430 protein-coding genes and 7 pseudogenes (1 of these 437 only partly in view) are annotated in these 455021 nt (G+C 60.5%); 225 read left to right on the forward strand and 212 right to left on the reverse strand.

Features of this window, described 5'->3' with window-relative positions:
* Window positions 1-78: 78 nt before the first annotated feature.
* The 3 genes from NWV16_RS15675 to NWV16_RS15685 form a co-directional block, all read right to left on the reverse strand.
* The gene (locus NWV16_RS15675; RefSeq protein WP_260519791.1) at window positions 79-384 is read right to left on the reverse strand and encodes a hypothetical protein; all 306 of its coding nucleotides are present in this window, start codon (window positions 382-384) and stop codon (window positions 79-81) included.
* A gap of 344 nt (window positions 385-728) precedes the next feature.
* On the reverse strand, window positions 729-1031 hold the full coding sequence (locus NWV16_RS15680) for a hypothetical protein (protein WP_260519792.1): 303 nt from the start codon (window positions 1029-1031) through the stop codon (window positions 729-731).
* Window positions 1028-14212 (reverse strand): hemagglutinin repeat-containing protein, encoded by a 13185-nt coding sequence (locus NWV16_RS15685; RefSeq protein WP_260519793.1) that lies wholly within the window; start codon window positions 14210-14212, stop codon window positions 1028-1030. The genes NWV16_RS15680 and NWV16_RS15685 overlap by 4 nt, the downstream gene beginning before the upstream one ends.
* Before the next feature lie 439 nt (window positions 14213-14651).
* On the opposite strand from NWV16_RS15685, the gene NWV16_RS15690 reads away from it, so the two are divergent.
* From NWV16_RS15690 to NWV16_RS15700, 3 genes are read left to right on the forward strand one after another with little or no spacing between them, the layout of a single operon-like run.
* Complete coding sequence (locus NWV16_RS15690; RefSeq protein ID WP_260519794.1) at window positions 14652-15893, forward strand: exonuclease SbcCD subunit D C-terminal domain-containing protein; 1242 nt, start codon at window positions 14652-14654, stop codon at window positions 15891-15893.
* On the forward strand, window positions 15890-19531 hold the full coding sequence (locus NWV16_RS15695) for an AAA family ATPase (protein ID WP_260519795.1): 3642 nt from the start codon (window positions 15890-15892) through the stop codon (window positions 19529-19531). Before NWV16_RS15690 ends, NWV16_RS15695 begins: the two co-directional genes overlap by 4 nt.
* Window positions 19528-20112: a glutathione S-transferase gene (locus NWV16_RS15700; RefSeq protein WP_260519796.1), complete on the forward strand. Its 585-nt coding sequence runs from the start codon at window positions 19528-19530 to the stop codon at window positions 20110-20112. The genes NWV16_RS15695 and NWV16_RS15700 overlap by 4 nt, the downstream gene beginning before the upstream one ends.
* A 5-nt stretch (window positions 20113-20117) precedes the next feature.
* On the opposite strand, the gene NWV16_RS15705 is transcribed toward NWV16_RS15700, so the two are convergent.
* From NWV16_RS15705 to NWV16_RS15740, 8 genes are all read right to left on the reverse strand, one after another.
* Window positions 20118-20375, reverse strand: a complete 258-nt coding sequence (locus NWV16_RS15705) for a hypothetical protein (RefSeq protein WP_065259855.1) — start codon at window positions 20373-20375, stop codon at window positions 20118-20120.
* Window positions 20372-20584, reverse strand: coding sequence for a hypothetical protein (locus tag NWV16_RS15710; protein WP_260519797.1), 213 nt, complete (start codon window positions 20582-20584; stop codon window positions 20372-20374). The genes NWV16_RS15705 and NWV16_RS15710 overlap by 4 nt, the downstream gene beginning before the upstream one ends.
* Window positions 20585-20837: 253 nt before the next feature.
* The gene (locus NWV16_RS15715; RefSeq protein WP_007941320.1) at window positions 20838-21017 is read right to left on the reverse strand and encodes a hypothetical protein; all 180 of its coding nucleotides are present in this window, start codon (window positions 21015-21017) and stop codon (window positions 20838-20840) included.
* Between the two features lie 156 nt (window positions 21018-21173).
* Window positions 21174-22349 carry a lactonase family protein gene (locus NWV16_RS15720; protein WP_260519798.1) on the reverse strand — a complete coding sequence of 392 codons (1176 nt, stop codon included), beginning with the start codon at window positions 22347-22349 and terminating at the stop codon, window positions 21174-21176.
* Entirely contained in the window at window positions 22346-22654 is a 309-nt protein-coding gene (locus tag NWV16_RS15725; RefSeq protein WP_260519799.1) for a DUF5629 family protein, read from the reverse strand. The genes NWV16_RS15720 and NWV16_RS15725 overlap by 4 nt, the downstream gene beginning before the upstream one ends.
* A 166-nt stretch (window positions 22655-22820) precedes the next feature.
* Window positions 22821-24401: an aldehyde dehydrogenase (NADP(+)) gene (locus NWV16_RS15730; protein WP_260519800.1), complete on the reverse strand. Its 1581-nt coding sequence runs from the start codon at window positions 24399-24401 to the stop codon at window positions 22821-22823.
* A 9-nt stretch (window positions 24402-24410) separates the two neighbouring features.
* Complete coding sequence (araD1, locus tag NWV16_RS15735; protein WP_260519801.1) at window positions 24411-25403, reverse strand: AraD1 family protein; 993 nt, start codon at window positions 25401-25403, stop codon at window positions 24411-24413.
* Window positions 25404-25508: 105 nt separating this feature from the next.
* Window positions 25509-26831: an MFS transporter gene (locus NWV16_RS15740; RefSeq protein WP_260519802.1), complete on the reverse strand. Its 1323-nt coding sequence runs from the start codon at window positions 26829-26831 to the stop codon at window positions 25509-25511.
* Between the two features lie 193 nt (window positions 26832-27024).
* Between NWV16_RS15740 and NWV16_RS15745 the strand changes: the two genes are divergently transcribed.
* Window positions 27025-28761 carry an IlvD/Edd family dehydratase gene (locus NWV16_RS15745; protein ID WP_260519803.1) on the forward strand — a complete coding sequence of 579 codons (1737 nt, stop codon included), beginning with the start codon at window positions 27025-27027 and terminating at the stop codon, window positions 28759-28761.
* A 187-nt stretch (window positions 28762-28948) separates the two neighbouring features.
* The gene (locus NWV16_RS15750) at window positions 28949-29668 is read left to right on the forward strand and encodes a FadR/GntR family transcriptional regulator (protein ID WP_260519804.1); all 720 of its coding nucleotides are present in this window, start codon (window positions 28949-28951) and stop codon (window positions 29666-29668) included.
* A 177-nt stretch (window positions 29669-29845) separates the two neighbouring features.
* Here NWV16_RS15750 and NWV16_RS15755 read toward each other — a convergent pair whose 3' ends face one another.
* The gene (locus NWV16_RS15755; RefSeq protein ID WP_260519805.1) at window positions 29846-32230 is read right to left on the reverse strand and encodes an efflux RND transporter permease subunit; all 2385 of its coding nucleotides are present in this window, start codon (window positions 32228-32230) and stop codon (window positions 29846-29848) included.
* Between the two features lie 28 nt (window positions 32231-32258).
* Window positions 32259-33287, reverse strand: coding sequence for a WD40/YVTN/BNR-like repeat-containing protein (locus NWV16_RS15760; RefSeq protein WP_260519806.1), 1029 nt, complete (start codon window positions 33285-33287; stop codon window positions 32259-32261).
* 460 nt (window positions 33288-33747) lie between these two features.
* On the opposite strand from NWV16_RS15760, the gene NWV16_RS15765 reads away from it, so the two are divergent.
* The 7 genes from NWV16_RS15765 to NWV16_RS15795 are packed head-to-tail and all read left to right on the forward strand — an operon-like array spanning window position 33748 to window position 38998.
* Complete coding sequence (locus NWV16_RS15765; RefSeq protein WP_260519807.1) at window positions 33748-34347, forward strand: amino acid synthesis family protein; 600 nt, start codon at window positions 33748-33750, stop codon at window positions 34345-34347.
* A gap of 22 nt (window positions 34348-34369) precedes the next feature.
* Window positions 34370-35203, forward strand: a complete 834-nt coding sequence (locus NWV16_RS15770) for an alpha/beta fold hydrolase (RefSeq protein ID WP_260519808.1) — start codon at window positions 34370-34372, stop codon at window positions 35201-35203.
* A complete protein-coding gene (locus NWV16_RS15775; RefSeq protein WP_260519809.1) occupies window positions 35200-36681 on the forward strand; it encodes an aldehyde dehydrogenase in 1482 nt (493 codons plus the stop codon). Before NWV16_RS15770 ends, NWV16_RS15775 begins: the two co-directional genes overlap by 4 nt.
* A 12-nt stretch (window positions 36682-36693) precedes the next feature.
* Complete coding sequence (locus NWV16_RS15780) at window positions 36694-37179, forward strand: flavin reductase family protein (RefSeq protein WP_260519810.1); 486 nt, start codon at window positions 36694-36696, stop codon at window positions 37177-37179.
* 53 nt (window positions 37180-37232) lie between these two features.
* Window positions 37233-37622: a carboxymuconolactone decarboxylase family protein gene (locus tag NWV16_RS15785; protein ID WP_007957404.1), complete on the forward strand. Its 390-nt coding sequence runs from the start codon at window positions 37233-37235 to the stop codon at window positions 37620-37622.
* A 58-nt stretch (window positions 37623-37680) separates the two neighbouring features.
* The gene (locus NWV16_RS15790; RefSeq protein WP_260519811.1) at window positions 37681-38433 is read left to right on the forward strand and encodes a GntR family transcriptional regulator; all 753 of its coding nucleotides are present in this window, start codon (window positions 37681-37683) and stop codon (window positions 38431-38433) included.
* A 1-nt stretch (window position 38434) separates the two neighbouring features.
* On the forward strand, window positions 38435-38998 hold the full coding sequence (locus tag NWV16_RS15795; RefSeq protein WP_260519812.1) for an NUDIX hydrolase: 564 nt from the start codon (window positions 38435-38437) through the stop codon (window positions 38996-38998).
* A gap of 57 nt (window positions 38999-39055) precedes the next feature.
* Here NWV16_RS15795 and NWV16_RS15800 read toward each other — a convergent pair whose 3' ends face one another.
* From NWV16_RS15800 to NWV16_RS15810, 3 genes are read right to left on the reverse strand one after another with little or no spacing between them, the layout of a single operon-like run.
* Window positions 39056-39532, reverse strand: coding sequence for a hypothetical protein (locus NWV16_RS15800; RefSeq protein WP_260519813.1), 477 nt, complete (start codon window positions 39530-39532; stop codon window positions 39056-39058).
* The gene (locus NWV16_RS15805; RefSeq protein WP_052912742.1) at window positions 39507-40205 is read right to left on the reverse strand and encodes a hypothetical protein; all 699 of its coding nucleotides are present in this window, start codon (window positions 40203-40205) and stop codon (window positions 39507-39509) included. Before NWV16_RS15805 ends, NWV16_RS15800 begins: the two co-directional genes overlap by 26 nt.
* Window positions 40205-40711 carry a PAAR domain-containing protein gene (locus NWV16_RS15810; RefSeq protein WP_260519814.1) on the reverse strand — a complete coding sequence of 169 codons (507 nt, stop codon included), beginning with the start codon at window positions 40709-40711 and terminating at the stop codon, window positions 40205-40207. The genes NWV16_RS15805 and NWV16_RS15810 overlap by 1 nt, the downstream gene beginning before the upstream one ends.
* A 515-nt stretch (window positions 40712-41226) precedes the next feature.
* Between NWV16_RS15810 and NWV16_RS15815 the strand changes: the two genes are divergently transcribed.
* Complete coding sequence (locus tag NWV16_RS15815) at window positions 41227-41493, forward strand: short-chain dehydrogenase (RefSeq protein ID WP_260519815.1); 267 nt, start codon at window positions 41227-41229, stop codon at window positions 41491-41493.
* Window positions 41494-41587: 94 nt separating this feature from the next.
* Here the strand turns inward: NWV16_RS15815 and NWV16_RS15820 are convergent, their stop codons facing one another.
* The gene (locus NWV16_RS15820; protein ID WP_260519816.1) at window positions 41588-41881 is read right to left on the reverse strand and encodes a DUF1330 domain-containing protein; all 294 of its coding nucleotides are present in this window, start codon (window positions 41879-41881) and stop codon (window positions 41588-41590) included.
* A 65-nt stretch (window positions 41882-41946) separates the two neighbouring features.
* Here NWV16_RS15820 and ribBA point away from each other — a divergent pair, with 65 nt between their 5' ends.
* The 5 genes from ribBA to NWV16_RS15845 all read left to right on the forward strand — a co-directional run bounded on the left by ribBA (window position 41947) and on the right by NWV16_RS15845 (window position 47181).
* Window positions 41947-43056, forward strand: coding sequence for a bifunctional 3,4-dihydroxy-2-butanone-4-phosphate synthase/GTP cyclohydrolase II (ribBA, locus tag NWV16_RS15825; protein WP_085711338.1), 1110 nt, complete (start codon window positions 41947-41949; stop codon window positions 43054-43056).
* A 167-nt stretch (window positions 43057-43223) separates the two neighbouring features.
* Window positions 43224-44249: an ABC transporter substrate-binding protein gene (locus NWV16_RS15830; protein WP_260519817.1), complete on the forward strand. Its 1026-nt coding sequence runs from the start codon at window positions 43224-43226 to the stop codon at window positions 44247-44249.
* Window positions 44246-45193: an ABC transporter permease gene (locus NWV16_RS15835; RefSeq protein ID WP_260523538.1), complete on the forward strand. Its 948-nt coding sequence runs from the start codon at window positions 44246-44248 to the stop codon at window positions 45191-45193. The genes NWV16_RS15830 and NWV16_RS15835 overlap by 4 nt, the downstream gene beginning before the upstream one ends.
* Before the next feature lie 6 nt (window positions 45194-45199).
* Entirely contained in the window at window positions 45200-46009 is an 810-nt protein-coding gene (locus NWV16_RS15840; RefSeq protein WP_260519818.1) for an ABC transporter permease, read from the forward strand.
* 17 nt (window positions 46010-46026) lie between these two features.
* Window positions 46027-47181: an ABC transporter ATP-binding protein gene (locus tag NWV16_RS15845; RefSeq protein WP_260519819.1), complete on the forward strand. Its 1155-nt coding sequence runs from the start codon at window positions 46027-46029 to the stop codon at window positions 47179-47181.
* Window positions 47182-47296: 115 nt separating this feature from the next.
* Here the strand turns inward: NWV16_RS15845 and map are convergent, their stop codons facing one another.
* Window positions 47297-48088: a type I methionyl aminopeptidase gene (gene map / locus NWV16_RS15850; protein WP_260519820.1), complete on the reverse strand. Its 792-nt coding sequence runs from the start codon at window positions 48086-48088 to the stop codon at window positions 47297-47299.
* A complete protein-coding gene (locus NWV16_RS15855; RefSeq protein ID WP_065259832.1) occupies window positions 48085-48345 on the reverse strand; it encodes a ParD-like family protein in 261 nt (86 codons plus the stop codon). Before NWV16_RS15855 ends, map begins: the two co-directional genes overlap by 4 nt.
* Before the next feature lie 297 nt (window positions 48346-48642).
* Here NWV16_RS15855 and NWV16_RS15860 point away from each other — a divergent pair, with 297 nt between their 5' ends.
* The 4 genes from NWV16_RS15860 (at window position 48643) to NWV16_RS15875 (ending at window position 53806) form a co-directional block, all read left to right on the forward strand.
* The gene (locus tag NWV16_RS15860) at window positions 48643-49578 is read left to right on the forward strand and encodes a Ppx/GppA family phosphatase (RefSeq protein ID WP_260519821.1); all 936 of its coding nucleotides are present in this window, start codon (window positions 48643-48645) and stop codon (window positions 49576-49578) included.
* A 259-nt stretch (window positions 49579-49837) separates the two neighbouring features.
* Window positions 49838-51214 (forward strand): pyridoxal-phosphate dependent enzyme, encoded by a 1377-nt coding sequence (locus tag NWV16_RS15865; RefSeq protein WP_260519822.1) that lies wholly within the window; start codon window positions 49838-49840, stop codon window positions 51212-51214.
* Window positions 51211-52389: a cystathionine gamma-synthase gene (locus NWV16_RS15870; RefSeq protein WP_260519823.1), complete on the forward strand. Its 1179-nt coding sequence runs from the start codon at window positions 51211-51213 to the stop codon at window positions 52387-52389. Before NWV16_RS15865 ends, NWV16_RS15870 begins: the two co-directional genes overlap by 4 nt.
* 1102 nt (window positions 52390-53491) lie before the next feature.
* Window positions 53492-53806, forward strand: coding sequence for a hypothetical protein (locus NWV16_RS15875; protein WP_065259826.1), 315 nt, complete (start codon window positions 53492-53494; stop codon window positions 53804-53806).
* A gap of 8 nt (window positions 53807-53814) precedes the next feature.
* Here NWV16_RS15875 and NWV16_RS15880 read toward each other — a convergent pair whose 3' ends face one another.
* On the reverse strand, window positions 53815-55434 hold the full coding sequence (locus tag NWV16_RS15880) for a hybrid sensor histidine kinase/response regulator (protein WP_260519824.1): 1620 nt from the start codon (window positions 55432-55434) through the stop codon (window positions 53815-53817).
* 113 nt (window positions 55435-55547) lie between these two features.
* Here NWV16_RS15880 and NWV16_RS15885 point away from each other — a divergent pair, with 113 nt between their 5' ends.
* Entirely contained in the window at window positions 55548-56153 is a 606-nt protein-coding gene (locus tag NWV16_RS15885) for a response regulator transcription factor (protein WP_260519825.1), read from the forward strand.
* A gap of 6 nt (window positions 56154-56159) precedes the next feature.
* Here the strand turns inward: NWV16_RS15885 and NWV16_RS15890 are convergent, their stop codons facing one another.
* The 6 genes from NWV16_RS15890 to NWV16_RS15915 all read right to left on the reverse strand — a co-directional run bounded on the left by NWV16_RS15890 (window position 56160) and on the right by NWV16_RS15915 (window position 60892).
* Window positions 56160-56324, reverse strand: a complete 165-nt coding sequence (locus NWV16_RS15890; RefSeq protein WP_065259824.1) for a rubredoxin — start codon at window positions 56322-56324, stop codon at window positions 56160-56162.
* A gap of 17 nt (window positions 56325-56341) precedes the next feature.
* Complete coding sequence (locus NWV16_RS15895; RefSeq protein WP_082302414.1) at window positions 56342-56680, reverse strand: hypothetical protein; 339 nt, start codon at window positions 56678-56680, stop codon at window positions 56342-56344.
* Window positions 56681-56694: 14 nt separating this feature from the next.
* Window positions 56695-57408 (reverse strand): hypothetical protein, encoded by a 714-nt coding sequence (locus NWV16_RS15900; protein WP_260519826.1) that lies wholly within the window; start codon window positions 57406-57408, stop codon window positions 56695-56697.
* Window positions 57409-57435: 27 nt separating this feature from the next.
* Window positions 57436-58158 carry a hypothetical protein gene (locus NWV16_RS15905; protein ID WP_065259822.1) on the reverse strand — a complete coding sequence of 241 codons (723 nt, stop codon included), beginning with the start codon at window positions 58156-58158 and terminating at the stop codon, window positions 57436-57438.
* Between the two features lie 28 nt (window positions 58159-58186).
* The gene (locus NWV16_RS15910) at window positions 58187-59512 is read right to left on the reverse strand and encodes a saccharopine dehydrogenase C-terminal domain-containing protein (protein ID WP_260519827.1); all 1326 of its coding nucleotides are present in this window, start codon (window positions 59510-59512) and stop codon (window positions 58187-58189) included.
* 381 nt (window positions 59513-59893) lie between these two features.
* Complete coding sequence (locus NWV16_RS15915; RefSeq protein WP_065259820.1) at window positions 59894-60892, reverse strand: bile acid:sodium symporter family protein; 999 nt, start codon at window positions 60890-60892, stop codon at window positions 59894-59896.
* A gap of 84 nt (window positions 60893-60976) precedes the next feature.
* Here NWV16_RS15915 and NWV16_RS15920 point away from each other — a divergent pair, with 84 nt between their 5' ends.
* Together NWV16_RS15920 and NWV16_RS15925 are read left to right on the forward strand one after the other, a co-directional pair.
* A complete protein-coding gene (locus tag NWV16_RS15920; RefSeq protein WP_260519828.1) occupies window positions 60977-61765 on the forward strand; it encodes a helix-turn-helix domain-containing protein in 789 nt (262 codons plus the stop codon).
* Window positions 61766-61903: 138 nt separating this feature from the next.
* Window positions 61904-63616 (forward strand): amidase, encoded by a 1713-nt coding sequence (locus NWV16_RS15925; RefSeq protein WP_260519829.1) that lies wholly within the window; start codon window positions 61904-61906, stop codon window positions 63614-63616.
* 37 nt (window positions 63617-63653) lie between these two features.
* Here the strand turns inward: NWV16_RS15925 and NWV16_RS15930 are convergent, their stop codons facing one another.
* Window positions 63654-64607, reverse strand: coding sequence for a Dyp-type peroxidase (locus tag NWV16_RS15930; RefSeq protein WP_260519830.1), 954 nt, complete (start codon window positions 64605-64607; stop codon window positions 63654-63656).
* Window positions 64608-64794: 187 nt separating this feature from the next.
* On the opposite strand from NWV16_RS15930, the gene NWV16_RS15935 reads away from it, so the two are divergent.
* A complete protein-coding gene (locus tag NWV16_RS15935) occupies window positions 64795-65772 on the forward strand; it encodes a TerC family protein (protein WP_260519831.1) in 978 nt (325 codons plus the stop codon).
* A gap of 42 nt (window positions 65773-65814) precedes the next feature.
* Here NWV16_RS15935 and NWV16_RS15940 read toward each other — a convergent pair whose 3' ends face one another.
* Together NWV16_RS15940 and NWV16_RS15945 are read right to left on the reverse strand one after the other, a co-directional pair.
* A complete protein-coding gene (locus NWV16_RS15940) occupies window positions 65815-66915 on the reverse strand; it encodes a polyamine ABC transporter substrate-binding protein (RefSeq protein ID WP_260519832.1) in 1101 nt (366 codons plus the stop codon).
* Between the two features lie 254 nt (window positions 66916-67169).
* Window positions 67170-68576, reverse strand: a complete 1407-nt coding sequence (locus NWV16_RS15945; protein WP_260519833.1) for a cytosine permease — start codon at window positions 68574-68576, stop codon at window positions 67170-67172.
* Window positions 68577-68898: 322 nt separating this feature from the next.
* Between NWV16_RS15945 and NWV16_RS15950 the strand changes: the two genes are divergently transcribed.
* Both NWV16_RS15950 and NWV16_RS15955 read left to right on the forward strand, forming a co-directional pair.
* The gene (locus NWV16_RS15950; protein ID WP_260519834.1) at window positions 68899-69384 is read left to right on the forward strand and encodes a flavin reductase family protein; all 486 of its coding nucleotides are present in this window, start codon (window positions 68899-68901) and stop codon (window positions 69382-69384) included.
* 67 nt (window positions 69385-69451) lie between these two features.
* Complete coding sequence (locus NWV16_RS15955) at window positions 69452-70495, forward strand: LLM class flavin-dependent oxidoreductase (RefSeq protein WP_260519835.1); 1044 nt, start codon at window positions 69452-69454, stop codon at window positions 70493-70495.
* A gap of 60 nt (window positions 70496-70555) precedes the next feature.
* Here the strand turns inward: NWV16_RS15955 and NWV16_RS15960 are convergent, their stop codons facing one another.
* From NWV16_RS15960 to NWV16_RS15985, 5 genes and pseudogenes are all read right to left on the reverse strand, one after another.
* Window positions 70556-71032 (reverse strand): hypothetical protein, encoded by a 477-nt coding sequence (locus tag NWV16_RS15960; protein ID WP_260519836.1) that lies wholly within the window; start codon window positions 71030-71032, stop codon window positions 70556-70558.
* A gap of 30 nt (window positions 71033-71062) precedes the next feature.
* A complete protein-coding gene (locus NWV16_RS15965) occupies window positions 71063-71392 on the reverse strand; it encodes a hypothetical protein (RefSeq protein WP_260519837.1) in 330 nt (109 codons plus the stop codon).
* Between the two features lie 74 nt (window positions 71393-71466).
* A pseudogene (locus NWV16_RS15975) lies at window positions 71467-71926 on the reverse strand (filamentous hemagglutinin N-terminal domain-containing protein); the annotation flags it as partial.
* A 24-nt stretch (window positions 71927-71950) separates the two neighbouring features.
* A complete protein-coding gene (locus tag NWV16_RS15980) occupies window positions 71951-73657 on the reverse strand; it encodes a ShlB/FhaC/HecB family hemolysin secretion/activation protein (protein WP_260519839.1) in 1707 nt (568 codons plus the stop codon).
* A 255-nt stretch (window positions 73658-73912) separates the two neighbouring features.
* Window positions 73913-74362, reverse strand: coding sequence for a helix-turn-helix domain-containing protein (locus NWV16_RS15985; RefSeq protein ID WP_260519840.1), 450 nt, complete (start codon window positions 74360-74362; stop codon window positions 73913-73915).
* 174 nt (window positions 74363-74536) lie between these two features.
* Between NWV16_RS15985 and NWV16_RS15990 the strand changes: the two genes are divergently transcribed.
* From NWV16_RS15990 to NWV16_RS16020, 7 genes are all read left to right on the forward strand, one after another.
* Window positions 74537-75355 carry an alpha/beta fold hydrolase gene (locus NWV16_RS15990; RefSeq protein ID WP_260519841.1) on the forward strand — a complete coding sequence of 273 codons (819 nt, stop codon included), beginning with the start codon at window positions 74537-74539 and terminating at the stop codon, window positions 75353-75355.
* Between the two features lie 260 nt (window positions 75356-75615).
* Window positions 75616-76923 (forward strand): NAD(P)/FAD-dependent oxidoreductase, encoded by a 1308-nt coding sequence (locus NWV16_RS15995; RefSeq protein WP_260519842.1) that lies wholly within the window; start codon window positions 75616-75618, stop codon window positions 76921-76923.
* A gap of 58 nt (window positions 76924-76981) precedes the next feature.
* A complete protein-coding gene (locus tag NWV16_RS16000; protein ID WP_065259806.1) occupies window positions 76982-77398 on the forward strand; it encodes a RidA family protein in 417 nt (138 codons plus the stop codon).
* Window positions 77399-77425: 27 nt separating this feature from the next.
* Window positions 77426-78103 carry a DUF1028 domain-containing protein gene (locus NWV16_RS16005; RefSeq protein WP_260519843.1) on the forward strand — a complete coding sequence of 226 codons (678 nt, stop codon included), beginning with the start codon at window positions 77426-77428 and terminating at the stop codon, window positions 78101-78103.
* A complete protein-coding gene (argE, locus tag NWV16_RS16010; RefSeq protein WP_260519844.1) occupies window positions 78100-79248 on the forward strand; it encodes an acetylornithine deacetylase in 1149 nt (382 codons plus the stop codon). The genes NWV16_RS16005 and argE overlap by 4 nt, the downstream gene beginning before the upstream one ends.
* 290 nt (window positions 79249-79538) lie before the next feature.
* The gene (locus tag NWV16_RS16015) at window positions 79539-80954 is read left to right on the forward strand and encodes a purine-cytosine permease family protein (RefSeq protein WP_260519845.1); all 1416 of its coding nucleotides are present in this window, start codon (window positions 79539-79541) and stop codon (window positions 80952-80954) included.
* A 99-nt stretch (window positions 80955-81053) separates the two neighbouring features.
* On the forward strand, window positions 81054-81677 hold the full coding sequence (locus NWV16_RS16020; RefSeq protein ID WP_260519846.1) for a glutathione S-transferase family protein: 624 nt from the start codon (window positions 81054-81056) through the stop codon (window positions 81675-81677).
* A 6-nt stretch (window positions 81678-81683) separates the two neighbouring features.
* Here the strand turns inward: NWV16_RS16020 and NWV16_RS16025 are convergent, their stop codons facing one another.
* Window positions 81684-82181, reverse strand: coding sequence for a winged helix-turn-helix transcriptional regulator (locus NWV16_RS16025; RefSeq protein ID WP_065259801.1), 498 nt, complete (start codon window positions 82179-82181; stop codon window positions 81684-81686).
* A gap of 99 nt (window positions 82182-82280) precedes the next feature.
* Here NWV16_RS16025 and NWV16_RS16030 point away from each other — a divergent pair, with 99 nt between their 5' ends.
* Window positions 82281-82919, forward strand: coding sequence for an isochorismatase family cysteine hydrolase (locus tag NWV16_RS16030; RefSeq protein ID WP_085731921.1), 639 nt, complete (start codon window positions 82281-82283; stop codon window positions 82917-82919).
* The gene (locus NWV16_RS16035; RefSeq protein ID WP_260519847.1) at window positions 82916-84481 is read left to right on the forward strand and encodes an aldehyde dehydrogenase (NADP(+)); all 1566 of its coding nucleotides are present in this window, start codon (window positions 82916-82918) and stop codon (window positions 84479-84481) included. Before NWV16_RS16030 ends, NWV16_RS16035 begins: the two co-directional genes overlap by 4 nt.
* A gap of 45 nt (window positions 84482-84526) precedes the next feature.
* Here the strand turns inward: NWV16_RS16035 and NWV16_RS16040 are convergent, their stop codons facing one another.
* Both NWV16_RS16040 and ptrR read right to left on the reverse strand, forming a co-directional pair.
* Window positions 84527-85189 carry a M24 family metallopeptidase gene (locus tag NWV16_RS16040; protein WP_260519848.1) on the reverse strand — a complete coding sequence of 221 codons (663 nt, stop codon included), beginning with the start codon at window positions 85187-85189 and terminating at the stop codon, window positions 84527-84529.
* Window positions 85190-85284: 95 nt separating this feature from the next.
* Window positions 85285-86166: a putrescine utilization regulator PtrR gene (gene ptrR / locus NWV16_RS16045; RefSeq protein ID WP_260523540.1), complete on the reverse strand. Its 882-nt coding sequence runs from the start codon at window positions 86164-86166 to the stop codon at window positions 85285-85287.
* Window positions 86167-86269: 103 nt separating this feature from the next.
* Here ptrR and NWV16_RS16050 point away from each other — a divergent pair, with 103 nt between their 5' ends.
* Entirely contained in the window at window positions 86270-87661 is a 1392-nt protein-coding gene (locus tag NWV16_RS16050) for an aldehyde dehydrogenase family protein (protein ID WP_260519849.1), read from the forward strand.
* Between the two features lie 54 nt (window positions 87662-87715).
* Here the strand turns inward: NWV16_RS16050 and NWV16_RS16055 are convergent, their stop codons facing one another.
* Window positions 87716-88546, reverse strand: a complete 831-nt coding sequence (locus tag NWV16_RS16055; RefSeq protein WP_260519850.1) for an oxidoreductase — start codon at window positions 88544-88546, stop codon at window positions 87716-87718.
* A gap of 130 nt (window positions 88547-88676) precedes the next feature.
* Here NWV16_RS16055 and NWV16_RS16060 point away from each other — a divergent pair, with 130 nt between their 5' ends.
* Entirely contained in the window at window positions 88677-89582 is a 906-nt protein-coding gene (locus NWV16_RS16060) for a LysR family transcriptional regulator (RefSeq protein WP_260519851.1), read from the forward strand.
* A 6-nt stretch (window positions 89583-89588) separates the two neighbouring features.
* On the opposite strand, the gene NWV16_RS16065 is transcribed toward NWV16_RS16060, so the two are convergent.
* Complete coding sequence (locus tag NWV16_RS16065) at window positions 89589-90758, reverse strand: DUF1624 domain-containing protein (RefSeq protein WP_260519852.1); 1170 nt, start codon at window positions 90756-90758, stop codon at window positions 89589-89591.
* Between the two features lie 115 nt (window positions 90759-90873).
* On the reverse strand, window positions 90874-93903 hold the full coding sequence (locus NWV16_RS16070; protein ID WP_260523541.1) for an FAD-binding and (Fe-S)-binding domain-containing protein: 3030 nt from the start codon (window positions 93901-93903) through the stop codon (window positions 90874-90876).
* 159 nt (window positions 93904-94062) lie between these two features.
* On the opposite strand from NWV16_RS16070, the gene NWV16_RS16075 reads away from it, so the two are divergent.
* On the forward strand, window positions 94063-94947 hold the full coding sequence (locus tag NWV16_RS16075) for a LysR substrate-binding domain-containing protein (protein ID WP_260519853.1): 885 nt from the start codon (window positions 94063-94065) through the stop codon (window positions 94945-94947).
* A gap of 296 nt (window positions 94948-95243) precedes the next feature.
* Here NWV16_RS16075 and NWV16_RS16080 read toward each other — a convergent pair whose 3' ends face one another.
* The gene (locus tag NWV16_RS16080) at window positions 95244-95579 is read right to left on the reverse strand and encodes a hypothetical protein (protein WP_065259781.1); all 336 of its coding nucleotides are present in this window, start codon (window positions 95577-95579) and stop codon (window positions 95244-95246) included.
* Between the two features lie 214 nt (window positions 95580-95793).
* Here NWV16_RS16080 and NWV16_RS16085 point away from each other — a divergent pair, with 214 nt between their 5' ends.
* Entirely contained in the window at window positions 95794-96033 is a 240-nt protein-coding gene (locus NWV16_RS16085) for a hypothetical protein (RefSeq protein WP_065259780.1), read from the forward strand.
* Window positions 96034-96090: 57 nt separating this feature from the next.
* On the opposite strand, the gene NWV16_RS16090 is transcribed toward NWV16_RS16085, so the two are convergent.
* Entirely contained in the window at window positions 96091-96279 is a 189-nt protein-coding gene (locus NWV16_RS16090; protein ID WP_260519854.1) for a DUF2188 domain-containing protein, read from the reverse strand.
* Window positions 96280-96495: 216 nt separating this feature from the next.
* On the opposite strand from NWV16_RS16090, the gene NWV16_RS16095 reads away from it, so the two are divergent.
* Entirely contained in the window at window positions 96496-96858 is a 363-nt protein-coding gene (locus NWV16_RS16095; protein ID WP_260519855.1) for an NUDIX hydrolase, read from the forward strand.
* Between the two features lies 1 nt (window position 96859).
* Here the strand turns inward: NWV16_RS16095 and NWV16_RS16100 are convergent, their stop codons facing one another.
* The 3 genes from NWV16_RS16100 to NWV16_RS16110 form a co-directional block, all read right to left on the reverse strand.
* Window positions 96860-97102, reverse strand: a complete 243-nt coding sequence (locus NWV16_RS16100; RefSeq protein ID WP_065259873.1) for a DUF1652 domain-containing protein — start codon at window positions 97100-97102, stop codon at window positions 96860-96862.
* Between the two features lie 118 nt (window positions 97103-97220).
* Complete coding sequence (locus NWV16_RS16105; protein WP_260519856.1) at window positions 97221-98120, reverse strand: polysaccharide deacetylase family protein; 900 nt, start codon at window positions 98118-98120, stop codon at window positions 97221-97223.
* Between the two features lie 129 nt (window positions 98121-98249).
* Window positions 98250-99197 carry an ABC transporter substrate-binding protein gene (locus NWV16_RS16110; protein WP_260519857.1) on the reverse strand — a complete coding sequence of 316 codons (948 nt, stop codon included), beginning with the start codon at window positions 99195-99197 and terminating at the stop codon, window positions 98250-98252.
* A gap of 293 nt (window positions 99198-99490) precedes the next feature.
* Here NWV16_RS16110 and NWV16_RS16115 point away from each other — a divergent pair, with 293 nt between their 5' ends.
* The 4 genes from NWV16_RS16115 (at window position 99491) to NWV16_RS16130 (ending at window position 102661) form a co-directional block, all read left to right on the forward strand.
* Window positions 99491-100477, forward strand: a complete 987-nt coding sequence (locus NWV16_RS16115; RefSeq protein WP_260519858.1) for an aliphatic sulfonate ABC transporter substrate-binding protein — start codon at window positions 99491-99493, stop codon at window positions 100475-100477.
* Window positions 100478-100538: 61 nt separating this feature from the next.
* Window positions 100539-101378 (forward strand): ABC transporter permease, encoded by an 840-nt coding sequence (locus NWV16_RS16120; RefSeq protein ID WP_260519859.1) that lies wholly within the window; start codon window positions 100539-100541, stop codon window positions 101376-101378.
* 51 nt (window positions 101379-101429) lie between these two features.
* Window positions 101430-102110 (forward strand): SOS response-associated peptidase family protein, encoded by a 681-nt coding sequence (locus NWV16_RS16125; RefSeq protein WP_260519860.1) that lies wholly within the window; start codon window positions 101430-101432, stop codon window positions 102108-102110.
* Window positions 102111-102388: 278 nt separating this feature from the next.
* Window positions 102389-102661 carry a hypothetical protein gene (locus NWV16_RS16130; protein ID WP_260519861.1) on the forward strand — a complete coding sequence of 91 codons (273 nt, stop codon included), beginning with the start codon at window positions 102389-102391 and terminating at the stop codon, window positions 102659-102661.
* A gap of 38 nt (window positions 102662-102699) precedes the next feature.
* On the opposite strand, the gene NWV16_RS16135 is transcribed toward NWV16_RS16130, so the two are convergent.
* The 3 genes from NWV16_RS16135 to NWV16_RS16145 are packed head-to-tail and all read right to left on the reverse strand — an operon-like array spanning window position 102700 to window position 103906.
* A complete protein-coding gene (locus NWV16_RS16135) occupies window positions 102700-102846 on the reverse strand; it encodes a hypothetical protein (protein WP_169430743.1) in 147 nt (48 codons plus the stop codon).
* A 50-nt stretch (window positions 102847-102896) separates the two neighbouring features.
* Window positions 102897-103208, reverse strand: a complete 312-nt coding sequence (locus NWV16_RS16140; protein WP_260523542.1) for an AzlD domain-containing protein — start codon at window positions 103206-103208, stop codon at window positions 102897-102899.
* Complete coding sequence (locus NWV16_RS16145; RefSeq protein WP_260519862.1) at window positions 103208-103906, reverse strand: AzlC family ABC transporter permease; 699 nt, start codon at window positions 103904-103906, stop codon at window positions 103208-103210. The genes NWV16_RS16140 and NWV16_RS16145 overlap by 1 nt, the downstream gene beginning before the upstream one ends.
* 154 nt (window positions 103907-104060) lie before the next feature.
* Here NWV16_RS16145 and NWV16_RS16150 point away from each other — a divergent pair, with 154 nt between their 5' ends.
* A complete protein-coding gene (locus NWV16_RS16150) occupies window positions 104061-104447 on the forward strand; it encodes a DUF2784 domain-containing protein (RefSeq protein ID WP_260519863.1) in 387 nt (128 codons plus the stop codon).
* Here the strand turns inward: NWV16_RS16150 and NWV16_RS16155 are convergent.
* Window positions 104444-104965: a DUF3087 domain-containing protein gene (locus NWV16_RS16155; RefSeq protein WP_260519864.1), complete on the reverse strand. Its 522-nt coding sequence runs from the start codon at window positions 104963-104965 to the stop codon at window positions 104444-104446. The two genes, NWV16_RS16150 and NWV16_RS16155, sit on opposite strands and share 4 nt — an antisense overlap.
* 212 nt (window positions 104966-105177) lie before the next feature.
* Here NWV16_RS16155 and ppnN point away from each other — a divergent pair, with 212 nt between their 5' ends.
* The gene (gene ppnN / locus NWV16_RS16160; RefSeq protein ID WP_260519865.1) at window positions 105178-106551 is read left to right on the forward strand and encodes a nucleotide 5'-monophosphate nucleosidase PpnN; all 1374 of its coding nucleotides are present in this window, start codon (window positions 105178-105180) and stop codon (window positions 106549-106551) included.
* 52 nt (window positions 106552-106603) lie between these two features.
* Here the strand turns inward: ppnN and NWV16_RS16165 are convergent, their stop codons facing one another.
* From NWV16_RS16165 to idi, 3 genes and pseudogenes are all read right to left on the reverse strand, one after another.
* Window positions 106604-107578: a terpene synthase family protein gene (locus tag NWV16_RS16165; RefSeq protein WP_260519866.1), complete on the reverse strand. Its 975-nt coding sequence runs from the start codon at window positions 107576-107578 to the stop codon at window positions 106604-106606.
* Window positions 107575-109473: a 1-deoxy-D-xylulose-5-phosphate synthase gene (gene dxs, locus NWV16_RS16170; protein ID WP_409519389.1), complete on the reverse strand. Its 1899-nt coding sequence runs from the start codon at window positions 109471-109473 to the stop codon at window positions 107575-107577. The genes NWV16_RS16165 and dxs overlap by 4 nt, the downstream gene beginning before the upstream one ends.
* A pseudogene (idi, locus tag NWV16_RS16175) lies at window positions 109471-109950 on the reverse strand (isopentenyl-diphosphate Delta-isomerase); the annotation flags it as partial. The pseudogene idi and the gene dxs, both read right to left, overlap by 3 nt.
* A 298-nt stretch (window positions 109951-110248) precedes the next feature.
* On the opposite strand from idi, the gene NWV16_RS16180 reads away from it, so the two are divergent.
* The 4 genes from NWV16_RS16180 to NWV16_RS16195 all read left to right on the forward strand — a co-directional run bounded on the left by NWV16_RS16180 (window position 110249) and on the right by NWV16_RS16195 (window position 112358).
* Window positions 110249-110791: a polyprenyl synthetase family protein gene (locus NWV16_RS16180; RefSeq protein ID WP_260519867.1), complete on the forward strand. Its 543-nt coding sequence runs from the start codon at window positions 110249-110251 to the stop codon at window positions 110789-110791.
* 5 nt (window positions 110792-110796) lie between these two features.
* Window positions 110797-111216 (forward strand): hypothetical protein, encoded by a 420-nt coding sequence (locus NWV16_RS16185; RefSeq protein WP_260519868.1) that lies wholly within the window; start codon window positions 110797-110799, stop codon window positions 111214-111216.
* A gap of 80 nt (window positions 111217-111296) precedes the next feature.
* Window positions 111297-112031, forward strand: coding sequence for an ABC transporter substrate-binding protein (locus NWV16_RS16190; RefSeq protein ID WP_260519869.1), 735 nt, complete (start codon window positions 111297-111299; stop codon window positions 112029-112031).
* A gap of 108 nt (window positions 112032-112139) precedes the next feature.
* On the forward strand, window positions 112140-112358 hold the full coding sequence (locus NWV16_RS16195; protein WP_260519870.1) for a hypothetical protein: 219 nt from the start codon (window positions 112140-112142) through the stop codon (window positions 112356-112358).
* Here NWV16_RS16195 and NWV16_RS16200 read toward each other — a convergent pair.
* The 3 genes from NWV16_RS16200 to NWV16_RS16210 form a co-directional block, all read right to left on the reverse strand.
* Window positions 112346-113770: an FAD/NAD(P)-binding protein gene (locus NWV16_RS16200; protein ID WP_260519871.1), complete on the reverse strand. Its 1425-nt coding sequence runs from the start codon at window positions 113768-113770 to the stop codon at window positions 112346-112348. The two genes, NWV16_RS16195 and NWV16_RS16200, sit on opposite strands and share 13 nt — an antisense overlap.
* Before the next feature lie 58 nt (window positions 113771-113828).
* Window positions 113829-115232, reverse strand: a complete 1404-nt coding sequence (locus NWV16_RS16205; protein ID WP_260519872.1) for an LLM class flavin-dependent oxidoreductase — start codon at window positions 115230-115232, stop codon at window positions 113829-113831.
* A 215-nt stretch (window positions 115233-115447) separates the two neighbouring features.
* A complete protein-coding gene (locus NWV16_RS16210) occupies window positions 115448-116011 on the reverse strand; it encodes a helix-turn-helix domain-containing protein (protein ID WP_260519873.1) in 564 nt (187 codons plus the stop codon).
* An 85-nt stretch (window positions 116012-116096) separates the two neighbouring features.
* On the opposite strand from NWV16_RS16210, the gene NWV16_RS16215 reads away from it, so the two are divergent.
* From NWV16_RS16215 to NWV16_RS16245, 7 genes are all read left to right on the forward strand, one after another.
* Window positions 116097-117035: a DMT family transporter gene (locus tag NWV16_RS16215; protein WP_260519874.1), complete on the forward strand. Its 939-nt coding sequence runs from the start codon at window positions 116097-116099 to the stop codon at window positions 117033-117035.
* Window positions 117036-117141: 106 nt separating this feature from the next.
* Window positions 117142-120042 carry a monovalent cation/H+ antiporter subunit A gene (locus tag NWV16_RS16220; protein ID WP_260519875.1) on the forward strand — a complete coding sequence of 967 codons (2901 nt, stop codon included), beginning with the start codon at window positions 117142-117144 and terminating at the stop codon, window positions 120040-120042.
* Window positions 120042-120386 (forward strand): Na+/H+ antiporter subunit C, encoded by a 345-nt coding sequence (locus tag NWV16_RS16225; RefSeq protein ID WP_057007546.1) that lies wholly within the window; start codon window positions 120042-120044, stop codon window positions 120384-120386. Before NWV16_RS16220 ends, NWV16_RS16225 begins: the two co-directional genes overlap by 1 nt.
* Window positions 120383-122062, forward strand: a complete 1680-nt coding sequence (locus NWV16_RS16230; RefSeq protein WP_260519876.1) for a monovalent cation/H+ antiporter subunit D — start codon at window positions 120383-120385, stop codon at window positions 122060-122062. Before NWV16_RS16225 ends, NWV16_RS16230 begins: the two co-directional genes overlap by 4 nt.
* Window positions 122059-122547, forward strand: a complete 489-nt coding sequence (locus NWV16_RS16235; protein ID WP_260519877.1) for a Na+/H+ antiporter subunit E — start codon at window positions 122059-122061, stop codon at window positions 122545-122547. Before NWV16_RS16230 ends, NWV16_RS16235 begins: the two co-directional genes overlap by 4 nt.
* The gene (locus NWV16_RS16240) at window positions 122544-122822 is read left to right on the forward strand and encodes a K+/H+ antiporter subunit F (RefSeq protein ID WP_065259757.1); all 279 of its coding nucleotides are present in this window, start codon (window positions 122544-122546) and stop codon (window positions 122820-122822) included. Before NWV16_RS16235 ends, NWV16_RS16240 begins: the two co-directional genes overlap by 4 nt.
* Window positions 122819-123181: a Na+/H+ antiporter subunit G gene (locus NWV16_RS16245; protein WP_260519878.1), complete on the forward strand. Its 363-nt coding sequence runs from the start codon at window positions 122819-122821 to the stop codon at window positions 123179-123181. The genes NWV16_RS16240 and NWV16_RS16245 overlap by 4 nt, the downstream gene beginning before the upstream one ends.
* Here the strand turns inward: NWV16_RS16245 and NWV16_RS16250 are convergent.
* On the reverse strand, window positions 123178-123618 hold the full coding sequence (locus NWV16_RS16250) for a DUF3995 domain-containing protein (protein WP_065259755.1): 441 nt from the start codon (window positions 123616-123618) through the stop codon (window positions 123178-123180). The genes NWV16_RS16245 and NWV16_RS16250 overlap by 4 nt on opposite strands.
* A gap of 94 nt (window positions 123619-123712) precedes the next feature.
* Here NWV16_RS16250 and NWV16_RS16255 point away from each other — a divergent pair, with 94 nt between their 5' ends.
* Together NWV16_RS16255 and NWV16_RS16260 are read left to right on the forward strand one after the other, a co-directional pair.
* Window positions 123713-124099 carry a DUF2946 domain-containing protein gene (locus tag NWV16_RS16255; RefSeq protein WP_260519879.1) on the forward strand — a complete coding sequence of 129 codons (387 nt, stop codon included), beginning with the start codon at window positions 123713-123715 and terminating at the stop codon, window positions 124097-124099.
* A gap of 93 nt (window positions 124100-124192) precedes the next feature.
* Window positions 124193-126325, forward strand: a complete 2133-nt coding sequence (locus NWV16_RS16260) for a TonB-dependent receptor (protein WP_260519880.1) — start codon at window positions 124193-124195, stop codon at window positions 126323-126325.
* Between the two features lie 38 nt (window positions 126326-126363).
* Here the strand turns inward: NWV16_RS16260 and NWV16_RS16265 are convergent, their stop codons facing one another.
* The 3 genes from NWV16_RS16265 to NWV16_RS16275 all read right to left on the reverse strand — a co-directional run bounded on the left by NWV16_RS16265 (window position 126364) and on the right by NWV16_RS16275 (window position 128157).
* Window positions 126364-127377, reverse strand: a complete 1014-nt coding sequence (locus NWV16_RS16265) for an ABC transporter substrate-binding protein (protein ID WP_260519881.1) — start codon at window positions 127375-127377, stop codon at window positions 126364-126366.
* A gap of 127 nt (window positions 127378-127504) precedes the next feature.
* Entirely contained in the window at window positions 127505-127702 is a 198-nt protein-coding gene (locus tag NWV16_RS16270; protein WP_260519882.1) for a hypothetical protein, read from the reverse strand.
* A 5-nt stretch (window positions 127703-127707) separates the two neighbouring features.
* Entirely contained in the window at window positions 127708-128157 is a 450-nt protein-coding gene (locus tag NWV16_RS16275) for a hypothetical protein (protein WP_065259750.1), read from the reverse strand.
* A 424-nt stretch (window positions 128158-128581) separates the two neighbouring features.
* Here NWV16_RS16275 and NWV16_RS16280 point away from each other — a divergent pair, with 424 nt between their 5' ends.
* Both NWV16_RS16280 and NWV16_RS16285 read left to right on the forward strand, forming a co-directional pair.
* Entirely contained in the window at window positions 128582-128845 is a 264-nt protein-coding gene (locus NWV16_RS16280) for a hypothetical protein (protein ID WP_260519883.1), read from the forward strand.
* A 33-nt stretch (window positions 128846-128878) separates the two neighbouring features.
* On the forward strand, window positions 128879-129115 hold the full coding sequence (locus tag NWV16_RS16285) for a DUF2789 domain-containing protein (protein ID WP_260519884.1): 237 nt from the start codon (window positions 128879-128881) through the stop codon (window positions 129113-129115).
* Window positions 129116-129121: 6 nt separating this feature from the next.
* Here NWV16_RS16285 and NWV16_RS16290 read toward each other — a convergent pair whose 3' ends face one another.
* The 3 genes from NWV16_RS16290 to NWV16_RS16300 form a co-directional block, all read right to left on the reverse strand.
* Complete coding sequence (locus NWV16_RS16290) at window positions 129122-129325, reverse strand: hypothetical protein (protein WP_260519885.1); 204 nt, start codon at window positions 129323-129325, stop codon at window positions 129122-129124.
* A 114-nt stretch (window positions 129326-129439) separates the two neighbouring features.
* Window positions 129440-131044: a methyl-accepting chemotaxis protein gene (locus tag NWV16_RS16295; RefSeq protein WP_260519886.1), complete on the reverse strand. Its 1605-nt coding sequence runs from the start codon at window positions 131042-131044 to the stop codon at window positions 129440-129442.
* Window positions 131045-131274: 230 nt separating this feature from the next.
* Window positions 131275-131679 carry a TraR/DksA family transcriptional regulator gene (locus NWV16_RS16300; protein WP_065260998.1) on the reverse strand — a complete coding sequence of 135 codons (405 nt, stop codon included), beginning with the start codon at window positions 131677-131679 and terminating at the stop codon, window positions 131275-131277.
* 409 nt (window positions 131680-132088) lie between these two features.
* Here NWV16_RS16300 and NWV16_RS16305 point away from each other — a divergent pair, with 409 nt between their 5' ends.
* Entirely contained in the window at window positions 132089-132694 is a 606-nt protein-coding gene (locus tag NWV16_RS16305; RefSeq protein ID WP_260519887.1) for a glutathione S-transferase, read from the forward strand.
* Between the two features lie 2 nt (window positions 132695-132696).
* Window positions 132697-133800, forward strand: a complete 1104-nt coding sequence (locus NWV16_RS16310) for a DNA alkylation repair protein (protein WP_260519888.1) — start codon at window positions 132697-132699, stop codon at window positions 133798-133800.
* A gap of 357 nt (window positions 133801-134157) precedes the next feature.
* On the opposite strand, the gene NWV16_RS16315 is transcribed toward NWV16_RS16310, so the two are convergent.
* From NWV16_RS16315 to NWV16_RS16330, 4 genes are all read right to left on the reverse strand, one after another.
* Complete coding sequence (locus NWV16_RS16315; RefSeq protein WP_260519889.1) at window positions 134158-134472, reverse strand: hypothetical protein; 315 nt, start codon at window positions 134470-134472, stop codon at window positions 134158-134160.
* 55 nt (window positions 134473-134527) lie between these two features.
* The gene (locus tag NWV16_RS16320) at window positions 134528-135184 is read right to left on the reverse strand and encodes a DUF2931 family protein (protein ID WP_260519890.1); all 657 of its coding nucleotides are present in this window, start codon (window positions 135182-135184) and stop codon (window positions 134528-134530) included.
* A complete protein-coding gene (locus tag NWV16_RS16325; RefSeq protein WP_260519891.1) occupies window positions 135184-136713 on the reverse strand; it encodes a T6SS phospholipase effector Tle1-like catalytic domain-containing protein in 1530 nt (509 codons plus the stop codon). The genes NWV16_RS16320 and NWV16_RS16325 overlap by 1 nt, the downstream gene beginning before the upstream one ends.
* Window positions 136714-136849: 136 nt before the next feature.
* On the reverse strand, window positions 136850-137212 hold the full coding sequence (locus NWV16_RS16330) for a DUF6124 family protein (protein WP_260519892.1): 363 nt from the start codon (window positions 137210-137212) through the stop codon (window positions 136850-136852).
* 512 nt (window positions 137213-137724) lie between these two features.
* Between NWV16_RS16330 and NWV16_RS16335 the strand changes: the two genes are divergently transcribed.
* Window positions 137725-138303 (forward strand): DUF4337 domain-containing protein, encoded by a 579-nt coding sequence (locus NWV16_RS16335; RefSeq protein ID WP_260519893.1) that lies wholly within the window; start codon window positions 137725-137727, stop codon window positions 138301-138303.
* Between the two features lie 80 nt (window positions 138304-138383).
* Here NWV16_RS16335 and NWV16_RS16340 read toward each other — a convergent pair whose 3' ends face one another.
* Entirely contained in the window at window positions 138384-138653 is a 270-nt protein-coding gene (locus NWV16_RS16340; RefSeq protein ID WP_065260994.1) for a hypothetical protein, read from the reverse strand.
* A 286-nt stretch (window positions 138654-138939) separates the two neighbouring features.
* On the opposite strand from NWV16_RS16340, the gene NWV16_RS16345 reads away from it, so the two are divergent.
* Window positions 138940-139908, forward strand: a complete 969-nt coding sequence (locus NWV16_RS16345) for a LysR family transcriptional regulator (RefSeq protein WP_260519894.1) — start codon at window positions 138940-138942, stop codon at window positions 139906-139908.
* Window positions 139909-139932: 24 nt separating this feature from the next.
* On the opposite strand, the gene NWV16_RS16350 is transcribed toward NWV16_RS16345, so the two are convergent.
* Window positions 139933-140388, reverse strand: a complete 456-nt coding sequence (locus NWV16_RS16350) for a RidA family protein (RefSeq protein WP_065260992.1) — start codon at window positions 140386-140388, stop codon at window positions 139933-139935.
* 306 nt (window positions 140389-140694) lie between these two features.
* Between NWV16_RS16350 and NWV16_RS16355 the strand changes: the two genes are divergently transcribed.
* Complete coding sequence (locus tag NWV16_RS16355) at window positions 140695-141096, forward strand: helix-turn-helix domain-containing protein (RefSeq protein WP_260523544.1); 402 nt, start codon at window positions 140695-140697, stop codon at window positions 141094-141096.
* Window positions 141097-141190: 94 nt separating this feature from the next.
* Here the strand turns inward: NWV16_RS16355 and NWV16_RS16360 are convergent, their stop codons facing one another.
* On the reverse strand, window positions 141191-142426 hold the full coding sequence (locus tag NWV16_RS16360) for an MFS transporter (protein WP_260519895.1): 1236 nt from the start codon (window positions 142424-142426) through the stop codon (window positions 141191-141193).
* A 99-nt stretch (window positions 142427-142525) separates the two neighbouring features.
* A complete protein-coding gene (locus tag NWV16_RS16365) occupies window positions 142526-143413 on the reverse strand; it encodes a LysR family transcriptional regulator (protein WP_260519896.1) in 888 nt (295 codons plus the stop codon).
* A gap of 133 nt (window positions 143414-143546) precedes the next feature.
* Between NWV16_RS16365 and NWV16_RS16370 the strand changes: the two genes are divergently transcribed.
* Both NWV16_RS16370 and NWV16_RS16375 read left to right on the forward strand, forming a co-directional pair.
* Window positions 143547-145226 carry a GMC family oxidoreductase gene (locus tag NWV16_RS16370; RefSeq protein ID WP_260519897.1) on the forward strand — a complete coding sequence of 560 codons (1680 nt, stop codon included), beginning with the start codon at window positions 143547-143549 and terminating at the stop codon, window positions 145224-145226.
* A 130-nt stretch (window positions 145227-145356) separates the two neighbouring features.
* Entirely contained in the window at window positions 145357-146979 is a 1623-nt protein-coding gene (locus tag NWV16_RS16375) for an MFS transporter (protein ID WP_260519898.1), read from the forward strand.
* 168 nt (window positions 146980-147147) lie between these two features.
* Here the strand turns inward: NWV16_RS16375 and NWV16_RS16380 are convergent, their stop codons facing one another.
* The 3 genes from NWV16_RS16380 to NWV16_RS16390 all read right to left on the reverse strand — a co-directional run bounded on the left by NWV16_RS16380 (window position 147148) and on the right by NWV16_RS16390 (window position 149771).
* Complete coding sequence (locus tag NWV16_RS16380; protein ID WP_260519899.1) at window positions 147148-147612, reverse strand: REP-associated tyrosine transposase; 465 nt, start codon at window positions 147610-147612, stop codon at window positions 147148-147150.
* Window positions 147613-147858: 246 nt separating this feature from the next.
* The gene (locus NWV16_RS16385; protein ID WP_260519900.1) at window positions 147859-148227 is read right to left on the reverse strand and encodes a DUF427 domain-containing protein; all 369 of its coding nucleotides are present in this window, start codon (window positions 148225-148227) and stop codon (window positions 147859-147861) included.
* 137 nt (window positions 148228-148364) lie between these two features.
* Window positions 148365-149771, reverse strand: a complete 1407-nt coding sequence (locus NWV16_RS16390) for a serralysin family metalloprotease (protein ID WP_260519901.1) — start codon at window positions 149769-149771, stop codon at window positions 148365-148367.
* Between the two features lie 279 nt (window positions 149772-150050).
* Here NWV16_RS16390 and NWV16_RS16395 point away from each other — a divergent pair, with 279 nt between their 5' ends.
* From NWV16_RS16395 to NWV16_RS16410, 4 genes are all read left to right on the forward strand, one after another.
* The gene (locus tag NWV16_RS16395) at window positions 150051-151994 is read left to right on the forward strand and encodes a DNA topoisomerase III (RefSeq protein ID WP_260519902.1); all 1944 of its coding nucleotides are present in this window, start codon (window positions 150051-150053) and stop codon (window positions 151992-151994) included.
* A gap of 48 nt (window positions 151995-152042) precedes the next feature.
* Entirely contained in the window at window positions 152043-152546 is a 504-nt protein-coding gene (locus NWV16_RS16400; RefSeq protein ID WP_260519903.1) for a GNAT family N-acetyltransferase, read from the forward strand.
* Between the two features lie 45 nt (window positions 152547-152591).
* A complete protein-coding gene (locus tag NWV16_RS16405; protein ID WP_260519904.1) occupies window positions 152592-152882 on the forward strand; it encodes a hypothetical protein in 291 nt (96 codons plus the stop codon).
* A 175-nt stretch (window positions 152883-153057) separates the two neighbouring features.
* Window positions 153058-153387: a hypothetical protein gene (locus NWV16_RS16410; RefSeq protein ID WP_260519905.1), complete on the forward strand. Its 330-nt coding sequence runs from the start codon at window positions 153058-153060 to the stop codon at window positions 153385-153387.
* 74 nt (window positions 153388-153461) lie between these two features.
* On the opposite strand, the gene cynR is transcribed toward NWV16_RS16410, so the two are convergent.
* Window positions 153462-154340 carry a transcriptional regulator CynR gene (cynR, locus tag NWV16_RS16415; RefSeq protein ID WP_260519906.1) on the reverse strand — a complete coding sequence of 293 codons (879 nt, stop codon included), beginning with the start codon at window positions 154338-154340 and terminating at the stop codon, window positions 153462-153464.
* 120 nt (window positions 154341-154460) lie between these two features.
* On the opposite strand from cynR, the gene cynS reads away from it, so the two are divergent.
* The 4 genes from cynS to NWV16_RS16435 all read left to right on the forward strand — a co-directional run bounded on the left by cynS (window position 154461) and on the right by NWV16_RS16435 (window position 156862).
* The gene (gene cynS / locus NWV16_RS16420; protein WP_011334741.1) at window positions 154461-154925 is read left to right on the forward strand and encodes a cyanase; all 465 of its coding nucleotides are present in this window, start codon (window positions 154461-154463) and stop codon (window positions 154923-154925) included.
* A gap of 83 nt (window positions 154926-155008) precedes the next feature.
* A complete protein-coding gene (locus NWV16_RS16425) occupies window positions 155009-155245 on the forward strand; it encodes a DUF2790 domain-containing protein (protein WP_260519907.1) in 237 nt (78 codons plus the stop codon).
* Window positions 155246-155257: 12 nt separating this feature from the next.
* Entirely contained in the window at window positions 155258-155917 is a 660-nt protein-coding gene (locus NWV16_RS16430) for a carbonic anhydrase (RefSeq protein WP_260519908.1), read from the forward strand.
* A gap of 171 nt (window positions 155918-156088) precedes the next feature.
* The gene (locus NWV16_RS16435; RefSeq protein ID WP_260519909.1) at window positions 156089-156862 is read left to right on the forward strand and encodes an alpha/beta fold hydrolase; all 774 of its coding nucleotides are present in this window, start codon (window positions 156089-156091) and stop codon (window positions 156860-156862) included.
* Window positions 156863-156908: 46 nt separating this feature from the next.
* On the opposite strand, the gene NWV16_RS16440 is transcribed toward NWV16_RS16435, so the two are convergent.
* Window positions 156909-158411, reverse strand: coding sequence for an aldehyde dehydrogenase family protein (locus NWV16_RS16440; RefSeq protein ID WP_260519910.1), 1503 nt, complete (start codon window positions 158409-158411; stop codon window positions 156909-156911).
* Between the two features lie 69 nt (window positions 158412-158480).
* The gene (gene glsB, locus NWV16_RS16445) at window positions 158481-159389 is read right to left on the reverse strand and encodes a glutaminase B (RefSeq protein WP_085711458.1); all 909 of its coding nucleotides are present in this window, start codon (window positions 159387-159389) and stop codon (window positions 158481-158483) included.
* 241 nt (window positions 159390-159630) lie between these two features.
* Here glsB and NWV16_RS16450 point away from each other — a divergent pair, with 241 nt between their 5' ends.
* Complete coding sequence (locus NWV16_RS16450; RefSeq protein ID WP_065260974.1) at window positions 159631-159834, forward strand: hypothetical protein; 204 nt, start codon at window positions 159631-159633, stop codon at window positions 159832-159834.
* Between the two features lie 57 nt (window positions 159835-159891).
* Window positions 159892-160407, forward strand: coding sequence for a DoxX family protein (locus NWV16_RS16455; protein WP_260519911.1), 516 nt, complete (start codon window positions 159892-159894; stop codon window positions 160405-160407).
* A gap of 3 nt (window positions 160408-160410) precedes the next feature.
* Here the strand turns inward: NWV16_RS16455 and NWV16_RS16460 are convergent, their stop codons facing one another.
* Complete coding sequence (locus NWV16_RS16460; RefSeq protein ID WP_260519912.1) at window positions 160411-162006, reverse strand: murein L,D-transpeptidase; 1596 nt, start codon at window positions 162004-162006, stop codon at window positions 160411-160413.
* A gap of 153 nt (window positions 162007-162159) precedes the next feature.
* On the opposite strand from NWV16_RS16460, the gene NWV16_RS16465 reads away from it, so the two are divergent.
* The 4 genes from NWV16_RS16465 to NWV16_RS16480 all read left to right on the forward strand — a co-directional run bounded on the left by NWV16_RS16465 (window position 162160) and on the right by NWV16_RS16480 (window position 165391).
* Window positions 162160-162873 (forward strand): murein L,D-transpeptidase catalytic domain family protein, encoded by a 714-nt coding sequence (locus NWV16_RS16465; RefSeq protein WP_260519913.1) that lies wholly within the window; start codon window positions 162160-162162, stop codon window positions 162871-162873.
* A gap of 167 nt (window positions 162874-163040) precedes the next feature.
* Window positions 163041-163298: a DUF2790 domain-containing protein gene (locus tag NWV16_RS16470; protein WP_260519914.1), complete on the forward strand. Its 258-nt coding sequence runs from the start codon at window positions 163041-163043 to the stop codon at window positions 163296-163298.
* A gap of 9 nt (window positions 163299-163307) precedes the next feature.
* The gene (locus NWV16_RS16475; RefSeq protein ID WP_260519915.1) at window positions 163308-163979 is read left to right on the forward strand and encodes a heavy metal response regulator transcription factor; all 672 of its coding nucleotides are present in this window, start codon (window positions 163308-163310) and stop codon (window positions 163977-163979) included.
* Window positions 163976-165391 (forward strand): heavy metal sensor histidine kinase, encoded by a 1416-nt coding sequence (locus NWV16_RS16480; RefSeq protein ID WP_260519916.1) that lies wholly within the window; start codon window positions 163976-163978, stop codon window positions 165389-165391. Before NWV16_RS16475 ends, NWV16_RS16480 begins: the two co-directional genes overlap by 4 nt.
* Here the strand turns inward: NWV16_RS16480 and NWV16_RS16485 are convergent.
* Window positions 165336-166736, reverse strand: a complete 1401-nt coding sequence (locus tag NWV16_RS16485; protein ID WP_260519917.1) for an MFS transporter — start codon at window positions 166734-166736, stop codon at window positions 165336-165338. The genes NWV16_RS16480 and NWV16_RS16485 overlap by 56 nt on opposite strands.
* Window positions 166737-166839: 103 nt before the next feature.
* On the opposite strand from NWV16_RS16485, the gene NWV16_RS16490 reads away from it, so the two are divergent.
* Window positions 166840-167727, forward strand: a complete 888-nt coding sequence (locus tag NWV16_RS16490) for a LysR family transcriptional regulator (RefSeq protein WP_260519918.1) — start codon at window positions 166840-166842, stop codon at window positions 167725-167727.
* On the opposite strand, the gene NWV16_RS16495 is transcribed toward NWV16_RS16490, so the two are convergent.
* Window positions 167724-168344, reverse strand: coding sequence for a cell wall hydrolase (locus NWV16_RS16495; RefSeq protein WP_260519919.1), 621 nt, complete (start codon window positions 168342-168344; stop codon window positions 167724-167726). The two genes, NWV16_RS16490 and NWV16_RS16495, sit on opposite strands and share 4 nt — an antisense overlap.
* A 202-nt stretch (window positions 168345-168546) precedes the next feature.
* On the opposite strand from NWV16_RS16495, the gene NWV16_RS16500 reads away from it, so the two are divergent.
* The gene (locus NWV16_RS16500) at window positions 168547-169398 is read left to right on the forward strand and encodes a CAP domain-containing protein (RefSeq protein WP_260519920.1); all 852 of its coding nucleotides are present in this window, start codon (window positions 168547-168549) and stop codon (window positions 169396-169398) included.
* Between the two features lie 175 nt (window positions 169399-169573).
* Here the strand turns inward: NWV16_RS16500 and NWV16_RS16505 are convergent, their stop codons facing one another.
* From NWV16_RS16505 to NWV16_RS16520, 4 genes are all read right to left on the reverse strand, one after another.
* Entirely contained in the window at window positions 169574-169726 is a 153-nt protein-coding gene (locus tag NWV16_RS16505; protein WP_260519921.1) for a DUF2474 domain-containing protein, read from the reverse strand.
* Window positions 169713-170729 (reverse strand): cytochrome d ubiquinol oxidase subunit II, encoded by a 1017-nt coding sequence (cydB, locus tag NWV16_RS16510; protein ID WP_260519922.1) that lies wholly within the window; start codon window positions 170727-170729, stop codon window positions 169713-169715. Before cydB ends, NWV16_RS16505 begins: the two co-directional genes overlap by 14 nt.
* 17 nt (window positions 170730-170746) lie before the next feature.
* Window positions 170747-172162 carry a cytochrome ubiquinol oxidase subunit I gene (locus NWV16_RS16515; protein WP_260519923.1) on the reverse strand — a complete coding sequence of 472 codons (1416 nt, stop codon included), beginning with the start codon at window positions 172160-172162 and terminating at the stop codon, window positions 170747-170749.
* Between the two features lie 109 nt (window positions 172163-172271).
* On the reverse strand, window positions 172272-174596 hold the full coding sequence (locus tag NWV16_RS16520) for an FdhF/YdeP family oxidoreductase (RefSeq protein ID WP_260519924.1): 2325 nt from the start codon (window positions 174594-174596) through the stop codon (window positions 172272-172274).
* Between the two features lie 357 nt (window positions 174597-174953).
* On the opposite strand from NWV16_RS16520, the gene moaA reads away from it, so the two are divergent.
* Both moaA and NWV16_RS16530 read left to right on the forward strand, forming a co-directional pair.
* A complete protein-coding gene (gene moaA, locus NWV16_RS16525) occupies window positions 174954-175952 on the forward strand; it encodes a GTP 3',8-cyclase MoaA (RefSeq protein ID WP_260519925.1) in 999 nt (332 codons plus the stop codon).
* Between the two features lie 28 nt (window positions 175953-175980).
* Window positions 175981-176880: a bestrophin family protein gene (locus tag NWV16_RS16530; protein ID WP_260519926.1), complete on the forward strand. Its 900-nt coding sequence runs from the start codon at window positions 175981-175983 to the stop codon at window positions 176878-176880.
* A gap of 28 nt (window positions 176881-176908) precedes the next feature.
* Here the strand turns inward: NWV16_RS16530 and NWV16_RS16535 are convergent, their stop codons facing one another.
* The 3 genes from NWV16_RS16535 to NWV16_RS16545 form a co-directional block, all read right to left on the reverse strand.
* Window positions 176909-178195: an ATP-binding protein gene (locus tag NWV16_RS16535; RefSeq protein ID WP_260519927.1), complete on the reverse strand. Its 1287-nt coding sequence runs from the start codon at window positions 178193-178195 to the stop codon at window positions 176909-176911.
* Window positions 178196-178903, reverse strand: coding sequence for a response regulator (locus NWV16_RS16540; protein ID WP_260519928.1), 708 nt, complete (start codon window positions 178901-178903; stop codon window positions 178196-178198). It lies immediately after the preceding gene.
* 139 nt (window positions 178904-179042) lie between these two features.
* Window positions 179043-179651 carry a tRNA-(ms[2]io[6]A)-hydroxylase gene (locus NWV16_RS16545; protein WP_065260605.1) on the reverse strand — a complete coding sequence of 203 codons (609 nt, stop codon included), beginning with the start codon at window positions 179649-179651 and terminating at the stop codon, window positions 179043-179045.
* Between the two features lie 158 nt (window positions 179652-179809).
* Between NWV16_RS16545 and NWV16_RS16550 the strand changes: the two genes are divergently transcribed.
* Window positions 179810-180673: a universal stress protein gene (locus tag NWV16_RS16550; protein ID WP_260519929.1), complete on the forward strand. Its 864-nt coding sequence runs from the start codon at window positions 179810-179812 to the stop codon at window positions 180671-180673.
* 45 nt (window positions 180674-180718) lie between these two features.
* Here NWV16_RS16550 and NWV16_RS16555 read toward each other — a convergent pair whose 3' ends face one another.
* Complete coding sequence (locus NWV16_RS16555) at window positions 180719-181189, reverse strand: DUF1289 domain-containing protein (RefSeq protein ID WP_085711613.1); 471 nt, start codon at window positions 181187-181189, stop codon at window positions 180719-180721.
* Window positions 181190-181657: 468 nt separating this feature from the next.
* On the opposite strand from NWV16_RS16555, the gene acnB reads away from it, so the two are divergent.
* Window positions 181658-184267 (forward strand): bifunctional aconitate hydratase 2/2-methylisocitrate dehydratase, encoded by a 2610-nt coding sequence (acnB, locus tag NWV16_RS16560; protein ID WP_260523545.1) that lies wholly within the window; start codon window positions 181658-181660, stop codon window positions 184265-184267.
* Window positions 184268-184335: 68 nt separating this feature from the next.
* Here acnB and NWV16_RS16565 read toward each other — a convergent pair whose 3' ends face one another.
* The 5 genes from NWV16_RS16565 to NWV16_RS16585 form a co-directional block, all read right to left on the reverse strand.
* The gene (locus tag NWV16_RS16565; RefSeq protein WP_260519930.1) at window positions 184336-185994 is read right to left on the reverse strand and encodes a SulP family inorganic anion transporter; all 1659 of its coding nucleotides are present in this window, start codon (window positions 185992-185994) and stop codon (window positions 184336-184338) included.
* Entirely contained in the window at window positions 185984-186268 is a 285-nt protein-coding gene (locus NWV16_RS16570; protein WP_260519931.1) for a ParB-like protein, read from the reverse strand. The genes NWV16_RS16565 and NWV16_RS16570 overlap by 11 nt, the downstream gene beginning before the upstream one ends.
* A 137-nt stretch (window positions 186269-186405) precedes the next feature.
* Window positions 186406-187686, reverse strand: a complete 1281-nt coding sequence (locus tag NWV16_RS16575) for an HAAAP family serine/threonine permease (protein WP_260519932.1) — start codon at window positions 187684-187686, stop codon at window positions 186406-186408.
* Between the two features lie 256 nt (window positions 187687-187942).
* Window positions 187943-188113, reverse strand: coding sequence for a hypothetical protein (locus tag NWV16_RS16580; protein ID WP_248740835.1), 171 nt, complete (start codon window positions 188111-188113; stop codon window positions 187943-187945).
* A gap of 48 nt (window positions 188114-188161) precedes the next feature.
* Complete coding sequence (locus NWV16_RS16585; RefSeq protein WP_409519305.1) at window positions 188162-188449, reverse strand: hypothetical protein; 288 nt, start codon at window positions 188447-188449, stop codon at window positions 188162-188164.
* Between the two features lie 181 nt (window positions 188450-188630).
* Here NWV16_RS16585 and NWV16_RS16590 point away from each other — a divergent pair, with 181 nt between their 5' ends.
* Both NWV16_RS16590 and NWV16_RS16595 read left to right on the forward strand, forming a co-directional pair.
* The gene (locus NWV16_RS16590; RefSeq protein WP_260519933.1) at window positions 188631-189014 is read left to right on the forward strand and encodes a tautomerase family protein; all 384 of its coding nucleotides are present in this window, start codon (window positions 188631-188633) and stop codon (window positions 189012-189014) included.
* Window positions 189015-189188: 174 nt separating this feature from the next.
* Window positions 189189-190157, forward strand: a complete 969-nt coding sequence (locus NWV16_RS16595) for a 2-hydroxyacid dehydrogenase (protein ID WP_260519934.1) — start codon at window positions 189189-189191, stop codon at window positions 190155-190157.
* Here NWV16_RS16595 and tssA read toward each other — a convergent pair.
* Genes tssA through NWV16_RS16620 form a run of 5 tightly spaced genes read right to left on the reverse strand, consistent with a single transcriptional unit; the run spans window position 190154 to window position 197658 of the window.
* On the reverse strand, window positions 190154-191236 hold the full coding sequence (gene tssA / locus NWV16_RS16600) for a type VI secretion system protein TssA (protein ID WP_260519935.1): 1083 nt from the start codon (window positions 191234-191236) through the stop codon (window positions 190154-190156). The genes NWV16_RS16595 and tssA overlap by 4 nt on opposite strands.
* Window positions 191233-195054 carry a type VI secretion system protein gene (locus NWV16_RS16605; RefSeq protein WP_260519936.1) on the reverse strand — a complete coding sequence of 1274 codons (3822 nt, stop codon included), beginning with the start codon at window positions 195052-195054 and terminating at the stop codon, window positions 191233-191235. The genes tssA and NWV16_RS16605 overlap by 4 nt, the downstream gene beginning before the upstream one ends.
* Window positions 195051-195815: a DotU/TssL family secretion system protein gene (locus NWV16_RS16610; protein WP_260519937.1), complete on the reverse strand. Its 765-nt coding sequence runs from the start codon at window positions 195813-195815 to the stop codon at window positions 195051-195053. Before NWV16_RS16610 ends, NWV16_RS16605 begins: the two co-directional genes overlap by 4 nt.
* Before the next feature lie 18 nt (window positions 195816-195833).
* On the reverse strand, window positions 195834-197165 hold the full coding sequence (gene tssK / locus NWV16_RS16615; protein ID WP_260519938.1) for a type VI secretion system baseplate subunit TssK: 1332 nt from the start codon (window positions 197163-197165) through the stop codon (window positions 195834-195836).
* Window positions 197166-197211: 46 nt separating this feature from the next.
* Window positions 197212-197658, reverse strand: a complete 447-nt coding sequence (locus NWV16_RS16620) for a type VI secretion protein (RefSeq protein ID WP_260519939.1) — start codon at window positions 197656-197658, stop codon at window positions 197212-197214.
* A 228-nt stretch (window positions 197659-197886) separates the two neighbouring features.
* Between NWV16_RS16620 and tssB the strand changes: the two genes are divergently transcribed.
* The 12 genes from tssB to NWV16_RS16680 all read left to right on the forward strand — a co-directional run bounded on the left by tssB (window position 197887) and on the right by NWV16_RS16680 (window position 211258).
* Window positions 197887-198429, forward strand: coding sequence for a type VI secretion system contractile sheath small subunit (tssB, locus tag NWV16_RS16625; protein ID WP_007958861.1), 543 nt, complete (start codon window positions 197887-197889; stop codon window positions 198427-198429).
* Window positions 198430-198458: 29 nt separating this feature from the next.
* Entirely contained in the window at window positions 198459-199943 is a 1485-nt protein-coding gene (gene tssC / locus NWV16_RS16630) for a type VI secretion system contractile sheath large subunit (RefSeq protein WP_260519940.1), read from the forward strand.
* A gap of 77 nt (window positions 199944-200020) precedes the next feature.
* Window positions 200021-200518, forward strand: coding sequence for an Hcp family type VI secretion system effector (locus NWV16_RS16635; RefSeq protein WP_169430827.1), 498 nt, complete (start codon window positions 200021-200023; stop codon window positions 200516-200518).
* A gap of 15 nt (window positions 200519-200533) precedes the next feature.
* Entirely contained in the window at window positions 200534-200977 is a 444-nt protein-coding gene (gene tssE / locus NWV16_RS16640; RefSeq protein ID WP_260519941.1) for a type VI secretion system baseplate subunit TssE, read from the forward strand.
* Window positions 200961-202754 carry a type VI secretion system baseplate subunit TssF gene (gene tssF, locus NWV16_RS16645; protein ID WP_260519942.1) on the forward strand — a complete coding sequence of 598 codons (1794 nt, stop codon included), beginning with the start codon at window positions 200961-200963 and terminating at the stop codon, window positions 202752-202754. Before tssE ends, tssF begins: the two co-directional genes overlap by 17 nt.
* Window positions 202718-203743, forward strand: coding sequence for a type VI secretion system baseplate subunit TssG (gene tssG / locus NWV16_RS16650; protein WP_260519943.1), 1026 nt, complete (start codon window positions 202718-202720; stop codon window positions 203741-203743). The genes tssF and tssG overlap by 37 nt, the downstream gene beginning before the upstream one ends.
* A gap of 1 nt (window position 203744) precedes the next feature.
* Entirely contained in the window at window positions 203745-206285 is a 2541-nt protein-coding gene (gene tssH / locus NWV16_RS16655) for a type VI secretion system ATPase TssH (RefSeq protein WP_260519944.1), read from the forward strand.
* A gap of 37 nt (window positions 206286-206322) precedes the next feature.
* On the forward strand, window positions 206323-206961 hold the full coding sequence (locus NWV16_RS16660; RefSeq protein WP_260519945.1) for a YopT-type cysteine protease domain-containing protein: 639 nt from the start codon (window positions 206323-206325) through the stop codon (window positions 206959-206961).
* A gap of 71 nt (window positions 206962-207032) precedes the next feature.
* Entirely contained in the window at window positions 207033-207932 is a 900-nt protein-coding gene (locus tag NWV16_RS16665) for a hypothetical protein (protein WP_260519946.1), read from the forward strand.
* Between the two features lie 60 nt (window positions 207933-207992).
* The gene (locus NWV16_RS16670; RefSeq protein WP_260519947.1) at window positions 207993-208661 is read left to right on the forward strand and encodes an endonuclease/exonuclease/phosphatase family protein; all 669 of its coding nucleotides are present in this window, start codon (window positions 207993-207995) and stop codon (window positions 208659-208661) included.
* Between the two features lie 32 nt (window positions 208662-208693).
* Window positions 208694-210703, forward strand: coding sequence for a type VI secretion system tip protein VgrG (gene tssI / locus NWV16_RS16675; protein WP_260519948.1), 2010 nt, complete (start codon window positions 208694-208696; stop codon window positions 210701-210703).
* A 12-nt stretch (window positions 210704-210715) separates the two neighbouring features.
* Window positions 210716-211258, forward strand: coding sequence for a toxin-antitoxin system YwqK family antitoxin (locus NWV16_RS16680; RefSeq protein ID WP_260519949.1), 543 nt, complete (start codon window positions 210716-210718; stop codon window positions 211256-211258).
* Between the two features lies 1 nt (window position 211259).
* Here the strand turns inward: NWV16_RS16680 and NWV16_RS16685 are convergent, their stop codons facing one another.
* Window positions 211260-211655: a DUF4280 domain-containing protein gene (locus NWV16_RS16685; RefSeq protein ID WP_007958887.1), complete on the reverse strand. Its 396-nt coding sequence runs from the start codon at window positions 211653-211655 to the stop codon at window positions 211260-211262.
* 190 nt (window positions 211656-211845) lie between these two features.
* Between NWV16_RS16685 and NWV16_RS16690 the strand changes: the two genes are divergently transcribed.
* Together NWV16_RS16690 and NWV16_RS16695 are read left to right on the forward strand one after the other, a co-directional pair.
* Window positions 211846-212913: a phosphotransferase family protein gene (locus NWV16_RS16690; RefSeq protein ID WP_260519950.1), complete on the forward strand. Its 1068-nt coding sequence runs from the start codon at window positions 211846-211848 to the stop codon at window positions 212911-212913.
* Window positions 212914-212935: 22 nt separating this feature from the next.
* Window positions 212936-213703: an SDR family oxidoreductase gene (locus NWV16_RS16695; RefSeq protein WP_064380507.1), complete on the forward strand. Its 768-nt coding sequence runs from the start codon at window positions 212936-212938 to the stop codon at window positions 213701-213703.
* Window positions 213704-213748: 45 nt separating this feature from the next.
* Here NWV16_RS16695 and NWV16_RS16700 read toward each other — a convergent pair whose 3' ends face one another.
* From NWV16_RS16700 to NWV16_RS16730, 7 genes are all read right to left on the reverse strand, one after another.
* Entirely contained in the window at window positions 213749-214402 is a 654-nt protein-coding gene (locus tag NWV16_RS16700) for a trimeric intracellular cation channel family protein (protein WP_260519951.1), read from the reverse strand.
* Entirely contained in the window at window positions 214387-214608 is a 222-nt protein-coding gene (locus tag NWV16_RS16705) for a hypothetical protein (protein ID WP_260519952.1), read from the reverse strand. Before NWV16_RS16705 ends, NWV16_RS16700 begins: the two co-directional genes overlap by 16 nt.
* A gap of 644 nt (window positions 214609-215252) precedes the next feature.
* Window positions 215253-215495 carry a DUF1652 domain-containing protein gene (locus tag NWV16_RS16710; protein WP_085698176.1) on the reverse strand — a complete coding sequence of 81 codons (243 nt, stop codon included), beginning with the start codon at window positions 215493-215495 and terminating at the stop codon, window positions 215253-215255.
* A 187-nt stretch (window positions 215496-215682) separates the two neighbouring features.
* Window positions 215683-217173 (reverse strand): helix-turn-helix transcriptional regulator, encoded by a 1491-nt coding sequence (locus NWV16_RS16715; protein WP_260519953.1) that lies wholly within the window; start codon window positions 217171-217173, stop codon window positions 215683-215685.
* A 77-nt stretch (window positions 217174-217250) separates the two neighbouring features.
* The gene (locus NWV16_RS16720; protein ID WP_260519954.1) at window positions 217251-218141 is read right to left on the reverse strand and encodes a LysR family transcriptional regulator; all 891 of its coding nucleotides are present in this window, start codon (window positions 218139-218141) and stop codon (window positions 217251-217253) included.
* Between the two features lie 6 nt (window positions 218142-218147).
* Entirely contained in the window at window positions 218148-220355 is a 2208-nt protein-coding gene (locus NWV16_RS16725; RefSeq protein WP_260519955.1) for a molybdopterin cofactor-binding domain-containing protein, read from the reverse strand.
* The gene (locus tag NWV16_RS16730) at window positions 220355-220819 is read right to left on the reverse strand and encodes a (2Fe-2S)-binding protein (protein WP_065260591.1); all 465 of its coding nucleotides are present in this window, start codon (window positions 220817-220819) and stop codon (window positions 220355-220357) included. Before NWV16_RS16730 ends, NWV16_RS16725 begins: the two co-directional genes overlap by 1 nt.
* A gap of 118 nt (window positions 220820-220937) precedes the next feature.
* Between NWV16_RS16730 and NWV16_RS16735 the strand changes: the two genes are divergently transcribed.
* The 10 genes from NWV16_RS16735 to NWV16_RS16780 all read left to right on the forward strand — a co-directional run bounded on the left by NWV16_RS16735 (window position 220938) and on the right by NWV16_RS16780 (window position 232118).
* Complete coding sequence (locus NWV16_RS16735) at window positions 220938-221828, forward strand: LysR substrate-binding domain-containing protein (protein ID WP_260519956.1); 891 nt, start codon at window positions 220938-220940, stop codon at window positions 221826-221828.
* 348 nt (window positions 221829-222176) lie between these two features.
* Window positions 222177-223106 (forward strand): amidohydrolase family protein, encoded by a 930-nt coding sequence (locus tag NWV16_RS16740; protein WP_065260589.1) that lies wholly within the window; start codon window positions 222177-222179, stop codon window positions 223104-223106.
* A gap of 4 nt (window positions 223107-223110) precedes the next feature.
* Entirely contained in the window at window positions 223111-224016 is a 906-nt protein-coding gene (locus NWV16_RS16745; protein ID WP_065260588.1) for an amidohydrolase family protein, read from the forward strand.
* Window positions 224017-224139: 123 nt separating this feature from the next.
* Complete coding sequence (locus NWV16_RS16750) at window positions 224140-225525, forward strand: UbiD family decarboxylase (RefSeq protein ID WP_260519957.1); 1386 nt, start codon at window positions 224140-224142, stop codon at window positions 225523-225525.
* 11 nt (window positions 225526-225536) lie between these two features.
* Window positions 225537-226121 carry a UbiX family flavin prenyltransferase gene (locus NWV16_RS16755; protein WP_260523547.1) on the forward strand — a complete coding sequence of 195 codons (585 nt, stop codon included), beginning with the start codon at window positions 225537-225539 and terminating at the stop codon, window positions 226119-226121.
* Window positions 226122-226138: 17 nt separating this feature from the next.
* Window positions 226139-227170, forward strand: coding sequence for a GTP-binding protein (locus tag NWV16_RS16760; RefSeq protein WP_260519958.1), 1032 nt, complete (start codon window positions 226139-226141; stop codon window positions 227168-227170).
* A gap of 245 nt (window positions 227171-227415) precedes the next feature.
* Window positions 227416-228771, forward strand: a complete 1356-nt coding sequence (locus tag NWV16_RS16765; RefSeq protein ID WP_260519959.1) for a nucleobase:cation symporter-2 family protein — start codon at window positions 227416-227418, stop codon at window positions 228769-228771.
* A gap of 12 nt (window positions 228772-228783) precedes the next feature.
* Window positions 228784-230172 (forward strand): amidohydrolase family protein, encoded by a 1389-nt coding sequence (locus NWV16_RS16770; protein ID WP_260519960.1) that lies wholly within the window; start codon window positions 228784-228786, stop codon window positions 230170-230172.
* 150 nt (window positions 230173-230322) lie between these two features.
* Window positions 230323-230517, forward strand: a complete 195-nt coding sequence (locus tag NWV16_RS16775) for a hypothetical protein (protein ID WP_260519961.1) — start codon at window positions 230323-230325, stop codon at window positions 230515-230517.
* A gap of 173 nt (window positions 230518-230690) precedes the next feature.
* Entirely contained in the window at window positions 230691-232118 is a 1428-nt protein-coding gene (locus tag NWV16_RS16780) for an alkaline phosphatase D family protein (protein WP_260519962.1), read from the forward strand.
* A 50-nt stretch (window positions 232119-232168) separates the two neighbouring features.
* Here the strand turns inward: NWV16_RS16780 and NWV16_RS16785 are convergent, their stop codons facing one another.
* Both NWV16_RS16785 and NWV16_RS16790 read right to left on the reverse strand, forming a co-directional pair.
* Window positions 232169-233452 (reverse strand): Zn-dependent hydrolase, encoded by a 1284-nt coding sequence (locus NWV16_RS16785; protein WP_260519963.1) that lies wholly within the window; start codon window positions 233450-233452, stop codon window positions 232169-232171.
* 30 nt (window positions 233453-233482) lie between these two features.
* A complete protein-coding gene (locus tag NWV16_RS16790) occupies window positions 233483-234967 on the reverse strand; it encodes an NCS1 family nucleobase:cation symporter-1 (RefSeq protein WP_260519964.1) in 1485 nt (494 codons plus the stop codon).
* 622 nt (window positions 234968-235589) lie between these two features.
* On the opposite strand from NWV16_RS16790, the gene hydA reads away from it, so the two are divergent.
* The 3 genes from hydA (at window position 235590) to preA (ending at window position 239862) form a co-directional block, all read left to right on the forward strand.
* Complete coding sequence (hydA, locus tag NWV16_RS16795; RefSeq protein WP_260519965.1) at window positions 235590-237029, forward strand: dihydropyrimidinase; 1440 nt, start codon at window positions 235590-235592, stop codon at window positions 237027-237029.
* A gap of 190 nt (window positions 237030-237219) precedes the next feature.
* Window positions 237220-238587 carry an NAD(P)-dependent oxidoreductase gene (locus NWV16_RS16800; RefSeq protein WP_260519966.1) on the forward strand — a complete coding sequence of 456 codons (1368 nt, stop codon included), beginning with the start codon at window positions 237220-237222 and terminating at the stop codon, window positions 238585-238587.
* Window positions 238588-239862 (forward strand): NAD-dependent dihydropyrimidine dehydrogenase subunit PreA, encoded by a 1275-nt coding sequence (preA, locus tag NWV16_RS16805; protein WP_260519967.1) that lies wholly within the window; start codon window positions 238588-238590, stop codon window positions 239860-239862.
* Between the two features lie 115 nt (window positions 239863-239977).
* On the opposite strand, the gene NWV16_RS16810 is transcribed toward preA, so the two are convergent.
* A complete protein-coding gene (locus NWV16_RS16810; protein ID WP_038365564.1) occupies window positions 239978-240598 on the reverse strand; it encodes a TetR/AcrR family transcriptional regulator in 621 nt (206 codons plus the stop codon).
* 147 nt (window positions 240599-240745) lie between these two features.
* Here NWV16_RS16810 and NWV16_RS16815 point away from each other — a divergent pair, with 147 nt between their 5' ends.
* Genes NWV16_RS16815 through copD form a run of 3 tightly spaced genes read left to right on the forward strand, consistent with a single transcriptional unit; the run spans window position 240746 to window position 242451 of the window.
* The gene (locus NWV16_RS16815) at window positions 240746-241180 is read left to right on the forward strand and encodes a GNAT family N-acetyltransferase (RefSeq protein ID WP_260519968.1); all 435 of its coding nucleotides are present in this window, start codon (window positions 240746-240748) and stop codon (window positions 241178-241180) included.
* Between the two features lie 47 nt (window positions 241181-241227).
* Window positions 241228-241590, forward strand: a complete 363-nt coding sequence (gene copC, locus NWV16_RS16820) for a copper homeostasis periplasmic binding protein CopC (RefSeq protein WP_260519969.1) — start codon at window positions 241228-241230, stop codon at window positions 241588-241590.
* Between the two features lie 3 nt (window positions 241591-241593).
* Complete coding sequence (gene copD / locus NWV16_RS16825; protein WP_260519970.1) at window positions 241594-242451, forward strand: copper homeostasis membrane protein CopD; 858 nt, start codon at window positions 241594-241596, stop codon at window positions 242449-242451.
* 2 nt (window positions 242452-242453) lie between these two features.
* On the opposite strand, the gene NWV16_RS16830 is transcribed toward copD, so the two are convergent.
* Window positions 242454-243596, reverse strand: coding sequence for an HlyD family secretion protein (locus NWV16_RS16830; RefSeq protein WP_065258959.1), 1143 nt, complete (start codon window positions 243594-243596; stop codon window positions 242454-242456).
* On the reverse strand, window positions 243593-245248 hold the full coding sequence (locus NWV16_RS16835) for an MFS transporter (RefSeq protein WP_065258958.1): 1656 nt from the start codon (window positions 245246-245248) through the stop codon (window positions 243593-243595). The genes NWV16_RS16830 and NWV16_RS16835 overlap by 4 nt, the downstream gene beginning before the upstream one ends.
* A gap of 150 nt (window positions 245249-245398) precedes the next feature.
* Between NWV16_RS16835 and NWV16_RS16840 the strand changes: the two genes are divergently transcribed.
* The gene (locus NWV16_RS16840; protein WP_260519971.1) at window positions 245399-246349 is read left to right on the forward strand and encodes a polysaccharide deacetylase family protein; all 951 of its coding nucleotides are present in this window, start codon (window positions 245399-245401) and stop codon (window positions 246347-246349) included.
* Between the two features lie 44 nt (window positions 246350-246393).
* Here the strand turns inward: NWV16_RS16840 and NWV16_RS16845 are convergent, their stop codons facing one another.
* The 3 genes from NWV16_RS16845 to NWV16_RS16855 are packed head-to-tail and all read right to left on the reverse strand — an operon-like array spanning window position 246394 to window position 248824.
* Entirely contained in the window at window positions 246394-247194 is an 801-nt protein-coding gene (locus tag NWV16_RS16845) for a sulfite exporter TauE/SafE family protein (protein ID WP_260519972.1), read from the reverse strand.
* 8 nt (window positions 247195-247202) lie between these two features.
* Entirely contained in the window at window positions 247203-248447 is a 1245-nt protein-coding gene (locus NWV16_RS16850; RefSeq protein WP_260519973.1) for an FAD/NAD(P)-binding oxidoreductase, read from the reverse strand.
* Window positions 248448-248485: 38 nt separating this feature from the next.
* On the reverse strand, window positions 248486-248824 hold the full coding sequence (locus NWV16_RS16855; protein WP_007952897.1) for an ArsR/SmtB family transcription factor: 339 nt from the start codon (window positions 248822-248824) through the stop codon (window positions 248486-248488).
* A gap of 99 nt (window positions 248825-248923) precedes the next feature.
* Between NWV16_RS16855 and NWV16_RS16860 the strand changes: the two genes are divergently transcribed.
* Window positions 248924-249787: an MBL fold metallo-hydrolase gene (locus tag NWV16_RS16860; RefSeq protein WP_260519974.1), complete on the forward strand. Its 864-nt coding sequence runs from the start codon at window positions 248924-248926 to the stop codon at window positions 249785-249787.
* A 126-nt stretch (window positions 249788-249913) separates the two neighbouring features.
* Window positions 249914-250774 (forward strand): tyrosinase family protein, encoded by an 861-nt coding sequence (locus NWV16_RS16865; protein WP_260519975.1) that lies wholly within the window; start codon window positions 249914-249916, stop codon window positions 250772-250774.
* A 12-nt stretch (window positions 250775-250786) separates the two neighbouring features.
* Here the strand turns inward: NWV16_RS16865 and bkdR are convergent, their stop codons facing one another.
* Window positions 250787-251275: a Bkd operon transcriptional regulator BkdR gene (gene bkdR / locus NWV16_RS16870; protein WP_007915088.1), complete on the reverse strand. Its 489-nt coding sequence runs from the start codon at window positions 251273-251275 to the stop codon at window positions 250787-250789.
* 185 nt (window positions 251276-251460) lie between these two features.
* On the opposite strand from bkdR, the gene NWV16_RS16875 reads away from it, so the two are divergent.
* The 5 genes from NWV16_RS16875 to NWV16_RS16895 all read left to right on the forward strand — a co-directional run bounded on the left by NWV16_RS16875 (window position 251461) and on the right by NWV16_RS16895 (window position 257591).
* Window positions 251461-252696 (forward strand): 3-methyl-2-oxobutanoate dehydrogenase (2-methylpropanoyl-transferring) subunit alpha, encoded by a 1236-nt coding sequence (locus NWV16_RS16875; RefSeq protein ID WP_260519976.1) that lies wholly within the window; start codon window positions 251461-251463, stop codon window positions 252694-252696.
* A gap of 1 nt (window position 252697) precedes the next feature.
* Window positions 252698-253756 (forward strand): alpha-ketoacid dehydrogenase subunit beta, encoded by a 1059-nt coding sequence (locus tag NWV16_RS16880; RefSeq protein WP_065258951.1) that lies wholly within the window; start codon window positions 252698-252700, stop codon window positions 253754-253756.
* Window positions 253757-255028 (forward strand): dihydrolipoamide acetyltransferase family protein, encoded by a 1272-nt coding sequence (locus NWV16_RS16885; protein WP_260519977.1) that lies wholly within the window; start codon window positions 253757-253759, stop codon window positions 255026-255028. It abuts the gene before it with no gap.
* Window positions 255029-255032: 4 nt separating this feature from the next.
* Entirely contained in the window at window positions 255033-256406 is a 1374-nt protein-coding gene (lpdA, locus tag NWV16_RS16890; protein WP_260519978.1) for a dihydrolipoyl dehydrogenase, read from the forward strand.
* A gap of 165 nt (window positions 256407-256571) precedes the next feature.
* Window positions 256572-257591 carry a branched-chain amino acid aminotransferase gene (locus tag NWV16_RS16895; RefSeq protein WP_260519979.1) on the forward strand — a complete coding sequence of 340 codons (1020 nt, stop codon included), beginning with the start codon at window positions 256572-256574 and terminating at the stop codon, window positions 257589-257591.
* A 52-nt stretch (window positions 257592-257643) separates the two neighbouring features.
* Here the strand turns inward: NWV16_RS16895 and NWV16_RS16900 are convergent, their stop codons facing one another.
* Window positions 257644-258522, reverse strand: a complete 879-nt coding sequence (locus NWV16_RS16900) for a LysR substrate-binding domain-containing protein (protein WP_260519980.1) — start codon at window positions 258520-258522, stop codon at window positions 257644-257646.
* Window positions 258523-258628: 106 nt separating this feature from the next.
* Between NWV16_RS16900 and NWV16_RS16905 the strand changes: the two genes are divergently transcribed.
* Complete coding sequence (locus tag NWV16_RS16905; protein ID WP_260519981.1) at window positions 258629-259237, forward strand: LysE family translocator; 609 nt, start codon at window positions 258629-258631, stop codon at window positions 259235-259237.
* Window positions 259238-259260: 23 nt separating this feature from the next.
* On the opposite strand, the pseudogene NWV16_RS16910 reads toward NWV16_RS16905, so the two are convergent.
* The 3 genes and pseudogenes from NWV16_RS16910 to NWV16_RS16920 form a co-directional block, all read right to left on the reverse strand.
* Window positions 259261-260079: pseudogene (locus NWV16_RS16910) on the reverse strand (TIGR03915 family putative DNA repair protein); the annotation flags it as partial.
* The gene (locus tag NWV16_RS16915) at window positions 260076-261296 is read right to left on the reverse strand and encodes a putative DNA modification/repair radical SAM protein (protein WP_260519982.1); all 1221 of its coding nucleotides are present in this window, start codon (window positions 261294-261296) and stop codon (window positions 260076-260078) included. The pseudogene NWV16_RS16910 and the gene NWV16_RS16915, both read right to left, overlap by 4 nt.
* Before the next feature lie 87 nt (window positions 261297-261383).
* Entirely contained in the window at window positions 261384-262139 is a 756-nt protein-coding gene (locus NWV16_RS16920) for a helix-turn-helix transcriptional regulator (RefSeq protein WP_260519983.1), read from the reverse strand.
* Between the two features lie 79 nt (window positions 262140-262218).
* On the opposite strand from NWV16_RS16920, the gene NWV16_RS16925 reads away from it, so the two are divergent.
* Entirely contained in the window at window positions 262219-263319 is a 1101-nt protein-coding gene (locus NWV16_RS16925) for a cytochrome P450 (protein WP_260519984.1), read from the forward strand.
* Here the strand turns inward: NWV16_RS16925 and dmeF are convergent.
* The 4 genes from dmeF to NWV16_RS16945 all read right to left on the reverse strand — a co-directional run bounded on the left by dmeF (window position 263316) and on the right by NWV16_RS16945 (window position 265349).
* Complete coding sequence (gene dmeF, locus NWV16_RS16930) at window positions 263316-264242, reverse strand: CDF family Co(II)/Ni(II) efflux transporter DmeF (protein WP_260519985.1); 927 nt, start codon at window positions 264240-264242, stop codon at window positions 263316-263318. The two genes, NWV16_RS16925 and dmeF, sit on opposite strands and share 4 nt — an antisense overlap.
* Before the next feature lie 11 nt (window positions 264243-264253).
* Entirely contained in the window at window positions 264254-264529 is a 276-nt protein-coding gene (locus NWV16_RS16935) for a metal/formaldehyde-sensitive transcriptional repressor (protein ID WP_065258432.1), read from the reverse strand.
* Between the two features lie 181 nt (window positions 264530-264710).
* Entirely contained in the window at window positions 264711-265022 is a 312-nt protein-coding gene (locus tag NWV16_RS16940) for a helix-turn-helix domain-containing protein (RefSeq protein WP_260519986.1), read from the reverse strand.
* Between the two features lie 3 nt (window positions 265023-265025).
* The gene (locus NWV16_RS16945) at window positions 265026-265349 is read right to left on the reverse strand and encodes a type II toxin-antitoxin system RelE/ParE family toxin (protein ID WP_260519987.1); all 324 of its coding nucleotides are present in this window, start codon (window positions 265347-265349) and stop codon (window positions 265026-265028) included.
* Window positions 265350-265935: 586 nt separating this feature from the next.
* On the opposite strand from NWV16_RS16945, the gene NWV16_RS16950 reads away from it, so the two are divergent.
* The 4 genes from NWV16_RS16950 to NWV16_RS16965 all read left to right on the forward strand — a co-directional run bounded on the left by NWV16_RS16950 (window position 265936) and on the right by NWV16_RS16965 (window position 268382).
* Window positions 265936-266307 carry a DUF6124 family protein gene (locus NWV16_RS16950; RefSeq protein WP_260519988.1) on the forward strand — a complete coding sequence of 124 codons (372 nt, stop codon included), beginning with the start codon at window positions 265936-265938 and terminating at the stop codon, window positions 266305-266307.
* Between the two features lie 9 nt (window positions 266308-266316).
* A complete protein-coding gene (locus NWV16_RS16955; protein WP_260519989.1) occupies window positions 266317-266598 on the forward strand; it encodes a hypothetical protein in 282 nt (93 codons plus the stop codon).
* Between the two features lie 210 nt (window positions 266599-266808).
* Complete coding sequence (locus NWV16_RS16960; protein ID WP_260519990.1) at window positions 266809-268050, forward strand: S-type pyocin domain-containing protein; 1242 nt, start codon at window positions 266809-266811, stop codon at window positions 268048-268050.
* Window positions 268047-268382: a hypothetical protein gene (locus tag NWV16_RS16965; RefSeq protein WP_260519991.1), complete on the forward strand. Its 336-nt coding sequence runs from the start codon at window positions 268047-268049 to the stop codon at window positions 268380-268382. Before NWV16_RS16960 ends, NWV16_RS16965 begins: the two co-directional genes overlap by 4 nt.
* 72 nt (window positions 268383-268454) lie before the next feature.
* Here the strand turns inward: NWV16_RS16965 and NWV16_RS16970 are convergent, their stop codons facing one another.
* Window positions 268455-268793, reverse strand: a complete 339-nt coding sequence (locus tag NWV16_RS16970) for an FKBP-type peptidyl-prolyl cis-trans isomerase (RefSeq protein WP_007952931.1) — start codon at window positions 268791-268793, stop codon at window positions 268455-268457.
* A gap of 142 nt (window positions 268794-268935) precedes the next feature.
* Here NWV16_RS16970 and NWV16_RS16975 point away from each other — a divergent pair, with 142 nt between their 5' ends.
* A complete protein-coding gene (locus NWV16_RS16975; RefSeq protein ID WP_260519992.1) occupies window positions 268936-270012 on the forward strand; it encodes a sensor domain-containing diguanylate cyclase in 1077 nt (358 codons plus the stop codon).
* 3 nt (window positions 270013-270015) lie between these two features.
* Here NWV16_RS16975 and NWV16_RS16980 read toward each other — a convergent pair whose 3' ends face one another.
* Together NWV16_RS16980 and NWV16_RS16985 are read right to left on the reverse strand one after the other, a co-directional pair.
* Window positions 270016-270480, reverse strand: coding sequence for a hypothetical protein (locus NWV16_RS16980; protein ID WP_260519993.1), 465 nt, complete (start codon window positions 270478-270480; stop codon window positions 270016-270018).
* Between the two features lie 101 nt (window positions 270481-270581).
* Window positions 270582-270890 carry an RcnB family protein gene (locus NWV16_RS16985; RefSeq protein WP_260519994.1) on the reverse strand — a complete coding sequence of 103 codons (309 nt, stop codon included), beginning with the start codon at window positions 270888-270890 and terminating at the stop codon, window positions 270582-270584.
* A gap of 283 nt (window positions 270891-271173) precedes the next feature.
* Between NWV16_RS16985 and NWV16_RS16990 the strand changes: the two genes are divergently transcribed.
* Together NWV16_RS16990 and NWV16_RS16995 are read left to right on the forward strand one after the other, a co-directional pair.
* Window positions 271174-272466, forward strand: a complete 1293-nt coding sequence (locus tag NWV16_RS16990; RefSeq protein ID WP_260519995.1) for an MFS transporter — start codon at window positions 271174-271176, stop codon at window positions 272464-272466.
* A 10-nt stretch (window positions 272467-272476) separates the two neighbouring features.
* Window positions 272477-273247, forward strand: coding sequence for a substrate-binding domain-containing protein (locus tag NWV16_RS16995; protein WP_260519996.1), 771 nt, complete (start codon window positions 272477-272479; stop codon window positions 273245-273247).
* Here the strand turns inward: NWV16_RS16995 and NWV16_RS17000 are convergent.
* The 11 genes from NWV16_RS17000 to NWV16_RS17050 all read right to left on the reverse strand — a co-directional run bounded on the left by NWV16_RS17000 (window position 273237) and on the right by NWV16_RS17050 (window position 285516).
* The gene (locus tag NWV16_RS17000) at window positions 273237-274151 is read right to left on the reverse strand and encodes a LysR family transcriptional regulator (RefSeq protein WP_260519997.1); all 915 of its coding nucleotides are present in this window, start codon (window positions 274149-274151) and stop codon (window positions 273237-273239) included. The genes NWV16_RS16995 and NWV16_RS17000 overlap by 11 nt on opposite strands.
* A gap of 93 nt (window positions 274152-274244) precedes the next feature.
* Window positions 274245-274862 carry a hypothetical protein gene (locus NWV16_RS17005; RefSeq protein ID WP_260519998.1) on the reverse strand — a complete coding sequence of 206 codons (618 nt, stop codon included), beginning with the start codon at window positions 274860-274862 and terminating at the stop codon, window positions 274245-274247.
* 90 nt (window positions 274863-274952) lie between these two features.
* Window positions 274953-276014, reverse strand: a complete 1062-nt coding sequence (locus NWV16_RS17010; protein WP_260519999.1) for a 3-oxoacyl-ACP synthase III family protein — start codon at window positions 276012-276014, stop codon at window positions 274953-274955.
* Entirely contained in the window at window positions 276011-276253 is a 243-nt protein-coding gene (locus NWV16_RS17015) for an acyl carrier protein (protein ID WP_065258420.1), read from the reverse strand. Before NWV16_RS17015 ends, NWV16_RS17010 begins: the two co-directional genes overlap by 4 nt.
* A gap of 33 nt (window positions 276254-276286) precedes the next feature.
* Window positions 276287-277645: a fatty acid--CoA ligase family protein gene (locus NWV16_RS17020; RefSeq protein WP_260520000.1), complete on the reverse strand. Its 1359-nt coding sequence runs from the start codon at window positions 277643-277645 to the stop codon at window positions 276287-276289.
* Window positions 277646-277691: 46 nt separating this feature from the next.
* Complete coding sequence (locus NWV16_RS17025) at window positions 277692-278012, reverse strand: hypothetical protein (RefSeq protein WP_260520001.1); 321 nt, start codon at window positions 278010-278012, stop codon at window positions 277692-277694.
* Between the two features lie 38 nt (window positions 278013-278050).
* Entirely contained in the window at window positions 278051-278857 is an 807-nt protein-coding gene (locus tag NWV16_RS17030; RefSeq protein WP_260520002.1) for an SDR family oxidoreductase, read from the reverse strand.
* A complete protein-coding gene (locus NWV16_RS17035) occupies window positions 278857-279630 on the reverse strand; it encodes an SDR family NAD(P)-dependent oxidoreductase (protein ID WP_260520003.1) in 774 nt (257 codons plus the stop codon). Before NWV16_RS17035 ends, NWV16_RS17030 begins: the two co-directional genes overlap by 1 nt.
* Entirely contained in the window at window positions 279627-280802 is a 1176-nt protein-coding gene (locus NWV16_RS17040) for an NADH:flavin oxidoreductase (RefSeq protein ID WP_260520004.1), read from the reverse strand. Before NWV16_RS17040 ends, NWV16_RS17035 begins: the two co-directional genes overlap by 4 nt.
* Window positions 280799-281878, reverse strand: a complete 1080-nt coding sequence (locus NWV16_RS17045) for an AfsA-related hotdog domain-containing protein (protein WP_260520005.1) — start codon at window positions 281876-281878, stop codon at window positions 280799-280801. Before NWV16_RS17045 ends, NWV16_RS17040 begins: the two co-directional genes overlap by 4 nt.
* Before the next feature lie 53 nt (window positions 281879-281931).
* The gene (locus tag NWV16_RS17050) at window positions 281932-285516 is read right to left on the reverse strand and encodes an indolepyruvate ferredoxin oxidoreductase family protein (protein WP_260520006.1); all 3585 of its coding nucleotides are present in this window, start codon (window positions 285514-285516) and stop codon (window positions 281932-281934) included.
* Window positions 285517-286932: 1416 nt separating this feature from the next.
* On the opposite strand from NWV16_RS17050, the gene NWV16_RS17055 reads away from it, so the two are divergent.
* Window positions 286933-288741: a monovalent cation:proton antiporter-2 (CPA2) family protein gene (locus NWV16_RS17055; protein WP_260520007.1), complete on the forward strand. Its 1809-nt coding sequence runs from the start codon at window positions 286933-286935 to the stop codon at window positions 288739-288741.
* A 45-nt stretch (window positions 288742-288786) separates the two neighbouring features.
* Here the strand turns inward: NWV16_RS17055 and hcnC are convergent, their stop codons facing one another.
* The 4 genes from hcnC to NWV16_RS17075 form a co-directional block, all read right to left on the reverse strand.
* Entirely contained in the window at window positions 288787-290046 is a 1260-nt protein-coding gene (gene hcnC / locus NWV16_RS17060) for a cyanide-forming glycine dehydrogenase subunit HcnC (RefSeq protein ID WP_260520008.1), read from the reverse strand.
* Complete coding sequence (hcnB, locus tag NWV16_RS17065; RefSeq protein ID WP_260520009.1) at window positions 290039-291448, reverse strand: cyanide-forming glycine dehydrogenase subunit HcnB; 1410 nt, start codon at window positions 291446-291448, stop codon at window positions 290039-290041. The genes hcnC and hcnB overlap by 8 nt, the downstream gene beginning before the upstream one ends.
* Complete coding sequence (locus NWV16_RS17070; RefSeq protein ID WP_065258439.1) at window positions 291445-291759, reverse strand: (2Fe-2S)-binding protein; 315 nt, start codon at window positions 291757-291759, stop codon at window positions 291445-291447. The genes hcnB and NWV16_RS17070 overlap by 4 nt, the downstream gene beginning before the upstream one ends.
* A gap of 406 nt (window positions 291760-292165) precedes the next feature.
* On the reverse strand, window positions 292166-293104 hold the full coding sequence (locus NWV16_RS17075) for a hypothetical protein (protein WP_065258408.1): 939 nt from the start codon (window positions 293102-293104) through the stop codon (window positions 292166-292168).
* Between the two features lie 298 nt (window positions 293105-293402).
* Between NWV16_RS17075 and NWV16_RS17080 the strand changes: the two genes are divergently transcribed.
* Together NWV16_RS17080 and NWV16_RS17085 are read left to right on the forward strand one after the other, a co-directional pair.
* Window positions 293403-294086, forward strand: a complete 684-nt coding sequence (locus NWV16_RS17080; protein WP_065258407.1) for a response regulator transcription factor — start codon at window positions 293403-293405, stop codon at window positions 294084-294086.
* Entirely contained in the window at window positions 294064-295458 is a 1395-nt protein-coding gene (locus tag NWV16_RS17085) for a HAMP domain-containing sensor histidine kinase (protein ID WP_260520010.1), read from the forward strand. Before NWV16_RS17080 ends, NWV16_RS17085 begins: the two co-directional genes overlap by 23 nt.
* 137 nt (window positions 295459-295595) lie before the next feature.
* On the opposite strand, the pseudogene NWV16_RS17090 reads toward NWV16_RS17085, so the two are convergent.
* From NWV16_RS17090 to NWV16_RS17105, 4 genes and pseudogenes are all read right to left on the reverse strand, one after another.
* Window positions 295596-295685: pseudogene (locus tag NWV16_RS17090) on the reverse strand (SRPBCC family protein); the annotation flags it as partial.
* A gap of 38 nt (window positions 295686-295723) precedes the next feature.
* Window positions 295724-296521 carry an SDR family NAD(P)-dependent oxidoreductase gene (locus NWV16_RS17095; protein ID WP_260523548.1) on the reverse strand — a complete coding sequence of 266 codons (798 nt, stop codon included), beginning with the start codon at window positions 296519-296521 and terminating at the stop codon, window positions 295724-295726.
* Window positions 296522-296542: 21 nt separating this feature from the next.
* Window positions 296543-296770, reverse strand: a pseudogene (locus NWV16_RS17100) (aldo/keto reductase); the annotation flags it as partial.
* Window positions 296771-296805: 35 nt separating this feature from the next.
* Complete coding sequence (locus NWV16_RS17105; RefSeq protein WP_260520011.1) at window positions 296806-297723, reverse strand: pyridoxal-phosphate dependent enzyme; 918 nt, start codon at window positions 297721-297723, stop codon at window positions 296806-296808.
* 153 nt (window positions 297724-297876) lie between these two features.
* Between NWV16_RS17105 and NWV16_RS17110 the strand changes: the two genes are divergently transcribed.
* Window positions 297877-298536, forward strand: coding sequence for an isoprenylcysteine carboxylmethyltransferase family protein (locus NWV16_RS17110; protein ID WP_260520012.1), 660 nt, complete (start codon window positions 297877-297879; stop codon window positions 298534-298536).
* On the opposite strand, the gene NWV16_RS17115 is transcribed toward NWV16_RS17110, so the two are convergent.
* Window positions 298530-299198: an HAD-IA family hydrolase gene (locus tag NWV16_RS17115; protein ID WP_260520013.1), complete on the reverse strand. Its 669-nt coding sequence runs from the start codon at window positions 299196-299198 to the stop codon at window positions 298530-298532. The two genes, NWV16_RS17110 and NWV16_RS17115, sit on opposite strands and share 7 nt — an antisense overlap.
* A gap of 63 nt (window positions 299199-299261) precedes the next feature.
* Entirely contained in the window at window positions 299262-299675 is a 414-nt protein-coding gene (locus NWV16_RS17120) for a response regulator (RefSeq protein ID WP_260520014.1), read from the reverse strand.
* A gap of 188 nt (window positions 299676-299863) precedes the next feature.
* Here NWV16_RS17120 and NWV16_RS17125 point away from each other — a divergent pair, with 188 nt between their 5' ends.
* Complete coding sequence (locus NWV16_RS17125; RefSeq protein WP_260520015.1) at window positions 299864-300805, forward strand: class I SAM-dependent methyltransferase; 942 nt, start codon at window positions 299864-299866, stop codon at window positions 300803-300805.
* A 6-nt stretch (window positions 300806-300811) separates the two neighbouring features.
* On the opposite strand, the gene NWV16_RS17130 is transcribed toward NWV16_RS17125, so the two are convergent.
* Window positions 300812-301585 carry a helix-turn-helix transcriptional regulator gene (locus NWV16_RS17130; RefSeq protein ID WP_260520016.1) on the reverse strand — a complete coding sequence of 258 codons (774 nt, stop codon included), beginning with the start codon at window positions 301583-301585 and terminating at the stop codon, window positions 300812-300814.
* A gap of 111 nt (window positions 301586-301696) precedes the next feature.
* On the opposite strand from NWV16_RS17130, the gene NWV16_RS17135 reads away from it, so the two are divergent.
* Complete coding sequence (locus tag NWV16_RS17135; RefSeq protein WP_260520017.1) at window positions 301697-302800, forward strand: polyamine ABC transporter substrate-binding protein; 1104 nt, start codon at window positions 301697-301699, stop codon at window positions 302798-302800.
* A 27-nt stretch (window positions 302801-302827) separates the two neighbouring features.
* Window positions 302828-303946: a P1 family peptidase gene (locus tag NWV16_RS17140; protein ID WP_260520018.1), complete on the forward strand. Its 1119-nt coding sequence runs from the start codon at window positions 302828-302830 to the stop codon at window positions 303944-303946.
* A gap of 3 nt (window positions 303947-303949) precedes the next feature.
* Here NWV16_RS17140 and NWV16_RS17145 read toward each other — a convergent pair whose 3' ends face one another.
* Window positions 303950-304534 (reverse strand): NAD(P)H-dependent oxidoreductase, encoded by a 585-nt coding sequence (locus tag NWV16_RS17145; RefSeq protein WP_260520019.1) that lies wholly within the window; start codon window positions 304532-304534, stop codon window positions 303950-303952.
* A gap of 100 nt (window positions 304535-304634) precedes the next feature.
* On the opposite strand from NWV16_RS17145, the gene NWV16_RS17150 reads away from it, so the two are divergent.
* Window positions 304635-305276 carry a TetR/AcrR family transcriptional regulator gene (locus NWV16_RS17150; protein WP_260520020.1) on the forward strand — a complete coding sequence of 214 codons (642 nt, stop codon included), beginning with the start codon at window positions 304635-304637 and terminating at the stop codon, window positions 305274-305276.
* 183 nt (window positions 305277-305459) lie between these two features.
* On the opposite strand, the gene NWV16_RS17155 is transcribed toward NWV16_RS17150, so the two are convergent.
* Window positions 305460-306086 carry a TetR/AcrR family transcriptional regulator gene (locus NWV16_RS17155; protein WP_260520021.1) on the reverse strand — a complete coding sequence of 209 codons (627 nt, stop codon included), beginning with the start codon at window positions 306084-306086 and terminating at the stop codon, window positions 305460-305462.
* A 164-nt stretch (window positions 306087-306250) separates the two neighbouring features.
* Here NWV16_RS17155 and NWV16_RS17160 point away from each other — a divergent pair, with 164 nt between their 5' ends.
* Window positions 306251-306691 carry a hotdog fold domain-containing protein gene (locus NWV16_RS17160; RefSeq protein ID WP_260520022.1) on the forward strand — a complete coding sequence of 147 codons (441 nt, stop codon included), beginning with the start codon at window positions 306251-306253 and terminating at the stop codon, window positions 306689-306691.
* Window positions 306692-306757: 66 nt separating this feature from the next.
* On the opposite strand, the gene NWV16_RS17165 is transcribed toward NWV16_RS17160, so the two are convergent.
* On the reverse strand, window positions 306758-307444 hold the full coding sequence (locus NWV16_RS17165) for a GNAT family N-acetyltransferase (protein WP_260520023.1): 687 nt from the start codon (window positions 307442-307444) through the stop codon (window positions 306758-306760).
* A gap of 183 nt (window positions 307445-307627) precedes the next feature.
* Between NWV16_RS17165 and NWV16_RS17170 the strand changes: the two genes are divergently transcribed.
* Together NWV16_RS17170 and NWV16_RS17175 are read left to right on the forward strand one after the other, a co-directional pair.
* Complete coding sequence (locus NWV16_RS17170; RefSeq protein WP_260520024.1) at window positions 307628-307954, forward strand: YXWGXW repeat-containing protein; 327 nt, start codon at window positions 307628-307630, stop codon at window positions 307952-307954.
* 42 nt (window positions 307955-307996) lie between these two features.
* Window positions 307997-308209, forward strand: a complete 213-nt coding sequence (locus NWV16_RS17175; protein ID WP_065258392.1) for a YXWGXW repeat-containing protein — start codon at window positions 307997-307999, stop codon at window positions 308207-308209.
* Window positions 308210-308215: 6 nt separating this feature from the next.
* Here NWV16_RS17175 and NWV16_RS17180 read toward each other — a convergent pair whose 3' ends face one another.
* A complete protein-coding gene (locus NWV16_RS17180) occupies window positions 308216-308773 on the reverse strand; it encodes a YceI family protein (protein WP_260520025.1) in 558 nt (185 codons plus the stop codon).
* A gap of 54 nt (window positions 308774-308827) precedes the next feature.
* The gene (locus NWV16_RS17185) at window positions 308828-309733 is read right to left on the reverse strand and encodes a LysR family transcriptional regulator (protein WP_260520026.1); all 906 of its coding nucleotides are present in this window, start codon (window positions 309731-309733) and stop codon (window positions 308828-308830) included.
* 121 nt (window positions 309734-309854) lie between these two features.
* Between NWV16_RS17185 and NWV16_RS17190 the strand changes: the two genes are divergently transcribed.
* The gene (locus NWV16_RS17190) at window positions 309855-311285 is read left to right on the forward strand and encodes an amidase (RefSeq protein ID WP_260520027.1); all 1431 of its coding nucleotides are present in this window, start codon (window positions 309855-309857) and stop codon (window positions 311283-311285) included.
* 54 nt (window positions 311286-311339) lie between these two features.
* Here NWV16_RS17190 and NWV16_RS17195 read toward each other — a convergent pair whose 3' ends face one another.
* Window positions 311340-312695 carry an MATE family efflux transporter gene (locus NWV16_RS17195; RefSeq protein ID WP_260520028.1) on the reverse strand — a complete coding sequence of 452 codons (1356 nt, stop codon included), beginning with the start codon at window positions 312693-312695 and terminating at the stop codon, window positions 311340-311342.
* Between the two features lie 127 nt (window positions 312696-312822).
* Here NWV16_RS17195 and NWV16_RS17200 point away from each other — a divergent pair, with 127 nt between their 5' ends.
* Both NWV16_RS17200 and NWV16_RS17205 read left to right on the forward strand, forming a co-directional pair.
* Window positions 312823-313389: a chorismate mutase gene (locus NWV16_RS17200; protein ID WP_260520029.1), complete on the forward strand. Its 567-nt coding sequence runs from the start codon at window positions 312823-312825 to the stop codon at window positions 313387-313389.
* Between the two features lie 124 nt (window positions 313390-313513).
* Complete coding sequence (locus tag NWV16_RS17205) at window positions 313514-313993, forward strand: phage infection protein (protein ID WP_260520030.1); 480 nt, start codon at window positions 313514-313516, stop codon at window positions 313991-313993.
* 73 nt (window positions 313994-314066) lie between these two features.
* On the opposite strand, the gene NWV16_RS17210 is transcribed toward NWV16_RS17205, so the two are convergent.
* Both NWV16_RS17210 and NWV16_RS17215 read right to left on the reverse strand, forming a co-directional pair.
* A complete protein-coding gene (locus tag NWV16_RS17210) occupies window positions 314067-314402 on the reverse strand; it encodes a hypothetical protein (RefSeq protein ID WP_065258385.1) in 336 nt (111 codons plus the stop codon).
* Between the two features lie 130 nt (window positions 314403-314532).
* A complete protein-coding gene (locus NWV16_RS17215; protein ID WP_260520031.1) occupies window positions 314533-315228 on the reverse strand; it encodes a hypothetical protein in 696 nt (231 codons plus the stop codon).
* Between the two features lie 129 nt (window positions 315229-315357).
* Here NWV16_RS17215 and NWV16_RS17220 point away from each other — a divergent pair, with 129 nt between their 5' ends.
* Entirely contained in the window at window positions 315358-315777 is a 420-nt protein-coding gene (locus tag NWV16_RS17220) for an immunity 41 family protein (protein WP_260520032.1), read from the forward strand.
* On the opposite strand, the gene NWV16_RS17225 is transcribed toward NWV16_RS17220, so the two are convergent.
* Entirely contained in the window at window positions 315765-316154 is a 390-nt protein-coding gene (locus tag NWV16_RS17225; RefSeq protein ID WP_260520033.1) for a c-type cytochrome, read from the reverse strand. The two genes, NWV16_RS17220 and NWV16_RS17225, sit on opposite strands and share 13 nt — an antisense overlap.
* 55 nt (window positions 316155-316209) lie before the next feature.
* Window positions 316210-317541 carry a PLP-dependent aminotransferase family protein gene (locus tag NWV16_RS17230; RefSeq protein WP_260520034.1) on the reverse strand — a complete coding sequence of 444 codons (1332 nt, stop codon included), beginning with the start codon at window positions 317539-317541 and terminating at the stop codon, window positions 316210-316212.
* A gap of 90 nt (window positions 317542-317631) precedes the next feature.
* On the opposite strand from NWV16_RS17230, the gene NWV16_RS17235 reads away from it, so the two are divergent.
* Window positions 317632-318525: a DMT family transporter gene (locus tag NWV16_RS17235; RefSeq protein WP_260520035.1), complete on the forward strand. Its 894-nt coding sequence runs from the start codon at window positions 317632-317634 to the stop codon at window positions 318523-318525.
* A 3-nt stretch (window positions 318526-318528) separates the two neighbouring features.
* Here NWV16_RS17235 and NWV16_RS17240 read toward each other — a convergent pair whose 3' ends face one another.
* Window positions 318529-319350 carry an AraC family transcriptional regulator gene (locus NWV16_RS17240; protein WP_260520036.1) on the reverse strand — a complete coding sequence of 274 codons (822 nt, stop codon included), beginning with the start codon at window positions 319348-319350 and terminating at the stop codon, window positions 318529-318531.
* 134 nt (window positions 319351-319484) lie between these two features.
* On the opposite strand from NWV16_RS17240, the gene NWV16_RS17245 reads away from it, so the two are divergent.
* Window positions 319485-320003, forward strand: a complete 519-nt coding sequence (locus NWV16_RS17245; protein ID WP_260520037.1) for a carboxymuconolactone decarboxylase family protein — start codon at window positions 319485-319487, stop codon at window positions 320001-320003.
* Between the two features lie 19 nt (window positions 320004-320022).
* Here the strand turns inward: NWV16_RS17245 and NWV16_RS17250 are convergent, their stop codons facing one another.
* On the reverse strand, window positions 320023-321468 hold the full coding sequence (locus NWV16_RS17250; protein WP_260520038.1) for a SulP family inorganic anion transporter: 1446 nt from the start codon (window positions 321466-321468) through the stop codon (window positions 320023-320025).
* Window positions 321469-321643: 175 nt separating this feature from the next.
* Between NWV16_RS17250 and NWV16_RS17255 the strand changes: the two genes are divergently transcribed.
* The gene (locus tag NWV16_RS17255; protein WP_260520039.1) at window positions 321644-321943 is read left to right on the forward strand and encodes a hypothetical protein; all 300 of its coding nucleotides are present in this window, start codon (window positions 321644-321646) and stop codon (window positions 321941-321943) included.
* 86 nt (window positions 321944-322029) lie between these two features.
* Window positions 322030-322563, forward strand: a complete 534-nt coding sequence (locus tag NWV16_RS17260; RefSeq protein ID WP_260523549.1) for a YajG family lipoprotein — start codon at window positions 322030-322032, stop codon at window positions 322561-322563.
* Between the two features lie 50 nt (window positions 322564-322613).
* Here the strand turns inward: NWV16_RS17260 and NWV16_RS17265 are convergent, their stop codons facing one another.
* Together NWV16_RS17265 and NWV16_RS17270 are read right to left on the reverse strand one after the other, a co-directional pair.
* Complete coding sequence (locus NWV16_RS17265; protein WP_260520040.1) at window positions 322614-323228, reverse strand: hypothetical protein; 615 nt, start codon at window positions 323226-323228, stop codon at window positions 322614-322616.
* A 120-nt stretch (window positions 323229-323348) separates the two neighbouring features.
* Window positions 323349-323807, reverse strand: a complete 459-nt coding sequence (locus NWV16_RS17270; protein ID WP_260520041.1) for a GNAT family N-acetyltransferase — start codon at window positions 323805-323807, stop codon at window positions 323349-323351.
* A gap of 126 nt (window positions 323808-323933) precedes the next feature.
* On the opposite strand from NWV16_RS17270, the gene NWV16_RS17275 reads away from it, so the two are divergent.
* Window positions 323934-324575 carry a TetR/AcrR family transcriptional regulator gene (locus tag NWV16_RS17275; protein WP_260520042.1) on the forward strand — a complete coding sequence of 214 codons (642 nt, stop codon included), beginning with the start codon at window positions 323934-323936 and terminating at the stop codon, window positions 324573-324575.
* Window positions 324576-324579: 4 nt separating this feature from the next.
* Here the strand turns inward: NWV16_RS17275 and NWV16_RS17280 are convergent, their stop codons facing one another.
* From NWV16_RS17280 to ggt, 3 genes are all read right to left on the reverse strand, one after another.
* On the reverse strand, window positions 324580-325257 hold the full coding sequence (locus tag NWV16_RS17280; protein ID WP_260520043.1) for a lysozyme inhibitor LprI family protein: 678 nt from the start codon (window positions 325255-325257) through the stop codon (window positions 324580-324582).
* Window positions 325258-325453: 196 nt separating this feature from the next.
* Window positions 325454-325987: a cysteine hydrolase family protein gene (locus NWV16_RS17285; RefSeq protein ID WP_260520044.1), complete on the reverse strand. Its 534-nt coding sequence runs from the start codon at window positions 325985-325987 to the stop codon at window positions 325454-325456.
* 66 nt (window positions 325988-326053) lie between these two features.
* Entirely contained in the window at window positions 326054-327781 is a 1728-nt protein-coding gene (gene ggt, locus NWV16_RS17290) for a gamma-glutamyltransferase (protein WP_260520045.1), read from the reverse strand.
* A gap of 135 nt (window positions 327782-327916) precedes the next feature.
* On the opposite strand from ggt, the gene NWV16_RS17295 reads away from it, so the two are divergent.
* Window positions 327917-328432: a methylated-DNA--[protein]-cysteine S-methyltransferase gene (locus NWV16_RS17295; protein WP_260520046.1), complete on the forward strand. Its 516-nt coding sequence runs from the start codon at window positions 327917-327919 to the stop codon at window positions 328430-328432.
* On the opposite strand, the gene NWV16_RS17300 is transcribed toward NWV16_RS17295, so the two are convergent.
* Window positions 328429-329019, reverse strand: a complete 591-nt coding sequence (locus tag NWV16_RS17300; protein WP_065258373.1) for an NUDIX domain-containing protein — start codon at window positions 329017-329019, stop codon at window positions 328429-328431. The genes NWV16_RS17295 and NWV16_RS17300 overlap by 4 nt on opposite strands.
* 206 nt (window positions 329020-329225) lie before the next feature.
* Here NWV16_RS17300 and NWV16_RS17305 point away from each other — a divergent pair, with 206 nt between their 5' ends.
* Both NWV16_RS17305 and NWV16_RS17310 read left to right on the forward strand, forming a co-directional pair.
* Window positions 329226-334013, forward strand: coding sequence for an RHS repeat protein (locus NWV16_RS17305; protein ID WP_260520047.1), 4788 nt, complete (start codon window positions 329226-329228; stop codon window positions 334011-334013).
* The gene (locus NWV16_RS17310) at window positions 334006-334386 is read left to right on the forward strand and encodes a hypothetical protein (protein ID WP_260520048.1); all 381 of its coding nucleotides are present in this window, start codon (window positions 334006-334008) and stop codon (window positions 334384-334386) included. Before NWV16_RS17305 ends, NWV16_RS17310 begins: the two co-directional genes overlap by 8 nt.
* 156 nt (window positions 334387-334542) lie before the next feature.
* Here the strand turns inward: NWV16_RS17310 and NWV16_RS17315 are convergent.
* From NWV16_RS17315 to NWV16_RS17325, 3 genes and pseudogenes are all read right to left on the reverse strand, one after another.
* Window positions 334543-335544, reverse strand: a pseudogene (locus tag NWV16_RS17315) (chitinase); the annotation flags it as partial.
* Between the two features lie 39 nt (window positions 335545-335583).
* Window positions 335584-336219, reverse strand: coding sequence for a lytic polysaccharide monooxygenase auxiliary activity family 9 protein (locus tag NWV16_RS17320; protein WP_065259148.1), 636 nt, complete (start codon window positions 336217-336219; stop codon window positions 335584-335586).
* Between the two features lie 223 nt (window positions 336220-336442).
* Window positions 336443-336880, reverse strand: coding sequence for a hemerythrin domain-containing protein (locus NWV16_RS17325; protein ID WP_260520049.1), 438 nt, complete (start codon window positions 336878-336880; stop codon window positions 336443-336445).
* Window positions 336881-337029: 149 nt separating this feature from the next.
* Between NWV16_RS17325 and NWV16_RS17330 the strand changes: the two genes are divergently transcribed.
* On the forward strand, window positions 337030-337455 hold the full coding sequence (locus tag NWV16_RS17330; RefSeq protein ID WP_260520050.1) for an N-acetyltransferase: 426 nt from the start codon (window positions 337030-337032) through the stop codon (window positions 337453-337455).
* 21 nt (window positions 337456-337476) lie between these two features.
* Here NWV16_RS17330 and NWV16_RS17335 read toward each other — a convergent pair whose 3' ends face one another.
* Window positions 337477-337827, reverse strand: a complete 351-nt coding sequence (locus tag NWV16_RS17335) for a hypothetical protein (RefSeq protein ID WP_260520051.1) — start codon at window positions 337825-337827, stop codon at window positions 337477-337479.
* Window positions 337828-337962: 135 nt separating this feature from the next.
* On the opposite strand from NWV16_RS17335, the gene NWV16_RS17340 reads away from it, so the two are divergent.
* From NWV16_RS17340 to NWV16_RS17375, 8 genes are all read left to right on the forward strand, one after another.
* Window positions 337963-338292, forward strand: coding sequence for a DUF6388 family protein (locus tag NWV16_RS17340; RefSeq protein ID WP_260520052.1), 330 nt, complete (start codon window positions 337963-337965; stop codon window positions 338290-338292).
* 25 nt (window positions 338293-338317) lie between these two features.
* Window positions 338318-339022: a YoaK family protein gene (locus NWV16_RS17345; protein WP_260520053.1), complete on the forward strand. Its 705-nt coding sequence runs from the start codon at window positions 338318-338320 to the stop codon at window positions 339020-339022.
* 77 nt (window positions 339023-339099) lie between these two features.
* Entirely contained in the window at window positions 339100-339492 is a 393-nt protein-coding gene (tusD, locus tag NWV16_RS17350; RefSeq protein WP_065259167.1) for a sulfurtransferase complex subunit TusD, read from the forward strand.
* A 1-nt stretch (window position 339493) separates the two neighbouring features.
* Window positions 339494-339850: a sulfurtransferase complex subunit TusC gene (gene tusC, locus NWV16_RS17355; protein WP_065259154.1), complete on the forward strand. Its 357-nt coding sequence runs from the start codon at window positions 339494-339496 to the stop codon at window positions 339848-339850.
* Window positions 339850-340143: a sulfurtransferase complex subunit TusB gene (tusB, locus tag NWV16_RS17360; RefSeq protein WP_260520054.1), complete on the forward strand. Its 294-nt coding sequence runs from the start codon at window positions 339850-339852 to the stop codon at window positions 340141-340143. Before tusC ends, tusB begins: the two co-directional genes overlap by 1 nt.
* Window positions 340140-340475, forward strand: coding sequence for a TusE/DsrC/DsvC family sulfur relay protein (locus tag NWV16_RS17365; protein WP_260520055.1), 336 nt, complete (start codon window positions 340140-340142; stop codon window positions 340473-340475). Before tusB ends, NWV16_RS17365 begins: the two co-directional genes overlap by 4 nt.
* Complete coding sequence (locus NWV16_RS17370; RefSeq protein WP_260520056.1) at window positions 340472-341473, forward strand: glycosyl transferase family protein; 1002 nt, start codon at window positions 340472-340474, stop codon at window positions 341471-341473. Before NWV16_RS17365 ends, NWV16_RS17370 begins: the two co-directional genes overlap by 4 nt.
* A 91-nt stretch (window positions 341474-341564) precedes the next feature.
* A complete protein-coding gene (locus NWV16_RS17375; protein WP_260520057.1) occupies window positions 341565-342566 on the forward strand; it encodes a glutathione S-transferase family protein in 1002 nt (333 codons plus the stop codon).
* 116 nt (window positions 342567-342682) lie between these two features.
* Here NWV16_RS17375 and cysG read toward each other — a convergent pair whose 3' ends face one another.
* From cysG to NWV16_RS17405, 6 genes are all read right to left on the reverse strand, one after another.
* The gene (gene cysG, locus NWV16_RS17380; protein WP_260520058.1) at window positions 342683-344077 is read right to left on the reverse strand and encodes a siroheme synthase CysG; all 1395 of its coding nucleotides are present in this window, start codon (window positions 344075-344077) and stop codon (window positions 342683-342685) included.
* Window positions 344078-345358 carry a serine--tRNA ligase gene (gene serS / locus NWV16_RS17385; protein WP_260520059.1) on the reverse strand — a complete coding sequence of 427 codons (1281 nt, stop codon included), beginning with the start codon at window positions 345356-345358 and terminating at the stop codon, window positions 344078-344080.
* Window positions 345359-345373: 15 nt separating this feature from the next.
* On the reverse strand, window positions 345374-345748 hold the full coding sequence (crcB, locus tag NWV16_RS17390) for a fluoride efflux transporter CrcB (RefSeq protein ID WP_260520060.1): 375 nt from the start codon (window positions 345746-345748) through the stop codon (window positions 345374-345376).
* Window positions 345748-347070 (reverse strand): replication-associated recombination protein A, encoded by a 1323-nt coding sequence (locus tag NWV16_RS17395; RefSeq protein WP_260520061.1) that lies wholly within the window; start codon window positions 347068-347070, stop codon window positions 345748-345750. Before NWV16_RS17395 ends, crcB begins: the two co-directional genes overlap by 1 nt.
* Window positions 347071-347094: 24 nt before the next feature.
* Window positions 347095-347715, reverse strand: a complete 621-nt coding sequence (lolA, locus tag NWV16_RS17400) for an outer membrane lipoprotein chaperone LolA (RefSeq protein WP_065259163.1) — start codon at window positions 347713-347715, stop codon at window positions 347095-347097.
* A gap of 65 nt (window positions 347716-347780) precedes the next feature.
* Window positions 347781-350189: a DNA translocase FtsK gene (locus tag NWV16_RS17405; protein WP_065259164.1), complete on the reverse strand. Its 2409-nt coding sequence runs from the start codon at window positions 350187-350189 to the stop codon at window positions 347781-347783.
* 475 nt (window positions 350190-350664) lie between these two features.
* Between NWV16_RS17405 and aat the strand changes: the two genes are divergently transcribed.
* The 3 genes from aat (at window position 350665) to infA (ending at window position 352441) form a co-directional block, all read left to right on the forward strand.
* The gene (aat, locus tag NWV16_RS17410; RefSeq protein WP_260520062.1) at window positions 350665-351345 is read left to right on the forward strand and encodes a leucyl/phenylalanyl-tRNA--protein transferase; all 681 of its coding nucleotides are present in this window, start codon (window positions 350665-350667) and stop codon (window positions 351343-351345) included.
* Window positions 351346-351402: 57 nt separating this feature from the next.
* The gene (locus NWV16_RS17415; protein WP_260520063.1) at window positions 351403-352110 is read left to right on the forward strand and encodes an arginyltransferase; all 708 of its coding nucleotides are present in this window, start codon (window positions 351403-351405) and stop codon (window positions 352108-352110) included.
* A 112-nt stretch (window positions 352111-352222) separates the two neighbouring features.
* Entirely contained in the window at window positions 352223-352441 is a 219-nt protein-coding gene (gene infA / locus NWV16_RS17420; protein WP_002553999.1) for a translation initiation factor IF-1, read from the forward strand.
* An 805-nt stretch (window positions 352442-353246) separates the two neighbouring features.
* Here the strand turns inward: infA and clpA are convergent.
* Together clpA and clpS are read right to left on the reverse strand one after the other, a co-directional pair.
* Window positions 353247-355517, reverse strand: a complete 2271-nt coding sequence (clpA, locus tag NWV16_RS17425) for an ATP-dependent Clp protease ATP-binding subunit ClpA (protein ID WP_260520064.1) — start codon at window positions 355515-355517, stop codon at window positions 353247-353249.
* Window positions 355518-355547: 30 nt separating this feature from the next.
* Window positions 355548-355910, reverse strand: a complete 363-nt coding sequence (clpS, locus tag NWV16_RS17430; protein WP_015094394.1) for an ATP-dependent Clp protease adapter ClpS — start codon at window positions 355908-355910, stop codon at window positions 355548-355550.
* Window positions 355911-356134: 224 nt separating this feature from the next.
* On the opposite strand from clpS, the gene NWV16_RS17435 reads away from it, so the two are divergent.
* Window positions 356135-356416 (forward strand): cold shock domain-containing protein, encoded by a 282-nt coding sequence (locus NWV16_RS17435; RefSeq protein ID WP_260520065.1) that lies wholly within the window; start codon window positions 356135-356137, stop codon window positions 356414-356416.
* Window positions 356417-356495: 79 nt separating this feature from the next.
* Here NWV16_RS17435 and icd read toward each other — a convergent pair whose 3' ends face one another.
* Entirely contained in the window at window positions 356496-357752 is a 1257-nt protein-coding gene (gene icd, locus NWV16_RS17440) for an NADP-dependent isocitrate dehydrogenase (protein ID WP_260520066.1), read from the reverse strand.
* 481 nt (window positions 357753-358233) lie between these two features.
* Between icd and NWV16_RS17445 the strand changes: the two genes are divergently transcribed.
* The 22 genes from NWV16_RS17445 to nuoN all read left to right on the forward strand — a co-directional run bounded on the left by NWV16_RS17445 (window position 358234) and on the right by nuoN (window position 384219).
* Window positions 358234-360459 (forward strand): NADP-dependent isocitrate dehydrogenase, encoded by a 2226-nt coding sequence (locus NWV16_RS17445; protein ID WP_260520067.1) that lies wholly within the window; start codon window positions 358234-358236, stop codon window positions 360457-360459.
* Window positions 360460-360535: 76 nt separating this feature from the next.
* Entirely contained in the window at window positions 360536-360982 is a 447-nt protein-coding gene (locus tag NWV16_RS17450; RefSeq protein ID WP_260520068.1) for an NUDIX hydrolase, read from the forward strand.
* Between the two features lie 59 nt (window positions 360983-361041).
* Entirely contained in the window at window positions 361042-362166 is a 1125-nt protein-coding gene (gene mnmA / locus NWV16_RS17455; protein WP_260520069.1) for a tRNA 2-thiouridine(34) synthase MnmA, read from the forward strand.
* A complete protein-coding gene (gene hflD, locus NWV16_RS17460) occupies window positions 362163-362786 on the forward strand; it encodes a high frequency lysogenization protein HflD (RefSeq protein ID WP_260520070.1) in 624 nt (207 codons plus the stop codon). Before mnmA ends, hflD begins: the two co-directional genes overlap by 4 nt.
* 126 nt (window positions 362787-362912) lie before the next feature.
* The gene (purB, locus tag NWV16_RS17465; RefSeq protein ID WP_260520071.1) at window positions 362913-364283 is read left to right on the forward strand and encodes an adenylosuccinate lyase; all 1371 of its coding nucleotides are present in this window, start codon (window positions 362913-362915) and stop codon (window positions 364281-364283) included.
* 86 nt (window positions 364284-364369) lie between these two features.
* Window positions 364370-365545, forward strand: coding sequence for a cupin domain-containing protein (locus tag NWV16_RS17470; RefSeq protein ID WP_260520072.1), 1176 nt, complete (start codon window positions 364370-364372; stop codon window positions 365543-365545).
* Complete coding sequence (locus NWV16_RS17475) at window positions 365538-365963, forward strand: GNAT family N-acetyltransferase (RefSeq protein WP_260520073.1); 426 nt, start codon at window positions 365538-365540, stop codon at window positions 365961-365963. The genes NWV16_RS17470 and NWV16_RS17475 overlap by 8 nt, the downstream gene beginning before the upstream one ends.
* Window positions 365964-366095: 132 nt before the next feature.
* Window positions 366096-366833: a secretin N-terminal domain-containing protein gene (locus NWV16_RS17480; protein ID WP_260520074.1), complete on the forward strand. Its 738-nt coding sequence runs from the start codon at window positions 366096-366098 to the stop codon at window positions 366831-366833.
* A 476-nt stretch (window positions 366834-367309) separates the two neighbouring features.
* Window positions 367310-368635, forward strand: a complete 1326-nt coding sequence (gene aceA / locus NWV16_RS17485) for an isocitrate lyase (protein ID WP_065261741.1) — start codon at window positions 367310-367312, stop codon at window positions 368633-368635.
* Between the two features lie 646 nt (window positions 368636-369281).
* The gene (locus tag NWV16_RS17490; RefSeq protein ID WP_003223812.1) at window positions 369282-369695 is read left to right on the forward strand and encodes an NADH-quinone oxidoreductase subunit A; all 414 of its coding nucleotides are present in this window, start codon (window positions 369282-369284) and stop codon (window positions 369693-369695) included.
* Window positions 369696-369705: 10 nt separating this feature from the next.
* Complete coding sequence (locus NWV16_RS17495) at window positions 369706-370380, forward strand: NuoB/complex I 20 kDa subunit family protein (RefSeq protein WP_007951456.1); 675 nt, start codon at window positions 369706-369708, stop codon at window positions 370378-370380.
* 70 nt (window positions 370381-370450) lie between these two features.
* Window positions 370451-372235 carry an NADH-quinone oxidoreductase subunit C/D gene (gene nuoC, locus NWV16_RS17500; protein WP_260520075.1) on the forward strand — a complete coding sequence of 595 codons (1785 nt, stop codon included), beginning with the start codon at window positions 370451-370453 and terminating at the stop codon, window positions 372233-372235.
* A 2-nt stretch (window positions 372236-372237) separates the two neighbouring features.
* Window positions 372238-372735, forward strand: a complete 498-nt coding sequence (gene nuoE / locus NWV16_RS17505) for an NADH-quinone oxidoreductase subunit NuoE (protein WP_003223804.1) — start codon at window positions 372238-372240, stop codon at window positions 372733-372735.
* Entirely contained in the window at window positions 372732-374087 is a 1356-nt protein-coding gene (nuoF, locus tag NWV16_RS17510; RefSeq protein ID WP_260520076.1) for an NADH-quinone oxidoreductase subunit NuoF, read from the forward strand. The genes nuoE and nuoF overlap by 4 nt, the downstream gene beginning before the upstream one ends.
* Before the next feature lie 138 nt (window positions 374088-374225).
* A complete protein-coding gene (nuoG, locus tag NWV16_RS17515) occupies window positions 374226-376940 on the forward strand; it encodes an NADH-quinone oxidoreductase subunit NuoG (protein WP_260520077.1) in 2715 nt (904 codons plus the stop codon).
* Window positions 376937-377944: an NADH-quinone oxidoreductase subunit NuoH gene (gene nuoH, locus NWV16_RS17520; RefSeq protein WP_065258280.1), complete on the forward strand. Its 1008-nt coding sequence runs from the start codon at window positions 376937-376939 to the stop codon at window positions 377942-377944. Before nuoG ends, nuoH begins: the two co-directional genes overlap by 4 nt.
* 11 nt (window positions 377945-377955) lie before the next feature.
* On the forward strand, window positions 377956-378504 hold the full coding sequence (nuoI, locus tag NWV16_RS17525) for an NADH-quinone oxidoreductase subunit NuoI (protein ID WP_065258281.1): 549 nt from the start codon (window positions 377956-377958) through the stop codon (window positions 378502-378504).
* 9 nt (window positions 378505-378513) lie between these two features.
* The gene (nuoJ, locus tag NWV16_RS17530; RefSeq protein ID WP_085690004.1) at window positions 378514-379014 is read left to right on the forward strand and encodes an NADH-quinone oxidoreductase subunit J; all 501 of its coding nucleotides are present in this window, start codon (window positions 378514-378516) and stop codon (window positions 379012-379014) included.
* Between the two features lie 3 nt (window positions 379015-379017).
* Window positions 379018-379326 carry an NADH-quinone oxidoreductase subunit NuoK gene (gene nuoK / locus NWV16_RS17535; RefSeq protein WP_003180046.1) on the forward strand — a complete coding sequence of 103 codons (309 nt, stop codon included), beginning with the start codon at window positions 379018-379020 and terminating at the stop codon, window positions 379324-379326.
* Window positions 379323-381176: an NADH-quinone oxidoreductase subunit L gene (gene nuoL, locus NWV16_RS17540; RefSeq protein ID WP_260520078.1), complete on the forward strand. Its 1854-nt coding sequence runs from the start codon at window positions 379323-379325 to the stop codon at window positions 381174-381176. Before nuoK ends, nuoL begins: the two co-directional genes overlap by 4 nt.
* 39 nt (window positions 381177-381215) lie before the next feature.
* Entirely contained in the window at window positions 381216-382748 is a 1533-nt protein-coding gene (gene nuoM, locus NWV16_RS17545; protein ID WP_065258284.1) for an NADH-quinone oxidoreductase subunit M, read from the forward strand.
* A gap of 7 nt (window positions 382749-382755) precedes the next feature.
* Window positions 382756-384219, forward strand: a complete 1464-nt coding sequence (gene nuoN, locus NWV16_RS17550; protein WP_065258285.1) for an NADH-quinone oxidoreductase subunit NuoN — start codon at window positions 382756-382758, stop codon at window positions 384217-384219.
* Window positions 384220-384284: 65 nt separating this feature from the next.
* Here the strand turns inward: nuoN and NWV16_RS17555 are convergent.
* Window positions 384285-384380 (reverse strand): annotated as a pseudogene (locus NWV16_RS17555) (GNAT family N-acetyltransferase); the annotation flags it as partial.
* 346 nt (window positions 384381-384726) lie between these two features.
* Between NWV16_RS17555 and NWV16_RS17560 the strand changes: the two are divergent.
* The 3 genes from NWV16_RS17560 (at window position 384727) to NWV16_RS17570 (ending at window position 386867) form a co-directional block, all read left to right on the forward strand.
* On the forward strand, window positions 384727-385071 hold the full coding sequence (locus tag NWV16_RS17560; protein WP_260520079.1) for a toxin: 345 nt from the start codon (window positions 384727-384729) through the stop codon (window positions 385069-385071).
* Window positions 385068-385382 carry a DNA-binding transcriptional regulator gene (locus NWV16_RS17565; protein WP_260520080.1) on the forward strand — a complete coding sequence of 105 codons (315 nt, stop codon included), beginning with the start codon at window positions 385068-385070 and terminating at the stop codon, window positions 385380-385382. Before NWV16_RS17560 ends, NWV16_RS17565 begins: the two co-directional genes overlap by 4 nt.
* Before the next feature lie 159 nt (window positions 385383-385541).
* The gene (locus NWV16_RS17570; RefSeq protein WP_260520081.1) at window positions 385542-386867 is read left to right on the forward strand and encodes an OprD family porin; all 1326 of its coding nucleotides are present in this window, start codon (window positions 385542-385544) and stop codon (window positions 386865-386867) included.
* 147 nt (window positions 386868-387014) lie between these two features.
* Here NWV16_RS17570 and NWV16_RS17575 read toward each other — a convergent pair whose 3' ends face one another.
* The 5 genes from NWV16_RS17575 to NWV16_RS17595 form a co-directional block, all read right to left on the reverse strand.
* Entirely contained in the window at window positions 387015-387347 is a 333-nt protein-coding gene (locus NWV16_RS17575; RefSeq protein ID WP_260520082.1) for a DUF2790 domain-containing protein, read from the reverse strand.
* Window positions 387348-387426: 79 nt separating this feature from the next.
* Complete coding sequence (locus tag NWV16_RS17580) at window positions 387427-387627, reverse strand: co-regulatory protein PtrA N-terminal domain-containing protein (RefSeq protein WP_260520083.1); 201 nt, start codon at window positions 387625-387627, stop codon at window positions 387427-387429.
* A 134-nt stretch (window positions 387628-387761) separates the two neighbouring features.
* Window positions 387762-390911: a CusA/CzcA family heavy metal efflux RND transporter gene (locus NWV16_RS17585; protein WP_260520084.1), complete on the reverse strand. Its 3150-nt coding sequence runs from the start codon at window positions 390909-390911 to the stop codon at window positions 387762-387764.
* A gap of 15 nt (window positions 390912-390926) precedes the next feature.
* The gene (locus NWV16_RS17590) at window positions 390927-392120 is read right to left on the reverse strand and encodes an efflux RND transporter periplasmic adaptor subunit (protein WP_260520085.1); all 1194 of its coding nucleotides are present in this window, start codon (window positions 392118-392120) and stop codon (window positions 390927-390929) included.
* A gap of 49 nt (window positions 392121-392169) precedes the next feature.
* Window positions 392170-393417 carry a TolC family protein gene (locus tag NWV16_RS17595; protein WP_260520086.1) on the reverse strand — a complete coding sequence of 416 codons (1248 nt, stop codon included), beginning with the start codon at window positions 393415-393417 and terminating at the stop codon, window positions 392170-392172.
* A 409-nt stretch (window positions 393418-393826) separates the two neighbouring features.
* On the opposite strand from NWV16_RS17595, the gene NWV16_RS17600 reads away from it, so the two are divergent.
* The 6 genes from NWV16_RS17600 (at window position 393827) to NWV16_RS17625 (ending at window position 399551) form a co-directional block, all read left to right on the forward strand.
* On the forward strand, window positions 393827-394501 hold the full coding sequence (locus NWV16_RS17600) for a heavy metal response regulator transcription factor (protein WP_260520087.1): 675 nt from the start codon (window positions 393827-393829) through the stop codon (window positions 394499-394501).
* A complete protein-coding gene (locus NWV16_RS17605) occupies window positions 394498-395904 on the forward strand; it encodes a heavy metal sensor histidine kinase (RefSeq protein WP_260520088.1) in 1407 nt (468 codons plus the stop codon). Before NWV16_RS17600 ends, NWV16_RS17605 begins: the two co-directional genes overlap by 4 nt.
* Window positions 395905-396345: 441 nt before the next feature.
* Entirely contained in the window at window positions 396346-396474 is a 129-nt protein-coding gene (locus NWV16_RS17610) for a hypothetical protein (RefSeq protein WP_260520089.1), read from the forward strand.
* A gap of 49 nt (window positions 396475-396523) precedes the next feature.
* The gene (locus NWV16_RS17615; protein WP_260520090.1) at window positions 396524-397747 is read left to right on the forward strand and encodes a YcaO-like family protein; all 1224 of its coding nucleotides are present in this window, start codon (window positions 396524-396526) and stop codon (window positions 397745-397747) included.
* A complete protein-coding gene (locus NWV16_RS17620) occupies window positions 397744-398694 on the forward strand; it encodes a trans-aconitate 2-methyltransferase (RefSeq protein ID WP_260520091.1) in 951 nt (316 codons plus the stop codon). Before NWV16_RS17615 ends, NWV16_RS17620 begins: the two co-directional genes overlap by 4 nt.
* Window positions 398691-399551: an alpha/beta fold hydrolase gene (locus NWV16_RS17625; protein ID WP_260520092.1), complete on the forward strand. Its 861-nt coding sequence runs from the start codon at window positions 398691-398693 to the stop codon at window positions 399549-399551. Before NWV16_RS17620 ends, NWV16_RS17625 begins: the two co-directional genes overlap by 4 nt.
* A 43-nt stretch (window positions 399552-399594) precedes the next feature.
* Here the strand turns inward: NWV16_RS17625 and NWV16_RS17630 are convergent, their stop codons facing one another.
* From NWV16_RS17630 to NWV16_RS17655, 6 genes are read right to left on the reverse strand one after another with little or no spacing between them, the layout of a single operon-like run.
* Window positions 399595-401337, reverse strand: a complete 1743-nt coding sequence (locus NWV16_RS17630; protein WP_260520093.1) for an ABC transporter substrate-binding protein — start codon at window positions 401335-401337, stop codon at window positions 399595-399597.
* A 47-nt stretch (window positions 401338-401384) separates the two neighbouring features.
* Window positions 401385-401657, reverse strand: coding sequence for a DUF2160 domain-containing protein (locus NWV16_RS17635; RefSeq protein ID WP_065258298.1), 273 nt, complete (start codon window positions 401655-401657; stop codon window positions 401385-401387).
* A gap of 10 nt (window positions 401658-401667) precedes the next feature.
* Entirely contained in the window at window positions 401668-402468 is an 801-nt protein-coding gene (locus NWV16_RS17640; protein ID WP_065258299.1) for a carbohydrate ABC transporter permease, read from the reverse strand.
* Between the two features lie 9 nt (window positions 402469-402477).
* A complete protein-coding gene (locus NWV16_RS17645) occupies window positions 402478-403344 on the reverse strand; it encodes a carbohydrate ABC transporter permease (protein ID WP_260520094.1) in 867 nt (288 codons plus the stop codon).
* Window positions 403341-404453, reverse strand: a complete 1113-nt coding sequence (locus NWV16_RS17650) for an ABC transporter ATP-binding protein (protein WP_260520095.1) — start codon at window positions 404451-404453, stop codon at window positions 403341-403343. The genes NWV16_RS17645 and NWV16_RS17650 overlap by 4 nt, the downstream gene beginning before the upstream one ends.
* A complete protein-coding gene (locus NWV16_RS17655; RefSeq protein WP_260520096.1) occupies window positions 404453-405547 on the reverse strand; it encodes an ABC transporter ATP-binding protein in 1095 nt (364 codons plus the stop codon). The genes NWV16_RS17650 and NWV16_RS17655 overlap by 1 nt, the downstream gene beginning before the upstream one ends.
* A gap of 249 nt (window positions 405548-405796) precedes the next feature.
* Between NWV16_RS17655 and NWV16_RS17660 the strand changes: the two genes are divergently transcribed.
* Entirely contained in the window at window positions 405797-407635 is a 1839-nt protein-coding gene (locus NWV16_RS17660) for a sigma-54-dependent Fis family transcriptional regulator (RefSeq protein ID WP_260520097.1), read from the forward strand.
* 129 nt (window positions 407636-407764) lie between these two features.
* Entirely contained in the window at window positions 407765-408637 is an 873-nt protein-coding gene (locus NWV16_RS17665; RefSeq protein WP_260520098.1) for an undecaprenyl-diphosphate phosphatase, read from the forward strand.
* Window positions 408638-408699: 62 nt separating this feature from the next.
* Here NWV16_RS17665 and NWV16_RS17670 read toward each other — a convergent pair whose 3' ends face one another.
* The 3 genes from NWV16_RS17670 to NWV16_RS17680 all read right to left on the reverse strand — a co-directional run bounded on the left by NWV16_RS17670 (window position 408700) and on the right by NWV16_RS17680 (window position 413183).
* A complete protein-coding gene (locus tag NWV16_RS17670; RefSeq protein ID WP_260523550.1) occupies window positions 408700-409908 on the reverse strand; it encodes an MFS transporter in 1209 nt (402 codons plus the stop codon).
* Between the two features lie 170 nt (window positions 409909-410078).
* A complete protein-coding gene (gene cysS, locus NWV16_RS17675; protein WP_260520099.1) occupies window positions 410079-411461 on the reverse strand; it encodes a cysteine--tRNA ligase in 1383 nt (460 codons plus the stop codon).
* A 21-nt stretch (window positions 411462-411482) separates the two neighbouring features.
* Window positions 411483-413183, reverse strand: a complete 1701-nt coding sequence (locus tag NWV16_RS17680) for a glutamine--tRNA ligase/YqeY domain fusion protein (RefSeq protein WP_260520100.1) — start codon at window positions 413181-413183, stop codon at window positions 411483-411485.
* A gap of 251 nt (window positions 413184-413434) precedes the next feature.
* Between NWV16_RS17680 and NWV16_RS17685 the strand changes: the two genes are divergently transcribed.
* Together NWV16_RS17685 and lpxH are read left to right on the forward strand one after the other, a co-directional pair.
* Entirely contained in the window at window positions 413435-413941 is a 507-nt protein-coding gene (locus tag NWV16_RS17685) for a peptidylprolyl isomerase (RefSeq protein WP_260520101.1), read from the forward strand.
* Window positions 413938-414690, forward strand: a complete 753-nt coding sequence (lpxH, locus tag NWV16_RS17690; protein WP_260520102.1) for a UDP-2,3-diacylglucosamine diphosphatase — start codon at window positions 413938-413940, stop codon at window positions 414688-414690. Before NWV16_RS17685 ends, lpxH begins: the two co-directional genes overlap by 4 nt.
* Window positions 414691-414815: 125 nt before the next feature.
* Here lpxH and NWV16_RS17695 read toward each other — a convergent pair whose 3' ends face one another.
* The 7 genes from NWV16_RS17695 to NWV16_RS17725 all read right to left on the reverse strand — a co-directional run bounded on the left by NWV16_RS17695 (window position 414816) and on the right by NWV16_RS17725 (window position 426024).
* Window positions 414816-416345, reverse strand: a complete 1530-nt coding sequence (locus NWV16_RS17695; RefSeq protein ID WP_065258310.1) for a DHA2 family efflux MFS transporter permease subunit — start codon at window positions 416343-416345, stop codon at window positions 414816-414818.
* Between the two features lie 156 nt (window positions 416346-416501).
* The gene (locus tag NWV16_RS17700) at window positions 416502-417704 is read right to left on the reverse strand and encodes an efflux RND transporter periplasmic adaptor subunit (RefSeq protein ID WP_260520103.1); all 1203 of its coding nucleotides are present in this window, start codon (window positions 417702-417704) and stop codon (window positions 416502-416504) included.
* Between the two features lie 15 nt (window positions 417705-417719).
* Window positions 417720-419189: an efflux transporter outer membrane subunit gene (locus NWV16_RS17705; protein ID WP_260520104.1), complete on the reverse strand. Its 1470-nt coding sequence runs from the start codon at window positions 419187-419189 to the stop codon at window positions 417720-417722.
* Window positions 419179-419661: a MarR family winged helix-turn-helix transcriptional regulator gene (locus tag NWV16_RS17710; protein ID WP_260520105.1), complete on the reverse strand. Its 483-nt coding sequence runs from the start codon at window positions 419659-419661 to the stop codon at window positions 419179-419181. The genes NWV16_RS17705 and NWV16_RS17710 overlap by 11 nt, the downstream gene beginning before the upstream one ends.
* Before the next feature lie 247 nt (window positions 419662-419908).
* Window positions 419909-423583: a translocation/assembly module TamB domain-containing protein gene (locus NWV16_RS17715; RefSeq protein ID WP_260520106.1), complete on the reverse strand. Its 3675-nt coding sequence runs from the start codon at window positions 423581-423583 to the stop codon at window positions 419909-419911.
* Entirely contained in the window at window positions 423580-425307 is a 1728-nt protein-coding gene (locus tag NWV16_RS17720; RefSeq protein WP_260520107.1) for an autotransporter assembly complex family protein, read from the reverse strand. Before NWV16_RS17720 ends, NWV16_RS17715 begins: the two co-directional genes overlap by 4 nt.
* A 66-nt stretch (window positions 425308-425373) precedes the next feature.
* A complete protein-coding gene (locus NWV16_RS17725; protein ID WP_085712429.1) occupies window positions 425374-426024 on the reverse strand; it encodes a GNAT family N-acetyltransferase in 651 nt (216 codons plus the stop codon).
* Between the two features lie 174 nt (window positions 426025-426198).
* Between NWV16_RS17725 and xthA the strand changes: the two genes are divergently transcribed.
* The 3 genes from xthA to NWV16_RS17740 all read left to right on the forward strand — a co-directional run bounded on the left by xthA (window position 426199) and on the right by NWV16_RS17740 (window position 429810).
* Window positions 426199-427011: an exodeoxyribonuclease III gene (gene xthA, locus NWV16_RS17730; protein WP_260520108.1), complete on the forward strand. Its 813-nt coding sequence runs from the start codon at window positions 426199-426201 to the stop codon at window positions 427009-427011.
* Window positions 427012-427131: 120 nt separating this feature from the next.
* Window positions 427132-428466 carry a phosphate ABC transporter substrate-binding/OmpA family protein gene (locus NWV16_RS17735; protein ID WP_260520109.1) on the forward strand — a complete coding sequence of 445 codons (1335 nt, stop codon included), beginning with the start codon at window positions 427132-427134 and terminating at the stop codon, window positions 428464-428466.
* A gap of 153 nt (window positions 428467-428619) precedes the next feature.
* Window positions 428620-429810, forward strand: coding sequence for a hypothetical protein (locus NWV16_RS17740; RefSeq protein WP_260520110.1), 1191 nt, complete (start codon window positions 428620-428622; stop codon window positions 429808-429810).
* Window positions 429811-429870: 60 nt separating this feature from the next.
* Here the strand turns inward: NWV16_RS17740 and NWV16_RS17745 are convergent, their stop codons facing one another.
* Window positions 429871-431100 (reverse strand): acyl-CoA dehydrogenase, encoded by a 1230-nt coding sequence (locus NWV16_RS17745; RefSeq protein ID WP_260520111.1) that lies wholly within the window; start codon window positions 431098-431100, stop codon window positions 429871-429873.
* Window positions 431101-431277: 177 nt separating this feature from the next.
* Between NWV16_RS17745 and NWV16_RS17750 the strand changes: the two genes are divergently transcribed.
* The 3 genes from NWV16_RS17750 to NWV16_RS17760 all read left to right on the forward strand — a co-directional run bounded on the left by NWV16_RS17750 (window position 431278) and on the right by NWV16_RS17760 (window position 433721).
* Window positions 431278-432222, forward strand: coding sequence for a LysR family transcriptional regulator (locus tag NWV16_RS17750; protein WP_260520112.1), 945 nt, complete (start codon window positions 431278-431280; stop codon window positions 432220-432222).
* 55 nt (window positions 432223-432277) lie between these two features.
* Window positions 432278-432679, forward strand: coding sequence for a MerR family transcriptional regulator (locus NWV16_RS17755; protein WP_011334998.1), 402 nt, complete (start codon window positions 432278-432280; stop codon window positions 432677-432679).
* A 142-nt stretch (window positions 432680-432821) separates the two neighbouring features.
* Window positions 432822-433721, forward strand: a complete 900-nt coding sequence (locus NWV16_RS17760) for a hydroxymethylglutaryl-CoA lyase (protein WP_260520113.1) — start codon at window positions 432822-432824, stop codon at window positions 433719-433721.
* 595 nt (window positions 433722-434316) lie between these two features.
* On the opposite strand, the gene NWV16_RS17765 is transcribed toward NWV16_RS17760, so the two are convergent.
* A complete protein-coding gene (locus NWV16_RS17765) occupies window positions 434317-436014 on the reverse strand; it encodes an AMP-binding protein (protein ID WP_260520114.1) in 1698 nt (565 codons plus the stop codon).
* Window positions 436015-436215: 201 nt separating this feature from the next.
* Here NWV16_RS17765 and NWV16_RS17770 point away from each other — a divergent pair, with 201 nt between their 5' ends.
* Genes NWV16_RS17770 through NWV16_RS17785 form a run of 4 tightly spaced genes read left to right on the forward strand, consistent with a single transcriptional unit; the run spans window position 436216 to window position 441777 of the window.
* Window positions 436216-437379 (forward strand): isovaleryl-CoA dehydrogenase, encoded by a 1164-nt coding sequence (locus tag NWV16_RS17770; protein WP_065261696.1) that lies wholly within the window; start codon window positions 436216-436218, stop codon window positions 437377-437379.
* Window positions 437380-437391: 12 nt separating this feature from the next.
* Window positions 437392-438999, forward strand: coding sequence for a carboxyl transferase domain-containing protein (locus tag NWV16_RS17775; RefSeq protein WP_260520115.1), 1608 nt, complete (start codon window positions 437392-437394; stop codon window positions 438997-438999).
* Between the two features lie 13 nt (window positions 439000-439012).
* Window positions 439013-439828, forward strand: coding sequence for a gamma-carboxygeranoyl-CoA hydratase (locus NWV16_RS17780; RefSeq protein WP_260520116.1), 816 nt, complete (start codon window positions 439013-439015; stop codon window positions 439826-439828).
* On the forward strand, window positions 439828-441777 hold the full coding sequence (locus NWV16_RS17785) for an acetyl/propionyl/methylcrotonyl-CoA carboxylase subunit alpha (protein WP_260520117.1): 1950 nt from the start codon (window positions 439828-439830) through the stop codon (window positions 441775-441777). Before NWV16_RS17780 ends, NWV16_RS17785 begins: the two co-directional genes overlap by 1 nt.
* Window positions 441778-441817: 40 nt before the next feature.
* Here NWV16_RS17785 and NWV16_RS17790 read toward each other — a convergent pair whose 3' ends face one another.
* Window positions 441818-442474, reverse strand: coding sequence for a LexA family transcriptional regulator (locus NWV16_RS17790; protein WP_260520118.1), 657 nt, complete (start codon window positions 442472-442474; stop codon window positions 441818-441820).
* 129 nt (window positions 442475-442603) lie between these two features.
* Here NWV16_RS17790 and NWV16_RS17795 point away from each other — a divergent pair, with 129 nt between their 5' ends.
* The 3 genes from NWV16_RS17795 to NWV16_RS17805 all read left to right on the forward strand — a co-directional run bounded on the left by NWV16_RS17795 (window position 442604) and on the right by NWV16_RS17805 (window position 445932).
* Window positions 442604-442942 (forward strand): DUF6124 family protein, encoded by a 339-nt coding sequence (locus NWV16_RS17795; RefSeq protein ID WP_065261700.1) that lies wholly within the window; start codon window positions 442604-442606, stop codon window positions 442940-442942.
* A gap of 479 nt (window positions 442943-443421) precedes the next feature.
* A complete protein-coding gene (locus tag NWV16_RS17800; RefSeq protein ID WP_260520119.1) occupies window positions 443422-444573 on the forward strand; it encodes a M14-type cytosolic carboxypeptidase in 1152 nt (383 codons plus the stop codon).
* 150 nt (window positions 444574-444723) lie between these two features.
* On the forward strand, window positions 444724-445932 hold the full coding sequence (locus NWV16_RS17805; protein WP_260520120.1) for an MFS transporter: 1209 nt from the start codon (window positions 444724-444726) through the stop codon (window positions 445930-445932).
* A gap of 9 nt (window positions 445933-445941) precedes the next feature.
* Here NWV16_RS17805 and NWV16_RS17810 read toward each other — a convergent pair whose 3' ends face one another.
* Together NWV16_RS17810 and NWV16_RS17815 are read right to left on the reverse strand one after the other, a co-directional pair.
* A complete protein-coding gene (locus NWV16_RS17810; RefSeq protein ID WP_260520121.1) occupies window positions 445942-446487 on the reverse strand; it encodes a cytochrome b in 546 nt (181 codons plus the stop codon).
* Window positions 446484-447578, reverse strand: a complete 1095-nt coding sequence (locus NWV16_RS17815) for a catalase family peroxidase (protein ID WP_260520122.1) — start codon at window positions 447576-447578, stop codon at window positions 446484-446486. Before NWV16_RS17815 ends, NWV16_RS17810 begins: the two co-directional genes overlap by 4 nt.
* A gap of 157 nt (window positions 447579-447735) precedes the next feature.
* On the opposite strand from NWV16_RS17815, the gene NWV16_RS17820 reads away from it, so the two are divergent.
* On the forward strand, window positions 447736-448242 hold the full coding sequence (locus NWV16_RS17820) for an RNA polymerase sigma factor (RefSeq protein ID WP_260520123.1): 507 nt from the start codon (window positions 447736-447738) through the stop codon (window positions 448240-448242).
* Window positions 448239-448991: an anti-sigma factor gene (locus NWV16_RS17825; protein ID WP_260520124.1), complete on the forward strand. Its 753-nt coding sequence runs from the start codon at window positions 448239-448241 to the stop codon at window positions 448989-448991. The genes NWV16_RS17820 and NWV16_RS17825 overlap by 4 nt, the downstream gene beginning before the upstream one ends.
* A gap of 5 nt (window positions 448992-448996) precedes the next feature.
* Here NWV16_RS17825 and NWV16_RS17830 read toward each other — a convergent pair whose 3' ends face one another.
* The 7 genes from NWV16_RS17830 to NWV16_RS17860 form a co-directional block, all read right to left on the reverse strand.
* On the reverse strand, window positions 448997-449968 hold the full coding sequence (locus NWV16_RS17830) for a spore coat U domain-containing protein (RefSeq protein WP_260520125.1): 972 nt from the start codon (window positions 449966-449968) through the stop codon (window positions 448997-448999).
* The gene (locus tag NWV16_RS17835; RefSeq protein ID WP_260520126.1) at window positions 449965-452322 is read right to left on the reverse strand and encodes a fimbria/pilus outer membrane usher protein; all 2358 of its coding nucleotides are present in this window, start codon (window positions 452320-452322) and stop codon (window positions 449965-449967) included. Before NWV16_RS17835 ends, NWV16_RS17830 begins: the two co-directional genes overlap by 4 nt.
* 108 nt (window positions 452323-452430) lie before the next feature.
* A complete protein-coding gene (locus NWV16_RS17840; RefSeq protein ID WP_260520127.1) occupies window positions 452431-453213 on the reverse strand; it encodes a molecular chaperone in 783 nt (260 codons plus the stop codon).
* Between the two features lie 22 nt (window positions 453214-453235).
* Window positions 453236-453736, reverse strand: coding sequence for a spore coat U domain-containing protein (locus tag NWV16_RS17845; RefSeq protein WP_260520128.1), 501 nt, complete (start codon window positions 453734-453736; stop codon window positions 453236-453238).
* A gap of 4 nt (window positions 453737-453740) precedes the next feature.
* Entirely contained in the window at window positions 453741-454277 is a 537-nt protein-coding gene (locus NWV16_RS17850; protein WP_065261712.1) for a spore coat U domain-containing protein, read from the reverse strand.
* 19 nt (window positions 454278-454296) lie between these two features.
* Window positions 454297-454830: a spore coat U domain-containing protein gene (locus NWV16_RS17855; RefSeq protein WP_260520129.1), complete on the reverse strand. Its 534-nt coding sequence runs from the start codon at window positions 454828-454830 to the stop codon at window positions 454297-454299.
* A gap of 82 nt (window positions 454831-454912) precedes the next feature.
* Window positions 454913-455021, reverse strand: the final stretch of a protein-coding gene (locus tag NWV16_RS17860) for a spore coat U domain-containing protein (protein WP_260523551.1). The gene runs 401 nt beyond the window's last position; 109 of the gene's 510 nt are visible here — the last part of the coding sequence; the start codon falls outside the window, past its right edge; it ends in the stop codon at window positions 454913-454915.

A 455021-nucleotide genomic window follows, 5' to 3' on the forward strand; every position in this document is an offset into this window, starting at 1 on the left:
CATAATCATTTAATCAAATAAATCCGCCCCCCCTTTTTATTTAGTCTAAACAGAACACCTGCTTCTTATATCCCTGCATCATTCATAGTTAAACTTAGTCGTGACTTGCCCACCTTCACGATAGGCCATGACAAAAGACAACCATGGCTCACCACGCCGAACCGCATTGGCTTTTAGTTCTTTCACCAAAAAATACAGATCTGAAATATCAAAATCAATTTCCGCATCTGTCACACTGACACCATCCTTTTCCACTTCCAGTTCGGCTTCCATATAGCTTTCACCCACTTCCACCTCGTAGCGAAATGCATCATAGCCATGAACTATTCCACCTTCGATCATCTGAAAAATCTTTTTGACGATCTCTAAATCTTCCGTAATCACTCTATTACCTCTGGAATTCTTCGTGCTTCATTTTCGAAAACCACGAACTTTGTTTTCCGTTAATGGTGTAAAAAACCTGTAGTGAATCAGGCCGAATTGAACCTGGGTCTTCACGTTTAAATCTAACCGTTGTCATCCCCACTGTCTGACTTGGATCATCGAGTGCATCTTTGATCCTATTCTCATAGAACTTCTTGTAAGCTGAGTTATTAAAATTACGATCCTGTGAGAAAAGGGGACAGATTTATTTAATCATCTCTCTTTAATTAAACAAATCCGCCCCCCTTTCTTCCTTTTTCTAAACCCAATAAATCTGTCCCCTTTTGCCTCAGCCCCCTTTTACCTCAATAATTAAACTCCGTCCGCACCTGCTCCCCCTCGCGATAATACAGAGTAAATGACTTCCATAGCTCACCACGCTTGACTGCATTCCCTCTCAATTGCTTAACGAGAAAGTAAACTTTAGAGTCATTAAAATCGGCTTCCACCCCCCAATCTTCCACACCGTCCTTTTCAACGCACAGTTCGCTCTCCATATAATTTTCATGAACCTCGGCATGATAATGAAAAGCATCATACCCACCAACAATACCAGCCTCAACCAACTCAAAAATCTTTTTCACTATTTCAATATCTTCACTAATCAATTTATAACCTCCGGAATCTTATTTGCTTCATTTTCAAAGGACAAAGTTTTGATTTTTCCATCAACTGTATAGCTGAGTCTAAGCGTGTCCGGACGTATAGAACTCGGATCATTGCGGAAAAATTTTATAGTTGTCGTCCCAACCGTTTTGGAAGGATCATCGAGGGCTTCCTTGATTCGATTCTCATAAAACACTTTGAATGCTGAGTTATTGAAATTCCTGTCCTGTGGAAACAGATTATATTTATCGCATGTACCGCCTTGGCTACACGCCTGTGCATGACCTCCCACGTCGGTGTCACGCCCTTCCTTTCCGGCCTCCGTCTGCCTCTTGTCTCGAGGCACCTTTTCCTTGGTCGGGGTAAAGGTCAGTTCCGCTACCATACCGTGACTATTGGTGGTAAAGGTATTTCCGTTATCTAGCTCATAGCGAGTATTAGGGCTTCTCGCACTTGGGTTGTTGAGAATCTCGTACTCATGAGTACCCTTTTCTGCACCGGAGGTCTGGATCTTGACCACTTTATCAACTTTGAGGCCGACGTCTGGCTTGATCACGGGAGGAACATCCGGCTTGCCGTCTGGTCCGTCCATCCAGCCCTTGCCAGACGTTTCCGGCTTGGGATCGATAACCATCGGATCACTGGTTTTCCCGCCACCAGGCCCTTTATTACCCACAATGCTGAAGACTTTACCGGTTACAGCACCGGCCATGTTACCAGCCGTGCCCAGAGCGATGTTCAACAGAGTCGAAGCCCCGCGAACGTAGATGTCGCCCTGCTGTTCGCCCACACCCAGTGCTAGCAATTTCTTGAAGGTGCTGTCGCTTTTTTCGAGGTCACCTGTACTTTTACCGCTGAGTTCGCTGGCCAGCGTTTTGGCCAAGGCGTCTTTGGCCGCATCTATTTTGTCGCCGAATAATTTGGCGATCAGAATATTGCCCGCCAGACCAAGAGCCACTTTTGCCGGCCCCATCACAGCCTGAATACCCAAACCCAATAGCTGAACTTGCTCCTTGGGCAAAGTATCCATGTAGCTTTGAAGTCTTTCTGCCTCCATCAACAACTTGCCGCCCGGGGTATTCGGAGTCAGCCCCTTCAACCCGGTGGCACGGTTTTCTCCGTCGGTGTCGCGGTAGTGGCTATAAACCGCATCTTGCTGGCCCCCCCCATCAAAACCGCAACCGCCTGAATCGCTGCAGTCTTGTTGTTTGGAGAAGGCGGCAAATGCCTGCGCATACTTCTGAATAACAGCGATATCCGCCGGTTTCAGCTGATTGATATCTCCCGGCTTCTGACCGTTTCGTACCAGATTTTTGGCGATGTTAAGGGCCAGTTCATCACCCAGCTTTTCGCGTGCCGATGCCGGTATTTCATTCAGGGATACTTGCTGAGCCTGAATATTTTTCCAGACTTGATCCACGACCTCGACCGGCCCGGAAATCAGGGTCTGCGCAGCCTCAAATGCTCCCTGAGTATTGCCTGCATAGTTTTCTATGCTGTCCTTCCACGAGCGCAAGGTACCGGAAGTATCGAGTACGGCATCAAGCGAGGACTTGGTCACGTACAGATCCGTACGGGTCTCCTTGTCCTTGGTGATGACATAGGCGTTGTTGACATCACGGTTCAGTCCAGCTGTTGAATCCTTGCCGGTTTCGGCATCCTGACGCACCACGATTTCGCCGGCGCCGACGGTTCCCCGCACGATCTGCTCACGATCCTTATCGTGCTTCCAGCCATTGACGCTCCAGCCAGCCTCGCCTTCCTTGCCCTTGCCAACCTGACTACTATCCTGGGCACCACTACCTTTACCGGCGGTGTAACTGCCGCCGACGTTCAGGTAGTAACCGTGCTCCCTGTCCGAGCCGGCGATATCACTGAAACCCAGCGTGCCTGTGTCCAGTTTCAGGTTGCCGTTGTCGGCAGCGATCAGCGCACCGTCCAGTTGGGTGTGTTTTTCGGTGCGGATATCAACCTTGCTTTTACCGGTGATGGAGGTTTGCTGTTCGACCCAGTTGGTCTTGCCTGTGGTCTGGCCATAACCCACCGAGCCACTGACACCTGCACCCGGGCCAAAAGTAGCGGTTACGCTGACATCGAACTCTTTACCCTTGACCTTTCCGGTATCGGCCACGGAAGAGACGTTGAGGTCACCGCCCACACGGCCATTCACCTCATCGCCCCGCAACGTGGCGCCAGCAATGTTGGTGTCCTTGCCGCTGGTGAATCCCAGTCGATCTCCGGCGTAAAGGTAAGCCTCCTGTTGGCGCTCGCCCTCTCGATCCAGATTACCCTTGCCGATGTTGACACTGGCGTAAACGCCGATCCCCTCGGAACCGAAAACCAGCCCCGCCTCACCGCCACCGTTGTGCCGGTCGCTCTGGCTGCTGCTGTCGTTCTGTGCCGAGCGGATATTCAGGTCATTGAAAGCGTTGAGTTCGATATCGCGACGGGCGATGACCTGAGTGCCAATCAGGTTCAGGTCATGGCTGGCTTGCAGGTTGACATCCCTGCCAGCGCCGAGCTGAGTGGGTGTCGACGTGTCGCGAACGCCATCCTCGGTAGCTACGCCATAGCTGCCGCCGGCGCCGATCTTGAAGCCGCCACTGGTGCCACCATGAAACCCACCCCAACTTTGAGTCTGCGTACTGTCCTGAGTAACACTGCCCTTGGCGACATCGAACGTCACATCACGCCCCACGACATTGATATCGCGTCCGGCCTGGAACTTCGCACCGTTGACCGTTACGTCATTCTTGGCGTTGAGGTTCAGGTCGTGACCCGCATTCATCGTCGACGATCTGTTGCTCTGTTCGATGGTCTGGTGATTGCTGGTCTGTTTGCTGTTGCCGAACTTGGCGTCCATGGTCGGCCCGGACACGAACTGACCAACCGCATCTACACCTTTCAGGACGCTTGAGCCCTTGCTGACGTTGTCCTCACCCTTCCCTGCGCCATTGACTGCGTTTTTGGTTTGGCCGTAGTTATGATTCAGGCTGGCGGTCAAGCCATTACGCCCGGCCTCTTGCTCCTGTTCTACCAACAGGGTTTCACGACCCGCATCGATATTGATATTGCGCCCGGCGCTCAGGTCGATGTCGTTGTTTGCCTGCAAGTCCGAGCCGATCTGGTTGATATCTCGATTGGCAGTAATCGACAGATCCTGACCCGCACTGATCTGGCTGGCAGTACCGGTCTGCTGTTCACGTCGATTCTTGTCCTTGAGGCTGTCGGTACCGCCGAAGAAGCTCACGCCATTGGCATTACTGGAGATGCCAGCGCCTGATTTCTTGGACTTCGACCATGCCTGCTCGGAACTTTCGTTGGACGCTGCCGCAACGTTGACGTCTCGGCCGGCGTTCATGCTGACGTGGCGACTGGCGTCGATACCGCTGCCCAGCATGTTGATATCACGCTCAGCACTAAGGATCGTGTCACGCCCCGAACTGACCAGGCTGCCCACACTTGTACTGCTTTGCCCCTGCTGCCCAGCGGAATTGGACGAGGAAAGCGTAAGAAAACCACCCGAATACGATTGGCCAATTTTCTTTTTGTAGGCTTCGCTGTGGTTATAGGCAGTGTCATTAGCCGAAAGCAGGTTGATGTCGCCCGTTTTATCTACCAGACCAGCGCGGAACTCGACATCGTTGCCAGCCGAAGCCTTACTGGCCTGAAGCGTAAAGTCTTTACCCGAAGCGACAACTAGATCATGTCCCGCTTCCAGCTGGCTGGAGACCTGAGTGGTACTGTTTTTGATTGCGCTGTTACCACTCTTGGAAAGCCCGAAGGAACCCTTTTTCGTGGTCTTGCTGTAGTCACTGTGTTCATCCACACCCGAGACCACAGTGATGTCATTCAAGGCACCCAGCACAACGTTGTTTCCGGCTTTCAATTGACTGCCGATCACCGTCAGATCACGGCCACCTTGCAGCGAAACACCGCCCTTGTCCGTCAGGCTCGCATTCACTGTCAGATCATGCCCGGCCTCAATCACGGAATCGACGTTGGTGCTGTCGTAGGTTCCGCTCTCAGTGGTTTTGCTTTTGCCGAACGATCCTTTTTTCTTCTTGTAGTGATAGGAGGAACTTTCGTCCTCGGCAGAGGCGACGGTGATGTCCTGAACGGCCTTCAGGCTTACATCGTTTTCAGCCTTGATCCGACTGGCGATAATCCCCAGGTCATTCCCCGCGCTCAATGCAATATCACGCCCGGAATTCAGGACTGATGCCTGTTGGGTGATGCTGTGCGTTTCGTTGGCGTACTTCTTCCCGCGCGAGACGTAGTCGCTTTCATCAGCGGCAGACGTAATGAGGATGTCCTTGCCGGCATCGACCTTGAGATCGCGCTTCGCATCCAGCCGACTGCCAACAACCGCCACATCACGATCGGCACTGATCGTCAGATCCCGCCCGGACTTCACCTCTGCCCCATGCTGGGTGATGGTCTGATTGAGGAAGTTGCTGCCTCGACCCGTGGTGCTGCGATCCTGTACCGAAGTAATGTTGATGTCACGATCCGCATCAAGCTCCATGTCGCGACCGCTTTGCAGCACACCGCCGATGTTGTTGATGTCTTTGCCGGAGTTGATCGTCAGGTCATTGGCCGCTTCGATCCGTGAGGCGTTGTCCAGTACATCGCGGTGGAACAGGTTGCCGCCACGGTTGACATCGGTGCTGAACACGTCGCGCTGGTTGAGCACGCTGCCGTTGGTGGCGGTCAGCGTGACATCCTTGCCGGAAATGATGCCGCCGGACTTGTTGATGATGTCGTTGCCGGCCTTGAGGGTCAGGCGGTCGCCGGCTTCGATCAGGCCGGCGTTGGTGAGGTTGTTGCCGGCCTCGGCCGACAGGTTGTTGGAGGCGCGCAAGGTGCCGGCGTTGTTCAGGTCGCCGCCGGCAATCAGGGTGACGTCACCGCCCTGGATCAGCGCGCCGTTCGGCGCCAGGCGGTTGTTGGCCTGGGCCAGGTACAGCACGGGCACCAGGACCTTTTCGCCGTTCACTTCGTGCTCTTCGAGCCAGACGATGTCGTGAGTCAGCGCCGCCACTTGCTCGGCGCTCAGTGTCACGCCGAGGGACAGGTTGAGCTGGTCCTTGCTGGTGATGGCGTTGTTCATCAGATACTTGAACATCGCTTCATCGGAGGTCTGACCGTCGATGAAACGCTGACCTGTACGAGCAACGACAGCCTGCTGCACCAGTCGCTGTTCAAACAGACCATCGCCCAGACGTTTGGCGCTGGTGTCGGGGTCGTAGCCGAGCTTGCCCAGCAGGTAGTCCGAACTCATGAACGACTTGAGGTTCGTCAGTGCCGGATTGGTCTCGATCAGGTATTTGTGCGGGTTGGAGCGCACGCTGGTATCGGGCAGCCCCTGCACGCGCGGCACGTCGAACGACGCCTGGCCACGGTTGGGTGCCAGTACGCCGACCGGGCCGTCACCGGCGACCGCGTTGACGTTGATCAGCGCGGCTTTGTCGTTGAGGTTCAGTGACGGGCGCGAGGCCAGAGTCAGGTCACGTTTGTTCGTCGAGACCGGATCATTCTGGTCGAAGTGCAGTTGAGTCGTTGGTCTGTCGGGCATGCCGTCCGAACGCTGGGTAGAGCTGGCAGAGAGGGTGCCGATGGTCCAGTCGCGACTGGCGACGAGGTTTTGTTCACTACCCTCCTTGCTGCTCAGATGAAACAGGCCGTTGTTGCCGGTCGGCAGGGTGAAACCCGGCAGGGTCAGCGGGTTGACCTGTTGTTGGGCAAGATCCGGTGGCAACTGGGAGTTGATGCGGATGACCGTCGGAATCACCCCGCCACTCAGTTGAGTGGAGCCCATACGAGAGACACCCGCAGCGGCAGCGTTTCCGTTACGGACGACACCGTTGTCGAGTTTGTTGGTTGCGTTGATGTAGACGGTGCCGCCTGCTTGAACGACCGCGTTGGCACTAGCCGTCGGACTGCTTTCGGTAATCTTCGTGTCGAAGGGTACCGCGTTCTTGATGATGGCCGGGGCTTCAGTACGCACGCCTGTGTCATAGCTTGGTGCAGCGTAACGGAGTTTCCCCGAATCGTATTCGATAGCGATCGAGCCGAACGTGAGGTATCTAGTTGCCTCACGACCACCTTGACGCCCTCCTACTCGGGTAAGCGATTCGACGTTATTCATGTCCCAGGTATGAATATTGGGAACCATCGCGCCTTCACCGTTCAAAAACCCTGCTGTCTCCGAGTCGTAATCCGGATCGTTCGCGGCGTTGTAATTCAGGACGTCCTGCCAGAAGTTCCAGCCCCGGCTTGCCTTGGGTGCATCAATCCAGCGCGTGACGGTGTAATCCCCGACAGTGGCCCCCTGGTTGGTAAAGTTCTGTACGTTGAATGTCATGTCGCGGCCGGCGCTGACTACCGACGCGTCATTGATGAACTCGCGCCCGTTCCCGGCAAGATTGCGCCCGGCGATCAATGTGCCCGCTGCCGAATCCTTGACGATGGTGGAGTGATATTTTTCTTCCCAGACCAGGTGGCTGGGCAGGCGACTCTCGAAATTGATGCCACTGAACGAAGTACAGCTGTAGCACCGAACGCCAATTGTTCCCGAAACGAGTCCACCACCCGCAGCCACCTCAAACACATCCTTGCGGTTCTCGATGTGATCCGCCGCCAGGCTCAGGTCACCGGTGCTCTCGATGGTCCCGGAAATGTTGTTGATCGAGGAACTCCAGCCATTGCTGTCGTCCCGGGCGATGCTGATGTTGCCGACGCCATAGATGTCGGCATAACGGTTGGTCAACGTACCGACCCGCAGGGCCATGTCATCGCCGCTGAAGATCAGCCCGTTCTGGTTCAGCAGGGAATTGCTGTTGATCCGTAGCTTCCCGCCGCCGCCAAGGGTGCCGTTGTTGACCAGAGAATCGGCATTGACGGTCAGTCGATCAGCCGAGGTGATGCGCCCGAGGTTGGTCAGGCTGCCGCGACTGGTGATCGTGACCCCGGAACCGCCGGTGATACTGGCAGACGAGGTCAGGTCAATCTGCGACGCAGCGAGCCCCATCTCTCCAACACTACTGATCCGGCCATTGCCGTTGTAGCTGCCCCCCAACTGGATATCCATGCCGCCATCACTGGCAATCAACCCGTCGTTGTACCAGTTCACCCCGTGCCCGGTGAGCTGGTTCGAGGCCAGCACCTGGCCGCTGGCCGTTTGCATGAAGTTGTTGACGTTGAGCGTCAGGCGCCCGGCCTGGATCACGCTGCTGTTGGTCCAGCTGTCGGCGTTGAGGGTCAGGCCGCCACGGGTCACCAGCGAGCCGCCGGCGTTCATCACGTTGGCGGTGGAGATATCGAATTCGCCTGTGCCCACATGGGTCACCGCACCGCCGGCGTTAAGGAAGCTCGGCGCTGCCAGGGTGAAATCGGTATTGGCGGTTTCCACCAGACCGTTGCGGTTGTCGAACAGGCTGCCGATCTGGAAATCGGTTTTACCGCTGGAGCCCAGGGCACGCAGTTTGCCGCCTTGGTTGTCGAGGTTGGTGGCACGTACGGCCAGAGTGCCGGCGCTTTCGATCAGACCGCCACCGTTGCTCAGACCCGCCCCTGCACCAAGGTCGATGACGCTGCCGCTGACCTGGCCGGCGTTGTTGTTCATCGAACCGGAGGCGACTTTCACCAGGCCCCTGGCGTAGATCCCGCCCCCGCTGTTGTCGAGGGCATTGCCGCCCGAGTCGAGCAGGATGTCGCCGCTGTTGGCTGCGATACGACCGCCGTCGCTGTAGATGCCACCCAGCGCACGCAAGTCGAGACGACTGCCTTCGATCTTGCCGCCTTGGCCATTGCGTAACACTCCGGTCAGGCGGGTTTGCAGCAAGCCCTTGAGGCTGGACAGCACCCCGCCACGGCTGTTGAGGCTGGCGGCGGTGATGTTCAGATCGCCGGTCTGGGCGATGAATTTGCCGCCCTGATTGTCGATGGCGCCGTTGCCGGTGCTCACGGTCATCGCGGTGAAGCTCTGAACCGCGCCTTTGCCATTGTTCAGTGCAGCGGTGTTGATGGTCACGCCGGCATCACGGCTGGAAATCAGGCCATCAGCGCTGTTGTGCAGGGTGCCGTCGGCGGTGAGCTCAAGTTGGCCGTTGGCCGAAATCGTACCGCGCTGGCTGTTGTTCAGATCGCCGTGAGTCAGCAGGCTCAGCAGGCTTTCGCTGATCAACTGGCCGCCACGGTTGTCGACGCTGGCAGAACGTTTGATCACCAACGGCCCGGTGCTGCCAAGCGCGCCGTTGACGTTGGTCAGTGCGCCGAGCAGGTCAAGCGTGACGCTGTCCTTGCCGACAAGGCTGCCGTTGCTGTTGCCCAGTTGATTGCCGGTGAAGGCCAGCGCTTTTGTGGCCGTGATCCGACCGCCGTCGTTATTCAGGGTGGCCGCACGGATGTCGAGGGTATCGCCGCTTTCGATCAGGCCGCCGGAATTATTGCCGATCGTGCCGCCAGTGATGGTCAGCGTCTGCTTGCCACCACTGCTCACAATGCCGCCGGTGTTATCCAGGTCGGCAGCCTTGATGGTCACCTCGCCGACGCCGCCCAGCCCGCCTTTGCTGTGGTTGATCAGCACACCGTTGAGGTCGATGTCCAGGTTGCCGAAAAGACTGGATACGCTGCCTTCCAGGCTGTTGTCGAGGGTGTTGCCGGTAACCTTTACACCCTTCCAGCCCGACACCAGACCGCCCTGATTTTTCAGGTCGGTCGCAGTGAGGGTCAGTCGATCGTTGCTGATCAGGTTGCCGCCGCGGTTATCCAGACTGTTGCCGGTGAGGCTGAAACTGTTGACGCTGGAAATTTCACCCAACTGGTTATTCAACGCGCGCAGCGTGGCGATGCTCAGCACACCTTTGCTGTTGATCACACCGCTCTGGTTATTGAGGTCGCGCAGATGCGCAATGCTCAGCAGGCCTTTGCTGCTGATCAGACCGTTCTGGTTGTTCAGATCCTGCGCGGTGGTGCCCAGATCGATGGCCAGGCCCGAAATTCCCACCAGTGTTCCATCCTGGTTATCCAGCCCCTGACTGTTAAGGGTCAGTTGCTGCGCGGCCTTGATGCTGCCCTTGTTACGGTTGCTCAAGAGGCCATCGACCGTCACGTCGAGATCGCTGTCACTGAGCAAGACACCGGCCTCGCTGTTGTCCAGGCTCGCCGCACGAATCTGCAACGCAGCCGCGGCGATCTTGCCTCTGATCGAAGTCAGGACCTTGTCGATGGTCAGGGTGAGTTTCTGGTTGCTCAGCACCTGGCCGCCACTGTTGTCCAGCAACGTAGCGACCAGATCAAAAGCCTGTTGGCTGGAAATTTCGCCGCCACGGTTGTTCACCGCGCCGAAGTTCTTCAGCAGCAACCGGCCCGGTGCGGTCACGTAACCGTCCTGGTTGTTCAGCGCCCCGCCGTTCAGATCAAGGCTAAGGCTGCCCGTGCTGAACAGCTTGCCGCCCTGCTGATCGAAACCACGCAGGTTGGCCACCAACGAATTGGCCGCGCCGAGGCTGCCGCCAGTGCTGGTTACCTGGCCGGCGCTCAACGACAGTCGATCGGCAGCGTAGATACTGCCCTGACTGTTATTCAGAGCCCCGGTGGTGATGCTCAGCAAGGTCTTGCTGCTGATAACGCCTTTTTGCTGGTTATCCAGCGCGCTGCTGTTGAGCGTGATAGCGGTGTCGGTGAGCAGTTCACCGCCCTGGTTACTGACGGCACCGCGAGTTTGAACGGTGAGATCCCTGGCGCTGGATACCTTGCCGCCATTGTTGTTCAGGCTTTGGGCATTGATAGCCAGCGCACCCTCGCTGATCAGGCTGCCCTGATCGTTGTTGAGGTCCGACGACAGTGTGATCGCCAGATCGCGTTGTGAGGTCAGGCGACCGCTGTTTTCCAGCGTCTGCCCGGTCAGCGAGAGCCCGGTGTCGCCGGACATCAGGCCCTTGTTGTGGTTGATGACCTGGCCGACCGTCAGCGCCAGATTGCCGCCGGCGGCGATGTAACCGCTGTCGCTGTTGTCTAGCCAGGCACCGATCAGGCTCACACCCGCCTTGCTCGACAGTTCGCCACTGCGATTGTCGAGACGGTCAACGGAGAGTTTCAGCGCTTTTGTGGCGCCCACCAGACCTTCCCGGCGGTTGTCCAGACGCGCCGCCATAAGCTTCAGGCCGCTATCGGCGATGACCACACCGGCCTGGTTATCGAGCAGGTCGGCGACGGTCAGATCCATTTCGCCGCGACTGCGAATTTCGCCCTCGGTGTTGTTCAGGCTGGCGCTGCGGCTGGCGAGGCCAGCGGAAATGATCAGGCCTTTGATGTTGGTCAGCGCGCCCTCCACGACGAGGCTGAGCCTTTCGTTGCTCAACAGTTTGCCGCCGTCGTTGTTCAGGCTTTGCGCATTCAGACTCCAGGCTTTGGCAGCGGAGATTTCACCGGTGCTGTTGTTCACCTCGACAAGATTTTTCAGCAGCAGCTGCCCGGGGGTGTGGATGTTGCCGCGCTGGTTGTTCAGCAACCCGTGGTTCATATCCAGGGTCAGGTCGCCGTTGCTGAACAGTTCGCCTCCGTCCTGCTCCAGCGAGGTGACTGACACGTCGAACTGCTGCTGGCTGCCGATGGTCCCGCCCGAGTTGTCCAGGTGTGCGGCTTTCAGCACAAGCGTACCGTCGGTGGCAAGGCTGCCGCCCCGAAGGTTCTTGAACTTGCCGGTAGTCAGCGTCGAGTCAGCCTTGGCGCTGATAATGCCTTGGTCGCTGTTGTCGAGGCTGGCACTCTTGAATGTCAGGCCTTTTTGCGAAGCGATCAGACCACCCTGGTTCAGCACCGAGCCGGTCGAGGTCAGTGCCATCGCCTCAAGGCTCGACAGCTTGCCCAAGCGGTTGTCGAGGCTGCCGAGGTTCAGGGTCAATCGGCCTTCACTGCTGATCAGACCGCCCTGGTTGTCCAGGGACTCCTCGAATGCCAGCTGCAAATAGGACTGACTGACAATCCGCCCACCGACGTTACTGATGCCGATACCGCTCAGGGTGCTTGCGCCCTTGCTGAAGATCAGGCCGTTGGTGGCGTTGATAATCTGCGCGACCGTCAGGCCCAGCGTGGTGTCGGACAACACTTTGCCGCCTTCGCTGTTATCCAGGCGCGCACCGTTGACCCGCAACGCTTGCTGGCTGGAGAGCGAACCACCACGGTTGTCGATCTGCTCGAAGTTCACCGTCAGATTTTTCAGCGCGCCGACCAGGCCATCCTGGCGGTTGTCGAGGCTTTTACCGGTGAGCAGCAGATTACCTTCGGCGACCAGTTCGCCACCCTGCTGATCGAGGCTGTCGATGGTTGCCTCGATGTCGCCCTTGCCGGAAATCCGCCCTGCCGCGTTGGCTACTTCTTTGGCTTTCAGGCTCAAAAGCCCGGTCGAAGTCAGCAGACCGCCGTCGCGATTGTCGAGTTTGCTGCCTTCGAAGGTCAGTGCTGCCTTGCTTTCGAGCCGGCCTTTGTCCCGGTTGTCCAGATTATCGACCAGTACTTTCAGCGCCTGATCAGCGCGGATCACCCCACTACGGTTGTCGGTGTTGGCGCCGCTGACGGTCACGTTGCCGAGGCCAGAGATTTTGCCGACGCGGTTATCCAGGCGAGCAGCCTGGACATCCATGGCGCCGTTGGCCTGAATCAGGCCCTTGTTCCGGTTGTTCAACTCTCCGCTGACACGAGTAGTCAGAGTGCCTTCGCTGATCAACTGGCCTTGCTGGCTGTTATCGAGGTTCTGCGCCCGGACAGTCAGGGCGGTCTTGCCTGCGAGCTTGCCCTGGCTGTTGAGCAGCGTACCCGCGTTGACGTTGAGGGTCGTGTTGCCCAGAGCAAGACCACCGTTGCGGTTGTCCAGCGTGCCAGCGTTGATCGCAGTGGTCTGGCCGCTGAGCACGCCGCCCTGGTTGTTGAGGGTCTGCGCAGCGGTGACCGTCAGATTACGGCTGGCCACCAGACCTTTGCCGTTGTTGACGACAGTTTGCGCACTCAGGCTCACATCACCGTTGGCATTACGACCGCCATCGGCATTCACCCCGGCTTCGATGACGCCACCGTTGGTGATTTGCCCACCGGCGCTGAGGTTGATGCTGTCCCGGGCTGCGAGGGTTTGCTGGTTGTTCAGATTGCCCTGGGTTTGCACGTTCAGTGCCGTGCCGGCGTAGATCGGACCACGCGCATCGAGGCTCGCAGCTTTGACGTTGACTGCGCCTGCAGCCGCCGACACATCAACCATGCTCAATTGACCGTTGGCATCGAGCTGGATGTCTCCGCCGCTGGCAATCAGCTTGCCGTCGAGCTTCACGCCGACCCCGGCTTCGGTGCCGACCAGTTTGATCGCCCCGGCATACATGCCGCCCAGTGCCGAAGAGTCGATGGCCAGTTGGGGTTTGACGCTGCCGTCGTCGGCGCGGGCCGTGGCGTTGAGGTTGTCAGCGTTGACGTCGTTGCGACCGGCGACGATAGCCAGGTTTTTCGCCTGGATCTCGGCGTTGATCTTTGCGCTGCGGGTGATGATTTCGAAGCGGTCGACGTTGGTGGCATTAAGGCCGGCGCCTTCGATGGCGACGGAGCCCTGATCGACCTGAAAACGATCCAGCCGGCCTGCGCCATCCAGCACCGGTTTACCGGTGGTCAGCGTGACCCGTGGCGAGTTGATGAAACCGCAACCGTTGCAGGTAATGCCGTACGGGTTGGCGACGATCACCCGCGCCGACTGCCCCGCTACCTCGGTGTAGCCACGTAACTGGCTCGGGTTGCCGCTGATGACTTCGTTGAGAATCGCCTGAGCCGCTACCCGATTGGTCAGGTGGGGGTTGCCGACGATGATCCCGCCCAGTTGCGTCTGCCCGGTCTGCGCCGCCACGTTGTTGAGGATGACGCCCTGCGCACCGACGTTGTAGTCATGAAACTGGTTGTGCGACAGCCCCGCGCCATTGGGCGTGGCGATATTAATGATCGGCACGCCATTGCCCGCCTGGCCCAGGCTCGTGCCCGGATTGGCCACCACGATACCGTCCGCCTGTGCCCACATCGGCTGCCAGAACATGACGTTGGCCAGCAGGAACGCCAGCCCGCGCTTGGGCATGCCCCAAAAGGTATCGCGATTTTTTACGGCCGCAGAAGGCTGGCCAGCCATGAAGGTCAGGAGGCGAATTTCCATTTCAGAATCTCGGGAGCAGGCATGAACCGGAAGCAAAATCCGGGCGTCAACAGGACCAGGTATTGCACCGGGCAAATACACCCAATCACTCCACCAGAAAAGTGACATCAAAATAGTGGCGCGATATTAGATAGCCATCATTTTGGCGTCAATTAATGGTTTCGCCAAAACAGTGTTATCGATCAACGACATGGAGAAAATCGTCCCGATCCGGTGGATATGCAGGAGATTTCGCAGATCACGCAGTGAAATCCGGAAAACATGCAGGCGACGCTTCTCTGAAGAGAAATGCCTGACAGGCAATGACGCAGGAACTCTCAGCCAACAGGAATCCGTACCCATCCGCACAAGCCTGCATGTCGCAATAATCTGTAAACTCCCCCTCTTTCGCCGCTTTCACATCCACGCGGCCATCACCTTTTATATTGCGGAGTCAGCCTTGCGTCTGTTTCACACCTCCGACTGGCACCTTGGACAGAACCTGCACGGCCAGGAGCGCGATTTCGAGCACGCCTGTTTTCTCGAGTGGCTGTTGCGTCAAATGAAGCTGGCGCAGCCGGACGTGCTGCTGATTGCCGGTGACATCTTCGACACGGTCAATCCACCGGTCAAAGCCCAGGAACGCCTTTACGATTTCATCGTCAGCGCCCACGAGCAGCAGCCGTTGCTGACTATCGTGATGATTGCCGGCAACCACGATTCCGGCTCGCGAATCGAGCTGCCCGCGCCGTTGATGCGGCGTTTGCGTGCCCATGCGCTGGGTCGGGTGTTGTGGCTGGACGACGGCCAGCTCGATGCGGAACGCCTGTTGTTGCCGCTGCCGGATGCGTCCGGTGAGATCGCCGCGTGGTGCCTGGCGTTGCCGTTTTTGCGGCCTGCCGAGGTGACCGGCGCACATCTGGGCGACAACTATTTGCGCGGCATCGGCCAGGTGCATGAATGGCTGATCGACGCGGCCAACGCCAGGCGCCAGCCGGGCCAGGCGCTGGTCGCCATCAGCCACGCACACATGGCCGGCGGCTCGGTCTCGGAAGACTCCGAACGCAGCCTGATCATCGGCAACGCCGAAGCCCTGCCGGCCAGCCTGTTCGGGCCAAGCATCAGCTATGTCGCCCTCGGTCATTTGCACAAGCCGCAGAAGGTCAACGGCGAAGAACGGATTCGCTACAGCGGCTCGCCGATCCCGTTGTCCTTCTCGGAAATCAGCTATCAACACCAGATTCTCGACGTCGTGCTGGAGGGCGAAAAACTGGTGAGCGTCGAGCCGATATTGATTCCCCGCTCCGTCAACCTGCAACGCCTGGGCCCTGCGCCGCTGGCGGAAATCCTGCTGCAACTGGCGGATCTGCCGAACATCGATCTGCTGGCCGAACCCCAGCGCCAGCCGTGGCTGGAAGTGCGGGTGACTCTCGACGAACCGCAACCGGATCTGCGCCATCAGATCGAAAGCGCCCTGCAAGGCAAGGCTGTGCGACTGGTGCGGATCGCGGCGGAATACGCCGGTACGCGTGGCACTGATGGCGAGGACGGCAGTGCGCTGATCGATCTGGACCAGCTCACGCCGCAGGAACTGTTCAGCCGCGCCTGGCTCGACAACTACGGCAGCGAGGTCGACGAGCAAACCCTCAAGGACTTTGCCGAACTGCTGCAAGACGTACAAATGGAGGGCGAGCAGCCATGAAGATTCTCGCCATTCGTTTGAAGAACCTCGCTTCGCTGGCCGGCCCGTTCGAAATCGACTTCACCGCCGAACCGCTGGCCAGTGCCGGCCTGTTCGCCATCACCGGCCCGACCGGCGCCGGTAAAAGTACCCTGCTCGATGCCTTGTGCCTGGCGCTGTTCGGCGCCGTGCCACGTCTGAACAACACCGGACGCGACGCCAAGGTGCCGGACGCCGACGGTGAAATCGCCACCGGCGACCCACGCACCCTTCTGCGTCGCGGCACCGGCGAAGGTTTTGCCGAAGTGGATTTCGTCGGCGTCGATGGCCGCCGTTATCGCGCGCGCTGGGAAGCCAACCGGGCCCGGGAAAAGGCCGGCGGCAAGTTGCAGGCCAGCCGTCAGAGCCTGCGCGACATCGACCAGGATCAACTGCTCGCCAGCCAGAAAGGCGAGTACAAGGTTCAGCTCGAAGCCGCACTGGGCCTGAATTTCGAGCAGTTCACCCGCGCCGTGCTGCTGGCCCAGAGCGAGTTCAGCGCGTTCCTCAAGGCCGACGACAACGATCGCAGCGAACTGCTGGAAAAACTCACCGACACCGCGCTTTATACCCGCCTTGGCCGTCGCGCCTTCGACAAGACCAAAGAGGCACGCGAAGCCCACAAGCAATTGCAGGATCAGGCCAGCGGCGTGACACCGCTGCCGCCCGAGGCTCGCGCCGAACTCGACGCACGATTCGACGCCGCCCAGCAAGAACTGAAGTTGCAGCAGGCCCGGCTCAAACAGCTTGAGCAGCAGCACACCTGGCTCAAGGATCTGCACGTGCTGCAGGACGCACAACAAGCGGCGGCCGAGCAATTGCAAAGCGCCGAACACGAGCGCGACACGCTGGCCGGCGAACGCCTGCGATTGACGCGCCTTGAACAACTCGCCCCGCAACGGCACCAGTTCGCGCGCAAGGCCGAACTCGATGCGCTGCTGACGCCATTGGCTGCACAGATCAGTGCGAACACCCACAAACAACGCGAGTTGACTGAGCGCCAGACTCAACTTGAACAAGACCTGAGCGCTGCACAGATCGCCTTGGCCGAAGCGCAGAAGCAACAGACTGAAAGTGCGCCGCTGTTGCGTGAAGCGTTCGATGAGCAAAGCGCCCTCGCCCGCCTTGCCAAGGATGTCGCCTCCGGCAGCGAAGCGAAGCATTCAGCCGAACAGGCCTGCACTCAAGGCCAGAGCACAATCCAGACCCTGCTCGATCAGCAAAAGCAGGTCGCCGAACGCTTGCAGCGCATCGCCGCCGATCTTCAGCAAAGCATTCATCTGGCACCGTTGAGTGAAGCCTGGAATGCCTACCGCGACCGTTTGCAGCAACTGATGCTGATCGGCAACCGGCTGAACAAGGGCCAAAGCGAACTGGCGAATCTCGAACAGAACGCAGCCCGTGCAACCGAAGAACTCGCGACACAAAAGCAGCAGTTGGAGGTGCTGTTCAAAGAGGCCGGTGCCGAGCCGGACGCCGTCGCCGAGCAGATCGGCATCCTTGGCACTCTGTTGCAGGACAACCGCAAACAACTGCGCGCCATCGAAGAGCTGACACGCCTTTGGGCCAGCCAACAGGAACTGGACAAACGTGGCGGCGAATTGCAGCAGCGTCAGTTCGATGCGCAGCAGGAGCGCGAGCGCCTGACACAGGACGGGGTGAAAACCAAGGCCGAGCTTACCGTTGCCGAACAGACCCTCAGCGTCACCCGCGAACTGCTCGAACGTCAGCGGCTGGCCCGCAGTGCCAGCGTCGAAGAACTGCGTGCGCAGTTGCAGGACGATCAGCCGTGCCCGGTCTGCGGCAGTAACGAGCATCCGTATCACCAGCCGGAAGCACTCCTGCAAAGCCTCGGCCGCCACGATGAAGGCGAGCAGGCTGCCGCCCAGCAATCGGTCGATCAACTCAAGGAAAAACTCACGGAACTGCGCGCCGAGGTCGGCGGTGTGATTGCGCGGCAAAAGGAACTGCTGCAACAACAGGAGCAACTGGCGACGCAACAGCAAGCGCTGACGCCGAGTATCGAGGCACATCCGCTGGGCGCTTCGTTGCTGAATCAGGACAGCGACAAACGCACTGCCTGGCTGGCCCGCCAGAACGATCAACTGAACCAGAGCATCACCCAGGACGAACAACGGCAGACCGCCCTGCTCACCGTGCAACAGGACGCGGCGCGTCTGACCCGGCAATTGCGCCAGGCCGAAACCGAGCAGCAGCAAGCGGCGCAGCACCTGAGCAATCAACAGCGCGAGTTGAGCGCTGACCGCCAGCGTCTGGACGAAGAACTCGCCGCCTTCGCCACACTGCTGCCGAGCGACACCCTTGAAGCCTTGCGTGCCGAACCGGCGGCGACCTTCATGCAGCTTGACCGGCAGATCGCCGAGCGCCTGGCGCAGATCGATCAGCAAAAGGAAGAGCTGGCCGAACAGCAACAACGCCAACAGACGCTTGAGAAAGAACAGGATCGCCAGCAGAGCCGCTTGCAGCAGTTGCAAAATGCCGAGCAACAACTGAGCGCATTGACCGGCCAACAACAGGCCAGCCAGGAAAAACTCGCGCAGTTGCTGGGCGCTCACAATTGCGCCGAACACTGGCAACAGCAACTTGAGCAGGCAGTGGAAATGGCGCGCAATGCCGAATTCGCCACGACTCAGACCCTGCAGCACGTGCGCACGGAACATGTGCAAATCGCTGCCGAACTCAAGGCGCAACAAGAGCGTTTGCAGGCGCTGCAAACCGAAGACCACGAGCTGGCCGGCAAGATTGCCGACTGGCGCGCTCGCCACCCGGAACTGGATGACGGTGGCCTCGAAGATTTGTTGCGGGTCGATGACGCACAGGTCGGCGAACTGCGCGAGCGTTTGCTGCGCAACGAAAAAGCCCTGGAGCACGCCACCGTGCTGTTGCAGGAGCGCCAGCGCCAGTTGCTGGAGCATCAGGCGCAGCACAACGGCAACCTTGACCCTGAACAACTCAACACGGCCCTCGCCGAGGTGCAGCATCAGTGCAGCGCCAGCGAACAGCTCTGCGCCGAACTGCGGGCCGAGCAAGTCGAAGATCAGCGTCGGCAGAACGCCAACTCTGCGTTGGCGCAGCAGATCGCCGACGCCTATGCCGAGTATCAGCGCTGGGCGCGGCTCAATGCCCTGATCGGCTCAGCCACCGGCGACACCTTCCGCAAGATCGCCCAGGCCTACAACCTCGATCTGCTGGTGCATCACGCCAACGCGCAACTGCGCCAACTGGTCAAACGCTATCGCCTCAAGCGCGGCGGCAGCATGCTCGGCCTGCTGGTGATGGACACGGAAATGGGCGATGAACTGCGTTCGGTGCATTCGCTGTCCGGTGGCGAAACCTTTCTCGTCTCACTGGCGCTGGCATTGGGCCTCGCCTCAATGGCGTCGAGCACGCTGAAGATCGAATCGCTGTTCATCGATGAAGGTTTCGGCAGCCTCGATCCGGAATCGCTGCAACTGGCCATGGACGCCCTCGACGGTTTGCAGGCGCAGGGTCGCAAGGTCGCGGTGATTTCCCATGTGCAGGAAATGCACGAGCGGATTCCGGTGCAGATTCAGGTACAGCGCCAGGGCAATGGCTTGAGCACACTGGAGGTGAAATGAACACGCTGTATTCGTTCCGCCGCTGCCCGTACGCGATGCGGGCGCGGATGGCCCTGCGTTATTCGGGCGTACCGGTGGACATCATCGAAGTCAGCCTCAAGGCCAAACCGGCCGAGATGCTGGCGATCTCGCCCAAAGGTACGGTGCCGGTGCTGGATGCGGAGGGTCAGGTAATCGATGAGAGCCTGGAAATCATGCGTTGGGCGGTGGCGCAGAATGATCCGGAAAACTGGCTGCTGGGCGGCGATGCCAGGATTGCCGAATTGATCGAAGCCAACGATCAAGTGTTCAAGGTGCACCTGAATCGCTACAAGTACGCCGAACGTTATCCGGAACAGCCGATGGAGGTTTATCGCGCCGAAGGTGCGCGGTTCTTGCAGAAGCTTGATGAGTTACTTGAGAACCGCGACTACTTGCTGGCCGATCATCCTTGCCTGGCCGATATCGCGTTGCTGCCCTTCGTCCGCCAGTTCGCCCATGTCGATCGCGAGTGGTTTGCGACGACGCCTTATGGGCGGTTGCAGGCCTGGTTGCGGCGGTTTCTGGAATCTGATCTGTTCACCGGCATCATGAAAAAGTAAGCGCCTTACGCCAGCACCTGGCACATGCCGATAGCCGAGCAATCGACCTGAAACGGACCGAGAAAACCCGCTTCGGTTTTTACCGGTGGATTGCCGGCCAGCAGCCCCAGCGCATTGGCCCGTTCGATGTTGTGCGCGATGCTGTGGTTGGCCTCTATGGCGCGGGCCAGCCCGCCGACCGAGCCCTGACCGAATCCCAACAGGGATGCGCCGTTGGTCATGATCGCCAGACCGGCGATGACCCAGAATCTGTAGCCTTTCATGCTCCGACGGCTCCCGCGAGTTCTGTTGAACTCAACGCTGCATTCTGCGAGCGGAGTTCGAACTGGACGCCGGGATGCGCGACCTGGATCGGTGCATCGAAGCGGTGTTGCGATTGGGACGAGAGGCTGATGAACAGCACCATGACCAGGTACAGACCGATGGCCAGGTAGGCGCCGCGTTTGGCGGAAGTGAGGATTGAACTGGCCATGATGTGTGCTCCGTGGACAATGTTTCGAGGTCCACAGAATCAATCAAAAAAGCCGAGGTAACCACTCAGGGTTTGGCATAGTAACCATCAGCTTCGTTGATTATTTAGCCGGCCTATCCTGCCGTTTGAAAATACCTATTACCTGCCGATGCACACGTAAAAAACTGCCGAAGGCTGGGTTCTTTTGATTTTGCTTTTTCAAACAAGATCAAAAGAACCCAGCCTTTGGCAGTTCCAGGACGTGACGGAAATTTCAGTGTTGGGCTTTGTGATCCAGCGCGGCGTAGAAGTTGGCGCTTTGTTGCAGGTATTTCTGGGTATAGCTCTGGGTGTGGGATTTTTTGTCGCTGATTTCAACGTTGGCGCTGGCTGGCAGGGCAACGGTGGCGGAGATGGCAGAAGCGGCGATAACGGAGAAGAGATTGAAGTTCATGGCGGTAACCCTCGTGTTCAGTTGGCTTGCTTGCCCGGTCGGGCCGTGAAGCAAACTTAACGCTCGAGGGTTGCGCGCTTGAAATGCTTTGCACCATTACCTGTTATCAGCAGGATTAATACAAAGCTTCAGGCCCCGTAAACCGGGGCCTGCGGCTTATTGACGCACGATAAACTTGAGGTCGCTCGGGGCGTCCATCGGCAGTTTTTGCACGGTTTTGCCGAGCAGACCGGTCTTGCCGTCGCGTTCGACCACGACAATCTGGTTGCTCTTCTGATTGGCGATCAGCAGAAATTTGCCGCTCGGGTCGAGGCTGAACTCACGGGGGTGATCACCCTCCACCGAACGCCGTTGCAGTTCCTTGAGCTGGCCGCTGGCCGGATCGATGGCGAACACCAGCAGCTGATTGGCGGTGCCACGGTTGCTGACGTAGAGGAATTTGCCATCGGCGGACGCATGCAGTGCCGCAGCGGCTTTGTCCGACGTCGGCTGGCCGGCCGCCAGATCGACCATTTGCGTCTGGGTCAGCACGCCGTCCTTGTAATCGAACACGGCGACCTGAGCACTCATTTCCATGGTCAGCCAGGCGTGCTTACCGTCGGCGCTGAACAGCAGATGACGCGGCCCGCTGCCTGCCGGCAGTTGCACCGAAGCGGTTTTCGCCGGAGTCAGCGGCAGGTCCGGATTGGCTTTCGGGTCGAACTGGTAGATGAAGATTTTGTCGGCGCCCAGGTCGTTGGAGAACACATAGCGGCCGTCTGGCGAAGAGACCGTCGAGTGTACGTGGTTCGAGGCCTGACGCTCGGGATTGACCCGACTCGCCGGGTGCGCGCTCATCTGCACCACCGGTTTGAGCTTGCCGTCGCTGCCCACCGGCAACACCGCGAGGGTGCCGCCCGGATCTTCGACCACCGAATAGTTGCTGACAAACAGGTGGCTGGCGTCGCCGCTGAGGCTCGAGTGAGTTGGCTCGTTGCCCAGACTCTGCACCTGATTGATCAGGGTCAGTGCGTGGCTTTTGGGATCGATCGAATAACTGCTGACGCGCCCGACCGGGTCTTTCTGACCTGGGCCGTTTTCGTTGACCACGAACAGGTGGTGCTGATCCTTGGAAAGCGTCAGCCACGAAGGGTTTTCGCTCTTGATCACTTGCAGCGGCTTGGCGTCGATCTGGCCAGTGGCGCTGTCGAAGTTCATCCGGTAGATGCCCTGGCTGGTGCAGGCGGTGTAGGAGCCGACCAGTAGCTGGTAGCTCTCGGCGGATGCGCTGGAAAGGCCCATTGCACCCACACTGCCGGCCATCAGCAGCGGCCAGAATTTACGCATGTTCATTCGGTTTCATCCTCGTCGTCACCGCTGCCGAGTATGTCGCCGAGGCAGACCAGACGGTGTTCACCAACGGTTTTGGTGTCGCTGGCGTAGCCGACGATCAACCAGCTCTGCAGATCCTGGTCAAACGTCGCCGTTGCCACCTGAGCCGGTGTGAACTCCCAATGTTTGGCCGTTCGGCCATCGATGCACTCGATATGCAGGTTGTCGTTTTGATCGAGGGCGAATTCAAAGGCGTGCAGGCCATCGATTTCGACCATACCGCAATGTTCGAGGGCGTGGAGAAGGGTGTCGGGTACGGCAGTCATGGTGCTCATGTCTTTCAGGGGGGGAAGTGGCAATGATAGCTCAAAGCAGCCGCTGAGCCCTTGTGGGAGCGAGCTTGCTCGCGAATACGGAGTGTCAGGCAATCAATTAGTGACTGGACGGCCGCCTTCGCGAGCAAGCTCGCTCCCACAGGGATCTCGCTGTGGATTAGAGCGCCTCGCGCGAAGGCTTGCCGTCGACCAGCCGCTGAATCCGCAACGGGTTGGCATTTTTCAGCGGTTCCGGCAGCAGGCTGTCGGGGTAGTTCTGGAAGCACACCGGACGCAGGAAACGATCGATCGCCAGGGTGCCGACCGATGTGCCGCGAGCATCCGAAGTCGCCGGATACGGCCCACCATGGACCATCGAATCACAGACCTCGACCCCGGTCGGGTAACCGTTGAGCAGGATCCGGCCGACCTTCTGTTCCAGCAACGGTGTCAGCTCCGGGAACTGCACAAAGTCTGCGGGCTCGCCGATGATCGTCGCCGTGAGCTGACCATGCAGCCCCAGCAGCGCCGTACTGAGTTGCGCCTGATCGGCCACTTCGACGATCACCGTGGTCGGGCCGAACACTTCCTCCTGCAGCACTTCATCGCCATTGATCAACAGGCTGACATCTGCCTTGAACAATTGCGGCTGCGCCTGATTGCCCTGCTGCGGGTTGCCGGCCAGGTGCTCGATGCCGGCGTGCGCCGACAGCTTTTCCAGGCCCTTGCCGTAGCTGCCGAGTGTCCCGGCGTTGAGCATGGTTTGCGCCGGTTGATCGCCGATCAACGCGGCGACCTGCTCGACGAACGCCGTGAACTGCGGCGAGCGGATGCCGATCACCAGGCCCGGGTTGGTACAGAACTGACCGCAACCCTGCACCACCGAAGCCGTCAGATCGCGAGCGACGGTTTCCGAACGCACGGTCAGGGCCTGGGGCAGCACGATCACCGGGTTGATGCTCGACATTTCGGCGAACACCGGAATCGGCTGCGCACGCGCGGCGGCCATGTCGCACAGTGCCCGCCCCCCTTTCAGTGAACCGGTGAACCCCACGGCCTGAATCGCCGGATGCTTGACCAGCCACTCACCCACTCCACCGCCATAGACCATGTTGAATACGCCGTCCGGCATCGCGGTTTTCTCCGCCGCCCGAATCACCGCGTCGGCCACGAGTTCGGCCGTGGCCATGTGGCCCGTGTGGGCCTTGAACACCACCGGGCAACCGGCGGCCAGCGCTGATGCGGTGTCGCCGCCGGCAGTGGAGAATGCGAGCGGAAAGTTGCTCGCGCCAAATACTGCCACCGGGCCGAGGCCGATGCGGTACTGGCGCAGATCGGGACGCGGCAACGGTTGACGATCCGGCAACGGCAAGTCAATCCGCGCACCGTAGAAATCACCGCGCCGCAGGACTTTGGCGAACAACCGCATCTGGCCGCTGGTGCGGCCGCGTTCACCCTGAATCCGTGGGGCAGGCAGCGCGGTTTCGCGGCAAACCACGGCAACGAAATCATCACCCAGCGCATCCAGCTCATCGGCGATGGCGTCGAGAAACTGCGCGCGTCGTTCGGCGCTCAAGCTTCGATAAGCCGGGTAGGCTGAAGACGCGGCTTTGGCAGCGGCGTCCACTTCCTCCTGCGTCGCCTGAATGAAATCGTGAGGAAGCGCCTCGCCCGTCGTGGCGTCGAGGCTCTGTAACTTGATGCTGCCTGCCGCGCTGCGACGACCGCCGATGTAGTTGTGACCGAGAATCTGAGTCATGGGATCTCCTTAAAGGGTGCCGATGCTGTCCGGTTGAAAAACGGCTCCAACCGGGGCGATGCCGTTGACCAGCGGCGCGCCGAATTCGGCCTGACTGATCTCGAACACATCGCCCGGCTGAGTGCGGATGCCATCGGCGAACGACAGGGTCGCGGTGCCGAAAAAATGAATGTGCACGTCGCCCGGACGCAGGAACTGGCTGTACTTGAAGTGGTGGTATTCGAGGTTCGCGAGGCTGTGGCACATGTTGGCCTCACCGCTGAGAAACTCGTTCTGCCACAGCACTTCACCGTTACGCAGGATGCGGCTGGTGCCGGCCAGATGCTGCGGCAATTCACCGACGCGCAGTTCCGGACCGTAACTGCAACTGCGCAGTTTTGAGTGAGCGAGGTACAGGTAATTCTTGCGCTCCATGACGTGATCGGAGAACTCGTTGCCCACCGCGAACCCGAGGCGATACGGCTTGCCGTCGTGGCCGATAACGTAGAGGCCGGCCATCTCCGGCTCTTCGCCGGCGTCTTCGGCAAACGGCGGCAGCGGGAACGGCTGACCGGGACGCACGACAATGCTGCCGTCGCCTTTGTAGAACCATTCCGGCTGCACGCCGGCCTGTCCCGCCGCCGGTTTGCCACCCTCCACGCCCCACTTGAAGATGCGCATGGTGTCGGTCATCGCCGCTTCGTCGCCGGCCTGTTGGTGCATCTTGTCCCGGGCCGAGGCGCTGCCGAGGTGCGTGAGCCCGGTGCCGCTGACCAGCAGGTGCGCCGGGTCCGGGTGGTCCAGCGGCGGCAGGATGCGCAGGTCTTTGAGCAACTGCGGGTAATCATGGCTGACGCCGAGACCCAGGGTCTGCACTTGCTGCGCGAGAGTGCTGCCGGCTTCAATCGCGGCCAGGGCGAGATCACGAACCGTGCGCGCATCCTGCACTTCGCGCACCAGGCCACCCTCGACCACCCCGACACGGCGCTCGCCGTTACTCAATTCGAATTGAACCAGATGCATAAATCCTCTCCTGTAAACAAGCCTTTGAAACACCCCAAGACCCTGTGGGAACTGGCTTGCCAGCTCCCACAAGGACCAGCTCCCACAAGGAATAGTGCCGATCATTCAGATGCGCGTTGCGCCCCTTGCACTCGCTGCAAACTGCTCGACCGGCAACACATGCCTACGCTCCAGCAAGCGATAGACGACGCCCGTCAGAAGCAGCCCGAACACCATCACGGCGGACAGGAAGTACAGACCGGAACCGAGATTGCCGGTGTACTCCTTCAACGCGCCGATCACGAACGGGCCGAGGTAACCGCCGAGGTTGCCCACCGAGTTGATCAGGGCAATGCCCGCCGCCGCACTGGCGCCGGCGAAGAACCGCCCCGGCAAGGTCCAGAACACCGCCGTGCAGGAGAACAGCGCAAATGCCACCAGGCACAGTGCTGCCAGTTGCGCCACGGGCAACGACAGCCAGGCGCTGAGGAACAGGCCGATGGCACCCAGCACATAGAGCACCGCCAGATGCCCGTAGCGGTCATTCATGCGATCGGAGCTGCGCGGCACGATCAGCAGACCGACGATGCCGAAGATGTAAGGCACTGACGAGACAAAACCGGTCACCAGATCGCTGCCACCGAACTGTTTGATCAGGGTCGGCAGCCATAGTCCCAGGCCATAGATGCTCAGGGTCACCGGCAGATAGAAAAGCGCCAGCAGCAACACACGTTTGTCTTTCAGTGCATGCAGCGGATTGCCGTGACGGGTCTGGCCGTATTCCTGCAGATCCTTCTTCAGCTCGCCGGTCAGCCAGTCCTTCTCGGCCTGGTCCATCCAGTTCACTTGCTGCGGGCCGTCCGGCAACCAGCGCAATACCGGCCAGGTCAGCAGGATCGCCGGGGTGCCGATGACGATGAACAGCCACTGCCAGCCATGCAGACCGAGGATGCCGTCCATGCCCAACAGGCCACCGGACACGGGGCCGGTGATCATCATCGCGATGGGTTGGGAAAGGATGAACAGCCCGAGAATCCGGCCGCGATGGCGCACCGGAAACCATTGGGTGATGTAGTACAGAACGCCGGGAAAGAACCCCGCCTCCGCCGCGCCTAGCAGAAAACGCATCACGTAAAAACTGTGCGGTCCCTGGACGAACGCCATGCCGATGGTGATCGCGCCCCAGGTGATCATGATCCGCGCGAACCAGCGCCTTGCGCCGAAGCGTTCGAGCATCAGGTTGCTGGGAATCTCCAGCAGAAAGTAGCCAATGAAAAACAGCCCGGCACCGAGACCGTAGGCGGCGTCGCCGATGCCGATGTCGGCACCCATGTGCAGCTTGGCGAAGCCGACGGCGGAGCGATCCACATAGGCGATGAGGTACAGCAGGATCAAGAAGGGAATCAGTTTCAGCGTGATGCGACGGACAAGCCGCAGCTCCTGGCTCATGGGATCGGTCTCCGATTGTTGTTTTTATGGAACCTCCGGGGACGCCTCTCGCAGAAAACTGCCAGGGCCGTCCCTCACTCGAAACGACTATATAGTAATACTTATTGCTCAACAACACTTCCAAATGTCGGTTTTTGAGCTTATGTTTAGCTGAGACTCGCAACCAATAGTATTACAATATAGAGAATCGATCATGTCTGAAAAGAAACCCACCCTGCGCTCCGCCCAATGGTTTGGCACCGCCGACAAGAACGGTTTCATGTACCGCAGCTGGATGAAAAATCAGGGCATCGCCGACCATCAGTTTCATGGCAAGCCGATCATCGGCATCTGCAACACCTGGTCGGAGCTGACGCCGTGCAACGCGCACTTCCGCCAGATCGCGGAGCACGTCAAACGCGGGGTGATCGAGGCTGGCGGGTTCCCGGTGGAATTCCCGGTGTTCTCCAACGGCGAGTCGAACCTGCGCCCGACCGCCATGCTCACCCGCAACCTGGCGAGCATGGATGTCGAGGAAGCGATTCGCGGCAACCCGATCGACGGCGTGGTGCTGCTGACCGGTTGCGACAAGACCACCCCGGCGCTGCTGATGGGGGCAGCCAGTTGCGACGTGCCGGCGATCGTCGTCACCGGCGGGCCGATGCTCAACGGCAAGCACAAGGGCAAGGACATCGGTTCCGGCACCGTGGTCTGGCAGCTCAGCGAGCAGGTCAAGGCCGGCACCATCACGATTGACGACTTCCTCGCGGCCGAGGGTGGCATGTCCCGCTCGGCCGGTACTTGCAACACCATGGGCACCGCCTCGACCATGGCCTGCATGGCCGAAGCACTGGGCACGTCCCTGCCCCACAACGCCGCGATTCCCGCGGTGGATGCGCGGCGTTATGTGCTGGCGCACATGTCCGGCATGCGTGCAGTCGAGATGGTGCGCGAAGATTTGAAGCTGTCGAAGATCCTGACCAAAGAGGCTTTCGAAAACGCGATCCGGGTCAACGCGGCGATTGGCGGTTCGACCAACGCGGTGATCCACCTCAAAGCCATCGCCGGGCGCATCGGCGTTGAGCTCGATCTGGACGACTGGACGCGCATCGGTCGCGGCATGCCGACCATTGTCGACCTGCAACCCTCCGGGCGTTTCCTGATGGAAGAGTTTTACTACGCGGGCGGCTTGCCGGCTGTATTGCGCCGCCTCGGCGAGGCCAATCTGATTCCGAATCCGGATGCATTGACGGTCAATGGCAAATCCATCGGCGAGAACACCAGGGACGCACCGATCTACGGCGAAGACGAAGTGATCCGCACCCTCGACAACCCGATCCGCGCTGACGGCGGGATCTGCGTGTTGCGCGGCAACCTGGCGCCATTGGGCGCGGTACTCAAGCCATCAGCCGCCACACCGGAACTGATGCAGCACCGTGGCCGCGCCGTGGTGTTCGAGAACTTCGATGTGTACAAGGCACGGATCAACGACCCGGAACTGGACGTTGATGCCGACTCGATTTTGGTGATGAAGAACTGCGGGCCGAAGGGTTATCCAGGCATGGCCGAAGTCGGCAACATGGGTTTGCCGGCCAAACTGCTGGCCCAGGGCGTGACGGATATGGTGCGAATCTCCGACGCGCGCATGAGCGGCACGGCGTACGGCACCGTCGTGTTGCACGTCGCCCCGGAAGCGGCGGCCGGCGGACCTTTGGCGGTGGTGAAGGAAGGTGACTGGATCGAGCTGGACTGCGCCAATGGCCGTCTGCACCTGGACATTCCGGACGCCGAACTGGCGGCGCGCATGGCGGATCTGCAACCACCGCAGCAATTGCTCGTGGGGGGTTATCGTCAGCTGTATATCGATCATGTGCTGCAGGCGGATCAGGGTTGCGACTTTGATTTCCTGGTCGGTTGCCGAGGTGCTGAAGTGCCCCGCCATTCCCATTAACACCACCGTCCTCTGTGGGAGCTGCCTTGCCAGCGATTACGGTCTTTCAGCTGATTTTCATGTTGACTGACACTCCGCCATCGCTGGCAAGCCAGCTCCCACATTTGCTTTGTGTATCTGCCTCAAGATTGTGTGGTGCCTGCTATGATGCGCGGCATCTCCATCGCTCAGGATCGCGCCGCTCCCCATGGATTACCGCAAACCTTCCGACCGCAAAAGCATGCACTCGCGCATCGTTCAGGAACTGGGCATGCAGATCGTTTCCGGCCGTTTTCTGCCCGACGACAAACTGCCCGCCGAAGCCTTGCTCTGTGAGGAATACGCGGTCAGTCGGCCGGTGTTGCGCGAGGCCACGCGAGTGTTGGTCGCCAAGGGTCTGGTGTACTCGAAGCCTCGCGTCGGCACCGTGGTCAAGCCGCGCCGCGAATGGCACATGCTCGATCCGGACGTACTGCACTGGCTGATGCAAAGCAGCCCGCAGAATGAATTCTTCAATGTGCTGACCAGCGTGCGCAGCATCATCGAACCGGCCGCCGCCGCCCTCGCCGCCCAGCACGCCACGGAGGCTGACATTGCCGCGATTGGTGAAGCCTACCGGCGCATGGAAGCCGCACCGACCCCGGAAGCCCTGCTGCAACCGGATCTGGACTTCCACAGCCGCATTGCCGACGCGACCCACAACGATTTGCTGGCGAACCTGTGCAACATGCTGTCGGTGGCGATTGCCGAGGCGTTGAAGCATTCGAACCAGCGACCGAATCTGCATGAACTGGCGCTGCCTCGGCACAAGGCGATTCTCACCGCCATCGAGAACCGGGATGCGTTGGGGGCCCGGCATGCGACCTTGGTGCAACTGGATGATGCGCGCAGTGCGTTGAGTGTTGTGCTCGGCACTGACCTCTCCTGAACGCTATAAACCTGTGGGAGCTGGCTTGCCAGCGATGAGGGCTTAACGCTCAAAATGGGTGTGGCCTGTTATTCCGCTATCGCTGGCAAGCCAGCTCCCACAGGGTTAATCGTGAACTTCGAGACATAAAAAAAGCCGCAACCCCAAGGTTGCGGCTTTTCGTTTCAGGCTCCCCAATCAGTGGGCAAACAGCGAATTGCCCTTCTGCCCCGCCAGCTTCTCAGGTTTGATCAGGAACTTGGCAAGCGCCGGCAACAGCCACAGCGCACCGAACATGTTCCACAGAAGCATGAAGGTCAGCATCAGGCCCATGTCGGCCTGGAACTTGATCGCCGAGAAGATCCAGGTGCATACGCCGATGGCCAGGCACAGACCGGTGAACAGTACCGCTTTACCGGTGGACTTCAGGGTCTGGTAATAGGCTTCCTGCAACGGCAGACCGGCACGCAGGAAACTTTCCAGACGGCTGTAGATGTAGATGCCGTAATCCACGCCGATCCCCACGCCCAGCGCCACCACCGGCAGGGTCGCCACCTTGACGCCGATGCCCATGAATGCCATCAGCGCGTTGCCCAGCACCGAGGTCAATACCAACGGCAAGACGATGCACAAGGTTGCTGCCCAGGAGCGGAAGGTGATCATGCACATCACTGCAACGCAGATGTACACCAGAACCAGGATGGTCAGCTCGGCCTGCTTGATGACTTCGTTGGTGGCCGCCTCGATCCCGGCGTTACCGGCCGCGAGGATGAATTCCAGGCCATCCTTGTTGTTGTCTCTGGCGAATTCCTGCACGGCTTTCACCGCACGATCCAGGGTTTCGGCCTTGTGATCGTTGAGGAACACCAACACCGGTGCCAGCGAGCAACTGTTGTTGTACAGGCCATCGGCACGGGCGATGGAGTTGTTCAGCACGTCCGGGTTGCGCGACAGGGTTTCCCATTTCAGGTTGCCCTCGTTCATGCCCTTGATCATCTGCTTGGACACGGTTACCAGCGAGATCGCCGACTGCACGCCCTCGGTGTTCTGCATCTTCCACATCAGCTCGTCGATCGGCGCCATGGCTTCGTAGCGCGAGCAGCCTTCTGCCTTGGTCTTCACCATCACCACCAACACGTCGGAGCTGGTGGAATAATTGTTGATGATGAAGTTGTTGTCCTTGTTGTAGCGCGAGTCCGGACGCAGTTCCGGCGCGCCCTGGTCGAGGTCGCCGATCTTCAGGTTCTGGCTGTACCAGAGGCCACCACCGAAGGCGATGAGCGCCAGCGCGACGGACACCGGTGCGACTTTCGGACTGGCGAAGTTCGACAGCAGGCGCCAGAACGGGTGCTCGCGGTTCGCGTCCTTCTTGCTCTTGGCGATGGCGCGCTTGCTGATGCCGACATAGGAAATCGCCACCGGCAGCAGGATCAGGTTGGTGAACACGATCACCGCCACGCCGATGGACGCGCCGATGGCCAGCTCACGGATCACGCCGATATCGATGATCAGCAATGTGATGAAGCCCACCGCATCGGCGAGAATCGCGATCATCCCCGGCAGGAACAGTTGCCGGAACGTGCGCCGTGCGGCAGTCAGGGCGTTGTCCGCTTCGCTTGATTGCAGGGCGATACCGTTGATTTTCTGCACGCCGTGGGAAATCCCGATGGCGAAGATCAGGAACGGCACCAGCATCGAATACGGATCGAGGCCGAACCCGAAGAAGTGCATCAACCCCAGCTGCCAGACCACCGCCACCAGCGTGGTGCTCAACACCGCCACGGTACTGCGCAGGCAGTGGGTGAACCACAGCAGCAGGATCAGGGTGATGACGAAGGCCACGCCGAAGAACATCACCACCATCACCAGACCGTCGATCAGATCACCGACCTTCTTGGCGAAACCGACGATGTGGATCTTGACGTTGGGGTTCTGCGCTTCGAACTTGTTGCGGATTTTGTCTTCCAGTTCATGGGAGAACTGACGGTAGTCCAGCGCCAGCAACTTGCCCTGGTCCTGCGGGTCCGGGTAGGACTCCAGCAGCGGGATGTCGACGATGCTCGATTTGAAGTCGTTGGCCACCAGACGCCCGACCTGCCCCGACTTGAGCACGTTGTTGCGCAGCATGTCGAGGCTGTCCTGGGAGCCGTCGTAGCTCTGCGGGATCACTTCACCGCCGGCGAAACCTTCCTCGGTCACTTCGGTCCAGCGCACGCTCGGGCTCCACAGCGACTTCAGGCCGGAACGGTCGACGCCGGAGATGTAGAACACCTCGTCGTTGATCTGGCGCAGGGTTTCCATGTACTCCCTGGTGAAGATGTCGCCATCCTTCGCTTCCACCGAAATGCGCACGGTGTTGCCCAGGTTCGTCAGATCGTTGCGGTGCTCCATCATCTTCTCGATGAACGGATGCTTGAGCGGGATCATTTTTTCGAAGCTGGTGGATGGCCGGATCAGTGTGGCCTGCCAGAACAGGAAGATGCTGACCAGCAGGCAGATCACGATCACTGCCGGGCGGTTGTTGAAGATCAGGCGTTCGAGGAACGTCGCCTTGTCCTGATGATGAGTGCTCAAGGAAGTCATAGCCCCGCCTTCTTGTTATGGATTCGGCTCATTTGCCCAGCTCGGTGCCGTCTGGCGTGGTGGTGTGGACGCCACCCTGCCCGCTCAGGATCAGGTTGCCGTTGCCGGCGGCGGTGACCGACGACAGCGAGATGCGATCCGGGCGGTTGAACACACTGAAGGTTTCACCGTTGTCGCTGCTGCTGATCACCGTGCCGCCGTTGCCGACGATGATGATGGAGCCGTCGTCGAGCCGTGTGGCGCCGGACAGGCCGAATTCCAGCGCACCGCGCGCCGCCTTGAGTTCGATCTGCTGCCAGGTGCTGCCGAAGTCGGTGGAGCGATAGAGGTTGCCGCGCAGCCCGTAGGCCAGCATCGTGGAAGGCTGGGCAGTGCCGATCACACCGAACAGCGAGCCTTGATAGGGGCCCTCGATTTTTTCCCAGGTCTGGCCCCAGTCGGCGGAACGGAACATCGCGCCCTGCTCGCCCACGATGAACAGCCCGGCGTCCTTGACGGCAGCAATGGCGTTGAGGTGGAACTGGTCCTGGTTGTCGAGGCGGTCGCTCACATCCTGCCAGTGCTTGCCGCCGTCGGTGGTTTCCAGCAAGGCGCCGTAGGCACCCACGGCAAGACCGTTGTCGAGGTCCTTGAACCAGAGATCAAGCAGCGGCGATTCGCGCTTGAGGTCTTCGAACTGTTTGGTCCAGGTCTGGCCGCCGTCTTCACTGGCGAGTATCTGCGCGTCATGGCCGACGGCCCAGCCGTGCTTGTCATCGACGAAATACACGGCCGTCAGCAACTGGCGGCTCGGCACCTTGGCCTGGGTCCAGGTCTTGCCCTGGTCATCGGAGTAGAGAATGTGCCCGCGATCCCCGACCGCCACCAGCCGTGCGCCGGCATGAACGACATCGAGCATCAGGCTTTTCGGGGCCCTGGCCGATTCGATGGCGTAGACCACATCGGCGGGCGCTTCGGCAGCCAGGACAGGCGCCGACAAGGTGGCAAAGCCCAGCAGAGAGAGTGCTGTGGCCAGCAACGCGGTGTTGCGTAACGCCGGCGGGCGGCAACGACTCATAGACCTTCCCCTATTTATTATTGTTAGGCCGTTCGGCCTTCAAGGGCGCCGCAAGCGTGCTCCAGCGACGGTTGGTCAGAAGCATAGTCCTGAAACCCGCAACCCAGAGCCACTTCGGAAGCTGGCTCATCCTATCGGGCATTCGAAACGTCTGACAATCGGCGCAACGTTATCTTTTGTTAACCGCGCAAGCTGGTGTTGCGAATGAATTCCAGTGTGGGAGCGAGCCTGCTCGCGAAGGCGGCGCTGCAGTCAGCATCATCACTGGCTGACCCACCGCTTTCGCGAGCAGGCTCGCTCCCACAGGGGAATGCTGGTGTGTTCGTGATTGCGGTAGAGGGTGAATGCGCGGGCATTCGTCCGACTGATGGAAGGGAATCTTGCACCGGGGACTTGCGCGATCGGTATTATGGTATACCATCAGACGTACAGACACTCTTTATCCCCTACGGAGCAGCGCATGAGTTTCGAAATTCGCAAGATCGTCAGCTATGTCGAAGAGACCTTCATTGAAGGCGGCAAGGCGTCCGATACCCCGGTGACCATGGCTGGCCTGGCCGTCGTGATGAAGAACCCGTGGGTCGGCAACGGCTTTGTCGAAGACCTCAAGCCGCAGATCCGCGCCAACTGCTCTGACCTGGGCGCGATGATGGTCGAGCGACTGGTGGGCATCATCGGCGGCGCCGAGAAGATCGAGGCCTATGGCAAAGCGGCAGTGGTCGGCGCCGATGGCGAGATCGAACACGCCTCGGCGGTAATCCACACCCTGCGCTTCGGCAACCACTACCGCGAAGCGGTCAAGGCCAAGAGTTACCTGAGCTTCACCAACAAGCGCGGCGGTCCCGGCACTTCGATCCAGATACCGATGATGCACAAGGACGACGAAGGCCTGCGCTCGCACTACATCACCCTGGAAATGCAGATCGAAGACGCTCCTCGCGCCGACGAAATCGTCGTGGTGCTCGGTTGCGCCGACGGTGGTCGTCTGCACCCGCGCATCGGCAACCGCTACATCGATCTGGAAGAACTGGCCGCCGAAAAAGCCCGGTCAGCACAATAAAAAGGCATTGCAGGAGCGCTCCATGATTCGGCATACCGCTGAACTCACCCCGGCCGGCACCAGTTATCTGGCGACCGGCCAGGGCCACCCCGTGGTGTTGATCCACGGCGTGGGCCTGAACAAAGAAATGTGGGGCGGCCAGATCGTTGGCCTGGCCGCGCAATACCGGGTGATCGCCTATGACATGCTCGGGCACGGCGCCAGTCCGCGACCGGCGAGCGGCACCACCCTGCTCGGTTATGCCGATCAGTTGCTGGAACTGCTCGACCACCTGCAATTGCCGCTGGCATCGGTGATCGGTTTTTCCATGGGCGGTCTGGTGGCGCGGGCGTTTGCCCTGCATTTTCCGGAGCGCCTGAAAAGCCTGGTAGTGCTCAACAGCGTGTTCAACCGCAGCGAAGAACAGCGCGCCGGGGTCATTGCCCGCACCGCGCAAGCGGCCGAACACGGGCCGGACGCGAATGCCGAAGCGGCACTGTCGCGCTGGTTCAGCCGTGAGTATCAGGCGGCCAACCCGGCGCAGATCGCCGCGATTCGCCAGACCCTGGCCGGCAATGACCCGCAGGGTTACCTGACCACTTATGAATTGTTCGCCACCCAGGACATGTACCGCGCCGACGATCTGGGCAGCATCCAGGCGCCGACACTGATCGCCACCGGCGAGCTGGACCCCGGATCGACCCCGGAAATGGCTGCGCAACTGGCGGCACGCATCCCCGGCGCGAAGGTTGCCGTGCTGCCCGAACAACGGCATATGATGCCGGTAGAGTCGCCGCGACTGGTCAACCAGCTGTTGCTGGAGTTTCTCGAAAGCGCGCACGCCCGACAAAACCATATAAAGGGGATCGTTGCATGACACTCGCACGCTTCCAGATGTGCATCGGCGGAGAATGGGTCGATGCCCTCTCCGGCAAGACCTTCGAAAGCCTTAACCCGGCGCTGGCCGCGCCTTGGGCCGAACTGCCAGACGCCGATGAGGCCGACGTCGAACGCGCCGTTCAAGCCGCGCAGACCGCCTTCGACAGCCCGGCGTGGCGTGGTTTGACCGCCACCGCACGCGGCAAACTGTTGCGTCGTCTCGGTGACCTGATCGCCGAAAACAAGGAACAACTGGCGCAACTGGAAAGCCGCGACAACGGCAAACTGATCCGCGAAACCCGGGGTCAGGTCGGTTATCTGCCGGAGTTTTTCCACTACACCGCCGGCCTTGCCGACAAGCTCGAAGGCGGCACCCTGCCGCTGGACAAGCCCGACCTGTTTGCCTACACCGTGCACGAAGCCATGGGAGTGGTCGCCGCGATCATTCCGTGGAACAGCCCGCTTTATCTGACCGCGATCAAACTGGCGCCGGCGCTGGCAGCGGGCAACACCATCGTGATCAAACCCTCTGAACACGCCTCGGCAACCATTCTGGAGCTGGCGCGCCTGGCTCTCGAAGCCGGGATTCCGCCGGGCGTGGTCAACGTCGTTACCGGCTACGGCCCGAGCACCGGCGCCGCACTCACCCGTCATCCGCTGATCCGCAAGATCGCCTTCACCGGCGGCGCAGCCACGGCCCGGCATGTGGTGCGCAGCAGCGCCGAGAATTTCGCCAAGCTGTCGCTGGAACTGGGCGGCAAGTCACCGAACATCATCTTTGCCGACGCCGATCTCGACAGCGCAATCAATGGTGCCATCGCCGGGATCTATGCGGCGTCCGGGCAGAGTTGCGTGTCCGGTTCGCGACTGCTGGTGCAGGACGACATCTACGACGAATTCGTCAGCCGACTGGTGGAACGCGCCCAACGCATCCGCATCGGCAACCCGCAGGACGACAACAGCGAAATGGGCCCGATGGCCACCGCTCAGCAACTGGCGGTGGTCGAAGGTCTGGTGGCCGATGCCATTGCTGAAGGTGCACGCCTGCGTCTGGGCGGCAAGCGTCCGAGCGGCGTGGGCGACGGCTGGTTTTACGAGCCGACGCTGTTCGAATGCGACCGTAATTCGATGAAGATCATGCAGGAAGAAGTGTTCGGCCCGGTGGCCTCGGTGATCCGGTTCAAGGACGAAGCCGAGGCCCTGGCGATTGCCAACGACTCGCAGTTCGGCCTCGCCGCCGGCATCTGGACCCGCGATCTGGGCCGCGCCCACCGCCTGGCCCGGGACGTGCGCTCGGGGATCATCTGGGTCAACACCTACCGTGCAGTGTCGGCGATGGCACCGATCGGCGGTTTCAAGAACAGTGGCTATGGACGCGAAAGCGGCATCGACTCGGTGCTGGCCTACACCGAACTGAAAACGGTGTGGATCAACCTCTCCCAGGCGCCGATGCCTGATCCGTTTGTGATGCGTTAGGAGTCCTGCGACATGATCGAACCCGGCATTTACAAAGACGTCATGGGCTCGTTTCCGTCCGGGGTCACGGTGGTCACCACCCTCGACCCGGACGGCGGCATCGTCGGCATCACCGCCAGCGCCTTCAGTGCGCTGTCGATTGATCCGGCGCTGGTGCTGTTCTGCCCCAACTACGCCTCCGACACCTACCCGGTGCTGCGCGACAGCAAGCGTTTCGCGATCCATTTGCTGTCCGCCGACCAGACCGCCGAGGCCTACGCCTTCGCCGGCAAAGGCAAGGACAAGGCCAACGGCATCGACTGGCATTTGAGCGAGCTCGGCAATCCGATCCTCGCCAGGGCCACGGCGATCATCGAATGCGAACTGTGGCGCGAATACGACGGCGGCGACCACGCGATCATCGTCGGCGCGGTGAAGAACCTGATCCTGCCGGAGCAGCCGGTGACGCCGATGATTTATCACAAGGGCAAGCTCGGCGCGTTGCCGACACTGGCCTGAGAGATTCACACAGATTCCACTGTGGGAGCGGGCTTGTGGTGACTGGAGGATTTATGAGTAACGAGAAGTATGAGCAGGGCCTGAAGATCCGCACCCAAGTGCTCGGCGAAGCCTACGTGCAGCGCTCGATCGAGAACGCCGACGATTTCACCCGCCCGTTGCAGGAAATGGTCACCGAATACTGCTGGGGCCATGTCTGGGGACGCGAAGGTCTGTCGCTCAAGGAACGCAGCATGATCAACCTGGCGATGATCTCGGCGCTCAACCGTCCGCACGAACTGAAACTGCATGTGCGCGGCGCCTTGCGTAACGGCCTGAGTCGTGAGCAAATACGCGAAATTCTGCTTCAGGTCGGTATTTATTGCGGCGTCCCGGCAGCCGTGGACAGTTTCCGGCTCGCCCGCGAAGCCTTCGCCGAAGCCGACGCCGAGGCCTCCAGTTAACCCCTCGGCTGTTTGAATGCCCGTCTGGCATGGACAGCCAACTTAAAGAGCGGACCCCATGAAACGCCTGCCACTCGACGACAGCTTCAAGGTCAATCGCAACCCCGTCACCCTGCGCGAAATCGTGCTGGATAAACTGCGAAGCGCCATCATGAACTTCCAGCTGCTGCCGGGCGATCGCCTGGTGGAGCGCGATCTGTGCGACCGCCTGGGCGTCAGCCGTACCTCGGTGCGTGAAGCCTTGCGTCACCTGGAATCCGAAGGCCTGGTGGAGTTCGCCGACGCCAAGGGCCCCCGCGTGGCGATCATCACCCTCGCCGATGCGGTTGATATCTATGAACTGCGCTGCGTGCTCGAAGGCCTGATCGTCCAGCTGTTCACCCTGCGCGCCAAGGCCAAGGACATCAAGGCCCTGGAAAAGGCCCTCGACGAGAACCGCAAGGCGCTCAAGGATGGCGAACTGCAACAGGTGATCGATTCGGTGCAGGGTTTCTACGACGTGCTGCTCGAAGGCTCGGGCAACCATGTGGCGGCCACTCAGTTGCGTCAGTTGCAGGCGCGTATCAGCTACCTGCGGGCGACGTCGGTGTCCCAGGAAAACCGTCGCGGCGCGAGCAACCAGGAAATGGAAAAAATGGTCGAGGCGATCAAGAGCGGCGATCCGTTGGCGGCGCACCAGGCGTGTGTCGATCACGTACGCGCTGCGGCTGCCGTCGCGCTCGACTACCTCAAGCGCAAGCAGGAAGAGACCGGCGCCACGCCGGAAATCACCCTGCCCATCGCGCTGAAAGAACCACGCATGGGTCACTGACATGTTCAGCCCGAGCTATTGCCCGAAATGCGGTGGTGCCGACCTCGGTCAGCAGGTGCCGCCGGGCGATACGCACGAGCGCCTGATGTGCCGCGGCTGCGGCTACATCCACTATGTGAACCCGAAGATCATCGCCGGCTGCATCATTGAGCAGGACGGCAAATACCTCTTGTGCCAACGGGCGATCCCCCCGCGCCCGGGCACCTGGACCCTGCCCGCCGGTTTCATGGAAAGCGGCGAAACCACCGAACAGGCCGCCCTGCGCGAAGTCTGGGAAGAAAGCGGCGTACGCGCGGAAATCGTATCGCCGTATTCGATCTTCAGCGTGCCGAAGATCAGCGAGGTCTACATCATCTTCCGCGCCCTCGCGCTGGAAATCACCGGCCAGTACGGCCCGGAAACGCAGGACTGCAAATTCTTCGCCCCTGAAGACATCCCGTGGGAGCAGATCTACTACCCGGCGATCCGGCAGATCCTCGAACGCTACATCGAGGAACGCCAGGCCGGAGTGTATGGCATGTACATGGGCAATGACGACAGCGGCAAGATTCATTTCATGCGTTGATCAGCCGTCGCTTGCTAGAGATACAGAGCTCGGCCCGGTTCCTCGGTAGATAGGTGCTCAGTCCGGCATCGCACGAATGATATCCGCCAGATCATCTTTGGTGATTTCATTGGCTTTGAGAGCAGCGGAGATATCTTTTTTGGAGAGTGGAAAACGCTTGAAAATGTCTTTCAAGGTATCGGCATCAATATTGGCCAGCCAAAGAGGATCGATAAAGGAACCGCCATATTCGGGTTTCATTGGAACTTCTTCGTGGGCAATGGCACCTTTGTGATTCAGATACACCACATAACGATCGTGCCCTTCAGGAAAGCTTTTATCGTGATATAGCGTTGTTCCCATCGGCAGGACATAGTAATTATCATCGCCGCCTTGCCCTTCGATCAGCAGGGGTTCTTTGGTTTTAATCATCTTCATAGAGTGTTCCTTTGCAATATCGCCAAAAATCAGAAAAGCCATAAAGACTGCATTTACAAATAAAGCCGCCGTCAGCCAAAAGCCAATCTGCCTATTTGTAAACATTCTTTTTATCATAGTGCGCCTCAGTATTCCCTTCGAGCATGGCTTGTAAATCCGCAGGCATGAAAATCCCGTCCTGAGGTTTAGTCTGCGTGCGCGCAGCTTGCCTTTCCAAGAATGACAATCCACGCATTTCGCTATATTTAGACGGATTCTGCACGATTGGCTTGCCCGAAATTTTGGCTCCTGCAATCGTTACAGTCGTGCAGTTGTTGGTGGTTGGATGATAGTTGGACGGCAATACATAGCGCGCAGACGTTGCTGTCTTTCTTCTCAGTTCCTTTTTCTGGGCGACAATACCGTCGAAGTGAGCGATGACGGCTTCGGCCGTTGCACTATCCAAAAAATAAACAAAGCCAGTTGTTGTGCGCCCCAAGCTGTTCTCACCCGAGATGTATGCTTTGAAGGATGTCCAAACGTTCAGCACTCCCTCCCCTTCGCTATCAAACGTCCCCCAGGTTTTTCCATAGCGCCCAAAGTCATAGGTGATGTCTTTAGAACCAACCACTACGTGTAAAGCAGCATGTCCGAAAGGATGTTCTTCCTTGTCACGGGTGTAAGGACCACCCACAAGTATCTCCATATATGCACCCGACACGACGACTTGGTTGGTTTTTGTAGTTTTCCCCGATGCGCCTGTACTTTTTGCTGCCTGTGTTGTGCTGGTAGTTTTAGTAGGCTGAACCATTAAAGATATTCCGTATCTTCAAGTTTCGGGAATTTTATACTGCAACTTCCCCTAGGAATGTTTGCGACATGCACGAAGCCGTTTTCGTCAAGGACACCTGTCATCAACGTTCCATCGGGGAGTGTCAGTTCGTACGCCTCGTTGGCGACAGGCTCATCTCTATCGTTCAGCAACTGAAACTCGACAAACGTCTTTTCTTTCAGGAACTGCGAGAAAAAGCTAGTGGGCGCCCCTCCACCGGATTCACCCACGAAGGTATCGGGAGACCCGGCAGTGATCGTCGCTCCGCATGCTGTCTGCGAGCCGACGTGTGCTACGTCTTTTCCCAGCCCGAACACGTGAGGAGCACCGGACGTTATGGGATTACTGCCGTGAACCGGGCAGGAATAGGTGTCTCCTACCAAAGCTACGGGCATTGAGTTAACGAAAATTGGGCTCGATCCAGTGGTGATATTTCCCCCGTGACTTCCTGGATCTCCAAGTCGCGCGACTGGCTTTCCTGCCATCGTTTCTCTCCTTTAAACATCACAATGGCTGGATAGTAACCGATCCTTGATCACTCCTGAACGAGCAAAATACGAAACGGAACCGGCTTACAGGACACGCAGCGTTTTCCGGCGCGACTCTGACCCTAGCCCCACTCCCTATCCTCGCGCCTGTCACGACACATTCGTGATCGGGTTTGACGGCCCGTAATCTTCTCACGACGTGCATAGCCTTCTCTGCTCGAGCACTCCTGTGTCCGATGCACTCTTAATGGCGACTGTGCGCGGGGCATCTTCGGATGCGCCGGTGTCCGTGAGAGCCGGTCCGTCAACCCACGCACAGTTGCCACCCAATTTCGTTTGACGGCGTTTTTGTGGCAGCTCTCTGGATCTTACGGAGCTACACCCATGACGGAATCGACCATAGAAATCATCTCCTACACTCGCCGCGATCGACTCAGACAATTCCTGGTCGACAATATGTCGATAGCGCTGAGAAGAACCTTCACAGGCAATCTTCAGGCAGGTGCTGGCGTATGAATACCCACATTTCTATAACCCACAACGAAGACAGCATTCCAGTGCTCCTGGTCTCAACACAGGCACCGCTGGACATTTTGCACAGCAGCGCGGCGAGCAGGTTTTTGGCAGCTACACAGATGATGGAAAGCCTCGCCAGCCTGGATATCTCAGTTGCCAAGGGTGTCGATGTGCAGCAACTCGCCCACGCAGCTGCGATTTTGCTTCGTGATGGCTGTGATGTAATGGACGTATTAGGGCGGAAGATTCAAGCACAAGGCTGAGCAAAGAATCACAGTCCTTAACCGCTGATAGCTGCGATCTTCTGATCACGAAAAAGAGCATCAAAAGATCGCAGTTGGACTCGTAAACAAGCGCTTACGGCGCCATCCCTTCCACAATAATGATCTCCGCCCGCGCCCACTCCTCGCGGTAACTCTTCGCCTCCTGATACGCCGCCGAGCGATAGCACGCCACGGCCTGTTCATAGCTGTCGAACTCGATCACCACGCTGCGCTGCGGCGTCGTCCGGCCTTCCATCGCTTCGCTGCGCCCGCCTCTGGCCAGGAACTTCGCGCCGAACTCGGCGAACGCTTTCGGCGCGCGCTGGGTGTATTGGCTGTAGTGATCGGCATCGGTGATGTCCACGTGAGCAATCCAGTACGCCTTCATAGTGACCTCTCGGTTTAATTTGTATTATGGTATACCACAAATTTCACCCACATCGAGAGTCCAGCATGGCCTTCAACAGCATCGAAGAAATCATCGAAGATTATCGCCTCGGCAAAATGGTGCTGTTGGTCGATGACGAAGACCGGGAAAACGAAGGCGACCTGCTGCTGGCCGCTGATCGTTGCACGCCCGAGGCGATCAGTTTCATGGCCCGTGAGGCGCGGGGGCTGATTTGCCTGACGTTGACCGATGATCATTGCCAGCGCCTGGGGCTTGAGCAGATGGTGCCGAGCAATGGCAGCGTGTTCAGTACTGCGTTCACGGTTTCCATCGAAGCGGCGGTCGGTGTGACTACGGGCATTTCCGCTGCCGACCGGGCTTGCACGGTTGCCGCTGCGGTGGCGCCAAATGCTCGCGCTGAAGACCTGGTGCAGCCCGGCCATATATTCCCGCTGCGCGCCAAGGAAGGTGGCGTGCTGACCCGCGCCGGCCATACCGAGGCCGGTTGTGATCTGGCGCGTTTGGCCGGTTTCACGCCCGCCTCGGTGATCGTCGAGGTGATGAACGACGACGGCACCATGGCCCGCCGTCCGGATCTGGAAGTCTTCGCCCGCAAGCACGGGATCAAGATCGGCACCATCGCCGACCTGATCCACTATCGCCTGAGCACCGAACACACCATCGAGCGCATCGGCGAGCGGGAGTTGCCGACGGTGCATGGCACCTTCCGTTTGATCACCTTCGAAGACCGCATCGAGGGCGGCGTGCACATGGCGATGGTCATGGGTGAATTGCGTCGTGAGGAACCGACGCTGGTGCGCGTGCATGTGATCGATCCGCTGCGTGATCTGGTCGGTGCCGAGTACAGCGGGCCAACGAATTGGACGCTGTGGGCGGCGCTGCAACGGGTCGCTGCCGAGGGCCATGGCGTGGTCGTGGTGCTGGCCAATCACGAGTCGTCGCAAGCGTTGCTGGAGCGGGTGCCGCAACTGACTCAGCCGCCACGGCAGTTCAGCCGCTCGCAATCGCGGATCTATTCGGAGGTCGGCACCGGGGCGCAGATTCTACAGAACCTGGGCGTCGGCAAGCTGCGCCACTTGGGGCCGCCGCTGAAATATGCCGGGTTGACCGGCTACGATCTTGAGGTGGTCGAGAGCATTCCGTTCACCGAATAACCCCGTTTGCCAGATAGCCGGTAAGGCAAAGTGCTTGCACAAAGTTTGGAATACCATAATATGATATTCCATAGACCGGACGACCTGAAAAACCGTCCAGCTACTGCTCCCGACAGGCGGGCAACAACGCAAGGCCCGCTCAAAAACACAACAATGAGGGCGTAAAAATGGTGTTGAACAAAGCTGCAACCGCGATCTTTCTTGCGGGACTGCTGAGCGTGACCGGCCAGGCCGCGATGGCCGCCGAGAGTGTGAACTTTGTCAGCTGGGGCGGTAGCACCCAGGATGCGCAGAAACAGGCCTGGGCCGATCCGTTCAGCAAGGCCAGCGGCATCACCGTCGTGCAGGACGGCCCGACCGACTACGGCAAACTCAAGGCCATGGTCGAAAGCGGCAACGTGCAATGGGACGTGGTCGACGTCGAAGCCGACTTCGCCCTGCGTGCCGCCTCCGAAGGCCTGCTCGAACCCCTCGATTTCAAACAGATTCAGCGCGACAAGATCGACCCGCGCTTCGTCAGCGACTACGGCGTCGGCTCTTTCTTCTTCTCCTTCGTCCTCGGCTATAACGAGGGCAAACTCGGCGCCAACAAGCCACAGGACTGGAGCGCACTGTTCGACACCAAAACCTTCCCCGGCAAACGCGCCCTGTACAAATGGCCGAGCCCCGGCGTGCTGGAACTGGCCTTGCTTGCCGACGGCGTACCGGCCGACAAGCTCTACCCGCTGGACCTGGATCGCGCCTTCAAGAAGCTCGACACCATCAAGAAAGACATCGTCTGGTGGGGCGGCGGCGCGCAGTCGCAGCAACTGCTGGCCTCCGGTGAAGCGAGCATGGGCCAGTTCTGGAACGGCCGGATTCACGCTCTGCAAGAAGACGGCGCACCGGTCGGCGTGAGCTGGAAACAGAACCTGGTCATGGCCGACATTCTGGTCGTACCAAAGGGTTCGAAGAACAAGGACGCAGCGATGAAGTTTCTGGCCAGCGCCAGCAGTGCCAAAGGCCAGGCGGACTTCTCTAACCTGACCGCTTATGCCCCGGTCAACGTCGACAGCGTGCAGCGTCTGGACTCGACGCTGGCCCCGAATCTGCCGACTGCCTACGCTAAGGATCAGATCACTCTTGATTTCGCGTACTGGGCCAAGAACGGCCAGGCCATCGCGACACGGTGGAACGAATGGCTGGTCAAATGAAAATGGCGGCCACCGCGTCCCGTCCCTCCACTGCCACCGGGAGCGCCGCAAGCGCTGCCGGGTCGGCCGCCGGAAAAAAGGCCAGTGCCATGGCGCCAGCCCCGTCTCTCAAGCAACGCTGGCGCGGCGCCGGCAACCTTGCGCCGGCCCTGTTGTTTATCGGCCTGTTCTTTCTCGCGCCGTTGATTGGCCTGCTGTTGCGCGGCGTGCTGGAACCCGTGCCGGGTCTTGGCAACTACGAACAACTCTTCGCCAACTCGGCGTATGCGCGGGTGCTGTTCAACACCTTTTCGGTGGCGGGACTGGTGACCATGTTCAGCCTGTTGCTCGGCTTTCCATTGGCGTGGGCGATCACGCTGGTGCCGCGCGGCTGGGGCCGCTGGATCCTCAATATCGTGCTGCTGTCGATGTGGACCAGCCTCCTCGCCCGCACCTACTCCTGGCTGGTGCTGTTGCAGGCCTCGGGTGTCGTCAATAAAGCCTTGATGGCGCTGGGCATCATCGATCAACCGCTGGAAATGGTGCACAACCTGACCGGCGTGGTGATCGGCATGAGCTACATCATGATCCCGTTCATCGTGCTGCCGTTGCAGGCAACCATGCAGGCCATCGACCCGATGATTCTGCAGGCCGGTTCGATCTGCGGCGCCAGCCCGTGGACCAACTTCTTCCGGGTGTTCCTGCCGCTGTGCCGGCCGGGTCTGGCGTCCGGCGGGTTGATGGTGTTCGTGATGTCGCTCGGTTACTACGTCACCCCGGCGCTGCTGGGCGGGGCGCAGAACATGATGCTGCCGGAGTTCATCATTCAGCAGGTGCAGTCGTTCCTCAACTGGGGCCTGGCCAGCGCCGGCGCCGCGTTGCTGATCGTCATCACGCTGGTGCTGTTCTACTTCTACCTGAAGCTTCAACCGGAATCCCCGGTTGGCGCCAGTAACGCGAGGTAAGCCGACATGCTCCTGACACCCAATGCCATGAGCCGCCGGATGCGCATCGGCCTGTATTTCACCACCGGGCTGATCGCACTGTTTCTGTTGCTGCCGATCGTATTCATCGTGCTGCTGTCGTTCGGTTCGTCCCAGTGGCTGGTGTTCCCGCCGCCGGGCTGGACGCTGAAATGGTATGGCCAGTTCTTTTCCAACGCCGACTGGATGAACGCGGCGGCGGCCAGCCTGAAAGTCGCGGTACTGACCACGATCTGCGCCGTGGCCCTCGGTTTGCCGACTGCCTTTGCGCTGGTGCGCGGACGCTTTCCCGGCCGAGAAATGCTCTACGGCCTGTTCACTCTGCCGATGATCGTGCCGCTGGTGATCATCGCCGTGGCGGTGTACGCGCTGTTTCTCAAGCTTGGCTACACCGGGACGATGTTCGCCTTCGTGGTCAGCCATGTAATCGTCGCGCTGCCGTTCACCATCATCTCGATCATCAACTCGCTGAAGCTGTTCGATCAGTCGATTGAAGACGCGGCGGTGATCTGCGGCGCCTCGCGCCTGCAAGCAGTGTTCAAGGTGACGTTTCCGGCGATTCGCCCGGGGATGGTGGCCGGCGCCCTCTTCGCCTTCCTGGTTTCGTGGGACGAAGTAGTGCTCAGCGTGATGATGGCCAGCCCGACCCTGCAAACCCTTCCCGTGAAAATGTGGACCACCCTGCGCCAGGACCTGACGCCCGTGATCGCCGTCGCGTCGACGCTGCTGATCGGCCTGTCGGTATTGGTCATGGTGATCGCCGCCGCTCTGCGCCGGCGCAATGAAATCAGCGCCTGAGCGCCCAGGAGTACGACATGAGTGCCGTGATCAAAGACGCCTCCCAGCAGAACGACAAACCTCTGGTCAGCCTGCGCAACCTGAACAAGCACTACGGCGATTTCGCCGCCGTGGACAACATCTCGCTGGACATAAAGGACGGCGAATTCCTGACCTTCCTCGGCTCCAGCGGCTCGGGCAAAAGCACCACGCTGTCGATGCTCGCCGGCTTCGAAACCCCGAGCAGCGGCGAGATTCTGGTCAACGGCCAATCGCTGGTGAATGTGCCGCCGCACAAGCGTGACATCGGCATGGTGTTCCAGCGTTACTCGCTGTTCCCGCATCTGTCGGTGCGCGACAACATCGCGTTCCCGCTGACGATCCGCAAACTCGCTGCCGCCGAACGCGACAAACGTGTCGATGCGATGCTGAAACTGGTGCAGCTGGAACAGTTCGCCCATCGCCGCCCTTCACAATTGTCCGGCGGTCAGCAGCAACGAGTCGCCATTGCTCGCGCACTGGTCTACGAGCCTCGCATTCTGTTGATGGACGAACCCCTCGGGGCGCTGGACAAAAAGTTGCGCGAAGACTTGCAGGATGAGTTGCGCCAGTTGCACCGACGCCTCGGCATCACCATCGTCTACGTGACACACGATCAGGAAGAAGCCATGCGCCTGTCCCAGCGCATCGCGATTTTCAGTCACGGCAAGATTGTCGGGCTCGGCAGCGGTTATGACCTGTACCAGAATCCACCGAATGCATTTGTGGCGTCATTCCTTGGCAACTCGAACTTTCTCAGGCTCAAGGCGCAGGGTAACGGGGCGGCGAGTTTTGAGGGGCAATCGCTGTCGATCCGGCTTACCGCTGGATTGCAGAGCGGGCAGGATGTTTTGCTGATGGTGCGTCCGGAAAAAGCCCTGGCGTTGAGTGTGCAGCAAGCAGCCAGCGAGCCGTTGACGGCAGGCTGGAACGAGGTTTCGGCGAAGGTGGTCGAGGTGCTGTTTCTGGGTGAGAGCCAGACGTGCAGTGTAGTGACCTCGGGCGGGACTTCGATGACGGTGAAGGCATTGTCGGCGGCGGGAATGCCGTTGAAGGCCGGCGATCCGGTGCAGGTGCGCTGGGCGACGGCGGATGCCTGCGTGTACACCGAGTGGGCTGAAAGCGATCTGAACAAAGCCGCCGGATCACACTGATCACCAGACTCTTGTGGGAGCGAGCTTGCTCGCGATGGCGGAATATCAGGCGGCATTCGTGTCGACTGGAAAATCGCCATCGCGGGCAAGCCCTCTCCCACAACTCCTGCGCCAATCAATTGATTGGCGGATACCCTTCGATCTGATCAGGCCAGGCCGTCAACACCTCAAACCCGTCCTCCGTCACCGCCACCATGTGTTCCCACTGCGCCGACAGCGAGCCGTCCTTGGTCAGCACGGTCCAGCCATCCGGCATGTTCTTCACATGACGCTTGCCGGCATTGAGCATCGGCTCAATGGTGAAGATCATCCCTGCCTTCAGTTTCAGGCCCTGATTCGGATATCCGTAATGCAGCACCTGCGGCTCATCGTGATAGACCTTGCCGATCCCGTGTCCGCAGTACTCGCGCACCACACTGAAACCTTCACGTTCCGCCAGGCTCTGGATCGCATGACCGATGTCACCCAGGGTGGCGCCCGGACGCACCACGCGGATGCCGGCGCACATGGCCTCGTAGGTGGTCTTGATCAGGTGCTGTGCCTCGGGCGAGGCCTGGCCGACCACGTACATGCGGCTGGTGTCACCGAACCAGCCATCCTTGATCACGGCGATGTCGAGGTTGAGGATGTCGCCATCCTTCAGCGGTGTTCCCGTAGGGATGCCGTGACAGACCACGTTGTTGACCGACGCGCAGACGGTTTTCGGGAAGCCGTGATAACCGACGTTGGCCGGAATCGCCTTCTGCACATTGACGATGTAATCGTTGCACAACTGGTCGAGTTGATCGGTGGTGACGCCAGCCTTGACGTGCGGCACCAGCATCGCCAGCACCTCGGCGGCCAATTGCCCGGCCACGCGGGATTGGGCGATCTCGGCCCGGGTGTTGATCCTGATCGGGTTTCTCATGCCTTGGCTGCCTCTTGAACCGGGTTGTTCTGCGCGGCATCGGCCAGGGCACAGATTTGTTGCAGATCCAGACCACCCGCTTGCTCCGCGCGAATCAGCAAGCGGCAGATGGCGTGGTGATCAAGGTCGGGGTACAGCTCGGCGAGCATGCCGATGCGCATCCAGTGCTCGGCCTGCGCGTTGATCGAGCGGCTCAGTGCATTACTGGAGATGCGCAGATTCTCGTGCATGTCCTCTGAAATCTTTACGATGCCCATGGCAAAATCCGATATGTAATATATATGGAACGTATATTAATCGGGCATTTCTTCGAATTGCAAATTTCGCTGAAGAGTCAAATTGCAGGCAAAAAAAAGCTGCCAGAGTCGGCAGCCAAAATCATGAAAAGCACGCGATGTATTGGGGGCCAAGTATGAACACCCGATAATGACAGTGTCGTGACAGCGCCAAATTCATTGAACCGCCCTCCCCGCGTCATCAGGTTGTCATCGAAGCCATTGCAGAATCCTCGCAAACCGCCCGGGCCTGGGGCGGTGGATTGTGCAAGGACTCCCATGAAAGAAGACGCCTCGCTGTTTGCTGCCATCGATCTCGGGTCGAATGCGTTTCGCATGATGATCGGTCAGTCGGTCCGCAGCAGAAAGGGCTTCATGATTCAGGAAGTGAAAACCTTGCGTGAGCCGGTACGCCTGGCTGAAGGATTCGATGGCCGTGTGCTCGACGAAATGGCACTGGATCGCGGTTGGCAGGCTCTGGCGCGGTTCGGCAAAAAGCTGCGCGGTTTCGAGCCGGGTCGTGTGCGGGCAGTGGCCACCAGCGCCGTGCGCGAGGCCGACAACGCGCAATTGTTTCTGGGCAGCGCGGAGCGGCATCTGGGCTTTCGCATCGATGTGATTTCCGGACACGAAGAAGCGCGTCTGGTCTACGCCGGTGTCGCCCACACCTTGCCGGTCGCCGATGACATGCGTCTGGTGGTCGACATTGGTGGCGGCTCCACCGAGCTGATTCTCGGCCAGGGTTCGCAACCGTTGCTGACCGAAAGTATTGCCGTCGGCAGCGGCAGCCTGAGCGCGCGTTACTTTCGCAACGGCGAGATCTCCCCGGGCGCCCTGCAAGAAGCCGAGCGAGTCGCCATCCTGCATTTCGAAAAGGTCGCCCGCCGCTATCGCGCCCAGGGCTGGCAGCAGACCATCGGCTCTTCAGGCACGGCACGGATGCTGGCCAAAGTGCTCAAGGCCAATCGCCTGAACGACTTCGGTCAGGGCGGCATCACCTACGGTGGTCTGCTGCGGCTGTCGCTGCGCCTGCTGGAAGTCAGCAATGTGCGACAACTGAAACTAGCCGCCCTGCAGCCCCATCGCCAGAGCATCCTGCCCGGTGGTCTGGTGGTCATGCTCGCCGCCTTCAAGGTGTTCGGCATCGCACAAATGGAGCCATCGGAACCCGGTTTGAGACTGGGTGTCCTGCATGGACTGATGAGCAACCACTGATCGGTTTTCGCTGCCGGATATTCGTCGCCGGATCAAGCTTTTCACAACGTCGAAGACGCCCTTTGAATACTCGATGACGCCTCTGTGTAAACCTCGGTAAATCGCTCCCTTCCCCTCTCTGATTTCGTTCTATGGTTAGATCGAAATGGCTGAACTGCACGCTGACTAATGGTTGCGACAGTTAGTGTCTGCGCCTATGTTGCACGCGAGCTTTTCCCCCGCGATTGGAACGCGATCAACACCGCAAAGAGGTGAAGAAATGTCAAAGGAATCACGCCCTGCCGTACTTGGGCTGATCGGCAATACTCCGCTGGTACAAGTCACCCGGTTCGATACCGGCCTGTGCACCCTGTTCCTCAAACTCGAATCACAAAACCCCGGCGGCTCGATCAAGGACCGTATCGGCCTGGCAATGATCGACGCCGCCGAGCGCGACGGCCGTCTGCAACCCGGTGGCACCATCGTTGAGGCCACCGCCGGTAATACCGGTCTGGGCCTGGCATTGGTAGGCCGCGCCAAGGGCTACCGCGTCGTGCTGGTGGTGCCAGACAAGATGTCCACGGAAAAAGTCCTGCACCTCAAGGCCATGGGCGCCGAAGTGCACATCACCCGTTCCGATGTCGGCAAGGGTCATCCCGAGTACTATCAGGACGTCGCCGCCCGTCTGGCGAAAGACATTCCCGGCGCGTTCTTCGCCGACCAGTTCAACAACCCCGCCAACCCGCTGGCCCACGAATGCAGCACCGCGCCGGAAATCTGGGCGCAGACCGAGCATGACTTGGACGCCATCGTAGTCGGCGTCGGTTCCGCCGGCACGCTGACCGGCCTGACCCGTTTCTTCAAACGCGTACAACCGGACCTCGAGATGGTACTGGCCGACCCGGTCGGTTCGGTCATGGCCGAATACAGCCGCAGCAAGCACCTCGGCACTGCCGGTTCGTGGGCGGTGGAAGGCATCGGCGAAGACTTCATTCCGTCGATTACCGACCTGTCGAGCGTGCGCAGCGCCTACTCGATCAGCGACGAAGAAAGCTTCGATCACGCCCGCCAGTTGCTGCGCTCCGAAGGCATTCTCGGTGGCTCGTCCACCGGCACCCTGCTCGCCGCCGCGCTGCGTTACTGCCGTGAACAGACCGTACCGAAACGTGTGGTCAGCTTTGTCTGCGACACCGGCACCCGCTATCTGTCGAAGGTCTACAACGACCAGTGGATGACCGACCAGGGCCTGTTGCAACGCAAACGCTATGGCGACCTGCGTGACCTGATCGCCCGACGTTTCGAAGACGGCAAAGTGGTCAGCGTCGGCCCGGACGACACCCTGATGACCGCATTCCAGCGCATGCGCCTGGCGGATGTATCGCAATTGCCGGTGCTGGTGGAAGGCAAGCAACTGGTCGGTGTGATCGACGAATCGGACATTCTGGTGCGCGTTCACGAAGATGCCACGCTCTTCAGCAAACCCGTCGCCGGCGCGATGACGGACAAACTGCAAACCCTCGCCCCCGCCGCGACCCTGGCTGAACTGGAAGCCGTACTCAGCAGCGGCCTGGTGGCGATCATTGCCGACGCTTCGGGCTTCCACGGCCTGATCACCCGCGTCGACATGCTCAACCAACTACGGAGATCCCTTGCATGAGTCAGCACGACAAGAACGCCCGCCCGCAGGGTTTCGCCACTCGCGTGATCCACGCCGGGCAGACGCCGGACCCGACCACTGGCGCGCTGATGCCGCCGATCTACGCCAACTCCACGTACCTGCAAGACAGCCCAGGCGTGCACAAGGGTTTCGACTACGGCCGCTCGCACAACCCGACGCGTTTTGCCCTGGAGCGCTGCGTGGCGGATCTGGAGGGCGGCACCCGGGCCTTCGCGTTCGCTTCCGGGCTGGCGACGATTTCCACCGTGCTCGAACTGATCGATGCCGGCTCGCACATCGTCTCCGGCAATGATCTGTACGGCGGCACTTTCCGACTGTTCGACAAAGTGCGCCAGCGCAGCGCCGGGCACCGCTTCAGCTACGTCGATCTGGCCGACTTGTCGGCGTTCGAGGCCTCGCTGCAGGACGACACGCGCATGGTCATGGTCGAAACGCCGACCAACCCGCTGCTGAGCCTGTCCGACCTCGCCGCCATCGCGCGCATCTGCAAGGCCCGCGGGATCATCTGCGTGGCCGACAACACCTTCGCCAGCCCGTGGATCCAGCGTCCGCTGGAACTGGGCTTCGACATCGTGTTGCACTCGACCACCAAGTACCTGAACGGTCATTCCGACGTGATCGGCGGCATCGCGGTGGTGGGCGACAATCCTGAACTCGCCGAACGTCTGGGCTTCCTGCAAAACGCCGTTGGCGCCATCAGCGGGCCGTTCGACGCCTTCCTCACCCTGCGCGGTGTGAAGACCCTGGCGCTGCGCATGGAACGCCATTGCAGCAACGCGCTGGAACTGGCGCGCTGGCTGGAGCAACAACCGCAGGTCAGACGCGTCTACTACCCGGGCCTGGAATCCCATCCGCAGCATGAACTGGCCAAGCGTCAGATGCGCGGTTTCGGCGGGATGATTTCTCTGGATCTGAACAGTGATCTGGCAGGCGCCCGGCGCTTCCTGGAGAACGTGCAGATCTTCGCCCTGGCCGAAAGCCTCGGTGGTGTGGAAAGCCTGATCGAGCACCCGGCGATCATGACCCACGCGACCATCCCGGCCGAAACCCGCGCCAGACTCGGCATCGGTGACAGCCTGGTGCGCCTGTCGGTGGGCGTCGAGGATATCGAGGATCTGCGGGCGGATCTGGCACAGGCTTTGGCCAGCATCTGATCCGCAGAAACGTCAAAGCCCGCACGAAGCGGGCTTTGGTGTTCGAGTAGGCGGCCAGTGCTGGTCTCTGGCTTACGAGGTTTCTCAGGACTCCCACAGTACAGGCAATGTGCTCTGCTGCTTCACACGGCATAAGGGCTGGAACCCAGCGCGGGGTTCTTTCTAACCGTGTACCCTTCGGAACGCGCCCAACGCTTCCTCGCTATCCGCTTGCGCATCAGTCTGCGTCTTCGCCTACATGTTTGAGCCTAGCAAACACACCGCTGCGCGCTACGCGGTTTTTAGACTGATTGTTTTCTAGCGCTCGCCTGCAAGGAAGTGAACCGACTATCGCTTTCGCGCTCCCGGGACCTGCCTCCCGATCGGGGCGAACTATACTTTTTCGCTTAGCTGTTCAGGTTTCATGCAAAACGTCGACACCCGTGCGCCTCGCAGCGCACCCGTGCCAATCGCCAATCTGGCTAACCCCGGGCCAACGAGCCACACCGTCAACCGACGGCGAATGCTCGGATGCCTTGTGGCTGATGGGTCGTGGAGAAAATCATGAAACACAAACTTTGGTCAGGCATGCTCCTGGCGTTTGCGGCAACGGTGGTAGTAATGCCTGAAGTCTGGGCAGCGCAGGCGCAGGCTGTGGCGTCTGACGGGGCGGATCATGTGGGTGCAGGGTCGGTTGCCTCGGATGGTTCGGATCACGTCGGTGCCGGCGCTGTCGCTTCCGATGGGGCCGATCACGTGGGGGCTGGCGCAGTAGCTTCCGATGGGGCCGATCACGTGGGGGCTGGCGCAGTAGCTTCCGATGGAGCAGACAAGGTGGACGCCAGACGGCTCGCCTACTCTCGCCGTGGCGTGGGTTCCGACCAGGTAGCCTCCGCGCTCATGACCGGCAGCTATTCAGACCAGTTCAACAGTCCGCAATAAGACCTTGTTGTGCGGTGCAGTCACCCATTGGCTGCGCCGCACTAGCACATTTGTGCTAATCGACCACCCCGTTCCCTGGCGTTATATTTCCTCGCAACCCCCGACACGCCCCAACATTGCCGCTGCGCAGTGCGCGGGATTGTTGTGCCTGGAAAAACAACAACACCAAGGAAGCAACACCATGAACCTTTACCTAAACTTCGCCAGAATCACCGTGCTCGGTGCCCTGCTTATCGGCGCCACCGGTTGCCAGACCGCCAAGCCTACCGAAGACAGCATGCGCGAACGGGCCCAGACCGTCATTGGTCAGCCGGTCAGCAAAATCGCCAATGTCCGCAACGACAGCACGCTCACCTACTACACCGCCTACACCGCTGCCGGCGAATACAATTGTGAGCTGCCCAGCGGGGCGATCGTCGCAGTCGCCAGCATGGGCATCATGTCACCCCCACTGACCTGCCTGCCAAAAGGCGCATCGCCGATTCCGGGCCGCTGATCCGGCTGCTAAACACTGACACTTTCGGTGTGCCGGTCGCGCAGCGCACGCAAGGTCGCGCGCAGCTCGGCCGGGCGCACCGGCTTGGACAAAATGGCAATCTGGCGGTCATGCAGGGCCGCCTGGATTTTTTCGATGTCATGCCCGGTGATGATCATGGCCGGCACCGCAAAACCCCGCTGACGACGAACTTCATCGATGCACTCGATACCCGTGCTGTGCTGACCGAGGTCATAGTCGGCAACGATGATGTCGCAGTCGGTGACCAGCCCCTGCCCCGTCAGTTCGGCCTGCACGACGCAACCCCAGCGCTCCAGCAACGCCGAGGTCGCCAGCAGCACGTTGCGATCATCCTCTACCAGACACACTTTCAATCCCGTCAGCAGGCCGGCCTGACGAACCTCGTCTCGACTGACCGGTAACTGCGGCGCCGCCCGTGACAAGCCCTGCAGCGTCACCGCCGTCCCGTGCCCCAGCCGCGAGCGAATCAGCACATCGACGCCAATCATCTGCCCCAGCCGCTTGACGATCGACAGGCCCAACCCCACGCCTTCAACGTCCTTGTCGCGCAATTGACGAACCCGATAAAACTCCTCGAAAACCCTCGGCAAATGCTCTTCGTCGATGCCACTGCCACGGTCATACACCACGATGGCCAACCCCGCCCCCTTTCTACGAACGCCCACCAACACCGGCCGCTGCGCGCCATATTTGAAACAGTTGGACAGCACGTTCTGCACCATGGTCGCCAGCAAGGCCGGGTCGGAGCGCACCCAATGCTCGCAACGGTGCAGACGCAGATCCACCCCGGCCCAACGGGCGGCTTCGGCATTCTGGCGAATGAGATCCGTCAGCCATTGTCCCAGCTCCAGCGTTTGCATCCTTGGTTGAACCCGGCCGTTATCGAGGGTGTAGAGATCGAGGATCGAGCGGAAAAGCTGCGACACGTTGAGCAACGACCGGTCAATGTTGTCCACCAGCCGCCGTTCGTCCTCGCCCAGCCGCGACTCGCGAAGACACGCGGTAAACAGTCCGATGGAATGGATCGGCTGACGCAGGTCATGACTGGCCTGGGCCAGGAATCGCGACTTCTCCAGATTCGCCGCAATCGCCTCTTCGGAAGCCTTGCGCGTGCGCTCCAGCAACAGGTGTGCATACACCGGAATCACCGTACTGGTGATCATCAGCATCACCACCATGAACGGTTGCGCCTGCCAGTACGGCGTCAGCCGATAGACCGCCAGCAGCGCCAGCAAGGCCAGTACCGTGGCTATCGCCAGATAGCGCGAGCCGTAGCGCATGCCGTTGCCAAGGTTGACCCAGACCATGACGGCATAGATAGGAAGCGCCGCTTCACCACCCACCACAAGCCCGAAACTGGTGCCGGTGTAATCATGGATCATGCCGAAAATCCGCCGCGCCGGATAATGCCCCGGCCAACGTACGATGGCCTGACGCAGCCCGACAGAGGCCAGTAGAAACAGGGCAATGTAAGTGATCACCGGCAGGTAAGTATCGAAGCGCTGGCCCGGCAGGAAGCCGAGCACGGCCATGTAAACCAGCGCAATACTGGCGATGATGATGCGCAGATTGGCCTGGTCGAGCTCGGTGTTCTTTTCGAACTTCATGGGGAACGTCCTTGTGCGGCAATCGTCAGATTCAGCAGGAGCCGACAGGCAACGCCTTCGCCGGATGCTAAGGTGCACGCCGTGAGAACAATCGACCCAGGGAGGGTTGCGCCATGACATGCCGAATCATCATAGCCGACGATCATCCGCTGTTTCGCGAAGCGATGGTGCGCACGGTAAGTCGTCTGTTACCTGAGGCGCAGATCGAAGAAGCCGGCGATCTGGAGGCGGTGCTCGCCTTGCTGCCATCCGGCGATGAGCCCGACACCCTGATTCTGGATCTGCGGTTCCCCGGCCTGACCTGCGTCAGCCAGCTCGGCGAACTGCGGCGACGCTTGCCGCGCACGACGCTGATCGCCGTATCGATGGTGGATGACGAGGCGCTGATCGGCGAGGTCATGGCCGCCGGAATCGATGGTTTCATCGGCAAGAACATCACCCCCGACGACATCGGCCAGGCGATCCTGGCGATCCGCGAAGGCGAAGTGCTGGTCAAATACACGCCTTCCGGTCTTCTGCCGCTGGAAACCGGCACAGCCCTCACCCCGCGTCAGCAAGAGGTATTAAGGCTGATCGCCCAGGGCAAAACCAACAAGGAAATCGCCCGTGAACTGGACATTTCGCCGTTCACGGTGCGGATTCATGTGTCGTCTTTGCTGCGTACCTTGAACGTATCGTCACGAGCCGCAGCGGCGGTGAAGTACAGTGGGGCGGGCTGACAGCCGTTATTCGAAATCCTCCTTGGGCATCTGACAATCGGGGCACAGCCAATCGTCATGCACGTCCTCCCAGGGGGTACCCGCCGCGATCCCGTTCTGCGGATCGCCCACCGCCGGATCGTACTCATATCCACATACCGTGCAGGTCTTGATAGCGTCTTGCGTCGACATAAACAATCTCCTTTTGCTTAAAGTGCCACGGTTGAAATCAGCCCTGCTGCGCCAAGTATGAAACCGATCAACGCTCCCCGCTCCGGCAATTCGCGAAGCATGGCGTAGATGACGATCGGTTCCAGCACCAGCAGCAACGTCAGGGAAGCGACCGTCACGACCCAGATATTGCCTGTCCCCTGGTAGCCCAGCCAATACGCCAGAATCAGGCTGATGCCGGCGATGCAGATCAGGAACATGGGCTTGAAGAACATGGACGGCGTTTCCATGACCCGACCCGGAAGTTTCGAGGCGTAAACCTCGCTGTAGATCGTCAGGATCTCGCCAAAGACCATCAGCACAAGAGCCACGACGATGTAATATTCCTTCTTCACAGTGACCTCTTTTGCAGTATGGAGAGAATTTCATCAATCACGGCACCACCAACCTCATCGCTTTCAAGCAAAAAGTGCGGCCCGTCGTGATCGAACAGAAACGTGTTTTTGTAAGCCTCCCCCTCGAATCCCGCGATAGCGTTCAACACGTCCTCGGCCTGATGAAGCCTGTCGGCATGGAAGGTCTTCAGGATCTTCACCGCGTTGCCGAAATGAATCGCTTCATCGGCGATCAGGTTCTTGATCCAGCTGTTGAAGCCTGAATGACCGAAATCCTGATAGAAGGTGTCCTTCTTGTAGGTCTTGACCGAGACATATTCGTCGTAGGCAAACAGCAGCAACAGATTGAACTCACTCGACAAGATGTCTTCCAGACCTGAAAAGTCGCCAACCCGGTGTTTCAGTGCATTGACCAGTTCAGCTTCCCCCGTACCGAAAACCAGCCGGTTCAGTTCAAAGAAGCCGTCCGCATGGTTGCGTTCATCCGCGTACCAGAAATCCAGGTACTGCACGAAATAAGGCGAAAACTCCCTGCGTTTCGGATAGAGAAAGTTGTAAAGATTTATGGAGTCGTATTCGGAAACGAGGTCGGCCATGAAAAATTCCCTGAACGACGCATCAATGCCCGGATTGACCCACCCGCTGGAACTGATGTCTTCAAAGATCGCCCTGGAACTCCAATTACGCTTTTTCAGAAACGCCGCTTCCATGCCCCACCTTCCTTGTGCCTGACGTTGTCACTCACTGAACTTCTTGATGATTGCCGGAATGATCATGTCCTTGATCTCGTGTTTGGCAATCGGGAAGTCCGGCGCATTGTGATCCAGAACAAAAGTTCCCGTGTAGCTGGGCTTCTCGAAATCGATCTGGAATATCTCGTCCAGAATCGCCGGAATCTCATCCATTCGATGGGGAAACAGCTCTCTGGCTTTCTTTACAAACGAAAAGAAGTGGGTGACTTCGTCTTTCTTCGTCTTGCGTATCCAGGCGGATAACTGTTGAGAGTCGAAACGATCATAACTTTCGATACTTCGGTGATAGACATGCGTCGTGATGATCTCGTCGTACGCCAGTGTCACCAGAAGTTTCAGCGGGTCGGCAGCTATAGACTCGATGATACTGAAGTCGGGCTTGCGAAGTTCGACACTCAACGAGACTTCGTCAAAAGGAATGCGGGTATAGGCTGCGTAGATCAGCGCAAACCCATAAGCATGATCGATCTCATCCTTCAGCCAGGGATTGAGCACATCCTGCAGACTCGCGAACACCTGCGGATAGTTCGCTTCCAGATACCAGTACAGACGTCGGGCATCGTATTCAGTGATCACCGAGTCAAAGAAGATCTCTTTCCATTCCTGCCATTGCGAATCTTCCAGTTCTACCGGCGGGAACCTGAAGCCGGACAGAACGGCTGAAGCTTCTGGTGTGGTACGCGTTACCGATCCGATGGACATCGACATACATTCATCCTTGATTTTGACAGTGGGATTACACCAGGAAGCGATTGAACGAGAGGGAATCTGACGCATTTGTCGGACGCCAGTCGATCTGCTGACAAACGATCGGCTGCCAATACGTCTCGGCGATGTCGTAAACAAATTTCCAGTCCAGCGCCTCACTTTCCAGTACGCCCGCTTGCGGGTGAGCCTGCGCCCACGCCATTCCTGCAACGATGCTCGACACGACTTGCAGGCTGGTGGCGCTGTTGTGCCGGGCCATGTTCCTCGCTTTGCCGATAGAGAGGTTCGACCCCATCCACAGTGACGGGTATTTATCGCTGATCAGAAAAACGCCCAATTCGTCGATGCCGGAGAGGATGTTTTCTTTCAGCACCTCCTTGGAAAGAACACGCTCTTCATTTCCGTCAGTCAACAGACTCATCGACTCCACGGCCTGATCACAAGGGTGATAGGCGTAATAGACGGTAGGCCGGTAGGCATCCCCCAGAGTCAGGTACTCGGCGATGGACAACGATTCGTTGTGAGTCAGCAAATAGCCGGTAAAGTCCAGACAGTTCGGCGACCAGCTCTTGACCCTGATCTCACGCCCCTGCTCTTTCAGCGCCAGCGCATAACCGTTCAACGTCGCGCCCTCAGGCACTTGAGTTTCATGACTGCCCCAACCCATTTCAGCCGGTTGCAGACATTCGGTTATCAAGCCGTCCACAGACCAGGTGCACACGAAGTGACCCGATGATCGTTCGACATTGGCGAATTGAGTATCACGTTCCGATATCTGTATGACCCGGATGCCCAGTTGCCGGGACAATCCTGCCCAGTCCTGTTGCCGGGTGCCGTCAAAAGTGATGCCGTTCAGGGCGGCCATGTGCGTCAGTGCCTTTTTTAGAAGCACAGAAATGAAACCGGGATTGGCCCCATGCGCCACGATCGCGGTAGCGCTTTCACGCGGTCGATCGCTGGAAAAGTACTTCAGACTTTCGCGCAACGAGAAATTGCTCGTCAGATTTGAATCCTGCTCGGCGCTGTACTCCCAAGGTTCTATGCACGTGTCGAGATACAGAGACTGGAAGCTCTGAGCCAGCGCAATCAGCGCCTCACTCGAAACCGACACTGCCAGATTCAGCAGAAACGTGTTTTCATTCAGGTGATGCCCGATCACCTCTTTGAAGTTTCGCGGCGTTATCAATTTTCTGATCAGACATGCCGAATACTCATCGGCAATCGACTGCCTGACTTCATCGACTGTTTTATCGAAAACAATGATTTCAGCGTCGTATCGCGTAACCAACAACGGCATCAAAGCCTGGGCAATACTGCCAAAACCGACAATGACGATCCGGTTTATTTTCTTCATGTGTAGAGTCCCTGCCACAATTCCGTTTCCAGTCCTGGAAACACAGTCAACCGCTTGAATCGCCGTGTGGCGTCAAGATGATCTTGGTTTTCTGGAAGATGAACTATCGGCCAATCAGCGACCGTTCATGAAAATGAAGAAGAGGGAATTTCGCTGTCCATAAATCCCTGCGCAGCTGGACTTCCTGTCCAGGCTTGTATTGATTTGAGATTGGATCCTAAACACGCACCGATAGTGTGACAACCCCCCTGTGGGAGTTTTTTTCAATATATTTCAAAGCATATTTCGAGTTTTCATCTCCCTGACAAACACAACTTGTTGATTATCCTGAAAAAACTCGAAAGCCGGCGGCGCTCGTCACGAGCGCCACTCATTTCTGCCTTACGGATCCACCTGCGCCATCAACGCCTGAACAGTCTCCTGTCGCTTCGCATAACGCTGCGCCAGCACAGCGCAGACCATCAACTGGATCTGGTGAAACAGCATCAGCGGCAGAATCAGCACACCGATCGTGCTGCCGGCAAACAACACCTGGGCCATTGGCACACCGGTGGCCAGACTCTTTTTCGAGCCGCAGAACAGAATGGTGATGCGATCTTCCAGGTTGAAGCCGAACAGCTTGCCGAGCACCGTCGATGCCAACAGCACCAGCCCCAGCAGGATGCAGCAGGCCACCACGAGGCCGAGCAGGTCGATCACCGGGATCTGATGCCAGATGCCTTCGTTGACGGCTTCACTGAACGCGCCATAGACCACCAGCAGAATCGAACCCTGATCGACGAATTTCAGCCAGTGCTTGTTGCGTCCGACCCAGGCGCCGATCCAGCGGCGTGCGATCTGACCGGCGATGAACGGCAGGAGCAGTTGCACGCTGATTTTCAGGATCGCATCGACGGTCGAACCGCCATCACCGTGAACATTCAGCAACAGCGTTACCAGCAACGGCGTCAGAAAGATCCCGAACAGACTGGACGCCGCCGCGCTGCAGATCGCCGCCGGAATATTGCCCCGGGCCAGCGAAGTAAAGGCAATCGCCGATTGCACCGTGGCCGGCAACGCGCACAGGTAGAGCATGCCCATGTACAAACTGTCACCGATCATCGGCGACAGCAGCGGCTTGAGCGCCAGGCCCAGCAGCGGGAACAGCACAAAGGTCAGGCCGAACACCAGCAGATGCAGGCGCCAGTGACCGGCGCCGGCGATGATCGATTCGCGGGACAGCTTGGCGCCGTGCAGGAAAAACAGCAGCGCAATCGCGATATTGGTCAGCCAGCCGAAGCCGACCGCGACCTGGCCGCTGGCGGGCAGGAAGCTCGCGAGCAGCACCACGGCGATCAGGGTCAGTGTGAAGTTGTCGGGCAGGAATCTGGGGCGCGTCATGGTTTGCTCATCCGGGGGTTGCCAGTACGTGGAAGCGACTCTAACGTGACTGGAAATTACCGACTAACGCCGAAGAGCCGCGAGATGCCGCCAAAAGGACATGACAAAAGCGTCAGACGCAGCATTCCCGGGCTGCCCAGTCTGCCGCGTCCCTTGTATGGGCGCACAGAATCGCTGCCCAATCGCGCCCTGACCCGCCGCCACAGTCATCCGTGGGTGCAATTGTCTTACGCGATCCAGGGCGTGCTCGAAGTGCAGACCGCCGCCGGTCGTTTCGTCGCACCACCCGAACGGGCCGTGTGGATTCCGGCGGGTATGCCGCATCGGGTATTCAGTTCACCGCACACGGAAATGCGCAGCCTTTACATCGATTGCAGCGTGGCAAGCCGGGCGCTGGAGCGTTGTCACGTGCTGGGTGTCAGTGATCTTTTGCGGGAACTGATCCGGGCCTTCAGTCAGATACCTGTCGAGTATGACCAGAGCGGCCCTCACGGACGCCTGGCGCAGGTGATCCTCGATCAATTGGCCGAAGCCCCGCAAATCGAGCTGATGCTACCGCTGCCCCAGGACATCCGCTTGCGACAGATTTACCAAAGTCTGGAGCAACATCCGGAACAGCAGACCACACTCAATCACTGGAGCGAGAAGTTCGGCGTCACCGAGAAAACCCTGAGCCGCCTGTTCCTGCGTGATACCGGCCTGACCTTCCGTGCCTGGCGTCAACGCTTGCGCCTGCTGGGCGCGCTGACGCCGCTGGAACGCGGCGAACGAGTCACTGAAGTGGCTCTGGCCTGCGGTTATGATTCGACATCGGCCTTCATCGCCGCCTTTCGCCAGCAGTTTGGCGAGACGCCCGGAGAATTTTTTCGCTGATTTTTGTCGATATTTATCGAATTAGGACATGCCATTCGGCAAACTTCAGGGTAGAGTTTCGTCCATCAAGAATGATTGACACGTTTCGACGATAACAATGATCAACCACCCTTTAGCGAACCTGTCGGCGGTAACAGCATGATCGAAGTCACTGAAGTCTCCATTGCTCAACTGCGCTCGGCGCTCGAATCCGGCCAGACCACCGCGGTTGAACTGGTCCAGGCCTATCTGGCGCGCATCGATGCCTATGACGGCCCGGACACCGCCACCGCCCTGAACGCGGTGATCGTGCGCAACCCCGAAGCCTTGAAAGAAGCTCAGGCTTCCGACGCCCGCCGCGCCAGGGGCGAAACCCTCGGTCCGCTGGATGGCATCCCCTACACCGCCAAGGACAGCTATCTGGTCAAAGGCCTGACCGCTGCGTCCGGCAGCCCGGCGTTCGCCGATCTGGTGGCCCAGCGCGATGCATTCACCATCGAGCGCCTGCGGGCGGGCGGCGCGATCTGCCTGGGCAAGACCAACATGCCACCGATGGCCAATGGCGGGATGCAGCGCGGGGTCTATGGCCGTGCCGAAAGCCCGTACAACGCCGCCTATCTGACGGCGCCATTTGCTTCCGGTTCGTCGAACGGTGCCGGTACCGCCACCGCTGCAAGCTTCTCGGCGTTCGGTCTGGCGGAAGAAACCTGGTCGAGCGGTCGCGGCCCGGCATCCAACAATGGCTTGTGCGCCTACACGCCATCGCGCGGAGTGATCTCGGTGCGCGGCAACTGGCCGCTGACGCCGACCATGGACGTGGTCGTGCCCTACGCCCGCACCATGGCCGACCTGCTGGAAGTGCTCGACGTCGTCGTCGCCGAAGACACCGACCCCCGTGGCGACCTGTGGCGCCTGCAACCCTGGGTGCCGATCCCGAGCGTCGCTTCGGTGCGTCCGGCTTCCTACCTTGATCTGGCGGTGAAAAGTGATGCTCTGGCGGGCAAGCGCCTGGGCGTGCCGCGCATGTACATCAACGCCGACCCCGAAGCCGGCACCAGCGAAGCACCGGGCATCGGCGGCCCGACCGGGCAACGCATCAACACCCGCGCCTCGGTAATTGATCTGTGGAAACAGGCCCGTCAGGCCCTTGAGGCCGCCGGTGCTGAAGTGATCGAAGTGGATTTTCCGCTGGTCTCCAACTGCGAAGGCGATCGTCCGGGCGCACCGACCGTGTTCAATCGCGGCATCGTTTCCAAAGAGTTCATGCACCACGAACTGTGGGACCTGTCGGCGTGGGCGTTCGATGACTTCCTGCGCGCCAACGGTGACCCGAAACTCAACCGACTGGCGGACGTCGACGGGCCGAAAATCTTCCCCCACGACCCCGGCACCCTGCCCAACCGTGAAGGCGACCTCGCCGCCGGCATGGATGAATACGTGCGCATGGCCGAGCGCGGCATCACGCCATGGGATCAGATTCCGACGCTGCCGGACGGTCTGCGCGGTCTGGAGAAAACCCGCAAGCTCGACCTCGAAGACTGGATGGATCGCCTCGGCCTCGACGCCGTGCTGTTCCCGACCAACGCCGACGTGGGCCCGGCGGACGCCGACGTCAACCCGGCTTCGGCGGACATCGCCTGGAGCAACGGCATCTGGGTCGCCAATGGCAACCTCGCGATCCGCCACCTCGGCGTGCCGACCGTCACCGTGCCGATGGGCGTGATGGCCGACATCGGCATGCCGGTCGGTCTGACCTTCGCCGGAAGGGCCTATGACGATTCGTCACTGCTGCGCCTGGCAGCGGCGTTCGAGGCGACCGGTTCGAAACGCCAGGTTCCGCCGCGCACGCCACCTCTGTCGGCAGGCCGGTAAATGAAAAACGGCGGGATCAATCGATCCCGCCGTTTTTTTATCGCTCCGCCAGTTCTTCCAGCAGATCCGCCGAAGGCACGAAAAACAGACTGCCGGTCACCGCCGTGCTGAAGTCCAGCAACCGGTCATAGTTGCCCGGCGGCTTGCCGACGAACATGTTTTCCAGCATCTGCTCCAGCGGCTCGGGCGAACGCGCGTAACCGATGAAGTAAGTGCCGAACTCACCTGCGCCTGGCCGGCCGAACGGCATGTTGTCGCGCAGGATCTTCACTTCCTCGCCATCCTTGGTGAGGGTCGTCAACGCGCTGTGGGAGTTGCTCGGCTTGACCGCGTCATCCAGTTCGATATCGGACAGCTTGGTCCGCCCGATCACCCGCTCCTGTGCTTCGACCGGCAATTCGTTCCAGGCCTTCATGTTGTGCAGATACTTCTGCACCAGCACATAACTGCCGCCGCTGAACCTCTGATCTTCATCACCCACGAGCGTGAAATGCTCGGCCTTGCGACCGACCGGATTCTCAGTGCCGTCGACAAAACCGATGATGCTGCGCATGTCGAAATAACGGAAACCCTGTACTTCGTCGGTCACCGTCACGGCGCCGTCCAGCGCTGACATCAACTGCGTCGCCAGTTCGAAACACAAATCCATCTGATCGGCGCGAATGTGCAGCAGCAAATCGCCAGGCGTGGAAACGGCGCGCCGCCCTTCTACGCCGAATTCGCGAAAGTCGTGCAGGGACGCCGGTCGTGGACTGCCGAACAGGCGATCCCAGGCGCCAGAAGAAAACCCGCAGACGCAGGACAGGTTGCCCGAGGGCACACGTTTGCCGACCGAACGCGTCAGGCCCGCGATATCGGCGCACCAGTCGCGGACCTTCCGGGCCGCCTCGGCTTCGGCGTTGAGGGTCGCGACGATGAATATCGCAGCGCTGGTGATCGGGCTGCAGACGGCTTGAGGATCTGGCGTGTCGATGATCGTCGCTCCTGGCATGGTGGACTGGCTCGACAGCGAGGTTAGCAAAGAAGTGTTCAATGAAATATGACCTGCGCCACGCCTTCTCACCTGACACTTCGTTTTTCACGAACAATACCCGCGAAATAAACGATTTTTCTTCGTCGCAATTCCCTTCCAGCATGGCCTCGTCTACCCCGAACAACATAAAGACAGGGAGAACGACATGCACCCCATCAATATCGGCGAACCCTGGATGTGGGCCGCCTTCATCGTGTTTGTCCTCGCCATGCTGGCCGTCGACCTGTTTGTCTTCGGTGGGCGCAAGGCGCATCGGGTCTCGGTGCGCGAAGCCGCATCATGGGTGATTGCGTGGTGCATGCTTGCGCTGGCCTTTGCCGGGCTGCTCTGGTGGTACCTCAATGGCGAATTCGGTTCCGAAATCGCCCAGCGCAAGACACTGGAATTTCTCACCGGTTATCTGATCGAGCAGTCGCTGTCGATCGACAACATGTTCGTGTTCGTGATGATTTTCGGCTACTTCGCCGTGCCGCCGGAATTGCACCGCCGGGTGCTGCTGTACGGCGTGCTCGGGGCGATCGTGATGCGCGCAGCGATGATCTTTGCCGGGGTGTGGCTGGTGTCGCAGTTCACGTGGCTGCTGTATGTGTTCGGCGTGTTCCTGATCATCACCGGGATCAAGATGCTGGTGTTCGCCGAACAGCAACCGGACCTCGATAACAATCCGCTGCTGCGCTGGGTGCGCGGGCATCTGCGGATCACCAACGGCTTTCACGGCGAGCGCTTTTTCATATTGCAGAACGGCGTGCGCTGGGCCACGCCGATGTTTTTGGTGCTGGTGCTGATCGAGGCCAGCGACCTGATGTTCGCGGTCGACAGCATCCCGGCGATCTTCGCCGTGACCACCGATCCGTTCATCATTTTCACCTCGAACATCTTCGCGATCATGGGCCTGCGGGCGCTGTACTTTCTACTGGCGGACATGGCCGACCGCTTTCACCTGCTCAAATACGGGCTGGCACTGGTGCTGGTGTTCATCGGCGGGAAGATGACGGCGATGCCGTGGTTTCACATGCCGGTGGAGTGGTCGCTGGCGATTGTCGGCGGGCTGATTCTGGCGTCGGTGTTGCTCAGTCTGGTGCTGACGAAGGACAAATCGCCTGAGGAAAGTCAGGCGAAATAACAGCCGAGGGCGCGAACGGGACTCGCTCCCTCGGCTTTGAACTTACTTATCGGACTTGATGCTGGTCCACACCCGTGTCCGCACCCGCTCCAGTTTCTGCGGCAATGGCTGCACCACATACAGCGTCTTCAGCGCCTCGCTGGTCGGTGTCAGATTGGGGTTGTCGGTGATTTCCTTGTTGATCAGCGGCAGCGAATCCTTGTTGGCATTCGGGTAGCCGAGGAAGTCGCTGATCGAGGCGATGACCTTCGGATCGAGCAAGGTGTTGAGGAACTCGTGGGCTTCTTCAACGTTCTTCGCGCTCTTCGGAATGGCGAAGGTGTCGAACCAGATCGGTGCGCCCTCCTTCGGCAGGCGCCAGTCGACCACCACACCGTTTTTCGCTTCCTTGGCGCGGTTGCCGAACTGGTAGAAGCTGCCGGAGTAACCGATGGCCACGCAGATGTCGCCGTTGGCGATGTCGGTCATGTACTTGGCCGAGTTGAAGTAGGTGACGTAAGGGCGAACCTTGAGCATCAGGTCCTTGGCTTTCTCATAGTCGGCCGGGTTCTGGCTGTTTGGATCGAGGCCGAGGTAATGCAGGGCCAGCGGCAGGATTTCCGAGGGTGAGTCGAGCATCGCTACGCCGCAGGATTTCAGTTTTTCCATGTTCTCGGGTTTGAACACCAGATCCCAGCTGTCCACTGGTGCGTTCTCGCCGAGCGCGGCCTTGACCTTGGCCGGGTTGAAACCGATCAGCACCGTGCCGACCATATAGGGCACGCCGTACTGATTGCCGGGATCATTGGAATCGAGCAACTTGAGCAGCGCCGGATCCTGATGGCTCCAGTTCGGCAGTCTGGACTTGTCGAGTTTCTGGAACACGCCAGCCTTGATCTGGGTATCGAGGAACTGGTTCGACGGCACTACCAGGTCGTAACCGGAGTTGCCGGTCAGCAGCTTGGCTTCGAGGGATTCATTGGTGTCGAAGGTGTCCCAGGTCACTTTGATCTTGCTTTTGGCGGCGAAGTCCTTGGGCACCGACGGCAGAATGTAATCCGCCCAGTCGTACACCCGCAGTTCGCGCTGTTCGGCCTGGACGGCGCCGGCCAGCAGCGTCAGCCCGCAGACAGTGGCGCCCAGAATGCGTTTCATCGTGACCATGTTGTGTTTCCCCGAATGCAGCGTGAGTCGATGGTTTTTATGTTCTGTACACGGCAGCGGCTGTCAGATCAGCCAAGGGCAAGGAAGGTGCAGCCTTTAGTTGTGGCTTCGATTTTTGCCGAGCATGGTCGACGCGCACAGTAGCCGATTGGCCAAAAGGGGATCGAAATGGCCAATTTGCGTGACCACCCGAATGCTGAAACGACAATGCCCGGCGAATGGCCGGGCATTGCGTGAACCAGCTGTGCAGGCGATCAGTCAGTGAAACCCAAACGTGCCGCCCTGCTCTGCTGTGTCTGCCCGCGCGTCGCCAGGCAGTAATACAAGGGACAGGTCACGATCAGGCCGACCAGCCACGACAGGTCCGCGCCTTCCACCAGATTGGCGTACGGGCCGACATACAACGATGTGTTGGCAAATGGCAGTTGCACAATGATGCCGATGAAATAGGCAATGATCGCGTGCAGATTGAAACGCCCATAAATTCCGCCATCGGCACGAAAGATCGAGGCGATGTCGTAGCGGCCGCGCTTGATCAGGTAGAAGTCGATCAGGTTGATCGAGGCCCACGGCACCAACACCAACAGCAGCGCCAGAATCAGGCCGATGAACTCGGAGATGAAATCCGCCGACGCCCCCAGCGCCACCACGCAGCAACCCGCCAGCACGACGCTCGACAGGATCACTCGCACCTTGATGCTCGGTGTCCACTGGCTGGCGAAGGTCTGGATCGAGGTGATGATCGACAGCACCGCGCCATACAGATTCAACGCGTTGTGGCTGATGATGTTGAGCAGGAACAGCACCATCAGAATCGGCCCCAGCCAACCGGTGGACTGCTTGACCGCCGCCATCGCCTCGGTGCCTTCCGGCGTCGCCAGCACCGCTACCGCGCCGAAGGTGAACGACAAAATCGTGCCCAGCGTGGCGCCCAGATAAGTCGCGATAAATGGCTTGCTGATACCGATCTCCGCCGGCAGGTAACGGGAGTAGTCGGACACGTACGGCGAGAAACTGATCTGCCAGATGATCCCCAGCGACATCGTCGCCAGCCACCCCGACAGATTGAAGCTGCCACGGGTGAAGAAATCCGCCGGCAAGTCATGGGCAAAGATGTAGATGAAACCGGCGAGCAGCGCGCTCCCCATCACCCAGGTGCCGATCCGATTGAGGGTGTGAATGAAGTTGTAGCCAATCACACCGATGGCCGTGGCACTCAGGGCGCCGATCAGAATGCTCATCGGCGCCGGCACCGACGGCGCAATGCCGACAATGGACTTGCCGGCCAGCACGATGTTGGAAATGAAGAAACCGATGTAGATGATCGCCGCGAAGAACACAATCAGCAGCGCACCATAACGCCCGAACTGACCACGACTCTGCACCATCTGCGGAATGCCCATGCGCGGACCTTGCGCCGACGCCAGGGCAATCACCACGCCGCCGATCATGTGCCCCAGCGCAATCGCCAGCAGCCCCCAGAACAGGTCGAGGTGAAACACCTGAACCACCATGGCGCCGGTGACGATGGGCAGTGGCGCAATGTTGGTGCTGAACCAAAGGGTGAAAAGGTCGCGGGCCTTCCCGTGGCGTTCCGCGAGTGGGACGTAGTCGACCGTGTGATTCTCGATCAACGGATCTTGCCGGGACATCTGGGACATATATGAACTCGATTGGGTCTGTTCTTATCGTTGTATGAAGCCAAACCGGGGACGTTTCTGGTCGCCCCTCAGATGAACACCATATTATGGTATTCCATCATTTTCACAAGACTGATCCGCTGTTTGCGACGACAACTGATCCGGCATCCTCCCCGATCGCCCGGCTTTACGGCTAGCCGAAAGCCCCGTAAATGTTGAGTTTCAGACGAATGCACCACGTTTATCGTTTCACCAAAAAAGCGCTTGCAATCGATGTATTACGGTATACCATCAGGCCAACAAACGAATAAAAACACGCTTCACCGCACTCGAGGATTGACCAATGATCGATGCTGCCGTCTACAAACAAGTCATGGGCTCGTTCCCGTCCGGCGTCACCGTCATCACCACGCTTGATGACCACGGCCAGATCGTCGGCCTGACCGCCAGCGCGTTCAGCTCGCTGTCGATGGACCCGGCCCTGGTGCTGTTCTGCCCCAACTACAGCTCCGACTCCTATCCCGTCCTGATCAAGAACAAACGCTTTGCCATTCACGTGCTGTCCGGCGGACAGCAGAGCGAAGCCTACGCGTTCGCCCGCAAAGGCAAGGACAAGGCGCAGGGCATCGAGTGGACGCTGAGCGAACTGGGCAACCCGATCCTGGCCAACGCGACAGCTATCATCGAATGTGAGCTGTGGCGCGAATACGAAGGCGGCGACCACGCCATCATGGTCGGCGCGGTGAAAAACCTCATCGTCCCCCAACAGGACAACGGCCCGCTGGTGTACTGCCACGGCAAGATGGGCGCCCTGCCCGCCTTCGCCTGACTCACACGTTTGCACATGAACAGGCCGGCAAGCGACCGGCCGACCACAAGAGATTCGAGGTAGCGTCATGAAATTTTCCCTGTTCGTACACATGGAGCGCTGGGACGAAAGCGTCAGCCACCGTCAACTGTTCGAAGACCTGACCGAACTGACGTTGATGGCCGAGGCCGGCGGTTTCAGCACCGTGTGGATCGGCGAACACCACGCCATGGAATACACCATCTCGCCGAGCCCGATGCCGCTGCTGGCCTACCTCGCCGCCAAAACCACCACCATTCACCTGGGCGCCGGCACCATCATCGCGCCGTTCTGGCACCCGCTGCGGGTCGCCGGTGAATGCGCCCTGCTCGACGTGATCAGCAACGGCCGGATGGAAGTCGGTCTGGCCCGCGGCGCCTATCAGGTGGAATTCGACCGCATGGCCGGCGGCATGCCTGCTTCCAGCGGCGGCCAGGCGTTGCGGGAAATGGTTCCGGTGGTCCGCGCCCTGTGGCAAGGCGACTACGCCCACAATGGCGATATCTGGAAGTTCCCCACCTCCACCAGCGTGCCGAAACCGGTCCAGAAACCCAACCCGCCGATGTGGATCGCCGCCCGCGACCCGGACTCGCACAACTTCGCCGTGGCCAATGGCTGCAACGTGATGGTCACGCCGCTGATGAAGGGCGATGAAGAAGTCCTCGACCTGAAAAACAAATTCCAGACCGCACTGGACAACAACCCGGATGTACCGCGCCCACAACTGATGGTGCTGCGTCACACCCACGTGCATTCAGTGGACGACCCGGAAGGCTGGAAGGTCGGCGCCAAAGCCATCTCACGCTTCTACCGCACCTTCGACGCCTGGTTCGGCAACAAGGAAACCCCGGTCAACGGCTTCCTCGCCCCGAGCCCGGAAGAGAAATTTGCCGGACGTCCGGAGTTTGAACTGGAGAGCCTGCACAAGACCGCGATGATCGGCACGCCGGAAGAAATCATTCCGCGGATCAAGTATTACCAGGAACTGGGGGTGGATGAGTTCAGTTTCTGGTGCGACAACAGCTTGCCGCATGCGGAGAAGAAGAAGTCGCTGGAGTTGTTTATCAAGCATGTGGTGCCGGCGTTTCGATAAATCTGCTGCCCGGTATATGAAAACGCCCCGAGATGTTCGGGGCGTTTTCATTTGGGGGGTTCAAGGCAACGATGGCTCTGTCGGATCAGGCAGAAAGAAGCGCGCTGTCAGCCAGCATGTTGCCATTGCCGTGACGAACAGTACGACCATTCCGAACATCTCATCGGAAAAGGTCGCTCCCTTAACGTCCGATACAACGGCCAGGACAAACGGTGTCACCCATAAAGTCGCCAACGCGGCACCCGACAGTGCAATCACGGAACAGGACCGGCCCGTCCGTTTGACCTTCATCAGTGCAATCACCATCGCGAACACCAGAAACGGTACAAGAAACACCACCTCGGCGAGCAAGGGGCCGAGGAACGGCATCAACATCAACTCCCCTCCCACGACCTCGCCCATCAGCCGTGGGTTCATGGCCAGATGGAAGATCGTTGCAAGGGTCTTGATGATGCTTGCGATAAACCCTGGAACCAGTGGGCAGAGAAGAAAGGCAAGGAACACTTTCAGACGCGGGTATTTTTTCACTTCACTCACTGTCTGGATCCTTGCGAACGATTGGCTCCGTCACTGGCTTGCGTCCTGGTCGAAAATTTCTTTTCGTCGATAAACAACTCGGTCTGTTTGCGCAGGCATCGGGAGCTCGCCAGCGCCCAATGAAACCACCCAATTACACTTCAAGCAGGAGTCCTGATAAGCGGCGTATTGACACACTATGTCCTCCACTTCTTCAGCGTCCTCCTCGCTATCCTTCTCAAGATAAAACTTGATCAACCATCCATGTTCATCTCGAGATAAAACCACCATCCTGAAGTTTGGAGTGATTGCACCCAGCATTGCTTGAACAAGCATCAGAACCTGATAATTCCAGTCTTTCAGATCCCTAAGATCATTCATCTTTGAGTCCAGTATGGGTTGGTAAAAATCTAAAGGGGACAGATTTATTAAATCAAATAAATCTGTCCCTTTTTTTTCGGTGCATTGATGAAACCGCAGCCGTTGCTCGTGATGCCGTAGGGGTTGGCGACGATGACCCGGGCCGATTGGCCGGCCACTTCGGTGTAACCGCGCAACTGGCTCGGGTTATCAATGAATGTGCCCGCCCAATTGCGTGGCAGAGGTCTGGCTCGCGCCGTTGTTGAGGATCAGGCCCTGCGCCGTGACGTTGTAATCATGAAACTGGTTATGCGACAGCCCGCTGCCGTTGGGCGTGGCGATATTGATGATCGGCACGCCGTTGCCTGCCCGATCCAGCGACGTCCCCGGGCTGGCCACCACAATGCCGTCGGCCTGCGCCCACATCGGCTGCCAGAACATGACGTTCGCCAGCAAAAACGCGATGCCGCGTTTTGGCATGCCCCAGAAAGACTCACGGTTTTTTACAGCCGCAGAAGGCTGACCTGCAAGAAAGGCAAACTGGCGAACATCCATGTCGATGATCTCGAAGAATTGTTTTTAGATAAAAAGGTCGAGGCGGAAATAGATCGGTGCTTCGCGCTCGGTCAGCGCAGCCGGTCGCTCCAGGGAATGGGCGAAGGTCACGGTCGCGGCGACGTGTTCACCGCGCGCAAACAACTCCAGCGAATTGCTCGACATGCGCCCGTGCTGGTCGCCGTTGTAGCGATCATTACGAATCACGCCCTGATCGTAACCAACGCTGGTGCCATATTCGGCGAACACCGGGCGCAGCCATTCGGCGGTCACCGGGCGTGCCCAGCGCAGGTCGTTGCGCCAGTAGCCGCCGCTGTCGCCGGACAGCGACTGATCCTTGTAACCGCGGATCGAAGAAAGTCCGCCGAGGCTCGTGCGTTGCGGGCTGAACAGTACGTCTTCGCTGCGCTGGCCGGTCATCAGGCTGCTGAAGGTGAGCGACTCGCCCCACAGCTTGAACGGCTGCAGGTAACTCAGGGTCGCGGTGTATTTGCGGTAGCGCGCATCCGGTTCGCCCGGTCCCGGATCATGGCTGCCCTGGGCGTCGAATGCGCCGATGCCCTGCTGCATGCCGGCGTCGAAGTTGACGAAGGCACTGCCGACACGACGTCCATGGTTGAAGCCGAACTGCGCTTCGCTGATGCGGTTGCTGCTCAGGCGCAGTTTGCTGTCTTCGATGAAGTTGTTGCTGCGCAGGTAGGACAGCCCGGTGCTGAGGGAGGTCTTGCTCACCGAATCGCGATGAATGACCCGCTCGGCGCGAAACTGGTGGTTCTCGCTGTCGCCGGTCTGCTTGAAGTTGTAGCCGTTGTCGGCGATCTGCGAGCGGTATTCGCTCTGGCTGTAGGTGTAGCTGAAGTTCCACCAGCCCCACGGCAGGTTGTAGCTGAGCATGGCGTTGTTGGAGGTGTGCTGATGGTCGGTCATGGCATCGTGACCGCCGCGCAAGCTCAACTGATCGGCCAGGCCCAACGGGCTGTCCCAGTCGAACGTGGTGCCCCACTGTTGCTCGCCGGTGCTGCGCTGGCCATCGTTGCTGCGCGACAGACCGACACGCCAGGGCTTTTGCGGCGTGTTGTTGACCAGCACTTCGCTGCCGCCAACGTTCTTGCCCGGCGACAACTCCATCTTCGCCTGGTTGGATGGCAGGCGGTTGAGCTGATCGACCATCTGCTCGATCTCGCGCAGGTTGACCAGCTCACCGGTTTTGCCGGGAAAGGCCATGGCCAGTTCACGCTCCGACAGCTTGCTGTTCTCGGCGCCCTTCAGGCCTTCGAGCCGGCCTTCGACTACCAATACTTTCAGGTGGCCACCGGACAGATCCTGTTGCGGCAGATAAGCGCGACTGGTCACCAGCCCTTTTTCGATGTAATGGTCGGTGATGACTTTCAGCAGTTCATTGAGCTGTGGCACGCCCAGGCACTGGCCGATGTAAGGCTTGAGCAGGCGCGCCTTGTCGCTCTCTGAAAGGCTGCCGGCGCCCTTGAGTTCGATGTCCTTTATCGGGAAGCAACGCGTATCGGTCGGCGCTGTCGGTTTAACCGGTGGGGCTTCCTTGCCGGGCAGGTTCTTCAGTTCTTCGAGACGCCGCTGCTGCTCTTCGAGCAGGCGGTTCTGGCGGTCGCGGATCAGGTCGGTGTCACCGGGGGTGGGTGCAGCGAATACAGCATCAAGCGGAGAAAGGCACAGCAAAGCCAGGCACAACCTCGCCACGAGGGCGGGTGAGGACATGTTCGATCCCTCGAGACGGAAAGTGATATCAGAATAATGGCGCGATATTAGTGAGCCACTATTCTGGCGTCAATTTATCGATTCACCGAAATATTGTTGCCAACGAGCGGCTCCGGTGAAATCGTCCGACTCCGACTCCGACTCCGACTCCGACAGAGATGCGGGATGTTTCTCAGACTGGCCGAGGAAAACCGGTAACCGGATCAAAGAACGCTCCTCAGAGCGAAACTTCCGACAGACCCGACTCACTTCATCTCAGTGCTCGACCGCCCGTTTCGTCGCCACATCTTCCGGCGCAAGCTCGCGGCCATCGGCGGCCAGCAGTTGCAGCCTGCGCAGCGGCTGACGCTTTTGCGCATCGACCATGACGGAACCTGACTCGCCCGGCGCGTACATGAACTCCCCGCCCCACTGCGACAACGCGACGATCACGGTTTGCAGGGCCCGCCCTTTCTCCGTCAGCACGTATTCCTTGTAGGCGCTGCCGTCGGATGCCGGTTCCAGACGCAGGATGTCGCGCTCCACCAGACCCTTGAGACGAACGCTCAGCATGTTCTTGGCGATTTCCAGACTCTTCTCGAAATCGCTGAAACGACGAATGCCTTCCAGCGCGTCACGGATAATCAGCAACGACCACCAGTCGCCGATCAGATCAAGCGTGCGGGCCACCGGGCAGGCATTGCCCGCAAGACTCTTGCGTTTCATTTGAGGTATCTCCGACAAACAGCAGACTCGATGCGGTTGCATCTTACAACTCGCGCCGGAAAACCGATAACGCGGTCCGCCCTGAACTTAGCACTTGCGTACAAGTGCTCGATGCCGTTTGCCGCGATAGTGATCGTCGCCATCACGGCATTCGCCCAGACCCAAGGAGTTTCCATGAGCACTTTCACCACCCAAGACGGCACCCGGATCTATTACAAGGACTGGGGCAGCGGCAAACCTGTGCTGTTCAGCCACGGCTGGCCACTCGACGCGGACATGTGGGAATACCAGATGGAATACCTGAGCAGCCGCGGCTATCGCACCATCGCCTTCGACCGTCGTGGATTCGGACGCTCGGATCAACCGTGGACCGGTTATGACTACGACACCTTCGCCGACGACATCGCGCAGTTGATCGAACACCTGGATCTGCGTGACGTGACCCTGGTCGGTTTTTCCATGGGTGGTGGCGATGTCAGCCGCTACATTGCGCGCCATGGCAGCGAGCGCGTTGCCGGGCTGGTGTTGCTGGGCGCGGTGACGCCGCTGTTCGGCAAGAAGCCGGACTTTGCCGAAGGCGTCGACAAATCCGTGTTCGACGGGATCAAGACCGGCCTGCTGAAGGACCGCGCGCAGTTCATCGCCGATTTCGCCGCACCGTTCTACGGCACCAACCAGGGCCAGAAGGTCTCCGATGGCGTACTGACGCAAACCCTGAATATCGCCCTGCTGGCGTCGCTGAAAGGCACGCTGGATTGCGTCACCGCTTTCTCGGAAACCGACTTCCGCCCGGACATGGCGAAAATCGATGTGCCGACCCTGGTGATCCATGGCGACGGCGACCAGATCGTGCCGTTCGAAACCACCGGCAAACGCGCCGCCGCGCAAATCAAGGGCGCCGAACTGAAAGTCTACGCAGGCGCGCCACATGGCTTCGCGGTCACCCATGCACAGCAATTGAATGAAGACCTGCTGGCGTTTCTCGATCGCTGAGTTCGTTGTGAGCTGAGCACGCGTGAAAAAAGGCCGCCGACAACCCTGTCGGCGGCCCTTTTTTGTCGTTGTCCCGCATTCCCGTGCCATGGCGAGACCCCGCATTTACGGGGCTTTCACGCCTCTGCATCACGTTTTTATCTTCACATGCCAGCTTAATAATATTTTACCGAGAACAACCCCCTCCCTAGTCTGATCCCAAGCACAGAGAACAGGTCGACCACGGCCTGAATCCAACGCCTCGTGAGAAGGGATCAGAGATGACCACTGAAATAATAAAAACAGACACGCTTGTTGTCGGCGCCGGTCAAGCGGGTGTGGCCATGAGTGAACACCTGAGCAAACTCGGTGTGCCGCACCTGGTGCTGGAGCGCAGCCGCATCGCCGAACGTTGGCGCACCGGGCGCTGGGATTCGCTGGTGGCCAACGGTCCGGCGTGGCACGACCGCTTTCCGGGGATGGAATTCGATGACGTCGATCCCGATGGTTTCGCCCACAAAGAGCGTGTCGCCGACTACTTCGAGGCCTACGCGAAAAAATTCAATGCGCCGATCCGCACCGGCGTCGAGGTGAAAAGCGTTGTGCGCAATGTCGGTCGTCCAGGTTTCACCGTCGAGACCTCCGAAGGTGTGATTGAAGCCGCTCGGGTCGTCGCCGCCACCGGCCCGTTCCAGCGCCCGGTGATCCCGGCCATTGCACCGAAGGATGAACGCCTGCTGCAGATTCACTCGGCCGATTACCGTAACCCGCAGCAATTGCCGGCCGGCGCGGTGCTGGTGGTGGGTGCCGGCTCGTCGGGTGTGCAGATCGCTGATGAATTGCAACGATCAGGCAAGCAGGTTTACCTCTCGGTCGGCGCCCATGATCGCCCTCCCCGCGCTTACCGCAATCGCGATTTCTGCTGGTGGCTCGGCGTACTCGGCGAGTGGGATCAGGCCGCGATGAAACCCGGCCGTGAGCATGTGACCATTGCGGTCAGCGGCGCCCACGGTGGCCGCACCATCGATTTCCGTGGTCTGGCCCATCGCGGCATGACGCTGGTCGGCGTCACCGAATCGTTCAGCGACGGCGTGGTGACCTTCAGACAGGACCTGCGCGACAACCTCAAGCGTGGCGACGAGAACTACCTCGCGCTGCTGGACGCTGCCGATGCCTACATCGAGCGCAATGGTCTGGATCTGCCGCCGGAACCGGAGGCCCGGGAAACCTATCCGGACCCTGAATGCGTGAAGAACCCGCTTACCAGTCTCGATCTGGCCGCCGCCGGCATCACCTCGATCATCTGGGCCACCGGTTTTGCAGTGGACTATTCCTGGCTGAAAGTCGCGGCATTCGACGACAGCGGCAAGCCACAGCACCAGCGCGGCGTGTCCAGTGAGCCGGGCGTGTATTTCCTCGGCCTGCCGTGGCAGTCGCGACGGGGTTCGTCGTTCATCTGGGGCGTGTGGCACGACGCCAAACATGTAGCCGACCACATCGCCACCCAGCGCAAATACCTGGCCTATCGCGACGCCGAGCAACGCGAAGCCGCACTGCACAACAAAGCCGCCGACACCGTCGACGCTTGATGTCCCTTTTCATTACCGGCGCCCGTCGTGCCGGATCCGATTTCGTCAGGAGCTTCACATGAGTCAGCCAACCCACACCCGCATTCGCATGTTCAACACCAAGGACACCTACCCGAACCAGACCCTGGACAACGACCTGTGCCAGGCCGTGCGCGCCGGCAACACCGTGTATGTCCGTGGTCAGGTCGGTACCGATTTCGACGGAAACCTGATCGGCCTCGGCGATCCACGGGCACAGGCCGAACAAGCCATGCGCAACGTCAAACAATTGCTCGAAGAGGCCGGCAGCGACCTGAGCCATATCGTCAAGACCACCACTTACCTGATCGACCCGCGCTATCGCGAGCCGGTGTATCAGGAGGTCGGCAAATGGCTGAAGGGCGTGTTCCCGATCTCCACCGGGCTGGTGGTGTCGGCCCTGGGACAGCCGCAATGGCTGATGGAGATTGATGTGGTTGCGGTGATTCCCGAGTAATTCGACCTTAGCGAAAGGAGGCCACACATGACATTTTCCATCGCCGCCCGCTGCCCCGAAACCGGTCAGTTCGGCATCGCCATCAGTTCCTCCAGCATCGCCGTCGGCGCCCGCTGCCCGTGGCTGTTGCCGGGTGTCGGCGCGGTGTCGAGCCAGAACATCACCCTGCCCTCCCTCGGCCCGGAAGTGCTCGCCCTGATGGAGCAAGGCCTGGCGCCCGAGGCGGCGCTGGACAAGGTGCTGACCCGCAACGGCTACAGTCAGTACCGGCAGATCACGGCGATCAACCACCTCGGCCAGACCGCGCATTTCAGCGGCGCGCAAACCCTTGGCGTGCACAACGCCGTGTCGGGCGAGCAATGCGTGGCGGCGGGCAACATGCTGGCCGGACGCTCGGTGATCGAAGCCATGGTCAGCGCCTTCGAGGATGGCGAAGGTCAATTGGCCGATCGCCTGCTCAAGGCTCTGCACGCCGCCCAGGCCTTGGGCGGTGAAGCGGGTCCGGTGCATTCGGCAGCCGTGGTCGTGGTCGGCGAGCTGACCTGGCCCATCGTCAACCTGCGGGTGGACTGGGCCGATGAAGACCCGATCGGGCAATTGCAAAAACTGTGGGACGCCTATCGCCCGCAGCTGCAGGACTACATCGACCGCGCCCTCGACCCGGCCAGGGCGCCGGGTTACGGAGTTGCCGGAGACGACCGATGAGCGACAGCGTCGCATTGCTCAGGACGCTGGTGGGGTTCGACACCACCAGCCGCGAGTCCAACCTGCAATTGATCGATTTCGTGCGCGATTACCTCGAAGGTTTCGATGTGCCGTGCGAGTTGATCTACAACGATGAACGCAGCAAGGCCAACCTGTTCGCCACGATCGGGCCGACCGATCAGCCAGGCATCGTGCTGTCGGGACATACCGATGTGGTGCCCGTCGATGGCCAGCCATGGACGGTGCCGCCGTTCGAACTCAGCGAGCGTGACGGCAAGCTGTACGGTCGTGGCACGGCGGACATGAAGGGCTACATCGCCTGCGTGCTCGCATTGGTGCCGTCGTTGATCGAAGCGCCGTTACGCAGGCCGGTACACATCGCCCTGTCCTATGACGAAGAAGTCGGCTGCCTCGGCGTGCGCTCGCTGCTCAAGGTGCTCGCACAACGTCCGGTCAAACCGCTGCTGTGCATCATCGGCGAGCCGACCGAACTCAAACCGGTGCTCGGACACAAAGGCAAACTGGCGATGCGCTGCGACGTCCAGGGTCACGCCTGTCACTCGGCCTACGCGCCGCTCGGGGTCAACGCCATCGAGTGCGCCGCCGAACTGATCGGTGAGCTGGGACGCATCGGCCGGCAGCTCAAGGCTGAACACCTCGACCCGCGTTTCGACCCGCCGTATTCCACGGTGCAGACCGGCGTGATCACTGGCGGCAAGGCGTTGAACATTGTCCCCGCCGATTGCCGTTTCGACTTCGAAATCCGCGCCCTGCCCTCGCAGGATCCGGCGGTCGTCGCGCAGCAGCTCAAGGTCTATGCCGAACAGCAAATGCTGCCGCGCATTCGGGCCGTCAGCGCGCAGAGCGATATCCGTTTCAGCGAATTGTCTGCCTATCCGGGCCTTGCCACCGATGCCGCAAGCCAGGCCGCCGAATGGATCGCGGCGTTCTGTGGCTCGGAAGATTTCGGCACGGTGGCCTTCGGCACTGAAGGCGGACTGTTCAACGCGGTGGGCATTCCCACGGTGGTGTGCGGCCCCGGCAGCATGGACCAGGGCCACAAGCCGGACGAGTTCGTCAGCCTCGATCAACTCAAGGCTTGCGACCAGATGCTGCAACGGATGCTGACTTCGATCCGTCTCTGAAAATACCGGACCGGGTGCAGGATCCCTATCCGCAGCCGAGCCGCGATATCTCCGACAGACAGCTGCTCCGATGGAGGTCAGCTGCGCTGTCGTTGGTGGCGCTGAAACACCCGAAACAGAGCGCTTTCACCTGACCGGAGAGCCTCGTTTTTTTAACGCCTGAAGCAACAAAACAACTAATTTATCTCTCTCCGGGCATTGCCCATGATCGACCCCGACAAGAAATGCGCCGCCCGTGCCGGCGCTCACTGAAGTACGTCCACGTACTCGTCCTTGCCTTGGAGTTCGTCATGGCCACCTCTGCAACAACGTCCGCACCGCTCATTGAGAAACACACGATCGGCTATGTGCCGCCCGAAGATCGCCACGGAAAGGTTCGGGATCTGTTCACCCTCTGGTTCGGCGGCAACATCGCGCCGTTGCCCATCGTCACCGGCGCCCTCGGCGTGCAGCTGTTTCACCTGAATCTTGTGTGGGGCATCGTCGCCATTCTGGTCGGCCATCTGATCGGCGGTGTACTGATGGCGCTGCACTCGGCGCAGGGTCCGCAGATGGGTATTCCACAGATGATCCAGAGCCGCGCGCAATTCGGCTCCCTCGGAGCACTGTTGGTGGTGTTGATTGCCGGCGTCATGTACGTCGGTTTTTTTGCCTCCAACATCGTGCTGGCCGGCAAGTCCCTGCATGGCGTGGTCGGCAGCGTGCCGGTGCCGGTGGGTATTGTCATCGGTGCGCTGGGGTCGGGAATCATCGGGATCATCGGTTACCGGTTCATCCATGTGCTCAATCGCATCGGCACCTGGGTGTTAGGGATCGGCATCGCGGTCGGCTTCGGCTACATCCTGACGCATGTGCAGACGGCTGACTTCCTCACCCGTGGCAGTTTCAATCTCTCGGGCTGGCTTGCCACCGTATCGCTGGCAGCGTTGTGGCAGATCGCGTTTGCGCCGTACGTGTCGGACTACTCGCGCTATCTGCCGGCGAATGTACCGGTGGCTTCAACGTTCTGGGCCACTTATCTCGGTTCTGCGCTGGGCTCCAGCCTGTCGTTCATCTTCGGCGCGGTCGCCGTACTGGCCACCCCGGTGGGGATGGATACCATGGACGCCGTGAAACTCGCCACCGGCGCCATCGGCCCGTTGATGCTGGTGCTGTTTCTGCTCAGTGTAATCAGCCACAACGCCCTCAACCTGTACGGCGCGGTGCTGTCGCTGATCACCCTGGTGCAGACCTTTGCTTACCGCTGGATTCCGACCGCGAAGAGCCGTGCGGTGATTTCGCTGATCGTCCTGCTGGCCTGCTGCTTCGCCGCCGTGGGTGCGTCGTCGGACTTCATCGGCCACTTCGTCGACATGGTGCTGGTGCTGCTGGTGGTGTTGGTGCCGTGGACGGCGATCAACCTGATCGACTTCTACGCCATCCACAAGGGTCAGTACGACATCGACTCGATCTTCAAGGTCGATGGCGGTATCTATGGCCGCTACAACCCGCAGGCCTTGCTGGCGTATGCGATCGGCATCGTGGTGCAGATTCCGTTCATGAACACGCCACTGTATGTCGGCCCGGTGTCGGCGCACATCAACGGCGCGGACCTTTCCTGGCTGGTGGGGTTGCTGGTGACGTCGCCGCTGTATTTCTGGCTGGCCAGTCGTGACAGTGCTTATCGCCGGCGCTTGATGACCGGGAAACTGGCGGGCAGCCTCTGAAGTCAGCGGGCTGAACAAACAAGGCCCGCCCCGTGCGGGCCTTCTGTCTTGCGTTGTGATATTTCTTTAAGCCCGACGACAACCGGAGATGGAAATCCCATGCTGCGAATTCTGGGCAAAGCTTCATCGATCAATGTGCGCAAAGTGCTGTGGACCTGTGCTGAATTGAACCTTTCCTTCGAACGCGAAGACTGGGGCTCAGGTTTTCAATCGACGATGACGCCGGAGTTCCTCGCACTCAATCCCTGCGCAATGGTGCCGGTCATTCAGGACGATGATTTCACGCTGTGGGAATCGAACTCGATCATTCGCTATCTGGCGTCGCGATACCAGGGCGAACACCTTTACCCGAGCGAGGCACGCGCCCGAGCGCGAGTGGATCAATGGATCGACTGGCAGGCTTCGGAGCTGAACAAATCCTGGTCCTACGCGTTCATGTCGCTGGTGCGCAAGTCACCTGCCCACCAGGACAGCGCCGCACTTGCAGCCGGTTGCCTGGAGTGGGCAAGGCACATGGAGATCCTCGACCGACAGCTGCAAAAGACCGGAGCCTACGTCAGCGGCGAGCAGTTTTCCCTCGCCGACATCCCTGTCGGCCTGTCGGTCAATCGCTGGTTCGAGACGCCGCTGGAACATCCGCACTTGCCGGCGGTGAGCGCTTATTACGAACGCTTGAGTCAGCGCCCCGCTTACCGATTGCATGGACGAAACGGCACGCCTTGATGCCGGTCATTTGTTTTTGAACGCCTCACGCCGCGCCTGTCGTTCGGCGGCGTACGCCTCTTGCGGCTGGCTGATCAGATCCTCGCGCCGCAACAGTTCCCCGCAGTGGTCGCACAGCGGTCCGAGGCCGGCGCTGTGGTTGCAGTTTTTGTGGGTCATGTTCACGGCCAGCCCCTCCTCCGGCGACTTGCACCAGGTTTCGCCCCAGGCGCGCAACGCAATCACCACCGGGTAGAACGCCTCGCCTTTCGCGGTGAGGTGGTACTCGTAGCGTTTCGGCCGCTCGTTGTACAAGCGACGCTCGACCAGTCCATCCGCCTCCAGGCTTTTCAGACGGGCGGCGACCATCTGCGGCGTACCGCCCGTCTGGGCCTGGATCTCGTCGTAGCGATGGCTGCCCATGAACAATTCGCGCAAAACCAGCACCGTCCAGCGGTCGCCGACGATCGCCTCGGCCCGGGAAATCGGGCACAGCGTATCGGGAAGACTATCGTTTACAGCCATCAGGGCTTGCCTCTCCTAAAGTTACTATGATTATCATATCAACACGATGCGGGAACAAGCCCTGAGCATCGATCACTCTCATTGCCGGAGTACATCGTCATGTCGAAACCTCTCTATCCACTCGACAGAACTGCCTACTTGCTGGTCGATCCTTACAACGATTTCCTCTCGGACGGCGGCAAGATCTTTCCGCTGATCAAACCCATCGCCGATCAGAACGGCTTGCTCGACAACCTGCGCAAACTCGACCGCGCCGTGCGGGGCCTGCAGATTCCGGTGGTCATCGTACCGCATCACCGCTGGGTCAAAGGCGACTACGAGAACTGGGATCACCCGACACCCACCCAAAACAAGATCATGCACATGCACCACTTCGCTCGAGGCGAATGGGGCGGTGAATGGCACCCGGATTTTGCGCCGAAGGATGGCGACATCATCGCTCAGGAGCATTGGGGTTCCAGCGGTTTTGCCAACACCGACCTGGATTTTCGCCTGAAACAAAAAAGCATCACCCACGTAATCATCGTCGGACTGCTGGCCAATACCTGCATCGAAGCCACAGCGCGCTATGCATCGGAACTCGGCTATCACGTCACGCTGGTGCGCGACGCCACTGCCGCCTTCAAGGAGGAAATGATGCACGCGGCCCACGAACTCAACGGCCCGACCTTCGCCCATGTCGTCACGACCACCGACGAACTGATTGCCAGCCTCGACACTCAGGGTGAGTCGAAATGAGTCTGACCGGCCACCTGCTGATTGGCGCCTCAGACGCCCCCGCCACCGAGGGCACGATGAAAGCGCTGAATCCGGCAACCAATCAACTGATCGAACCAGAGTTCGCCTTTGGCGGCGCGGCCCAGGTCGATCAGGCTGCAACCCTTGCCGACGCGGCATTCGACAGCTACAGCCATACCTCGCTGGCCGAACGCGCGGCGTTTCTGGAGAGTATCGCCGACAACCTCGACGCCGTTCGTGAGGAACTGGCCGCCCGCGCCGCACTGGAAACCGGTTTGCCCCAAGCGCAACTGGAAGGCGAAGCCGCCAAGGCCGCTATCCAGTTCCGCCAGTTCGCCGACGTGGTGCGCAAAGGTCGCTTCCTGCAACTGGCCATCGACCCGGCGCAACCTGAGCGTCAGCCACGGCCACGCATGGATCACCGCCTGCAGAAAATCGCGATAGGCCCGGTGGCGATCTTCGGCGCCAGCAACTTCCCGATCTCCTATTCGGTGGCCGGCGGCGACACCGCCTCGGCACTCGCGGCCGGTGCGACGGTGATTCTCAAGGCCCACAACGCCCACCCCGGGGCCTCGGAAATCCAGGCCCGCGCTATTCGCAAGGCCGTGCAGGCGCACGGTTTGCACGAAGGTGTTTTCTCCATGCTGCGCGGCAGCGGCAATGCCATCGGTGAGGCGCTGGTCGATCACCCGCTCATCAAGGCAGTGACCTTCACCGGTTCGGAACTGGGCGGCATGGCGCTTTATCGTCGTGCACAGTTGCGTCCTGATCCGATTCCGGTGTTCACCGAAATGACCAGCGTCAACCCGACCTTCATCCTGCCCGCAGCAATGGCGGCACGTGGCGCAGAGATCGGTGACGGTTTCGCCGAGCGGATGCTGGTCAATGTCGGGCAAGCCTGCCTGTGTCCGTCGATCCTGATCGCAGTCAAGGGCAATGGCTTGCAGGCATTGCGCAGCGCCATGATCAAACGAATCAGCGATGCGCCGGCACGCACGATGCTGACCCCGGGGATTCACGGTTCATACGTCAAAGGGCTGGTGGCAATGGAAAGCGTCGGAGCGAATCTGGTGGCAGTCGGCGCGCCAGCGGATGGCCCATTCGAGGGCCGCTCGGCGCTGCTGGAAGTGAATGGCCAACGCCTGCTCAGCGAACCGGCGCTGGCCCATGAAGTGTTCGGCCCGGCGGCGTTGTTGGTAACGGTCAACGATGAAGAAGAGATGCTGGGGGTCGCCCGATCATTCAAGGGTCAACTGAGCGCAGCCATTCACCTTGAAGACCGCGATCTGGACCTGGCCCGGCGTCTGCTGCCGATCCTCGAACGCCGCACCGGACGCATTGTGGTCAACGCTTTCGCCCATCCGCAGGAAGTGACTTTCGCCACCGTACACGGCGGGCCGTTCCCGGCCACCTCGGACAGTCGCTTCACCTCGGTCGGCATGACCTCGATCGAGCGCTTTTTGCGGCCGGTGGCGTATCAGGGCTTTCCCGATGCATTGCTGCCGGAGGTGCTGCGCGACGCCAATCCACTCGATCTGCCCCGCAGCATCGACGGCCAATAAAAAATGCCCGGTTCGGCGGATCACCGAACCGGGCACTTTTTTCAATCAAATAAGAAGGTCTTCATAGAAAGCACCGTACGCCAGTTCAGGGTGCTCGATCTGGATTTCCAGAATCCACACACCGGCATTCGGCGCCTGATCGAAGTCCCCGAGATTGCCGCCACGATGAATCGCGTGGGGAAAATCACTGACCCTGTGGCCCTTGATGTCCAGGTTCAACTTCCAGCCCATGGCCTCAGCCTGATCGCTGGCGTAGCGGTACAGTTCGACACCCGTTACGCCCCGGCGCCAGAAGGCTTCAACCTTGTCGAAGAGCTCCCTGGAAGCGGCCGCACAGGCAATCATTTGCGGATCGGAGCCAGTGACGAACGTGGCCCCTGCATCACCTTCGTGGCCCTCCCAGACCCCGCCCATGTCGATGAAGAAAATGTCTTCCTCACCCAGCACCGGATCGCCTTCGGAGCGCTCCTTGAAGGTCTTCAGCGTATTGGCGCCGAAGCGGATCAGCAGCGGATGCCAGATCCGGTCCATGCCCAGCTCAACGAGGATTTCCTTGCCACGCGCATGGGCTTCGGATTCGCGCATGCCGGGTTTGATCACTTTGGCGATCTCGTCCACGGCCTTCCAAGTCAATTGTTGGGCGTGGCGCATGGTCTCCAGTACAAAACGCTCACCGACTGCTTCTTTACCGCTCAGGGCTGTGGTCATCGCTGATTCCTTCTGGCTGATCGCGCATCGCTTGCGCTGTATAGTTTTTTATATTGCGAAACGAGACGCCCAAGATACAGCCATGACACAACGTGTCAAACCTCTTCTGCGCGTACCACGCCACGTTCTTCCAGCAAACGGACGAACATGTTCAGACTGCGCGACACCGTGCCCCGCCGCCACACCAGCCACGTCGTCAGATAGCGAAAATCCGCCGCCAGCGGCCAGACACTCACCGTCGCGCAACCGGGCATGCTCTGCAGCATGCTGCGTGGCATCAGCGCCAGACCGGCGCCGGCACTGACGCAGGCGAGCATGCCGTGATAGGACTCCATTTCGAAGATCTTGCCAGGCACCGCAGCGTCGGTGCTGAACCATTTTTCGAAATGATGGCGATAGGAACAGTTCGAGCGGAACGCGTAGATATTCTCGCCGTTCACGTCCGCGGCGCGCTGGATCGGCCCGTGATGCAGCGGCGAGATGATGACCATTTCCTCCTCGAATGCCGGAATACCTTCGAGCGCCGGGTGTAACACCGGGCCGTCGACGAACGCCGCCGCCAGGCGCCCGGAAAGCACCCCGTCGATCATCGTCCCGGACGGGCCGGTCGAGAGGTCCAGATCAACCTTCGGGTGTTGCTGGTTATAGGTCGCCAGCAAACCGGGAATGCGCACCGCCGCCGTGCTTTCCAGCGAGCCCAGCGGGAACGCGCCTTGCGGTTCTTCGCCGGCCACCGTGGCGCGGGCTTCCTGCACCAGATCGAGAATCCGCCGCGCGTATTCCAGAAAACTCCAGCCGGCGGGCGACAGACGCAAACGGCTCTTCTCGCGGATGAACAGATCGACGCCGAGATCTTCCTCCAACTGCTTGATGCGGGTCGTCAGGTTCGATGGCACGCGATGGATCTGTGCCGCCGCGGCGCTGATGCTGCCGTGCTCGGCAACAGCCTTGAAGATTTCCAGTTGCACCAGATCCACAGTCATTCTCCAATCGTGAAAGAAACGCTCTTTATTATTCAGTTTCCAGAAAATGAACACCACCCTACTCTGAGCGCATCCGATGAACTCGCAGGACGATGCCATGAGCCCGATCTCCAGCCAGACCCACGCCATCTCGATCAACCCCGCCACCGGCGAGCAGATCGGCCACTACGCCTTTGAATCCGCCGAGGCCCTCGACGCCGCGCTGACCCGTGCTGCGTTCGGTTTCGGCAAGTGGAAACGCAAGCCGCTGCAGGACCGCTCCCGTGCCCTGACCGCTTTGGCCGGTGCTCTGCGCGACAGCAGCGAAGCCATGGCAACCATGATCACCCGGGAAATGGGCAAGCCGATTGCCCAGGCCCGTGGTGAAATCGAAAAATGCGCCAAGCTCTGCGAGTGGTACGCCGAACACGGCCCGGCCATGCTCGACGCCGAACCGACCCTGGTCGAGGGCGGCAAGGCGCGGATCGAGTACCGCCCGCTGGGGCCGATCCTTGCCGTAATGCCGTGGAACTTCCCGATCTGGCAAGTGCTGCGCGGTGCCGTGCCGGCGCTGATCGCGGGCAACACCTACGTGCTCAAGCATGCGCCAAACGTGATGGGCAGCGCTTATCTGCTGCGCGATGCGTTCAAGCGCGCCGGATTTGCCGATGGTGTGTTTGAAGTGATCAACGTCACCCCGGAAGGCGTTTCCCGGGCTATCGCAGACCCGCGTATCGCCGCCGTGACCCTGACCGGCAGCGTCCGCGCCGGCATGGCGATCGGCGCCCAGGCCGGTGCCGCGCTGAAGAAGTGCGTGCTGGAACTGGGCGGCTCCGATCCGTTCATCGTGCTCAACGACGCCGATATCGACGAAGCTGTGCAAGCGGCAGTGATCGGTCGTTACCAGAACTCCGGCCAGGTCTGCGCTGCGGCCAAACGTCTGATCATCGAAGAAGGCGTGGTTGAAGAGTTCACACGCAAGTTCGTCGAAGCCACCCGCCAGTTGAAGATGGGCGACCCGTCGTCCGCCGATAACTACATCGGCCCGATGGCCCGTTTCGACCTGCGCGACGAACTCGATCAACAAGTACGCGACACCCTGGAAGAAGGCGCCACCCTGCTGCTCGGTGGCGCCAAGGTCGAGGGCGCAGGCAACTACTATGAGCCGACCGTGCTGGCCGACGTCACCGACCGCATGACTTCGTTCAAGCAGGAATTGTTCGGCCCCGTGGCTTCGATCATCACCGCCCGCGACTGCGCCCACGCGGTGGCCCTGGCCAACGACAGCGAGTTCGGTCTGACTGCAACGATCTACACCGCCAACGTCGCCCTGGCCCAGCAACTGACCAGCGAACTGGAAACCGGTGGTGTGTTCATCAACGGCTACTCCGCCAGCGACCCGCGTGTGACCTTCGGCGGCGTGAAGAAGAGCGGTTTCGGCCGCGAGCTGTCGCACTTCGGCGTGCGCGAGTTCTGCAATGCGCAGACGGTGTGGCTGGATCGCCGCTGAGTCAGCAAGCAAAAAGAAACCGGGCAAGGCCCGGTTTTTTTTGCGCTGACACTTTCAGTTCTTGAAATCCGTAGACAGCGCCAGCTCATTCCACTCGGCCAGTTCCTGCGCCACCAAGCGGTTCTTCGCTTCGATCCGCGCAATCGTGTCGCTGCCCAGCGCCAGCCGTTGCGGCGGGTTCGGCGCGTTGACCAGCGCCAGCATCGCTTCGGCAAACTTCTGCGGATCACCCGGTTGCGCATGGTTGGCCGCTTCGGCAAACGTGCGCATCTTGCCGACGGTTTCGTCATAGTCCGGCAGTACCAGCGCGGTCTTGATCAGCGATTGCTCGTCCAGGAAGTCGGTGCGGAAGAAGCCCGGTTCGACCACTGTTGCATGAATGCCCAGCGGCGCCAGTTCCTGATGCAGGGCTTCGCTGATGCCTTCCACCGCGAACTTGGTCGAGCCGTAGACGCCCCAGCCCATGTAAGCCTGATAGCCGCCAATCGACGAGATGTTGATCACCCGTCCGCCGCGCTGGGCGCGCATGTGCGGCAGCACGGCGCGGGTGACGTTGAGCAGGCCGAACACGTTGGTGGCGAACAGGCGCTCGGTTTCGCTGGCGCTGGTTTCTTCGACAGCGCCCAACACGCCGAAGCCGGCATTGTTGATCAGCACGTCGATACGGCCGAAGCGCTTGATGCCTTCTGCCACCGCTTGGTGGGCTTCTTCTTCGCGAGTGACATCGAGGCGCACCGTCAGCAGGTTCGGGTGATCGCCCAGACGGTCGGTGATGTCTTGCGGGTTGCGGGCGGTAGCAATCACTGCATCACCGGCACGCAGGGCCTGTTCGGTGATAAGAGTGCCAAAACCACGGGAAGCTCCGGTAATCAGCCAGGTACGCATATCAACTCCTCCTGTCGGTGACCCTGGCGAGATTGCCGGGCCTTCTTGATGAGTTGAGTCGACTTTAAGGCCGTGCTACTGATGTGATAATCCCAACAAAATTGCATGACTTTGTGAGAGGTGTTCACAAATGAAAAACCCGTCTACAGCGGATCTGTCGATCTTTCTTTGCATCGCCCAGCATCTGAATTTCAGTCGTGCGGCGGTGGATCTGGGCCTGACACCTTCAGCACTGAGCCATTCATTGCGAGCGCTGGAGAATCGCCTCGGCGTGAGGCTGTTCAATCGCACCACCCGCAGCGTTGCGCTGACTGAGGCGGGGGAACGTTTGTATGCGCGGTTGAAACCGGCGTTTCGCGACATCGACGACGCCCTCGAAGACCTCAATCACTTTCGCGACAAACCTTCCGGCAACCTGCGCATCACCGCCGGGCGTCAGGCGTGCGAGCTGGTGCTGCTGCCGATTGCCGGGGCGTTCCTGCAGGCCTATCCGGACATTCGGCTGGAAGTGGTCGAAAGCGATGCGCTGCTGGATATCGTCGCCGGCGGTTTTGATGCCGGGGTGCGGTTCGGCAATCGGCTGGAAGCGGACATGGTGTCGCTGCCGATCGGCCCGAATCTGCGTTCGGTGGTGGTCGCTTCACCGGCGTTTCTCGAATGGCACGCCGCGCCGCAAAAGCCGGAGGATCTGCACGCCCTGCCCTGCATCCGTCACCGCTTTCCCAGCGGCGCGTTGTATCGCTGGGAATTCGAACGCGGCGGCATCGTTCAGGAAATCGAGATCAACGGCCCGCTGACTCTGGGCGATGTCAGCCTGATGATCGGCCCGGCGTTGCAGGGCCTGGGACTGGCCTATGTGTTCGAGGACATGGCCCGAGAGCACTTGGCGAGCGGGCGGCTGGTGCAGGTGCTGGCGGACTGGTGTCCGTACTACCCTGGCCTGCACCTGTACTACCCGAGCCGACGCCACGTACCCGCGCCGCTCAAGGCGTTTATCGACTTCGCCCGCAATGCCCGCGAAGGCAAAACGGGCTGAGCCGCTCTACAGATACTTCAGCCAGGCAATGTCGCGGCGCCGGGCCTTCAATCCCGAGAACCAGCGCACGGCCGGGAACAACGCGACCGCCAGTACCATCGCCGCCAGCCACACCGTCGTCACCGATGAAAAGCCGAAATAGGTGCCCTGATTGAGCCCGAACAGCGCAACGCCAATCAGGTACAACACCTTTAGCGCATACAAGTGCAGCAGGTAGAAAAACATCGGCGCCGAACCGAACACCGTCAACCAGTGAATCCAGCGCCGATCCTGAGCACGCTCGAACACCAGCAACAGCAGCAGCCCCACACTCACCGTCAGCGTGATGAACAACAGCGACGGCGGGTATTTGGTGATGTTGAAGAAACTCATCAGGGTTTGCAGACCGCTGTCACCGAAGGCCCAGTATTTCTCGCCATAACCGTTGACCAGTCGCAGCACCACAAAGCCCAGCAGCCCGGCGATGCCGCCGATCAACAAACGGCGCTGGCGCACGCCTGCATCGGCAGCCCTAGCGAACCACGGCCCCAGCGCGTAACCCAGACCGATCACGCCGATCCACGGCAACAACGGGTACGAAGTGCGCAGACGCAACGTCTCGCCCGCCTCGATCCAGCCGCGGTCATGCAGGATCGCCCATGGCAGGTGCAGTGCCGATTCGGTTCCGAAGTGCAGTCCGTCAAGCAGATTGTGCCCGGCGATGATCGTCAGGCTCAGCGTCAACAGCAGCCAGCGTGGCAGCCAGACCAGCAGCGACAGCGCGATCATGCTCAGGCCGATCGCCCAGATCACTTGCAGGTAGATCACAGTTGGCGGCAGCTGGAACGTCCACGCAAAATTCACCAGGGTGAACTCGAGCGCCACCAGAAACAGTCCGCGCTTGAACAGGAAGGCGCTGACGTCAGCCTTGCCGTCGTACTTCTCGCCGAACAGCCACGCCGACAACCCGGTCAGCAGCACGAACACCGGCGCGCACAGATGCGCCAGGGTGCGGCTGAAGAACAGCGCCGGCTCGGTGCTGGCGATGTCCATCGGATCGGACACCTGACGATGCAGCAGAAAGGTTTCGCGAACGTGGTCCAGCAACATGAACAGAATGACCAGGCCACGCAGCGCATCAATGGACAGCAACCGGCCAGTCGCCGTGGGGGCAGAACGGGGAACCGCATTCGTCATGGAGGTATCGCAATCGAAAGGTTGATCGATGCAGCCGCCCGAAAGCGGCCGCATAATTTGCGTTACCTTATAACATGAAAAACCGATCCAATCGCTAGCGATTCTCAAACATAAATCACGCTGTACGCAGGGTTTCCAGTACGACCTGCAACGGATGACGCAGCTGTCGATCGGCCTGGCGCTTGACCTGGCTGCGGCAGGAATAGCCGGTGGCCAGCGCCTCGCCCTTCTCCTCCGGCGCCTTGATCTGCTTCGCCCAGGATTGCTCGTAGATCACCGCTGAAGTTTCGCGGTTGCGGGCTTCGTGGCCGTAGGTGCCGGACATTCCGCAGCAACCGGTGGCCTGGGTCGTCAGTTTCAGACCGACGCGCTCGAACACTTGCTCCCATTGCCGGGTCGCGGCGGGCGCGTTGGTCTTCTCGGTGCAGTGCGCGAGCAGGCGGAAGCTTTCACCCTCTCGCGAGTCCGTCCGTTGCGGCATGACCTTCAGCAACCACTCCTGCACCAGCGCCACTTCAGGGCAATCCACCATGCCAGGCACCTTGAGGTATTCCTGGCGATAAACCAGCGTCATCGCCGGATCGAGCCCTACCAGCGGCACGCCCGTCTGTGCCAGTTCGCGAAGTTGACCGGCATTGCGCAACGCCGCGCGATTGAACGCCGACAGGAAACCCTGCACATGCAGCGGCTTGCCGTTGGCGCTGAACGGTGCCAGATAAACCTGATAACCCAGGCGCGAAATCAGCTCGATCAAATCCGCCAGCAAGGGGGCTTCGAAATACCGGGTGAACGCATCCTGCACCAGCACCACGCTGCGCTCGCGTTGCGCCTGAGTCAGCGCCGAAAGCACCTCGACCGACGCCGGCTGAACCTGCCAGCGGCGCATGGCCGTGTGGAAATCGAAACGGCTGAGCAGCGGCACATCGACCATGCCGCCGAGACGCTCAAGCAAGCGACGGCTGAAAGAGGCGCCCATCAAACCGTTGTAGAGAAACGGAATCCGCGCCATGTAAGGAATCGTGTATTCCAGTGAAGCGATCAGGTAATCCCGCGCCGGCCGCAGATAACGCGTGTGATACAGCTCCAGAAACCGCGAACGGAAGTCCGGCACGTTGACCTTCACCGGGCACTGCCCCGCACAGGACTTGCACGCCAGGCAGCCGGCCATGGCGTCGTACACCTCGTGGGAGAAGTCTTGCTCCTGGGCACGGCTGTTACGCCAACGCTGCAACAGCGTGCTGAAAAACGGCGGACGGCGACTGGCATCGGACAACACATCGACACCCGCTTCGCCCTGCAATCGCAGCCATTCGCGAATCAGCGAAGCCCGGCCTTTTGGCGACTGCGAACGCTGGCGAGTGGCTTTCCACGACGGGCACATCGCATCGTCTGGATCGAAGTTGTAGCAGGCGCCGTTGCCGTTGCAGTGCATGGCCGCGCCGTAGTCCTGCCAGACTTTCTCGTCGATCTGCCGATCGAGTTCGCCGCGCAGGGTCACTTCGTCGATCTTCAGTAGTGCAGCGCCAGGAATATTCGGTGTGGCGATCTTGCCCGGATTGAACTGGTTGAACGGATCGAACGCCGCCTTCAAGGCTTGCAGTGCCGGGTACAACGCGCCGAAGAAGGCCGGCGCGTATTCCGAGCGCAGGCCCTTGCCGTGTTCGCCCCACAGCAGGCCGCCATAACGCTGGGTCAGTGCGGCGACGCCATCGGACACCGGTCGCACCAGCGCGGCTTGTTGCGGGTCCTTCATGTCAAGAATCGGCCGTACGTGCAGCACGCCGGCATCGACGTGGCCGAACATGCCGTATTGCAGATTGTGGCTGTCGAGCAGCTCGCGAAGTTCAGCGATGTACTCGGCCAGGTGTTGTGGCGGCACGGCGGTGTCTTCGACAAACGGCTGTGGCCGCGCCTCACCGGCAACGTTACCGAGCAACCCCACTGCGCGTTTGCGCATGCCATAAACGCGGTTCACCGCCGCATGACCGACAGCCAGCGTGTGGCCCAATCGCTCGACTGTGGCATCGTTGCCCAAATGCTGAACGAAAGCCTCGACCCGGCTTTGCAGTTCCTCGGGGTCGTCCCCGCAGAACTCCACCAGGTTGATCCCCAGCGTCGGCCTCTCGGGGTTTTCCGGAAAGTATTCGGCAACGCCGTGCCAGACGATATCCTGCATCGCCAGCAACAGCACTTTGGAGTCCACGGTCTCGATCGACAGCGGCTTTAGCGCCATCAATGCACGGGCGTCACGCAGGGCATCCATGAAGCCGCTGTAGCGGATGTTCACCAGCATCGTGTGTCTGGGGATCGGCAGCACGTTGAGCTTGGCCTCGACCACAAACCCCAGCGAACCTTCAGCGCCGCACAGCACGCTGTTGAGGTTGAAACGGTTGTCGGCCTCACGCAGGTGCGCCAGGTCGTAGCCGGTCAGGCAGCGGTTGAGGTCGGGGAAGGTTTCCCGGATCAACTCGCCCTGCTCATCGATGATCTGCCGCGCACAGCGGTACACCTCGCCAGCACGGCCCTCGCGGGCGCATTCCGCTGCCAGTTCACTTTCTTCCAGGGGACGACCGTGCAAGCGCTCGCCACCGCGCAAAATCATGTGCAGTTCCAGCACATGGTCGCGGGTCTTGCCGTAGGTGCAACTGCCCTGGCCGCTGGCATCGGTGTTGATCATGCCGCCAACGGTGGCGCGGTTCGACGTCGACAGTTCCGGGGCGAAAAACAGCCCGGCGGATTTCAGGGCGGCGTTGAGTTGATCCTTCACCACACCGGCCTGCACCCGCACCCAACGCTGTTCAACGTTGATTTCGAGGATACGGTTCATATGTCGTGACAGATCCACGACGATGCCGTCAGTCAGCGACTGGCCGTTGGTGCCGGTGCCGCCACCACGAGGCGTGATCACGACTTTCTGGTAAGCCGGCTCGGCGATCAGGCGCGCCAGCAGCGCCACGTCGTCGGCATCACGGGGGAATACCGCCGCTTGCGGCAAACGCTGATAAATGGAGTTGTCAGTGGCCAGCACCACGCGGCTGGCGTAGTCGGTGCTGATTTCGCCGCGAAAGCCATCGGTTTCAAGGGCTTTGAGAAACTGTTGGTAATCGGTGTTCAACGCGGTGGAAGGCGACAGCGGGGCAATCATCGGGCGTGCAATCTCGGTCAAAAACGGGCCGTGTGGTGGTGAACAGTTGTGCGCAATGAATGATTGCGTCACGCTCCCGCCATCTCATAAACCTTATGTTCATTGCAGAGCGATGCCGGGACAACCGTAAAATCGACCCGCAATCCATGACTAAAACGAATGAATCCGCGAACCCTCACTCCCTCGATGTCGTTGCTGCTGGCGTTTGAAGCCGCCGCACGCCATGAAAGCTACACCCGCGCCGCCCACGAACTGTCGCTGACCCAGAGCGCGGTCAGTCGTCAGGTGCAGATTCTGGAAAAGATGCTCGGCATGCGCCTGTTCAGCCGTGAAGGCCGGCGGGTGATCCTGACCGACGTCGGACGCCTGTACCAGCGTGAACTGTCCGAAGCCCTCGGCCAGATCCGCAGCGCCACCCTGCAGGCCATGGCGTTCGGCTCGGGCATTCACAGCCTGCGACTGGCGACACTGCCGACCTTCGGTTCGAAATGGCTGCTGCCGCGTTTGAAAGACTTCTACACCGCGCACCCGGGCATGACCGTGCATTTGCATTCGCGGATCGAAGCCATCGACTTCGACACCAGTGAAATCGACGCGGCAATTTGTGTTGGCGGCGGTGACTGGCCGGGGCTGACTGCCCACCGCTTGCACACCGAAGAACTGGTGGTGATCGCCAGCACGCAGCTGTCCGACGCCGAACGTCTGGCTGCCGACCAGGATATCGCCGGGCAACTGCTGCTCAACGTCAGCAGCAACGCCCAGGCCTGGTCCGAATGGTTCAGCCATCACGCCCTGCCTCATCGCAGCATGCGTATCGGCCCGAGTTTTGAAATGACGTCGCACCTGATCCAGGCCGTGCGCGCCAATATCGGTATCGGGCTGGTGCCGAGAATTCTGGTGGAGGATGAATTGCACAACGGTGAGCTGCTGCAACTGGGGGAACCGATCAGCAGTCGGCGCAGCTATTACCTGGTGTACCCGGCGCGCAATGAGTCGTTGGCGTCGCTGAAGGCGTTTCGGGATTGGTTGGTGCAGACGCTCTGAATGGATTTACCGATGTTCGGGGGGTGCCTTTGGTCCCTTGATCAGTGGTTTTTCCAACTGTTTCCCATCTGGCCCATAGAACAGGCGCGATGTGCGGCGACATTGGCTGTGGCGCTCTGGCGGTCATGATGAACCCTCTGAAACCGGATTGAATTCAACCCATTTAACCTTCGCGCAAGCTATCGACAAAAATTCAGCACCTAAAGGCACATCTGGGTCATAGCCTTTTGTGATGGCGAAAAAAAAGCAGAAACCGCTGTTACGGTTTCTGCTTTTTCATTTCTGCATAGCGGCTCTCAAAGACAATCGCGTACCGATTTGCGCAGCGAGCCGGACTTGGCCCACGGCGGCCCCTGGTACAGCGACACGCGGCTGCCATCCTTGTACTTGACGATATCGAGAATCTCGTCGGCGGTGACGATGCTTGGCGCCGTGATCCGGTAACCGTTGGAAATCGCGACCTGCGAAGTCTTGGGAATATCCTGCTGCCACAATGGCAACACGCATGCGGCGTAGTCCTTGGGAGCCTTGCCGCTGACCTTGCTGAGGTTCGGCTCGCCCGGGACCAGCGATGCCGGAAGTGAACAACCGGCCAACGCGGCCATCAGCAGGCCCCCGATCAACATCCGCATAATGAATCCTTCATCTGAAAAAGCGCGAATTTACCCTGTTACTGGTTGAACATCCATCGTGGCGCAATGTGTTGCCTGTCGAAAACCGCACCGCTTCTCATCGACGCCCTCCTGTTCCGACCAGCGGTATCCCGTTGGCGCCTGCAGTCCATCTGTACAACCTCTTGCGAAAAAGCGGCTACTCTTTTCTACCGAGAATGTTCCGGAGGTGATCATGCGGCTCAATGAATACGAACATGAACTTCAACGTGACTTGCAAAGTGTGGCATCTGACCTGAGATGGTCGGCAGTCGACCTCAAGCGCATCGCCGAGCAGTTGCGCAAATCCGGCAACGAGGCGGACGCGCAGACAGTGCTCAGGTCCTGCGAGGTCCTGCAAAGCGATGAAGAACGCCTGCAGCTCTATGCCCGGGAAGTGAAGGCCCGCGCCATCAGCCGAACGAAAGTCCACTGACTCTCGGCCCGCCAACAAAAAGCCCCGGACAATCCGGGGCTTTTTCACTGCAGGCGTTCAGCCCGACTTGCGCCCTCCGGCGCGGTTCCTGTAACCCGGAAGCGCAGCGGCATACGCCAGTGCTTCCTCCCGGCTGGCGAAAGACGCCAGTCGATCACCCTGCGTGCAGACCCGCCACGGGCCATTGTTCACACGGAGTACGTCGTAGCCATTCATGTGCATTTTGTTCAGCATCGCCATGCTCATAGGCACCTCCTGTCGACTATCGATCAACTGCACTTTTTTACCTTACACCCGGTTGGCTACCGAAAGCCGACCAGACGTCGCCCCGCCTTCGCGTCAACGACCCGGCACTTTTACGCCTGTCTGTCGCTCGAAAGCCACAGGCGCCTCTAAATCAAGGCGCGGTCCGAATATTGCATTTTTATTACTGTTTAATGACAGCCGGTAATCGGGTAACCCATGAAAGTACGCGCCACCATCATTTGCGAGCAGGATCGACACATTCTCCTGGTGCGCAAACCGCGATGCCGCTGGAATTTACCCGGCGGCAAGGTCGAGCCCGGGGAAACCAGGGCTGACGCTGCTGTGCGTGAACTGGAGGAAGAAACCGGTCTGCTCGCCGACGGCATGCTGTACCTGATGGAAGTGGAGTCAGGCGACACGCGCCACCACGTCTACGAAGCATCGGTGCTGAATATTGACGAAGTACGGCCACAGAACGAGATCGTCGATTGCCTGTGGCATCCGCTGGACGCGGTGCAGAACCTGAGTGTCAGCGACGCGACCCGGCAGATCGTCCGGGCCTTTCAGCGCCGCCTCTGAATCAGCCGGCAAACGCCCGGCGCCCGGCACTCATTTCAGTGCGCAGCTCACCGATGAAATTGGAAATGTCACGAATAGTGACCAGGTGTTCCGGCGACACCCCGTTGAGCAGCAAATCGACACGGCCAGTGTCAGGCTCGTAAACCTTGATCTGCAACAAACCCTGCGCCGTTTCGGTGCAGTCGCAATACAAGGGCGAGAAGCCGGACTCGACGATGCGGCAAATGTCGGCAATGGCAAGCATGACGAACGCCTCGCGGGCGATGGTTCGGTTGATCGATTGAGCATAGATGAGCTTCTCCCCGCCTGCGCGAATCGCCGGAGCGGAAAATGCCAAGTGCTTCACATCTTTGATGTCGCTATCAGTTGGCGTCGCGATTCCAGATCCAGTTCCAGATCCCCGGCAGGCGTACCGGGTCCGAACTCTTCTGCACCGTACGCGCCAGCGCGGCTTTTTCCAGCAACGCGTGGTCATCGTAAAAGGGTTTGTCTGCCAGCCGCACACCGGTGGCCGCTGCACTGTCGAGCAGAATCTGCAGATACTCGCGGGCGTGGCGTGCGGTATAGCGGTTGAGGTCATGGAACGTCACGACCACCGGAATCACACCGTCCACCGTCGGCAACTCACCCAGGGCGATTCGCTCGCGAACCTCCGACAACTGCCGCAGCATGTTGGCGCGTCGCCTGGGGCTGGCATTGAAACCCCAGATCTTGCCGTCATTGGCACTCAGATCGGTGAGCAACATATGCAAGCCGTGTTTCTGATATGCCGCAAACGTACGTTTGTCGTAATTCCAGAATGGCGGACGCAACAGCACCGGTGGCGCGCCGGTGATCGCCGCGATGTCTGCCGTGCCGTTGGTCAGCGCGGTTTCCAGTTCCTGTGGATCGAGCGAACGATGATTGGTGTGCCAGTGGGTGGCCGTGTGGAAACCGAGAATGTGCCCTTCATCGTGTTCGCGATGCATGATCCGCCGGCCGATTTCACTGTTGCCGGCTCTCGGCGCACGGGTCTGGACAAAAAATACCGCTTTGATGTCCGGCTGCAACGGGTTGTCTTTCAGACTGTCGAGCACGGTTTCGGTCGGGTTGTAGAAACTCGAAGCGCTGGGACCGTCATCGAAGGTCAGCAGAAATTTCACCGGCGCCTGCGCATCCAGTCGCGAGCGGGTTTGCTCAGTCATTTCGATAGGAGCGGCGATGCAACCGGCCAGCCCGATGAGGATGGCGGCAGCGCAGAAAAGCTTGAACCAGTGTTTCATGTTTTGCCTTGAGCCCGACCGTTGCGGTCACGTTGTCGATTGGCAAAACTCCCTCGCCGCTGCTGCCTCCCTGCGGCCCACTGAAATGGGCCGAGGTTGGATAAAGATAACAGGGTTTTGTTCCGGTGCTCAGTGCGCCAGTGCCTGCTGGAACGAGGTATCGATGAGACCCGCCGTGCTCAGCGGAGCCGGCAGCGCATTGACCTTGAACAGGAAGTCCGCAGTACCCTGCAGATCGGCAGCAGCTTGCTGATCCACCGGGCCGACCGTCATGTGCGCCTGGCGCAACCAGTGCCGTGAGACCTCTTGGTCGAGATTGGCTTTCTTCGCCCACAGATCCGCGTATTCGTCAGTGTGACTGTCGACCCAGGCCCTGGCTTGTTTCAGGCGCCCGAGAAAATCGGCAATCGCATCACGCTTGCTGTCGATGGACGGTGCAGAAGCGGCGATGGCGCTCAAACCCGGCATCAGGTTTTTTGCGGTCAGAATCGGTCGCGCACCTGAGAACACGATTTGCTGAGAAATGTACGGCTCCCACACCGGGAAAGCATCGATGCTGCCCTGAGGTAATGCCGCAGCGGCGTCGATTGGCATCAATTTGACGAAGTCGACGTAATTCTCCGGCAACCCGTTCTGCTCCAGTGCGCGCAAGGTCAACTGCTGGCTCCAGGCACCCGGCCAGTAAGCGACTTTCTTGCCCTTCAGATCCTCGATGGTTTTTACCGGCGAATCCTTGGGCACCAACAAAGCGATGGTGTCCGGGTTCTGCCGCGACACACCGATCAGTTTCACCGGTGCCTGTTTCGCGGCGAGAAACAGAAAGCCCGAATCGCCGAGAAAGCCCAGATCCAGCGAGCCGGTCTGTAGCGCTTCGGCCAACGGCGCGGCGGCCTGGAAGTGTTTCCAGTCGACAGTGTAAGGCGCGTCCTTGAGTACGCCGGACGCTTCTACCGAGGCGCGGATGTTGTAGTAATTCTGATCGCCGATGTGCAGGACGACAGGTTCGGCCGCGTAAGTCAGAGGCGAGGCAATCAAGGCGCTGGTCAACGCAGCACGCAGGAAACGGGAGAGCGTCATGGCGAGTCCTGAAAAGAAGATTTCCATAGACCATAACGCTCTTATAAAACGCATTTGAAATTCTATTAACGAATAAGCTCAGCACGGTCGATGAGCGCTGTTGGCCTGGCAACAGTGGCACGGCACAGTGTTTTCCTTGCAACAGTTCAAAGCGCACCCATCGCATCAAAAACCCGCAAACACGGGATTCAAGGTATATGGCACAGAGCCTGCAATATTCCATTCATGCAGGAAGCATTCGATAAAAATATCTTTCTGGACATAAGAAACAGTTGCCTTGCCGGAGCGTGCCCATGAAATCCCGCTTACCGTTTTCCCGAATCAAAACGCTGCTCGCGGCCTGTGCTGTGGCCTTGAGCCTGCAACCGCTCGCCCACGCGACGGAAACGCCGCCCGCTGAAGTACATCTGGACTATGCCTATTACTCCCCTGTCAGCCTGGCGCTGAAACATTTGGGTTATCTGGAAAAGGCCCTTCCCCGGACCAAGGTCAGTTGGGTGCTCAGCCAAGGCAGCAACCGTTCGCTGGAATACCTCAACAGCGGCGGCGTGGATTTCGCTTCCTCGGCCAGCCTCGCTGCGGTGCTGAGCCGCGCCAACGGCAGCCCGATCAAATCGGTGTACGTCTACAGCCGCGCCGAGTGGACTGCGCTGGTGGTGCGCAAGGACGCGCCGTACCAGACCGTCGCCGACCTCAAAGGCAAAAAAATTGCCGCCACCAAGGGCACCGACCCGTACCTGTTCACCCTGCGCAGCCTGCAGCAGGCCGGCCTGAAAAAAGACGACGTGGAACTGGTGCATCTGCAGCACCCGGACGGCCGCACCGCGCTGGAGAAAGGCGACGTCGACGCCTGGGCCGGCCTGGATCCGCACATGGCCGCCAGCGAGGTACAGGCCGGTTCGCGCCTGCTATATCGCAATCGCGACTTCAACAGCTACGGCGTGGTCAGCGTCACCGAGCAGTACGCCAAGGAACACCCGCAAACCATCGATACCGTGATCAAGGCCTACGAACAGGCCCGCGAATGGTCGGTGAAGAACCCGGACGAACTCGCCCGATTGCTCGCCAGCGAATCCGGCCTGCCGCTGGACGTGGCCAGGCTGCAACTGTCGCGCACCGACCTGAGCAGCCCGCAACTCACCGCCGCCGACGTACTGGCATCGAAGGCCGCCGCGCCGATTCTGGTCTCCGAAGAGCTGGTGCGCCGAGGGGTGAATGTCGATCAGGTCATCGATCAATTGATCGACACCGGCTTCCAGCAAGTCGCCGCCACCCAGTAACCGATCAGACTCACGACCGATCCGCGTGCGTCGCGAATCGGCCGTGAGCGGAGCCCCCTCCATGAGCAATGACCTGTCTGCCCGCCTCGCCGCGCCGCGGCCACGCCTGCAATACCGGCTGTTGAATCCGCTCTGGCGCAGGCGCGCCAAAGGGCTGGCCCTGCCGATGCTGATCGTGATCGCCCTGGAGATCATCGTGCGCGTTGGCTGGCTGCCGTCCTATCAGATGCCTGCGCCGAGCGAAATCGCCCTGACCCTCACCGAACTCGCCGGAGGCGCACTGTGGAAACACATCGGCGCCAGCCTGATCCGCGTGCTGATCGGATTTGCCATCGGCGCAGGCCTGGCCTTGGTGTTTGCCGCCTGGGTCGGCCTGAGCCGTGAGGCCGAGGCCTACCTGGAGCCGACCTTTGCGGCGCTGCGCTCGATTCCCAGTCTGGCCTGGGTGCCACTGTTGCTGCTGTGGCTGGGCATCGACGAGACCTCGAAAATCGTCCTGATTGCCATCGGCGCGTTCTTCCCCGTCTACGTCAATGTGGTCGCGGCGATCCGCAACATTGACCGCAAACTGGTGGAAGTCGGCCACATTTATGGCTTCAGTCGCTTGCAACTGGTGCGTCGGATCTTGCTACCCGCTGCCCTGCCCGGCCTGTTCACAGGGCTGCGCAGCGGCATGAGCCTGGCGTGGATGTTTCTGGTGGCGGCCGAACTGATCGCGGCGACCAAAGGCCTGGGCTATCTGCTGAGCGACGGGCGCGAAACCTCCCGTCCGGACATCGTGCTGGCGGCGATCATCGTTCTGGCGCTGTTGGGCAAACTCAGCGACAGCCTGCTCGCCATACTCGAACACCGCTGGCTGGCCTGGCGCGACACCTTCACCGGCCAGGGCGGCAAGGATTGACACGCACAACTAAGCTGAACGTTCAGGCAGTGTTCGCTGGAGGTTCGGCCAATGTGCGGAAGACTCTCGCAGTACCGCGGCATTCACGACTTCGTCGCAGTACTGAGCATTCCCGATGCGCTGATCAATCATGTCGGCGACCCGCCGCTGGCGCGTTACAACGCAGCACCCGGTACATTGCTGGCAGTTCTGCATCAACACGAGCAACGGCTGTACGCTGATAATCTGCGCTGGGGCTGGCGCCCGCACTGGGCTAAGGATCGTGCAGCCCCCATCAATGCCCGCGTCGAGAAAGTCGCCCACGGCCCGTTCTTTCGGGCGATCTGGCGTCATCGCCTGATCGTACCGGTCGACAACTGGTTCGAGTGGGTCGACGGGCCTGACAACAGCCGCCAACCCTGGCTGATCCATCGATTCGATCATCAGCCGGTGTTCTGCGCCGCCATCGGTCAGTTTCCAACGCCTGGATCAGAGCCACGGGAAGACGACGGCTTCGTGATCATCACCGCCAACAGCGCAGGCGGTCTGCTCGATCTGCATGATCGCCGCCCCATCGTGTTGTCCGCCGAGGGCGCGCGGGAATGGCTCGACCCCGCCACGCCTCTGGAGCGTGCCGAGCAAATGTTGCTGTTCGAGGGGTTGGGCAGCGAAGCGTTCGAATGGCACAAGGTTGGCAAAGCTGTCGGCAACTCCCGCAATCAGGGTGCTGAGTTGATTGAAATCGTTGCGTAAATATTGTTCAGGGCAGGTCGTTTACCCAATAGACCAAGACTCGATAGCGGATCAAATGAAAACCATTCGTTACATTCGCTGTTTCACTCTTGAGACAGTGATTGAATCAGTCGTTTGATTAAAACCAACCGCCCGTCTGACATTTCAATCGTCATACATACATTTAGTAGCACTACAGATAGCATGCGCGCCGCTTTCCTAATTGGCATACCAGTTGACCGAACAGTCAACGAACCAGGAATACCCTACAAACTTGACAAGCCTTGCAGAGAACTAAGTTGCGCGACGATTTTGCAATCAAACAGGCCAATGGCCTGGAGTGTATCTATCTGTCCACGACAGAACGCTTTCAGCTCGACTGTTTTATCGGCCACTACATAAAGACGCGAAACCTGCGTGACGTCCCCGACATCGACCGCATCCTGCGCACCACCCTCGAAAGCTATCCCTGCCACCCGCCAGTGATGGTCAACGAGCTCAATGCCTGGATCGACAAGACCTTGGGCTATCGGGCTGCACATCCCGATTTCACACAGCTGGACGATCTTTGATGAAACGAAAAGCCCCGCACTCGCGGGGCTTTTTCGTTTCACGGCTTGAGTGGTCGCTCCTGGTCACGATCGGACAATTCGCGACTGTCGTCGTGCTTCCAGGTCTGCTCCTTGTGTTTCTCCCGCTCGATCTCTTCTTCGCTCGGTTCTTCATCTTCTTCAGGACGTTTCTGCTCGGTTGCCATGTTCATCTCGCTATCTGAAAGTCATCTTTCAAGCGTAGAACACCTGCAACTTATAGCCACCAGCGCAAAAGGAAGAAGAACGCCATGCTCAATAGCATGCTGAGCAATGTGTTACGCGTGTAGATCACCAACCCAATCGCCACTAACGAACTCAGCAGATAGGGATTATCCCACTGCAGATTCAGCTGTCTGTCAGGCATGAACACAATCGGCCCGCAAATAGCGGTCAACATGCCCGGCACAGCGAACCCCAGAAATTGCCGCGCATTGCTGCTCAGGCGCACGGGCAAGCGCGGTTCGAGAAATACGTAGCGGTTGAGGAACACCAGAATCCCCATGCCGAAAATCACTGCCCAGACCATCATGCGCGCTCCCGATACAACTTGTTGCAGACAAAACCGGCCATCATCCCGGCCAACCCCGACAGCACCAGCGCCGAGCCCCACTGCCAATAGCTGAACAACACCGAGCAGAACAGCGAAACCGCCACGCAGACCACCGTCGGCACATTGCGCACCACGGGCGTGATCAGCGCGATGAAGGTCGCGGCAATCGAGAAGTCCAGCCCCAGGTGCTCAAGGCCCGGAATGCTGCTGCCCAGCACGATGCCGGCCAGGGTGAAGAGGTTCCAGGCGATGTAGAACGTCAGCCCTACGCCGAGGGCGTACCAGCGGTTGAACTGCTGACGGTCATGCTGGCTGGTCAGCGCGAACAGTTCGTCGGTCAGCAAAAAACCCAGGCCGATGCGCCAGCGCCCCGGCAACGGTGAAATCACATGGCGCATGCTCATGCCGTAGAGCAAATGCTGCGACGTCAGCAGCAGCGTGGTCAGCAGGATCGAGAAAACCCCGGCGCCGCCCTTGAGCATGCCGATCGCCACCAGTTGCGCAGCACCGGCAAACACGATGGTGGACAAGCCCTGCCCCTGTAGCGGCGTGAGGTTGGCTTCGATCGCCATGGAGCCGGCCAGCAGCCCCCAGGGTGCGGTTGCCAGGGATAACGGCATGATTGCCGCCGCTCCGCGAAGGAAAGCACTGCGCGGCATTAATGAGTCAGACATAACGCTCTTCAACCATGAGACAGGACCCCGGACTCTGCCAGTAAACGCCGTTTCCTGGCTTGAACAATCTTGCGCAGTTGCACGAAATCCTCCAGCCGCGAGCTGCCGACCGGCGTACCATTGCAACCATTCACATCTGTGTCAGGGAGACGACATGCTGTATCGAATTGCCGCCGACGGGCTGGTGCTGTTTCACCTGTCGTTCATTCTGTTCGTGCTGTTTGGCGGGCTGCTGGTGCTCAAATGGCCACGACTTTTCTGGCTGCACCTGCCGGCCGCGACCTGGGGCGTGATGGTTGAAGTGTTGCACCTGACCTGCCCGCTGACCTACTGGGAAAACCTGATGCGCCTGGCCGCCGGCCAGACCGGATATGCCGGCGGCTTCATCGAACATTACGTCTGGCCGATCATCTACCCGGCGGGACTGACTCCGCAGATTCAGCTTGTGCTGGGAGGCGTGGTGCTGGCGATCAACCTGCTGGTGTACGGGCGCCTGCTCCGCCAATGGCGACTGCGTCGCGCTATGCGTATTCCGTTCTAGCGGGATTTCAAGGCTTCCAGCCAGGCCGGATCGAGGCGCATCTGATCGGTGTTCAGACCGAGGATATCCATCCGCGCCTTGTGCGCGTCGATTTCCCGGTGCAATTGCCCGTGATCGCTGGAATTGCCGTCCAGCTCATGCATTTGCGTCAGGCCGAGGTGATAGAAACGCAGCACGCTCATCGCCACCGGATCGTCCTTCTCGACCGCTGCCGTCACCTGATGCATGACATTGGTGACGCTCATCAGGGCGCGCTTGAGCCGCCAGCCGTAAACCGCAGGGGCCATCCAGGTCTGGTTCCAGAAACGTCCGCGCAACAACGCTGCCGTCAGCAGGAAGGCAGCAAAGACACCACCGACATTGAACCGCAGGTTATCCCCGCCCGGCTCGCCGAACAGCGCCACCGCCACGGCCGAAAACGCCATCGCCAGCACCAGGAACAGCACCGCAATAATCAGCGTGCTGCGCCGGGTCTGCTGGCGATAGCTGATGGCATCGATCGGTTGAATCTCGAACATCGTGACAGGCTTCCATGGCTTGAAATAAAAAGAGGCCGGCGCATTATCGCCTCTGAGGCGGATTTAGCTATGCTGGAGCTCCTTTTCATCTTTTCATCGTCCAGCGGGGGACATGGCGATACCACGCAGATCGTGCCATCTTCATTCATGGATACACTCTATTCGGATGCCATTGGCCAGGTTGGCAATGACATCGTTTTAAGGATCACTGCATGACCCAACGACACGTAATCAATGCCTCGGTCAGCCCAAAAGGCAGTCTGGAAACCCTTTCCCAACGTGAAGTACAGCAACTGAGCCAGGCCGGAAGCGGCAGCACCTACACCCTCTTTCGCCAGTGCGCCCTGGCCATCCTCAACACCGGCGCCCATGTCGACAACGCAAAAACCATTCTGGAAGCCTACAAGGATTTCGAAATCCGCATCCACCAACAGGATCGCGGCGTACGCCTGGAACTGCTGAACGCCCCGGCCGATGCCTTCGTCGACGGCGAAATGATCGCCAGTACCCGGGAAATGCTGTTCAGCGCCCTGCGCGACATCGTCTACACCGAAAACGAACTCGATGCCCTGAGCATCGACCTGACCACCTCGCAGGGCATCAGCGATTACGTCTTCCACCTGTTGCGCAACGCACGCACCCTGCGTCCGGGCGTCGAGCCGAAAATCGTCGTGTGCTGGGGCGGTCACTCGATCAACACCGAAGAATACAAATACACCAAGAAAGTCGGCCACGAACTGGGCCTGCGCAGCCTCGACATCTGCACCGGTTGTGGCCCCGGCGTGATGAAAGGCCCGATGAAAGGCGCCACCATCGCCCACGCCAAGCAACGTATTCACGGCGGTCGCTACCTGGGCCTGACCGAGCCGGGCATCATCGCCGCCGAAGCGCCGAACCCGATCGTCAACGAGCTGGTGATCCTGCCGGACATCGAAAAACGCCTGGAAGCCTTCGTCCGTGTCGGCCACGGCATCATCATCTTCCCGGGCGGCGCCGGCACCGCCGAAGAGTTCCTGTACCTGCTGGGCATCCTGATGCACCCGGACAACGAAGGGCTGCCGTTCCCGGTCATCCTGACCGGGCCGAAACATGCCGCGCCCTACCTGGAACAACTCGACGCCTTCGTTAGCGCCACCCTCGGCGAGGAAGCGAAAAAGCATTACGAAATCATCATCGACGACCCGGCCGAGGTGGCACGGCGAATGAACGCAGGCCTCAAAGCGGTCAAGCAGTTCCGCCGCGAGCGCAACGACGCCTTCCACTTCAACTGGTTGCTGAAGATCGACGAGGGCTTCCAGCGCCCGTTCGACCCGACCCACGAAAACATGGCCAACCTCAAGCTGCACCGCGACCAGCCACCGCACGAACTGGCGGCCAACCTGCGCCGGGCGTTCTCCGGGATCGTAGCCGGCAACGTCAAGGACAAGGGCATTCGCCTGATCGAAGAACACGGCCCGTACCAGATCCGTGGCGACGCCGCGATCATGCAACCGCTCGATCTGCTGCTCAAAGCCTTCGTCGCCCAGCACCGGATGAAACTGCCGGGTGGCGCGGCGTATGTGCCGTGTTATCGCGTGGTTGCGTAATATCCGGACGTTGAAGACCTGACAAGTCAGGTCTTCAACGCTTTCATGACACTCATCCGTCTGGCCGAAACCGTATCTCTCGATATCGAGGTACTGCCAGATGCCAACCGATGTTGCCCAGCCATTGCACCCTGAGTGCGTCGGCGCATCTCTGCACCTGTTCGCACAGCTCATCATCGCAGCCCAGTCGGGTCAGTTCCTCAGGCAAACGCGCCTGGACGTCGTGGAACTGATGCACCCACTGTTCTATACGTTGGCGAACTTCCTCGGTCGCTTGATCGGGACTGAGACTTTGATGATGGCGAAGATGGGTTAAAAGGTTGTAAACGTCTTCATCAGGATTTTCCATGATGGCAAATGACAACAGGTCATTCACCGCCTTCATCAGATTCAGGGAAAGCCTGCGCAGCGTCTGCCAGACCGCCGAGTAATAAACCGTGGAAGGAAGGTTCACTCGACAGACGAAATAGGTGAATTCGAAACACACCTGAAAGCCACCGGCATTGCGCCAGACACTTTCGTAATCCTCGGCCGTCGGCTGAGTCCCGGCCATCCGGTGGTGAGCCGCATGCAGGCAGGGATAAAGATAACTGGCGTATTGCTCCAGTGTGCGCTCCCTCCAGAGGGCGGGCATCGAGCGCGCCGCACGATCAAGGATGTCCTTGAAGCCACCGCCAAGCCCTTCACAATTCGAAGGGGCGCTATCACGCGCAATCCGCTGCACCTTACGTAATACGCTTTCCAGTACGTCCGGTGCCCGACTCAGATCCTCGTCGGCCAAATCGTCCTGACAACTGAACCACCCGGTCAGATCGGAGAGCACGTACAAGTCTTCTCGATCCGCATCAGGCCACATGAAACCGGCATATTTGCCCGGAAGATAAATGTCAAGTTGGTGTGTGGCTTTGGGGGTCACCTCAAGCCCCAACCCTCTGAGCCACTGGCGCGTATGTTGCTCGGCATCCTCGGCCATTGGACTCAGTGCAAACTCGAGTCCTTGCAGCAGTAGTGGAAGTGAATAATTCACAAGCACCTCCCGACACCTTCCTGCTGATCTTCACAAACGATGCCCCGGTTACGAAGTTGTTGAAGATATGTTGTGATCGAAGATGCAATACCTTTTGCATCCAGCCCGCATTGTTCAAGGGCTTGCTCGGGTGTCGCGTGCTCGACAAAGTTGTCTGCAAAACCCAATTGCAAGGTGGGACGGGACAATCCGACACTGGCCAGGTACTCAAGGCACGCCGAACCGGCACCACCTTTGATACAACCTTCCTCGACAGTCACCAATACATTGTGACCACGAGCCAGTTTCTCCAGCAGTGAATGGTCCAGCGGCTTGATGAATCGCATATTCGCCAGAGTTGCATCCAGTTCGGTTGCAGCCTCAAGTGAAGCGGCAACAACAGAACCGAAAGCAAGGATGGCGACATAGGGCCAGTGCAAGCGAGTCGATAATCTCCGCATCTCTGCCCGGCCCAACGCCATTCCGGTCAATGGTTCCCTGTTTGGAACACCCACCGTTTGCCCCCTCGGATAGCGCACTGCTGAAGGCCCATCGTGCATAAGAGCGGCATGCAGCATCTGTCGGCATTCGTTCTCGTCAGCTGGAGCCATGAGCACCAGACCCGGGACACAACGCAGATAAGCAATATCAAACGCTCCTGTGTGCGTGGCGCCGTCCGCTCCTACCACGCCGGCCCGGTCAACGGCTAACACTACGGGCAAGTGCTGGATGGCAATATCGTGAATCAATTGGTCGTAAGCACGCTGCAAGAATGTCGAATAGATCACAACCACCGGCTTCAACCCTTCCACCGCCAGGCCAGCGGCAAATGTCAACGCGTGTTGTTCCGCAATACCGACATCGAAACAGCGACCGGCAAATCTGCGTTGAAAAGTCACCAGCCCCGAGCCCTCGCACATGGCCGGTGAAATAGCGACGACACGCGAGTCGGCTTCCGCTTCTTCGCACACCCACTGCCCGACGACGTCCGCGTAGGTGGGAGCCACCGGTACGACTGGTTCGATTCCGCGCCCTGGATCAAACCGGCCCGGCCCGTGATAAAGCACCGGGTCACGAGCCGCCGGCGGATAGCCGTTGCCTTTAACGGTTACGACGTGCAGCAACTGCGGGCCTCGGTGGTTTTTACAAGCTTGCAGCGCCGGTATCAACTGATCGAGATCATGTCCGTCGATCGGTCCTGTGTACTCGAAACCCAGAGCCTGGAAAAACGTTGGAATCGATTGCCCATCCTGACTCAAAAGACGCAAATGCTCACTCAAGGACCCGACCGGAGCCGATATGGACATATTGTTGTCATTGAGAATGACCAGAAACGGCAGGTGACTGTGCGTGCCTGCATTGTTCAACGCTTCGAATGCGATCCCACCGCTCAAGGCTCCATCACCGATCACCGCAACACAATGCCTCGATTCACCCTTGTACCGTGTAGCGATGGCCATCCCCAGAGCTGCCGACAAGGACGTGCTGGCATGCGCCGTACCGAAACAATCGAATTCAGATTCCTGACGTCGAGGAAAGCCGGAAATTCCGCCCGACTGCCTGATTCGAGACATTGCCCTGCGACGCCCCGTCAGAATCTTGTGCGCATACGCCTGATGTCCTACATCCCAGACAATTCGGTCTACAGGCGCCTCAAAAACGTAATGCAAGGCAATGGTCAGCTCGATCGTCCCAAGGTTCGCCGATAAGTGGCCACCCGTTGCCGCGACGCTTTGCAAGACAAATTCACGTAACTGTGCAGCCAATCCAGCAAGCGAGGCGCGGTGTAGACGATGCAGATCCTTCGGTGAATCGATCTGGGCCAGCAGGTTGGGTGGCTGGTTTAGTTCAAGAGCACACAAAAAGCCATCGCGCCACGCCTTGATTCCGGCAATACCCTGCTGCTGAACGATCATCTGGAACCAGGCGGTGTATGAGGACGGCTGAGAGGTCATATCCCGCTCAAGGTCATTCAGTGTCACCCACTTCCAGTCCAGCGCTTCCTCATGATTGGCTACCGGATCAAACGCACTCATTCCCACCAGAATGTGATCGTACTCATGCTCTGTCAGTTGATTGGTGACAGCTGCTCGATAGATGAAAGCATGGACTTCCGTCAGCACGTCGCATTTCAGTCCCATTTCCTCATTCAGCCGACGCGCTGCGGCATCAAGAGTGTTTTCACCGTAGCGCGGATGCCCGCAGCAGGTGTTACTCCAAAGTCCTTGCGAATGATATTTCCCCAATGCTCTGCGCTGCAGCAGCAGGCGACCTTCTTCGTCGAACACGAAGATCGAAAACGCCCGATGCAGGAGTCCACAGCGATGAACATGCATTTTTTCTGCATGACCAATGACATTGTCCTGATTGTCGACAAGCGTGAGTTCTTCCATACCTGAACTCCCTTACCCTATTTAAAAGTGAACGACAAGCACCCGAATCTTCAGAGCCAGAAAAGGTCAACCGCCCACAAAAACAATAGCCCCGACAACCAAATTTTCAACTAACCATAATCTTCAGACCTCGACAGCCATATTTAAAGACCTGTCATAGAACGCAATTGAAAAAAACCAATAACCAATCATTCTTTCAAGCCACTGACAAAATGAAGTGGCCACACTAAATTTAAATATGCTTCAACCTCATTCAACTAACGCCTTTATCTCGTCAATTACATTGAGGATTCCCGCCATGTACTCGTCAAGCTTGCATCAGTATGCGACAGCGAAGCAGGACTGGATCGCTCCTTTTGACTATCAGGAGCAACATGCCGGTATGAGAGTAAGGACCGCCCTGACGCATGCACTGGCCGCGCTCTATCACATAGAGCCCGAACTGGCTCAGACCCTCTGTCATTGCGTAGAACGCTTCAATACGGCGTCCCTGGTACACGACGACATCGTTGACCAGGACCGTATCCGTCGCGGAGCACCGTCGGTCTGGGTGAAGTTTGGTGTGGCCATGGCATTGGTTTCCGGTATGTATGGGTACATCGACGGCTTGCAAAGACTGAGTGCCTTGAATCGTCTGGATCTGGTCAGCAGTGGACTCGAAAGCCTGGAAGCTCTGCACGTTGGTCAGTGCCTGGACACGCAAATCAGTGAGGGAAACACTTTACCCACACTGGACGAATATCGTTTTGTTGCTCAAACCAATACTGGATGTTTTTTATCTTCATTCTTCAAGCGTGTCAGCAAATCGCCCCGTTACCTGAACCCTGCTACGACGAGCTGAAAAAAATGCTGCTGGAATTGTCGGTTTATTACCGGTTCATTAACGACTATTGCGACATCAACCACATACCGCACTTTATAAAGAAAGGCTTCGCACCGGATCTCGAGGGCGGTCCAAAATCCTTCCTGATGATACTGGCCGGGCAAACATTAAAAAAACAAAAGAGAAGTGACGCCCAGAAACGTAAGATCATCAGCAAATGGGGAAAGGCTGGAGTATTTTCGCAAGCACTTGAACTGATGGAAATCAGCTTTTACAGCATTCAACAACACTTGTTTCGTGCTAAAAAAAACATGAACAATCAGAATTTCGAACAACTTGAAAAATTTCTGCAAAGTGTTCATTTCAAACAAGAACCGCAAGATAATTTCTACGAGAACCTGAACGGTGCGATGTATAAATTACCGATAAAGCCTGTTCTCTGACACAAAAGCCCCGCTGATTTCCCACGACAGCCTGCATACGCACGTACTAAGCTGGGCGATTGAATTTTCAGGGACGATCCATGAAACGTTTTGCCGCCTGCCTGTTGTCTCTTCTGGCCCTGACGGCCAATGCGGCAGACCTGCAACTGCTCACCGACTACCATCCTCCCTTGCACTTCATGCAGGGCGACCGCCTGGTCGGTTATGGCGTGGATGTGGTGCAAGCCCTGGCGGCACAGACCGGCGATCGCATTCATCTGCAACAAGTGCCGCTGCTGCGCGCCCTGCGCATGGCCAGCGACACTCCCGACACCGGGGTATTTACCGTGCTGCGCACCGACGTGCGCGACGAGCGCTATCAATGGGTCGGGCCGCTGCTCGAAGTGGAAACCGCGCTGTATGCCCACGACAATTTTCAGCCACGGGTGCACAGCCTGCGTGAAGCGGACCACCTTGGCCGCATTACCGTGCCGCGCAAATGGCTGGTCTACAGCTATTTGCAGGAACAGGATCTGACCAATCTCTACGGCGTGGAAACACCGGAACAGATGATGCGCCTGTTCAGTCTCGGGCGAACCGACTTCGTCGTCTCCGACACGCTGTCCAGCGCCGCCCTCGCCCGCGAGCAAGGCATGGAGCCGGGGCGCCTTCTGTATCAGATTCCGCTGATGAAGCGGGACACCTACATCGCGTTCTCCCGCCAGACCGATCCGAAACAGGTCGCACGCTGGCAGCAAGCACTGGACGCCCTGCGAGCCGACGGACGTCTGGAGCAAATGCGCCAGCGCTGGCTGAGCAATACCTTGCCACGCTGATCACGTATCAAGATCTTTGATAACGACTATCCGAAAAGGTGTTTTTTCTTCTGGCGCCGACCGCCCTAAAGTGGCAGCCATCCTTCTCCCCTGTTCGGGTACAGCCCCATGAAAGACTTCATCGCCCTTGGGTTTATCGTCGCCCTGATCGGTGGCACCTCCGCCGCCATTGCCAGCGCTCATGGGCCTGCTGTTGCCATGAGTGGCGTCGGCCAGTCCGGCGCGCCGAATGTCGATACCGTCAATATTGGCCGCGAGGCCGGAAGCAATGCAGACCAGTCTCTTTACGTCGCGCTGAACGACTCCGGATTCGGCTACGACGAGTGAGTCACCAAATACGCCGCCAGCGCCTTGGCCTGCAACGCAACATCGGTCACCGCCGTACTTTCCCACCACATCCCTCTCAGTGGCGGGCCCATGGCGAACAGTCGTTCTGACACCTTGCCCTGTGCATCCAGCACCGCACCGTCAACCGTCGCCGCGATCCCCAGCGCCAATGGCCCCGGTTGTACCAGGCCACGGGCCAACAGTTGCTGTGGCAATGGCCGGTCGACCCTGCGCCAGTCGTATTCGATACCGCTGGAATTGATCAGGGCTGCGCCGCGCACCACGCAGGTTTGTTGTTCACCCCGGGGACGAATGCGAATACTCACACCAGCGCCAGAAAAAGGCTCAAGTCCTTTATAGGACGCAGCGTGAATCCGCAGGCGCCCTTCACGGTGCAGACGCTCGACCAGTTCCGCACTCAGCGGCGGCGAGCGATGGTGATGACTTTCCCACCACGGTCGCACATGACGCACAAACTGCCGGCGCTGCACGTCGCTCGCCTGGCTCCACAGCCGACCGATGTGAGCGCGCACCGTATCCAGAGGCGCCTGCCAGTCGATGCCTTGGGCGATTGCGTCTTTGCACTGCCGACGCAATTCGAGCACTAACTGGCGCGGCGTGCGAATAGTGTGATCTTCGGCGAGGAAATCCACCCAGGCCGGGGGCTGCCGTCGCACATGAGGCAATAATCCATGTCGGGAAAACACTTCTATCGGCCCGCGATGCCCGGCCTGCTCCAGCGACACAACCGCATCGACCATGGTCAGGCCGGAGCCGATGATCAGCACCGTGGATTGCGGATCGAGCTGACGCATGGCGCTTACGTCCCAGGGATCCAGCGCGGCAGCGTTGAGACCGCTGGATTGCATTTGCGGCGTGCGGGCGGCCGGAAACATGCCGGTCGCCAACACAGCGAAAAAACCTTGCAGTCGCTGGCCGTCGCTCAAGGTGAGCTGCACCGAATCGGCCGAAGTCTGTACATCAACCACCTCAGCGCACACATGCTCGACGGTCGCCCCCTGCTGCGCCCCCACCTGCTGCGCCTCGGCCAGTCGCTGCTGCACATAGACACCGAACAGCCCCCGTGGCGGAAACAATTCACTGACCGGCACATGCTGATGATCCGACTCCGGCCAGCCGCCGCCGGCAATGTGTTCGGTCAGCCATCGGGTCAGGTCATCGGCATTGTCCGGGTCGACGCTCATCCGCGCCGCGTTACCGTTGAGCGTGTGCCCCAGCTCAACCGCACTGTACGCTTCGCCGCGGCCCAATTCAGCCCTGGGCTCGACCACCAGAATCTTTCGCCGTCCCGACAGGCGCAGCAATTGCACCGCCAGCATCGTGCCGCTGAGACCGCCGCCGACAATCAGGATGTCGGCGTGACGGATGGCGGTCGTATCGGTTTGAGTCATGCCGTTCTCGCTGCAGAGGGTTGCTCGAGCCAGTGTCGTGCAGACACCGCGAACGAGTCTAGACAGACGCGACCTTTTTCTCCTGACGATGCAATTCGCCCAGGTTTCGATAACCGCTGCCTGGATGAATCTCCGGCAACCTCGGCCCCTCGCCAAACAGCTTCTCCCGCAATGTCCCCGGGGCATATTCGGTCTTGTAGACGCCGCGCTTCTGTAACTCCGGCACCAGCAATTCCACGGCGTCGATGAAGGTTTCGTGGGTCAGCGCGTAAGCCAGGTTGAAACCGTCGACGTCGGTTTCATCGACCCATTCCTGCAACAGGTCCGCCACCGTTTGCGGACTACCGACGAACAGCGGGCCGAAACCGCCGATGCCGACCCAGTCAGCCAGTTCATTCGGAGTCCAGACTTTGTTCGGGTCCGCCGTGGAAAACGCTTCGACCGCCGACTGAATCGCGTTGGTGTGGACGTGCTTGAGCGGTTCGTCCGGTTTGAAGCGGCTGAAGTCGATGCCGGTCCAGCCCGAAATCAGCGCCATCGCACCCTCGTAACTCACCCAGGATTTGTACTCTTCGAACTTGGCTTTGGCCTTGGCGTCAGTCTCGCCGAGGATCACGGTTTGCAAATTGAAGATCAGGACCTTCGACGGATCGCGCCCGGCCTCCGCGGCGCGGCGGCGGATATCGGCTACGGTTTTCTTGAGCAGCACTTTCGACGGCGCGGCGACGAAAACGCACTCGGCATGCTCGGCGGCAAACTGCTTGCCCCGGCTGGACGCCCCGGCCTGATAGAGAACCGGCGTACGCTGTGGCGACGGCTCGCAGAGGTGGATACCCGGCACCTGAAAGTGTTTACCCTGGTGGCGGATCTCGTGGATCTTGCTCGGATCGCTGAAAATTCGCCGTTCACGATCCCGCAAAATCGCGCCCTGCTCCCAACTGCCTTCCCAGAGCTTGTAGCAGACCTCCAGGTATTCCTCGGCAAAGTCGTAACGCGCGTCGTGTTCGGTCTGGGCTTGCTGACCGATGTTTTTCGCGCCGCTTTCCAGATAAGAGGTAACGATATTCCAGCCGGCACGGCCCTTGGTCAGGTGATCGAGAGTCGACAGGCGTCGGGCGAACGGATACGGATGCTCGAAGGATAACGAAGCGGTCAGACCGAAACCCAGATGCTCGGTCACCAGCGCCATCGGCGGGATCAGTTGCAGCGGATCATTGACCGGCACCTGCGCCGCCTGCCGGATCGCCGCCTCGCCGTTGCCGTTATACACGTCGTAGATGCCCAGCACGTCGGCGATGAACAACCCGTCGAACTTGCCACGCTCAAGTATTTTCGCCAGATCGGTCCAGTACTCCAGATCCTTGTACTGCCAGGAACGGTCACGCGGATGCGCCCACAGGCCCGGTGACTGATGGCCGACGCAGTTCATGTCGAAGGCGTTGAGACGAATTTCGCGAGGCATCAGAAAGCACTCCCGATTTTCAGGAGGCGTTCAGTGGTTTGAGTTGAAGCGGTCATGTGAGGCGACTCCGTGGTTCCGGATGAGGATCCAGAATCCAAAGCAGGAGTCATGCCTGAATATTTTTTCGTTATTTATCAACAAGTTGAAAAACAAACTTAAAATATCTCGCACGCAGAACAGTACAAACTGTTTACCCGCTGTCGACCCTGCAACAGTCAGATCACCACATTACGCACGAAACGCGCCGCGACGTCCCCATCGTTGCGATAGGTGTGTGGCTGATTGCTGGCGAACATGAAAAACTCCCCGGCGGCGATGTGCTGCGGCTGGTCGCCAAGCATCAGGGTCAGGCAGCCCTCGAACACGAAAATCTGCTCGCTCCAGCCGTCGGCGTCCGGTTGGGAAGGATAGACCTCGCCCGGTTGCAGGCACCATTCCCACTGCTCCACTGCGCGGGTGGCACTGGCCTTGGACAGCAAAACCGCTTTGCTGCCGGGAATGCTGCCGGCCCAGGCCAGTTCGTTGATACGACCCGGGTCGCGGTTGTCCGGAGCCTGGATCAGATCGCTGAAGGCCACGTCGAGGGCTTCGGCGACGCGGTCAAGCGTGGTCAGGCTGACGTTTTTTTCGCCGGCTTCGATGGCCACCAGCATGCGCCGACTGACCCCGGACTTTTCCGCAAGAGTCGTCTGGCTCATGTCGGCCGCATGGCGCAAGCGTCGGACGTTCTGGCTGACGTGCTGCAGGACCGAGGCCCGTTGAACGGAATCTTTGTGCACTATATTGCTCACTGGTTGAGGTTGGGCAGTATACTGCGCAACATTTGGCGCATTGTGCGTTCCCTCTTCAAAAGTGTGCAAGATCATGACGTCAGCCAGTCCCTCTCAAACGCCCCTGCGGTTTTCCCGGTTCAGCAAGGCCGAGTGCGTGCTCGTGCTGATCACCATGCTCTGGGGCGGCACCTTTCTGCTGGTGCAGCACGCCATGAGCGTCAGTGGCCCGATGTTTTTTGTCGGCCTGCGCTTTGCCGCAGCGGCGAGCATCGTGGCGTTGTTTTCCTGGAAACACTTGCGCGAACTGACCTTGTTCGAATGCAAGGCGGGTGCCTTCATCGGCGTGGCCATCCTGCTCGGTTATGGCTTGCAGACCGTAGGCTTGCAGAGTATTCCGAGCAGTCAGTCAGCGTTCATCACGGCACTGTACGTACCGTTCGTGCCGCTGCTGCAATGGCTGGTGCTGGGCCGGCGTCCCGGCTTGATGCCGAGCATCGGCATCATGCTGGCGTTTACCGGGTTGATGCTGCTGTCCGGGCCCTCTGGCGCATCGTTGAACTTCAGTCCCGGTGAAATCGCCACGCTGATCAGCGCCATCGCCATCGCGGCGGAGATCATTCTGATCAGCACCTATGCAGGCCAGGTCGATGTACGCCGCGTGACGGTGGTGCAACTGGCGACGACTTCGGCGTTGGCATTTCTGATGGTGGTACCGACCGGTGAGGCGATCCCGGACTTCTCGTGGCTGCTGGTGACCACCGCTTTGGGGCTGGGCGCTATGAGCGCGGCGATTCAGGTCGCCATGAATTGGGCGCAGAAAAGCGTTTCACCCACCCGCGCGACCCTGATCTACGCCGGCGAACCCGTATGGGCCGGGATCGCCGGCAGAATTGCCGGCGAGCGCCTGCCAGCGATTGCCCTGGTCGGTGCGGGGCTGATCGTGGCGGCGGTGATTGTCAGTGAGTTGAAGACCAAGGGCAAAACGACACAAGCGGTCATAGAAGAGTTCGAGCGCGAGACAGAAGGCTGAACGAGGATTTTGCGTCTATTTTGTAGGATTCAGAGACATCCTCGCGTTTGGCGATCCGGGAGCTGGCACGTATGATGCTTCACAAACTTCCGCAGATTAGAAGCCTATGTCCCTGATAGTTCTACTGCTTCTGCCTTTTCTGGGCAGCTGTGTGGCCGCGGTGCTGCCACACAACGCACGTAACGCCGAATCCCTGTTGGCCGGTCTGGTCGCCTTGATCGGAACCGTTGCTGTCGCCATGCTGTACCCGCAAATCGCCCATGGCGGCGTGATTCGCGAAGAGTTCAACTGGCTGCCCAGCCTCGGGCTGAACTTCGTCCTGCGCATGGACGGTTTCGCCTGGCTGTTCTCGATGCTGGTGCTGGGCATCGGCACCCTCGTTTCCTTGTATGCCCGTTATTACATGTCGCCGGACGATCCGGTGCCGCGTTTCTTCGCGTTCTTTCTGGCATTCATGGGCGCCATGCTCGGGCTGGTGATTTCCGGCAACCTGATCCAGATCGTGTTCTTCTGGGAACTGACCAGCCTTTTTTCGTTCCTGTTGATCGGCTACTGGCACCACCGCCACGACGCCCGGCGCGGCGCCTACATGGCGCTGATGGTCACCGGTGCGGGAGGATTGTGCCTGCTGGCGGGGGTCATGATCCTCGGCCATGTCGTCGGCAGCTATGACCTGGACAAGGTCCTGGCCGCCGGTGATCTGATTCGTGCACATGCCCTCTACCCCATCCTGCTTCCCCTCATTCTCATCGGCGCCCTCAGCAAAAGTGCGCAGTTCCCCTTCCACTTCTGGCTGCCCCACGCCATGGCGGCGCCGACACCGGTTTCGGCTTACCTGCACTCGGCGACCATGGTCAAGGCCGGGGTGTTCCTGCTCGCCCGGTTGTGGCCGTCGCTGTCCGGCAGTGAAGAGTGGTTCTACATCGTCAGCGGCGCTGGCGCCGCCACGCTGTTGCTTGGCGCCTACTGCGCAATGTTCCAGAACGATCTCAAGGGACTGCTGGCCTATTCGACCATCAGCCACCTCGGCCTGATCACGCTGCTGCTGGGCCTCAACAGCCCGCTGGCCGCCGTCGCCGCGGTGTTCCACATTCTCAACCACGCGACCTTCAAGGCTTCGCTGTTCATGGCCGCCGGGATCATCGACCACGAAAGCGGCACCCGCGACATCCGCAAGCTCAACGGTCTGTTCAAACTGATCCCGTTCACCGCCACTCTGGCAATGGTCGCGAGTGCCTCCATGGCCGGCGTGCCGTTGCTCAACGGTTTCCTGTCGAAAGAAATGTTCTTCGCCGAAACCGTGTTCATCAATGCCACGGCCTGGGTTGAAGCAACACTGCCAATCGTGGCGACCATCGCCGGTACGTTCAGCGTTGCCTACTCGCTGCGCTTCACCGTCGACGTGTTCTTCGGCCCGACCGCCACCGATTTGCCGCACACTCCGCACGAGCCACCACGCTGGATGCGCGCACCGGTTGAACTGCTGGTGTTCACCTGCCTGCTGGTCGGAATTTTCCCGGCCCAGATCGTCGGCCCGTTGCTGGCGGCGGCTGCACTGCCGGTAGTCGGCGGCGTACTTCCGCAATACAGCCTGGCGATCTGGCACGGCCTCAACGCCCCGATGATCATGAGCCTGATTGCCATGTCCGGCGGCATCGTGGTCTATCTGCTGCTGCGCAATCAGCTCAAGCGCGGCCGTTTCAAGTTCCCGCCGCTGGTGGGCCGCTTCAACGGCAAGCGCCTGTTCGAGCGCAGTCTCGTCGCGATGATGCGTCTGGCTCGCCGACTGGAGCGGCGGATCGGCACCAGGCGCCTGCAAACCCAGCTGTTCCTGATGGTCCTGGCGGCGGTGCTCGCCGGGTTGATCCCGATGCTGCACAGCAGCCTGAGTTGGGGCGACCGGCCGAAAATCCCCGGCTCCATCGTGTTCGTGACCCTGTGGCTGCTGGCAATCGCCTGCGCCCTCGGTGCCGCATGGCAGGCCAAATATCACCGTCTCGCCGCCCTGACCATGGTCAGTGTCTGCGGACTGATGACCTGCGTGACCTTCGTCTGGTTCTCGGCACCGGATCTGGCCCTGACGCAACTGGTAGTCGAAGTGGTGACCACGGTGCTGATCCTGCTTGGACTGCGCTGGCTGCCACGACGCATCGAAGAGGTTTCGCCATTGCCGAGCAGTCTGCGCAAGGCGCGAGTGCGGCGTCTGCGCGACCTGTTGCTGTCGATTGCCGTCGGCGGGGGCATGGCGCTGCTGTCCTACGCGATGCTGACCCGGCAGACCCCGAACGACATTTCTTCGTTCTATCTGAGTCGCGCCTTGCCTGAAGGCGGCGGCAGCAATGTGGTCAACGTGATGCTGGTGGACTTCCGTGGTTTCGACACCCTCGGCGAAATTACCGTGCTGGTGGCCGTGGCGCTGACCGTGTTTGCCCTGCTGCGCCGTTTCCGTCCGCCGAAAGAAAGCCTGCAACTGCCCGCCCAGCAACGCCTGCTGGCGCCGGACGTGGTCACCGATCTGGTCAACCCCCGTTCGGCCAGCGACACCGCACTCGGTTTCATGATGGTGCCGGCGGTGCTGGTGCGCCTGCTGCTGCCGATAGCGCTGGTGGTGTCGTTCTATCTGTTCATGCGCGGGCACAACCAGCCGGGCGGCGGGTTTGTCGCCGGCCTGGTGATGTCGGTGGCGTTCATCCTGCAATACATGGTCGCCGGCACCCAGTGGGTCGAGGCGCAAATGAGCCTGCGACCGCTTCGCTGGATGGGTACCGGGCTGCTGTTCGCCACGGTCACCGGTCTCGGCGCGATGTTGGCGGGTTACCCGTTCCTCACCACGCACACCTGGCATTTCAACGTGCCAGTACTGGGTGACATCCATATCGCCAGCGCGCTGTTCTTCGATATTGGCGTATACGCAGTGGTGGTCGGGTCGACGCTGTTGATCCTCACCGCCCTCGCCCACCAATCGGTCCGGGGCCACAAAACCGCTGCCATCAAAGGAGCCGTCTGATGGAAGAAGTCATTGCAATCGCCATCGGCGTGCTCGCCGCCTCCGGCGTCTGGCTGATCCTGCGTCCGCGGACGTTCCAGGTGGTCATGGGCCTGTGCCTGCTGTCCTACGGCGTCAATCTGTTCATCTTCAGCATGGGCAGCCTGTTCATCGGTAAAGAACCGATCATCAAGGACGGTGTGCCGCAGGATCTGCTCAATTACACCGACCCGCTGCCTCAGGCGCTGGTGCTGACGGCGATCGTCATCAGCTTCGCCATGACCGCACTGTTTCTAGTGGTACTGCTCGCTTCACGGGGCCTGACCGGCACCGACCATGTGGACGGCCGGGAGCCCAGGGAATGACGGCGATGACGCACCTGATCGCTGCGCCGATCCTGCTGCCGCTGCTGACGGCTGCCATCATGTTGATGCTTGGCGAAAAACACCGTCCGCTGAAGGCAAAGATCAACCTGTTTTCCAGCCTGCTGGGGCTGGTGATTTCCCTGCTGTTGCTGCAATGGACCCAGACCACCGGCGTACCCGGCTCCATCGGCGTCTACCTGCCGGGCAACTGGCAAGTCCCGTTCGGCATCGTCCTGGTGGTCGATCGCCTCTCGGCATTGATGCTCGTGCTGACCGGCATCATCGGCGTCAGCGCCCTGCTGTTCGCCATGGCCCGCTGGGATGGCGCAGGCTCAAGCTTCCATGCGCTGTTCCAGATTCAGTTGATGGGCCTTTACGGCGCGTTCCTCACGGCGGACCTGTTCAACCTGTTCGTGTTCTTCGAAGTGCTGCTCGCGGCCTCCTACGGTTTGCTGCTCCACGGCTCGGGCCGGGCGCGGGTGTCGTCGGGGCTGCATTACATTTCGATCAACCTGTTGGCGTCGTCGCTGTTCCTGATCGGCGCGGCATTGATCTACGGCGTCACCGGCACGTTGAACATGGCCGACCTGGCCATGAAGATTCCGTTGGTGCCGGAAGCCGACCGAGGCCTGCTGCATGCAGGCGCGGCCATCCTGGCGGTGGCATTCCTGGCCAAGGCCGGAATGTGGCCACTGAACTTCTGGCTGGTACCGGCCTATTCCTCGGCCAGCGCGCCGGTGGCGGCGATGTTCGCGATCATGACCAAGGTTGGCGTCTACACCTTGCTGCGCCTGTGGACGCTGCTGTTCTCCGGGCAGGCCGGTGCTTCGGCCTACTTCGGCGGTGACTGGCTGATCTACGGCGGCATGGCGACCATGCTCTGCGCCGGCGTGGCGATCATCGCCGCGCAACGCCTGGAACGCATGGCCAGCCTGAGCATTCTGGTGTCGGCGGGTATTCTGTTATCGGCAGTGGGTTTCGCCCAGCCGAACCTCATTGGCGCAGCACTGTTCTATCTGGTCAGCTCGACCCTGGCCCTGAGCGCACTGTTTTTGCTGGCGGAACTGATCGAACGTTCGCGAACCGCCATCGAAGTACCACTGGAGGACGAAAACGAGCTGCTTCCGCGTCCGCAACAATGGCAGCCACCGGTCAAGGGCATCAACCTCGACGATGACCAGAAAGCCGTGGTCGGTCAGGTGATTCCGTGGACCATGGCGTTCCTCGGTCTGAGCTTCATCGCCTGTGCGCTGCTGATCGTCGGCATGCCGCCATTGTCGGGATTCATCGGCAAGCTGAGCCTGATCGGCGCCCTGCTCAACCCGCTGGGCCTGGGTGCCGGAGAGCCGATTACCATGGCGGCCTGGGGCTTGCTGGCACTGCTGATCCTCACCGGCCTCGGCTCGTTGATGGCCTTCTCGCGACTGGGCATCCAGCGCTTCTGGTCACCGGAAGAACGTCCGTCACCGGTGCTGCGCAAACTCGAGTGCACGCCGATTTTCCTGCTGCTCGGCCTGAGCATCGCCCTGACCTTCAAGGCTGAACCGCTGCTGCGTTACACCCAGGCCGCAGCAGACGCATTGAACAATCCGCAGCAATACGTAATGGCGGTGCTCGGCACTCGCGCCGTTCCGGGCCCCGAAGCCAAGGCTGCGCTGCTGGAGGTGCAACCATGAAGCGCCTGTTCCCTGCTCCGTGGCTGTCACTTGCATTGTGGTTGCTGTGGCTGGTGCTGAACCTGTCGATCAGCCCCGGCAATCTGCTGCTGGGGGCGGCATTGGGTTTCTGCGCGCCGCTGATGATGCGCAAACTGCGTCCGCAACGTATTCACATCCGCCGTCCGGGCGTGATTCTGCGCCTGATCCTGATGGTCGGGCGTGACGTGGTGGTTTCCAATCTGGCGGTGGCCTGGGGCGTTCTCAACGCCGGTCGTCGTCAGCCTCGCTCGCGTTTCATCAAGGTGCCGCTGGATCTGCGCGATGCCCATGGTTTGGCGGCGTTGTCGATGATCTGCACGGTCGTGCCCGGCACAGTGTGGTCGGAACTGGCGCTGGATCGCAGCATTCTGCTGATGCACGTCTGGGATCTGGATGACGAGGCGCAATTCATCCAGCATTTCAAGATCACGTACGAGCGACCGTTGATGGAGATTTTCGAATGAGCCCGCTGCTGTCGAATGCCATTGTGCTGACGCTTTTCCTGTTTTCTCTGGCGATGGTGTTCACGCTGATTCGCCTGTTCAAAGGGCCATCGGCGCAGGATCGGGTACTGGCGCTGGACTACCTGTACATCGTCGCCATGCTGATGATGCTGACCCTGGGAATTCGCTACTCCAGCGATACCTATTTCGAAGCGGCGCTGCTGATCGCGCTGTTCGGTTTCGTCGGCTCGTTTGCCCTGGCGAAATTCCTGCTGCGTGGCGAGGTGATCGAATGAACGCTCAATTGTCTCTGTGGGTGGAAATCCCGGTGGCGATCCTGCTGGTGCTCAGCGGCCTGTTTGCCCTGATCGGTGCAATCGGGCTGGTGCGAATGAAGGACTACTTCCAGCGCATGCATCCGCCGGCACTGGCCTCGACTCTCGGTGCGTGGTGCGTGGCCCTGGCGTCGATCATCTGTTTTTCCGCGCTCAAGTCCGGACCTGTGCTGCACGCCTGGCTGATCCCGATCCTGTTGTCGATCACAGTGCCGGTGACCACCCTGCTGCTGGCCCGGGCGGCGCTGTTCCGCAAACGCATGGCCGGGGATGATGTGCCGGCCGAAGTCAGCAGCCGACGCACCGAGAGCGGCAGCTAGATCCAGGCGACGGCCAACAGCCCGGCTCCCAATATCAGACACAGGGGTGAGTAGACCCAGGTGTCGAGCCGGGCAAATCGCGACCCCTTCACTTCCTTGAAAAAACCCACCAGTTCCGAATCGCCAATCGCCCTCGCGAACATCAGCAGCGCAATTGCGCTGATGACCCACTGCAACGCCCAGTGATGCACTGGCGAAAACCACCAGCCCACTCTCATGCACACCAGTGCGGCAATCAGCAACAGGGCCACCGCCACCACCAGCGTGATCCAGCCTGATGGCTTGAACGCCGGCCTGAGTGTCTGTCCGCCGTTTTCCACCGGAACCTGCGGTATCACCGCCACGGTCGCCCACTGTCCACCCATCGCCCAATACACATGCATCAGGCTGATCGCCGCAAATATCGTCACCAGCCATTGAGCCAACACAAAGGTCATGGTCGAGAATCCTTTCCAGGGATTTGAACAAAACATCCTAGTCGGCATTTTTCCATGTGCACGACCGGTCGGCGGTGCGGTAAAGTGCCGCCCCATGAAATTCCCCCGTTCCGATCGCTCACTGCTGGCCTGGATGCTCTATTGCTGCGTCCTGTTCAACGTGTTCGCCTGCAGCATCGGTCACGGACAAATGGTCGGCATGCAGCTCAACGGTATCGGCGGCCAGTTCTGTGCCATCGATCCGGGCACCCAGGCGCCTCTGACTTCCAGTCCTTCCGAAGAAAAACTGCCAACCCTGGCCAAGGCTTTCGGCTGTCCTCTGTGCTCCACCGGCGGCATGGGCCCGGCGTTCAACTCCAGCCTGACGCTGGCGATCCTGCCGGAACAACACAGTCCGCCGCTGCCGGCCGTTGTCAGCGCTGACCTCCCTGCCCGCTTCATCTGGCCTTCGGCCAATCCTCGCGCCCCGCCGCTCGCCTGAGTGTCTTTGCCTTTTTGATTTGTCAGCTCACTGCGCCAACGCGCGGCGTTCGCCTGTGCGCTGACTCCGAAACAAGCATTCAGGATTCAATCGATGAAACAACTTACCTTGCTGGCGAGCCTGTGCGGCTGCCTGTCGGTCAACGTGTGGGCGCAATCCACGGTCGATCTGGCGCCGATCAACATTGATGGCGTGTCCGGCGCAGAACCCGGCCTGAGCCTCGACCAATCCAGCGGCATGGCCTCGCGTCTTGGCCTTAGCGTGCGTGACACCCCGGCTTCGGTTGCCATCGCCAACCGCAATGACATCGAACGTCACGGTTCGCAAAACTTTCAGGACGCAGCCAACACCTTGCCGGGGGTGAACGCCAGTGCGCCGCCTGGCTTTGGCGGGTTCGTCTCCTATCGCGGTTTCACCAGCAGCCAGATCACCCAGATGTTCAATGGCGTCAACGTTTCCGGCGGACTGGCGCGCCCCGTGGATTCGTGGATTTATGAGCGGGTGGAACTGGTGGGTGGCCCGTCCTCGCTGATCAACGGCGCAGGCTCGGTCGGCGGCTCGCTGAATTACGTGACCAAGCTGGCCACCCGCGACGAGCAGGCCGCAGAAGGCCGGGTCAGCTACGGCACCTACGACACCACTGAAACCGCTTTCGGCCTCAATCACGCCCTGAGCCAGCCCGGCGCCGACGTGCAGCATTACGCGCGCTTCGACATCAGCCACAACACCAGCAACGGCTACATCGACCGCCAGGAACGCAATGCCTGGAGCATGGCATTTTCGTTGCTCAGTGACCTGACGCCGAACCTCTCGCATACCCTGGCCCTGGAATATCAGGACGAACACGAAGACAGCCCGTACTGGGGCACCCCGGTGCTCAATCCCAAGACCGGAGAATTGAAAATCGACCGCCACAACCGCTTTAACAACTACAACGTCGAGGACGGTCGCTATGAGCAGCGGACAATCTGGGTGCGCTCGATCATCGATTACCGGATCAACGACAGCACAACCCTGCGCAACACGCTTTATCACCTCGACAGCCAACGCGATTACCGTAACCTCGAAACCTACCAGTACAACGCCGACAACAGTGCCGTGAACCGCTCCACCGCCTATCAGGTCCGGCATCAGGGTGAGCAGGATGGCAATCAGTTCGAACTGCGCCACGACAACACGTTGTTCGGCCTGGATACCACCTGGTCCGGTGGCTTCGAGTACAAGGTCAACCAGACCACCAACTCTCCGCTCAATGTCAAAGGTGCGAGCACCGTGGATCCGGACAACTACCGCCCGGGGCACTTCTATGACATACCGGGCACGAAACCGGGTTTTGTCAGCGACAAGACCAATGCGGTCACCACCAGAGCGTTATTCGCTGAAAACCGTCTCGCACTGACCGACAAACTTTCGCTGCTCACTGGCCTGCGCCATGACGATATCGACCTCGATGTGACCAACCATCGCACGGTGACCGCAAGTAACCCGCGTCATCTCAAGCGCAGCTGGGAACCGGTCACCGGGCGTATCGGCCTGACGTATCAGTTCATTCCGTCAGCCAACGTTTATGTGCAATACAGCACCGCCGCCGAGCAACCCAATGGCACTCAGGACTTCGATGTTTCAACAGGCAAGCAATGGGAAATCGGCAGCAAGTTCGACTATCTGAACGGACGCGGCTCGGCGACGGTGGCCGCCTACACCATCGAACGCAAGGACTTTGCCGTCACCGATCCGCTGGACCCTACCAACAGCATTCCAGTCGGTCAGCAAACTTCGAAGGGCATCGAGATCGCAAACTCCCTGCGGATCACCGACAAGCTGCTGGTCGAAGGCAACTTCGCCTGGGTCGACGCCCGGTACGATGACTTCAACGAAAAGAACGCCGCTGGCGTGGTGGTTTCACGCAAGGGCAACACGCCGACCAACGTCCCCGACCGGGTCGGCAATCTGTGGCTGACCTATGACTTTTCACCGCAATGGCAAGGCGGGGTCGATGCGCGGTATGTGGCGTCGGTGTATGCGGACAATGCCAACACCCTGACCGTGCCGTCATATACGTTGTTCGGCAGTTTTCTCAGCTACAGGGTCGACTCCCATACCACCGTCACCGGTCGCGTGCGTAACCTGACGAACGAGGTGTATGCCGAGTTCGCCCATGTGTCGCCGGCGTACTACCTGGGCGCGCCACGCACCTTGGAACTGGCCGTACAAACCCGATTCTGATGTTGTCCGGCGAGGCAGTGCGCTCCCTCGCCACAACGCTACAGACCCGCCTGAACCTTGTCCGCGACGTCCTTGGGCAGCCACGCCTGCCAAACATCCGGATGAGCCTTCATGAACGCCTGCGCCGCGTCCCTTGGCGGTGTGTGCTTCTCACTCATTTCGGCCAGCGCCTTGTTCAGATCATCGATTGGAAAATCGACCTTGCTGAAAAACGCAACGATCTCCGGGTACTGCTTCTGAAACGGTGTGGACACGCCGATCGATAGCTTCGACGCCAAGGAACGGGTCGGCTTCGGATCGGGGTTATCGGCGTCGGTCAGGGTCTTCCAGGCTTCGGCATCGAACGGCGGCTCTTCGAGCTGCACCAGTTTGAACTTGCCGAGCAGCGGTGTCGGCGACCAGTAATAGAACAGCACCGGCTTGCCCCGGCGGATCGACGAACTGATTTCGGCATCCAGCGCCGCACCGGAGCCACTGCGGAAATTGGTGAAGTCGTCCTGCAATCCATAGGCCGTGAGCTTCTGCTTGTTCACCACTTCCGATGTCCAGCCGATAGGGCTGTTGAGGAACCGTCCCTTTTTCGGGTTCTCCGGATCCTTGAACACATCCTTGTATTTCTTCAGATCACTGACACTGCGCAGGTCCGGCGCCAGCGGCTTGATGCCTTTGGCGGCATCACCCTTGATCACGTATTCCGGCACCCACCATCCCTCCGTGGCGCCTTTTACCGTATCACCGAGGCTGGCAACCTTGCCTTCAGCCTCGGCCTTGACCCACACCGGGCTGCGTCCGGCCCACTCCTCACCGATGACCTGAATGTCATTGTTGGCGAGCGCGGTTTCCAGAGTGATGGTCGTGCCCGGCAATGTGTCGGTGGGAAGTCCATAGCCTTTCTCGACGATGATCCGCAGGACGTCGGTGATCAGGCTGCCGCTTTCCCAGTTCAGGTCGGCGAAATGGATCGGCGCCTGTGCGGCATTGACTGCCGGCGCCACTGTCAACAAACCGAACGTGGCCAGACCAGCGGCCAGCAACCGTCGAAATCCGTTCATGCTTTGCACCTCGTGCTGTTCACAGCAATAGCAGGAAGGCCTGACAGAAGACCGCCAGCCTCTGAATACTCAGTCAACTGACTGTAGACGAGGTTCCTGCTTTTTCAGGGGCATGTCACGGACAAGGCTACTTTTCCGACATTTCCTGCAAGCGTTGAAGCTCGCGTCTGACCATGCTGGCGTATTCGGCAGGCTGCAAAGTGTAGATCTGCGAGGCGACACAGCCGAGCCAGGCGCCTTTCAATCCGGATTTCGCATCGAACAGGCGCCGGGCTTCGTCGCGAGCGCTGTCGAGGTTCTGCAAATGGAAATCGGCGCGACTCACACCTGTCACTCGCTGGCCTTGAAGGTCACCAGTTCGCCCTTGCGCCACTTGGCGACCTTGGCGGTCACGGCCTTGAGGGTCTTGGTCAGGCCTTCCTGCAATTGCTCATTGGCAGCGAACACGGTGACCGCGCTGTGGCCTTCCTTGAACACGATGGCATGGCCGTCTGCCGTGCTGACAAAAGCGTAATCGCCCAGACCGTACACGGTCATTTTGATTTCGCGAAAACGGATGTCCATCTTGCCGCCTTCACGGCTGGGCAATACCGAAGCGCTGAAGTGATCGCCGACCTTGAGCTTGAGGCCGGGTTTGTCATCGACTACCAAGGCGCTTTCGGTGTCGATTTCGGCAACATAAATGCCTTCGGCGTTTTGCTCGGTGATGTAAACAAAACGCGACTGAAACTGCTTGACCAGCTTTGCCCGCAAATCACCCAGCACGAACAAAGCATGCATATCGAGGTTACTGACTGCCAAAGAAACATCCCCACACTTGAAAGAGTGCCGCCTGCGAATAACGCCCACGACAATAAAAACGGACCGGCCGATGGTGTTGCGCGATGAACCCGAAAAATGGAATGAACGAAGTGCTCATCCGGCGCGAGACAGGCAAGACTACTGCAATGCCATCCGCGAAACCTGCAAAGACGTTCTCCAAATGTTGAAGGAAAACGCCGCGAGGCGGGCCAGAGAATGGTGACTACAAACTTTAGGGAAAAAACTCACCAAGAAAAGCACTTTTCCGACATATCGCACGCAAAAAATTGCTTTAGATAACGCCATGCCGACAACAGGTGTTGGCGATTCTAGAGCAGCGACGCTGCTCGCGACTACCCGCAACCGTCTGTAAATGCGGGTCAACTCATGAAAAGGACTTCATATGTGCACTTTGACGCATTTTGCCGTGGCTTGCGAACACCCCTTTGTCCTGAATGCTCAAGGTCCTGGCCCTGACACAGCATCGGTGTCACTCGGCCGGGGGCCCATGTTCCAGGTGATTCCCGCAGGCAACGCCTTTTTTCACATCAGGGAAAAGTCAACGGGTCTTGTCAGAGGTTTCCGTGAGGATCACAACGCAGCCTGCGCCCTCGCCCGTTCACTGGAATCGCGAATCGAACTCCTGACCGGTGGGCCCCTCAGATAATGAGAGTGATCGTCCACTTTCAAGGAGTACACCATGGAAATGCCTGCCTACAACCTGACAACACTGTTCGATCAGTTAGGGCTGCCCTCAGAGGAAACCGCAATTGACGACTTCATCGAAGCTCACCCGCTCGATGCCGATACCAAACTGATCGATGCCGACTTCTGGAACCCGCAACAGGCGCAGTTGCTCAAGGAGTGGTTGCGTGCCGATGGTGAAGAAGCGGTGATGGTCGATGAGTTGAACGTGCGCCTGCATCGGGGCAAGTAATCACGATCAGTGCAGGCTGTCACAGGATTCGGCGCCCAGTTGCGCGAGCCACGCAGCCCTGCACTCCTCGGCCTCGTCGCGACTGGCGAACGCCGTGCCACGCCGCTCGCCATTGAGCAGCACGACCCAGCAGACACTCTGCCCCATTGCGCGAAGCCCGGCCGGAACGCCGCTGCCGATCATCACGGCGACATCGACTCTGCATTGCATGCTGTCCTCCGATTTTTCATTAGCTACCTAACTATGCAGGCATGTTAATGATTTGGATCAAATGGAAACAGCAGCGTCAGTGCACAGCTTAATTGCAGTTCCGGCAACAATGCGTCAACGCGGACTTTCTGGTTTGTAGCCCAGTCGCAACCCACCCCAGTGCCGTCCCTTGACCATGATCGGAACAGATAAATCGTGCATCAGCTCGCCCGTATCACGGGTGTAAGTCTGCAACAGCACCGGTTGCTGATGGCTGCCACAGCGAATGCCGGTGCGATCGTTAAACTTGCGTTTGGTGCGGTTGTGCACGGTATCGATTTGCACATCGCCGGTCAGGGGCTGACTGAACGCCTGATTGTGGGTCGGCACATACCCCTGCTGCGTGCAGGCGATGGCAAAGACCAGTCCTTCGTGACGCGGCAGCAAGGGTTCCTGAATCGCCGGCAACACCTGATCAGTGTAACGGTCGAAGCGGGTCTGGAACCTGGCGGGCTGGGTGTTCGGGATCGGCTGATACTGGCGGTCGAACAAGTCCTCAAGGCTGATCCGCCCTTGCTCGACATCGGCCTCGAAGCGCGCGGCAATCTGGACAGCCCCTTCACGCGCCAGATCGTAGATGCGCTGGTGATAGTCATCCAGACCGACTTCGGCCAGGCGCTCACTGATGACTTCAGCCTGTCCTTCCATCTGCACCGCAGCTTCGGCCAGGCGTCGTGTCTGTTGGTCACTGATCGCCAGATCGCTGCGCATCTGCTCGATGGCCGTGAACAGGCTGTCGAGCTGCTCGCGATTGGTCTCGGCACCTCGGGCGATTTCGCCGACCTGGGTTTCAACCCCGGCCGTCAGCCGCGCAATGTTCTCCAGGTGTTGGCCGGTGTTCTCGACCTGCTCGACACCGGTACGCAGATCATCGGAGAGCTGACGAATCTGCTCCACCACCTGCGCCGTACGCTGCTGAATGTCGGCGACCATCTCGCCGACTTCTCCGGTGGCGGTCGCCGTACGAGCTGCCAGACCGCGCACCTCATCCGCCACCACCGCAAAACCGCGGCCGTGCTCGCCGGCGCGGGCCGCTTCAATAGCGGCGTTCAACGCCAGAAGATTGGTCTGGCTGGCAATGGACTGAATCACCAGCGTCACACGCTGAATGTCATCACTTCGCTCGCTCAAGGCTTCGATCAGTTCACGACTGGCATTGGCACGCTGACTGAGCAGATGCATGCGCGAAATGGAATCGACCAGCTCGGTCCGACCCGCCGCGCTGCTGTGATGGGCCTCGCTGGCGGCGCCCAGCGCTTCGTGGCTGAGCTGAGATGTCGCTTGTTCGGTGGCGATCATCACTTCGGCGTTATCGACGATCTGTGCGGCAGCATCGAGTTGCGACTGCAACCGGCCCGCCAGCTCCTTGACAGAAAACGCCACGCCTGCAGCCGAAAGCGCGTTATGACTGGTGGTGTAGGAAAGGTCGCGGGTCAACTCGGACATCGCATTTCTGCCATCGACCGGTCGAGCTTCGGGGACGGCTCGGGAACGCAGGCGCGGTAGCCAGACAATCAGCACCGCCAGCGGCATGCTCACGTAAACGGACCATTCGCCCAGAGCCATTGCGGCCAGCAACAGCATCAAGGCGATGCTTTGCAGGGTTGGCGTCAGCCAGCGATTTTTCGGCAAAACAACTGGTGCCGGCACAGCCGCAACCAGAGATCCATCTCTCGTCATTTTGTTACCCCACGCTCGTTTTCATTGTTTTGACTGCATTAAACGCCACTACAAGGCCATTATCCATGGTCCGTTAGTCGTGGGGCTGTGGCAGGTCAATGGAACGCTGCGAGGGTTTGCGGCGGACGAGAAAAAGCAAAGATCGCAGCCTTCTGCAGCTTTAAAACAAAAGCTGCAGAAGGCTGCGATCTTTTCGCGACGACCCGCTTTGAAAGCGGTCGCCTCAGAAATCAGGCCTGACGCTGGTGCTTGTCGATCTGCTCGTGACGCTCTTGAGCTTCGATGCAGTACTTGGTGGTCGGGCTGATGAGCAGACGTTTCAGGCCAATCGGCTCGCCGCTGTCGTCGCACCAGCCAAAACTGTCTTCCTTGATACGCTCAAGGGCTTGTTCCAGCTGAGGCAGCATGCGCTGGTCACGATCGATCGCGTTCACCAACCAGGTACGCTCTTCTTCCACCGAGGCGGCGTCCGCCGGGTCGGCCGGGGTATCCAGGCTCTCGATGGCAATACGGTTCTGCTCAATGCGCTCATGGGTTTCGACTTTCATGTTCTGCAACAGCTCGGTGAAGAAAGCGTGTTGCTCGGCATTCATGTAGTCATCTGCCGGCATGGCCAGCAACTTGTCCTTTGTCATTGATATCTCTATAAAAAACGTGCATTAAGGCGAATTTGGGAGCGTTCCGGCGAACCGTCTGCGGTCATCGGAAAGGCATCGTTTATTGCAAACGCCACCCGGCACTCAATTTACGAAGGGGCGGCAGTCTAAGGCCCGATTGAGGCCTCAGCAACTCTAAATACCGGGAATTTGTCCGACAACGCCCGCAAAGCCCTCTGACACAGGCTTCACGGTGCTCATCGGAGTGCGTTTATAGCAAGAAATTCAGTCGAGCGGCTGTATATAGAAGACAAACGGTGGATGAGCGGCGCTTTGTCGCATTTCTTTACAAACATCGACCGCAGAATCAAACCGCTTTCAGGACTGACAATCTCCCCAACCTCGGCTACGTTATGCCCTCCCCCGGTTTGACTTGAAGGAACGCGTCATGAAACTGATCGGCATGCTGGACTCCCCTTACGTGCGCCGCGTGGCAATCTCCGCCAAATGCCTGGGGATCGAACTGGAACACGACCCAGTGTCGGTGTTTCGCCATTTCGAGCGTTTCCGGCAGATCAACCCGGTGGTCAAGGCGCCGACTCTGGTCCTCGACGACGGCGAAGTGCTGCTCGACTCGACGCTGATCCTCGACTACCTCGAAGCCCTGTCCGGCAAAACCCTGCTGCCCACCGACCTCGCCCATCGGGTAAAAGCCCTGCGCCTGATCGGCCTCGGCCTCGCCGCTTGCGAAAAAGCCGTGCAGCTTTATTACGAACGCAACCTGCGCCCGGCCGACATTCAATACCAGCCGTGGGTCGAACGGGTCGAAAGCCAGCTGGCCGCCGCTTTCACTGCCCTTGAACACGAACTGCAAAAACATCCGTTGCCCACTGATGGCACTCTTCAGCAGGACGGCATCACCCTCGCCGTCGCCTGGAGCTTCACCGGCCTCGTCGTTCCCGATCAGATCGACGCTGAACGCTTCCCGCGCATCGCCCAATACACCGCGTACGCCGAAGGCCTTCAAGCGTTCATCAGCACCCCGATGACCTGATCATGAGCACCACCGAAACCGCCGCCCCGGCCCTGAAAGAAATCTTCAACGCCGAACGCCTGCAACACATTGCCAGCGAAATGAGCGCCGTATACCCGGCGTTCAAGGCCAAGGCCTTTCTCAAGTACGCCAACGACGGCCTCGCCGACCTCTCGGTCATGCAACGCATGGCCCGCGTCAGCGAAAGCCTGCACGCCGTGCTGCCACTGGACTACGCCGATTCCCTCGACGTCCTGCGCGAACTCGCGCCACGTCTGAACAGCGGCTTCGTCTGCATGTGCCTGCCGCACTATGTAGCGAGCTACGGTGCGCACGCGTTCGACACTTCGATGGAAGCGCTGAAATATTTCACCACCTTCGGCTCCTCCGAATTCGCCATCCGCCACTTCCTGCGCAGCGACCTGGAACGCTCGCTGGAACGGATGCACGACTGGGCACGAGACGAAAACCACCACGTCCGCCGCCTCGCCAGCGAAGGCAGCCGCCCTCGCCTGCCGTGGTCGTTTCGCCTGGAGCCGGTGCAGGCAGACCCGCACCTGGCCGCCGGGATTCTTGACCGGTTGAAAGCGGACGAGAGTCTATACGTGCGCAAGTCCGTGGCGAACCATTTGAATGACGTGACCAAGGAACACCCGGAATGGGTGCTGGATACGGTTGAGGGGTGGGCACTGGAGAACAGGCACACGGCGTGGATTGCGAAGCATGCGTTGCGGAACTTGATCAAACAGGGCGATATGCGGGCGCTCACTGTTATTGGTGCAGGCGCGAGGGCTGAGGTCGAGTTGCTGGATGTGAAGGTGGAGCCAGCGGTGGTGCAGCTTGGAGAGACCATCACCTTGTCATTTACCATTCGATCGTTGGTGCCAGATGAACAGCGATTGGTGATTGATTATGCGATTGACTATGTGAAGGCCAATGGCGGGACTTCGGCCAAGGTATTCAAGTTGAAGACGTTGGATTTGGCGGGGTTTGGGAGTGAAGTTGTGGCGCGGCGGCAGGTGATCAAGGATTTCACTACGCGGAAGCATTATGCGGGGAAGCATGCGGTGCATGTGATGGTTAATGGGGAGCGGTTAGGAAGTACTGCGGTTGACATCAATTGCTGACGGACTGAAAGATTCTCTCTGGCGCTGCTCTCGGAAAAATAACAAGAGGACCTGGCCATAAAGCTAAAACAAATAATCGATTGTTTTTTCAAATATGCGATTGAACAGAGAAACCCGTACAACAGCTTCCCCCTGACCACTGAAGTCGATGAGTTTGGCGGGCCATATATTGAAATTTTCGACTCAGGAAAGCTGGCTATCGTTGCACGAGATCGCGGTTATGACGTATAGAGAAAAGAGACAACATCACCAGAAGAGCTGGCTAAATAGGTGTATGACATGTTCAACAAAAACACATAATGGGACAGATTTATTTTCGAGAAGCAGATCTGCTCTCTTCCTGCTACGAGACCGACTTCAGGATGGATAAAATGTCAAACCATCAAGATCAATCTCGGCGTATCCTCCAACATCCTCCTTGTAAAGCAAGACCCTGTACACTCCCAGTTCGGATCGTAAGAACTGGACAAGCTTTCCAAGGTTTTCGTTTTTAGACATTGAAGTCGGACGCACTACCGTTGCCTGTCCGGGCTCGTCATCGTAAACCCTAACCAGAAACACATCATCTCCGCTCTGCATATCGTAGTTATAACCACGGTATTCATATCCAAGGTCATGGTCGACATCATCAAAGCGAGTAGATTTCACTATTTTCAAAACAGCATCCCGCATTCGGACTCAAAAATTGGGGACGGATTTATTTTCCCCTATCCCTGATTTTCAAGCGTTACCAACTTCCGTACGGAATACCGAATTTATCGATATAGCGCCTGGACTTTTCACTGATCGGATATGCGTAACGTCCTTCATTCTTACCCTGACTCGGACCTAACGGCTCGATCTCGGCCTGGGCTCGGGCCACTTTGACCGGGTGATGACACGAGTCTCTGACCCAGACTTGTACAACCCCACCTGGAGCCAGCCCCAGATAGATAGAAGCGGAGTAACTCGCTTGTTCCTTTGGAGTTTCCGGGCAACGCTGATTGACCGAAGTCTGCATTAGTTGTCTGGCCTCCTCGGGTACATCCAACCAGACACGATAGGTCTGAGGTTCTACTATCGATTGCCACCGTACGTATATGCGCTTGGGGAGATCGGCACCAATCACTGGCTTTGCAGCAGCACCCACCGCGTGCCAGCCTCGTGCAGACTCTTTACCGTCTTCAGGCTCCCCGCCAGCGGCTGTACCTCCCCCCGTACGCTTGAACAGCTTGCCGTTTATATCTTCGACGGCACTGTCCTCCACCCACACTTTCATGTAGTAAGGCTCAGTAAACGCGAGCTCCCACGACTCGGACTTAGGGTCGTTTTTGGCAGACAGTGGATCCGCAGATTGGCATCCAAGCGTGAACAAAGCACAAAGCAGCGTTACAAGAACTCTCATTACCAAAGCGTCCAATCAGGTACGTGGGGATGCAGCACGCGGACGGTGTCGGCCGTCGGGGCGTTGATGTATACCGCATTTATTCCGCTGCCATCTCTGCGGCCGAGTGGATGGTTCCAGTTTGCGGACATGTGAATGTACTTGAGTTTCAGCAGTTGCTCCTCTTCAGGCGTGGTGCTGTAGTCACCCGCAACGAACCGATCACACAAAGTTTGAAGTTCTGCTGGGATGATCAAGTCGGGCGTGTCAGGAATATCGTTGAAGCGAACGCCTTTCTCTTTTGCCAGATGGTGCATCACTCTCAGGTAAACCCTGGATAGCATACCGCTCACCGGACGCCTGAGCTGTACAGCTGCGTAAACACGTTTAGCGCTTGGACTCAGCCGATCCTGCGGACTGTTCGGCACGATAAGAGCTTCAGGAGTCACAACCTCAAGCATGTCTGCAGGCCATCCTTTGGATAACCACTGGTTTCTAACGTTAACCGCATCCCTATAGATCGAGGTTGTCACGACGTCGGTGTTCAGGGGCACGATGAGTGTTTGCATCGGGCTTACAAGAACACACTCCTGCGCGTCCTCCAGATACCCGCCACCGATGTCGGAATGCGCTCCAGGCAGAGTAACCTCCAGATGATCCGGCTTGACGCGACTGAGTGCGAAGTTGGCTCTGCGCTCATCACGAGCAACCAACTGGACGACATCAGTGAAAAAGCGACGATCAAGGTAAAGTTTGATACCCGTCGCGATTGGGCTTTTAATATCTCCCAAATTTGACCAACCGGCTATCGAGGGTACTGTATCGAATAAGCCGATAAACCCCATATTGATATCGCTTTTGTATTGGTCATTGAATTTGGAGCTGAGGGCTCTGGGCAGATTTCGCAACACATGACCGAGAGGACCGCGACTGCCACGAACAATTTCGTTAGCAAAATGACGTGCGGCAGCCGCACCACGGCTGAAACCGAACGTATCGAACGTTAGTGAGATGATTTCACTGCCTGGGTTATCTTCCAGAACTCGATTGATTGCTTGTTGAATCATGGGAAAAGAGGATTCGACTCGCCCGGCAACTCCTGTCTCCCCTCGCCCCGTACCAGCACCGAATGTGCTGTCTTTTTCTCCGGATCGAGTACCGATACCTTCGACGTAGACAACGCGAGAGGCTCGTCCCGCTTGTGCTACCGGAACTGCGTCGTACAGCTCACTGAGCTTTTTGATGTTACTGACATCATTGCCATAGCTACTATCCGGATCGCTCATATATGGCTTGCAGCTAGCATCGATATCTTTAGCCGCAATCGGATGATGAGCGCCGCACAGAAGTCCGGCCGCAGCGTTGTTGGCATTGTTCCCCGTACCATCGAAGAACACTCCGATCCGCAGGGCTATGCCAGTTTTTTCAGGCTCACGCGCAGGCTCTCTCCCGTGTTTCTCATACTCAGCCCAACGTTGGGCATGAATATCGACGGGTTTGGTGCCGGTGTTGCGGAAATTTTTAGGCGGGTTGGGAACGTAGCCACTCAATCCTTGATTCCTTGTTCTGATCCTTTTAGAACGGGCCGGAGGGTGACAGTCGAAGCGAGCTGACGCAAGGCATGGCTCTGTGCCAGAGTTCTGCTTCCTGCCGGAACGAGTCCCCCTTCGCCCCGGCAGGATTGGCTCACGCCTTCAGTTCCACATTATCCAGCGCCTGATTCACGGCCAGCCCTGCGACCATGACCACTTGGGCAATGCCCAGAGCAGTCTTGCGATGTGCCGGCTCAAGGATGGCGGCGAAGTTGCTGAGCATTTCGCTGGCGGAATCGAGGGATTCGCTGGCGTTGGCCAACAGGGATTCGCTGTTGTAGGCGGGGTTGGCCAGGAACATGGGGTCGTGTGTGGTGTGACTGCCCATGATGCGCTGTTGCGGGGTCAGGTAATGGTCGAGGGCGCGTTCGGCTGCCTCGTTCAGGGTTCGGGAGTCAGGGAATTTGTAGGGTGAGACCGGATCGGTTTCTGGGGGATTGGGTGTTGGTTTGATCATGGTGAAACTCCTGATTTTGATTAGGAGCTACCAGCATCACTTGCAGATGATGGGTGGCAGCCAAGTGCGGGTCTGCAAGACCGGGAAACCAGGCACCCGGCAGACCCGAGGGTCTCCCGCACAAAGCCGCCATTGAGCGGACACAAACGAGCGTCCTTTTGGCAGGGCTGTGCGACTGGTTTTTCCGGCGGGCTTGCAGACCCGATCACTGAAAAGCAGTGACGGGAATCAAGTTACGGGGGGAGCCCCAGACGCACAAGCCGGCGGATTCTGTCTCAGCTGTAGGGGGTGACGCAAGCCATTGTGGGTAGCAGCCCACAAGAGAAGCCATCATTTAAACAGGCTATTTTTCTGCGTTTAACTTCGCACAAAAGAGACTGTTTCGCAGTCCCGCGGAAACAAACCATGCGGCCGTCCACTATCGGCCAAATGCCGTCGACCCTGTATGTCTAAAAAGCCGGCCGACCTGCATAATCCGCTCCTGTTCCTTCACCCACCCAAGTCCGAAAGTCATGCCTGAAGCGTTCGAAGTCCCGAGTCCTCACGAGCAACATATCGAACACACCACCCATCACGCCCATGCCAAAGGCGATCGCTTTGCCAGCAAGATTGCGGTCATGACAGCAGTCATGGCGACGGTCGGCGCCCTGATGAGCTATCAGGCCGGTTCGACGGAAAGCGAAGCGGCCATGGACAAAAACAACGCCGCCATCCAGAAGACCGAAGCCGCCAACGAGTGGAACTACTATCAGGCCAAGTCCAGCCGGCAGAACCTGTCGGAACTGGCAAGCCATCTGCCGGGGCTGGATTCCGCTCACTATGTTGCCGAGGCTCGTCGCTACGCAGAGCAGAAAGAGCAAGCCCGAATAAAGGCGGAAGCACTCGAGCAGCAGGCGCGAGCATGGGACGAGAAATCAGAACAGGCGCTTCATCAGCATCACCGCTGGGCCCAGGCCATGACCGCGATTCAAATCGCCATTTCACTGGCAGCCATCACCCTGCTGACGCGCAAGGAATGGCTCAGGCGCGTCTCGTTTGGGGCGGCGGGTCTGGGGGTCGTGTTGGGATCATTGGCGTGGTTGCATATCTGAAAGCGCTGCTCGCAACCGGTAATGTCACAGACGCTGGTGCGCACTCACTACGCGAGTCACGCACCAGTCTTTCGGGATGATCACCACTGGCCGCTTACGAGACAGCCAACGATTTCCCAACCGCTGTACTCCCACCATGAATATCGCTCGTCGGAGCAACTTCTGGCCAGGCTGGCCATCTGGATTTTGCCGACTGCCTGAGGAGTGCTGAACGGCGTATCAGTCGAAGCTGTAACCTGATTGACAGGCTGGGGAGCGTTGATGGTCGTCGGATGCACGGAAGCATTTGCAACGGCGGCGGTGAAAACGAGGGTTGCGGATACGGCCAGAGCAGTGATGGGCTTTTTCATGTTCGAATCCTTTCAGTTATCTGACATGAGACTGATGCACTGGCCTGAACTGCGTTTATCACCGAACTGAACAGACCGGGTGCTTGCACAGAATGACGCCATGGAAGCCTACCACCGCGCCGCCACCCACACAGTCGCTCAACTGTGCTATTGACAACTGGAAAAAATCAGCCGCCAAGATAGGCTTTCCCAGGCTCGAACGCCCTACGCGTCATCGGAACAATATGGCTGCTTCACCCCCACCTCTTCTCGTATCATCAGCGCCCTCGTATCTGGAACGATCTGTGTGAAATCGCCAACTGAAAAGGCTCCGACTCCCCCTGACGGTAAAAAGTGGGACGCAGGCGAGGCTGCCGGTCAGCTCTCGTGGGACGACTTGCGCATCATCAAGACGCTCAGTGATTGCGGCAACCGTTCAGCCACGGCGAAGAAGCTTGGCATCAATGTATCGACCGTTTCGCGCCGGATCACTCAAGTCGAGCGCACGCTCGGCGTCGCGCTGTTCGATCATCGCAAGTCGGGTTATCTGCTCACCGCCGAGGGTGCCGAGCTGCGGGCACTCGCCGAACGGGTGGAACTGGATATCGTCAGCGTCACGCGGCGTGTTTCACGTTCGGGTCAGGGCCCCCTCGGCAAACTTCGAATTACCACCAGCGACTCGCTGCTGCTGTACTTCTTCACCCCCATCATCGCCGACTTCAAGGCCCTGAATGAGGGCATCACCATCGAGGTGCTGGTCGGCAATGAAACCCTCAGCCTCGCCCGGGATGAATCGGATATCGCCATCCGGGCGACGAGAAAACCTGCCGAAAGCCTGGTGGGCCGCAAGCTGGCGAACATCGCCTGGGCACCCTATTGCTGCGACAGGCAGATGACGACGGGGCCACTTTTCGAAGAGGGCCAGGCATGGGTGTCGTACTCCTCAGCGCTCAGCGGTTTGAGAGCGACCCGTTACGTCGAAAGCCGGGTCGCTGCCGAGCGCATCGCGTACCGCACCGATTCCGTTGCGGCGGCCAGCGTGGCCATCGCGGCGGGTCTGGGATATGGATTCCTTCCCTGCATGCTGGGCGACATCACGCCGGGGCTGATGCGCGCCGGGCCGGTGGTGCCTGAGCTTCAGGATGAGTTGTGGCTGCTGACTCACCAGGACATTCGAAAATCGTGGCGGGTCAAGGCATTCATGACCTTCTGCGCCGCTGCCGTGGCCAGTCAGAAAGCCCTGGTCGAGGGGCAGTCGATACTCCCGGTGACCTGAATCGAAACCGGGAGTGCAGCTCATCTATTTCGCGCCAATCACGGCCTTGCATGCGATCTCGATCAGTTGCGGACGTTGGGCAAGTCTCGACACGCCAATGATATTGCTCGCGCACTGAGGCCGCTCGGTGCCATAGGCGGCCTTGCGCACTTTGCCGACAACCGCGAAGGCAGCATCCATGTCCAGCACGTAGAGCGTTTCCTCGACAACGTCCTGCAAGGTTGCGCCATACAAGGCGAGCAACTTCGCGATGTTGTCGTAGGAAACACGCATCTGTTCTCCCATCGAAGAAAAATCACTGGGTTTTCCGTCGGCGTCCAGCGGCGCCGGGGCGACCAGGTTTCCTTCCTCGTCATGGTTGAACTGGCCTGATACGTAGATCTCGTTTCCTGCCCGCCTTGCCTGCGGATAACCATAGGCCTCCTCCCAGGGCACGCCCCAGTAAGCGGTTTGCCTGTCGAGCGGTTGTGAAGCTGCCATTGCATTCTCCTGCATGAGGGATCGATCTGATCCATAGGGGTGGGCGAATGCTAGCAGCGCAAACACGCACACTGTGGCGCAAAAATGAGCCCACAAGAGCGCAAAAGTGCGCCACCAATAAACATTTTGTTTCGTTATCTTTTGCTCGCCCTCAGCAATGACGCTGAGGAACGCACTTGTGGTCAGGGCGATACCTCTGTCTGAACCATCGCCGGGCCCAGGGCTGTTGACAGACTTGTAACGTGTGTGGTGTCGACCGAGTCGGGTCAGCCGCACGCATCCTGTTACCTGAATTTCCGGATGTGTATGAACATGGATAAATCTACCGTGCTGGCGACGCTCGCCCTGACTTCGGCCGGACAGCTCAAATCCTGGCAGATAAGAACAGCCAAACAACTGATGCTGGACAGACTGGATACCGGCATTTCCGTGACTGAACTGGCCGAAGCCTGCGCATTGTCACGCAGTCATTTTTCCCGCCTGTTCAAGGAAAGCACCCGGATGTCCCCGCAACAATGGCTGCGTGAACAGCGGGTCATGAAAAGCAGGGCGTTATTGAAGGATTCCTCGATGCTGCTCACAGAGATCGCACTGGAATGCGGGTTCTGCGATCAATCTCACTTCTGCCGTACGTTCGCCAAAGCGGAAGGCATGTCACCCAAAGCCTGGAAACAACAAGCCGCCGGCCCGATTCCGGTCGCGGCTTGAAACGGCAAGGCATCACCGGCGCACGGGATTCGGAACAGGCCGGATCCCGTGCGGTTTTGGCCGGGATATAGACCTGTACTCAAAGAGTCGGGCCTCACCCAGTGTGCCGGCACTCCAGCGCAACCCTTGGTACGGTCTCCGGCACCGCCACCCAAAGCAGCACCAGCGCCGCCATCGCGACCCCCGCCAACGTCAGGAACGCAGCGCTGTACCCGGCTTCTTGAACCACAATCCCGGCCAGGCTGTTGCTCAATGCCGCGCCCAGTCCAAACACTGTCGTAATCGCACCCAGACTGACATTGAAGTGCCCGCTGCCCAGCGTCAGGTCTTTCACCACCACCGGAAACAGCGCGCCGAAAATCCCCGCGCCGATGCCATCGAGCAATTGCACGGAAACCAGCCACCACGGATCGTTGGACAGCACATACAACACCCCGCGCAACGGCAGGATCAGGAACCCCGCCAGCAGCAATGGCTTGCGCCCCCACACGTCGGCTTTCGCCCCCACCAGCAACGCAACAGGCACCATCACCATCTGCGCCGCGACGATGCAGGCAGAGGTGAGTGGCGTGGCCATCTGCAGATTGGCTTGTGCCAGTTTCTGACTCACCAGCGGCAACATCGCCGCGTTCGCCAGGTGAAACAGCCCACAACAAACCGCAAACATCAGCAACGGTTTGTTGGTCAGCAACAGGGACAGGCCCGAAGGTCGCTTGCCCTGCCCCGTTTCGCTGGGTGAAAACCCACGGGCGAGATCGTGGTCAATGGCATCCGCCGACACGAACGAGACGGCAATCACACTGGCCAGCGCCATGACCGCCATCAGATAAAACACCGCGACCGGGCCGAACAGGTACGCGGACAAACCGGCCAACAATGCGGCACAAGCGTTGCCGGCGTGATTGAAGGTTTCGTTGCGCCCGGTCCTTCGCGTGAAGGCACGAGGCCCGGTGATCCCCAGAGTGATTGCACAAATGGCCGGTGCGAAGATCGAAGCGGCAGCGGCGCTGATGGCCTGGGTCAGGGCCACCAGGCTGAATGAGGTCACGAATGGCAGCAACAGACAGCTTCCGGTGACTACCAGTGCCGCGATCACGATCAGCGCCCGTTTGAAATGCGAGCTGTCGACCAGTGCACCCGCCGGGGTTTGCGTGATGAGCGCGGCGATCCCGGCAATCGTCATGACCAGACCGATACTTGCCGGCTCCCAGTGATGCACCGCCAACAGATAAATTGCCAGATAGGGGCCGAGACCGTCACGCACGTCGGCGAGGAAGAAATTCAGGCTGTCGAGGGACAGGTTGTTACGGCGATCGAGGTGATTGGCCACGGGAAGCGTCTTCGTTGTGGAGGTTCTGCGAGATGGCTCAACCTCTGCAAATCGAATGACCTTTTGCAGGGGATTTTAGTTGCATGAAACAGCTGCCCGTCAGGGTCCCATCAACAACTCGCGCTCGCCTTCACACACCCCCACCACATAATCCCAGACCACTCGCAATCGCACCGATTTGTGCAGCTCCCGCCGCGTACTGATCCAGTAACTGCGCTCGATACTTTCCTGCGGCAACAGCGCCACCAGATCCGGATCCGACGCCGCCATATAACAAGGCAGCACCGCAATCCCCAACCCCGAACGAGCCGCCTCTTGCTGGGCAATCACGCTGGTGCTGTGAAACACCACCCTCGGATTGCGGCAGAAGCTGTTGAGAAACATCAACTCCTGACTGAACAGCAGATCATCGACATAGCCGATCCACGCATGCCGTCCGAGATCTTCGCGACTGTGCAGTGGCGGCGCGCTGTCCAGATAGCGTTGGCTGGCGTACAGCGCGAGTCGGTAATCGGTGAGTTTGCGCGTGACCAGCATGTCTGCCGCCGGCCGTTCCAGGTGAATGCTGATTTCCGCCTCTCGATTGAGGATGCTGACGAAGCGCGGTACCGCCACCAGCTCCACTTCCAATCCCGGATAACGCTCGAACAGGCCGATCATGCGACTGGCAAGGAACATGATGCCCAGTCCTTCCGTCACGCCGACACGGATCTTGCCCAGCGGCGCCGTCGATTGGGTGATTTCCTCCTGGGCCAGCAGCGCGACGTTTTCCATGGCCTCGGCGTGCTTGAGCAGCGCCTCCCCCGCCGGCGTCATTTCGTAGCCTTGAGCGTGCTGGACGAACAGCGCGGTGCCGAGGCTTTTTTCGATGGCCTCGATATGCCGGGCAACGGTGGCGTGGGTGGTATTCAGGCGGCGGGCAGCGGTGAGCAGCCGGCCGCTGCGCTGCAACTCAAGAAAGAACCGCAGGTCGTTCCAGTCGAACATGGCTTGTCCTTGTCGGCTATCGTCAGGAAGGGCTGTTTGAAAACGCACAGCGGCTGCGCAAAAACTAACATTCTTTTGACGAAAGCTAACAACTAGGATGACTGACAACAAAAACAATAAGCGAGGTCAGGGAATGCAGACGTCCCTCGATGAATTCGATTACATCGTGGTCGGCGCCGGGCCGGCCGGGTGTTTGCTGGCCAATCGGCTGTCGGCGGATCCACAGCGGCGTGTGCTGTTGCTGGAGGCCGGCGGACGCGACAACTATCCGTGGATTCACATCCCCGTGGGTTACCTGTTCTGCATCGGCAACCCGCGCACCGACTGGTGCTTCAAGACCGAAGAACAACCGGGCCTCAATGGCCGCGCACTGAGTTATCCACGCGGCAAGGTGTTGGGTGGCTGCTCGTCGATCAACGGCATGATCTACATGCGTGGACAGGCCAACGACTACGACGGCTGGGCCGCCGAGGGCAATCCGGGGTGGGCCTGGAATGACGTGTTGCCGCTGTTCAAGCAGAGCGAAAACCACTTCGCCGGCGCGGCGCAATTTCATGGCGACAAGGGGGAATGGCGGGTCGAACGCCAGCGCCTGTCGTGGCCGATTCTCGACGCCTTCCGCAGCGCTGCCGAGCAAAGCGGCATCGCCAGCATCGATGACTTCAACCAGGGTGACAACGAGGGTTGCGGTTACTTTCAGGTCAATCAGAAAGCCGGGGTGCGCTGGAATGCGGCGAAGGCGTTTCTCAAACCGATCCGGGGCCGAGCCAATCTCACGGTGTTGACCGATGTCGAAGTGGATCGCGTGCTGTTCGAGGACGGTCGTGCCTCAAGGGTCAGCGCCCGTTGGCAAGGCCAGGTGAAAAGCTTCAAGGCGCGCAAGGAGATCGTGTTGTGCGCCGGCGCCGTGGGCTCGCCGAGCATTCTGCAACGCTCCGGAATCGGCCCGCGTCCGCTGCTGGAAAAACTCGGGATCGGCGTGGCGCATGAACTGCCGGGGGTCGGCGGCAACCTGCAGGATCATCTGCAATTGCGGCTGATCTACAAACTGGAAAACGCCCGCACCCTCAATCAGATCGCCGGCAGTGTGTGGGGCAAGATGGGCATGGGCCTGCGCTATCTGTATGACCGCAGCGGGCCGTTGTCGATGGCGCCGAGTCAACTGGGCGCATTTGCCCGCTCGGGGCCCGAGCAGACCTCGGCCAACCTCGAATATCACGTGCAGCCACTGTCGCTGGAACGCTTTGGCGAGCCGTTGCACAGCTTCCCCGCGTTCACTGCATCGGTGTGTGACTTGCGCCCGCAAAGCCGTGGCCGCATCGAAATTCGCTCCGCTGATCCACAAACGGTACCGCTGATCCAGCCCAATTACTTGAGCCATCCCGAAGACCTGCGCGTGGCCGCCGACGCGATCCGCCTGACCCGTCGCATCGTCGGCGCCCCGGCCCTGCAACCCTTCAACCCGGTGGAATACCTGCCTGGCGTGAGCCTGCAAACCGAAGAGCAACTGCACGAAGCGGCGGCGAAGATCGGCACAACGATTTTCCATCCGGTCGGCACCTGTCGCATGGGTAACGACGCGGATGCCGTGGTCGATGCGCAATTGCGCGTGCATGGTGTGCCGGGGCTGAGAATTGCCGATGCGTCGATCATGCCGCGCATTACCTCGGGCAACACCTGTTCGCCTACGCTGATGATTGCTGAAAAAGCGGCACAGCTGATTCTCAACGCTTCACAAGCAACACCTGTGGGAGCGGCGGTGCGACGATTCGACTTGCCCGCGAAAGCGGCAGATCATTCGACAGTGAGTTGAATGGCACACCGCTTACGGGAACAAGCCCCCTCCCACAAATGACCCGCATCAGATTCACGGACATCGCGCATCACCCGGACACGCAACACCAGTGGAAACAACAAAAACAATCACTGTGAGGGATACCGATATGTCAGAACACGCTCAGTCGCTGGACGCCGTGCGCAGTACGGACGCCGGCTCCGATACCCGAAAGGTCATCTTCGCCTCGTCCCTGGGGACGGTGTTCGAGTGGTATGACTTCTTCCTCTACGGCGCCCTGGCGGCGGTGATCAGCAAGCAGTTTTTCGCCGGGGTCAACGACACCACGGCGTTCATCTTCGCGCTGATGGCGTTTGCCGCAGGCTTCATCGTGAGGCCGTTCGGGGCGCTGGTGTTCGGTCGGTTGGGGGACATGATCGGACGCAAATACACCTTCCTTGCGACCATCATTCTGATGGGCGTGGCCACGTTCGCAGTGGGTCTGTTGCCCACCTACGCCAGTATCGGCATCGCTGCGCCGATCATTCTCGTGGTGTTGCGCATGCTTCAAGGCCTGGCCCTGGGGGGCGAATACGGCGGCGCCGCGACCTACGTGGCGGAACACGCGCCGATCGGCAAACGGGGTTTCCATACGAGCTGGATTCAATCCACCGCGACCCTCGGTCTGCTGCTGTCGCTGCTGGTGGTGCTCGGTTGCCGCTACTTCACCGGCGATCAGTTCGAAGTCTGGGGCTGGCGCATTCCGTTTCTGCTGTCGATCGTGCTGCTGGGGATTTCCACCTGGATTCGCCTGAGCCTGCATGAGTCGCCGGCGTATCTGAAGATGAAAGAGGAAGGCAAGGCCAGCAAGGCGCCGATCCGCGAATCCTTCGGCAAATGGGAAAACCTGAAGGTCGTCCTCATCGCCCTGTTCAGCATCAACGCCGGGCAGGCGGTGACCTTCTACGCCGCGCAGTTCTACGTGCTGTTCTTCCTCACTCAGTTCCTGAAAATGGATCCGGCGGTGGCCAACAGTCTGTTGATCATCAGTGTGGTGATCGGCGCGCCGTTCTTCATCTTTTTTGGCTGGCTGTCGGACAAGGTCGGGCGTAAACCGGTGCTGATGCTCGGCCTGCTGCTGGCCACGGCACTGTACTTCCCGATCTTCAAATCCCTGGCGCACTACGCCAACCCGGCCATCGACCGGGCCAGCCAACAGGCGCCGATCACCGTTGTGGCAGACCCGGCCACCTGTACCTTCCAGTTCGATCCGGTGGGCAAGGCCAAATTCGACAGTCCATGCGACAAGGTCAAGACCTTCCTGGTCAAGCAGGGCCTGCCCTACTCCAGCGTCGCAGCGCCTGCCGGCAGCGCGGTGCAAGTGAGCGTCGGCGATGTGAAACTCGACGGCTTCGACGAGGCCGCCCTGCGCGGCGCCATCACCCTCGCCGGCTACCCGCAGCAGGCTGACATGCAGCAGATCAACAAGCCGATGATCGTGGCCCTGATCGTCGCGCTGATCATCCTCTCCGCCATGTGCTACGGCCCGCTCGCGGCGCTGATGGTCGAACTGTTCCCGACCCGCATCCGCTACACCTCGATGTCCCTGCCGTATCACATCGGCAATGGCTGGTTCGGCGGTTTCCTGCCGACCGTGTCGTTTGCGCTGGTGGTGTACACCGGGGATATTTTCTACGGGTTGTGGTACCCGGTGCTGATTACCGGGGTAAGCCTGGTGGTGGGGATGCTCTGCCTGCGTGAAACGAAGAATATCGACCTCGACAAGAACTGAGTAACCAGGTCAATACGAGCACTGAAGATCATCCGTGGCGAGGGAGCTTGCTCCCGCCAGGTCGCGAAGCGACTCCGATACCTGCAATGTCGCGCTCCAGGTTTTTGCGACGGTTGCGCCGCCGAGCGGGAGCAAGCTCCCTCGCCACGGTTTGAGTCAGTTCAAAATTCAAGTTGGGAGCCAACAGGCATCCCACAAAGCATAATCACCAATACGTTCGACCAGGCCGGCTCGCAAAGGATTGGCCACGATATAGCGGGCAAATGGCTTGAGGTCTTCGTCATCGCGGATCGCCCTGTCGTGAAAACCGGTTTGCCAGAATGCGCCTCTTTGCTTCAGTGCGCGATTGATCGTCAGCGTGCTGCGCGACTTGACCGTCTGCATGAGGCGCTCCAACCCAACGTCTTCAAGCTGAACCAGCCAGTGTAAATGATCCGGCATGACCACCCATGCAATCGAATTTACCCATTTCCGCTCGTGACATCGTCGAAGCTCGTTCACCAGCAAACGCCCCAATCGCCAATCCTCAAAAATCCTTCGGCGTCGGTACACCACTGTGGTGATCAGGTAAGCGCGTCCGACTTCGGAACAACGCCCTCGTCGAAGTCGATGTGATTGTGGTCGTACAGGCATTTAGTTACGTCTCTGATGATGAATACCTCCATCAAAACTAGTGCCTGAGCTAAAGATCTGTCGCTGCGAACAACGTAGGAAGAGTCGGAAACTATCCCCTGTGGCGAGGGAGCTTGCTCCCGCCAAGTCGCGAAGCGACTCCGATACCTGCAATGTCGCGCTCCAGTTTTTTGCGACGGTTGGGCCGCCGAGCGGGAGCAAGCTCCCTCGCCACAGGATAGGCTGGCTTATCACATGTGCATGCGTTCAGACCTCCGCCCCCAGCAATTCAAACTTCACCTGATTGGGATAGAACGCGACGTAGTCCTTGATCTGGCTGACCGAAATCTTCGGATGTTCGTAGGTCCACACCGCATTCGCCCCTTCATGTCCGGGCACTTGCAGACTGAAGTAACTGGCGTCGCCCTTGTAGGGGCAATAACTCGTGTGGTCAGTGCGGGTGAAATACTTTTCGTCGATGTCTTCGCGGGGGATGTAGTAGACCGGCGGATAGTTGGCTTCAAGCAGCACCAGTGCTCGGGCCGAGGCGGCGACCTGAATGCCGTGGAACTTCACCAATACGCAGCCTGGCTGCTCGGCGATGGTGATGACGGGACTGGGACCGGAGGTTTTCATCGGGTGCTCCTGACAACGGCTGAGAGACCGGTTCAGGTATAACCCATGCGGCGCGATCCCGTCGGGTTCGCAGCCGAACGGTTTTTCCGCTCATAAAAAACCGCAGCCGCTGAGGGCTGCGGTTTTCCGTTTTCAGGTCAGGCGACGATATCGCTCGCCACGGCCTGCCCCACCACACCCACTGCAAAGTCCACTGAACCCTGGCCTGTGAGGTCGATCATCAGGCTGGTCTGGTTGGTCTGAGCAAAGTAAGTGAGGATCGCGTCGCCCGCATGCCCGGTGAAGCCGCTGACGAAGTTCAGCGTGGCCGCACCCGACGCGAAACCGGCAATCCCGGACAGGTCGATCTTGTCCAGACCGCTGGTGAAATCCATGATCCAGTCCGGTGCGGTCATGGTCGAATCACTGGCTGCGCCGAACACGAAGGTGTCCGCGCCTTCACCGCCCCACAGCGTGTCGCCGCCGCCACCGCCGTAGATGATGTCGTTGCCGGCACCGCCGATCAGTTCGTTGGCCGCGCTGTTGCCGATCAACAAGTCATTACCGGAACCGCCAAGGGCATTTTCCACGGTCACGCCATAGGCGATGGACACGTTGCCCACCAGACCGCCGACGTCGGAGAACGCCCCTTCGTTGAGGTTGATCTTCTGGTTCTGGCTGAAGCCGGAGAAATCCAGGGTGTCGTTACCGCCGCCGTCCCACACCGAGAACACCAGTTTGGAGGCGTTGGAAGTCGCGCTGTAGTAATCACGACCAGCGTTGGAGTTGAAACCGTACACGGTGTCATCGGCCCGGGTTTCGTAGTTGGCGCCGTAGAGTTTCTGCACGGCGACGATGTCGTCCAGCAACGGTGCCGAGGCATACGCGCCGCTGCCGTCCTTGCTGAAGTTCTGGTCGGTGTTGGCTTCGCTCCAGTAGCTCATCAGGCTGTAGCCGCGGGTGTCTTCGGCGTACTTGGCATCGTTGTAGGTCGGATTGCCATTGCCGGCGTTGTAGGCGCCCGGATGCGACAGGCCGAGGGTGTGACCGATTTCGTGGGTCAGGGTCTGGCGCCCGTAATTGTTGGTGCCCGGAGTCTTGTTGACCTGATATTGATCATTGATCAGGTACCACGACTGACCGTCATAGCTGCTGCCCTGCGGCAGGTAGGCGAACGCCGCGCCGCCGGTGCTGACATCGTAGTTGCCGAAGGTCATGTGACCATCGCCGCCCTTGCCTTCGGTAAAGGTGACGTTGGCCACGTCCGACCAGGACTGCATCGACAGCACGGCCTGGGCCTTCTGCAGAGCGCTGAACTCGCTGAAGTTGCCCAGTTTGGGGTTGTAGTTCGACGGTTTTTCGGTGAGGAACGTATAAGTCAGATCGATCTTGCCGTCGGCATTCTTGTCCTGCCACGACATCCCCTTGCGCAGGATTTCGTCAGCGGCCTGGTCGGCGGTGAACGACGGTTTGCCATTGACGGTTCCGGTGCCGCGGTCATACAGGTGGCTGAAAGCGTCGACGGCAGTGAAGGCGCTGCTGGCCTGGGAGGAAGGTTGAGACATGGTGTACGTCCTTGTTGCTAAAGAGTCAGTGTCAGACAGTAAAACGGCGATCTTCTGGCGAAATCGTCCTGTCACTCGCCCTGTTGAGGCGAGTCGAACCTGACACAGTGCCGGGCGTGAGTGCCATTCGATTTCTCGATAGCGTCCCCGATTGCCCCGGCGCAGGCTGTCATGACCGGCAATCCTTTTATCTGTATATCCATACAGATAAAAGTTGCCCCGGCGCCCGACTCAGGCCATTCTGTGCGCCTCTGCGGGCAATGATCGACGAGGGTGGTTATGCGGCTGTACCTCTGTGAAAAACCTTCCCAGGCCAAGGATATTGCGGCCGTGCTGGGCGCCAGACGCCGGGGCGACGGCTGCTGGCTGGGAACGGACGTCACGGTAACCTGGTGCATCGGCCACCTGCTGGAAACCGCGCCGCCCGATGCCTACGACGCCCGCTACAAACGCTGGGTGCTGGCGGACCTGCCGATCATCCCCGACCAATGGAAAATGACCGTCAAGCCGCGCACCGCCAGCCAGTACAAGGCGGTCAAGCGCCTGCTGGGCGAGGCCAGCGAATTGATCATCGCCACTGACGCCGACCGTGAAGGCGAAATGATCGCCCGGGAACTGGTGGAGCATTGCCGCTATCGCGGGCCGATCCGCCGCTTGTGGCTGTCGGCACTGGACGAAGCCTCGATTCGCAAGGCGTTGGCGGCGCTCAAACCGGGCGCCGAAACCTTCAGCCTGTATCACTCGGCCCTGGGGCGCTCACGGGCCGACTGGCTGATCGGGATGAACATGAGTCGCCTGTTCACCCTGCTCGGCCGGCAATCGGGCTATCAAGGCGTGTTGCCGGTGGGCCGGGTGCAGACGCCGACCTTGCGACTGGTGGTGGATCGCGACCGCAGCATTGCCGACTTCGTGCCGGTGGCGTACTGGGCCATCGATGTGCAATTGCTGCACGATCGCACGCCGTTCACGGCACAGTGGCGCGCACCGGGCGATGCCTGCGACGATCAGGAACGTTGCCTCAATCAGGCACTGGCCCAGCGAGCGGCCGCCGCAATCAGCAGCGCTGCCAGCGCCCGGGTGGTCAAACTGCGTACCGAGCGCATGCGCGAAGTGGCCCCCCTGCCCTTCGATCTCGGCACCTTGCAGGAAGTCTGTTCGAAGAAGCTCGGCCTCGGCGCCCAGGAAACCCTCGACATCGCCCAGGCCCTCTACGAAACCTACAAGGTCATTACCTACCCCCGCAGCGATTGCGGCTACCTGCCCCTGAGCCAGCACGGCGAGGCACCGGGGATTCTTGCGGCACTGCGTCAGGCGGATCCAGGCCTGGAAGCCTTGCGCGATCATCTGGAACCGCAGCGCCGCTCCCGCGCCTGGAACGACGCCAGGGTCAGCGCCCACCACGGCATCATTCCCACCGCTGCCGCGAAGCATCTGGAACGTCTGACCGGCAAGCACCGTGCGGTCTACACCTTGATTCGTGCGCGATATCTGGCGCAGTTTCTGCCCAATCATGAATACGACCGCACCCAGGCCGATTTCGACTGCGCCGGTGAAGCCCTGCGCGCCGTCGGCAAGCAGATCATCGAGCCAGGGTGGAAACGCGCGCTGCCGGAAACGCTGGCCCCGGCCAAGGGCCGTGAAGCCCCTGCACCACAAACCCTGCCGACGCTGACGCAGGGCGCCGAGTGCGCCGTGGCCGACGTGAAGCTCAAAGACCTGTGGACGCAGCCACCCAAGCCCTACACCGAAGGCGACCTGATCAAGGCGATGAAGAACGTCGCCAGACTGGTGGAAGACCCGCTGCTCAAGCAGAAACTCAAGGACACCACCGGCATCGGCACCGAGGCCACCCGTGCTTCGATCATTCAAGGCTTGCTGGATCGCGGTTATCTGATGAAGAACGGCAAGGCCCTGTCCGCCACACCTGCCGCGTTCAGCCTGATCGACGCGGTGCCCCGGGCGATTGCCGACCCGGGTACGACGGCAATCTGGGAACAGGCGCTGGACATGGTGCAGAGCGGAGAAATGAGCCTGGAAGCGTTCGTCACCAAACAGGCTGCGTGGATGAGCAAGCAGGTGAGCCGTTGCGCCGGCCTGAGCCTGACCATCAGCGGCCCACCACCTGCAGGCAAGGCCGCTGCCCCCTGGAAAAACAAACGCAAGACCACCCGACGCAAAACCACCGGCACCGGCAAACGCCCTGCAAAACCGGCTGCCAAATAAATCGCTGCGCGCTACTGTTTGTGCAGGTGATTGTCAGGAGCCCGCGGCATGTCTGTCATCGAACTGCGCGTCGCCCGGCGCGACGAACTGGACACCCTTGAAAACCTCATGCAGTTCTACACCTACGACTTCAGCGAATGGCTGCCGCTGAAGCTCGCAGAGCATGGTTTTTTCCCGATCCAGATGAAGGACGATTACTGGCGCCAGCCGGGAACCCGACCGTTCCTGATCCACGTCGACGGCGAACTGGCAGGCTTCGTGACCGTCGATGACCACCTTCTCATCGAAGGCGCCGATTACAACATCGGCTATTTCTTCGTCAGCAGGCGTTGGCGTGGCCAAGGCGTCGCGCAGTTTGTCGCCTCCGCCCTCTTGAGCCACTTGCCCGGGCGATGGCAGATTTTCCATGTCGACGCCAACCTGCCGGCGCGGCGCTTCTGGGCGAAGGTGATCAACGAGTTGAGTGGCGGCGAATTCACCCGCCAGCAACGCATCGTCGATGGCTATCCCTGCACTTTCTACAGCCTTGGCAGCCCCTCTGCCGCTGCCTGAATCACCCTTTTCTCATTCCGGAATGACTTTGTCCGACAATATGTAGTGACCAAAAATAATCACTACAAAACCGTTGACGGCGTCGTTTGGCTTTTGCATGATGCAGACGTCTCCCCGATCGGGAGCGCTGGTAACACGCTTGAGCAAGCTCGTCTGACCGCCGGGCTGTTTTTTCCGGATACACGCTGCCCACAAGGCAGATTGAAGAAGCTGACCTGGCCTGAACGTCCAGTACAAGGACGAGAAGCGCTGGCGAAAATTCTCAAGACGCTTGTGGTCGACCCTGAAAACGTCGTCAAGGAGCCTCCCGGTTTTCGCTGCTTCTCCTCGTTGTGACGCTATTGCGTAGCAGTTATTCAACACGACTACATGCAACAGATGCATGACCCCGTACTTCACACGGGCGACCGCTGACGTCCTGGTTTCGGTGCCAGGGATCAACTAACCGATGGGCTACCTGTATTAGCGAATCAACTTTGAAAGATCACCAGACTGGTCAAGGGGCAATATCATGAATCTGAACAATCAACCTACTATCGAAGAACTGGCTCGTATGTTCGCGGCAAAAAAAGACAGCCACGACAGCCATATTCTGTGGATCAGCAAGTCGGGTCAGGTCCATATCGACTGCCTGTCGCCCCATGCTGGTGAAGAAGAGTTCGACCGGAACAACCAGAACCTGCTGGCCCGCCTGAAGATGTACCGCCGTGGCCAAGGCTATGTCGGCAAGAAAGCCGCGGCCGACAAGGACTTCATCGGTAATGTTCTGCAAACGCTGAAACAGGCGTGGGACTCGATGCAGAACAAGAATGAAGTCCGGGTGATTGATCGGTTCTGCTAAGTTGCAACTTCAGTAAACAAAAGGGCCTGCTTCCGATAAGGAGCAGGCCCTTTTTTATTGATCGCAAACCCTGTTCATGAACGTTTTTCCAACACCATTTCCATGAACGCCACCGCCGCCGCACTGTGATAGTTATTCTTGCGCCGCAACAACGCCGCCCCTCGCTGCGGCGCCTCACTCTCCACACGTAAACGGCGCAACACCCGATCCTCGGTGGCAATCGCCTCCGGCAGCATGGTTGCAATCGGCGCATGCCGGATCACTTCCAGCAACGAACTCACCGAGTTCACCTCGATCTGCACCTTGGGCGTGGTGCCGTGTTGCCGGAAATACTCATCAATCGACAAGCGCGTAATGAAATCCGGCGTCAACAGCGCGAAATCCAGTTGCGCAATGTCATCCGGCGTCAGCACTGCAGCACTGTCATACAACGGATGCTCACGCCCGACCATCACCCCCAGCGTCTCGACAAATGCCGGAATGCACTCAATGTCGGGACTGCGCACCGGGGTAAAGGCAATTGCGATATCCAGCGAGTCATCTGCCAGCCCGGCCTCAATGTCATCCATCGACAGCTCGAAAATCTCCAGGTGGATCCCCGGATACCGCGCCACGTAATCACGCACCAACGGCCCGACCAGATACGCCATGAACGTCGGCGTCATGGCCAGGCGCAGCGAGCCTCGGGACAGGTCCTTCACGTCATGCAACGCACGCTTGCCCGCCTCCAGTTCCACCAGCACCCGCCGCGCGCATTCGATGTAGGCCTCGCCGGCATCGGTGGGTCTGACCGAGCGCGAGGTGCGGTCGAACAGTTCCACCCCCAGGCTTTCCTCCAGTTGGCGGATCTGTTGCGACAGGGTCGGCTGCGACACGTGCAGCGCCTCGGCCGCCCGGGTGAAACCGCCGTGATCGGCCACGGCCAGCAGGTAACGCAAATGTCGCAGCAGCATGGGACGCTCCATCTATAGGCTGTACTTATGCTTTGCATTGTATATCGGTCTTGGACGCTATGGATCAAGCAGCAGAAGATGAACCCCACACAGCAAGCCAACCCCGAAAGGAGAAGCACCATGCAATCCCAAGCCTACAACGACAGCCGCATCGCCCTGACCACCCGCGCGCTGGACGCCAAAGCGCAGAAGAATCTGTCGTGGCAGGATCTGGCCGACGGCACCGGTCTGAGCCTGGCCTACGTCACCGCCGCCCTGCTCGGCCAGCACCCGCTGCCAAAAGCCGCTGCCGAAGTGGTCGGCGACAAGCTTGAGCTGAGCGCCGAAGACGTCGCCGCCCTGCAAATCATCCCGCTGCGCGGCAGCCTCGACGGTGTGCCGACCGACCCGACCATCTACCGCTTCCACGAGATGATCCAGATCTACGGCACCACCCTGAAGGCACTGGTTCACGAGCAGTTCGGTGACGGCATCATCAGCGCGATCAACTTCAAGCTCGACATCAAGAAAGTCGAAGACCCTGAAGGCGGCTCCCGCGCTGTGGTCACCCTCGACGGCAAGTTCCTCCCGCTGCGTCCGTTCTGACCCGTCCGGGCTCGCACCCCGCGTGCGGGCCCACCCCAACCTGAATTGCCAAGTCGTCACCACATCCGTCTGGAGGCTGCCCCATGCAAAAATTTCTGTTGACCCTGGCCCTGCTCGCCGGCCTCGCCGCCCAGGCCCAGGCTGATGAAGAGGTCGTTGCCTATCGCTACGGCATGCAACTGGACATCGCGCAGGTTGTGAGCATCACCCCGGTGGCCGATATCTGCGGCGTAGTGCCGGTCGAGATGACCTACCTGGACAGTCACGGCGCAAAACACATTCTTCAATACAGCGAATTCGGTACTGGCTGCTCGAACTGAGAGGACAACACCATGAAAAACCTGATCGAAGGCTTCCTGAAGTTCCAGAGCGAAGCCTTTCCGCAACGTACCGAACTGTTCAAGTATCTGGCGACCACTCAGACGCCAGGCACCTTGTTCATCACCTGCTCCGACAGCCGTGTCGTGCCCGAGCTGCTGACGCAACAGGAGCCCGGCGAGCTGTTCGTGATCCGCAACGCCGGCAATATCGTGCCGTCCTACAGCCCGCACCCGGGCGGCGTTTCCGCGACGGTGGAGTACGCGGTAGCGGTGCTCGGCGTGACCGACATCGTGATCTGCGGCCACTCCGATTGCGGGGCGATGACCGCCATCGCCCAGTGCAAATGCATGGATCACCTGCCCGCCGTCAGCGGCTGGCTGCAACACGCAGAATCGGCGAAAGTGGTCAACGAATCACGGCCACACGCCAATGACGCCGCCAAGCTCAGTTCGATGGTGCGCGAGAACGTGATCGCGCAACTGGCGAACATCCAGACCCACCCGAGCGTGCGCCTGGCCCAGGAAAAAGGCCTGCTCAATCTGCACGGCTGGGTCTACGACATCGAGACCGGCTCCATCGATGCCCTGACAGCGGATCGCCGCACCTTCGTCTCGCTGGCCGAGCAACCAACGACCTGCGCGGTCTATGGCCAATCGGTCGATGCCGCCTGAACCGAACGCCCCGCACCTGCCGGGGCGTTTACTTTGTATCAGCGTGTAGCCAGCGCCCCGCCAGACACAGTTCCATGCACCCGCGCCGGGAGGCGGACACATCAGCGATACAGCCAGCGTTTTGAATAAGCCCGAACGCTGCATTCCTCCTCCCGACACAAGGAACATTCGATGAACAAACTGTTTGCAGGACTGGCGCTTACCGCTGCCATGGCCGCCGCGACTTCGGCGATGGCTGCCGAGAAACCCACCGTGGTGCTGGTGCACGGTGCCTTCGCCGATTCCAGCAGCTGGAACGGAGTGGTGAAGATTCTGGAAAAGGACGGTTATCCGGTGGTCGCCGCCGCCAACCCGTTGCGTACCCTCAAGGGTGACGCGCAATCGGTCGCCGACGTGCTGGCCGGGATCAAATCACCTGTGGTGCTGGTCGGCCACTCCTACGGCGGGCCGGTCATCAGCGAAGCTGCGTACGGCAACGCCAATGTGAAAGCCTTGGTGTATGTCGCCGCGTTTGCGCCCGAAACCGGTGAAACCGTGGCCGGGCTGGCCGGCAAGTTCCCCGGCAGCACCCTCGGCCCGACCCTCGCGCCGCCCGTTGCCCTGAAGGACGGTGGCAAGGATCTGTACATCCAGCAGGACAAGTTCCATGACCAGTTCGCCGCCGACGTACCGAACGCCGACGCGAAACTGATGGCGGCGACCCAGCGTCCGGTCACCGAAGCGGCGTTGAACGAGGCCGCCAGCGAGCCGGCGTGGAAAACGATTCCGTCGTGGTTCGTGTACGGCGACAAGGACAAGAACATTCCGCCGCAAGCCATGGCGTTCATGGCCGAACGGGCGCACGCGAAAAAGACCGTGGTGGTCAGGGGCGCGTCCCATGTGGTGATGGTGTCGAATCCCAAAGCCGTGGCCAGCCTGATCGAAACCGCCGCCACCGCCAAGTGATACAAAACGCCGCGCCTGTCATTGCGACAGGCGCGGCGTTTGGGTTTTAGCGTTTTACACCCAGATCGATTTGCGTCATGCGGCTGCGGACGGTGAATACCCCGTCACCCGAAAGAATCGCGCTGCGGGCAAACAGGCGACCGCTTTCCCAGTTCGAAAGGCCCAGCTCCGGCTTGTTCAACGCGTACTGGCCATCGACCCAACGGGTGATCCCGTTGCCCACGAACGGCGCGTTGACCGCGTTGTAGAAACGCTCCTGAGTCACAGCATCTTCGCTGATCAACGACACGGTGAACTGCGGGCTGTAGCGGTTGAACAGTGAGATGGCCTGATCCAGATCATCGACGATCATCAGGCTGGTTTCCGGGGTCTCTTCCCACTCCCACTCACGTCCCAGTTGTGCTTCGGGCAGTGGCTCGGCCTGGGCTTCGGTCCGGTATCCCTCGGCGCGACAGACCTCGACCGTCGCGCTCTGCCAGTCGCCCGGCAAGTAACTTTCGCTGCCTTCGACAATGTGCAATTTGCAGCCCTGACCGCGCGCGGTGCCGGCCTGCTGCAAGGCATCGAGGAACAATGGCACCAATTCGGCGGCACGGTCGCGCTGGATCAGGCAGACGTTCAAGGTGTTGCAGACCTTGCGATCCAGCGAATTGCGCACCACGGCGGCGAAGCGTCTGGCATCGGCATTACGGTCAGCAATCAGCCATGCGCCACCGGTGCCGTGCAGGCTGACGGCGGTGCCGGCCTGCTGGGCGATGCTGCCCAACTGACTGACTGCACGGCCCGAACCACGGGCCACGGCCAGCGACAGACGCCGGTCGGCGAACATCGCCCAACCGGCGGCATGGTTGACGCTCTCCACCAGCGAGACCGCACCTGTCGGCAGACCGGCATCGGCCAGCGCCGGATTCAGGGCGTGAGTGACGATGGCCTGCGCGGTGCCCAAGGCATCGCTGCCAATGCGCAGCACGGCGGTGTTGCCGGTACGCAGTACGCCTGCGGCATCGGCAAAGACATTTGGCCGACCTTCGAACACGAACGCGACGATGCCCAGCGGCGACACCACCTGCTCGACCTTCCAGCCGTCATGCTCGACGCTGCTGAGCACTTTGCCACGGGTGGCCGGCGCATCACGCCAGGCGCGCAGGCCGGCGATCATGTCGCGGCGCATGCGTTCGTCAGCGAGCAACCGGGTCGTGGATCGACCGCGTGCCTTGGCCCGTTCGATGTCGGCAAGGTTGGCGGTTTCGATAAGCGCCCAGGCGTCCGGGTTTTCCAGGCGTTGAGCGAACAGATCGAAGAAGCGGCTGATCGCTTCATCCGACACGGCGGACAACGCCGTAAACGCGGCCGCTGCGCGCTCGATCGCCACCGAGGCCGCTTGCTGATCCGCCACTGGAATCAGCAACAGCTCGCCGCTCACCTGCTCCACCAACAGGTGGTCGCCGGGTCGGAAACGCTCGGCCAGTTCGGGGCTGACCACGGTGACGCGGTTACCGGCGAAAGGGATGGGCGTGCCAGCGACGAGACGTTCGAGCGCGAGAGACATGGAGCGGATTCACCATATTGAGGGCGGCCGGAAAATGTATAGCTTGCCCACCCTCAAAGCAACACAGGCTCAGAACACCGACCAGCCGATCCGCGAACTGAGCATTTCCAGCGCCGCCATGCCCGCCAGCGAGTTGCCCGCCGCGTTGAGCTCCGGCGACCACACGCACACCGTGAACTGCCCCGGCACCACCGCAACGATGCCGCCGCCGACGCCGCTCTTGCCCGGCAGGCCGACGCGGTAGGCGAAGTTGCCGGCCTCGTCGTAGAGACCGCTGGTGGCCATGATCGAGTTGACTTGCTGGGTCTGGCGGCGGGTCAGGATCTGTTCGCCGCTGTGCTTGCAATAGCCGTCGTTGGCCAGGAAACAGAATGCCCGGGCCAGGTCGATACAGCTCATGCGCAACGCGCAGTGACTGAAGTAGCTGCGCAGCACGGCTTCGACATCGTTGTGGAAATTGCCGAAGGACTGCATCAGGTAAGCCATCGCCGCATTGCGTGCGCGGTGCTGGTATTCGGAATCGGCGACTTTGCCATCGACCATCACTTGCGGATTGCCCGAAAGCCGCCGCACGAAATCGCGCATCGACAAGGCCGGCGCGGCGAAGCGCGACTGGTTGATGTCACAGATCACCAGCGCCCCGGCATTGATGAACGGATTGCGTGGACGGCCACGTTCGAATTCCAGCTGCACCAGCGAGTTGAACGGCTGACCGGACGGCTCGTGGCCCAGTCGCTCCCAGATCGCCTCGCCGGAGTGTTCGATGGCCTGAACCAGGCTGAACACCTTGGAAATACTCTGCACCGAGAACAGCGTCTCGGCATCGCCGGCGCAATACATCTCGCCGTCATTGCCATATACGGCGATGCCCAGTTGATCGGGCGGCACGGTGCCGAGGGCGGGAATGTAGTCAGCCACCTTGCCCTGCCCGATCAGGGGCCGGACTGCGTCAAGGATCTCGTTCAACAGCGCTTGCATGCCGGGTCTCGAAGTCTCGCCCCATGGGATTGCGGGGACACGGTGGCTAGACGCTGCGCCCGCCGGCCGAATCACACCGCGTTTGTGTATCGCACTGTATATGGCGTAGCCCCATACACACCCTGAGCGCAAATCCCCCGACAGACGACACATCCCCGATACAGCCCGACGTTCAAATGAACCTGTCGATCGGCAACCCCGATCAAGCCTTTGAACTCATATTCCTTATCGGAGATTCACCATGACCAAGCTCTCGAAAAACGCTTTGACCCTCGGCCTGCTGCTGGCCGGCGGTATTGCCCTGTCCAACGCGGCTTCGGCCTCCGAAGCGTTCAGCGTCAAGCAACTGGATCACGGTTACAGCCAGACTCAGGCCCAGGCCGATACCCCGGAAAAAACCTCGGAAGGCAAATGCGGCGAAGGCAAGTGCGGCGCCGGCGAATGACCCTCTTCACGGGGCATCCCGGTGCCCCTTTTTCCCTTGCTTGAATGGAGTTCTCCCATGACAACCGCCCTCTCGACCGCCGTCAAAGGCCTGCACCTGAACCTCGATCGCGCCGGCCAGTGGCTGGCGCCGCTGACCCTGCGCCTGTTCATCGCCTGGGAGTTTTTCGAATCGGGCCTGGAGAAATTCAACGGCCAGAACTGGTTCGAAGACATTCAGGACCGTTTCCCGTTTCCCTTCGATCACTTGCCGGCGACGCTGAACTGGGAGCTGTCGATGTGGGCCGAGCTGATCTGCGCCCTGGCAATCCTGATCGGATTTGGCACGCGGATCTCGGCGATTTCGTTGATTGTCGTGACCGTGGTCGCGACCGCTGCTGTGCACTGGCCGGCAGACTGGTCGTCATTGAGCGAACTGGCCCAGGGTTACGCGATCACCAACAAGGGCTTCGGCAACTTCAAACTGCCGGCGATTTACCTGGCGGCGCTGGTGCCACTGGTGTTCGCCGGGGCCGGCAGATTGAGCCTGGATGCGTGGCTGGCGCGACGTTTCTGGAAACGCGCCAGCCGCTGAGGATCAGTGCGCCCGGTCCAGCCCCGCCAGCAACGCGCTGTCACGGCTGTAGATGTCCGGCGCATAGATCACCCGGCCCTGCCCGTCGGCCTGGGCCGTCCAGTAGGTCATCAGGATCGGCACCGGATTGCTCAGGCGAAATTCATGGGTGGTGCCGGTGGCCAGCAAGGTGTCGGTACGGGCTCTTTCTGCCGGGCTGAGCAGGTAGTCGCGCAGTTTCATCGGATGCTCGACCCGCACACAACCGGAACTGAACGCCCGCGGGCCTTTATCGAACAGCGCCTTGCTCGGTGTGTCGTGCAGGTACACCGAGAAGGGATTGGGGAAACGGATGACCATCTGCCCCAGCGGATTGCGTGGCCCGGCGTCCTGGCGCAGAAGGATGTTGCCGGGGTTGTCCCAGTCGATGTCGGCAGCAGCCAGCGGCTGACCATTGGCATCGAGCACTTGCAGGTTCTGACGACTGAGGAAGGTCTGGTCCTTGCGGATTTCCGGCAGTTTGTCTTCCTTCCAGATGGTCGGCGGCACGGTCCAGGTCGGGTTCAGCGTCAGGCGCGTCACGCGGGATTTGAGCAACGGCGTCTGGCGCTCGGCGCGCCCGACCTGGGTGCGGGTCTGCCACACCGGCAGGCCGCCCTGATACAAGGTCAGTTCGGCAGCGGCGACGTTGACCAGCAAACCATCGGGCTCCATGTCCTGAGCCAGCCAGCGGAACCGCTCCAGGTTGATCCGCAGTTGTTCGCGGCGAGTCAGCGGGCTGATGTTCATCTCGGCAATGGTCCCCGGCCCGACCACACCGTCGGCCTGCAACGAATGACTCGCCTGAAAACGCTTCACCGCCTCCACCAGCACACCGTGATAAGCGTTGTCCGGCGTGCCGACCACACTGCTCAGATAACCTTCGCTGTACAACCGTCTGGCCAGATCCGGCACGCGTTTGTCTTCCATGTCCGGGCGCAACAGCGGCCCGTTGCCCACCGGTTGCCAGTGCGGCAAGGCCTGCAGGCGTTGTGCGGCGTAAAGATGACGCAGATTCCGGTATTGCACCAGGCGCGGGCGGGCCAGATCGAAAGCGGCGGCCACGTCATGCATGCCCGGCACGGCGATGGCGAGCAACTCGGCCTGACGGTCGCGGGGCGTATCGTCGGCGTGCCACAGCGGTTCGAAGTGTGACTGCAGCAAACGACCGTAATGCAGGTCCTGCAAGGCCTGCAGGTAGTTGCGGCTGATGTCGATGTCGGCACACAGCTCGCCGTCCTGCGGGGCCGTGTCAGCGACCGGATAGCGTTTCGGATTCAGGCCATCGTCGGCCAACGATTGCAATTGCGCATGCAAGGCCGGCAATTGTCCGGCCGCGGCCCACACCGGCATCCAGTCCTGCTGCCGGTAGAACGCCTGCAGTTGCTCCAGGGCCGGGCCACTGAGGCGGGCGGCAATTGCCGGGCAGGCCTGAGGCAAACTGATCAACGCGGCCTGCAACGGACTCTGCGGTTCAACGGGCGCTTGCGCCGCAAGCGTCGGCAGTGGCTCTTCAGCACAAACGACAAACGGCGCAGCGAGCAGACAAATGCTCAAGTAGCATGCGTACTTTTTGAACAACTGCTTTACTCCAATCCGTGGCCGTCTTGATTGACGGTCAACCTTACATCAGGTGCGGTGATACAGTCAGGTCCGATTCGCGGGCCGGGCCGGGGACGACTGGACGTCAGGAGCCAAAGTGCCAAACAAGTAGCCAGTGAGGACTCACTATAAATGTTGACGTTTTTGCGCCGACTTCTGCTGACTGCCACTGCCATGGGGCTGGTGACCAGTCAGGTTCTTGCCGCCGGCACCCCTTCGCCGGTTCTCTACAACAGCCTCGCCCACGCCGCGCCGGAACTCAATCCCCAGGCGCTGAAAGGTGCCTTGAACGCCATGCAATGCGCGATCAACAACGGTGCGAAGCAGTCCCGGCACCTGGCGATCATCGACTATTCGCAACCGTCCACCGAGCGGCGTCTGTGGATTTTCGACCTGACACAGAAAAAACTGATCCTGCGCGACCTGGTCGCCCACGGCTCGAAGTCCGGCGATAACTTCGCCACGCGCTTCTCCAACCGCGAAGGCAGTTTCCAGTCCAGCCTTGGACTGTTCCGCACCCAGGAAAGTTACGAAGGCACCCATGGTTATTCGCTGCGCATGGACGGTCTGGAGCCGGGCGTCAACGACATGGCCCGCGACCGCGCCATCGTGATCCACGCCGCCGATTACGTGAATCTGTTCTGGAGCAAACGCACGGGCCGGCTGGGTCGCAGCCAGGGTTGCCCGGCGGTGCGTCCGCAAGTCGCCCGGCGGGTGATCGACAGCCTGAAGGACGGCCAGTACATGTTTTCCTGGTACCCGGATCAGCATTGGCTGAAATCCTCGCCGTACCTCAACTGCCAGCCGCAGCAGATCGCGAGTATTCTCAGCACCCACGGCAGTTGAAAACCACACGTGTCAAAACAATCCCCTGCCCGCGCAGGGGATTTGTGTTTTCAGGGTTCCATTACAGCTTTGTCATGGAGTTGTCGGTTTGCCGAGCGGATCGCCCGGTAGCCTGAAGTTGTTCCGGCGCACCTGCCGATCCACTTCACCGATACGAGCGACTCATCATGAAAACCCTGATCCTGGCCTTCACCGCCCTCCTCGCCACCGGCTCCGTGTTCGCCGCACAAGTGCCCGAGCGCACAGTGATTCACGACACCAACGGCTTCTACGTGCATCTGGATGTCGACAAAGTCCTCTCCAGCACCGATATTTCCCAGACCTGCGGCGTCATCCCCGCACGGCTCGATTACCTCGACCACCAGGGCCGCGAACATGTGCTGGATTATCAAGTGCAAGGCAGCGGCTGCACCAATGACCATTGAGGCGCGTTCATGAATATCCTTGTCGTCGAAGACGAACCCAAGGCCGGCAACTACCTGCTCAACGGCTTGCAGGAACTGGGTTACAACGTGAGCCTGGCCCGGGACGGCGCCGACGGTCTGCACATGGCGCTGGAACACGACTTCGACGTGATCGTGCTGGATGTGATGATGCCGAAAATGGACGGTTGGGAGGTTCTGCGCCGGCTGCGCAGGGAAGCCGACACGCCGGTGCTGTTCCTCACCGCCCGGGACGACATCGCCGACCGGGTCAAGGGCCTGGAGCTGGGCGCCGACGATTACCTGATCAAGCCGTTTTCCTTCGCCGAACTGGTGGCGCGCCTGCGCACCCTGACCCGGCGCGGGCCGATTCACGAAGACGAGCAATTGCAGGTGGCCGATCTGCAGATCGACGTGCTCAAGCGCCGGGTCACCCGCGCCGGCAGCCGGATCACCCTGACCAACAAGGAATTCGCCCTGCTGCAACTGTTCGCCGCTCACACCGGACAAGTGCTGTCCCGCTCGCTGATCGCCTCGCGGGTGTGGGACATGAATTTCGACAGCGACACCAATGTGGTCGATGTCGCCGTGCGCCGCCTGCGGGCGAAGATCGACGATCCGTTCCCGCTCAAGCTGATCCACAGTGTGCGCGGCATCGGCTACCGCTTCGATACCCAGCCATGAAAACCGCCGGCACGTATTCCCTGACGTGGCGCCTGGCGCTGGTGTTCGCGGTGCTCGCCTTCGCGGCGCTGGCGGGCCTCGGCGCGGCGCTGTACAACGCGCTGGATGAGCAATTGACCCGCCGCGATGACATCCAGATGGTCAGTCGCATCGATCAGTTGCGCACCATCCTCAACGACAGCAACACCCTGGAGCTGATCCAGAACAAACCGGCCCTGTTTCAGAACATGCTGGGCAACCGCGAAGCGTTGTTGACCATCGGAGCCCCCGGGCAGCCCCCCTTGTTCGTGGTCAATCCCGGCAATCTGGCGCTGCCGACCGTGCCGGCGGTGCCGATCAACCATGTGATGGACCTCAACGACGTGCAGCATCTGCCGAGCATCAACGGCGTGCCGTTCTCGGCGGTGGCGGCCAGTATCGACTCCGGCGACCAGGGCAATCTGCAGGTGCTGATCGCCAAGGTGATGAGCGAACGCACGGCGATGCTCGCCAATTACCGGCTCAGCGTGTATGGCCTGGCGACACTGGCAGCGCTGCTGCTGGCGGTGGTGGGTTGCCTGCTGGTGTATCGCGGCCTGCTGCCGCTGCGGCGGATCGCGCGGCATGCCCACGGAATCGGCGTCGGCAACCTCGGCGAACGCCTCGACAGCCACGGCACGCCGAAAGAATTGCAGCCGATGATCGAAGCCTTCAACGCGATGCTCGATCGCCTCGCCAAAGGTTTCGCGCAGTTGAGCCAGGTCTCCACCGACATGGCCCACGAACTGCGCACACCGATCAACAACCTGCTCGGTGAAACCCAGGTCGCCCTGCAACAGAATCGCAGTACCGAGGCCTATCAGCAGTTGCTCGCCTCCAACGTCGAAGAACTCGAACGCCTGGCGCGCATGCTCGACAACATGCTGTTTCTCGCCCGCACCGACCCGGCCACGGCCCTCAGCCAGCGCCAGGAACTGGACGCGGGTGATGAGATGCAGCGCATTGCCGATTACTTCGAAGGCCTGGCCGCCGATGTCGGCATCAGCATCGAGGCCCATGGCAGCGGCGTGATCTGGGCCGAACCGATGCTGCTGCGCCGGGCCCTGGCCAATCTGTGCGCCAACGCGATCAAGTACGGTGCGCCGGACTCGACGCTGGAGGTCGAAGCCATGGCCGAACCCGATGGCAGCTACCTGCGGGTACGCAATCACGGAGCGACGATTGCTCCCGAGCATCTGTCGCGGCTGTTCGAACGCTTCTACCGCGCCGACCCGTCCCGCGAGCGTTCAGCCCAATCCAACGGTCTGGGCCTTTCGATCGTGGCGACCATCATGCAATTGCATCAGGGCCGCTACAGCGTCAGCAGCGTTGAGGGCGTCACCTGCTTTGAGCTGTTCTTTCCCGCACGGGAGACGCCAGGCGCCAGTGTGTGAAAGCGCCGAGCCCGAGCGCCGCAAGCATCAATGCCGTGGCAACACCGAAGGTCATGTGCAAACCAGCGGCGATGACCGCAGCCGGCGCCCGCGTCGGATTGCCCGTAGCCAGGGCAAACACCGCGCCCATGGCCGCCGCCCCGGTGATCAACCCCAGATTGCGTGACAACCCGAGCATGGCCGAGACCACCCCGCGCTGATCCTGCCCGACGCCCGCCATCAACCCGGTGTTGTTGGCGGCCTGGAACAGCGCATAACTCAGGGCCACCAGCGTAATCGGCAACACATAGGCAAGCAGTCCGAGACTCACCGGTAACAGCGCCAGCAAACCACAACCGCAGGCCAGCCCCAGCAATGCGCCCGGCACCATTCGCCGCGCACCGAAACGATCCACCAGACGCCCTGCCGGCACGCCGCTGAACGCCGCCAGCATGGGTCCGATCGACAACACCAGTCCGGTTTGAGTGCTGGTGAGGCCCAATCCCCGGCTCAGATAAAACGGCCCGACCACCAGCGTGGTCATCATCACCGTCGTCACCAGCCAGGTCAGCGCCAGACTGCCGCTGATTCGTGTGTCGGCGAACAGAGACAAGTGAATCAGCGGCGCCCTGCTCCTTTTTTCGACCAGGATGAACATCCCCGCCCCCAACAGGCTGAGCAGCAACAATGTCCGGGTGAATCCTTCGACTGTCATCGCCAGTGCATAGGCCGCGAGTGTCAGCATCAGCAGCGCGGTGCCGGGATAGTCAAATGCGACAGACTTGCGTGCTGTCCGGTCCGCCGGCAGGTAGCGGTACACCAGCCAGACATTGAGCAAGCCCAGCGGCACATTGATCACAAAGATCGACTGCCAGCCGACATGGGCCATCAACAGCCCGCCCAGCGACGGTCCGAGAGTCGTGCCGGTGGCCGACATGGTGGCCAGCAACCCCATTGCACTGCCGGCCCTGGATTTGGGTACCGCATCGGCCACCAGTGCCACGGTCAACGCGAACATGATCGCCGCACCGAGGCCTTGTACCGCCCGCGCACCGATCAGCCAGGCAAGGCTCGGCGCCAGCGCGCAAGCCAGCGAGGCGGCGGTGAAAATGCCGATGCCGATCATCAGCAAGCGCCGGCGACCGAAGCCGTCCCCCAGCCGCCCGACGCTGACAATCAAGGTGGTGATCGCCAGCAGATAGGCCAGAACGATCCACTGCACTTGTTGAAACGTCGCCTCGAACGCCGCTGCCAGGGTCGGCAGTCCGGCGTTGGCGATGCTGGTGTCCAGCGACGGCATCAACATCGACAGCGCCAGACTGGTCAGCGCCCAGCGGGCTGAAGGGCTCAGAGGTTCTCGATGCATGGGGGGCTCACAGGGCAGAAGTCATGGGGCATAGCCTGAGCCTCGACAATACACGGCGCAAGACGCATGATTTGCACTCAATACCTGCATGAAACGCCATGTCATGAATGCACCCGACCTGAACCTGTTGATCACTCTCGACGTGCTGTTGAGCGAAGGCAGCGTCGCCCGCGCCGCCACACGCCTGGGGCTGAGCCCGTCCGCCATGAGCCGGGCGCTGGCCCGGTTGCGCGAGACCACCGGGGACCCGTTGCTGGTGCGCGCCGGTCGCGGACTGGTGCCGACGCCGCGGGCGCTGGAGTTGCGCGACCGGGTCGGTTATCTGGTGCAGGAAGCCGAAGCAGTACTGCGGCCGGCGGCAGTGCTCGATCCCGGCCAGTTACGCCGCACCTTTACCCTGCGCAACACCGACGGTTTTGTCGAAACCTTCGCCGCTGCCCTGCTCGTTCGCATCGCCGAGGAAGCACCCCATGTGCGCCTGCGCTTTGTGCAAAAGGCCGACAAGGACAGCACGCTGCTGCGCACAGGCCGGGTGGATCTGGAGACCGGTGTGGTCGACGACAGCACCGACCCGACGCTGCACAGTCGCATCCTGTTCCGCGATCAGTGGATCGGGGTGGTGCGTGAAGGACATCCGTTGAGCAGTGGCAAGGTCAGCGCCAGACGCTTCGCGTCGGGCCAGCACATTCTGGTGTCACGGCGCGGGCGCAGCAGCGGTCCGGTGGACGAAGCGTTGCTCGCCCTGGGCCTGACGCGGGACATCGTCACCTCGTTCGGCGGGTTTTCGGCGGCGTTGACGCTGGTCCGAGAATCCGACCTGATCGCCACGGTTCCGCAGCGTCACACCAGCAAACTGCGAGCGGGCCTGTTCAGTTTCGACCTGCCGTTGCGCATGCCGGACATCAGCGTGTCGATGCTGTGGCACCCTCGCATGGACGCCGACCCGGCGCATCGGTGGTTGCGCAATTGTGTGCGAGAGGTCTGCGCCTAACGCGCCTCCCCGTCCCTGGGTTTGTAAAACAGGAATTTCCCGGTCTCGGCGGTCCGGGTGTACTGCTTCGCCCAGTTCGGGTCGACGTTGTGGTCATGAAAATACAGCGCGCCATGGGTGCGGTCGGGGAGCTGACGGTTCAGGGCCTTGCCGGCAATTTCCTTGGCCAGCGCATATTCCGCGTCTTCCTTGACCTGATCGGACTTGCCGTCGCACCACCAGGAAAACTGGCAACCCTTGGCTTCCGAACCCTGCTTGACCACCTCACACACGGTGCCCGGAAAACCGTCGTGGCCCAGACGATTCATCACCACATTGGCCACCGCCTCCATTTCTGCCGTGTCCTTGCCCTTGGCTTCCCAATAGATGCTGCGCGCCAGGCAGGTGATGGGATCATCCAGCGGCGCGGTGCCGGACGGATCCACGGCTTGCACTTCCTTGGGGGTGATGGCTTCGGACTTCGGCGCGGGGGGCGCACCGGGTTTGTCGGCGGCTTTCTCTTCCAGTACCTCGGCTTTCGCTTCGGCCTTTTCCTTGATCGGCGCCTGATCGGTGGCCAGCACCGCGCCGCTCAGCAGGGTCAACACAAGACAGCAGATCATCCCGTGCACTTTCATGATCGATCTCTTCCGGCAGCGCCCGTTGCGGGCAACGTGTTACGTGGCTGAAACGCCCGGAATCCGGGGGCTTCGGAGATTGTAGACGGCAGAATCCGGCACAACGTTCCGCCACCGGAACCCTTTGATGAAGAAAAAAGACATTGCGCGCCCCCGGGGCGTTTCGCGCATCATGGGCGCACTCAGCCCAAGGGAGATTTCCATGCGCTTCATGCCATCCGTTCTGCGATTCGCCGCGTTGTCCACGGGCCTGGCGCTGGCCGCTTCGGCCATGGCCGGCGATGAGTCGCAATTGATCGAGTCGATCAACAGCTACCGCAGCCAGCCCCAGCGCTGTGGTTCGCAGGCGTCCAGCGAATTGCCGCCGTTGTCGGCCGATCCGCGCCTGCGTCTGCCGGCCAGTGGCATGGTCGATCTGCAGCAGGCCATGGCCAGCGCCAGTTACCCGATGGTCAACGTGCAGGCGATCACCCTCAACGGTCCTCGGGACCCGGTGGCGGCCATGAAGGCGATCCAGGAGAGTTTCTGTCAGGTGGTGCTCGATCCGCAGTTCGTCGACATCGGCGTCAGCCGCGCCGACCGCGACTGGCGCATCACCCTGGCGCGACCGCTGCTGTCGGCGCGTCTGGGTGACGGGCAAGCCGAGGGTCAGAAGCTGCTGACGCAAATCAATGCCGCCCGCAACCAGCCGCGCCAGTGCGGGGGTCAGGCATTCTCGGCGGCTGCGCCACTGGCGTGGAATGCGGTACTGGGTGGCGTCGCTCAGGATCACAGCCGCGAGATGGCCAACAACAATTATTTCGACCACAAGGACCGCAACGGCGGAACTCCCGGCGACCGCGCCGAACTGGCCGGCTACAGCGGCCAGCAGGTCGGCGAGAACATCGCCGCCGGGCAGGACACCGTGCAGAAAGTGGTCGATGGCTGGCTGGCCAGTCCTGGTCATTGCGCCAACCTGATGAACCCGCAATATCGTGAGCTCGGCGCTGCCTACGCAGTCGATCCGAAGAGCAGCGCCGGTATTTACTGGACCGCGATGTTTGGTGGCGAGTAAGTATTAAAACCACCACTGAACACTGTGGGAGCGAGCTTGCTCGCGATGGCGGTGTGTCATTCACCGTTGATGTAACTGACACATTGCTATCGCGAGCAAGCTCGCTCCCACAGGACTCAGTGGTGGACTCAGACTTGGGCAATAAAAAACCGGAGCCAGGCTCCGGTTTTTTTATTCAGTGGGTTCTCATCCCCGCCGCATGCATCGCCAGTTTCAGCAGGCATGCCACCACCGCCAGCGAGACCACGCTGCCGGACCAGATCAACAGCAGCCAGCCCAGACGTTTGTACCAGCGACTCTTCACTTCACGCATTTCAATGGTAGCCATCGCCGATCCTCACTTTGCCGCGGAACACGTAGTAGTTCCAGAAGGTGTACATCAGGATCACCGGCAGGATGAACAGCGCACCGATCAGGGCGAACAACTGACTGGTTGCCGGTGATGCCGCGGCCCACAGGCTGACCGACGGCGGAATGATGTTCGGCCAGATGCTCAGTGCCAGGCCGATGTAACCGAGGAACATCAGCCCCAGAGTGAATACGAACGGCCAATGGGTGTGTCGCTGACGCAACGAACGCAACAGACCGAACAGCGCCAGCACTGCCAACACCACCAGCCCGGCGAACACGGTGAGGTGCGCATGGTTGAACCAGCGGGTGGCCAGTTCAGGATGCAGCTGCAGCGTCCACGCACCGATCACCAGCACCATCGCCAGCAACAGCCAGGCCAGCGGACGGCTGTAGTGACGCATCCGCGACTCGAGCATGCCTTCGGTCTTGACCAGCAGCCAGGTACTGCCGAGCAAGGCATAAGCGACCACCAGACCGACGCCGCAGACCAGCGGGAACGGTGCCAGCCAGTCGAGTCCGCCGCCGGCGAACTGCCGGTCCACCACGGGAATACCGGCCACATACGCGCCGATCACCACGCCTTGGGAGAACGTCGCCAGCAGCGAACCGCCGATGAATGCCCAGTCCCACAGATGACGTTTTTCAGCCGGCGCCTTGAAGCGAAACTCGAACGCCACACCACGGAAGATCAGCCCCGCGAGCATGAAGATCAGCGGCAGGTACAGCGCTTCCAGAATCACCCCGTAAGCCAACGGAAACGCGCCGTACAACGCTGCGCCACCCAGCACCAGCCAGGTTTCGTTACCGTCCCACACCGGTGCGACGGTGTTCATCATCACGTCGCGTTCCTGCGCGTCGCTGATCAGCGGAAACAGGATCCCGAGGCCCAGATCGAAGCCGTCCATGATCACGTACATCATCACCCCGAAGGCAATGATCACGCCCCAGATCAACGAGAGATCGATACCTTGAATACCCATGACTCAACGCTCCTTTATCAGTGGATCCGGGTCGCGGATTCGAGGTTGTCGGTGACGGCCGAGAGTGGCCGGCGCGGGGTCTGCGCTTGAGTGCCTGCGGGCGGATGTTCGTGGTGCGGCTGCGGGCCCTTGCTCACCAGTTTCATCATGTAGCCGATGCCGACGGTGAACACCGAGCAGTAGATCACCACGAACAGCGCCAGCGACGTGCTCATCTGCGCCACCGAATGTTGCGACGCAGCGTCATGGGTGCGCATCAGGCCGTACACCACCCACGGCTGACGTCCGACTTCAGTGGTGATCCAGCCCGCCAGCAACGCGATCAGGCCGCTCGGTCCCATCAGCAGCACCAGCCGCTGGAAGCCGCGATGCCGGTAGACCTTGCCGTTGCGCCGCAGGGCCAGGCCCAGCACACCAACCAGAATCATCAACATGCCCAGCCCGGCCATGATGCGGAAGCTCCAGAAAATCACGGTGGAGTTCGGCCGGTCTTCTTTCGGGAAACTCTTGAGCGCCGGGATCTGCTTGTCGAGGCTGTGGGTGAGAATCAGGCTGCCGAGGTACGGAATCTCGATGGCGTATCGGGTCTTCTCCGCCTGCATGTCCGGCAGGCCGAACAGCACCAGCGGCGTTGGCTCGTTGTCGGCGTTTTCCCAGTGCCCTTCGATGGCGGCGATTTTGGCCGGTTGGTGTTCCAGGGTGTTCAAGCCATGGGCGTCACCGACCACCGCTTGAATCGGTGCCACGATCAAAGCCATCCACAGCGCCATGGAAAACATCTTGCGCACCGGTCGGGTGTCGTTGCCGCGCAGCAAATGCCAGGCCGCCGAAGCGCCGACGAAGAACGCCGTGGCCACGAACGCGGCAATCGCCATGTGCGCCAGACGGAACGGGAACGACGGGTTGAATACGATGGCCAGCCAGTCCAGCGGCATCACCCGACCATCGACGATGTCGAAACCCTGCGGGGTCTGCATCCAGCTGTTGGAAGCGAGAATCCAGAAGGTCGAGATCAGCGTACCGATGGCGACCATCACCGTGGCGAAGAAGTGCAAGCCACGACCCACGCGATTCCAGCCGAACAGCATCACCCCGAGGAACCCGGCCTCCAGGAAAAACGCCGTCAGCACTTCATAGGTCAGCAATGGCCCGGTGATGCTGCCGGCAAAGTCGGAGAACCCGCTCCAGTTGGTGCCGAACTGGTACGCCATGACCAGACCGGACACCACGCCCATGCCGAAGTTGACGGCGAAAATCTTCGACCAGAAATGGTAGAGATCGCGGTAAGTGTCGTTATGGGTTTTCAGCCACAGCCCTTCGAGTACCGCCAGGAAGCTCGCAAGACCAATGGTGATCGCCGGGAAAATGATGTGGAACGAAACCGTGAACGCGAATTGAATTCGCGCCAGGTCCAGTGCCTCCAGGTTGAACATGATGATGTCCTCATCAAGGCCGAAAAGCGGCAGCACACGCTCGGGCCACCGCCAGGCGCGAACGCCTGCAGCCAGTCGGATTGCAAAAGGGTTGGATCCCGTGGGTCGGTCAGGCCACCGACGACGGGATCAGGTTGCTCGCCTCGGCCGCTTCGAGGCGGATCGCCACGAATTTGGAAGTCGGCGTGTAGGTGCGGTCACCGTAGCTTTCCAGCGGCACCAGCGGATTGGTTTCCGGGTAGTACGCAGCCGCCTGCCCGGCCGGGATGTCGTAGGCGATCAGGGTGAAACCGCTGACCCGACGTTCACGCTCGTCGTCCCACAGCGCCACCAGATCGACCTTCTGCCCCGGTTCGAAACCCAGCCGGCGAATGTCCTGTTCGTTGGCGAACACCACGTCGCGCATGCCGTAGACCCCACGATAACGGTCGTCGAGGCCATACAGCGTGGTGTTGTACTGATCGTGGGAACGCATGGTTTGCAGGATCAGATGCGGCTTGACCGGCAAGTTGCGCACGCCTTCGCTGACCAGATGCTCGGGCAGCACACACGGCGTGAACTGAGCCTTGCCGGATTCGGTTTTCCAGACGCGGTCCGAGGCGTCGTTGCCGAGATGGAAGCCACCGGGGATCAACAGTTTTTCGTTGAAATGTTCGAAACCCGGAATCACGTCGGCAATCAGATTGCGAATGCGCCCGTAATCGCCCACCGCCCATTCCCAGTCGATCGGGTGCTTGCCCAGCGTGGCGGCGGCGATTCCGGCGATGATGGCCGGTTCGGACTTCAGGTACGCCGACTTCGGCTTCAATTGACCGAACGACAAATGCACCATGCTGAAGGTGTCCTCCACGGTCACACCTTGCGGGCCTTCGGCCTGAACATCGATGTCGGTGCGGCCCAGACACGGCAAAATCAATGCGTCACGTCCGGTCACCAGGTGGCTGCGGTTGAGCTTGGTCGAGATGTGCACGCTCAGGTCGAGTTTGCGCATCGCCGCGTGGGTGCGCGGGGTGTCCGGCGTGGCTTGAGCAAAGTTGCCGCCCAGGCCGATGAACACCTTGGCTTCACCACGTTCCATGGCACCGATCGCCATCACCGTGTTGTGGCCGTGCATGCGCGGCACCTTGAAGTTGAAGCGTTTTTCCAGAGCGTCCATCAGCTCGGTCGGCGCCAGTTCGTTGATGCCCATGGTGCGGTCGCCCTGCACGTTACTGTGGCCGCGCACCGGCGACAGCCCGGCACCCGGACGGCCGACGTTGCCGCGCAGCAGTTGCAGGTTGATGACTTCCTGCAGGGTCGGCACCGAATGCACGTGCTGCGTCAGGCCCATGGCCCAGCACATGATCACGCTCCTGGCACGGGCATACATGCGCGCGGCCAGTTCGATGTCGGCGAGGGTCACGCCAGACTGCTCGACGATGTGCTCCCAACTCGTGGCATCGACTTCGGCGAGATAGCTGTCCAGCCCCGACGTGTGCTCGGCAATGAATGCGCGATCGAACATCGGCTCGCCGCCCGTGGCTTGGGCTTCACGTTCCCATTGCAGGAGAAACTTGGCCATGCCGCGAATCATCGCCATGTCGCCACCCAGTGCCGGGCGGAAGTACGCGGTGTTGGTCGCTTCCCAGCCGTTGCTGAGCATCTCGATCGGGTTCTGCGGATTCTGGAAACGCTCCAGCCCACGCTCCTTGAGCGGGTTGATGCACACCACCTGAGCGCCGCGTTTCACTGCTTCACGCAGCGGTTCGAGCATACGCGGGTGGTTGGTGCCGGGGTTCTGGCCGATGACGAAGATCGCGTCCGCGTGGTGCAGGTCTTCATAGACCACCGTGCCTTTGCCGACACCGAGGCTCTCACCCATGCTCACCGCACTGGCTTCGTGGCACATGTTGGAGCAGTCCGGGAAGTTGTTGGTGCCGTAGGCGCGAACGAACAACTGATAGAGAAACGCCGCTTCATTACTGGCGCGGCCCGAGGTGTAGAACTCGGCTTCGTGGGGCGATTTCAGGCCCTTGAGGTGTCGGGCGATCAAGGCGAAGGCTTCGTCCCAGGTGGTTTCGACATAGCGGTCGATCCGCGCGTCGTAGCGCATCGGATGGGTGATCCGGCCCTGATATTCAAGCCAGTAATCGCTTTGCTCGGCCAGGGTCGACACCGTGTACTTGTTGAAGAACGCCGGATCGACCAGGCGCCCGGTGGCTTCCCAGTTCACCGCTTTGGCGCCGTTCTCGCAGAACTTCAGCATGCCCGCGCCGGGCGCTTCACCCCAGGCGCAACCGGGGCAGTCGAAACCGCCGTTCTGGTTGGTCTTGAGCATGGCGCGGATGTTTTTCAGGGCGTTTTCACTGCCCAGCCAGTTTTTGGTGAGGCTGATGACAGCGCCCCAACCCGCAGCGGCGCCCTTGTAGGGTTTGTAACGGTCGACTTGTGACATGGGACTTCTCCATGACGATGCACACAGGCAAAAACCTGATCGGGTTTAAACAGCGACGACTGACTTTCAAGTTCAAAAGCGGTCGTTTCGTTTGACGGAAACAAGGATATGAACCGCTGCAAAAACTTGTCTAATCGCTATTAATGACTACGTTATCGAAAGCATCTATCACGGAATAAAACCCTTTAAATACGGTAAGTTGCAAAACTAACGCGAGTAACGAGTCGTGAAAGAACATTCATCATCGAGCCCATCAATCGGCCATTCATTAATAGTGATTGGACGCCTTTGAAAGTTGTCCATAACCTGCGCCAACTCCCACCGTTAACAACGGTTTTTCATACCTGCGAGGCTGTCATGTCAGAGCGCGTCCTGATCGATGGATACAACCGCCGCGTCGACTACCTGCGCATGTCGGTCACCGACCGCTGCGACTTTCGCTGCGTTTATTGCATGGCCGAAGACATGCAGTTCCTGCCGCGCCAACAGGTGCTGACACTGGAGGAGATCTTTCAACTGGCGCAGAGCTTCGTGGCGCTGGGCACTCGCAAGATCCGCCTGACCGGTGGCGAGCCGCTGATTCGTCCCGGCGTCGTCGGCTTGTGCAAGCAGATCGCCGCCCTGCCCGGCCTGCGTGAACTGTGCCTGACCACCAACGGCTCGCAGCTCGGCAAACTCGCCGGTCCGCTGTTCGACGCCGGGGTCAGGCGCCTCAACGTCAGCCTCGACAGCCTCGATGCCGAGCGCTTCAGACAAATGACCCGCACCGGTGACCTGGAACAAGTGATCAACGGCATCGATGCCGCACGCGAGGCCGGTTTTACCCGCACTAAACTCAACTGCGTGGTGATGCAGGGCCGCAACGATCACGAGATCAACGATCTGGTGCAGTTCGCCATCGAGCGGGATCTGGATATTTCCTTCATCGAGGAAATGCCGCTCGGGATCATCAGCGAACACAGCCGCGCCGAGGCGTTCTTCTCCAGCACTCAGGTGCGCGAGCGGATCGCCGAGCGCTACACCCTGATCGACTCCGCCGAGTCGACCCAGGGACCGTCGCGTTACTGGCGACTGGCCGAAGCGCCGCACATCCGGCTGGGATTCATCTCGCCCCACAGCCACAACTTCTGCGGTACCTGTAACCGGGTGCGGCTGACCGTCGAGGGACGTTTGCTACTGTGTCTGGGGAACGAGCATTCGGTGGATCTGAAAGCCGTGCTGCGCGCCCATCCGGGTCAACCGCAGCGGCTCGAGAAAGCGATCATCGACGCCATGAAGCTCAAGCCTTACCGGCACAACTTCGAAGTGAACGACGACGTGCAAGTGGTGCGTTTCATGAACATGACCGGCGGCTGAACCGCCACGTTTTCAAGGCAAAAACAGCATGATCATCCGACCCAAAGTCAACCAGTTCGCCATTCTGTTCACCCTCAAGGGCTCGATCGCCAAGCGCATCGCGCTGCGCACCTTGATGGTCACGCTGCTGGCCTCGGCCATCGTGCTGGTGGAAATCCTCCATCCAAGCAACTTCACCAAGGTCAACGCCACACCCTTCACGCTGCTCGGCCTGTCGCTGTCGATCTTCATGAATTTTCGCAACAACGCCTGCTACGACCGCTGGTACGAAGCACGCAAGGCCTGGGGCGAAGTGATCGTGCATGTGCGTTCCTTTATTCGCGAAACCCATGTCATCCGCGAATCGGCGCAGCGCCGCCTGCTGTTGCTCAACCTCTGCGGTTTCGCCCATGCCTTGAATGCGCGTCTGCGCCGGGAAAGCGAAGCCGCCGCCAGCGCCGAATGGATCACCCCGCAGCATGACGCACAGGTGCCGGACTACAGCGGACGGATCCTGCAGACGATCGGCCAGCAATGTTCCGATCTGCATGAAGCGGGCGACCTCAGCGAATGGCGCTACCTGTTGCTGGCCAACCACTTGACCAGCCTGACCCAGGCGCAAGCGGTGTGCGAGCGGATCAAGAACACGCCGCTGCCCTTCCCTTACACCCTGCTGCTGCACCGCACGATTTATCTGTTCTGCATCCTGTTGCCATTCGCCATGGCCGAACCGCTGGGCTGGCTGACGCCGCTGTTCACGGCGATTGTCAGCTATACCTTTTTCGGTCTGGATGCGATTGCCGATGAGCTGGAAGACCCGTTCGGGCGCGATGAAAACGATTTACCGACCGATGCGCTGGTGCGGGGCATCGAGCGGGATATTCTGGCAGAGCTGGGCGTCGAGCCTTTGCCGCCCGCCCTGAAACCGGTGGACTACGTCCTCAGTTGAACGAGACCCTCCCTTCAGGGGCAAGTGATCAATCCAGATGCGCCCAGGTCATGCGAAACGACGCCCCGCCCCACGGTGATTCGCCGACCTCGACCTGCCCGCCATGGGATTGCGATACCCGGCGTACCAGCGCCAGCCCGAGACCGAAGCCGCCGGTGCGGCGATCACGGCTGGCATCCAGGCGCGAGAACGGTTCGAAAATCTTCTCCCGGCCTTCCAGCGGCACGCCCGGACCGTCGTCGTTGACCTTCACCTCGTATTGATCACCGGTACGTACCAGCGAGACCTCGACCCGCTGCTCGGCATAGCGAATGGCATTGCGCAGCAGATTGATCACCGCCCGCGCCATGAAGCGCGGTTCGATCCGCACCTCTTCGACCCGGCACTCGCCAATCAGCAGTTGCACACCCGCCGCCTCGGCCTCCAGCGCCACACTCCCGACCACACTGTCGAGCCAGTTGGCAGCCTGGATGTTTTCCCGGGTGATCACCGTCGCGCCGCGTTCGAGGCTGGCGTAGGTCAGCAGTTCGGAGACCATTTCTTCCAGTTCGCCAAGGTCGGCGTACATATCGGCAATCAGCTCGCGGTTCTGGCTGGCGTCGGGCTGCTGCTTGAGCTGATCGAGCTCGAACGACAACCGCGCAATCGGCGTGCGCAGTTCGTGGGACACAGCGTTGGTCAGTTCACGCTGATTGGCGATCAGGCCTTCGATACGCGCCGCCATCAGGTTGAAGTGCTCGGCCAGATCGCGGATGTTCGAACGCCTGGACAGCTGGATCCGCACCGACAGGTCGTTGTCGCCGAATCGCTCGGCGGCCAGTCGCAGCTTTTCCAGATCACGCCAGTGCGGGCGTACCCAGAAGTACAGGACGATGCCAAGCAGCACGGCCAGCATCATGTAAGCCGCCGAAATGTAGAACGGCATCAGGCTCGGCTCGGGCGGCAGCTTGATGCTGAGCAGTTGCGAGCCGCCGTCGATGTTGCTGATGAATTGCGTGTAGTCGTGGCGGATCACCAGCAGACCCTGGGCCAGTTCGGTTTTTTCCTCATCGCTGAGGTTCAGTTGATCGGCCTCGACCAGACTCAGTGTCAGCCCGTAGTGCGGACGCAGCGCGTCCAGTTGCGCCTCGCGCGCTGCGCCTTGCTGGTCGCGCATGTGCTCGATCAACGACCAGGCCTGTCCACGCACCGCCTCGCGGTTGTAGGCCTGCATCTGGTTGTCGAGCAGTGCGTTGAAGGTGTGTTCGACGGTTTGCAACGCCGCCACCAGCCCGACGGTCATCACCAGAAACAGGCCGAGAAATAACCGCAGCATCTACAACTCCCACGCAAACGGATTGAACAGATAGCCCTTGCCCCACACGGTCTTGATGCACACCGGTTCGCGAGGATTGTCCTTGAGTTTGTTGCGCAGCTTGCTGATGTACACGTCAACGCTGCGATTGAGGCCATCGAAGGCGATACCGCGCATGCGGTTGAGGATGTCATCACGCGACAGAATGGTGCCGGCGGCACTGGCCAGCAGCCACAGCAGTTCGAATTCCATGGTGGTCAGCTCGATCACTTCACCGGCCAGACGCACTTCCCGGCAGCTGCGATCAATGTGCAACTGGCCGAACTCCAGGGAGCTGACCACGCCGCTGTCCGGCACCTGACGGCGCTGGAGTGCCCGCAGACGGGCCAACAGCACGGGCGGTTTGATCGGTTTGATCACGTAATCGTCGGCACCTGACTCCAGGCCCAGAATGTGGTCGAGGTCATCTTCCTTGGCGGTCAGGATGACAATCGGCGTGTCCGAGACGCTGCGGATCTCCCGGCACACGTGCAGACCGCTTTGTCCCGGCAGCATGAGGTCGAGCACCACGACTTTGGGCCTGAATTCGAGAAACGCAGCCACCGCCAGGTCGCCGCGATGCACCGTGCGCACCTCGTAGCCGTGTTGTTCGAGAAAGTGGGCGATCAGCGCAGCCAGGCGCTCATCGTCTTCCACCAGCAGGACTCTGCCAAAACCCAGGTTATCCATAACGACCGTCGCCAACCCTCAGAAAAGTGGGCGACATTATGGCGGCATTCGCAGGCAAGACGTTTATTGCGGGCAGCAAAAACCGGCCACTTGGGCCGGTTTTCGTTGAAGTTTCATGCTCTTAAGAGTTTTTAACAATTCATGCCGCGACGGGTACGCCACTGTGGAAACGGAATTCCTCGTCCGGGGACTCGATCAGGTCCCGCTCGGCGGCGCGGACTTTCTCGATCACTTGAGCGATGTCCCTGGCGTCGCCGTACTGGTAGGCCAGTTTCAGGTAACCCTGGAAATGCCGGGCCTCGCTTTTCAGCAGACCGAAGTAGAACTTGCCGAGTTCTTCGTCCAGGTGCGGCACCAGCGCTTCGAAACGCTCGCAACTGCGGGCTTCGATGAAGGCGCCGACCACCAGGGTGTCGACCAGTTTCACCGGTTCGTGGCTGCGCACCACTTTGCGCAGGCTCGAGGCATAACGACCGGCGTGAAGCTGGCGCAGTTCGATCTTGCGTCGTTTCATGATGCGCATGACCTGCTCGTGGTGCACCAGTTCTTCCCGGGCCAGACGCGACATCATGTTGATCAGATCGACATGAGAGTGGTACTTGGCGATCAGGCTCAACGCGGTGCTGGCGGCCTTGAACTCGCAGTTCTTGTGGTCGATCAGCAGGGTTTCCTGATCGGCCAGCGCGGCCTGGACCCAGGCGTCTGGCGTGCGGCAGCCAAGGAATTCGTGGATTTCGGGAAGGATCATGGGGCTCACGGTCAAAGGTGTTCGAGCGAAGGTCGCCGATTATACCGGCCTGCCCGCAGACCACCAGCCGCCGGTGTTGATATGCATCAAGTCGCAGACCGATGAGCAACAACTATAGTTGTGCAACGCCGTGCCTTTTCATTGCTGGAGACTCACTCATGCAAGCCATTCGCAGCATTCTGGTGGTCATCGAACCCGAACACGCGGAAAGTCTGGCGCTCAAGCGTGCCAAGCTGATCGCCGGGGTGACCCAGGCCCATCTGCACCTGCTGGTCTGCGACAAGAAGCACGATCACGCGGGCATGCTCAGCGTGCTCAAGGCCGCGCTGCTGGCGGACGGCTACAGCGTCACCACCGAGCAGGCGTGGAACGAGAGCCTGCACGATACCATCATCGACGTGCAGCAAGCCGAAGGTTGCGGGCTGGTGATCAAACAGCACTTCCCCGACAGCCCGCTGAAAAAGGCCCTGCTGACCCCGGCGGACTGGAAACTGCTGCGACACTGCCCGACCCCGGTGCTGCTGGTGAAAACCGCCGGTTCCTGGAAGGACAAGGTGATTCTGGCGGCAGTCGATGTGGGCAACGCCGACGGCGAACATCGTCACCTGCACACCACCATCATCGATCACGGCTATGACATTGCCAGCCTGGCCAAGGGGCATCTGCACGTGATTACCGCCCATCCATCACCGATGCTGTCGGCGGCGGACCCGACCTTCCAGCTCAAGGAAACCATCGAGGCGCGTTATCGCGAGCAGTGCCGGGCGTTCCAGGCCGAGTTCGATGTGGATGACGAACATCTGCATGTCGAGGAAGGCCCCGCGGATGTGCTGATTCCGTTCATGGCGCACAAACTGCAGGCTGCAGTGACCGTGATCGGCACCGTGGCACGCACCGGGTTGTCAGGGGCGTTGATCGGCAATACCGCCGAAGTGGTGCTGGATGCGCTGGAAAGCGATGTGCTGGTGCTCAAGCCGCAGGAGGTTGAAGACCATTTGGTGGAGTTGGCGGTCAAGCATTAAGCACTGTTGTCATCCTGTGGCGAACATGTTCGCCACAGGTAACGCTCACTCGCCCAGCGCGTCCTTCAAAAAGCCGGGCGCGATGTAGCGCTGATAGTGGGCTTCCGACAGCAGGAAAAATTCCCGATCAATGGCATCGCGCAACTCCGGCAGGTTCCAGTCGCGGAACTCCGGCAGCAGCACCATCCCGTAGGCTTCCAGATTAATGATCACCCGCGCGCCCCGGGCGATCAGCTGATAGGCCCAGCAATATTCCGACTGGTGCGGCACGAAGCGGATCTTTCTCTGCTCAAGCTGCTGGCGCAGCCGCGCCGGATCGAAGACCTCGACCTTGCTGGCCATCACCTGTGACAGCAATTGCTCGAGACGCAGCCACACCGCGCGTTTTTCCTCCTCGTTGTAACCGTTCCAGTGGATCACTTCGTGGTGGAAACGCTTGCAGCCACGGCATACCAGATCACCGTAAACAGTGGAGCAGAGGCCGACGCAGGGGGTCTTGATGGTCTGATTGGGCATAAAGGAGCAGAACACTTGAAACGCGGAACAGGTCGGCATGTTAGCCCTTTGTCCGGCATTCATCACCCCTCAAACCTCAGGGGCAAGCGCTGGATCGCGGTTTGGCCCGCCAGCGCGCAACGCCACCAAAGTCCAATAGAGCCCGACTTACCTTTAAATTTTTTTTGCCGTAGAATCAGCCAGCCTTTTTAGGCGCCAATGTCCGTTAGAAGCTGTTTTCAAAGCGTCACGAGCACAGTCGTTCCTTCAGAGCGGTGTTGGCGGAGGTTTTTTCCAGCGGGGAAAACCCCTTCGCCAACCCTCATCAGCTCCCCGTTCTGCAGGCGTAAAACTTTGAAAGCAGCTTCTGTAAGGAATTGCCGGTAATTCTGGCCGAACGACCCACAACGTCGTGAGGAGCATGAGTACGGCAATTTCGGGATGAGCGTCCCGGACACCCATTTGGGACCACTGATGAGGGTAATAACTGTGCTTGAAGCCTACCGCAAACATATCGAAGAGCGCGCAGCACTGGGTATCGTTCCCCAGCCGCTTAACGCCGAACAAACTGCAGGCCTGGTCGAGCTGCTGAAGAATCCTCCGGCTGGCGAAGAAGCTTTCCTCGTTGACCTGATCACCAATCGCGTACCACCGGGAGTGGACGAAGCCGCTTACGTCAAGGCCGGTTTCCTGTCCGCCATCGCCAAGGGCGAAGCCACCTCCCCGCTGATCGACAAGAAGCGCGCCGTCGAACTGCTCGGCACCATGCAGGGCGGCTACAACATCGCCACCCTGGTTGAGCTGCTGGACAACGCCGAACTGGCCGCCGTCGCAGCCGAACAGCTCAAGCACACCCTGCTGATGTTCGATGCCTTCCACGACGTGGCCGAAAAAGCCAAGGCGGGCAATGTCCACGCCAAGGCCGTGCTGGAATCCTGGGCCGCCGGCGAGTGGTTCACCAACAAGCCTGCCATCGCCGACAAGTACAGCCTGACCGTTTTCAAGGTGCCTGGCGAAACCAACACCGACGACCTGTCCCCTGCCCCGGACGCCTGGTCGCGTCCTGACATCCCGCTGCACGCCCTGGCCATGCTGAAAATGGCCCGTGACGGCATCGTGCCTGAGCAACAAGGCGCCATTGGCCCGCTCAAGCAGATCGAAGAAGTCAAGGCCAAGGGCTTCCCGGTCGCCTATGTGGGTGACGTGGTCGGTACCGGTTCTTCGCGTAAATCCGCCACCAACTCGGTGCTGTGGTTCTTCGGCGACGACATTCCTTACGTTCCGAACAAGCGCGCCGGTGGTTTCTGCTTCGGCTCGAAAATCGCCCCGATCTTCTACAACACCATGGAAGACGCCGGCGCACTGCCGATCGAGTTCGACGTCTCGAACCTGAACATGGGCGACGTCATCGACGTTTACCCGCACGCCGGCAAAGTCTGCAAGCACGGCACCGACGAGGTCATCACCACCTTCGAACTGAAGACTCCGGTGCTGCTGGACGAAGTCCGCGCCGGTGGCCGTATCCCGCTGATCGTCGGCCGCGGCCTGACCGAGAAGGCGCGTGCCGAACTGGGCCTGGGCCCGACCGATCTGTTCAAGCTGCCTGAAGCACCTGTCGACACCGGCAAGGGCTACACCCTGGCACAGAAGATGGTCGGCAAGGCCTGCGGCCTGCCAAAAGGCAAAGGCGTGCGTCCTGGCACCTACTGCGAACCGAAGATGACCACCGTCGGCTCTCAGGACACCACCGGTCCTATGACCCGTGACGAACTGAAAGACCTGGCGTGCCTGGGCTTCTCCGCCGATCTGGTGATGCAGTCCTTCTGCCACACTGCGGCTTATCCGAAGCCGATCGACGTGACCACCCACCACACCCTGCCTGACTTCATCATGACCCGTGGCGGCGTTTCCCTGCGTCCGGGCGACGGCATCATCCACTCGTGGCTGAACCGCATGCTGCTGCCGGACACCGTGGGTACCGGTGGTGACTCGCACACCCGTTTCCCGATGGGCATCTCGTTCCCGGCCGGTTCCGGTCTGGTCGCGTTTGCCGCCGCCACCGGCGTCATGCCGCTGGACATGCCGGAATCGATCCTGGTCCGCTTCAAGGGCAAACTGCAACCTGGCATCACCCTGCGTGACCTGGTTCATGCCATCCCTTACTACGCGATCCAGAAAGGTCTGCTGACCGTCGAGAAGAAAGGCAAGAAGAACGCCTTCTCCGGCCGCATCCTGGAAATCGAAGGCCTGGACGAACTGACCGTCGAGCAGGCATTCGAACTGTCCGACGCCTCCGCCGAGCGTTCCGCCGCCGGTTGCACCATCAAGCTGCCGGAAAAGGCCATTGCCGAATACCTGCAGTCGAACATCACCCTGCTGCGCTGGATGATCGGCGAAGGCTACGGCGATGCCCGCACCATGGAACGTCGTGCCCAGGCGATGGAAGCCTGGCTGGCCAACCCTGAGCTGATGGAAGCCGACAAGGACGCCGAATACGCCGAAGTGATCGAGATCGATCTGGCCGACATCAAAGAGCCTGTGCTCTGCGCGCCGAACGATCCGGATGACGCCCGTCTGCTCTCCAGCGTGGCTGGCGAGAAGATCAACGAAGTGTTCATCGGTTCGTGCATGACCAACATCGGTCACTTCCGCGCTGCCGGCAAACTGCTGGATCAGGTCAAGGGCCAGCTGCCAACCCGTCTGTGGCTGTCGCCGCCGACCAAGATGGACGCGCACCAGCTGACCGAAGAAGGCTACTACGGCATCTACGGCAAGGCCGGCGCCCGCATGGAAATGCCGGGCTGCTCGCTGTGCATGGGTAACCAGGCACGCGTCGAGCCGAACAGCACCGTGGTGTCGACGTCGACCCGTAACTTCCCGAACCGTCTGGGTGACGGCGCGAACGTCTACCTGGCTTCGGCCGAGCTGGCGTCCGTGGCATCGATCCTGGGTCGCCTGCCGACCGTCGAGGAGTACATGGAATACGCTGGCAAGATCGACAGCATGGCGGCCGATGTTTACCGCTACCTGTCCTTCGACCAGATTGCCGAGTTCCGTGAAGCGGCCGCGAACGCCAAGATCCCTGTCGTTCAAGCCTGACGCTGCAACGCAATGAAAAAACGCCGCCCATCGTGAGATGAGCGGCGTTTTTTTATGCCTGCGCAAACTCATGCATTCAGTTTGAGTGCCTGCCGAACCGCACCGTCCACACTCAAGTCACTCAGCACGACCTGCTCGCGCTCCTGCTCGGGCAATTGCATCAGCACCGTCTGCGCCTGGTGCTTGAGACGCGCCAGAATCAACAGCTTGTCTTCGGCCCGCACCTGCAGGAAAAACGCTTCCAGCGCCTCGATGCTGGTGCCGTCCAGGTCCGGCGATTCCTCCAGACTCAGGATGATCGTGTGCACCGTCGCCGGCGCATGGCGAGCCCGCCGCAGCGCGCCGCCGAGAATCCGCTCCACATTGGCAAAGAACAGCGCCTCACTCGGTCGCACGATCAACACGCCGGGGACTTCCTGTGCATCCGGATGACGCTGCACGTCGACATAGTCGTGGCCGCCGCCCATCTGACCCAGCACCTGGATATCCGCCGAGGACATCTGCTTGAGCATCAGCACCACGCTGATTGCCACCGCCAGCAGCAAACCGTCGAGTACGCCCAGCACCAGAACCGCCGCCACCGCACAGATCACCAATAAACGGTCGCGTCGCCAGATGAAGTAGCGCCCCAGCGGTTGCAGGCTCAACGCCCGCCCCAGAGCGTGAATCACGATGGCGGCCAGCACCGGTTCCGGTGTCAGAGCAATGTAAGGCAGCACCGTCACCACGATCAGTAGCACCACCAGCGCCGCGACAATTCCCGCCAGGCGTGAGGTGGCGCCCGCCGCTTCATTGGCGGAGGTTGCCGAATACCCCGCTCCGGCCGGCATGCCATGAAACAGCCCCGACAACAGGTTGGACGTCCCCAGAGCAAGCAGATCACGGTTCGATGAAACCCGGTCGCCATGTTTCAAGGCAAACGAGCTGATCGACCCGTACGACTCGGCATACAGAATCATCACCATGGCGAACGCCAGTTCCCCGAGGCGCAGCCAGTCGGCAAACGGCATGTCCGGCAGGCTGGGCGTTTCCAGCGCCAGATCGATCATCCCGATCAACTTCACCCCGTGGGCCGGCAGATCCAGCCATTGGCTGGCGGCAATCCCCAAGGCGACAACAATCAATCCACCTGGTACGCGGCGAAACCGGGCACAGACCATCAGTATCAGCAACGCCGTCACCGCCACTGCGGCACCCGCCAGGTTCCAGTGCGACCATTGCCCGAGCAATTGCGGCAGGAAACGGATCAGGTTGCCGTCCGTGAGGTGAACATCGACGACGCTCGCCACCTGCTTGAGGATGATCGTCACCGCCAGCCCCAAGGCGAAGCCGCGCAATACCGGTTTGGCAATAAATGAAGTGACGCTACCGAGCTTGAACAGCCCTGCCAGCAAGAACAACACCCCAGTCATCATCACCAGGCCGACCGCCAGGCTCAGGCGCAATGCCGGATCGCCGCCGGCCAGCGAAGCCGTCGCCGCCGCCAGCACCGCTGCCGATGAAGACGTGGCCGAGACCACTGCAAAGCGGCTGGTGCCGATCAATGCGTAACACAGCAGCCCGGCGAACAACGCAATCACGCCGGCCTGCGGCGGCAGCGCGGCAATACTCGAATACGCCACGGCTTCGGGCAACAACAGACCGGCAATCGACAACCCGGCCAGCAGGTCCTGGCTACGGCCTTGCACTTCGGGTCGGGAAGCGGCACTCAGAGGTTCAGTTGACAATCGGACCCACCCACTCCGGCAGATATCGTGCTTCCTGACTGCGGGCCAAGTTCATGGCCTTACTCTGCAATTTGGGGCTCAGGTTATTGATCTGATCACTGGCGATGCGGCTGCGAAAGAAGTCGGCCCAGAGGAATTCACTGTAGGGCGCGGCGTCCTTGGCATAACCACCGGCCCGGCGCAGGCGTCCGGCGAAACTGCGATAAGGGTCGTCCTGCAGATCGGCGATGGACCTGGGATTGGCGCTGATCAGTTGGGGTCGGGCACGGGGCATGAGGCATCTCCGGGGAAAAGTGCCTTTCAAGCGTAGCCGTTTAAATCTGCGGATGGGTGCCCTGGATCAGGCACTGAGAGGGTCCTGCAAAAACGGGGGCGAATTGCTCGCCCCCGTCTGCTGCTGCCGGCCTGGAATCAGGCGGCCAGCGAGTAGATCAACGCCGAAATGGCCACAAGGCCTACGGCAACGACAAACACGTTCGACGCCTGACCGCGATAACGGGCCATGGCCGGCACCTTGCGGATCGCATACATCGGCATCAGGAACAGAATCGCCGCGATGACCGGGCCACCGATGGTTTCGATCATGCCCAGAATGCTCGGGTTCAGGGTCGCCACGATCCAGCACACCACCAGCATGAACGCCGCGACAATGCGATCCAGAGCCTTGGCGCCAGGGCGCTTGCCACTCTTCACGATCAGGCCTTTGAGGCCTTCGCTGGCTCCGATGTAATGGCCCAGGAACGACTTGGAAATCGCCACGAACGCAATCAGCGGTGCCGCGAACGCGATGGTCGGGTTGCTGAAGTGGTTGGCCAGGTACGACAGGATCGACAGATTCTGCGCCTTGGCTTCCGCCAGTTGTTCCGGCGACAGGGTCAGTACGCAACTGAAGACGAAGAACAGCACCATCACCACCATCAGCAGGTGGGCGCGGGACAGGATCTGCGAGCTGCGTTCATCGGCATGAACACCGTAACGGCGCTTCTGGTCTACCGCGAATGCCGAGATGATCGGCGAGTGGTTGAACGAGAACACCATCACCGGGATCGCCAGCCACAGCGTGTGCAACAGCGCCGACGGCGCCGGCACCTGGGAAGCGGTGCTGAGGATGCCGCCGTTCCAGTGCGGAATCAGGTACACCGCGAGGAACAGCAGCGCGACGATGAACGGATACACCATCAGGCTCATGGCCTTGACGATCACTTGCTCGCCGCAGCGCACCACGGCCAGCAGGCCGAGAATCAGTGCGAACGACAGCAACGCGCGCGGTGGCGGCGTGATGTGCAGTTGATGTTCGAGGAAGCTGGCGACGGTGTTGGTCAGGCCGACGCTGTAGATCAGCAGGATCGGGAAGATCGCGAAGAAATAAAGCAGAGTGATCAGCGCGCCGGCCTTGATGCCGAAATGCTGTTCCACCACGTCAGTGATGTCGGCGCCTTCGCGACCGGAAAGCACGAAGCGGGTCAGGCCGCGATGTGCAAAGAAAGTCATCGGGAATGCCAGCAGCGCGAGGATCACCAGCGGCCAGAAGCCACCCAGACCTGCGTTGATCGGCAAAAACAGGGTGCCGGCGCCGATGGCCGTCCCGAACAGTCCCAACATCCAGGTAGTGTCTTGGCGACTCCAGCTCGACAATTGGGCTGGCGCTGCCGTTTCAAAGCGTTGTTCGACGCTATTGGCCTGATCATTCATCCGGTCGGATCTCCGCATTCCGGTCACTTGCCACTCGGTCAGGACGCGTCGGAAAAAACCGACAGACATGCTCCGGCCGAAACAGGGGCGCGATTCTCCGCGATAAATGAGCAGAAGCAAAGACTTAGCTGAGGAATGGTTGTGCGGAGCAGATTGGAGGGTTGTCGTTTTTGGGAAAATAGCTGTCGGCACCAGATACGTAAAATGTCGTTTTGTGACACGTTCCGGCGCCGAGTGCGCCATGGGGAAAACCCGATCAAATCGATCGGGCCAACATGAAGCCAAGGGACATGCAAAAGATACCCAGACCCAGCAAGCCCCAGATCGGGCGCATTTCTTTCCTGTTTTTGATCCGCATTTTTTCGGCCCACTCATCGTGTTCCCGCTCCAGTTGTTCCATTCTGGCTTTGGCGTCATAGGTGCTCATGTTGATTTCCTTTTGGGTCATGTGTCTGGAGATGGCGAAAACGAACGCTCAAAACCTGAAAAAGACGCGCGCCAATGCCGCGCTTGCCGTTAACACGCCGGCCACTACCGCGACTGGATAAAAATACGTCTCCCACTTCAGCTTCTTTTCTTCCGCCAGAAGCTTTTGCCGTTCAGCCACAAGTTTTCGCGTTTCGTTGTGCAGCCTGTCGAGTTCCAGGTTTTCACGGTTGTTATGAAGCATTGGCCTTCCTTGGCTGATGGCAATTTCCGTCCAGGCCGCCGCTTCATCCTGAAGAGCGAGCCCTGTCCTGCTCTCTATGTTTTCGTGCTTCACATCTCACCGTATAGCGGATAAATCCGGCAGCACTCGTAGGCAACATCCGTAAATCCCGCAGTACGAGGCGTCCGTTTCCTAACGTTTTTAAACAAACTCACCTACTGGCATTTTTCGGCTATACCCAATGGCGAACCGACTGACAGCCCCGTCCAGTTCCCCTGTCCCATGGAGCCCGAACATGCCCCTCGTTCGCATCGAACTCAAGAAACGCCCCGACCCGACCTTCGCCAGGCGCGTCGGCGAGCAGATCTACGCCGCCATGCGCAACACGATCAATGTGCCGGAACACGACAATTTCCAGATCCTGGCCGAGCACGACGGCGAGCATTTCGTCTTCGATACGCAATACCTGGGGATCCAGCGCAGCGACCAATTGGTGATTATCCAGATCACCCTCAATGAAGGCCGAACCCTGGAGCAGAAAAAGGCGCTGTACCAGACCATTGCCGGCAACCTGAACACACAGCTGTCGATCCGGCTGGAGGATGTGTTCATCAATCTGGTCGAGGTAAAGAAAGAAAACTGGTCGTTCGGCAACGGCATCGCCCAGTACGCCAGTTGATGCATCTGTACATGGCATCGGGACTGCGTTCTGACGAAGCGCCCGCACGCGCCCCGTATCAGCTCCTACACTGGCTGGTGCGGGGCAATGTCGGCCATTGCCAAACCGCTGTGGAATCAGCACTCTGACACGACTTTCGCGCCCGACACGCCGACCGATCACAGGAGCCGAGCAATGCCCGCCACCGTTCTGGTACTGGTTGAAACCATCAATGACTACCTGCCGATACTCGAACGACAGGGCTTTCACCTGATCCTCGCGCCGACTCCCGCTGAACGTGCCCAGGCCATTGCTACCCACGGTACCCGTATCGACGCGGTACTGACCCGTGGCCCGCTGGGTCTGTACGCTGAAGAAATCGCCGCGCTGCCTGCGCTGAAAATCATCTGCGTGATCGGTGCCGGTTATGAGCAGGTGGACCTGCAAGCCGCCAGCAACCGGGGGATCACCGTGACCAACGGCGCCGGGGTCAACGCGTCGTCGGTGGCCGACCATGCCATGGCGCTGCTGCTGGCACTGGTGCGCGACATTCCACGCTGCGATGCGGCGGTGCGCCGTGGAGAATGGCCGAAGATCATGCGCCCGTCCCTGGCGGGCAAACGCATGGGCATTCTCGGCCTCGGCGCAGTGGGCATGGCCATCGCCAAACGGGCGAACCTGGGTTTCGACATGGAAATCAACTATCACAACCGCCAGGTGCGCAACGACGTGCCCTACGCATTCTGCTCGACCCCGACCGAGCTGGCGCGAGCGTCGGATTTTCTGGTGGTCGCGACGCCCGGCGGCATCGGCAGCCAGCATCTGGTGACCCGTGCAGTACTCGATGCCCTGGGGCCCAAGGGATTTATCGTCAACATTGCCCGTGCCAGTGTGATCAACACCGCGGACCTGATCACCGCCCTCGAACAACGGCGGATCGCCGGCGCCGCGCTGGATGTATTCGATCATGAACCTCAGGTGCCCGATGCACTGAAAACCCTGAGCAATGTGATTCTCACCCCGCACGTTGCCGGGCTGTCACCGGAAGCCACCCAGGGCACCGTGGAACTGGTGGGGAAAAACCTGGTGGCATTCTTTTCCGGGGAGCCGGTGCTGACACCGCTGACACTGCCGCCAAAACAGAACAACCAGCGCGTGCACTAAAGTACGCCGAGCAACGTCCACAGCCGTCGCGATTCGGCGTCGGCCGAGATCAGCTCGCCGAGCAGTTCGCTCAACGGCTTGTTGCCCCACTCCACCCCGCGCCGGATCAAGTACGGCACGGGGCTGTGGGGTTCGGTGCGGGCCAGGTATTCGGCGATCAGCAGCAATTGCCGATAGGCCTCTTCACGGTTCGCCGGCTCACGAAAGATCTGCGCCGTCACGGCGGCTTCCTCGACCGGTTGCGCCTCCACCACGGGGGCTTCGACGGGTGCGACCGGCGCCGGTTTTTGTGGGTGCATGGCAATGAACTCCTGAACCAGTTTCAGCAGCGCTTGAATGATGTCCTGCAAGGGCTGCAGAGCCGGCCCCTGATCACCGAGGTACGTATCGCTCCAGGCGTTCAGACGTTGCAGGTGTTGCTGGCTCAGCAGCAGATTGCCCTGTTGGCGCAGCCAGAACGCCAGCGGCGTGGCGCGCACCTGTTCGCTGAGTTTCTTCTGTTCATTGCGTGCGGTCTCCGCTGAAGCCTTGGCATTTTTGCTGTCGTTGACCTGCACCTGCTGCACCTGCAAACGGCGCCAGGTTTCCAGGTTGCAGGCCTCGAAATCGCTATTGTGCGAGCCGAACAGCGGCACCCGGGTCAGCAGCACCTCACTGTAACGCCGCACCAGCCACTCCAGCGGAATCACCCGCCACGACTGGTCGCCCTCCTCGGCCTGCGGGTGCAGCTGTTCAGGATAGCGCTCACACAATCCGGCGATCAGCGCCAGGCCGCCGGGCAATCCGTCCAGCCCCTGAAGATGCAGCCAGGCCTCGCCGAGCCAAGCGCTGAGCATCAGGTCCTTGCTGCGCTCGATCAGCAGCGTGGTGGTGAGTGTTTCCACTGCCGGCCAATTCGCCTGTTTCAACGTCGATTGCCAGACCCCGGTCGGCAGGCTCGCATCGTCTTCACGGCGCAGGTCGCGCAATTGATCGAACTCGCGTTCGTAACGCAGATCCGCACCACAAGGCGCATCAGGGCTGATCGGTGCGAGCAACTGATCAATCAGGTCGGGCAAGGTTGCAGATGGCAGGCTCACAGGCCCTCCTCGTGGGATTCAATGGCGGCGGTGGTGCCGGTCACCTGGAACGGCGAACGCGGCGCCCGGGTCGGCAACGGTGGAATCGACAGCGGCAGTTTTGAACCCTGGCTCATCAACGACAGCCGCACGAACATCCGGGTGAATTCGCTGGTGACACTGTCATTGAGCGCAGTGACCGGCAGGCGCAACGTCAAGGGAAAATCCGTGTAATCCATGCTTGGCTGGCGCTGCACCGAGAAATGCGCGCGCATCAGCCGCAACAATGACCATGGCCCGCCGTACTCCCAGCCCGCCTCCATGTCGCGCACCACCAGGTTTGGTTGCAGCGGATCATTGACCGGCCGCTCGCGGCCGTTGCGCGCCCAACGCAGGGTCAGGCGGATCGGCTGGCCGACCATCCAGCGCAGGTTCGGCTGCTCGGCGGCGGGATAGTTGATTTGCTGACTTCCCGCCAACAAGCCCCCGGCAATCACCTGATCGGCACCGCGCTCATCCTCACGATCAGTGCGCCAGCGAACGTCCATCTCGACACCCAGAATGCCGCTCTTGTCACGCACGAACAGCGGCGTCAGCCAGAGGCTTGCCTGCTTGAGACGGTTGAGAAAGTCTTCCGCCGCCAGTCGTTCCGGAGTCTGGCTCAGCACCAGTCCGGCCCGGGCCACCGGCAGACGCTTGTCGATGATTTCCAGAAAATGCTGCACCCGCGCCGGGTCCGCATCCTGCGCCTGCAAACCGTTGGCAAACGGAAAGCGATCAGCCAGGTACTGATTGAAATAGTTGGCCAGCTCATTCCACGCCACCGCAGCCTGCTGTTGTTGCAGGTACTGGCAACGCTGCATGGCCGACTGTTGCAACTCCACCGCACGCATCGCCAGGGTCCCGCGCCCACCCGCCAGATTGGCGGTCTGCAACACCTGCACGCAGGAGCCGGTATCCATCTCGATGAAATCGCGGCTGACCAGTTGCTCGATCTGCGCCGGCGAACTGGCCGGGTTCGAATCCTTGTACTTGAGCAGTTCGTCGTTGAGTGCGCTGAACTGGGTCACCCGTTCGTAATCCAGCGCCGACAGATTGCCCTGTTGGGTCATCAGCCACTGCAACGCCGAGGTGCGCCGCTCGGTGATGCCGAGCATGGTGTTGAATTGCTGCTTGAGGCTAAGTTTCAAATCCTGCACATCGCTGGCGCCGTACAGTTGCAGGCCGAGGTTTTTCGAGCCGTCCCACTGACTGATTTCAGTCCGGCCACCGAAAAGCGGTTGCGCGATGATTTCATCCAGGCCGTTGATGATCTGCGCCATGGCCCGGCGATTCAGAGCGCCTTGCAGACGCGCCGCCAGATCACTGCGATGGACTTCGACAAAGGCCCTCTGCAAAGCCATGGCCTGCTCGGCCTGCACATTGAACACCGCGTAAGGATGCGTCTGGTCGTTGTGATCCTTCAGGCTCAGCCACATGGCCTGCGCCGCCGCGCCTTCTGCCGCTTGCAGCAATGCCTCGCGATAAACCGGCGGGATTCGCGGCAGTTCTTCGGCGACATAACTCTTGTAACTGGTGAAGTAGTTGAGCGAGGTATTGAGGTCGTCGCCATCGACGGTCTGACCTTGCAGATTGACGTTGTCTTCGGTGGCGCGCATGGCGATGGACACGAAGTCGCGCCTGAACAGCGCCTGCACCGCGTTATTGAGTTTCACCACCTGATCCTGCAACGCCAGTTGCCCGCTGCCCTGTTGCACCAGCAAATTGCCACGCGAACCGATCTGGGCGATCCATTGGTCACGGAAACTCTGCTGCAACTTGCCTGCCTGGGCGTCAAGTTGTTGCTCGACCGCCGGCCCGAGCAACGTGCTCTTGCGCACCTTGTCGAGAAATTCGCGGTAGCCCGGCACCAGCTCCTGGCCCTTGCCGCGACTCCAGGTCGAGTTGGTCAGGGCAATCGCCGCTTGCAGGTCATCGATCAGCGCACGCAGGTCTTCCAGCTCGCTGAGGCTGTTGCCACTCCCGGCCTCGAGCTGCTCCAAGTGCAGTTTGAGGTAGCCGGCCCTGCTGACAAAGTTGTCGGCCAGGAAATACTGATCGAGCCAGCGCTCCATCAGTCCGTTGAAATTACTGACGATCAACGGCCGCTCGACACTCAAGTCCAGCGCCGGTAAATCAGCGCTGTCCCCCGCCGCCAACAGCCGGTTGTAGTAAGCGGCGTGAGGTACCGTCGCCGCATTGAGGTTGAGCGACAGCGCGTTGTTGCTCAGTTGCACCAGATCGTCCAACGGTACTCGCTGATTGTTCTGCACCTCGGCGAACAGCTGGTTCTGTTGCTCCAGACGCAGCGCCCGATCTACCAGGTCCGTGGCTTTCTGGTAGTTCTGCCACTGGGCCGGGTCTTCGCTTTCGACGCTGTTGCGCCGATCCGTCGCGCGGATCGCCTTGAGCTTCGCCAGCTCCGCCACCAGCAATTCATGCAGCGGCTGGATCATATGACGCTGGGTGGCCTGGAACACCGCCCGTTCGATCTTCACATCGACAGAAGAAACCCACGATGACGGAAACGCCAGCGACACGTAGTGCCAGTGCGGTGCCTTTTCCAGCACCCGCCAGAAGCTCTGCACGTTGCGCCGGGTCGGCTCGACGCGGTGGGCGTCATCGGTGACCGTGACGTAACTCTTCTGCGCGCCCTGCATCAACCGCGCCAGTTCATGGGCATCCTTGACCGACTGGTTCCATACCCAGAACATCGCCAGCGCCCAGACGACTCCGACCACCAGCGCCACGCCGGCCGTCAGCCGTTGCCAACGCTGACGCAGGCGCAACAGACGCGGCACCCCCTGTGCCAGCCCCCGCTCGCCGACCAGGCGCTGGCGCCACAGCTGACGCATGAACACGCTGCGCTGCAGGCCACTGTCATCGGCGCTGAAGCCGTCCATTGCGTCGTCGGCCGGTTGGTTGGCGCTGAAATACACACCGCGAAAACACGGAGCCTCGCCCTGAGCGTTGCCCTGGAACACCGGTTCCAGCACGTTCTGCAGCCCCCGTCGCAGCGTTTCGAGACGTTCGGGCAAGGCGTACAGATCCGCAGTCAACTGCCCGGACAACGTACCGAGCTCAATCACCGCTTCGGCGACGGCGCGGTGCAGGCGGTCCAGCGCCTGATCACTCCACTGCCCCTGCCACACCGCATCTCGCGCAAACGGCGATGACCAGCCCAGGGTACGTTCGCGTGCCTCACCGGGCAGAGCACTGATCAGGTCCTGAAATCCCGGCAGTTCTTCAAGCCCGGTGACGATCACGTACACCGGCACGCTCAAACCAAAGCGCTGCAGCAGGTCGATGAAGCGTCGGCGCGCCGCAAGACCCAACTGCGTCGCCAGCTCCAGATTGCCCAGGCGACTGACTGGCACGGTCCAGATCACCCCGTCGAGCGGACGCTTGCTGCGCAGGCGCAGGATCAACCCGAGCAACCGCCACCAGCCGCCACGTTGCAAATGCATGCCGTCTTCCGGCAGAAACAGGCCTTGGGGTACCACCAGCACCGCGCCTTCAGGGTCCGACCACCAACGGCCGAACCAGGCCGGTTTGTCGGTGGGTTGCAGACGCCATTCGGTCACCAGTTGCGTACCCTGGACCTCATCGCCGAGCATCAGCAGCCATGGCAACTGATAACGATCGTGAGTGCCCTGCTCTTGCTGCATGTGCCGCACCGCAAGATAGAAGCTACGGATCGCCGCACCGCTTCGAGTGCGCAACCACCACACCGCCACCCCGACGATCACCAGCAGCAACAGTACCGCGGCCACCCACGCAACGATCGTCAAGGTACTCATGAGTCTTGCTCCGGCGCCGCCATCGAGGCGGTGGTTTGCAGCACCGGCTCCAGTTCGGAACGAATGTCGCTCCACAAGAACTGGCCGACCCCGGTCAGCAACAGCACCATCGCCAGAATCCCCAGCGCCAGACGAAAGCCGTCCGGCAACGCCGTACGCACCGGCAATTGCAGCGGCGCGGTCAGCGAAGGTTGTACCAGGCGCTGGCTGACATCGTCGTAACTGGCCTCGTCCTGCCAGGCAAACGTGAAAAGAGCCAGTCGCCACTTTTCCAGTTGCGCCTGACTGTGCTCGCCGCGCAGGCGCCCATGGAAACCAAGAATCAGGCATTGCAGGTAAACGTTGGCGAGATCGCGAGTGGTGGGTTGCTGTTCATCGAGAAGGGTCTGGATCGCCGCCGGCAACTGCTCACCCGCCTGCCGGCTGGAGTAGAGGCGCGATTCCAGGGGTTTTTCCTGCCAGGCGCTCTGGCCCGGCCATGGGCTGAACAGCAGCGTTTCATCGACCAGCGCAACGAAGGCGTACACCAGTGCCTTGACCTGTTCGGTCGCCGAGTCGCCGACCCGCGAAAACGCCGTGCGCCACAACCGTTGTGAAGCCTGGGTGGACAGTTCGACCACGGTTTCGACCAGCGCCGCATCGTCCTCGATGTCCTTGGGCAACTGCGTCCAGTCCAGTTGCCATTGCTGCCACATCTGACGGAACGCGCTGCTCAACGGTGCGTCCTGCAACCCAAGGCTTGCGGCACTTCCTTGCGACATACGGCGTTCCTTGTGTGATCAGACACTTTCACTGTTCTGGGCGACAAACAGCACCACTTGCCACGGACTGCTGGTCAACCGGGTGGCCGGTGCGGCGATCACCAGCGGCAATTGCGCGTCGAACCAGTTGCCTTCGGCTGTCACCACAAACAGTCGGGTGTCGTCGCCGACGCTATAGGCCACTTGTTCGCTGCGATTCATGGCCTGGTGCGTCAGGCCACTCATGCGCTGGCGGCTGAGCAAGGCGATGTGCGGCGCCGAGGCGATGATCGCGCCGCGCAGCCACTCGCCGGCCGCCTGTTCGCTGGCGCCATTGGGCATGCGCAGGCCGATGACCAGCCGCTGGCTCGGCTGTTCGTCCGGTAACTGAATGGAAAAGCTGTGTTCGCTGCGTTCGAAAGCGATGCTGCGGTAACCTGCGCGGATCAGCTCAAGCGTGGTTTCCAGCCAATCGAGCAGCGGTTCGTACCCACGCTGCAACTCGAAAAAATCCAGCGGTGCAAACGACGGCACGCCCGCCAGCGGATCCAGCGCCGACCACGCGCCGGCCAGCCCCAGCAGTTGCACATACAACGCCTGCGGATGGGCGACGCGACTGGTCAGCGAGCCTTCGACTTCCGGCAGCCGCGTCCATAACGCGGTCAGTTGGCGGCGGATCTCCAGCGCATCGTCCTGATTTCCGGACTGTTGTGCCTGCCGCAGACGCCCGCCGAGAAACAGGCATTTCTCACGGGCCCGCGCGCAGAGCCCGGCAATCCGCCGACCCAGCGGCGATTCCGGTAACAGGACCGGCGTCGGCGGCGTATAGGGCAACGGCAGGAAACCGCCGCCCTCCCTGCGGATTTTCAGCAACGGCAGGCAGATCGAGTCCGCCTTGTTGAGTTGCGTGCACAGACGCGGATTGGGTCGCCACACCGTGATCGATTCGGGGAACTCGCCGCTGGTGAGATCCGGCAGGGCCTCGCCGACCACCGACTGCAATCGCCCCTTGAGCGGCAGCAATTGACCGGCGCGCCACAAAGGGCTGATCGCGAGGTAAACGGTGACCGTCGCATCGTCTGTTTCGTTGATCGACGGGCCGACATCCAGCTCCAGCAACGGCCCGACACCTGCCTGCAGATTGACCGGCAAACCATCGGGCATCGTCCCTTGCAAGGACACCACGCGCACCACCCCGGCACTCATCGCCGAAGGGTCGAACTCCATGTGACTGACCCCAAAAAACCACGGATTGCACGCCTGGGCCAGATGCGCGCCGAGCGCTTCGGCCCGCAGGCCCTGCAACTGAAAATGCTGTGGCAGCAATTGCATGCCTTCATGCCAGCAGACCGCGTCAGGTAGCAGACTCATACGACTCCCTTCGACTGCACCGCGAACCGGCGGCGGACGGTTTTTTTCAGTTTTCCTTGCTGACCAGGGTCATCTCGCGGCTGTCGAACTTGAGCCACGCATCGCTCTGATCGTCCAGCCGCAAGCGGTGCGCTCCGGGTGTGTTATAGCTGGCGAAGACTAAAAGTCCAGCCGCCCGCTTGCCCCCCAGCGGGAAGGGTTGGCGGTCGATGAATTGCCCCGGTACCAGTTCCAGTCCCCACACGCTCATCAGCTGACGATAGTCGCGCTGGTACTGCTCGCGCCCGGCAAACCACTGCCGGGCGCTGATGCCTGACAGTTGCTTGAGCAGGTCTGGGTCATTGACCGCGATGAAATCCACGGCAATCGGGGTGTCGTCATTGGCCTTGGGCGCGACGTCGAGGGTGATGCTGTCGAGGTCGACTTTCGGCCCGAAGAATGAACAGCCCGCGAGCAGCGCAAAGCCGATTGTTAGAAAAAGTCGTGAAGACAAAATGAATTTTCCTTTTCGCGAGACAGTCCAAAAAAGTTTTTCGCTTGCATTTTTATAGACCTGTTCTAGCGTCTTGGGTAGTTCGGTTCCTACAGCCGAATGTGGAAGGTTTGTCAAAGGAACGACAGGTCATCTGCCTCCCTTTCTAACCTGTGGTCCAGCAAGGGAAAGCGATGAACGGGCCTCCCCGATGCATTGCGCCCGCCCATCGCATCGGAGTCCGCCGACATGGCAGAAAGTACCCAGCACAAACTCGACCGGGTTCGCCCGCCCCGAGTGCAAATCACCTATGACGTCGAAATCGGCAACGCCATCGAGAAAAAGGAATTGCCGCTGGTGGTCGGGATTCTTGCCGACCTCTCGGGCAAGCCGCTCGAACCACTGGCAAAACTGACCGAACGCCGTTTCACCGAAATCGACCGCGACAATTTCAACGACGTCCTCGCCTCCATCGCCCCTCGCGCCACGCTGCAAGTCAACAACACCCTCAGCGGCGACGACAGCAAGCTGAACATCGAACTCAACTTCAAACACATCGACGATTTCGACCCGGTCAAGGTGGTGGAGCAAGTCACTCCGCTGCGTCGCCTGTTCGAAGCCCGTCAGCGCCTGCGCGATCTGCTGACCAAACTCGACGGCAACGACGATCTCGACAAGCTGTTGCGCGATGTCATCGCCAACACCGAAGGCTTGCAAGAGATCAAATCGGCTCGCCCGGACACCGCTGTCCCGGCCGCTGATGCCGAGGCCCCGGCCGAACCGCAAGCCTGATCGTCCACCTGACCGAGGAAGAATTCGCCATGCCCGCCGCCGCCCAGAATCAAGCCAGCGAAAATGCTGCAGCCGAAACTTTATCCCTGCTTGACCGGATCATCGCCGAGGGCCGCATGGCCCATGACGACAGCCAGCAGGACTATGCCCGCGACATGCTCGCGGAATTCGCCACCCAGGTACTCGACGAAGGCATGGCCATCGACAAGGACACCGTGGCGATGATCAACGACCGCATCAGCAAGATCGATGAACTGATCAGCGCCCAGCTCAACGAAGTGCTGCATCACCCGGACCTGCAAAAACTCGAAGCGTCCTGGCGCGGCCTGCACATGCTGGTGCAGAACACAGAAACCAGCAGCCGGTTGAAGCTGCGCCTGCTCAACGTGACGCAGAAAGAGCTGCAGAACGATCTGGAAAAAGCCGTCGAATTCGACCAGAGCGCCCTGTTCAAGAAGATCTACGAAGAGGAATACGGCACCTTCGGTGGCCACCCGTTCAGCCTTCTGGTCGGTGACTACACCTTCGGCCGTCACCCACAGGACGTCGGCCTGCTGGAAAAACTGTCGAACGTCGCCGCCGCTGCGCACGCGCCATTCATTGCCGCCGCCAGCCCGCGACTGTTCGACATGAACAGCTTTACCGAACTGGCGGTGCCCCGTGACCTGTCGAAGGTGTTCGAGAGCCAGGAGCTGATCAAGTGGCGCTCGTTCCGTGAAAGCGAAGACTCGCGCTACGTCTCGCTGGTGCTGCCACACTTCCTGCTGCGCCTGCCTTACGGCCCGGACACTTCGCCTGTGGAAGGCATCAATTACGTCGAAGACACCAACGGCACCGACCACAGCAAATACCTGTGGGGCAATGCCGCGTGGGCGCTGTCGCAACGTATCACCGAAGCCTTTGCCAAGTACGGCTGGTGCGCGGCGATCCGTGGCGCTGAAGGCGGCGGCGCGGTCGAAGGTCTGCCGGCGCACACTTTCCGTACCAGCTCCGGCGACCTGTCGCTCAAATGCCCGACCGAAGTGGCGATCACCGACCGCCGGGAAAAAGAGCTCAACGACCTCGGTTTCATCGCCCTGTGCCACAAGAAGAACAGCGACATCGCGGTGTTCTTCGGCGGCCAGACCACCAACAAGTCCAAGGTCTACAACACCAACGAGGCCAACGCCAACGCACGGATCTCGGCGATGCTGCCGTACGTGCTCGCGGCTTCGCGTTTCGCCCATTACCTGAAGGTGATCATGCGCGACAAGGTCGGCAGCTTCATGACCCGCGACAACGTGCAGACCTACCTCAACAACTGGATCGCCGACTACGTGCTGATCAACGACAACGCGCCGCAGGAAATCAAGGCGCAATACCCGTTGCGTGAAGCGCGGGTGGACGTCACCGAAGTCGCCGGCAAACCCGGTGCCTACCGGGCGACGGTATTCCTGCGGCCGCACTTCCAGCTGGAAGAGCTGACCGCGTCGATCCGCCTGGTCGCGACCCTGCCGCCTCCGGTAGCAGCCTGACCCGCCTGCGCCCGCAGGATTTCTCTGCGGGCGCTCCCCCGTTTGTCTAGCGCGACAACCTTCAGGAGTTTCAAGCGATGGATGCAATCATTCTCGACCTCGGCGGCGACATCAAAGGCGACAGCCTGCTCGAGGGCTACAAGGACAAGATCGAAGTCATGTCCTACAGCCACAACGTGGCGATGCAGGTGACCAACGACGTCAGCAACTCGGAACGTACCTCCGGCCGGCCGCACATCGGTGAATTTACCCTGACCAAATTCATCGACAGCTCGACCCCTTCGCTCAACGAATATTGCTGCGCCGGCAAGCCGATCCCGGAAGCCAAGATCACCATCGGTCGCAACGCCGCCGAAGGCAGCGGGCAGATCATGCCGTTCATCATCTACACCCTGACCAACGTGGTGATCTCCAACGTCAGCGTCAGCGGCGGCACCGGGGGCAAACCGGTGGAAACCCTGTCCCTGAACTTCACCAAGATCAAATGGGAACTCACCGCGCAAAAAGACGACGGCACCAAGGAAGGCACCGCCGGCACGGTCTGGGACCTGGCGGCCAACAAGGCCGGCAAGTAACCGGACGCCCTCGCCATGGCAGGCACCGGCATGCGTGCACCGCTGTTCGAACGCCTCGCCTGGAGCGAGGCCGACGAGCCGCCGGTGTTCAATCGGCAGGATCTGCTCGACTCGGTGCATGCCGAGCTCGGGCGCCTGTTCAACACCCGCCGTGGCCCGCGCGCACTGACGACACCTCCGAGCGTGATCGACTATGGCATCGCCGACTGGAGCGCGCTGCAACAACAGCGCAGCGATGACCGCCGTCGCCTGGCGCGGGACATTCGCGAGGCCATCACCCACTTCGAACCGCGCCTGCTGCTGGGCGAGGTTCAGGTCAATCCCCTCCCCGAACAGCCCCAGCGATTGAGCATCCGCCTGCTCGGCGAATTGCGCAGCGGCTCGCTGCACTGGCCGGTGGCCTTTGTCATCGAGCCCGGCAACGAAGGGCTGGAGGTGCGCCATGAGCGACTCGATTGACCCGCAACTGCTCGACTACTACCAACGTGAACTGACTTGGCTGCGCCATGCAGGCAGCCAGTTTGCCGAGCGTTATCCGAAAGTCGCGCGGCGATTGGAGCTGTCTCCCGGTGAGTGCCCCGACCCGCACGTCGAGCGTTTGCTCGAGGGCTTCGCCCTGCTCGCGGCGCGTCTGCAACGGCGTCTGGATGACGACTACGCCGAGTTCAGCGATGCCCTGCTGGAGCAACTCTATCCCTTGGCCGTGCGCCCGCTGCCGTCCTGCGCCATCGTGCAGTTCGAGCCAGACCCGAGCAAAGGCAAACTCGACGGCGGCTATCCCCTGCCCCGGGACACGCCGCTGTTCGTCACCACCAGCAAGGGTGAAAGCATTCACTTTCGCACCAGTGCCGCCGTGCGGCTGTGGCCCATCGAAGTGACCGAAGCGCTGTTGCTCGGCAGTGACGAAGCCCAGGCGTTGACCGGTGTGGCGCAATCCCGTTCGGCCTTGCGCCTGAGCCTGCGTTGTCTGGCTGAAAGCCAATGGTCGGAGCTGAAGATCGACAGTTTACGGATTCACCTGGCCGCCTCACCCGTGATCAATGCCGGTCTCTATGACCTGCTCGGCGCCCATGCCGTGCAGGTGCTCGCAGGCTCGCCGGGGAGAATTCCGGCGAAGGTAAAGGGACTGCCGCAGATCGTCGGATTCGCCGACGACGAAGTACTGCTGCCGGACGAAGACGGCGTGCACCCGGGCATGCGTCTGTTGGCGGAATACTTTGCCTTCCCGGAGAAATTCCACTTTTTCGACCTGCCACTCGGCGATGTGTCCAGCGAAAGCCAGACGCTCTACCTCTATATCGTTTTCGACCGTGCGCCGGCCGGACGACTGCACTTGCAGGCCGGCGACATCGCCCTCGGATGTGCGCCGGTGATCAATCTGTTCCCGCGCACCTCCGAGCCGCTGCGCCCCGACGGTACCCGCAGCGAATACCGACTGGTCGCCGACAGCCACCGGGAAAACAGTGTCGAGATCCATAGCATTCGCGCGATGCGCTCCAGCTCCAGCGCCGGCGTGCAACGCCTGCCCGCTTATTACGGCAGCCAGCACAGCGGCGGCGATCAACAGCGGTACTGGCATGCGCGGCGAGTCAGTGGCCAGTCGCCGAACCGGCTCGGCAGTGATCTTCTGGTCAGCGTCGTCGACACCCGTTTTGAACCGCAAACCGACCTGCCCGACTACAGCCTCACGGCCGAACTGCTGTGCACCAACCGGCACCTGGCCCAGAGCCTGCCGGCCGGTACACCACTGGGATTCGAGCGGCCGGGCCCGGTGGCGTGGGCACGCCTGCGCAATCCGCCGAGCCCGCAGAGCCTGCCGCGACTGGACGGTGATTCGCGCTGGCGGCTGGTGTCGCAACTGACCCTCAATCATTTGTCACTGGTCGAAGGACCGCAGGCCATGGATGCGCTGAAAGAGATTCTGCATCTGCATAATCTGCGCGATGAAGCCAGCGCCCTGCGCCAGATCGATGGCTTGCTGAGCCTTGCCTGCGAACGGGTGATCGGCCACGTTGGCGCCGATGCCTGGCGTGGCTGGCGCAACGGACTTGAAGTGCAGTTGCAGCTCGATCCGCAGCATTTCGTCGGCAGCAGCGCGGTGCTGTTCTCGGCGGTGCTCGCGCAGTTCTTTTCGGTGTATGCCACGGCCAATCGCTTCGTGCGCACGGTGCTCATGCAGGCTGACAAGGAGGTCAAGGCATGGCAACCCCAAGCCGGCATGCCCCTGTCGCTCTGACCCTGGGCCAGCGTCTGCGCCGCGATCCGCAGGCGTTCGAATGGCTGCAGGCGTTACTGTTGCTGGAGCGCGAACGGCCGCAGGCCGACTCCCTCGGCTCAGGTACATCGCCGCAAGCCGAAGCGCTGAAATTGCGCGGGCCGTTGACGCCGGTGTTCGCCGCCAGCCAGATCGAAAGCCTGGAAGAAAAAACCGGTGAACCGCTGACCCTCAACTCACCGATGTTCGGCCTCGGCGGCCCTGACGGCCCGTTGCCCTACGCCTATCAGGAATGGCTGCAACAACGGGCCCGGGCCAAGGATCACGCGCCCGCCGAATTTCTTGACCTGTTCCAGCATCGGTTGCTGAGCCTGCTGTACAAGGTGATGCGCAAACACCGGATCGCCCTGGGCTTTACCACGCCCGGCGCTTCGCCGGTGCAGGCGCAATTGCGGGCGCTGACCGGGTTGTTGCCCAAGTCCCTGCAGGAGCGCCAGGCGATTCCCGACTGCGCCGTTCTGGCCTGCACCGCGTTGTACGCCGATGGCCGTCGGTCGCTGGCGGGGTTCGCAGCCATTGTCCGCGAGCAATTTGCCGTGCCGGTGGAGCTGAGCGCCTATGAAGGTGCGTGGTGTGAGATTCCGGCCGCCAGCCGCAGCGTCATGAAGGCCGGCGGACGCAATCTGCAACTGGGTCGCAGCGCCGTGGCAGGCACACGGGTCTGGGATGAGCATGCCGGGATTCGTTTGACGCTCGGGCCATTGTCCTCCGCGCAGGCCGGGAGCTTTCTGCCGGACGGCGAATCGCACCCGGCACTGGCGAGCCTGGCGGCGTTGTATTTCGGCCCGGATCTGGACGTGAAACTGGTGATGCTGGTACGCGGCGCCGGGCCGCTGACACTCGGTCGCCAGGCCCCGGTGTTGTTGAGCTGGAACGGTGGTTTGCAGCGTCAGGCCAGCCTTGCAGTGCAACGGATCGAAACCCGTCTTCGTCAGCTGGAGATCACCTGAGATGGAACTGGCCAGCCTGATCGGACGCCTCAACCCGGACAACCGCCGCGCCCTCGAACGCGCCGCCCAGCGCTGTTTGCAGCGCGGGCATCACTTTGTCGAGATTGAGCATCTGTTGCTGGAATTGCTCGACATCGACGGCGGCGATTTTGCTTTCCTGCTGCCGCGTTTCGGGCTGGAACGGGATGCGCTGACGGCGGAAATCAACAAGGCGCTGGACCTGTTCAAGGCTGGCAGCACGCGGACCCCGGCGCTGTCCTCGCACACGCTGGGATTGCTGGAGGATGCGGTGGTGCAGGCCAGTGTGCTGGGCATCGACAGCATTCGTTCCGGGCTTTTGCTTCTCGCGTTGATTGATCGTGACGAGCGCCGAAGCCTGCTGCTCAACAGTGCGTCTTCATTGCTGCGGATTCCCAGGGAAGCCTTGCGCGCGAATCTGCTGGAGTGGACGGAGAACTCCCGCGAGCACGCTGGACCGCGCTCTGTTTCTTCAGGAAATGCGGCGCCACGGCAGGATTCGGTACTGGACCAATACACCCAGGACCTGACCGCCGACGCTCACGCCGGGCGCATCGATCCCATCGTTGGTCGCGACGGCGAGATTCGTCAGTGCATCGACATTCTTCTGAGGCGTCGGCAAAACAACCCGATTCTGGTGGGCGCACCGGGCGTCGGTAAAACCGCCGTGGTCGAGGGCCTGGCACTGCGTATCGCCGCCGCAGACGTGCCGCCGTCGTTGCAGGAAGTCAGCCTGCGGGTGCTCGACCTGGGCCTGTTGCAGGCCGGTGCCGGGGTCAAAGGTGAATTTGAACAGCGGCTCAAAGGCGTTATCGATGCAGTACGCAGCGCCGACAAGCCGATCATCCTGTTCATCGACGAAGCCCACACCCTGATCGGTGCAGGCGGCGCCGAAGGTGGCAGCGATGCGGCCAACTTGCTCAAACCCGCGTTGGCCCGAGGTGAATTGCGCACGCTCGCCGCCACCACCTGGATGGAATACAAGAAATACTTCGAAAAAGATCCGGCCCTGGCCCGCCGCTTCCAGCTGGTGCAGGTCGAGGAACCCGACGAAATCACCGCTGTGGAAATGCTCCGTGGCGTGGCAGCAAAACTGGAGCAGCACCACGGCGTGCAAGTGCTGGACGCGGCGATCCACGAAGCGGTGAAACTCTCCCATCGCTACATCTCCGGCCGTCAGTTGCCGGACAAGGCCATCAGTGTGCTCGACACGGCATGCGCCCGGGTCGCCCTCGGTCAGCACGACGTGCCGCCACCGCTGGAGTGCCTGCGCCACCGGCAAAACAGCCTCAAGGATGAAGTCGAACGCCTGCGACGGGAGCAGGCCACCGGGCTGGATCATCGTGAGCGCATCACGCTGCTGGAAAATGAATCGAAAACCAATGTGCAGGCGATCCGCGAACTGGAAATCCGATGGAGCGAAGAGCGCGTGGCCGTGCGTGAACTACTCGAGACACGCCGCGAATTGCTGACGTTGAGCGAAAGCGCCGATAGCGACAAACCCGACGAAGCCACCGACAGTCGCATCGATCATCTGGCCGCCGAACTGCTGCGCCTGGAGGCGGGACTGGATGCGATCCGCCAGGACGACCCGCTGGTGCCGGAACAGGTCGACAGCAAAACCGTCGCTGCCGTTATCGCAGGCTGGACCGGCATCCCCGTCGGCAAGATGCTTGCCGACGAAGCTCATGCGGTGCGCACCCTCGGCACACGTATGGGCCAGCGCGTCATGGGCCAGAGCACTGCGCTCAACACCATCGCCCAGCGTTTGCAGGCCTATCGCGCCGGGCTCACCGATCCGCAAAAACCGGTCGGGGTATTCCTGCTGGTCGGCCCCACGGGCGTTGGCAAAACCGAAACCGCGTATGCACTGGCCGATGCACTGTATGGCGGTGAACGCAACCTGATCAGCATCAACCTTTCCGAATATCAGGAAGCCCACACCGTCAGCCAGCTCAAGGGCGCCCCACCGGGTTACGTCGGTTATGGCAGTGGCGGCGTACTGACGGAAGCGGTACGACGCAAACCCTATTCGGTGGTGTTGCTGGATGAAATCGAGAAGGCGCATCCGGATGTGCTGGAAGCGTTTTACAACGTGTTCGACAAAGGCTTGATGGAAGACGGCACCGGGCTGGTGGTGGACTTCAAGAACACCGTGATGCTCGCCACCAGCAATGTCGGCGCTGAGTTATTGCTCGATACACCGACTGCACAACTCGGCTCGGAAGCCTTCAACGAAGCGCTGCACAAAGTCCTCCTGCAAGCCTTCCGCCCGGCGTTTCTGGCGCGCATGACGGTGGTTGCGTATCGACCGCTGGATGATGCGACGCTGGAAGGGATTGTGTTGGCGAAGCTGGAGAAATTGCGTGGCCGCTACAAAGCTGCGACCGGCAAGCAGTTCGAGTTTGACTCCGGAATTGTGAAAGCGGTGCTCGCCAAGTGCAGCGCGGCAGGCGCCCGGGATATCGAGAATGTGTTGATGACGCAAGTGACAGGAAAGTTGACGGAGTGGGTGTTGGAGTAGTTGCGCGCAAGCGCGTCGCCGGAATCTGGGAGGCAGCATGAGCTACAAGGCCATTTGCGACAAAATCGACGGACACGGCGAAGGCGTCTACAACTTCGGTCAGTCCAGCTTTCTTTTGCTCGTCGCCGACAACCGGGACGGCATCTGCCGGGGTGTCAGCACCGCATGGCTCATCGCCAAGAAAAAAGGCAACGACTACCTCAAGGACATCGTCAAGCCAACGATGAAAACCGGACTTCTGCACGAACAGAAGACGGCGCGCCAGGCCTCGGACTTCCAGTCAGAGTATGTGGACATCAGCGGCGATACGCCCGGGTCCCCGTCAGCCGCGACCCTGGGGGCATTGAGAACCGGCGGGGTGGGATCGCTGGGCCAGACAAAAGCGGAAACCTACCAGAGCTTCGCCACCGCCGGTAAAGCCATCGGCGAGTTCGTACTCACCTCGTCCTGTCGCTACTTCATTCTGTCGATCAAAGGCACGTTGGGCGGGCATTCCGTAGCCTTTTACCGACCTTGGGTACTGTTTGGCAAAAGCAGCAGTTGCGTATTTTTTGATCCCAATTTTGGCGAATTCAAGCTGGAGGGCTCCCAAGGCGTAGCCCTCTGCATGGATGCGGTCGCAACGGCTTACAACCAGGGCCTGTCAACAGGGTATCGACTTTGGGGGTTCAGTTGACGTGAAGTGACGTCAGTAAAGGTGTCTGACTTTTTGCACCCTCTTCCAGATCATTTGGCAAAGGATTTCCGATGACGACTTTTTCAACGCTATGCACTGCCGAGTTATCCAAGGCAGAACACGATCCGAACCACGTCGGCGGCGTTTGCAGAATCAATCGCAACGACAGCTATCTGGTGACCTTTCATAACAATGGCTACGACACGCCCGCCTCGCCGCCCGTCATGGGCGAGACAGTACTGCAACTCGACCCGGCCCCTCGCATTCCCTCTGTCAGGGCCGTCGTGAAAAAAGAAGTGATGCAAACCCATGAACATCCTGCCAAACGCGAGTACGGATACTGGGACACCATGGTCGGAATCGCGGAATCAGGACGTATGAGCTACGAACATGAAGCGTTGATGCTGCATCGGGAACGCCTGGGCTATGGACTGGATGATTACGAAAGTGCGGTGCGCAGAGTCAAGGAGCAACAACTTGCCAGCATGAAAAGCAAGCGCGCGATTGCCGCGCAGGAGATGGAAAGAAAATACGACGCCGATGCGCACTTGAAAATGATATCGACCATTGCCGAAGAACAGTACATCGCTCTGCAAAAGCGCTCACTGACCTACCCGTCCGAATACGGCGCGCCGCGTGAGGCCAACGATTCCGGCGGGCATGCGGAAGAAAACTTCATCCGCGCCTGGAGCGCACTGTGCGCGCAAATTCCAGAAAAAATCACCAACGTCGAACTGTATATAACACGCATGCCGTGCCCCGACGCTTCCTCCGGATTCTGGCTGGGCGCCAACCTGTACAACGAGGGCTGCATGAGCAAGCTGGCAAAGTTGATCACGACCGCTGACGAAGCCATTCAATGGCAGATCACCTATACGCAGATGTTGAATGGCAGTGACCAGGCCTTCTCTCAATCATTGACCCGGCACTTTCCCGAGAACAGGGTCAGCTTTTCCGTCAGGGGCTCATAGCGGTGTTGATCCAGCGCTTTCATCACGCCCATACACGCCTGTAATGCAAAGGCCCGCGCCATGAGAATCGGAAGCTTCAATGTCGAAAAAAACGGCAAGTCCTCGACGCTGGACAAACAGACACAGGTCGATGTTTTCCTCTACAACTGTTGCTCCAGCAATTACTGGAACGCCGATATCGTTTTCCTGTGTGAAATACACTCCGCGCAGATCGACAACTACCGCCAGAACCTCGCGGCCATCTACCCCTCCTACAACGTGTACGCCTTCACGGGTGGATACTCGAACGCCTACATCGTCATGGTCAAAGGCTTCGAAGAACTGCAGGTCATCAGCCAGGGCAGCCTGTTTACCCTCAACAGGGATCTGATTGCTGTGGAAGCTCACAGTGTCAGGGGCTACACCGGGTATGTGTTCCTTGCGCACTTCAAGTCCGGACAAAATGGCGTGACCAAAAGCCAGCTCAAGTCCTGCACGGCATTGGGGGGCAAATGGGTTGCCACCGGCGACCTCAATCTGGATTACCAGAACGTCGGTCAACTCGACACGGCCGGCTTGGCGTATGAATGCTGGGGCGGCCTGCAGACACAGGCCAAAGGCGGCATTCTCGACTGGGTGCTGGCCTCCGCCGATGTGACGGTAAAGGCTGTGGATCTGACCGGCCTGGCCCATGTCTTCGACATGTCCGGCCCGGATCATCGACCGATTCTTTTCGACGTCACCGGTTGAGTCCGGCCTTGTGCTGTCATTGAGGAAATCCGATGCCCCGCTCCACCGACAGCAACACCACGCTCTCCCTTACCGCCTCTTCGCTGTCGGCGCTTTATCCTGAGTCAATGTCAGGCGAGGAAGCCCTGAACGGACCGGGTTTGCAAATCCTCAACGGTCTCAACGACGGCACTACCCTCACCTTGACCTCTGCCATCGCCAGCCACGTCACCATCACCCTGCACAACGACGCTCAATTGCGCCCGTTCGATGCCTTGGTCGCTGAAATCCGTCAACTGCCTGCCGACGCCACCGCCGAGCGCTATCAACTGGTTTTACGTCCGTGGCTCTGGTGGCTGACCCTCGCCAGCAACAACCGCGTGTTCCAGAACATCGCCACCTCGGACATCGTCACCACGATTTTCAAGGCCCACGGCTTCACCGATTTCAAACTCTCGCTGAGCGGCAGCTACACGCCCCGCGAATACTGCGTGCAATATGGTGAAACCGACTTCGCCTTCGTCTCACGGCTACTGGAAGAGGAAGGCATCTTCTGGTTTTTCACCCACGACGAGGGCAAGCACACGCTGGTACTGGGCGACAGCAATGACGCCTTTGTGCAGATCCCCAACGGCCCGAAGGTCAAGTATCTGGGTCAGCAAATGGGCGAGCGCGAGTTGCATGGCATCCGCTCGGGTCAGGTGTGCCTGCAAGCTGTGGCCGGGGTATACAAGGCAACGGATTACGAGTTCACCACGCCGACCACTTCGCTCTTCGGCCAGGCCGAAGCGGTGGCCGGGCCGCTGTCGATCTATGAGCATCCCGGCGGCTACAACGCCAAGGCGCGCGGCGATGCGTTGACCAAGCAGCGGGTCGACGGGCTGCGCAGTGAAGAGAAACGTTTTGTTGGCGAAAGCGATTGCCGCTGGCTGATCCCGGGCCACTGGTTCACCCTCGACGGCCATGACGATGCGAGCCTGAATATCGATTGGGTGGTCACGCATGTCACCCACGACGCCAGCCACGAAAACTATCGCAACCGCTTCGAAGCCATCCCCAAAGCCACGCCATTCCGCCCGCCCCGTACCACGCCCAAACCGCGCATGCATCCACAGACCGCGATCGTCGTAGGCAAGTCCGGCGAGGAAATCTGGACCGATGAATACGGCCGGATCAAGTTGCAGTTCCCTTGGGATCGCGACGGCAAGAACGATGAAACCAGTTCCTGTTGGGTGCGTGTGGTGTTGCCGTGGAGTGGCAAGGGCTTCGGCATGCAGTTCGTGCCGCGTATCGGCCAGGAAGTCATCGTGACCTTCATCGACGGCGATCCGGACCGGCCGCTGGTCACCGGTTGCGTGTACAACGGCGACAACGCCCTGCCCTATGCCTTGCCCGCCAATCAGACACAATCGGGGATCAAGACCCAATCGTCCAAGGGTGGCGGCGGTTTCAACGAGCTGCGTTTCGAGGACAAGAAGGATGCCGAAGAGGTGTTCCTGCAGGCGCAGAAAGACTTGAAGATCAACGTGCTCAACGACACCACCGCAACGGTCGGCCACGACGAAACCCTCACTGTGCAAAACGCCCGCACCCGCACGGTCAAGGACGGCGACGAGACCGTCACGCTGGAAAAAGGCAAACGCAGTGTGACCATTCAGACCGGCAGCGACAGCCTCGATGTAAAGGACAGTCGCACGGTGAAGGTCGGCGCCGACCAGAACCACAGTACCGGCGGCAATTACACCGACAAGGTCACCGGCGATTACAGCCTGACGGTGGACGGCAACCTGACAATCAAGGTCAGCGGTACCCTCACGCTGCAAAGCGGCGGCAGTTTCACGATCAAGAGCGGCGCGGATCTGGCGACCTCGGCCAGCACCTCGATCACCCAGAAGGCCGGCACCGCCATGACCAACCAGGCCGGCACCTCGCTGGACAACAAGGCCGGAACGACGCTGACCAACGATGCAGGCATCAGCCTGACCAACAAGGGCGCGGCCTCGCAGACCGTGGACGGCGGCGGCATGCTGACCATCAAGGGCGGGCTGGTGCAGGTCAACTGACAAGGAGTCGCCATGGCGATCACACCGCTGGATTTGCAGCAGGATGACAAACACCTCAAGGGACGATTGCAGGACGGCCGGCTCGATGGTCCGTTGAATATCAAGGATGACGGTCGCCAGCAGGCAGACATGAATTACAGCCAGGGCCAATTGCAGGGCACGTCGCTGCTCTACCACCCCAACGGCAAGGTCTCGGCGCAGATGCCGTTCGTGCGCGACAAGCTGCAAGGCGTCGCCAGTTTTTATGCGCCCGAGGGCTGGTTGCAGCGCAAGGCCACTTATCGGCGTGGGTTATTGCATGGTGAGGCATTCAACTACTTTCCCGACGGGCAAGTCGCGGAAGCCGAGTTCTATCGTGATGGCGTGCGCGAGGGGCGCTATCAGCGCTTTCATCCCAACGGCAAACCGGCGGTGGATGCGCGTTATCTGAATGGGCAACTGATGGAGCCGGAACAGGGATTTGCCGAGGACGGGCGACCGCTGGATGCCGATGGCAAACCGATTTCCCGGGTGCGCTGGTGGTTTCGCAAGTGGACGGATCCGGCGCAGGCCTGACTCAGGGAATCAACATCTGCATCTGCCCCGGCATCACGATCTTGATCACCCCTGCCCAGTTGCACATCAACGTACTGTTGGCATCGATCGCAGGCATCCCGCCCAGCAGCAGGGTCGGCGCTCCGCCGGGGATCCACGGCGTGGCGGTGGCGGGAATGCACGGCATCGGCGTCAATACGCCCAGCGCTGCGGCAGTGGCAGCCGCGACCATCGGATTGGCCATACTCATGCACATGCCGAACGTGGTGACGTTGACCAGAGGAATATGATCCATGATGTTCGCCGCCGGCATCCCGCCGGTCAGCGTGCGGTTGACCGGCAGCACGTTGAGCACCGCCGGCGCGGCGCCGAAACTGCATTGCAGGGTGGCGCTGGCACAGACTTGCGGGCAGCCCATTTCAAAGCTCCTTTCTGAACAAGGCATTCGTGCTAAACCTTAGTCGCCAGCGGCCCGCCGCGCACATTCCCAAGGGTGATTATCGTCCAACACGCTAACCTATAAGACCGAACCGCGCTTGTGACGACCCGAGCGCGCCATTAGATTAGCCAATGATGTCTGGCCTCCAAAATAAGCAGAAGGGATAAGCATGGCGCTTACTGACCAGTCCACCCGTATCCGCTCTGGCGAAGAACTCGATGCCAGCCTGATCGATCCGTACCTCAAGGCCCACATTCCGGGCCTGAGCGGTACGCCGCAGATCAGCCAGTTCCCTGGTGGCGCGTCGAACCTGACCTACCTGCTGGAATACCCGGACCAGGAATTCGTCCTGCGCCGTCCGCCGTTCGGCCACAAGGCCAAGTCCGCCCACGACATGGGGCGCGAATTCCGTATCCTCAACCAGTTGCGCGAAGGCTTCCCGTACTGCCCGAAAGCCTATGTGCACTGCACTGACGAATCAGTGATCGGCGCCGAGTTCTACGTAATGGAACGGGTCAAGGGCATCATCCTGCGCTCGGACCTGCCGCCGGAACTGGACCTGGATCCGGCAAAAACCGAAGCCTTGTGCAAGAGTTTCATCGACCGTTTCGTCGAGCTGCACCGGGTCGATTACAACGCCTGCGGCCTCGGCGATCTGGGCAAGCCGGAAGGTTATGTCGCCCGGCAGATCAAGGGCTGGAGCGAACGCTACGAAAAAGCCCTGACCCCGGACGCACCGCACTGGGAAAAGGTCAAGGCCTGGCTCAACGACAAGATGCCGGCCGACCATCCGACCTCCAGCATCGTGCACAACGATTACCGCTTCGATAACGTCATCCTCGACCCGGAAAACCCGATGCAGATCATCGGCGTGCTCGACTGGGAACTGACCACCCTCGGCGATCCCTTGATGGACCTGGGCAACACCCTCGCCTACTGGATCCAGGCCGACGACCCGGCACCGGTTCAACTGATGCGCCGCCAGCCGAGCCATGCGCCGGGCATGCTGACCCGCCGCGAATTCGTCGACTACTACGCCGAGCGCTCGGGCATCCGGATCGACAATTTCGACTTCTACTACACCTACGGCCTGTTCCGCCTGGCCGGCATCGTGCAGCAGATCTACTACCGCTTCTTCCATGGCCAGACCCAGGACAAACGCTTCGCGCAGTTCATTCACATGAACAAACTGCTGGAGCAGATGAGCCTGCAGGTCATTGCGAAATCGAGCCTCTGACGGCCCACACCAAGGAACCCTTATGTCCAAGACTCAGTTGTTCGACCTCGACGGCAAGATCGCTTTCGTCTCCGGTGCCAGCCGCGGCATCGGCGAAGCCATCGCCAAACTGCTGGCCCAGCAAGGTGCCCATGTGATCGTGTCGAGCCGCAAGCTCGAAGGCTGCCAGCACGTGGCCGACGCGATCATCGCCGCCGGCGGCAAGGCCACCGCCATCGCCTGCCACATCGGTGAAATGGAACAGATCAGCCAGGTCTTTGCCGGGATCAAGGAACAGTTCGGACGCCTGGACATCCTGGTCAACAACGCCGCGACCAACCCGCAGTTCTGCAACGTGCTGGACACCGACCTCGGCGCCTTCCAGAAAACCGTCGACGTGAACATCCGCGGCTACTTCTTCATGTCGGTGGAAGCCGGCAAGCTGATGCGCGAAAACGGTGGCGGCAGCATCATCAACGTGGCCTCGATCAACGGCATTTCGCCGGGGATCTTCCAGGGCATCTACTCGGTGACCAAGGCTGCGGTGATCAACATGACCAAGGTCTTCGCCAAGGAATGCGCGCAGTTCGGCATCCGCTGCAACGCCCTGCTGCCGGGCCTGACCGACACCAAATTCGCCTCGGCGCTGGTGAAGAACGACGCGATCCTGAAACAGGCGCTGACCCAGATCCCGCTCAAGCGCGTGGCCGACCCGAGCGAAATGGCCGGCGCCGTGCTGTACCTGGCCAGCGATGCGTCGAGCTACACCACCGGCGTGTCGTTGAATGTGGACGGTGGTTTCCTGTCCTGATTCACTTCTGATGCAAACGAAAAGGCAGCCCAAGGGCTGCCTTTTTCATGCTTGCAGAACCTTCGGCAACTGCCAGCCGAAATGCACCGACAACAACCGCAGCAACAAACACGCCGCGCCTGCCAGCAACGCGGCCGCCACAGGCGAAACGCCCAGCCTGCGCCCGACGATCAACACCGCCGCACCGACAAACGCCGAACTGGCATACAAATCCGCCTGCAACACCAGCGGCACCCGCGCCAGCACGATGTCACGCAGCACCCCGCCACCGACGCCGGTAATCGTGCCCATCAGCATGGCCACAAACGGCGAAATCCCGAAATTCAACGCCTTTTGTGCCCCGGCCACGGCAAACAGCGCCAGCCCCGCCGCATCCAGCACGATCAAGGTCGAACCGGACCAGTCCAGCACCCGCTCATGAAAAACAAACGCCACCCCGCCCATGGCAAACGCCAGCGCGGGATAACGCCAGTCAGCCACAGCCTTGGGCGGCGTAGCGCCGATCAACAGATCACGGGTCACCCCGCCGCCCAGTGCAACGATGAACGCAATCACCATCACCCCGAGCAGATCGAGTCGAGCGTGCATCGCCGCAATGGCGCCTTCAACGGCAAACACGGCGGTGCCGACCAGATCGGCCACCAGCACAATCCGCTCGACCCGCGCCTTCGATGGCGCCAGGGCTATTGAGTGACGCAACGGGTCTTGGTGATGTGTCGGGTCACTTGCCCGTCGCCGTACATGTCACCGGCAACCTCGGTGTTTTCCATCACCTGACAGGTGCGCTCCGGTGGCGGAGGCGGCGCTGCCGGCGGAGGGGGTGGAGGACTGGCGCAGCCGCTCAGCAGCACCAGACCGAAAGCCGACAACAGCGAAGAACACACGCGTTTCCCAGGATTGTTCATAGGATGACCCGCGATGAATGGAAGACAAACTCCCGTCGCCGAGCGTGAAAATGCCCGGTTATGGAAACCGAACCACTCATTCCTTATAGACCAGTGGAGGGTGAGTGCCAGTGGAATGGGGTGAACTGGTGAGATTTGCTGTCGATTTTCGGGATGAGTGCATATCGAGTGAATGCGTCGACTGATCGGCCGTCATCGCTGGCAAGCCAGCTCCCACAGGGTTCAAGTACAGCCGAATGTAATTGCCCAGCTGTCAGACCGCCATCGCGAGCAGGCTCGCTCCCACAGAAGAGCAAGCGGCGAAGCCGCCCCACTCACCACGATGAGCGTTAGCTCGAGTACCGCTTTTGGCGTACCGGCCCCGTCGGAAGGCTGAGTGGAGGGATTGATCCGGGGGTGGGAGCGCAGCGACCGTTTGGCGAAGCCAAATACATCGAGAGGAGGTGCAGCGAAGCAAACCGGAGGCGATGCCCCCGGATGAATCCCGGAACGAAGGAACACCGAGCCAAAGCGAGGTGCCGAACGCAGGGGCCAAGCCTTTTGCTTACTTTTCGGCGTCTGGAAAAGTGAGCCGCTGTAAGAGCGGAACCGCCAGTGGCAACACCCGAAGTAACGGATATTCACCCCCAAAACATGGTTCAGGTTCACCCCGGAGAGCGCAAGGAATTACTCTCAAGCTCATACCGCAATTCATCAATCAAGGCCTCCACCGCTTCCGGCGTGCGCAAGGCATCGAGGCTCAACCCGCTGATGACCAGATCAACCTCCCCGGAAACCCGGTGATACAACTTCACCGTCAGTGAATGATCCCCATCCACTACGCACTCACAGGCCAACGGCGAAAAACTGCGTTCAAGCTGCGCCCGCAGCTGCGCCAGATACATCATCGCGCACGCTCCGAAAGGCAACGCGACAAGCAGGGTTCAATGACAACCAATACATTCATGGGGCTGATCCATTAGCAACGACGAAGGGACACGATCACGAAAAAACGCATCGCATGTCGCCAGCCTAAGAACAGCCCGCCTCGCCAGACACCCTAATTTGCACCCCATGAACTAGTGCATTTGCACCTTACCGTTGCCCTTTGCCACCGCCCGAGAACAGTCCGCGCTCACGGGCCCAGACAATCGCCTCACTGCGACTGTGCACGTCGAGTTTGGAATACACCGTCGCCACGTGATTGCGCACGGTGTTCGGCGCCAGTTTCAACCGAGCCGCGATCTCCTTGTCCGCCAGCCCCTCACAGATCAGTCCCAGCACATCGCGCTCACGAGCCGTCAAGTCAGTAAACGACACACTTGGCAGTTGCGGCGAATTGACCTTCTTCACATTGGCCAGTTTTTCGATCAGCGTCCGGCTGAACCACGACGCATCCTTCATCACCTCTTCAATCGCCGCCACCAGCTCGAGCTCGGTGCGCTTGCGCTCGGTAATGTCCATCAGCACCAGCAGGTAGCACACCGTGTCCTGGATGTTGACAGTGTCGGCGGATACCGCGCACTCCAGCAGCTCGGCGTCCTTCTTGCGGATCCGTATATCGACACGATCGACCCGGCCGGACTTTTCCAGTGCTGCGAGCAAACGGATACGGGCCGCCGGCTCGTCGATGAAATCCAGTTGCGTGACGGTTTTGCCCAGCACCTCATCGTTGTTGTAAGCCAGGGTATCGAGAAAAGCCTGATTGACATCGATCAGCCGCAACTCATCGGCGCTGCAAATCAAAGTCGGCACCGGCGTCAGGCGAAAAGCCCTGGCGAACCGCTCCTCACTCTGACGCAGGGCGACCTCGGCCTTGTGCCGCAACTCCATGTCGACGAACGAAAACAGCATGCAGTCCTCGTCGTTGAGTTGCAGCGGCTGTCCCGCGACGATGACCTGCTTGCTGCCGCCATCCGGCAGACGCAGTTCAGCCTGCATCTGCGGAATCGTCACCACAGCCCGCAAGCGCTGGATCGCCAGATCCTTGCGCTCGGCCTTTTCAAGGATATCCAGCTCATAGGTCGAGGCGCCGATCACCTGATCGCGGGTGTAACCGGTCATCTCCAGGAACCCCGGATTGACCTTGATGTAACGCAGGTCACTGAGACGGCAGATCACCGCCGGTGCCGGGTTGGCACTGAAGGTCTTTTCGAAACGCTGCTCGGCGCTGGCCCAGTCGGTCACGTCGCTCATGATCAGCACCAGTGACTCGGTGTCGCCCTCATGATCGGTCAATACCATGCTGCGTACGCTGTGTACCCAGGTGCGTTCTTCGTCGCTGCGCGGAGTGACTTCCACCAGCACGTCGCTGAAGGTTTCTCCCGCTGCCACCCGGCTGATCGGGTATTGCTCCGGTGTCAGCGTATGGTTGTTGCGATAACGCAGATTGAAACGTTCGGCGTATTCATGGGCGTTACGGCCCAATTCGTCGATGCGGCTGACGCCATGCATGGCCAGCGCGGCTTCATTGGCCCATAGAATGGTCTGATCGAGTTCCAGCAGAATCACCCCGTCGGACAGACCGGCAATGATCTGCTGCAACTGACGGCGATTGGTTTCGGTGGTCAGGACGTCCCGGCTCATTGGCTCTCCACAAGTGAACGCATGTGAAGATTACGACCGCTGGCGATTGTGATCGTGCCGGGCCATTTCACCCGCGCCTATCGCGCTGTGTCATCGACCAGCTCGCGCAGCGTATCGAGAAACAGCTTGAGCACCGGCGAGGCATCGTCGGCCCGATACGTCGCGTACAACGGCACTTGCGGCAGCGCCGGTGTCAGGCGTCGGAAGACCAGCCCGGCCGGGGCCAGTTGTTCGATGGAGGCTGGCAACAGCGCCACACCGAACCCGGCGCGCACCAGACTGAGCAACGTCTGCACCTCGATCACCTGCTGGCGGATCTGCGGGGTGAACCCGGCCTGAATGCAGCACTGATAGAGAAAATTGGCGAAGCGCGACTGCTTCAGTTCCAGCGCAACGAACGGTTCCTGCGCCAGATCCGCCGGCGCCAGCACTTCGCGCCGGGCCAGCGGATGGTCCGCTGGCATCACCGCATGGATCGGCTCGTGGATCAGCAGCTCATTGCGCAACTGCGGGTCGTCATAGCCGACCCGAAACACACAGGCGTCGATGCGTTTCTCTTTCAGCGCCTTGACCTGGGCTGCCGGGGTCATCTCATGCAAGCGCCAGGTCACTTGCGGGTAGCGCTCGCGAAACAGGTGCAGCGCGGTGGGCAGCACGCCAACCATCACCGAACTGATCATGCCGATTTCCAGCTCGCCCAGTTGCCCGCGCCCGGTCTGGCGGGTCAGGTCCAGCGCCCGTTCGAGTTGCTCGAACACCAGCGGCGCCTGCTCCTTGAGCATCTGCCCCGCCGCTGTCAGCTCGACCCGATGGTGGCTGCGCTCGAACAGCGGCGTGCCGAGCTCCTCCTCCAGCAGGCGGATCTGCTGGCTCAGCGGCGGTTGGCAGATGTGCAGGCGTTCGGCAGCGCGACCGAAATGCAGTTCATCGGCCAGGGCCATGAAATACCGCAGCAAACGCAGGTCCATGGCGGCTTACCCCAGGTTCAGTGGCGTGGAACGCTGACGCACCCCGGTCAGGCTGAACAGCGCATTGGCAATCGCCGGGACCACCGACGGGCTGCCCAGTTCTCCCACGCCGCCCGGTTTATCCGGCTGGCCATCGAGCACGAGGATGTCCACCGGCGGCATGTCGGACATGCGCGTGACGCGATAGTCGTGGAAGTTGCTCTGCACCACCCTGCCCTGCCGGATGTCGAGGCGATCGAACAGCGCATGACCGAGGCCCCACATCAGTCCGCCATAAATCTGCTCCTCGACCCCGCCGGGCGACACCGCCAGGCCGCAGTCGACCACACAGGTCAGCTTCTCGACCCGGGCCTTGCCGTCGACTTTCGCAACCCGCGCCACCACGGCAATGAAACTGGTATAGCCCTGATGGGTGGCGATCCCCAGCGCCGTGTCCGGCGGCAGTTTCTGCCCCCAACCGGCGCGTTCGGCTGCCTGTTTCAGCACCGCGACATGCCGTGGTCGCTCCTGCATGTTGGCCAGCCGGAACGCCAGCGGATCTTCACCGGCGGCATGGGCCAGTTCATCCATGAAGCTTTCCACGGCGAACACGTTGGGAATGAAGCTCACCGAACGATACCAGCCGCTGGGCACGTGGCTTTCGTGCTTGACCCAGTTCAACTCCAGGTGTGGCGGACGGTAGGCGAAGTCCCACGCGGTGATGGCTTCAGTAGTGCTGTAATCCATGTGATCCGGACGCTCGAAATAGCCCGGCTCCCACTGTTCCGGCGAGGCCGGCGATACCGCATGCAATTGCAGCGCGGTGAGTTTGCCCTGGGCATCCAGTGCGCCTTTTACCCGGTGCAAGGTCGCCGGGTGATTGAACAGCGCGTGCATTTCATCTTCGCGGCTGTTGAGCAGTTTCACCGGTACACCGGCCTGTTGCGCCAGGTACGCCACTTCGAACAACCAGTATTTGGCTTCCCGAGCACCGAAACTGCCGCCGGACACCCGCTCATGGATCGTGACCTTGTCCTTGCCGATGCCGCACACGGTCTGCGCCGCTTCCAGCGCCGACGACGGTACTTGCACACCGCCCCAATAGGTAATCGCCTTGTCTTTGACCTGCGCGGTGATGCAGATCGGTTCCAGCGGGTTTTGCACCTTATAAGGCATGGCGTAGTCGGCTTCGAGCAGCTTTGCCGCACCCGGCCATTGCCCGACGACATCGCCCTGGGCCATGGCTTTGACGGTTTGGGTTGCCGGGTCGCTGATCGCTGCAATCTGTGCCTTGGCCAACTCGGCGCTGTCGAAACCGGCCAGCGGGGAGTCGCTCCATTTGATCTCCAGCAATTTGCGTCCCTGTTGCGCGGCCCAGAACGTTTCGGCCAGTACCGCGACGCCTTCGAGGTTGCCGCCGAGCACGTCGGAGCGCCCTGGAATCTCAATCACCTTGCGTACACCCGGCACCTGCAACGCGGCCGACGAATCCACCGCAACGACCTTGGCGCCCACTACCGGCGCACGTTGAATCACCGCCACCAGCATCCCCGGCAACTGCACGTCGATGCTGTATTTGAAGCGCCCGCAGACCTTGGCTGCCGCATCGCGTTTGTGACGCAGTTTGCCGATGTATTTGAACTGCGCCGGGTCTTTCAGCGTGACGTTGGCCGGTGCCGGCAGTTGAGCCGCCGCGCCGGCCAGTTCGCCGTAACCGAGGCTGCGTTTGCTCGACGCATGCACGACCCGGCCCTCTTCGGTTGAGCAACTGTCGGGGCTGACCTTCCATTGCTGCGCCGCCGCGCTGATCAGCAGCGCCCGCGCCGTGGCACCGGCCATGCGCAGACGATCGTATTCCAGCGACACACTGGTGCTGCCGCCGGTGGAAAACACTTTCCAGACCGGATGAATGTAGGTTTCGAAGAACGGATCTTCCGGGGTGATGACCTGCACCGTCATCGGGTTTACGTCCAGCTCTTCGGCCACACACGCGGCCAAAGCCGTCTGGGTCCCGGTGCCGGAATCGTGCTTGTGCACCACCAGTTTCACCGTGCCGTCGGGCAGCACGCGCACCCAGGCGTTGGGTTCGAATTCGCCGCCAGCGGTTTTCGCCTCAGTCGCTGCCGCACCGGTTGGCAGATACAGCGCAATCGCCAGACCAGACGCCACCGTCGCTGCCTGCTTGAGAAACACCCGGCGCGACAGTTGATTAACGGATTCGTCAAACAGGCTCATCACGCCTCCTTCGGCGCATTCGCCGCACGTTTGATCGCCTTGTTGATGCGCCCGTAAGTGCCGCAGCGGCAGATATTCCCGGACATGGCGTTGCGGATCGAGTCGTCGTTGACCGGCGCGCCGGTGTTGAGCAGCGCGGCGGCGGACATGATCTGCCCGGATTGACAGTAGCCGCATTGCGGCACATCTTCGGCGACCCAGGCCAGTTGCAACGGGTGGCTTTCGTCAGGCGACAAGCCCTCGATGGTGGTGATGCTGTGGCCCGCGACGGCGGCCAGCGGCAACTGGCAGGAACGCACCGCCACGCCGTTCAGATGCACGGTGCAGGCACCGCACAGGCCCATGCCGCAGCCGAATTTGGTGCCGGTGAGTTTCAACTGGTCACGCAACACCCATAACAAGGGCATGGAGGGGGACGCCTCATCCAGCTCGCGTCGTTCGCCGTTAACCGTGAATGCAATCATTGTCAGGCTCCAAAAGAGCGGCCCGTCTTTGTGCGGGCCTGGTGACCGATTATTGGAACCCCCGGCAACGCGCGGCCAGCGACGATTTCTGCCAACCGGTGTAAGCAGGACTAACAACATGTACAAGCGATACCCGTCGGTGCAGTCCATGAGCGCGTTCATCCACGCGGCGCGCAGCGGCAGTTTTTCCAGCGCCGCGCGCAAGCTCGACCTGACCCATAGCGCAATCAGCCAGCAGATCCGGGCCCTGGAAGAATTCATCGGCCAACCGCTGTTCGTGCGCGAAGGCGGCGGCAGCAACCTGACCGATGCCGGGCAGTTGTTTGCCAGTGTGCTGTCGGATGGTCTGGCGCAGATTGACCGGGCGTTGTCCTCGGTGAAGAACCGCAGCGTGGCCCAGCGTCTGACCCTCGACGTCGACAGCGAACTGGCGCAGAGCTGGCTCAATCCGCGCCTGCCGCAGCTGCTCGATGGCCTGCCGGATTTCGAAGTGACGATCCTGTCGATGCCGCGCAGTGATCGCAGCACGTTCGAACGGGTGGACCTGTCGCTGCGCTATGGCTATGGCGATTGGGATGATTGCGAGATGACGCAGATCTGCGGCGATCGGGTGTTGGCGGTGGCGTCCCCGGCACTGCTGGAACGACATGGTTTGCAGGTGCCGTTGAGCCCGGCGCAGATTCTTCAATTACCGCTGCTGGGGTACACGCGCAGGTCGTGGATTCCGTGGCTGGAGGCGGCCGGGATGACGCCGACCGAACCACCGGCGCGGGTGGTTTTTGATAATGCGGCGAATCTGATTGCGGCGGCCGAGGCGGGAGTCGGCGCGGGGCTGGTACGCGGATTGTTGGCTGCCGATGCCTTGCGCAGCGGACGGCTGGTGGCGTTGAACGAGGCGCAGATTGCGGCGCATTACAATCTTTACGCGGTGTGGCCGCATGGGCGGGCCGAGCGGGTGGGGCCTGTTGTTGAAGTGATCAAGCTGTTGGCCCGGCGAACACAGTTCTGACGCCATCGCGAGCAGGCTCGCTCCCACAGTGTTTTGTGCCGTGACACAAATCGGGTCAACACCTTCGATCCCTGTGGGGGGCTGCGGTGCGACGATTCGACTTGCCAGCGATGGGGACAGCACATTCACCACAAAACCATATCGAACAAGTATCACCACCCCACCCAATTAATATTGTACGAACACTCCCCCGCCTTCCAATACTCGCCTCCAGCAACCACCCACCCGGGCCGGATGCGAACAGGCGAGGGAATGCGCGATTGCCGCGCATAGAAACGGCCGATCACCCGGGACGTGGATGCTGTGAGCCGCAAGGCTCCCTTCCCCGCTATCAGGAGATCGACTTCAATGATCATCGATATCAGCTGCTATCCCACGGATCTCGTGGACCTCGCCTGGAGGCATGACGGTGACCCGTTCACCGGCGAGCGTCTGCTGGAGATGATGGATGGCCCGTACATGGTCAACGGCAAACCTCGCCGCATCGATAAAGCCTTCATCCAGCCCCCCCAGGGCAACACCATTTACACCTGGACCGACGGCGAACTGTCGGGCCGCGAATCCATCGACGCCTACATGGCCTACACCCTGAAAATGGTCCAGACCTACCCGGACCGTTTCATCGGTTGCTTCGTCTACAACCCGCGCTGCGGCGTGCAGAACGGTGTCGAAGCGATCGAGCGTTATGTGAAGGAACACGGTTTCAAGATGGTGCAGATGCAGGCCAACATGCACGCCTACCGGCCTGACCGGGCGCTGGACTGGGTGCGCCCGGCCTTCGAGAAATGCGCCGAGCTGGGCATCCCGGTCAAGCTGCACACCGGCGACGGGCCTTACAGCATCCCGTCGGAATGGGTGCCGATGATCAAGGAATTCCCCAACGTCGATTTCATCATGGCCCACTTCGGCGTGCAGACCGGCGGCGTCTACGTGTTCGAACCGATGCAGTGGGCGATGGAGCTGCCCAACGTCTATTGCGAGTCCGGCTGGTGCCTGCAATCGCGGATCGTCGAGTTCGCCAAGGTCCTGCCAACCCACAAGATCCTGTTCGGCACCGACACCCCGCCGAACGAACCGGGGATGTGGCTGCGCCTGCTGGAAGTGCTGTGCCACGAGCCGCCACAGGGCCTGAACCTCGACGAGGACACCCTCGAAGACTACCTGGGCAACAACACCGCACGGATGATCGGCCTCGAGCCGTCCCCGCCGCCGCGTTCCGTTTCCGAAGCAGAGGCGCAGCTCAAGCGCCCCGTCACCACTCAACTGGCCAGGAGCTGAACCGATGATCATCGACACCCATCTGCACCCCACCAACCTGGTCGACGAGGCCTGGCGCCACACCGGCGAACCGTTCACCGGCGAGCGCATGCTCAAACTGATGGACGGCCCGTACATGATCAACGGCAAGCCGCGCCGGATCGACATGGGTTTCATCCAGCCGCCACCGGGCAACACCGGTTATCGCGACGGCAACCGCCGTGGCCGCGAGGGCGTGCGCGACTACATGTCCTACGTCGCCGAACTGTGCGTGAAATACCCGGACCGGTTCATCGGCAACTTCAACTTCAACCCGCGCTGGGGACCGGAAAACGGTGCGGCAGAACTGGAATTCCACATCAAGGAATACGGTTTCAAGATGCTCAAGCTGCACGCCAACATGCACGGTTATCGCCCGGACCGCGCACTGGACTGGCTGCGTCCGGCGATGAAAGTCTGCGCCAAGTACAACATCGTGGTGCTGATCCACACCGGCGACGGCCCGTACACCATTCCGACGATGTTCTACCCGATCATCCGCGAGTTCCCGATGGTCAATTTCATCATCGGTCACTTCGGTATCCAGACCGGCGGCAACTATTCGTTCGAGGCGTTCTGGATGGCGATGGACACGCCGAACGTGTACTGCGAATCCGGCTGGTGCTTCCAGTCGCGGATCGTCGAGTTCGCCAAGGAGCTGCCGCGCAACAAGATCGTGTTCGGCACCGACTCGCCGCCGAACGAGCCGGGCATGTGGCTGCGCGAGCTGGAAGTGTTGTGCTCGCCGGCACCCCAGGGCCTGGGCATCGACGAGGATCACCTTGAGGATTACCTGGGCAACAACATCGCAAGGTTGTGCGGGATCGAACCGACCCCGCCGCCCAGGGATCTGGCCGAGGCGGACATTCGTCTGACCACGACCTACCTCTAAACCCGTACACAGCGACTTTACAGGTGCGAAGATGACCCTGCGTTCGCTCGACCGGCAGGCCAACGGCTTGTCGGGCGAACGCCAGCCTCACCCCTGCGCGCCTGCTTTTTACGAGGTGAAACCATGACCCGTTCGACGCTCGGCGACTCGCAGGATTTCCACGTATTCATCGACGCCTATCGCCGCCAGTACCCGGACGATGTGCTGACCATCACCCAGCCTCTTTCTGCCGATCAGGACGTCACCGCCCTGGTCGATGCCCTCGCCGCCCAGGGCCGCGATCCGCTGTTGATCTGCGAAAACGTCGGCAACCTCGACGTGCCGGTGGCGACCAATCTGTTTGCCTCCCGCCGGCGTATCGCCCGGCTGTTCGGCGTCAGCGCCGCGCAATTGCACGAAACCTTCCAGACCCGCGCCAACCATCCGGTCCCGCCGCGCTACGTCGAAACCGGCCCGGTACTCGACGAGGTGTTCGAGGGTCAAGCGCTGGATCTGGCGTTGCTGCCGATGCTCAAGCATTTCGACAGTGATCGCGGCCCCTACATCACCAACGCGATCATCATCGCCGAAGACCCGCTCACCGGCATCGCCAACATGAGCTACCACCGCTCGATGCGCCATGCGCGTCAGGCCTTGGCCACCAGCCTGCATTCACGAGGGCACCTGTGGCGGATGCTGCAGACCGCGCGCGAGCGCGGCGAAGAATTGCGCGTGGCCATGGTGGTCGGCGCACACCCGCTGTTCATGCTCGCTGCCGCCGCACGACTGCCCTACGGCAGCGATGAACGCGCGGTGGCAGGCGGGTTGTTCGGGGCGCCGCTGGAGCTGGTCAAGACCCCGCGCTATGGCATCGGCGTTCCGGCGTACGCGGAGTTTGTACTCGAAGGCGCCATCGACCCGACGGCCTATGCCGAAGAAGGTCCGTTCGGCGAATTCAGCGGTTATTCCTCGGATCGCTCGACCAACAACGTGCTGCGCGTCGACACCCTGTTACGGCGCAAGGACGCGTGGCTGGTGGACGTGATGGGCGGCCGTTACGCCGAACACCTGACCCTTGCACGGCTGCCCCGGGAAGCGGAAATGAGCGAGAAGCTCAAGGCACGCTTTCCCGCCGTCACCGCCGTGCATTACCCGAACTCCGGCACGCATTTTCATGGCTACGTGGCGCTGGACCAGAGCCGTGACGGCGAGGCCCGGCAGATCATGCTGGCGCTGCTCGGCTGGGATCCGTACCTGAAAACCGTGATCGCGGTGGACAGCGACATTGACCTCACCGACGACAGCCAGGTGCTGTGGGCACTGGCCACGCATTTCCAGCCGCACCTCGACATCTTCACCATCGATGGCTTGCCCGGCAGCCCGCTGGACCCGTCGTCCTCGGTCAATGGCACCACGTCGCGCATGGGCCTGGATGCCACGCGCGGCTCGGGGTTCGACGGAATCAAGGCGCAGCTCGATCAGGACGTGCTCGAACGCGCGCGGCAACTGCTCGACGGTCTGCCATCGTGAACCGCCAGCGGATGGTGGTCGGCATCAGCGGCGCGTCCGGGTTCATCTACGGCGTGCGCCTGCTGCAGCTGCTGGCCGAACTGGACATCGAAAGCCACCTGATCATCAGCCGTGCCGCGCTGCTGACCATGGCTCACGAAACCGACTACAAACTGGCGGACGTCATCGCCCTCGCCAGCCATTACCACCGCGCCGATGACGTCGCCGCCGGGATCGCCAGCGGTTCGTTCCGCTGCCTGGGCATGGTGGTCGCACCGTGTTCGATGCGCACCCTGGCGGAAATCGCCACCGGTACGTCATCGGGGCTGATCGGTCGCGCCGCCGACGTCACCCTCAAGGAGCGCCGCACCCTGGTGCTGATGGCCCGCGAGACGCCGCTCACCCTCGCCCACCTGCGCAACATGACCGCCGTTACCGAGATGGGCGGGATCATCGCCCCGCCAGTGCCGGCCTTCTATGCCCGCCCCGACAGCCTCGGGCAAATGGTCGACCACAGCCTCGGCCGCGTCCTCGACCTGTTCGGCCTCGATGCCGGCACCGCCCGGCGCTGGCGAGAACCCACAGACCCCACAGACCAGCTTCATCTGCACCGGTAATCACCCAGGAGCCCCACATGACCACCCCCTTCAACGCCCCGACCCCGAACACCAAAATCCCGGTCACCATCCTCACCGGGTTCCTCGGTGCCGGCAAAACCACCCTGCTCAATTACATCCTCAAGGAGAACCATGGCCGCAAGATCGCGGTGATCGAAAACGAGTTCGGCGAGGTCGGCATCGACGGCGATCTGGTGCTCAGCTCCGAAACCGAAGAGATCTACGAAATGGTCAACGGCTGCGTCTGTTGCACCGCCGAAGTCCGCGAGGACCTGGTGCGGATTGTCCGCGAACTGGTGGCGCGCCCGGTGCGGCTGGACCACATCCTGATCGAGACCAGCGGTCTGGCCGACCCGTACCCGGTGGCCCAGAGCTTTTTCATCAACGACCCGATCGCCGAGGATGTCGAACTCGACGCCATCGTGACCATGGTCGATGCCAGGCACATCGCCCAGCACCTGGAAGACCTGCAACTGGACGGCGTCGACAATCAGGCGGTGGATCAGATCGTCTGCGCCGATCGCATCGTCATCAACAAGGTCGATCTGGTCAGCGCTGAAGCGGTGGAAACCCTGCGCGGCAAGATCCGTAGCTTGAACGCCACGGCGGATCTGATGACCTCGACCCATGCGCAGATCGACCTGTCGAAAATCCTCGGCATCGGCGCCTTCGAATGCACGCAGAAGCTGATGGAAATCGGCGCCGAACCTGACCCTCACAACCACCATGACGAACCCGATCATGAGCACGACCCGAGCGTGTCCTCGGTGGGCATCGCCGTGGACGGCGCCGTCGACCTGATGGCGTTCCACCGTTGGATCAGCGAGTTGCGCAGCGCGCAGGCCGACAACCTGTACCGCATGAAAGGCGTGCTGGCGGTGGCCAACGAAGACCAGCGTTACGTGCTGCAAGGCGTGCACAGCCTGGTGGAGTTCCGCGCCTCGACCCTGTGGGGCAGCGAGCCGCGCTCGAGCAAGATCGTGTTCATCGGCCGCGACCTGGATCGGGCGGCGCTGAACCAGGGCTTCGCCGCCTGCCTGGCCGGCTGAAACCCGGCATCGGAGCCGGTGGATGGCGGCTTCGCAGCACGAATGACTGAAACGGCCGGTCGGCAACACACCTGTGGCGAGGGAGCTTGCTCCCGCTGGTCTGCGCAGCAGACCCGAAATGCCAAGGAAGGGCCGCTGCGCGCCCCGGCGGGAGCAAGCTCCCTCGCCACGGGTTGGTCACCGACCGAGCAATATCAGACGAATACCCCTCTGTACCGAATAACAACAGCTAGAGGTGATTCCCCATGTCGTCAGCCAGTTCCTCCTCCACCGTCCACCCCGTCGACCGCGTCCTGCCGGTGCGACAGATGCTCACCCTCGGCCTGCAGCACATGGCCGTCTCGTACATCGGCGCCATCGCCGTGCCGTTGATTGTCGCCAGTGCCTTGAAGATGTCCCATGCCGACACGGTGGTGCTGATCAGCACCACGCTGTTCTGTTCCGGCATCGCCACCCTGTTGCAGACCGTCGGTTTCTGGAAGTTTGGCGTGCGCCTGCCGATTCTGCAGGGCGTGGCGTTCAGCAGCGTCGGGCCGGTGATCGCCATTGGCAGCAACCCGGAGGTGGGCTTCGCCGGGGTCTGCGGGGCCGTGATCGGCGCCGGGATATTCACGCTGCTGATGGCGCCGTTCGTGGGTCGCTTGCGACGCTTCTTTCCACCGGTGGTGACCGGTTGCATCGTCACGGTGATCGGTCTGCAGCTGTTTCCGATTGCCTATGAATGGGTTGGCGGCGGGCGCAACGCGAACAATTTCGGTGCCCCGGCCTTTCTTGCCGTAGCGCTGCTGGTGTTGCTGACCATCCTGCTGGTCAACCGCTACGGCAGCCCGTTGCTGCGCAACATGGCGGTGCTGGTGGGGATGCTGGTGGGCGCCGGTCTGGCTTACGGTCTGGGCATGGGCAACTTTCACAGTGTGCAGGACGCGCCATGGCTGACCGTGCCTTACCCGTTCTACTTCGGCCTGCCGACCTTCAGCCTGATTCCCATCGCCACCATGGTGGTGGTGATGATCGTGCAGATGGTCGAGTCCATGGGACTGTTTGTGGCCATTGGAGACATTGTCGACAAACCGGTGGACGACAGGCAGGTGATCAACGGCCTGCGCGCCAATGGCCTGGCCAGCACCATCGCCGGGATGTTCGCCGCGTTCCCGTTCATTGCCTTCATGGAAAACGTCGGGCTGGTGATCCTGACCGGCGTGCGCAGCCGTTGGGTGGTGGCGATCAGCGGCCTGCTGATGTGCTCGATTGCACTGGTGCCCAAGGCCGGGGCAATCATCGCGTCGATGCCGACCGCTGCGCTGGGCGGTGCCGGCATCGCCATGTTCGGCGTGGTCGCGGCGGCGGGCATCCAGACCCTGGCCAAAGTCGATTACGAGCGCAACCGCTACAACGTGCTGATCGTCGGCTTCACCATCGCCGCCGCGCTGGTGCCGGTGCTCGCCCCGACCCTGTTCAAACAACTGCCCGAGTGGTCACAGCCGTTCCTGCACAGCAGCGTGGTCATCGCCTGCCTGGTGTCGGTGCTGCTCAACGCGGCGCTCAACGGCGTCAGCGTGCCAGAAACCACACCCGGCAAATCCGCCTCGCACATTCTCTGACTGGAGCTGCCCATGACTCGACTTCAAACCATCCTGATCAAAAATCCCGTGGCGGTGATGACCGGCCTGCGTGGCCCCCGGGCCCGGGCCGGCGCCGTGGACATCCGCGTGATCAATGGCCGGATCGCGGAAATGGCCGCCAACCTCGAGCCGCAACCTGGTGAACGAGTGATCGACGCGCGCAACTCGGTGGTCTATCCGGGGTGGATCAACACCCACCATCACCTGTTCCAGAACCTGCTCAAAGCCGTACCCGAAGGCTTGAATCAGGACCTGCAAGGCTGGCTGGCGAGCGTGCCCTATCCACGCCTGAACCGCTTCACCCCGCAACTGGCGCGGATCGCCGCACGGCTGGGGATGGTCGAGCTGCTGCTGTCCGGCGTCACCACCTGCGCCGATCACCACTACCTCTACCACGCCCACGGCAGCACCGAGACCGGCGACTTGCTGTTCGATCTTGCCGAGGAGTTCGGCCTGCGTTTCGTGCTCTGCCGAGGCGGTGCGCTGGAGTCGGCGAGCGCGCATCCGGGCTTCTCGAAAACCGCGCTGCAACCGGAATCCCTGGAGCAAATGGTCGGTGACATCGAACGGCTGAAATCACGCTACCACCAGGACACACCGGATGCCCTGCGCCGGGTGGTCGTGGCGCCAACCACGCCGACCTTCTCGTTGCCGCCGACGCTGCTGCGCGAGCTGGCGCACACCGCCCGAGGCATGGGACTGCGCCTGCACACGCATTTGTCTGAAACCCAGAACTACGTGAATTTCTGCCGCGACAAGTACAACTGCCTGCCGGTGGAATTCGTCGCCGAGCACGAATGGCTCGGCCCGGACGTCTGGTTTGCCCACGCCGTGCATCTGCAACCGGGGGAAATCCGCATGCTCACCCAGACCGGCACCGGCGTCTCCCACTGCCCGGTGAGCAACGCCCGGCTGGGCAGCGGCGTTGCGCCGATCCCGCAAATGTACGAGGCCGGTGTGCCGATCTCCCTCGGTGTCGACGGCGTGGCCTCCAACGAATCCGGGAGCATGGTGGGCGAAGCCAACACTGCATGGCTGATCCACCGCGCCGGACAAGGCGCTTCGGCCACCACCGCCGAAGACGTGATTCACTGGGGCACGGCGGGCGGCGCGCAAGTACTCGGCCTCGGCGCGGTCGGCACGCTTGAAGTGGGTCAGGCGGCGGATCTGGTGATCTACAGCCTCGACCATCCACGCTTCTACGGCTTCCACGACAATGCCGTCGCGCCGGTCGTCGCGGGTGAGCCGATTGCCGTGAAATACAGCCTGGTGGGCGGGCGGATCGTCGTCGATGACGGAGTGATTCCGGGGCTGGATATCGAGCGGATGCGGGCCGAGGCGTGGGAGGGAGTGCAGGCACTGATGACGGTCGACGATTGATGCATATCCGGTGGGAGCGGCGGTGCGACGATTCGTCTCGTCGGCTTCCACCGGCGGCATTAGCGACTTCCGGTTTTGTCGACTAACTTTAATACCTCATCGGATTGAGCCCCTGCCGGCCACACCGGGCTCTTGATCAAGGAGAGACTGATGACATCCCGCAGCACTATCGAACAGACCTATCGCACCTGGTCCAGCCCCATTCTGCTGGAGCTGAAAAAGCGCGAGCACCAGATGGCGCCGGTCGAGCGTCAGGCGCTTGAGAATGTCATGGTGGAGAGAAGATTGCTGGACGTTGGTAATCCTGACGGACCTGATCGGCGTCATCGCAAAGCATCCCGCTGAAGCTGCCATCATACTGCCACACCTTGTCTACACTTCCAGCCATGGAGTCCGGACTTACTCCGTTGGATGATCAGGTCTGTCACTCCAGCCATTGGGCCGTTTCAGGAAAACCTTGAGCGTTTTCCTGAACCTATGGAGCAATCGGGTAGCCCATTACTCACTGGAGCAGGGACATGACGATCACATTGGGCCCGATCATCGGGCACACCACGGACACGTCGGCGAAAATCTGGATACGCGGTGCGGCAAATGGAGGTCAGGACGACAAGCGGTTTTGCGTCGGTCTGTTCGACGTATTCAAGGGCAAGACCTGGGTGATGTCTTGCCGCTGTTTTTTGCGTGACTACTACGACTTCACCGGTGCGGTAGAACTCAGTGAACTGAAACCCGCAACAGCCTATCGCGTGGTCTGCAACACGGCTTACTTCAGTGATGAACTGGAGGTCACCCGACTGGTCAGGGACGACAAACCTGCTGGTCCGCTCAACCGTCCGGAAGAGTCTGTTGAAGGTACATTCACCACCAACCGGGTGTCGGCAGACGGCACGCTGAACTTTGTATTTGGTTCATGCCGCTACCTGTACTGGGACAACATCTTTCAGAGCGACGCGGAAAAAGGCGACAAGACGTTCCGCTCAATTCTCGACAAACATGCGCAAAAACCCTTCGATCTGGCGCTGATGATCGGTGATCAAGTGTATCTCGACCCATTGAACGCTCTGCGCCAGTACAGCACCCTCGAGGAGATGTTCGACATCTACCGACAGGCCTTCGGATTGCCATATATCCGGCAGATGATGAGACAGATTCCGACTTACATGATTCTCGACGATCACGAGATCAGAAACGACTGGTCACGAGAGCAACTCGACGATGTCGGCAAGGGCTTCTACGTCAACGCGATGCGTGGTTATGAGTCATACCAGCATCTGCATAATCCGGCGACACCCAAGGGGCAGTACTGGTACACCTTCCAGAAAGGCGCCTTTCCGTTTTTCGTGATGGACACCCGCACCCAGCGCATACGCGAACCCAACGCGGTCGAACCGCGTTCGGTGTTGGGGCGCGAGCAGCTCAATGCATTTCTGACCTGGCTGAGTGAGCATCGTCAGGCACCGATGATCTTCGTGGTATCCAGCGTGCCGTTTTTCCCCGACCCGAAATCCGGCGACGACAAATGGGTCGGTTTCCCGGAGGAACGCAGCATTATCCTGGAGTTCATCCGGGTCGAGAAAATCAGCAATGTCGTGATCCTGTCAGGTGACGTGCACAACAGCTGCTTCGCCGGCATGCGTTGCTACCAGGACCCGACATTCGGGCTGACCTCACTGGTTGCCTCGCCTTTCTACTGGCCCTATCCCCATGAGAACCGCAGTAACTTCTATGGCGGCCGGACACTCGAGTTCATGCAATGGAGCGATGGCAGTCGCCGCACGCGCGACCGCATAGAGTATCGCTACGAAGGCGAAGGCTTTATCGGTGAAGAGAGCTTTGTCACCGTTTCGGTGGATGCGAGCAGGAAAGGCAAGATCGGTCAGGCACGCATCTACGACCGCAAGGGCGAGCAGCTGGAAGACTACCCCGGAATCTTCAGATTCTGATAACTCACCGCGCCGGAACATGTCGTTCCGGCGCGCCTTCGCAGTTTGATTTACGCAGCGCGCTGCCCTCCCGCCACCGCCGCCGAAGCCGCCAGCATCGCCCGCAGCAACACCGCACAACCGGCCGCCAGATCGTCCGGCGCGGCGTTTTCGATTTCGTTGTGGCTGATGCCGCCCTCGCACGGCACGAAGATCATCCCGGCCGGGCCGAGTTCGGCGAGGAAGATCGCGTCATGGCCGGCGCCGCTGACGATGTCCATGTGCGACAGGCCCAGACCTTTGGCAGCCCCACGCACGGCTTCGACGCAGCCTTTTTCGAAGTACAGCGGCGGAAAGTCGGCGGTCGGGGTCAGTTCATAGGTCAGGCCGTGTTCTTCGCAGGTGGTTTCGATAACCTGTTTGACCTCGGCAATCATCGAGTCCAGACGCGCCGGTTCCAGATGCCGGAAGTCGAGGGTCATGCGCACTTCGCCGGGGATGACGTTGCGCGAACCCGGATAGGCCTGCAGGCAACCGACCGTGCCGCAGGCGTGGGGTTGGTGGCCGAGGGCGGCGCGATTGACTGCACCGACGATCACCGAAGCACCGACCAGAGCATCCTTGCGCAGATGCATCGGGGTCGGACCGGCGTGGGCTTCGACGCCGCGCAGTTTCAGGTCGAACCACTTCTGTCCCAGCGCGCCGAGTACAACGCCGATGGTTTTCTGTTCGTCTTCCAGAATCGGGCCCTGCTCGATATGCGCCTCGAAATAGGCGCCGACCTTGTGACCGCTGACCTTGCGCGGCCCGGCGTAGCCGATGGCGTTCAGCGCTTCGCCGACCGTAACACCGTCGGCATCGACCTTCGCCAGTGTTTCTTCGAGGGTGAATTTTTCCGCGAACACACCGGAGCCCATCATGCACGGGGCGAAGCGCGAACCTTCTTCATTGGTCCAGACCACCACTTCCAGCGGTGCCTCGGTTTCCACGCCGAGGTCATTCAGGGTGCGCAACACTTCGACCCCGGCCAGCACGCCGAAGCAGCCGTCGAACTTGCCGCCGGTGGGCTGAGTGTCGATATGGCTGCCGGTCATCACCGGCGGCAGGTTCGGATTGCGACCGGGCCGACGGGCGAAGATGTTGCCGACTTCATCGACCGAGACGCTGCAACCGGCGTCCTTGCACCACTGCACAAACAGGTCGCGGGCCTGGCGGTCGAGGTCGGTCAGGGCCAGGCGACAGACCCCGCCCTTGACCGTGGCGCCGAGCCTGGCCAGTTCCATGAGCGACGCCCACAGGCGGTCGCGGTTGATGTGCTGATGGGTCGATTGCAGAACGTCAACGGCTGCGTTCATGGGGATCTCCTCAGGCAGTTCTTATGGGAATTACAACGGCGATTTGACGACCACCGGGTTGCTCCGCATCGCGCACAACCCGTAATAGATCAACCCGCCCAGCGCCGAGCCGGTGAACCAGCCGTAGCTGTAGAACCAGTTGAACGCGCTGCTGCCCAGCGACAGCAGGGTCAGCACCACCGGCACGCCGAAGGCGATGAACCCGGCCCGGTTCCACGCCGGATAAACGTCATCGCGGTACAGGCCGGCGAGGTCCAGCTGTTGTTTCTTGATCAGGAAATAGTCCACCACCATGATCCCGGCAATCGGCCCGAGCAGGCTGGAATAACCCAGCAGCCAGTTCGAATACACGGTTTCCAGGCTCAGGTCCGAGACGATCCAGCCGAGCTTCTTCAGCAGCTCATGGCCCATCAGCGCCAGACCGACGAGGCCGGTGAGAATTACCGCACTGGTGCGGTTGATGACCTTGGGCGCGATGTTCTGAAAGTCGTTGGTCGGCGAAACGATGTTGGCGGCGGTGTTGGTCGACAGCGTGGCGATGATGATCAACGCCATGGCCACTGCAACCCACACCGGGCTCTGGATATGACCGATCAGCGTCACCGGATCGGAAACGCTGACGCCCACCAGCTTCACCGATGCGGCGGTCATCACCACGCCCAGTGCGGCGAACAGGAACATGGTCAGCGGCAGGCCGAAAATCTGCCCGAGGATCTGATCCTTCTGGCTGCGGGCATAACGGCTGAAGTCGGGAATGTTCAGCGACAGCGTGGCCCAGAAGCCGACCATCGCCGTCAGCCCGGCAGCGAAGTAACTGACCACGCTTGCGCCCTCGGGACGTTTTGGCGGAATCGCCAGCAGTTCGGTCATCGACACATTGGGCATGGCCCACACCAGCAACCCGATACCGACCGCCACCAGCAGTGGCGCCGACAGGGTTTCCAGCCATTTGATCGACTCGGCGCCACGGATCACCACCCAGAGGTTCAGCGTCCAGAAGATCATGAAACCGATCACCTCCCCCGTCCCGCCGAGGGATTTCCAGCCCTCGAAGATCGAACCGAGAAACAGGTGGATCGCCAATCCGCCGAACATGGTCTGGATGCCGAACCAGCCGCACGCCACCAGCGCCCGGATCAGGCACGGTACGTTGGAGCCGAGAATCCCGAACGAAGAGCGCAGCAGCACCGGAAACGGAATGCCGTATTTGGTGCCGGGGAAAGCATTCAGCGTCAGCGGAATGAGCACGATGATGTTGGCGAACAGAATCGCCAGCAGCGCCTCGCCGACGGTCAAACCGAAATACGCGGTGAGCACGCCACCCAGGGTGTAGGTCGGCACGCAGATCGACATGCCGACCCACAGGGCGGTGATGTGCCATTTGTTCCAGGTTCGTTCACGCACCCTGGTCGGTGCCATGTCGTGGTTGTAACGGGGACTGTCGAGGACGTCGCTGCCGGCGTCGAGTTCGAACAAGCCGTCGCGCTCGGTCACTTGCGATCTGTTCTGTTGCATGGCCGCTCCACTGTTTCTTCTGATTATTTTTTGCTCATCAGGCGGCTGCACACGCGAGTGCGAGCCGGACGATGGCCGGAGGAACTGACAACCTTCATGCACCGGCCATGGTGTCAGCGGCGGCATCAATAAACGTGCCGGGTGCCCCGCTTGCGCATCGGGCCGTGCTTTTAAAGCTTTGTAACTGACTGATGTTGATCAGTTTTAATTTTTCACCTTGTGAGGCCGCGAAAACTTGACTGAACACTCAGGCCAAATGCCAGTCAAGTTGTCCGAACTGTCAGGACTCAATCTGGTGCATCACACTTTTTTTCATCATGGGCGCTCAGCCGCAGCTCAACTTCAAGCGGCTGATTTCACATAGGAAATCTTGCTCATATTTCCAACCTGTCAAGTGCGTCAAAATGGTGAAGTGCCTCACCATTTTGGTGATTTATGATTTTTATCGTTATTTATCAGATAGTTAAAACATTCATAAGCTTATAAAAAATAATCTTGATCAATTGCAGAACTGCGACTAGCGTCTATTCCTGACAGCGCTGACAAGATTACGCATTTGGCGTTGCAAACAATAAAAGCACTAGAACCGGCACAAGTCGGTCATGCCTGCGAGGAACTCGGAATGTCTCTGTTGATCCGTGGCGCCACCGTTGTTACCCATGATGAAAGTTATCGCGCCGATGTCTATTGCGCTGACGGCGTGATCAAAGCCATTGGTGAAAACCTGGAGGTTCCCGCCGGCGCCGAAGTGCTCGACGGCAGCGGCCAATACCTGATGCCCGGCGGCATCGATCCGCACACCCACATGCAACTGCCGTTCATGGGCACCGTGGCCAGCGAAGACTTCTATAGCGGCACCGCCGCAGGCCTGGCCGGCGGTACCACCTCAATCATCGATTTCGTGATTCCCAATCCGCAGCAATCGCTGCTCGAAGCCTTTCATCAGTGGCGCGGCTGGGCGCAGAAGTCGGCGTCGGACTATGGCTTCCACGTTGCGATCACCTGGTGGAGCGAGCAGGTCCGCGAGGAGATGGCCGAGCTGGTCAGCCATCACGGGATCAACAGCTTCAAGCATTTCATGGCCTACAAGAACGCGATCATGGCCGCCGACGACACGCTGGTGGCGAGCTTCGAGCGCTGCCTGGAACTCGGCGCGGTGCCGACCGTTCACGCGGAAAACGGCGAGCTGGTCTATCACCTGCAACGCAAGTTGATGGCCCAGGGCATCACCGGGCCGGAAGCGCATCCGCTGTCGCGGCCATCCCAGGTCGAAGGCGAAGCCGCGAGCCGGGCGATCCGTATCGCGGAGACCATCGGCACGCCGTTGTACCTTGTGCATGTATCGACCAAAGAAGCCCTCGACGAAATCACCTACGCCCGCAGCAAGGGCCAACCGGTCTACGGTGAAGTGCTGGCCGGGCATCTGCTGCTGGACGACAGCGTCTACCAGCACCCGGACTGGCAGACCGCCGCCGGTTACGTGATGAGCCCGCCGTTCCGCCCGCGCGGACATCAGCAAGCGCTGTGGCATGGTTTGCAGAGCGGCAATCTGCACACCACCGCCACCGACCATTGCTGCTTCTGCGCCGAGCAGAAAGCCGCCGGGCGCGACGATTTCAGCAAGATTCCCAACGGCACCGCCGGGATCGAAGACCGCATGGCGGTGTTGTGGGATGAAGGGGTGAATACCGGGCGGTTGTCGATGCAGGACTTCGTTGCCCTCACCTCCACCCACACCGCCAAGATCTTCAACCTCTACCCGCGCAAGGGTGCGATCCGCGTCGGCGCCGATGCCGACCTGGTGCTGTGGGACCCGCAAGGCACCCGCACCATCTCCGCCAAGACCCACCATCAACAGGTGGACTTCAACATTTTCGAAGGCAAGACCGTGCGCGGGGTGCCGAGTCATACCGTCAGCCAGGGGAAAGTGGTCTGGGCTGATGGCGACTTGCGCGCCGAGCGTGGGGCGGGCCGGTATATCGAACGGCCGGCGTATCCGGCGGTGTTCGATTTGCTGAGCAAGCGGGCTGAGTTGCACAAGCCCGTTGCAGTCAAACGCTGACCTGTGGCGAGGGAGCTTGCTCCCGTTGGGTGACGAAGCCGCCCCAAATCCGACCGGCGCGAGTACCTGAGTCAGCGACCCGACGTTTTGGGCCCGCCATGCGGGAGCAAGCTCCCTCGCCACAAAAGCTTTGCAAAAACCACTGCCCGACAGAGGCAGAAAACCTCAAATAACCGTGAGGCAAAAACCCGTGATCGAGTCCCTGAACCACCTCCCTCATCCGCACGAAAGTGCGGACGCCCTCGCCGGCCATTTCACCGATCTGGCGCCGCCGCTCAACGACCGTCAGGCGCATCTGGAAGCCTCGCGCTGCCTGTATTGCTACGACGCGCCGTGCGTGAATGCGTGCCCGAGCGAGATCGATATCCCGTCGTTCATCCGCAATATTCATCAGGACAACGTGCCGGGTGCGGCGCAGAAAATTCTCTCGGCGAACATCCTCGGCGGCAGTTGTGCGCGGGTCTGTCCGACCGAGATCCTTTGCCAGCAAGCCTGCGTGCGCAATAACGCCCACGAGTGCGCACCGGTGCTGATCGGTCTGCTGCAACGCTACGCCGTGGACAACGCGCACTTCAGCGAGCACCCGTTCCAGCGCGCCGCCGCCACAGGCAAGCGCATTGCCGTGGTCGGTGCGGGCCCGGCGGGATTGTCCTGCGCCCATCGCAGTGCGATGCACGGCCATGACGTGGTGATTTTCGAGGCCCGGGAAAAGGCCGGCGGGCTCAACGAGTATGGGATCGCCAAATACAAACTGGTGGACGACTACGCGCAGAAGGAGCTGGATTTCCTCCTGCAAATCGGCGGCATCGAAATCCGCCACGGGCAGAAGCTCGGCGAGAACCTGACCCTGAGTGAACTGCATCAACAATTCGACGCGGTGTTCCTCGGCCTCGGCCTCAATGCCAGCAAGCAACTCGGTCTGGCCCACGAAGATGCCCCCGGCCTGCTCGCTGCCACCGACTACATCCGTGAACTGCGCCAGGCCGATGATCTGTCGCAACTGCCGCTGGCCGAGCGCTGCATCGTCCTCGGCGCTGGCAACACCGCCATCGACATGGCCGTGCAAATGGCTCGCCTCGGTGCCCGCGACGTCAACCTGGTCTATCGCCGTGGCGCAGCGGACATGGGCGCCACCGGCCACGAACAGGACATCGCCAAGGCCAATCAGGTGCGGCTGCTGACCTGGGCACAACCGGACGAGGTGCTGCTCGACGAACAGGGCAAGGTGCGCGGCATGCGCTTCGCCCGCACCCATCTGGTGGAAGGTCGCCTGCAAACCACGGGCGAGACGTTCGAGCTGGCCGCCGATGCGGTCTTCAAAGCCATCGGCCAGGCCTTCGACGGCAGCGCCCTCACCGATCCGCTGGCCCGTGAACTCAAGCGTCAGGGCGAACGCATCCAGGTCGATGAGCAACTGCGCACCAGCATCCCCGGCGTGTACGCCGGTGGCGACTGCACCAGCCTCGATCAGGACCTCACCGTGCAAGCGGTGCAACACGGCAAGCGCGCCGCCGAGGCGATCAACGCTCAACTGATGCTCAACGTGGAGGCTGCGTAAATGGCCGATCTCTCGATTGTCTTCGCCGGTATCAAAGCCCCCAACCCTTTCTGGCTGGCCTCCGCGCCGCCGACCGACAAGGCCTACAACGTAGTGCGTGCCTTCGAGGCGGGCTGGGGCGGCGTGGTCTGGAAAACCCTGGGTGAAGACCCGGCGGCGGTCAACGTGTCTTCGCGCTACTCGGCGCATTACGGCAACAACCGTGAAGTGCTCGGTATCAACAACATCGAGCTGATCACCGACCGCTCGCTGGAAATCAACCTGCGGGAAATCACTCAGGTGAAGAAAGACTGGCCGGATCGCGCGCTGATCGTGTCGCTGATGGTGCCGTGCGTCGAAGAGTCGTGGAAACACATCCTGCCGCGGGTGGAAGCCACCGGTGCCGACGGCATCGAGCTGAATTTCGGTTGCCCCCACGGCATGCCCGAACGCGGCATGGGCGCAGCGGTCGGCCAGGTGCCGGAGTACGTCGAGCAGGTCACGCGCTGGTGCAAGACCTATTGCTCGCTGCCGGTGATCGTCAAACTCACACCGAACATCACCGACATCTGCGTCGCCGCCCGCGCCGCACATCGGGGTGGCGCCGATGCGGTGTCGCTGATCAACACCATCAACTCGATCACCAGCGTCGATCTGGAACACATGGTCGCCCTGCCCACCGTCGGCAGCAAAAGCACCCACGGTGGTTATTGCGGCTCGGCGGTCAAACCGATCGCTTTGAACATGGTCGCGGAAATCGCCCGCGATCCGCAGACCCAGGGCCTGCCGATCTGCGGCATTGGCGGCATCGGCAGTTGGCGCGATGCGGCGGAGTTCATCGCCCTGGGCAGCGGCGCGGTACAGGTGTGCACGGCGGCGATGCTGCATGGTTTCCGGATTGTCGATGAGATGAAAGACGGCTTGTCGCGGTGGATGGACAGTCAGGGCTATGCCGGCATCGCCGATTTTTCCGGGCGGGCGGTAGGCAACACCACGGACTGGAAGTATCTCGACATCAACTATCAGGTGATCGCGAAGATCGACCAGGAGGCATGCATCGGCTGCGGACGTTGCCACATCGCCTGCGAAGACACGTCACATCAGGCAATCGCCAGCCTGAAGCAGGCCGATGGCACGCACAAATATGAAGTGATCGATGATGAGTGCGTGGGGTGCAATCTGTGCCAGATCACCTGCCCGGTGGCGGACTGCATCGAGATGGTGCCGATGGAAACGGGCAAGCCGTTTCTGGACTGGAATCATGATCCGCGCAATCCCTACCATGTCAGCCCTTGAGGACAGCGGCGTCTGAGCCGACGCTTTCGCGAGCAGGCTCGCTCCCACCTTTGGAATGCATTTCCCTGTGGGAGCGAGCCTGCTCGCGAAGAGGCCAGCCCGGCCACCACAAGACTCAGGGCTCCAAACCTATCCCCCGCAAAATCACACTCGTCACCGTCTGCACCGCCCGCTCGAACTGCATGTCCGACAGCGGTTGGTGCTCATTCAGAATGTTCACCTGATGATCAAAGTCGGCATAGTGCTGGGTCGAAGCCCAGATCATGTACAGCAGGCTCGACGGCTCCACCGGCAAAATCCGCTTGTCCTCCACCCACTGCCGGATCTTCGCTTCCTTCATCTTCGCCCAGTCGTACAGGCTGACATCCAGCGCCTCGCCCAGGGTCGGCGCGCCGTGGATGATTTCGTTGGCCCAGACTTTCGAGCCATAGGGCCGACTGCGCGAGTGGTTCATCTTGGCGCGGATGTAGCTGCTGAGCACTACCCGCGGATCGTCGAACATCTCGAAACACAGCGCGTCCTGCTTCCACACCTCCAGCAGGTCGAACAGCACCGCGCTGTACAGCTCGCTCTTGGTCGAAAAGTAGTAATGCAGGTTGGAACGCGGCAGTTGCACTTCGGCGGCGATGTCGGCCATGGCGGTGCCGCCGAAGCCTTTTTCGGCGAACACCTTTTCCGCTGCCAGAAGGATTTTCTCGACGTTACTGCGGCGGATTTCGATCTTGTGATTGCCCATGAGGGCTCCCTGAAGACAACGTTTTTGAAGACTAGCATCCGCTCCGGGCAAGGGGCGACAGGCGAGAACGATTCTTCACACACCTGGGCTTTTTTCTGGTTTAGGATCGCCCCCCTTCTCCCTGTCAGACGCTGAAGGATTCTGTCGATGACCATTCGCAAACGCATCCCCGAGGATGACCCGCCACTCGCTGATCTGTGGGAACGCTCGGTCCGCGCCACCCACGACTTTCTCCCGGAAGACGATATTCACCGGCTGTTTCCGCTGGTGCGTGACGCCTACCTGCCCGCGCTGGATGTCTGGGTTTTCGAGAACCCCGACCGTTCCCCCGCAGGCTTCATCGCCACCGACGACGACACCGTGCAGATGCTGTTCATCGACCCGTCACAGCGGGGTCAGGGCATCGGCCGCCGCTTGCTCGACCACGTCCGCCGTCCGCAGCTCAAGGTGGACGTCAATGAACAGAATCCCCAGGCCCACGGTTTTTATCTGCACTACGGATTCGAGGATGTCGGTCGTTCGGAACTCGACGGTGAAGGCCGGCCCTTTCCGGTCGTGCACATGCGCCTGAAAGCCTTGTGATCCTCGCTCTATACTCAGCCCGCCATTTCACTGATAGGACACTGCCCATGTCGATGAAAAAACTGTTCACCGCCGGCGCCCTGCTCGCTTCGCTGGTCGTCACTTCCCAGGCGTTCGCCCATGCTCACCTGAAAAGTGAAACCCCGGCCGCCGACAGCACCGTCGCCGCGCCTGCGCAATTGCGCCTGGTGTTTTCCGAAGGCGTCGAAGCCAGCTTCACCAAAGTCACCGTGACCCACGACGGCGCGCCGGTGGAGATCAAGCCGCTGACCACCGAAGACGACAAGAAAACCCTGATCGTCACGCCCCAAGCGCCGCTCACCGCCGGCGAGTACAAGGTCGAATGGCACGCGGTGTCGGTCGACACGCACAAGAGCGAAGGCGCCTATCAATTCAAGGTTGGCCAGTAATTCATGAGTGACGCGCTGGTGCTGTGCCGGTTCCTGCATTTCATCGTGGTGTTGATGCTGTTCGGGGCCTGGCTGTTCCGGCCGCTGCTGCTCAAGGGTGAAGCGCCGGCGCTGGATCGGCAGCTGGCGCGGCTGGCCCGTTGGTTAACAGCGATTGCGCTGGCCAGTGGCGTTGTCTGGGCGCTGATGATCACCGCGAGCATGGCCGGTTCGGCGGCTGCGGCGTTCGACCCGGACACCGTCAAGCTGGTGCTGGGCCATACGTTTTTTGGTCAGGTATGGCGCTGGCATCTGCTGATCAATGCCCTGTTGCTGGCGTTGCTGTTTACGCCCTGGCGATCAAACCGGCCATTGCGGCTGGGCCTGAGTGCGTTGCTGTTGATGACCCTCGCGCCGGTCGGCCATGGCGCAATGCTCGATGGTTTCAGCGGCCAGATGCTGATCCTCAATCAGGTCATTCACCTGACCTGCGTCGGCGCCTGGCTGGGCGGGTTGTTGATGCTGGTGATGATCCTGCGCCAGTCCGATGAAACGGTGCGCTATGTCTTGCAGCGATTCAGCGGAATTGGCTATGTGTTGGTCGCCGGTCTGTTGATCACCGGACTGATCAACGTGCGCGTCCTCACCGGCCAGTGGTGGCCGACGCCGCTGTTCTCGGGATTCGCCCTGATCCTGCTGATCAAGGCGTTACTGGTGATCGGCATGCTCGCACTGGCATTGTTCAACCGGTTGCGCATCCGTGATTGCGAACAGCGCATCGGCATCCTCAAGCGCAGCGTGGTGCTCGAGTGGCTGCTGGGGATAGGTGCCGTGGCGGCGGTTTCCGTGCTCGGCACCCTGCCGCCGATGATTGCGGCCTGACGTCAATGTTTCTGGGTATCGCCCTTCGCCGTATCGATGCTGACCACCACCGACATGCCCGGCCGCAAGCGTTCGATTTCCTGTTGGTCCGGATCGATGGTCACCCGTACCGGCACCCGCTGGGCGATCTTCACGAAGTTGCCGGTGGCGTTGTCGGCCTGCAATAACGCGAACTCCGAACCGGTACCGGGCGAGATGTGCTGAACGTGGCCGGTGAACTTGCGGTGGTTCAGCGCATCGACGGTGAAGCTCACCGGTTGCCCGACCCGCACATTGTTCATCTGGGTTTCTTTCATGTTGGCGATCACCCACTTCTGATCCGGTACCAGCGCCATCAACTGCGCCCCGGAGTTGACGTAGGCCCCGAGGCGCACGCCGATCTGCCCGAGCTGACCGTCGCGGGGAGCGACGATCCGGGTGTTGGACAAATCAATCCGCGCCAGCTGCACGGCCGCCTCGGCGCTGGCCACGGCGGCCTCCAGCGAACCGCGATTGACGATCACCGTTTGCAGATCCTGGCGGGCGATTTCCAGATTGGCCTTGGCCTGCGCCACCGATGCAATGCTTTGCGCGTTGGCGGCCAGCGCCACGTCCATCTCACGCTTGGACACTGAGCCGTCATTGACCAGCGCCGTGTTGCGTCGCAGGTCCGCCTCGCTTTTGCGCAACTGCGCCTCGCTGTCGGCCACCACCGCCTGACGCAACTTGATGGTCGCCTCGGCACTGTTGCGTTGCTGCACGACGTTGGCCAGCGAAGCTTTCTGCACCGCCAGTTGCGCCAGCGACTGATCGAGGCGCTGCTGATAAATGCGGTCATCGAGACGCACCAGCAGATCGCCGGCCTTCACGAATTGAAAATCCTGCACCGGCACTTCATAGACATAGCCGCTGAGCTGCGGGCCGATGATCGTCACCTGCCCGCGTACCAACGCATTCTCGGTGGTCTCGACCGCACTGCTGAACGGAGGCAACTGCCAGGCATAAAGCACGATCAGCACACCGACGATGGCAATCGCGGCGAAGCCCAGTGACGAGATGATCCGCACCCGCAGCGAGCGCGGTTCGGTATTTGGCGATGACGGCGGCGCCTCGCCCTCGGGTGTGGCGGCGATGGCATTGGTAGTCGTGGTGGTCGGTTCGGTCATGAAGAAGTGGCACCGCTGGAAGGAACGGAAGGTGTCGGGGCGACGGCTTTGGTGGTGCTGATCAGCCACAGCGCACGGATGGAGATCCAGATCATGGTGAGGATCGCAATCACCGCGATCAGCATGAACACATCGTTATAAGCCAGTACGTTGGCCTCGCGGGTGGCGGCGTTGGCCAGGCTGCGAATGCCTTGCAGGTTGCGCAGGCTCGGGTCGGCAATCAGAGAGCCGACCGCCGAACCGCCGCTTTGCACCCGGGCGGCCACCAACGGGTCGGACAACACCAGTTGCTCGACGATATGGCTGGAATGAAATTTCTCGCGCACGATCTGGAACGTCCCCAGCAACGCTGCACCGATCAGGCCGCCGAGGTTGTTGCAGATCCCGAACAACACCGAAAAACTCACCAGATTGCGCGGATTGGTCAGCACGTTGCGCGTGCCAAGGACCATGGTCGGGCCCAGAAAAAACGTGCTGCCGAAGGCCAGGAGGAACTGGCTGAAGTAGAGGTTTTGCGGGCGAGTCAGGTTGTTCGAGGAACTGTCGATGATCGAACCGGTGGCCATCAACGCCAGCGAGACGATCAGTGGCATCAGCAGGTGTTTCGGGTCAATGGTCAGCGCACTGGTCAGCAACCCGGCGATGCTGCCGATCAGCATGACGACGTAGAGGCTGTGCAATTGCTGACTGCTCATGTTCAGGTTTTGCATGAAACCCACGGCGCCGGTCGACTGTTCCGAGGTGACCATGCGAATCAGGATCACCGCCAGCGCCAGGCGGATCATCACCCCGCTGCCGAGCCAGCGGGTCATCAGCATCGGATTGCTGCGATTGTGTTCAATGGCCAGGCCCGCGAGGATCAGAGCAATCGAGGCCGCCAGGGCGATGCCGATCCAGTCGGCCTCCAGCCACCAGTCGATCCGGCCCAGAGACAACACGGCGCACAACAGAGCCACGCCGCTGGCGAGGATGGCAAAGGTCAGGAAGTCGAGGGGTTCGAAGGTCTTGAAGCGATCACCCGGCGGCAGCTTGAGCATCAGCACGCAACCCAGCGAGAGCAGCGCCATGCCCAGCTCGAACAGGTACAAGCCGCGCCATTCGGCGATCTGCAGCAGGTCTTCGGAAAACAGCCGGGCCAGCGGCAACGCCAGTTGCGAAGTGCCAAGCCCCAGCACCAGTGCCTTCATCCGCCACTTGGCCGGGAACGCCTGCACCATGTAATACAGGCCCAGCGAACTCAGCGCCGCGCCGACCATGCCGTGGGCCGCCCGCACGGCGATTGCCGAACTCAGGTCGTTGACGAACAGATGGCCGAAGGTCACCAGCGCATACAGCACCAGAAATACCTCGGTGAACGCCCGCAAGCCGAACTGCTGTCGAAACTTCACCAGCAGCAGGTTCATCGACACGTTGGTCATTACATAAGCTGCCGGCAGCCAGGCCATCTCCGCCGTGGTCGCTCCGAGCGCGCCTTGCAGATAGGGCAGGTTGGCAACCACCAGCGAGTTGCCCAGTCCACCGGTCAATGCCACCAGCAACCCGACCAGCGCATACGCCAGGCGCTTGGGGTTGGAATGCAGCGGCGTCGAGGGAGATCCGGGCAGGCTGGGCTTCTCGTGAGGCTGCCAGTTGCGCGGGGCGTATCGGTCCATGGAAATGCCTTGTGCCAGGAATGGCTTCAGTGTGCCGGGGTCGTCGGGATTCGTAAATTTTGTTTAAAGGTCATCTCGCCCGCAGCGGATTTTTCTCAAGCGTAGCCAATGCCAACCTTGCAGCACTTCTCAACTTGCAAGGTGCCCGTTATGACCACTCCTCGCTGGCAACGCTCCCCGCGTCTGCTGAAAAATCTGCTGGCAGCCGCCCTGTTGCTGCCCACCCTCGCCTTCGCCCAGGAACGCCCGTGGCCGGACGGTTCGCAACTGGTGATTTCGGTGTCGATGCAATTCGAAACCGGTGGCCAGCCCGAGGGCGCGGAAAGTCCATTCTCCGGCACCCCGCTGCCCAAGGGCTACCCGGATCTGCCGGCGCAGACCTGGTTCGATTACGGCTACAAGGAAGGCCTGTGGCGCATGCTCGATCTGTGGGATCGCACCGGCATCAAGGTCACCTCTCACGTGGTCGGTGAAGCAGCGCTCAAGCACCCGGAACTGGCCAGGGCGATTGCCGAACGCGGGCATGAGCTGGCGGCCCACGGCATGCGCTGGGCCGATTCGTACAATATGAACTATGCCCAGGAAAAACAGTTCATCGGTGACGGCGTCGCGGCGGTGGAGAAAATCACCGGTCAGCGTTCCGTGGGCTACAACGCCAACTGGCTGCGGCGCAGCCCCAACACCTTGAAAGTGCTGCAGGACCTGAACTTTACCTACCACATCGACGATGTCAGCCGCGACGAGCCCTTCGTGACGATGGTTCGCGGACGCAAATTCGCCGTGGTGCCCTACACCCTGCGCAACAACGACATCGTATTGATCGAGGGCCGGCATTTCTCCGCCGAGCAGTTCTACCAGCAACTGGTGCTGGAGTTCGATCGCCTCTACGCCGAAGGCGCGAGCAAGCGGCGGATGATGTCGGTGAGCCTGCACGACCGCATTGGCGGCACGCCGGCGATGGTCGAGGCGATGGAGCGCTTTATCCGCTATGCGCAGTCACATCCGAAGGTGACCTTCATGCGCAAGGATCAGATTGCTCAGGTGGTGCTGACCGAGAAAAACCCGCTGATCGACAACACCGAGGCGGCGTACAACCAGTGAAAAAAAAATCGCAGCCAAGGCTGCGATTTTTTCAGTTTGACGGCTCAGGCCCGCAGCAGCATATAAGCCGCAACCACCAGGCATACACTGGCGAATCCCACCTGCAACGTCCTCGCCGGCACTCGCGCACATAGTTTGCGGCCGATGATCATGCCGACGATGCTGGCCACGATGAACGCGACCCCGAGATGATCGATCCGCACCCCGGCATGAAACGCGCCGATCACGCCGATGGCGGAAATCAGACTGATGACCATCAGCGACGTGGCGACGATGCCACGCATCTGCACATCGGTCAGTTGCTTGAACGCCGGGACGATCAGGAACCCGCCGCCGACGCCGAGCAACCCTGATACCACGCCAGTGACCGCACCCAGCGCGGCCAGGGTCGCGGTGCATTTGGCGGTCCAGTCGAAGCGACCGGTCTGCTCATTGAGCATGCAGTTCTTCTGCCCCCAACTGGCGTGACCATGATCGCTCGGCCCCTCTTGCTGGCGTTCGCGACGCAGCATGCGCCAGGCCACCATCACCATCAGCAGGCTGAAGAGGATCATCAGGACCTTCTCCGGCAACTGGTGCGCGAAGTAGATGCCCAGCGGCGAAAACACCGCCCCGAGCGCGGCGATCAACAGCGCCGCGCGGTAACGCACCAGCCCATGACGCAAACCATCGATGGCCCCGACCGCCGCCGCACTGCCCACGGCGAACAACGCCACCGGCGCCGCTTGCGTCATCGTCCAGCCCAGCCCGAGCACCAGCGCCGGCACCGCGAGAATCCCGCCGCCGGCCCCGGTCAGCCCGAGAATCAATCCCATCACCACGCCAAACAGACTTGCCAGCAACATAGGGGTTCTCAGTCGACGTTGGACACACCGGTCAGCCATTCGCGGCCCTTGAGCATGCCGTTCCAGTAGAACCATGGCAGCAGGGACGCCTTCAGCCACCACGCGGAGCGCCGTGGCACGGTCGGGTCGAGGGGAAAGGTCGGCAGCAGTTTGCCGCCGTAGCCGAACTCGGCGAGGATCACCTTGCCCTTCTCCACCGTCAGCGGGCAGGAACCATATCCGTCGTACTTCAGCGGCAACGCCAGCGACTTGCGCTGTGCCAGCAGGTTCTCGGCGACCACCACGACCTGCTTGCGCACGGCTGCAGCGGTTTTCGCGTTGGTGGTGTTGCAGATATCGCCGAGCGCGAACACCTCCGGATAACGCGGATGTTGCAGGCTGTGCGGATTGACCTCGCACCAGCCGGCAGCGTCGGCCAGCGGACTTTGTGCGATGAAGTCCGGGGAAACCTGTGGCGGCACGACATGCAGCAGATCGAAAGTCTTGGCCACCCGCGTGACATTGCCTTCGGCATCCCTGACTTCAAACCAGGCGGTTTTCGCCGGGCCGTCGACCTTCACCAGATGAGTGTTGAACGCCAGGCGGGCGTTGTATTTCTCGATGTACTTCATCAGCGGCGGCACGAACGTCGCCACGCCGAACAGCGCCGCGCCGGCCAGGTTGAATTCAACCTCGACCTTGTTCAATACACCTTTTTTGAGCCAGTGATCGCAAGACAGATACAGCGCCTTTTGCGGCGCACCCGCGCATTTGATCGGCATCGCCGGCTGGGTGAACAGCGCCTTGCCGCCACGCAGTTTCTGCACCTGATCCCAGGTGTATTGCGCGTGCTGATAGCTGTAGTTGGAGGTGACGCCGTGCTGGCCAAGGTTTTCCTGCAAGCCTTCGATCTTCTCCCAGGCCAGACGCAGGCCGGGGCAGACGATCAGGTTCTGATAGCTGACGGTGCGTTGATCGTTGAGGGTGAGCTGGCGCTGGTCGGGATCGATGGCCGTCACGGCAGCCTGAATCCAGGTGGCCTGACGCGGCATCACCTTGTTCATCGCTCTGGCAGTGTCCCTGGCGTCGTAGGCACCACCGCCCACCAGCGTCCAGGCCGGTTGATAGTAGTGCTGGGCGCTCGGCTCGATCACTGTAATGCTCAGGTAGGGGTCACGCTTGAGCAGACTGGCGACAAAACCGATGCCGGCAGTACCGCCGCCGATGACCACGATGTCTGCACTGATGGATGGGCCCCAGTGTTGATCGTTCATTGCTTGTTCCTTTTTGCTGCACGCAAGGATAGCCGGGTCTATTGCGCCCAGCTTTTGAGGACGGCTCCGCAGTAGAGTCCGGACAGGGTTTTCATCACCTGGATCACTTCGTGACTGGCGAGGCCGTAAAAAATGTACTTGCCTTCACGACGGGTCGCGACCAGCCCTTCATCGCGCAGGATGCCCAATTGCTGGGACAGGGTCGGCTGGCGCACGCCGGTCATTTTCTCCAGCTCGCCGACATTGCGCTCACCCTGGGTCAACTGACACAGGATCAGCAGTCGATCCTCGTTGGCCAGGGCCTTGAGCAGCGAACAGGCCTTCGACGCCGATGCCCTGAGCTGGGCGACTTCACACTCGGTCAGACTGGATTGCATTTGCAGGATGCCTTCAACGTCACTTAAGCTGCGGACATTATGTGTTTACATAAAGTGTTGCAACCCTGACTTTCCACCTTTTTGCACAGGACCCTGTCCATGCCCGCGCTGATTGAAGCTTTCCTCGACCCCGCCTCCTCGACCTACAGTTACGTGGTCTACGAGGTCGACGGCGGACAGTGTGCAATCGTCGATCCGGTGCTCGATTACGACGGCGCCGCCGGCCGTACCTGCACGGCCCAGGCAGACAAAATCATCGCGTTCGTTCGCGCCCACCATCTGCAAGTGCAATGGTTGCTGGAAACCCATGCCCACGCCGATCACCTCTCCGCCGCGCCTTACCTGCGCCGGGAGCTGGGCGGCAAGATCGCGATTGGCGAGTCGATCAGCAAAGTGCAGAACGTGTTCAAGGCGCTGTTCAACCTGGAACCGGAGTTTCGCGTCGACGGCTCGCAGTTCGATCACCTGTTCGCGCCCAACGAGTCGTTCAGGATCGGCAATCTCAAGGCCACCGCCCTGCACGTTCCCGGCCACACGCCAGCGGACATGGCCTACCTGATCGACGGCGAGCAGATTCTGGTCGGCGACACATTGTTCATGCCCGATGTCGGCACCGCCCGCTGCGACTTCCCGGGCGGCAACGCGCATCAGCTGTTCAATTCGATCCAGAAGCTGCTGGCGTTCCCCGCCAGCGTGAAGCTCTACGTCTGCCACGATTACCCGCCGCAAGGTCGCGCCTCGCAGTGCCAGACCACCGTGGGCGAACAACGCAAAAGCAATATCCATGTGCATGACGGCATCGACGAAGCCGCATTTGTCGAAATGCGCACCAAACGTGATGCCGGGCTGGGCATGCCGACCCTGTTGCTGCCGGCGATTCAGGTCAATGTACGGGCGGGTCATCTGCCGCCGGCAGAAGACAACGGCGTGACCTATCTGAAGATTCCGATCAACGCCCTATGAGAAAAAGCGTCATGGCTCGAGATGGTGAAAGCTTTTCCCACATGACGCGTCGATACCCATGAACTGGTTTAATTCCGGCGAGCAGGCAGACTCCATGGGGCACTCAACCCATGGAGTTTTTGCAATATGGATATTCGCCGCAACCACCGGGATCTGACCCGGGATGAAAAATCCGCGTTCATCGACGCGATCCTCAGACTGAAAAACAACGTCGACAGCGTGCTGCGCCCCGGTCAGCAGAGCCGTTACGATGACTTCGTCCAGATTCACAGGAACTCGATGGGACGGGGCAACCCGCTGGTCCCCAATCCGCACGGCAGTCCCCTGTTCTTTCCCTGGCACCGGATTCTGATCCGCCAGTTCGAGCTGGCCCTGCAGACCGCTGCCCATGATCCGGGCATTACCTTGCCTTACTGGAACTGGCAACTCGGAGGTGCGGACAACCCCTTCACCTCCGACTTCATGGGGGGAAATGGCGACAATACGCTGGGGCAGCGCGTCACCACCGGCCCGTTTTCCCGGGAGCATTCGCGTTTCGAGATCGCCGTGTGGGACCAGGAGCCGGGAAACACGGGCCTGCTGCGAAACCTCGGCGCAGAGGGCGCCTTGCCGTCAGCTGAGGCTGTCATTTCGGCGCTTAACAGGACACCCTACTGGCTGGAACCCGAGGGCTGGGAAAACATTGCGGAAAGAGAACTGCACAACCCGGTTCATGCCTGGGTCGGTGGCAACATGCTACATGCGGCGTCCCCCAACGATCCGGTCTTCTTTCTGCATCACTGCTATATGGATTTGCTGTGGGAGCGCTGGAAGCATCAACATCCGCGCCTCCCGGCATTCACATCCAGGCAGGGTGATCCCGATGAAATGAATGAAACCGTTCTGGTTTTCCACCCGGAGAATGAACTTGCCCCGTGGGCACAAACGTTCACGGTCGGGCAGGCGATCCATACGACAGAGCTGGGTTATCGATATGACTACCTGTAACCCGCTCAGCGATCAGTTGCCGAGGGTCAAACCATTCGCCGGCAACGGCAACGCGGTTTTATAGCGCACCTGCTTGAGCGCGAAACTTGACCTTATGTTGGCCACCCCTGGCACCTTGGTCAGAAAGTCCATCATGAAGCGCTCGAGCGACTGAATGGTCGGCACCAGCACCCGGATCAAATAGTCCGGATCGCCGGCCATCAGGTAGCACTCCATGACCTCCGGGCGGTCCGAAATCGCCTCCTCGAAATGCTGCAAGGCTTCTTCGACCTGCTTCTCCAGACTGACATGAATGAATACGTTCACATGCAGCCCGAGCAGGTCGGCATCGAGCAAGGTCACCTGCTCGCGGATCAGTCCCAACTCCTCCATCGCCTTCACCCGGTTGAAGCAAGGCGTCGGTGACAAATTGACCGAACGGGCCAGGTCGGCGTTGGTGATACGCGCATTCTCCTGAAGGCTGTTGAGAATGCCGATGTCGGTACGGTCCAGTTTGCGCATGAGACAAAACCACCTGTTTTTTATGTTTATGCAGATTTTCTATCTGCAAATGATCTCCAGCGCAACGAAACAGAGAGAAATATTCTTCTTGCCCGGGCCTATGATTGTTGTAGGACAAGATTTCTTTTATCGAAGAATGACTGCCAGCTCACTACAAGAAATTCACAAGATCGAGCGTAGAAGCCATGACCCAAGCGTATGAACCGCTGCGTCTGCACGTCCCTGAACCTTCGGGCCGTCCGGGCTGCAAAACCGATTTCTCCTACCTGCATCTGTCTGATGCCGGCATGGTGCGCAAACCTTCCATCGATGTAGAACCCGCCGACACCGCCGACCTGGCCCGTGGTCTTATCCGCGTGCTCGATGACCAGGGCAATGCCCTTGGCCCATGGGCCGAAAACGTGCCCGTCGAGATCCTGCGCAAAGGCATGCGCGCCATGCTCAAGACCCGGATCTACGACAACCGCATGGTGGTCGCCCAGCGTCAGAAAAAAATGTCGTTCTACATGCAGAGCCTTGGCGAAGAAGCCATCGGCAGCGCCCAGGCCCTGGCCTTGAACACCGACGACATGTGCTTCCCGACCTATCGTCAGCAAAGCATCCTGATGGCCCGTGACGTACCGCTGGTCGACCTGATCTGTCAGTTGCTGTCCAACGAGCGCGATCCGCTCAAGGGACGCCAATTGCCGATCATGTACTCAGTCAAGGACGCCGGTTTCTTCACCATTTCCGGCAACCTCGCCACCCAGTTCATTCAGGGCGTGGGCTGGGGCATGGCTTCGGCGATCAAGGGCGACACCAAAATCGCTTCCGCCTGGATCGGTGACGGCGCCACCGCCGAATCGGACTTCCACACTGCCCTCACCTTCGCTCACGTCTACCGTGCGCCGGTGATCCTCAACGTGGTCAACAACCAGTGGGCGATCTCGACGTTCCAGGCCATCGCCGGCGGTGAAGCCACCACCTTTGCCGGACGCGGCGTCGGTTGCGGCATCGCCTCCCTGCGGGTGGACGGCAACGACTTCTACGCGGTCTACGCCGCCTCCGCCTGGGCTGCCGAACGCGCCCGCCGCGGCCTCGGCCCGACCATGATCGAATGGGTCACCTACCGCGCCGGCCCGCACTCGACCTCCGATGACCCGTCCAAATACCGTCCTGCCGACGACTGGAGCCATTTCCCGCTGGGCGATCCGATTGCCCGCCTGAAACAGCACCTGATCAAGGTCGGTCACTGGTCCGAGGAAGAGCACGCCGCTGTCAGCGCCGAGCTAGAGGCCGAAGTGATCGCCGCGCAGAAGCAAGCCGAACAATACGGCACCCTTGCCGGCGGCCAGATTCCAAGCGCCGCCACCATGTTCGAAGACGTCTACAAAGAGATGCCGGAGCACTTGAAGCGCCAGCGTCAGCAGTTGGGGATCTGACATGAACGACCACAACAACAATATTCAGTTGGAAACCGCCATGACCACGACCACCATGACCATGATCCAGGCCCTGCGCTCGGCCATGGATGTGATGCTTGAGCGTGACGACAATGTGGTGGTGTTCGGCCAGGACGTCGGCTACTTCGGCGGCGTGTTCCGTTGCACCGAAGGCCTGCAGGCCAAGTACGGCACCTCGCGGGTGTTCGACGCACCGATCTCCGAGAGCGGCATCGTCGGGACCGCCGTGGGCATGGGCGCCTACGGTCTGCGTCCGGTGGTGGAGATCCAGTTTGCCGACTACGTCTACCCGGCCTATGACCAGATCATTTCCGAGGCGGCACGCCTGCGTTATCGCTCCGCCGGCGAATTCACCGCCCCGCTGACCCTGCGCATGCCTTGCGGTGGCGGCATCTACGGCGGTCAGACCCACAGCCAGAGTATCGAAGCCCTGTTCACCCAGGTCTGCGGCCTGCGCACCGTCATGCCATCCAACCCGTATGACGCCAAGGGCCTGTTGATCGCCTCCATCGAGAACGATGACCCGGTGATCTTCCTGGAGCCGAAACGCCTGTACAACGGCCCGTTCGACGGCCATCACGAACGTCCGGTAACCCCGTGGTCGAAACACCCGGCCGCACAAGTCCCGGACGGCTACTACACCGTGCCGCTGGACGTTGCCGCCATCGCCCGTCCGGGCAAGGACGTCACCGTGCTGACCTACGGCACCACTGTGTACGTGTCGCAAGTCGCTGCCGAAGAAAGCGGTGTGGACGCTGAAGTCATCGACCTGCGCAGCCTGTGGCCGCTGGACCTGGACACCATCGTCAAATCCGTGAAGAAAACCGGGCGCTGCGTCGTGGTTCACGAAGCCACCCGCACCTGCGGTTTCGGCGCCGAACTGGTGTCGCTGGTGCAAGAGCATTGCTTCCATCACCTGGAAGCGCCGATCGAGCGCGTCACCGGTTGGGACACCCCCTACCCGCACGCGCAGGAGTGGGCGTATTTCCCTGGGCCGTCCCGTGTGGGTGCGGCGCTGAAACGGGTCATGGAGGTCTGAATGGGCACGCACGTTATCAAGATGCCGGACATCGGCGAAGGCATCGCAGAAGTAGAACTGTCGCAGTGGCACGTCAAGGTCGGCGATCTGGTTGTTGAAGACCAGGTGCTGGCAGATGTGATGACCGACAAGGCAATGGTCGACATCCCGTCGCCGGTGCACGGTAAAGTCATCGCGCTGGGCGGTCAGCCAGGCGAAGTGATGGCGGTCGGCAGTGTGCTGATCAGCATCGAGGTTGAAGGTGCGGGCAATCTGAAGGAGTCCGACAAGCCGGCGCCTGTTGCGGCGAAAGAAACACCTGTCGCCTCCAAGGTTGAAGCCGTCGTTGAAAGCAAGCCTGCCGCGCCGCGTGCAGCACCGGTTTGCCAGGGGCCGATGGTCGCCCGCGAAGCCAACGAGCGTCCGCTGGCCTCCCCGGCCGTGCGCAAGCATGCGCTGGATCTGGGCATTCAATTGCGTCTGGTGCGCGGTTCCGGCCCGGCCGGTCGCGTGTTGCACGAAGACCTCGACGCCTACCTGGCGCAAGGTCAGTCGAACGCTTCGGCGCCGGTCGCCGCCGCGTACGCCCAGCGTCACGATGAAGAACAGATCCAGGTCATCGGCATGCGCCGCAAGATCGCCCAGCGCATGCAGGAAGCCACCCAACGTGCCGCGCATTTCAGTTATGTCGAGGAAATCGACGTCACCGCGATTGAAGAACTGCGTGCCCACCTCAACGAAAAACACGGCGCCAGCCGTGGCAAGCTGACCTTGCTGCCGTTCCTCGTGCGTGCGCTGGTCGTCGCCCTGCGCGACTTCCCGCAGATGAACGCCCGCTACGACGACGAAGCCCAGGTCATCACCCGCCTCGGCGCCGTGCATGTCGGTGTCGCCACCCAAAGCGACGTCGGCCTGATGGTGCCGGTGCTGCGTCACGCCGAAGCGCGCAGCCTGTGGGACAGCGCGGCGGAAATCTCCCGCCTCGCCACCGCTGCCCGTAACGGCAAAGCCAGCCGCGATGAACTGTCCGGCTCGACCATCACCCTGACCAGCCTTGGCGCTCTTGGCGGCATTGTCAGCACCCCGGTGCTGAACCTGCCGGAAGTGGCCATCGTCGGCGTGAACAAAATCGTCGAACGGCCGATGGTCGTCAAAGGCCAGGTGGTGATCCGCAAGATGATGAACCTCTCCAGCTCCTTCGATCACCGCGTGGTCGACGGCATGGACGCGGCGCTCTTCATCCAGGCCATTCGTGGCCTGCTCGAACAACCCGCGACCCTGTTTGTGGAGTAATGGCATGCAAACTCTGAACACCACGCTGCTGATCATCGGCGGTGGCCCCGGTGGTTACGTGACGGCCATTCGTGCCGGGCAACTGGGCATTTCGACCATTCTGGTCGAGGGCGATTCACTGGGCGGCACCTGCCTGAACATCGGCTGCATTCCGTCGAAAGCGCTGATCCATGTGGCCGAGCAGTTTCACCAGACTCAGCATCACAATCAGCATTCGGCACTGGGCATCAGCGTTTCGGCGCCGACCCTCGACATCACCAAGAGCGTCGAGTGGAAGGACGGCATCGTCGATCGACTGACCACGGGCGTCGCCGCGCTGCTGAAGAAGAACAAGGTTCAGGTCATCAACGGCTGGGCCAGAGTCATCGACGGCAAGACCGTGGAAGTCGGCGACACGCGCATCCAGTGTGAACACCTGGTGCTGGCCACCGGTTCAAAAAGCGTCAATTTGCCGATCCTGCCGATCGGCGGGCCGATCATTTCATCTACCGAAGCACTGGCACCGAAGTCGGTTCCGAAACGCTTGATCGTGGTCGGCGGCGGCTACATCGGTCTGGAGCTGGGCATTGCCTATCGCAAGCTCGGCGCCGAGGTCAGTGTGGTCGAGGCGCAGGATCGCATCCTGCCGGCCTACGACGCCGAACTGACCCAACCGCTGCACGACGCGCTGAAGCAACTGGGCGTGAAGCTTTACCTGAAGCACAGCGTGCTGGGTTTCGATGGCACGTTGCAGGTGCGCGATCCAAACGGCGACACCCTGAATCTGGAAACCGATCAGGTGCTGGTGGCCGTCGGTCGTAAACCCAATACCCAGGGCTGGAACCTCGAAGCGCTGAACCTCGAGATGAACGGCTCGGCAATCAAGATCGACAGTCGCTGCCAGACCAGCATGCGCAACGTTTACGCCATCGGTGACCTGAGCGGCGAGCCGATGCTGGCCCACCGCGCCATGGCCCAGGGCGAGATGGTCGCCGAGCTGATCAGCGGCAAGCCCCGCGAGTTCAACCCGACCGCCATCGCCGCCGTGTGCTTCACCGACCCGGAACTGGTGGTGGTCGGCCAGACCCCGGACGAAGCCAGGGCTGCGGGGCTGGACTGCATCGTGTCGAACTTCCCGTTCGCAGCCAACGGCCGGGCGATGACGCTGGAGTCGAAAACCGGCTTCGTGCGGGTGGTCGCCCGTCGTGACAATCATGTGATTGTCGGTTGGCAGGCGGTCGGCGTCGGGGTATCGGAGCTGTCGACCGCGTTCGCGCAAAGCCTGGAAATGGGGGCGCGACTGGAAGACATCGGCGGCACCATCCATGCGCATCCGACCCTGGGTGAAGCGGTGCAGGAAGCGGCGTTGCGTGCCCTTGGGCATGCGTTGCACCTGTAAAAACCCGACGCGGGGGAGTTTTTTCATAAGCAGGCTAATAAATCTGCTGCTCCCCCCATCGCCCGGGCTGCGAAACCGCTCAAGAATGAAGTATTGTTGTGCCCATCCAAAAAAACGTCAGAAGCCTTGAACCGCTTCGGCGGTTGTTCAGTGATAGAGGGTGTCATGGGTAACGAAAGCATCAACTGGGACAAGCTGGGTTTTGACTACATCAAGACCGACAAACGCTATCTGTCGTACTTTCGCAATGGCGAGTGGGACAAGGGCACCCTGACCGAAGACAACGTGCTGCACATCAGCGAAGGTTCCACGGCCCTTCACTATGGTCAGCAATGCTTCGAAGGCCTGAAGGCCTATCGTTGCAAGGACGGCTCGATCAACCTGTTCCGTCCGGACCAGAACGCCGCCCGCATGCAACGCAGCTGCGCCCGCCTGCTGATGCCGCATGTGTCCACCGAGCAGTTCATCGAAGCATGCAAGCAAGTGGTTCGCGCCAACGAGCGCTTCATCCCGCCTTACGGCACCGGCGGCGCGCTGTACCTGCGTCCTTTCGTGATCGGCGTGGGTGACAACATCGGCGTGCGCACCGCGCCGGAGTTCATCTTCTCGGTGTTCGCGATTCCGGTCGGCGCCTACTTCAAGGGCGGCCTGACCCCGCACAACTTCCAGATCTCCACCTTCGACCGCGCCGCGCCGCAAGGCACCGGTGCCGCCAAGGTCGGTGGCAACTACGCCGCCAGCCTGATGCCGGGCTCCCAGGCCAAGAAAGCGCACTTCGCTGACGCCATCTACCTGGATCCGCTGACCCACAAGAAGATCGAGGAAGTCGGTTCGGCCAACTTCTTCGGGATCACCCACGATGACAAGTTCGTCACCCCGAACTCGCCATCGGTATTGCCGGGCATCACCCGTCTGTCGCTGATCGAACTGGCGAAGTCCCGTCTGGGCCTGGAAGTGGTCGAAGGCGACGTGTTCATCGACAAGCTGTCGGACTTCAAGGAAGCCGGCGCCTGCGGTACCGCTGCGGTGATCACCCCGATCGGCGGCATCAGCTACAACGGCAACCTGCACGTATTCCACAGCGAAACCGAAGTCGGCCCTGTGACCCAGAAGCTCTACAAGGAGCTGACCGGCGTACAGACCGGCGACATCGAAGCGCCAGCCGGCTGGATCGTCAAGGTTTGATTTGACGGCCAGATGCACAAAAGCCCCCATCGAGTGATCGATGGGGGCTTTTTCATGGGGTCTGTTTTTGCAGCCACGCCACAAATGTCTGAGCCGAGGCAGAGGCCTGCGGCGCAACACCGTAGTAATAATGTGGCAGCGGCATCCGCAGATCGGGTGACGGACAGACCAGCCGACCACTCGACAGATGTGTGCCCAGCAACGTGGTCGGACACAACGCGATGCCCTCGCCCGCCACGGCAGCTTCCAGCACTCGATGCATGTAATCGAACTGGCGAATCGCCTGGCTTGCACTCTGAGGCTGACCGAAACGCAGCGCCCAGTGATGCCAGTCTTCGCGTCGCGCCCTGACGGTCAGCAGAGTGTGCCGGCCCAGATCGGCAAGGTCTGCCAGCGGTATCCGCTCAAGCAGCGCAGGCGCCGCCACCATCAACAATTCATCTTCAAACAACGGGTGCGACTCGATGGTTGGCGCCCAGTCGTCGCGGCCACGACGGATGACAATGTCGAAACTGTCCTGCGCTGGATCCGGCGACCGTGTCTGGGTGACCACCTGCGGTTCGATGTCCGGATGCTCTGCCATGAAGGCATCCAGCCGGGGCGTCAGCCATAACTGGGCAAACGACGGTCGGGTGTTGATGGTCACTGTCGATCGCGCCGCCTGCTGACGCAACTCGGCAGCCGCGTCGGCGATCTGCGCCAATCCGGCGCTGACTTGCTGATAAAAGCGTTGGCCGGCAGGCGTCAACAGTGATTGCCGGATACGCCGTTCGAACAACAACACACCCAGGTGTTCTTCCAGCAATTTGATGTGCCGGCTGACGGCGCTATGACTCACGTGCAGCTCTTCGGCTGCCAGCGTGAAACTCTGGTGACGGGCGGCGACCGCAAAGGCACGAACCGCATTGAGCGGCGGGAGTGATTTATTCATGGGTCTAATTTAGTCACACATACGCCGCATTTAAAGCGTTTGTCACAGGCTCGTCGTCACACCAACCTGACAGCACACCCGCCCCCGCGCCCCGATGGAGCCAGACATGCACAGTTACGGACTCTTTCTTCTCTTCGCCACCATGACCATTCTGAGCCCGGGCCCGGGTGTGGTTCTGACCCTGTCCAACGCCGTGCGTCTGGGCTGGACCGGTGCAGTACCGGGGATTCTGGGGATTGCCTCGGGGGCGTTCGTGGTCGCTGCCCTTAGTGCAACCAGTGTCGGTCTGATCCTCAGCGCCTCGGCAACGGCTTTTACCGTACTGAAATACGCCGGCGCCGCTTACCTGTTGTACCTGGGTTTCAAGAGCTGGCGTTCGGATCGTTTCCGTACCCTGCAACACGTTCGCCCTTCTCGCGCGAGTTACCGTTTTCTGGAAGCTGCGTCCCTGCAATTTCTCAACCCCAAAGCCATCTTCTTCTTTCTGGCGGTGTTCCCTCAGTTCATCGACACCGCACAGGCTTTCCTTCCGCAATTTTTCAAACTGGTGGCCTCTTACGCCGTGCTGGTGATGTTGGTGCACGGCAGTTATGCGCTACTCGCCAATGCTGCCAAAGGCTGGCTGTCGAGCCCGAAAGGTTCCTGGCTGGCGGCAAAGGTTTCGGGAGTGACCTTCGCCGGTTTTGGTTTGCTCATGGCTTCGGCATCGCGTTGAACGGAGGGCGGAGGCTCCACCTGTTTCAACGCGATACGTTTGCCGCTGCGCCCGGTCATTCCACCGGCCTGCCCGTTCTGCTGCTTGCCCGTCCGCGCCTGGGTAATCAGGCCAGGGATCAATTCCCCCTCAGGCAGATTCTTCCAGAAGCGCAGGGGCAAATGCCCCTGCATGACCTTCTCGTTCAGCCGCGCCGGGTTGAAGATATGGCTGTAGTAAGCCAGCCATAAATCACCGCGTGGATCGTCGACGTTCTGTGCCAGTTGTTGCCATTGCGGCGGGCATTGGCGCTGATGGATCAATTGTTCGCCATCGTAATAAACGCCATCACGCGGCGTTGCGATCAACCAGCGATGTCGCCCCATGCGCCCGATGAAGTGTTCGCTGGCGCTGTGCAGGATGTCGTGGGCCGGTTCGTGCCACGCCACGTATTGCGGGCCCGGCAGCTCTGCCGGACGTTCGATGAAACGCACAAACGCATGCAGATGATGGGCTTCACGCTGCACCTGCTTGATCCGCCGCTGCAACTCGCTGCCCAGTTTGTCGCCGGCCATCATGGCCGTGCGATCGCCATGGCTGACTCGCCACAGCACCTCGTACAACAGGCTCCAGCGCTGATCACCACGATAGCGTGACGCTTGTTCCAGGGTGTCGAGCAACGCACGGGGAATGCGCGCCTGAAAAGGTCCCTGCCCTTCAGGCACCGACACATCACTGGCAAACAGATCACTCACCCCCTCCGACGCCCAACTCACCAGACTTGGATCGATTTCATGGCTGAGCAGCCAGCGGGCCTGTTGGCGCCAGACGTCGAACAGATCGTCACAGTCGAGATTGATCATCCCCACAACCCCATCTGCTGCGGCGTCGGCCGGTCGCGCAACTGCTGATAGAGCATCTGGCTGGAGACCTCCGCCTGTTGCGGGTGGTAATCGCTGGTGATGATGAACGGCTTGGCCTTGGCCAGCACACAGCGCATTCGGGCCACGTCTTCATAGCGGATACGCCGCTGCCGACGCAGCTCCACCAGACGCTCGGTGGTACGCAGGCCGATACCGGGAATACGCGAAATCAACGCCGGTTCGGCGCGGTTGAGATCCAACGGAAACACTTCACGGTTCTGCAGCGCCCAAGCCAGTTTCGGGTCGATGTCCAGCGCCAGATTGCCCGGCCCCTTGAGCAACTCACCGGCGCTGTAGCCATAACCGCGCAACAGGAAGTCAGCCTGATACAAACGGTGCTCGCGCATCAGCGGCGGCGCGGCCAACGGTACGCTTTTCGGGCTGTCGGGAATCGGGCTGAAGGCGGAGTAGTACACACGGCGCAAACGGAAGTTGCCATACAACGCCTGAGCGCTATGCAGGATGGTACTGTCGTCGGTGTCATCGGCACCGACGATCATTTGCGTGCTCTGCCCGGCCGGGGCGAACTTCGGTGCGCGGGGTTCGTTCAACACAGTCTGTACGCCGGTGTGAATCGTGTTCATCGCCTGCTTGATCGAGCCGATGTGTTTCTCCGGCGCCAGGGTTTGCAGGCTGGTATCGGTGGGCAATTCAATGTTGACGCTCAAGCGGTCGGCATAGCGCCCGGCTTCTTCGATCAGCGCGGGATCTGCTTCGGGAATGGTCTTGAGATGGATGTAGCCTCGAAACTCATGTTCCTCACGCAACAGCTTCGCGACACGCACCAACTGCTCCATGGTGTAGTCCGCCGAACGGATGATTCCGGAGCTGAGGAACAACCCGCTGACACAATTGCGCCGGTAGAAATCCAGGGTCAGCGTCACCACCTCCTCTGGCGTGAAACGCGCACGGGGCACATCACTGGAACGCCGGTTGACGCAATATTGGCAATCGTAGAGACAGAAATTGGTCAGCAGAATCTTGAGCAAGGACACGCAACGCCCGTCCGGCGTGAAGCTGTGGCAGATGCCCATGCCGTTGGTGGAACCCAGCCCGTTCTTGCCCTCGGAGCTGCGCTTGGGCGCGCCGCTGCTGGCGCAGGAGGCGTCGTACTTGGCGGCGTCGGCGAGGATGCTGAGCTTGTCGATGAGTTGCATGGCGTGGACCTGTACTGTTTGCATATACAGTATAGAGTCCATCCACAGGCGACAAGCCGTAAAACGACCCTTCGTCAGTCAGCCTGATTACAGTCGGCTGTCAGCTGCGATGCTCGAGGATTTACGCACCGGGACAGGCTGCCTCGCTTCGGGCCATTGCACCCCGAATCGCGCGGCCATTTCCTTGCGCCCCACCACCGTCAACGCCAGCGCCCGGCTGTCCAGATCCTGTGTCACCCATTTGCGTTGCAACGCGACCTGCAACAACGCTGCCCCGAGCGATCCGCCCAAATGTGGCCGGCGCATGCTCCAGTCCAGGCATGGGCAGGCAAACCGCCGACGCAACGTCGAAAGATCCCTGACCTCGACTCCCAGCCCTTGGAACAGCGCCTCCCCGCTTTCGCTCAAGCGATACGCCTGTTCATCGGTTTTCACCAGCCATCCGCCGTCCAGCAACCGGTCATGCAGCAATACCGCCAACGTCCCGGCCATGTGGTCGTAACAAGTGCGGGCGAATTGCAGGCGATCCGGTGTGTGGGGTTTGAAAGTCGGCACAGGGTTCTGGCCGATCACCATCAGCGCTTCCAGCGCCTGGGCCACACGCTTGTCGGCGAGGCTGTAATAACGGTGGCGGCCCTGCACATGCAGGCGTACCAGCGCCAGGTCCTTGAGTTTGGTCAGGTGCGCGCTGGCGGTCGAGGCGCTGACATCGGCAAGGCTCGCCAGCTCCGTGGCGGTGCGGGCGTGGCCGTCCATCAGCGAACACAGCATTTTGGTTCGCGCCGGCTCCGCGATGGCGGCCGCCACCTGCGAGACGCCGATGTCTGGATGTTCTGCGTGCATATTTCGCTCCCGGACGAATCATCGCCCCCAAGGACTGGAGATAGTAGCAACACTTTCCCCACCAACAAGGTTGCGACCCATGGACCCGATCATCGCTGCGACTCACGCCGATCCTTATCCTTACTACACAAAACTGCGCTCTGAAGGCGGTCTCATCTTTCATCACGGACTGAAACTGTGGGTGGCCAGCAGTGCCCGAGCGGTTTGCGCTGTCCTGGCGAATCCGGATTGCCGGGTGCGTCCGGCGCAGGAGCCGGTGCCCAATGCCATCGCCGATGGCATGGCGGGCAAGGTGTTCGGCCAGTTGATGCGCATGAATGATGGCGAAGCTCAGCGGTGCCCGCGTTCGGCCATTGAGCCGACGCTGGGGCTGATCAATGACAACGATGTCCGGGCACTGGTCGCCGCTCGGCTGGTGACTGACGATGCCGACGGCTTATATAAGGCAATGTTTCGTGGGCCGGTGTGCGTAGTTGCAACGTTGCTCGGATTCCCCCCGGCACAAGCGCGGGCAATCAGTGAGCTGACCGCCGATTTTGCAGCGTGCCTGTCGCCGCTGAGCAATGACCTGCAACTGGCCGCAGCCCATCGGGCAGCGGAGCAATTGCACGGTGACTTCATCGAATTACTGGCAAACCCGAACCCGTTTCTCGCCAACATTCAACAACGTTTTTCAGGCAAAGAGGACGTGTTGATCGCCAACCTCATCGGTCTCTGTTCGCAGACATTCGAAGCCAGTGCCGGCCTGATCGGCAATGCGCTGGTGGCGTTGCAACGTCAGCCGGAATTACGCGACGTGTCAGTCGATTCGCTGCTGGCCGAAGTCCAGCGCTTCGATCCATCGGTGCAGAACACCCGCCGTTTTGTCGCGAACACCTGCGCAATCGAAGGCGTACGCCTGGAAGCAGGCGACGTGATTCTGGTGCTCCTCGGCTCGGCCAACCGCGACCCGGCGCTGAATGAAAACCCGGATATATTTCTGCCGGATCGCCCGAACCGCCGCAGCTTCACGTTCGGCAGCGGTCGTCATCAATGTCCGGGGCAAAGGTTGGCGATGACGATTGCCAGCGCGACCGTCGGTGAAATCATTGCCCATGACATCGACCGGAGCCGGTTCACCTGGCATTACCGCCCTTCCCTCAATGGGCGGATTCCATTGTTCTGCGAGGCAATGACTTAAGCGCTGCGCAACTCGATGGTCAGGTGCGACAACTCATGCACCGGCGCCAGTCGTTCGCGAATCGCTTCTGCCGTGACGCCGGCAGCCGCCACCACACTGACAATCGCCGCCCGCGCCTGCGGGCCGACCTGCCAGACGTGCAGGTCGCTGATGCGCACGTCGTCGGAGGTTTCCAGCAGTTCGCGGATCTCCTCGGCCACCGGTTCATCGGTGGTGTCGAGCAGCACGGCGGCGCTGTCGCGCATCAGGTTCCAGGCCCATTTGGCGATGACGATGGAACCGACGATGCCCATCACCGGGTCCATCCATACCCAGCCCAGATAGCGGCCGGCAAGTAGCGCCGCAATTGCCAGCACCGACGTCAACGCATCGGCCAATACGTGCACGTAGGCTGAACGCAGATTGTTGTCGTGATGGTGGTGATGACCATGATCGTGGCTATGGCCGTGTCCGTGGTCATGATGACCGTGGTGGCCGGCCAGCAAAAAGGCACTGAGCAGGTTGACGCCCAGACCGATCACGGCAATCAGGGTCGCTTCGCCGAACGCCACGCCGGTGGGCTCGAACAGACGGAAAACCGATTCCCCGGCAATGCCCAGCGACACCAGCCCCAACACCATGGCCGAGGCAAAACCCGCCAGATCGCCGACCTTGCCGGTGCCGAAACTGAAGCGACGGTTGTTGGCGTTGCGCCGGGCAAAACTGTAGGCCGCCGCTGCGATGCCCAAGGCGCCGGCATGGGTCGCCATGTGGAAACCGTCAGCCAACAGCGCCATGGAGCCTGTGAGATAACCGGCGGCAATCTCTCCGATCATCATCACGAACGTGAGCACCACCACCCAAAGGGTGCGACGGGCGTTGTCGTCGTGGGACGCACCGAGAAACTGGTGGTCGTGGGAAAAATCATCAACCTTGAGTGTCATGATCTCGATGCTCACTTGGAATATCGGCGAATGGCCTGCAGCAACTCTTCCACGCCTTGGGCGCGGGCTTCATCGCTGAGATCGGGATGGGCAACATGCTCGCGGGCGTGGGCCTCGATGAACTGCTCCATCAGCCCGTTGACCGCACCGCGAATCGCCGCCATCAAATGCAACGTCTTGGCACAATCGGCCTCGGACTCCAGGGCTCGTTCAACCGCCTGAACCTGCCCGGCAATGCGCCGGACCCGATTGAGCAACTCGCCTTTGTGTTCGTGCGTGTGCGACATACCCATACCCCCTACCCCTATCTGGCGGGCATGATCGCCGGTCAGATCGAAGGAGGCAAGGTCCGTTTTCGACCGCCCGTCGTGGCTTGAGATTTGGATGCAGGAAAATCGAGGCGACACTTGGGTCAGTGCCGCCTCCTAGAGACTGTTCAGAGTCCGGGTCGTGGGCAGCCCTTGTCTGTCACGCCCATTGCAGCGGCGGGGTCGCCGTGAAACAGAGGTCTACGTCCAGTTGTGCGGCAGCCGACAGATTGACCAGCGCGTCCAGAGAGAACTTGTCGATTTTGCCGTTGAGTACATCGTTAAGGCGCGGCTGAGTGATGCCGAGTCGCTTGGCCGCTTCTTTCTGCGGGAGCTCCCAGGTCCGGATTGTTTCGCAAAGCGTGCGCATCACTTTGGCCCGCAGGCGCATGTTGGCCGCTTCCTGCGGCGTGTCTTCCAGTGCATCCCAGACGCTTGCGAAACGCTGGGAAGAGTCTTGATGATCCGTCATGGTTCAACCTATTTCCTGGTATCTGGCGCGTGCCAGTTCTATGTCTCGCGCTTCGGTTTTGCGGGTGGTCTTTTGCAGGGCGTGCAGCACATAAATCGCGTCAGGCCGGTTGACCACATAAAACACTCGAAACGCCCCTGAATCCTCGGTGATTCTGATTTCATTGACGCCCCGCCCGACTGTTTTCACGGGGCGCCAGTCAAAGGGTTCGTCACCCTGTTGCAACAGGTCCAGTTGGAATCCTGCAGCTCTGCGAGCATCGAGGGGAAAAGCTCTCAGATCCTTGAGCGCATTCCCGACAAATACCACGTCCTTGTGTCTTGGCATTGGCTTCTCCTGTGTTGGAAGGAAAAGCGTAATAGCCCGGACGAAATCGTGTCGCAGCGGTGTGTTGCAAGGAATGGCAGCGATCACATACAGCAGACTATATCGAAACCGATATAAATCAAGCTTGAATTGGCTTATCTGACATTTGGTATCACAAAGCAGAAATGCGCGAGACGGCACAACTGACAAGCCGACGCAAAACCCTGTGGGAGCGAGCCTGCTCGCGAAGACGGACTGAAAAATGACGCATCATTTTGCCGCCATCCGCGAGGCTACATCGCCTTGCGCCTTTGCCTACAACTGCGCCAGAATCCGCCGGCTTGTGCGGTTTGGAGCCTGCCCGTAACTTGATTCGCATCACTGAATGGTCAGTGAACGGGTTTAGTCGCTCGGTAGGTTTTAAGCTGCACAGAGTCATTTCTGTCAGGCATTTCTACGCCTGCACTTAATGGTAGCTGTGCGCAGGGCACCTTCGGGTGCGCCGGGAAAGCTTAGAACCACCGGTCGACTAACCTGCGCATAGCTGCCACCTGATTTGTTTAGTCGCAAATGACGGTGTAAGCCTCAATTGAAAGGTTCTAAGCAAATGATCAAACCAACACCCAATCCTCCGGAAACAGACATCCAGTCCGATTCCGACCCAACCTCTCCGTACTCCACAACCGACCCAAAAAAACTCCACGAAGCCGCCGAGCGCGCCCTCGACCATTACCTGAAACCCACCGCTGCGAAAAAACACTGCCCCGACCGCATGTTCCTCGTTGCTCCCCACATCGATCAGCATGCCCTGCTGGCCCACGCCTGCGAATCAATGACCTCGGCCAGCGTGATGCTCAGCGACTTCGCCGCGCTGCTGGACCCGCCCTACCGCAGTACCGTCCTGGGCATCGCCCAAGTGGTGATGTTCGGCGAACTGGCCGTGACCCGCGCGCTGGACACACTCGATGCCACGACCTGAGGAACACCCATGGAAAGCAAATCCGATGCACACGTCGTCGCCGCCCTGATCTCCATCGGCCTCAACGAGCGAGACGGCCAATGGGCGCAAAAGGCCTGCCTGCTCCTGCTCGAGAGCGAAAGAAAATCCATCGTCACCGCCGCCCTCGAGGCCCTGGTCCAGCTCGCCCGCGACCATGGCAATCTGGACCGGGATCGAATCCTGCCGGCACTTCAAAGCGTAAAGCGCAGATTTCCGAGCCTGACCAGCACGGTTGCCGCAACGCTGGATGAGATGGCGATGGCTGCGTAACGCCTCAGGTAAAAAGGCAAGAAAAACCCGCTGTCTCCGTAAAAGGAATCAGCGGGTTTGGTTTTTACAATCACAAGGCTGGTGTCCCATGGGCATTATCGAGAGTGCTTTTTTGTAACAACCATCCGAGCTTCAGAAGCGTCCTACATCTTTCAAACTCTCGTTCAGATAGCGTCCTCCACGCTTTGAAAAGATGAAACAAGGACGCTCATGCCTCGAAAAACACTCCTCCCCCGGATTCAAAATCCGCCGTCAGGTGACGGGCACCACATCACTACCCGCTTCATGACTGCTACCGAACTTGCAGAGCAGGATGCCAGACAAAAGAAATACGACGATATGCTGGCCAGACAACAAGCCTATGAAAATCGTTTTGTTCGGCAGACGCCACGACAGAGTCAACTCAGCGCCGTAGGTTGTGTATTTGCCAAAAGCTGCAACCTTCCCGATGGCGTCATCAACCATGAAAGCCCGGCAGGGTTTATTCCTGTCGAAAGGCTGGCCGACTTTGGAGCGTTTTCACTGCTTGGGGGGCACGAAAGAGATGTGTCGGGAAACATTCCCCTCAAAAAAATCAGCGGTGCCAATTGGCCGTCCGCACTGGGCACGCTTGTTTTGGGTAGTCCCGCTTTTGCTGGCGCCGGCGCAAGCGCCACTTCCAGTGTTGGCGCAGTCACCGGCGGCGTTGCAGGCGGTGTATTGGCGGGAATGGTTGCACTTCTGTGGCCATCGAATCTGGGGGACAGTTCGCTCTATACCGAAGAACAGCTCAGATCACTGAAGGAGGGCCGAACACGTATCCGGCTGCATGTAGAGCAACAGGCCGATGGCAGTCTCAAAGGGTACGGGTACAACACTCAGAAGCGCCCTGACTGGGAAATGATTCCGGTCGTGCAATTCGTTGCTCAAGGCTCTCGACAGGTGGCTGACTTTGGCAATGGCGTCACGTTGACCTGGACGCCGGCCGTCGATCCATCCAGCACCTCGGGTATCCCACCGCTGGAAGGTGCCCCGCAAACACCGACGATCTGGATTTATCCGCCGACCGAGCAAGCAGACAAGATCATCGTCAGTCCGCTTTATCCGCCAGAGTACGAGGATTTCATCCTTGTGTTTCCGGCCGACTCCGGTATCAAGCCTCTCTATATTGTCTTGGCGTTGGAGTTTGATGCTGCCAGTTATCATGGAAAGGCAGACACTCCTGTAAAGAGCAAAGGCCCTGCCAATGGTCAGGAAACCTTGGAGAATTCAATTCAGGTAAAACCTACATCACCACGCAGAATTGGTGTCGATCCAGATACCAGCGAGTTCGTCGTCTTTGATCGCACAGGGGGCGATGTTTACCATGGACATGTCAGAACTTGGGACAAACTCCATCAGGACATGAAAAACGCGCTAATCAAAGCCAAGAAAGCGGACAACAAAGGCAACATTTTGGGAGCCAAGAAGTGAGCTTGTCCTATAAAGACCCGTCTATTAGCCATGATGAAACAGTGAGACTTCTTCAAAGCCGCACTGACACAGACGTTATCCAGGCTCTGATTTCTATAGGCCTCAATGAAGAAGACAGGATTTGGGCCCAACAGACTTGCTTGAAGTATTTCACCAGCAGTAATGAAGCCGTAGTCTCCTCCGCCATTACCGCTCTCGGCCACATCGCTCGCAGGCACGGCGAGCTGAACAAAGATGACGCCTTCTCAGCCCTGGAAGAAGTCAAGACAAGATTCCCCTCGCTGGAAGGCGTGATCGAAGACACACTTGACGATATTGAGGCATTCACCTGACTCACCAAGCGTCGCATTCCGGACGTTGTGATCAGGGGCTTCCCTCCTCACAACGCCCTCGTCCCGCGAGCTTCAATCCTCCCGCGTCAAAACCTCCAGCAACTCAATCTCGAACACCAGATTCGAATTCGGCGGAATCTTGCCCATCGTCCGCTCGCCATACCCCAGATGCGCCGGCACCAACAGCTTGCGCTTACCGCCAACCTGCATGCCCATGATCCCTTGATCCCAACCCTTGATTACCCGGCCCGTGCCGATCACGCACTGGAACGGTTTGCCCCGGCTCCAGGACGAATCGAACTCGGTGCCGTCTTCCAGCCAACCGGTGTATTGGGTGGTGATCAATGCGCCTTTGACGGCGGCTTTTCCGTCGCCGGGCTGAAGATCGATTATCTGCAGTTCATCATTCATGACTTTCACTCTATTGTTGCGCTGGCCGCCGTTTTCCCAGAAATGCCGGCCCTTGGCAACCGTTTGACCCCGTGTTGGCTGTGATGGATGATGGCCACCCGCCACCCATCCCGAATCGATACGCCATGTCAGCGATGCTTGAATGACTCAACTCTGGATCGGCTTTGCCGTTGTCGTTGTGCTGATGGTCGTGATCGCCATGTTGATTCGTCGCGAGCGTGCCCTGCGCCGGCAGCTTGCCGAATACCGCGAACTGCTCACCCGCGCCGCCGAAGGTCAGAACATCCGCCAGGATGGCGATGCCGAACGCTTCAAGCGCAGCCAGTATTTTGCCCGGATCGGTACCTGGGATTGGGAAGTCGACACGGATCGACTCTATTGGTCCGACGCAATCTTCGGCATGTTCGGCTTCAAGATCGGCGAAGTGACGCCCTCCTACGCCCTGTTCTGTTCCTGCGTCCACCCGGACGACCGGGCCAAGGTGCGCGCCGGGGAATTGCGCTGCCTGGAAACCGGTGAAAACCACGACGAGGAATACCGCGTGGTCTGGCGCGACGGCACGATTCGCTGGCTGCGGGAAACCGGCAATATCGTGAAAAACGATCATGATGCGGTGATCAAGATGATGGGCGTGGTGCGCGACATCACCGAAGAAAAAGCCTCGGCCAGTTACCTTCAGCACCTGGCGCATTTCGATCCGCTGACCGGTCTGCCGAATCGGCTGGTACTCGAAGAACGCCTCTCGCAAGCACTGGAAAATGCCCGCGCCACCGAGACGCGGGTGGCGCTGGTGTTTGTCGATCTCAACGGTTTCAAAAGTATCAACGACCGCTACGGCCATGCCGCCGGCGACCGCGTTTTGATCACTACCGCCACTCGTCTGAAACGCATCCTGCGGGTCAGCGACACCGTCGCCCGCATCGGTGGCGACGAATTCGTGGTCGTCCTCCAAGGCCTGGCCCCCGGCCTGAACCTGCAGGACGAAGCGCGCAGCATCTGTCAGAAAATCTTCATCGAACTGTCCCCGCCGATCACCATCGGCAATGACCAACGCCACATCGGCACCAGCCTCGGCGTCGCCGTGTTCCCCGACCACGCGCCGACCATGGACCGCCTGCTGCACATTGCGGATCTGGCGATGTACGAGGCCAAGCGCAGCGGGAACAATCAGTATCGGTTGGGTGGCGGACAGGCGTTGAGCCACAGCCGCGTGGACTGACTCTCAGCGTTCAGGTGTACCGAATACAACACCGTTGAAGGTATGCGTGCAGCACTGGCAGTTGGGCGTCATATCCTCTGCCTTGAGATTGGGATTGACGATTTGCAGGCGCTTCTGTTCATCGACATACAAACCATTGAAGAAACTCGACTCCCCGTGTCGCACTATTTCCTTACGGTCACTTTCAAGCACAGCAACCATCCAGAACACCGGCTCCTGCCGATCCAGCCGCGACACCGCCTCACTGAAAATCTCGTCCCAGTTGCCGCCGACACGCGACAAAAGAAACCGGAACAACGGGGTGTAATCGTAGCCATGATGCTTGATGCCATGCATCGAGCCACGTGTAGCCTCGCTGTGGATTTCAGCCTTGGTGTTTCGTTGATGCCGATAATGCCCGCCCGGGTTGTTGCGCCAGACGTTATGGGCCGTGGTGTTTACTTTGCGGTAGAGGGGTTTCTTTTCCAACGAATTGCTCCTGACATCCAGTCACTCGAAACGCCCCTCGCGTTTTACCCGAACGGCGCCCGAATGCAATCAACCGTCCATGGCCAATTGTTGCTGGCGGCCTAACGCTCCACCGGCTTGATATCCACAATCGTCCCGTTGGTAATCTTCACCATCACGTACTTGTCATTCATCTGCACCCACTGCGCCTGCGGATCGGGTTGCTTGAGGCCTTTCTGTTTCCAGTTCTTGATGGCTTTTTCGCTGCGCTGATAGACGTCCGGGGCGCGGTCGTTGACCTTCAGTTCGCGGCCGTCGGTGGGCGAGCGTTCGACGGTGTCGGTCGAGGGTTGCGCCGCTTGAACGAGCGGTGTGATCCCGGCGATGCCGGCGACGAGGGCCAGACTGGCGATCAGGGTCTTGTTGTTCATCGGTGAACCTCCTTCAGATGTGTGATACCTGAACTCCGACTGCGGGGTTCTGGAATCATTCCTTGTTTTTTTTGCACGCACTGGCCGGGAGATTGTAGTCGTCGATCAGGCTGCTATCGCTGGCAAGCCAGCTCCCACACGCCACCATTGATCCACCCCGCGCATCAATCCATGCCAACTATGCAATTAACAAATCGATCCCTGCGCGCCACTATCCGCCCCAATAAGAACCGTGCGCCGCCTCCCCGTCGCGCACGTCATAAAAGCGGTGGAGTATTTTTCTATGACAGCCTCAATCCCACACGGCGGCTCGCGGGCCGGCGCCATTTTCCGGGTCACCTCGGGCAACTTCCTCGAACAGTTCGACTTCTTTCTGTTCGGCTTCTACGCCACGCAGATCGCGGCGGTGTTCTTTCCGGCGAGCAGCGAGTTCGCTTCCCTGATGATGACGTTCGCGGTGTTCGGCGCAGGCTTTTTGATGCGTCCGTTGGGAGCCATTGTGCTCGGCGCGTACATCGACGACGTGGGTCGTCGCAAAGGTCTGATCGTGACCCTGTCGATCATGGCCAGCGGCACGATCCTGATCGTGCTGGTGCCCGGATACGAAACCATCGGCCTGTTTGCCCCGGCGCTGGTGTTGATCGGCCGGCTGCTGCAAGGCTTCTCTGCCGGTGCGGAACTGGGCGGGGTTTCGGTGTATCTCTCGGAGATTGCCACGCCCGGTCGCAAAGGCTTCTTCACCGCCTGGCAGTCGGCCAGCCAGCAGGTGGCAATCGTCGTCGCCGCGGCACTGGGTTATGGCTTGAACCAATGGATGGCGCCGCAAGCTGTCGCCGATTGGGGCTGGCGCATTCCGTTCTTCGTCGGCTGCATGATCGTGCCGTTCATCTTCATCCTGCGGCGCAAACTGGCAGAGACCGAAGAGTTCGCCGCCCGCAAACATCGCCCGAGCATGAAAGAAGTGTTCCGCACCCTCGGCCAGAACTGGGGCGTGGTGTTGGGCGGGATGTTGATGGTTGCCCTGACCACCACCGCGTTCTACCTGATCACGGTTTACGCGCCGACCTTCGGCAAAACCGTGCTGCACCTGAGCACATCCGATGCGTTGCTGGTGACTCTGCTGGTGGGCGTCTCCAACTTTTTCTGGCTGCCGATTGGCGGCGCGTTGTCCGATCGTGTCGGGCGGCGTCCGGTGCTGATCGCCATGTCGCTGCTGGCCCTGGCCACCACGTATCCGGCGCTGTCGTATCTGGTGCAGGCGCCGAGCTTCAGTCACATGCTGCTGTCGCTGTTGTGGCTGTCGTTCATCTACGGCCTGTACAACGGCGCAATGATTCCGGCGCTGACCGAGATCATGCCGGTTGAGGTTCGTGTGGCCGGTTTCTCCTTGGCCTACAGCCTTGCCACCGCGATCTTTGGCGGCTTCACCCCGGCAATGTCGACTTTCCTGATTCAGTACACCGGTGACAAGGCTGCGCCGGGTTACTGGATGAGCATCGGCGCGCTCTGCGCACTGGGTGCGACGCTTTATCTGTATCGCCGTGCGGGCGGTCGTCTGCAACCTGTTACAGCCTGAGAACATCACCATGAAAAAACTGTTTACCGTTACCGCCCTGCTCGCCGCTCTTGCATTCAACGTTACGGCCCAGGCCGAAGAACTGCGAGTGATGACCTCCGGCGGTTTCACCGCGGCCTACAAGATCCTGGGGCCGAAATTCGCCGCCGCCACCGGCAACACGCTGGACACCCAACTCGGCCCGTCGATGGGCAAGGCACCGGAGGCAATCCCCAATCGCCTTGCCCGTGGCGAAAAGGCCGACGTGGTGATCATGGTCGGCTACGCCCTCGATGATCTGATCAAACAAGGCAAGGTCGACCCGGCGTCGCGGGTTGAACTGGCAGATTCGCGAATCGGCCTGGTAGTGCGCGAAGGTGCGCCGAAACCGGACATCAGCAATGTCGATGCCCTGAAGAAAACCCTGCTGGATGCAAAATCGGTGGCCTACTCCGACAGCGCCAGCGGCGTGTACATCGAGCAGCAGTTGTTCAAAAAACTGGGCATCGAAGATCAGCTGAAACCGAAGGCGAAGATGATCCCGAAAATCCCGGTGGGCTCGGTGGTCGCTACCGGCGACTATCAACTGGGCTTCCAGCAAGTCAGCGAGCTGCTGCCAGTGCCGGGGGTGAGCTTTGTGGCGAAGATTCCGGAGTCGGTGCAGTCGGTAACGCGTTTTGCGGCGGGCATTCCGGTGGGTGCGCAGCATCCGCAGGAAGCCAGGGCGTTGCTCGCCTACCTCGCGGCACCTGCCGCCCAGGCCGACGTGCAGACTACCGGGCTGGATTCGGTCAAGCGGTGACGTCAGGCGGCTGGATTTTCATTTCCACCACCAGCCGCTCCAGTTCCAGTGCCGCCGGGGTCAGGGTGCGACCCCGGCGCTTGATGATGCCGACGCTGCGCATCACTTGCGGATCGGTCAACGGCACCCGAGTCAGGATCGGATGATCCGCCGCCGGCATCGCCATCAATGGCACCGCCGCCACCCCCAGTCCCGCCTCCACCAGACCGATCATCGTCGTCACGTGCAGGGTTTCGCAGATGCTCGGCCGTTGCGGCACCACTTTCGCCAGCGCCTGATCGAGCAAAAAGCGGTTGCCGGAAGTCTTGTCCAGCGAGATGTAATCCTGTCGGTAGAACTCGTCCCAGGTCACGCTGCTGCGACCGGCCAGCGGATGATCACGGCGACAGGCGACCACATAGCTTTCCTGCACCAGCGGCTCGAAATCCACGCCCGCATCCTGGGTGCCCATGAAACTCAAGCCGAAATCTGCTTCGCCGTTGACCACCGCCGTCAGCACGTCGTGGGCGCTGGAGTCGAGGACTTTGACCTTGATGCGCGGAAACTGCCGGTGATAGCGCGCCACCACTCGCGGCATGAAGTAGTACGCCGCCGACGGTACACAGGCGACGGTGACATGGCCCTGACGGTTCGAGGCGACTTCGCTGATGCCGAGCAACGCCACGTCAAGATCGTCCAGCAAACGCTCGACACTGGGCATGAAGCCGCGTCCGGCCTGGGTCAGGCTGACCTTGCGTGTGGTGCGCTCGAACAGCTTCACGCCGAGCGCGTCTTCGAGCTTTTCGATGCGCCGGCTCAGAGCCGGTTGCGAGATGCGTACGGTATCGGCGGCCTTGCGGAAACTGCCCTGCTCGACCACGGCGCGAAAGGCTTGCAGGTCGTTGAGGTCGAAGTTGATGGCCATGGCAGACTCGCGGGAAATTGATTCGCTGAGGCTATCAATGTAACCAATTGATGCAAATTGTTACAGGCCTCGCTTCTCCCTCGAACCCGGCGGCTATCGAGCTTGCACCTGAAATTGCCGTTGAATCGTCGTCAGGGTCCGCCGCCGAATCCAGCCGCTGGCCAGACGGATCACCAGCCAATACGGTGTGAACAACCATCGGGTCCGGGTGTTGGGGCATGACACGAACGTTTCGGTGCGCAGCGTGCGCAAGCCGTCCGGCTGCTCGATGACTTGAAAGCGCAACACCAGTCTGGCGACGCGGGGATCGTCCAGCGCCATGAACGCCGCTGCATCGGCCACATGGCAGGGGTCCAGATCCGGGCGCCAGAAACGCCCCGCCAGCCCGAGGGACACTTCGTGGTCAGTGCGCCGCAGCAAGGTGAACGCGTCAAAACCGAACGGCGCAGGCGCCGGCGTTGGTCGATTGCCGATGATTCTGATGAGCTTCGCCGGCAGTTCGCGCAGGGTCAGCAAGGCATCGGCCACCCGGTCCGCTCGCATGTCCAGGGCGCACACGGCGGCGATGATGGCATCGGGCTGCGCCGCGATCGTGCCCGACTGATGCATTTCGTAGAAGTTGAATCGCGCAAGAAACGGTGACGGCGAGATCCCGTGCGCAACGCTCTTGTCACCCAGAATCCCGAGTGTTTTCCAGAATATCCCTGACATACCGTGGCATTCCTTGTCATTCGATGGCGAGAACCGAATGCCTTCGAGGATACCGGCAGGCATCCCCGAAAGCTTGGCAATGATTGCTCGTCAGGCCTCCAGACGCTCGTCGGCTTGTGCCGCCTGCGCAGTCTTTTCAGGCACGTAGCACGGCGGCACGGCCAGCGTACGCCGCAGGTCGAGCTTCAACGCGCCCCAGGACAGACCGGCGCCAAACCCGCACAGCACGACATGCTCTGCCTGCGCAGTACCGACGGCACTGTGGCGGGACAGGACAATCGGAATCGACGTGGAGCTGGTGTTGCCGACATCGTCGATGTCGACCGGCATCTTCTCCGGCGCCACGCCGATCATGCGGCGCAGGTAGTTGAGCATGAACCCGTTCGCCTGGTGCAGCACCAGCAAATCCAGCGACGCCGGAGTCAGCCCCGTGGCGTCGAGCAAGGCCTTGACGGTCTGCGGTACGCGGTTCAGCGCAAAGTTCATCACCGCCGTCCCGTCCATGTGCAGACGCTGGATCGAGGCACGGGTGTGGCTGGCGCCTTCACCGCTGTAGGCGATGTCGGACTCCAGCGCTTCGCGACCGCTGCCGTCGGCGCCGCACAGGAATTCGAACGAACCCTCGCCCGCCTCCAGCAACGTGGCGGAAGCCGCATCGCCGAACAGCATCTTCACATGCCGGTCGCGCCCGTCCAGCAGCTTGGTGGTCACATCGCCGGTGCACAGCAATACCTTTTTGCAGGCACCGGCCGAGATCAGCGCGCCGGCCTGAACCAGCGCGCTGACGTACCCCGAACACCCGGCGGAGACGTTCAGGATCAGGCAGTGCTGTGGCAGCCCGAGCGCCTGCTGAACCAGAAAACCGACGCCCGGCACCCACGAGTCGGGCGTCTGGGTCACGACGATCAGCCCGTCGATTTCCTGCGCCGCGCAGCCGTCCTGATCCAACAGGTGGCGGCATGCGGCGATCACCAGATCGGAGGTGTTCAGCGATCCGGCTTCCCTGATCGATTCGATGCCGGTGCTTTTGGCGATGCGGGCCACTTCCTTGGCGCCGAACAGCTCGGCGAAGTCATCCAGCACCACACGCCGCTCGGGCATCGCGGACGTGACCGCACGGACGGCCACTCCGGAAAGACTGTGCAGGGTCATGCCGATTCCTTCATTTTCAGGGTGACCAGATCGAAGATGTCCTGCACCGTCACGATTCGGTCCATCTCCTCGCCCGATACGGTCACGCCGGTGGATTCGAACACCAGAGCGACGATGCCGATCCTGGCCATCGAATCCCAGTAGTCGCTGTTCTCCAGCCGGAAATCGCCCTTCAGCTCGTCCAGCGGCAGGGTCAGGATTTCAGCGATGCTTGCGCGCATTGTTTCGAGTACGGCCATGTTGTCATTTCCTTATAACGTGGTGAGCAGGTCTTACGACCCGCTGAGGACGCCGGGATGGCGCATTTTCTTGAAGCGGCTGGTGAACAGCGGCGTGTCGCTGACGGAAATCAGCCGAGGCAACTGCTCCGCTGCCAGCACGTCACGGATCGCTGCGTAGAGCCGGGGCTTGAACACCTCCAGTGTCTCTGGTTCGACCAAGGTGAAACGCGCGGCCACGATCTGGCCCAGCAGCGGGTTGGGCTGCCCGTACACGACGACGTCGGACACGTTGTCGATGCCCATCAACACGCTTTCCACATGGGACGGAAACACCTTTTTGCCACCGACGTTGATCACATCGACCGCCCGGCCGCTGACCCTGAAGTACCCGTCGCGTTCTTCCGCCAGATCCTGGGTGATCAGGTAGCCGTCGTCGGACAGTTCACCCGGGCCGGTGAGATAGCCGAGCATGTTGGTCGCCCCGCGCACCTGCAGAATGCCGTCGACCACTCGCAGGCTGTAGGCCGGATCGTCGACGGTCATCCAGGCGCTGTCGCCGTCCAGCCCGCGACAGGGCAACACACCGATTTCCGACATGCCGTACAACTGGTTCAGGCGCACCTGCGGCAATGTGCGGGCGATGCGTTGAATGGCTTCGGACGAGCTCGGTTCCGAGCCGTAATAGATGCGTTGCAGGCTGCAGGTGTCCCAGGTCTGGAACACGCCGGTGATCGTCGCCAGGTTCAACAGCGTCGGCGACACGTGCAGCGTTTGTACCTTGAACGTTTCGATGCAGCGACCGACCTCCTGAGGCGAGCGCTCGTTGGGCAGCACCAGCGTCCCGTGAGTGGCCAGCGCCTGCAGCACGGTGACCAGTCCACCAATGTGATCGAACAGCAGGAACGCCAGAATCGCGCCGCACTGTTCAGCCTTCAGGTAGCGCTCGAAGAACGGGGCGACTTCGTGCACCACGCCCTTGGCCGGCCCGGTCGAGCCGGACGAGAACACAATGAAACCGGCCTGCCGGCGCGACACCAGGCCCTCGACGGTCGACGGCAGCGCGGCGTTATCGTTCGCCAGCACCGAGAACCCCTGCGACCCGTTGCCCGTCACGGTGAATCGCGCGCCAGCGGCGTTCGCCAGGTTGGCAAGCTGTTCCGCGCTTTTGGGCACCGACAATGCCACGACGTTGTTGCGCCGCCACAACGCGAACAGCAGGCAGACGCTGTTGAAGCTGTAGTTGTCGACCAGCAGCACACAGCAATCGCTGACCGATTGCGCCGCGAGCGTCTCGGCATAGACATCGATCTGCCGACACAGTTCGGCATAGGTAAAGCGACCTTCGTCGCTGACGATCGCCGGCCTGTCCGCGCCGGTCCTCAGATGATTCAGAAACGTTTCGACTTGCATGTCCACCTCTCGAAAAAGATGCCGCCCGACGGCGGCGGCCGTTGAGTCAGATCGCCTGTGCTTCGGCCCCTGCCACTGCAGACGTCAGACGGTCCATGACGTAGGCACACAGGGTGCCGAGTGTCGCGAACGGCGTAGCGGTCGCAGGCAAGTGTGAGGTGTCGGCCAGGTGCACTTCAGCGCCGAATCGGTGACGGATCTTTTCTTCGGTGTCGACGATGATCGAGACCAGGGTCATGGAGTCGATGGTGCCTTCGACGCCATACAGCGGGCTGTCTTCGCCACGGGACAGGTCGATGGGTTCGCTCAGCAACAGATCCTGTTGCCGCACGGCGGATTCGACCAGGGTTTTGACTTCGTTGAGCATTCCAACATTCCTTTATTGGGGGTGCGTCCAGGGTTTCGTCAGGTTTGCGGCAGCGCTTCGCTCGCTTTCGCCTGACGGGTCAGCACGGTTCTCATGTCCACGAACACGCCGCTTTTCACGCCGTAGTCGGCGGGTGAGCCGATCACCTCGCGGATGTCTTCGGCACGCTGGGCGGCGGAGATCATGTAACCGGGGGCCAGGGCTCGCTGTTGCAGGGCCTGCAGATCCGGAAAGTCGGCGGTCCTCTGGCTGAAGCTCACCTGCCGCGACAGCCCGGTGTCGACATTGCACAGACCCAGCACGGCAAAGAAGATGTCCGGGTTCTCTTCGGCGTAAACACCGCCCAGTGCCGCCAGCGCCGCCTTCGACAGGCTGTAGGTCAGCGTGCCTGCCCGAAACCGCACGCCGGCCATCGACGCCGACAGCACACAGGTGGCCGGACGATGGGGCGAGGTCAGGATCAGATCCAGAATGGCCTTGTTCGCCAGCACGTTGACGTTGAGCACATGCTGCACCTCCGCCAGCGAGAACTCCTCGCCCCGGGCCGGCACGTTGCCGCTGACCCCGGCATTGAGAAACAGCACATCGACGCCCCGGCCAGGAATCTCGGCGAACGGTCCCTTGAACAGCTCACCGATGTCCGCCGTTTTCGACAGATCCAATGGCCGGAACCGGAAGTTCGGGTGCGTCATGAAGCGGTAAGGTTCCCGTCTGGACGTGCCGAACACGGTGTAGCCATGCCGTAGATGCAGTTCGGCCAGCGCTTCGCCGATGCCGCTGCTCACACCGGTGATGAATACCCGTTTGCCCGACGCAGGAGGCAGGTTACGTTCTGTGCTGCCCATCAGAATTTCCCGGCCGAGAAGCCACCGTCCACCGGCATCACGGTGCCGGTGACGAACGACGAGGCGTCGCTGAGCAGCCACAGGATCGCCGCCGAAATTTCACTCGGGTCGGCGAACCGTTTCATCACCGTGACCGACAGCTTGTGCCTGGTGGACTCCGGATTGGCGTCCAGACGCTCTTGCGAGTTCATGCCGCCCATGGTCGGGCCCGGGCACACCGCGTTGACGCGAATCGGATGACGCTCCGGCAAAGCCGACTCTGCGCATTCGATGGCGCATACCTGGGTCAGCATGTTCAGCGCTGCCTTGCTGGTGGAATAGGCGCTCTGGCGGGCAACGCCCAGCAGGCCGGCACAGGAGGACACGTTGACGATCGAGCCGCCCGGGTGTTTCGAGATCAGGTTCGTCTGGTGCTTGAGCAACAGCAGCGGCCCCAGCAGGTTGATCTCCAGTACGCGTTTCCAGTCGGCGAAATCCATGTCACGGATCGGTGCGTGTTTCGAAGTGACGCCGGCATTGTTCACCGCCAGGTCGAGTCGCCCGTGACGTGCTTCGATGGTCCTGAACAGCTCGGCCACCGACGCTTCGTCCGTGACGTCGCTCTTGATGAACGTGCAGCGATCGCCAAGTCGGCTTTGCGCGGTCAGACCGTCGTCCTCGTTACGACCGGTGATGTAGCAGATGCAGCCGGCTTCGATCAGCTTCTGGCTGACGTTGAAACCGATGCCGCGCGTGCCCCCGACGACCAGGGCGATTTTTCCGGTGAAGTTCATTTCAGGCTTTCCTCATAGTGCTGTTGCAGTTTGTCCGGCCGGCGGTAGTCAGGGTTGACGCAGCAGTACACCCGCTCGGCCATGGGATCCTTCTTGTCACGGAAACAGAACGCATCGCCCCGGCAACGGTTGACCCGCTCGGCCCGGCCCGCGAGTTCCTTGGCGATGAAATGGTTGTCGGCCAGCATCGCCCGGCCGAAACCGACGAAATCGGCATCGCCGCAACCGATGATTTCATTGGCTTGCGCCACATCGCTCACCGAGCCGGTGAAGCCCACCGGGATCCGTACGAAACCCTTGAGGTAGCGGCAGCCGGCACGGGACAGGGCCAGCGCCTGTTCCTTGTTCCTGAAAAAGAACGGGAAGGTTTCGCTGACGCCCGTGGAACAGGTGATGGCCGCGACCCCGGCGGCCTCCAGCGCGACCATGACTTCACCCAGCAGACTTGCACGCTGCCCCGCCTCGCCCAGCCCGTCGTCGATGCCCAGGCGCACCGTGACCGGCACCCGGTCGCCGGTGGCCTGGCGGATACCTTCGATGATGGACAGCAGCAATCGCGCCCGTTCGAGCGGACTGCCACCCCATTCATCCTCGCGGTGGTTGGTGCGCGGCGACAGGAAGCTGCTGACCAGATAGCCGTTCGATGCCTGGATCTGGATCAGCGCAGCTCCGGCCTCTTCCGCGAGCCGGGCGGCGCTGGAGAATTGATCGACGCAGCGCAGGATCTGCGCGTGCGACATCGCCACCGCCCGCGCCTGAGGATAGGCCTTGAGAACCGAGGCGGACGCGATGCCGCTCGGGGTGAGGATGACGCCCTGCTCCGACGGCATCGACTGCGGGCCGTAGTGCTGCAGTTGCACGCCCAGCGGAAAGTCTCGCTGCCGGGCGGCCTCGAACAGCGGACGCAGCGCCTCGGCGTGAGCCGGCGACGTCAGTTTCAGGCCGCGACTGTTGTAGCGTGCGTCGGCGTCCACACTGGCATTGCCCAGAAAACCGAAACCGGCGCCGCCCTCCATCAACGAGCGGTAGACCGCAAAGAACGCCGGACGAGGGAAGCCCTGTTCGTCACACAAGTCCATGCCCAGCGACGAAAAGTACATCCGGTTTTTCGCCACGGCCTGCGGGCCCAGATGCAGCTTGCCGGTGGCCGGCATCGGCTTGTCGCCGTTCATGCCCGCAGCGCTGCCAGGGCCGATTCATCCAGGCAGACGAAGCCACGCTTGATCATGTCGCTCAAGGTCTGCAGGTCGTCGAACCCCAACGTCGGAAATTCCCACGATGCGTGCCGGCCATGCCCGCTGCGGCGGATCGCACCCGAGAATTCGAATTTGCCCTCATGGCTGAGGTGCAACGTGGCCGAGTCGACAACCTCAAGGTCGGGCAACGTCGTCACGCAACCGCTCTTGCCCAGGCCCAACAGTTCCACCTCGGCCTTGCGACCCTGGCCATCACTGATGCTGCACGCCAGCTTCGATGCGTGGATCGGCGCGAACCAGTCGCTGGCCTGAATGAAGATGTTCCGGGTTTTCTCGAACAGTCGGATGTCGATGATCGTGGCTTTGGTGTCGATGGTGGCGAACAGGGTCTGCCGTTGATAGAACGCCACCCGGAAGAAGATTTTCCTGGGCGATGCGCTGTCGGTCGGGGTCATGTTGTCGACCACCAGTTCGATCGGATACATCAGCTCCGCATAGGCGAAGAAGCTTGCATTCAGCTCATTGACGCTGACGGTCACGTCACCCCGCGCATGGCCGGTGTGGTGATAGAGATGGTGATACACCGCCTGGCGCGCCGCTTCGATGAACATGGTGCCAGGCACATGCTCATGGGACTTGCGGTAGAAAAAGTAATTGTCGGCGTTGTTGATGAAGCGGAACGAACTGGCACGGCGGCTGGCCGGAAGCGACTCGCACGCGGCCGCCACGGTCTGCTCCGGGCTGGCCTCGGCGGCCGGGTCCTGAAGCAGAACCGGGGTGACGATCTGATAGGGCAGCGCCCTCACCCGGCCCCATTCGTCATCGGCTTCGATGCCACCGATGCGGCTCTTTTTCTGCACCTCGGGCGACAGCTCAAAGGTTCGCCGGGAGCCGCTGCCGCCGCTGTACCGGCGCGCCAGCACGTCTTGGTCGGCGGCCTGCAGAACCGCTTCGTCCATTTGCAGCGGCAGCGCGATGCGGGGGGCGCAGATCAGTACGTCGTCGGCCGAGCCTTTGTGCAAAAGATCCGGTGAAATGCTTTCGTTGGTCATGTGTCCACTCATTCTGGTCGTTGGTGTCTTGAAGGCGGATGAATTGGCGTCGGCTACGAGGCCTGCTCGACGTCATGGGCTGCGTCTTTGCGAGCCTGCGGGGCAACGTCCGAATGCGGTTGCCACGTCTCGACGACAGGCGCCGTCGACAGGCTGTGGGTGCCCGCCACGATCTGCACGATCAGGTCCTTTTCCCGCTGCCGGGCCGCGGCGATCGACCGCTCCTTGACGTGGCCATAGCCGCGAATCGAGTCCGGCAGATTTGCCCACGCCACGAACAACGGCAGGTTTTCCGCATTCAGGTTCGGCAGCAGGCGTTGCAGGGTCTGTTCGTAGTCGAGCAGCAGGCGCCGCTCCTCACGCCGTTCGGCGGACCAGCCCAGAGGGTCGAAGCGGGTGTGACGCAACACGCGCCCCTTGGCCAGCATCTTCAACACAGGCAACACCCAACCGGAGATCGCGACTTTCTTCGGCTCGCCGTTGCTGCCCTTGCGGTTGCGCATCAAGGGCAACGCAAAGTGGAACTTGAGCCGAACGCCACTTTCGAAGCGGGCCTTGAGCGATGCCATAAAGCGACTGTCGGTGAGCAGCCGCGCAACTTCGTATTCATCCTTGTAGGCCATCAGCTTGAACAGGTTGCGCGCCACGGCCTCGGTGAGCGGACTGTGATCGCCGACCGCCGGCATCGACCGCAACTTGTCGATCACATTGCGGTAGCGGGCTGCGTAAGCCGCATTCTGATAGTGGGTCAGGAACTCACTGCGGGTTTCCACCAGCCGTTCGATGCGTTCGCGCGGGCCGCTGAAATCGATGATCGACACCGGCGACACGTCATTGCTGGCCGGGTCGAGATACGGCATGACGAAGGCCGGCTCCTGCGCCCACAGCCGACCCCAGGCGAATGCCAGGTGGTTGGCCGCGGCGCTGCCGGCCTGATCGATGGCCTCTTTCAGCGCCTCAAGCGATACCGGCACAGTCCCGCGCTGCCAGGCGTAACCCAGCAACAGCATGTTGGCCTGCATCGGATCGACAAGGGTGTTCGCCAGTTGTGCCGCATCCAGCGCGTGGTAGTGCTCGGCGCCGACCCGTTGCTTGAGGAACCCTTGAATCGCTGCGGTTTCGATGCGCAATTCAGGGTTGCGCAGCATGGCCCCGGTCTGGGTCTGGGCGGTGTTGGCAATGACCACCGTTTTGTCCGCGCGCAGCGTCGACAGTGCATCGTCTTCGCTGGCAACCACCAGATCGGCCGCCAGCAACAAGTCGGCACCGCCCAGATCGATGCGGTGCTGATGCAGCACGTCAGCTGAATTGGCCAGCCGCACATGGCTGAGCACCGATCCGCCCTTCTGGGCAAACCCGGTGAAATCGAGCACGCTGACCGCCCGGCCGTCCAGATGGGCAGCCAAAGCGACCGTGCGTGCCACCGTCACGATACCGGTGCCGCCGATACCCGCCAGCAGCATTTCATACGGGTTGTCGAGCGAACGCGAAGACGGCAATGCGAGCGCCTCGGCACGCGCCAGCACCTGGCGGCTGTCGGCCTGCCGACGGCGTTGTGTGCGCGGCTTTCCGGTCACTGTGACGAAGCTCGGGCAGAAGCCCTTGATGCAGGACAGATCGGTGTTGCAGCCGTGGGGGTCGATCCGGCGCTTGGTGCCGAACGGCGTCGCCACCGGCGTCACGGACAGACAATTGGACTTGACCTGGCAGTCCCCGCAGCCTTCACACACCGCTTCGTTGATCACCACTTCGGTTTTCACGGCAGGCACCGGCAACTGCTTCTTGCGCCGACGTCCCTCGATGGCGCAGACCTGATCGAACACCAGCACGCTGACACCACGGGTCTCGCGCAACTGTCGCTGAACCTCTTCCAGGCGCTCACGGTGGAACAGCTCGACGCCCTGCGGCAGGCTACCGGGGGCTTCGAATCGTTGCGGATCATCCGCCACCACCACGACCCGATGGGCACCTTCGGCTTTCATCAGTTCAACGGCTTTCTTCACCGTCAGCTTGCCGTCGATGGGCTGTCCGCCGGTCATGGCCACCGCATCGTTGTGCAGCAACTTGTAGGTGATGGTCGCGCCGGCCGCAATGGCCTGACGGATGGCCAGATAACCGGAATGGAAAAACGTCCCGTCGCCGATGTTCTGGAAAATGTGCGGCGTTTCGACAAAAGGTGCCTGACCCAGCCAGTCGACCCCTTCTCCGCCCATCTGCACGCTGCCGCTGGTGGAGCGTTCAGGCATGCGCGCAGCCATCGCGTGGCAACCGATACCCAGCCGCGCCTCGCTGCCTTCCGGCACACGGGTGGAGGTGTTGTGCGGGCACCCCGAACACAGGTAAGGCGTACGGCGGACCCAGTCGTGAGCCCGAGCGACAGCGGGCAGATACCAGTACTCGGGCACGCTCAAGGTAATGCCCAGGCCTTGCAGTCGTGCCTGAAGCAATGGCGCCAGGCGCGATGGCCGCAGTTCTTCGTGATCCGAAATCAACGGCGCACCACGCTCGTCACGCTTGCCGAGGATGACCGCACGCTGCCCGGTTTCGGCGTTATAAAGCGCTTGCTTGAGCTGCTCTTCGACGATGGCCTGTTTCTCTTCGACGATCAGTACCTGATCGGTCCGTTTCGCCCAGGCTTCCAGTACCGGTGACAGCGGGTAAACCAGATTGATCTTCAGCAACGCCACACCGGCGCTTTCCAGTTGTTCGAGCGAAACCCCGCCCTGCTGCAAGGCCTGGCGCACATCGCCATAAGCCTTGCCGACTGCACCGATCACCAGCCTCGGTTGCGTCGGTGCCGTCACGGCCACGTCGATCGGATTGGCCACCGCGAAGGCACGGGCAGCGCCGAACTTGTAGGGCACCCGCCGCTCGATCTGCATGCCCGGCAGGTCGGGCCAGCGCCAGTGCAGGCCGTCCGGCCCCGGATCGATCTCGGGGGTGACGAACCGGGGCAACGCAATCGACTCGACGGAAGTGGTGGCCTCGACCGTCTCGGTGATGGCCTTGAAACCGACCCACAGCCCGGACACCCGTGACAGCGCCCAGCCCCACAGGCCACAGCGCTCGTAGTCGGCGAGGCCGGCGGGGTGAATCACCGGCAATCCCCAGGCCATCAGGGTGCGGTCGGACTGATGGGACATCGACGACGATACGCAACCATGGTCGTCGCCGGTGACCACCAGAACACCCCCTGTGGGCGACGATCCGTAGAAGTTGCCGTGCTTGATCGCGTCCCCCGAACGGTCGACGCCCGGACCTTTGCCGTACCACAGGCCGAAGACACCGTCGTAGCGTTTATTCGGATCGGTCTCGACGCGCTGGGTCCCGATCAGTGCCGTGGCTGCGAGGTCTTCGTTGATGGCGGGCAGGAAGCGGATATCCGCGTTTTCCAGGACGTCCCTGGCTTTCATCAACTCCCGGTCCACGCCCCCCAGCGGCGAACCGCGGTAGCCGCTGACGAATCCGGCGGTATGCAGGCCGTTGGCGCGATCCAGCGTGGACTGGGACAGGAGCAACTTCACGAGCGCCTGCTGTCCGCTCAGGAAAACCCGACCGTTCGATGTCGTGGACGTGTCCTGTGCGTGTTTTTCGGTCTGAAGCCGCAGGCGTTCCGGATCAATGGCATTTGAGTACACAGTTTCAAATCCTTATGAAAACTTCACGTTAAATGTGCTTGCTTATCCACTACAGCGAATGCGAATTCAGAACTTCCAACGATCTTTCATCGGAATCCGAGAATTACACCTTCACCACCAGGCCCCTCTTGCCAGGCCTGAAATGAGCGATTCCGAACGCTCAAATACTTATCCGTCGACTTCACAAACTTGTCGAAGATCCTTGACGTCATTATTCCGCCGCACCAAAAACCACAGGCCCGATCTGTATCTGGCTCATGGGTAAAAACCTTTTGGCCCGATATGAAAATCAATAATTCCCGACTAATGCCGTAGGCTTAAGGAGGTCAAAAAACCTCAACGCAAAGTCTGAAATGGCTGCGTACGTTTCAAATCAAATGCAGTACCGGTCCGCCACGAAGTGCGTGGTTTTAAAGAAGCAGGACCGAACCTTGAATAGCGAAAGTGCCTGTCACCCCGGCCGTACAGGCGAGCCGAAAGTGAACGAGCCCCCGGCCATCTGCCGGAAAACGGGCAAGGTGCGCACGACCGGCACCGGGAAATCCCGGATGGACATCGCGCTGTTGGAATGTTTGAAGACGGGCGACGGAAATGTTGCCGATTGCCGGCGCAAGTGCTCGCCAGCCGCGCTGGGGGGCTTGCTGCAAGCGGACTGTATGGATATTGGGTGCAGGAAGACCTGCCCCTCGAGATACAAGTACAAGGTTTCAAATCCCTATGAAAACTTAACTTCAAGCGGGCTTTCCTGCCCACCCTGTCTTATGAGACCCGACATTTGCAGCGGCACCTTGACAGGCTTTCAGCGCAATCGGGGTACGTGGTCGCAACCACCTCGACGCAGACTTCTTGTTTGCGATCAAGGGGATTCAATAATCGTTATTTGCAACTTCCCTGCAACGTTCATTAACGACCTGCTTTGGCGGGAAAAATAGTAATTTCGGAAGAATTGCGTTGTCAATCATTGTTAAGAAAGTTTCATAAATAAAATTTCCCGTATGAACTACCTAGTCCACGCACTCACCTCGAACGGCTTTACGAACCGTGAAAAAGTTCACACTTTATCGAGTCAGTCCGCGAGTTTATTGAGCGATAACCGTGACTTGAGTCAACTTCCTCACAACATGGCACCCGTCATACAAGTTAAATATTCAGGTGAAGCGCTCTCGCAACTCTCTGAATTCGAGCAGTCACTCTATAAAAAATCTCGCAATCGTCTAAGACCAAAGTAGAACTTTACTTGACCGGATCATATCCGAGCGGTTCGAAGTGGAACGCAAGCGTGAACAACATCGCCAGAATGTCTGGAGACAACAGCAGGCATCCCCCGAAACGGATCGCCCGGCACCGGCAGGTGGTGTGCCATGGAACGAGCCTTTATCCTTGCCCTCCCGCCGTACCGTGTTCTGGAGTTGTGTCATGCCCCATGAAGGCAATCTGTTACAAGCCGCTGTCGTCTTTCTGTTCGCCGCCGTACTCACCGTGCCGTTGGCCAAACGCCTGCAATTGGGCGCGGTGCTCGGCTATCTGTTTGCCGGCGTGATCATCGGCCCGTCGGTGCTGGGCCTGATCGGCAATCCGCAAAGCGTCAGCCACATCTCGGAGCTGGGCGTGGTGCTGTTGTTGTTCATCATCGGTCTGGAGCTGTCGCCGCGACGCTTGTGGGTGATGCGCAAATCGGTGTTCGGCGTCGGTCTGGCGCAGGTGTTGTTGACCGGATCGGTGATTGGCGTTCTGGCGCTGTCGGTGTTCGGCCAGCCGCTGAACAGCGCGATTGTGCTCGGCCTCGGCCTCGCCCTGTCGTCCACCGCGTTCGGCCTGCAGAGTCTGGCGGAACGCAAGGAGCTGACCAGCCCCCACGGGCGCCTGGCCTTCGCCATTCTGCTGTTTCAGGACATCGCCGCGATCCCGTTGATTGCTCTGGTACCGATGCTGGCGGGTGTCGAGCACCACACCAGCACGGCCGACGACGTGCGCCACAGCTTGCAAGTCCTGGGCAGCATCGCTGTGGTGGTGATCGGCGGACGTTATCTGCTGCGTCCGGTGTTTCGCATCGTCGCGAAAACCGGTCTGCCGGAAGTCTCCACCGCCACCGCATTGCTGGTGGTGATCGGCACCGCGTGGATGATGGACATGGTCGGCGTGTCGATGGCACTGGGGGCGTTTCTCGCCGGGCTGCTGCTGGCGGACTCGGAATATCGTCATGAACTGGAAGCGCAGATCGAACCGTTCAAGGGTCTGCTGCTCGGACTGTTTTTCATCAGCGTCGGCATGGGCGCCAACCTCGGCCTGCTGCTCAGCGCGCCCGTCACGGTGCTGGCGCTGACGCTGCTGCTGATTGCCTTGAAGCTGCCGTTGTTGTTTGTGGTCGGGCGTCTGGCCGGCGGGTTGAACAAGATCAGCGCGATTCGCCTCGGCATTGTGCTGGCGGCGGGCGGTGAATTTGCCTTCGTGGTATTCAAGATCGGTCGTGATCAAGGGCTTTTCGAACCACGCCTGTATGACTTGCTGGTGTTGACCATCACTCTGTCGATGGCGGTGACGCCGTTGCTGCTGTTGATCTGCGCACGACTGGTCAGCCCGAAGGTGCAGCCGGTGGAAGTGCCGGAGAAGTTCCGCCAGATCGACACCGAAACCCCACGCGTGGTGATCGCCGGCATGGGCCGGATGGGCCAGATCGTGGCGCGGATCCTGCGGGCGCAGAACATCAAGTTCGTGGCGCTGGACACCTCGGTGGAAACCATCGAACTGTCACGCAGCTTTGGCGGCGTGCCGGTGTTCTACGGCGACCCGATGCGCCCGGAAATCCTCAGCGCGGCCAAGGTCGGCGAAGCCGAATATTTCGTGATTGCCACGGACGATCCGGAGACCAACATCAAGACCGCGGAGATCGTGCGCAAGCTCTATCCGCACATGAAAATCATCGCCCGGGCGCGTAACCGGCAGCACGTTCATCGTCTGGTGGATGTCGGCGCCGATCCGATCCGGGAGACCTATTACTCCAGTCTGGAAATGAGTCGTCGCACCCTGGTGGGCCTCGGCTTGACCCAGGCCCAGGCCGATGCGCGGATCAAGCGCTTCAAGCACCACGACGAACAGGTGCTCGAAGCTCAACACGCGGTGTACGACGACGCAGCCAAAGTCCTGCAGACCGCTCAGGAAGCGCGGGCGGAACTGGCCAGATTGTTCGAGTCGGATCAACTGGAAGAACAGTCGGGCAAGTCCTGAGCCCGGCCATCAGTCCTTCCCGCACATTGCGCGGGAAGGTTCTGATCAGACCATCTCCAGCGCCCTCTCCTCCTTCGCGGGCGCCACCGCAAACCGGTCCGCCAGAAACGGCGTGATGTCCAGCGGCAGCGGTTCATCGTTGACCAGTTTGTCCAGCAACACCCCGGTGATCGCCGATGTCAGCACCCCGGTGCGAAAGTGCCCGCAGGCGTTGAGGTAACCCTCCACTCCGGCCATCGGCCCGAGAATCGGCAACTCATCCGGCGAACCCGGCCGCAGCCCGGCCCAGGTGCGCTTGAGGTTGATGTCCGCCAGCTCCGGCAGGCAACGCACCGCGCCCTGCACCAGCCCGGCGATTTCCGGCCAGGTGGTGGTGACGTCGAAACCTTTGTCCTCGGTGGTGCTGCCGATCAGGATCTCACCGTTGTCCTTTTGCGCCATGTAGCAATCGCTGGTGGTCAGGCACCCGTTGAGGATTTTCGGCAGGCGCTCGGTAAGCAGGATCTGCCCTTTCACCGGTTTCACCGGAATGCGCACGCCGGTGGCCCACTCACTCAAGTCCGCCGCCCATGCCCCGGCGGCGTTGATCAGGGTCTTGCAGTGGAACACCCCGGCCTCGGTGGTCTGCACACCGGTCACTCGCGAGCCGTGGTGCAGCACGCCGGTGATGTTGGTGTTGACGTACATGTCCACGCCATTTTGCCGGGCGCCTTCGGCGTAGGCGTCGGCGAGGCGGAACGGGCTGACCTGGTGATCGCAGAGGAACTCCAGTGCGCCGCGTGCCTCATGGCTGACGCTCGGCTCCGACTCGCGCAACGCCGCCTGATCGAGCCAGCGCACCTGATCGGCCAGGTGCGGAATGCAGCCGACGATGTGTTCGGCGTACAACCGGTCTTCGTCGTCATAAATGACGAATTTGAGCCCGGTCCTTTCGAACTTGAAGTCCATCCCGTGGTTGTCTTTCAGTTCACGGTGCAGCGCCGGGTAGAGCGCGTTGGACTGCAAGGCGAAGTCGAAGAATGACGGCGGCAGGATGTGCGGCGTGCTGGAGTCCACCGCCACCGCCGCGCCCTGGGTTTGACGCTTGCGGTTGGCCGACATCATACGGAAGAAAATCACCCCGCAGCCCAGGCCGACGGACTCGCCGATCGCCCACAGGCCACCGGCCGAGGCACGGGTGGCGTTACCCGGGCGTTTGGCGTCGATCATCGCGATCTTGAGGTGTTTGCGCTTGGACAACTGATAGGCGATGGACGCGCCGATCACACCGCCGCCGGCGATGACCACGTCATAGAACTTACTCATGGGAAACGGCCTCCGTGCCGAGGGACTGGAACGCGGAAAAGGGAATCGGATCGATCGGGAAACGCGGCCGCAACCAGCCGACATCCTTGCGCCCGGTGGCCTGACGCAAGCGGTCACTGCAATAGCCGACACACATCCGCCCCTGACAGTCGCCCATGCTCACGCGGGTACGCATTTTCAGGCTGGCGATGTCCTGCACGCCCTGCTCCAGTGCGCGATCAATGTCGGCGCGGGTCGCATGTTCGCAGCGACAGATCACCGTGTCGGCCGCCGGCAATGCAATCTGCCCCACGCCGCGTTCGGTGTAGCGATCCACCGCCGCACGGAAACGCACGATGGCCTTGAGCTTGCTCAGGTAACGGTCGCGACGCACGCGCGCCAGTTCTTCTTCAAGCACGCCGCGTTGCAGCAGGATCGAAGTGGCGGCGATCTTGCCGGCCAGCATCGCCGCTTCACCGCCGCGAATCCCGCCCATGTCGCCGGCCAGATGCACATGAGGTTCGCTGCTCTGCTGCCAGATGTTGGCGTTGGCGCGCAGATAGCCGTCGTCGCTGAAGCCGTGATCCAGGCCCATTTGCTGGCTCAACTGGGTTCGCGGAATAAAGCCGTAGCCCACCGCCAGTGTTTTCGCTTCGAAGCGTTCGACGCGGCTCATGTCCGGCTCCCATGTCGCCGAGTACGGCGCCACGCTGACGCTTTTCAGTTCGTCTTCGCCGTGTGCCTCGACCACGCCCCAGCCGTAGTGCATCGGGATGCCATGCAACTTCAGGTAAGCCAGCATGCTCAAGCCGTCGAGGAACAGTTGCGGCTTGTTCAGCAACGCGAGGCTTTCCTTGGCAATCTTGCCGAATGCGCAGGCCTCATACACACCGACCACGCTCACGCCCGATGCGTGCAGTTGGGTCGCCACCAGCGGCAGCAGCGGGCCGGTGCCGGCGATGACCACCGGCCCCTGCGGCTTGACCACCCCGCTTTTGATCTGCAATTGCAGGCCACCGAGCATGATCACGCCGGGCAACGTCCAGCCGGGAAACGGCACGCTGCGCTCGTGGCAACCGGCGGCCAGCACCAGTTGCGGATAACTGATTTCGTGCAGGCGCTCATCGCCATCGAGCACCACCAGCGAACGGGTGCCTTCAGCGCCCACCACCCGGTGATGCAGACGCACGTCAATCAGCCCCGCCTGTTCCTGAAAGTCGCCGTGCAGTTTGCTCAGCGCTTCGGAGTAACGCGGCCCCAGATAATCCAGCTGCACGCCGTCACGCAGCGGCCCGCGATAAACCACGCCGCCAAGGCGCGACGCCTCTTCAAGCAATGTGCTGCGCACACCGTGGCGCGCCAGTTCAATGGCCGCCGCCATGGCTGCCGGCCCACCGCCGACGATGACCGGATGCTGACTCATGGTGCCTCCTGCCCGTGAATGCGGTTGACCCGGGTTTCGACCTGCATGCCTTCGCGCACGACGGTCTGGCAGGCGCGACGTTTGTGCCGGCCGTTGATCTTCACCAGACAGCACTGGCACACGCCCATGCCGCAATAGGCACCGCTGACCTGGTTGTGATCGTTGCGTGCGACCTGGCGCACGCCGAGAGATTGAATGACGCTGAGCACGGTTTCGCCGATGGCGGCAGTGACCGGCTGGCCGTTGATGTGGACAGTCATATCCGCCTGCGTCAAAGGCTGGATATCGAACGTTCTTTCTGGGCAGTGCATTGCGATGATCATCCGTGAAAAGGTTCAGGTGAAGTTGAAACAGCTCCTTGCTGCACTACGACCTCACCGGCACGTGGCGATTGTCTCTCTATCGGGCCGGCGGGTGGGTTCCGCTCGCGCAGCAAAGGGCGCGCAAGCAATGTAGTCGATCCAGCGGCAAGGGCCGGGAAATTTCACGGTAGGGGATATCGCACTGAAGAATATTGATCCAGGCCATGGAAATGACTGTACGGTTCTGTGAAGGGTCGTCGACCGCAAAGCAAAAAGCCGCTTGCACCCGAAGGTGAAAGCGGCCGAGGCACCAGCCTCAGAGGGATCAGTGCACGAACAGAGCGATCAGGATGATGATCGGGATGGGTACGCCGAGGAAAAACAGCAGTAATGAGCGCATGGTGATGCTCCTTGATTAACGGACTGGAGGGACAGTGGTCGTGGTATAGGTTTCGACTTCGATGTACTCGACGGCATCCCGGCGGCGACCGCCGAAGGTGGCCGACAGGCTGGCGAAGAACGCGCCGGCCAGCAGCGCGATGAACATCCACAACGAGGTCCACGCAGCGACTTTGGCGGCGGTGTCGGCGGCTTGTTGCGCTTTCACTTTGGCGTCGGCAAGGGCCTTTTGCGTACGGGCGTAGATCTCATCGACGCGACGTTCGGCATCGGCCTGGGTCAGGTTGGTCCGTTGCGCCACCAGTTGCGCCAGGTAGCTGCGATCTTCAGGGCTGAGCTGACCGTTGGCCAGGCTCTGGGCAAAGATCCGGGTCACGGTGCCGCGAGCGGCATCATCGCTGACGGCGGCAGGCCGGTCATCACGGAACAGGCTGTCGACGAAGTAGCCGTACTGATCGCTGTCGGTATTGGCGGCAGCGGTGCCGGCGGCCTGGGTCATGGCGCCGGCGGCGCCCCCGGCGACACTCGCACCGGCCTGCACGCCACCGCTGACGAGGCTGCTGACCGAGCCGACCACCAGCGTTGCAGTCACCAGCGTGGCCACGCACCAGGCAAGGAAGCCATGGGCCGTGTCGCGGAAATACACCTCGTCACCGTGCATGTTCGCCCACTTCACCCGCAGGCGACCGGCGATGTAGCCACCGAGTCCGGAAGCGATGATCTGCGTGGCGGCCAGCCAGATGATCGTTGAAATGCCCAGGCCCTTGGCACTGACGCCCTCCCCGGCCCATGGTGAAACAGCGGAGAAACCCAGCCCGAAACCGAGCAGTACCAAAATCATCGACAGCGCCGCAGCGGCTGCGGCACCGGCGAAGATCGCGCCCCAGGACACTCCCGAGACGTTGCTCGACTCGCCTTCGAAGGCAGGATAAAACCCATCAGAGGATCTATTCATTGTTGTTCCGCTCCCGGCATGAAAAATGGTGTAACAACTCGTCACGAGACGAATTGCAGTGACCGTGCCAGTCGTCACCAACAAATAAATTCAATGATTTCAGTGAGTTAAAAAGAATGAACTTCCCCGGGCCGTGCAAATTGCAACAACAGCGCTTTTGCAACGGGTTTTATGCATTGGCACAAAAAACCGGCCCGGAGCGTTTGTATCGGCTAAAACATGAAAGTTAATTTAAAGCGTTATTGCAAAATCTTGGCAAAATGCTGCCATTCCGTTTGAACCGATCAGCAGGCCCACCATGACTCGTATCCTGACCATCGAAGACGACGCCGTGACCGCCCGGGAAATCGTCGCCGAACTGAGCAGCCACGGCCTTGAAGTGGACTGGGTCGACAATGGCCGCGAAGGCCTCGACCGCGCCGTCAGCGGCCATTACGACTTGATTACCCTTGACCGCATGCTGCCCGAACTCGATGGCCTGGCCATCGTTACTACGTTGCGCACCATGGGGGTGTCCACGCCGATCCTGATGATCAGCGCCCTGTCCGACGTCGACGAACGCGTACGCGGCCTGCGCGCAGGTGGCGACGATTACCTGACCAAACCTTTCGCCACCGACGAGATGGCTGCCCGGGTGGAAGTCTTGCTGCGTCGGCAGAACAACGGCGGTACCCAGCCCACCACGCTGCGTGTGGCGGACCTTGAACTGGACCTGATCAGCCACGAAGCCAGTCGCGCCGACCAGGTGCTGACGCTGCTGCCCACCGAGTACAAACTGCTGGAATTCCTGATGCGCAACAGCGGCCAGATCCTGTCGCGGATGATGATTTTCGAGGAAGTCTGGGGTTATCACTTCGACCCGGGCACCAACCTGATCGACGTGCACATCGGTCGTCTGCGCAAGAAGATCGACCCGCCGGGCAATGTCCCGCTGATCCGCACGGTGCGAGGCTCGGGTTATGTCATTGCCGAACCCGTCTGACGGTTGGCGTTCATCCAGCAGCCGGTTGCTGGCGCTTTACAGTTCATTGTTCGTGGCCTGGAGCGGGATCCTCATGGGGGTCATGTATTTCGAGGTCTCCGGTTACCTCGACAACCTGGCCAAGCATTCGCTGATGCAGCGTCAGCATCTTTTCTCGCATTTTCGCGGCGACCAACTGGAAGACGCGCTCGCCGCCAGCATGACCTTCGACATTCGCGGCATCGATGCCTACGGCCTGTTCGCCGCCGACCACACCTACCTTGGCGGAGCCTTGCAGCAGATGCCCGCGGGCCTGCCGCTGGACGGCAAGATCCACGAACTGCGCGACTGCTCCGAATCCGACGACCCGACCCTGCCCGCCGACAGTTGCGATGCGGTCGCCACCCCGACCCGCGACGGTCGCTGGCTGGTGCTGGTGCGCGACAACGGCTCGCTGTTCGCCGTGACCCGGATCATCCTGCGCGCACTGCTTTGGGGTGTGTCACTGACGATCGTACCGGGGGTCATCGGCTGGCATTTGTTGCGCCGGCGGCCGTTGCGGCGCATCCGCGCGATTCAGGCCAGTGCCCAGTCGATCGTCGCCGGTGACCTGACCCACCGCTTGCCGGTGTCCAATCGCCGTGACGAGCTGGACATGCTCGCCGCCATCGTCAATGCCATGCTCGATCGCATCGAGCGTCTGATGAACGAAGTCAAAGGCGTGTGCGACAACATTGCCCACGATCTGCGCACGCCGTTGACCCGTCTGCGGGCGCAGCTGTATCGCATGCAGCAGCAGGCCGGTGAAGGATCGCCTGAAGCTGCGCAGCTCGACCTGGTGCTGGCCGAAGCCGATACGCTGATGGCGCGGTTTCGGGGTTTGCTGAGGATTTCCGAACTGGAAGACCGCCAGCGGCGTTCGGGCTTCATCGAACTGGACCCGGTGCGTCTGCTGCAGGAACTGCACGAGTTCTACCTGCCACTGGCCGAGGAAGACCAACTGCGCTTCGAATTGCACATGCCGCCAACCTTGCCGATGCTCAATGGCGACCGGGCGCTGTTGTTTGAAGCCCTGGCCAACCTGCTGAGCAACTCGATCAAGTTCACCCCGCCCGGAGGCACGGTGATTTTACGGGGTGTGAATGATGCGGGGCATACGCGGATCGAAGTGCATGATTCCGGGCCGGGCATTCCCGAATCGGAACGGGAAGCGGTGTTCCAGCGTTTCTATCGCGCAGAGGGCGGACAACCGCAAAGCGGCTTCGGACTCGGGTTGTCGATTGTCGCGGCGATTGTCAGCCTGCACGGCTTCAATCTGGAAGTGGGTCGCAGCGATCTGGGCGGCGCGAAACTGGTGCTCGATTGCCGGCAGAGCCTGATTTCACAGACCTGACATGGTTATTCCAGATTGATGCGGTCCCTGTGGGAGCTGGCTTGCCAGCGATAGCAACCGGACAGACGCCATTTAAAGGTAACTGACCCACCGCCATCGCTGGCAAGCCAGTTCCCACAGGTTTTCATGTTGAATGATCAGGCGGGGTCATTGGCGCGCAGCGCCTCAAGCCCACCCTGATAGATGCCGCTGAACAGCGCCACCACTTCCTCATCGCTGACACTCACCGATGTTGTTGCCATAAATAAATGTCTCTCTCAAAAATTCAGATTGCCAGGCTGTCGACCACGCCGCCGTCGACGCGCAGTGCGGCGCCAGTGGTGGCCGAAGACAGTGGTGAAGCGATGTAGGTGACCAGGTGCGCGACCTCTTCGACATCGGCCACGCGCTGGATGATCGAGCTCGGACGTGCCCGGCGCACAAACGCATCGGCCTCGTCCCGCAGGCTGCGACCGGATTCGGCAGCGGCGTCCTTGAGCATCTTTTCGACGCCGTCGGTGAAGGTCGGACCCGGCAGGATTGCATTGACCGTGACGCCCGTGCCGGCCAACCGTTTGGCCAGGCCGTGGGACACCGCCAGGTTGGCGCTTTTGGTCACGCCGTAGTTGATCATGTCTGCCGGCGTCGCCACGCCGGACTCCGAGGACAGGAAAATCACCCGGCCCCAGCCCTGCTCGACCATCGCCGGCACGTAATGCCGCGACAGGCGCACGCCGGAGATCACGTTGATTTCATAGAAGCGCGTCCACTCATCGTCCGGCGCGTCGAAGAAATCCACGGCATCGTAGATCCCGAGGTTGTTCACCAGGATGTCGGCTTTCGGTTCGGCGGCGAACAGTTTCTGCGCGCCTTCAGCCGTGCCCAGATCCGCCGTCAGACCACGCAGTTGCGCGCCCGGCACTTTATCCCGGATGCTCGCCAGCGCCTGGTCGACCTTGGCCGAGTCTCGGCCGATCACCACTACCGTGGCGCCCGCCTCGGCCAGCGACTGGCTGATGCCCAAACCGATACCCGCCGTGCTGCCGCTGACAATCGCCAGTTTCCCGCTCAGATCGATCTTCATGCTTTCACCTCGTCGATAGGTAATGGTTACACCATGGGCCGCCGCGATGCGCTTGATCTGCTCGACCTTCGCGATGATGTCCGGGCTGGCTTTCCGGTATTCGAAGTGCGCGCCACCGGCGAGGATCCCCGAGCTGTAAGGGCCGCCGACGACGATCTCGCCGTCTTGCGCCCGCGCCGAATCCATCAACCGTTGCAGGGCCCGTTCGTGGTCGAGAAGAGTGTAGCGGCCCGCCAGCAGAAAGCTGGGGTGAGGGGCTTTTGAAGTTCACCGCCAGCACTGAATCAAGCTCCCAACCGCGCCCACCCCGCCACCAACTGCGCACTGATACTCACCCCGCCGCACACCACAATCACCACATCCCGAGCCCCCGCCAACGCCAGATGATCCAGATAAGCCACCGCCAGCGAGACCCCACACGCCGGCTCCACCAGTTGCCGCAAGTCACTGGCATAACGCACTACCCCCATGATCGCGTCGTCATCGGACAGCACCAGGCATTGGTGATCGAACTCGCCAATGTGTTGCACGGGCCATTGCGCCACTTGCGCAGCGCCCAGAGAGGTGGCAACCGTGTCGATCTTGCTCAGGCGCACCGGATGCCCGGCCTCGACGGCGGCGGCAAACGAGGCGGCGCCACGGGTTTCGCAGGCGATGATCCGGCAGTCGCGTCGTTCATGACGAAGCAGCCCCGTGAGTAGCCCTGCGAGCAATCCCCCGCCCCCGACCGAGGTGACCACAGTGTCGACCTGTGGGCAGTCTTCGAGAATTTCATCGATCATCGTGCTGTGCCCTTGCCACAACACCGGGTGGTCGAAGGCCGGGACGTATTCGGTGTCAGCCGAACTGGCCAGTTCCCGCGCCCGCTGATTGGCTTCGTCCCAGACCTTGCCATGAACGATGACTTCGGCACCGGTGCGGCGGATGCGTGCGCGGGTCGCTTCCGGGGTGGTGTGCGGCACCACGATGCAGGCTTGCAGGCCCAGGCCGGCCGCCGCCACTGCCGTGGCGAGGCCGGCATTGCCGCCGGACGGACAGACCACTTTGCGTTTGCCCTGCGCCGCCGCCTGACTGCACAACAACCCCATGCCCCGCAGCTTGAAGGAGCCGCTGGGTTGCAGGTTCTCCAGTTTCAGCCAGATACGCCGGGCGCTGGTCGACAGGGTCGGATGGAGGATCAACGGCGTGCGGATGTGCAGCATGGCGGGCTCCCGATGACGCCACGCACGGCCTGGCGCGCGGACGGTTAAAGTCGAAGCGTTCCATGCTTGAGCTTAGTTCACCCTGCTCCCTTCACGGTAAACGCCGGGGATCGTGCCGGGATCTACACTGAACGGAACAGCCGTGAGGTGCCTATGAAAATGTCAGCACAAATGACCGTCGTCGCGGTAATCGCCACCCTCGCCTATCTGGGTCTGGCGATGTGGGGCATCGGCGGCGTGGCGGTGTTCTTTTCCCACGGAGCACTGGTGGTGGTGGCCCTGGCGACGCTGGTGATGGTGGTGGCGTCATTGTTCACCGAGGTGAACCTGAGTTCGGGCGAACGCGAAGACCGGGCCAATCGCTGGGTGATTCCGGCGTTCGGCGTGATCGGTCTGGTCAGTGCCTTTCTGCCGGCTTACTGCGATCGCATCGAATTCTGGACCATCGGTCGCGAAGGCATCCGATGGCTGGGGGCCTTGCTGTTCATTGCCGGCGGCGCGTTGCGGCTGTGGCCGGTGTTTGTGCTGGGCCGCCGCTTCAGCGGTCTGGTGGCGATTCAACCGGGACATCGCCTGGTGACTGACGGCATTTATAGCCGTCTGCGCAACCCCAGCTATCTGGGATTGGTCGTCAACGCGCTGGGCTGGGCCCTGGCATTTCGTTCGGTGGTCGGAATCCTGCTGGCGGCGCTGACGCTGATCCCGCTGATTGCCCGTATTCACTCGGAAGAAACGCTGCTGCGCGCGCAGTTCGGCGCCGAATACGACGCCTATTGCGCGCGCAGCTGGCGGTTGTTGCCGGGCGTTTACTGAGGTTGCAGACGCAACTGGCCGTCGCTGTCGATGCTCAGCGCAACCTCGCGGTAGCTGGCAATGGTCGCGTGCGGAGTCTCGATCGGATGCTGGTGGGTCGACGTGATGATCATCAACGGCGCACCGGCTGCCTCAGCGGCCTGAATACCGACAGCCGCGTCTTCGAAAATCAGGCAATCGGCCGGTTCCAGTCCCAGACGTTTCGCGGCCAGTGTATAGCCAGCCGGGTCGGGTTTACCCGCCGTCACGTCTTCGGCCGTGATCATCACCGCCGGCTCCGGAATCCCCGCCGCGGCCATCCGCCGCAACGCCAGATCCCGTGGCGCCGAGGTCACCATGGCCCACTGATTTGCAGGCAAAGACTTGAGAAACGCTGCCGCCCCCGCAATCTCGACAATGCCTTCAACGTCTTCGATTTCCGCCTCGGTGATGAACGCCGCTTGCGCCTCGGCGTCCACGCCCGGCAGGTTCAGCCGGGTGATGGTATCGATGGCGCGCACGCCGTGGATGCTCGGCAGGAAGGTCTCGACATCCACGCCGTGACGCACGGCCCAGGCCGCCCAGATCCGCTCGGCGGCGGCGATGGAGTTGAGGACGGTGCCGTCCATGTCGAACAGGAACGCGCCGAACGCGCGGTTGAAAACAGCATCGTGAGCAGACAAGGGATCGCATCCTCAGGCAAAGCCGGGCAAATGTGCCCGGCAATGTAGCATCTGCCGCAGGTTTCAGTGCAGACGCGGCGCCTTGGATTTGAACGCGCCGTCCACGCAGTCGAGCAACTGGCCGATGGCCCAGGGCTTTTTGATGAACGCCACCGGGTGACGGACGCCGGAAGTCTCCGGGGTTTCATAACCGGACATGACCATGATCGGTTTGTCCGGCCAGCGCTCGCCGACCAGATTGGCCAGGTCCGCGCCATTCAAGGTGCCGGGCATGGTGATGTCGGTCAGCAGCAGCGCAACTTCCGGCGCGTGCTCTTCCAGGTATTGCGACGCCGCATCGGCACTGGTCTGCGGCTGCACCTTGAAACCTTCCTCCTGAAGAATTTCGCACAGAAACTCCAGAATCAACGGATCGTCTTCCACTACCAGAATCAACCCGTCAGGAAGGTGCGCGCTCGACGACGAAACTGGACACATGAACTGGCACTCCCTGAACAACATGAACGTTTTCAGCGCATTGAAGCCGCTGCTTATCTGGTATGAGCGACGCCTTGTACAGAAATTCATTTTTGATACAGGTCTTTTCGATAACGTCGGTCGGCGAGCCCTCGTCACGGCCTGTTTGTGGTTAAAATGCCCGCCCTTTTGCCGGCCGATTCCGATTGATGAACCCTCAAGCCCTCGCCTTTCTCCACACCCGTCTGCTCACCGCGCTGACGTCGGCACCGACCGAAACCCGACGCCTGTTTCATGGCCGTGGGCGTTGCTGGCCGGGGCTGGAGCAAATCACCGTGGACTGGCTGCAAGGCGTGGTGCTGGTGTCGCTGTTCAAGGAGCCTGAGGCCTCGCAACTGGAAGACCTCAAGCAACTGTTGCTGGAGGTCACTCATTCAGAGCAATGGCAGCAGTCCGGCGCTCACACCCTGCTGATCCAGCACCGTTATCTGCCGCAGAGCACCGCTGAATGGCTGTCGGGGGAAGAGATCGACGAGATGACCATCGTCGAAGGCGGGCTGAAATACCGTGTGGATCTGGGCCGCAAGCAAAACGCCGGGCTGTTTCTCGACATGCGTTACGGGCGCAACTGGGTTCGCGAACAGGCCGCCGGCAAACGGGTGCTGAACCTGTTCGCCTACACTTGCGGTTTTTCGGTGGCGGCCGTCGAGGGCGGCGCCAGCCATGTGGTCAACCTCGACATGTCCCGCGCGGCGCTGAGCCGGGGGCGCGACAATCACCGCCTGAACGGGCATGACCTGAGCAAGGTGAGTTTCCTCGGCCACGACCTGTTCAAGTCCTGGGGCAAGGTGATCAACAGCGGCCCGTACGATCTGGTGATCATCGACCCGCCGTCGTTCCAGAAAGGCAGCTTCCTGCTGACCAAGGATTACCAGCGCGTGCTGCGCCGCCTGCCGGAACTGCTCACGGCCCAAGGTACGGTGCTGGCCTGTATGAACGACCCCTCGTTCGGGTCTGACTTCCTGATTGATGGCGTGACGCGAGAGGCGCCGAGCCTGAGTTTCGTGCAGCGCCTGGAAAACCCGCCGGAGTTTCCGGATGTCGACCCTGAAAGCGGCCTGAAGGCGCTGCTGTTCCGGCAGATCGGCTGATCCCGGTCAGCGCGGACGCAATACCAGTGCAAACAATTCACCATGCCCGGTGACCTTGAGCTTGTGATAGAGGTTGCGCCGATGCACCTTCACGGTCTCCGGCGAAATGTTCATTCGCTGGGCGATGGCCTTGCTGGAAAAGCCCTGGAGGATCAGGCGAGCGGTGTCGATTTCGCGTGCGGTCAGCCGCGCATCGAAACGATCCAGCAGTGCGGCCAGATCACCGACCGATGTGTCAGCGACTGCGCCCTGCGGCGGCATCAATTGCACGTGCCGACGCATCGCTGACAACACCCAGTCCCGCACGCAGAGCAAGCGCCCCTGTTCCTGCAGACTGAAATCCGTCGCCCTGCCCAGCGACAAGCCGAGCACGCCGTCGTCCAGATTGACCATGAATTGCAGTTCATCCGCCCCGACCACCGAACGGAAATAGCTCTGGTAGTACTCGCTGTGCAGAAACTGGTCCGGCGCCACGCACGCCAGGCTGTGCAAACCGTCAACGATGCCGGCGACGGCAGCCTGATAGAACGGATCGAGCAGGTACATGCCGGCACAGTAACCGGCCAGTTCTTCCTGCTCGTCGGCGCGGCCGTGGCTGTCGAAGTCGATCAGCAAAAGCGGCGGCCGCCCCGCCTGCATCAACGCCACCAACGCATTGTCCAGCGGCACCAGCAGCCGCACCGTATCGACCAGCGCCCGCCAGAAGCCGTCCTGACCGACCGTGGCGAACACCCGTGACAGGCTCTGATGCACCGGCAATTCCTGCAGCAACGCGTCCACGCACTACCCCTTTTGAGTAACCCATGATGGGAATGGGTGGCAGGCGGCCTGCCCGATAGGCTGACCACTCCTGTTCATCACCGGCCTGCCACAGGCCAGGAGTGCCGCATCATGCGTTGTCATCACGGGTATATCAACCTGGGCCTGGCGGGTGTCGTGTCCGTCGCACTGACCGCGCAAGCGGCAGAGCCGCCGAGCGTGCATGTCTACAACTGGTACGACTATATCGGCCCGAGCACCCTGCAAGATTTCAAGCGCGACAGCGGCATCGAACCGGTCTACGACACCTTCGACAGCGCCGAAGTGCTGGAAGGCAAACTGATGACCAGCCACAGCGGCTACGACGTGGTGGTGGCGAGCAACTTCAGTCTGCCGACTCTGATCAAGGCCGGCGCCCTTGCCCCGCTACCCCGCAATCAACTGCCGGGCTGGAAGAACCTCGATAACGATCTGCTGAGCAAACTGGCCAACAACGATCCCGGAAACCAGTACGCCGTGCCGTATCTGTGGGGCACCAACGGCATCGGCTACAACGTCGACAAGGTGCGCGCCGTGCTGGGCGACAAGGCGCCGGTGGATTCATGGGATCTGGTGTTCAAGGAAGAGAACCTGGCCAGACTCGGCGAATGCGGCGTGGCGATGCTCGATTCGCCGTCGGAAATGCTTCCGGTCGCGCTGCACTATCTTGGCCTGCCGCCCAACAGCACCAACGCCGAGGACTATCAGAAAGCCGAAGCCCTGCTACTGAAACTGCGCCCGCACATCGCCTACTTCAACTCCTCGAAATTCATCAGCGATCTGTCCAACGGCAATATCTGCGTGGCGGTCGGCTGGTCCGGTGCAATGCTCGAAGCCAGGACCAACGCCGAACAGGCCGGCAATGGCGTGAAGATCCGTTACAGCCTGCCCAAGGAAGGCGCGCCGGTGTGGTTCGACACGCTGGTACTGCTCAAGGACGCGCCGCATCCGGCTCAGGGCCTGGCGTTCATCGATTACCTGCTGCGGCCCGAGGTGATTGCGCCGGTCAGCGATCATCTGTCCTACCCCAATGGAAATCGCGCCGCCACCGCGCTGGTCGCCGAAGCCACCCGGGACAACCCGGCGGTGTATCCGCCCGCCACGGCGATGGCCACGCTATTCACCCTCGAACCGCTGCCCAAAGCCACCGAGCGAGTGCGCACGCGGGTCTGGAGCAAGGTCAAGAACGGCCAGTAATCAACATTGAACAGAGAAGAAAACACCATGAAACCAAGAGCCCGCGATCTCCATATCCGCATCGGCCGACTGCAGCCCGGCCCGCTCAATGCCATCACCGACGTCCCCGGCGTGCGGGTCGGCCACAGCAATGTGCGCGGTCAAAGCGCCAGCGGACGTGATGTCTGCACCGGCGTCACCTTGATCGAACCGCGTGCCGTATCGACAAACGCACAACCCTGTTTTGCCGGCGTTCACGTACTCAACGGCAACGGTGATGCCACCGGGCTGGAATGGATTCGCGAGGCCGGCCTGCTGACCAGCCCAATCGCCTTCACCAACACCCACAGCCTCGGCGTGGTGCGCGATGCCTTGATCGAACTGGACCGCGCGCAGCAACCGGACAAAGGTCGTCTCTACTGGAACATGCCGGTGGTACTGGAAACCTTCGACGGTTTGCTCAACGACATCAACGGCTTTCATGTGAAGCCCGGACACGTGGCGGAGGCCATGAGCAATGCCGTTGACGGCCCGGTGCGGGAAGGCGCAGTGGGCGGTGGCAGCGGCATGATCTGCCATGAATTCAAGGGCGGGATCGGCACCGCATCGCGCCGCTTGAGCAAGGCTCAGGGTGGCTGGACGGTGGGCGCCATCGTCCAGGCCAACCACGGGATTCGCAGCGAACTGCGGGTCGACGGCTACCCGGTCGGGCGTTACATGGAACAGGTGGATTCGCCGTTCCTGCGCGCGTCGCTGCCACATCCGGGCATGGGTTCGATTGTGGTGTGCCTGGCCACCGATGCGCCGTTGTTGCCGCATCAATGCACGCGCCTGGCACAACGGGCCAGTCTCGGTCTGGCGCGTACCGGTGGTGGCAACGAAGACCACAGCGGTGACATTTTCATTGCCTTCGCCACCGGCAACGAACAAATCCCGCCCGCCGCCTACGAGGGCAAAGGCGCGCCCACCTGCGACGGCTTGCGGATGGTCAACAACGACCACATCAGCGAGCTGTTTCTGGCGGCGACCGAGGCGGTTGAAGAAGCAATCATCAATGCCTTGCTGGCCAGCGACAGCACCGAAGGCAACGGGCATTCGGTGCCTGGGCTGGATGCCGACACCCTGCTCGCCGCTCTCGAGAAAGCCGGCTGGCCGGGCGCTCGTTGACATTCATCGGAACAACCCAAGTCCGAGTTCACGCGCTGCCTGCAACTGGATCGCAGGATCGCTCGACTCGGACTCCAGCAACAACGCCGAGCCCGTCACCGTCGCCCCGCAATAATCGAAAATCCCGTGATCGATCCGCGTCTTCATCGCCGCGTCGTAGCCGTGGCGTTCGTAGGTGCGCGCATCGGCCCCGCCGAGTGCGACCAGATGCACGCGCAGGCGTCCGAGCTTCTTGTGCGTCGAATCACCGTCGAAGTCATACGCCCAGCCATTGCTGAACACCCGGTCGATCCAGCCTTTGAGCAACGCCGGCATCGACCACCAGAACACCGGATACACCAGCACCAGTGCATCGGCGCGGTCGATGCGTGCCTGTTCGGCCAGGACGTCTGCCGGCGGTGCTGACTCACGGTGATGCACCGCCCAGTCGGCCACGCCGAAACGCGGGTCGAATTCCTCGGCGTGCAAGTCAGCCATTTCGAAGGTGTTGGACGGATCGTTCTCCGACAGGCCTTTGGCGATTTTCTGCGCCAGCGCATGAGTCAGCGAACGGGGATCGTCATGAGCCACAACAATCAGTGCGTGCATGGGGAAATCTCCGGTTGGTGATTGCTGACCAAGGGCTTATCCTTTCGATAAGCTACACTTGGTAAGTTACCTTCAGTAAGTTACGTTTGGTATATAAGCAATGTCAACCACTGAAATCCCCGAATCCGTTCAACCCCGCCGGCGACTTTCCCGGGAAGATCGCCAGCGCCAGTTGCTCGACATGGCCTGGCAATTGATTCGCGAAGAAGGCACCGACGCCCTGACCCTGGGTTATCTGGCGGAAAAGGCCGGTGTGACCAAACCGGTGGTCTATGACCACTTCATCACCCGCGCCGGTTTGCTGGCTGCGCTGTATCAGGATTTCGACAGGCGCCAGACCGCACTGATGGATGCCGCGCTGGACAACTGCGAGGCGACGTTGAGCGGCACGGCCTCGGTGATTGCCACGTCGTATGTCGACTGTGTGCTGACCCAGGGCAACGAGATTCCCGGGGTAATCGCCGCCTTGGCCAGCTCGCCGGAACTGGAGAGGATCAAGCGCGAATACGAGGCGATTTTCCTGGAGAAATGCCGCCGTGTGCTGTCGCCGTTCGCTGACGGTGGTGACATTAGCCAAGCGGGACTGCGCGCCATGCTCGGTGCCGCCGAGGCGTTGTCTCAAGCAGCAGCCACCGACGAAATCAGTGCAGCACAGGCCCGCGACGAACTGTTTGCAACCATCGCCGCGATGGTCGAAAGAGCCGCCGCCAGTGCCGCAAAGCAAGTGACTGACGGTACTTGAGACCGTCCGTGCACCTTCCTAGGATGGAGTTACGCAGCTGCCTGGCTCGCCAGACCGCTGCGCAGGTGCAGGTGTTCTGAACCCCAATCAAGCCCGTACCTTGTTTCACGCGCATCTTGAGCCTCACGGGCTCTACTTCCTCCCCATCAAAGAGTCTTGAGGCTCTTTTTTTGTCCCTGAAAATCAGCGTTCCGGTTCGCGACGGATCGAACGCCACGCCGCCTGCGCCAACAATTCACGACAAGCCTTCGGGCTGCCCTGCACTCTTCCCGACAACCATGCCCGACAATAGCTGTCGGCCTGACCGATGATCAGCGATGGCAGCAGTTCGGCCGGGCATTCAATGAGTTCGGCTGCGCGCCCGGATTCGCTCAGCCAGGTGCGCAGGCCCTGGTTGCGGGTCTTGTTGCGCTCGGCCAGATCCTCCTTGTGCGGGCCCCGGGTTACGGCATAACGCGCGTGATACTGGAACCGCGCCCATTCAGGCTGGTTCTCGACCCAATCCACGTAGCTGTAGACCAGCGCCTGCACGCCCTCTTCGGTGCTCGTCGCTTGCGCCAGACAGGCGTCACGCAGACGCGCCTGATCCTCCAGCGCAGTGAAGAACAGCGCGGCCACCAAGCCTTCCTTGTTGCCGAAATGGTGGTAGATCGCGCCGACACTGGTGTCGCACTCGGCGCGGATCATTTCGATGGTGGTGGCCTCGATCCCCTGCTCATTGAACAGGCGCAAGGCCTTGCGAAAGATATCGCGCTTGAGTTCGGCCCGGCGTCCGGGGTAGCTGCGCTCGAGTAGATCTGCGGTGTCCATGGGGTTGAAGGCCTTGTAAATCAGGTTGAAGGGCACACCCGTGCCGGTAATCGAAACGCGCCTAGATTGACAGATTTCCCCCAGACAGAATACCGTTCCGTTACAGAACAATATTCTGTTACGGAACATCATTCTGTAAATTCATCCCATCGCGAGGCTTTACCATGAGTCAGTTTCTCAGCATGTTCAGCAGTGTCGGCCCCCAGGCATTCAGTCAGATGGCCTGTCAGGTCGCGCCTTACTTCAGCACCATCAACCCGCTGGTCAGCGAACTGCGGGCGGGTTCGGCGACGGTGCAGGTTCCGTTTCGCCGGGAGATCACCAACCACCTCGGCACCGTGCACGCCATCGCCCTGTGCAACGCCGCTGAACTGGCGGCCGGGATGATGACCGACGTGTCGATTCCCGCCGGCGCCCGCTGGATTCCAAAAGGCATGACCGTCGAGTACCTGGCCAAGGCGAAATCCGATGTGACCGCCGTGGCCATTGGCGAAGGGCTGGACTGGCAGACCGAAGGCGACAAGATTGTGCCGGTGGACATCCACGACACCGAGGGCAAGAAGGTGTTCACGGCGCGAATCACCATGAACGTGAAGCTGTCCTGAGATCACGGGCACAAAAAAAGCCCTTGCTGCGGTCATCGCAACAAGGGCTTTTTGCTGTTGGCCGGATCAGTGCACGGTCAGGCGCTGGCGGACAAATTCTTCGGTGTGACGGGTGACTTGATCCAGGTGCCGGTCGCGCTGTTTTTCGGCATCGACCATCGCCCGTTTACCGTGTTTTTGCAGCAGATAAGTGTGGATCTGCTGCACCTCCAGCGAGCGGTAGATCGGCGTGGTGTCGATGAAACCACGCAAACCATTGCTGCGGTAATGCCGGGTGCTCATCAGCACTTGCGTCTCCAACTGGCCCAGCACTTCAAAGCCCAGCGTTTCGAAATACGGAACTTTACCCACGCCGCACGTCAGTTCGGCATGGGGGTAGCGCGCAACCATTTCCGCGATCAACGCACGGGCCACGCCCTGGCGGCGATGCAATTGATCGACCGCCAGGTACGCGACGTTGCACGCCTCCCAATCCCCTTGCACCGGCAGGTACAACAGGAAGCCGATCACCTGCTCCGGGTCATCCTCGTCGGTGGCCACCAACAGCTCCACTTCGGTGCCCTTCTCGCCATTCAATGCCTCCAGATACAAATGCACCTCGTAGCCGACCGCGTACTGATAGACGTTGTACAGCAGGTTGCTCGGGCCCAGACCGATGGCGCTGATGTCGGTCAGGTAGTCGACCACCATCTGCAGGATCTGGCTGTTGACGCCTTCGGGGCACGGGGATTTGTAGTGGGTGATGCGGGGCATGGCGGGTGAACTCCGGCGGTAAAACACAGGTTCCCGGGCGGGTTGAGCGACCGGCGAACCGCGACATCATACCCTGTGCAAGCCTGACAAAAATTTCATCTGCCGGCGAACGGACTTTTTGCCCGTTTGGCGTCCAATTCTTCAGCTGCGTTCATTTTCCGACGCAGGCCCTGAGGAGTTGTCATGAACGTTCTGCGTTCCCTGTTGAAATGGCGAAAAGCCCTGCTGCTGTTGCCGGTGACGCTGGCCGCACTGGCCAGTTCCCCCGTGTTTGCCCAACCCGAAATCATCATCCGCGAAGCACCGCCACCGATGCGCATGGAACCGATGCCAGGTCCACGGCCCGGTTACGCCTGGGATCGCGGCCACTGGCGCTGGGAAGGTCGCGGTTATGTCTGGATGCCCGGTCACTGGCAACCGGTGCGCCACCACGGCGCACGCTGGGAACCCGGCCACTGGGAGGCGCGCGGGCCGAACTGGTACTGGATTGAAGGCCATTGGGTGCGTTGATCGCGCAACCGTCTGCCAACGTTACCCACCAGGAACACCACCATGTCAAAAATCATAAAAACCTTGCTTACCGCCACGCTCGTGGCGATCACGCTGTCGGGCTGCGTCGTCGAACCGGTTCGCCCGCACCGGCCACCGCCTGTGGTGGAGGTCGTTCCGGCGATGCCTGCACCGGGCTACCACTGGGTCGCCGGCCATTACCGCTGGGCCGGCAACCAATGGCGCTGGGTCCCGGGGCACTGGCGGGCGTATTGAGGCCGGTCATTGCGCCGGCGCAACGATCTTGAACTTGATCGCGATGTCGTTGGAAACCACGGTGTCGGCCCACTCCCCGGCACCGAGTCCAAAGGCATCGCGCTTGAGTACCAATTCACCGTCGAAGATGCCGATGCTGCTGTCGGGTTTCAGTTGCACCGGCACCTGCACTTCGCGAGTGATGCCTTTGAGGGTAAGCCGGCCGAGCAACCGATAATGGTGGTCATCGACCCGGCTGAAACGGGTCGACTCGAACACCGCCATCGGGAATTTTTCCGTATCGAACCACGCGGGCTTCACCAGCTCGGTGTTGGCGTCTTCGCTGCCGGCGTCGATGCTGGTGAGATCGATGTGCAACGTCGTATGGGCATCGGCAAGATGTTCGGTGTCGAAGTCCAGCGTCGCGTCGAACTTGCCGAACGTGCCATACATCCGCGAGCCCATCTGGTCATAGGTGAAGCTGATCTGACTGGCAGTGGTGTTGACCCGGGTGTACTCCACGGCCTGCACCGCCGGTGTGACGATCAGGCAACACACGGCAGCCAATAACAATCGAATCGACATGGGATGCTCCGCTGCCCCGGTGGACCTCGAATGACTTAAGCAAAGTTCCGGCGGTTATGCCACTGCGTCGGTCATCCTCGCCTTCAGATAGCCGATCAATGCCTTCACCTTGGGCGATGGCAGATGCTCGCGGGCCGTGACCGCATTGAGATCCTGGGGCGGGCCGATCCACTGCGGCAACACCCGGATCAGGCGCCCCGCCTGCACGTCCACCTGCATGCTCTGCTCCATCGCCAGGCTCAGTCCCTCGCCTGCCAGTAACGCTTCCTGCAACAGCGCCGGGTCATTGGCAAGAATGCAGGGTTCGACGCGATAGTCTCTCAGGCGGGCCCCTTCCCGGCGCAATGGCCAGACATAACCGACATCGCGCCGGGCCTGATGCAGCGTCAACGTCTGATGCTGCAACAGCTCTTCCGGGGATTGTGGCGTGCCGTGGCGCTCGAGGTATTCCGGTGCCGCGTAAATGCCCGTGGGAAAACTGGCCAGCCGCCGGGCGATCAGGCTCGAGTCCGGCAATGCACCCAGCCGCAGGGCGATATCGATCTCCTCGCCCACCAGATCCATCGGCACATGAGAGGCCAGAATCTCCAGACGGATGTCCGGATACGCCTGACGAAACCCTGCCAGCAACGGAGCGAACCAACTGACCCCGAATGAAAACGGCACGGTCACCCGCAACCAGCCACGGGGCCCGTCACGCAATTGATGCACCGCCCGCTCGGCGTGTTCGAGCGTATCGGCAATGGATTTGCACTGCTCGTAATACACCGCACCGGCCTCGGTCATGCTCAACTGACGCGTGGTGCGGCGCAGCAACTGTACGCCGATGGCCTGTTCCAGTTCGCGCACCCGGCGGCTGACCGTGGTTTTCGGCATCTGCAACGCATGGGCAGCGGCGGTGAAGCTGCCCAGACGTACCACACAGACGAAAACCAGTGTGTCGTTCAAGTCACGGATCATTTCGGGCCTGTCCTGAGAACAATCAACTGTGCCACCCTTGGCACATTTTATGCCGCGATTATGGGCTAATCAGCTGATACCCTGCGACTTAATATCGGTGCTCCCTCTCGGAGTGCTATCCATGAACCTCAACGAATACGCCGAACATGACGGCATCGCTCTCGCGCAACGGGTTGCCACAGGCGAAGTCCACGCCCAAGAACTGGCTGCTCTGGCCATCGAAGCGATACAGCAGGTCAACCCTGCGATCAACGCCGTCATCGAGCACTGGACACCGACCGCGACCACGGGCAGCGGTCCCCTGGCCGGGGTACCGTTTCTGATCAAGGATCTGGCGATCACCGCAGCCGGACGACGCAATGAACTGGGCAGCCGACTCGCGCAAGGCCTGGTCGCGCAAAGCGACTCCAGCCTGATGCAACGATTCAACGCCGCCGGGCTCATCACCCTGGGCCGAACCACCACCCCGGAAATGGCCTTCAGCACCGAAACCGACTCCCTCCTGCAAGGCCCGACCCGCAATCCCTGGAACCCGCAACGCTCCGCCGGGGGCTCAAGCGGTGGCGCCGGTGCGGCTGTCGCAGCGGGCATCGTGCCGATCGCCCATGCTACTGACGCAGCAGGATCGATCCGCGTTCCGGCAGCGTTCAACGGGCTGGTGGGCCTCAAGCCGACGCGTGGCCGCAGCTCTCACGGGCCATTGATGGACGAGGTGTTTGCCGGGCTCGGCGTGCAACTCGGCCTGTCGCGGACGGTGCGCGACAGCGCGGCGTTGATGGATGTGGTGCAGGGCTGTGCGCCGGGCGATCCTTATTACACGGCGGCACCTGTCGAAGGTTTTCTGGCTCAGGTCGGCCGCGATCCCGGACGCTTGCGTATCGGTTTGCTCGATGCGCCGTGGAACGGGGCCCGCGTCGATCCCGAGATCAGTGGTGCCACCGCCCGTGTTGCCCGAGAGCTTGAATCCCTCGGCCATCAGGTTGAAACCGTCCGGGCGCCGCTCGGCCTGTCGTGGGACGCGTTCGTCGAAGCCAACGCGCACATCTGGTGTGCCAGTCTGGTGCGCTGGATCGATCATCTCGCCACCGCTACCCGGCGACCAGTCGATCACAACACCCTGGAACCGGCCACCCTCGCCTGCTACGCCTTCGGCCAGCAATCGCGCGGCACAGACTTCGCCGCCGCGCTGGAAGTGCGCAACAGTGTCGCCCGGCAAGTGGCCGCGTGGTTCGGGTCCATCGACATCCTGCTGACCCCGACCCTGCCGCAACTGCCGCAAGCCATCGGCCTCTACAATCGCGGCGCCGACACGCTGGATGGCCTGCAATGGACGGCTCGGGTGTTCGATCACTCGCCCTTCACCCCGGTGTTCAACGTTGCGGGAACGCCGGCCATTTCGCTGCCGTTGGGGATGTCCCGCGAAGGCTTGCCGATCGGTGTGCAACTGGCAGCACGCTTCGGTGCTGACGATGTTCTGCTTCGTCTGTCGGCACAACTGGAACAGGCGTTGCCGTGGCATCACCGGCGCCCGTTGATTCACCCGGGTCGCTGAGAACAAAAAGGGCCGCTTCCCAAGGAGCGGCCCTGCGTTTTCTGACGATCAGTCCTACACCAACCGCTCGATCTTCTGATGCTGCCAGACCCGTTTGTAATACAACGTCTGCAGCGCCAGCATTCCCAGATAGGCAATCGGAAACGCCATCCACACGCCCTGCAAACCAAACTGCCCGTCCAGCCAGTAGGCCGCCGGCAACTGCACACCGAGCACGCAGACGATCGCCACACCCACCGGCACCAGCACTGTGCCGCTGGCGCGCATGATGCCGCCGATGATTGCCTGGAAGCCGAAGATCAACAGACTCCACAGCATGATGTGCAGCAAGTGCTCGGCCATCGCCCGGGTCGACTCCTCGGTCAGGAACAACCCCAGCAGCCAGTGCGACAGCAGGTAACCGAGCACGATCAGGCCACCGGTCAGGCACACGTTGATCCACAACCCGGTGCGCAGGATCGGCCCCATCCGCTCCAGCCGCCCGGCGCCGATCGCCTGGGCACCAAGGATCGACGCAGTGATCGCAATCGACAACGCCGGAAACTGCACGTAGTTGACGATCTGCGTCACCGCACCGTACGCCGCCGTCGCCTGCGAACCATGCTGGTTGACCAGCGCCAGAATCACCAGCTCCGACAGCGACAGCACGATCATCTGCACACCGGTCGGCAGACCGATGCGCAACACCTTGCCCAGGATGGCACCGTCGAGCCGCAGCGCTGCAAAGAACTCACGGTCCGGCGCCAGCGGATGGCCCTTGCGGATGAGGCTCCACGCCAGCCACGCCATCGCCGCCAGCGTACCGGCCAGACCGGCAAACGCCGCGCTCTGAATCCCCAGTTGCGGCAGGCCCAGCCATCCGCGAATGAACGCCGGGGTCAGCGCCAGACCGACAACCGTCGACAGCAGCAGAGCGAGCATCGGCGACAGCGTATCGCTCACCCCACGCAACAACTGTGTGAACAGCACGTACACCAGCACAAACGGCAACGTCCACATCATCACCCGGGCGTAGGAAACCGCGTCGTCCAGCACATCCGCCGGCGTGCCCAAACCCTGCAATGCCTGGCGCGCAAACACACTGCCAGATACTGCCGCGACCAGGCCGATCAACACGCCCAGCAATAAAGTGGCCCCGGCGATCGCCTTCACCATGTGCGACTCCCGTGCGCCCCATGCCTGGCCTATCAACACCCCTGCCCCGGCACCCAGACCAATGACCAGCGCGATGAAGAAAAAGATGATCGGAAACATCCCCGACACCGCCGCCAGTGCCTGGGTGCCGAGCATCTGGCCGATGTAGATGCTGTTGACCGTGCCCGACATCGACTGCAGGAAGTTCGACAGCACCATCGGGGCGAGGAACAGCAGGTAGGTTTTCCAGAGGGGATTTTGGGCGGGGGTCTGCATCGAGCGTCCGTCTCGGTGAAAGCAATGGGGGAGAGTCTAAGGTATGCACAGCCTTTCAGGTCGTACCCCTTTGCATTAAAACTTCGTAATCTCCACCCCCTGTCCAAAATGCAAGTGAACCGCTCCCATGCCTCGTGTCTCGACCCTGCTGACCTCTGCCCTGTTTGCCGCTCTGGCAACGACTGCTCACGCGACCCCGACGCCAGCCCCCGAAGCGCTGCAAAGCCTGCTGGTGACCTTGAATGAACGCCTGAACATCGCCGACCTCGTCGCCCTGACCAAATGGGACAGCGGCAAGCCGATCCAGGACAGTCCCCGTGAAGCCCAGGTCATCGCCAATGCCCGAGCGATGGCCACCGAACGCAAACTCGACCCGCAAGACGTGGCGCAATTGATCGCCGCGCAAATGGAGGCCAACAAACTGGTGCAATACGGTTTGCTCGCGAAGTGGCAGGCGGCGGGTGCTGCGCCGGACACACCGCGCCCGGACCTGAGCAAACAGATTCGTCCGCGTCTGGATGAACTGCAAACAAGGCTGTTGCAGCAATACTCCGACTTCACGCCCTATCGCCACGATCCGGACTGCACGGCGTGGCTGGTCAAGGCGCGCAACGGTCTGGCAAAGGATGCGTTGCATGAACTGGCGCTGATCCGAGCTTCCGGAGAACTGTGCATCCGGGCAACCGCCCCGTGAATCGATGCCCGGGCATCCATCGTTGGCGTCGATAGTCACCATCACGCCAATGAAGTTCTCATAAAAAATCCCGGGCGTAACATCTGCTCCATACCAACCCGACAACACCCCGGAGCACACGATCATGAAACGCCAAATCCTTCTCGGCATCGCTTTCTCGGTTCTCGCAGTCAACGCTTTTGCAGCCAAACCCGCCCACACCATGATCGCCGAAGGCGGTTCGGATCGATTGATCGAACAGCGTGTAGCTGAAGGTGGTTCGGATCGTCTGCTGGAACGTCGTGTGGCTGAAGGTGGCGCTGATCGTCTGCTGGAACGTCGTGTGGCCGAAGGTGGCGCGGATCGTCTGCTGGAACGCCGTGTGGCCGAAGGTGGCGCGGATCGTCTGCTGGAACGTCGTGTGGCTGAAGGTGGCGCGGATCGTCTGCAAGAACGCCGTGTGGCCGAAGGTGGCGCTGATCGTCTGCAAGAACGCCGTGTAGCCGAAGGTGGCGCTGATCGTCTGCAAGAACGCCGTGTAGCCGAAGGTGGCGCTGATCGTCTGCAAGAACGCCGCGTGGCTGAAGGTGGTTCGGATCGTCTGATTGAGCGCCGCGTCGCATGAGGCTGAAAGCGCTTTCGCAGTACAAATAAAAGCCCGGCCTGATCAGCCGGGCTTTTTCACATCCAACCGTCGCTTACTGAGCGGTTTTCAGCTTGATCACATCACCGGAGACCTTGGTGGTGTAGCCGCTCAGGACCCAAGCCCAGAACCAGTTTTCCTGAACCTGAGTGTTGATCATCGCATCGCCGCCGCGGGCCTTGATCGCCGCATCCTGGGCGCGGACGAAACGGCTGTTCTGGCGAATCGGGATAACGCCGAACAGCATCAGGCCGGTGGCGGTCGCTTCGCTGTGGCCAATCACGGTGTACTGATTGCTGTCGTAATTACGGGTGTTCATCGGGGTGCCGGTGCAACCTGCCAGAACCACACCGAACAGTGCGGCGGCGACTACTTTGCTGAGGTATTTCACTACAAGACTCCATGGGTAAACGCCCGGGATCCATCTCTCGGGCGGCGCACACTTTACTGGAGGCAATGGCACATTGGTATCAATCTGGAAATGTTTCATGAAGCGCCTGGCCGGCGACCTGCAAACCGATTTATTGCTTCATGTCTTTGACCAGTCCACCCACCAATAGATCAGACACATGGGTAAAAGCCTGGCGAAGGACCTCAGGATCTTTTGCGTATTGCTCGGGCAGGTAAGCAAGATTGTTAGCGTCGTTGAATACAGAGATCGTTTCAAAGTTTCGCCAGACAGCCGAGCCGTTGCGTTTGATCTGGGCTGTTGCTCCAATGACCGGATACAGCTCGGTGCTGAAGTTTTTCAGGCACAGTCCCCATTGCGAAACAATGATCTCGATCTCGGCATCGGCCTGTTCGCCTTCACCGACGATGGTGAACAACCGCTCCTGCCGTGCCCTGTCAACAAAGCTCTGGCGGACCAGCTTGGCCAAGTCAATGTCATGGACCTTCATGTTGTTGAGGATTGCCTTGGTAACATCGCCCGTCAGCACATCACCGTCTTTGGTTCCCTCCACGGATCCCGCTCCCGCCAATGCGTTGGTTTGCGTCATTGATGCACCGCTCGCCATACCAGTGGTCGCGCCGGCACCTGCACCGAGTCCCGCGCTCCAAGCCTGAGTCATACTGGTGTATTTGAAGTTATCGACGGCGACAAACACCGGAAGTACTTTCAGTGTCTTGATCTGTTGGCGATCTTCGGCACTGAAGTTTTTTGTGACGCATCCGCAGAGCAGCAAGAATGCGCCAATGAAAATGAACATTTTTTTCATGGTAGGGAAAGCTCAAAGGACTGAAAGTGAGACATATCGCCCGCACTCGCCAATCCTTGAGTCTGGCACGGGGCAGGCCGAACGCTGAATGTGATTGAACTGTCAGTAAATGAACTCTGCGAAAACAACATGAAGAAGCACAAAACAGAACGTCTCGAAATGGACCCACACTTTTTGATCGCCAGAAACTTTCCATGGTGCGACGAGTATGACGACCGTTCCTTTACCGGGCGCATGCATGAAAGACGGAAATGGTCGCGCAAGGAATACTGGAAACTCGAATGGGCGCTTTATCAATTAGTCGAGGAGGAAGATTTTTCACAAGAACTTTACTGGCGAGTTTTCAGGATTTTCAGCATCACTCAAAATAGTTTTACCTCCCATTATGATCTCCGTGATCTGTACAAGATCCGCAACCTGAAACGCAGTGAACTCTATGAGATTCGCCAGCGGTTTCGATCGGTCTTTGAAGGGTTCTTCTCTGGGCAGATGCCGAGCCTCAAATACTACGAAGAACAAAATCCTTTATTCATTGATCAAGGCGACTGAAAAGTCTGCAGATACGCCAACAAATTATCAATCTTCTCCTCATCACTCAGCCCCCAGAAGATCATCCGCGTCCCCGGTACAACGCCCTTCGGGTCCTTCAGGTACGCCGTCAGCGTTTCGCGGTTCCAGGTGATGCCGGAGTTCTTCATCGCATCGGAGTACACGTAGTTCGCCGACGTTCCCGCCGGGCGACCGATGATGCCGTTGAGTTGCGGACCGAATCCGGGCCGGGCGGATTCGCCGACCTGGTGGCAACCGCCACACAGGCGCGGGAAGATTTTGCTGCCGGCCTCGGCGTCGCCAGCCGCCAGGGCGGGCATGCTGAACAGACCTGCGTTGAGGATCAGGGCGAGTGTCAGTAACGCGGTGTTTTTCATCGGGAGCATCCAGATCTTCGGCGGCGCCAAGGGTAATCCTGCGGGGAGCGTTGTGCTACAGGTAAGCCGCGATCACCTGCCGGACTTTGAGCAAGGCTTGACGCAGGACAAGCCTGTCCACCGAGCCCAGCGCCAGCCGGATCGCGTGGGGCACATGGGCCGATACGGTGAACGGCTCGGCATTGGTGACCGAGATCTGCGCCTTCATCAACTCGATCACCACCTGATCGGATCGGGCATCCTCCGGCAACGGCAGCCACAGAAAATAGGAAGAGGGATGGCCGACACACGGCAGGCCTTGCAGGATTTCCGCTGCCAGGGCCTGACGGGCCTGAGCGTCATCGCGCTTTTGTGCCTCCAGCAAGGTGACGGTGCCGTCGTCGAGCCAGCCGCAGGCTATCGCGGTCATCACACCCGGCGTGTTCCAGGTGGTGGCGCGAATGATGCGTTCCAGCGCCGGCACTTTCGTAATGGGCGCCGCGATGAAACCGACGCGTAACCCGGTGGCGATGTTTTTCGAGAGCCCCGAGACGTACACCGTGCGTTCCGGCGCCAGATCCGCCAGCGGTGGCGGCGGGTGATCGACCAGAAAGGCGTAGGCAGCGTCTTCGATGATCGTCAGGTCATGCTTGCGGGCAATCGTCACCAGATGTTCGCGCTGGTCCAGCGGCATCACCCAACCCAGTGGATTGTGCAGGGTCGGCATGCAGTACACGGCGCGCACCGGGCGACTGCGGCAGAGTCTGTCGAGCGCCGCCAGATCCGGACCGTTCTCTGTCACGGGGATCGCGACCACCTCAAGGTGCAGCGCTTCGGCCAGCACCTTGAAACCCGAGTAGGTCAATGCGTCAGCCGCGATCACGTCGCCGGGATTGAGCTGTGCCATCAACGTCACCGCCAGACCTTGCTGGGCGCCGTTGACGATCAACACCTGCCCGGCGTCGACACGCAGGCCTCGGGCCTGCAAGTGCCGGGCAACCGACGCCCGTTCGTGCTGGCGGCCGGCGTGGGGTTGATAACGCAACAGCGCTTCAAGATCACCCGACAACGCCAGTTGCCGCAACGCCGTACGCAGCAGCTCGGCCTGCCCCGGTAACGACGGGTAGTTGAAGTTGAGATCGATCATGCCGACGGCGATGTCTTTCTGGTCAATGCCCTGCCCCGGCAACAACGAAGTTTCCCGGACAAACGTGCCGCGCCCGGTTTCGCCGCTGACCAGTCCCATGGCCTCAAGCTCCGCATACACCCGCGACGCCGTGACCAGCGCCAGCCCTTCGCTGGCCGCCAGTTGCCGGTGGGTCGGCAGACGCGTACCAGGCAGCAAGCGACCGGCGCGGATGTCGGCGGCATAGGTATCGACGAGGGTCTTGTAACGGGAGCGTGGCATGTCGAGATGTATCCATGACAATTCTTTGATTGTGCTGATTCTCGACCCTAGCATGAACCACAGGCAACCCCACTTTCGAGCGCGTGCACCATGGAACGAACTTCACACCTGAGCACTCCGGCCCTGGAAAAAACCAGCGGCTGGATCAACGGTTTCATCGGCGTCGTGATTTTCAGCGGTTCGCTGCCGGCCACGCGGCTGGCGGTGCTGGAATTGGACCCGGTATTTCTCACCGTCATCCGGGCGACCATTGCCGGTGTGTTGGCGCTTTGCCTGTTGTGGTTGTTTCGTGAACGACGTCCGGCCCGGCAGCAGTGGTTCTCTTTGTTGATTGTGGTGTTGGGCGTGGTCGTCGGTTTCCCGTTATTGACCGCCCTCGCGCTGCAACACGTAACGTCGGCGCATTCCATTGTGTTTGTAGGATTATTGCCGCTGGCGACGGCGATCTTCGGCGTGCTGCGCGGGGGTGAACGGCCACGTCCGGTGTTCTGGATCTTTTCGGTGCTGGGCAGTTCGCTGGTGGTCGGTTTCGCAGTTTCCCAGGGACTGACCGCCTCACCCACCGGAGATCTGTTGATGCTGGCGGCGATTCTCGCCTGCGGCCTCGGTTATGCCGAAGGCGCAAAACTGTCGCGCACCCTCGGCGGCTGGCAAGTGATCTGCTGGGCGCTGGTGTTGTCGTTGCCGGTGATGGCCGTGCTGAGCCTATGGCTGGCGCCTGTGTCGTTCCGTGGCATCAGCGTAACGGCGTGGGTCTGCCTGGCCTACGTTTCGCTGTTCAGCATGTTGATCGGTTTTGTGTTCTGGTATCGCGGCCTGGCCCAGGGCGGGATTGCCGCAGTCGGACAGTTGCAGTTGTTGCAGCCGTTCTTCGGTCTGGCGTTGGCGGCAACCTTGCTGCATGAGCACGTAAGCGTCGGCATGCTGGTGATCACGCTGGGCGTGATTTTGTGCGTAGCGGGCGCGAAGAAATTCGCCCGATAGCCTTCAGTTTGCGCCGCCCTTCCACTCCCTTGGGCTGAGCCCGGTCTTGCGCCGAAACGCCCGGGCCAGCGCCGAAGGGCTTTCATAACCCACCTCTTCGGCGATCAGGGCCATCGGCCGGCCCTCGCGCAGGCGCTTCTGCGCGAGGCTGATCCGCCAGCTCACCAGATAATCCACCGGTGTCTGCCCCACCACTTGCCGGAAATGCTCGGCGAAACCGGCGCGGGACAAATGTGCGCTCGCGGCCAGTTCGGCGACGGTCCAGGCCTTGGCCGGCTGCTCATGCATCAGGCTCAGCGCACGGGAAATTTTCGGATCGGCCAGCCCCGCCATCATGCCCGGCTGCTGATTGCGGCTGCTGATCAAATGCCGCAGCAGCAGAATCACCAGCAACTCGAACAACCGGTCCATCACCGCTTCGCGCCCGCAATGGCCGTCGAACGCTTCCTTGAACAACCACTCCAGCGTGCTGGCCATCTCGGGAAGGTCGGCAAGTTTCAGCACCAGATAATCCGGCAGCGCCGCCGCCAGTGCATTGCCCGCGCCACCATCGAAAGTCAGCGAAGCGCATACCAGTTGCGTGTTCATCGCTTCGTCGGCAAACAATCGATGGGCAAATGGCCGGGGGAAAAAGATCAGTGTGGGTTCATTCAGAGTCAGTTCGGGGTCGTTGCCCGGTTTGAGCAGCACCTGCCCGGCCTGCAATAGATGCACATGACCACACAGCTGATCGCCACCGTAAGCGCTGATGCCGCAGAAAGTACCGCTGTGGAAGGTGCCGGCATTCACGCCGAAGTGGCTGAGCAACGTGGACAGGCGATCCATGGGTGACTTCTCCGGAGACAGTTCTGGACGATCTGTCGCATATCCTCGACGATTTGCACCCAAAGCACCAGCCATGCTCAATAACATGACCTCCATCCCCGGCGCACTTCGCACCGGATTTTCGGAGAATCACCATGAGCCGCATTGCCCCGATCACCCTTGAAAACGCCACCGAAGCCACCCGCCCGACCCTGGAAGGCGTGCAGAAAAAAATCGGTTTCCTGCCCAACCTGTTCAAGACCCTGGCGGTTGCCCCCGCTGCACTGGATGCCTACGTGCAAGCCTCCGCCACGCTGGGCAAAACATCCCTGAGCGCCAAGGAAAAAGAGGCGGTGTACCTCGCCACGTCGCAGGTCAACGGCTGCGATTACTGCCTCGCGGCGCACACCCTGTTTGCCAGCAAGGCCGGGCTTGCTGCAGAAGAAATCATCGAAGCGCGTCATGGCCGGCTGAATGCTTTTGCCACCCTCGCCCGGCAACTGACCGAAACCCGTGGTCACTTGAGCGATGAACAGCTCGCCGCCGCACGCGCCGCCGGTATCGATGACAAGAAGATCATCGAGGTAATCGCCATCGTCGCCGTGCAGACCCTGACCAATTACCTCAACAACACCGCGCTGACCGACATCGATTTCCCGGCAATCGATGCCTGATCAGTGACCGGGGTCGATCTCAGTCGTGATCGACCCCGGCGCGTTTGAGCAGTTTCTTGCAGCGCTCGGACAGGTGAAACACCTGCAACTGCTTGCCGGCTCTGGCGTAGCGTTCGCGCAGGGTTTTCAGCGCGGCGATGGCCGAGTAGTCGACAAAGCTCAAGTGTCGGCAGTCCAGCGTCACCCGCTGTGGATCGTTGGCCGGGTCGAATTGATTGAGGAACGGCGTGGTCGAGGCGAAGAACAGCGTGCCGTGCAGGCGATAGAGCTTGCTGCCGTCGGCCTCCAGATGTTCATCGGCGTACAACTCACGCGCTTGCTGCCACGCAAAATTCAGTGCGGCGATGATGATCCCGCACAGCACCGCCGTGGCCAGATCGGTGAACACCGTGATGGTAGTCACCGCGATAATCACCAGCACATCGTTGAGCGGCACTTTGTTCAGCACCCGCAATGAGGCCCAGGCGAAGGTCTGCTGCGACACCACAAACATCACACCCACCAGCGCCGCCAATGGAATGCGCTCGATCATCGGCGACAGAAACAGAATGAACAGCAGGATCAGCACGCCTGCCACCGCCCCGGACAACCGTCCGCGCCCGCCGGAGCTGAGGTTGATCACGGTCTGGCCGATCATCGCGCAACCGCCCATGCCGCCGAATGCGCCGGACACCATGTTTGCCGCCCCCAGCGCCACGCATTCGCGATCCGGGTAGCCACGGGATTCGGTGATTTCGTCGGTGAGGTTGAGGGTCAGCAGGGTTTCCATCAGGCCGACCAGCGCCATCAGGATCGCGTAAGGCGCGATGATGCGCAGGGTTTCGAGGTTGTACGGGATGTCCGGCAACGCGAACGTCGGCAGACCGCCGGCAATGTGCGCCATGTCGCCAAGGGTGCGGGTCGGCAGACCGAGCAGATAGACCAGCGCGCCAACGCCAAGGATCGCCACCAGTGCCGGCGGCACGGCGCGGGTCAGGCGTGGCAGGATATAAACGATGGCCATCGTCAGCAGCACCAACCCGGTCATCAGGTACAACGACGTGCCGCTGAGCCACTGTTCGCCGCTCTTGAAATGCTCCAGTTGCGCCAGCGCAATGATAATCGCCAGACCGTTGACGAATCCGAGCATCACCGGATGCGGCACCATGCGCACCAGCTTGCCCAGGCGCAACAGCCCGAACGCCATCATGATCAGGCCGCCGAGCAGCACCGTCGCCAGCAGGTACTGCACGCCGTGCTGCACCACCAGCGCGACGATCACCACCGCCATCGAACCGGCCGCCCCGGAAATCATGCCCGGCCGACCGCCGAACAGCGCGGTCAGCGTGCAAATAATGAAGGCGCCGTACAGGCCCATCAGCGGATTGAGATGAGCCACCAGCGCAAACGCAATGCATTCGGGCAACAGGGCAAATGAGGTGGTGAGTCCGGCCAGGACATCGGCGCGCAGACGAATCGGTTTCATGGTTTACCTGACAGAGCGGCCGACAATCGCGACCGCATGCATTTGCGCAAAAGAGCGCCGTGGAAAAAGAGGGTTGCGGATGTTACGCAAATGCCCGGGCACGGGCCAGCGATCGCTGACAGGGACGGTCTGACGCTCTATGCTTGCGCGCTTCGATAGATCTTCGGGTTTGCACATGTCCTCTCTTTCCGCCCGCGAAGTCTGCCAGCGCTTGCGTGATGCCGCGTTGGAGGTCAGCCCGTTGCGACGCACAGCGGACGTAGCCGGCGCTGGCCAGTTATCCGTCGAAATCGACGGCTGGCATCTGCTGCTCGATTTCGACGGACAACGCCTGCATCACTGCCTGCAGTGTCGCAGCCCGGAAGCTGGTGTGTGGACATTCGACACAACGCAACGCTTCGGCACGGATCCGGTCAGCCTGCTCAGCACCTGGGAACTGGCGCGGATCGAAAATTTGCTGCGCCATGGGAATTGATTTACGGAAATGACAGTTGCCCAATGATGGCACTCTGCCCATAATTCGCCCCCCTCTTCAACGCGCAAGGAACTGCCGTGAAAAAAATGCTGCTGGTCCCGATGTTTGCACTGCTGCTGCAAGGCTGTGGCATGACCATGACCCGCTACGAGCCAAGCTTTGATAACGTCCAGAAGCTGAAGCAAACACCACCGCTGCACGCGATCAGCAATCCACAGGTCACCGCAGAGTCAGGCGAAGGCTCACTGATGGTTCGCGCCAACCCGATCAAGTCGCCGACAGGCAGTATCCCGGCGCATATCCAGGATGCAATTACCGAGGAACTGCGCAAGGCCGGTCTTCTTGATCCAAACGCAACGCGTCATCTGCAGGTGCTGGTGGTGAAAAACCAGTTGAATGCCGGAATGGGCACAGGTGATGGCAAGATCGCCGCGCGCTTCACGATACTCGATGGCAAAAACGTGGTGTACGACGCAACCAAGGAAGTCAGCCATCAATGGAGCAGCAGCTTCTTTGGCTTCATTGCGATTCCCAACGCTACCAACGCCTATAACCCGATGCTCAAGGACTTGCTGAAGGATCTCTACAGCGATCCTCAGTTCATCCAGGCCCTGAAGTAAGGGCGAAAAAAAAGAGCCGCGATTGCGGCTCTTTTCTTATTCAAGCGGGTTCAGAGCATCGAATATTTCGGGCTGTTGCTCTCGACCCATTGTTTGAGCAGCGCATTGACCTGGCGACTAAACGTGTCATTGACCGCGTCTTTGGGCGTATTGGCCATCAACGGAATAAACCAGATACCAATCCAGGTGCCTACTGCGTCATGGTTGCTGGCAGTGGTCAGCGCCTGACCATTCAAGTCCAGGGTTTCCAGGCTCAGAGTGTATTGGTCGGTACCATAGGCCGGGATGACCATCATGCTGAAACCGCTGATGAAGGCCAACACCATCGAGCCTGCGTTAGGCGGATGGTTGTACATCTTCAGACGCAGGCTGTAATCGCCGGGCTGCTTTTCGAACTGATCGAGGGTCACACGACCAAACAGGCCGGAATCCTTCAGGATCTTTTGCAACTGTGGCTTGAGGTTGTCGCGTGCTTGTGGAATCTCGACGGCGGAAGCACTTTTCGGCTCGCCCTGGTAAAAGTCGAAGTCGACGTAGACGTTCGGCTTGTTGACGTAGCTGGCCATCGACGGCAGCGTAACCGGCGCGACTTCGTCCTTGGTGAAGCTGGCACAACCGCCCAGCGTGAGCACCAGACCCAGCGCAAGGATTTTCCCGAATTGCATTATGTCGTCCCTAAAGTGATATCAAAGAGCCTCCATTGAGGAGTGCCGGCGCGGATTCTAGTGATCGCGCCTGATCGGGGAAAGACCTGATTCGGGAAAAACCGAAAAAAGTACGTCTTTTCAGTCCTTCCGCAGATCCAGGTTGTAGGTGTAATAGCCTGTGTCCCGCACCCAGCCAAGTGATTCGTACAAACCTTGAGCGGTGAAATTGTCGGTCGCGGTTTCCAGCACCAGCCCTTTGGCGCCGGTTTCCACGGCGAAGTCGCGCGCGGTGTTCATCAGTAATCGTCCGACGCCACGGCCTCGGGCGGCGGGCGTGGTGAACAGGTCGCTGAGCAGCCAGGTGCGGTGGGCGTCTATCGATGAAAACGTCGGATACAGCTGCACGAATCCCAGCGCTTCGTCGCTTTCGTCCTTGACCAGAAAAATCGCCGACTCGTTGCCCGCCATGCGCTCGGCAATGAACGCTCGCGATTGGGCCAGGTTCGACGGCTGACCATAGAAGACGCGATAGCCATCGAACAGCTTCGCCACTGCATCCAGATGTTGCGCACTGGCGCGAATTGCCTGAAGACTCATGTTTCCTTCCCCTGCCCCCATCAAATGATTGCACCAGCATAGCGCTGTCCATCGAGCGTGCTGGCTTAATCGCTATATAGTTTTGTATATTGCGAACCCGAAACCGTCAGACTTTCAACGCCTTCCATGAGCAGCATCCGCGAACGCAACCAGCAACTGATCCTCACGGCCGCCAGCGAAGCGTTCGCCGCCAGTGGCTTCGACGCGACCCAGACCCGCGACATCGCCGCCCGCGCAGGCGTTCCCAAAGCCAATCTTTATTACTACTTCCAGAGCAAGGAAAACCTCTACGGCAAAGTGTTGCTCGGTTTTGTCGAACCGCTGCTGGAAGCTTCCGCCGTGTTGCGCGAAAGCGACGACCCGCTGACCGGCCTGCGGGCCTATGTCGCCGCCCGCATCCGCATCGCCCGCGAACATCCGGCGATTGCCAAGGTGTTCAGTGGCGAATTATTGCTGGGTGGTCGCCAGTTACCCGACGAATGCCGCGACCTGCTGCACGCCGAAGCCCGGCGCAATGTCGAATGCCTGCGCAGCTGGATCGAGCGCGGTTTGCTGGCCCCGGTGGATCCCGAACATTTGATGCTGTTTATCTGGTCGGCGACGCGCACCTACACCAATATCGGCTGGCAGATGGGGCGCATCACCGGGCGTGAAGTGCCGCAGGATGAGGATTACGAAAGCGCGGCGGATACCATTACGCGGCTGGTGCTGAGCGGTGTGGTATCCGAGCCGGTGAGTGATGTTCGCAGGTTGATGTTTGCGACTTGAAGCATCAGGGCACAGCGTCTTGGGGTAGCGTTGAATCCCCGCCAATCGAGATCGGTTGCTCGGTTGCCAGATACCGACCACCGTAGTAAACACCCACTCCACCACCACATGCCCCCGCACCGCCGTCCGATTCAATATCCAGCAAACCGTTGAACGCCCTGAACTTCAGGGTGCAGTTCCCTCCGTCGAAATGCGCCACGTCACCGTCGAGCGTGGCGACACCGTCCATGTCTCCAGAGTTGCCACCATTCGCCGCAGAAATATCAAAGGCAATATGAGTGGGGTCCAGACGCTTGGTCGTGACTTCTGCCGACGATGAAACACTCCACGGAATCATCTTCCAGGTGGCGTTCCAACTGAACGGTCTGGCCACATATTCGAGTGCTTTCAGGCGCATCAGATATTCACGACGCAGGCAGGAGCCACTGGCGGCGCATCGATTGCGTTGTTTCAACCACAAACGCTGATCCGCCTTGAGCGCTTTCGGATCCGCAACCTTCGTCAGCGTTGTCGTCCAGAGCTTCCCGAGTTTCTCATCAAGACTCGAGGTATACGGATCCGCACAAACGGCTTTTTCAACCGGGCTGGAAGCGCCGGCGCAGTCAAAACTGGCAGCGTGAGAGTCAGCAGTAAAAACGAGGGACGTCAGCAGCAAGGCGTGACGGAGATTGAAAGCGAGCATCGACAGATTCCATTCTTGAGGCGGCAGCAGTATGCCGGGCCCGGGCTGTCGATGCTCCGGATTTTTCACTGGTTGTGAACAGGCAACTGTAATCCCCTGTGGGAGCGAGCCTGCTCGCGAAAAGGGCGTATCAGCCAACGTATTTTCAGCTGGCACACCGCATTCGCGAGCTGGCTCGCTCCTACAGGGACGGTGATCAGAATGCTATCTCGGCCGCTGGCTTCACATCGATCCGCGCCACCGAACCGGTCAGGTGCGCCCAGTCCTTGTTGTGTTCGGCGATGATGTCTTCGGCGCTCATGTTGCCGTTGTCGACGGTGGAATGCGCGTCGGCCGCCAGCTCCACGTCGTAGCCCAACTGGTGGGCCTGGCGCACGGTGGCGTTGACGCAGTAATCGGTTTGCAGGCCGCAGATCACCAGGCGATCGAAGTCTTCCCGGGGGATCAGTTTCTGCAGGTTGGTCTGGTAGAACGAGTCGTTGGCGGTCTTGTCGACGCGCAGGTCACTCGGCGCGGTGTTCAGGCCATCGGCCAGTTGCCAGCCCTCGGCACCGCGGGCAAGCGGGCTGTCCTTTTCGTTATGCTGGATCAGGACGACCGTCACGCCAGCCTTGCGCGCCCGGGCACTGAGGCCGTTGATGGTGTCGATCACGCGGGAAATGTCGTGGCATTCGTATTCGCCCGTGCACAGGGCGCGCTGGACATCGATGATCAGCAATGCGGTGGTCATGGTGAGCCTTCCTTGATCGGTCCTTGAGACAGGGGCGGACGTGTGCCCGCCCCCTTTTTACCCTCCTCAGTAACCCAAAGACAACCCGGTGTTGCGCCGTGGATCATTGGCGCCGTAGAAGCGGTTCTTGCCCACCGGTTTACCGCCCAGCGATGGCGCGCCGACCAGAATCGCGGCGATGTGGTTGGGATCCTGCGGCCCCGTAAACTTGTGGCCCCAGCTCTCGAGAATCTTCTTCGTGTCGGGGCTGGCGGCGAAGTCTTCGAGATTGGTCTGCTCGGGCATCCACTGCTGGTGGAAACGCGGCGCATCGACCGCTTCCTGCAGGCCCATGCCGTAGTCGATGACGTTGAGCATGGTCAACAGCGTCGCGGTGATGATGCGGCTGCCGCCCGGCGTTCCGACCACCATCACCACCTTACCGTCTTTGGTGACGATGGTCGGGCTCATCGACGACAGCGGCGCTTTGCCGGGAGCGATGGCGTTGGCTTCCCCCTGCACCAGGCCGTACATGTTCGGCACGCCGACCTTGGAGGTGAAGTCGTCCATTTCATCGTTGAGGATCACCCCGGTCTTGCTCGCCATCACGCCCGCGCCGAACCAGTCGTTGAGGGTGTAAGTGACGGACACCGCGTTGCCCCACTTGTCGACGATCGAATAGTGCGTGGTGTTGCTACCTTCGTGAGGCGCAGCGCCAGGTTTCAACTCAGCCGAGACACCCGCCTTCTGTGGCTGGATCGCGTTGCGCAGCTTGGTCGCGTAGTTCTTGTCCAGCAGGTGCTCGATCGGATTCTTCACGAAATCCGGGTCGCCCAGATAACTGTTTCGATCCACGTAGGCGTGGCGCATCGCTTCGATCTGATAGTGCATGCCCTGGGCCGAATGGAAGCCCAGATCCTTCATCGGATAGCCTTCGAGGATGTTCATGATCTGGCAGATCACCACCCCGCCGGAACTGGGTGGCGGCGCCGACACCACGTGGTAACCGCGATAGTCGCACTCCACCGGGGCCAGTTCGCGAGTCTTGTATTTGTCGAGATCGGCCTGGGTGATGATGCCCTTGTTGGCCTGGCTGGACGTGACGATGGCATCGGCCACCCAGCCTTTATAGAAGCCGTCGGCGCCTTTTTCGGAAATGGTGCGCAAAGTCTTGCCCAGGTCTTTCTGCACCAGCTTCTGCCCGACCTGCATCGGCTCGCCGTTGTGAAGGAAGATCGAGCCGGAATCTTTCATGTCCTTCTTGAACACGTCGGTGGCGTAGTCCAGCAGATCGACGTCGCCCTGCTCCAGTTCGAAACCTTCTTCCGCCAGCTTGATCGCCGGGGCGATCATGTCCTTGCGCGGTTTGGTGCCGTACTTGCTCAGCGCCAGCTCCATGCCCGACACGGTGCCCGGAACGCCGACTGCAAGGTGACCACGGGTGCTCAGGTCAGGAATGACGTTGCCATCCTTGTCGAGGTACATGTTGGCCGTCGCGGCCAGCGGGGCTTTTTCCCGGAAGTCGAGGAAGGTCTTGCGTCCGTCCGCCAGTTGAATGGTCATGAAACCACCACCACCGAGGTTGCCCGCCGCCGGATAAACCACCGCCAGCGCATAACCCACGGCGACCGCCGCATCCACCGCGTTGCCGCCACTTTTCAAGACGTCGACACCCACATGGGTAGCCAGATGCTGGGCGGTGACCACCATGCCGTTTTCGGCGGCGACCGGAGCAACCGAAGCCGCATGGGCCATGAGGCAACTGAGCGTCAATGAGGTCGCGATCAGCGATTTGGCAAAAGGTTCGTACTTCATGAGTCGGTCTCTTCTTTTTATAAGTAGGGAAAGCGCTTCAAGAGCATCAGCCAGTATGGTCGCGATTGCGGTTTGCGCCTCCCCGATCCGGCAGTATGCTGGGCCCTGTTGCCGACCTGACCCGGAGTTTTTCCCATGGCTTACACGTTCATCACCGTGCCCTCGCCCGTCGGCGAGTTGAAGCTGGTCGCGAACGGTTCACGACTGGCCGCCATCCTCTGGGAAAACGACAAACCGAACCGGGTGCGCCTCGGGCCGATGAACGAAGCCCCTGACCATCCGGTATTGATGAAAACCGCGCGACAGCTGGAAGAATATTTTGCTGGAACGCGAAGTGCGTTCGATCTGGAGCTGGACTTTGCCGGCACCGAGTTCCAGAAAAAGGTCTGGGCCGCGTTGCTGACCATTCCGTTCGGCGAGACCCGGACCTACAGCCAGATTGCCCGACAGATCGGCCACCCAAGCGCAGTGCGTGCCGTCGGCGCGGCGAACGGGAAAAACCCGATTTCAATCATCGCGCCCTGCCACCGGGTGATCGGAGTCTCGGGGAAACTGACCGGATTTGCCGGAGGCCTGGAAGCCAAGGAGCGCCTGCTGACTCTGGAAGGAGGCCAGCGGTCAGACATCGGCAAAACCGGTGAGCTTTTTTAAGCGTCGAAGAAATTGTTCATGGCGGCATACTGCAGCAGCATGATGGTCTTGGCATCGCAGATCTCGCCACGATGGAATGCCGCCAACGCTTCGTCAAAACGCCACTCCAGCACGTCCAGCTCTTCGGTTTCCTCTTCCAGGCCACCTCCGGCGCTGACCTTGGATGCCGCGTCGTATTCGGCAACGAAAAAATGCAGCTTCTCGGTCACCGAACCCGGGCTCATGTAAGCCTCGAACACCTTCTTCACGTCGTGCACGCGATAACCGGTTTCTTCCTCGGCCTCGTCGCGGATACGCTGCTCCGGTGCTGCACCTTCCAGCAAACCGGCGGCGACCTCGATCAGCAGACCGTCATGACCGTTGACGAATACCGGCAACCGGAACTGGCGAGTCAGCACCACCGTGCGTTTCTCACGGTTGAACAACAGGATCGCCGCACCGTTGCCGCGGTCATACACTTCACGGGTCTGACGTTGCCATTCACCGTTGTTGCGCAGGTAATCAAAGGTGATTTTCTTCAGCAGGTACCAGTCGTGGGACAACACCTGAGTGTCGACGATGTTGACCCGCTCGGCTGTGTTGGACATGACGCTCGATCCTTTTTTGTCATCGATATCGGTGGTGACATGGTAGGCGAAAGGTTTGCCCGACGAACAGCACCTGGCTGATACCTGAACATTGCCGAACGCATTTGACGAAAAGCCCTACAGACATCACCTACTCGCCTGACTTCTTTCCCGTTTGATCCCCCGCACAGTTGCTCGCCTCTTCATTGACGCGCGAGTGATTGCCAATGCTTCCATCCGACCGGCTCCTGACCCTGAACAACAGCATCGGATTGCTGGTGGTCGCTGCGATGAATCCCGACCGACCCGACGTCGAAACCCTGTTTCGGGAATTCCGCCTCTGCCTCAACGACTATGACCGCTGGGCCGAGCAGTTCTGGACGGGAACCGCGCTGGATGTCGAGCAGGTGTTCAAGGTCGGCAACGATGTCCAGCTCAGTTCGCCGGTTGGCAGTCGAAAACCCGTCAGCCGTTCCGTCGTCATGTGCCCCGCTGCCGGGCCCCTCACGCTGGTGCACATGTTCGAAGCCGCGCGATTCGTGCCGATCGGCGATACCCCCGTCACCCTGGAACCGGTCATTTCTGACGCTGGCGGTGTGCTGGAATTCGGTGAACCGCAGCATTACACCATCGGCCCCAGCGGCATTCTCGAGGTCAGCGATTGCGACCGGGGCCAGCGTTATCGCATCACCTTCTTTCCCGATGTTTCCGCTTCACATGTCCGGACGCTGTACGCCTCCTATCAGGGGCTCATTGACGGTCTCGAAGGCTGGCTGCGCGAAGAATGGAACGGCTTTGAGCCGCAATGGACCGAGTTTTCCCGCGCCGGTTTTCTGAAGCGTTACGGTCAGTTGCAGCAGGTCGACTGGCGCGGTTTCGAAACGGCGCTCAATGGCGTCTGGGACGACGTGAAACAGCTGTTCGCCCTGCTCGCCGACTTGCAGGCCAATAGCGAAAAGCTTCTGCAATACCTGTCCGCCGCCGAACTGGAGGCCTTGCTCGGGGCGTCCGCCGAGGCCATCGCCAATGGCCTGCTGATGCTCAGCGACGAGCCGTTGCTGTTCATCCATCTGGCGGCGTTCACCAGTTGGCTGAAGATGCTGCCGCCGCAGTACCTGGCCGAGGTGGTGGCTGAAGTCCGGGCGGAGTTGCTGGTCAGTTTCCTGCTGATGTGCGTATCGGCCGGCATGGGCGTGCCGCTGCGCTTGAGCGCCAAGGTGCTCGGCAAGGTCAAGTCGCCGCGTGCCCGGGTATGGCTGGCGGCGTCGGCGTTGCGGTTGGCGGAACTGACTTCGGCGTCCGACCTGACCCGACATGCAAGCGCATTGAAACCGCTGATGGTCAATGCACGTCCGGCACCATTGCGACCGACTCCGGCAGTGCCGCTGGAGATTCGCACGGCGGATGCGCAGGTGCTGACCGTGCCCAACCCAGCGGCCATTGCGCGTCACAAGTCTCAAGGTTCGACGCGAATTGAGCGACATGAGCCTCGCGACGATGCGTCGGATCAGGCAAAAAACCCCAACGGCGACAGCGCCGATTGCGTCCCCCGCACCTGCACCAACGGCTGCCCGGTATCGATGGTCACTGGCGAAGAGCTGCTGACCCTGACCGATGGCGTGCTCGACGGGCTGCTGCCGTTCGAGTTCACCCGCCTGTACCGCACCAGCGCGGCGGAAATCGATGTCGGGCTGGGATTTGGCTGGAGTCATTCGCTGGCCCATCGGCTGGAGGTCGAGGGCGATGGTGTGGTCTGGATTGACCACGAGAACCGGCGCACACGGTTTCCGCTGCCGAGTGTCGAGCGCCCGGCGATTCACAACAGCCTGTCGCGGGCGGCGATCTTTCTCGGAGATGAGCCTGAGGAACTGATCGTTGCGCTGGCGGGGAATGCGGCGCGGTTCTATCACTTTCGGGCCGGGCGTCTGACGGCGATCAGCGATGCCTACGGCAATCGTCTGACGGTGCATCGGGATCTTTCCGACCGGATTCAGCGACTGGATAACGGCGCCGGACGTTCGCTGCTGTTGCGCTACGAGCGGGCGCACCTGGTCGCGGTCGATTATCAGGTTTTCTGTGAAGCCGCCTGGCGCACCGAGCAGACGCTGGTCAGCTACCGCTTCGATGCCCGCCACCGGCTGATCGAGGCGAGCAACGCCGCCGACGAGAGCGAGCGTTACGACTACGACGACCGGCACGTCATCCTGCAGCGGCAGTTAACGGGCGGCGCGAGTTTTTTCTGGGCGTGGGAGCGCGAGGGCAAGGCTGCGCGCTGCGTGCGGCACTGGGCGTCGTTTTCGCAGATGGACACGCGTTACGTCTGGGACGACGCCGGCAGCGTGCGGGTGCAGTACGTCGACGGCCGCGAAGAGGTTTATGTCCACGACGACACGGCGCGGCTGGTGCGGCAGGTCGCCGCCGACGGGGGTGAGCAGCGCAAGGCCTACGATGCGCAGGGTCGGTTGATCGCCGAGCAGGATGCGCTGGGGGCGGTCACCGAGTACCGCTACGACGATGCCGGACGGCTGATCGCGCTGATTCCGCCGGACGACGCGCCGACGTCCTACGAATACCGCAACGGTTTCCTGCACCGCCGCAGCCGGGGCGACGCCGAATGGACCTGTCGGCGCAATGCCCAGGGCGACATCACCGAAGCGGTCGATCCCGACGGCCATGTCACCCATTACCACTACGACCCCCAGGGGCGGCTGCTGTCGATCCGTTATCCGGACAGTGGTCGGCAGGTGTTCGTGTGGAACGACCTGGGCCAGTTGCTCGAGGAAAGCCTGCCCGACGGCGGGGTTCGGAAGTTTTCCTACGATGCGCTGGGCCGACGGATTGCAACGCAGGACGAACACGGTGCGGTCACCGGCCATGCCTGGGATGCCGTTGGCCGGCTGATCCAGACCACGCTGCCGACCGGGGCCACCCGAGCCTGGTCCTACAGCGCCTACGGCCAGATCACTGCCGAGCGCGACGAGCTGGGGCGCATCACCCGCTACGAGTATGACGACGACCTGCATTTGGTCAGCCGCCGGATCAACCCCGACGGCACGCGGTTGCAGTACCGCTACGACCATGCGCAGTTGTTGCTGACGGAGATCGAGAACGAGTCCGGCGAAAAATATCGGCTGGACTACACACCCACCGGATTGATCCGACAGGAAACCGGATTCGATGGCCGGCGCACCGCGTATGCCTACGACCGCAACGGCCACCTGCAGGAAAAGACCGAGTTTGGTGATGACGGCTCGACCTTGGTCACCGCTTATGAGCGTGACCGTGCCGGGCGTCTGCTGCGCAAGACTTTGCCCGATGGCAGCACGGTGGATTATCGCTACGACCGCCTCGGTCGGCTGACCGGCGTGGACGACGGCCAGAACCACCCGCTGGCCTTCGAATACGACCGACAGAACCGGCTGATCACCGAGCATCAAGGCTGGGGCACCCTGCGTTACACCTACGACGCCTGCGGCCAGCTCACCCGGATGCGCCTGCCGGACAACAGCAAGCTCGATTACCACTACGCCAAGGGCGGCGCGCTGACCGCGATCGACCTCAATGGCGCCTTGCTCACCCGCCACGTCTACCAGAACGGTCGCGAGCAACAACGCCAGCAGGGTCTGCTGCTCAGCGAATATGCCTACGACGAACAGGGGCGTTTGCTCTCCCACGCTGTCGGCCATCAACGCAGTGCCCTGTATCGCCGCGACTTTGCCTACAGCGCCAACGGCAACCTCGAACAGATTGCCGACACCCGCCACGGCCAGCGCAGTTACCAGTACGACGTCCTCGACCGGCTGATCCGCGTGCGCCACAGCCGCAACGACCTGCCGGAAGCCTTCGCCCACGACCCGGCGGGCAACCTGCTGCTGCAGGATCGCCCGGGCCCGAGCCACATCAAGGGCAACCGCCTGCTGATGCAGGGCGATCGCCACTATGACTACGACGCCTTCGGCAACCTGATCCGCGAACGCCGGGGCCGCGCGCAACAACTCGTCACTGCATACCGCTACGACAGTCAGCACCGCCTGATCGGCCTGACCCGCCCCGACGGCAGCACTGTGACCTACCACTACGACGCCTTCGGCCGCCGTATCCGCAAGACCGTCGACGGCCAGACCACCGAGTTCTTCTGGCAGGGCGACCACCTCGTCGCCGAAAGCAGCAAAGACCAGCACCGCAGCTTCATCTACGAACCCGGCACCTTCCGCCCATTGGCGATGCTCGACGGCCAGGGCCCGAAACGCGCCTGCCCGTTCTACTACCAGCTCGACCACCTCGGCACCCCGCAGGAACTGACCGACTACAGCGGCGAGATCGTCTGGTCGGCCAGGTACAACGCCTACGGCAAAACCACCTCGGTGGAACTGGCCGGCGACGACTACCTCGACCAGCCGCTGCGCTTTCAGGGGCAGTACTTCGATGCGGAAAGCGGGCTGCACTACAACCGCCACCGGTATTACGACCCGGACGTGGGACGGTACCTGACGCCGGATCCGGTGAAGCTGGCGGGTGGGTTGAACCAGTACCGGTACGTGCCGAATCCGACGGGGTGGGTGGATCCGTTGGGGTTGACGTCAAATTGTCCGCCGCCGAACAGGCCGGGATGTCCGGTGCCGGATGGGGTGGGTGGTTCGGCTGTTGATGAAGGTGAACTTCCCACCCCAAAGCCCAAATCTCGACCTGAAAACTTTGGCAGTGATGAGAAACTTGCCGGACATTTTGAAAAGCATGGCGCCGAATTCAAGGCGATGAATAAAGTAGAGTACTTGCTCATCGCACGAGATGTAGTGAATCAAGGCACTCGTGTGGAATACCTATACAAAGGAGAGGTTCGAGCAGGATATCTACAATTGATGGGGACCAATCGAAAAGGTGAAGCGAAATTTGCTTTTGTTGGCACCAACACAAATGATGAGATTACGACTCTTCACACCAAAAGTGGAAAAGAGTTTTGGCGGACAATAAATGGAAATACACAAGATAAAGCTGTGAGGCCTACCCATGACTGATACGCACAAAGTATTGATCGTTGAAATAGATCCAATCGTGGAAGACGCTATCTTGCTGGAGGTTGAGGGTGTTGCAGTCAGGTGCTTCGTAAGCTACAGCCCTTGGCAAATTGAGGTCGGAAGAACTTACGAAGTTGAGTTCGAAATGGTGTTGTCCGATGAAGAATGTGTTTCAGCAACCGCGTGTGAAAAAAAGCAGGTTGAGATGCTCGGCAATGGATTCTCCTGTGAGATTTATGGCTATCTGGATGGCGAATTTTTCAGATCGGTTATTGATTTTATGGATCAGGATATCCACTACGAATACCCACATTTGAATGGGAAATTCGTCAAAGTTAAAGCGGACAGGATAGATGCCTCTTTTGTTCGATAGCGTACGGCTAGGCCGATTAGGTGCCACCACAAAAAAGGGTTCAGGCTTCAACTCGAAAAAAGCCCGGCAGCGCTACCGGGCTTTTTCATTTGATTACCGCTGACGGGCCATATCGGCCATTGCGACATCTGGCACCTGCGTGACAGCCGCCACGCCGTTGATCAACGGCCCATAACGCCGACTGAACTCCCAGTTGTAAGGCACACGGTCCTTGCTGGTGCCGTTGTCCCAGTTCACCGACCAGGTCATCAAACCCTTGATCGGATGACCTTTGACCGCCAGGCGTTTCATCGCGTTGCCGACTGCATTTTTGTCGATCACGTAACCGGTGGCCGCAGCATCGTTGTTGGCAGGCAAGCCAATGACGAACTTGTCCGCGGGGATCTTCGTGAAACCGCGAGTGCCGGTTACCAGGCTTTCGGTCAGGTAATAGAGGAAGTCCTCTTTCATCGCATCATTGTTCTGTGCGATCCACGCACCGTTGCCGTTGTTGGCTTCCGGCACCCAGACACCATCACCACCCTGGTTGTAGAACTGCGGTGCGATGAAATCGTAGTAGCCTTCCAGTGCCTGCAGGTAACCGACGTATTTGCCGGAGGTGGTCAGGTATGGAAACTCCGGGGCCATGCTGATGATGAAATGTTTACCCTGGCCTGCGTAGTGATCCTTGACCAGTTTCAGGGCGGCTGGCAGGACGGTCTTGTTGGCGGCGAAATCAATCGCGCTCTGTTCAAGATCGATGTCCAGGCCGTCGAAACCATAGGTTTCCACCAGACGGATGATTTCGTTGGCCAGCGGTTGCTCCTGACCGGCACGCAACTCGATGTGCGCATCGGCGCCGCCAAGGGAAATCAATACCGCCCGCCCCTGACTGTTGAGTACGCCAACCTGACGGCGGAACTCGGCATCCGAGACGTTATAGGGCTTGAAGGTGGGAATTCCGCTTCCCTTCATGAATGCGACTGCAACCACGTTGTAGTCCTTGGGTACGTCCGCCAGCGCAATGTTGGCGAATTGACCACGTTGATAGCCGTCGCTCGGACCGGCCGGCCAGTTATGCCAGAAGCCCATGAGGATCTTCTTGCCGACGATGCTCGGCATCAGCGAGGCAGCGTCGCTCGCCTGGTTTTGCATTAGCGTGAAGTCGATGTTTGACATGTTCTAATCCTTCAGAACGTGTAAGTGGGTGGTGCGGACTTATTTGAAGTCCACATCAAAGGCCTGATAGAAGGCGTTACCGGTGTTGGCGACGATCCACATCAGGACAATGACGTGTCGCCCGTGCTTGTTGGCCGGAAGTTTGACCGCGTGATTGACCTTGGCCTTCAGCTCCGCTGAATGACTGTAGTACGGCACTTGCGGATAGAAGTCCTCGGCGAACGGTTTTGTTTCCAGTTGTGCACGGGTGATGCGCTGTTTCGGGTCCCAGCCATCCTTGGTGATCAGCCAGCGATAACCCCGGGTGGTGTGGGGCGCGGTGTATTCCCATTTCACTTCAAGGGTCTGGCCCGGGGTGACGTTGAGCAGCGGCCAGGTGAACGGGCGACCGAGTTTCTTGCTCATTTCCTCGTCGGTGAAGTTCACACAGTCACGGGCGTCATCCTTGCCGCCACTGAGAATGTGTCCATCGGCCGGCGGTACGACGCTCGGGTTATCGGATTCGAACGGTGCCGGGAACGGACCGGCCACCAGCGCCGGGAAGTTCTTGCCGCCTTCCATCTCGTTGACCTGCCAGCCACCGAGCAGTCCTTGTTCGATGGCCACCGCACCACGGCTTGCAGGGGAAATGACGCGACCGTGTCGCAGTTGGGTTTGAGCTTGTGGTTGATTCATGATTTTCACTCCATTGATTTAAGAACTCTCCTTTCCGGGGAGAGGCCTTCAAGCTAACGGAGGGGGATTTTTTGTCCATCGGCGGTTTTGTCGCAGTCCGCCGATGCAAGACCAGAAAATCACTGAAAATACTGGATATAAATACAGTACATTGCGACGACTCTCACCCGACGCAGGGCAAAAAGATTACACGGCGTTATTACAAAGGCCTGCATTTACCGACTCAGACGAGCTGCGCCTTGAACTCTTTTTCATACTGCCCGGCAAGCTGTTCTTTCTGCCTGTCGTCGAGCAGCTTGCCGGCCATCTGGAAGAACTTCTGCTCCTCTTCCTTCAAATGGTGATGGACCTTGTCCGAGAGTTTTTTCGCCATGGCCAGCCAGGCCGGACTGGACATTTCGGTCTCGTCGAGTTCCTCCATCATCTCGTCCATTTCATGGTGTTCGGCGATGGCGTGGCGACTGAGATCGACGCCGTTGTCAAACGCCATCAACGGGATATAGAAGTGACGCTCTTCGGCTGTCTCGTGCGCCTGCAGCTCGGCCTTCAGTTGCTTGTAGGCTTCGACGCGCTCCGGGGTATCGCCGCTGGTTTCGATCAACGCCCTGGCATAGCTGCGCTGGCGGTCATGGCTTTCGCGAAGGGCTTCGAAAATGTTCATGGACTCTCCTCGACAGAAGCATTCGGAATGAACGCTTTCAAGGGCTAGACCATCAAGCGCAAGCGACGGTTCCAGCGGCCCAATGCCGGTATGGCTCAATCGGCCGCGTCGCGATAGGCTGCCGGTTCACGGCCATAAGGATGTTGCACATGAGTTTACGGATCGAGCTGTCGCAAGACTCCACGGAAGAAGAACGCCTGGCCATTCTGGCGCCCCTGCATGCCTACAACGTCGCTCAGGCCGGGATAAAAGTGTCGGAACCGCTCACACTGCTGGTTCGCGATGAGCAAGGCAACATCCTTGGAGGGCTCTACGGACGGTTGGTCTGCCAGTGGTTGTTCGTCGATTTGCTTTCGGTGCCGGAGCAGGGTCGCCATCAGGGGATCGGTACGAAATTGATGCGTATGGCCGAAGACCTGGCGCGGGAGAAAGGTTGCATCGGGGCCTGGCTCGACACCTTCGATTTTCAGGCGCCGGCGTTCTACAGGAAGCTGGGGTATAGCCAGTTTGGCGAGTTGACGGATTATCCGCCGGGGCACAAACGCCTGTTTTTCCAGAAGCGTCTGGACGTCTGAGCCCCCGAGCTTGGCGAGGTATTACAGACAGGTCGCCAACGCCGCCAACCGGCGTTTGGCGACGAAGTCGTCCTTCTGCGCGTAGTAATTCAGCACCGTGCCGGACGCAGTAGTGGTCAAGTCGACAAACGATTCTGCCGAACGGGTGTAGACCGTCGAACCACCCTTCTTGCCCGGTTGCAGATACGCCGCCGCATCGACGCCGAACACCGCTTCGTCCTGCCAGGCGAACTGCACGCACTCGGCCACGACTTTCTCGGGCTTGTCCGAATTCAGGATTTTGTAGGGGGTTTGAGTGCGGGCGTTTTCCATCACCGAACCCGCGCAGCCGGCCAGCAGAGTTGCCGCCAGTGCCATCATCAGCATTCGCATTGCATTTGCTCATTCGGAAAAAAACGGACTGTATCACCGCAACGCGCAAAACCGCTCTGCTTTACTGCATTTAAAGCGCGACACACGCCGACAGCTGCGGCACATTAGGGTCATTCGCCCCCACAAGGAACCCCCATGGCGCCTAACGACCAGCGACATGAACATGCCCTGAAACTGTTTCTGGATGCGCGCCCCGAGTTGCGCGACACCCTCGATCATCTCAATCCGTTACTGGCCCAGGCCAAGGGCGAAACCCCGACGCAGTATCGCGAGGAACGCCTGCACGAAGCCTTCGAAGCCGAGGCCGAAAGCCAGGGACTGTTTGCCTGGGAACTGACCTTGCAGCTGACTTCAGCCACCCCCGAGGAATATCAGGCGCAGCGTCTGGAAGTACACCGTGAAGTAGCCGAGATGGCCGGGATGGACTGGTTGGAATATTGCGACCTTTATGGCATAGAACCCTGACCTCCAATCAAGGACATCCTCGTCAATGTTGCCGACCGCCTCGACTCACCGCGCCAGCCCCGGTCACCTGCGCACGCAGAAATGGCGTGGTCGCGTGGGGCTGGCCATGGTGGCCGCGCTTTCGGTGCTGGCGGGGATGACCGACGCCATCGGCTTCATGGCCAGTGGCGACTTCGTTTCATTCATGAGCGGGAACACCACCCGGCTGGCGGTGGCGATCAGTGATGGCGATGTGAGTCTGACGCTGCGGCTGGTGATCCTGGTCGCCACATTTGTTTTCGGCAATGCCCTGGGCGTGGTGATCGGTCGCCTCGGCGGGCGTCGCGCACTGCCGTTGCTGCTGTGCATCGCGACACTGCTCTGCGGGGCTGCCGCGTGGCCATCCGACGTGCAACTGCCAGCGCTGCTGGCGGCGATCATCGCCATGGGCATGCTCAACGCTGCAGTGGAGGAAGTGAACGGTCTGGCGGTGGGGCTGACTTATGTCACCGGTGCACTCTCGCGGTTCGGTCGCGGCCTGGGGCGCTGGATAATGGGTGAGCGGCGCAACGGCTGGCGCGTGCAACTGGTGCCGTGGAGCGGCATGTTCATCGGCGCCATCCTCGGTGCTGTGCTGGAACATCACCTGGGGCTCAAAGCGTTGTATGCCAGTGGTTTGCTGGCGGGGTTGATCGGCGTGGTTTCGCTGAAAATCCCCCGGCGCTGGCAGTTGGGTTACATGCCGCGCTGACGTCTGCAGCAACATCGACTTCGCCGCCCCGCCGAGAAAGCTTTATCATGGCCGCAGTTTTGCTGATCGAGTCCGCCATGAAGTTCGCCATTGCAGTGTTTTCCGCCGCCCATGCGCCCTCCTCGCGCCGCGCCTTGCTGTTCGCGCAGGCAGCGTTGGCCGGCGGACATGAAATTGTCCGGCTGTTTTTCTATCAGGACGGGGTCTACAACGCGTCCGACGCCGTGGTCACCCCGCAGGACGAAACGGACCTGCCCAAACAGTGGCGAACCTTTATCACCGAACAGAACCTGGATGGTGTGGTGTGCATCGCCGCCGCCCTGCGTCGCGGCGTATTGAACACCGAGGAAGCCGGGCGCTATCAGCGTGATGCCGTAGCCGTCAGCGCGCCGTGGGAGTTGTCCGGTCTCGGTCAATTGCATGACGCGGTGCAGGATGCCGATCGTCTGATCTGCTTCGGAGGCGCGTGACATGGCCAAGTCCCTTCTGATTATCAGCCGTCAATCACCGTGGTCCGGCCCCGGCGCCCGCGAAGCACTGGACATCGTGCTGGCCGGCGGCGCCTTCGATCTGCCGATCGGCCTGCTGTTTCTCGACGACGGCGTGTTGCAACTGGCCGCCGGACAGAACGCCAGGGCGCTGCAACAGAAAGACTTGAGCGCCAACCTGCAGGCGTTGCCGATGTTCGGCGTCGAAGAGCTGTTCTACTGCGTCGACAGCGCCAGTGCCCGCGGCCTCGGTGATCGCTCGCTGGACGAGGCGCAGCCCTTGGCTGCTGCACAAATCACCGCCCTTATTGACCGTTACGACCAGGTGATCACCCTCTGATGTCGACCTTGCATGTGTTGTCCCATTCCCCATTCGGCGACGAACGCCTGACCAGTTGCCTGCGTCTGCTCGGCACTGCCGACGCGCTGCTGCTGTGTGGCGACGCCGCTTATGCGTTGCAACCCGGCACCGCGCCATTCATTGCACTGGAAACGCGACGAGTGAAGCTCTTCGTCCTGGCCGAAGACGCGCAGGCCCGCGCCTTGCAGGTTCCGGACTGGGCCGAAGCCATCGATTATGCGGCCTTCGTCGAGCTGTCGATCCATCACGACAAGGTCAACACCTGGCTATGAATGCATTGGCTGTAGGCACCCGCACCATCGAACTGGACAAAGATGGCTTCCTGGTCGACCTCAACGACTGGACGCCCGAAGTCGCCAGCGCCCTCGCTGCTGCCGAAGACATCGAACTGAGCACCGAACACTGGGAAGTCCTCGAACTGCTGCGCAGCTTCTATGCCGAATTCCAGCTGTCGCCAGCCACCCGTCCACTGATCAAGTACACCGCGCTCAAACTCGGCGCCGAGAAAGGCAACAGCCTGCACCTGAACCGACTGTTCAAAGGCACCCCTGCCAAACTCGCCGCGAAACTGGCGGGCCTGCCCAAACCGACGAACTGCCTATGACCGACTATCCAGCGTTGACTCTCGAAACGCCCGCCGAACATCCGTTCGCCCAGTTCGTGCGCATCCTCGGCAAGGGCAAGCGCGGCGCCCGCGACCTGACCCGCGAGGAAGCCCGGGAAGCCATGGGCATGATCCTCGACGAAGCGGTCGAAGAAACCCAGCTCGGCGCGTTCCTGATGTTGCTGCGACACAAGGAAGAGAGTGCCGAAGAGATGGCCGGTTTCACCGAGGCTTTGCGTGAGCGTTTGAAGGCGCCGGCATTGAAGGTCGATCTGGACTGGCCGACCTACGCCGGCAAGAAACGTCATCTGCCGTGGTATCTGCTGGCGGCCAAGTGCCTGGCGCAAAACGGTGTACGTATCTTCATGCACGGCGGCGGCGCGCACACTGCCGGGCGTTTGTACTCCGAACAGTTGCTCGGCGAGCTGAACATTCCGCTGTGCCGCAACTGGCAACAGGTCGGTGCCGCTCTGGACAACGGCGGGCTGGCGTTCATGCCGCTGGTGGACTGGGCGCCGCAGCTGCAACGGATGATCGACCTGCGTAACACCCTCGGCCTGCGCTCGCCGATTCACTCGCTGGCGCGGATCCTCAATCCGCTGGGTGCGCGTTGCGGCTTGCAGAGTATTTTCCACCCCGGTTATCAAGCGGTGCACCGCGATGCCAGCGGCCTGCTCGGCGACACGGCAGTCGTGATAAAGGGGGACGGCGGCGAAATCGAGATCAACCCGGATGCCGACAGCCACTTGTACGGCACCACCGGTGGCGAGAGCTGGGACGAGGAATGGCCGCAGCTGTCGGCGCAGCGTCACGTCAAACCGGCATCGCTGGATATCGAGCATCTGAAGGCCGTCTGGCGCGGCGATGTGGTCGACAGCTACCCGCAAATGGCGCTGATTTCAACCATGGCGTTGGCGCTACGCGGCCTCGGCCAGAGCCGTGAACAGGCCTTTGAAAGCGCCGAGCAATACTGGGCTGCACGGAACAAATCGATTTAACCGATCATTAACGCCCGATCTTTGCGCTTTTTGTTCGAACTCATCGGAATAGACTGGGCTCCAACGATTATTGGTTTCTGGAGTCTTGATCATGGGTTTACTCGTCGACGGCCACTGGCAGGACAAGTGGTACGAAAGCAGCAAGGACGGCGCGTTTCAGCGCGAGCAGGCGCAGCGCCGCAACTGGGTCACTCGCAACGGCGAGCCCGGCCCGAGCGGTGAAGGAGGCTTTGCCGCCGAAGCCGGGCGTTATCACCTTTACGTCTCTCTCGCCTGTCCATGGGCCCACCGCACACTGATCCTGCGCAAACTCAAGGGCCTGGAAAGCCTGATCGACGTTTCGGTGGTCAGCTGGCTGATGCTGGAAAACGGCTGGACCTTCGACCGGAACCTCGGGTCGACCGGCGACAGACTCGATCACTTCGACTTCATGCACCAGCGCTACACCGCCGATACTGCCGACTACACCGGCCGCGTCACCGTACCGGTGCTGTGGGACAAGAAGCTCAAGCGCATCGTCAGCAACGAATCGGCGGAGATCATCCGCATGTTCAACAGCGCCTTCGATGACTTGACCGGCAACGATCTGGACTTCTATCCGGCGCCATTACGTGGCGAGATCGACGCGCTGAACGAGCGGATCTACCCTGCCGTGAACAACGGCGTGTACCGCGCCGGGTTTGCCACCTCGCAGAACGCCTACGAAGAAGCCTTCGACGATGTGTTCGCCGAACTCGATCATCTGGAGCAGGTGCTGGGCGCCAACCGTTATCTGACGGGCGAATACCTGACCGAGGCGGACGTACGCTTGTTCACTACGCTGATTCGTTTCGACGCGGTGTACCACGGGCATTTCAAATGCAATCTGCGGCGGATCAGCGACTATCCGAACCTGTCGAACTGGCTGCGTGAGATGTACCAGTGGCCTGGCATTGCCGAGACCGTTGATTTCCAGCACATCAAGCATCACTACTACGGCAGCCACAAGACCATCAACCCGACCGGGATTGTGCCGAAGGGACCGGAGCAGGATTTTACGGTCGCCCATGACCGGAACCGGTTGGGCGGGAAAGGGGTTTGGCGTCAGAGCTGAGTTGTTCAGCGTTTTTGCAGGCCTCTTCGCGAACAGGCTCGCTCCCACGTTGGATCTGTGCCGTGCACAAATCCCCTGTGGGAGCGAGTCTGCTCGCGAATGGGGTTACTCGGTTTTCAGACCTGCCCCTGAGCGCCCTCGAACCACGCCAGTTTCTCGCGCAGTTGCACCACTTCGCCGACGATGACCAGTGTCGGCGCATGCACTTCATGCTCCGCCACCAGACGCGGCAGATCAGCCAGCGTGCCGGTAAAGACTCGCTGATTGACCGTGGTGCCCTGCTGGATCAGCGCTGCCGGGGTATCGGCGCAGCGGCCATGCTTGATCAACTGCTCGCAGATGACCGGCAGCCCCACAAGCCCCATGTAGAACACCAGCGTCTGCGCCGGCGCGACGAGGTCGGCCCACGGCAGATCGGTGGATCCGTCCTTCAGGTGCCCTGTCACGAAGCGCACTGATTGCGCGTAATCGCGATGGGTCAGCGGAATCCCGGCATACGCCGCACAACCGCTGGCGGCGGTAATGCCCGGCACCACCTGGAACGGGATGCCATGGGCTGCCAGTTCCTCGATCTCCTCCCCGCCACGGCCGAAGATGAACGGATCCCCGCCCTTCAACCGCACCACGCGCTTGCCGGCCCTGGCCAGATCCACCAGTTGCTGGTTGATCTGATCCTGCGGCACGGCGTGATCAGCGCGGCGCTTGCCGACGTAAACCCGCTCGGCATCACGACGGCACAGCTCAAGAATCGCTGGCGCCACCAGGCGGTCATACAGCACGACATCGGCTTGCTGCATCAGACGCAAGGCACGGAAGGTCAGCAGATCCGGATCGCCCGGCCCGGCGCCCACCAGATACACCTCACCCGTTGCCACAGGCGCTTCACCGTCGATCTTCGCCTGCAACAGACGTTCGGCTTCAGCGCCCTGCCCGGCCAGTTGTCGATCGGCAATCGGGCCCTGGAACACGTCTTCCCAAAACGCACGACGCTGTTGCACATCGGGAAACAGGCCTTTGACCTGATCGCGAAAGCGCGCGGCCAGACCGGCCAGATGACCGAAGGTCGACGGAATCCAGGTTTCGATCCTGGCGCGGATCAGCCGGGCCAGCACCGGCGCATCGCCGCCGCTGGAGACCGCAACGATCAGCGGCGAACGATCGACGATCGCCGGAAAAATCACGCTGCACAGCGCTGGCGCATCCACCACGTTGACCGGTACACAGCGCCGATGGGCATCGGCGGAGACTTGCGCATTCAACGCTTCATCGTCGGTGGCGGCAATGATCAGCCCGCAACCGTCCAGATCCGTTTCGGCGTAACCACGCAACTGGCATTCACCGCCGCCGGCGGCAACCAGTTCACGCAGTTGCGCTTCGATTTCAGGTGCGACGACCCGCAGCAGCGCACCGGCATCGGCCAGCAGGCGGGATTTGCGCAAGGCAATCTCTCCCCCGCCGACAACCAACACACGACTGCCGCGCAGATTGTGAAACAGCGGCAGATATTTCATTTAGCCGATGACCTCGAGGCCACCCATGTAAGGTTTCAGCACGTCCGGTACACGGATCGAACCGTCGGCCTGCTGGTAGTTTTCCAGCACCGCCACCAGGGTACGACCGACTGCCAGACCGGAACCGTTCAGGGTGTGTACCAGCTCGGGCTTGCCGGTTTCCGGGTTGCGGAAACGCGCCTGCATGCGGCGGGCCTGGAAGTCGCCGCAGTTGGAGCACGACGAGATTTCACGGTATTTGTCCTGGCTCGGGATCCACACCTCCAGGTCGTAGGTCTTGACCGCGCTGAAGCCCATGTCGCCGGTGCACAGCGCCAGGGTACGGTAAGGCAGGCCCAACAGCTGCAGAACCTTCTCGGCGTTGGCGGTCAGGCCTTCCAGCGCTTCCATGGATTTGGACGGCTCGACGATCTGGACCATCTCGACCTTGTCGAACTGGTGCTGGCGGATCATGCCGCGCGTGTCACGACCCGACGCACCGGCTTCGCTGCGGAAGCACGGGGTGTGGGCGACGAACTTGATCGGCAGTTGTTTCGCGTCGACGATTTCACCGGCCACGATGTTGGTCAGCGACACTTCGGCGGTCGGGATCAGGTACAGATCGGCTTCGCCTTCGCGACCGATCTTGAACAGGTCTTCTTCGAACTTCGGCAGTTGACCGGTGCCTTGCAGCGCCGGGGCCTGAACCAGATAAGGCGTGTAAGCCTCTTCGTAGCCATGCTCGGTGACGTGCAGGTTGATCATGAACTGCGCCAGTGCGCGGTGCAGACGGGCAATCGGGCCGCGCAACAGGGCAAAACGTGCGCCGGACAGTTTGGCGGCGGTTTCGAAGTCGAGCCAGCCGAACTTCTCGCCCAGGGCCACGTGGTCCTGAACAGGGAAATCGAAGGCAGTCGGGGTGCCCCAACGGCGGACTTCGACGTTGCCGTCTTCGTCTTCGCCAACCGGCACCGATTCGTGCGGCAGGTTCGGAATGTTCAGCAGGATGGTGTCCAGCTCGGCCTGGATGCCTTCCAGCTCGGCTTTGCCGGAAGTCAGCTCGTTGCCCATGCGCTCGACATCGGCCATCAACGGTGCGATGTCTTCGCCGCGCTGCTTGGCCTGACCGATGGACTTGGAACGCGCGTTACGCTCGGCCTGCAGTGTTTCGGTGCGGGTCTGGACGGTCTTGCGCTTTTCTTCCAGCGCTTCGATGCGCGCGACATCCAGGGCAAAGCCACGGGAAGCCAGGCGGTCCGCTACGTCCTGAAGGTTGCTACGTAACAGTTTGGAATCGAGCATATCGGTTTCTCGTTATCAAAGTTTGGTCAGGGACAGGCCGGCCCACGTCGCGAGCAGCCCGCCGAATACGCTGATGGCCGCATAGCCCAGGGCCAGCGGAACCTGCCCGCTTTCCAGCAGGCGCACCGTATCCAGTGAAAAGGATGAAAAAGTCGTCAGCCCCCCGAGGAAGCCGACCATCAACCCGGCGCGCACCTCGACGGGGACTTCCGGGCGTATCAAAAACAGGCCGTACAGCATGCCGATCAACAGGCAGCCCACGATATTAACGGCCAGCGTCGCGGTATAGAAGTGCCGCGGCCAATTGGCGTTGACCCAATTGCCGGTGGCGAAGCGCAACAAGGTGCCGGCAATCCCGCCGACGGAGACTGCAACGATCAGTGGAACCACTATTTTCTCCGCTGCCGGGGGCTTAATCGATCGAGTTGGGCAAGGTGGTTGAGCTTCTCGCCGATCTTCAACTCCAGGCCACGGGGCACCGGCTGATAGAACGGAATCGGATCGAGTTCTTCCGGGAAATAATCTTCGCCGGCGGCGTAGGCGTCCGGCTCGTCATGGGCATAGCGGTATTCGTCGCCATAACCCAACTGCTTCATCAGTTTGGTCGGCGCATTGCGCAGATGCAGCGGCACTTCCAGCGAGCCATGTTCGGCGGCGGCGCGCAGCGCAGTCTTGAAGCCCATGTACACCGCATTGCTTTTCGGCGCACAGGCAAGGTAAGTGATAGCCTGGGCCACCGCGAGTTCGCCTTCGGGGCTGCCGAGCCGCTCCTGCACTTCCCATGCGGCCAGACACAGACTCAAGGCGCGAGGGTCGGCGTTACCGATGTCTTCGCTGGCCATGCGCACTACACGCCGGGCGAGATACAGCGGATCGCAGCCGCCATCGATCATCCGCGCAAACCAGTACAGCGCGCCGTCCGGATTGGAACCGCGCACCGACTTGTGCAGCGCGGAAATCTGGTCGTAGAACGCTTCGCCACCCTTGTCGAAACGGCGGCGGGTATCGCCGAGCAGGCTTTGCAGCAGCTCGGTGCCCATCTCGCTGTTGTCTTCGGCCAGGTCCGAGGCGTTTTCCAGCAGATTGAGCAGACGCCGGCCATCGCCATCGGCGGCGGACAACAGCATCTGAAAGCCTTCGTCGCTGAGGGTCAGATGACGCTTGCCCAGGCCACGGTCTTCGGTGAGTGCGCGGTGCACCAGTTTGCGCAACGCGGTTTCGTCGAGGCTTTTGAGTACATAGACCCGCGCCCGCGACAGCAATGCGTTGTTCAGTTCGAAGGAAGGGTTTTCGGTGGTGGCGCCGATGAAAATCAGCGTGCCATCCTCCACGTACGGCAGAAACGCATCCTGCTGGGACTTGTTGAAGCGGTGCACTTCATCGACAAACAGAATCGTGCGCCTGCCGTACTGACCGGCCTGCTGCTTGGCGATTTCCACCGCCTGACGGATCTCTTTGACCCCGGCGAGCACTGCCGAAACCGTTTCGAAGTGCGCATCCGAGACTTCCGCGAGCAGCCGCGCCAGGGTGGTCTTGCCCACGCCCGGCGGGCCCCAGAAGATCATCGAATGCAGGGCGCCCTGCTCCAGCGCCTCGCGCAAAGGCTTGCCGCGAGCGAGCACGTGTTCCTGACCGACGTACTCGTCCAGATTGGTCGCCCGCAAACGGGCGGCCAGTGGCTGGGCAATCGGTGCACTGCGAAACAGATCCATCACGTAGCGTTGAAACCTCTGTGTTTATTCCTGGATCACATCGGCACCCTTGGGGATGTCGAACTTGAACTTCGAAGCCGGGACCGCTTCGTTGGCCTTCACACCGGTAAACAGGATGTTGGTGCGCTGGCCGACGCTGTCGATCAGTTGCATATCATTGACCAGACCGTTGCGGAACGACAGGCGCAGGCTGTCGAACAGGGTGTCCTTGGTTTTCGGTTTCAAAGTGAAATCGATCACACCGCCCGCCTCTTTGGCGGTGATGTCGAAGCTCTGGCTGATCTTCGACACGTCACCGGACAGCAGCAGGGCCGGGGTCTGGGTCAGGCGTTCGTCCAGTTTCTTGATGGTCGCCTGCTCCAGGTCCGGGTCCCACAGGGTGACTTTCTTGCCGTCGGAGACCATGGTCTGCTCGGCCGGCGCATTGGTGTGCCAGTAGAACAGACCCGGACGCTGCAGGGTCATGTCGCCAGTGGTTTCCTGCAACTGGGTACCACTGCCGTCAAGGGTCAGCTGGGAAAAATTGGCGGTCAGGGTCCTGGATGTTTCCAGCAATTGGGTCAGGCGTGCCACGTCCTTGTCATCGGCGTGAGCCGTGAGGGTGGTCAGAGCCAGTACCGGCAGCAGCATGCGGATAAGACGCATGGGAGTCCTCTTGAATACGCGTGGGAAATTGGACGGCGCCTCATGGGCCGTCCATTGCATTTGAATCAGTCGCGCACCGGGCCGGGAGCCAGGACTTCGCGGGAACCGTTGGTGTTCATGGCCGTCACGACCCCGGCCATTTCCATGGCTTCGATCATGCGCGCAGCACGGTTGTAGCCGATCTTGAGCTTGCGCTGTACAGCGGAGATGGAGGCGCGACGGCTTTCCAGCACGAACTGCACGGCTTCGTCATACAGTGCGTCGGCTTCCGGATCGTCACCGTCACCACCGCCGCTGCTGCCTTCGAATCCGCTGCCCGCCTCTTCGACACCGTTGAGGATGTCATCGTTGTACTCCGGTGCGCCGCGCAGTTTCCAGGCCTCGACCACCCGATGCACTTCATCGTCGGATACGAACGCGCCGTGAACCCGGATCGGCAGGCTGGTGCCCGGTGGCATGTAGAGCATGTCACCGTGGCCGAGCAACTGTTCGGCGCCGCCCTGGTCGATGATGGTCCGGGAGTCGATCTTGCTCGATACCTGGAACGCCATCCGCGTCGGGATGTTGGCCTTGATCAGACCGGTGATCACGTCCACCGAAGGCCGCTGGGTCGCGAGGATCAAATGGATACCTGCAGCTCGTGCTTTCTGGGCGATACGGGCGATCAGTTCTTCAACCTTCTTGCCGACGATCATCATCATATCGGCGAATTCGTCCACGACCACGACGATGGTCGGCAGCTTCTGCAGCAGCGGCGCTTCGTCGTGGATGTTTTCGCGCTTGTACAACGGATCGCTCAGCGGCTCGCCGGCGTCCTGGGCTTCCTTGACCTTGGCGTTGAAGCCGGACAGGTTTCGAACGCCCATCTTCGCCATGAGCTTGTAGCGACGCTCCATCTCGGCAACGCTCCAGCGCAGGGCGTTGGCAGCGTCCTTCATGTCGGTCACAACCGGACACAACAGGTGCGGAATACCTTCGTAGATCGACAGCTCGAGCATTTTCGGGTCGATCATGATCAGTTTGGCGTCGTCCGGGCCGGACTTGAACAGGATCGACAGGATCATCGCGTTCACACCCACCGACTTACCGGAACCGGTTGTACCGGCCACCAGCAGGTGAGGCATCTTCGCCAGGTCGGTGATGACCGGTTTGCCGCCGATGTCGTGACCCAAAGCCAGAGTAACCGGCGACTTGAAGTTGTCGTACTCGGGTGTCGACAGCACTTCGGAGAAACGCACGATCTGCCGGTCTTCGTTGGGAATTTCGATACCGACCGTGGTCTTGCCCGGAATCACTTCCACCACCCGAACACTGGTCACGGCCAGCGAACGCGCAAGGTCTTTCGCCAGGTTGGCGATACGGCTGACCTTCACACCGGCTGCCGGCTGGATTTCGTAACGGGTAATGACCGGGCCCGGGTGGATCGAATCCACGGTGACTTCGACGCCGAACTCCTTGAGCTTGATTTCCAGCAGATGGCCGATGGCGGCCAGCGACTCCGGCGAGTGGTTGAGCTGTTTCTTTTCCGCCGCATCAAGAATCGAGATCGGCGGCAGGGTGCCCTCCACCGCACTGTCGACGAACAGGGGAACCTGTTTTTCCTTCTGCACGCGCTTGCTCGGCTCCGGCGCCTTGACCGGGGCCGGCATGATCACCGGCGGCACCTGTTTCTCGCGCTCGGACATGTGCTTGCTCAGGGCCTGCTCACGCTCGATCAGACGTTCCTTGACCTTGGCCTGCTCACGTTTGTCGGTGACGGTCGGCGCGACCACGTCATGCACCCGGTCATCGACTTCACGCAATTGCGCCACCAGCTGCTTGCGCTCGGTGCGCGCCGACCACCAGCGATTGATCGCACCCTGGAACAACTCGAACAGGTCGAGGGTGATCTTGCCGGTAACGTCCATCACCTTGAACCACGAAAGGTCAGTGAATACGGTCAGGCCGAACAGGAACAATGCGATGAACAGCAATGTACTTCCCTGAATGTTCAGGGCGTTGCGGGCCAGATCGCCGAGGCTTTCGCCCAGCGCCCCGCCGGCGCCGGCCGGCAATGCGGTGGCGGCATGAAAATGAATGTGCGCCAGCGCCGCACCGGAGAGCACCAGGAACACCAGACCGATCAGGCGCCAGGAAAACAGCCAGCCACTCCATTGCCACGGCTCATGGCGCTGACGAAAGATCTGATACGCCTTGATCGCCAGCAACAGCGGAAAGATGTAAGCAAAGTAACCCAGCACCATGAACAGGATGTCGGCGCTGTAGGAGCCCGCCGGGCCACCGAAGTTCTGCACGTCGTCGATCTTGCTGTTATGGCTCCAGCCCGGATCGTCCTTGCCGTAGGTCAGCAAGGCCATCATCAGGAACAGGCACAGGGCGCCAATGGCGATCAATGCACCTTCCTTGAGCCGGTAGTGCAACTGCTGACGCCAGAGCGGAACGACTGTTTTTGGTGCTTCCGTGGATTTCTTCAAAACGCTTCTTTTCCTGCGCCAGAGGCGCGTCCTTCTATTAAATGACGATAAAAAACTGCCCGATCCAGGCAGGTAAAAAATTGACGAGCGCAACCGAGACTACTTTTAACACTGCGTCCGGTCTTTTATAAACACAGCACGTAGCGAATATTCTGTAACAGCCCGGCATTGTACGGGTTTGCGCGCTTGATGCCATGCTTCGAACCTCAAGCTCAAGCATAGCCAAACAGACGCAACCTGCGATGCAATTTGAGCATGCATTGTCTTTTGTGACAAAGGCTTATGAGGTGTATTTGATGAACGTAACGAAGCACACATCATCGCGCCGAATGCCCGTCTACGACCGCATCCTGAAGGGCAAGTTGCAGAAGAGCCGACATCGCGCAGGTTCGGGAGGACAATCCCGTCATTTATCGGCACACTTCGCATCGGACCCAAATACCCACCGCCCTCCCCTTCTGTAAGCCCGGACGCCATGCTGACTTGGTTACAACGCAATTCACTGACTTTCCCGCCACTGGAAAAGGCCATGCGCGATCCCAACGGATTGCTGGCGGCCGGTGGTGACCTGTCTGCCGATCGCTTGATCCAGGCCTATCGCCACGGCTGCTTTCCATGGTTTTCCGAAGGCCAGCCGATTCTCTGGTGGTCGCCGGATCCACGCACCGTGCTGTTTCCCGACGAACTGCACATTTCCCGCAGCCTGGGCAAACTGCTGCGCAAACAGCGCTTCCAGGTGACATTCGATCAGGACTTCGCAGCCGTCATCCACGCCTGTGCCGCACCTCGAGCATACGCGGATGGCACCTGGATCACCGAGGCCATGCAAGATGCCTACATCGAATTGCACCGGCGCGGCTTCGCCCATTCAGTGGAAGTGTGGGATGAAGGCGAGCTGGTCGGGGGCCTCTATGGCCTGGCGATGGGGCAACTGTTTTTTGGCGAATCAATGTTCAGCCGCGCCGACAACGCCTCCAAATATGGCTTCGCCACGCTTGTGCAACACCTGAAAAACTCGGGGTTCGTATTGATCGACTGCCAGATGCCGACCGATCATCTGCACAGCCTCGGTGCACGGGCGATTTCTCGCAGCACATTTGCCGATTATCTGTCCCGGCATCTCGACCGGCCCAGCCAGGTCACTTGGGTTTGCTGAGCGACATTTGCGCGCGTGGCTTACACTTAATTCACCAGCTTATCCCGAGGGTTGATCATGACCGAGTTGGCGCGGTTGAAGTTCTATGCCACTCAGCCTCACTCTTGCAGTTATCTGCCCGAGGAGCAGGCCACGACCCTGTTTCTCGACCCCAGTCAGCCCATGGATGTGCATGTCTACGCAGACCTGTCGGAAATGGGCTTTCGTCGCAGCGGCGACCACCTGTATCGCCCGCATTGCCAGAACTGCAATGCCTGCGTACCTGCGCGCATTCCCGTGGCGCAGTTCAACCCCAACCGCCAGCAGAAACGCATTTTCAAACGCAACGCCGATTTGCAGGTGCGTCCGGTCAAGCCGGGCTTCAGCGAAGAATATTTCGACCTTTACCAGCGCTATATCGAACAGCGGCACGCCGATGGCGACATGTATCCGCCAAGCCGTGATCAATTCTCGACTTTTCTGGTTCGGGACCTGCCGTTCTCCCGCTTCTACGAGTTCCGGCTCGACGGACGGTTGCTGGCGGTCGCTGTCACCGACCTGCTGCCCAACGGCTTGTCGGCGGTCTATACCTTCTACGAACCGGAAGAAGAACGCCGCAGCCTGGGACGCTATGCCATCCTTTGGCAGATTGCCGAATCCAGACGCCTGGAACTCGAAGCGGTATACCTTGGCTACTGGATCAAAAACTGCAAAAAAATGAACTACAAGACCCAATATCGGCCTATCGAACTTCTGATTAATCAGCGCTGGGTCATCCTGAACTGAACACAGGCCCTAAACCCCTTGGCGTAAACCCCCTTTTTCGGGCACAATGCACGCCGCTTTTGCCTGGCGCAGTTGCACCGGGCCATTCACTGGACACCGAGGGCTTTACTGCATGTCGAAAGAAGACAGCTTCGAAATGGAAGGCACTGTCGTCGACACCCTGCCAAACACCATGTTTCGCGTGGAATTGGAAAATGGGCACGTCGTAACCGCGCATATCTCCGGCAAGATGCGCAAGAACTACATTCGTATTCTTACCGGTGACAAAGTGCGCGTCGAGCTGACGCCCTATGACTTGAGCAAAGGGCGCATCACCTACCGCGCTCGCTAATCAAGTCAATACAAGACGCCCGGCATTTGCCGGGCGTTTTTGTTTGTCCGGGATTTGGTTTTTTGTGCTTGAGTTTTGGGGGCATATCCGTTGCTTCGGGGGCTGCCGCTGGCGGTTTCGCTCTTACAGCGAGTCCCTTTTTCAAACGCCGGAATGCCGGCCCAGTAAAAAGGAACCAAAAGGCTTTGCCCCGGCGTACGGCACTTCGCTTAGGCTCAGTGTTCCCTCGCTACGGTGTCCATCAGGGGGGGCATCGCCTACGGTTTGCTTCGCTGCACCTCCTCCCGATGTATGCGGCTTCGCCGCACGGCGCTGCGCGCCTACCCCCTGATGGACACCTCCGCTCGGCCTGCCGAAGGGGCAAAAAATCAAAAGCCAGAGCCAGAGCAAAAGCCAGATCAAGAGCCCCTCACCACTCACCACGATGAGCGTTAGCTCGAGTAAAGCTTTTGATCTCAAGGCCCGTCGGCAGGCTGAGTGGAGGGATTGATTCGGGGTGGGAGCGCAGCGACCGTTTGGCGAAGCCAAACACATCGAGAGGAGGTGCAGCGAAGCAAACCGTAGGCGATGCCCCCGGATCGATCCCGGAGCGAAGGAACCCCGAGCCTCAGCGAGGGGCCGTACGTCAGGGTAAAGTTTTTTGGGTTACCTTTTCGCTGGGCCGGCACTCCGGCGTTTGGAAAAGGTGACTCGCCGTAAGGGCGAAACCGCCAGCGGCAGCCCCCGAAGCAACGGATATGCCCCCAAAATAAAAAACCGCAGACAACAAAAAGGCGCCCGAAGGCGCCTTTTCATTTACCAGCCATCAGGCCATTTCCGCCGTAGTCTCGAAGTCAAACGTCAACTCGCCATCCTTGATGTCGATGTGCACCACACCGCCATGCTCGGCCAGCTCGCCAAACAGGATTTCCTCTGCCAGCGGACGCTTGATCTTGTCCTGGATCAGACGCGCCATCGGGCGAGCGCCCATTGCCGAGTCGTAACCACCGGCCGCGAGCCAACTGCGCGCCGCGTCGGTGACCTCCAGAAGCACGCGCTTGTCTTCCAGTTGCGCCTGAAGTTCGGTGAGGAACTTGTCCACCACGCTTTTGATGACCTCGTGACTGAGGCGACCAAACTGAATGATGGTGTCCAGACGGTTGCGGAATTCCGGCGTGAAGCTCTTCTTGATCACTTCCATCGCATCGGACGAATGGTCCTGATGGGTGAAACCGATTGAAGCACGCGCCGCGGTTTCGGCACCGGCGTTGGTGGTCATGATCAGGATCACGTTGCGGAAATCCGCCTTGCGCCCGTTGTTGTCAGTCAGCGTGCCGTGATCCATCACCTGCAGCAGCAGGTTGAAGACTTCCGGATGCGCCTTCTCGATTTCATCGAGCAGCAATACGCAGTGTGGCTGCTTGGTGATCGCTTCGGTCAACAGACCGCCCTGGTCGAAACCGACATAACCCGGAGGCGCACCGATCAGACGCGATACGGTATGGCGCTCCATGTACTCGGACATGTCGAAACGAACCAGCTCGATCCCCAGCGCCTTGGCCAGTTGCCGCGCCGCCTCGGTCTTGCCGACACCGGTAGGGCCGGCGAACAGGAACGAACCGACCGGCTTGTCCGGCGACTTCAGGCCTGCACGGGACAGCTTGATCGCGGTAGACAGCGAATCGATCGCCGCATCCTGACCAAACACCGTCAGTTTCAGATCCCTTTCCAGATTACGCAGCAGCTCCTTGTCGGAACTGGTGACGTGTTTAGGCGGAATCCGTGCGATCTTCGCCACAATGTCTTCAACCTGTGGCACGTCGATGCGGGTCACGCGCTTGTCGACCGGTTGCAGGCGCTGGTAGGCACCCGCTTCGTCGATCACATCGATGGCCTTGTCCGGCATGTGCCGGTCATTGATGTAGCGCGAAGCCAGTTCCGCAGCGGCGCGCAGCGACTCGTCGCTGTACTCGATGTTGTGGTGCTGTTCGAAACGGCCTTTCAGACCGCGCAGGATACCGATGGTGTCCTCCACCGACGGCTCGACCACATCGACCTTCTGGAAGCGACGTGCCAGGGCGCGGTCTTTTTCGAAGATGCCACGGAACTCCTGGAACGTGGTCGAACCGATGCAGCGGATATCACCCGAAGACAGCAGCGGCTTGAGCAGGTTCGAGGCGTCCATCACGCCACCGGACGCAGCACCTGCGCCGATGATGGTATGGATCTCGTCGATGAACAGGATCGCTTGCGGACGTTTTTTCAGCTCGCCGAGCAGTGCCTTGAAGCGCTTCTCGAAATCGCCGCGATATTTGGTGCCTGCGAGCAAGGCGCCCAGATCGAGGGAATAAACGACGCTGTTGGCCAGCAGATCCGGCACCTGGTTGTCGACAATGCGCTTGGCCAGGCCTTCGGCAATCGCGGTTTTACCCACGCCCGCCTCGCCTACCAGCAACGGATTGTTCTTGCGCCGACGGGCAAGGATCTGCGCGACACGCTCGACTTCCGTTTCACGCCCTACCAGCGGATCGATCCGGCCCTGGCGCGCGAGTTCGTTGAGATTGCTGGCATAAGCATCCAGCGGATTGCCTGAAGAAGAAGACTCACCGCCCTCATCGTCCTGCATATCTTGTTCACCTTCAGAGTGATCGCCATGCCCCGGCACCTTGGAAATGCCGTGGGCGATATAGTTGACGACATCAATGCGTGCAACGCTCTGCTGTTTCAGCAGGAACACCGCCTGACTCTCTTGCTCACTGAAGATTGCAACCAGCACATTGGCACCGGTCACTTCGCGTTTGCCCGAGCTCTGCACATGAAAGACAGCACGTTGCAGCACACGCTGGAAGCCCAGGGTTGGCTGGGTTTCGCGATCTTCGTCATGAACGGGGATCAGCGGCGTGGTGGAGTCGATGAACTCCTGCAGATCGTGCTTGAGCTTGTCGAGGTTTGCGCCGCAGGCACGCAATACGGTAGCGGCAGCCTCATTGTCCAATAGGGCCAGCAGCAGGTGTTCGACGGTCATGAACTCATGACGCTTCGAACGAGCCTCCTTGAAGGCAAGATTGAGGGTGACTTCGAGCTCGCGGTTTAACATAGCTTCACCTCATACCCAAGTGGTCGGCGATTAACCGTCCTTCTCGATTTCACAGAGTAGCGGATGCTGGCTTTCCCTGGCGTACTGGTTGACCTGCATGGCCTTTGTCTCGGCGATGTCGCGGGTAAACACTCCACATACTGCCCGCCCTTCTGTGTGGACGGCCAGCATGACCTTGGTCGCCAGCTCGCGATTCAGGTTAAAAAACACCTCGAGCACTTCGACGACGAAATCCATCGGTGTGTAGTCATCATTGAACAAAACCACCTTGTACATCGGCGGCGCCTGTAACGCAGGCTTTGCTTCCTGAACAGCAATACCCGCTGAATCGTCGTCGTGTAAATCAGGGCGATCCTGATTGAATGTTAGTCGAATCTGGCTGATTGCATGCATGGAAAGAAAGGTTCGTCAGTTGTGCAAATACAGTGGTGGGGACGGCTTGACACGTTTTCAACTCCGACTGCCCGGTCACCTTGACTATCGGGAAAACGGTGTTACAACCAATAGAACCCACAGTGGGTAAAAAAGATCCGCGAAGTCAATTCTTTTAACGGATTCGACGGCGGATGAATTGGATGATACTCCAGCGATGGAGACTGTTGCAGAGGGATTTGAGCATGGCTGTCGGCAAGGTGAAATGGTTCAACAATGCCAAGGGGTTCGGTTTCATCAACACCGATGCCCGCGAGGGGAAGGACGAGGACGGCAAGGAAATCGATTTCTTTGCGCACTACTCCGCCATTGAAATGGACGGGTACAAAACCCTCAAAGCCGGGCAAATCGTCAAATTCGAGATCGTGCAAGGGCCAAAAGGCCTGCACGCCACAAAAATTCAGAATGTCGAGGCCGCAAAAGACGCCGCCTCGCCAGCTGTTCATCACCAGTCAGTGACCAGCTGAAACGACCAGAACACCTGCCAGAAAACAGACCGCCCGGCTCGATCACTCGAGCCGGGCGGTTTCGTTGCAACTGCCTTTGTTACATGTGCTTGACGATCGCCTCACCGAAGCCCGAAGACGACACCAGCGTGGCGCCTTCCATCAGACGCTCGAAATCATAGGTCACGGTCTTGGCCGCAATCGCGCCATTGGTGCCCTTGATGATCAGGTCCGCCGCCTCGGTCCAGCCCAGGTGACGCAGCATCATTTCAGCAGACAGAATCACCGAGCCCGGGTTGACCTGGTCCTTGCCGGCATACTTCGGCGCCGTACCGTGGGTCGCTTCGAACATGGCCACGGTGTCGGACAGGTTGGCACCCGGCGCGATACCGATACCCCCCACTTCCGCCGCCAGGGCGTCGGACAGGTAGTCACCGTTGAGGTTCAGGGTGGCGATCACATCGTATTCGGCCGGACGCAGCAGGATCTGCTGGAGCATGGCGTCGGCGATGGCATCCTTGACGATGACTTCACGACCGGTTTTCGGGTTCTTGAATTTCATCCACGGGCCGCCATCGAGCAGTTCGGCGCCGAACTCGTCCCGTGCCACCTCGTAGCCCCAGTCCTTGAAGGCACCTTCGGTGAATTTCATGATATTGCCCTTGTGCACGATGGTCAGCGACTTGCGGTCGTTGTCCACCACGTATTGCAGAGCCTTGCGCACCAGACGCTTGGTGCCTTCCTTCGAAACCGGCTTGATGCCGATACCGCAATCCTGGTCGAAACGGATCTTGGTAACGCCCATTTCTTCTTTCAGGAACTTGATGACCTTGGTGGCCTCAGGGGAGCCGGCCTTCCATTCGATACCGGCATAAATGTCTTCGGAGTTCTCGCGGAAAATCACCATGTCGACGTCGCCAGGCTTCTTCACCGGACTTGGTACGCCCTGGAACCAAACGACCGGACGCAGGCAGACATAAAGATCGAGCTGTTGGCGCAGAGCCACGTTAAGGGAGCGGATGCCGCCACCGACCGGTGTGGTCAGCGGGCCCTTGATGGAAACGACGTAATCCTTGACGGCGTCCAGGGTTTCCTGGGGCAGCCAGGTGTCCTGGTCATAGACTTGAGTTGCTTTTTCGCCAGCATAAACTTCCATCCAGGAAATCTTGCGCTTGCCCCCGTAGGCCTTGGCCACGGCAGCATCAACCACTTTGATCATCACAGGGCTGACGTCGACGCCAATGCCGTCACCTTCGATGAAGGGAATGATCGGGTTATCAGGGACATTGAGAGAATGGTCTGCGTTGACGGTGATTTTGTCGCCGACGGCTGGAACCTGAATCTTCTTGTAACCCATGCTGAACTCCATTGTTTGGATTGAACATCTGGCTTGCTTCGAGCGTAACCCAGTTGAATCAACACGCAAACCCTCCGTTCCGGGCGCGCCCGCATCTCGTTTTGTACAAGCCTGAAAGCAAAGGGAAAAGCGCCAATCTCAAGCATTCTCGACGACTCTACGCCCCACCCTGCCCTGCGACCTTTAGACCAATGGACGAGCATCGTTGCGTATGAACCATCGGCAGATTGCCAGCTACCTATGTATAATGCCGCCCGCTGACCAAAGGGTCACGACGGCTGGCCTCTCTAGCACGAGACTTTCCGCCTGATTGGTCGGGTTGTTACCGCAGTCCGACTGCTTGACGCTCTACTGATGCACCCAACATCACCGCGAAGAATCTCGACATTCGGTTCATGGATGACTTTGAACGAACGCGCTTACCCGGCGCCCCTCGAGTTTCTGCGCACGCTTTAGCAAAGAAGAGAGAGTTAATCCGAATATGCCCACCCGCTCGAAGATCATCTATACCTTCACCGACGAAGCTCCAGCCCTCGCCACCTATTCCCTGCTGCCGATCATCGAGGCTTACACCGCCTCGGCCGATATCGCCGTGGAAACCCGCGATATCTCTCTTGCAGCACGCATCCTGGCCAGCTTCCCCGAGCAACTGGGCGACAAAGCCGTAGCCGACCACCTCGCCGAACTGGGCGAACTGGCCGTTACGCCTGAAGCCAACATCATCAAACTGCCGAACATCAGTGCTTCGGTGCCACAGCTGCAGGCCGCGATCAAGGAACTGCAGGCCCAGGGCTACAACCTGCCGGACTACTCGGAAAACCCGACCAACGACGCCGAAAAAGATGCCAAGGCGCGCTACGACAAGGTCAAGGGCAGCGCCGTGAACCCGGTTCTGCGTGAAGGCAACTCCGACCGTCGCGCCCCGCTGTCAGTCAAGAACTATGCGCGCAAGCACCCGCACAAGATGGGCGCCTGGGCCAAAGACTCCAAATCCCATGTCGCTCACATGAGCACCGGCGATTTCTACGGCAGCGAAAAAGCCGCCCTGATCGATGCCGCTGACACCGTGAAGATCGAGCTGATCGCCAAAGACGGCACCGCTACCGTCCTGAAAGAAAAAACCGCCGTTCAGGCCGGCGAGATCCTCGACTGCTCCGTCATGAGCAAGAAAGCCCTGCGCGCGTTCATCGCCGCTGAAATCGACAGCGCCAAGCAACAGGGCGTGCTGCTGTCGGTTCACCTGAAAGCCACCATGATGAAAGTCTCCGACCCCATCATGTTCGGCCAGATCGTTGCCGAGTTCTACAAGGACGCCCTGACCAAGCACGCCGACGTGCTGGCCGAAATCGGCTTCAACCTGAACAACGGCATCGGCGACCTGTACGCCCGCATCAAGTCCCTGCCAGCCGAGCAGCAGGCTCAGATCGAAGCTGATATCCAGGCGGTCTACGCCGTTCGTCCGGCGCTGGCGATGGTCAACTCCGACAAGGGCATCACCAACCTGCACGTGCCGAGCGACGTCATCGTCGACGCCTCGATGCCGGCCATGATCCGCGACTCCGGCAAGATGTGGGGCACCGACGGCCAGTTGCACGACACCAAGGCCGTGATCCCGGATCGCTGCTACGCCACCATCTACCAGGCCGTGATCGAAGATTGCAAAGCCAATGGTGCTTTCGATCCGACCACCATGGGCAGCGTGCCGAACGTCGGCCTGATGGCCAAAAAGGCCGAAGAGTACGGCTCCCACGACAAGACCTTCCAGATCAAGGCCGACGGCGTGGTTCGCGTGACCGACAGCAAAGGCACCCTGCTGATGGAACAGGCTGTCGAAGCCGGCGACATCTTCCGCATGTGCCAGACCAAGGACGCGCCGATCCAGGACTGGGTCAAGCTGGCCGTCAACCGTGCTCGCGCAAGCAGCACTCCGGCCATCTTCTGGCTGGACCCGATGCGCGCCCACGATGGCGTGGTGATCGAGAAAGTTCAGGCTTACCTGAAGGATCACGACACCGCGGGCCTGGACATCCAGATCATGTCGCCGGTCGACGCCATGAAATACACCCTGCAGCGCACTCGCGACGGCAAGGACACCATTTCGGTGACCGGCAACGTTCTGCGCGACTACCTGACCGACCTGTTCCCGATCATGGAACTGGGCACCAGTGCCAAAATGCTGTCGATCGTGCCGCTGATGAACGGTGGCGGCCTGTTCGAAACCGGCGCCGGCGGTTCGGCTCCGAAGCACGTGCAGCAACTGGTCGAAGAGAACTTCCTGCGCTGGGATTCGCTGGGCGAATTCCTGGCCCTGGCCGCTTCTCTCGAGCACCTGGGTGTGAACTACAACAACCCGAAAGCGCTGGTTCTGTCCAAGACTCTGGACCAGGCCACCGGCCAGTTCCTGGACAACAACAAGTCGCCATCGCGCAAAGTCGGCAACATCGACAACCGCGGCAGCCACTTCTACCTGGCCATGTACTGGGCACAAGCCCTGGCTGCCCAGACCGAAGACACTGCACTGCAGGCGCAGTTCGCGCCCCTGGCCAAGACCCTGACCGAGAACGAAGCGACCATCGTTGCCGAGCTCAACGCCGTTCAAGGCAAGCCAGTGGATATCGGCGGCTACTACCACGCCAATGCCGAGCTGATCAGCAAGGCCATGCGCCCGAGCGCAACCCTCAACGCGGCCATCGCTGCGCTGGTATAAGGTTGTAGTGCTGTAAGCAAACCCCGGCCCAGTGCCGGGGTTTGTGTTTCTGCCTTCCAACCAGGAGACTCAACCAATGCAATGGCTCCCCCACATCACCGTCGCCACCATCGTCGAGGACAACGGTCGCTTTCTGATGGTCGAGGAACACAAGGCTGGCCGCAACGTGCTCAATCAGCCCGCCGGTCATCTGGATCCGGACGAAACCCTGATCGAAGCCGCGGTGCGCGAAACCCTCGAAGAAACCGGCTGGGACGTCGAGCCCACCGCCGTCATCGGCATTTATCTGTACACAGCACCGAGCAACGGCGTGACTTACCAGCGCGTATGCTTCAGCGCCAAAGCCGTGAAACATCGCCCGGATTATCAGCTGGACGACGGCATCGTCGGCGCCAAGTGGCTGACCCGCGACGAATTATTGGCCCAACGGGACAGCTGGCGCAGCGAGCTGATCATCCGTTGCATCGATGATTATCTGGCCGGCAATCGCTTCGATCTCGAACTGATCCGCCCTTCCCTTTAGCCTTGAGGCCGTGAGCCTGATAGAATCGCGTCCTTTTTCAAGACACTCATTGAATCCCTATGCGTGATCCAGCCCCTTCTGACACATCCAAGAAGCGCGTCATTGTCGGCATGTCCGGCGGCGTGGACTCTTCCGTTTCCGCTCTCCTGCTGATCGAGCAGGGTTATGAGGTGGAAGGCCTGTTCATGAAGAACTGGGAAGAAGACGACGGAACCGAATATTGCACCGCCATGGACGACCTGGCGGATGCCCAGGCCGTGTGCGACAAGATCGGCATCAAGCTGCACACCGCCAACTTCGCCGCCGAATACTGGGACAACGTGTTCGAGCATTTCCTGGCCGAATACAAGGCCGGACGCACGCCGAACCCGGACATCCTGTGCAACCGCGAGATCAAGTTCAAGGCGTTCCTCGACTACGCCATGATGCTCGGCGCCGATCTGATCGCCACCGGCCACTACGTGCGCCGCCGCGACATCGACGGCCATACCGAACTGCTCAAGGGCCTGGATCCGAACAAGGACCAGAGCTATTTCCTGCACGCCGTCGGCGGTGAACAGATCGCCAAGACCCTGTTCCCGGTCGGCGAGCTGGAAAAACCGGAAGTCCGCGCCATTGCCGAGAAATACGAGCTGGCGACCGCCAAGAAGAAGGACTCCACCGGAATCTGCTTCATCGGCGAGCGTCGTTTCAGCGATTTCCTCAAGCAATACCTTCCCGCGCAACCGGGTGAGATCAAAACCACCGAAGGCGAAGTCATCGGCCGTCACCACGGTCTGATGTATCACACCATCGGCCAGCGCCAGGGCCTGGGCATCGGCGGCCTGAAAGACGCCGGAGACGAGCCGTGGTACGTGCTGCGCAAGGATCTGGACACCAACGAACTGATCGTCGGTCAGGGCAACAACCATCCATGGCTGTTCTCCGGCGCCCTGCTCGCTTCGGAAATCTATTGGGTCAACCCGATCGATTTGAGCCAGCCGCTGCGCCTGACGGCGAAGGTCCGCTACCGCCAGAGCGATCAGGCCTGCACGCTGGAAAAAACCGGAAACGGCTACCGCGCCGTGTTCGACGAACCGCAACGCGCAGTCACCCCGGGCCAGTCAGTGGTGTTCTATGACGGAGAAATCTGCCTCGGCGGCGGCGTGATCGAAGTTGCCGAGCCGTGGAGCGGCCAGGCATGAGCCCGACTCAGGAGCAATTGACCGCTCTGGGTGGCGTGTTTCTCGCCGCCGTGCTGGTGGACCGGATCGCCAAGACCGGCCAGACCAACGAGGCCGGCCTGAGCTGCATGCTCGGCAGCCTGCTGGTTCGCGATCCGAAAGACACGCTGGACGTCTATGGCGGCGATGACATCAACCTGCGCGACGGTTATCGCGCATTGATCGGCGCGCTCGAGCGCGATCCGAGCACCTTGCAGCGCGAGCCGTTGCGCTACGCCTTGTCGATGCTCGGTCTTGAGCGGCAACTGGCCAAGCGCGACGACATGCTCGACGTGATCGGCAAACGTCTGCCGCAAATCCAGTCACAGGTCGAACATTTCGGCCTGGTCCACGAAAACGTGATTGCCGCGTGTGGCGCGCTGTATCAGGACACCCTGAGCACCTTGCGCCAGCGCATCCAGGTGCACGGCGACATGCGCAATCTGCAGCAGCCGAGCAACGCCTCGAAGATCCGCGCCCTGCTGCTCGCCGGCATCCGTTCGGCACGCCTGTGGCGTCAGTTGGGCGGTCATCGCTGGCAACTGGTGATCAGCCGTCGCAAATTGCTCAAAGAACTTTACCCGCTGATGCGCAGCAGCTGAACCGCGCCTGCAACACCGTTTTGAGTCAGTAACGCGTAATACGCCGGTCAGTTGGCGACGGACCGGCGGATTTTTTCATGTATGATACGCGCCCCATTTCGTTGCCCGACTGTCCGAGAACACCCCATGCAGCTCTCTTCGCTCACTGCGGTTTCCCCTGTTGACGGCCGCTACGCCGGCAAAACCCAGGCCCTGCGCCCGATTTTCAGCGAGTACGGCCTGATCCGTGCCCGTGTTCTGGTTGAAGTGCGTTGGCTCCAGCGCCTGGCCGCTCATGCCGGCATCCCGGAAGTGCCAGCCTTCTCCGCCGAATCCAACGCCGTTCTGAACGAACTGGCCGATAACTTCTCGCTGGAGCACGCCGAGCGCGTGAAAGAGATCGAGCGCACCACCAACCACGACGTGAAAGCGATCGAGTACCTGCTCAAGGAGCAGGCGGCCAAGCTGCCGGAACTGGCCAAGGTCAGCGAGTTCATCCACTTCGCCTGCACCAGCGAGGACATCAACAACCTGTCCCACGCCCTGATGCTGCGCGAAGGCCGTGACGACGTGATGCTGCCGCTGATGCGCCAGACCGCCAACGCCATCCGCGAACTGGCCCTGCGCTTCGCCGACGTGCCAATGCTGTCTCGCACCCACGGCCAACCGGCTTCGCCGACCACTCTGGGTAAAGAGCTGGCGAACGTGGTTTACCGTCTCGAGCGCCAGATCGCTCAGGTCGCTGCCGTTCCGCTGCTGGGCAAGATCAACGGCGCTGTCGGCAACTACAACGCCCACCTGTCGGCCTACCCGCAGATCGACTGGGAAGCCAACGCCCGCGCCTTCATCGAAGACGAGCTGGGCCTGGCCTTCAACCCGTACACCACGCAGATCGAGCCGCACGACTACATCGCCGAGCTGTTCGACGCCATTGCGCGTTTCAACACCATCCTGATCGATTTCGACCGTGACATCTGGGGCTATATCTCCCTGGGTTACTTCAAGCAGCGCACCATCGCCGGCGAAATCGGCTCGTCGACCATGCCGCACAAGGTCAACCCGATCGACTTCGAAAACTCCGAAGGCAACCTGGGCATCGCCAACGCGCTGTTCCAGCACCTGGCGAGCAAACTGCCGATTTCCCGCTGGCAGCGCGACCTGACCGACTCCACCGTGCTGCGCAACCTCGGTGTCGGCTTCGCCCACAGCGTGATCGCGTACGAAGCGAGCCTCAAAGGCATCAGCAAACTCGAACTCAACGCCGAAAGGATCGCTGCCGATCTGGACGCCTGCTGGGAAGTCCTGGCCGAGCCGATCCAGACCGTGATGCGTCGCTACAACATCGAAAACCCGTACGAGAAGCTGAAAGAGCTGACACGCGGCAAGGGCATCAGCCCTGAAGCGCTGCTGACTTTCATCGACGGCCTGGACATGCCGGCTGCCGCGAAAGCCGAGCTCAAGCAACTGACTCCGGCCAACTACATCGGCAACGCTGTAGCGCAAGCCAAACGCATCTGATCGACTGCTTGACCCGTTTGAGACGCCCGGCCGCGCCGGGCGTTTTTATTCCCGTCTGAAAAATGCTTTTTTTCAATAGGTTACATATGAATCCCGATACTCCTCTTCAACTTCTGGGTGGTCTCACGGCACGCGAATTCATGCGCGATTACTGGCAGAAAAAGCCACTGCTGATCCGTCAGGCCTTTCCTGATTTCGAAAGCCCGATCGACGCCGACGAACTGGCCGGCCTGGCTCTGGAAGAAGAAGTCGAATCGCGCCTGGTGATCGAGCATGGCGAGCGCCCATGGGAACTGCGCCGCGGCCCGTTCGCCGAAGACGAGTTCAGCAAACTGCCGGAGCGCGAATGGACCCTGCTGGTGCAGGCCGTCGATCAGTTCGTGCCGGAAGTCAGCGAACTGCTGGACAATTTCCGTTTCCTGCCGAGCTGGCGCGTCGATGACGTAATGATCAGCTTCGCCGCCCCGGGCGGCAGCGTCGGCCCGCACTTCGACAACTACGACGTGTTCCTGCTGCAAGGCCACGGCAAGCGCAACTGGAAGATCGGCCAGATGTGCGACTCCGAAAGCACGCTGCTGCAACACGCGGACCTGCGCATCCTCGCCGAATTCCACGAGACCGAAGAATGGGTCCTGGAACCGGGCGACATGCTGTACCTGCCGCCGCGCCTGGCCCACTGCGGTGTGGCCGTCGATGACTGCATGACCTACTCGGTCGGCTTCCGTGCACCGAGCGCCGCTGAAGTGCTGACTCACTTCACCGACTTCCTCAGCCAGTTCCTGACTGATGAAGAGCGCTACACCGACGCCGATGCCAAACCCGTCAGCGATGACCCGCATCAAATTCAGCACGATGCACTCGACCGCCTCAAAGCGCTGCTCGCCGAACACATGAGCGACGAACGCCTGCTGCTGACCTGGTTCGGCCAGTACATGACCGAGCCGCGCTATCCGGAATTGGTCGTCGGCCCGGAAGAAGTCGAGGAAGAGGACTTTCTCGGCGCCCTTGAAGACGGCGCCATTCTGATCCGCAACCCGAGCGCCCGACTGGCTTGGTCCAACGTCGATGACGATCTGCTGCTGTTCGCCAGCGGTCAGAGCCGTTATCTGCCGGGCAAGCTGCGCGAGCTGCTGAAACTGATCTGCTCCGCCGACGCCCTGCACACCGACAACCTCGGTGACTGGCTGAGCGATGAAGACGGTCGCGGCCTGTTGTGCGAACTGGTCAAACAGGGCAGCCTGGGGTTCGCCGACGATGAATAAGATTCGCGTACGCGTTGCAGACTGGCAAAAGGACAACGCCGAGATCCGCCGCATTCGCGAAACGGTGTTCATTGCCGAACAATCGGTGCCACCCGAACTTGAGTGGGACGCCGATGACGCCACGGCGGTGCATTTCCTGGCCTTTGAAGGCGACTTTCCGATCGGCACTGCCCGCCTGTTGCCCGATGGGCATATCGGCCGGGTTTCGGTACTCAAGGACTGGCGTGGACTGAAGGTCGGCGATGCGCTGATGCAGGCGGTCATCGCCCAGGCCGAAGCTCGCGGACTGAAGCAGCAGATGCTCAGCGCGCAGGTTCAGGCGACCCCGTTCTATGAGCGCCTGGGGTTCAAACTGGTCAGCGAGGAATTCCTCGAGGCCGGGATACCCCATGTCGACATGGTTCGTCACTCGGCATAACGCTGGACGAGCACCACAAAACGCCCCGCCATCGACCGATGCCGGGGCGTTTTGCTGTCTACGATTCAACTTGCCCCACCCCGGGCCGACAAACTGGCAATATCAAGCCTTTCGAAAGCGGAGATAACGGACATGTCCCTACGCACCCTGCTCACCACGCTGCTGCTCGGCTGCAGCTTTTCGGTGCTGGCAGCCACAGAAATCGTGCCCCTCAAATACCACACCAGCGCGGACATGCTGCCGGTGGCCCAGGACTTCATCGGCAAGGACGGCCAGGTCAGCGCTTATGGCAATCAGTTGATCGTCAAGGCCGAGCCGGACAAGATCCAGGAACTCAAAGCCCTGCTCACGCAGCTCGACACCGCACCCAAACGCCTGCTGATTACCGTCGACACCAACGAAAACAATCAGCAGAACACCGGCGATCAGCAAACCAGAATCATCAACTACAGCACCGCCAGCCGCGACGGCGGCATTCAGCAGATTCAGGCCAGCGAAGGCGCACCCGCCCTGATCCAGGTGGGCCAGAGCGTGCCGATCACCAGCAGCCAGAGCAATTCCTGGGGCGATTACAGCAGCCAGACCCAATATCGCAACGTGACTCAAGGTTTCTACGTCACCGCCAGCGTCACCGGCGACACCGTTCATCTGGCAATCAGTACCAACCGTGACCGCATGAGCCAGGAACGTCCCGATGTAGTGAACGTGCAAAGCACCGACACAACCGTCACCGGACGCCTGGGCGAATGGATCACCCTGGCCGGCGTGAATCGCGAGACTCAGGCCGACAAACAGGGCCTGACCCGCAGCTACTCGACTCAAGGCCGGGATGACATGACGTTGCGGGTGAAAGTCGACACGCTGGACTAAAGCACCGAAAACTGACTGATTAGTCGTATTAGACCAAAGATGTAGTGCCTTAAAAAAAGCACTACAAAACGTTTGACGAGCCAAAAAAGCGAAGGCATGATGGCCTCGCTCCCGCTAATCAGAGGCCCTGGCAAGGGCCTTCGAAGCGATGTTCGCACCTACCCCGCGAACCGTTTCGTGTCTGTACCGCCCACAAGGCGTGTTTGACGAGGTTGCCGACTGGAACGAAGTTGTCCCGAGGGACGGAAGCGTAATTAGGTAACCCGGCTTCACACTGTAGCTCGCACCAGGGCCCACGACGCCCGAACGCGCCCGCCAGTTCGCCTTTACCTGCTCACCTCCCCTCGAGCCCATCGTTCATCACGTCGCCTGCCCCGCCGAATACGATCTGACCATCCCAGGCTTCTGGTCAGCGAGCGCAAGGAATTTTCCACCGCAGAACAACTTTTCATAAAGACGCGACGAGGTTTATCTCCATGGCACTGACACGCGAACAGCAAATTGCAGCCCTTGAAAAAGACTGGGCTGAAAACCCGCGCTGGAAAGGCGTGACTCGCACTTACTCCGCTGCTGACGTCGTCCGCCTGCGTGGCTCGATCCAACCCGAGCACACCCTGGCACGCATGGGCGCCGAGAAGCTGTGGAACCTGGTGACCCAGGGTGCCAAGCCGTCCTTCCGCCCAGAGAAAGACTTCGTCAACTGCATGGGCGCCCTGACCGGCGGCCAGGCTGTTCAACAGGTCAAGGCCGGTATCCAGGCGATCTACCTGTCGGGCTGGCAAGTCGCTGCGGACAACAACTCCGCCGAATCGATGTACCCGGATCAGTCGCTGTACCCGGTGGACTCGGTTCCAACCGTGGTCAAGCGCATCAACAACTCGTTCCGTCGTGCCGACCAGATCCAGTGGAAAGCCGGCAAGAACCCGGGCGACGAAGGCTACATCGACTACTTCGCGCCAATCGTGGCTGACGCCGAAGCCGGTTTCGGTGGCGTACTGAACGCCTACGAGCTGATGAAGAGCATGATCGAAGCAGGCGCCGCCGGCGTTCACTTCGAAGACCAGCTGGCTTCCGTGAAGAAGTGCGGCCACATGGGCGGCAAGGTGCTGGTTCCAACCCAGGAAGCCGTGCAGAAGCTGACCGCCGCGCGTCTGGCTGCCGACGTTGCCGGTGTACCGACCATCATCCTGGCCCGTACCGACGCCAACGCTGCCGACCTGCTGACATCCGACTGCGACCCGTACGACCAGCCGTTCGTGACCGGCACCCGCACTCAGGAAGGTTTCTACAAGGTGCGTGCAGGCCTGGACCAGGCCATCGCCCGTGGTCTGGCCTACGCGCCGTACGCCGACCTGATCTGGTGCGAAACCGCCAAGCCGGACCTGGAAGAAGCCCGTCGCTTTGCCGAAGCGATCAAAAAGGAATACCCGGACCAGATCCTGTCGTACAACTGCTCGCCTTCCTTCAACTGGAAGAAAAACCTGGACGACGCGACCATCGCCAAGTTCCAGCGCGAACTGTCCGCCATGGGCTACAAGCACCAGTTCATCACCCTGGCCGGCATTCACAACATGTGGCACAGCATGTTCAACCTGGCGCACGACTACGCCCGCAACGACATGACCGCCTACGTGAAACTGCAGGAGCAAGAGTTCGCTGACGCCGCCAAGGGCTACACCTTCGTGGCTCACCAGCAGGAAGTGGGCACCGGCTACTTCGACGACATGACCACCGTGATCCAGGGCGGCACCTCTTCGGTGACCGCGCTGACCGGCTCGACCGAAGAAGAACAGTTCCACTGATCGACTTCACTGATCAAACGGCCTTTGCGGACCGTATGGAAAGCTAACCGCACTGCCGAAAAACTGACGCCCCGACCGGTTCGGGGCGTTTTTTTTTGCGTGGTGTGATCTCCGCCCCCTCACAAATCCCTGTGGGAGCAGGCTTTCCCGCGATGGCGCCTGCAGATTCAAGAAATGCGGCGACTGACACACCGCTATCGCGGGCAAGCCCGCTCCCACAGGTTTCTCTTCAGCCCGTTAACAAAAACATTGATCCAGAGGGGTATTCGCATCACAAAAATCGGTTAAAACGGGCGCCGCCGCTACTTGCAGTAACGCGGATATAAGACAACTTCCCAACTGCCCACTCGCTGAACTGTTACAAAACCACTCCAAACGATATCAATTATCATTTAGCCGCAACTATGTTCGTTACATTTCCTACAAAACATAATTCGTGAAATCCCGGCTAATGCCCGCAACGCAGGGGCTGCAGGGCCATAGAGGTGCGCTATGTCCTTATTCCAATAAATAATTTCGCTATAGGAATTTTACTTGCAGGGTGTTTAGCCATAAAATCAGCGCGATTGATTGCTGCGACATATCGTCACTGCCTTATTTCTTTATCAAGCTCAGAGACCTTTGCTCTCTGTTAAGGATTTCCAGCATGCCCGAAGCGACAGGACTCATGGCCCACAACTGGGGCTTTGCCATTTTCCTTCTGGGTGTAGTCGGCCTGTGTGCCTTCATGCTCGGCGTCTCCAGCCTCCTCGGGTCAAAAGCCTGGGGCCGCAGCAAAAACGAACCGTTCGAGTCCGGCATGCTACCTACCGGTGGCGCCCGCTTGCGGCTCTCAGCCAAATTCTATCTGGTCGCGATGCTGTTCGTGATCTTCGATATCGAAGCCCTCTTTCTCTTTGCATGGTCTGTGTCCGTCCGCGAAAGCGGCTGGACCGGATTCGTCGAAGCTCTCGTTTTCATAGCAATTCTGTTGGCAGGTCTTGTCTACCTGTTCCGAGTGGGCGCCCTTGACTGGGCTCCGGAAGCTCGTCGCAAGCGGCAGGCGAAGCTGAAACAATGAGGCTTTGGCAATGCAATACAATCTCACCAGAATCGACCCTGATGCTCCTAACGAGCAATATCCGATCGGCCAGCGGGAAACCGTTTCCGATCCGTTAGAGGATCAAGTCCACAAAAACATTTTCATGGGCAAGCTGGAAGACGTGCTGAGTGGCGCGGTCAACTGGGGACGCAAGAACTCCCTGTGGCCGTACAACTTCGGTCTTTCGTGCTGCTACGTGGAAATGACCACCGCCTTCACGGCGCCCCACGACATCGCGCGCTTCGGCGCCGAAGTCATCCGGGCCTCACCGCGTCAGGCCGACTTCATGGTTATCGCCGGAACCTGCTTCATCAAGATGGCGCCGATCATCCAGCGTCTCTACGAGCAGATGCTCGAACCGAAATGGGTTATCTCCATGGGTTCGTGCGCCAACTCCGGTGGCATGTACGACATCTACTCCGTGGTTCAAGGAGTGGACAAGTTCCTGCCCGTTGACGTCTACGTACCTGGCTGCCCGCCCCGTCCGGAAGCATTCCTGCAAGGCCTGATGCTGCTGCAGGAGTCGATTGGCCAGGAGCGTCGCCCACTTTCCTGGGTCGTTGGCGATCAAGGCGTTTATCGCGCCGACATGCCTTCGCAGAAGGAACAGCGCCGCGAACAGCGAATCGCAGTCACCAATCTGCGTAGCCCTGACGAAGTCTGATCCAGATCTGTTTCAAAGAAACGAGAAGCTGGCTTCATTCTTTACGTTGACCGAAAGCGAAAAAATAACCATGACTACAGGCAGTGCTCTGTACATCCCGCCTTACAAGGCAGACGACCAGGATGTGGTCGTCGAACTGAACAACCGTTTTGGCGCTGAAGCGTTCACCGCTCAGCCGACCCGCACCGGCATGCCGGTGCTGTGGGTGGCTCGCGCCAAGCTCGTCGAAGTCCTGACCTTCCTGCGCAACCTGCCCAAGCCGTACGTCATGCTCTATGACCTGCACGGCGTGGACGAGCGCCTGCGTACCAAGCGTCAGGGGCTGCCAGGTGGCGCCGACTTCACCGTGTTCTATCACCTCATGTCGCTGGAACGTAATAGTGACGTGATGATCAAGGTCGCCTTGTCCGAGAGCGACCTCAGCTTGCCGACCGTCACCAGCATCTGGCCGAACGCCAACTGGTACGAGCGTGAAGTCTGGGACATGTACGGCATCGAGTTCAAAGGCCACCCTCACCTGTCGCGCATCATGATGCCGCCGACCTGGGAAGGTCACCCGCTGCGCAAGGACTTCCCGGCGCGCGCCACCGAGTTCGATCCGTTCAGCCTGAACCTGGCCAAGCAACAGCTCGAGGAAGAAGCCGCACGCTTCCGTCCTGAAGACTGGGGCATGAAGCGTTCCGGCCCGAACGAAGACTACATGTTCCTCAACCTGGGTCCGAACCACCCTTCGGCTCACGGTGCATTCCGTATCATCCTGCAACTGGACGGTGAAGAGATCGTCGATTGCGTTCCGGACATCGGCTACCACCACCGTGGTGCCGAGAAGATGGCCGAACGTCAGTCCTGGCACAGTTTCATTCCGTACACCGACCGTATCGACTACCTCGGCGGCGTGATGAACAACCTGCCGTATGTGCTCTCGGTCGAGAAGCTGGCCGGCATCAAGGTGCCTGAAAAGGTCGACGTCATCCGCATCATGATGGCCGAGTTCTTCCGGATCACCAGCCACCTGCTGTTCCTGGGTACCTACATCCAGGACGTCGGCGCCATGACGCCGGTGTTCTTCACTTTCACCGACCGCCAGAAGGCGTACACGGTGATCGAAGCCATCACCGGTTTCCGCCTGCACCCGGCCTGGTACCGCATCGGCGGCGTCGCCCACGACCTGCCACGCGGCTGGGACAAACTGGTGAAAGACTTCGTCGAATGGCTGCCCAAGCGCCTCGACGAATACACCAAGGCGGCCCTGCAGAACAGCATCCTCAGGGGTCGTACCCTCGGCGTGGCCCAGTACAACACCAAGGAAGCCCTGGAATGGGGCGTCACCGGTGCCGGCCTGCGCTCCACCGGTTGCGACTTCGACCTGCGTAAGGCGCGCCCATATTCCGGCTACGAGAACTTCGAGTTCGAAGTGCCGCTGGCCGCCAACGGCGATGCCTACGACCGCTGCATGGTTCGCGTCGAAGAGATGCGCCAGAGCGTCAGGATCATCGAGCAATGCCTGCGCAACATGCCGGAAGGCCCGTACAAGGCGGATCACCCGCTGACCACGCCGCCGCCGAAAGAGCGCACGCTGCAGCACATCGAAACCCTGATCACGCACTTCCTGCAGGTTTCGTGGGGCCCGGTCATGCCGGCCAACGAATCCTTCCAGATGATCGAAGCGACCAAGGGCATCAACAGTTATTACCTGACGAGCGACGGCGGCACCATGAGCTACCGTACCCGGATCCGTACTCCGAGCTTCGCCCACCTGCAGCAGATCCCTTCGGTGATCAAAGGCAGCATGGTCGCGGACCTGATTGCGTACCTGGGTAGTATCGACTTCGTTATGGCCGACGTGGACCGCTAAGCATGAACAGCACGCTTATCCAGACAGACCGTTTCACCCTCAGTGAAACCGAGCGCTCGGCCATCGAGCACGAGCTGCATCACTACGAAGACCCGCGCGCGGCGTCGATCGAAGCCCTGAAGATCGTTCAGAAGGAACGTGGCTGGGTACCGGATGGTGCTCTGTACGCCATCGGCGAAATCCTCGGCATTCCGGCCAGCGACGTTGAAGGCGTGGCCACGTTCTACAGCCAGATCTTCCGTCAGCCGGTCGGCCGTCACATCATTCGCGTCTGCGACAGCATGGTCTGCTACATCGGCGGCCACGAGTCGGTGGTCAGCGAAATCCAGAACAACCTGGGTATCGGCCTCGGCCAGACCACCGCCGACGGTCGTTTCACCCTGCTGCCGGTCTGCTGCCTCGGCAACTGCGACAAGGCCCCGGCGCTGATGATCGATGACGACACCTTTGGCGATGTCCAGCCTGCCGGCGTCGCCAAACTGCTCGAGGGCTACGTATGACCCTGACTTCTTTCGGTCCAGCCAACCGCATCCAGCGTTCGGCCGAGACTCACCCGCTGACCTGGCGCCTGCGTGACGACGGCGAAGCCGTATGGCTCGACGAGTACCAGGCCAAGAACGGTTACGCCGCTGCACGCAAGGCCTTCGCCGACATGGGGCCGGACGACATCGTCCAGACCGTGAAGGACGCCGGTCTCAAGGGCCGCGGCGGTGCAGGCTTCCCCACTGGCGTGAAGTGGGGCCTGATGCCAAAGGACGAATCCATCAACATCCGCTACCTGTTGTGCAACGCGGATGAGATGGAGCCGAACACCTGGAAAGACCGCATGCTGATGGAGCAACTGCCCCATCTGCTGATCGAAGGCATGCTTATCAGCGCCCGCGCGCTGAAAACCTACCGTGGCTACATCTTCCTGCGTGGCGAGTACACCACCGCTGCGAAGCACCTCAACCGTGCCGTGGAAGAAGCCAAGGCTGCGGGCCTGCTGGGCAAGAACATCCTGGGCAGCGGCTTCGATTTCGAGCTGTTCGTTCACACCGGCGCCGGGCGTTACATCTGCGGTGAAGAAACCGCGTTGATCAACTCCCTCGAAGGCCGTCGCGCCAACCCGCGTTCCAAGCCGCCCTTCCCTGCCGCCGTGGGCGTGTGGGGCAAGCCGACCTGCGTGAACAACGTCGAAACCCTGTGCAACGTGCCGGCGATCATCGCCGACGGCGTGGACTGGTACAAATCGCTGGCCCGCGACGGCAGCGAAGACATGGGCACCAAGCTCATGGGCTTCTCCGGCAAGGTCAAGAACCCGGGCCTGTGGGAGCTGCCATTCGGCGTGACCGCCCGCGAGCTGTTCGAAGACTACGCCGGCGGCATGCGCGACGGATACAAGCTCAAGGCCTGGCAGCCAGGCGGCGCCGGTACCGGTTTCCTGTTGCCGGAACACCTCGATGCACAAATGTACGCCGGCGGCATCGCCAAGGTGGGCACCCGTATGGGGACCGGCCTGGCCATGGCGGTGGACGACAGCGTCAACATGGTGTCCCTGCTGCGCAACATGGAGCAGTTCTTCGCTCGCGAATCCTGCGGTTTCTGCACCCCTTGCCGTGACGGCCTGCCATGGAGCGTGAAGCTGCTGATGGCCATCGAACAAGGCAAGGGCCAGCCGGGCGACATCGAGACCCTGCTGGGTCTGGTCGGTTTCCTCGGCCCGGGCAAGACCTTCTGTGCTCACGCACCGGGTGCCGTGGAGCCGCTGGGCAGCGCCATCAAGTATTTCCGTCCAGAGTTCGAAGCCGGTATCGCGCCTGCAAGCGCCGCTGTCCCGCCTCTGGCAAGGCCGATCACCATCGGCGCGTAAACGCTTAAAAAAAGGCGAAGGGTCCGTGCCCTTCGCCTTTCGTCCGATGACGCCTTTCGGGGCTGACTGGATTCGGACGGATAACAAGATTCCATTAGCCACGCCCGCTGACACCGGGCCAACGAAGAACTTTGAACCATGGCCACTATCCACGTAGACGGCAAAGCGCTCGAAGTCGACGGGGCAGACAACCTGTTACAGGCATGTCTGTCGCTGGGCCTCGACATCCCTTATTTCTGCTGGCACCCCGCGCTTGGTAGCGTCGGGGCCTGCCGCCAGTGCGCGGTCAAGCAGTACACCGACGAGAACGACACCCGTGGTCGCATCGTCATGTCCTGCATGACCCCGGCCACCGACAACACCTGGATCTCCATCGACGATGAAGAATCCAAGGCATTCCGCGCCAGTGTCGTCGAATGGCTGATGACCAACCACCCGCACGACTGCCCGGTCTGCGAGGAAGGCGGTCACTGCCACCTGCAAGACATGACCGTGATGACCGGCCACAACGAGCGCCGTTATCGCTTCACCAAGCGCACCCACCAGAACCAGGATCTGGGCCCGTTCATTTCCCACGAAATGAACCGCTGCATCGCCTGCTACCGCTGCGTGCGTTTCTACAAGGACTACGCCGGCGGCACCGACCTCGGTGTGTACGGCGCCCACGACAACGTGTACTTCGGTCGCGTTGAAGACGGCACCCTGGAAAGCGAGTTCTCCGGCAACCTCACCGAGGTCTGCCCGACCGGTGTGTTCACCGACAAGACTCACTCCGAGCGCTACAACCGCAAGTGGGACATGCAGTTCTCGCCGAGCATCTGCCATGGCTGCTCCAGCGGTTGCAACATCTCCCCGGGCGAGCGTTACGGCGAACTGCGTCGCATCGAAAACCGTTACAACGGTTCGGTGAACCAGTACTTCCTGTGCGACCGTGGCCGTTTCGGTTACGGCTACGTCAACCGCACCGACCGTCCACGTCAGCCGCTGCTGGCCGACGGCACCAAGCTTGGGCTGGACGCTGCGCTGGACAAGGCCGCCGACCTGCTGCGCGGTCGCAACATCGTCGGTATCGGTTCGCCCCGTGCCAGCCTGGAAAGCAACTACGCGTTGCGTGAACTGGTGGGCGCCGAGCACTTCTACTCCGGTATCGAAGCCGCCGAGCTGGAACGCATCCGTCTGGCCCTGCAAGTGCTCAAAGACAGCCCGCTGCCAGTACCGACCATGCGCGACATCGAAGACCACGACGCGGTGTTCGTCCTCGGTGAAGACCTGACTCAGACCGCCGCCCGCATGGCCCTGGCCCTGCGTCAGTCGGTAAAAGGCAAGGCCGAAGATATGGCCGAAGCCATGCGCGTTCAGCCGTGGCTCGACGCTGCGGTGAAGAACATCGGTCAGCATGAACTGAACCCGCTGTTCATCGCCAGCCTGGCTGAAACCAAGCTCGACGACATCGCCGAGGAGTGTGTACACGCCGCTCCGGACGATCTGGCCCGCATCGGTTTCGCCGTGGCTCACGCCCTGGACGCCAGCGCACCGGCCGTCGAAGGTCTGGACGCCGAGGCCCTGGAGCTGGCCAAGCGCATCGCCGACGCTCTGCTCGCCGCCAAGCGCCCGCTGATCATCGCCGGTACTTCGCTGGGCTCCAAGGCCCTGATCGAAGCGGCGGCGAACATCGCCAAGGCCCTGAAGCTGCGCGAGAAGAACGGTTCGATCAGCCTGATCGTGCCGGAAGCCAACAGCCTCGGCCTGGCCATGCTCGGTGGCGAATCGGTCGATGCCGCGTTGCAAGCTGTGATCGACGGCAAGGCCGACGCCATCGTCGTGCTGGAGAACGATCTGTACACCCGCACCGCCAAGGCCAAGGTCGATGCGGCACTGAACGCTGCGAAAGTGGTGATCGTTGCCGACCACCAGAAGACCGCCACCAGCGACCGCGCGCATCTGGTTCTGCCAGCCGCCAGCTTCGCTGAAGGCGACGGTACGCTGGTCAGCCAGGAAGGCCGCGCACAACGCTTCTTCCAGGTTTTCGACCCGCAATACATGGACGCGAGCATTCTGGTCCACGAAGGCTGGCGCTGGCTGCATGCCCTGCGCGCCACCCTGCTGAACCAGCCGGTCGACTGGACGCAACTCGACCACGTCACCGCTGCCGTGGCCTCGAGCACCGCGCAACTGGCCGGCATCGTCGACGCCGCCCCGTCCGCCGCGTTCCGCATCAAGGGTCTGAAACTGGCCCGTGAACCGCTGCGCTACTCCGGCCGTACCGCGATGCGCGCCAATATCAGCGTTCACGAACCGCGCACCCCGCAAGACAAGGACACCGCGTTCGCCTTCTCGATGGAAGGTTACTCGGGTTCCGCCGAACCGCGTCAGCAAGTGCCGTTCGCCTGGTCGCCGGGCTGGAACTCGCCGCAAGCCTGGAACAAGTTCCAGGACGAAGTCGGTGGTCACCTGCGCGCTGGCGATCCGGGCACCCGCCTGATCGAAAGCACCGGCGATTCGCTGAACTGGTTCGCCGCGGCTCCGCGGCCATTCAACCCGGCGCCGGGCACCTGGCAAGCCGTGCCGTTCTTCCATCTGTTCGGCAGCGAAGAGAACTCTTCGAAAGCCGCTCCGGTTCAGGAACGCATTCCGGCTGCCTACGTTGCACTGGCCAAGTCCGAAGCCGACCGCCTGGGCGTCAACGACGGTGCGATGCTGAGCCTCAACGTTGCCGGCCAGACTCTGCGTCTTCCGCTGCGCATCAATGAAGAGCTGGGCGCAGGTCTGGTGGCACTGCCTGCGGGCATCGCCGGCATTCCACCGGCATTCGCCGGCCTATCCGTTGAGGGTCTGCAGGAGGCAGCGCAATGACCTGGTTCACCCCTGAAGTGATCGATGTGATCCTGACGGTCATCAAAGCCATCGTGATCCTGCTGGCCGTCGTGGTCTGCGGCGCACTGCTCAGCTTTGTCGAACGTCGCCTGCTGGGCTGGTGGCAGGACCGTTACGGTCCGAACCGCGTCGGCCCGTTCGGCATGTTCCAGATCGCTGCCGACATGCTGAAGATGTTCTTCAAGGAAGACTGGACCCCGCCGTTTGCCGACAAGGTGATCTTCACCCTGGCACCGGTGGTGGCCATGTCCGCCCTGCTGATCGCGTTCGCGATTATCCCGATCACCCCGACCTGGGGCGTGGCGGACCTGAACATCGGCCTGCTGTTCTTCTTCGCCATGGCAGGTCTGTCGGTCTACGCGGTGCTGTTCGCCGGCTGGTCGAGCAACAACAAGTTCGCCCTGCTGGGCAGCTTGCGTGCCTCGGCGCAGACCGTGTCCTACGAAGTGTTCATGGGCCTGGCCCTGATGGGCATCGTGGTGCAGGTCGGCTCGTTCAACATGCGTGACATCGTCGAGTACCAGGCGCAGAACCTGTGGTTCATCATTCCGCAGTTCTTCGGCTTCTGTACCTTCTTCATCGCTGGCGTGGCCGTGACTCACCGTCACCCGTTCGACCAGCCGGAAGCGGAACAGGAACTGGCCGACGGTTACCACATTGAATACGCCGGCATGAAATGGGGCATGTTCTTCGTCGGTGAATACATCGGCATCATCCTGATCTCGGCGCTGCTGGTCACCCTGTTCTTCGGTGGCTGGCACGGTCCGTTCGGCATCCTGCCGCAACTGTCCTTCGTCTGGTTCGCACTGAAGACCGCGTTCTTCATCATGCTGTTCATCCTGCTGCGCGCTTCCATCCCGCGTCCGCGTTATGACCAGGTGATGGATTTCAGCTGGAAATTCTGCCTGCCACTGACCCTGATCAATTTGCTGGTGACCGCTGCAATCGTGTTGTGGAACACGCCTGCGGTTGCGGTTCAGTGAGGATTTGACCCATGTTCAAATATATTGGCGACATCATTAAGGGTACCGGTACCCAGTTGCGCAGCCTGGTCATGATCTTCGGTCATGGTTTTCGCAAGCGCGACACCCTGCAATACCCGGAAGAGCCGGTCTACCTGGCGCCACGCTACCGTGGCCGTATCGTCCTGACCCGCGACCCCGATGGCGAAGAACGCTGCGTAGCCTGCAACCTGTGCGCCGTGGCGTGCCCGGTGGGTTGCATCTCGCTGCAGAAAGCTGAAACCGAAGACGGTCGCTGGTACCCGGACTTCTTCCGTATCAACTTCTCGCGCTGCATTTTCTGCGGTCTCTGCGAGGAAGCCTGCCCGACCACCGCGATCCAGCTGACCCCGGATTTCGAGATGGCCGAGTTCAAACGTCAGGACCTGGTGTACGAGAAAGAAGATCTGCTGATCTCCGGCCCCGGCAAAAACCCTGATTACAACTTCTATCGTGTTGCAGGTATGGCCGTTGCGGGCAAGCCGAAAGGCGCCGCACAAAACGAAGCCGAGCCGATCAACGTGAAGAGCTTGCTGCCTTAAGGAAGAACGATGGAATTCGCTTTCTATTTCGCATCGGGTATCGCTGTTGTGTCCACACTGCGTGTGGTCACCAACACCAATCCTGTGCACGCCCTGCTCTACCTGATCATTTCGCTGATCTCCGTGGCCATGACCTTCTTCGCCCTCGGCGCACCGTTTGCCGGCGTGCTGGAAGTGATCGCCTACGCCGGTGCCATCATGGTGCTGTTCGTGTTCGTGGTGATGATGCTGAACCTGGGCCCGGCCTCGGTCCAGCAGGAACGTACCTGGCTCAAGCCCGGCATCTGGGCGGGGCCGGTGATTCTCGCCGCCCTGCTGCTGGCCGAACTGCTGTATGTGCTGTTCGCTCACCAGAGCGGTCAGGCCATCGGTCAAACCACCGTGGACGCGAAAGCCGTGGGCATCAGCCTGTTCGGTCCGTACCTGCTGGTGGTCGAACTCGCCTCGATGCTGCTGCTCGCTGCAGCCGTCACGGCGTTCCATTTGGGCCGTAACGAGGCGAAGGAGTAAGACATGCCTGCTATCCCTCTCGAGCATGGACTGGCGGTTGCCGGCATCCTGTTCTGCCTTGGTCTGGTCGGCCTGATGGTCCGCCGCAACATTTTGTTCGTGTTGATGAGTCTGGAAGTGATGATGAACGCCTCTGCACTGGCCTTCATCGTTGCGGGCGCCCGCTGGGCGCAACCGGATGGACAGATCATGTTCATCCTGGTGATCAGCCTGGCAGCCGCCGAAGCCAGTATTGGCCTGGCGATCCTGCTGCAACTGTATCGCCGCTTCCACACGCTCGATATCGACGCTGCCAGTGAGATGCGCGGATGAACCTACTCTTTCTGACTTTCGTATTCCCCCTGATCGGGTTCCTGTTGCTGTCGTTCTCCCGCGGCCGCCTCTCGGAAAACCTGTCGGCGCTGATCGGTGTCGGCTCCATCGGCCTGTCTGCCATCGTCGCGGCCTATGTGATCTGGCAGTTCAACGTCGCCCCGCCGGAAGGTGGCGTGTACGTGCATGTGCTGTGGACGTGGATCTCGGTGGAAGGCTTCCAGCCGAACTTCGCCCTGTACCTGGACGGTCTGTCCGTAACCATGCTGGGTGTGGTGGTCGGCGTGGGTTTCCTGATCCACCTGTTCGCCTCCTGGTACATGCGCGGTGAAGCCGGTTACTCGCGCTTCTTCTCCTACACCAACCTGTTCATCGCCAGCATGCTGTTCCTGGTGCTGGGCGACAACCTGCTGTTCATCTACTTCGGTTGGGAAGGCGTGGGCCTGTGCTCCTACCTGTTGATCGGTTTCTACTACAGCAACCGCAACAACGGTAACGCCGCACTGAAAGCCTTCATCGTCACCCGTATCGGCGACGTGTTCATGGCGATCGGCCTGTTCATCCTGTTCCAGCAACTGGGCACGCTGAACGTCCAGGAACTGCTGGTGAAGGCGCCTGAGCACTTCAAGGTCGGCGATTTCTGGATCGTGCTGGCCACCCTGATGCTGCTGGGCGGTGCGGTAGGTAAATCGGCACAACTGCCGCTGCAGACCTGGCTTGCGGACGCGATGGCCGGCCCTACCCCGGTTTCGGCACTGATCCACGCCGCGACCATGGTGACCGCCGGTGTCTACCTGATCGCCCGTACCCACGGTCTGTTCGCCCTGGCGCCGGACATCCTGCATCTCGTGGGAATCGTCGGTGGTGTGACGTTGGTTCTGGCAGGTTTCGCGGCACTGGTGCAAACCGACATCAAACGTATCCTCGCCTACTCGACCATGAGCCAGATCGGCTACATGTTCCTGGCGCTGGGCGTGGGTGCCTGGGAAGGCGCGATCTTCCACCTGATGACCCACGCGTTCTTCAAGGCCCTGCTGTTCCTTGCTTCAGGTGCGGTGATCGTTGCCTGCCACCACGAGCAGAACATCTTCAAGATGGGCGGCCTGTGGAAGAAACTGCCGCTGGCCTACGCCAGCTTCATCGTCGGTGGTGCCGCCCTGGCCGCCCTGCCGCTGGTGACCGCCGGTTTCTACTCCAAGGACGAAATCCTCTGGGAAGCGTTCGCCAGCGGCCACAACGGTCTGTTGTACGCCGGTCTGGTCGGTGCGTTCATGACCTCGCTGTACACCTTCCGCCTGATCTTCATCGCGTTCCACGGTGAAGCCAAGACCGAAGCTCACGCCGGTCACGGTATCGCTCACTGGCTGCCACTGTCGGTGCTGATCGTGCTGTCGACTTTCGTCGGCGCCATGATCGTTCCACCGCTGCACGGCGTACTGCCTGAAAGCGTCGGCCATGCCGGCGGTGAAGCCAAGCACAGCCTGGAAATCGCCTCGGGCGCCATCGCCCTGGCCGGTATCCTGCTGGCGGCCCTGCTGTTCCTCGGCAAGCGTCGTTTCGTGACCGCGATCGCCAACAGCGGCATCGGCCGTCTCCTTTCGGCCTGGTGGTTCGCTGCCTGGGGCTTCGACTGGATCTACGACAAACTGTTCGTCAAGCCGTACCTTGCGATCAGCCACATCCTGCGCAAAGACCCGCTCGACCAGACCATCGGTCTGATCCCGCGCATGGCCAAGGGCGGTCACACTGCCCTGAGCCGTACCGAGACCGGTCAACTGCGTTGGTACGCCGCCTCGATGGCTGCCGGTGCCGTGCTGGTCATCGGCGCTGTCGTGCTGGTAGCGGTCTGATATGAACCTTGCGAATTTGCGAAAGGAAACGAACCCGTCATGATTCTGCCTTGGCTAATCCTGATCCCCTTCATCGGCGGCCTGCTGTGCTGGCTGGGTGAGCGCTTCGGCGCCACCCTCCCCCGCTGGATTGCGCTGATCACCATGTCCCTGCTGCTCGCCCTCGGCCTCTGGCTGTGGGCTCACGGCGACTACTCCCTTGCGCCGAAGCCCGGCGCCGACCCGACCTGGGCGCTTGAGTTCAAGCACGTCTGGATCCAGCGTTTCGGCATCAACGTGCACCTGGCCCTCGACGGCCTGTCGCTGCTGATGATCCTGCTGACCGGTCTGCTGGGTGTCCTGTCGGTACTCTGCTCGTGGAAAGAGATCCAGCGTCACGTCGGTTTCTTCCACCTGAACCTGATGTGGATCCTGGGCGGTGTCGTCGGCGTGTTCCTCGCCCTCGACCTGTTCATGTTCTTCTTCTTCTGGGAAATGATGCTGGTGCCGATGTACTTCCTCATCGCGCTCTGGGGTCACAGTTCTTCGGACGGCAAGAAGACCCGGATCTACGCGGCGACCAAGTTCTTCATCTTCACTCAGGCTTCCGGCCTGATCATGCTGGTGGCGATCCTCGGTCTGGTCCTGGTCAACTACAACAGCACCGGCGTGATCACCTTCAACTACGCCGACCTGTTGAAGACCAAGATGTCGATGACCACCGAGTACATCCTGATGCTCGGCTTCTTCATCGCCTTCGCGGTCAAGCTGCCGGTGGTTCCGTTCCACTCCTGGCTGCCTGACGCTCACGCCCAGGCACCGACTGCAGGTTCCGTCGACCTCGCCGGTATCCTGCTGAAAACCGCGGCCTACGGTCTGCTGCGTTTCGCTCTGCCGCTGTTCCCGAACGCCTCGGCCGAGTTCGCGCCGATCGCCATGACCCTCGGTCTGATCGGGATCTTCTACGGTGCATTCCTGGCGTTCGCCCAAACCGACATCAAGCGTCTGATCGCCTTCTCGTCCGTTTCCCACATGGGCTTCGTACTGATCGGCATCTATTCCGGCAGCCAGCTGGCGTTGCAAGGCGCCGTGGTCCAGATGCTGGCCCACGGTCTGTCGGCCGCAGCACTGTTTATCCTGAGCGGTCAGCTGTACGAGCGCCTGCACACTCGTGACATGCGTGAGATGGGCGGTCTGTGGTCGCGTATCGCTTACCTGCCGGCGATCAGCCTGTTCTTCGCAGCCGCTTCGCTGGGTCTGCCGGGCACCGGTAACTTCGTCGGCGAGTTCCTGATCCTGATCGGCACCTTCGCCAGCGCGCCATGGATCACCGCGATTGCCACCTCCGGTCTGGTGTTCGGTTCGGTCTACTCGCTGATCATGATCCACCGCGCCTACTTCGGTCCGTCCAAATCGGATTCGATCCTGCACGGCATGGACGCACGCGAACTGATCATGGTGCTGGGCCTTGCGGTGCTGCTGATTTACCTCGGCGTCTACCCGCAACCGTTCCTCGACACCTCTGCCGCCACGATGCATGGCGTGCAGCAGTGGCTCGGCACCGCCTTCACTCAACTCGCTTCGGCCCGGTAAGAGCGCTATGGAATTCACGATTCAACACTTTATTGCGCTAGCGCCACTGTTGATCACCAGCCTCACCATTATCGTGGTGATGCTGGCAATCGCCTGGCGCCGCAACCACTCGCAGACCTTCCTGATTTCGGTGGCGGGTCTGAACCTGGCCCTGCTGTCGATCCTGCCGGCCCTGAAAGTCGCGCCTCTGGCCGTGACCCCGCTGCTGCAGATCGACACCTTTGCCTGTCTGTACATGGCGCTGATCCTGGTCGCCACTCTCGCCTGCGTCACCCTCGCCCACGCCTACCTCGGCGATGGCGGTTCGGGTTACCCGGGCAACCGTGAAGAACTGTACCTGCTGATCCTGATGGCCGCCGCCGGTGGCCTGGTTCTGGTCAGCGCGCAGCACCTGGCCGGTTTGTTCGTCGGTCTGGAACTGCTGTCGGTGCCGGTCTACGGTCTGGTGGCCTACGCCTTCTTCAACAAGCGTTCGCTGGAAGCCGGCATCAAATACATGGTGCTGTCGGCCGCCGGTTCCGCGTTCCTGCTGTTCGGTATGGCACTGCTGTACGCAGACGCCGGTTCCCTGAGCTTCGTCGGTATCGGTCAGGCGCTGGCCGCGACCGGTCTGCCAAGCTCGCTGGCGCAACTGGGCCTGGGCATGATGCTGATCGGTCTGGCGTTCAAGCTGTCGCTGGTACCGTTCCACCTGTGGACGCCGGACGTGTACGAAGGTGCTCCCGCACCGGTGGCCGCGTTCCTGGCCACCGCTTCGAAAGTGGCTGTGTTCGCGGTAATGGTTCGTCTGTTCCAGATCTCCCCTGCCGCCAGCAGTGGTGTTCTGAGCAACGTGCTGACCATCATCGCCATCGCCTCGATCCTGTTCGGTAACCTGCTGGCACTGACCCAGAGCAACCTCAAGCGTCTGCTCGGTTATTCGTCCATCGCGCACTTCGGCTACCTGCTGATCGCACTGGTGGCGAGCAAGGGTCTGGCGGTGGAAGCCATCGGCGTGTACCTGGTCACCTACGTGATCACCAGCCTCGGCGCCTTCGGCGTGATCACCCTGATGTCCTCGCCGTACAACGGTCGTGACGCCGATGCGCTGTACGAGTACCGCGGCCTGTTCTGGCGCCGTCCGTACCTGACCGCCGTACTGACCGTGATGATGCTGTCCCTGGCCGGTATCCCGCTGACTGCGGGCTTCATCGGCAAGTTCTACATCATCGCCACCGGCGTCGAGTCGCACCAATGGTGGCTGGTCGGTTCCCTGGTACTGGGCAGCGCCATCGGCGTGTTCTACTACCTGCGCGTGATGGTCACCCTGTACCTGATCGAACCGAACCTGCGCCGCCACGATGCCCAGCTGCACTGGGAACAGAAGGCAGGCGGCGTGATGCTGCTGGCCATCGCCGTGGTTGCGTTCTTCCTCGGCGTCTACCCGCAACCATTGCTGACCCTGGTTCAGCAGGCGGGTCTGGCGGGCTGATTGCTCTGCTGGAATGGCTGCAAACAGAAACGGCACCTTCGGGTGCCGTTTTTGCGTTTATCCCATCACAGTCTCTTCACCATCGGCACGCAGGCCAGTTGCAGACCTGCAGGTGATTGATAAACCGCACTCCCCTCCCCGACGTAACCGCAGCGCATGTGCGGACAGGTAATGAAAAAGCCCCGTCCATTTCTGGCGGGGCTTTGGGTGACACGTCACCTACCAGACATGCATGACCTTATGGCCCGCCGGAAGCGGTCACAACGGAGCACATCATGGTCATTCGGGGTTGAGCAGTCATGGCTGGATAGTGCTGCGGTTTTTTCGGTCACGTCAATTACAAGGTTCCTCCCTATTCAGTCGAATGCTCTCGCCATACTGGCCGATTCGTCCTACAGGTGTTTTTACGATCGATGACTACCGTTGAAATGGGGGCGAAAAGGATGGCCTGGAGGCCTTGACCAATTCGATCATCGGGACAAAATATACGCAGGTAACGTACAGAGCATGGATGCTCTTTTTATCGAATTACCCGCATTCCAGAAGCACCGGGACGATTACCTGGATGATGAGCTGTTTCGCAGCTTTCAGTTGGAGCTGCTGAAAAATCCCGAAGCGGGCGATCTCATCGAAGGCACAGGCGGGCTGCGTAAAATCCGCTTCTGTGACCAACGACGCGGTAAAGGCAAGCGCAGCGGATTACGAGTGATTTATTACTGGTGGTCCGGTTTCGACCAATTCTGGTTGTTCACCGTGTACAGCAAAAACGAGCAAGACGATCTGTTGCCTTCCCAGAAAAGAGTCTTCAAACAGGCGCTGGATAGAGAAATCAACACGAGAACCCAAATATGAAACGTGAAATTTTTTCCGAACTGATGGAGGGCCTTGAGGCTCTGGCCGACGAGCGCCAGGGCAAGGTCACCCTTCGCACTCACAAAGTCCAGTTACCAAAACTATTGCCGATCACGGCCGAGGAAGTGGTTGCGATCCGCCAGCAACTCAACCTCTCCAGGTCGGTTTTTGCCATGTATCTGCGAACCAATACCCGAACCCTCGAAAACTGGGAACAGGGCCGGGCAACGCCGAGTGCCCAAGCGACGACACTCATTCGACTGGTCGAGCGTTTTCCACAAACGATCGACCACCTTGCGGCTCTGACCTGACTTCCGGGATCTAACAAAATTGTAATCCCCCAATCACCTCCCCGTTATCCGCAGCCTGCAACGATGTCATCCGGCGACTCTACCGGCGGGCCCCTGCCCGTCGAACAATAAAACCCACGCCGAAGCACGTTCCCGTTCTGCCGAACCCAGGAGTGATTGATGCTTAACAACACAAAAATATCGATGGCCGCTTTAGCAGTGGTCGTCGGCGCAGGGCCGTCCACGGTGTTTGCAGAAGACAAACCCGAAGGGTTTATCGAAGGCAGCAGTCTGACGGTGCTCAACCGTAACTTCTATTTCAATCGTGATCACCGCAACGGCCAGTCCAGCCCAACGGGCAACGGTTATTCCGAGGCCTGGGCCCATGCGGTCATCAGCAAGTTCGAATCCGGTTTCTCCCAGGGCACCGTCGGGTTCGGTGTGGATGCTTTCGCGATGATCGGCCTGAAACTCGATACCGGTGACGGTCGCAACGGTGGCCGCAGTTCGTTCGATGTGTTGCCGGTCGACAGCGAAGGCAAAGCACGGGACGAATACACCAAGGTCGGTGGTGCAGCCAAAGTACGGGCCTTCGATACGGTGGTGAAAATCGGCGATGTGTTTCCGGCCAACCCGGTGGTTGCGGCGGGAGACTCGCGATTGCTGCCGGAAAGCTTTCGCGGTGTGACGGCGACCAACACCAGCATCGAGGGGCTGTCGATCCAGGGCGGTCGGTTGCATGCGATGAGCCAGCCGGTGTCCAGCGACATGCGCGAGAACTTCGCGACCTTCTATGCCGGCCCGGTCAACTCACCGTGGATCGCCTACGGTGGCGGTGATTATGTGCTGAACAAGAACCTCGGTTTCAGCCTGTACGCCAGTCGCCTGAAAGATGCCTGGAACCAGTATTACGCCGGCACCGCCTGGACGTATCCGCTGTCGGATGACCTGTCGCTGTTCGGTGGCCTGAACTATTACAAGGCGGTCGATGAAGGCAAACAACTGCTTGGCCAGTTCGATAACAACATCTGGAGCGGCCGGGTCGGCGTGAAACTCGGCGCCCATTCCGTCGCTCTCTCCCACCAGCGCAACAACGGCAACGACGATTTCGATTACCTGCGCCAGTCCGACTCGATCTTCCTCGACAACTCGATCCAGTACAGCGACTTCAACTCGCCGAAAGAACGTTCATGGATGGTGCGCTACGACCTCGACATGACCACTTACGGCGTGCCGGGCCTGTCGTTCATGACCCGTTATGCCCGCGGCACCGATGCCGATTACTCCAACGCCAATGCCGTGTACATGCGCCGCGATGCCGAAGGCAATCCGCTGACCGACCAGAGGCGCCGGGAGCGCGATATCGAAGTCAAATACGTGGTGCAGAGCGGTTCGATGAAAGATCTGTCACTGCGCCTGCGCCAGGCCACCACCCGTGCCACAGCGTTCGAGTCAGATCTGGATGAAGTACGGGTGATTGTCGAATACCCGCTGGCGATTCTCTGAATTGCACGAGCAACACATTCACCTTTAGAAGCGCCTTGCTCCTTTGGTAAGAGGTGAATTTTTTGGCGTCCTTCGGGGCGCTTTTTTTTGTGCGAAAAAAAGCCCGGCTCGCTGAACATGAACCGGGCGTCTGTGCCGCTACTGGCGCTATCCCCCCTGCTGACGACAGTTACCCATGACGCTGTACGTGACGGTATTGAGCTGTCCTTTCGAGTCTTCATAAGTCATCGCGGCCGGCACGACGGCGCATTCGTTTTTCGGCCGTACAACACTCACCACTTTCTTCACGTCCAGCTTCATTCCGTACTCGTATTCCTTGACCACCGGCGCCGCTTTGCCCCGGGCAGCCGCGAACTGTTCCATGGCCCGGGCATTGGCGCTGAGCGCTCGGTCAAACGTTCTGTCACCACCGCCTTCGGCCAACGCGTTCAAGGACATCGCCATGACACCGGTGAACGCCAACAGCTTTAGAAATTTCATATTCATTTCCCTCAAAACACGACTCATAAAAAAGCCCACCATCGATGCGCGATGACGGGCTCATTCACTGGCGGCACGCTTACAGGTCTTGAGTCTGTTCGGCCTTCTTGTCGTTCACGACAATGGGATCCCGGGCCTTTTCCTTGGCAACGAACAGCTCCATTGAACGGTCGTTGTTGGTCATCATCCGCTCGAAAGTGCGGTCGCCACCGCCTTCGGCCATCGCCAGGGAAGACACCGCCAACGCCAATAAAAACGCACCGATCTGTACAGGTTTCATGGTTGATTCCTCATTCAAGTCACTGACGGGATCAAGGTAACAATCCGAACCTTTCGTGACGGTGGCGCCGACATTACATATCCGTCATGTAGAAAGGCCCGCAGTTGCGGGCCTTTTGTTAAAGCCAGAAATGACTAGGCAGCCGTGGGTGACTCCTCCTCACGGCGATGCGCAATCTGATACAACGCCGGCAGGATCAGCAGCGTAAGAACGGTCGAGGACAGGATCCCGCCGATCACCACCGTCGCCAGCGGTCGCTGCACCTCGGCCCCGGTGCCGGTCGCCAGGGCCATCGGGATGAAGCCCAGCGACGCCACCAGCGCGGTCATCAATACCGGTCGCAACCGTGTCAGTGCACCGACGTTGATCGCCTCGGACAGCGAACGCCCCTCCTCCCGCAGGTTGCGGATGAACGCGATCATCACCAGCCCGTTGAGCACCGCCACACCGGACAATGCGATAAACCCGACACCCGCCGAGATCGACAGCGGAATGTCCCGCAACCACAGCGCCATGACCCCGCCGGTCAACGCAAACGGAATTCCGGTGAACACCAGCAAGCCGTCCTTGAGGTTGTTGAACATCATGAATAACAGTCCGAACACCAGCAGCAACGCCACCGGCACCACGATCTGCAAGCGCCTGGCCGCCGATTGCAGTTGCTCGAACTGTCCGCCCCAGGTGGTCCAGTAACCCGCCGGCACCTGCACATCACGCTCGATCACTTCGCCCGCTTCGGCGACGAACGATCCGATGTCACGCCCGCGTACGTTGGCGCTGACGATGACCAGGCGCTTGCCATTCTCGCGGCTGACCTGATTCGGCCCCAGCACCAGATCAAGACTGGCGACGTCCTTGAGCGCGATAAACCCGATCCGGTTGGTCGCGCCGTTCACGGCAGGCACCGGAATCAGCAGCGCCGACAGTCCTTCAAGGTCCTTGCGCATCGCATCGGACAACCGCACCACCATGTCGAACCGACGGTCACCTTCAAACAGCGTCCCGGCCTTCTGCCCGCCAACGGCCACCGCAACGGTGTCCTGCACATCGCCGACGTTGAGCCCGTAACGCGCAGCCTTGTCGCGGTCGATATTGATGGTCAGCACCGGCAAGCCGGTGGTTTGCTCGACCTTGACCTCGGACGCGCCGTTGACCTTCTGCATCGCGGCGGCAATCTTCGCCGCCGTGGCGTTGAGCACCTCCATGTCATCGCCAAACACTTTGACTGCCACGTCGCTGCGCACACCGGAGATCAATTCGTTGAAGCGTAACTGGATCGGCTGCGACAGTTCATAGTTGCTGCCCGGCAACGTCGCGGCGGCTTGTTGCAGTTCGGCCATCAGGGTTTCCCGGGACTTGCCCGGATCCGGCCATTGTTCTTTGGGCTTGAGCATCACGTAGCTGTCGGAGATGTTCGGCGGCATCGGGTCGGAGGCGATCTCCGCCGTACCGGTACGGGCGAAGACGCGCTCGACTTCCGGCACTTTATCGAGAATCAGCGTCTCCAGACGCTGCTGCATATCCAGCGATTGCGTGAGGCTGGTGCCCGGCACACGCAACGCCTGCAAGGCGAAATCGCCTTCACTGAGGCTCGGCACAAACTCGCTGCCCATGCGGCTGGTGAGCACGCCACTGACCACGATCACCGCCAGCGCAGCACCGACCGCCACCGTGCGACGGGACATGACCCAGGCCAGTGCCGGTGCATACACGCGACGCGCGCCGCGCATCACCACGCCCTCTTCTTCCTTGACCTTGCCGGTGACAAACAGCGCAATCGCCGCCGGCACAAAGGTGACCGACAAGAGCATGGCGCCCAGCAACGCGATGACCACGGTGAATGCCATCGGGTGAAACATTTTCCCCTCGACGCCGCTCAGGGCGAAGATCGGCAGGTACACCACCATGATGATCAACTGCCCGAAAATCAGCGGCCGCCGCGCCTCTTTCGCCGCTGCGAACACTTCATGGAAACGCTCGGAGCGGGTCAACAGACGCCCGTGATGCTGCTGCGCATGGGCCAGCCGTCGCAGGGTGTTTTCGACGATGACCACCGCACCATCGACGATGATCCCGAAGTCCAGCGCACCGAGGCTCATCAGGTTGGCGCTGACCTTGTTGCTGAACATCCCGGTGAAGGTGAACAGCATCGACAGCGGAATCACCATCGCCGTGATCAGCGCGGCGCGGATGTTGCCGAGGAACAGAAACAGGATCGCGATCACCAGAATCGCGCCTTCGACGAGGTTCTTCTTCACCGTGGCGATGGCTTTGTCGACCAGATGCGTGCGGTCGTACACCGGCACCGCGAGCACGCCGGCGGGCAAGGACTTGTTGATCTGTTCGAGCCTGGCGGCGACCGCTTGCGAGACCGTGCGACTGTTTTCCCCGATCAACATGAACACGGTGCCGAGCACCACTTCGCGGCCGTTTTCCGTGGCGGCGCCGCTGCGCAGTTCGCGACCGATGTCCACGGTAGCGACGTTCCTGATCCGGATCGGCGTGCCATCGACATTGGCCATGACAATATTGGCAATGTCTTCGGTGCTCGCCACCTGACCCGGTGCGCGAATCAGCAATTGTTCGCCACTGCGCTCGATGTAGCCGGCGCCGACGTTGGCGTTGTTGCGCTCCAGCGCCGTCACCAGATCGGTGAGGGTCAGTCGGTAGGCCGCGAGTTTTTTCGGATCGGGCGCGATCTGGTACTCCTTGGCAAAACCGCCGATGGTGTTGATCTCCGCCACGCCGGGAACGTTGCGCAGTTGCGGCTTGATGACCCAGTCCTGGATCACCCGCAGATCGGTCGGCGTGTAGGGCGTGCCGTCATCTTTCAGCGCGCCTTCCCTGGTCTCGACCGTCCACAGGAAGATCTCGCCGAGCCCGGTGGAGATCGGCCCCATCACCGCTTCCACACCCTCGGGCAATTGCTCTTTGGCGGATTGAAGGCGTTCGTTGACCAATTGCCGGGCAAAGAACAGATCGGTGCCGTCCTTGAAGATCACCGTGACCTGAGACAAGCCTGAACGCGACAGCGAGCGGGTCTGCTCCAGCGCCGGCAGGCCGGCCATCGCGGTTTCAATCGGAAAAGTGATGCGCTGTTCGGTTTCCAGCGGCGAGAACCCGGCCGCGCCGGTGTTGATCTGCACCTGGACATTGGTGATATCGGGCACGGCGTCGATCGGCAGTTTCTGATAACTGGCGATGCCGAGGCCGGCCATGAGCAGAACGGCGAGCAGCACGATGATGCGCTGCTCGATGGCAAACTGGATCAGGCGTTCGAACATGGGAGTCTTCCGCGATTAATGACTGTGCTCGGCCGAGGCTTTGCCCAGCTCCGATTTGAGGACGAAGCTGCCGGCGCTGGCGACTTGCACGCCCGGTTCCAGCCCGGCGGTGACTTCCACCTGCCCCGCCGCGCGACTGCCCAGCTCCACCGCTTGCGCCTTGAAGCCGTCGTCGGTGCGGATGAACACCGTGGGTTTGTCCTCGACGGTCTGGATCGCGGTTTCCGGTACGGCGACCTTGGCCTGACGGCTGTCAGTAGCGACCAGCGCAGTAACAAACAAGCCGGGACGCCATGAGCCTTGCGGATTTTCCAGGGTGACACGCACGGTCGCGGTGCGGGTCTGTTCGCCGAGCAGGCTGCCGACGTAGGCCACAGTGCCGGGCACTTCAGCTTTCAACTCCGCCGCGCTGACAGTGACAGGCATGCCCACTTGCACCTTGGCCAGATCCCTGGGTGAGACGCCAAACGTCACCCACACTCGCGACAGATCCGAGAGCGTAAAAGCCGCCGTGGTTTCATCAACCACTTCCCCTGGCGTCAGGTGCTTTTCCACCACCACACCGTCGAACGGTGCCCGCAGTTCATAGCGATTACCCCCGGTAGCGACCACGCTGCCACTGAGCACGCTGATCTTTTGCCGAGCGTTGTTCACAGCGATTTCAGCTTCTTCCAGGGCCTGACGGGCCTGAAGAAAATCCTGTTCGGCGGAGATCTTGTCCTCCCACAATTTTTTCTCGCGCTCGTAAGTCGTACGCGCCAGTGCGAGGCGCCGTTGCGCGGCGGCCTGTTCACTGCGCTGATCGGAAATCTGCTGACTGGCGATCACGGCCAGCAACTGGCCCTTCTTGACCGACTGCCCGAGATTGACCGACACCGACTCGACCACCCCCGGTACCCGCGGGACCACGTGCGCGGTGCGGTCCTCGTCGAAGCGCACTTCACCGGGGAATGGCAGGCCGAGGCTGATGGTCTGTGCTTTGGCTGCGGTCAGTTGAATCCCTGCCGCTGCGATTTGCTCGGCAGTCAGTTCGATGTGCCCTTCTTCGCCATGCCCTTCTTCAGCACCAACGCCTTCTCCGGCGTGATCGGCATGTTCCGAAGCGTCATCGGCGTGGGCGTCGATGCTTGCGTTGCCTGCCCACATCGAGCCGACGCCAATGCCCAGCGCCAGAGACGCCGCAGCGATCACAATCAGTTTTTTATCCATGGAAACTCCTCTGCGCCGTGCCGTCGCGCAGTGATCAGAAAATTGAAATTCAACGGTTGTCACCGAGGTCGCCAAAAATGCGTTCGATGCGAACCCGGGCGTCGGTGGCCTCGCTCACCGCCTGGATGTATTGGCTGCGAGCGCTGATCAGCGTGCGCTGGGCATCGAGCACGTCGAGGAAGCCGAACTTGCCCATTTCGAAACCGCGCGTGGCGCTGTCCACCGCACGTTGCGCGGCGGGCAGGATGGTCTGGTCGAACGTCCGGATTTCGCCGTTGGCGGTCTGCCATTGCTCAAGGGTGGTCTGGACTTCCGTGCGCAGGCGCAACTCGGTGGCGTTGCGCAGGTCCCGTGCCTGATCGGCACGCCGCGCCGCCGCCAGCACATTGCCCTGATTGCGGTTGAACAACGGAATCGGCATCGACAGCCCGACCACGTTGACCCGCTCACGCTCGGTTTCGCTGTACTGGCTGCCGATGCTGACGGTGAGATCGGGAATCCGCTGGGACTTTTCCAGTCCCAGCGATGCTTCGCGCTGGTCGATCTGCAATTTCGCCAGACGCAGTTCAGCGGTCTCGTTCAGACGCTCAAGCAAACGGGTCGGCGGCGGGACGCTTGGCAGGCCTGGAGCAGCGCTTTGCACCGTGGTCGAAGTCGGCAACGGTGCGCCCATGACTTGCGCCAGTTGCTGGTACGCATTGGCCTGATCACGCTCGGCGCGACTCAGCTCCAGGCGTACTTCCGAGAGCTGCACCTGCGCCCGCGTGCCTTCCACCGGCGACGATTTGCCCGCCTCGATCCGCCCTTGGGCCACACGCAAACCGTGTTCGGCCAGTTGCAGCGACTGCCGGGCCAGTTGCAAACGTTGCTGTGCGGTTTGCGCCGCGTTGAACGCCTGAATCACGTCGGCGCGCAAAGCATTGCGCTTGCGCTCCAACTCGAGGCCGGCGGCCTCCTGCGCACGGCTGGCGACGTCGATCCGGGCGCCACGCTTGCCGCCCAGTTCGATCGGCTGGCTGAGCATCACCGTGGTGGTGCGCGACTGGCGCCGAGTGTCTTCGGCCTCCCACGAAACTTCGGGATTGGGCATCAGACCGGCCTGTTTGCGATCACCTTCGGCAATGCCGATTTCCCATTGCGCGGCGGCCAGCTCCGGGTTACCCGCAAACGCGGATTGCAGAGCCTGATCGAGGGTCAGGGTCGATGCACTGGCAAGGCTTGTACAGGCCAGCAACAAGAGGCCGCTGGCGGTTTTTTTCAGGCGTGAGCACGCCGTCCGTTCTATTAAACCGGGCAATGGAAGACTTCCTTCAATCAAGAATCTTTGATTGCGCCACGGTAGGGTTTTGAACTTATCGACAAGGTGACTGGAAAATTACAAATCCGTTATCCACGGTTTATCGAAGTTGTTTTGCTCTAGGATTCCGGATTCAAATGGCGTTATAGCAACACATGGAAACAAATACTGGTTAGTTATCTGCCGAACAGCACTTGCCGAATTCGAAGTCGTGAAAAAACCACTTTCCTGCTGCGACAGGCTGTCGCGGACGACCGGTTTAAAGGGCTTAAACGTTGACTCTGTAGCCACTACAGCCTTTACCTTGCACGCCATCCAGTAACAGAAACCGTCCGGAAGACCTCACAAAAACAACAACTTTCCGGGCCACCTTAATTAAATATCCATTGAATAAAAGTGGTGAAAGATCATGCGAATCCTTGTCGTCGAGGACGAGCTTAAAGCTGCCGAATACTTGCATCAGGGTCTGACCGAAAGTGGTTATATCGTGGACCACGCCGTTAACGGCGCTGACGGTTTGCACCTGGCGCAACAACAGGTTTATGACCTGATCATTCTGGATGTGAATCTGCCGGAACTCGACGGCTGGAGCGTACTTGAACAACTGCGGCGCACTCACTCCACCCGGGTGATGATGCTCACTGCACGCGGTCGCCTGGCGGACAAGATCCGGGGGCTGGATCTGGGCGCCGATGACTACCTGGTCAAGCCGTTCGAATTCCCGGAACTGCTGGCCCGGGTGCGCACCTTGATGCGCCGCAGCGAAAACATCCCGGTGCCGCAGGTACTCAGGGTCGCCGATCTGGAACTCGACCCGGGCCGTCACCGGGCATTTCGCGGCACGCAGCGCATCGACCTGACCACCAAGGAATTCGCTTTGCTGCATCTGCTGATGCGCCAGTCCGGCGAAGTGCTGACCCGCACCCAGATCATCTCGCTGGTGTGGGACATGAATTTCGACTGCGACACCAACGTGGTCGAAGTCTCGATCCGCCGCTTGCGGGCGAAGATCGACGACCCGTTCGACAGCAAACTGATCCACACCCTGCGCGGTGTGGGTTATGTGCTGGAGGCCCGGGAATGAAGCCGGCCAGCCTGTCGCTGCGACTGGGCCTGATCGTCAGCATTCTCGGTGCGCTGCTGGTGGTGTTCCTGGCGATCCTCGCCTACTTCGCGCTGACCCATGAGCTCAATGCGCTGTCCCGCGACAGCCTGGAAAAGAAGATGGCGCAGGTCGAACACAGCCTGTCGCTGTACGTCGATGCCAATGAAGTCAGTGGCAAGCCGCACATTCTGCTCGATCAGGTCATGGGGCATGACAACCTGACACTGACGATCTATGACCGGGGCAATTTGCGCACGCCCCTGCTCAAATCCGGTTCGGGACTGACGGACCCACGGATTGAATTGAAAGCGCTCCGGCTGACGAGCGATCGATTGACCTACAGCGCCAGCGCCGATGAGAACGGGGTGAAGTTCCTGACCGCCTCGAAGCTGATTCGCCTGAAGGGTGGCAGCAGCGTGCCGGTGCTGCTGTCGATGGACAATGCTCACGACCAGGCCTTGCTCAGCGCCTATCTGCGTTCGACGCTGATCGCGCTGCCGTTGCTGCTGGTGTTCATCGGCCTGACCGCATGGGGCGCGGTGCAGCGCGGACTGGCGCCGCTGCGGGAGTTTCGCAAGGTGGCGGCCAGGGTCACCACACAGGACCTCGACCATCGGCTATCGGGGGTGAACATGCCTCAGGAATTGAGCGAACTGGCACACGGTATCAACGTCATGCTCGATCGTCTGGACAGCGGCGTGCAGCAGTTGTCGCAATTTTCCGATGACCTGGCCCATGAACTGCGCACACCGATCAACAACCTGATGGGCAAGGCCCAGGTCACGCTGTCACGGGAGCGCCCGGTCGGGGAATACAAGGATGTGCTGGTGTCGTGCACCGAGGAACTGGAACGTGTTGCGCGGATAGTCTCGGACATGCTGTTTCTGGCCCAGGCCAGCCAGCCAATGGCGCACGCATCGTTCGAAGCCATAGCACTGCAGGACGAGGCGCTCAGGGTCGCCGAGCTGTTTTCTCTGTCGGCGCAAGAAAAACGGATCCAGCTCAAGGTGGTCGGCAGCGCTCGGGTCTCGGGTGACCGGCTGATGATCCAGCGGGCGATATCGAACCTGCTCTCCAATGCCTTGCGCCACTGCCCGCCCGGTAAAACCGTTTCGCTGTTCATCGAACAGGCGCCAACTCAGGTAACGCTGCGGGTCAGCAACCCCGGCGCCGGCATCGAAGCCCGACACCTGCCGTATCTGTTCGACCGTTTTTACCGGGTCGACAGCAGCCGCACCCGCTCACAGGGCAGCACCGGCCTGGGCCTGGCCATCGTGCGTTCGATCATGAGCCTGCATCAGGGCACTGCTCAGGTGCAAAGCCATCCGGGGGCAATGACGGTATTCAGTCTGGTATTCCCCGCTTTTGCGCCAAAGCGTTAAAGCGTTAAAGCGTTAAAGCGTTAAAGCGTTAAAGCGTTAAAGCGTTAAAGCGTTAAAGCCTTCAGGCAGATTTGTGCGGTTTTTTCTCCATCTCTGTACGAAAAGTCACCGCACAATAACGCCACAACGTCACCGAGCCCCTTGGACGGGATTTTACTTTGGCTTCGCGATGAAACGTCTGACGAAGACGGGAAACAAAACATCGCCAATCCTTATTGTCCAGGTGCCCACTTCTCTCACTGGTTCTGCGCCAAAACTCGTTAGAACGCATCCCTCCGCTGTTTCTGAAGCGTCAATCGACGATTTATCAGTACGTATTTCGACACGGATAAAAACCGTCGATGGAAACCTCCCGACATTTTTGACCCCGCCATCACTGCCCTCCTAGATTCGGCTCGTGCCTGCAACGGCACATCCAAATAACAACCAAGGAGACACACCATGGGCTACATCGGCAGCTGGAACGCCAACCCGATCGATGAGCTGGACGAACAGCAAACCCCTTCACCAGAGCAGATCGAAGCACTGCAACTGACCGAGGAAGAGCAGGCGGAACTGAACGCCGAGTGACAGGACCCGCAGGGGCGTCGCGCCCCTGCGGACTTTCAGGATGGAAATCATGGACAAGACAAGGATGGCCGAGCGTGAGCTCACGGCCGATCAGGCAGCGCAACGTATTCAAACAGAGCTTTCACGCCTGGGCCTTTCGCCGAAGACCAGCACGATCGGCACCAACGTCGTTGCCGTTCAGGCGAGTCTTTACGACAGCGCCCAGCGCCGTGCCCGTGGCTGGGGCAAGGGTTATGCGGATCAGGCTCATCTGGGCGCGCTGTATGAGGCCCTCGAGCATTATTGGACGGATGAACGACCGGCCACCGACGGACACCTCGAGACGGGGCACTATTTCAACGACACGCCAATCTTTGCCGATGATTCGCTTCTGCACCGGCTGACCTGCCAACGAAACAGGCGCATCCGCTGCCGGCGCTATGTCAGTCCATCGGGGCAAGACCTGTTTTCCTATCCGGTTGCACTGACGTCGCCCAACGGTACACGTCCCTGTTCGTCAACGGACATGGCCGACTGCCGCGCCGTGCAACGTTATGCCAGCAACAGCGGCACCGCCGTGGGTGCCACTTGCAGCGAAGCGCTGTTGCACGCTACCAACGAATGCATCGAGCGCGATGCCGTGTCACTGTTTCTGCTCGACCATTTCTACTACGAGAACTTTCCGCCCCTGCGACGGGTCGCCCGCCTCGAGGGTGCCGACGAGCTCGGCCGTCTGTGGAACGATGCCGAACAGGAAATCGGCGGTGAAATCGTACTGGTCGATATCAGCAGCGAGTTCAAGGCGCGAACCTTTCTGGCGTTCACGACAAAACCGGGAGCCCTTCCACAGGTGTTCGGCAGCGGCAGCTCTCTCGACCCGCGTCATGCAGCCTGGCGGGCACTCACTGAACTGGTGCAACTGCAGCTCAGCACCGCCGAGCCCGAGTACCAACGGCAACTGAACAATGCACTGCGCAACCTGCAGCCCTTTCCGCGCCTGTTGCGCTGCGCCCGCTTCGATCTGCAGACCTTGCTGCATCGCTGCGCTCAACACGAGATGAAGCTGCCCGCCCCCGGTGAAGACCTGACCGTGGCCCGGCAGCTGAGCCTGCTGACCCGGGATCTGCAGAACCACGGCCGCACGCTGGGGGCTTCGATACTGAAGCAAACCGCGCTTGGCACAACCCTGGTCAACGTGGTGATCCCCGGGCTGGAGCGCTTCTTCGTGGTTTCCAGCGGCAACGTGGCCATTCCGCAGACCCGGGGCCGCACACTGAAGAGAACCGCCGCATGAACCGACTCGATCGTACCCGGGAACTGGCATTGGCCCGCGCCATGGACCTTCACCTGAACGTGAATGGCGATATCGGCCAGTACATCGAACCACCCGGCAGCGGGCTGCATCATGTTTTTTTCCTGCAAATGAACGACGAGGTCTGGGTTGGCCGCAAGCTTGTGCAACGTGATCGGCATTTTCGATGGCAGGCCACAAGCGTACTCAAGCCCGACATGCTGCTGGGCCCCCATCTTCATTCGTTGTGGGGTGACGAGGGTTTGTCGATCGGTTTTCGAGCGGTTTCTGCCGAACGAAAAGCGCAGACCTTCGAGCGCGCATTGCGTCAGGCTGACAGCGAGATCGTGTTCCCGTTTCCGGTGCTTGACGCCTGCGGCCGGGAAGCGGTCTGCCCGGATGATTTCTGGCAATGCAGTGAATCTCTGGTCGATCAGTTGAACGACGATGAACAACATCTGCGCGAACATTGCGCGGGGCTGCTTCAGGCAAACACCGAATCCGGCGCAATGATCTACGACCCGGCCTGTTCGACCGGCGAGTTCATTACCCGTCTCGCTCGTGCGCTGCCGGACTGTCTGTTTCTGGGGAGCGACCGCTCGGCTTCGATGATCGAACACGCCAGACAAGTTCACAGGGGCACCCGTGTCGAGTTCCGCTTGCTCGATGCGATTGAAGCCTTTGATGCGGGCATTCACTGCGATGTGTTGATACTGCGTTTCCTGAACGCCGAAGTCTTGACCCGCCGAGAAGCCCGGGCCGCATTCGAGTCGCTCATCCGTTGCGTCAAGCCTGGCGGCACAATCCTCGTTTTCGGTCACACCCCGGTGCTGATTCCCGTTACCTGGCTCGCCGCCACCCACCACCTGCAGCTGGAATCGAGCGTTGCAGCGCGTCCGGGAAAAATGGAACTGTTCCAGTTCTATTGCCTGAAGGTCGCGAAAGCATGACGTTTTCCCCGCAAGGCAGAGGCTTTTACTCGACCGACGATGGTCACCAACTTTATTGGGAACGACATGGCGTCACGGGTGGCGAGCCGGTGTTTTTCCTGCATGGCGGCCCTGGCGGGCGAATCAGCCGCCATCACCTGGAATTCTTCGACCTGCGTCATTTCGATATCATCCTGTTCGACCAACGCGGCTGCGGGCGCTCGACGCCCTATGGTGAACTGCGCGACAACTTCACCGGGCTCTGCGTGGAAGACATCGACGCTCTGCGCCAGCACTTCGGCTTCAGAAAAATCAGTGTGCTGGGCGTTTCCTGGGGCAGTTGGCTGGCAATCCAGTACCAGCAGCGCTATCCCCGCCACCTGCTGAAAACCACACTGGTTTCGGTGTTCGTGCCTTTCTCGGCCAATGTCCGGGCCTACGACCAGGCACTCACGCAACAATCTGTATCAGGCCGGAGCGCCAGGGACATTTTCCGTGTACTCGGCGAAGGCCGCCCGTCGCAACAACGAGAAGCCGCCATCGAATGGTTGAATGCTGTTTTGCGCCGTACGGGACAGAGCGTTTGCGCCGGCACACTGGAGCGCTTCGTCGATCAGGAAGCGGTGCTCGCCATACGTCTGGAGCTGCATTACCACCTGCACGGCTATTTCTTCCAGCCGAAGGACCAGCACCTGATCCTCGATGACAATACCCTGCTGATCCAGGGCATCGGCGATCCCTTCGGCATGGCCAGCGTGCGCTGGCTCAGGCAGCGCATGAACATTCACTGCCGTTTGCTGCAGGCCGGGCATAACGCGTTCGAAAGCGCCATTCTCAAAGCTGTGCGCCGGGCGGTGAAACGTGAAATCGAGGGTTGAAAAAAACGGCACCCGAAGGTGCCGTCCCGTCCTGCAAAAACGCTTACTGGCGTGCCGCCTCCCACGACTTGAGCAGTTCGTTGTAGCTCACGGTCTCGCCTTTCGGTTTCTCGTTGGCCAGTTTCGGTTTCGGTGCGCCCGGTTGATCGAACCAGTATTGCGCATCGCGTTCCGGGTTCATTTTCGGGGCGCAGGTGGCCTGGGCCTTGGAGCGTTCCAGACGGGTCATGATCGCGTCCTGATCCTTGGCCAGGCCGTCGAGCGCCTCTTGCGGGGTCTTGTCGCCGCTGGCGGCTTCGGCAATGTGGCTCCACCACAGTTGTGCCAGACGCGGATAGTCCGGCACGTTGGTGCCGGTCGGCGTCCACTGCACCCGGGCCGGGCTGCGATAGAACTCGACCAGACCACCGAGCTTCGGCGCCAGGTCGGTCATGGCCTGCGAGTTGATGTCCGACTCGCGGATCGGCGTCAGGCCGACGATGGTTTTCTTCAGCGACACGGTTTTCGAGGTCACGAACTGCGCGTACAGCCAGGCGGCGAGTTTCTGCTTCTCGGGCGTGGACTTCATGAAGGTCCAGGAACCCACGTCCTGATAACCCAGTTTCATGCCCTGCTCCCAGTACGGTCCGCGCGGCGACGGCGCCATCCGCCATTTCGGCGTGCCGTCGGCGTTGACCACCGGCAGGCCCGGTTTGGTCATGTCGGCGGTGAACGCGGTGTACCAGAAGATTTGCTGGGCAATATTGCCCTGAGACGGCACCGGGCCGGACTCGGAGAACGTCATGCCCGCCGCTTCCGGTGGTGCATACGCTTTGAGCCAGTCGACGTATTTCTGCGTGGCGAACACCGCCGCCGGGCCATTGGTGTCGCCGCCACGGGTCACGCTGGAGCCCACCGGATGGCAGTCCTCGACGCGAATGCCCCACTCGTCCACCGGCAAACCGTTGGGAATGCCTTTGTCCCCGCCACCGGCCATGGAGAACCAGGCATCGGTGAAACGCCAGCCCAGGGACGGGTCTTTCTTGCCATAGTCCATGTGCCCGTAGACGCGCTTGCCGTCGATTTCCTTGACGTCTTCGCTGAAGAATCTGGCGATGTCTTCATAAGCGGACCAGTTCACCGGCACGCCCAGATCATAACCGTACTTTTCCTTGAATTTGGCTTTCAGGTCGGCGCGTTCGAACCAGTCGGCGCGGAACCAGTACAGGTTGGCGAACTGCTGATCGGGCAATTGATAAATCTTGCCGTCCGGCGCGGTGGTGAAGGAAATGCCGATGAAGTCCTTGATGTCGAGGGTCGGCGAGGTGAAATTCTTGCCTTCGTTGGCCATCAGGTCGGTGATCGACTCGGTCTTGCCATAGCGAAAGTGCGTACCGATCAAGTCCGAATCGTTGACCCAGCCGTCATAGATGTTCTTGTCCGACTGCATCACCGTCTGCATTTTTTCCACGACGTCGCCTTCCTGCAGCAGGTCGTGGGTGAGCTTGATCCCGGTGATTTCGCTGAAGGCCTTGGCCAGTACCTTCGATTCATATTCGTGAGTAGTCAGGGTTTCGGAAACGACCTTGATGTCCATCCCGCGAAACGGCTCGGCAGCCTTGATGAACCATTTCAGTTCTTCAAGTTGCTGCTCCGGTGTCAGGGTCGACGGCTTGAACTCGCTGCCGATCCATTTTTTTGCCGCGTCCTCGTAGGCATCGGCCCAGGCGGAGGCGCTCAAACCGCTGAGTGCCAGCATGGCTGCCAATGAAATGCTATGTCGCAGCTTATTGTTTTTGTCGAACATAGAGACCTCCTGTTAGGTTTTCGGAGCAAGATTGCCGAGCGATTCGACTAGCCCCAACGCATCACAGCCAACAGCCACACCAGGGACAACGCGGACGCCACCCAGATGCTCCAGTCGGTCACGCCGATCACCAGCAGATGCAGGTAGGCGCTGCCGAGAAGACCGATGAACAGGCGATCGCCACGGGTGGTGGCCATCGGCAGAAAACCTCGCCGCAGGATGCTCGGCGAGCGCAACTCCCAAGTGGTCATGCCCACCAGGATCAAACCGATCACGATGAAAAATGCCGCCGTCGGGACGGTCCAGCTCATCCATTCCATCATCGATTCCTCAGACCCGGCCCAGGGCAAAGCCCTTGGCCACATGGTTGCGAACAAACCAGATCACCAGCATGCCCGGCAGAATGGTCAACACCCCCGCCGCTGCCAGCACGCCCCAGTCAATGCCGGATGCCGACACCGTGCGCGTCATTACCGCCGCGATCGGTTTGGCGTTCACCGAGGTCAGCGTGCGCGCCAGCAGCAGTTCGACCCAGGAAAACATGAAGCAGAAAAACGCCGTTACCCCGATCCCTGAACCGATCAGCGGGACAAAGATCTTCACGAAGAATCTGGGAAAGCTGTAGCCATCGATGTAGGCGGTTTCGTCGATTTCCTTCGGCACGCCGGACATGAACCCTTCGAGAATCCACACTGCCAGCGGCACGTTGAACAGGCAGTGCGCCAGCGCCACCGCGATGTGGGTGTCGAACAGGCCAATCGACGAATACAACTGAAAGAACGGCAGCAGGAACACTGCCGGCGGCGCCATGCGGTTGGTCAGCAGCCAGAAGAACAGGTGCTTGTCACCAAGAAAGCGATAACGGGAAAACGCATAGGCCGCCGGCAACGCCACGCTGAGGGAAATCACCGTGTTCAGGCTCACGTAATACAGCGAGTTGAGGTAACCGGTGTACCAGCTCGGATCGGTGAAGATCACCTTGTAGTTGTGCAGCGTGAAATCCTGGGGAAACAGCGTCAGGCCGCCAAGGATTTCGGTGTTGCTTTTGAACGACATGTTCAGCAGCCAATAGATCGGCACCAGCAGGAACAGGATGTAAAGCAGCAACGGAACAAGCTTTCTTTTGCTCATGGCCGGGCCTCAGCGGTTGGCATCGCTGTGGGTCATGGCGGTATAGAACAGCCAGGACACCAGCAGGATGATCAGGAAATACACCAGCGAAAAGGCTGCCGCCGGCCCCAGGTCGAATTGGCCTACGGCCATCTGGGTCAAGGTCTGACTCAGGAACGTCGTGGCATTGCCCGGTCCTCCGCCGGTCAGCACGAACGGCTCGGTGTAGATCATGAAACTGTCCATGAAGCGCAGCATCACCGCGATCAGCAGCACGCTTTTCAGCTTGGGCAACTGGATGTGGCGGAACACCGCCCAGGCCGAAGCCCGGTCGATCCGCGCCGCCTGGTAATACACATCGGGAATGGCTCGCAGCCCGGAGAAACACAGCAGCGCCACCAGTGAAGTCCAGTGCCACACGTCCATCACCAGCACCGTCACCCATGCATCCATGGTGTTGGCCGCGTAGTTGTAGCTGATGCCCATGGCGTTCAGGCCTGACCCCATCAGACCGATGTCGGCGCGGCCAAAAATCTGCCAGATGGTGCCGACCACGTTCCATGGAATCAGCAACGGAATCGCCAGCACGATCAGCACCGCCGACGACCAGCGGCCTTTGGTCGGCATGGTCAGGGCAATGGCAATTCCCAGTGGAATTTCGATCAGCAGCACACACGCCGAATAGATGAACTGGCGCAGCAACGAGTCGTGCAGCCGTGGATCGAGCAACACCTGCTTGTACCAGTCGGCGCCGACGAAGTAGCGACTGGACTGGTCGAAGATGTCCTGCACCGAGTAGTTGACCACGGTCATCATCGGGATTACTGCGCTGAACGCCACCAACAGGAATACCGGCAACACCAGCCACCAGGCCTTGTTGTTCTGCACCTTGTTCATGGCTGTACCTCGCTGTCGGTGGCATCCAGCAGAAACTCGTCGGCATAGACCATCAGCCATTGCGCCGGAAAACTGATATACGCCGTGCCCTGCGGCACTGGTTTGTCTTCGGCCAGACGCACTTTCAGCGGTGCGCCGTCCAGATCCAGCGTCATGATCTTGTAGGTGCCGAGGTCTTCGACGTGTACGACCCGCGCCTGCATCGCGTCGTCGAACGGCTCGTCCCATACATGAACGAATTCGGGGCGGATGCCGACCTTCAGGTTTTTCCACTGTCCATGCTGGATATGCCGTTGCAGCGCGTCGGACAGCGGCAGGTGGGTCGAGTTGAAACCCACCCCGCCCGGCTGCGGTTGCACGTCGATCAGGTTCATTCCGGGACTGCCGATGAAATAACCGACGAAGGTGTGACTTGGCCGCTCGAACAATTCCCGTGGCGTACCGAACTGGACGATCTGACCGCCGTACATCACTGCGATCTTGTCGGCGAAGGTCGAGGCCTCCAGCTGATCGTGGGTGACGTAGACCATGGTGATGTTGAACTGCTCATGGATCTGCTTGAGCTTGCGCCGCAGTTTCCACTTCAGATGCGGGTCGATCACCGTCAGCGGCTCATCGAACAGAATCGCCGAAACGTCGTCGCGCACCAGACCACGGCCCATGGAGACTTTCTGTTTTTCGTCGGCGGTGAGGTTGCGTGCCTTCTTGCCCAGCAGATTCTGCAGGTCGAGGACTTCGGCGATTTCCTGCACCTTGCTGTGGACTTTCGCCTCGGCCAGGCCCTGGTTGCGCAGCGGGAAGGCCAGGTTGTCGAACACGGTCATGGTGTCGTAGACCACCGGAAACTGGAAAACCTGGGCAATGTTGCGCTTTTCCGGGGTCAGGTCGTTGACCGCTTTGCCGTCGAACAGCACATGGCCCTGAGACGGGCTGAGCAGGCCGGAAATGATGTTGAGCAAGGTCGACTTGCCGCAACCCGACGGTCCGAGCAAGGCATAGGCACCGCCCTGCTCCCAGATGTGGTCCATTTCGCGGATTGCGTAGTCTTCCGGTCCGCCCGGGGTTTTGCTGTAGCTGTGGGCAAGGTGCTGCAAACGGATTTCGGCCATCAGGCAACCCTCGCGACACGCCGGCCCGGTGCCTGCACCAGACGGCCCTGCGCATCGAACACAAACAGTTTATGGGTCGGGATATAGATGCGGATCGGTGCATCGACGTCGTATTCGTGAACGCCGGGCAAGTGCAGCACCAGCAGGAAATGCTCGTTGCGCACGTGCAGGAAGGTTTCCGATCCGCTGATTTCCGCCACCTCGACGGTCACCGCCAATTCCAGGTCGTCGTCGTTGCTCGGCACCAGCGAGATATGGCTCGGACGCACGCCGAAACGGAACTCGCCCTCACCCACCGGACGCAGGTCGACGTTCAGCGGGAAGTGCACGAAGTTGGCGAAACTCACTTCGTTACCGGCAATGCGTCCCGGCATCAGATTGATCGGCGGCTCGGAGAACAATTCCGCCGCGAGCACCGTTTGCGGCTGGTGATAGACCTCGGTCGACGGGCCGCTCTGGATCACCCGGCCTTCATGAAGAAGCGTGGTGGTGCCGCCCAGTGCCAGTGCTTCGTTGGGTTCGGTGGTGGCGTAGATGGCGATGGTGTGCCGCGCCTTGAACAGCTCACGCATTTCCTGACGCAGCTCTTCGCGCAGTTTGTAGTCGAGGTTGACCAGCGGCTCATCGAACAGGATCAGCTCGGCATCCTTGACCAGCGCCCGGGCCATGGCGGTGCGCTGTTGCTGACCGCCGGACAGCTCCAGCGGATAACGCTGCAAGAATTTCTCGATGCGCAGCATCTTCGCGGTGTCCTGCACCTTGCTCTGGATCTGCTCGTTGGACATCCCGGCCTGGCGCAGCGGCGACGCGATGTTCTCGAAGACCGTCATGGTCGGGTAGTTGATGAACTGCTGATAGACCATCGACACGTTGCGCAGACGCACCGGGCGCTGAGTGACATCAACCCCGCTCATCAGAATGCGCCCGCTGTCGGGCTTGTCCAGACCGGCCATCAGACGCATGAGGCTGGTCTTGCCGGACAACGTGCGTCCGAGCAAAACGTTGAAGGATCCGGGTTCGAATTTCAGGTTCGCATCGTCGATCCAGGTCTGGCCGTCGACGGTGCGGCTGACGTGCTCCAGGGTAAGTGACATGGCTCGGCCTTTTTATTATCGGAGTCAAGCGATGTGTGCAGTAGAGCGACATTCGTGCCAGAAACCCCAAGCCATTGATTCGCCGCGAAAATCGCCGAAAACACAGGCAAACAACGTTCATTGCTGAACACATTTGAACAGTTCAACGATTGACAATGAACAATGGTGAACAACACTCTACCGGTGCTTTTTCGATCCGCCGGGATCTCATAACAACAATAAAAACGCTGCTTTCAGAGGCTGACTGCCATGTCCGCACCTGCCCCGCCGCTTTCCCATGAAGCCATCGTCCAGGACTCCTGGTCCCGTTGCCGGGCCTTCGGTCTCAAGCATCAAAGCGCTCCGGCATTCGATCAGTTGCCCGCCTCCGGCATCGCGCAGTTGCTCGACAGCCATCATTCGCTGGTGCAGACCACCCATCAGGAAGTACTGCCCTACTACGAAAACATCCTCAGTAACTCCAATTGCCTGATCATGCTGGCCGACAATCAGGGCCAGGTGCTGACGTCCTGGGGCACCCAGCGCTTCATCGAGCCCAATCTGGCCCGGGGCTTTCAGGCCGGCGCGAGCTGGATGGAACACGCCAGCGGCACCAATGCAATCGGCACGGCGCTGGCCTGCGAACAGGCGGTGCACATCGAGCATGACGAGCATTTCCTCAAGGCCAACCGGTTCATGACCGGCTCTGCCGCGCCGATTTTCAACGCCGAACGCAAGGTCATCGCGGTGCTCGATGTGTCCAGCGACAGCTACCTGCCACCCTCGCACACCCTTGGCATGGTCAAGATGATGAGCCAGACCGTGGAGAACCGGCTGATCCTCAACCTGTTCCATGGCCAGCATTTTCAACTGACCTTCAACACCGGGCTGAACAACCTGGACAGCCAATGGGCAGGCCTGCTGATCTTCGATGAGAGTGGCCAGGTGCTCTCTGCCAACCGCCGGGCCGACAATCTGTTGGGCGTGCGCCTGTCACGGGTGAGTGTTGAAAGTCTGTTCAAGGTGTCATTGCTGGAGTTGCTGAATCAGCCGGACGGCTTGCCATTTTCCTTGCAGACATCGGGTCGCAACCGATTCCAGTGCCTGTTGAAACGGCCCAAACAGGCACCGGTTCAGGCGCGGGTGTTTGCCGCAGCCCCCGAACCTGCCTCACCCAGAGGCATCAGCCTCAACACCCTGCACTTCGGCGACAGTCGCGTGGAAAAGGCTGTGCGCCAGGCCGAACGGCTGCTGGAAAAAGACATTCCACTGCTGATCCACGGTGAAACCGGCGTCGGCAAGGAGGTCTTCGTCAAAGCCCTGCACCAGGCCAGTTCCCGCAGCAAACAGGCGTTCATTGCCGTTAACTGCGCAGCCATCCCCGCCGAACTGGTGGAGTCGGAGCTGTTCGGCTACGAAAAAGGCGCCTTCACCGGCGCCAACCAGAAAGGCAGCATCGGCCTGATCCGCAAGGCCGATAAAGGCACGCTGTTCCTCGACGAAATCGGCGACATGCCGCTGCCGACCCAGGCCCGCCTGCTGCGGGTGTTGCAGGAGCGTTGCGTGCAACCGGTGGGCAGCAGCGAGTTGTTCCCGGTGGACCTGCGGATCATCTCCGCCACCAACCGCTCGTTGCGCGAACAGGTACAACTGGGGCGTTTTCGCGAGGATTTGTACTACCGCATCGGCGGCCTGACCCTGGAACTGCCGCCGCTGCGCGAGCGCAGCGACAGACCAGCGCTGTTCAAGCGTTTGTGGGAACAGCATCGCGAACCCACACAATGGGCGGGTTTGAGCCGCGAAGTGCTGGAATTGTTCGATCGGCATCCGTGGCCGGGCAACCTGCGGCAGGTCAGCAGTGTGATGCAGGTGGCGCTGGCCATGGCTGAAGAGCAACCGATACGGCCCGAACATCTGCCGGATGATTTCTTTGTCGATCTGGAAATGGAGCCGCTGGATACGCCGGCCCCCCTGGCAATCGATCTGAATGATGGCGAAGCGTTGAGCCGGGAGTTGAAGGCGGCCGGGGGTAATATTTCCCGTCTGGCACGGCGGTTGGGGGTGAGCCGCAATACCCTTTACAAGCGCTTGCGTCAGACGGAAGGCTGACGGCCGTTCGCGAAAAGGTCAGTCCGGACACCCTAAAAAACCCTTCACTGCAGCCATTGACCGTACCGATTAGACTGTGACGAAATGTTTCAGGCTTCCCTTCTTCCTGATCCTCACAGGGTACGTTCTTTGACCAACATCTGTTCCACCGGCCTTGATATCGGCTTCGCCTCGCTGGATTACCTGCAAATCGGTTTCCTCGGCATCATTCAAGGCATCACCGAATTGCTGCCCGTTTCCTCCACCGCCCACATGCGCATCGTCCCGGCGCTGCTCGGCTGGCCGGATCCCGGCTCGGCGTTTTCCGCGGCCATGCAACTGGCCGCACTGGCGGCGGTGGTCAGTTATTTCTGGCGCGACGTGAGACAAGTCGCGACCGGTAGTCTGGAGGCCGTGCGACAACGGGATTTCAACAATCAATGGTTCATTCTCGCGGTGGCGATCGTACTGGCGACCCTCCCCATCGGCATTGCCGGCATCGCCTTGTCCTCGACGCTCAATGCCTGTAACTCGCCATTGCGCAGCTTGATGGTGATCGGGGTTTCCTGCGTGGTGATGGCGGTGCTGCTGGCGATTGCCGAGCTCACCTGTCGCCACCGCCGCACCGTCGGCGAAATGCGTCTGCGCGATGCGCTGATCGTCGGTATTGCACAGATCGGGGCGCTGATACCCGGGGTTTCGCGCTCCGGGTCAACGTTGACCGCGGCGCTGTTCCTCAACTTCAAACGTGAGGAGGCGGCACGCTTCTCCTTTCTCCTCGGCTTGCCGGCCATCGCGCTGGCGGGGTTGAAGGAGTTGTGGGTGTTGTTCCATGCGCAACTGCCGGCGCAAGTCTGGGCGCACCTGATTTTCGGGCTGGTAATTGCCAGTATCTCGGCGTTTTTCGCGATCTGGGGCCTGATGCGTTTTCTGGAAAGGTTCTCCACCTGGCCCTTCGTGATTTACCGCGCGGTACTCGGAGTCTTCCTGATCGTGGCGGTCAGCAAAGGTCTGTTGAGCTAAGGCCCAGCGCAAAAAACAAAACCCGCACTTGGCGGGTTTTGTTTTTTGCGCTTTGGTGCATGTCAGCGGCAGGTCGGTTCAACACTCGCGGTTGACACCGCACCCAATGTACGCAGCCCGAGCAACACCACTGTCAGCATCCCCAGCCCGGCGAACACCGCCACGCCAAACCCGGCCCGAGCACCATAAGCATCAACGATCAGACCCGAGAGCAAACCTCCCTGGGCGACGCCGATGCTGATGCCGGTGGACATCCATGTCAGCCCTTCGGTGATCCTCGACGGCGGGAGGATGATCGTCCCCAGTTTCATGACCACGACCATCGTTGGCGCAAACGATAGGCCGGCGATAAACAGCATCGCGCAGAGGACATAAACGTCGGGTGCGAACAATGGCAATACGCCTGTGATTGCCGTGACCAATATCCCGGCAAAGAACTGCTTTTCTATCGGCCGGGAAACCCTCAAGGCACCAAACGTCAGGCCCGCCACCAGCGACCCGAACGCATAGGCGGCCAGGATGAAGGTCGCAGACGCAGGCCAGCCTTGCGCATTGGCGAAGGCTACAACCGCGACATCGATCGATCCTCCAATTGCACCCATCGCCAACAATGCCAGAACGATGGTGGAAACACCGGGAATCAGCAAGGTTGAACCCATATGCCTTGTATGGCCCACAACCACCTTGGGCTCGGTCTGACGCTGCAGGAGAAATGCCGTCACCCCGACGGCCAGCAGCCCGACCGCGACCAGCGGCCCGGCTTCGGCAAAAAGGCTGACGCTCAAACCGATCGCCAAGGGTGGGCCGATGATGTAAGCGAGTTCGGTCAACACCGAATCCAGAGAGAACGCTGTGTGCAGCTGCGGCTTGCCCCGGAACAATTGCGTCCAGCGTGCCCGGATCATCGACGGCATGCTCGGCATCGTGCCCGCCAATCCGGCCAGAATAAAAAACAACGCCGCCGGCGCGCTCATATGGACGACGAAGATCAGGGCCAGCAACATGCCGATGCTGAAAGTCGTTACGACAGGCAGCACGCGGCTCTGACCACGCTGATCGACGAGTTTCGAGATGTACGGGCCGATCAGTGCATTGGCGAGGGTAAACGTACCGGCGACTGCGCCGGCCAGCCAGTAGACACCGGTTTGCTCCACCAACATGGTAATGATGCCAATGCCGATCATCGCCTGCGGCAATCGCGCGATAGCGCTCGCGAGCATCAACCCCGTTGCGCCCGGAGTTGTCAGGAGTTCGCGATAGTGGTTTGTCATGATTTCTCCATTCCATGAGCGTCTCCGACCAATCCCGCTACAAAGACTGCAGTCCATGTCGGCCGCGTCAGACATCAAGACCTGCGCGCAGAGCAAAAGCAACTACCGCCTTAACAGCGGAATAACAAAAACCCGCACAAGGCGGGTTTTGTTTGCAGCAATCACAGCAATCAGTCAGCCAGACGCCAGGTCGTGCCGCCCTTGCCGTCTTCCAGCACCACGCCCATGGCGGTGAGCTGGTCGCGGATGCGGTCGGATTCGGCCCAGTCCTTGCCGGCACGTGCCGCCAGACGCGCCGCGATCAGCGCCTCGACTTCGGCGGCATCGACACGCCCTTCGGCGCCGGCCTGCAGGAAGTCGTCGGCTTCGAGCTGCAACACACCCAGTACGCTGGCCAGTTCCTTCAGGCGCGCCGCCAGACCGGCCGCCGCATCGAGATCGCTCTCGCGCAGACGGTTGATCTCACGCACCATCTCGAACAGCACGGCGCAGGCTTCCGGCGTGCCGAAGTCGTCGTTCATCACCGTGGTGAAACGCTCGACGAAGGCTTCGCCGCCAGCCGGGGCAACGCTCGGCAGGCCTTTCAACGCGTGGTAGAAACGCTCCAGGGCGCCCTTGGCGTCCTTGAGGTTGTCTTCCGAGTAGTTGATCGCGCTGCGATAGTGGCTCGACACCAGCAGGTAACGCACGACTTCCGGGTGGTACTTGTCGAGCACGTCGCGAATGGTGAAGAAGTTGTTCAAGGACTTGGACATCTTCTCGCCATTGATACGGATCATGCCGCAATGCATCCACGCATTGGCGTAGGTCTTGCCGGTAGCCGCTTCGCTCTGGGCGATTTCGTTTTCGTGGTGCGGGAACTCCAGATCGCTGCCGCCACCATGAATGTCGAAGGTCTCACCCAGGCAGCAGGTGGACATCACCGAGCACTCGATGTGCCAGCCCGGACGCCCGGGGCCCCACGGCGATTCCCAGCTCGGCTCGCCCGGCTTGACGCCTTTCCACAGCACGAAGTCCAGCGGATCTTCCTTGGCTTCGTCGACTTCGATCCGCGCACCGATGCGCAGGTCTTCGACCTTCTTGCGCGACAGCTTGCCGTAGCCCATGAACTTGCCGACGCGGTAGTACACGTCGCCATTGCCCGGGGCGTAGGCGTAACCCTTGTCGATCAGGGTCTGGATCATCGCATGCATGCCCGGAATGTGATCCGTGGCGCGCGGCTCCATGTCCGGCTTCTTGATATTCAGGCGCGCTTCGTCTTCGTGCATCGCGGCGATCATGCGCTCGGTCAACGCTTCGAACGACTCGCCGTTCTCGTTGGCCCGGTTGATGATCTTGTCGTCGATGTCGGTGATATTGCGCACGTAGGTCAGGTCATACCCGCTGAACCGCAACCAGCGGGTCACCAGGTCGAATGCGACCATGCTGCGGCCATGGCCCAGGTGGCAGTAGTCGTACACGGTCATCCCGCAGACGTACATGCGCACCTTGTTGCCATCCAGCGGCTTGAAGACTTCTTTGCTCTTGGTGAGCGTGTTGTAGATCGTCAGCACTTTAATTTCCTTGACGCAGAATCACTGGCCCCACGAATCACGCAGGGTCACGGTACGGTTGAATACCGGCTGGCCTGGTTTCGAGTCCTTGAGATCCGCGACGAAGTAACCTTCGCGCTCGAACTGGAAACGGTCTTCCGGCTGTGCATTGCCCAGCGAGGGTTCGGCACGACAACCGGTCAGCACTTGCAGTGAGTCAGGGTTGATGTTGTCCAGGAAACTGGCGCTGTCTTCGGCCTTCTCCGGGTTCGGAGAGCGGAACAGGCGATCGTACAGACGCACTTCGCACTCGACGCTGGCAGCAGCCGGCACCCAGTGGATCACGCCTTTGACCTTGCGGCCTTCAGGGTTCTTGCCCAGGGTGTCCGGGTCGTACGAGCAACGCAGTTCGACGATGTTGCCGTCGGAGTCCTTGATCGCTTCGTCGGCACGGATCACGTAGCTGCCGCGCAGACGCACTTCGCCGTTCGGTTCCAGACGCTTGTAGCCCTTTGGCGGCTCTTCCATGAAGTCATCGCGGTCGATGTAGATTTCACGGGCGAACGGCAGCTTGCGCACACCGAGTTCCTCTTTCTGCGGATGACGCGGCAGTTCTAGGTTTTCGACCTGATCTTCAGGGTAGTTGGTGATCACCACTTTCAGCGGGCGCAGCACGCACATGGCGCGCGGGGCGTTCGCGTCCAGGTCCTGACGGATGCTGAACTCGAGCATGCCGAAGTCGACCACGCCGTCGGAACGGTTGGTGCCGATCATTTCGCAGAAGTTGCGGATCGATGCCGGCGTGTAGCCCCGGCGACGGAAGCCCGACAACGTGGACATGCGCGGATCGTCCCAGCCGTTGACGTGTTTCTCGTCAACCAGCTGCTTGAGCTTGCGCTTGCTGGTGATGGTGTAGTTGAGGTTCAGACGGCTGAACTCGTACTGACGCGGGTGCGCCGGCACCGGCAGTGCGTCGAGGAACCACTCGTACAGCGGACGATGGCTTTCGAACTCCAGGGTGCAGATCGAATGGGTGATGCCCTCGATGGCGTCCGACTGACCGTGGGTGAAGTCGTAGTTCGGATAGATGCACCACTTGTCGCCGGTCTGATGGTGATGGGCGTGGCGGATGCGGTACATGATCGGGTCGCGCAGGTTCATGTTCGGCGAGGCCATGTCGATCTTGGCGCGCAGCACGCGGGCGCCGTCCGGGAACTCGCCGGCGCGCATGCGGGCGAACAAGTCCAGGTTCTCTTCCACCGAGCGGTCGCGGAACGGGCTGTTCTTGCCCGGCTCGGTCAGGCTGCCGCGGTACTCTCTGGCCTGCTCAGGCGTCAGGTCGTCGACGTAAGCCTTGCCGGCCTTGATCAGCTCGACGGCCCAGTCGTGCAACTGATCGAAGTATTGCGAGGCGTAGCGCACTTCGCCGGACCACTCGAAGCCCAGCCATTTGACGTCACGTTCGATGGCGTCGATGTATTCCTGGTCTTCCTTGGCCGGGTTGGTGTCGTCGAAACGCAGGTGCGTCACGCCACCGAACTCCTGGGCCAGGCCGAAGTTCACGCAGATCGACTTGGCATGGCCGATATGCAGGTAGCCGTTGGGCTCAGGCGGGAAACGGGTGACGATCTGGGTGTGCTTGCCCGAGTCCAGGTCTGCCTGGATGATCGGCCGCAGGAAATTGACCGGCACGGCAGGGCCGGACTTGGCATTCGAGGTAGGGTCGACAGTGGGCTTGCTCATAGGATCCTTGACTTACATGTGCGCGGCCGCAAAGGGGGCCAGACAAAACAAAGCCGCTATCATAGCCGATGCTGTCAAGGGGCTGACAGAGCAGGCCCTTATAAAGGCGTGCATTTAATCGCCGGCAATTGAAAAACTGCCTCGAAATTCGCGTCTGTCACGCTAAACTGCGCTCCTTGGCCGAAGCAGGCTGAACCGGTTGCGGGGCGTGAGGCTCCAAGACCACGAATTCCTTTTTAAGAGTAATGACCATGACTCAAGTCAAACTGACCACCAACCACGGTGACATCGTCATCGAACTGAACGCTGAAAAAGCCCCGATCACCGTGGCCAACTTCATCGAATACGTCAAAGCCGGTCACTACGAAAACACCGTTTTCCACCGTGTCATCGGTAACTTCATGATCCAGGGCGGCGGTTTCGAGCCAGGCATGAAAGAAAAGAAAGACAAGCGTCCAAGCATCCAGAACGAAGCCGACAACGGTCTTTCCAACGACAAATACACCATCGCCATGGCCCGCACCATGGAGCCGCATTCGGCTTCCGCACAGTTCTTCATCAACGTGGCCGACAACACCTTCCTGAACCACAGCGGCAAGAACGTTCAGGGCTGGGGCTACGCGGTATTCGGCAAAGTGACCGCCGGTACTGAAGTGGTCGACAGCATCAAGAAAGTGGCAACCGGCTCCAAGGCTGGCCACCAGGACGTACCAAGCGAAGACGTGATCATCGAGAAAGCCGAGATCATCGAAGCGTGATATTGCTGATTTCAGACTTGCATCTGGAAGAGGAGCGCCCGGACATCACCCGGGCGTTTCTGGATTTGCTCGCCGGACGCGCCCGCTCGGCGAGTGCGTTGTACATTCTGGGCGACTTTTTCGAGGCATGGATCGGTGACGACGCCATGACCCCTTTCCAGCGCTCCATCTGCCAGGCCCTGCGCGAATTGAGCGACAGCGGCACGGCCATATTTCTGATGCACGGCAATCGCGACTTTTTGCTCGGCAAGGCTTTCTGCAAGGAGGCCGGCTGCACGCTGTTGAAAGACCCGAGTGTCGTGCAGCTCGCAGGCGAGCCGGTGCTGTTGATGCATGGCGACAGCCTCTGCACCCGCGACGAAGCCTATATGAAGCTGCGTCGCTACCTGCGCAACCCGATCACCCTGTTCATCCTGCGCCATCTGCCCTTGAGCACCCGCCACAAACTGGCACGCAAGCTGCGCAGCGAAAGCCGCGCACAGACGCGGATGAAGGCCAATGACATCGTCGATGTCACGCCGGAGGAAATTCCGCGGATCATGCAGGAATACGGCGTGAAAACCCTGGTTCACGGACACACCCACCGCCCGGCCATCCACAAGTTGCAGATTGGCGATCAGGCGGCGAAGCGGATTGTGCTGGGGGACTGGGATCGTCAGGGCTGGGCGTTGCAGGTGGATGAGAACGGGTTTGCGTTGGCGCCGTTTGATTTTGCCCCGCCGCCACAGCTGGCAGCACCCGCCAACTGACTGAGTACAGGTCCAATGGTGGGAGCGAGCCTGCTCGCGATTGCGGTATTACATTCAGCATTTCTGTTGACTGATTCATCGCTATCGCGAGCGGGCTCGCTCCCACATTTGATCGGATTGCCGACTCAGTGACCGCTGGCTGCCGGACCTGCCTTGGCAGCAAACGGCGGCTTGGCCAGCCAAACAATCAAGATCAACCCCATGAACCCCCACCCCAGCAGCGTGAAGTAATCCACGGTGGAAAGCATGTACGCCTGACTCGTCAGCACATGATCGAGCTGCGCATACGCCGGGTTGCTCGCCCCGCCCAATTGATTCAGCGCCTCACGGGTCGCAGGCTCATAAGTGCTGATACTTTCACTCATGTAGGCATGATGCTGATCCGCCCGGCGAATCCAGATCCAGGTGGTCAGCGACGCCGCAAAGCTGCCGCCCAGTGTCCGCAGGAATGTCGCCAGACCGGCGCCGTCGGCAATCTGGCTCGGCGGCAGGTCGGACATCAGGATGCTCAAGGTCGGCATGAAGAACAGCGCCACGCCGATCCCCATGAACAGCTGCACCAGCGCAATGTGCTGGAAGTCCACTTCGTTGGTGAATTCGGCACGCATGAAGCAGCTCAGGCCGATCGCCAGGAACGCCAGCCCGGCCAGCAGGCGCAGGTCGAACTTGTGCGCGTACTTGCCGACAAACGGTGACAGCAGCACCGGCAAAATCCCGATCGGCGCCACTGCCAGACCGGCCCAGGTCGCGGTGTAACCCATCTGGGTCTGCAACCATTGCGGCAAGATCAGGTTGATGCCGAAGAACCCGGCGTAACCCAACACCAGCACCAGCGTGCCGATGCGGAAGTTGCGGTGGGCGAACAGGCGCAGATTGACCACCGGATGCCGGTCGGTCATTTCCCAGATCACGAACACCGCCAGCGCAATCACCGAAATCGCCGCGCCGATGATAATGAAGTTCGACTCGAACCAGTCCAGGTCATTGCCCTTGTCGAGGATCACTTGCAACGCCCCCACGCCGATGATGAGCGTGATCAACCCGACATAATCCATCGGTTGACGGCTGGTGACCACCGGGCGTTTGGCCAGTTGCGAACGCACCACCATCACCGCGAATACGCCAATCGGCACGTTGATGAAGAAGATCCACGGCCAGCTGTAACTGTCGGTGATCCAGCCGCCGAGAATCGGGCCGGCAATCGGCGCCACCACCGTGACCATCGCCAGCAACGCCAGGGCCATGCCGCGCCTGGCGGGCGGGTACACCGCGATCAACAGCGTCTGGGTCATCGGGTACAACGGCCCGGCCACCAGTCCTTGCAGGACCCGGAAACCGATCAGCTCGGGCATCGAGGTGGAAATACCGCAGAGGAACGAGGCCAGCACAAACAGCATGGTGGCCCAGAGAAACAGCTTCACCTCGCCGAAACGCCGGCTCAGCCAGCCGGTGAGCGGCAGCGCGATGGCGTTGCTTACGGCGAACGAGGTGATGACCCAGGTGCCCTGCTCCGAACTGACGCCGAGGTTGCCGGAGATGGTCGGCAGCGCCACGTTGGCGATGGTGGTGTCGAGCACTTGCATGAAAGTCGCCAGCGACAGACCGATGGTGCTGAGCAACAGGCTGGGCGGCGAAAAAGAGGCGTTATTGCTCATCGCGAATCCTATGAAACCTGATTGACGCCGTGTCTGTTACAGACGCAGCCGCCCTTTGTGGGAGCGAGCCTGCTCGCGAAGACGGCAGTTCAGCCAACAAAACTGTTGAATTGAAAATCGCCATCGCGAGCAGGCTCGCTCCCACAGGGGAAGGGATCAGCGTTGCGCGGTCTTGCTGACCGCCGCGCTGTTGTCGTGGATCAGTTGGGTGATCATCGCGTCGGCCTCACTCAGTTGACGGTCGTAGACGCTGGTGCTGAACGAGGCCTTTTGTGGCGGCTGCTGTGCCAGAACCGGGCCGCTCTGGTCATGCAGGTTGACTTCGACGTTGGTCGACAGACCGACGCGCAGCGGGTGCCTGGCCAGTTCTTCGGCGTTGATGTGAATCCGCACCGGAACACGCTGCACGATTTTGATCCAGTTGCCCGTGGCGTTCTGCGCCGGCAACAGGGCGAACGCGCTGCCGGTGCCGGCGCCGAGGCTGTCGACGGTGCCGCTGAATTTCACGTCGCTGCCGTAGATGTCGGACTCGATGTCCACCGGTTGGCCGATGCGCATGTCACGCAGCTGGGTTTCCTTGAAGTTGGCGTCGATCCACAGCTGATCCAGCGGGATCACCGCCATCAACGCAGTGCCCGGCTGCACACGCTGACCAAGCTGCACGGTGCGTTTGGCGACATAACCGGTGACCGGTGCGATCAGCGTGCTGCGGGCATTGTTCAGGTACGCCTGACGCAGTTCCGCCGCTGCTGCCATCACGTCCGGGTGCGACGAAACCACGGTGTCATCGACCAGTGCGCTGGTGGTTTTCAACTGTTGTTTAGCGTTGGCCAGAGCGTTCTGGGCCGAGGTCAGGTCGTCGCGGGCGTGGGACAGTTCTTCCTGGGAAATCGCCCCGCCGGCAGCAAGATTTTTCCGGCGATTGTAGTTGTCCTGGGCTTTCTGCACTTCGGCCTGTTGCGCATTGACCTGGGCCTTCATGCCATCGACGTTGCTGTACAGACCACGCACCTGACGCACAGTGCGCGCCAGTTTGGCCTGGGCACTCTGCAGGCCGACTTCGGCGTCGTTCGGGTCGAAGTTGACCAGCACCTGACCTTCGTGGACCAGATCGCCATCGTCGGCGCCGATGCTGACCACGGTGCCGGTGACCAGCGGAGTGATTTCAACGACGTTGCCGTTGACGTAGGCGTCGTCGGTGCTTTCGCTCCAGCGACCGATGAATTCGTGATACGCCCAGACGCCGGCACCGGCGAGGGCAACCACGATGGCCAGCACCAGCAGCATCACTTTGCGCTTGCGCGGATTGCCGGTATCGGGGGCGTTGTCTTGAGCTTGAGTGTTTTCGGCAGTGGCCATGACAAATACCTTGAATTAGTTGTGCGCGATGGCTGGGCTGGCGTTGCCGGCGGTCAGGGTTTGCCCCTGAAAGCCGCCACCCAGTGCTTGCATCAGTTGAATCGACAGGTCGATCTGCTCGGCATTCAGGGTCGCCAGCTGACGCTGGGCCTGCAGCAATTGCTGCTCGATGCTGAGTACGTCCAGGTAGTTGCCGATGCCGGAACCGTAACGCTGGACCACGGTGTTGTAAGAATCCTGAGCAATTTCGGTCGCGTGCTGCTGAGCGCCGATCTGCCGGCCGATGTCACGCAACTGGTTGATCGTGTCGCCGACATCGCCCAAGGCTTTCACCAGACTTTTGTTGTACTGCGCCACGGCCAGGTCGTAATCGGCATCCCGGGCATCGAGGTTGGCGCGTAACCGGCCCCCGTCGAAGATCGGCAACGAAACAGTCGGCGCGATGTTGAAGAAGCGACTGGCGGAGCCGAACATCGCGTCACCCAATAACGATTCGGCACCGGCGGAGGCCGACAGGTTCAAGTTGGGATAGAAGCGGGTCTTGGCCGAGTCAATGTCCTTGCTCGCCGCCTCGACACGCCAGCGCGCGGCGACCAGATCCGGGCGACGACCCAACAGCTCCGCCGGCAGTACCGAGGGCACCGCGACGGCACTGGCCTGCAGGACTTTCGGCCGGGCGATCTCGTTGCCGCGATCCGGGCCTTTGCCGAGCAGTACCGCCAGAGCGATTTTCGCGCTGTTCAGGCGCTTTTCGGCGTCGATCAGGCTGGCTTCCGAGCTGGCTTCCAGGCTTTGGGTCTGCTGGAACTGGTACTGGCTGTCGATTCCGGCGCCCAGACGGCGTTGGCTCAGGTCGAGCATCTGTCGGGTGCGTTTGAGGTCTTCGTTGGCCAGGTCATAGACGATATGGGCCTGACCCAGATCGCTGTAGGCCCGGGCCACGTCGGCGGCAAGCGTCAGTTGCGCGGCCTGGCGGTCGACTTCAGCGGCACGGGCCTGGCCGAGCGCCGCTTCCCAGGCGTCACGCTGACCGCCCCAGAGGTCGAAGTTGTAATTGAAGCCGGCGCTGATGTTGCGCGTGGTGGCGTAGGCATCGCCCTGCCCTCGCGGGTCCTGATCCTTGGCCAGGCGCGAACGGGTAATGCCGGCGCTGGCATCGAGGGTCGGATAGCGCTCGGCATCGGCGGCGTAGGCCGCGGCGCTGGCCTGATGAGCGCGCGCTTCGGCGATCTGCATGTCCGGGCTGTCGTGCAGGGCTTCGCGGATCAGACCGTCGAGCTGCGGGTCGCCGAGGCTGGTCCACCAGTCGCTCTTCGGCCACGCGGCCGGCGACAGTGGCACGCCGTTGAGGGATTGGCCGACCTTGAGGTCTTTCGCATCAAGGTTTTTGCCTTGGGTATCGAGGCCACTGTAGTTGGCGCAACCGGCGAGGATCATCGCCGACAGCACCAGTGTCAGGCTGCTGCGCAAGGTTTTACCGCTCATTGTGTTCACCTAACCGCTGGATGGTGATCGGGTCACCAGCCGCCAGCAAAATTTTCTTGAGGATGTATTCCAGGGTTTTCAGCTCGTCCGGTGTGATGGCACCCGCCAGTTCATTCATGGCATCGGCGCCGATGTGCGGCAGGCGATCGGCAAGCGCCTGACCTTGTCCGGTGAGTTTCAGCTGCACCTGACGGCGATCGCCCTCGCTGCGCTGGCGCACCAGGAAGTCTTTTTGTTCCAGGCGATCGAGCATGCGGGTCATCGAACCGCTGTCCAGCGACAGGTGCCGGCACAGCTCGGCCGGAGTGTCGACGCCGTACTGGGCCATGATGATCAACACCTTGAACTGCGCGGCGGTGATGCCATGGGGTTCCATGTGAGTGTCGATGATCCGGTCCTTGAGCAAGGCTGCACGGCCGAGCAACAGGCCGAGATGGCAATGCTTGAATTCGTCCGGGGTGAAATGCTTCATGTGCGCACCTAATAACTGCCTAGGCAGTGAATGTATGTCGAGATGTTACTGCCTAGGCAGCGAATGTCAATGCAATAGTTAGGTTGCTTTGTTATTAGTTGACCAGCGGAGTGGGTTTTTCTGTCCACCGTGCAGACGCCATCGCGGGCTGGCTCGCTCCCACAAGGAATTTGTGAACGTCACAAAACGGTGTGGAAGCGAGCCAGCTCGCAATGGGCGCGACCCGGTCTGGGAGGGAAAAGCGGGCTTAGAAGTCCCGCTTGTAGAAAATGTCCAGCGAACTGGCCACGCCGCTGGCGGCTTCGAGGTAAACCTTTTTGCTCAGCTTGTAACGCAGGGCGATGGTGTTGGCCGGTTCGAACACGCCGACGCCGTAACGCAGGCTGAGCTTCTCGGAGATGTTGCCACTGGCCACCACGCTGGTGGTATTGCCACTGCCCTGGGTGTCGAGCTGGAAATCCTGAATGCCCAGATCCTTGGCCAGATTGCTGGTCACCCCGGAACTGCCCATCAGGCCCAGACCGAGCGCTGCTTGCGCAAGCATGTTGTTGTCTTCGCCGTTGCTGCTCAGCGGGCGCCCCAGCACCAGATAGGACAAGGCCTGCTCCTGACTCATGGCCGGTTCCGAAAAGATCTGTGTGGTCGGCTGCTCGGCGCTGCCGCTCAGGCGAATACCGGCGATCACGTCGTCGGTCTGGCGAATCGCTTCGATATCCAGATAGGGCTGATCGATCGGCCCGGCAAACAGCAGTCGCGCACGACGTACTGTCAGGCGCTGGCCGTAAGCCCGATAGCGACCGTCGTTGAGCCACAGCTCGCCACGGGTATCCATGTTGTCGCCGATGTGTACGTGCCCCTGCAGGTTGGCGGTCAGGCCGAACCCGGCGAAGCTCAGTTTGTCCTCGCCGACCACCACGTCGATGTCCATTTTCATGGCCATCGGTGCTTTGCCCTCCTCGGTCTGCGCACCGACGATGATCGTGTCATCGGAGACTTTCACCGTCGATGGCGGCAGCTCGCGCACGGTGATTTCGCCTCGGGGCACCCACACTTTGCCGGCAATCGCCAGCTCGTCGCCGGCCATGGAAATCTTCAGGTCCGGCGCCACTTCGAGCTTGGCATAGGGTTCGACGGTGACCGGCAGTTGTGTGCCCTTGAGCGCCAGATCCACCATCAGCGCCTGGCCCCAGGCGACGTTGCCGCTGAGGCTGCCCTGCCCGGTCTTGCCGCTTTTCCAGCCGCCGTCCAGGCGTACCGATTCCCCGGCGATCACCGCTTGCAGTTGCAGATTCTGCAACTCCATCGGCAACTCGGCACCGGACACTTCACCCTCACTGAGCTGCACCGTGCCGTTGACCAGCGGTGTGAGCAACCCTCCGGAAATCGTGCCGCTGCCATTCAGACGCCCGGTGAGTTTCTCGACCATCGGCATGAACGGCCGCGCCACCGACAGATCCAGCCCACTGAGACGGAACGAGCCATTGAGCGGCTTGTTCTTCGGCAGCGGATTGAGCTGCGCCTGCACCATCAGTTCACCGAGCTTGCCGCCGACAAAATTGAGGTCGGTGTCGATGCGTTTCGGTGTGAGTTTGCTGGTGAGCTTGAGGGTTTGGTACGGGAAGTCCAGCCACTGATCCTTCTCCTTCATGCGCAAGGTGCCGCCGCTGGCATCGACCGTGATCTGGCCGTTCGGGCCGCTGGCCGGCAGGTCCAGTTGCAGGTCGGCGTTGAGCCTGCCCTGCCAGGCGAAATCCTTGGGCAGCCACTGCGCCAGGCTTTCGATCGGGAATTGCTTGAGGTGATAACGCAGCTTCGGATCCGGCATCAACCGCTGATCTTCACCGCACAGACTGGAACTGCCGGACATCCAGCAATGAGCGCCGAAGTTGATCTTGCCGTCGGCCAGGCGCTCGAGTTTCGCCGGGTTTTGCAGCTTCCAGTCCTGACCGCCGGCCTGAATGTCACCGCTGGCCAGACGCCCGCGCCAGTTGCCCTTGTCCAGATTGCCGTCCAGGCCCAGCGCAAGTTTCAGCTTCGGCCCGAGCAGGTCGAGGTTGAGTTTCTGGCTTTTGATATCGCCCAGGGCGCTGACAGTCAGCACACCCAGGTTCGTGTCGCCCGCCTGGATGCCGCTGCCCTTCAGATCGATTTTCGCCCGTTGCGCGCTGTCGAGGGTGGCGTCGAGGTTGAGGGCTTGCAGGCGATTGTCCTGAAACACCAGTTGCGAGCCTTGCAGATCGAGTTTGCCTTGCGGGGCTTTCAGCGTACCGGCGACATCGACCCGACCGTTGATCTGTCCGCGCAGCTGCGGCCAGAGCTGGGCCAGACGCGGCAGCTTGATATCGATCTGCCCGGTGAGCTTCTGTTGCAGACTGCCCTTGCCGTTGATGCTGTTGTCGCCGAGGCGGATTTGCAGGGCGTTCAGGTTCCACTGTTCGCCGGCGCCGTCAGCCTTGGCCTGCAACACCGCCGGTTGCCCGCGCAGTTTGCCTTTGAGATCGAGGTCGGCGTTGAGGCTCAGGCGCTCGTTCTTCATTTCGCCCGTGCTTTTCAACGGCCCCGCCAGTGTGCCCGGCAATTCCGCCATCCAGTACGCCGGGTTGAGTGCAGACAACTCCAGTGCCGTATCCCAGGCAATGCCGTCGGCAAACTGCACGTTCACGTGCCCTTCGGCCTTGCCCTGCCCCGCTTCGAGTTTGAATTGCGGCAGGAAGATCTGCTTGAGGTTGCCACTGAACGGGCTGCTCAGGCTGAACGCCCCGGCCGGGCCATCCAGCGCGGCGGCAAAATTGCCGAGGTATTGGCCGTCGGTGTAGGAGACTTCGCCGGTGAACGTGCGCAAGGCGACTTGCGGCTCGTCGATCTCGGAATAGAGCCGATGCCACGGGAAATCCTGCCAATTGATATTGGCCTGGGCGCTGAGGCCTTTGGTCCAGTCGACGTTGCCGGTGAGCTTGAGGCTTTGTTTGTCATTGGCCGTCAGGTCGAGACCGAAGATTTGCGCGCCCTTGGCGTCGACTTTGCCCTTGAGCAACAACGCCACCGGGCCTTTATCGGCGGGCAGGGTGGCATTGCCGAGCAATTGATAACCGTTTTTCAGGTCGCCTTCGCCAGTCAATACCAGCTGATTGAGTTGCAGGGTGTCCGGCAGGTCGGCGCTCGGTTTGAACGCCTCCGAAGTGATGCGCACCTTGGCCGGCAGGCTTTCCGTCAGCGGTTGCAACTCGCCGCTCAACTGGCCGTCGAGGTAGCCACGGCTGTCGGCGTGCAGATTCAGGGTCTTGAGCAGATCGCCGTCGACTTTGAGTGCCAGCGTCCATGGGCCGGTGCCCGGTGACGGCAGGGTCAGATCACCGGCGATGTTCAGCGGCCAGTTGCCGGTCGGCTGCAACAGGCCGGAGAGGTTCAGGCTCAGGTCGTCGCGTTGCAGTTTCACGCTGTCGATCTGCATGCCCTTGGCGGTCCAGTGCGCTGCCAGTTGCAGGCCTTTGAGCTGTTCGCTGCCATTGAACAGCAGGCTGCCGACCTGCACGTCGCCCAGCTCGATGGCCACCGGCAATTGCAGATCCGGCAACTTGATCGGGCCGCTGTCGCTGGTTTCTTCGCCGGGCGGGAATTGCAGGATGACCTGATCGGCCTCGAGCTGCTCGATGCACAGCGTCATGCGCGTCAGGCACAGCGGCGACCATTCGAAGATCGGTTTATTGAGTTCGACGCGACTGCCGTCCTGCTGCCAGAGCAAATGATCGGCGCTCCACTGGCCGCCGAGGCGACCCTGAAAGTTGTCGACACTCAAACCCGGAACGAGTCCCAGCAGCCAACGGCTGCCGGCCTGGGTGCCGAGTACAGCGGCAATGCTCAATACAATCAGCAGCACCAGCGACAACAGCGCCAGCGCCGACATTTTCAAACCACGCTTCACAGCTCGGGCCCCATGGAAAAGTGCAGCCGGATGCCACCATCGTCGTCCAGCGCATGGGCCAGGTCGAGGCGGATCGGCCCCACCGGCGAGACCCAGCGCACACCGATACCGACCCCGGTCTTGAGGTTCGGCAGTTCGAGTTTATTGAAGGAGTTGCCCTGGTCGACGAAGGTCGCGACCCGCCATTTCTCGGCGATCGAGTATTGATACTCGACGCTGCCGGCCACCATGTAACGCCCGCCGATGCGGTCGCCTTTGGAGTTCTCCGGCGACAGGCTCTGGTAATCGTAGCCGCGCACGCTCTGGTCGCCACCGGCGAAGAACCGCAGCGATGGCGGCACCGAGTTGTAGCCGTTGGTGGCGCTGCCGCCGACCTGGACACGCCCGAGGAAACGGTGATTGTTGAACACTGTGGTCAGGCCTTTGATCAGCGCCGTGCCGTACAGCAGGTTGTTGTCCGAGCCGAGACCTTCTTTCGCCACCTTGCTTTCGAAGCTCAGGCGATAGCCGTTGTGCGGATCGATGCGGTTGTCGCTTTTCAGGTAGGAGTAACTGATGCCGGGCATCAACAAGGTACTCAGGCCCGAATCGTCACCAAGCTGGTATTCCTCGCGCTGCCATTTCAGCGAAATCACCCGCTGCCAGCCGCTGGGCAACTTGCTGTGCCATTCCGGGCCGAATGTCAGCAGTTTGCTCAGGGTGTCGGAACCGTCGATGTCTTCGTACTGATAGCCGCCGGCCCAGCGCAGTTTGTCGGTCAATGGCGGATCCAGCGGAATGTCATAGAACAGACCAACATTCTGCCGTGGCGCCGAGAGCTCCGCCTCCCAGCCATAACTGTCGCCCTGCGGGTTGACCCAGTGACGGGTCCAGTTGGCCTTGATCCGTGGGCCGACGTCGGTGGAATAACCGAGGCCCAGGCCCATGGTGCGCGGCTTGCGGGTATCAAGTTTGACCGCGACCGGGATCACATCGTTTTTCGCCGCAGTCGGCGCAGCATCAACCCGCACGCCCTCGAAATAGCCGCTCGATTGCAGGTCGCGGTTGAGTTCGGCAATCAGCTCGGAGTCGTAAGGCTCGCCCGGTTTGAACGGCACCATACGCTGGAGCAAGTCTTCGTCGAACGGCGTGTCGCCCTCGAAACTGACCTTGCCCAGCGCATAACGCGGACCGCTCTCATAGATCAATTCGACATCCGCCACCCCGGCGCGAGGATCGACCAGCAGTTTCTGGCTGGTGAAATGACCACTGAAGAAACCGAAACGCGAGGCCTGATTCTGGATCAGGCGCTTGGCGTCTTCGTAGCGCCCATGGTTGAGCACCGCGCCAGGCTTGAGCACGTCGCTTTTCGGTACACGAAAGGATTTCAGCGCTGCGGCGGGTCCATCGACCCGCACGGTGACATTGCGCAGGCGAATCGGCTCGCCGGGATCGATCTTCAGCACCAGACGCGGCTTTTCACCGCCCTTCACTTCACTGTCGATCTGCGGCTGGTAGTAGCCCAAAGCCTGGGCGGCCTTGCGCGCCTGCTCTTCGGCACCGCGACTGAAGCGCTGCAAGGCTTCTTCGTCACGATCCCCGAGGCTGCCGATATAGCCTTCTATATTGGCTTTGAGTTCATCGTTGGACGGTTTGACCCGCACATCCAATTCACTTTGCGCCAGCGCCGCGCAGCTGGTTAACAGCATGAGCACGCCACTGGTAAATCTTCCTGGAAACTTCATAGGCGCGGATGCTATCACGAGCTTGGGAGCGTGATAGAGCTTCGGCGTGCGCGGAAAGTTCGACCCTCAAGCCGTTGCAGTTTGTAACACCTGGGGATTGGCGTGGAAAAACACGTGTTCACGCACCGGGCCAACAGCGACCTCGCCAATCTCCTCGTAGCCCTGACGTTTGTAAAATTCCAGATAACGCGGATTGCCGGTATCGAGGATCACGCCCTGGGAGCTTTCATCCACCGCGCACCAGTTGTGCACCGCCTGCAACAGTTGTTCACCGAAGTGCTTGCCCTGAAATTGCGGATGAACGCCCAGCAGCGGCAGCATGTGCACAGAATCGGTCGGCACGCAGGCTTCAACGGCGGCGTGATATTCCAGATAGCGCCGCGTGCAGCGAAAACCGGTGCTCAGCACCATACGCAAACGCCACGCCCAGCTCTCGGTGACGCCCAGACGCCGTTGCGGTGGCGCGATCAGGGCAATGCCGATCAAGCGATCATTGACCAACAGACCGATGGCCGGCAGATCCTGCAGGAAATGCTGTTTGACCAGTTCCCGCACCGTGGCGCGCACCCGTTGTTCGTAGCCCGGACGTTCGGCCTCGAACAGGTAAGCGAAAGTCGGCTCGTGACGATAAGCCTGATACAGCAGGGATCGCGCTTCACGGGAATAACCGCGGTCGAGCATGTGGATGTCGGCGATGGCGGTCGAGGTTTCAGGCATGACGGTGATTCTCCCTGGACGGGACTCAACAGGTCCCGTTCTTGTTATACGAGCCTTGGGCTGAAGGGATCGTTCCCACACCCGAAAGACATTAGCAGCGCATATGGACTACTGCCACGCTGGCCCAGATCCTACATGTCAGCTAGCATCGCCCTTTTGCCAGGACTGCCGACCATGAAGATCGTTTCCTTCAACATCAACGGACTGCGGGCCCGCCCGCATCAGCTGGAGGCGCTGATCGAAAAGCATCAGCCGGACGTCATCGGCCTGCAGGAAACCAAGGTTCACGACGACCAGTTCCCGCTGGAAGAAGTGCGGGCCCTGGGTTATCACGTGTATTTTCACGGTCAGAAAAGTCATTACGGCGTTGCCCTGCTCTCGCGTCAGGAACCGATTGCCATACACAAAGGCTTTGCCACCGATGAAGAAGACGCGCAGCGGCGCTTCATCTGGGGCACGTTCGCCGACGCCAACGGCGTTCCGGTCACCATCATGAACGGCTATTTCCCACAGGGCGAAAGCCGCGACCACCCCACCAAATTCCCCGCCAAGCAGCGTTTCTACAGCGATCTGCAAGCGCTGCTGGAAAGCCAGTTCAACAATGAACAGCCGCTGGTGGTGATGGGCGATGTGAATATTTCCCCGGAAGACTGCGACATCGGTATCGGCCCGGACAACATGAAGCGCTGGCTGAAAACCGGCAAATGCAGCTTCCTGCCGGAAGAGCGCGAGTGGATGGCCCGCCTGAAAAACTGGGGCCTGACCGACAGCTTCCGTCACCTGAACCCGGAGGTGGCGGACGTTTTCAGCTGGTTCGATTACCGCAGCCGTGGCTTTGAAGACGAGCCCAAGCGTGGTCTGCGGATCGACGTGATTCTCGCATCCCACGGTTTGCTGCCCCGGGTCAAAGCCGCCGGTGTGGACTATGAACTGCGCGGGATGGAAAAACCTTCGGATCATGCGCCGATCTGGCTGGAATTGAGCTGATAGCGCAATCATCGCCAATGGCTGTGGGCGTTCGCGCCCACAGCCTGCACACTGTCATCTTTCAGAAACGTCTCTGACTTAATCTCCCCGGCAATCCCCTTGGCTGCCTTCGGTGCCGGCATGACCCTGCGCGTTCTGTTCGTCTTTCTCCTGAGTGCCTCGCTCAAGGTGTGGGCCGCGGTATTGCCCATTCCCGAGAGCGGCCCGGTCCTGCGCATCCAGGGTTCCAACACCATCGGCGCAGCGCTCGGCCCGGCACTGGTCGAAGGCCTGCTGGAGGAACAGGGGCTGTTGAAGATCCACAGCGAAACCCCGGACACCGCCAACGAACAACGGATCGTCGGCCTGACCGCCCAAGGCAAACGGGTGGTGGTGGAAATCGCCGCCCATGGTTCCAGCACCGGTTTCTCCGCGCTCAAAAACAACAGCGCCGATCTGGCCGCCTCTTCCCGTCCGATCAAGGACAGCGAACTTGCCAGCCTGCTGCCGCTTGGCGACCTGAAAAGTCCCGGCGCCGAGCAAGTCATCGCCATCGATGGCCTGGCGATCATTCTTCACCCCGACAATCCGCTGAATCAGCTGAACACCGAGCAACTGGCGCGGATCTTCAGCGGCGAGACGAAGACGTGGGAAGAACTCGGCGGCAAGGGTGGGACGATTCACCTGTATGCGCGGGATGATCAGTCCGGCACCTACGACACCTTCAAGGAGCTTGTCCTCAGTCGCCGTGGGAAAACCCTGAACAGTTCGGCGAAACGTTTCGAGTCCAGCGAGCAATTGTCCGACGCGGTCAGTGCCGATCCGCAGGGCATCGGTTTCATCGGCCTGCCCTATGTGCGCCAGGCCAAGGCCGTGGCGATCGTCGACGGGCAATCCCAGGCCATGCTGCCACTGGCCAGTCTGATTGCCACGGAAGACTATCCACTGTCGCGACGCCTGTTCTTCTATTTGCCACCCGACAATCAGAATCCGTGGGCCCAGGCCCTGGCGGATTTTGCGCAGAGCCGCCAGGGCCAGGCGATTGTCGCAGCCAACGGTTTTATCGCCCAGACCGTACACGCCATCTCGGTCACGCCGAATGCGCTGATGCCCGAGGGTTATCAATCCCTCAGCCGGCATGCCCAGCGTCTGACCGTGAACTTCCGCTTCGAAGAAGGCAGCGCCAGCCTCGACAACAAGGCCCGTCAGGATCTGGTCCGGGTGTTCGACTATATAAAGCACCACGACAAGACCGACCGCGCGGTAACACTGGTGGGATTCGGCGATGCCAAGGACGACCCGGCGCGGGCGGATCTGCTGTCGAAGCTGCGGGCGATGGCGGTACGACGAGAGTTGGTGAAGAACGGCGTGGTGTTTCGCGAGGTACGCGGGTTTGGCGCGCTGATGCCGGTGGCGACCAACAGCGGGGATGAGGGCAGGATCAAGAATCGGCGGGTTGAGGTTTGGGTGTATTGAAACAATCAACTGCTAACAGATGGCCCTGAAAGTCACTTACTTGACCTCCAAAGACAGCCGAACTGTCATTTCTGACAGGAGATTTGCTTCAAGAATTGCGGCGAAATACTCCGACTCCATTCCCTTGGGGTAGCACTCAACAGGAGCACTCGCATGAACACTTCAATTGCCCCACGCAAACCCGGAGATCTGGACCAAAACTTCGGTCTCTCCGGCTCCGTCGTCGGTCCCGAAAATGGAATAGTGAAATCTATCGTGGCGGGTGCAGACGATAAACTGACCTTCGCAGTCCAGATTCAGAACGTAAATGACTGTGAAATTCACCGGCTGCATAGTGATGGGAGCAATGATACGAGTTTCGGCAATGACGGCATCGTCACGGTAAGGTTTGGAAATGATGGTGCCTCTGTACCTAACCGACTGATTCAGCGAGATGGAAAAATCTGGCTGATTGGCGATCAGACTTCAGGTGATGGAGGAGTGCCGGCAGTTACCCGTCGCAACGCAAATGGAACCCCTGACCTGGTTTTCGGCACCCGGTTGCTTTCTGCTCCAGCCACCTCATCAAATGCCTTCCCTTCTGATGGATGTTTGCAGGACGATGGAAAACTACTCGTTCTGAGTGCGCGAATTCCGGACACAGGCACCACAACTAAAGGCCTTTTGACTCGTTTGCACAACGATGGCAGCGTCGATAGTGGATTCGGCAAAGAAGGCCAAATCGATATCGAATTCGGCGTCCAAAACAGTCGCATGGTCAATGTGATCGTTCAGGAAAATGGAAAAATTGTTGTGGGTGGCAACTCCTTCGGATCCAATGGCAATAAAGTCGTTTTGGCGCGTTTTAATCCCGACGGATCATCCGACGAAACATTCGGTATTGACGGGCAGATGATGTATGGCCCGGAACATGGTTTGCATGACTTGATTCAAGTTATCGCTCAGCCGGACGGGAAACTCGTGTGCGCTGGCAAAACTGGCTATTCCCAAGCATTTGTGATGCGGTTCACGGCCGACGGTCTAACGGACGCCACGTTCAATGGCGGAAAGGAAGTGTTGACCGAACTGGGATCGACCGATTGTCAGTGGCGAGCACTTGCAATTCAAACCGATGGGAAAATTGTTTTGGCAGGCTGGAACGCAAGTCTCTATCAGGCAATGTTCTGTGGCAGATTAAATCAAAACGGCACTTGGGATCCCTCTTTCGCTAGCGCAGGATGGGGCGCAATTCGTGGTATTCCAGGAACCCCCTACTGCGCAACAACTCAAAGCCAAGGCAGAATCATCATCGCCGGCAGCCGTATTCAAGGCTACTTTTCTGTAGTGGCCGGTATTCAGAACTGACTTGATCGCCCATTCGACGGTAACGCGCCAGCAATCAATGATTACTGGCGCGACTTGTCTTCAGCGCTCGCTACGCAGCATTTCCTTCGGCACGTACTTGCCGATCTCGAACTTGCCGATCGCCGCACGGTGCACTTCGTCCGGGCCGTCGGCCAGGCGCAGGGTGCGTTGCATGGCGTACATGTAGGCCAGCGGGAAATCGTTCGACACCCCGGCCCCGCCATGAATCTGGATCGCCCGGTCGATCACCCGCAACGCGACGTTCGGTGCCACGACCTTGATCTGCGCGATTTCACTCTTGGCGACCTTGTTGCCCACGGTGTCCATCATGTACGCCGCTTTCAGCGTCAACAGGCGCGCCATGTCGATTTCCATGCGCGAGTCGGCGATCTTGTCGACGTTACCGCCCAGACGCGCCAGCGGTTTGCCGAACGCGGTGCGGCTCACCGAACGTTTGCACATCAGTTCCAGTGCACGCTCGGCCATGCCGATCGAACGCATGCAGTGGTGAATCCGGCCAGGGCCGAGACGACCCTGAGCGATTTCGAAGCCGCGTCCTTCACCGAGCAGGACGTTTTCGTAGGGCACCCGCACGTTATCGAACAGCACTTCGGCGTGACCGTGCGGGGCGTCGTCATAACCGAACACCGGCAGCGGACGAATGATCTTCACACCGGGGGTGTCGACCGGCACCAGAATCATCGAGTGCTGCGCATGACGCGGGGCGTCGGGATTGCTCAGGCCCATGAAGATCAGGATCTTGCAGCGTGGATCGCAGGCGCCGGAGGTCCACCATTTCTTGCCGTTGATCACCCATTCGTCACCCTCGCGCACGGCACGGGCGGCCATGTTGGTGGCGTCGGAGGACGCGACGTCCGGTTCCGTCATGGCGAACGCCGAGCGGATCTCGCCCCGTAACAGAGGTTCGAGCCAGCGCTGTTTCTGTTCTTCGTTGGCGTAACGCACCAGCACTTCCATGTTGCCGGTGTCCGGTGCCGAGCAGTTGAACGGCTCGGGGCCCAGCAGCGAACGGCCCATGATTTCCGCCAATGGCGCGTATTCAAGGTTGGTCAGGCCGGCGCCCAGCTCCGACTCGGGCAGAAACAGATTCCACAGCCCTTCGGCTTTTGCCTTGGCCTTGAGCGTTTCCATGATGGCGGTCGGCTGCCAGCGGTCGCCTTCGGCCACCTGCCGTTCGAACACGGCCTCGGCCGGATAAACGTAAGCGTCCATGAACGCGGTCACGCGCTCACGCAGTTCTTGCACTTTGGGCGAATAGGCGAAATCCATGGGCAGTTACCTTTCTGGGCAGCGGTTGTTCAGGTCATGCAATCGATGCTAGAACAGCGCCGATAATTTACCTAGCCTATTCTCGGCGTGTATAAACATTCATCACCGATATATGATTGGTTGATTTTCCTGGCCGCCCTCACCCGCGCCATCCACCCATAACAAGAGAGCCGCGTAATGAATCTGAGCAAGGTCGACCTCAACCTTTTCATCGTCTTCGACGCGATCTACACCGAAGCCAACCTGACCCGCGCCGGGCAGATCGTCGGCATCACCCAGCCGGCGGTGTCCAACGCATTGGCACGGTTGCGCGAAACCTTCAACGACCCGCTCTTCGTCCGCACGGCACAGGGCATGGTGCCGACACCCATGGCGCAGAACATCATCGGCCCGGTGCGCAATGCACTGTCGCTGCTGCGGGTATCGGTTCAGGAAAGCCGCATTTTTAACCCCTCGCAAGCGGTCAAGACCTACCGCATCAGCATGACCGACCTGACCGAAGCGGTAATTCTGCCGCCCCTGTTCCAGCGTCTACGTCGTCTGGCACCGACGGTGATCATCGAAAGCTTTCTGTCCAAGCGCCGGGAGACCACCAAGGAACTGGCCGCCGGGCGCCTCGATTTCGCCGTGGATGCGCCGCTCAACACCGACCCGCAGGTGCGCCACGTCAAGCTGATGGAAGACCGTTACGTCTGCGCGATGCGCAAGGGGCATCCACTGGCGACCAAGGACAAACTCACCCTCGACGATTACCTGTCGCTGACCCACATTCATATTTCCAGCCGTCGCAATGGCCTGGGCCATGTCGATCTGGCGCTCGGCAAAATGGGCATCCAGCGCAAGATCGCCCTGCGCTCGCAGCACTACCTGATGGCGTCCCAAGTGTTGCAGCAGACCGACATGGTAATGACCGTGCCGGAACGTTTCGCCCGACGCCATGAGCTGCACGCGTTCAATCTGCCGGTCAATGATGTGCCGCCGGTGGAAACCCATTTGTACTGGCACGAAAGCACCGACCAGGACCCGGCCAACCGCTGGATGCGCGAGCAGATGATCGAGCTTTGCCAGCAGGTGACGGCCCATGAGAAGAAGCTCGACAAGCTGCAGGCGCCCGCCACTTGACGTAAACGTCAACCTGCAATTAGCTTAGCGCCAGGACCTTTTTTCGAGCGCTTTCATGAGCAGCCAGACTTACAGCATTTCCGACCTCGCCCGCGAGCTGGACATCACCACCCGGGCGATCCGTTTCTATGAAGAACAGGGCCTGCTCAGCCCTGAGCGCCGAGGCCAGGAGCGCATCTATTCGCCACGCGACAAGGTCAGTCTGAAGCTGATCCTGCGGGGCAAGCGCATCGGTTTTTCCCTGGCCGAGTGCCGCGAGCTGATCGAGCTCTATGACCCGTCCAGCGGTAACACCAAACAACTCAACAGCATGCTGGCGAAAATCAGCGAGCGCCGGGCACAGCTTGAACAGCAATTGCTGGATATCGAACAGATGAAGCTGGAACTCGACACCGCCGAAGAACGCTGCGTGCAGGCGCTGGAGCAGACGCTCAAGAGTCAGCAATCGGTTCAGTGAACCAACACCAATCCCTTGTGGGAGCGAGCTTGCTCGCGATTGCGGTTAGACCGTCAGCATCATTTTTGAATGTCAGACCGCTATCGCGAGCAAGCTCGCTCCCACAGGCTTCGCCACGATTTCAAAAGAGCAGGTCAACGCCATGTCCCTCCCCTCCCAAGTACGCCTGATCGAAGTCGGCCCCCGTGACGGCCTGCAGAACGAAGCCCAGCCCATCAGCGTCGCCGACAAGGTGCAACTGGTTGACGCCTTGAGCGCGGCAGGCCTCGGCTACATAGAAGTCGGCAGTTTCGTCTCGCCCAAGTGGGTGCCGCAGATGGCCGGTTCCGCCGACGTGTTCGCGCAGATCCGGCGCAAGCCCGGCGTGACTTATGGCGCACTGGCGCCGAACCTGCGCGGTTTTGAAGATGCACTGGCCGCCGGCGTCAAGGAGGTCGCGGTGTTTGCCGCCGCATCCGAAGCATTTTCGCAACGCAACATCAATTGCTCGATCGGCGAAAGCCTGGCGCGGTTCGCGCCAATCATGGAGGCCGCGAAACAACACGGCGTTACCGTGCGCGGTTACGTGTCCTGCGTGCTTGGCTGCCCTTATGAAGGCACGGTCGCACCGGAACAGGTGGCCATGGTCGCCCGCGAGTTGTACGCGATGGGCTGCTATGAAGTGTCGCTGGGTGACACCATCGGCACGGGCACCGCGGGCGCCACCCGCCGTCTGTTCGAAGTAGTGTCGAAGCAGGTGCCGCGAGAGAAACTCGCCGGCCACTTTCACGACACCTACGGCCAGGCCATGGCCAACATCTACGCCAGCCTGCTGGAAGGCATCGCGGTCTTCGACAGCTCCATCGCCGGCCTCGGCGGCTGCCCGTATGCCAAGGGCGCCAGCGGTAACGTCGCCACCGAAGACGTGGTGTACCTGCTCAATGGCCTGGGCATCGAGACCGGTATCAACCTCGACGCCTTGATTGCAGCCGGCCAGCAGATCAGTGCCGTGCTGGGCCGCCCGAGCGGTTCGCGCGTGGCCAAGGCCCGTAGCGCACAGTGAGGGGCACAGTGTTACCGCTTGGCGCGAGACGTGGGCACAGGCGAGTAACACGGAAACAAATTGTCTGGTTTTGCCTGAAAGAAAAATCCTTCAAAAATCTCAAGCCCTTGATTTAAAAGGGTTTTAAAAAGTTGGCACGGCTTCTGCTATCTCTATGGCATAACAAGAATAAAAAGCGGCAAACCAATAAAAACAAGACGAAACGACTCTGACATAACAAAAACAACACGACAGAGACGCAGCTAACAGATTTTTTTGGAGAAGGTGTGCTTTTCAGGGTGTTCCTCGGAATGACCCGCAACCGGGCAGAGAACAATAAAACTACCTTCAGGTAGCTCCCGTATCGGTTGGATCGCCTTGGCGAAAAAGCAGATCAGCGCTCAAAAAAATACGTTTGCTCTTGACCCCGGATGGGGGTCGCCAAAAACAGCGGTAAAGGGCAACGGTTGCCAAAAACAACAACAGACCGACCCTCAATAATAAAAAGAGCACGCGACGACAAAATTAAAGGGGAGCTTCGGCTCCCCTTTGTGCTGTCCGGTCTTCTGAAATCCCGCAGGACACTGTGGGAGCAACGCCCCCACAGTTCTGTTCCTCAACCCTCGTTACTGCGCAACTCCTCGACACTGATCTCACGCATCCGGAATTTCTGGATCTTGCCCGTCACCGTCATCGGAAACTCCTCGACGAACTTGAAATGACGCGGCGTCTTGAAGTGGGCGATGCGCTCCTTGCACCACGCTTGCAGTTCCTGTTCGGTGGCGCTGTGGCCGGGATGGAATTTGATCCAGGCGACGATTTCCTCGCCGTAACGCGAGCAGGGAATGCCGATCACCTGCACGTCCGCCACCGCTGGATGGGTGAAGAAGAACTCTTCCAGTTCACGCGGGTAAATGTTTTCGCCGCCACGGATGATCATGTCCTTGTTACGCCCGGCGATACAGACGTAACCCTCGTCGTTCATGCTCGCCAGGTCGCCGGTGTGCATCCAGCCTGCCGCATCGATGGCTTCGGCGGTGGCCTGCGGGTTGTTCCAGTAGCCGAGCATCACGCTGTAGCCACGGGTGCACAGCTCGCCGATGGTGCCGCGTGGCACCGGATTGCCGGCCTCGTCGATGATCTTGCTTTCCAGTTGCGGCTGGGTACGGCCAACGGTGGTGACGCGCAATTCCAGTTCATCCGATGGCCCGGTCTGCAGGGACACGGGGCTGGTTTCGGTCATGCCATAGGCGATCTGCACTTCGCTCATGTGCATTTCGCCGATGACCCGGCGCATCACCTCGATCGGGCACGTGGCGCCGGCCATGATTCCAGTGCGCAGGGTCGACAGATCGAACCCGGCACGTTGCGGCTGATCGAGCATGGCGATGAACATGGTAGGCACGCCATACAACGCAGTCGCTTTTTCTTCGGCAACGGTGCTCAGGGTCAGCAGCGGGTCGAAGGCATCGTTGGGATAAATCATGGTGCTGCCGTGGGTGACGCAGCCAAGATTGCCCATGACCATGCCGAAGCAGTGATACAGCGGCACCGGGATCACCAGGCGATCAGAAGCGGACAGGCCGAGACTTTCGCCGACCATGTAACCGTTGTTGAGGATGTTGTAGTGACTGAGGGTCGCGCCCTTGGGGAAACCGGTAGTGCCGGAGGTGTACTGGATATTGACGGGCTGATCGAAGTGCAGGCTGTCGCTGCGTTCACGCAATGGCTCTGGAGAGACACTGGCGGCCAGATCTGCCAGTTGCGACCACGGGAGAAAACCCGACGGCGGCTGCGGATCAAGACTGATCAACCCGCGCAGCTCCGGCAAGCGCTCGCTGTGCAGTTCGCCGATGGATGGCTCGGCCAGCTCCGGCAGCAGGCCTTGCAGCATGCCGTGGTAGTTCGAGGTCTTGAAGGCCCCCGCGCAAACCAGCCACTGGCAACCGGACTGCTTGAGCACGTACTCGAGTTCGGAACTGCGATAGGCCGGGTTGATGTTCACCAGGATCACGCCGATCTTCGCAGTAGCAAACTGTGTGATGCACCACTGCGCGCAGTTCGGCGCCCAGATGCCGAGCCGGTCGCCGACCTGCAAACCCAACGCCAGCAAGGCTCTGGCGTGAACATCCACCGCATCGGCCAGTTGCCGCCAGGTGTAACGCAGCTGCTGATGGCGCACCACCAGCGCCTCGCCGTCCGGGTACTGCGCGACGGTCTCATCGAACTTCTGCCCGATGGTCATCGCCAGCAAGGCTTTGCTCTGTGAACCACGGGTGTAGCTGCGCTGCGGGTTTGCACTGGGTTGATCCATGACGACCCCTATTGTCTTTATTAGTGGGTGTTGGACCGGAGCCATGCCAGCTCCGACCGTTCAGAACTGGCCCTACTCTCGCTCAAGTTGACGTTAACGTAAAGGGTGATTGACAGCCATTCGTCACAGGCTTACGTTAACGTAAAGGTGAGAGCCGATCCGCCGTTCTCCCCGCCCTACAAAAAAGCCAAAAGGTGACCCATGAGCTACCCATCCCTGAACTTTGCCCTCGGCGAAACCATCGACATGCTGCGCGATCAGGTTCAGTCCTTCGTCGCCGATCAGATCGCCCCGCGTGCCGCGCAGATCGACAGCGACAATCTGTTCCCCGCTGATCTGTGGCGCAAGTTCGGTGACATGGGCCTGCTCGGCATCACCGTGCCGGAAGAGTACGGCGGCGCGGGCCTGGGTTATCTGGCCCACGTGGTGGCGATGGAAGAAATCAGCCGTGGCTCGGCTTCTGTGGCTTTGTCCTACGGCGCTCACTCCAACCTCTGCGTCAACCAGATCAACCGTAACGGCAATCACGAACAGAAATCCAAATACCTGCCGAAGCTGATCAGCGGCGAACACGTCGGTGCTCTGGCGATGAGCGAACCGAATGCCGGTTCCGACGTGGTCTCGATGAAACTGCGCGCCGACAAACGCGGCGACCGTTTCGTGCTCAACGGCAGCAAGACCTGGATCACCAACGGCCCTGACGCCAATACCTACGTGATCTACGCCAAGACCGACCTGGAAAAGGGCCCGCACGGCATCACCGCGTTCATTGTCGAGCGCGACTGGAAAGGCTTCAGCCGCAGCAACAAGTTCGACAAGCTCGGCATGCGCGGCTCCAACACCTGCGAGCTGTTTTTCGATGACGTCGAAGTGCCGGAAGAAAACATCCTTGGCGTGCTCAATGGCGGCGTGAAAGTGCTGATGAGTGGCCTCGATTACGAGCGCGTCGTGCTGTCCGGTGGCCCGACCGGGATCATGCAGGCCTGCATGGATCTGATCGTGCCGTATATCCACGACCGCAAACAGTTCGGCCAGAGCATCGGCGAGTTCCAGCTGATCCAGGGCAAGGTCGCCGACATGTACACCCAGCTCAATGCCAGCCGCGCCTACCTCTACGCCGTGGCCCAGGCCTGCGAGCGAAATGAAACCACCCGCAAGGACGCCGCCGGCGTGATCCTCTACACCGCTGAGCGCGCCACGCAAATGGCCCTGGACGCGATCCAGATTCTCGGCGGCAACGGTTACATCAACGAATTCCCGGCCGGTCGTCTGCTGCGTGACGCCAAGCTGTACGAAATCGGCGCTGGCACCAGTGAGATCCGTCGCATGCTGATCGGTCGCGAACTGTTCAACGAAACCCGCTAAACGGAGCTGTCCATGGCTATCCTGCATACCCAGCTCAACCCTCGCTCAGCGGAGTTCGTCGCCAACAGCGCGGCGATGCTTAAACAAGTCGACGCCCTGCACACCCTGCTGGCCCAGGTAGCACAGGGCGGCGGTGCGAAAGCGCAGGAGCGTCACACCTCGCGCGGCAAGCTGCTGCCACGCGAACGCATCAACCGCTTGCTCGATCCGGGCTCGCCGTTTCTGGAAATCAGCCAGTTGGCCGCCCACGCCGTTTACGGTGAAGACGTGCCGGCTGCCGGCGTGATAGCAGGAATCGGCCGTGTGGAAGGCGTCGAGTGCATGATCGTCGCCAACGACGCAACGGTGAAAGGTGGCTCGTACTACCCGTTGACCGTGAAAAAACACCTGCGGGCCCAGACCATCGCCCAGCAAAATCGCCTGCCGTGCATCTATCTGGTGGACTCGGGGGGCGCCAACCTGCCGCGTCAGGACGAAGTGTTCCCGGACCGCGAGCACTTCGGGCGAATCTTCTTCAACCAGGCCAACATGAGCGCCATGGGCATTCCGCAGATTGCCGTGGTCATGGGCTCCTGCACCGCTGGCGGTGCCTACGTGCCTGCAATGGCTGACGAAGCGATCATGGTGCGCAATCAGGCGACTATTTTCCTCGCCGGCCCACCGTTGGTGAAAGCCGCGACCGGCGAAGTGGTCAGCGCTGAAGACCTCGGCGGGGCCGATGTGCATTGCAAGACATCCGGGGTCGCGGACCATTACGCCGAAAGCGATGAGCACGCCCTCGCCCTCGCCCGGCGCAGCGTCGCCAACCTCAACTGGCGCAAGCTCGGCGAAGTGCAGCAGCGCACACCGATTGCGCCGCTGTACGCCAGCGACGAGTTGTACGGCGTGGTGTCAGCGGACGCCAAACAGCCGTTCGACGTGCGTGAAGTGATTGCGCGGCTGGTCGACGGTTCGGTGTTCGATGAATTCAAAGCCTTGTTCGGCACCACGCTGGTGTGCGGTTTCGCTCACCTGCACGGCTACCCGATCGCGATCCTCGCCAACAACGGCATCCTGTTTGCCGAAGCCGCGCAAAAAGGCGCGCACTTCATCGAACTCGCCTGCCAGCGCGGCATTCCATTGCTGTTCCTGCAGAACATCACAGGCTTCATGGTTGGCCAGAAATACGAGGCCGGCGGCATCGCCAAGCACGGCGCCAAACTGGTGACCGCCGTGGCCTGCGCCAAGGTGCCGAAATTCACCGTGATCATCGGCGGCAGCTTCGGCGCCGGCAACTACGGCATGTGCGGGCGGGCCTACGATCCGCGCTTTCTGTGGATGTGGCCGAACGCGCGGATCGGCGTGATGGGCGCCGAGCAGGCAGCCGGTGTACTGGTTCAGGTCAAGCGCGAACAGGCTGAACGCGCAGGCCAGGCGTTCAGTGCCGAACAGGAAGCCGAGATCAAGCAACCGATTCTCGACCAGTACGAAGAGCAGGGTCACCCCTATTACTCCAGCGCACGGCTGTGGGACGACGGCGTCATCGACCCGGCGCAGACCCGCGATGTGTTGGCTCTGGCCCTGTCCGCGTCGTTGAACGCGCCTATCGAACCGAGCCGCTTCGGCGTGTTCCGGATGTGATCGGGAGAACCTTATGAGCGACTTCAACACCCTCCAATTGCAAAGCGATCCACGAGGCTTCGCGACCCTGTGGCTGAACCGCGAAGAAAAGAACAACGCGTTCAACGCCGAGATGATCCGCGAACTGATTCTGGCTTTGGACAAGGTCGCCAGCGACGCCAGCCTGCGTTTCCTGCTGGTGCGCGGGCGCGGCAAACACTTCAGCGCCGGCGCGGATCTGGCCTGGATGCAGCAATCGGCCGAACTCGATTACCACACCAACCTCGATGACGCCCGGGAACTGGCGGAACTGATGTACAACCTCGCCAAACTGAAAATCCCGACCGTGGCCGTGGTGCAAGGCGCGGCGTTCGGCGGTGCGCTGGGGCTGATCAGTTGCTGCGACATGGCCATAGGTGCCGATGACGCGCAGTTCTGCCTGTCGGAAGTGCGCATCGGTCTGGCGCCAGCGGTGATCAGTCCGTTCGTGGTGCAAGCCATCGGCGAACGTGCGGCTCGACGTTATGCGCTCACGGCTGAACGCTTTGACGGCCGACGTGCGCGAGAAATCGGCTTGTTGTCCGAGAGTTATCCGGCGGCCGAACTTGAGCAGAAAGTCGAACAATGGATCGACAATCTGCTGCTCAACAGCCCCGCCGCCATGCGCGCCAGCAAGGATCTGCTGCGTGAAGTCGGCAACGGTGCGCTGACTCCGGCCCTGCGCCGCTACACCGAAAACGCCATCGCCCGCATCCGCGTCAGCCCCGAAGGGCAGGAAGGTTTGCGAGCCTTTTTGCACAAACGCCCACCGAGCTGGCAAGCCACAACCACCACCAAGGAGCCGCATTGATGAGCGCACCTGTTCTCACCACCCTGCTGGTGGCCAACCGTGGCGAAATCGCTTGCCGGGTCATGCGCACCGCCAAGGCCCTGGGCCTGACCACCGTTGCCGTGCACAGCGCCATCGACCGCGATGCACGGCACAGTCGTGAAGCGGATATTCGCGTCGATCTGGGCGGCAGCAAAGCGGCTGACAGTTATCTGCAGATCGACAAACTGATCGCAGCGGCCAAGGCCAGTGGCGCTCAGGCGATTCATCCGGGTTATGGTTTTCTTTCGGAGAATGCCGGTTTTGCCCGCGCCATCGAAGCAGCCGGCCTGATCTTCCTCGGCCCGCCTGCCTCGGCCATCGATGCGATGGGCAGCAAATCCGCCGCCAAGGCCCTGATGGAAACGGCTGGCGTGCCACTGGTGCCGGGCTATCACGGCGAGGCGCAAGATCTGGATACCTTCCGCGATGCCTGCGAACGCATTGGCTATCCGGTGCTGCTCAAGGCCACTGCCGGCGGTGGCGGTAAAGGCATGAAGGTCGTTGAAGATGTCAGCCAACTGGCAGAGGCCCTGGCATCAGCCCAGCGTGAAGCACAATCGTCGTTCGGCGATTCGCGGATGCTGGTGGAGAAATACCTGCTTAAACCACGCCATGTGGAAATCCAGGTGTTCGCCGATCAGCACGGCAATTGCCTGTACCTGAACGAGCGTGACTGCTCGATTCAGCGTCGGCACCAGAAGGTCGTTGAAGAGGCGCCGGCGCCAGGGCTCAGTCCCGAGTTGCGTCGGGCGATGGGCGAAGCGGCCGTGCGTTCGGCGCAGGCCATCGGTTATGTCGGCGCCGGTACGGTGGAGTTCTTGCTGGATGCTCGCGGCGAATTCTTCTTTATGGAGATGAACACGCGGCTACAGGTTGAACATCCGGTCACCGAAGCCATCACCGGGCTCGATCTGGTGGCGTGGCAGATTCGCGTCGCCCGTGGTGAGGCGCTGCCGATCACTCAGGCACAGGTACCGCTGAACGGGCATGCGATTGAGGTTCGATTGTATGCCGAGGATCCGTCGAATGACTTCCTGCCGGCCACCGGGCGTCTGGATCTGTATCGCGAATCCGCCGCCGGGCCGGGGCGCCGCGTGGACAGCGGCGTCGAGGAAGGCGATGAGGTTTCGCCGTTCTATGACCCGATGCTCGGCAAGCTGATCGCCTGGGGCGAGGATCGTGAGCAGGCGCGTTTGCGGCTTTTGAGCATGCTCGATGAGTTCGCGATTGGCGGGCTGAAGACCAACATCAATTTCCTGCGGCGAATCATCGGTCATCCCGCCTTCGCGGCGGCGGAGCTGGATACCGGGTTCATTCCGCGTTATCAGGAGCAGTTGCTGCCCGCGCCTGCTGCGCTGAGCGATGACTTCTGGGATGCGGCGGCACAGGCTTTTGCGCAGAGTTTGCCGGGGACGACTCGGGCGGATGACCCGGCTTCGCCTTGGGCACTGCACAGCGGTTTGCGTACAGGTCTGCCACGGGAAATCACTTTGCACTTGAGTTGCGAGGGACAAGATCGGGCGCTGACTTTCGGTGCTGGCGGCAGCGCAAAATTGCTCGGCGAGCAACTGGTGATCGAGCAAGATGGTTTGCGTCGTCAATATCGTGCGATTCGTCGAGGTGACGCGCTGTACCTGCAATGGGACGGCGAGTTGCGACGCGTTGAAACCTACGACCCGATCAGCGCGGTCGAAGCCAGCCACAGTCATCAGGGCGGCCTGACTGCGCCCATGAACGGCAGCATCGTGCGCGTGCTGGTGGAGACCGGCCAAGCGGTTGAAGCCGGCACTCAACTGGTGGTTCTGGAAGCGATGAAGATGGAGCACAGCATCCGTGCGCCCCATGCCGGCGTGATCAAGGCGCTGTATTGCCAGGAAGGGGAAATGGTCAGCGAAGGCAGCGCATTGGTCGAGTTGGAAGACGCTTGAAAAAGTGGATCGATCCTGCGCGAAGCGAGGATCGATCTGACTAGTATTTGGCCGTTGCCTGAACCACGACGCCGATTATTCGGCACTCGTCGGTAAACAAGGCTCTCGGCCACGTCGGATTGAGCGGCACCAGGTAGCGCTGGCCGCCCTCTTCGATCAGTTTGCGGAAAATCGCCTCATCACTGTCCGGCCATTGGACGATCACCAGTTTTCCAGGCTCCGCCTCCAGCGCCGGGTCGACCAGAATCAGCATGCCCTCGCCAATGCTCTGCCCGGTGGGTGCCGTCATGGCGTTGCCCGCCACCGTGAGCCAGAAGGCCGGACCACGGGCGTGATAATCCGTCAGTTCGAAACGCCGCTTGTCCTTGCCGCTCGAATACGCCGGCTGGCTTTCACGCGCCTCGATCGGGGTTTTCCAGTCGCTGACCGGATAGCGAAAGTAAGGGTTGTATTTCTGGGCCAGCGGCATTTCGTCGTCCTTGTCGACTTGCGGTTCGCGGATGACCAGCGCGACTTCCAGATACTCCATGCCCAGCGCTTTAAGCACGCGGTTCATCTGCGTGACATCGGGCTCACGGCGTTTGTTCAGCCAATGGCCGATTCCGCCCTGAGACATGCCGACACGTTCGCCGAGCTCGACTTGAGTGACGTTGAGTTCACTCATTTTGGCCTTGACCAACTCAATCCATTTATCCATGTGCGGCACCATACGTTCCCGCCTCCGGCCAGCAAAACACATATTGTAGTATTTAAATTATGGTCACAAATACCGCAGGTACTATTCTTGGGACACGGATTTGAATCGACCAAGGAGTGACCTTTCACCATGAATATCACCAGCAATGACCTGCCCGACCTGCAGATGGACACCACTTTCAAGTCACCACAGGGCTGTGCCGCGGCGCAGCGTGCACTGGACTATTACTTGAAACCAACTGTTTCGGAGCCGGATGTGGAAGAACGTTTTTTCGGTGTGAACAGCAACCTGAGCGGTGAAGAATCACTGGTCCACGCCTCCGATCTGTTGCGATGCGCAGCGGCCACTGCATTCAAGGCAGCTGACGGCCTGCAGGGTGTCAGTCGGGATCTGGCATTTTCAGTCGTGCACATGGTGGACATGGCACGGGCGATGGTCGATCACTCGCTCGATGGCGGTGTTCGTTGAAGCGGGTGCGCGCGCGGACAAGGAAAGAATTTTCCAATCGCGCAGATAAAAACGTTTGACTTGCAAATGATAATGATTACTATTGCAAGCAACTGGTCGCGAGATCAGTCGATGGACCAGAGACCTTAGGTCGGTCTTCTGGACTATCTCCTCATCAGGCTAATCACGGTTTTTGACCCGGCTTTTTGCCGGGTCTTTTTTTTGCCAGTTTTCTGGCTTATGGCTTCAGGCTAATGAAGTCTTTGGATGCTGCAAATTCGATGGCGCGGATGATATCAAAAGCACATCGTCTGGCAAGGGAACCCCGGCAGTATTGAAGGAAAGTAATGCCGATCAGCACTTGAGAATCAATCGCACAGCTACTAAGCTGCACCCGCGTCATGGAAGACGCCCCCCGCCACACCCCGCAATTTCACTCGGTTTCACCCTTGTCTTGCGTGTAAAGTAGCCGCCATAAAAATCATATTCAGGAACCGATTATGACTGTGGCCAAATCTTCGTTCGACATCAGCGCCAACTTCGACAGCGGCAATATCCAGGTCATCGACATCAGCAATCCGCTCAACCCGGTTCTGGCAATTCGGCCAGATACCCGCAGCGCTCATTTCCAGTGGTTCCACTTCAAGGCCAGCGGACTGCATGTCCATCAGGAACACTGGTTTCGCCTGGTCAATGCCAGCCAGTCCTCCTACAACAAAGCCTGGACGGGCTATCAGGCCGTCGCGTCCTACGATCACGTCAACTGGTTCCGTATTCCAACCCAATTCGAGGGCGACAGCCTGCGTTTCTGCCTTGAGGCCGAACAGACTCACGCCTGGTTCGCCTACTTCGAGCCGTACAGCCGTGGCCGTCACGACTGGCTGATCGAGCAAGCGTTGACCAAGGCCGGCTGTGAACTGCTGGCCACTGGCAAGAGCATCGAGGGCCGCGACATTCAGCTGTTGCGCAAGGGCACCGGCGCCGAAGGCCGACGCAAGATCTGGATCATCGCCCAGCAACATCCCGGCGAACACATGGCCGAGTGGTTCATGGAAGGCGTGATCGAACGCCTGGAACATCACAACGACCCAGAGCTGAACAAACTCCTGGAAAGTGCCGACCTGTATCTGGTGCCGAACATGAACCCGGACGGTGCCTTCCACGGCCACCTGCGCACCAACGCCATGGGCCAGGACCTGAACCGCGCCTGGCAGAACGCCTCTCAGGAAGTCAGCCCGGAAGTCCTGTTCGTACAGCAGCAGATGGAAAAATACGGCGTCGATCTGTTCCTCGACGTACACGGCGACGAAGAAATCCCCCATGTGTTCACCGCCGGTTGCGAAGGCAATCCTGGTTACACTCCTCGAATCGAGAAACTCGAAGAACACTTCCGCAGCCACTTGAAACACACCACCAAAGACTTCCAGACCAGATACGGCTATACCCGTGACGAACCGGGTCAGGCCAACATGACCCTGGCTTGCAACAGTGTTGGCCAGAAATTCGACTGCCTGTCGTTGACCCTGGAAATGCCGTTCAAGGATCACGATGACGCGCCGAACCCGCTCACCGGCTGGTCAGGCAAACGCTCGAAGCAATTGGGCAAAGACGTGCTGACCACCATCGCCGACATGGTCGACACCCTGCGCTGATCCTCACCTGTTCTTTGTCATATGAAAGATCGCAGCTCTGTCTGCGATCTTTTTTTTGCGCTGCACACCGACCCAATCAGGTTGCAAAACAAAACCAGATTATCTACCGTCAATCCAGTTTCCATTTGAAACCAGAAAAGGAATCAGGACATGAACGCGCAAAAACTCGGCGGTGGCGTCGTACTGCTGTTCGCCATTGCCTGCGGCCTGGCCGTGGCCAACGTGTATTACGCGCAACCGCTGCTGGACGCCATGGCCGACGCCTTCAAGCTGTCGCCAGCGAGCATCGGCATCGTCATCACGCTGACCCAGGTCGGTTATGGCGTTGGGCTGTTGTTGCTCGTGCCACTCGGCGATCTGCTGAACCGTCGACGCTTGATCGTCACGCAAACCCTGTTATCCGTCGCCGCATTGCTGATGATCGCCCTGGCCAGCAACGGCACCTGGCTGCTGATCGGCATGACCCTGACCGGTCTGCTCGCCGTCGTCACTCAAGTGCTGGTGGCCTATGCCGCAACACTGGCCATCCCGGCACAACGCGGACACGTCGTCGGCGTGATCACCAGCGGCATCGTGGTCGGCATACTGCTGGCACGCACCATGGCCGGCGGGATGGCGGATCTGGCCGGCTGGCGGGCGATTTATCTGCTGTCGGCAGGACTGACGCTGGTCATGGCCCTGCTGCTGTTTCGCGTGCTGCCCAAGGATGAGAGCCAGCAACCGGCGACGTCCTACGCAGCCTTGATGACTTCGGTGTTCAGCCTGTTTCGTGAGGAGCCAGTGCTGCGGCAACGAGCGATTCTGGCCTTGCTGACCTTTGCCGGCGCCATGGTGCTATGGACGCCAATGGTGTTGCCGCTCGCCGCCCCACCGCTGTCGCTTTCCCACAGTGAAATAGGACTTTTCGGGTTGGCCGGTGCGGCCGGTGCACTTGCGGCTGCAAGAGCCGGACATCTGGCGGATCGAGGTCTGGGGCAATGGGTCAGCGGCTTGTCGTTGCTGCTCATGCTCGGTTCATGGCTGCCGATTGCGTTTACCCAATCATCATTGTGGGCGCTGTTGCTCGGGGTGATCACTCTGGATCTGGGCTTGCAGGCTGTGCACGTCACGAGCCAGAGCATGATCTACAGCGTTCGCCCGCAGGCACAGAGCCGACTGACTGCCGGCTACATGCTGTTTTATTCGGTCGGCAGCGCCGTCGGTTCAATCGCTTCGACGACCATGTATGCCTGGGCAGGATGGCCCGGTGTCTGCTGGCTCGGCGCCGAGATCAACATCGTCGCGTTGCTTTACTGGTGGCGAACGCTGGCGGCGCAAAAAAGTGGCGAGCGGACTTGCCCCCTCGCCACCTCGCAATAGTACCTGGAGTCAGTCGCGACGCCGTCCCCGCAGCATGCTGTCGAGCACCTCGTCGCGGCGTATCCAACCATGGAACAGCGCCGCCGCCAGGTGCAGCAACACAGTCAGAAACAGCAAATAGGCCAGATAACCGTGCGCCTTGCGCAATAGCGCAAACACCTGGGCATCCGCCGGCAGAAGCGATGGCAATTGCAGCGAACGGCCGAGCATCACCGGATCTCCCGCCGCACTGATCATCGCCCAGCCCAACAACGGCAGCACCAGCATCAGCCCATACAGCAACAGATGCGAAGCCTTGGCTGCTGTCACCTGCCAGCCCGGCAAGTCCTCCGGCAGCGGTGGCTGGCGAGTCCCCAGCCGGACAAGGATGCGCACAATCACCAGCAGCAAAATTGCGATGCCCAACGGCTTGTGCAGGTTGATTAACCACTCATGCCGTGCTGACACCGAAGTCACCATGCCGGCACCGATGAACAACATGGCGATGATCATCAGCGCCATCAGCCAGTGCAGCAGCCTCGCCAGCGGATTGAAATGCGTCGGTGGCGTTCTCATGGGCGAGCCTCCTGTTTACTGCCGGGCAATTGGCTGACTTCGCTGGTGCGGCGCAGGTAGGAATCTGCATAGCCGGCCGAGCGAGCGGCGAGCAACGGGTCGTCGGACCCTTCTATCCCGGCGGGCAGGACCAAGGGGTCATAGTTGATGTCGCGGCATTCGCCGCTCAGTTGCGGCTGAGTCTTTTCCAGTATCAGGGTGCCTGCATTCAGCACTTTGCGCCCGGCGGGCCAGGTCTTGCTCGCGTCGTTGACCGGATCGTCAGCGTTGGCCAACGTGATGTTCAACTGAAAGCGCAGCGGCCCTTCGGCCAGACGTTGCACCAGGTCCTTTTCGAGAAAATCGCTACCTTCCGGGGCCGCAGCACCTGCTGCATCCTGGGCCAGGGGCATCATGCTCCAGCGTACGGCCTGCCTTTTGCCGCTTGCGTCGACCAGATAGAACGCGTTGACGCTGTTATAGGTTTCCGTGACATAGCTGGCCGAAGGCTTGGCGGTCTTGACCCAAGTCAGAAACGGCACAGCCTCCGGATGCGCGGCAAAAAATGCCGGGACTTTGGCGGGATCGGGTTTGCCGGTCGCCGGATCCGGCGCTTGCGCCTGCTGCAACTGATAGAACGCTTCCGGCGTTCCGACCGGAAACACCGGCATGCTGTTCATCCCGGTACGCCACTGCTGGCCGTTGGCCTGGGTGAAGCGCAGCGCCAGACTGCGAATCGGTACGGCGCTGTCCGGCGCATAAGGGTTACCCGCCGGCAGCGCGAATCGTCCGACAACCGGCGTACGTGGTTCATTGAACACTTGCGCGACAGAGTAAGGGCGCACCTCGCCACTGCTTTCGAAGTGGCCGATGACGCAAACACCCTTGGCGTGATTGCGACGAAACCCTGGATGCACGCCGTTGTTTTTCTCCAGCACATCGACCAACGCCTTGGGCGTCAGTCGTTGTGGGTCCAGGTTGCCGTGAACGTAGGCAAACGCCCCGGCCACTGCTGCGACCACCACGGCAATTGCGCCAAGACGCAACACCAGGCTCGCGGCACTCAATGGCGGACGTTGTACCCCGCCGGGCGGTGAGCTGCGATCAACCATGAAAGACTCCAGGGCCAATGGCCACAAGTGGGAAGAATCAGCAAGACGCACGCCATCCGGATTTATTCCACGGCCAGGTATTTATTTTTCCGAACGTGGAATAACCTCGAATGCCGGGCGTCTTCCTAGTCCACAGCGTAGTAACCAGCAGAATTTCATGAGCGAATTCGACGAACAACTGAGAGAAATCATTCCCAGATTGCGGCGCTTTGCCGTGTCGTTGACGCGCAACAGCAGCAGCGCCGACGATCTGGTCCAGGCCAGCCTGGAACGTGCCCTCTCCAGCTGGGGTGACAAGCGTGTCGAAGGCGATCTGCGGGCCTGGCTTTTTTCGATCCTGTACCGCCAGTTCCTCGATGCCCACCGGCGCGCTCGTCGCTACGCCCGAATGCTCGAGTTTTTCACCGGCCGCGATGACACGGAACCCTCGGTGGAACGCACCGTCATTGCCCAATCGACCCTGCAAGCCTTCGACCGCCTGCCCACCGAACAACGCGCCCTGTTGCTGATGGTGTCGGTGGAAGGCTTGAGCTACAAGGAGGTCGCCGAGATCCTCGACATCCCCACCGGCACCGTGATGTCGCGCCTGTCCCGTGCCCGCCAGGCCCTGCGCCAGCTCAGCGACGGTGAAATCAGCAGCCCTTCCCTGCGGATACTCAAATGATCAGCCTGCCTCCCAGCGAGCGTGACTTGCACGCCTACATCGACCACCAGCTCAGCGAGACCGACCGGCGTGTGCTGGAAAACTGGCTGGCCAGTCACCCCGAAGAGGCCGCCTTGATCCGTGCCTGGCAACAGGATGCCCAACATCTGCGCGCCGCCCTTGGTGGTGCCTTGCAGCAACCGGCCAACCCGGATCTGGACCCGGCATTGATCCGCCAGCGGCTCAAAACTCGATCGCGTCGACGCTGGGCCAGCGCGGCCGTGTTGCTGATGGCGGTCAGCCTCGGCGGCGTCAGTGGCTGGCAGGCCCGGGAAATGACCTGGGTGCGCTCGGTCGCGCCCATGAGCGATGCCCTGCAGGCGTATCGTTTGATCGCTCAGCAAGGGATTCTGCCAGCGGACTTCAAGGTCGACGGTGCCGGCGACATGCAGGGCTGGCTCGACCGCTACTTCACGCAGGCCAACCGACTGCCGGATCTGACGTCAGCCGGTTTCCGGCCGGTCAGCGGGCGTTTGCTGAGTACTGAAGAAGGCCCGGCGGCGATGGTGATGTATGAGGATCGGGATGGGCACAAGGTCAGTTTCTACGTCAGGCCACCCGGCCCGAAAAACACCTTCTTGCCACGAGGCAGCCGTCAGGACGGGGATCTGCAGGCCGAATACTGGTCCGGTGAGGGGTACAACTATGCGATGGTCACTCCGACCGACATTCCGGCGGCACCGTTGCTCCGGCACACCGAGCGCTTCTAGCCCGCTCAAAAGCCGACGTCCAGCACCACGTTGTCCAGATAGGTGCCGGCGGGCGGCGTTGACTGATCGGTGTAGATCCTGGCGTTGTAATTGAAAATCTGGCTGCCGGTGCCCAGGCCATTGCCGGGATTGACCTCGGCATCGGTGCTCGCCCGACGTGCCGCACCGACGCTGCCCCAGCGGGTGGTTCCGGCGCTTTTGAAAATGTCGTAGGCCAGGTAATTGCTGCCTGAAATCATTCGTCGTCGACCGCCGACGCTGAGCGGATTCTGACCATCGCTCAAACCGACGGTGTAGGCGCTGCCCTTGGTGCAGGCCAGATTGATGGTCTGCCCGGTCACCGGGGTAAACGCGCTGATCACCGGTGCGCTGCCGAACGCGATATTGGGGGCGGTGATGGTGCAATCGTTGGCCACGGTCAGGTTGACCGTCAGGGTCGTGGTGCCACTGTTGATATCGCGACCCAGGCAGAGTCCGCCGGCACCGATGCCCGAACAGTAATTCCAGTTCCAGAAAATGCTCAGGGTTTCGGTGTAGACCCCCGCCGCCACGTTGCTGCCGATTGTGGTACCGAAATACAGCGGCACGGTTTTCGGCACGGTGCCGTTGAGCAATCCCAGCGCATCGATGATGCCGTTGCGGGCAAAATCGTAGGCCGTGCCGCGAGTCAGCGGGTAACTGGTGCTGTTGTTGGCGTAGATCGTATAGCTGATGACATCCCCGGTGGGCCCGAGCAGGCCGCTTTGGGTCGAGGTCACCGTGGCCCAGAAATGGTCGTTGTTGGTCAACAGTGACAGCAGCGAACCCGTACAGCTCAAACCGCCATTGAGCGTGGAACTGGGCTGCGAGGTGGTGCGCACTGCAATCGAACTGAGCGTGCCGAACCCGGCCGGCGTGGTCGAAACCACCGAACACAGCGCCTGCGCCGCCCCCGGCAACACCAGCACCAGCCAGAGACACCACCTCATCCACGTCATTGGCACACCAGCGGTCCGATCAACGGCACCTGTTCCTGCTGCAGATCGATGCTGAACTGCGCCTGACAGCTCTTGCCATCGGCCAGCGTTACCCTCAGCGAATTCTGCGCCTGCAGGTTTTCCAGATAGACCAGCCCGTCCCAACCCACCACCGTGCGCGTCCCGCTCTGTTCATGCAGTACGCCACTGCCCAGCGGCAACTCCTGCTGCTGCGCATCCACCAGCACGATACTCGCGGCAATCACCCGGCTCAGCGGAAACTCCAGCAGATAACCGCTGCCACGGCGCACGGCCACGCGCTGTTCAACATTCGGACTGCGCACGTTGGCCGGCAGGTTCAACGGATCGATTTCATACTTGCCACGGTAGTAGGCGCTGCTCCATGGCACCAGCAAGTGACCGTTGCGATCGGTCTGACCGACCTGCTGATTCTCGTAGCGCACCGGGACATCGGCATAACCGTCGGTGCTGACCAGCACGAACGCATCGTCGATGCGGTTGGCGGCGAAAACTTGATGGTCCATCCAGACCAGCGAACCGCTGGCATCGGCCCAGCGGGTTTCGGCGTCCGAAGTACCGTAAACGCCAGCCTGCAATTGCACCGACTGCAGACGCCAGGTCACGTCGGCCTGACGGTAATCGGCACCGTCGCCCTTGGCGTATCCGAGATTGAAACCCACCCCGCCTTCGGATGGCACCGCGCGACTGTAGTTGACCCGCTGCTGGCTTTGTCCGTTCTTGTTGCGCTCGCTGCTGATGGCCAGGCTGCCGTGCACATCGAAAGGAATGACCAGTTGCGCCTGCACCGCCCAGTTGGCATCACCGATTTCGCGGTTGGCGGACAGGTAGAAACTGCTGTTGCGCCACAGCGGCTTGCTCCAGCTCAGGTTCAGCAGCCGCGTGCGAGAGTCGTCCGCCGCCCTGATATCGAAGTAACCGACACCCAGACTGCCCCAGCGCTCAAGGTTGAGACTAAGGGTTGCCTGTTCGCTGCGCTTGCTGAGGCGGGTGTAAGGACTGTCGACCACCGTCAGGTCGGCGTACTGATCACGGCGTTGCAAGCGTTGCCAGGAAATACTGAAACGCTGGGCGCTGTACTGATAACCGAGGCTGTATTGCTGACCACCGTCACCGTCGAAACGGCTCTGGCTGATCGCACTGTTGAGCACCCCGAAATTGCCCAGCCGCAGATTGCCACCGAGGCCGCCAAGGGTCAGCGAGTCGGCGGCTTCGGCGTGGCTTTCCAGGGTGAAGCTGTCGCTGACTCCATAACGCAGGCTGCCCGAGGTCACACCCGGTCCGTAACTGAAATCCTTCAGCCCGTAATCCCGGCGCAGCGTACCGGCCGTCACAGAGAAATCGCTCAGCCCCTTCTGCAACAGGCTGCTGGTGACATAGAACGGCACGGTAGTGGACACTTGCCGGCCCAGCGCGTCAGTGGTCACCACCACGGCTTCGCCCGCGCCGTTGATGAACGGGATGTTGGTCAGGGTGTACGGTCCCGGCTGCAAATCGGTGCTGCTGGACTTGTAGCCGTTGATGAACAGATCCACCGAGGACGGCACTGCCGCCTCGCCGGCGAATTGCGGCAGCGGGTAGGTCACCAGATCCGGGCGCAGCGCAAAATCCCGGGAAAACTGCACGCCGCCCAGACGCACCGAACTGCTCCAGGGCAACGCGCCGCTGACCACATCCCCAGCCTCGTAAGTCAGCATCCGCTCATCATCGGAGTAGCGCCACGTGGTGTCGTAACGCAGATAACCGTTGTTCAGCGTACTGGCCTCATCACCGGACAAGGTACGCCGATACTGCCCGGTGCTGGACAGCGTGCCCCAACTGTCAAATACCCGTATCTCGTTCCACGCCGCCAGGTAAGTACCCGCGTCATCGGTGTCGTTGAGGTAAAGGTCATAGTTGAACAACGCACCGAAACTGCTCAGCGCCGGGGTGCGCGGATAGATCTGACGGTTGCCGATGAACTGCTCCGGCAGCCAGTCCGGCGGCACATCCAGCAGCAGTCGCTGACCGATGCTGTCGTACTCGCTGTGCAGCCCCGGCAGGCCGTCGAGATCGACTTCGGCAGCTGCACTCTCGGGCAGTGTCACGCCGGTATCGCGCAACACACTGCTCGGCAGGAACAGCCGCCCGCCCCGCTGCTCCACCGACACGACACGACCGGTATTCATCTGGTTGACCACCAGTTCCAGAAACAACTGTGCATCGCTGACGGCCTCCATGCCGCTGGGGGGCGGCGGCAGTTCGCCAGCCCCGGATGGATGAATGAACATCAGGCAACACGCGCCGGTGACAAGCCACAACGGACGCTGAATACGGCGAGCCCGTCCCGGGCTCATTAGCGTGTTTCGTCCGTCAATGGACTGCTTCCTCCTGAAACCGCTGCTGCCCGCCGGCCTGTCGCTTGCCCGGCGGCCATGCACTACCCGATCCGCGGACCGAAATACTTACTTGGCCGGGGTAATGCTCTGAACCTGTGCCGCGCCATTGACCCGGCCCGCCAGTTCCCCCGTCACCGAACCCGGCGCCGGCCAGCGCATCACCGCGCCAGGCAATACGTAACCCAACAACCCTTCCGCCAACGGTTTGCTTTGCCCGCCCTGCCTGAACGCGACATCGGTCAGGCGCGCATGCACCGCTCCCTGATTGCGTACTTCCACGTAGGGCTTGCCATCGACCGAGACCGACCGCCAGCTCAGCTGCGGCAGGCCGATGCCCTTGGGATCACGCTGGCGGGTGCTGTCCTCCTTGCCCCAGAGCCCCGCGCCGTAGGCGAACAGCGGCACCGAATAGCGCATCTGGAAGCGAATGGCCGCCGCGGTCTTTCCTGCATCGGCGACCGGTGGCTGCGCCGAAGGAATCTCGTCGATGATGATCCGGTAAGCCAGTTCCTGGCCGGGCGGCACGTCTCGGGTCCGGGTCAGGCGCACCAGCTGCTTCTGCCCCGGCTCGATCTTCGCCACGGGCGGGCTGCCGATCACGTCGCGCTGATTCTGGTACTGCTCCTGGTAACCGTTCTGACTCCAGCCGAATACACGGATCTGCAGGTTGGCGGTTTCACTGCCGCGGTTTTCCAGCCATAACGCACTGGCCTGCTGATCCGCCTCCAGCACCGGATCGATGGGCCAGATCAGCACGGAACTGGCCGCCTGCACCTTGACCGCTGCCAGCAAAACCCACACTGATATCGCGCAACCCGCCCGTAACAGCCGTGACGAGACCTCCCCCATAACCCGCTCCTTGTGCCGTTCGTCACCACGACAGCTGCACCTGCAGCACATCGCTGTACGTCCCCCCGGGCACATTGCCCGGCAATTGCGCCTGACCGTAGATCGGCAGGCTGATGTTGTTGGCATCGCTGTACGCCACCGCCACGGCCTGGCCGATCCCCAGGCTCTGGCTGTAGGCGGCGTCACGAAACAGCGCATAGGCCACCCGCGCGCTGCCGCTGTTGAGCTGCATGTGTCGGCCACTGCTGTTGTACTGACCGCCGTCGACCGTCATGTTCAACGTCACTCCCGGCGTGCATTGCAACTGCACGCCACCGGTCAGGGCCACCTGCACCGTGCCGGTGGACAGGGCCGGACCCGACCCGAAATTCAGCCCGCCATAGTTCGACACACCGCCCACCACCAGACAGCCCGACGTGATGGTCGCACTGACTTGAAAACTCTGACTGGTCACCGCTGCCAGCGGCAACGGCACTGCACCTGCGCACAGCACCAGCAGCGCTGCACCGCCACGCCGGCCCATGGCACTAGAACGTCAGTTCAACGGCAATGGTGTCGGTGTAGGTGCCCGCCGGCAGACCGGCCTTGCCCACCGCCTGCCCGTAGATGTTCACGGTCTGCGCCACCCCGGTGCTGGCGGCGAGGCTGATCACACCGTCGATGGCCAGCAACTGCGAGTGCCCGGCATCGGTGTACAGGTCGTAAGGCACGTAGTTGGCGACGCCGTCATACAGCGCTCGGGTACCGCCCGGGGACTTGCCGTCATTGGCACCGGCGCGCACCTTGACCGTCGGCGTGGTGCCGGCGGAGCAGAGAATCGACAACGCCCCGCCACCGCCACCCAGTACCTGTCCGGTCGCGGTGGTGAACAAGCTGTTGGCCGTGCCGAAATTCAGCGCACCGAAGTTCAGTCCGGTGGAACCGCCCGAGCCGTTGACCTGGCAACTGCTGATCAGGATCAGGCTGGAGGTGATCTGGCCGGTGACCGTGGTAGCGGCGTTGACACTGGAGGCCAGTGTCAGACCGAGCAGCGACAGACCTATCCTTGATGCAATCGTACCCATGGTGTCCTTCCTCTACGATTTACCAGTCGAGCGTCACCGTCAGGGTGTCGGTATAGACACCGGCCGGTACCGCGCGGGTGTTCGCCACCACCGTGCCAAACACCGGAATCGGTATCTGCGCGCCGCTGGTGACCGCGAAATTGTGCTGCTGGCCGATGCTGTAGCTCTGGCTGCCCGAAGCATCGAGGAACAGTTGATAGGGGAGGGTCTGGCGACCGTTGCTCAGGCGACGGGTATTGCCGTCGCCATGGGTGCCACCGTCAATGGTCACGGTGAAACCGGTCACCGACGGGTTGCAGGCCACGTTGAGTCTGCCACTGCTGTCATTGGCCAGACTGGCCTTGATGGGAGCGTTCCAGGTCGGCCCCTGCTGACCGAAGTCGAGCTTGCCGAAATCCCCCACCGGGCTGGCGGGCGAGGATGCGTTGGTCACCTCGCAGCCGGCGATCAGGGTCAACCGGGCGTGGATCAACCCGTTGACCGACGCCTGCGCATCCTCGGTGAGAAACAGCAATGCGCCTGCGGTGATGACCAGCCAGTGCTTGCCCGTCATTGCATCCTTTCTCCTTCCGCTCCCTGAGGATCGTCCACTGCGTTCGTCATTGAACGCGTCAATGCCACATCATGCCGGTCGATCACCAGGTGACGGTCACCTTGACCAGATCCGAATAGCGACCGGCTCTCGGCACCTCGGCCATCCGCTCGATCCGCCCGTACAGCGGCAATTCAACCGAACCGCTGTCC

This window comes from Pseudomonas sp. BW7P1 (genome assembly GCF_024981055.1).
GTDB classification, from domain to species: domain Bacteria; phylum Pseudomonadota; class Gammaproteobacteria; order Pseudomonadales; family Pseudomonadaceae; genus Aquipseudomonas; species Aquipseudomonas bananamidigenes.

Bases quoted from the DNA above. Each gene is read 5' to 3' on its own strand.
- NWV16_RS15685 (WP_260519793.1), bottom strand. From the start codon at position 14,212: ATGGAAATTCGCCTCCTGACCTTCATGGCTGGCCAGCCTTCTGCGGCC.
- NWV16_RS15695 (WP_260519795.1), top strand. From the start codon at position 15,890: ATGAAGATTCTCGCCATTCGTTTGAAGAACCTCGCTTCGCTGGCCGGC.
- NWV16_RS15700 (WP_260519796.1), top strand. From the start codon at position 19,528: ATGAACACGCTGTATTCGTTCCGCCGCTGCCCGTACGCGATGCGGGCG.
- NWV16_RS15705 (WP_065259855.1), bottom strand. From the start codon at position 20,375: ATGAAAGGCTACAGATTCTGGGTCATCGCCGGTCTGGCGATCATGACC.
- NWV16_RS15710 (WP_260519797.1), bottom strand. From the start codon at position 20,584: ATGGCCAGTTCAATCCTCACTTCCGCCAAACGCGGCGCCTACCTGGCC.
- NWV16_RS15715 (WP_007941320.1), bottom strand. From the start codon at position 21,017: ATGAACTTCAATCTCTTCTCCGTTATCGCCGCTTCTGCCATCTCCGCC.
- NWV16_RS15720 (WP_260519798.1), bottom strand. From the start codon at position 22,349: ATGAACATGCGTAAATTCTGGCCGCTGCTGATGGCCGGCAGTGTGGGT.
- NWV16_RS15725 (WP_260519799.1), bottom strand. From the start codon at position 22,654: ATGACTGCCGTACCCGACACCCTTCTCCACGCCCTCGAACATTGCGGT.
- NWV16_RS15730 (WP_260519800.1), bottom strand. From the start codon at position 24,401: ATGACTCAGATTCTCGGTCACAACTACATCGGCGGTCGTCGCAGCGCG.
- araD1 (WP_260519801.1), bottom strand. From the start codon at position 25,403: ATGCATCTGGTTCAATTCGAATTGAGTAACGGCGAGCGCCGTGTCGGG.
- NWV16_RS15740 (WP_260519802.1), bottom strand. From the start codon at position 26,831: ATGAGCCAGGAGCTGCGGCTTGTCCGTCGCATCACGCTGAAACTGATT.
- NWV16_RS15745 (WP_260519803.1), top strand. From the start codon at position 27,025: ATGTCTGAAAAGAAACCCACCCTGCGCTCCGCCCAATGGTTTGGCACC.
- NWV16_RS15750 (WP_260519804.1), top strand. From the start codon at position 28,949: ATGGATTACCGCAAACCTTCCGACCGCAAAAGCATGCACTCGCGCATC.
- NWV16_RS15755 (WP_260519805.1), bottom strand. From the start codon at position 32,230: ATGACTTCCTTGAGCACTCATCATCAGGACAAGGCGACGTTCCTCGAA.
- NWV16_RS15760 (WP_260519806.1), bottom strand. From the start codon at position 33,287: ATGAGTCGTTGCCGCCCGCCGGCGTTACGCAACACCGCGTTGCTGGCC.
- NWV16_RS15765 (WP_260519807.1), top strand. From the start codon at position 33,748: ATGAGTTTCGAAATTCGCAAGATCGTCAGCTATGTCGAAGAGACCTTC.
- NWV16_RS15770 (WP_260519808.1), top strand. From the start codon at position 34,370: ATGATTCGGCATACCGCTGAACTCACCCCGGCCGGCACCAGTTATCTG.
- NWV16_RS15775 (WP_260519809.1), top strand. From the start codon at position 35,200: ATGACACTCGCACGCTTCCAGATGTGCATCGGCGGAGAATGGGTCGAT.
- NWV16_RS15780 (WP_260519810.1), top strand. From the start codon at position 36,694: ATGATCGAACCCGGCATTTACAAAGACGTCATGGGCTCGTTTCCGTCC.
- NWV16_RS15785 (WP_007957404.1), top strand. From the start codon at position 37,233: ATGAGTAACGAGAAGTATGAGCAGGGCCTGAAGATCCGCACCCAAGTG.
- NWV16_RS15790 (WP_260519811.1), top strand. From the start codon at position 37,681: ATGAAACGCCTGCCACTCGACGACAGCTTCAAGGTCAATCGCAACCCC.
- NWV16_RS15795 (WP_260519812.1), top strand. From the start codon at position 38,435: ATGTTCAGCCCGAGCTATTGCCCGAAATGCGGTGGTGCCGACCTCGGT.
- NWV16_RS15800 (WP_260519813.1), bottom strand. From the start codon at position 39,532: ATGATAAAAAGAATGTTTACAAATAGGCAGATTGGCTTTTGGCTGACG.
- NWV16_RS15805 (WP_052912742.1), bottom strand. From the start codon at position 40,205: ATGGTTCAGCCTACTAAAACTACCAGCACAACACAGGCAGCAAAAAGT.
- NWV16_RS15810 (WP_260519814.1), bottom strand. From the start codon at position 40,711: ATGGCAGGAAAGCCAGTCGCGCGACTTGGAGATCCAGGAAGTCACGGG.
- NWV16_RS15815 (WP_260519815.1), top strand. From the start codon at position 41,227: ATGAATACCCACATTTCTATAACCCACAACGAAGACAGCATTCCAGTG.
- NWV16_RS15820 (WP_260519816.1), bottom strand. From the start codon at position 41,881: ATGAAGGCGTACTGGATTGCTCACGTGGACATCACCGATGCCGATCAC.
- ribBA (WP_085711338.1), top strand. From the start codon at position 41,947: ATGGCCTTCAACAGCATCGAAGAAATCATCGAAGATTATCGCCTCGGC.
- NWV16_RS15830 (WP_260519817.1), top strand. From the start codon at position 43,224: ATGGTGTTGAACAAAGCTGCAACCGCGATCTTTCTTGCGGGACTGCTG.
- NWV16_RS15835 (WP_260523538.1), top strand. From the start codon at position 44,246: ATGAAAATGGCGGCCACCGCGTCCCGTCCCTCCACTGCCACCGGGAGC.
- NWV16_RS15840 (WP_260519818.1), top strand. From the start codon at position 45,200: ATGCTCCTGACACCCAATGCCATGAGCCGCCGGATGCGCATCGGCCTG.
- NWV16_RS15845 (WP_260519819.1), top strand. From the start codon at position 46,027: ATGAGTGCCGTGATCAAAGACGCCTCCCAGCAGAACGACAAACCTCTG.
- map (WP_260519820.1), bottom strand. From the start codon at position 48,088: ATGAGAAACCCGATCAGGATCAACACCCGGGCCGAGATCGCCCAATCC.
- NWV16_RS15855 (WP_065259832.1), bottom strand. From the start codon at position 48,345: ATGGGCATCGTAAAGATTTCAGAGGACATGCACGAGAATCTGCGCATC.
- NWV16_RS15860 (WP_260519821.1), top strand. From the start codon at position 48,643: ATGAAAGAAGACGCCTCGCTGTTTGCTGCCATCGATCTCGGGTCGAAT.
- NWV16_RS15865 (WP_260519822.1), top strand. From the start codon at position 49,838: ATGTCAAAGGAATCACGCCCTGCCGTACTTGGGCTGATCGGCAATACT.
- NWV16_RS15870 (WP_260519823.1), top strand. From the start codon at position 51,211: ATGAGTCAGCACGACAAGAACGCCCGCCCGCAGGGTTTCGCCACTCGC.
- NWV16_RS15875 (WP_065259826.1), top strand. From the start codon at position 53,492: ATGAACCTTTACCTAAACTTCGCCAGAATCACCGTGCTCGGTGCCCTG.
- NWV16_RS15880 (WP_260519824.1), bottom strand. From the start codon at position 55,434: ATGAAGTTCGAAAAGAACACCGAGCTCGACCAGGCCAATCTGCGCATC.
- NWV16_RS15885 (WP_260519825.1), top strand. From the start codon at position 55,548: ATGACATGCCGAATCATCATAGCCGACGATCATCCGCTGTTTCGCGAA.
- NWV16_RS15890 (WP_065259824.1), bottom strand. From the start codon at position 56,324: ATGTCGACGCAAGACGCTATCAAGACCTGCACGGTATGTGGATATGAG.
- NWV16_RS15900 (WP_260519826.1), bottom strand. From the start codon at position 57,408: ATGGAAGCGGCGTTTCTGAAAAAGCGTAATTGGAGTTCCAGGGCGATC.
- NWV16_RS15905 (WP_065259822.1), bottom strand. From the start codon at position 58,158: ATGTCGATGTCCATCGGATCGGTAACGCGTACCACACCAGAAGCTTCA.
- NWV16_RS15910 (WP_260519827.1), bottom strand. From the start codon at position 59,512: ATGAAGAAAATAAACCGGATCGTCATTGTCGGTTTTGGCAGTATTGCC.
- NWV16_RS15915 (WP_065259820.1), bottom strand. From the start codon at position 60,892: ATGACGCGCCCCAGATTCCTGCCCGACAACTTCACACTGACCCTGATC.
- NWV16_RS15920 (WP_260519828.1), top strand. From the start codon at position 60,977: ATGCCGCCAAAAGGACATGACAAAAGCGTCAGACGCAGCATTCCCGGG.
- NWV16_RS15925 (WP_260519829.1), top strand. From the start codon at position 61,904: ATGATCGAAGTCACTGAAGTCTCCATTGCTCAACTGCGCTCGGCGCTC.
- NWV16_RS15930 (WP_260519830.1), bottom strand. From the start codon at position 64,607: ATGCCAGGAGCGACGATCATCGACACGCCAGATCCTCAAGCCGTCTGC.
- NWV16_RS15935 (WP_260519831.1), top strand. From the start codon at position 64,795: ATGCACCCCATCAATATCGGCGAACCCTGGATGTGGGCCGCCTTCATC.
- NWV16_RS15940 (WP_260519832.1), bottom strand. From the start codon at position 66,915: ATGGTCACGATGAAACGCATTCTGGGCGCCACTGTCTGCGGGCTGACG.
- NWV16_RS15945 (WP_260519833.1), bottom strand. From the start codon at position 68,576: ATGTCCCAGATGTCCCGGCAAGATCCGTTGATCGAGAATCACACGGTC.
- NWV16_RS15950 (WP_260519834.1), top strand. From the start codon at position 68,899: ATGATCGATGCTGCCGTCTACAAACAAGTCATGGGCTCGTTCCCGTCC.
- NWV16_RS15955 (WP_260519835.1), top strand. From the start codon at position 69,452: ATGAAATTTTCCCTGTTCGTACACATGGAGCGCTGGGACGAAAGCGTC.
- NWV16_RS15965 (WP_260519837.1), bottom strand. From the start codon at position 71,392: ATGAATGATCTTAGGGATCTGAAAGACTGGAATTATCAGGTTCTGATG.
- NWV16_RS15980 (WP_260519839.1), bottom strand. From the start codon at position 73,657: ATGTCCTCACCCGCCCTCGTGGCGAGGTTGTGCCTGGCTTTGCTGTGC.
- NWV16_RS15985 (WP_260519840.1), bottom strand. From the start codon at position 74,362: ATGAAACGCAAGAGTCTTGCGGGCAATGCCTGCCCGGTGGCCCGCACG.
- NWV16_RS15990 (WP_260519841.1), top strand. From the start codon at position 74,537: ATGAGCACTTTCACCACCCAAGACGGCACCCGGATCTATTACAAGGAC.
- NWV16_RS15995 (WP_260519842.1), top strand. From the start codon at position 75,616: ATGACCACTGAAATAATAAAAACAGACACGCTTGTTGTCGGCGCCGGT.
- NWV16_RS16000 (WP_065259806.1), top strand. From the start codon at position 76,982: ATGAGTCAGCCAACCCACACCCGCATTCGCATGTTCAACACCAAGGAC.
- NWV16_RS16005 (WP_260519843.1), top strand. From the start codon at position 77,426: ATGACATTTTCCATCGCCGCCCGCTGCCCCGAAACCGGTCAGTTCGGC.
- argE (WP_260519844.1), top strand. From the start codon at position 78,100: ATGAGCGACAGCGTCGCATTGCTCAGGACGCTGGTGGGGTTCGACACC.
- NWV16_RS16015 (WP_260519845.1), top strand. From the start codon at position 79,539: ATGGCCACCTCTGCAACAACGTCCGCACCGCTCATTGAGAAACACACG.
- NWV16_RS16020 (WP_260519846.1), top strand. From the start codon at position 81,054: ATGCTGCGAATTCTGGGCAAAGCTTCATCGATCAATGTGCGCAAAGTG.
- NWV16_RS16025 (WP_065259801.1), bottom strand. From the start codon at position 82,181: ATGGCTGTAAACGATAGTCTTCCCGATACGCTGTGCCCGATTTCCCGG.
- NWV16_RS16030 (WP_085731921.1), top strand. From the start codon at position 82,281: ATGTCGAAACCTCTCTATCCACTCGACAGAACTGCCTACTTGCTGGTC.
- NWV16_RS16035 (WP_260519847.1), top strand. From the start codon at position 82,916: ATGAGTCTGACCGGCCACCTGCTGATTGGCGCCTCAGACGCCCCCGCC.
- NWV16_RS16040 (WP_260519848.1), bottom strand. From the start codon at position 85,189: ATGACCACAGCCCTGAGCGGTAAAGAAGCAGTCGGTGAGCGTTTTGTA.
- NWV16_RS16050 (WP_260519849.1), top strand. From the start codon at position 86,270: ATGAGCCCGATCTCCAGCCAGACCCACGCCATCTCGATCAACCCCGCC.
- NWV16_RS16055 (WP_260519850.1), bottom strand. From the start codon at position 88,546: ATGCGTACCTGGCTGATTACCGGAGCTTCCCGTGGTTTTGGCACTCTT.
- NWV16_RS16060 (WP_260519851.1), top strand. From the start codon at position 88,677: ATGAAAAACCCGTCTACAGCGGATCTGTCGATCTTTCTTTGCATCGCC.
- NWV16_RS16065 (WP_260519852.1), bottom strand. From the start codon at position 90,758: ATGACGAATGCGGTTCCCCGTTCTGCCCCCACGGCGACTGGCCGGTTG.
- NWV16_RS16070 (WP_260523541.1), bottom strand. From the start codon at position 93,903: ATGATTGCCCCGCTGTCGCCTTCCACCGCGTTGAACACCGATTACCAA.
- NWV16_RS16075 (WP_260519853.1), top strand. From the start codon at position 94,063: ATGAATCCGCGAACCCTCACTCCCTCGATGTCGTTGCTGCTGGCGTTT.
- NWV16_RS16080 (WP_065259781.1), bottom strand. From the start codon at position 95,579: ATGCGGATGTTGATCGGGGGCCTGCTGATGGCCGCGTTGGCCGGTTGT.
- NWV16_RS16085 (WP_065259780.1), top strand. From the start codon at position 95,794: ATGCGGCTCAATGAATACGAACATGAACTTCAACGTGACTTGCAAAGT.
- NWV16_RS16090 (WP_260519854.1), bottom strand. From the start codon at position 96,279: ATGAGCATGGCGATGCTGAACAAAATGCACATGAATGGCTACGACGTA.
- NWV16_RS16095 (WP_260519855.1), top strand. From the start codon at position 96,496: ATGAAAGTACGCGCCACCATCATTTGCGAGCAGGATCGACACATTCTC.
- NWV16_RS16100 (WP_065259873.1), bottom strand. From the start codon at position 97,102: ATGCTTGCCATTGCCGACATTTGCCGCATCGTCGAGTCCGGCTTCTCG.
- NWV16_RS16105 (WP_260519856.1), bottom strand. From the start codon at position 98,120: ATGAAACACTGGTTCAAGCTTTTCTGCGCTGCCGCCATCCTCATCGGG.
- NWV16_RS16110 (WP_260519857.1), bottom strand. From the start codon at position 99,197: ATGACGCTCTCCCGTTTCCTGCGTGCTGCGTTGACCAGCGCCTTGATT.
- NWV16_RS16115 (WP_260519858.1), top strand. From the start codon at position 99,491: ATGAAATCCCGCTTACCGTTTTCCCGAATCAAAACGCTGCTCGCGGCC.
- NWV16_RS16120 (WP_260519859.1), top strand. From the start codon at position 100,539: ATGAGCAATGACCTGTCTGCCCGCCTCGCCGCGCCGCGGCCACGCCTG.
- NWV16_RS16125 (WP_260519860.1), top strand. From the start codon at position 101,430: ATGTGCGGAAGACTCTCGCAGTACCGCGGCATTCACGACTTCGTCGCA.
- NWV16_RS16135 (WP_169430743.1), bottom strand. From the start codon at position 102,846: ATGGCAACCGAGCAGAAACGTCCTGAAGAAGATGAAGAACCGAGCGAA.
- NWV16_RS16140 (WP_260523542.1), bottom strand. From the start codon at position 103,208: ATGGTCTGGGCAGTGATTTTCGGCATGGGGATTCTGGTGTTCCTCAAC.
- NWV16_RS16145 (WP_260519862.1), bottom strand. From the start codon at position 103,906: ATGTCTGACTCATTAATGCCGCGCAGTGCTTTCCTTCGCGGAGCGGCG.
- NWV16_RS16150 (WP_260519863.1), top strand. From the start codon at position 104,061: ATGCTGTATCGAATTGCCGCCGACGGGCTGGTGCTGTTTCACCTGTCG.
- NWV16_RS16155 (WP_260519864.1), bottom strand. From the start codon at position 104,965: ATGTTCGAGATTCAACCGATCGATGCCATCAGCTATCGCCAGCAGACC.
- ppnN (WP_260519865.1), top strand. From the start codon at position 105,178: ATGACCCAACGACACGTAATCAATGCCTCGGTCAGCCCAAAAGGCAGT.
- dxs (WP_409519389.1), bottom strand. From the start codon at position 109,473: ATGATCGTTCAGCAGCAGGGTATTGCCGGAATCAAGGCGTGGCGCGAT.
- NWV16_RS16180 (WP_260519867.1), top strand. From the start codon at position 110,249: ATGTACTCGTCAAGCTTGCATCAGTATGCGACAGCGAAGCAGGACTGG.
- NWV16_RS16185 (WP_260519868.1), top strand. From the start codon at position 110,797: ATGCTGCTGGAATTGTCGGTTTATTACCGGTTCATTAACGACTATTGC.
- NWV16_RS16190 (WP_260519869.1), top strand. From the start codon at position 111,297: ATGAAACGTTTTGCCGCCTGCCTGTTGTCTCTTCTGGCCCTGACGGCC.
- NWV16_RS16195 (WP_260519870.1), top strand. From the start codon at position 112,140: ATGAAAGACTTCATCGCCCTTGGGTTTATCGTCGCCCTGATCGGTGGC.
- NWV16_RS16200 (WP_260519871.1), bottom strand. From the start codon at position 113,770: ATGACTCAAACCGATACGACCGCCATCCGTCACGCCGACATCCTGATT.
- NWV16_RS16205 (WP_260519872.1), bottom strand. From the start codon at position 115,232: ATGCCTCGCGAAATTCGTCTCAACGCCTTCGACATGAACTGCGTCGGC.
- NWV16_RS16215 (WP_260519874.1), top strand. From the start codon at position 116,097: ATGACGTCAGCCAGTCCCTCTCAAACGCCCCTGCGGTTTTCCCGGTTC.
- NWV16_RS16220 (WP_260519875.1), top strand. From the start codon at position 117,142: ATGTCCCTGATAGTTCTACTGCTTCTGCCTTTTCTGGGCAGCTGTGTG.
- NWV16_RS16225 (WP_057007546.1), top strand. From the start codon at position 120,042: ATGGAAGAAGTCATTGCAATCGCCATCGGCGTGCTCGCCGCCTCCGGC.
- NWV16_RS16230 (WP_260519876.1), top strand. From the start codon at position 120,383: ATGACGGCGATGACGCACCTGATCGCTGCGCCGATCCTGCTGCCGCTG.
- NWV16_RS16235 (WP_260519877.1), top strand. From the start codon at position 122,059: ATGAAGCGCCTGTTCCCTGCTCCGTGGCTGTCACTTGCATTGTGGTTG.
- NWV16_RS16240 (WP_065259757.1), top strand. From the start codon at position 122,544: ATGAGCCCGCTGCTGTCGAATGCCATTGTGCTGACGCTTTTCCTGTTT.
- NWV16_RS16245 (WP_260519878.1), top strand. From the start codon at position 122,819: ATGAACGCTCAATTGTCTCTGTGGGTGGAAATCCCGGTGGCGATCCTG.
- NWV16_RS16250 (WP_065259755.1), bottom strand. From the start codon at position 123,618: ATGACCTTTGTGTTGGCTCAATGGCTGGTGACGATATTTGCGGCGATC.
- NWV16_RS16255 (WP_260519879.1), top strand. From the start codon at position 123,713: ATGAAATTCCCCCGTTCCGATCGCTCACTGCTGGCCTGGATGCTCTAT.
- NWV16_RS16260 (WP_260519880.1), top strand. From the start codon at position 124,193: ATGAAACAACTTACCTTGCTGGCGAGCCTGTGCGGCTGCCTGTCGGTC.
- NWV16_RS16265 (WP_260519881.1), bottom strand. From the start codon at position 127,377: ATGAACGGATTTCGACGGTTGCTGGCCGCTGGTCTGGCCACGTTCGGT.
- NWV16_RS16275 (WP_065259750.1), bottom strand. From the start codon at position 128,157: ATGCATGCTTTGTTCGTGCTGGGTGATTTGCGGGCAAAGCTGGTCAAG.
- NWV16_RS16280 (WP_260519883.1), top strand. From the start codon at position 128,582: ATGTGCACTTTGACGCATTTTGCCGTGGCTTGCGAACACCCCTTTGTC.
- NWV16_RS16285 (WP_260519884.1), top strand. From the start codon at position 128,879: ATGGAAATGCCTGCCTACAACCTGACAACACTGTTCGATCAGTTAGGG.
- NWV16_RS16290 (WP_260519885.1), bottom strand. From the start codon at position 129,325: ATGCAATGCAGAGTCGATGTCGCCGTGATGATCGGCAGCGGCGTTCCG.
- NWV16_RS16295 (WP_260519886.1), bottom strand. From the start codon at position 131,044: ATGACGAGAGATGGATCTCTGGTTGCGGCTGTGCCGGCACCAGTTGTT.
- NWV16_RS16300 (WP_065260998.1), bottom strand. From the start codon at position 131,679: ATGACAAAGGACAAGTTGCTGGCCATGCCGGCAGATGACTACATGAAT.
- NWV16_RS16305 (WP_260519887.1), top strand. From the start codon at position 132,089: ATGAAACTGATCGGCATGCTGGACTCCCCTTACGTGCGCCGCGTGGCA.
- NWV16_RS16310 (WP_260519888.1), top strand. From the start codon at position 132,697: ATGAGCACCACCGAAACCGCCGCCCCGGCCCTGAAAGAAATCTTCAAC.
- NWV16_RS16315 (WP_260519889.1), bottom strand. From the start codon at position 134,472: ATGCGGGATGCTGTTTTGAAAATAGTGAAATCTACTCGCTTTGATGAT.
- NWV16_RS16320 (WP_260519890.1), bottom strand. From the start codon at position 135,184: ATGAGAGTTCTTGTAACGCTGCTTTGTGCTTTGTTCACGCTTGGATGC.
- NWV16_RS16330 (WP_260519892.1), bottom strand. From the start codon at position 137,212: ATGATCAAACCAACACCCAATCCCCCAGAAACCGATCCGGTCTCACCC.
- NWV16_RS16335 (WP_260519893.1), top strand. From the start codon at position 137,725: ATGCCTGAAGCGTTCGAAGTCCCGAGTCCTCACGAGCAACATATCGAA.
- NWV16_RS16340 (WP_065260994.1), bottom strand. From the start codon at position 138,653: ATGAAAAAGCCCATCACTGCTCTGGCCGTATCCGCAACCCTCGTTTTC.
- NWV16_RS16350 (WP_065260992.1), bottom strand. From the start codon at position 140,388: ATGGCAGCTTCACAACCGCTCGACAGGCAAACCGCTTACTGGGGCGTG.
- NWV16_RS16355 (WP_260523544.1), top strand. From the start codon at position 140,695: ATGAACATGGATAAATCTACCGTGCTGGCGACGCTCGCCCTGACTTCG.
- NWV16_RS16365 (WP_260519896.1), bottom strand. From the start codon at position 143,413: ATGTTCGACTGGAACGACCTGCGGTTCTTTCTTGAGTTGCAGCGCAGC.
- NWV16_RS16370 (WP_260519897.1), top strand. From the start codon at position 143,547: ATGCAGACGTCCCTCGATGAATTCGATTACATCGTGGTCGGCGCCGGG.
- NWV16_RS16375 (WP_260519898.1), top strand. From the start codon at position 145,357: ATGTCAGAACACGCTCAGTCGCTGGACGCCGTGCGCAGTACGGACGCC.
- NWV16_RS16380 (WP_260519899.1), bottom strand. From the start codon at position 147,612: ATGCCTGTACGACCACAATCACATCGACTTCGACGAGGGCGTTGTTCC.
- NWV16_RS16385 (WP_260519900.1), bottom strand. From the start codon at position 148,227: ATGAAAACCTCCGGTCCCAGTCCCGTCATCACCATCGCCGAGCAGCCA.
- NWV16_RS16390 (WP_260519901.1), bottom strand. From the start codon at position 149,771: ATGTCTCAACCTTCCTCCCAGGCCAGCAGCGCCTTCACTGCCGTCGAC.
- NWV16_RS16395 (WP_260519902.1), top strand. From the start codon at position 150,051: ATGCGGCTGTACCTCTGTGAAAAACCTTCCCAGGCCAAGGATATTGCG.
- NWV16_RS16400 (WP_260519903.1), top strand. From the start codon at position 152,043: ATGTCTGTCATCGAACTGCGCGTCGCCCGGCGCGACGAACTGGACACC.
- NWV16_RS16410 (WP_260519905.1), top strand. From the start codon at position 153,058: ATGAATCTGAACAATCAACCTACTATCGAAGAACTGGCTCGTATGTTC.
- cynR (WP_260519906.1), bottom strand. From the start codon at position 154,340: ATGCTGCTGCGACATTTGCGTTACCTGCTGGCCGTGGCCGATCACGGC.
- cynS (WP_011334741.1), top strand. From the start codon at position 154,461: ATGCAATCCCAAGCCTACAACGACAGCCGCATCGCCCTGACCACCCGC.
- NWV16_RS16425 (WP_260519907.1), top strand. From the start codon at position 155,009: ATGCAAAAATTTCTGTTGACCCTGGCCCTGCTCGCCGGCCTCGCCGCC.
- NWV16_RS16430 (WP_260519908.1), top strand. From the start codon at position 155,258: ATGAAAAACCTGATCGAAGGCTTCCTGAAGTTCCAGAGCGAAGCCTTT.
- NWV16_RS16435 (WP_260519909.1), top strand. From the start codon at position 156,089: ATGAACAAACTGTTTGCAGGACTGGCGCTTACCGCTGCCATGGCCGCC.
- NWV16_RS16440 (WP_260519910.1), bottom strand. From the start codon at position 158,411: ATGTCTCTCGCGCTCGAACGTCTCGTCGCTGGCACGCCCATCCCTTTC.
- glsB (WP_085711458.1), bottom strand. From the start codon at position 159,389: ATGCAAGCGCTGTTGAACGAGATCCTTGACGCAGTCCGGCCCCTGATC.
- NWV16_RS16450 (WP_065260974.1), top strand. From the start codon at position 159,631: ATGACCAAGCTCTCGAAAAACGCTTTGACCCTCGGCCTGCTGCTGGCC.
- NWV16_RS16455 (WP_260519911.1), top strand. From the start codon at position 159,892: ATGACAACCGCCCTCTCGACCGCCGTCAAAGGCCTGCACCTGAACCTC.
- NWV16_RS16465 (WP_260519913.1), top strand. From the start codon at position 162,160: ATGTTGACGTTTTTGCGCCGACTTCTGCTGACTGCCACTGCCATGGGG.
- NWV16_RS16470 (WP_260519914.1), top strand. From the start codon at position 163,041: ATGAAAACCCTGATCCTGGCCTTCACCGCCCTCCTCGCCACCGGCTCC.
- NWV16_RS16475 (WP_260519915.1), top strand. From the start codon at position 163,308: ATGAATATCCTTGTCGTCGAAGACGAACCCAAGGCCGGCAACTACCTG.
- NWV16_RS16480 (WP_260519916.1), top strand. From the start codon at position 163,976: ATGAAAACCGCCGGCACGTATTCCCTGACGTGGCGCCTGGCGCTGGTG.
- NWV16_RS16485 (WP_260519917.1), bottom strand. From the start codon at position 166,736: ATGCATCGAGAACCTCTGAGCCCTTCAGCCCGCTGGGCGCTGACCAGT.
- NWV16_RS16490 (WP_260519918.1), top strand. From the start codon at position 166,840: ATGAATGCACCCGACCTGAACCTGTTGATCACTCTCGACGTGCTGTTG.
- NWV16_RS16495 (WP_260519919.1), bottom strand. From the start codon at position 168,344: ATGAAAGTGCACGGGATGATCTGCTGTCTTGTGTTGACCCTGCTGAGC.
- NWV16_RS16500 (WP_260519920.1), top strand. From the start codon at position 168,547: ATGCGCTTCATGCCATCCGTTCTGCGATTCGCCGCGTTGTCCACGGGC.
- NWV16_RS16505 (WP_260519921.1), bottom strand. From the start codon at position 169,726: ATGGCTACCATTGAAATGCGTGAAGTGAAGAGTCGCTGGTACAAACGT.
- cydB (WP_260519922.1), bottom strand. From the start codon at position 170,729: ATGGGTATTCAAGGTATCGATCTCTCGTTGATCTGGGGCGTGATCATT.
- NWV16_RS16515 (WP_260519923.1), bottom strand. From the start codon at position 172,162: ATGTTCAACCTGGAGGCACTGGACCTGGCGCGAATTCAATTCGCGTTC.
- NWV16_RS16520 (WP_260519924.1), bottom strand. From the start codon at position 174,596: ATGTCACAAGTCGACCGTTACAAACCCTACAAGGGCGCCGCTGCGGGT.
- moaA (WP_260519925.1), top strand. From the start codon at position 174,954: ATGTCAGAGCGCGTCCTGATCGATGGATACAACCGCCGCGTCGACTAC.
- NWV16_RS16530 (WP_260519926.1), top strand. From the start codon at position 175,981: ATGATCATCCGACCCAAAGTCAACCAGTTCGCCATTCTGTTCACCCTC.
- NWV16_RS16535 (WP_260519927.1), bottom strand. From the start codon at position 178,195: ATGCTGCGGTTATTTCTCGGCCTGTTTCTGGTGATGACCGTCGGGCTG.
- NWV16_RS16540 (WP_260519928.1), bottom strand. From the start codon at position 178,903: ATGGATAACCTGGGTTTTGGCAGAGTCCTGCTGGTGGAAGACGATGAG.
- NWV16_RS16545 (WP_065260605.1), bottom strand. From the start codon at position 179,651: ATGATCCTTCCCGAAATCCACGAATTCCTTGGCTGCCGCACGCCAGAC.
- NWV16_RS16550 (WP_260519929.1), top strand. From the start codon at position 179,810: ATGCAAGCCATTCGCAGCATTCTGGTGGTCATCGAACCCGAACACGCG.
- NWV16_RS16555 (WP_085711613.1), bottom strand. From the start codon at position 181,189: ATGCCCAATCAGACCATCAAGACCCCCTGCGTCGGCCTCTGCTCCACT.
- NWV16_RS16570 (WP_260519931.1), bottom strand. From the start codon at position 186,268: ATGCCCCGTGCCCGACCCCAACTGATCAGCGCCAATCCCAGGTCCATC.
- NWV16_RS16575 (WP_260519932.1), bottom strand. From the start codon at position 187,686: ATGAATGATCAGGCCAATAGCGTCGAACAACGCTTTGAAACGGCAGCG.
- NWV16_RS16580 (WP_248740835.1), bottom strand. From the start codon at position 188,113: ATGAGCACCTATGACGCCAAAGCCAGAATGGAACAACTGGAGCGGGAA.
- NWV16_RS16590 (WP_260519933.1), top strand. From the start codon at position 188,631: ATGCCCCTCGTTCGCATCGAACTCAAGAAACGCCCCGACCCGACCTTC.
- NWV16_RS16595 (WP_260519934.1), top strand. From the start codon at position 189,189: ATGCCCGCCACCGTTCTGGTACTGGTTGAAACCATCAATGACTACCTG.
- NWV16_RS16605 (WP_260519936.1), bottom strand. From the start codon at position 195,054: ATGAGTACCTTGACGATCGTTGCGTGGGTGGCCGCGGTACTGTTGCTG.
- NWV16_RS16610 (WP_260519937.1), bottom strand. From the start codon at position 195,815: ATGTCGCAAGGAAGTGCCGCAAGCCTTGGGTTGCAGGACGCACCGTTG.
- tssK (WP_260519938.1), bottom strand. From the start codon at position 197,165: ATGAGTCTGCTACCTGACGCGGTCTGCTGGCATGAAGGCATGCAATTG.
- tssB (WP_007958861.1), top strand. From the start codon at position 197,887: ATGGCAGAAAGTACCCAGCACAAACTCGACCGGGTTCGCCCGCCCCGA.
- tssC (WP_260519940.1), top strand. From the start codon at position 198,459: ATGCCCGCCGCCGCCCAGAATCAAGCCAGCGAAAATGCTGCAGCCGAA.
- NWV16_RS16635 (WP_169430827.1), top strand. From the start codon at position 200,021: ATGGATGCAATCATTCTCGACCTCGGCGGCGACATCAAAGGCGACAGC.
- tssE (WP_260519941.1), top strand. From the start codon at position 200,534: ATGGCAGGCACCGGCATGCGTGCACCGCTGTTCGAACGCCTCGCCTGG.
- tssF (WP_260519942.1), top strand. From the start codon at position 200,961: ATGAGCGACTCGATTGACCCGCAACTGCTCGACTACTACCAACGTGAA.
- tssG (WP_260519943.1), top strand. From the start codon at position 202,718: ATGGCAACCCCAAGCCGGCATGCCCCTGTCGCTCTGACCCTGGGCCAG.
- tssH (WP_260519944.1), top strand. From the start codon at position 203,745: ATGGAACTGGCCAGCCTGATCGGACGCCTCAACCCGGACAACCGCCGC.
- NWV16_RS16660 (WP_260519945.1), top strand. From the start codon at position 206,323: ATGAGCTACAAGGCCATTTGCGACAAAATCGACGGACACGGCGAAGGC.
- NWV16_RS16665 (WP_260519946.1), top strand. From the start codon at position 207,033: ATGACGACTTTTTCAACGCTATGCACTGCCGAGTTATCCAAGGCAGAA.
- NWV16_RS16670 (WP_260519947.1), top strand. From the start codon at position 207,993: ATGAGAATCGGAAGCTTCAATGTCGAAAAAAACGGCAAGTCCTCGACG.
- tssI (WP_260519948.1), top strand. From the start codon at position 208,694: ATGCCCCGCTCCACCGACAGCAACACCACGCTCTCCCTTACCGCCTCT.
- NWV16_RS16680 (WP_260519949.1), top strand. From the start codon at position 210,716: ATGGCGATCACACCGCTGGATTTGCAGCAGGATGACAAACACCTCAAG.
- NWV16_RS16685 (WP_007958887.1), bottom strand. From the start codon at position 211,655: ATGGGCTGCCCGCAAGTCTGTGCCAGCGCCACCCTGCAATGCAGTTTC.
- NWV16_RS16690 (WP_260519950.1), top strand. From the start codon at position 211,846: ATGGCGCTTACTGACCAGTCCACCCGTATCCGCTCTGGCGAAGAACTC.
- NWV16_RS16695 (WP_064380507.1), top strand. From the start codon at position 212,936: ATGTCCAAGACTCAGTTGTTCGACCTCGACGGCAAGATCGCTTTCGTC.
- NWV16_RS16705 (WP_260519952.1), bottom strand. From the start codon at position 214,608: ATGAACAATCCTGGGAAACGCGTGTGTTCTTCGCTGTTGTCGGCTTTC.
- NWV16_RS16710 (WP_085698176.1), bottom strand. From the start codon at position 215,495: ATGATGTATCTGGCGCAGCTGCGGGCGCAGCTTGAACGCAGTTTTTCG.
- NWV16_RS16715 (WP_260519953.1), bottom strand. From the start codon at position 217,173: ATGAGCCGGGACGTCCTGACCACCGAAACCAATCGCCGTCAGTTGCAG.
- NWV16_RS16720 (WP_260519954.1), bottom strand. From the start codon at position 218,141: ATGGACCTGCGTTTGCTGCGGTATTTCATGGCCCTGGCCGATGAACTG.
- NWV16_RS16725 (WP_260519955.1), bottom strand. From the start codon at position 220,355: ATGAGCCTGTTTGACGAATCCGTTAATCAACTGTCGCGCCGGGTGTTT.
- NWV16_RS16730 (WP_065260591.1), bottom strand. From the start codon at position 220,819: ATGATTGCATTCACGGTTAACGGCGAACGACGCGAGCTGGATGAGGCG.
- NWV16_RS16735 (WP_260519956.1), top strand. From the start codon at position 220,938: ATGTACAAGCGATACCCGTCGGTGCAGTCCATGAGCGCGTTCATCCAC.
- NWV16_RS16740 (WP_065260589.1), top strand. From the start codon at position 222,177: ATGATCATCGATATCAGCTGCTATCCCACGGATCTCGTGGACCTCGCC.
- NWV16_RS16745 (WP_065260588.1), top strand. From the start codon at position 223,111: ATGATCATCGACACCCATCTGCACCCCACCAACCTGGTCGACGAGGCC.
- NWV16_RS16750 (WP_260519957.1), top strand. From the start codon at position 224,140: ATGACCCGTTCGACGCTCGGCGACTCGCAGGATTTCCACGTATTCATC.
- NWV16_RS16755 (WP_260523547.1), top strand. From the start codon at position 225,537: ATGGTGGTCGGCATCAGCGGCGCGTCCGGGTTCATCTACGGCGTGCGC.
- NWV16_RS16760 (WP_260519958.1), top strand. From the start codon at position 226,139: ATGACCACCCCCTTCAACGCCCCGACCCCGAACACCAAAATCCCGGTC.
- NWV16_RS16765 (WP_260519959.1), top strand. From the start codon at position 227,416: ATGTCGTCAGCCAGTTCCTCCTCCACCGTCCACCCCGTCGACCGCGTC.
- NWV16_RS16770 (WP_260519960.1), top strand. From the start codon at position 228,784: ATGACTCGACTTCAAACCATCCTGATCAAAAATCCCGTGGCGGTGATG.
- NWV16_RS16775 (WP_260519961.1), top strand. From the start codon at position 230,323: ATGACATCCCGCAGCACTATCGAACAGACCTATCGCACCTGGTCCAGC.
- NWV16_RS16780 (WP_260519962.1), top strand. From the start codon at position 230,691: ATGACGATCACATTGGGCCCGATCATCGGGCACACCACGGACACGTCG.
- NWV16_RS16785 (WP_260519963.1), bottom strand. From the start codon at position 233,452: ATGAACGCAGCCGTTGACGTTCTGCAATCGACCCATCAGCACATCAAC.
- NWV16_RS16790 (WP_260519964.1), bottom strand. From the start codon at position 234,967: ATGCAACAGAACAGATCGCAAGTGACCGAGCGCGACGGCTTGTTCGAA.
- hydA (WP_260519965.1), top strand. From the start codon at position 235,590: ATGTCTCTGTTGATCCGTGGCGCCACCGTTGTTACCCATGATGAAAGT.
- preA (WP_260519967.1), top strand. From the start codon at position 238,588: ATGGCCGATCTCTCGATTGTCTTCGCCGGTATCAAAGCCCCCAACCCT.
- NWV16_RS16810 (WP_038365564.1), bottom strand. From the start codon at position 240,598: ATGGGCAATCACAAGATCGAAATCCGCCGCAGTAACGTCGAGAAAATC.
- NWV16_RS16815 (WP_260519968.1), top strand. From the start codon at position 240,746: ATGACCATTCGCAAACGCATCCCCGAGGATGACCCGCCACTCGCTGAT.
- copC (WP_260519969.1), top strand. From the start codon at position 241,228: ATGTCGATGAAAAAACTGTTCACCGCCGGCGCCCTGCTCGCTTCGCTG.
- copD (WP_260519970.1), top strand. From the start codon at position 241,594: ATGAGTGACGCGCTGGTGCTGTGCCGGTTCCTGCATTTCATCGTGGTG.
- NWV16_RS16830 (WP_065258959.1), bottom strand. From the start codon at position 243,596: ATGACCGAACCGACCACCACGACTACCAATGCCATCGCCGCCACACCC.
- NWV16_RS16835 (WP_065258958.1), bottom strand. From the start codon at position 245,248: ATGGACCGATACGCCCCGCGCAACTGGCAGCCTCACGAGAAGCCCAGC.
- NWV16_RS16840 (WP_260519971.1), top strand. From the start codon at position 245,399: ATGACCACTCCTCGCTGGCAACGCTCCCCGCGTCTGCTGAAAAATCTG.
- NWV16_RS16845 (WP_260519972.1), bottom strand. From the start codon at position 247,194: ATGTTGCTGGCAAGTCTGTTTGGCGTGGTGATGGGATTGATTCTCGGG.
- NWV16_RS16850 (WP_260519973.1), bottom strand. From the start codon at position 248,447: ATGAACGATCAACACTGGGGCCCATCCATCAGTGCAGACATCGTGGTC.
- NWV16_RS16855 (WP_007952897.1), bottom strand. From the start codon at position 248,824: ATGCAATCCAGTCTGACCGAGTGTGAAGTCGCCCAGCTCAGGGCATCG.
- NWV16_RS16860 (WP_260519974.1), top strand. From the start codon at position 248,924: ATGCCCGCGCTGATTGAAGCTTTCCTCGACCCCGCCTCCTCGACCTAC.
- NWV16_RS16865 (WP_260519975.1), top strand. From the start codon at position 249,914: ATGGATATTCGCCGCAACCACCGGGATCTGACCCGGGATGAAAAATCC.
- bkdR (WP_007915088.1), bottom strand. From the start codon at position 251,275: ATGCGCAAACTGGACCGTACCGACATCGGCATTCTCAACAGCCTTCAG.
- NWV16_RS16875 (WP_260519976.1), top strand. From the start codon at position 251,461: ATGACCCAAGCGTATGAACCGCTGCGTCTGCACGTCCCTGAACCTTCG.
- NWV16_RS16880 (WP_065258951.1), top strand. From the start codon at position 252,698: ATGAACGACCACAACAACAATATTCAGTTGGAAACCGCCATGACCACG.
- NWV16_RS16885 (WP_260519977.1), top strand. From the start codon at position 253,757: ATGGGCACGCACGTTATCAAGATGCCGGACATCGGCGAAGGCATCGCA.
- lpdA (WP_260519978.1), top strand. From the start codon at position 255,033: ATGCAAACTCTGAACACCACGCTGCTGATCATCGGCGGTGGCCCCGGT.
- NWV16_RS16895 (WP_260519979.1), top strand. From the start codon at position 256,572: ATGGGTAACGAAAGCATCAACTGGGACAAGCTGGGTTTTGACTACATC.
- NWV16_RS16900 (WP_260519980.1), bottom strand. From the start codon at position 258,522: ATGAATAAATCACTCCCGCCGCTCAATGCGGTTCGTGCCTTTGCGGTC.
- NWV16_RS16905 (WP_260519981.1), top strand. From the start codon at position 258,629: ATGCACAGTTACGGACTCTTTCTTCTCTTCGCCACCATGACCATTCTG.
- NWV16_RS16915 (WP_260519982.1), bottom strand. From the start codon at position 261,296: ATGCAACTCATCGACAAGCTCAGCATCCTCGCCGACGCCGCCAAGTAC.
- NWV16_RS16920 (WP_260519983.1), bottom strand. From the start codon at position 262,139: ATGCACGCAGAACATCCAGACATCGGCGTCTCGCAGGTGGCGGCCGCC.
- NWV16_RS16925 (WP_260519984.1), top strand. From the start codon at position 262,219: ATGGACCCGATCATCGCTGCGACTCACGCCGATCCTTATCCTTACTAC.
- dmeF (WP_260519985.1), bottom strand. From the start codon at position 264,242: ATGACACTCAAGGTTGATGATTTTTCCCACGACCACCAGTTTCTCGGT.
- NWV16_RS16935 (WP_065258432.1), bottom strand. From the start codon at position 264,529: ATGTCGCACACGCACGAACACAAAGGCGAGTTGCTCAATCGGGTCCGG.
- NWV16_RS16940 (WP_260519986.1), bottom strand. From the start codon at position 265,022: ATGACGGATCATCAAGACTCTTCCCAGCGTTTCGCAAGCGTCTGGGAT.
- NWV16_RS16945 (WP_260519987.1), bottom strand. From the start codon at position 265,349: ATGCCAAGACACAAGGACGTGGTATTTGTCGGGAATGCGCTCAAGGAT.
- NWV16_RS16950 (WP_260519988.1), top strand. From the start codon at position 265,936: ATGATCAAACCAACACCCAATCCTCCGGAAACAGACATCCAGTCCGAT.
- NWV16_RS16955 (WP_260519989.1), top strand. From the start codon at position 266,317: ATGGAAAGCAAATCCGATGCACACGTCGTCGCCGCCCTGATCTCCATC.
- NWV16_RS16960 (WP_260519990.1), top strand. From the start codon at position 266,809: ATGCCTCGAAAAACACTCCTCCCCCGGATTCAAAATCCGCCGTCAGGT.
- NWV16_RS16970 (WP_007952931.1), bottom strand. From the start codon at position 268,793: ATGAATGATGAACTGCAGATAATCGATCTTCAGCCCGGCGACGGAAAA.
- NWV16_RS16975 (WP_260519992.1), top strand. From the start codon at position 268,936: ATGACTCAACTCTGGATCGGCTTTGCCGTTGTCGTTGTGCTGATGGTC.
- NWV16_RS16985 (WP_260519994.1), bottom strand. From the start codon at position 270,890: ATGAACAACAAGACCCTGATCGCCAGTCTGGCCCTCGTCGCCGGCATC.
- NWV16_RS16990 (WP_260519995.1), top strand. From the start codon at position 271,174: ATGACAGCCTCAATCCCACACGGCGGCTCGCGGGCCGGCGCCATTTTC.
- NWV16_RS16995 (WP_260519996.1), top strand. From the start codon at position 272,477: ATGAAAAAACTGTTTACCGTTACCGCCCTGCTCGCCGCTCTTGCATTC.
- NWV16_RS17000 (WP_260519997.1), bottom strand. From the start codon at position 274,151: ATGGCCATCAACTTCGACCTCAACGACCTGCAAGCCTTTCGCGCCGTG.
- NWV16_RS17005 (WP_260519998.1), bottom strand. From the start codon at position 274,862: ATGTCAGGGATATTCTGGAAAACACTCGGGATTCTGGGTGACAAGAGC.
- NWV16_RS17010 (WP_260519999.1), bottom strand. From the start codon at position 276,014: ATGACCCTGCACAGTCTTTCCGGAGTGGCCGTCCGTGCGGTCACGTCC.
- NWV16_RS17015 (WP_065258420.1), bottom strand. From the start codon at position 276,253: ATGGCCGTACTCGAAACAATGCGCGCAAGCATCGCTGAAATCCTGACC.
- NWV16_RS17020 (WP_260520000.1), bottom strand. From the start codon at position 277,645: ATGCAAGTCGAAACGTTTCTGAATCATCTGAGGACCGGCGCGGACAGG.
- NWV16_RS17025 (WP_260520001.1), bottom strand. From the start codon at position 278,012: ATGCTCAACGAAGTCAAAACCCTGGTCGAATCCGCCGTGCGGCAACAG.
- NWV16_RS17030 (WP_260520002.1), bottom strand. From the start codon at position 278,857: ATGGGCAGCACAGAACGTAACCTGCCTCCTGCGTCGGGCAAACGGGTA.
- NWV16_RS17035 (WP_260520003.1), bottom strand. From the start codon at position 279,630: ATGAACTTCACCGGAAAAATCGCCCTGGTCGTCGGGGGCACGCGCGGC.
- NWV16_RS17040 (WP_260520004.1), bottom strand. From the start codon at position 280,802: ATGAACGGCGACAAGCCGATGCCGGCCACCGGCAAGCTGCATCTGGGC.
- NWV16_RS17045 (WP_260520005.1), bottom strand. From the start codon at position 281,878: ATGACCAACGAAAGCATTTCACCGGATCTTTTGCACAAAGGCTCGGCC.
- NWV16_RS17055 (WP_260520007.1), top strand. From the start codon at position 286,933: ATGCCCCATGAAGGCAATCTGTTACAAGCCGCTGTCGTCTTTCTGTTC.
- hcnC (WP_260520008.1), bottom strand. From the start codon at position 290,046: ATGAGTAAGTTCTATGACGTGGTCATCGCCGGCGGCGGTGTGATCGGC.
- hcnB (WP_260520009.1), bottom strand. From the start codon at position 291,448: ATGAGTCAGCATCCGGTCATCGTCGGCGGTGGGCCGGCAGCCATGGCG.
- NWV16_RS17070 (WP_065258439.1), bottom strand. From the start codon at position 291,759: ATGCACTGCCCAGAAAGAACGTTCGATATCCAGCCTTTGACGCAGGCG.
- NWV16_RS17075 (WP_065258408.1), bottom strand. From the start codon at position 293,104: ATGAATAGATCCTCTGATGGGTTTTATCCTGCCTTCGAAGGCGAGTCG.
- NWV16_RS17080 (WP_065258407.1), top strand. From the start codon at position 293,403: ATGACTCGTATCCTGACCATCGAAGACGACGCCGTGACCGCCCGGGAA.
- NWV16_RS17085 (WP_260520010.1), top strand. From the start codon at position 294,064: ATGTCATTGCCGAACCCGTCTGACGGTTGGCGTTCATCCAGCAGCCGG.
- NWV16_RS17095 (WP_260523548.1), bottom strand. From the start codon at position 296,521: ATGAAGATCGATCTGAGCGGGAAACTGGCGATTGTCAGCGGCAGCACG.
- NWV16_RS17105 (WP_260520011.1), bottom strand. From the start codon at position 297,723: ATGCTGCACATCCGCACGCCGTTGATCCTCCATCCGACCCTGTCGACC.
- NWV16_RS17110 (WP_260520012.1), top strand. From the start codon at position 297,877: ATGAAAATGTCAGCACAAATGACCGTCGTCGCGGTAATCGCCACCCTC.
- NWV16_RS17120 (WP_260520014.1), bottom strand. From the start codon at position 299,675: ATGTGTCCAGTTTCGTCGTCGAGCGCGCACCTTCCTGACGGGTTGATT.
- NWV16_RS17125 (WP_260520015.1), top strand. From the start codon at position 299,864: ATGAACCCTCAAGCCCTCGCCTTTCTCCACACCCGTCTGCTCACCGCG.
- NWV16_RS17135 (WP_260520017.1), top strand. From the start codon at position 301,697: ATGCGTTGTCATCACGGGTATATCAACCTGGGCCTGGCGGGTGTCGTG.
- NWV16_RS17140 (WP_260520018.1), top strand. From the start codon at position 302,828: ATGAAACCAAGAGCCCGCGATCTCCATATCCGCATCGGCCGACTGCAG.
- NWV16_RS17145 (WP_260520019.1), bottom strand. From the start codon at position 304,534: ATGCACGCACTGATTGTTGTGGCTCATGACGATCCCCGTTCGCTGACT.
- NWV16_RS17150 (WP_260520020.1), top strand. From the start codon at position 304,635: ATGTCAACCACTGAAATCCCCGAATCCGTTCAACCCCGCCGGCGACTT.
- NWV16_RS17155 (WP_260520021.1), bottom strand. From the start codon at position 306,086: ATGGACACCGCAGATCTACTCGAGCGCAGCTACCCCGGACGCCGGGCC.
- NWV16_RS17160 (WP_260520022.1), top strand. From the start codon at position 306,251: ATGAGTCAGTTTCTCAGCATGTTCAGCAGTGTCGGCCCCCAGGCATTC.
- NWV16_RS17165 (WP_260520023.1), bottom strand. From the start codon at position 307,444: ATGCCCCGCATCACCCACTACAAATCCCCGTGCCCCGAAGGCGTCAAC.
- NWV16_RS17170 (WP_260520024.1), top strand. From the start codon at position 307,628: ATGAACGTTCTGCGTTCCCTGTTGAAATGGCGAAAAGCCCTGCTGCTG.
- NWV16_RS17175 (WP_065258392.1), top strand. From the start codon at position 307,997: ATGTCAAAAATCATAAAAACCTTGCTTACCGCCACGCTCGTGGCGATC.
- NWV16_RS17180 (WP_260520025.1), bottom strand. From the start codon at position 308,773: ATGTCGATTCGATTGTTATTGGCTGCCGTGTGTTGCCTGATCGTCACA.
- NWV16_RS17185 (WP_260520026.1), bottom strand. From the start codon at position 309,733: ATGATCCGTGACTTGAACGACACACTGGTTTTCGTCTGTGTGGTACGT.
- NWV16_RS17190 (WP_260520027.1), top strand. From the start codon at position 309,855: ATGAACCTCAACGAATACGCCGAACATGACGGCATCGCTCTCGCGCAA.
- NWV16_RS17195 (WP_260520028.1), bottom strand. From the start codon at position 312,695: ATGCAGACCCCCGCCCAAAATCCCCTCTGGAAAACCTACCTGCTGTTC.
- NWV16_RS17200 (WP_260520029.1), top strand. From the start codon at position 312,823: ATGCCTCGTGTCTCGACCCTGCTGACCTCTGCCCTGTTTGCCGCTCTG.
- NWV16_RS17205 (WP_260520030.1), top strand. From the start codon at position 313,514: ATGAAACGCCAAATCCTTCTCGGCATCGCTTTCTCGGTTCTCGCAGTC.
- NWV16_RS17215 (WP_260520031.1), bottom strand. From the start codon at position 315,228: ATGAAAAAAATGTTCATTTTCATTGGCGCATTCTTGCTGCTCTGCGGA.
- NWV16_RS17220 (WP_260520032.1), top strand. From the start codon at position 315,358: ATGAAGAAGCACAAAACAGAACGTCTCGAAATGGACCCACACTTTTTG.
- NWV16_RS17225 (WP_260520033.1), bottom strand. From the start codon at position 316,154: ATGAAAAACACCGCGTTACTGACACTCGCCCTGATCCTCAACGCAGGT.
- NWV16_RS17230 (WP_260520034.1), bottom strand. From the start codon at position 317,541: ATGCCACGCTCCCGTTACAAGACCCTCGTCGATACCTATGCCGCCGAC.
- NWV16_RS17235 (WP_260520035.1), top strand. From the start codon at position 317,632: ATGGAACGAACTTCACACCTGAGCACTCCGGCCCTGGAAAAAACCAGC.
- NWV16_RS17240 (WP_260520036.1), bottom strand. From the start codon at position 319,350: ATGGATCGCCTGTCCACGTTGCTCAGCCACTTCGGCGTGAATGCCGGC.
- NWV16_RS17245 (WP_260520037.1), top strand. From the start codon at position 319,485: ATGAGCCGCATTGCCCCGATCACCCTTGAAAACGCCACCGAAGCCACC.
- NWV16_RS17250 (WP_260520038.1), bottom strand. From the start codon at position 321,468: ATGAAACCGATTCGTCTGCGCGCCGATGTCCTGGCCGGACTCACCACC.
- NWV16_RS17255 (WP_260520039.1), top strand. From the start codon at position 321,644: ATGTCCTCTCTTTCCGCCCGCGAAGTCTGCCAGCGCTTGCGTGATGCC.
- NWV16_RS17260 (WP_260523549.1), top strand. From the start codon at position 322,030: ATGCTGCTGGTCCCGATGTTTGCACTGCTGCTGCAAGGCTGTGGCATG.
- NWV16_RS17265 (WP_260520040.1), bottom strand. From the start codon at position 323,228: ATGCAATTCGGGAAAATCCTTGCGCTGGGTCTGGTGCTCACGCTGGGC.
- NWV16_RS17270 (WP_260520041.1), bottom strand. From the start codon at position 323,807: ATGAGTCTTCAGGCAATTCGCGCCAGTGCGCAACATCTGGATGCAGTG.
- NWV16_RS17275 (WP_260520042.1), top strand. From the start codon at position 323,934: ATGAGCAGCATCCGCGAACGCAACCAGCAACTGATCCTCACGGCCGCC.
- NWV16_RS17280 (WP_260520043.1), bottom strand. From the start codon at position 325,257: ATGCTCGCTTTCAATCTCCGTCACGCCTTGCTGCTGACGTCCCTCGTT.
- NWV16_RS17285 (WP_260520044.1), bottom strand. From the start codon at position 325,987: ATGACCACCGCATTGCTGATCATCGATGTCCAGCGCGCCCTGTGCACG.
- ggt (WP_260520045.1), bottom strand. From the start codon at position 327,781: ATGAAGTACGAACCTTTTGCCAAATCGCTGATCGCGACCTCATTGACG.
- NWV16_RS17295 (WP_260520046.1), top strand. From the start codon at position 327,917: ATGGCTTACACGTTCATCACCGTGCCCTCGCCCGTCGGCGAGTTGAAG.
- NWV16_RS17300 (WP_065258373.1), bottom strand. From the start codon at position 329,019: ATGTCCAACACAGCCGAGCGGGTCAACATCGTCGACACTCAGGTGTTG.
- NWV16_RS17305 (WP_260520047.1), top strand. From the start codon at position 329,226: ATGCTTCCATCCGACCGGCTCCTGACCCTGAACAACAGCATCGGATTG.
- NWV16_RS17310 (WP_260520048.1), top strand. From the start codon at position 334,006: ATGACTGATACGCACAAAGTATTGATCGTTGAAATAGATCCAATCGTG.
- NWV16_RS17320 (WP_065259148.1), bottom strand. From the start codon at position 336,219: ATGAATCAACCACAAGCTCAAACCCAACTGCGACACGGTCGCGTCATT.
- NWV16_RS17325 (WP_260520049.1), bottom strand. From the start codon at position 336,880: ATGAACATTTTCGAAGCCCTTCGCGAAAGCCATGACCGCCAGCGCAGC.
- NWV16_RS17330 (WP_260520050.1), top strand. From the start codon at position 337,030: ATGAGTTTACGGATCGAGCTGTCGCAAGACTCCACGGAAGAAGAACGC.
- NWV16_RS17335 (WP_260520051.1), bottom strand. From the start codon at position 337,827: ATGCGAATGCTGATGATGGCACTGGCGGCAACTCTGCTGGCCGGCTGC.
- NWV16_RS17340 (WP_260520052.1), top strand. From the start codon at position 337,963: ATGGCGCCTAACGACCAGCGACATGAACATGCCCTGAAACTGTTTCTG.
- NWV16_RS17345 (WP_260520053.1), top strand. From the start codon at position 338,318: ATGTTGCCGACCGCCTCGACTCACCGCGCCAGCCCCGGTCACCTGCGC.
- tusD (WP_065259167.1), top strand. From the start codon at position 339,100: ATGAAGTTCGCCATTGCAGTGTTTTCCGCCGCCCATGCGCCCTCCTCG.
- tusC (WP_065259154.1), top strand. From the start codon at position 339,494: ATGGCCAAGTCCCTTCTGATTATCAGCCGTCAATCACCGTGGTCCGGC.
- tusB (WP_260520054.1), top strand. From the start codon at position 339,850: ATGTCGACCTTGCATGTGTTGTCCCATTCCCCATTCGGCGACGAACGC.
- NWV16_RS17365 (WP_260520055.1), top strand. From the start codon at position 340,140: ATGAATGCATTGGCTGTAGGCACCCGCACCATCGAACTGGACAAAGAT.
- NWV16_RS17370 (WP_260520056.1), top strand. From the start codon at position 340,472: ATGACCGACTATCCAGCGTTGACTCTCGAAACGCCCGCCGAACATCCG.
- NWV16_RS17375 (WP_260520057.1), top strand. From the start codon at position 341,565: ATGGGTTTACTCGTCGACGGCCACTGGCAGGACAAGTGGTACGAAAGC.
- cysG (WP_260520058.1), bottom strand. From the start codon at position 344,077: ATGAAATATCTGCCGCTGTTTCACAATCTGCGCGGCAGTCGTGTGTTG.
- serS (WP_260520059.1), bottom strand. From the start codon at position 345,358: ATGCTCGATTCCAAACTGTTACGTAGCAACCTTCAGGACGTAGCGGAC.
- NWV16_RS17395 (WP_260520061.1), bottom strand. From the start codon at position 347,070: ATGGATCTGTTTCGCAGTGCACCGATTGCCCAGCCACTGGCCGCCCGT.
- lolA (WP_065259163.1), bottom strand. From the start codon at position 347,715: ATGCGTCTTATCCGCATGCTGCTGCCGGTACTGGCTCTGACCACCCTC.
- aat (WP_260520062.1), top strand. From the start codon at position 350,665: ATGCTGACTTGGTTACAACGCAATTCACTGACTTTCCCGCCACTGGAA.
- NWV16_RS17415 (WP_260520063.1), top strand. From the start codon at position 351,403: ATGACCGAGTTGGCGCGGTTGAAGTTCTATGCCACTCAGCCTCACTCT.
- infA (WP_002553999.1), top strand. From the start codon at position 352,223: ATGTCGAAAGAAGACAGCTTCGAAATGGAAGGCACTGTCGTCGACACC.
- clpA (WP_260520064.1), bottom strand. From the start codon at position 355,517: ATGTTAAACCGCGAGCTCGAAGTCACCCTCAATCTTGCCTTCAAGGAG.
- clpS (WP_015094394.1), bottom strand. From the start codon at position 355,910: ATGCATGCAATCAGCCAGATTCGACTAACATTCAATCAGGATCGCCCT.
- NWV16_RS17435 (WP_260520065.1), top strand. From the start codon at position 356,135: ATGGCTGTCGGCAAGGTGAAATGGTTCAACAATGCCAAGGGGTTCGGT.
- icd (WP_260520066.1), bottom strand. From the start codon at position 357,752: ATGGGTTACAAGAAGATTCAGGTTCCAGCCGTCGGCGACAAAATCACC.
- NWV16_RS17445 (WP_260520067.1), top strand. From the start codon at position 358,234: ATGCCCACCCGCTCGAAGATCATCTATACCTTCACCGACGAAGCTCCA.
- NWV16_RS17450 (WP_260520068.1), top strand. From the start codon at position 360,536: ATGCAATGGCTCCCCCACATCACCGTCGCCACCATCGTCGAGGACAAC.
- mnmA (WP_260520069.1), top strand. From the start codon at position 361,042: ATGCGTGATCCAGCCCCTTCTGACACATCCAAGAAGCGCGTCATTGTC.
- hflD (WP_260520070.1), top strand. From the start codon at position 362,163: ATGAGCCCGACTCAGGAGCAATTGACCGCTCTGGGTGGCGTGTTTCTC.
- purB (WP_260520071.1), top strand. From the start codon at position 362,913: ATGCAGCTCTCTTCGCTCACTGCGGTTTCCCCTGTTGACGGCCGCTAC.
- NWV16_RS17470 (WP_260520072.1), top strand. From the start codon at position 364,370: ATGAATCCCGATACTCCTCTTCAACTTCTGGGTGGTCTCACGGCACGC.
- NWV16_RS17475 (WP_260520073.1), top strand. From the start codon at position 365,538: ATGAATAAGATTCGCGTACGCGTTGCAGACTGGCAAAAGGACAACGCC.
- NWV16_RS17480 (WP_260520074.1), top strand. From the start codon at position 366,096: ATGTCCCTACGCACCCTGCTCACCACGCTGCTGCTCGGCTGCAGCTTT.
- aceA (WP_065261741.1), top strand. From the start codon at position 367,310: ATGGCACTGACACGCGAACAGCAAATTGCAGCCCTTGAAAAAGACTGG.
- NWV16_RS17490 (WP_003223812.1), top strand. From the start codon at position 369,282: ATGCCCGAAGCGACAGGACTCATGGCCCACAACTGGGGCTTTGCCATT.
- NWV16_RS17495 (WP_007951456.1), top strand. From the start codon at position 369,706: ATGCAATACAATCTCACCAGAATCGACCCTGATGCTCCTAACGAGCAA.
- nuoC (WP_260520075.1), top strand. From the start codon at position 370,451: ATGACTACAGGCAGTGCTCTGTACATCCCGCCTTACAAGGCAGACGAC.
- nuoE (WP_003223804.1), top strand. From the start codon at position 372,238: ATGAACAGCACGCTTATCCAGACAGACCGTTTCACCCTCAGTGAAACC.
- nuoF (WP_260520076.1), top strand. From the start codon at position 372,732: ATGACCCTGACTTCTTTCGGTCCAGCCAACCGCATCCAGCGTTCGGCC.
- nuoG (WP_260520077.1), top strand. From the start codon at position 374,226: ATGGCCACTATCCACGTAGACGGCAAAGCGCTCGAAGTCGACGGGGCA.
- nuoH (WP_065258280.1), top strand. From the start codon at position 376,937: ATGACCTGGTTCACCCCTGAAGTGATCGATGTGATCCTGACGGTCATC.
- nuoI (WP_065258281.1), top strand. From the start codon at position 377,956: ATGTTCAAATATATTGGCGACATCATTAAGGGTACCGGTACCCAGTTG.
- nuoJ (WP_085690004.1), top strand. From the start codon at position 378,514: ATGGAATTCGCTTTCTATTTCGCATCGGGTATCGCTGTTGTGTCCACA.
- nuoK (WP_003180046.1), top strand. From the start codon at position 379,018: ATGCCTGCTATCCCTCTCGAGCATGGACTGGCGGTTGCCGGCATCCTG.
- nuoL (WP_260520078.1), top strand. From the start codon at position 379,323: ATGAACCTACTCTTTCTGACTTTCGTATTCCCCCTGATCGGGTTCCTG.
- nuoM (WP_065258284.1), top strand. From the start codon at position 381,216: ATGATTCTGCCTTGGCTAATCCTGATCCCCTTCATCGGCGGCCTGCTG.
- nuoN (WP_065258285.1), top strand. From the start codon at position 382,756: ATGGAATTCACGATTCAACACTTTATTGCGCTAGCGCCACTGTTGATC.
- NWV16_RS17560 (WP_260520079.1), top strand. From the start codon at position 384,727: ATGGATGCTCTTTTTATCGAATTACCCGCATTCCAGAAGCACCGGGAC.
- NWV16_RS17565 (WP_260520080.1), top strand. From the start codon at position 385,068: ATGAAACGTGAAATTTTTTCCGAACTGATGGAGGGCCTTGAGGCTCTG.
- NWV16_RS17570 (WP_260520081.1), top strand. From the start codon at position 385,542: ATGCTTAACAACACAAAAATATCGATGGCCGCTTTAGCAGTGGTCGTC.
- NWV16_RS17575 (WP_260520082.1), bottom strand. From the start codon at position 387,347: ATGAAATTTCTAAAGCTGTTGGCGTTCACCGGTGTCATGGCGATGTCC.
- NWV16_RS17580 (WP_260520083.1), bottom strand. From the start codon at position 387,627: ATGAAACCTGTACAGATCGGTGCGTTTTTATTGGCGTTGGCGGTGTCT.
- NWV16_RS17585 (WP_260520084.1), bottom strand. From the start codon at position 390,911: ATGTTCGAACGCCTGATCCAGTTTGCCATCGAGCAGCGCATCATCGTG.
- NWV16_RS17590 (WP_260520085.1), bottom strand. From the start codon at position 392,120: ATGGATAAAAAACTGATTGTGATCGCTGCGGCGTCTCTGGCGCTGGGC.
- NWV16_RS17600 (WP_260520087.1), top strand. From the start codon at position 393,827: ATGCGAATCCTTGTCGTCGAGGACGAGCTTAAAGCTGCCGAATACTTG.
- NWV16_RS17605 (WP_260520088.1), top strand. From the start codon at position 394,498: ATGAAGCCGGCCAGCCTGTCGCTGCGACTGGGCCTGATCGTCAGCATT.
- NWV16_RS17610 (WP_260520089.1), top strand. From the start codon at position 396,346: ATGGGCTACATCGGCAGCTGGAACGCCAACCCGATCGATGAGCTGGAC.
- NWV16_RS17615 (WP_260520090.1), top strand. From the start codon at position 396,524: ATGGACAAGACAAGGATGGCCGAGCGTGAGCTCACGGCCGATCAGGCA.
- NWV16_RS17620 (WP_260520091.1), top strand. From the start codon at position 397,744: ATGAACCGACTCGATCGTACCCGGGAACTGGCATTGGCCCGCGCCATG.
- NWV16_RS17625 (WP_260520092.1), top strand. From the start codon at position 398,691: ATGACGTTTTCCCCGCAAGGCAGAGGCTTTTACTCGACCGACGATGGT.
- NWV16_RS17630 (WP_260520093.1), bottom strand. From the start codon at position 401,337: ATGTTCGACAAAAACAATAAGCTGCGACATAGCATTTCATTGGCAGCC.
- NWV16_RS17635 (WP_065258298.1), bottom strand. From the start codon at position 401,657: ATGGAATGGATGAGCTGGACCGTCCCGACGGCGGCATTTTTCATCGTG.
- NWV16_RS17640 (WP_065258299.1), bottom strand. From the start codon at position 402,468: ATGAGCAAAAGAAAGCTTGTTCCGTTGCTGCTTTACATCCTGTTCCTG.
- NWV16_RS17645 (WP_260520094.1), bottom strand. From the start codon at position 403,344: ATGAACAAGGTGCAGAACAACAAGGCCTGGTGGCTGGTGTTGCCGGTA.
- NWV16_RS17650 (WP_260520095.1), bottom strand. From the start codon at position 404,453: ATGGCCGAAATCCGTTTGCAGCACCTTGCCCACAGCTACAGCAAAACC.
- NWV16_RS17655 (WP_260520096.1), bottom strand. From the start codon at position 405,547: ATGTCACTTACCCTGGAGCACGTCAGCCGCACCGTCGACGGCCAGACC.
- NWV16_RS17660 (WP_260520097.1), top strand. From the start codon at position 405,797: ATGTCCGCACCTGCCCCGCCGCTTTCCCATGAAGCCATCGTCCAGGAC.
- NWV16_RS17670 (WP_260523550.1), bottom strand. From the start codon at position 409,908: ATGACAAACCACTATCGCGAACTCCTGACAACTCCGGGCGCAACGGGG.
- NWV16_RS17680 (WP_260520100.1), bottom strand. From the start codon at position 413,183: ATGAGCAAGCCCACTGTCGACCCTACCTCGAATGCCAAGTCCGGCCCT.
- NWV16_RS17685 (WP_260520101.1), top strand. From the start codon at position 413,435: ATGACTCAAGTCAAACTGACCACCAACCACGGTGACATCGTCATCGAA.
- NWV16_RS17695 (WP_065258310.1), bottom strand. From the start codon at position 416,345: ATGAGCAATAACGCCTCTTTTTCGCCGCCCAGCCTGTTGCTCAGCACC.
- NWV16_RS17700 (WP_260520103.1), bottom strand. From the start codon at position 417,704: ATGGCCACTGCCGAAAACACTCAAGCTCAAGACAACGCCCCCGATACC.
- NWV16_RS17705 (WP_260520104.1), bottom strand. From the start codon at position 419,189: ATGAGCGGTAAAACCTTGCGCAGCAGCCTGACACTGGTGCTGTCGGCG.
- NWV16_RS17710 (WP_260520105.1), bottom strand. From the start codon at position 419,661: ATGAAGCATTTCACCCCGGACGAATTCAAGCATTGCCATCTCGGCCTG.
- NWV16_RS17720 (WP_260520107.1), bottom strand. From the start codon at position 425,307: ATGAAGTTTCCAGGAAGATTTACCAGTGGCGTGCTCATGCTGTTAACC.
- NWV16_RS17725 (WP_085712429.1), bottom strand. From the start codon at position 426,024: ATGCCTGAAACCTCGACCGCCATCGCCGACATCCACATGCTCGACCGC.
- xthA (WP_260520108.1), top strand. From the start codon at position 426,199: ATGAAGATCGTTTCCTTCAACATCAACGGACTGCGGGCCCGCCCGCAT.
- NWV16_RS17735 (WP_260520109.1), top strand. From the start codon at position 427,132: ATGACCCTGCGCGTTCTGTTCGTCTTTCTCCTGAGTGCCTCGCTCAAG.
- NWV16_RS17740 (WP_260520110.1), top strand. From the start codon at position 428,620: ATGAACACTTCAATTGCCCCACGCAAACCCGGAGATCTGGACCAAAAC.
- NWV16_RS17745 (WP_260520111.1), bottom strand. From the start codon at position 431,100: ATGGATTTCGCCTATTCGCCCAAAGTGCAAGAACTGCGTGAGCGCGTG.
- NWV16_RS17750 (WP_260520112.1), top strand. From the start codon at position 431,278: ATGAATCTGAGCAAGGTCGACCTCAACCTTTTCATCGTCTTCGACGCG.
- NWV16_RS17755 (WP_011334998.1), top strand. From the start codon at position 432,278: ATGAGCAGCCAGACTTACAGCATTTCCGACCTCGCCCGCGAGCTGGAC.
- NWV16_RS17760 (WP_260520113.1), top strand. From the start codon at position 432,822: ATGTCCCTCCCCTCCCAAGTACGCCTGATCGAAGTCGGCCCCCGTGAC.
- NWV16_RS17765 (WP_260520114.1), bottom strand. From the start codon at position 436,014: ATGGATCAACCCAGTGCAAACCCGCAGCGCAGCTACACCCGTGGTTCA.
- NWV16_RS17770 (WP_065261696.1), top strand. From the start codon at position 436,216: ATGAGCTACCCATCCCTGAACTTTGCCCTCGGCGAAACCATCGACATG.
- NWV16_RS17775 (WP_260520115.1), top strand. From the start codon at position 437,392: ATGGCTATCCTGCATACCCAGCTCAACCCTCGCTCAGCGGAGTTCGTC.
- NWV16_RS17780 (WP_260520116.1), top strand. From the start codon at position 439,013: ATGAGCGACTTCAACACCCTCCAATTGCAAAGCGATCCACGAGGCTTC.
- NWV16_RS17785 (WP_260520117.1), top strand. From the start codon at position 439,828: ATGAGCGCACCTGTTCTCACCACCCTGCTGGTGGCCAACCGTGGCGAA.
- NWV16_RS17790 (WP_260520118.1), bottom strand. From the start codon at position 442,474: ATGGATAAATGGATTGAGTTGGTCAAGGCCAAAATGAGTGAACTCAAC.
- NWV16_RS17795 (WP_065261700.1), top strand. From the start codon at position 442,604: ATGAATATCACCAGCAATGACCTGCCCGACCTGCAGATGGACACCACT.
- NWV16_RS17800 (WP_260520119.1), top strand. From the start codon at position 443,422: ATGACTGTGGCCAAATCTTCGTTCGACATCAGCGCCAACTTCGACAGC.
- NWV16_RS17805 (WP_260520120.1), top strand. From the start codon at position 444,724: ATGAACGCGCAAAAACTCGGCGGTGGCGTCGTACTGCTGTTCGCCATT.
- NWV16_RS17810 (WP_260520121.1), bottom strand. From the start codon at position 446,487: ATGAGAACGCCACCGACGCATTTCAATCCGCTGGCGAGGCTGCTGCAC.
- NWV16_RS17815 (WP_260520122.1), bottom strand. From the start codon at position 447,578: ATGGTTGATCGCAGCTCACCGCCCGGCGGGGTACAACGTCCGCCATTG.
- NWV16_RS17820 (WP_260520123.1), top strand. From the start codon at position 447,736: ATGAGCGAATTCGACGAACAACTGAGAGAAATCATTCCCAGATTGCGG.
- NWV16_RS17825 (WP_260520124.1), top strand. From the start codon at position 448,239: ATGATCAGCCTGCCTCCCAGCGAGCGTGACTTGCACGCCTACATCGAC.
- NWV16_RS17830 (WP_260520125.1), bottom strand. From the start codon at position 449,968: ATGACGTGGATGAGGTGGTGTCTCTGGCTGGTGCTGGTGTTGCCGGGG.
- NWV16_RS17835 (WP_260520126.1), bottom strand. From the start codon at position 452,322: ATGAGCCCGGGACGGGCTCGCCGTATTCAGCGTCCGTTGTGGCTTGTC.
- NWV16_RS17840 (WP_260520127.1), bottom strand. From the start codon at position 453,213: ATGGGGGAGGTCTCGTCACGGCTGTTACGGGCGGGTTGCGCGATATCA.
- NWV16_RS17845 (WP_260520128.1), bottom strand. From the start codon at position 453,736: ATGGGCCGGCGTGGCGGTGCAGCGCTGCTGGTGCTGTGCGCAGGTGCA.
- NWV16_RS17850 (WP_065261712.1), bottom strand. From the start codon at position 454,277: ATGGGTACGATTGCATCAAGGATAGGTCTGTCGCTGCTCGGTCTGACA.
- NWV16_RS17855 (WP_260520129.1), bottom strand. From the start codon at position 454,830: ATGACGGGCAAGCACTGGCTGGTCATCACCGCAGGCGCATTGCTGTTT.